The organism is Collinsella stercoris DSM 13279, from assembly GCF_020735465.1.
GTDB classification, from domain to species: domain Bacteria; phylum Actinomycetota; class Coriobacteriia; order Coriobacteriales; family Coriobacteriaceae; genus Collinsella; species Collinsella stercoris.
The window spans coordinates 1725731-2187103 of sequence record NZ_CP085935.1; the positions used below are offsets into that span (position 1 = coordinate 1725731).

The 461373-nt window shown below is 63.3% G+C and carries 358 protein-coding genes, 10 tRNA genes, 6 rRNA genes and 2 pseudogenes (2 of these 376 only partly in view); 188 read left to right on the forward strand and 188 right to left on the reverse strand.

Annotation, left to right across the window (positions count from 1 at the left end; translation table 11 throughout):
* The 3 genes in view from ftsH to tilS are tightly spaced (at most 54 nt apart) and all read right to left on the reverse strand, a layout consistent with a single transcriptional unit that may run on beyond the window.
* A protein-coding gene (ftsH, locus tag LK434_RS07380; RefSeq protein WP_317134270.1) for an ATP-dependent zinc metalloprotease FtsH crosses the window boundary here: on the reverse strand, nucleotides 1-1007 show its start. The gene continues 1387 nt to the left of window position 1, outside the view; only the first 1007 of its 2394 coding nucleotides appear in the window; the start codon lies at nucleotides 1005-1007; its stop codon lies beyond the left edge, outside the window.
* 1 nt (nucleotide 1008) lies between these two features.
* Complete coding sequence (hpt, locus tag LK434_RS07385; RefSeq protein WP_006719488.1) at nucleotides 1009-1557, reverse strand: hypoxanthine phosphoribosyltransferase; 549 nt, start codon at nucleotides 1555-1557, stop codon at nucleotides 1009-1011.
* Between the two features lie 54 nt (nucleotides 1558-1611).
* Nucleotides 1612-3378, reverse strand: coding sequence for a tRNA lysidine(34) synthetase TilS (tilS, locus tag LK434_RS07390; RefSeq protein WP_227917692.1), 1767 nt, complete (start codon nucleotides 3376-3378; stop codon nucleotides 1612-1614).
* A gap of 255 nt (nucleotides 3379-3633) precedes the next feature.
* Between tilS and LK434_RS07395 the strand changes: the two genes are divergently transcribed.
* Nucleotides 3634-4440, forward strand: a complete 807-nt coding sequence (locus tag LK434_RS07395) for an MBL fold metallo-hydrolase (RefSeq protein WP_040360585.1) — start codon at nucleotides 3634-3636, stop codon at nucleotides 4438-4440.
* Between the two features lie 108 nt (nucleotides 4441-4548).
* Here LK434_RS07395 and LK434_RS07400 read toward each other — a convergent pair whose 3' ends face one another.
* On the reverse strand, nucleotides 4549-6171 hold the full coding sequence (locus LK434_RS07400) for an MFS transporter (protein WP_227917915.1): 1623 nt from the start codon (nucleotides 6169-6171) through the stop codon (nucleotides 4549-4551).
* Between the two features lie 173 nt (nucleotides 6172-6344).
* On the opposite strand from LK434_RS07400, the gene LK434_RS07405 reads away from it, so the two are divergent.
* Nucleotides 6345-8180: a BglG family transcription antiterminator gene (locus tag LK434_RS07405; protein ID WP_006719467.1), complete on the forward strand. Its 1836-nt coding sequence runs from the start codon at nucleotides 6345-6347 to the stop codon at nucleotides 8178-8180.
* 214 nt (nucleotides 8181-8394) lie between these two features.
* Here LK434_RS07405 and LK434_RS07410 read toward each other — a convergent pair whose 3' ends face one another.
* The 9 genes from LK434_RS07410 to LK434_RS07450 all read right to left on the reverse strand — a co-directional run bounded on the left by LK434_RS07410 (nucleotide 8395) and on the right by LK434_RS07450 (nucleotide 17707).
* Nucleotides 8395-10008, reverse strand: coding sequence for an amidohydrolase (locus LK434_RS07410; protein ID WP_006719465.1), 1614 nt, complete (start codon nucleotides 10006-10008; stop codon nucleotides 8395-8397).
* Between the two features lie 6 nt (nucleotides 10009-10014).
* Entirely contained in the window at nucleotides 10015-11619 is a 1605-nt protein-coding gene (locus tag LK434_RS07415) for an MFS transporter (RefSeq protein ID WP_006719463.1), read from the reverse strand.
* 308 nt (nucleotides 11620-11927) lie between these two features.
* Nucleotides 11928-12425, reverse strand: a complete 498-nt coding sequence (locus LK434_RS07420) for a hypothetical protein (RefSeq protein ID WP_148334404.1) — start codon at nucleotides 12423-12425, stop codon at nucleotides 11928-11930.
* Nucleotides 12426-12642: 217 nt separating this feature from the next.
* On the reverse strand, nucleotides 12643-13074 hold the full coding sequence (locus tag LK434_RS07425) for an Hsp20/alpha crystallin family protein (protein WP_006719459.1): 432 nt from the start codon (nucleotides 13072-13074) through the stop codon (nucleotides 12643-12645).
* A 549-nt stretch (nucleotides 13075-13623) separates the two neighbouring features.
* Nucleotides 13624-14319, reverse strand: a complete 696-nt coding sequence (locus tag LK434_RS07430) for a cytidylate kinase-like family protein (protein WP_006719455.1) — start codon at nucleotides 14317-14319, stop codon at nucleotides 13624-13626.
* A 181-nt stretch (nucleotides 14320-14500) separates the two neighbouring features.
* Nucleotides 14501-15139 carry an amino acid ABC transporter permease gene (locus LK434_RS07435; protein WP_006719452.1) on the reverse strand — a complete coding sequence of 213 codons (639 nt, stop codon included), beginning with the start codon at nucleotides 15137-15139 and terminating at the stop codon, nucleotides 14501-14503.
* A gap of 3 nt (nucleotides 15140-15142) precedes the next feature.
* Nucleotides 15143-15901: an amino acid ABC transporter permease gene (locus LK434_RS07440; protein WP_006719449.1), complete on the reverse strand. Its 759-nt coding sequence runs from the start codon at nucleotides 15899-15901 to the stop codon at nucleotides 15143-15145.
* A complete protein-coding gene (locus LK434_RS07445) occupies nucleotides 15902-16966 on the reverse strand; it encodes a transporter substrate-binding domain-containing protein (protein ID WP_227917693.1) in 1065 nt (354 codons plus the stop codon). It lies immediately after the preceding gene.
* Nucleotides 16967-16975: 9 nt separating this feature from the next.
* Nucleotides 16976-17707 carry an amino acid ABC transporter ATP-binding protein gene (locus LK434_RS07450; protein WP_040362018.1) on the reverse strand — a complete coding sequence of 244 codons (732 nt, stop codon included), beginning with the start codon at nucleotides 17705-17707 and terminating at the stop codon, nucleotides 16976-16978.
* 461 nt (nucleotides 17708-18168) lie between these two features.
* Between LK434_RS07450 and LK434_RS07455 the strand changes: the two genes are divergently transcribed.
* Nucleotides 18169-19113, forward strand: a complete 945-nt coding sequence (locus tag LK434_RS07455; protein WP_006719441.1) for a zinc dependent phospholipase C family protein — start codon at nucleotides 18169-18171, stop codon at nucleotides 19111-19113.
* Between the two features lie 438 nt (nucleotides 19114-19551).
* Here the strand turns inward: LK434_RS07455 and LK434_RS07460 are convergent, their stop codons facing one another.
* From LK434_RS07460 to LK434_RS07570, 23 genes are all read right to left on the reverse strand, one after another.
* Nucleotides 19552-19974, reverse strand: a complete 423-nt coding sequence (locus tag LK434_RS07460; protein WP_006719439.1) for a hypothetical protein — start codon at nucleotides 19972-19974, stop codon at nucleotides 19552-19554.
* 137 nt (nucleotides 19975-20111) lie between these two features.
* Nucleotides 20112-20498, reverse strand: coding sequence for a hypothetical protein (locus LK434_RS07465; protein ID WP_006719437.1), 387 nt, complete (start codon nucleotides 20496-20498; stop codon nucleotides 20112-20114).
* A 42-nt stretch (nucleotides 20499-20540) separates the two neighbouring features.
* A complete protein-coding gene (locus tag LK434_RS07470; RefSeq protein WP_227917694.1) occupies nucleotides 20541-21560 on the reverse strand; it encodes a TatD family hydrolase in 1020 nt (339 codons plus the stop codon).
* A gap of 24 nt (nucleotides 21561-21584) precedes the next feature.
* Nucleotides 21585-22580 (reverse strand): 16S rRNA (adenine(1518)-N(6)/adenine(1519)-N(6))-dimethyltransferase RsmA, encoded by a 996-nt coding sequence (gene rsmA, locus LK434_RS07475; protein ID WP_006719434.1) that lies wholly within the window; start codon nucleotides 22578-22580, stop codon nucleotides 21585-21587.
* A gap of 784 nt (nucleotides 22581-23364) precedes the next feature.
* A complete protein-coding gene (metG, locus tag LK434_RS07480; RefSeq protein WP_006719426.1) occupies nucleotides 23365-24966 on the reverse strand; it encodes a methionine--tRNA ligase in 1602 nt (533 codons plus the stop codon).
* An 82-nt stretch (nucleotides 24967-25048) separates the two neighbouring features.
* Nucleotides 25049-25936: a hypothetical protein gene (locus LK434_RS07485; RefSeq protein WP_006719424.1), complete on the reverse strand. Its 888-nt coding sequence runs from the start codon at nucleotides 25934-25936 to the stop codon at nucleotides 25049-25051.
* 13 nt (nucleotides 25937-25949) lie between these two features.
* Nucleotides 25950-26867 carry a 16S rRNA (cytidine(1402)-2'-O)-methyltransferase gene (gene rsmI, locus LK434_RS07490; protein ID WP_006719422.1) on the reverse strand — a complete coding sequence of 306 codons (918 nt, stop codon included), beginning with the start codon at nucleotides 26865-26867 and terminating at the stop codon, nucleotides 25950-25952.
* 3 nt (nucleotides 26868-26870) lie between these two features.
* On the reverse strand, nucleotides 26871-27935 hold the full coding sequence (locus LK434_RS07495) for a glycoside hydrolase family 5 protein (RefSeq protein WP_006719420.1): 1065 nt from the start codon (nucleotides 27933-27935) through the stop codon (nucleotides 26871-26873).
* A 123-nt stretch (nucleotides 27936-28058) separates the two neighbouring features.
* Nucleotides 28059-28131, reverse strand: a tRNA-Phe gene (locus LK434_RS07500).
* A 225-nt stretch (nucleotides 28132-28356) separates the two neighbouring features.
* Entirely contained in the window at nucleotides 28357-28740 is a 384-nt protein-coding gene (locus LK434_RS10595) for a DUF192 domain-containing protein (RefSeq protein ID WP_083784157.1), read from the reverse strand.
* A 224-nt stretch (nucleotides 28741-28964) separates the two neighbouring features.
* Nucleotides 28965-29438 (reverse strand): hypothetical protein, encoded by a 474-nt coding sequence (locus LK434_RS07510; protein ID WP_227917695.1) that lies wholly within the window; start codon nucleotides 29436-29438, stop codon nucleotides 28965-28967.
* A gap of 14 nt (nucleotides 29439-29452) precedes the next feature.
* Complete coding sequence (locus LK434_RS07515; protein WP_006719414.1) at nucleotides 29453-31522, reverse strand: hypothetical protein; 2070 nt, start codon at nucleotides 31520-31522, stop codon at nucleotides 29453-29455.
* Between the two features lie 88 nt (nucleotides 31523-31610).
* Entirely contained in the window at nucleotides 31611-32126 is a 516-nt protein-coding gene (locus LK434_RS07520; protein ID WP_050754933.1) for a TadE/TadG family type IV pilus assembly protein, read from the reverse strand.
* Entirely contained in the window at nucleotides 32092-32280 is a 189-nt protein-coding gene (locus LK434_RS07525; protein ID WP_050754932.1) for a hypothetical protein, read from the reverse strand. The genes LK434_RS07520 and LK434_RS07525 overlap by 35 nt, the downstream gene beginning before the upstream one ends.
* Nucleotides 32281-32387: 107 nt before the next feature.
* On the reverse strand, nucleotides 32388-32969 hold the full coding sequence (locus LK434_RS07530; protein WP_148334400.1) for a hypothetical protein: 582 nt from the start codon (nucleotides 32967-32969) through the stop codon (nucleotides 32388-32390).
* Nucleotides 32970-33100: 131 nt separating this feature from the next.
* Complete coding sequence (locus tag LK434_RS07535; protein WP_050754948.1) at nucleotides 33101-33292, reverse strand: Flp family type IVb pilin; 192 nt, start codon at nucleotides 33290-33292, stop codon at nucleotides 33101-33103.
* Between the two features lie 64 nt (nucleotides 33293-33356).
* Entirely contained in the window at nucleotides 33357-33773 is a 417-nt protein-coding gene (locus tag LK434_RS07540) for a type II secretion system F family protein (protein WP_227917696.1), read from the reverse strand.
* A 239-nt stretch (nucleotides 33774-34012) separates the two neighbouring features.
* Nucleotides 34013-34777, reverse strand: coding sequence for a type II secretion system F family protein (locus tag LK434_RS07545; RefSeq protein WP_006719402.1), 765 nt, complete (start codon nucleotides 34775-34777; stop codon nucleotides 34013-34015).
* Nucleotides 34738-36120, reverse strand: coding sequence for a CpaF family protein (locus tag LK434_RS07550; protein ID WP_006719401.1), 1383 nt, complete (start codon nucleotides 36118-36120; stop codon nucleotides 34738-34740). The genes LK434_RS07545 and LK434_RS07550 overlap by 40 nt, the downstream gene beginning before the upstream one ends.
* Nucleotides 36117-37607 carry an AAA family ATPase gene (locus LK434_RS07555; RefSeq protein ID WP_006719399.1) on the reverse strand — a complete coding sequence of 497 codons (1491 nt, stop codon included), beginning with the start codon at nucleotides 37605-37607 and terminating at the stop codon, nucleotides 36117-36119. The genes LK434_RS07550 and LK434_RS07555 overlap by 4 nt, the downstream gene beginning before the upstream one ends.
* A 2-nt stretch (nucleotides 37608-37609) precedes the next feature.
* On the reverse strand, nucleotides 37610-38365 hold the full coding sequence (gene cpaB / locus LK434_RS07560) for a Flp pilus assembly protein CpaB (RefSeq protein ID WP_148334398.1): 756 nt from the start codon (nucleotides 38363-38365) through the stop codon (nucleotides 37610-37612).
* Between the two features lie 678 nt (nucleotides 38366-39043).
* A complete protein-coding gene (gene rsgA / locus LK434_RS07565; protein WP_227917697.1) occupies nucleotides 39044-40231 on the reverse strand; it encodes a ribosome small subunit-dependent GTPase A in 1188 nt (395 codons plus the stop codon).
* Between the two features lie 23 nt (nucleotides 40232-40254).
* Nucleotides 40255-42936: a cation-translocating P-type ATPase gene (locus LK434_RS07570; RefSeq protein ID WP_006719386.1), complete on the reverse strand. Its 2682-nt coding sequence runs from the start codon at nucleotides 42934-42936 to the stop codon at nucleotides 40255-40257.
* 324 nt (nucleotides 42937-43260) lie between these two features.
* Here LK434_RS07570 and pyk point away from each other — a divergent pair, with 324 nt between their 5' ends.
* Nucleotides 43261-44742 (forward strand): pyruvate kinase, encoded by a 1482-nt coding sequence (pyk, locus tag LK434_RS07575; protein WP_006719385.1) that lies wholly within the window; start codon nucleotides 43261-43263, stop codon nucleotides 44740-44742.
* 661 nt (nucleotides 44743-45403) lie between these two features.
* Entirely contained in the window at nucleotides 45404-46522 is a 1119-nt protein-coding gene (locus tag LK434_RS07580) for a hypothetical protein (RefSeq protein WP_040360463.1), read from the forward strand.
* 312 nt (nucleotides 46523-46834) lie between these two features.
* On the opposite strand, the gene LK434_RS07585 is transcribed toward LK434_RS07580, so the two are convergent.
* The 3 genes from LK434_RS07585 to pheS form a co-directional block, all read right to left on the reverse strand.
* Complete coding sequence (locus tag LK434_RS07585; protein ID WP_040360462.1) at nucleotides 46835-47914, reverse strand: hypothetical protein; 1080 nt, start codon at nucleotides 47912-47914, stop codon at nucleotides 46835-46837.
* Nucleotides 47915-48325: 411 nt separating this feature from the next.
* Nucleotides 48326-50800 (reverse strand): phenylalanine--tRNA ligase subunit beta, encoded by a 2475-nt coding sequence (gene pheT / locus LK434_RS07590; RefSeq protein ID WP_006719375.1) that lies wholly within the window; start codon nucleotides 50798-50800, stop codon nucleotides 48326-48328.
* Nucleotides 50801-50996: 196 nt separating this feature from the next.
* Entirely contained in the window at nucleotides 50997-52073 is a 1077-nt protein-coding gene (pheS, locus tag LK434_RS07595) for a phenylalanine--tRNA ligase subunit alpha (protein ID WP_317134269.1), read from the reverse strand.
* An 865-nt stretch (nucleotides 52074-52938) separates the two neighbouring features.
* On the opposite strand from pheS, the gene LK434_RS07600 reads away from it, so the two are divergent.
* Nucleotides 52939-54462, forward strand: a complete 1524-nt coding sequence (locus tag LK434_RS07600) for a carboxypeptidase M32 (protein WP_227917699.1) — start codon at nucleotides 52939-52941, stop codon at nucleotides 54460-54462.
* A gap of 762 nt (nucleotides 54463-55224) precedes the next feature.
* On the opposite strand, the gene LK434_RS07605 is transcribed toward LK434_RS07600, so the two are convergent.
* Nucleotides 55225-56307, reverse strand: coding sequence for a DMT family transporter (locus LK434_RS07605; protein WP_006719360.1), 1083 nt, complete (start codon nucleotides 56305-56307; stop codon nucleotides 55225-55227).
* Nucleotides 56308-56846: 539 nt separating this feature from the next.
* Here LK434_RS07605 and LK434_RS07610 point away from each other — a divergent pair.
* Genes LK434_RS07610 through LK434_RS07620 form a run of 3 tightly spaced genes read left to right on the forward strand, consistent with a single transcriptional unit; the run spans nucleotide 56847 to nucleotide 61493 of the window.
* Nucleotides 56847-60119, forward strand: coding sequence for an insulinase family protein (locus tag LK434_RS07610; RefSeq protein ID WP_006719358.1), 3273 nt, complete (start codon nucleotides 56847-56849; stop codon nucleotides 60117-60119).
* A gap of 8 nt (nucleotides 60120-60127) precedes the next feature.
* On the forward strand, nucleotides 60128-60661 hold the full coding sequence (locus LK434_RS07615) for a DNA-deoxyinosine glycosylase (RefSeq protein WP_006719357.1): 534 nt from the start codon (nucleotides 60128-60130) through the stop codon (nucleotides 60659-60661).
* Nucleotides 60662-60716: 55 nt separating this feature from the next.
* Nucleotides 60717-61493, forward strand: a complete 777-nt coding sequence (locus tag LK434_RS07620) for a 5-formyltetrahydrofolate cyclo-ligase (RefSeq protein ID WP_006719354.1) — start codon at nucleotides 60717-60719, stop codon at nucleotides 61491-61493.
* A 117-nt stretch (nucleotides 61494-61610) separates the two neighbouring features.
* On the opposite strand, the gene LK434_RS07625 is transcribed toward LK434_RS07620, so the two are convergent.
* The 5 genes from LK434_RS07625 to LK434_RS07640 all read right to left on the reverse strand — a co-directional run bounded on the left by LK434_RS07625 (nucleotide 61611) and on the right by LK434_RS07640 (nucleotide 65577).
* A complete protein-coding gene (locus LK434_RS07625) occupies nucleotides 61611-61805 on the reverse strand; it encodes a hypothetical protein (protein WP_006719352.1) in 195 nt (64 codons plus the stop codon).
* A gap of 149 nt (nucleotides 61806-61954) precedes the next feature.
* Nucleotides 61955-62083 carry a hypothetical protein gene (locus LK434_RS10525; protein ID WP_006719350.1) on the reverse strand — a complete coding sequence of 43 codons (129 nt, stop codon included), beginning with the start codon at nucleotides 62081-62083 and terminating at the stop codon, nucleotides 61955-61957.
* A 291-nt stretch (nucleotides 62084-62374) separates the two neighbouring features.
* A complete protein-coding gene (locus LK434_RS07630) occupies nucleotides 62375-64561 on the reverse strand; it encodes an ABC transporter permease (RefSeq protein ID WP_006719346.1) in 2187 nt (728 codons plus the stop codon).
* Complete coding sequence (locus LK434_RS07635; RefSeq protein ID WP_040360460.1) at nucleotides 64551-65336, reverse strand: ABC transporter ATP-binding protein; 786 nt, start codon at nucleotides 65334-65336, stop codon at nucleotides 64551-64553. Before LK434_RS07635 ends, LK434_RS07630 begins: the two co-directional genes overlap by 11 nt.
* Before the next feature lie 103 nt (nucleotides 65337-65439).
* Complete coding sequence (locus LK434_RS07640; protein WP_198002270.1) at nucleotides 65440-65577, reverse strand: hypothetical protein; 138 nt, start codon at nucleotides 65575-65577, stop codon at nucleotides 65440-65442.
* A 314-nt stretch (nucleotides 65578-65891) separates the two neighbouring features.
* Here LK434_RS07640 and vsr point away from each other — a divergent pair, with 314 nt between their 5' ends.
* Both vsr and LK434_RS07650 read left to right on the forward strand, forming a co-directional pair.
* Complete coding sequence (gene vsr, locus LK434_RS07645) at nucleotides 65892-67142, forward strand: DNA mismatch endonuclease Vsr (RefSeq protein WP_006719339.1); 1251 nt, start codon at nucleotides 65892-65894, stop codon at nucleotides 67140-67142.
* Between the two features lie 78 nt (nucleotides 67143-67220).
* Nucleotides 67221-67475 carry a hypothetical protein gene (locus LK434_RS07650; RefSeq protein WP_006719337.1) on the forward strand — a complete coding sequence of 85 codons (255 nt, stop codon included), beginning with the start codon at nucleotides 67221-67223 and terminating at the stop codon, nucleotides 67473-67475.
* 24 nt (nucleotides 67476-67499) lie between these two features.
* On the opposite strand, the gene LK434_RS07655 is transcribed toward LK434_RS07650, so the two are convergent.
* From LK434_RS07655 to LK434_RS07670, 4 genes are all read right to left on the reverse strand, one after another.
* Nucleotides 67500-69125: an amidohydrolase gene (locus LK434_RS07655; protein ID WP_006719335.1), complete on the reverse strand. Its 1626-nt coding sequence runs from the start codon at nucleotides 69123-69125 to the stop codon at nucleotides 67500-67502.
* Between the two features lie 152 nt (nucleotides 69126-69277).
* A complete protein-coding gene (gene nhaA, locus LK434_RS07660; protein ID WP_006719333.1) occupies nucleotides 69278-70639 on the reverse strand; it encodes a Na+/H+ antiporter NhaA in 1362 nt (453 codons plus the stop codon).
* A gap of 494 nt (nucleotides 70640-71133) precedes the next feature.
* The gene (locus tag LK434_RS07665; RefSeq protein WP_006719328.1) at nucleotides 71134-72075 is read right to left on the reverse strand and encodes a DHH family phosphoesterase; all 942 of its coding nucleotides are present in this window, start codon (nucleotides 72073-72075) and stop codon (nucleotides 71134-71136) included.
* Nucleotides 72076-72315: 240 nt separating this feature from the next.
* On the reverse strand, nucleotides 72316-72630 hold the full coding sequence (locus LK434_RS07670) for a hypothetical protein (RefSeq protein WP_006719326.1): 315 nt from the start codon (nucleotides 72628-72630) through the stop codon (nucleotides 72316-72318).
* A 239-nt stretch (nucleotides 72631-72869) separates the two neighbouring features.
* Between LK434_RS07670 and LK434_RS07675 the strand changes: the two genes are divergently transcribed.
* Nucleotides 72870-73718 (forward strand): histidinol-phosphatase HisJ family protein, encoded by an 849-nt coding sequence (locus LK434_RS07675; RefSeq protein WP_006719324.1) that lies wholly within the window; start codon nucleotides 72870-72872, stop codon nucleotides 73716-73718.
* A 186-nt stretch (nucleotides 73719-73904) separates the two neighbouring features.
* Nucleotides 73905-75353 (forward strand): MFS transporter, encoded by a 1449-nt coding sequence (locus LK434_RS07680; protein ID WP_006719321.1) that lies wholly within the window; start codon nucleotides 73905-73907, stop codon nucleotides 75351-75353.
* A gap of 807 nt (nucleotides 75354-76160) precedes the next feature.
* On the opposite strand, the gene LK434_RS07685 is transcribed toward LK434_RS07680, so the two are convergent.
* The 5 genes from LK434_RS07685 to metA all read right to left on the reverse strand — a co-directional run bounded on the left by LK434_RS07685 (nucleotide 76161) and on the right by metA (nucleotide 88509).
* Complete coding sequence (locus LK434_RS07685) at nucleotides 76161-77123, reverse strand: ROK family protein (protein WP_006719288.1); 963 nt, start codon at nucleotides 77121-77123, stop codon at nucleotides 76161-76163.
* A 426-nt stretch (nucleotides 77124-77549) separates the two neighbouring features.
* Entirely contained in the window at nucleotides 77550-78866 is a 1317-nt protein-coding gene (brnQ, locus tag LK434_RS07690) for a branched-chain amino acid transport system II carrier protein (RefSeq protein WP_006719294.1), read from the reverse strand.
* A 180-nt stretch (nucleotides 78867-79046) separates the two neighbouring features.
* On the reverse strand, nucleotides 79047-83438 hold the full coding sequence (locus LK434_RS07695; protein WP_050754931.1) for a beta-N-acetylglucosaminidase domain-containing protein: 4392 nt from the start codon (nucleotides 83436-83438) through the stop codon (nucleotides 79047-79049).
* Nucleotides 83439-83559: 121 nt separating this feature from the next.
* On the reverse strand, nucleotides 83560-86385 hold the full coding sequence (locus LK434_RS07700) for an ATP-dependent helicase (RefSeq protein WP_227917919.1): 2826 nt from the start codon (nucleotides 86383-86385) through the stop codon (nucleotides 83560-83562).
* Nucleotides 86386-87582: 1197 nt separating this feature from the next.
* On the reverse strand, nucleotides 87583-88509 hold the full coding sequence (metA, locus tag LK434_RS07705; protein WP_006719305.1) for a homoserine O-acetyltransferase MetA: 927 nt from the start codon (nucleotides 88507-88509) through the stop codon (nucleotides 87583-87585).
* Between the two features lie 202 nt (nucleotides 88510-88711).
* Between metA and LK434_RS07710 the strand changes: the two genes are divergently transcribed.
* Complete coding sequence (locus LK434_RS07710) at nucleotides 88712-89785, forward strand: L-lactate dehydrogenase (RefSeq protein WP_006721668.1); 1074 nt, start codon at nucleotides 88712-88714, stop codon at nucleotides 89783-89785.
* 14 nt (nucleotides 89786-89799) lie between these two features.
* Here the strand turns inward: LK434_RS07710 and LK434_RS07715 are convergent, their stop codons facing one another.
* From LK434_RS07715 to LK434_RS07755, 9 genes are all read right to left on the reverse strand, one after another.
* The gene (locus tag LK434_RS07715) at nucleotides 89800-90717 is read right to left on the reverse strand and encodes a DMT family transporter (protein WP_227917702.1); all 918 of its coding nucleotides are present in this window, start codon (nucleotides 90715-90717) and stop codon (nucleotides 89800-89802) included.
* A gap of 236 nt (nucleotides 90718-90953) precedes the next feature.
* On the reverse strand, nucleotides 90954-91955 hold the full coding sequence (locus LK434_RS07720) for a DMT family transporter (RefSeq protein ID WP_040361661.1): 1002 nt from the start codon (nucleotides 91953-91955) through the stop codon (nucleotides 90954-90956).
* Between the two features lie 96 nt (nucleotides 91956-92051).
* Nucleotides 92052-93137 carry an SIS domain-containing protein gene (locus tag LK434_RS07725; protein ID WP_006721671.1) on the reverse strand — a complete coding sequence of 362 codons (1086 nt, stop codon included), beginning with the start codon at nucleotides 93135-93137 and terminating at the stop codon, nucleotides 92052-92054.
* A 64-nt stretch (nucleotides 93138-93201) separates the two neighbouring features.
* Complete coding sequence (locus LK434_RS07730) at nucleotides 93202-93939, reverse strand: N-acetylmannosamine-6-phosphate 2-epimerase (RefSeq protein ID WP_040361662.1); 738 nt, start codon at nucleotides 93937-93939, stop codon at nucleotides 93202-93204.
* 114 nt (nucleotides 93940-94053) lie between these two features.
* Nucleotides 94054-94872 carry a PTS system mannose/fructose/sorbose family transporter subunit IID gene (locus tag LK434_RS07735; RefSeq protein ID WP_006721673.1) on the reverse strand — a complete coding sequence of 273 codons (819 nt, stop codon included), beginning with the start codon at nucleotides 94870-94872 and terminating at the stop codon, nucleotides 94054-94056.
* A gap of 2 nt (nucleotides 94873-94874) precedes the next feature.
* Nucleotides 94875-95666, reverse strand: coding sequence for a PTS mannose/fructose/sorbose/N-acetylgalactosamine transporter subunit IIC (locus LK434_RS07740; protein WP_006721674.1), 792 nt, complete (start codon nucleotides 95664-95666; stop codon nucleotides 94875-94877).
* A gap of 38 nt (nucleotides 95667-95704) precedes the next feature.
* Nucleotides 95705-96202 (reverse strand): PTS sugar transporter subunit IIB, encoded by a 498-nt coding sequence (locus LK434_RS07745; protein WP_006721675.1) that lies wholly within the window; start codon nucleotides 96200-96202, stop codon nucleotides 95705-95707.
* A 38-nt stretch (nucleotides 96203-96240) separates the two neighbouring features.
* A complete protein-coding gene (locus LK434_RS07750; protein WP_006721676.1) occupies nucleotides 96241-96654 on the reverse strand; it encodes a PTS sugar transporter subunit IIA in 414 nt (137 codons plus the stop codon).
* A 2-nt stretch (nucleotides 96655-96656) separates the two neighbouring features.
* Nucleotides 96657-97751: an SIS domain-containing protein gene (locus LK434_RS07755; RefSeq protein ID WP_006721677.1), complete on the reverse strand. Its 1095-nt coding sequence runs from the start codon at nucleotides 97749-97751 to the stop codon at nucleotides 96657-96659.
* 350 nt (nucleotides 97752-98101) lie between these two features.
* On the opposite strand from LK434_RS07755, the gene LK434_RS07760 reads away from it, so the two are divergent.
* On the forward strand, nucleotides 98102-98842 hold the full coding sequence (locus tag LK434_RS07760) for a GntR family transcriptional regulator (RefSeq protein WP_006721678.1): 741 nt from the start codon (nucleotides 98102-98104) through the stop codon (nucleotides 98840-98842).
* A gap of 136 nt (nucleotides 98843-98978) precedes the next feature.
* The gene (locus LK434_RS07765; RefSeq protein WP_148334637.1) at nucleotides 98979-100403 is read left to right on the forward strand and encodes an ATP-binding protein; all 1425 of its coding nucleotides are present in this window, start codon (nucleotides 98979-98981) and stop codon (nucleotides 100401-100403) included.
* Nucleotides 100404-100462: 59 nt separating this feature from the next.
* Here the strand turns inward: LK434_RS07765 and LK434_RS07770 are convergent, their stop codons facing one another.
* Nucleotides 100463-102451: a RecQ family ATP-dependent DNA helicase gene (locus tag LK434_RS07770; protein ID WP_006721681.1), complete on the reverse strand. Its 1989-nt coding sequence runs from the start codon at nucleotides 102449-102451 to the stop codon at nucleotides 100463-100465.
* Nucleotides 102452-102634: 183 nt separating this feature from the next.
* Between LK434_RS07770 and LK434_RS07775 the strand changes: the two genes are divergently transcribed.
* Nucleotides 102635-105055 carry a glycoside hydrolase family 3 protein gene (locus LK434_RS07775; protein ID WP_006721682.1) on the forward strand — a complete coding sequence of 807 codons (2421 nt, stop codon included), beginning with the start codon at nucleotides 102635-102637 and terminating at the stop codon, nucleotides 105053-105055.
* 228 nt (nucleotides 105056-105283) lie between these two features.
* A complete protein-coding gene (locus tag LK434_RS07780; RefSeq protein ID WP_006721683.1) occupies nucleotides 105284-106291 on the forward strand; it encodes a YitT family protein in 1008 nt (335 codons plus the stop codon).
* Nucleotides 106292-106295: 4 nt separating this feature from the next.
* Here the strand turns inward: LK434_RS07780 and LK434_RS10600 are convergent.
* Together LK434_RS10600 and LK434_RS07785 are read right to left on the reverse strand one after the other, a co-directional pair.
* Nucleotides 106296-106381, reverse strand: a pseudogene (locus LK434_RS10600) (winged helix-turn-helix domain-containing protein); the annotation flags it as partial.
* 254 nt (nucleotides 106382-106635) lie between these two features.
* A complete protein-coding gene (locus tag LK434_RS07785; RefSeq protein ID WP_006721685.1) occupies nucleotides 106636-107349 on the reverse strand; it encodes a response regulator transcription factor in 714 nt (237 codons plus the stop codon).
* A gap of 158 nt (nucleotides 107350-107507) precedes the next feature.
* Here LK434_RS07785 and LK434_RS07790 point away from each other — a divergent pair, with 158 nt between their 5' ends.
* The gene (locus LK434_RS07790) at nucleotides 107508-108860 is read left to right on the forward strand and encodes a D-alanyl-D-alanine carboxypeptidase family protein (protein WP_006721686.1); all 1353 of its coding nucleotides are present in this window, start codon (nucleotides 107508-107510) and stop codon (nucleotides 108858-108860) included.
* Nucleotides 108861-109473: 613 nt separating this feature from the next.
* Here LK434_RS07790 and LK434_RS07795 read toward each other — a convergent pair.
* The 4 genes from LK434_RS07795 to LK434_RS07810 all read right to left on the reverse strand — a co-directional run bounded on the left by LK434_RS07795 (nucleotide 109474) and on the right by LK434_RS07810 (nucleotide 115505).
* Nucleotides 109474-110214, reverse strand: coding sequence for a LytR/AlgR family response regulator transcription factor (locus LK434_RS07795; protein WP_006721688.1), 741 nt, complete (start codon nucleotides 110212-110214; stop codon nucleotides 109474-109476).
* A gap of 405 nt (nucleotides 110215-110619) precedes the next feature.
* Nucleotides 110620-112053 (reverse strand): histidine kinase, encoded by a 1434-nt coding sequence (locus tag LK434_RS07800; protein ID WP_006721690.1) that lies wholly within the window; start codon nucleotides 112051-112053, stop codon nucleotides 110620-110622.
* Nucleotides 112054-112566: 513 nt separating this feature from the next.
* On the reverse strand, nucleotides 112567-113844 hold the full coding sequence (locus LK434_RS07805) for a metal-dependent hydrolase family protein (protein WP_006721692.1): 1278 nt from the start codon (nucleotides 113842-113844) through the stop codon (nucleotides 112567-112569).
* A gap of 215 nt (nucleotides 113845-114059) precedes the next feature.
* The gene (locus LK434_RS07810) at nucleotides 114060-115505 is read right to left on the reverse strand and encodes an APC family permease (protein WP_040361665.1); all 1446 of its coding nucleotides are present in this window, start codon (nucleotides 115503-115505) and stop codon (nucleotides 114060-114062) included.
* Nucleotides 115506-117358: 1853 nt separating this feature from the next.
* On the opposite strand from LK434_RS07810, the gene LK434_RS07815 reads away from it, so the two are divergent.
* Complete coding sequence (locus LK434_RS07815; protein ID WP_040361673.1) at nucleotides 117359-117838, forward strand: C39 family peptidase; 480 nt, start codon at nucleotides 117359-117361, stop codon at nucleotides 117836-117838.
* A 205-nt stretch (nucleotides 117839-118043) separates the two neighbouring features.
* Here the strand turns inward: LK434_RS07815 and LK434_RS07820 are convergent, their stop codons facing one another.
* From LK434_RS07820 to LK434_RS07860, 9 genes are all read right to left on the reverse strand, one after another.
* Nucleotides 118044-118844, reverse strand: coding sequence for a nucleotidyl transferase AbiEii/AbiGii toxin family protein (locus tag LK434_RS07820; protein WP_006721696.1), 801 nt, complete (start codon nucleotides 118842-118844; stop codon nucleotides 118044-118046).
* Nucleotides 118845-119387, reverse strand: coding sequence for a type IV toxin-antitoxin system AbiEi family antitoxin domain-containing protein (locus LK434_RS07825; protein WP_006721697.1), 543 nt, complete (start codon nucleotides 119385-119387; stop codon nucleotides 118845-118847).
* 402 nt (nucleotides 119388-119789) lie between these two features.
* A complete protein-coding gene (arcC, locus tag LK434_RS07830) occupies nucleotides 119790-120752 on the reverse strand; it encodes a carbamate kinase (protein ID WP_006721698.1) in 963 nt (320 codons plus the stop codon).
* 1088 nt (nucleotides 120753-121840) lie between these two features.
* A complete protein-coding gene (nifJ, locus tag LK434_RS07835; protein WP_006721702.1) occupies nucleotides 121841-125383 on the reverse strand; it encodes a pyruvate:ferredoxin (flavodoxin) oxidoreductase in 3543 nt (1180 codons plus the stop codon).
* Between the two features lie 286 nt (nucleotides 125384-125669).
* Entirely contained in the window at nucleotides 125670-126266 is a 597-nt protein-coding gene (gene recR / locus LK434_RS07840) for a recombination mediator RecR (RefSeq protein WP_006721703.1), read from the reverse strand.
* A 217-nt stretch (nucleotides 126267-126483) separates the two neighbouring features.
* On the reverse strand, nucleotides 126484-126810 hold the full coding sequence (locus LK434_RS07845) for a YbaB/EbfC family nucleoid-associated protein (RefSeq protein WP_006721704.1): 327 nt from the start codon (nucleotides 126808-126810) through the stop codon (nucleotides 126484-126486).
* Between the two features lie 424 nt (nucleotides 126811-127234).
* Nucleotides 127235-130141, reverse strand: coding sequence for a DNA polymerase III subunit gamma/tau (gene dnaX / locus LK434_RS07850; protein ID WP_227917703.1), 2907 nt, complete (start codon nucleotides 130139-130141; stop codon nucleotides 127235-127237).
* Between the two features lie 43 nt (nucleotides 130142-130184).
* Nucleotides 130185-130379, reverse strand: a complete 195-nt coding sequence (locus LK434_RS07855; protein ID WP_006719280.1) for a hypothetical protein — start codon at nucleotides 130377-130379, stop codon at nucleotides 130185-130187.
* A 109-nt stretch (nucleotides 130380-130488) separates the two neighbouring features.
* The gene (locus LK434_RS07860) at nucleotides 130489-130659 is read right to left on the reverse strand and encodes a hypothetical protein (protein WP_227917704.1); all 171 of its coding nucleotides are present in this window, start codon (nucleotides 130657-130659) and stop codon (nucleotides 130489-130491) included.
* Between the two features lie 420 nt (nucleotides 130660-131079).
* Here LK434_RS07860 and LK434_RS07865 point away from each other — a divergent pair, with 420 nt between their 5' ends.
* From LK434_RS07865 to pknB, 6 genes are all read left to right on the forward strand, one after another.
* Nucleotides 131080-132972, forward strand: a complete 1893-nt coding sequence (locus tag LK434_RS07865; protein WP_227917705.1) for a serine/threonine-protein kinase — start codon at nucleotides 131080-131082, stop codon at nucleotides 132970-132972.
* Nucleotides 132969-133973: an FhaA domain-containing protein gene (locus LK434_RS07870; protein WP_227917706.1), complete on the forward strand. Its 1005-nt coding sequence runs from the start codon at nucleotides 132969-132971 to the stop codon at nucleotides 133971-133973. The genes LK434_RS07865 and LK434_RS07870 overlap by 4 nt, the downstream gene beginning before the upstream one ends.
* A 3-nt stretch (nucleotides 133974-133976) precedes the next feature.
* A complete protein-coding gene (locus LK434_RS07875) occupies nucleotides 133977-134390 on the forward strand; it encodes an FHA domain-containing protein (RefSeq protein ID WP_227917707.1) in 414 nt (137 codons plus the stop codon).
* A complete protein-coding gene (locus LK434_RS07880; RefSeq protein ID WP_227917708.1) occupies nucleotides 134387-136324 on the forward strand; it encodes a Stp1/IreP family PP2C-type Ser/Thr phosphatase in 1938 nt (645 codons plus the stop codon). Before LK434_RS07875 ends, LK434_RS07880 begins: the two co-directional genes overlap by 4 nt.
* Nucleotides 136321-139143 (forward strand): FtsW/RodA/SpoVE family cell cycle protein, encoded by a 2823-nt coding sequence (locus tag LK434_RS07885; RefSeq protein WP_006721987.1) that lies wholly within the window; start codon nucleotides 136321-136323, stop codon nucleotides 139141-139143. Before LK434_RS07880 ends, LK434_RS07885 begins: the two co-directional genes overlap by 4 nt.
* Nucleotides 139144-139204: 61 nt before the next feature.
* On the forward strand, nucleotides 139205-141163 hold the full coding sequence (gene pknB, locus LK434_RS07890; protein ID WP_006721986.1) for a Stk1 family PASTA domain-containing Ser/Thr kinase: 1959 nt from the start codon (nucleotides 139205-139207) through the stop codon (nucleotides 141161-141163).
* A gap of 610 nt (nucleotides 141164-141773) precedes the next feature.
* On the opposite strand, the gene LK434_RS07895 is transcribed toward pknB, so the two are convergent.
* The 9 genes from LK434_RS07895 to LK434_RS07935 all read right to left on the reverse strand — a co-directional run bounded on the left by LK434_RS07895 (nucleotide 141774) and on the right by LK434_RS07935 (nucleotide 151724).
* Nucleotides 141774-141849 (reverse strand) — tRNA-Arg (locus LK434_RS07895).
* A gap of 156 nt (nucleotides 141850-142005) precedes the next feature.
* The gene (locus LK434_RS07900; RefSeq protein WP_040361762.1) at nucleotides 142006-142386 is read right to left on the reverse strand and encodes a DUF956 family protein; all 381 of its coding nucleotides are present in this window, start codon (nucleotides 142384-142386) and stop codon (nucleotides 142006-142008) included.
* 548 nt (nucleotides 142387-142934) lie between these two features.
* Nucleotides 142935-143855 (reverse strand): PTS system mannose/fructose/sorbose family transporter subunit IID, encoded by a 921-nt coding sequence (locus LK434_RS07905; protein ID WP_006721983.1) that lies wholly within the window; start codon nucleotides 143853-143855, stop codon nucleotides 142935-142937.
* A gap of 19 nt (nucleotides 143856-143874) precedes the next feature.
* Complete coding sequence (locus LK434_RS07910) at nucleotides 143875-144690, reverse strand: PTS mannose/fructose/sorbose transporter subunit IIC (RefSeq protein WP_006721982.1); 816 nt, start codon at nucleotides 144688-144690, stop codon at nucleotides 143875-143877.
* A gap of 10 nt (nucleotides 144691-144700) precedes the next feature.
* Nucleotides 144701-145693 carry a PTS sugar transporter subunit IIB gene (locus tag LK434_RS07915; RefSeq protein ID WP_006721981.1) on the reverse strand — a complete coding sequence of 331 codons (993 nt, stop codon included), beginning with the start codon at nucleotides 145691-145693 and terminating at the stop codon, nucleotides 144701-144703.
* 269 nt (nucleotides 145694-145962) lie between these two features.
* Nucleotides 145963-147891 carry an ABC transporter ATP-binding protein gene (locus LK434_RS07920; protein ID WP_006721979.1) on the reverse strand — a complete coding sequence of 643 codons (1929 nt, stop codon included), beginning with the start codon at nucleotides 147889-147891 and terminating at the stop codon, nucleotides 145963-145965.
* 1 nt (nucleotide 147892) lies between these two features.
* The gene (locus LK434_RS07925) at nucleotides 147893-149722 is read right to left on the reverse strand and encodes an ABC transporter ATP-binding protein (RefSeq protein WP_006721978.1); all 1830 of its coding nucleotides are present in this window, start codon (nucleotides 149720-149722) and stop codon (nucleotides 147893-147895) included.
* A gap of 421 nt (nucleotides 149723-150143) precedes the next feature.
* Nucleotides 150144-150512 (reverse strand): hypothetical protein, encoded by a 369-nt coding sequence (locus LK434_RS07930; RefSeq protein WP_040361760.1) that lies wholly within the window; start codon nucleotides 150510-150512, stop codon nucleotides 150144-150146.
* Nucleotides 150513-150665: 153 nt separating this feature from the next.
* Nucleotides 150666-151724: a YeiH family protein gene (locus tag LK434_RS07935; protein WP_006721975.1), complete on the reverse strand. Its 1059-nt coding sequence runs from the start codon at nucleotides 151722-151724 to the stop codon at nucleotides 150666-150668.
* A 219-nt stretch (nucleotides 151725-151943) separates the two neighbouring features.
* Between LK434_RS07935 and LK434_RS07940 the strand changes: the two genes are divergently transcribed.
* Both LK434_RS07940 and LK434_RS07945 read left to right on the forward strand, forming a co-directional pair.
* Nucleotides 151944-152960 carry a LysR family transcriptional regulator gene (locus tag LK434_RS07940; RefSeq protein ID WP_006721974.1) on the forward strand — a complete coding sequence of 339 codons (1017 nt, stop codon included), beginning with the start codon at nucleotides 151944-151946 and terminating at the stop codon, nucleotides 152958-152960.
* 318 nt (nucleotides 152961-153278) lie between these two features.
* Nucleotides 153279-154514: an IS256 family transposase gene (locus LK434_RS07945; protein ID WP_006722195.1), complete on the forward strand. Its 1236-nt coding sequence runs from the start codon at nucleotides 153279-153281 to the stop codon at nucleotides 154512-154514.
* A gap of 188 nt (nucleotides 154515-154702) precedes the next feature.
* Here the strand turns inward: LK434_RS07945 and glmS are convergent, their stop codons facing one another.
* Nucleotides 154703-156568, reverse strand: coding sequence for a glutamine--fructose-6-phosphate transaminase (isomerizing) (gene glmS / locus LK434_RS07950; RefSeq protein ID WP_006721973.1), 1866 nt, complete (start codon nucleotides 156566-156568; stop codon nucleotides 154703-154705).
* A 124-nt stretch (nucleotides 156569-156692) separates the two neighbouring features.
* On the opposite strand from glmS, the gene LK434_RS07955 reads away from it, so the two are divergent.
* Nucleotides 156693-157913 carry a LacI family DNA-binding transcriptional regulator gene (locus tag LK434_RS07955; protein WP_006721972.1) on the forward strand — a complete coding sequence of 407 codons (1221 nt, stop codon included), beginning with the start codon at nucleotides 156693-156695 and terminating at the stop codon, nucleotides 157911-157913.
* 292 nt (nucleotides 157914-158205) lie between these two features.
* On the forward strand, nucleotides 158206-159366 hold the full coding sequence (gene fucO / locus LK434_RS07960) for a lactaldehyde reductase (protein ID WP_006721971.1): 1161 nt from the start codon (nucleotides 158206-158208) through the stop codon (nucleotides 159364-159366).
* 126 nt (nucleotides 159367-159492) lie between these two features.
* Here the strand turns inward: fucO and LK434_RS07965 are convergent, their stop codons facing one another.
* Nucleotides 159493-160155, reverse strand: a complete 663-nt coding sequence (locus LK434_RS07965; protein ID WP_040361756.1) for an HAD family hydrolase — start codon at nucleotides 160153-160155, stop codon at nucleotides 159493-159495.
* A 99-nt stretch (nucleotides 160156-160254) separates the two neighbouring features.
* Between LK434_RS07965 and LK434_RS07970 the strand changes: the two genes are divergently transcribed.
* The 4 genes from LK434_RS07970 (at nucleotide 160255) to LK434_RS07985 (ending at nucleotide 164612) form a co-directional block, all read left to right on the forward strand.
* The gene (locus tag LK434_RS07970; protein WP_148334672.1) at nucleotides 160255-161571 is read left to right on the forward strand and encodes an ATP-dependent sacrificial sulfur transferase LarE; all 1317 of its coding nucleotides are present in this window, start codon (nucleotides 160255-160257) and stop codon (nucleotides 161569-161571) included.
* Nucleotides 161572-162182: 611 nt separating this feature from the next.
* Nucleotides 162183-162782, forward strand: coding sequence for an AlbA family DNA-binding domain-containing protein (locus tag LK434_RS07975; protein WP_198002286.1), 600 nt, complete (start codon nucleotides 162183-162185; stop codon nucleotides 162780-162782).
* Nucleotides 162783-162863: 81 nt separating this feature from the next.
* Complete coding sequence (locus LK434_RS07980) at nucleotides 162864-163658, forward strand: ATP-binding protein (RefSeq protein WP_006721965.1); 795 nt, start codon at nucleotides 162864-162866, stop codon at nucleotides 163656-163658.
* 324 nt (nucleotides 163659-163982) lie between these two features.
* Entirely contained in the window at nucleotides 163983-164612 is a 630-nt protein-coding gene (locus LK434_RS07985) for a helix-turn-helix transcriptional regulator (protein WP_040361754.1), read from the forward strand.
* 764 nt (nucleotides 164613-165376) lie between these two features.
* On the opposite strand, the gene tnpA is transcribed toward LK434_RS07985, so the two are convergent.
* The 8 genes from tnpA to LK434_RS08025 form a co-directional block, all read right to left on the reverse strand.
* The gene (gene tnpA / locus LK434_RS07990; protein WP_227917710.1) at nucleotides 165377-165850 is read right to left on the reverse strand and encodes an IS200/IS605 family transposase; all 474 of its coding nucleotides are present in this window, start codon (nucleotides 165848-165850) and stop codon (nucleotides 165377-165379) included.
* 688 nt (nucleotides 165851-166538) lie between these two features.
* Entirely contained in the window at nucleotides 166539-167138 is a 600-nt protein-coding gene (locus LK434_RS07995) for a putative periplasmic lipoprotein (protein ID WP_040361751.1), read from the reverse strand.
* 229 nt (nucleotides 167139-167367) lie between these two features.
* On the reverse strand, nucleotides 167368-167616 hold the full coding sequence (locus tag LK434_RS08000) for a DUF2752 domain-containing protein (protein ID WP_187371230.1): 249 nt from the start codon (nucleotides 167614-167616) through the stop codon (nucleotides 167368-167370).
* 34 nt (nucleotides 167617-167650) lie between these two features.
* Nucleotides 167651-168160, reverse strand: coding sequence for a zinc-ribbon domain-containing protein (locus LK434_RS08005; RefSeq protein WP_083784249.1), 510 nt, complete (start codon nucleotides 168158-168160; stop codon nucleotides 167651-167653).
* A 409-nt stretch (nucleotides 168161-168569) separates the two neighbouring features.
* A tRNA-Met gene (locus tag LK434_RS08010) sits at nucleotides 168570-168646 on the reverse strand.
* A gap of 228 nt (nucleotides 168647-168874) precedes the next feature.
* Entirely contained in the window at nucleotides 168875-170134 is a 1260-nt protein-coding gene (locus LK434_RS08015; protein WP_006721958.1) for a site-specific integrase, read from the reverse strand.
* A gap of 12 nt (nucleotides 170135-170146) precedes the next feature.
* A complete protein-coding gene (locus tag LK434_RS08020; RefSeq protein WP_006721957.1) occupies nucleotides 170147-170446 on the reverse strand; it encodes a helix-turn-helix transcriptional regulator in 300 nt (99 codons plus the stop codon).
* A gap of 798 nt (nucleotides 170447-171244) precedes the next feature.
* A complete protein-coding gene (locus LK434_RS08025) occupies nucleotides 171245-172978 on the reverse strand; it encodes an IS1634 family transposase (RefSeq protein WP_006721955.1) in 1734 nt (577 codons plus the stop codon).
* A 385-nt stretch (nucleotides 172979-173363) separates the two neighbouring features.
* On the opposite strand from LK434_RS08025, the gene LK434_RS10605 reads away from it, so the two are divergent.
* The 7 genes from LK434_RS10605 to LK434_RS08060 all read left to right on the forward strand — a co-directional run bounded on the left by LK434_RS10605 (nucleotide 173364) and on the right by LK434_RS08060 (nucleotide 181000).
* Nucleotides 173364-173585, forward strand: coding sequence for a helix-turn-helix transcriptional regulator (locus tag LK434_RS10605; RefSeq protein WP_187371229.1), 222 nt, complete (start codon nucleotides 173364-173366; stop codon nucleotides 173583-173585).
* A gap of 722 nt (nucleotides 173586-174307) precedes the next feature.
* Complete coding sequence (locus LK434_RS08035; RefSeq protein WP_156777700.1) at nucleotides 174308-177412, forward strand: hypothetical protein; 3105 nt, start codon at nucleotides 174308-174310, stop codon at nucleotides 177410-177412.
* An 86-nt stretch (nucleotides 177413-177498) separates the two neighbouring features.
* On the forward strand, nucleotides 177499-177801 hold the full coding sequence (locus LK434_RS08040) for a hypothetical protein (protein WP_006721950.1): 303 nt from the start codon (nucleotides 177499-177501) through the stop codon (nucleotides 177799-177801).
* Between the two features lie 72 nt (nucleotides 177802-177873).
* A complete protein-coding gene (locus LK434_RS08045) occupies nucleotides 177874-178161 on the forward strand; it encodes a hypothetical protein (protein ID WP_227917711.1) in 288 nt (95 codons plus the stop codon).
* Nucleotides 178162-178372: 211 nt separating this feature from the next.
* Nucleotides 178373-178579 (forward strand): hypothetical protein, encoded by a 207-nt coding sequence (locus LK434_RS08050; protein WP_040362005.1) that lies wholly within the window; start codon nucleotides 178373-178375, stop codon nucleotides 178577-178579.
* A gap of 10 nt (nucleotides 178580-178589) precedes the next feature.
* Complete coding sequence (locus LK434_RS08055) at nucleotides 178590-180425, forward strand: hypothetical protein (protein ID WP_227917712.1); 1836 nt, start codon at nucleotides 178590-178592, stop codon at nucleotides 180423-180425.
* Between the two features lie 299 nt (nucleotides 180426-180724).
* A complete protein-coding gene (locus tag LK434_RS08060; protein ID WP_006721949.1) occupies nucleotides 180725-181000 on the forward strand; it encodes a hypothetical protein in 276 nt (91 codons plus the stop codon).
* 239 nt (nucleotides 181001-181239) lie between these two features.
* On the opposite strand, the gene LK434_RS08065 is transcribed toward LK434_RS08060, so the two are convergent.
* From LK434_RS08065 to LK434_RS08075, 3 genes are all read right to left on the reverse strand, one after another.
* A complete protein-coding gene (locus LK434_RS08065) occupies nucleotides 181240-182031 on the reverse strand; it encodes a hypothetical protein (protein WP_227917713.1) in 792 nt (263 codons plus the stop codon).
* 168 nt (nucleotides 182032-182199) lie between these two features.
* Entirely contained in the window at nucleotides 182200-183213 is a 1014-nt protein-coding gene (locus tag LK434_RS08070) for a zinc-ribbon domain-containing protein (RefSeq protein WP_040361998.1), read from the reverse strand.
* Between the two features lie 64 nt (nucleotides 183214-183277).
* Nucleotides 183278-186997, reverse strand: a complete 3720-nt coding sequence (locus LK434_RS08075; RefSeq protein WP_227917714.1) for a coiled-coil domain-containing protein — start codon at nucleotides 186995-186997, stop codon at nucleotides 183278-183280.
* Between the two features lie 156 nt (nucleotides 186998-187153).
* Here LK434_RS08075 and LK434_RS08080 point away from each other — a divergent pair, with 156 nt between their 5' ends.
* Entirely contained in the window at nucleotides 187154-187369 is a 216-nt protein-coding gene (locus tag LK434_RS08080) for a helix-turn-helix domain-containing protein (RefSeq protein WP_006721946.1), read from the forward strand.
* On the opposite strand, the gene LK434_RS08085 is transcribed toward LK434_RS08080, so the two are convergent.
* The 4 genes from LK434_RS08085 to LK434_RS08100 are packed head-to-tail and all read right to left on the reverse strand — an operon-like array spanning nucleotide 187366 to nucleotide 188964.
* Nucleotides 187366-187527, reverse strand: a complete 162-nt coding sequence (locus tag LK434_RS08085) for a hypothetical protein (RefSeq protein ID WP_006721945.1) — start codon at nucleotides 187525-187527, stop codon at nucleotides 187366-187368. The genes LK434_RS08080 and LK434_RS08085 overlap by 4 nt on opposite strands.
* Complete coding sequence (locus LK434_RS08090; protein WP_006721944.1) at nucleotides 187527-187874, reverse strand: hypothetical protein; 348 nt, start codon at nucleotides 187872-187874, stop codon at nucleotides 187527-187529. The genes LK434_RS08085 and LK434_RS08090 overlap by 1 nt, the downstream gene beginning before the upstream one ends.
* Nucleotides 187875-187891: 17 nt before the next feature.
* Nucleotides 187892-188572, reverse strand: coding sequence for a hypothetical protein (locus LK434_RS08095; protein ID WP_006721943.1), 681 nt, complete (start codon nucleotides 188570-188572; stop codon nucleotides 187892-187894).
* Nucleotides 188572-188964, reverse strand: a complete 393-nt coding sequence (locus LK434_RS08100; protein ID WP_072414865.1) for a hypothetical protein — start codon at nucleotides 188962-188964, stop codon at nucleotides 188572-188574. The genes LK434_RS08095 and LK434_RS08100 overlap by 1 nt, the downstream gene beginning before the upstream one ends.
* A 599-nt stretch (nucleotides 188965-189563) precedes the next feature.
* On the opposite strand from LK434_RS08100, the gene LK434_RS08105 reads away from it, so the two are divergent.
* From LK434_RS08105 to LK434_RS08120, 4 genes are all read left to right on the forward strand, one after another.
* Nucleotides 189564-192461 carry a THUMP domain-containing protein gene (locus LK434_RS08105; RefSeq protein ID WP_227917715.1) on the forward strand — a complete coding sequence of 966 codons (2898 nt, stop codon included), beginning with the start codon at nucleotides 189564-189566 and terminating at the stop codon, nucleotides 192459-192461.
* 263 nt (nucleotides 192462-192724) lie between these two features.
* A complete protein-coding gene (locus tag LK434_RS08110; protein WP_006721940.1) occupies nucleotides 192725-194764 on the forward strand; it encodes a KUP/HAK/KT family potassium transporter in 2040 nt (679 codons plus the stop codon).
* Nucleotides 194765-195436: 672 nt separating this feature from the next.
* Nucleotides 195437-196528: a hypothetical protein gene (locus tag LK434_RS08115; protein ID WP_006721939.1), complete on the forward strand. Its 1092-nt coding sequence runs from the start codon at nucleotides 195437-195439 to the stop codon at nucleotides 196526-196528.
* A gap of 954 nt (nucleotides 196529-197482) precedes the next feature.
* Entirely contained in the window at nucleotides 197483-199852 is a 2370-nt protein-coding gene (locus LK434_RS08120) for an LTA synthase family protein (RefSeq protein WP_006721935.1), read from the forward strand.
* Between the two features lie 340 nt (nucleotides 199853-200192).
* On the opposite strand, the gene LK434_RS08125 is transcribed toward LK434_RS08120, so the two are convergent.
* The 9 genes from LK434_RS08125 to LK434_RS08165 form a co-directional block, all read right to left on the reverse strand.
* Nucleotides 200193-200903, reverse strand: a complete 711-nt coding sequence (locus LK434_RS08125; protein ID WP_006721933.1) for an ABC-2 transporter permease — start codon at nucleotides 200901-200903, stop codon at nucleotides 200193-200195.
* Nucleotides 200903-201850, reverse strand: a complete 948-nt coding sequence (locus LK434_RS08130) for an ABC transporter ATP-binding protein (RefSeq protein WP_006721932.1) — start codon at nucleotides 201848-201850, stop codon at nucleotides 200903-200905. Before LK434_RS08130 ends, LK434_RS08125 begins: the two co-directional genes overlap by 1 nt.
* Nucleotides 201851-202228: a GntR family transcriptional regulator gene (locus tag LK434_RS08135; RefSeq protein ID WP_040361743.1), complete on the reverse strand. Its 378-nt coding sequence runs from the start codon at nucleotides 202226-202228 to the stop codon at nucleotides 201851-201853.
* Nucleotides 202229-202523: 295 nt separating this feature from the next.
* The gene (locus tag LK434_RS08140) at nucleotides 202524-202970 is read right to left on the reverse strand and encodes a GatB/YqeY domain-containing protein (protein WP_040361742.1); all 447 of its coding nucleotides are present in this window, start codon (nucleotides 202968-202970) and stop codon (nucleotides 202524-202526) included.
* Nucleotides 202971-203047: 77 nt separating this feature from the next.
* Nucleotides 203048-204301, reverse strand: a complete 1254-nt coding sequence (locus tag LK434_RS08145; RefSeq protein WP_006721928.1) for a peptidylprolyl isomerase — start codon at nucleotides 204299-204301, stop codon at nucleotides 203048-203050.
* Between the two features lie 178 nt (nucleotides 204302-204479).
* Nucleotides 204480-209375 (reverse strand): discoidin domain-containing protein, encoded by a 4896-nt coding sequence (locus tag LK434_RS08150; RefSeq protein ID WP_050755011.1) that lies wholly within the window; start codon nucleotides 209373-209375, stop codon nucleotides 204480-204482.
* A 521-nt stretch (nucleotides 209376-209896) separates the two neighbouring features.
* Nucleotides 209897-210634, reverse strand: a complete 738-nt coding sequence (purN, locus tag LK434_RS08155; protein ID WP_006721924.1) for a phosphoribosylglycinamide formyltransferase — start codon at nucleotides 210632-210634, stop codon at nucleotides 209897-209899.
* Nucleotides 210624-211730 (reverse strand): phosphoribosylformylglycinamidine cyclo-ligase, encoded by a 1107-nt coding sequence (purM, locus tag LK434_RS08160; protein WP_006721923.1) that lies wholly within the window; start codon nucleotides 211728-211730, stop codon nucleotides 210624-210626. Before purM ends, purN begins: the two co-directional genes overlap by 11 nt.
* 250 nt (nucleotides 211731-211980) lie before the next feature.
* On the reverse strand, nucleotides 211981-213630 hold the full coding sequence (locus LK434_RS08165; protein ID WP_006721921.1) for an amidophosphoribosyltransferase: 1650 nt from the start codon (nucleotides 213628-213630) through the stop codon (nucleotides 211981-211983).
* 215 nt (nucleotides 213631-213845) lie between these two features.
* On the opposite strand from LK434_RS08165, the gene LK434_RS08170 reads away from it, so the two are divergent.
* Genes LK434_RS08170 through LK434_RS08180 form a run of 3 tightly spaced genes read left to right on the forward strand, consistent with a single transcriptional unit; the run spans nucleotide 213846 to nucleotide 216094 of the window.
* Entirely contained in the window at nucleotides 213846-214307 is a 462-nt protein-coding gene (locus tag LK434_RS08170; RefSeq protein ID WP_006721920.1) for a hypothetical protein, read from the forward strand.
* 15 nt (nucleotides 214308-214322) lie between these two features.
* The gene (locus LK434_RS10610) at nucleotides 214323-214508 is read left to right on the forward strand and encodes a pentapeptide repeat-containing protein (protein WP_083784248.1); all 186 of its coding nucleotides are present in this window, start codon (nucleotides 214323-214325) and stop codon (nucleotides 214506-214508) included.
* Nucleotides 214505-216094 (forward strand): cysteine desulfurase family protein, encoded by a 1590-nt coding sequence (locus LK434_RS08180; RefSeq protein ID WP_006721919.1) that lies wholly within the window; start codon nucleotides 214505-214507, stop codon nucleotides 216092-216094. Before LK434_RS10610 ends, LK434_RS08180 begins: the two co-directional genes overlap by 4 nt.
* Before the next feature lie 684 nt (nucleotides 216095-216778).
* On the opposite strand, the gene LK434_RS08185 is transcribed toward LK434_RS08180, so the two are convergent.
* On the reverse strand, nucleotides 216779-218473 hold the full coding sequence (locus LK434_RS08185; RefSeq protein ID WP_040361739.1) for a phospho-sugar mutase: 1695 nt from the start codon (nucleotides 218471-218473) through the stop codon (nucleotides 216779-216781).
* 444 nt (nucleotides 218474-218917) lie between these two features.
* On the opposite strand from LK434_RS08185, the gene LK434_RS08190 reads away from it, so the two are divergent.
* Nucleotides 218918-219784: a PfkB family carbohydrate kinase gene (locus LK434_RS08190; RefSeq protein WP_040361737.1), complete on the forward strand. Its 867-nt coding sequence runs from the start codon at nucleotides 218918-218920 to the stop codon at nucleotides 219782-219784.
* 467 nt (nucleotides 219785-220251) lie between these two features.
* On the opposite strand, the gene LK434_RS08195 is transcribed toward LK434_RS08190, so the two are convergent.
* From LK434_RS08195 to LK434_RS08260, 14 genes are all read right to left on the reverse strand, one after another.
* Nucleotides 220252-221145: a hypothetical protein gene (locus tag LK434_RS08195; protein ID WP_227917716.1), complete on the reverse strand. Its 894-nt coding sequence runs from the start codon at nucleotides 221143-221145 to the stop codon at nucleotides 220252-220254.
* A gap of 3 nt (nucleotides 221146-221148) precedes the next feature.
* A complete protein-coding gene (locus LK434_RS08200) occupies nucleotides 221149-222924 on the reverse strand; it encodes an ABC transporter ATP-binding protein (RefSeq protein WP_006721911.1) in 1776 nt (591 codons plus the stop codon).
* A 184-nt stretch (nucleotides 222925-223108) separates the two neighbouring features.
* Nucleotides 223109-223813 (reverse strand): NUDIX domain-containing protein, encoded by a 705-nt coding sequence (locus tag LK434_RS08205; protein ID WP_040361841.1) that lies wholly within the window; start codon nucleotides 223811-223813, stop codon nucleotides 223109-223111.
* A 504-nt stretch (nucleotides 223814-224317) separates the two neighbouring features.
* Complete coding sequence (gene purD / locus LK434_RS08210) at nucleotides 224318-225625, reverse strand: phosphoribosylamine--glycine ligase (protein ID WP_006721908.1); 1308 nt, start codon at nucleotides 225623-225625, stop codon at nucleotides 224318-224320.
* Between the two features lie 221 nt (nucleotides 225626-225846).
* Nucleotides 225847-227133, reverse strand: coding sequence for an adenylosuccinate synthase (locus tag LK434_RS08215; RefSeq protein ID WP_006721907.1), 1287 nt, complete (start codon nucleotides 227131-227133; stop codon nucleotides 225847-225849).
* Nucleotides 227134-227488: 355 nt separating this feature from the next.
* Nucleotides 227489-229192, reverse strand: a complete 1704-nt coding sequence (locus tag LK434_RS08220) for an ATP-binding protein (RefSeq protein ID WP_040361736.1) — start codon at nucleotides 229190-229192, stop codon at nucleotides 227489-227491.
* Between the two features lie 212 nt (nucleotides 229193-229404).
* Nucleotides 229405-230799 carry a replicative DNA helicase gene (gene dnaB, locus LK434_RS08225; RefSeq protein WP_006721904.1) on the reverse strand — a complete coding sequence of 465 codons (1395 nt, stop codon included), beginning with the start codon at nucleotides 230797-230799 and terminating at the stop codon, nucleotides 229405-229407.
* Nucleotides 230800-231601: 802 nt separating this feature from the next.
* Nucleotides 231602-232129, reverse strand: a complete 528-nt coding sequence (gene rplI / locus LK434_RS08230) for a 50S ribosomal protein L9 (RefSeq protein WP_006721902.1) — start codon at nucleotides 232127-232129, stop codon at nucleotides 231602-231604.
* A gap of 11 nt (nucleotides 232130-232140) precedes the next feature.
* The gene (rpsR, locus tag LK434_RS08235; protein ID WP_006721901.1) at nucleotides 232141-232407 is read right to left on the reverse strand and encodes a 30S ribosomal protein S18; all 267 of its coding nucleotides are present in this window, start codon (nucleotides 232405-232407) and stop codon (nucleotides 232141-232143) included.
* Nucleotides 232408-232470: 63 nt separating this feature from the next.
* The gene (locus LK434_RS08240) at nucleotides 232471-232950 is read right to left on the reverse strand and encodes a single-stranded DNA-binding protein (RefSeq protein ID WP_006721900.1); all 480 of its coding nucleotides are present in this window, start codon (nucleotides 232948-232950) and stop codon (nucleotides 232471-232473) included.
* 54 nt (nucleotides 232951-233004) lie between these two features.
* Nucleotides 233005-233298, reverse strand: coding sequence for a 30S ribosomal protein S6 (gene rpsF, locus LK434_RS08245; protein ID WP_006721899.1), 294 nt, complete (start codon nucleotides 233296-233298; stop codon nucleotides 233005-233007).
* A 376-nt stretch (nucleotides 233299-233674) separates the two neighbouring features.
* Entirely contained in the window at nucleotides 233675-235171 is a 1497-nt protein-coding gene (locus LK434_RS08250) for a DUF4013 domain-containing protein (protein WP_227917717.1), read from the reverse strand.
* 536 nt (nucleotides 235172-235707) lie between these two features.
* Nucleotides 235708-235800, reverse strand: a tRNA-Ser gene (locus LK434_RS08255).
* A gap of 52 nt (nucleotides 235801-235852) precedes the next feature.
* Nucleotides 235853-235943 (reverse strand) — tRNA-Ser (locus tag LK434_RS08260).
* Nucleotides 235944-236094: 151 nt separating this feature from the next.
* Between LK434_RS08260 and LK434_RS08265 the strand changes: the two genes are divergently transcribed.
* Nucleotides 236095-236919 (forward strand): trimeric intracellular cation channel family protein, encoded by an 825-nt coding sequence (locus LK434_RS08265; RefSeq protein WP_227917718.1) that lies wholly within the window; start codon nucleotides 236095-236097, stop codon nucleotides 236917-236919.
* Between the two features lie 69 nt (nucleotides 236920-236988).
* On the opposite strand, the gene LK434_RS08270 is transcribed toward LK434_RS08265, so the two are convergent.
* The gene (locus LK434_RS08270) at nucleotides 236989-237882 is read right to left on the reverse strand and encodes an aldose 1-epimerase family protein (RefSeq protein ID WP_006721894.1); all 894 of its coding nucleotides are present in this window, start codon (nucleotides 237880-237882) and stop codon (nucleotides 236989-236991) included.
* Between the two features lie 149 nt (nucleotides 237883-238031).
* A complete protein-coding gene (locus LK434_RS08275) occupies nucleotides 238032-243095 on the reverse strand; it encodes a sugar-binding domain-containing protein (protein ID WP_187371227.1) in 5064 nt (1687 codons plus the stop codon).
* A 271-nt stretch (nucleotides 243096-243366) separates the two neighbouring features.
* Here LK434_RS08275 and LK434_RS08280 point away from each other — a divergent pair, with 271 nt between their 5' ends.
* Genes LK434_RS08280 through LK434_RS08290 form a run of 3 tightly spaced genes read left to right on the forward strand, consistent with a single transcriptional unit; the run spans nucleotide 243367 to nucleotide 247664 of the window.
* Nucleotides 243367-243873, forward strand: coding sequence for a MarR family winged helix-turn-helix transcriptional regulator (locus LK434_RS08280; RefSeq protein WP_006721891.1), 507 nt, complete (start codon nucleotides 243367-243369; stop codon nucleotides 243871-243873).
* Complete coding sequence (locus tag LK434_RS08285; protein ID WP_006721890.1) at nucleotides 243866-245752, forward strand: ABC transporter ATP-binding protein; 1887 nt, start codon at nucleotides 243866-243868, stop codon at nucleotides 245750-245752. Before LK434_RS08280 ends, LK434_RS08285 begins: the two co-directional genes overlap by 8 nt.
* Nucleotides 245745-247664: an ABC transporter ATP-binding protein gene (locus LK434_RS08290; RefSeq protein ID WP_006721889.1), complete on the forward strand. Its 1920-nt coding sequence runs from the start codon at nucleotides 245745-245747 to the stop codon at nucleotides 247662-247664. Before LK434_RS08285 ends, LK434_RS08290 begins: the two co-directional genes overlap by 8 nt.
* Nucleotides 247665-247833: 169 nt before the next feature.
* On the opposite strand, the gene LK434_RS08295 is transcribed toward LK434_RS08290, so the two are convergent.
* From LK434_RS08295 to LK434_RS08325, 7 genes are all read right to left on the reverse strand, one after another.
* Nucleotides 247834-248277 carry a type II toxin-antitoxin system Phd/YefM family antitoxin gene (locus tag LK434_RS08295; RefSeq protein ID WP_148334660.1) on the reverse strand — a complete coding sequence of 148 codons (444 nt, stop codon included), beginning with the start codon at nucleotides 248275-248277 and terminating at the stop codon, nucleotides 247834-247836.
* Nucleotides 248278-248522: 245 nt separating this feature from the next.
* Nucleotides 248523-248714 (reverse strand): heme exporter protein CcmD, encoded by a 192-nt coding sequence (locus LK434_RS08300; RefSeq protein ID WP_006721886.1) that lies wholly within the window; start codon nucleotides 248712-248714, stop codon nucleotides 248523-248525.
* Nucleotides 248715-249701, reverse strand: a complete 987-nt coding sequence (locus LK434_RS08305; RefSeq protein WP_006721885.1) for a cytochrome c biogenesis protein — start codon at nucleotides 249699-249701, stop codon at nucleotides 248715-248717. It lies immediately after the preceding gene.
* A 110-nt stretch (nucleotides 249702-249811) separates the two neighbouring features.
* Nucleotides 249812-250567: a heme exporter protein CcmB gene (locus LK434_RS08310; protein ID WP_006721884.1), complete on the reverse strand. Its 756-nt coding sequence runs from the start codon at nucleotides 250565-250567 to the stop codon at nucleotides 249812-249814.
* Nucleotides 250568-251443 carry an ABC transporter ATP-binding protein gene (locus LK434_RS08315; protein WP_227917719.1) on the reverse strand — a complete coding sequence of 292 codons (876 nt, stop codon included), beginning with the start codon at nucleotides 251441-251443 and terminating at the stop codon, nucleotides 250568-250570.
* Nucleotides 251443-253590 carry a heme lyase CcmF/NrfE family subunit gene (locus LK434_RS08320; RefSeq protein WP_227917720.1) on the reverse strand — a complete coding sequence of 716 codons (2148 nt, stop codon included), beginning with the start codon at nucleotides 253588-253590 and terminating at the stop codon, nucleotides 251443-251445. Before LK434_RS08320 ends, LK434_RS08315 begins: the two co-directional genes overlap by 1 nt.
* A 124-nt stretch (nucleotides 253591-253714) precedes the next feature.
* Complete coding sequence (locus tag LK434_RS08325) at nucleotides 253715-254386, reverse strand: cytochrome c maturation protein CcmE domain-containing protein (protein ID WP_006721881.1); 672 nt, start codon at nucleotides 254384-254386, stop codon at nucleotides 253715-253717.
* 369 nt (nucleotides 254387-254755) lie between these two features.
* On the opposite strand from LK434_RS08325, the gene LK434_RS08330 reads away from it, so the two are divergent.
* Entirely contained in the window at nucleotides 254756-255520 is a 765-nt protein-coding gene (locus LK434_RS08330; protein WP_006721879.1) for a type III pantothenate kinase, read from the forward strand.
* A 570-nt stretch (nucleotides 255521-256090) separates the two neighbouring features.
* On the opposite strand, the gene folP is transcribed toward LK434_RS08330, so the two are convergent.
* The gene (gene folP / locus LK434_RS08335; protein ID WP_006721878.1) at nucleotides 256091-257866 is read right to left on the reverse strand and encodes a dihydropteroate synthase; all 1776 of its coding nucleotides are present in this window, start codon (nucleotides 257864-257866) and stop codon (nucleotides 256091-256093) included.
* A 341-nt stretch (nucleotides 257867-258207) separates the two neighbouring features.
* Here folP and LK434_RS08340 point away from each other — a divergent pair, with 341 nt between their 5' ends.
* Nucleotides 258208-259050 (forward strand): exodeoxyribonuclease III, encoded by an 843-nt coding sequence (locus LK434_RS08340; RefSeq protein ID WP_006721876.1) that lies wholly within the window; start codon nucleotides 258208-258210, stop codon nucleotides 259048-259050.
* Nucleotides 259051-259245: 195 nt separating this feature from the next.
* Here the strand turns inward: LK434_RS08340 and LK434_RS08345 are convergent, their stop codons facing one another.
* From LK434_RS08345 to LK434_RS08365, 5 genes are all read right to left on the reverse strand, one after another.
* Nucleotides 259246-259827, reverse strand: a complete 582-nt coding sequence (locus LK434_RS08345; protein ID WP_006721875.1) for a cation:proton antiporter regulatory subunit — start codon at nucleotides 259825-259827, stop codon at nucleotides 259246-259248.
* A 14-nt stretch (nucleotides 259828-259841) separates the two neighbouring features.
* A complete protein-coding gene (locus LK434_RS08350; protein ID WP_006721874.1) occupies nucleotides 259842-259994 on the reverse strand; it encodes a hypothetical protein in 153 nt (50 codons plus the stop codon).
* A gap of 155 nt (nucleotides 259995-260149) precedes the next feature.
* Nucleotides 260150-260872 carry a DUF6580 family putative transport protein gene (locus LK434_RS08355; RefSeq protein WP_227917721.1) on the reverse strand — a complete coding sequence of 241 codons (723 nt, stop codon included), beginning with the start codon at nucleotides 260870-260872 and terminating at the stop codon, nucleotides 260150-260152.
* 236 nt (nucleotides 260873-261108) lie between these two features.
* Nucleotides 261109-262623: an ABC transporter ATP-binding protein gene (locus LK434_RS08360; RefSeq protein ID WP_006721872.1), complete on the reverse strand. Its 1515-nt coding sequence runs from the start codon at nucleotides 262621-262623 to the stop codon at nucleotides 261109-261111.
* On the reverse strand, nucleotides 262620-263756 hold the full coding sequence (locus tag LK434_RS08365) for an energy-coupling factor transporter transmembrane component T (RefSeq protein WP_006721871.1): 1137 nt from the start codon (nucleotides 263754-263756) through the stop codon (nucleotides 262620-262622). The genes LK434_RS08360 and LK434_RS08365 overlap by 4 nt, the downstream gene beginning before the upstream one ends.
* Nucleotides 263757-263943: 187 nt before the next feature.
* Between LK434_RS08365 and glmU the strand changes: the two genes are divergently transcribed.
* From glmU to pth, 3 genes are all read left to right on the forward strand, one after another.
* Entirely contained in the window at nucleotides 263944-265344 is a 1401-nt protein-coding gene (glmU, locus tag LK434_RS08370) for a bifunctional UDP-N-acetylglucosamine diphosphorylase/glucosamine-1-phosphate N-acetyltransferase GlmU (RefSeq protein ID WP_006721870.1), read from the forward strand.
* 196 nt (nucleotides 265345-265540) lie between these two features.
* Entirely contained in the window at nucleotides 265541-266527 is a 987-nt protein-coding gene (locus LK434_RS08375) for a ribose-phosphate diphosphokinase (RefSeq protein ID WP_006721869.1), read from the forward strand.
* Between the two features lie 627 nt (nucleotides 266528-267154).
* The gene (gene pth, locus LK434_RS08380) at nucleotides 267155-267784 is read left to right on the forward strand and encodes an aminoacyl-tRNA hydrolase (protein ID WP_006721866.1); all 630 of its coding nucleotides are present in this window, start codon (nucleotides 267155-267157) and stop codon (nucleotides 267782-267784) included.
* 264 nt (nucleotides 267785-268048) lie between these two features.
* Here pth and gltA read toward each other — a convergent pair whose 3' ends face one another.
* Both gltA and LK434_RS08390 read right to left on the reverse strand, forming a co-directional pair.
* Nucleotides 268049-269455: an NADPH-dependent glutamate synthase gene (gltA, locus tag LK434_RS08385; RefSeq protein ID WP_006721864.1), complete on the reverse strand. Its 1407-nt coding sequence runs from the start codon at nucleotides 269453-269455 to the stop codon at nucleotides 268049-268051.
* Nucleotides 269443-270279: a sulfide/dihydroorotate dehydrogenase-like FAD/NAD-binding protein gene (locus LK434_RS08390; RefSeq protein ID WP_006721863.1), complete on the reverse strand. Its 837-nt coding sequence runs from the start codon at nucleotides 270277-270279 to the stop codon at nucleotides 269443-269445. The genes gltA and LK434_RS08390 overlap by 13 nt, the downstream gene beginning before the upstream one ends.
* 349 nt (nucleotides 270280-270628) lie before the next feature.
* On the opposite strand from LK434_RS08390, the gene LK434_RS08395 reads away from it, so the two are divergent.
* Nucleotides 270629-271990, forward strand: a complete 1362-nt coding sequence (locus LK434_RS08395) for a putative ABC transporter permease (protein WP_006721861.1) — start codon at nucleotides 270629-270631, stop codon at nucleotides 271988-271990.
* A 227-nt stretch (nucleotides 271991-272217) separates the two neighbouring features.
* Here the strand turns inward: LK434_RS08395 and LK434_RS08400 are convergent, their stop codons facing one another.
* The 7 genes from LK434_RS08400 to purE (LK434_RS08430) form a co-directional block, all read right to left on the reverse strand.
* The gene (locus LK434_RS08400; protein WP_006721860.1) at nucleotides 272218-272613 is read right to left on the reverse strand and encodes a molybdenum cofactor biosynthesis protein MoaE; all 396 of its coding nucleotides are present in this window, start codon (nucleotides 272611-272613) and stop codon (nucleotides 272218-272220) included.
* Between the two features lie 374 nt (nucleotides 272614-272987).
* Nucleotides 272988-274055: a class B sortase gene (locus LK434_RS08405; RefSeq protein ID WP_227917722.1), complete on the reverse strand. Its 1068-nt coding sequence runs from the start codon at nucleotides 274053-274055 to the stop codon at nucleotides 272988-272990.
* A 249-nt stretch (nucleotides 274056-274304) separates the two neighbouring features.
* Nucleotides 274305-274781, reverse strand: a complete 477-nt coding sequence (gene purE / locus LK434_RS08410) for a 5-(carboxyamino)imidazole ribonucleotide mutase (RefSeq protein ID WP_006721858.1) — start codon at nucleotides 274779-274781, stop codon at nucleotides 274305-274307.
* A 237-nt stretch (nucleotides 274782-275018) separates the two neighbouring features.
* Nucleotides 275019-280982 (reverse strand): TIM-barrel domain-containing protein, encoded by a 5964-nt coding sequence (locus LK434_RS08415; RefSeq protein WP_050755008.1) that lies wholly within the window; start codon nucleotides 280980-280982, stop codon nucleotides 275019-275021.
* Between the two features lie 290 nt (nucleotides 280983-281272).
* Nucleotides 281273-281677, reverse strand: a complete 405-nt coding sequence (locus LK434_RS08420; RefSeq protein ID WP_006721856.1) for a molybdenum cofactor biosynthesis protein MoaE — start codon at nucleotides 281675-281677, stop codon at nucleotides 281273-281275.
* A gap of 153 nt (nucleotides 281678-281830) precedes the next feature.
* Complete coding sequence (locus tag LK434_RS08425; RefSeq protein WP_227917723.1) at nucleotides 281831-282916, reverse strand: class B sortase; 1086 nt, start codon at nucleotides 282914-282916, stop codon at nucleotides 281831-281833.
* A gap of 6 nt (nucleotides 282917-282922) precedes the next feature.
* Complete coding sequence (purE, locus tag LK434_RS08430) at nucleotides 282923-283396, reverse strand: 5-(carboxyamino)imidazole ribonucleotide mutase (RefSeq protein ID WP_006721854.1); 474 nt, start codon at nucleotides 283394-283396, stop codon at nucleotides 282923-282925.
* Between the two features lie 467 nt (nucleotides 283397-283863).
* On the opposite strand from purE (LK434_RS08430), the gene LK434_RS08435 reads away from it, so the two are divergent.
* Together LK434_RS08435 and LK434_RS08440 are read left to right on the forward strand one after the other, a co-directional pair.
* The gene (locus LK434_RS08435) at nucleotides 283864-287907 is read left to right on the forward strand and encodes a SpaA isopeptide-forming pilin-related protein (RefSeq protein WP_050755007.1); all 4044 of its coding nucleotides are present in this window, start codon (nucleotides 283864-283866) and stop codon (nucleotides 287905-287907) included.
* Between the two features lie 128 nt (nucleotides 287908-288035).
* The gene (locus LK434_RS08440; protein ID WP_187371226.1) at nucleotides 288036-288686 is read left to right on the forward strand and encodes a class B sortase; all 651 of its coding nucleotides are present in this window, start codon (nucleotides 288036-288038) and stop codon (nucleotides 288684-288686) included.
* A gap of 466 nt (nucleotides 288687-289152) precedes the next feature.
* Here the strand turns inward: LK434_RS08440 and LK434_RS08445 are convergent, their stop codons facing one another.
* A complete protein-coding gene (locus tag LK434_RS08445; protein ID WP_006721850.1) occupies nucleotides 289153-289371 on the reverse strand; it encodes a hypothetical protein in 219 nt (72 codons plus the stop codon).
* Between the two features lie 32 nt (nucleotides 289372-289403).
* A complete protein-coding gene (locus tag LK434_RS08450; protein WP_006721849.1) occupies nucleotides 289404-292493 on the reverse strand; it encodes a M28 family peptidase in 3090 nt (1029 codons plus the stop codon).
* 227 nt (nucleotides 292494-292720) lie between these two features.
* Between LK434_RS08450 and LK434_RS08455 the strand changes: the two genes are divergently transcribed.
* Together LK434_RS08455 and LK434_RS08460 are read left to right on the forward strand one after the other, a co-directional pair.
* Nucleotides 292721-293755 (forward strand): helix-turn-helix transcriptional regulator, encoded by a 1035-nt coding sequence (locus LK434_RS08455; protein WP_006721848.1) that lies wholly within the window; start codon nucleotides 292721-292723, stop codon nucleotides 293753-293755.
* A complete protein-coding gene (locus LK434_RS08460; RefSeq protein WP_006721847.1) occupies nucleotides 293745-294665 on the forward strand; it encodes a helix-turn-helix transcriptional regulator in 921 nt (306 codons plus the stop codon). Before LK434_RS08455 ends, LK434_RS08460 begins: the two co-directional genes overlap by 11 nt.
* Before the next feature lie 46 nt (nucleotides 294666-294711).
* Here LK434_RS08460 and LK434_RS08465 read toward each other — a convergent pair whose 3' ends face one another.
* A complete protein-coding gene (locus tag LK434_RS08465) occupies nucleotides 294712-297639 on the reverse strand; it encodes a helicase C-terminal domain-containing protein (RefSeq protein ID WP_006721846.1) in 2928 nt (975 codons plus the stop codon).
* Nucleotides 297636-298595 carry a D-alanine--D-alanine ligase family protein gene (locus LK434_RS08470; RefSeq protein WP_006721845.1) on the reverse strand — a complete coding sequence of 320 codons (960 nt, stop codon included), beginning with the start codon at nucleotides 298593-298595 and terminating at the stop codon, nucleotides 297636-297638. Before LK434_RS08470 ends, LK434_RS08465 begins: the two co-directional genes overlap by 4 nt.
* A 170-nt stretch (nucleotides 298596-298765) precedes the next feature.
* Here LK434_RS08470 and rlmN point away from each other — a divergent pair, with 170 nt between their 5' ends.
* Complete coding sequence (gene rlmN, locus LK434_RS08475) at nucleotides 298766-299812, forward strand: 23S rRNA (adenine(2503)-C(2))-methyltransferase RlmN (protein ID WP_006721844.1); 1047 nt, start codon at nucleotides 298766-298768, stop codon at nucleotides 299810-299812.
* Between the two features lie 356 nt (nucleotides 299813-300168).
* Here rlmN and LK434_RS08480 read toward each other — a convergent pair whose 3' ends face one another.
* The 8 genes from LK434_RS08480 to rpmH all read right to left on the reverse strand — a co-directional run bounded on the left by LK434_RS08480 (nucleotide 300169) and on the right by rpmH (nucleotide 305732).
* On the reverse strand, nucleotides 300169-300993 hold the full coding sequence (locus tag LK434_RS08480; protein WP_006721842.1) for a ParB/RepB/Spo0J family partition protein: 825 nt from the start codon (nucleotides 300991-300993) through the stop codon (nucleotides 300169-300171).
* Nucleotides 300994-301036: 43 nt separating this feature from the next.
* The gene (locus LK434_RS08485) at nucleotides 301037-301837 is read right to left on the reverse strand and encodes a ParA family protein (RefSeq protein ID WP_040361801.1); all 801 of its coding nucleotides are present in this window, start codon (nucleotides 301835-301837) and stop codon (nucleotides 301037-301039) included.
* An 856-nt stretch (nucleotides 301838-302693) separates the two neighbouring features.
* Nucleotides 302694-303464, reverse strand: a complete 771-nt coding sequence (gene rsmG / locus LK434_RS08490) for a 16S rRNA (guanine(527)-N(7))-methyltransferase RsmG (protein WP_006721840.1) — start codon at nucleotides 303462-303464, stop codon at nucleotides 302694-302696.
* Nucleotides 303465-303562: 98 nt separating this feature from the next.
* Complete coding sequence (locus LK434_RS08495; protein WP_083784253.1) at nucleotides 303563-304144, reverse strand: Jag family protein; 582 nt, start codon at nucleotides 304142-304144, stop codon at nucleotides 303563-303565.
* 60 nt (nucleotides 304145-304204) lie between these two features.
* Nucleotides 304205-304984, reverse strand: coding sequence for a YidC/Oxa1 family membrane protein insertase (locus LK434_RS08500; protein ID WP_006721838.1), 780 nt, complete (start codon nucleotides 304982-304984; stop codon nucleotides 304205-304207).
* 30 nt (nucleotides 304985-305014) lie between these two features.
* Nucleotides 305015-305227, reverse strand: a complete 213-nt coding sequence (gene yidD, locus LK434_RS08505; protein WP_006721837.1) for a membrane protein insertion efficiency factor YidD — start codon at nucleotides 305225-305227, stop codon at nucleotides 305015-305017.
* Nucleotides 305228-305237: 10 nt separating this feature from the next.
* The gene (gene rnpA / locus LK434_RS08510; protein WP_006721836.1) at nucleotides 305238-305582 is read right to left on the reverse strand and encodes a ribonuclease P protein component; all 345 of its coding nucleotides are present in this window, start codon (nucleotides 305580-305582) and stop codon (nucleotides 305238-305240) included.
* Nucleotides 305583-305588: 6 nt separating this feature from the next.
* Nucleotides 305589-305732: a 50S ribosomal protein L34 gene (gene rpmH, locus LK434_RS08515; RefSeq protein ID WP_039910401.1), complete on the reverse strand. Its 144-nt coding sequence runs from the start codon at nucleotides 305730-305732 to the stop codon at nucleotides 305589-305591.
* 334 nt (nucleotides 305733-306066) lie between these two features.
* Here rpmH and LK434_RS08520 point away from each other — a divergent pair, with 334 nt between their 5' ends.
* The 8 genes from LK434_RS08520 to LK434_RS08555 all read left to right on the forward strand — a co-directional run bounded on the left by LK434_RS08520 (nucleotide 306067) and on the right by LK434_RS08555 (nucleotide 320702).
* A complete protein-coding gene (locus LK434_RS08520; RefSeq protein WP_006721834.1) occupies nucleotides 306067-307530 on the forward strand; it encodes an ATP-binding protein in 1464 nt (487 codons plus the stop codon).
* Between the two features lie 83 nt (nucleotides 307531-307613).
* Complete coding sequence (locus LK434_RS08525) at nucleotides 307614-309482, forward strand: DnaA ATPase domain-containing protein (RefSeq protein ID WP_040361728.1); 1869 nt, start codon at nucleotides 307614-307616, stop codon at nucleotides 309480-309482.
* Nucleotides 309483-309875: 393 nt separating this feature from the next.
* On the forward strand, nucleotides 309876-310979 hold the full coding sequence (gene dnaN, locus LK434_RS08530) for a DNA polymerase III subunit beta (protein ID WP_006721832.1): 1104 nt from the start codon (nucleotides 309876-309878) through the stop codon (nucleotides 310977-310979).
* A gap of 86 nt (nucleotides 310980-311065) precedes the next feature.
* Nucleotides 311066-312151 carry a DNA replication/repair protein RecF gene (gene recF / locus LK434_RS08535; protein ID WP_006721831.1) on the forward strand — a complete coding sequence of 362 codons (1086 nt, stop codon included), beginning with the start codon at nucleotides 311066-311068 and terminating at the stop codon, nucleotides 312149-312151.
* A gap of 39 nt (nucleotides 312152-312190) precedes the next feature.
* On the forward strand, nucleotides 312191-312571 hold the full coding sequence (locus LK434_RS08540) for a DciA family protein (protein WP_006721830.1): 381 nt from the start codon (nucleotides 312191-312193) through the stop codon (nucleotides 312569-312571).
* Between the two features lie 228 nt (nucleotides 312572-312799).
* Complete coding sequence (gene gyrB / locus LK434_RS08545) at nucleotides 312800-314824, forward strand: DNA topoisomerase (ATP-hydrolyzing) subunit B (protein WP_006721828.1); 2025 nt, start codon at nucleotides 312800-312802, stop codon at nucleotides 314822-314824.
* 245 nt (nucleotides 314825-315069) lie between these two features.
* Nucleotides 315070-317859 (forward strand): DNA gyrase subunit A, encoded by a 2790-nt coding sequence (gene gyrA / locus LK434_RS08550; RefSeq protein ID WP_006721826.1) that lies wholly within the window; start codon nucleotides 315070-315072, stop codon nucleotides 317857-317859.
* 404 nt (nucleotides 317860-318263) lie between these two features.
* A complete protein-coding gene (locus LK434_RS08555; RefSeq protein ID WP_006721825.1) occupies nucleotides 318264-320702 on the forward strand; it encodes a beta-glucosidase in 2439 nt (812 codons plus the stop codon).
* 173 nt (nucleotides 320703-320875) lie between these two features.
* Here LK434_RS08555 and LK434_RS08560 read toward each other — a convergent pair whose 3' ends face one another.
* Nucleotides 320876-321430 carry a bifunctional nuclease family protein gene (locus LK434_RS08560; protein ID WP_006721823.1) on the reverse strand — a complete coding sequence of 185 codons (555 nt, stop codon included), beginning with the start codon at nucleotides 321428-321430 and terminating at the stop codon, nucleotides 320876-320878.
* A 712-nt stretch (nucleotides 321431-322142) separates the two neighbouring features.
* On the opposite strand from LK434_RS08560, the gene LK434_RS08565 reads away from it, so the two are divergent.
* From LK434_RS08565 to LK434_RS08575, 3 genes are all read left to right on the forward strand, one after another.
* Nucleotides 322143-322700 (forward strand): VanZ family protein, encoded by a 558-nt coding sequence (locus tag LK434_RS08565; RefSeq protein ID WP_006721820.1) that lies wholly within the window; start codon nucleotides 322143-322145, stop codon nucleotides 322698-322700.
* Nucleotides 322701-322756: 56 nt separating this feature from the next.
* Nucleotides 322757-322833: transfer RNA gene (locus tag LK434_RS08570), tRNA-Ile, on the forward strand.
* Nucleotides 322834-322896: 63 nt separating this feature from the next.
* A tRNA-Ala gene (locus tag LK434_RS08575) sits at nucleotides 322897-322972 on the forward strand.
* A gap of 508 nt (nucleotides 322973-323480) precedes the next feature.
* Here the strand turns inward: LK434_RS08575 and LK434_RS10615 are convergent.
* The 3 genes and pseudogenes from LK434_RS10615 to LK434_RS08590 form a co-directional block, all read right to left on the reverse strand.
* Nucleotides 323481-324416, reverse strand: a pseudogene (locus LK434_RS10615) (recombinase family protein); the annotation flags it as partial.
* Nucleotides 324417-324509: 93 nt separating this feature from the next.
* Nucleotides 324510-325046 (reverse strand): hypothetical protein, encoded by a 537-nt coding sequence (locus LK434_RS08585; RefSeq protein ID WP_006721818.1) that lies wholly within the window; start codon nucleotides 325044-325046, stop codon nucleotides 324510-324512.
* The gene (locus tag LK434_RS08590; RefSeq protein ID WP_006721817.1) at nucleotides 325047-325424 is read right to left on the reverse strand and encodes a helix-turn-helix domain-containing protein; all 378 of its coding nucleotides are present in this window, start codon (nucleotides 325422-325424) and stop codon (nucleotides 325047-325049) included.
* A 157-nt stretch (nucleotides 325425-325581) separates the two neighbouring features.
* On the opposite strand from LK434_RS08590, the gene LK434_RS08595 reads away from it, so the two are divergent.
* From LK434_RS08595 to LK434_RS08810, 44 genes are all read left to right on the forward strand, one after another.
* Nucleotides 325582-325803 (forward strand): helix-turn-helix domain-containing protein, encoded by a 222-nt coding sequence (locus LK434_RS08595; RefSeq protein ID WP_006721816.1) that lies wholly within the window; start codon nucleotides 325582-325584, stop codon nucleotides 325801-325803.
* Between the two features lie 165 nt (nucleotides 325804-325968).
* Entirely contained in the window at nucleotides 325969-326397 is a 429-nt protein-coding gene (locus LK434_RS08600) for a hypothetical protein (RefSeq protein ID WP_148334650.1), read from the forward strand.
* 204 nt (nucleotides 326398-326601) lie between these two features.
* Nucleotides 326602-327003 (forward strand): hypothetical protein, encoded by a 402-nt coding sequence (locus LK434_RS08605; RefSeq protein ID WP_006721812.1) that lies wholly within the window; start codon nucleotides 326602-326604, stop codon nucleotides 327001-327003.
* On the forward strand, nucleotides 326993-327271 hold the full coding sequence (locus LK434_RS08610; RefSeq protein ID WP_006721811.1) for a hypothetical protein: 279 nt from the start codon (nucleotides 326993-326995) through the stop codon (nucleotides 327269-327271). The genes LK434_RS08605 and LK434_RS08610 overlap by 11 nt, the downstream gene beginning before the upstream one ends.
* Before the next feature lie 224 nt (nucleotides 327272-327495).
* Nucleotides 327496-327951: a Lin1244/Lin1753 domain-containing protein gene (locus LK434_RS08615; RefSeq protein WP_006721810.1), complete on the forward strand. Its 456-nt coding sequence runs from the start codon at nucleotides 327496-327498 to the stop codon at nucleotides 327949-327951.
* A gap of 463 nt (nucleotides 327952-328414) precedes the next feature.
* Complete coding sequence (locus tag LK434_RS08620; protein ID WP_040361720.1) at nucleotides 328415-328633, forward strand: hypothetical protein; 219 nt, start codon at nucleotides 328415-328417, stop codon at nucleotides 328631-328633.
* Between the two features lies 1 nt (nucleotide 328634).
* The gene (locus LK434_RS08625; RefSeq protein ID WP_006721807.1) at nucleotides 328635-328916 is read left to right on the forward strand and encodes a DUF3310 domain-containing protein; all 282 of its coding nucleotides are present in this window, start codon (nucleotides 328635-328637) and stop codon (nucleotides 328914-328916) included.
* Between the two features lie 155 nt (nucleotides 328917-329071).
* On the forward strand, nucleotides 329072-329248 hold the full coding sequence (locus tag LK434_RS08630; RefSeq protein WP_006721805.1) for a hypothetical protein: 177 nt from the start codon (nucleotides 329072-329074) through the stop codon (nucleotides 329246-329248).
* A gap of 4 nt (nucleotides 329249-329252) precedes the next feature.
* Entirely contained in the window at nucleotides 329253-330428 is a 1176-nt protein-coding gene (locus tag LK434_RS08635) for a tyrosine-type recombinase/integrase (protein ID WP_006721804.1), read from the forward strand.
* A gap of 153 nt (nucleotides 330429-330581) precedes the next feature.
* The gene (locus LK434_RS08640) at nucleotides 330582-330866 is read left to right on the forward strand and encodes a hypothetical protein (protein WP_006721803.1); all 285 of its coding nucleotides are present in this window, start codon (nucleotides 330582-330584) and stop codon (nucleotides 330864-330866) included.
* A complete protein-coding gene (locus LK434_RS08645) occupies nucleotides 330838-331011 on the forward strand; it encodes a hypothetical protein (RefSeq protein WP_156777693.1) in 174 nt (57 codons plus the stop codon). The genes LK434_RS08640 and LK434_RS08645 overlap by 29 nt, the downstream gene beginning before the upstream one ends.
* Nucleotides 330989-331303 (forward strand): integration host factor, actinobacterial type, encoded by a 315-nt coding sequence (mihF, locus tag LK434_RS08650; protein WP_040361717.1) that lies wholly within the window; start codon nucleotides 330989-330991, stop codon nucleotides 331301-331303. Before LK434_RS08645 ends, mihF begins: the two co-directional genes overlap by 23 nt.
* Entirely contained in the window at nucleotides 331297-331467 is a 171-nt protein-coding gene (locus tag LK434_RS08655) for a hypothetical protein (RefSeq protein ID WP_006721801.1), read from the forward strand. The genes mihF and LK434_RS08655 overlap by 7 nt, the downstream gene beginning before the upstream one ends.
* Complete coding sequence (locus tag LK434_RS08660; protein ID WP_006721800.1) at nucleotides 331457-331903, forward strand: single-stranded DNA-binding protein; 447 nt, start codon at nucleotides 331457-331459, stop codon at nucleotides 331901-331903. The genes LK434_RS08655 and LK434_RS08660 overlap by 11 nt, the downstream gene beginning before the upstream one ends.
* On the forward strand, nucleotides 331893-332174 hold the full coding sequence (locus tag LK434_RS08665; RefSeq protein WP_006721799.1) for a hypothetical protein: 282 nt from the start codon (nucleotides 331893-331895) through the stop codon (nucleotides 332172-332174). Before LK434_RS08660 ends, LK434_RS08665 begins: the two co-directional genes overlap by 11 nt.
* Nucleotides 332171-332608 (forward strand): dUTP diphosphatase, encoded by a 438-nt coding sequence (dut, locus tag LK434_RS08670; RefSeq protein WP_006721798.1) that lies wholly within the window; start codon nucleotides 332171-332173, stop codon nucleotides 332606-332608. The genes LK434_RS08665 and dut overlap by 4 nt, the downstream gene beginning before the upstream one ends.
* Before the next feature lie 9 nt (nucleotides 332609-332617).
* The gene (locus tag LK434_RS08675) at nucleotides 332618-333067 is read left to right on the forward strand and encodes a hypothetical protein (protein ID WP_040361713.1); all 450 of its coding nucleotides are present in this window, start codon (nucleotides 332618-332620) and stop codon (nucleotides 333065-333067) included.
* Nucleotides 333068-333167: 100 nt separating this feature from the next.
* Nucleotides 333168-333255 (forward strand) — tRNA-Ser (locus LK434_RS08680).
* A 19-nt stretch (nucleotides 333256-333274) separates the two neighbouring features.
* Nucleotides 333275-333589 (forward strand): HNH endonuclease, encoded by a 315-nt coding sequence (locus LK434_RS08685; protein WP_006721796.1) that lies wholly within the window; start codon nucleotides 333275-333277, stop codon nucleotides 333587-333589.
* 172 nt (nucleotides 333590-333761) lie between these two features.
* Nucleotides 333762-334181 (forward strand): hypothetical protein, encoded by a 420-nt coding sequence (locus tag LK434_RS08690; protein WP_006721795.1) that lies wholly within the window; start codon nucleotides 333762-333764, stop codon nucleotides 334179-334181.
* A gap of 91 nt (nucleotides 334182-334272) precedes the next feature.
* Nucleotides 334273-335901 (forward strand): terminase large subunit, encoded by a 1629-nt coding sequence (locus LK434_RS08695; protein ID WP_187371225.1) that lies wholly within the window; start codon nucleotides 334273-334275, stop codon nucleotides 335899-335901.
* Nucleotides 335902-337173 carry a phage portal protein gene (locus tag LK434_RS08700; RefSeq protein WP_083784244.1) on the forward strand — a complete coding sequence of 424 codons (1272 nt, stop codon included), beginning with the start codon at nucleotides 335902-335904 and terminating at the stop codon, nucleotides 337171-337173.
* Nucleotides 337154-337795 carry an HK97 family phage prohead protease gene (locus tag LK434_RS08705; RefSeq protein ID WP_040361711.1) on the forward strand — a complete coding sequence of 214 codons (642 nt, stop codon included), beginning with the start codon at nucleotides 337154-337156 and terminating at the stop codon, nucleotides 337793-337795. The genes LK434_RS08700 and LK434_RS08705 overlap by 20 nt, the downstream gene beginning before the upstream one ends.
* Nucleotides 337796-337798: 3 nt before the next feature.
* On the forward strand, nucleotides 337799-339055 hold the full coding sequence (locus LK434_RS08710) for a phage major capsid protein (protein ID WP_006721791.1): 1257 nt from the start codon (nucleotides 337799-337801) through the stop codon (nucleotides 339053-339055).
* Between the two features lie 13 nt (nucleotides 339056-339068).
* Nucleotides 339069-339374 carry a phage head-tail connector protein gene (locus LK434_RS08715; RefSeq protein ID WP_006721790.1) on the forward strand — a complete coding sequence of 102 codons (306 nt, stop codon included), beginning with the start codon at nucleotides 339069-339071 and terminating at the stop codon, nucleotides 339372-339374.
* Nucleotides 339371-339682: a hypothetical protein gene (locus tag LK434_RS08720; protein ID WP_006721789.1), complete on the forward strand. Its 312-nt coding sequence runs from the start codon at nucleotides 339371-339373 to the stop codon at nucleotides 339680-339682. Before LK434_RS08715 ends, LK434_RS08720 begins: the two co-directional genes overlap by 4 nt.
* Nucleotides 339675-340046: a hypothetical protein gene (locus tag LK434_RS08725; protein WP_006721788.1), complete on the forward strand. Its 372-nt coding sequence runs from the start codon at nucleotides 339675-339677 to the stop codon at nucleotides 340044-340046. Before LK434_RS08720 ends, LK434_RS08725 begins: the two co-directional genes overlap by 8 nt.
* A gap of 23 nt (nucleotides 340047-340069) precedes the next feature.
* Entirely contained in the window at nucleotides 340070-340369 is a 300-nt protein-coding gene (locus LK434_RS08730; protein ID WP_006721787.1) for a hypothetical protein, read from the forward strand.
* A 12-nt stretch (nucleotides 340370-340381) separates the two neighbouring features.
* Entirely contained in the window at nucleotides 340382-340993 is a 612-nt protein-coding gene (locus tag LK434_RS08735) for a major tail protein (protein ID WP_006721786.1), read from the forward strand.
* Nucleotides 340993-341400 carry a hypothetical protein gene (locus LK434_RS08740; protein WP_006721785.1) on the forward strand — a complete coding sequence of 136 codons (408 nt, stop codon included), beginning with the start codon at nucleotides 340993-340995 and terminating at the stop codon, nucleotides 341398-341400. Before LK434_RS08735 ends, LK434_RS08740 begins: the two co-directional genes overlap by 1 nt.
* A gap of 277 nt (nucleotides 341401-341677) precedes the next feature.
* The gene (locus tag LK434_RS08745) at nucleotides 341678-344332 is read left to right on the forward strand and encodes a phage tail tape measure protein (RefSeq protein ID WP_006721784.1); all 2655 of its coding nucleotides are present in this window, start codon (nucleotides 341678-341680) and stop codon (nucleotides 344330-344332) included.
* The gene (locus tag LK434_RS08750) at nucleotides 344313-345059 is read left to right on the forward strand and encodes a distal tail protein Dit (RefSeq protein WP_006721783.1); all 747 of its coding nucleotides are present in this window, start codon (nucleotides 344313-344315) and stop codon (nucleotides 345057-345059) included. Before LK434_RS08745 ends, LK434_RS08750 begins: the two co-directional genes overlap by 20 nt.
* Complete coding sequence (locus LK434_RS08755; RefSeq protein ID WP_006721782.1) at nucleotides 345050-347989, forward strand: phage tail spike protein; 2940 nt, start codon at nucleotides 345050-345052, stop codon at nucleotides 347987-347989. Before LK434_RS08750 ends, LK434_RS08755 begins: the two co-directional genes overlap by 10 nt.
* A 10-nt stretch (nucleotides 347990-347999) precedes the next feature.
* A complete protein-coding gene (locus tag LK434_RS08760; RefSeq protein ID WP_006721781.1) occupies nucleotides 348000-348401 on the forward strand; it encodes a hypothetical protein in 402 nt (133 codons plus the stop codon).
* Nucleotides 348398-349399, forward strand: coding sequence for a BppU family phage baseplate upper protein (locus tag LK434_RS08765; RefSeq protein ID WP_006721780.1), 1002 nt, complete (start codon nucleotides 348398-348400; stop codon nucleotides 349397-349399). Before LK434_RS08760 ends, LK434_RS08765 begins: the two co-directional genes overlap by 4 nt.
* Nucleotides 349400-349410: 11 nt before the next feature.
* On the forward strand, nucleotides 349411-350313 hold the full coding sequence (locus tag LK434_RS08770; protein WP_006721779.1) for a DUF6273 domain-containing protein: 903 nt from the start codon (nucleotides 349411-349413) through the stop codon (nucleotides 350311-350313).
* A gap of 85 nt (nucleotides 350314-350398) precedes the next feature.
* Nucleotides 350399-350809, forward strand: coding sequence for a hypothetical protein (locus LK434_RS08775; protein WP_006721778.1), 411 nt, complete (start codon nucleotides 350399-350401; stop codon nucleotides 350807-350809).
* A gap of 12 nt (nucleotides 350810-350821) precedes the next feature.
* Nucleotides 350822-350962 (forward strand): DUF6273 domain-containing protein, encoded by a 141-nt coding sequence (locus LK434_RS08780; RefSeq protein ID WP_006721777.1) that lies wholly within the window; start codon nucleotides 350822-350824, stop codon nucleotides 350960-350962.
* Nucleotides 350963-351177: 215 nt separating this feature from the next.
* Nucleotides 351178-352287 (forward strand): RNA-directed DNA polymerase, encoded by a 1110-nt coding sequence (locus LK434_RS08785; RefSeq protein ID WP_148334647.1) that lies wholly within the window; start codon nucleotides 351178-351180, stop codon nucleotides 352285-352287.
* A gap of 75 nt (nucleotides 352288-352362) precedes the next feature.
* Nucleotides 352363-352809 carry a carbohydrate-binding protein gene (locus LK434_RS08790; RefSeq protein WP_006721775.1) on the forward strand — a complete coding sequence of 149 codons (447 nt, stop codon included), beginning with the start codon at nucleotides 352363-352365 and terminating at the stop codon, nucleotides 352807-352809.
* 18 nt (nucleotides 352810-352827) lie between these two features.
* The gene (locus tag LK434_RS08795) at nucleotides 352828-353268 is read left to right on the forward strand and encodes a hypothetical protein (RefSeq protein ID WP_227917724.1); all 441 of its coding nucleotides are present in this window, start codon (nucleotides 352828-352830) and stop codon (nucleotides 353266-353268) included.
* The gene (locus LK434_RS08800) at nucleotides 353261-353521 is read left to right on the forward strand and encodes a phage holin (protein WP_006721773.1); all 261 of its coding nucleotides are present in this window, start codon (nucleotides 353261-353263) and stop codon (nucleotides 353519-353521) included. Before LK434_RS08795 ends, LK434_RS08800 begins: the two co-directional genes overlap by 8 nt.
* Before the next feature lie 64 nt (nucleotides 353522-353585).
* Nucleotides 353586-354161: a C39 family peptidase gene (locus LK434_RS08805; RefSeq protein ID WP_187371223.1), complete on the forward strand. Its 576-nt coding sequence runs from the start codon at nucleotides 353586-353588 to the stop codon at nucleotides 354159-354161.
* A gap of 1 nt (nucleotide 354162) precedes the next feature.
* Nucleotides 354163-355227 (forward strand): LysM peptidoglycan-binding domain-containing protein, encoded by a 1065-nt coding sequence (locus tag LK434_RS08810; protein ID WP_006721771.1) that lies wholly within the window; start codon nucleotides 354163-354165, stop codon nucleotides 355225-355227.
* A 69-nt stretch (nucleotides 355228-355296) separates the two neighbouring features.
* Here the strand turns inward: LK434_RS08810 and LK434_RS08815 are convergent, their stop codons facing one another.
* A complete protein-coding gene (locus LK434_RS08815) occupies nucleotides 355297-355479 on the reverse strand; it encodes a hypothetical protein (protein ID WP_006721770.1) in 183 nt (60 codons plus the stop codon).
* Between the two features lie 705 nt (nucleotides 355480-356184).
* Complete coding sequence (locus LK434_RS08820; protein ID WP_006722195.1) at nucleotides 356185-357420, reverse strand: IS256 family transposase; 1236 nt, start codon at nucleotides 357418-357420, stop codon at nucleotides 356185-356187.
* A gap of 293 nt (nucleotides 357421-357713) precedes the next feature.
* Between LK434_RS08820 and LK434_RS08825 the strand changes: the two genes are divergently transcribed.
* The 4 genes from LK434_RS08825 (at nucleotide 357714) to LK434_RS08840 (ending at nucleotide 361865) form a co-directional block, all read left to right on the forward strand.
* A complete protein-coding gene (locus tag LK434_RS08825; RefSeq protein WP_006721768.1) occupies nucleotides 357714-358169 on the forward strand; it encodes a hypothetical protein in 456 nt (151 codons plus the stop codon).
* Nucleotides 358170-358400: 231 nt separating this feature from the next.
* Entirely contained in the window at nucleotides 358401-360227 is a 1827-nt protein-coding gene (gene typA / locus LK434_RS08830) for a translational GTPase TypA (RefSeq protein ID WP_006721767.1), read from the forward strand.
* 141 nt (nucleotides 360228-360368) lie between these two features.
* Entirely contained in the window at nucleotides 360369-361259 is an 891-nt protein-coding gene (locus LK434_RS08835) for a hypothetical protein (protein WP_006721766.1), read from the forward strand.
* Between the two features lie 15 nt (nucleotides 361260-361274).
* On the forward strand, nucleotides 361275-361865 hold the full coding sequence (locus LK434_RS08840) for an iron-sulfur cluster assembly scaffold protein (protein WP_006721765.1): 591 nt from the start codon (nucleotides 361275-361277) through the stop codon (nucleotides 361863-361865).
* Here the strand turns inward: LK434_RS08840 and LK434_RS08845 are convergent.
* Nucleotides 361862-362005, reverse strand: a complete 144-nt coding sequence (locus LK434_RS08845; protein WP_006721764.1) for a hypothetical protein — start codon at nucleotides 362003-362005, stop codon at nucleotides 361862-361864. The two genes, LK434_RS08840 and LK434_RS08845, sit on opposite strands and share 4 nt — an antisense overlap.
* A gap of 230 nt (nucleotides 362006-362235) precedes the next feature.
* Here LK434_RS08845 and LK434_RS08850 point away from each other — a divergent pair, with 230 nt between their 5' ends.
* The 16 genes from LK434_RS08850 to LK434_RS08925 all read left to right on the forward strand — a co-directional run bounded on the left by LK434_RS08850 (nucleotide 362236) and on the right by LK434_RS08925 (nucleotide 381607).
* Nucleotides 362236-362961: a 4Fe-4S binding protein gene (locus LK434_RS08850; protein WP_148334643.1), complete on the forward strand. Its 726-nt coding sequence runs from the start codon at nucleotides 362236-362238 to the stop codon at nucleotides 362959-362961.
* A 12-nt stretch (nucleotides 362962-362973) separates the two neighbouring features.
* Nucleotides 362974-365220, forward strand: a complete 2247-nt coding sequence (locus tag LK434_RS08855) for an aldehyde ferredoxin oxidoreductase (RefSeq protein WP_006721762.1) — start codon at nucleotides 362974-362976, stop codon at nucleotides 365218-365220.
* 25 nt (nucleotides 365221-365245) lie between these two features.
* Complete coding sequence (locus LK434_RS08860; protein ID WP_006721761.1) at nucleotides 365246-365920, forward strand: cytochrome c3 family protein; 675 nt, start codon at nucleotides 365246-365248, stop codon at nucleotides 365918-365920.
* A 300-nt stretch (nucleotides 365921-366220) separates the two neighbouring features.
* Entirely contained in the window at nucleotides 366221-366487 is a 267-nt protein-coding gene (locus LK434_RS08865) for a TIGR03905 family TSCPD domain-containing protein (RefSeq protein WP_040361703.1), read from the forward strand.
* A 77-nt stretch (nucleotides 366488-366564) separates the two neighbouring features.
* A complete protein-coding gene (locus LK434_RS08870; RefSeq protein ID WP_006721759.1) occupies nucleotides 366565-367737 on the forward strand; it encodes a hypothetical protein in 1173 nt (390 codons plus the stop codon).
* A gap of 123 nt (nucleotides 367738-367860) precedes the next feature.
* Nucleotides 367861-368580, forward strand: coding sequence for a response regulator transcription factor (locus LK434_RS08875; protein WP_006721758.1), 720 nt, complete (start codon nucleotides 367861-367863; stop codon nucleotides 368578-368580).
* Nucleotides 368581-368679: 99 nt separating this feature from the next.
* Nucleotides 368680-370221: a sensor histidine kinase gene (locus LK434_RS08880; RefSeq protein ID WP_040361701.1), complete on the forward strand. Its 1542-nt coding sequence runs from the start codon at nucleotides 368680-368682 to the stop codon at nucleotides 370219-370221.
* A 118-nt stretch (nucleotides 370222-370339) separates the two neighbouring features.
* On the forward strand, nucleotides 370340-371224 hold the full coding sequence (locus LK434_RS08885; RefSeq protein WP_006721756.1) for a phosphoribosylaminoimidazolesuccinocarboxamide synthase: 885 nt from the start codon (nucleotides 370340-370342) through the stop codon (nucleotides 371222-371224).
* A 22-nt stretch (nucleotides 371225-371246) separates the two neighbouring features.
* Nucleotides 371247-371834: a hypothetical protein gene (locus tag LK434_RS08890; RefSeq protein WP_006721755.1), complete on the forward strand. Its 588-nt coding sequence runs from the start codon at nucleotides 371247-371249 to the stop codon at nucleotides 371832-371834.
* Between the two features lie 164 nt (nucleotides 371835-371998).
* Nucleotides 371999-373279: an aminopeptidase gene (locus LK434_RS08895; protein ID WP_006721754.1), complete on the forward strand. Its 1281-nt coding sequence runs from the start codon at nucleotides 371999-372001 to the stop codon at nucleotides 373277-373279.
* Nucleotides 373280-373624: 345 nt separating this feature from the next.
* Nucleotides 373625-373700, forward strand: a tRNA-Lys gene (locus LK434_RS08900).
* Nucleotides 373701-374399: 699 nt separating this feature from the next.
* On the forward strand, nucleotides 374400-375743 hold the full coding sequence (gene carA / locus LK434_RS08905; protein ID WP_006721751.1) for a glutamine-hydrolyzing carbamoyl-phosphate synthase small subunit: 1344 nt from the start codon (nucleotides 374400-374402) through the stop codon (nucleotides 375741-375743).
* A 154-nt stretch (nucleotides 375744-375897) separates the two neighbouring features.
* Entirely contained in the window at nucleotides 375898-379173 is a 3276-nt protein-coding gene (carB, locus tag LK434_RS08910) for a carbamoyl-phosphate synthase large subunit (RefSeq protein ID WP_006721750.1), read from the forward strand.
* A gap of 236 nt (nucleotides 379174-379409) precedes the next feature.
* Nucleotides 379410-380318, forward strand: coding sequence for a LysR family transcriptional regulator (locus tag LK434_RS08915; protein WP_040361694.1), 909 nt, complete (start codon nucleotides 379410-379412; stop codon nucleotides 380316-380318).
* Nucleotides 380319-380506: 188 nt separating this feature from the next.
* Nucleotides 380507-381187, forward strand: coding sequence for an HAD family hydrolase (locus LK434_RS08920; RefSeq protein ID WP_006721748.1), 681 nt, complete (start codon nucleotides 380507-380509; stop codon nucleotides 381185-381187).
* A gap of 345 nt (nucleotides 381188-381532) precedes the next feature.
* A tRNA-Gly gene (locus LK434_RS08925) sits at nucleotides 381533-381607 on the forward strand.
* Nucleotides 381608-382093: 486 nt separating this feature from the next.
* Here the strand turns inward: LK434_RS08925 and LK434_RS08930 are convergent.
* Nucleotides 382094-383329, reverse strand: a complete 1236-nt coding sequence (locus LK434_RS08930; RefSeq protein ID WP_006722195.1) for an IS256 family transposase — start codon at nucleotides 383327-383329, stop codon at nucleotides 382094-382096.
* Nucleotides 383330-383621: 292 nt separating this feature from the next.
* Between LK434_RS08930 and purB the strand changes: the two genes are divergently transcribed.
* From purB to LK434_RS08950, 4 genes are all read left to right on the forward strand, one after another.
* Nucleotides 383622-384971, forward strand: coding sequence for an adenylosuccinate lyase (gene purB, locus LK434_RS08935; RefSeq protein ID WP_006721745.1), 1350 nt, complete (start codon nucleotides 383622-383624; stop codon nucleotides 384969-384971).
* 310 nt (nucleotides 384972-385281) lie between these two features.
* The gene (gene prfA / locus LK434_RS08940) at nucleotides 385282-386349 is read left to right on the forward strand and encodes a peptide chain release factor 1 (protein WP_006721742.1); all 1068 of its coding nucleotides are present in this window, start codon (nucleotides 385282-385284) and stop codon (nucleotides 386347-386349) included.
* Nucleotides 386350-386582: 233 nt separating this feature from the next.
* Nucleotides 386583-387656, forward strand: a complete 1074-nt coding sequence (locus LK434_RS08945; RefSeq protein ID WP_006721741.1) for a N5-glutamine methyltransferase family protein — start codon at nucleotides 386583-386585, stop codon at nucleotides 387654-387656.
* A 175-nt stretch (nucleotides 387657-387831) separates the two neighbouring features.
* Complete coding sequence (locus tag LK434_RS08950) at nucleotides 387832-391410, forward strand: alpha-L-fucosidase (RefSeq protein WP_050755005.1); 3579 nt, start codon at nucleotides 387832-387834, stop codon at nucleotides 391408-391410.
* 87 nt (nucleotides 391411-391497) lie between these two features.
* Here LK434_RS08950 and LK434_RS08955 read toward each other — a convergent pair whose 3' ends face one another.
* Nucleotides 391498-392364, reverse strand: coding sequence for an IS3 family transposase (locus LK434_RS08955; RefSeq protein WP_322563579.1), 867 nt, complete (start codon nucleotides 392362-392364; stop codon nucleotides 391498-391500).
* On the opposite strand from LK434_RS08955, the gene LK434_RS08960 reads away from it, so the two are divergent.
* Together LK434_RS08960 and istB are read left to right on the forward strand one after the other, a co-directional pair.
* Nucleotides 392324-393478 (forward strand): DDE-type integrase/transposase/recombinase, encoded by a 1155-nt coding sequence (locus LK434_RS08960; protein ID WP_227917726.1) that lies wholly within the window; start codon nucleotides 392324-392326, stop codon nucleotides 393476-393478. The two genes, LK434_RS08955 and LK434_RS08960, sit on opposite strands and share 41 nt — an antisense overlap.
* A complete protein-coding gene (gene istB / locus LK434_RS08965; protein ID WP_006721736.1) occupies nucleotides 393475-394263 on the forward strand; it encodes an IS21-like element helper ATPase IstB in 789 nt (262 codons plus the stop codon). The genes LK434_RS08960 and istB overlap by 4 nt, the downstream gene beginning before the upstream one ends.
* Before the next feature lie 99 nt (nucleotides 394264-394362).
* Here the strand turns inward: istB and LK434_RS08970 are convergent, their stop codons facing one another.
* On the reverse strand, nucleotides 394363-394596 hold the full coding sequence (locus LK434_RS08970; protein WP_006721735.1) for a hypothetical protein: 234 nt from the start codon (nucleotides 394594-394596) through the stop codon (nucleotides 394363-394365).
* Nucleotides 394597-394642: 46 nt separating this feature from the next.
* Nucleotides 394643-395110 (reverse strand): helix-turn-helix domain-containing protein, encoded by a 468-nt coding sequence (locus LK434_RS08975; protein WP_227917727.1) that lies wholly within the window; start codon nucleotides 395108-395110, stop codon nucleotides 394643-394645.
* Nucleotides 395111-395313: 203 nt separating this feature from the next.
* Between LK434_RS08975 and LK434_RS08980 the strand changes: the two genes are divergently transcribed.
* From LK434_RS08980 to LK434_RS09165, 38 genes are all read left to right on the forward strand, one after another.
* Nucleotides 395314-396507 carry a N5-glutamine methyltransferase family protein gene (locus LK434_RS08980; protein ID WP_006721733.1) on the forward strand — a complete coding sequence of 398 codons (1194 nt, stop codon included), beginning with the start codon at nucleotides 395314-395316 and terminating at the stop codon, nucleotides 396505-396507.
* A gap of 218 nt (nucleotides 396508-396725) precedes the next feature.
* Nucleotides 396726-396920 (forward strand): type II toxin-antitoxin system RelE/ParE family toxin, encoded by a 195-nt coding sequence (locus tag LK434_RS08985; protein ID WP_006721732.1) that lies wholly within the window; start codon nucleotides 396726-396728, stop codon nucleotides 396918-396920.
* An 8-nt stretch (nucleotides 396921-396928) separates the two neighbouring features.
* Nucleotides 396929-397237 carry a HigA family addiction module antitoxin gene (locus tag LK434_RS08990; protein ID WP_006721731.1) on the forward strand — a complete coding sequence of 103 codons (309 nt, stop codon included), beginning with the start codon at nucleotides 396929-396931 and terminating at the stop codon, nucleotides 397235-397237.
* A 24-nt stretch (nucleotides 397238-397261) separates the two neighbouring features.
* Nucleotides 397262-398476: a MalY/PatB family protein gene (locus LK434_RS08995; RefSeq protein ID WP_006721730.1), complete on the forward strand. Its 1215-nt coding sequence runs from the start codon at nucleotides 397262-397264 to the stop codon at nucleotides 398474-398476.
* Nucleotides 398477-398570: 94 nt separating this feature from the next.
* Nucleotides 398571-399257, forward strand: coding sequence for an L-threonylcarbamoyladenylate synthase (locus LK434_RS09000; RefSeq protein ID WP_227917728.1), 687 nt, complete (start codon nucleotides 398571-398573; stop codon nucleotides 399255-399257).
* A 69-nt stretch (nucleotides 399258-399326) separates the two neighbouring features.
* Nucleotides 399327-400160: a MurR/RpiR family transcriptional regulator gene (locus tag LK434_RS09005; protein ID WP_040361691.1), complete on the forward strand. Its 834-nt coding sequence runs from the start codon at nucleotides 399327-399329 to the stop codon at nucleotides 400158-400160.
* Between the two features lie 198 nt (nucleotides 400161-400358).
* Nucleotides 400359-401840 carry a glycoside hydrolase family 1 protein gene (locus LK434_RS09010; protein WP_006721726.1) on the forward strand — a complete coding sequence of 494 codons (1482 nt, stop codon included), beginning with the start codon at nucleotides 400359-400361 and terminating at the stop codon, nucleotides 401838-401840.
* Nucleotides 401830-403221 (forward strand): PTS transporter subunit EIIC, encoded by a 1392-nt coding sequence (locus LK434_RS09015; protein WP_040361689.1) that lies wholly within the window; start codon nucleotides 401830-401832, stop codon nucleotides 403219-403221. Before LK434_RS09010 ends, LK434_RS09015 begins: the two co-directional genes overlap by 11 nt.
* 241 nt (nucleotides 403222-403462) lie before the next feature.
* Nucleotides 403463-405001: a glycerol kinase GlpK gene (gene glpK, locus LK434_RS09020; protein ID WP_006721724.1), complete on the forward strand. Its 1539-nt coding sequence runs from the start codon at nucleotides 403463-403465 to the stop codon at nucleotides 404999-405001.
* 67 nt (nucleotides 405002-405068) lie between these two features.
* Entirely contained in the window at nucleotides 405069-405506 is a 438-nt protein-coding gene (gene rpiB, locus LK434_RS09025; RefSeq protein WP_006721723.1) for a ribose 5-phosphate isomerase B, read from the forward strand.
* A gap of 126 nt (nucleotides 405507-405632) precedes the next feature.
* A complete protein-coding gene (gene upp, locus LK434_RS09030; protein WP_040361687.1) occupies nucleotides 405633-406280 on the forward strand; it encodes a uracil phosphoribosyltransferase in 648 nt (215 codons plus the stop codon).
* 289 nt (nucleotides 406281-406569) lie between these two features.
* Nucleotides 406570-406866 carry a hypothetical protein gene (locus tag LK434_RS09035; RefSeq protein WP_006721721.1) on the forward strand — a complete coding sequence of 99 codons (297 nt, stop codon included), beginning with the start codon at nucleotides 406570-406572 and terminating at the stop codon, nucleotides 406864-406866.
* Between the two features lie 12 nt (nucleotides 406867-406878).
* Entirely contained in the window at nucleotides 406879-407679 is an 801-nt protein-coding gene (gene atpB, locus LK434_RS09040) for a F0F1 ATP synthase subunit A (RefSeq protein WP_006721720.1), read from the forward strand.
* A 108-nt stretch (nucleotides 407680-407787) separates the two neighbouring features.
* Nucleotides 407788-407982, forward strand: a complete 195-nt coding sequence (locus tag LK434_RS09045) for an ATP synthase F0 subunit C (RefSeq protein ID WP_006721719.1) — start codon at nucleotides 407788-407790, stop codon at nucleotides 407980-407982.
* A gap of 45 nt (nucleotides 407983-408027) precedes the next feature.
* Nucleotides 408028-408630 (forward strand): F0F1 ATP synthase subunit B, encoded by a 603-nt coding sequence (gene atpF, locus LK434_RS09050; RefSeq protein ID WP_006721718.1) that lies wholly within the window; start codon nucleotides 408028-408030, stop codon nucleotides 408628-408630.
* Nucleotides 408623-409105 (forward strand): F0F1 ATP synthase subunit delta, encoded by a 483-nt coding sequence (locus LK434_RS09055; RefSeq protein WP_006721717.1) that lies wholly within the window; start codon nucleotides 408623-408625, stop codon nucleotides 409103-409105. The genes atpF and LK434_RS09055 overlap by 8 nt, the downstream gene beginning before the upstream one ends.
* Before the next feature lie 4 nt (nucleotides 409106-409109).
* Nucleotides 409110-410729: a F0F1 ATP synthase subunit alpha gene (gene atpA / locus LK434_RS09060; protein ID WP_006721716.1), complete on the forward strand. Its 1620-nt coding sequence runs from the start codon at nucleotides 409110-409112 to the stop codon at nucleotides 410727-410729.
* A 5-nt stretch (nucleotides 410730-410734) separates the two neighbouring features.
* Nucleotides 410735-411646: an ATP synthase F1 subunit gamma gene (gene atpG / locus LK434_RS09065; RefSeq protein ID WP_006721715.1), complete on the forward strand. Its 912-nt coding sequence runs from the start codon at nucleotides 410735-410737 to the stop codon at nucleotides 411644-411646.
* Nucleotides 411646-413079, forward strand: a complete 1434-nt coding sequence (atpD, locus tag LK434_RS09070; protein ID WP_006721714.1) for a F0F1 ATP synthase subunit beta — start codon at nucleotides 411646-411648, stop codon at nucleotides 413077-413079. The genes atpG and atpD overlap by 1 nt, the downstream gene beginning before the upstream one ends.
* Nucleotides 413080-413082: 3 nt before the next feature.
* Nucleotides 413083-413481: an ATP synthase F1 subunit epsilon gene (gene atpC / locus LK434_RS09075; protein ID WP_006721712.1), complete on the forward strand. Its 399-nt coding sequence runs from the start codon at nucleotides 413083-413085 to the stop codon at nucleotides 413479-413481.
* A gap of 84 nt (nucleotides 413482-413565) precedes the next feature.
* Entirely contained in the window at nucleotides 413566-414849 is a 1284-nt protein-coding gene (gene murA / locus LK434_RS09080; protein WP_006721711.1) for a UDP-N-acetylglucosamine 1-carboxyvinyltransferase, read from the forward strand.
* Between the two features lie 145 nt (nucleotides 414850-414994).
* Nucleotides 414995-416011 (forward strand): LCP family protein, encoded by a 1017-nt coding sequence (locus LK434_RS09085; RefSeq protein WP_006721710.1) that lies wholly within the window; start codon nucleotides 414995-414997, stop codon nucleotides 416009-416011.
* Between the two features lie 129 nt (nucleotides 416012-416140).
* Nucleotides 416141-417370, forward strand: a complete 1230-nt coding sequence (gene pepT, locus LK434_RS09090; RefSeq protein WP_148334639.1) for a peptidase T — start codon at nucleotides 416141-416143, stop codon at nucleotides 417368-417370.
* A 93-nt stretch (nucleotides 417371-417463) separates the two neighbouring features.
* Complete coding sequence (locus LK434_RS09095; protein WP_006721708.1) at nucleotides 417464-417892, forward strand: metal-dependent transcriptional regulator; 429 nt, start codon at nucleotides 417464-417466, stop codon at nucleotides 417890-417892.
* 210 nt (nucleotides 417893-418102) lie between these two features.
* Nucleotides 418103-419500, forward strand: a complete 1398-nt coding sequence (locus LK434_RS09100; protein ID WP_006721707.1) for a phosphohexomutase domain-containing protein — start codon at nucleotides 418103-418105, stop codon at nucleotides 419498-419500.
* A gap of 481 nt (nucleotides 419501-419981) precedes the next feature.
* Nucleotides 419982-421486: ribosomal RNA gene (locus LK434_RS09105) — 16S ribosomal RNA — on the forward strand.
* A gap of 324 nt (nucleotides 421487-421810) precedes the next feature.
* Nucleotides 421811-424784, forward strand: a 23S ribosomal RNA gene (locus LK434_RS09110).
* 148 nt (nucleotides 424785-424932) lie between these two features.
* A 5S ribosomal RNA gene (gene rrf / locus LK434_RS09115) occupies nucleotides 424933-425048 on the forward strand.
* A 1416-nt stretch (nucleotides 425049-426464) separates the two neighbouring features.
* Nucleotides 426465-427969 (forward strand): 16S ribosomal RNA (locus tag LK434_RS09120).
* Between the two features lie 324 nt (nucleotides 427970-428293).
* Nucleotides 428294-431267, forward strand: a 23S ribosomal RNA gene (locus tag LK434_RS09125).
* Nucleotides 431268-431415: 148 nt separating this feature from the next.
* Nucleotides 431416-431531: ribosomal RNA gene (gene rrf / locus LK434_RS09130) — 5S ribosomal RNA — on the forward strand.
* Together the 16S, 23S and 5S rRNA genes form the textbook arrangement of a ribosomal RNA operon.
* Before the next feature lie 272 nt (nucleotides 431532-431803).
* Complete coding sequence (acpS, locus tag LK434_RS09135; protein WP_040361011.1) at nucleotides 431804-432352, forward strand: holo-ACP synthase; 549 nt, start codon at nucleotides 431804-431806, stop codon at nucleotides 432350-432352.
* Entirely contained in the window at nucleotides 432349-433956 is a 1608-nt protein-coding gene (locus LK434_RS09140) for an NAD(P)H-hydrate dehydratase (RefSeq protein ID WP_006720518.1), read from the forward strand. The genes acpS and LK434_RS09140 overlap by 4 nt, the downstream gene beginning before the upstream one ends.
* 1 nt (nucleotide 433957) lies before the next feature.
* Nucleotides 433958-435109, forward strand: a complete 1152-nt coding sequence (gene alr, locus LK434_RS09145; protein WP_006720519.1) for an alanine racemase — start codon at nucleotides 433958-433960, stop codon at nucleotides 435107-435109.
* Nucleotides 435110-435146: 37 nt separating this feature from the next.
* A complete protein-coding gene (locus LK434_RS09150; protein ID WP_006720520.1) occupies nucleotides 435147-435854 on the forward strand; it encodes a uracil-DNA glycosylase in 708 nt (235 codons plus the stop codon).
* A 1-nt stretch (nucleotide 435855) separates the two neighbouring features.
* Nucleotides 435856-436362, forward strand: coding sequence for a tRNA (adenosine(37)-N6)-threonylcarbamoyltransferase complex ATPase subunit type 1 TsaE (tsaE, locus tag LK434_RS09155; protein ID WP_040360850.1), 507 nt, complete (start codon nucleotides 435856-435858; stop codon nucleotides 436360-436362).
* A 122-nt stretch (nucleotides 436363-436484) separates the two neighbouring features.
* Complete coding sequence (gene tsaD, locus LK434_RS09160; protein ID WP_040360851.1) at nucleotides 436485-438920, forward strand: tRNA (adenosine(37)-N6)-threonylcarbamoyltransferase complex transferase subunit TsaD; 2436 nt, start codon at nucleotides 436485-436487, stop codon at nucleotides 438918-438920.
* A gap of 502 nt (nucleotides 438921-439422) precedes the next feature.
* On the forward strand, nucleotides 439423-441264 hold the full coding sequence (locus LK434_RS09165; protein ID WP_040360853.1) for a carbon starvation CstA family protein: 1842 nt from the start codon (nucleotides 439423-439425) through the stop codon (nucleotides 441262-441264).
* 119 nt (nucleotides 441265-441383) lie between these two features.
* Here LK434_RS09165 and hypE read toward each other — a convergent pair whose 3' ends face one another.
* The 3 genes from hypE to LK434_RS09180 form a co-directional block, all read right to left on the reverse strand.
* Complete coding sequence (gene hypE, locus LK434_RS09170) at nucleotides 441384-442454, reverse strand: hydrogenase expression/formation protein HypE (RefSeq protein ID WP_050754970.1); 1071 nt, start codon at nucleotides 442452-442454, stop codon at nucleotides 441384-441386.
* A gap of 65 nt (nucleotides 442455-442519) precedes the next feature.
* Complete coding sequence (gene hypD, locus LK434_RS09175; RefSeq protein ID WP_227917729.1) at nucleotides 442520-443836, reverse strand: hydrogenase formation protein HypD; 1317 nt, start codon at nucleotides 443834-443836, stop codon at nucleotides 442520-442522.
* Nucleotides 443833-444126 (reverse strand): HypC/HybG/HupF family hydrogenase formation chaperone, encoded by a 294-nt coding sequence (locus LK434_RS09180; RefSeq protein ID WP_050754960.1) that lies wholly within the window; start codon nucleotides 444124-444126, stop codon nucleotides 443833-443835. Before LK434_RS09180 ends, hypD begins: the two co-directional genes overlap by 4 nt.
* A 317-nt stretch (nucleotides 444127-444443) precedes the next feature.
* On the opposite strand from LK434_RS09180, the gene LK434_RS09185 reads away from it, so the two are divergent.
* Nucleotides 444444-445679 (forward strand): IS256 family transposase, encoded by a 1236-nt coding sequence (locus LK434_RS09185; RefSeq protein WP_006722195.1) that lies wholly within the window; start codon nucleotides 444444-444446, stop codon nucleotides 445677-445679.
* Between the two features lie 367 nt (nucleotides 445680-446046).
* Here the strand turns inward: LK434_RS09185 and LK434_RS09190 are convergent, their stop codons facing one another.
* The 4 genes from LK434_RS09190 to LK434_RS09205 form a co-directional block, all read right to left on the reverse strand.
* A complete protein-coding gene (locus LK434_RS09190; RefSeq protein ID WP_006720530.1) occupies nucleotides 446047-447441 on the reverse strand; it encodes an NAD(P)/FAD-dependent oxidoreductase in 1395 nt (464 codons plus the stop codon).
* A 379-nt stretch (nucleotides 447442-447820) separates the two neighbouring features.
* Entirely contained in the window at nucleotides 447821-450949 is a 3129-nt protein-coding gene (locus tag LK434_RS09195) for a carbamoyltransferase HypF (RefSeq protein ID WP_006720532.1), read from the reverse strand.
* Between the two features lie 9 nt (nucleotides 450950-450958).
* Nucleotides 450959-451447 (reverse strand): nickel-responsive transcriptional regulator NikR, encoded by a 489-nt coding sequence (nikR, locus tag LK434_RS09200; RefSeq protein ID WP_006720533.1) that lies wholly within the window; start codon nucleotides 451445-451447, stop codon nucleotides 450959-450961.
* A gap of 2 nt (nucleotides 451448-451449) precedes the next feature.
* Complete coding sequence (locus tag LK434_RS09205; protein WP_006720534.1) at nucleotides 451450-451698, reverse strand: hypothetical protein; 249 nt, start codon at nucleotides 451696-451698, stop codon at nucleotides 451450-451452.
* 171 nt (nucleotides 451699-451869) lie between these two features.
* On the opposite strand from LK434_RS09205, the gene LK434_RS09210 reads away from it, so the two are divergent.
* The 3 genes from LK434_RS09210 to LK434_RS09220 all read left to right on the forward strand — a co-directional run bounded on the left by LK434_RS09210 (nucleotide 451870) and on the right by LK434_RS09220 (nucleotide 455338).
* Nucleotides 451870-452565, forward strand: coding sequence for a response regulator transcription factor (locus LK434_RS09210; RefSeq protein ID WP_040360855.1), 696 nt, complete (start codon nucleotides 451870-451872; stop codon nucleotides 452563-452565).
* The gene (locus LK434_RS09215; protein WP_227917730.1) at nucleotides 452532-454397 is read left to right on the forward strand and encodes a HAMP domain-containing sensor histidine kinase; all 1866 of its coding nucleotides are present in this window, start codon (nucleotides 452532-452534) and stop codon (nucleotides 454395-454397) included. The genes LK434_RS09210 and LK434_RS09215 overlap by 34 nt, the downstream gene beginning before the upstream one ends.
* 68 nt (nucleotides 454398-454465) lie before the next feature.
* Complete coding sequence (locus tag LK434_RS09220; RefSeq protein WP_227917731.1) at nucleotides 454466-455338, forward strand: TVP38/TMEM64 family protein; 873 nt, start codon at nucleotides 454466-454468, stop codon at nucleotides 455336-455338.
* 12 nt (nucleotides 455339-455350) lie between these two features.
* On the opposite strand, the gene LK434_RS09225 is transcribed toward LK434_RS09220, so the two are convergent.
* The 5 genes from LK434_RS09225 to LK434_RS09245 form a co-directional block, all read right to left on the reverse strand.
* A complete protein-coding gene (locus LK434_RS09225; RefSeq protein WP_227917732.1) occupies nucleotides 455351-456418 on the reverse strand; it encodes a polyprenyl synthetase family protein in 1068 nt (355 codons plus the stop codon).
* A 155-nt stretch (nucleotides 456419-456573) separates the two neighbouring features.
* Nucleotides 456574-457629 carry a UDP-glucose 4-epimerase GalE gene (gene galE, locus LK434_RS09230; RefSeq protein ID WP_006720539.1) on the reverse strand — a complete coding sequence of 352 codons (1056 nt, stop codon included), beginning with the start codon at nucleotides 457627-457629 and terminating at the stop codon, nucleotides 456574-456576.
* 265 nt (nucleotides 457630-457894) lie between these two features.
* A complete protein-coding gene (locus LK434_RS09235) occupies nucleotides 457895-459112 on the reverse strand; it encodes a coiled-coil domain-containing protein (protein WP_006720541.1) in 1218 nt (405 codons plus the stop codon).
* A gap of 144 nt (nucleotides 459113-459256) precedes the next feature.
* The gene (locus LK434_RS09240) at nucleotides 459257-460057 is read right to left on the reverse strand and encodes an energy-coupling factor transporter transmembrane component T family protein (RefSeq protein ID WP_006720542.1); all 801 of its coding nucleotides are present in this window, start codon (nucleotides 460055-460057) and stop codon (nucleotides 459257-459259) included.
* Nucleotides 460041-461373: the 3' portion of an ABC transporter ATP-binding protein gene (locus tag LK434_RS09245; protein WP_006720543.1), read on the reverse strand. The gene runs 338 nt beyond the window's last position; only the last 1333 of its 1671 coding nucleotides appear in the window; its start codon lies off the right edge, out of view; it ends in the stop codon at nucleotides 460041-460043. Before LK434_RS09245 ends, LK434_RS09240 begins: the two co-directional genes overlap by 17 nt.

Consider the following 461373-nt stretch of genomic DNA (forward strand, 5'->3'; position numbering starts at 1 on the left):
AAACCGGCGCCGCGCTGACGGCCCACGGCATCGATCTCGTCGATGAAGATGATCGACGGCGCCTGCTCCTTGGCGCTCTTGAACAGGTCGCGCACGCGCGACGCGCCCACGCCCACGAACATCTCGACGAACTCCGAGCCGGAAATCGTGAAGAACGGCACGCCCGCCTCGCCGGCCACGGCCTTGGCCAGCAGCGTCTTGCCGGTGCCGGGAGGACCGACCAGCAGCACGCCGCGCGGAATCTTGGCGCCGAGCTTGCGGAAGCGCTCGGAATCCGAGAGGAAGTCGCGGACCTCCTCGAGCTCCTCGACCGCCTCGTCGATGCCGGCGACGTCCTTGAACTTGACGTTCGGGCGCGTGGCGGCGTTGGTCTTGGCGTTGGTCTTGCCGAATTGCATGGCCTTGTTGTTGGCGCCCATCATCTGGCGCATGAAGTAGACCATGGCGATCAGGATAATCGCCGTCGGCAGAATGCCCAGGATCAGATCGAGCAGCAGGTCGGGATCCTCGGTATCCACCTTATACGTGGTCTTGGGGTGCTCGGCCATGAGGGCGGCCAGCGAGTCGGAGCCCACATAGGTGGAGTTGAACTGCTCCAAGTTGTCCTTGGTCTTCTTCTCGCCCTCGGGCCAATAGGTGCCGCTCACGGACCCATCGGCCACCGTGTAGGTGGCATCGTGCACCCGGCCGTCCTCGACGGCGGCGACGAAATCGCTCGTGGCGAGCTCATCCGAATTGCCTTGCGTCTGAAGACCGCCGCCCAGGCTCCAGAAAGCGTATCCCAACAGGATGCAGGCAAACGCGAAGTAAATCCAGCTCGCGCGGGAGGGACCGCCAGGCCGGCCCCCTTTGCCGCCAGGGGCACCGGAGCCGGAATCCGCAGGGCCCGAGCCGGTTGGGGGCGTGGGGCGATTGCCCCCGTTGTCTGCATCAAACCCGTCGCCCTCGGAATAGAGAACGACGGGTCCCTGCATGCAATCGTCGGTACAGTCTGTACGATTGGTCATATTATGCGTAAACCTCCGGTTTGAGCACACCCACATAGGGCAGGTTGCGGTAGCGCTCGGCGTAGTCCAGGCCGTAGCCCACCACGAACTCGTCGGGGCAGTGCGTGCCCACGTACTTGGGGTCGATGGCAGCCTGCTTGCCCTCGACGTCCTTCCACAGGAAGGTGCAGACCTCCAGCGAGGCCGGGTGGCGGCTGGCCAGGTTCTTCATCAGATACTTGAGCGTCAGACCGGAATCGAGCACGTCCTCGACGATCAGCACGTCGCGGCCGTTGATGTCGATGTCCAAGTCCTTGATGATGCGCACGATGCCCGAGGACTTGACGCCGTTGCCGTAGCTGGAAACGGCCATGAAGTCGATGGCGCACTTGGTGTCGATGGCGCGCATCAGATCGCCCATAAAGACGACGGCACCACGCAGGACGGCGATGAGCACGAGGTCCTTGCCCTGGTAATCCTCGGTGATCTTTGCACCCAGGCGCTTGACGATCTCCGCGATGTCCTCCTCGGTGAACAGGACTTTCTCAACATCTGGATGGAGCGTTTCCATGGCTTCCCTTTCGTGGTGCAGGTACGGTCAATGTGCAGGATACCCGTTTGCGGCTCACCGCACGTCAGCAATGGGACGAAACGTTAATTTTACCAAGACTTTGCTGGTCGCGGTGCACTTGAAGCGATCGTCGAGCCGAATGGGGGCAGCCCACACAATCGCTCCGCCCGGCGTGGTGCGCAGCACGGGCGTGACCGCGCGCTCCGCCAAGGACACATGTGCCTCGTTGAGCAGGTCGGAGAGCTTTTTGCTGCGACCGTGCATGCCAAAGGGGCACAACATGTCACCCGCGGCGGGAACGTCGACCCACAGACGCAGCGCGTCACGGTCGGGCTGCTGCGAGCCCGATGCGCCCCAGCGCTGGTCCTCCGCCAGGCGCGGCAGCTCGTGCGTCGCGTAGCCGAGGGCCGCCGCGTCGATGAGCACGGTGGCCGACGACGCGCATGACGGAGCGTCCCGCAGCGATGCCGACAAAAGCTCCCGGTCCAGGCCTTGTGATGTTGCCGGCGGAAGCCCCTGACATGAGGACTGGCCCACCGGCGACGCCTCGCACGCCGGGGTCGACGCCTCGCACGCCGGGGTCGACGCCTCGCACGGCCCGGGCGACGCCTCGCACATCCGGGCTGGCGCCTCGCGTGCCGGGGTCGACGCCTCGCGCGCCAGGGCAACGGGGTCCGCACCCGCCGGGACCTCGAGCAGCTGCGCCTCCAGCGTGCCCGCCGCCACGCGCAAGCGGCCCGGGATGGCAAGCCAGCCTGCCGTGGCACCCTCGCGCTCGGTCGGCGTGCGCAGGGCGAGCGTGCCGAACTCGATGCGCGCGTCGATTCCCGACGGCAGGGTCACCGACCCCTCGCCCATCGCGACGCACGAGAGCACCGCCTCCACATGGCGCATTTCCAGCCGGGCCTCGCCGTCGAGCTCGCGCACGGCCAGCCGGACCATGCGTCGGGCGATGGCGACCTCCGCGGCGGCAAGGCGCGATACGTCGAGTACGATGAGGCCCGATGCGCGACGGCGCACGCAGCTGCGCAGGGCCGTCGACGCCAGCTGGGACATGAATGCGTCCTCATCGCCGAGGATGTCGCACGCCGCGCTCACGTTGCGGGCGACGTTCGCATTGCGCTCCCCGGCGACGGGCATGAGGCGATGGCGGACGAAGTTCCTCAGGTAGCCGGTGTCCTGGTTGCTCTCGTCCTCGCGCCACGACTGGCCGGCGACCTGCAGATAGCGAATGAGGTCAGCATGGGTCATATCGAGCAGGGGTCGCACGATGATGTTGCGGCGGCGCGGGATGCTCGACAGCCCCGCCGCACCCGACCCCTTGATGGCGTTCATGAAGAACGTCTCGGCGCGATCGCTTGCGGTGTGCGCCGTGAGGATGCGGGCGGCGGAGCGCGGCGCACCCGTTTGGGCGCAGAGCTCGCGCACGTAGCGACGGGCGGCGGCATAGCGCACGTCGCGCGCGGCCGCTTCAAGGTTCTGCCCGCCCAGGTCGGCGAAACTCGCGTGCTCCACGCACAGGGGCAGCCCCTCGCGGGCGCACAGCTCGCGTACGAACGCCTCATCGCCGTCGGATGCCTCGCCGCGCAGATGGTGATTGACGTGCAGAACGTGCAAACGCTCGCGGGCGATGCGCGCCGGGCCGCGACCGTCCGCGATGTCGAGGGCACCCGTGCAGGCCATGAGCAGCAGCGCGGTCGAGTCCGCACCGCCTGATACCATAAGGACCACCGGAGCGCTCAGCTCGCCGGCGCGCGACGCGTTCGCCATGGACGCCGCGGCGCCGCGACGTGCTCCGTATCGTTGGAAAACCGTGGGCATATGTCGCCTTCCTACCATATATTCCTGTACGCATTGTATCTGTGAGGAGCACCCGACGCCATGAACCGACCCAACGCCACATGCGGCAACGCTGCACGCGCTCACGATTCTTTAACGAACGCGCCTGGCCCAAATCCCCCTGTCGATGATCGGTCGAAAAACCTCGGCTCGGCGCGCCTCGCAGGCACCGCTTGCGCCGGAGCCGCCGTTTGCACCGATGCGGCGCCCTCACCCTCGCCCGCGGTCGCGCGCGCCCTGCACCTGCACGTCCTCGGCAGCGGCTCGCGCGGCAACTGCTCCCTCGTGGAAGGACCGCAGGGGCTCATCATGATCGACAATGGCTTTTCGCGCCGTGAGGTGCTCGCGCGCATACACGAGCTCGACCTGGACGAGAACGACGTGCGCGCCCTTGTGCTCACGCACGAGCACAGCGACCACGTGAGCGGCGTCTCCGTGTGGGTCAAGCGCTGGGAAGGGCCGCTCTTCGCAAGCCAGGGCACGCCCGACGCGCGCAAGTACCTGGCATGCCTGCCGTTCGAGACGTTCGGCCCCGGCGAGGAGTTCGAGGTCGCCGGCGTGCGCGTGCAGACCTTCCCCACCACGCACGACGTGATCAACCCCGTCGGCTTCCGCTTTTCCTGCCAAGGCGACGCGATCGGCTACGTCACCGACACGGGCACGCTCCCGCCCGGCGCCATGAGCCTGCTGCGCGATGCGCGCATCCTGGCCATCGAGAGCAATCACGACGTCCCCATGTTGCGCACCGGATCGTACCCGCGCCATCTGCAGGACCGTATCATCTCCGAGCTCGGCCATCTTTCTAACGAGCAGGCCGCCGGCGCCCTCCGCGAGCTCGTGACCGATCGCACCGAGCATGTCGTCGCCATGCACATCTCGCAGGAGAACAACCGCCCGAGCCTTGCCGTGCGCGCACTCGCCGCGGCCCTGGGCGCCGAACTCGACAACGAGCTCGGGTCGAGCGCCACGCTCGCACGGTCGGATGGGGGCGTCGACCTCCACATCCACGCGGCGGGTCAAAACCGCCCGTTCACCGTCGAATAGCTTGAAAGGGGCTGTACTCAAGATGTGAGGGGCTCTGCACGAGCCCCTCGGTAGAAACCAGATTTCCCCATCCGCATCTCGGCGTCTCGCCATCGGTGGACATGGTAATCAATTTGCGCCTGTCCCCAATTGCTCTTTTTTGGGGAAGGTCGTGAGCAGCGCGAGACCCGCGATGACCGAGACAGTCGACATCGCGATGGCGCCGGCGTCGGCGCGCACCTCGCGGTTGGCCGAGACCAGCTCGCCGGCCGCAAGCTCAGCGACCCCCATGCCGTCCATGCGCGCCGAGAACGACAGGTCTCCCTCATAGGTGTACACCGTCTCCTCAAGCGAGACACGAACCGGTTCGTCGAGCGAGCTCACAGCCGCCACTCGGGCGTCGAGGCCCATGTTGACGGCGATCAGCAGCACCGAGCCCATGGCGGCGGAACCCAGCGCGAGGCCCAGGTTGCGCGCGGCCCCCTGAATGCCGCCGGACTGCTGAGCGTCGCGCGCGGGCACCGCGGAAGCGACGAGGTTGTTCGACTGCGAGTTCACCATGCCGACGCCGATGCCGCCGAGCAGGGTGCCGAGGATCATCACGGCGGTCAGCGAGGCACCACGGACGCCGATGGCGGCCATGAGCGCCCCGAGGGCGATCGCGACGTAACCGCAGCGCACCACGAGCCAGGAATTCGCCTGCGGGAACTTGCGCGGGATGCCCGTGGCGAGCACGAGCATGGGCACGCCCGAGACGATGCCCAAAAGAGCCGTGCCGGTCCCGCCGAGGCCGACCACGAGCTGGTAGAACGACGTCGCAACAAGGCCCTGGGCACCCATATAGAAGAACGGCAGGGCGATCGCCACGACACCGGAGCGGACCTGGGGGCTCCTGAGGAAACTCGAGGGCAGGATCGCCACGCCGCGTGTGCGCTCCATCCACGCCTCGACCGGGATGAGCGCGATGAGCACCACCAGGCCGGCGACGGCGATGAACGGCGCGGGGGACAAGCCGAGCACGGTGAAGGGCGCGGTGGGGAGCGGCTCCGCGACACCCCACACCGAGATGCGGGAGAGGCCGAACATCACGGCGAAAAGGCCCATAGAGGCGAGGACCGCCCCGGGGAAGTCGAATTTCTTGAAAGCGTGCGGCTGCGAGACGGGTAGGGCCGAACTGGCGGCGACGAGCACTCCGAAATACGCGGCGATGACGCCGAAGGTGAAGCGAAACCCGAGGCCGTCGACGAGCATGCCGAGCGGGATCGGCACGAGGGTCGCCAGGGCGGCGGAGCCGGCGATCACGCCGTACGCCTGCTTGCGCCCATCACCCTCGAACAGCAAGGGGACCATGCCGAGCACCGAGGGAATCACCAGGCTCGCGCCGACGCCCACGGCAAGGCGGCCGCCCCAGATGAGCAGCTCGATGAAGGGGGCGAGCGCGGTCGCGATCTCGCCGACGACGATGAGGGCCATGCCCCCCACAAAGGTGCGGCGCCAACCGACCATGAGGCCGAGCAGGCCGCTGGCGAGCATGAACGTGCCCGCCATAAGGGCATACACGGTGTTCGCAAGCTGGACGTCGGCGACGGAGCAGCCGAACACCCGCATCATCTCGGACATCGCGACCGAGAAGGCGCCGTTGTCGGCAGAGACGCCCAGCTGTGCCAAAGCCAGAACCGCGAGGGAGAGGGTCGCCTTGGAGGCGCCGGAAGCGCCGCGATTCTCCCCCGACGCATCCGTGCACGCGCGCATGGAATTCACGACAATCACCATCCATTGACGTTTTATGCACGTCATCGTGAAAATACAGGTGCCTTCATCATATGAATATCGTTAAGCTATTACCGCAGCGAGTTTGCCACAGATGCGGCAATTTCGCCGATATCCGCCGTGTCCCGAGGGCGCACCATCCGAATGGAAGACCCATGAGCATCAACCGCCGCCAGGCCAACCTCCTCAAGGTCCTCGCGTCAACCACGAGCTACATCCCCACGGCGACCATCGCCGGGGAGCTGTCATGCTCCGAGCGGACGGTCCGCAACGACGTCTCGGCCGTCAACACCTTCCTGGAGCAAAACGGCCTCGCCGCGCGCACCACGTCCAAGCGCGGCACGGGCATCCAGCTCAACCCGAGTCCCGCGGAGCGCGAGCGCATCCTCGGCCTGGTGAAGGAGCGCGCGCTCGCCATGGACCCCGCGCTCGACCGCTTCTACCGCGGCATCCTCCTGCTCATCTGCGACTATCGGGGAGACTACACCGTCGAGTCGCTCGCCCGCGCCATCCTCACCAACAAACAACAGGCGCAGGAGGACATCCGCTCCTGGAACGACATGCTCTACCCCTACGGCGCGCGCATCGAGCGTGGGCGGCGCCTCGCGGTCGTGGGGCCCGAGGAGAACATACGCTTCTTCGTCACGCACAGCCTGTTCGAACTCGCCCCCACGGCCATGAAGCGGCGGGTGGAGCCCCAGCTCTTCGACGGGGACGGCCAGTTCCTCTTCGATGAAATCGAGATGGTCGAGCGCACCCTGAACTGTCCCTTCACCGATAACGCGCGCCACGAGCTCGCCATCTACCTGCAGGTCATGATGCTGCGCATCCGCAAGGGCAAGACCATCCCGCCACGCGCGGGCGCCGTCCCGACGGCCTTCGCCACGCTGCTCGACCACGCCGAGGAACACTACGGCATCGCACTCGGGCCCGGTGAGAGGGTAGTCGCCGCTGAGTTGTTCCTGGTGGCGGTGCGGCGCTGGACACCCGATTTCCAGGAGACGTTCACGCCCGAGCGCGCATCGGCCCATCTGGCCGAGGACCTCTTCCTCGCGCTGTCCGACCGCTACGGCACCTGCCCCGCATCGCACCTGCGCAAGCCGCTGGCACTGCTCTTCGAGGCGGGCATCACACACAAGCGCCTGAACCGCGCCATCGCCCTGCCCCCCGAGATCTCCTGGACCGTGCGGTTCGAGAACATGACCCTGTTCATGCGCCTCGCCCAGGTCATGCGAGACACGCCCTCCCTCGCTAAGGTCAACCTCTTCGAGACTGACTTCACCCGCATCGCCATGCTGCTGCTCGATTTCATGGACGGCATCGCGGTGAGCGACGCCTGGCGGGCGGGTCTCGTGGTCAACTGCGGCGTCGAGCAGGTGTTCTTCGCCCGCGACCGCATCGAGCGCTTCCTGCCCTTCATCCGCATCGCCCGCGTGATCCCCGAGAGCGAGCAGGCGGACGGCAGCGCGCCCCTCGACGGCCTGGACCTGCTCATCTCGTTCGACCCGATCGAAACGGACCTTCCCACCGCGGTCATCTCCAGCGCCATCACCGAGCAGGACCGACGCCACATCAACGACGCCGTCCTCGCCATCGCGAGCCACCGCATGAAGGGCGAGGCGCCCGCCATCGAGGAGCCCTGCGTCAAGAAGCTCCCCCGCAATGAGGGCGAGTCGCTCAAGCACGCCCTGCACCGCGAACTGACGGGCGAGCGTATGTGGTCGGGATCGGAGGAGGAGTTCTCGAAGATCTTCGAGATGTGCTCCTTCACCTGCGGGAGCACGTTCATCCTCACCTACTTCTCCCATGAGGCGAACAGGACCGGGAGCCTGATATGCGACATCGACGCGCAAATCCCGTTCAGGCGCACGCGCCTCACCCATGCCGCGGTCCTCGCGGTCTCGACCGCCGACGAACGAGCCCTGGGGGCCCTTTCCCAGACGTTCAGGCGCCAACTCGTCTCCATGGGGCTCGCGCCCAGCGAGCTGTAGAGCCCGATCGGCACACGTGCGCCCCGACGTCCCAATTGGAGGCGGGCGCGTGTTGAGGAATTCCTCCCGTTGGCGACGTTTGCCCACCCATGGACCGGGAATCCCCGATTCGCGCCCGCCCCCATCGCGAAAAAAGGACGCCCGGCGCACGTGGCGCCAGGCGTCCCATCTTAGAGCTCGGAGCTCCGGGTGATGCGGTTTTCCCGGTCGGCGGTTAGGCCTTCCAGATGGTCTCGCCCTCTTTGATGGTCTCGAGGACCTTGAGGTCGCGGACCTCGTCGAGCTCGACCTTGAGCGGATTCTTCTCGACGATGCAGAGATCGGCGAGCTTGCCAACCTCGAGGGTGCCCTTGCGGTCCTCCTCGCCGTACTGGAACGCACCGTTCTTGGTGATGCACTCGAGGCCCTCGTAGACGGAGATCTTCTGGTCCTCGTCGAGCTGGACGCCGTTCTTCGTCACGCGCTTGGCGGCGCACCACACGCTCTCGAAAAGGTTCGGGCGCAGCACCGGGCAGTCCGTGTGGAACGTCGGGGTGAGGCCGCAGTCGAGCGCGTCGCGCACGGCGGACACGCGGCCGCCGCGGACGGGGCCGAAGTTCTTGAGGTGCACATCAGCCCAGTACCAGATGTGGTTCGTGAAAATGGACGGGATCATGTGAATCTCGGGCATCTGCTCATACTGGTCGCGGCGGGCCGTCTGGCAGTGGATCATCACCGGGCGCAGCTCGTGCTTTGCCTCGTTGGGGGAATCCGCCAGGGCGCGCTTGTACACGCGCAGGTACTGGTCGGCGGCGGCGTCTCCGTTGGTGTGGGCGAGCAGCTGGTGATTGCCGTCGATGGCCTTGCGCATGTAATCGTAGGCGTCATCGTCGGAGATGGTGCCGTAGCCGCAGTAGCCCTCGCCCTCGTCACCGGGCGCGTAAGGCTCGGTCATCCAGGCGGTGCGGCCCTGCGGGGAGCCGTCGAAGAACATCTTCAGGCCGCCGATGCGCAGGTGGCCGGTGTAATCGCGGCTGTCGAACTCGGCGTAGTCGGCCAGCATCTTGTCGACGTCCTCGCCATGCATGGGATAGCTCACGACGTCCATCTTGAGCAGGCCCTTCTTGGCGAAGCCCGCGAACATGGCGAGCTGGTCGGCGGTGGTGGCGCCCTCCTGGCAGGTGGTGATGCCGTGCTCGGTGTAGACCTGCTGCATCTGAATGATGAGCTGGTCCATGTCGAACTTCTGGCGCGACTGCACCTGGCCGAACACCGGCCACATGGCGTTGGGCTCCTCGCAGTAGCCGTCGGGCGTCACGCCGTCGGCCTCGCGGCCGTAGCGGCCGCCCTCGGGGTCGGCGGTCTCGGCGGTGATGCCGGTGAGCTCGAGCAGGCGGGTGTTGGCGACCAGCATGTGACTGGAGGCGTGGATGGCCACGACCGGGATCTCGGTGGAGACCTGGTCGAGCACGTGGCGGTTGGGGTGCTTGCCCTCGACCAGCGAGTTCTGATCGTAGGAGACGCCCATGATCACGCTGTCGGGGCCAATGTTGTTGAGCTCGGCGAAGGCCTTCATGGTCTCGACGATCTCGTCGAAGCTCTTGCAGTTCTCGAGCTGCGCCGCGACAACGTACTGGTTGGAACCGGCGATGTGGCTGTGCGGGTCGATCAGGCCGGGCATGAGGCAGGCGCCGTCCAGGTCGACCTCCTCGGCGTCCGCGGCGAACGCGCGCGCGTCGGCGAGCGAGCCGGTGAAGGCGATGACGCCGTCCTCGGCCACGAGGGCCTCGAAGGTGTCGCCCTCGCCCGTCATGGGCAGGATATCACCGTTGAAATACAGCTTCTTCATTGAAGATTACGCCTCTTCCTTCTTGAAGATCTTGATGGCGGGGGTGGTCAGCAGGCCGGCGAGGACGATCGCGGCACCCACGGCGTAGGCCATGCGGGTGGAGTTGTAGCGGCAGTCCTGGTTGATCTTGACGAGCTCGGAGCGCTCGGCGTCGGACATGTCGATCTCGGCGATCTGGGCCTCGAAGTTGGCGTCGGAGACCAGGGAGAAGTTCATGTCGGCGAGCTGCTCGTTGACCTCGGGGGAGATCGCGTCGTTGGAAGCGGCCTCGGACTTCACGGAATTGGTGATGCCGAAGAGCAGGACGGCGCCGAGCAGGGCGATGCCGAGGGCCTGGCCCACGTTGCGCATGGTGGTCTGGATACCGCCGGACTGGGCGGCGTCGCGCTCGTTCACGGCCAGGGCGACGACGTTGTTGGCCTGGGAGGACACGATGCCCGCGCCGGCACCGGCCAGGAAGGCGCCCAGGTAGATGAGCATATTGTTCACGCCGGTCTTGGTGACGGCCATGGCCATGCAGCCGAGGGCGGCGGCCATGACGATGTAGCCGAGCTGGATGACGCGGCGGGGATTGGCGTTCGGGCAGAACTTGGGGATGCCCATGGAGAACGCGAAGGTGGGGGCGCCGGTGACGATGGAGATCACGCCGACGGTGATGGCGGACCAGCCGGCGACGAGCTGCAGGTAGGGAGCCATGAGGATCGCCTGGACGCCCATGAAGAAGAAGGTAATGGCGGAGGCGGCGAGGCCGGCGAGAACCTGCGGGGTCTTGAGGAAGGACTGGGGCAGCAGGGCGAGGCCGTTCTTGGCCTCGACCTTCTTCTCGACGACGACGAGGACGGCGAGAATGATCAGGCCCGCGATGACCATGGGGATGGCGGGCGAGAAGCCGGCGATGGAGGGAGCGCCGGGGAAGGCCTCGACGAGACCCCAAGAGGAGATCTGGGAGATGCCGACGAGGAACAGGAACAGGCCGAGGCCGGCGAGGGCGACGCCGATGCCGTCGAACTTGAGCTTGCCGTCATTCTGCTCGATCTCGGGCAGCTTGAAGGAGAGCAGCAGCACGATGGCGAAGTAGGCGGCGAGCACGAGGAAGGTGACCTTCATGCCGGCCATCTCCATGACCACGCCGAGCACGAGGGGCAGCAGGGCGGAGAGGCCGGAGGCGGCGCCGATGCAGCCGAACGCCAGCGCGCGGTTGGCACCGAAGTAGATCTTGGGGACGAGGCCCAGGACGGAGGGGATCATGAAGGAGGCGCCGAAGCCGACGAGGACGCGGCCGCCCCAGATGAAGACCATCATGTTGGGGGCGAAGGCGAGGACGACCTCACCGAGGGCGCACAGGGCGGCACCAATGCGGAAGTTCTTCTTCCAGCCGATAATGGTGCCCATCATGCCGCCGGCGATCATGAAGGCGCCGGCCATGAGGGAGTACACCATGTTGGCGAGCTGGATGTCGGCGACGGTGGCGCCGAGGTCCTGGGTGAGGGCGGTGGCGGCGAGCGACAGGGCGCCGTTATCGCCCGAGGTGCCCATCTGGGCGAGGATAAGGACGAGAATCGGGAGAACGAGGAACTTCTCCTTCCCCTCCTTTGCAGCAGTAGACGCCATAGCATCTTCCTTTCTTCTACGGGAGACGCTCCTTTACGCCCCCTCTCGAAAAACAGGTCCGGACAAGCGCCCAATCGGCGGTCCCCATCCGCCTCCGCAGCGGCGCGCAGGCGCCGGATCACTGTGTTCAAAATGAGGATACGCCGACATATTCACGCACTTGAGCAGTACATCTGCCGTATCTACGGCAATCAGTCCGCACAGCGCGCCGAAGGCGAGGCCCCGCCGACGAAAAAAGCCCCGCCGAAGCGGGGCCCTGTGGCTTCGCGTCACGCCAAAAGCGCCGCGCGATATGCGCATGGATATGCCTACTTGGCCTCGAGCTCGAAGCCGATGGTGGTGCGGGTCACGACGATGAAGCCGGACACGAGGCCGACGATCGCGCACATGCAACCCTTGAAGACCATCATGCTGGTGCGGGTGAGCGGCAGGGGCAGGACGAGAGTGAAGACCCAGGCCAGGGCGCCGGCGATGAGGGCGGCGATGATGCCGACCGGGATGGACAGGGTCACGGTGCCGCCGGGGAGCTTGGCGATGATGCTGTTGCAATCGGCGTCGGCCTTGTACACGCCCTTCTTGAGGTCCATCTTGGTGAGCGGGACGACGCACCAGGTGAGGATCAGGCCGAGCAGGGCGCCGGTCATGACGATCTCCTCGATGATCTTGCCGGCGGCGAAGGTCACATCGGGGTTGGAGGCGTTCATGCCGAAGAAGATCGCCGCGTTGACGATGCCGTTGATGATGCCGTAGCCGATGACGCACTTGTTCGCGAGATAGCTCTTGTACTCTTTGGTTTCCGCAGCCATGCTGGACCCTCCCCTTGTAGCGTGCTTTTTGCCCAACATAGTGTATATGCGTGGGATGGGGCAATTTAACACAACGTTTGCCGCATCTGCGGAAAAGCGCACCGACGCGCCCCCTTCGTCTTGCGGCTCATGCGGCCCGCATGCCGGCCGCGCGCCATGAAAATGCCCCGGCGCCTTTTGAGAGGCGCCGGGGCGGCGGCGGGACTTACCGGAAAGGCTAGTCGATGGCGATCTTGGTGACGTTCTTCTTCTCAACGAACTTGGGAACGTTGACCGTGAGCACGCCGTCGGCAAACGTGGCGGACAAACCCTCGCTCGCCGCGTCCTTGAGATACACACCGCGGGTGGCGCTGTAGGAAGTGAACTCGCGCTGGAGGTAGTTCTTGCCCTTGTCCTCTTCCTTCTCCTCAGCGTTGACGGAGATGGACAGACGGCCCTCGTTAAGCTCGACGTCAAGATCGTCCTTAGTCACACCGGTGAGGTAGGCCTTGACCTCGTAGGCATCGCCCTTGTCCTCAACGTCGATGGGGAACGCCTTGGAGGACAACGCGGCACGCGGGATATCCATCATGTCGTCGAAAATGTTGAACAGCGAGTTGGCGGAAACGGGGAGAACGCCATAACCCTGACGATACGGAACCATTGCCATAATCGATCACTCCTTCGTGATGCGCGCGGGGTCCATGCCCCGCGCTAAACACGCGCTCAGCGGGTGCGTGCCTTTGTTTGACATCTTCGTTATGCCCGTCCCGCACTCAGTTATTCAATGTAATGGAAGTTTTTTAAGCGTCATATAGTCATCAAATCTAAGCGCAACATACTTAGATTTATGGCGACACGCGCATCGGAACATTGCGATGGCGAATCGCTGCCAAAAATAAGGCGATTATGTAACGAAAAACGCGACCCTCCGAGTACAAGCCCCAAATCGATGAGCGTTATCTGGGAAAACGCTCATGTTTTGCAAGGTCTACTCGACCCATTGGAAAATTCGTTACATAATCGCGCGATTTGCGGCAGGGCACCCCAAAGAGGGGCCCCGCCGTCTTGGTTCTGTGGATCTTTGCGCAGCCCCACGACCGCTATCGATCCTGTCGGCCTTCCAAGACCGCTGTCGACCTTGTCGGCGTTCCATGCCCGCTATCGGTCTTGCTGGTGTTCCATGCCCGCTATCGACCTTGTCGGCGTTCCCCGCCAGCTATTGGTCTTGACGCTGCTCAACGCCCGTTTTTACCTGATCAAGCTCGCTCAGTTTGAAACGGTACGCCGCCGCAATCACGTCCACACAGCCTTGGCGTCCGAGCTTCGCGCGGTTGACCACGAGGTCCTTGCCGTCCGTCATCTTCCACTTGCCTGCGGAATAGCGCTTATAAAACGCCTCGCGCGCATGCTGCATCTCGCGCACCAGCTTGGCACCCGCACGCTTGTCCAGCCCGCGCTTGGCGCGAACGATCTCGACGCGCTCATCAAACGGCGCCGTCACCAGCACGGCGATGTGGTTGGGGCTGTTGCGCAGCAGGTAGTCGGACAGGCGGCCCTCAATGATGCAACTCCGCGTAGCCGCCAAATCCACAATCACCTGGCTCATCGACTTGAACAGCTTATCGGAGAGCGTGCGCGAGTCGACCCGATCGGGCAAAAACGCCATGAACTCCGCCGCCATGCGCTCATCGTACTCGGCGACCTTGTCCAACGCCTCGCCCGCGCGCGACGCGGAGCGCACGAGCAGCTCGTTGTCATACAGCGGAATCCCCAGCTCGACGGAGAGCATCTTGCCGATCTCGTGCCCCTCGGCGCCATAGTCGCGCGCGATGGTAATGACCACGGGTTGATCGACGCGCGCCTCTTGATCTGCGGCGATCCTGCGTTCGTGCATGTTTTTCAAAAATCCCATGACAGTCCTTTCAACAACGGCAAGGTGTGGACGGAGCGGGGCACATGCAATCAACCTGAGGCATGCGCCCGCATGTGGCCGGCAGCGTACGAACAACCACGCACCGCCGCGCCTCGGGTCGTGCCCGCCCGCGCCCATCGCACACGGCGCCCCGCTTCAACGGTGCGCCGCGCCAAGTCGCTTACGCGGCAATTGCCCTACGCTGGAACCGGCGCACCAGCAGCGAGATGCCAAAGTTCAGGGCAAAGTACAGGGCGAACACAAAGCCATAGAGCATGAGCACCTGATCGAGCGAGACCGCATGGGCCATGACGACGTTGGTGGTGTACATGAACTCGGCAACGTTGATGCCCGATAGATACGAGCTGTCCTTGATCACCGTGGTGCACTGGCCAAACAGCGCGGGCGTGATGGTCTTGAACGTCTGCGGCAAGATGATGTAGCGCATGGTGGCAAAAAAGCCGAAGCCCTGGCTCTGCGCCGCCTCGAACTGACCGGCGGGAATGGCGTTGAGGCCCGCGCGCACGATCTCGGCCATGACGGCGCTCGTGAACAGCGTGAACGCGAGAGTCGAGATAAAGATGTCCAGACCCTGCACCGTAAAGTAAATAAAGAGGATCCACAGCAGGTTGGGCGTGCAGCGGAACAGCTCGATATAAGCGCTCACCAACCAGCGAAGCGGCCGCGGCCCGTAGGCCTTGACGAGGGCGAGCACCGTGCCCAGGATGACCGAGCAGACGATGGACAGCGCCGAGATCTCGATGGTCTTGACGAAGCCGCCCATGATGTAGACGAGATTCGTTGCATTGAAGATCTCCATCGCTTACGCCTCCTTTCCGTTGGCCGTAGCCGCCACATCGGTCACGCCGGGAATGACCTTGGCGCGCGGGCGCTCCTTGCTGCGACGCTCAAGCCACTGGCCGAGCATGGCAAGCGGAAAGCAGATCAGGAAGTACATGAAGCAACAGATGATGTAGCCCTGCAGGTAACCGTAAAGGCTCACGAAGTTATCAGAGCGGTACATGAGGTCGCCGCCCGCCACGAGGGCGAGCACCGAGGTGTTCTTGACCAGGTTGAGCGCCTGGTTGCACAGGGGCGGCAAGATGATCTTGAACGTCTGGGGCAACACGATGTAGGCGTACGTTTGCAGGCGCGAGAACCCCTGGCTCTGCGCCGCCTCCATCTGACCGCGCGGAACGGCCTCGATGCCCGTGCGGATAACCTCGGCGACGTAGGCCGCGTGATACAGGCCGACGCCCAGCGCGCCCAGCGCGAACGGCGCGATGCGCACCGGCTGAGCGGCGCCCGTCACAGCCTGCAGGAACTGCGGACCCGCCATATACATAAAGAGCACCTGCACGGGCAGCGGCGTGTTCTGGTAGAACTCGACATACACGCGGGAGATACCGCGCAGCACGCGCGAGCGCGTGGTGGAGAACACGCCGAGCAGCGTGCCGAGCGCGAGCGCCAGAGCGAGGCCCGCGACCACGACCTGCAGAGTTACGCCAAATCCATCCCAAAAAGTGTCCATGTTGGCAAACGCCAACGACCAGCGTTGGGGGTCAAGCAAACCTTCGAGCATTTACACCAGCCCCCATTCCTTGATCTTCTCATCGAGCCAACCGCTTGCGGCGCAATCGAGCACCGTCTGATCGACCACGGCAGACAGGTCGCTGCCCTTTTTGGTAGCAATGCCGTACTGCTGCTCGCCGAACTTGACCTCGGGCTCAAGCAGCTCGACCGTCTCGTTCATGTAGCCCGCAAGCGTGGAGCGGTCCATGGCGAAGCAGTCGATGTTGCCCGCGTCGAGCGAGCTCTTGATGATCGGGTAGCCAGAGAACGCCAGGAACTCCGGCGTGGCGTCAATGTCCTCGTCTTTAAGCATCTGCTCGATGAGGCCCTGCGTGGTGGCGCCCTGGCTCACGCCGATGATGCGCCCGTCGAGGTCGGCGATGCGCTTGAAGCCGCTGCGCTTCTTGACCATGAGGCCCACGTAGTCCGTGCGGTAGGCGCTTGAGAAATCCCAGCTCTCGCGGCGCTCGGGGGTGATGGTGTAGGTGGCGCACACGATGTCGAGCTGGTCGTTGTCGATGAGCGGACCGCGGGTCTTGGGCGTGACGTCGGTGAACGCCACGAGCTCGCGCTCGCGCGCCTCCTCGTAGCTCACACCAAAGATGGACGCGGCGACCTGATAGCACAGGTCGATCTCCATGCCCTCGTACGTACGGGCGGCCGGGTCGTAATAGCCGTAGCCGGGAACGTCCTTCTTGACGCCCGCGTTGAGCTGACCGCGCGCTTGAATGGCGGCCAACTTGGAGCCGGGGGCGGCGGACGTGGAGCCCTGCTGGGTCGCTCCTGAGCCCGCGCCACAGCCCGCAAGGACGCCCGCGCCCATCAGGGCCGCCGAGGCGGCGAGGCCGCGCAGCAGCGAACGGCGCGTCGGACAAAAGGCGGACGTGCGGCCACGGTGCGGCGCGATGGGGCGCTCGCCGGCAGCAGCAACGGAGCCCCGCACCGGTACCGCAGCGGGGCGCACACCGGCAGCAGAAACGGAGTCCTGCACCGGTACCGCGGTGCGGCGCTCCTGCTCATGGCCCCGGGCCTCGACGGCGCGCGGGGCGGTATTCGCAAGATTCTTCATGTGCATCGCCTCGCCCTAGTGCAGGATCTTCGCGAGGAAGTCGCGGCAACGGGGGTTCTGCGGGTTCTCGAAGAAGTGCTCCGGCGAGCCCTCCTCCAGGATGCGACCGTCGTCCATAAAGATCACGCGGTCGGCCACCTGGCGCGCAAAGCCCATCTCGTGCGTCACGCAGATCATGGTGATGTTCTCCTGCGCGAGCTCGATCATGACGTCGAGCACCTCCTGGACCATCTCGGGGTCCAGGGCGCTCGTGGGCTCGTCAAACAGGATGATAGGCTGCTTGGTGCAGAGTGCCCGTGCGATGGCGACGCGCTGCTGCTGGCCGCCGGAGAGGTTCTGCGGGTACTCGCCCGCCTTGTGCGCCAGGCCGACGCGCTTGAGCGCCGCCATGGCGGCCTCGGTGGCCTCCTCCTTGGACTTCTTTTGCAGCTTGATGGGCGCGAGCGTGAGGTTGCCCAGCACCGTCATGTTGGGATACAGGTTGAACTGCTGGAACACCATGGAGCTGTACGTACGCGCCATCTCCAGGTGGTTCTTCTTGGTGAGCGGGGTGCCGTCGATGATGACCTCGCCGCTCGTGGGCTCCTCCAGGTAATCAACGCAACGGATGAGCGTGGACTTGCCCGAGCCGGACGGCCCGATGATGACGAGCTTTTCGCCCTCCTTGACCGTGAGGTCGATATCCTTGAGAACGTGCAGGTCGCCAAAGTACTTATTCAGGCCCCGAATCTCGATCATATTGGCCATGCGCTCCTCCTTATGCCAATCAAACAAGTGTCCGTTATACCCTATTTGCCCAGCTACATGCAATATTTTGGATTTCAAAACCATTTCAATATCGTTTCTATTGAGCGCACGGGGAGCCGCGTCCGGGGTCCCGGGCGGCGGCGGGAACGCGGGCGGGCACTCGGGCGAGCGCGCGGGCGGGCACGGGTTCCAGGCGGCAACGGGCGGGGCTCTGGGCGGTGGCGGCACCATGGTCAGGCACTTGGTCGAGTTCGTAGTCGGCAGCGGGCGCGCGGGCGAACACTCGATCGGACTCGCAATCGGGCGCAACCCGAACAGCCGCCGGCCGAGGGGCCGCCGCCTTCACGCGCAACGACGTTTTGCATGAAGCCGACGCACCTCGTTCGCGCCCAAATTCATCTGAGAAAACAACCTTTTGCTGGGCATAATGAGCGACAGACGTCTGTTTAAAAGGAGGCACCATGCCTGCACTGATTACCCACCGCCTGTTTGGCGAGGAGAGCATCGAGCGCCTGCCCCATGGCCTCATCACCTCCGATGACGAGCGCGCCGCCTTTCTGCTCGCCAACCAGGGCCCCGACCCGTTCTTCTTCCGCTTTCGCACGCCTCACATGGGCGCCTGCATGGAACTGGCCCGCGTGATGCACCGCAGCCGCATGTCGCGCCAGCTCGCCGCGCTGCGCGACGGGGTTGCGCACCTGCAGCCCTCCGACGCCGGCGTTGGCCGCGCATGGACACTCGGCCTGCTCTCGCACTACGTGCTCGACCGCAACGCGCACCCCTTTGTGTACGCCCAGCAGTGGGGCATTCAAGAGGTTGACGGCGACCTCACCGGCGCGGGCAGCCAGGTGCACGCGGTCATCGAGAGCGACCTTGACGTTCTCATGCTCCAGCTCAAGCGCGATGGCGCCACCGTCGCCGACTACCCGCCCGTAGGCGAGCTGGTCACCAACGCGCGCATCGATAAGGTCGCCGGAGCCCTCATGAGCTTTGTGGCAAGCAGCGTGTACGGCCTGAGCGTGGGGGCCAACGAGTACGGCGGGGCCGTCGCCGACATGCAGCTCGCCTACCGCATGATCGAGCCCGCGGGCTCGCTGCGTTCCGATGCGCTCGCGCGCCTGGAAGGCCTGGTCAAAGACTACTCGCTGCTCCAAGCGCTCGGACATCGCGTCACCGCCGAAGCCCCCGCGGGAGCAGGCAATCTGGCGTGTCGGGAATGGGTCAACCCGTTTACGCAGCACACGAGCACGGAGAGCTTCCCCGCCCTTTTTGAGCGCGCGCTCGATGACTACCAACAGGCCGCCGCGCGCTTTATCGAGACGGGAGACACGACGTCTGTGACCGAGCACCTCAACTACTCCGGGCGCCCGCTCGATGCAAGCGAGGAGTTCGACCGCGAGGAATAAGCGCGAACGCTGAGCCCGTGTGCGGCGCAAGGGTTTGACCCGGCGCTTCAGCGCGGGCGGCTTTGCCCGCACATGCTCCGCACATGGGCTTTCCTTGATCTCGCGCCGCGCATGGGTCCGACCCGACCCCGCTCCGCACGCGGGCGAACGTCCCATTTCGGCCCAACGATGGCAATGGGCGCAAGGAGCTCACAGGCACCGACAGGTGGCGCAGGAAGCTCTCGGGCGGCCGCAGGAAACGACAGATGGCGCGGAAGACTCTCGGACGCCCGCAGGTCGAGCGCGGCGGCCCCCGCGCAGCAGCGGATCATGCACGGTAAACGCCCCGGCGGCTGCAAGCTGCCCCCATGAAGGGGGTGCCCACAGCTGCCGGGGCGTATCAAGGCAGGTTGGGTGCCGGATGGTCCGTCGCCTCATCGCGACGACACACCCGGAGCCCTATCGCGACAGCACCTTGGACACGCGGCCGGCAACGGCAGCGATGCACACCAGCGCCATACCGAGCTGCACCAAAAACATGGGCACCACCGAAGCGATGGAGCCGAACAGCAGCGCGCGAACGAATGCGACGATCCCCGCGGGCAGCGATCCGCCAAACCACAACGCAGCGGCCAGCACCACTTTTCCGCTCAGGTTAAATGCATCCGAGCCCGCACGAGTTATCGCCAGCCACGCGCGCACCTCAGCCACCAACAGCAAAACGGGAAGGGCCAGCGAGACGACGGACAAAACCGATGTCAGCCACTCCATGCTCTCCACGGGCGCCGTCATCAAAACGATATCGATCAACACAGTCGCCAAGGCACAGGCGAGCGATATCACGCCCACCTCGGTGAGGGAACGGCGTGCCGAACAGTTCATGCATCTCTCCTTGTCTTTTTTCTGGCAAATCGCCCGTCAACCACGCGCAGACGTTGCTCACCAGTCAACAGCTCGCGGGCATTACCCCTCGGTCAACCACGCGCGACCATTACTCGCCTGCCAGCCACGCGCAGGTATTACTCTCCGGCGCCGTCGCCCTGCCCGCGCTCTTTCGTGAGCTTCTTTGCCTGATGGCGCGAGGCAAACCACACGATGAACGTTGCTAGGAAAAACAGCGTGGTGGCGATGCTCGCGATCCTCTCGAGTTCCGCGTTGGCCAAATACACCCCAAGGCGCGCGACCATAAACATGAAAACGGTGAGGGCGAGCAGGCCGTACGCAACCTTGGTAAGCGGGAGCTCGCGGTGCAGTTGGTTGTCGATGGGCGCGGGGCCGCGGGCGGCCTCTCGGCGCGCACGCAGTTCCTGAGCGGCCTCCTGGGCACGCGCGTCTTCCTCCCGGCGCGCCGCCTTTGCCGCCGCCTTGTCCATCTTCTTTGCGTCTGCGTGCTTTTTCGCGCTCACCGGATCATTCCCCTCATGTGTTGCATATTGCTACCCCGCCTTTTACCCAAAGAGGGCGACCGAGTTGTCCCACAATGCCCGGGCGATCGTGCTCGGGAGCTCTCCCGTACGGTCGCAGCGGTCGTACACGAGCGTGTCCGCCGTCTGCGCGATCATCGCAGGCTCGCATTCGAGGCCGCGGATCGGCTCGGGTGCCATGTAGGGGCAGTCGGTCTCGAGCAGCAGGCGATCGAGCGGGCAGGCGGCAAACGCCTCGCGCACCTCGTCGTTGCGCTTGAACGTGGCGGCGCCGCCAAAGGCGATGTGACAGCCCAGGTCCACAAACCGCTCCATGGTGGCACGGTCCTCGCCAAAGCAATGCAGCACGCAGCCGGCGCGCGGCACGCCCACCTGCCCCAACACGCGCGCGGCATCGGCGTGCGCCTGGCGCGCCGCGTCGCCGGTATCGTTGCGAAGATGCAGCTCAACCGGAACGTTTCGACGCACGGCCAGCTCGACCTGCCGCGCCATCACATCCATTTGCAGCTCATGAGGAGCCGCCTCGATGTCGTCGTCCGCGTCGAAGTGATAGTCCAGGCCAACCTCGCCCACGCCCGCGCACCACGGGTCGTCCAGCGCCGCCTCGACCTGCGCATGCACGGCATCCGTGTAGTCCGCCGTGCCATAGGGGTGCACGCCCACCAGATACCGGACCGGCAACGGGGCCCCCGCCTGCGCCGTGCGCGACGCCACGTCCTGCAGCCAGGCAGAAAAGGCCGTGGCATCGGGGGTTTCCTCACACGCATCCGCCACGGGGTCGAACAACGTCACCAGCCCGCGGACACCGGCGCGGTACGCGCGCACGAGGACTGCAACGGGGTCTTTATCCTCGCCCCAAAAGGAGCGCAGGTGAGCATGCGTATCGAACAGCGGGGCCTGCGGTCGGGGCAAGTCGAGCACCTTGTTCTTCTTGGTGAACTGCAGCTGCTCCCAACCCGCCAGCCCATCCTCTGCAGACGGCCACACACCGGCGGACGGCACCGTCCCCGGCGCACACGCGGGCTGCATTGGTTCATAGGTCATGGTGTTTCTCCTCGTTTGCTGCGACTACGACAAAGCGGATGCAGCCGCAAGAGCCGCGGCGAGCTGCACGAACTCGATCGTGGACAGGGTCTCCGCTCGAGCGGTCGACGCGATGTCGCACTGGGCGAACGCCGCATCGAGCGCCGCCTTGTCAAAACCGTTGGCGCTCATGGAGTTGCGAATGGTCTTACGACGCTGGGCAAAAGCGGCATCGACCACGCGCGCGATGTCCTCAGCGCTCGGAGCCCCGGCCAGCACCAGAACTGAGGCGCCATCCTGGCCCCCATTCGAGTCGCATGTCAAAACGCCATCAGAACCCGCCGTCGAAACCGGAGCATCCGTGCCACACGCAGCGTCAACTCGGCGATCCGACAACGTGCCGGGGAAGCCCACGCGATCGATGCGCACAACCGCCGAATCCACGTGCGGGGCGGGCATAAAGCAACGCGGCGGCACCTCAAAACGACCCGTGACCTCGCCATACAGGGAAAGCTTGACCGTGTAGGCACCGTACACCTTAGTGCCGGCAACGGCGGCGATACGGTCGGCAACCTCTTTTTGCACCATGACCACCGCACGCCTGAGGCTCGGCATGGTCTGGAAGAACTGCAGGATGATGGTCGCCGCGACGTTGTACGGCAGATTTGCCACGAGCAGCTCGGACTCACCACCAAGCGCCTCGGCGATCTGCGCCGGCGGGACCGCGAGCGCATCGCCCATGATGAAGTTGAAGTTGGGATGGTCGATCGCATGGGCCGAGAGCACCGGCTCGAGCTCGGAATCCATCTCGATCGAAGTCACGCGGCCCGCGGCCTGCACAAGCGCCAGCGTGAGCGTGCCGATACCGGGACCCACCTCGAGCACGCGCTCGGAACCCGTGAGCTCGGCGAGATCCATAATGCGCTCGATCACATGGTTGTCGATGAGGAAGTTCTGCCCCAGGCGGTGCTTTGTGGCCAGGCCAAAGGCCTCGAGTATCTCTCGCGTGGCGGAGGGATTGGCCAGAGGGGAGGTTGTCATGGGCGAAACCCTTCACGATGACGTATTACAACGTGCCTAGCTTACCAGCCCAGCCAGAAGCCGGGCAATGGCGAGCCGCAGCTGGGACAAGACCCATCAAGGCAGAAGCTGGGCCGAAGGCCAGCCCGAGCGCAGTCGGAACCGGGTTGGAGCCAAAACGAAACAGGTCGAATGCCGATCCAAACCAAGTCAATCTTGAACGAAGCTGAGATGTCGCCGAGCCGTCGCGGAACCGGTTATGGCAAAAGACGGGCTGGAACTGTGGCTGTGACGAACGAAGTTGGCCAAAAATGGGCCGAGGCGCGCAAACGCAACCCGAGCCGGACCGGAGCCGACCCGAGCATGGCTTGGGTTGAGGCAGCGAGGGCCTGAGTTGCGGTCAAGCCAGAAACGAAACGATGTATCGTGACCCTCATGCAATCCTCGTGATTGAGAAGGTGCAGCCAAGCCAGAAACGAAGACGATTGTATTCCTGCAAATGACCCGTCGGCCCCCGTTGAAGCCGCAAATCAGGCGAAAAGGTAACGAACTTCACGACGTCCTGAGTACACGCGCAATTTGACCTTTGTTTTCCCTGATAAAGTCTTTTATCTTTGGCGTCTACTCGGGAGGTACGGATCTTCGTTACCTTTTCACTCGATTTGTGGCTTGCATCCCACGCACAGGGAGCAAAAACTCAAACCCGAGTCAGAGGAAAGGCGCCTCTCGGCGCCTTTCCTCTCATCTTTATCTGGCCGTGCCCCGTGCGGAGCATGCGCCCAGCACATTTCGACGCAAACAGCCCTTACGCCAAGCGCGGGAACAGGGCCTCGCCCTTCTCGACCGGCAGGCCCGCGGCGAGCTGGCCCCACGCGCAGGCTGCTGCCATGTTGTCCGTGGCGGCCTCGCCCTCGCAGCCGATGCGGCGCAGCGCCTCGGCGCTGGTGCTCGGCATGAGCGGCATGAGCAGGTGCGCGGTGATGCGGATGCACTCGAGCAGGTTCCAGATCACGTTGGCGAGTTCGCCGGTCTTCGCGGGATCCTTGGCGAGTGTCCACGGCTCGGAGTTCTCGATGTAGAGGTTGGCGGCATGGACGAGCTCCATGACCTCCTTGGCGGCGTCGCCGTAGGCGAAGGCCTCCATCTTGGCGGCGTAGCGCTCGAACAGGCCGTCGGCCACGGCTGCCAGCGGGTTCTCGGCGTAGCCGGCAGCGCTGGAGTCGCGCTCGGGCGTGGCGCCCTCGAAGTACTTGATGCACATATTGGTGGAGCGCGAGATCAGGTTGCCCCAGCTGTTGGCGAGGTCGGCGTTGTAGACCTGCTCCATACGGCCGAAGCTGATGGCGCCGTCGGTGCCGGGGGTAACGTCGGTCATGAAGTAGTAACGATAACCCTCGACACCGAGCTTCTCGATGACCTCGCGCGGCGCGATGGCGTTGCCGCGGGACTTGGACATCTTCTCGGCCTTGCCAGTTTCCTCGTTCTTGACGGTGAGGAAACCGTGAGCGAAAACGTGCTCAGGCAGGGCCTCGCCCAGCGCCATGAGCATTGCGGGCCAGATCACGCAGTGGAAGCGGATGATGTCCTTGCCCACGATATGGGTCTGCGCCGGCCAACGGTAGGCGAAGTCGGCCGCCGCCTCGTCGCCCTCCTGGCCGTAACCCACGGCGGTCATGTAGTTGGTAAGCGCGTCGAACCACACGTAGGTCACGTGCTCGTCATCGAACGGGACCTGGATGCCCCAGTCGAAGGACGTGCGGGAAACGGAGAGGTCGTTCAGGCCGCCCTCCACGAAGGAACGGACTTCGTTCATGCGGAAGTCGGGCTGGACAAAATCCGGGTGCTCGTCATAGAGCGCGAGCAGCTTGTCCTGGAACGCGGAGAGCTTGAAGAACCAGCTCTCCTCCTTGACGCGCTCGAGCGGGCGATGGCAGTCGGGGCAGAGGTGCTGGCCCTCGGTACCGCGGGCCTCGTCGGCCTTCTCGACCTGAGTCTCGGTGAAGAAGGTCTCATCCGGCACGCAGTACCAGCCGTCGTAGCTGCCCTTGTAGATGTAGCCGGCCTCCTGCATGCGCTCCCACAGGTACTGCACGGCGCGCTTCTGGCGGGGCTCGGTTGTGCGGATGAAGTCGTCGTTCGAGATCTCCAGCTCCTCCCACAGCTCATGGAAGTGCGGAGCCTGGGAATCACACCACTCCTGCGGGGTCATGCCGTGCTTCTCGGCGGCCTCGGCGACCTTCTGGCCGTGCTCGTCCATGCCGGTCAGGAACTTGACGCTGTAGCCGGCGGCACGGCGGTAACGCGCCTGGACGTCGGCGATGATGGTGGAGTACGCGGTGCCCAGGTGCGGGTCGGCGTTGACGTAGTAAATCGGCGTGGTGATGTAGTAGGACGGCTTCGAGCTCATGACACGCGGCTTCCTTCTCGCTGGTTGTTCATGCAATTCTTCATTTTAGCAGGTGAAGCGCAGCCGCCAAACCGCAACATCCTCACACGGCGCGCCGGCCTTCGTTCACCTCTTCGAAGTCATCCGCATCGACCATCCACTCGCCAATCATCCTCCCGATACTCGCCCTCGTGGAGTCACTTCCGCCCTCGAATTTCTCCCGCCACCATGCTATGCGCTCTTTTACCTGGCCGAGCAACTCTGGACGGCGAGATACGAGGTCAAAGGGCAAATATAGACATTCCGCTGGCATCTCATTAACCTTATGGACCCAGTTGTTGCCCGCAAGGAGTTCGAAGACCGCCTCGAGTTTGCCCTCATCGAAGCCGAACACATATCCCCGCCTGCCCTTGAACGGGCGTTTCGCGAGCGCGATCCAGGGCACCCGGATAACGTAACCCCATGAAAGCACCTGTTCAAACCCTACATCATCGAGCGACAATTCATACTCCGCGGACAGCTCCCCACGCGGGGAATCGAGGTTGCGGCTGCCGTACATGCCGAACCACGCTCGGACCATCGGGTCGATGGTCGATGTCATCATCGTTTGTCGCAGACAGATAAGGTTCGCCGGAATGAGGAAGATGCTGAAGAAGATCGCGCCGTAAACGATGTTCCGTGGATCGCCCTTCGAATAATACAGGAGCATCCAAACGACACCGACATCGAGAAACACGACAAATGTCCTTAAGCGCCGACCCACCGTTCCAAAGCGGACATCTTTGAACGCTTGCAGGTTGAGCAAGACCCGCTCGCAAACGTCTATACGTTCGCGAGGCGCATCAAGCAGAGGGGCCGTCAAGCGCACCTGTGGCGCGCCGTACCGTTCTTGCATCGACGTAGGCTCACGTCCATCTAGAGACCCGCCCGCATCGGTTCGAGCGAGCGGCCCGGTTAGACCCTCCGTATGCGAATCCTGCGAGAAGTCCATGGCCGCCCCCAACTTAGCCCTGCAGCTCGAGTGCCAGGTTGTAGACGTCGCGCTTCTTTCGCGAATACTTCTGCGCCAAGCGCTTGGCCAGCGCATTTGCCGAATCGCCGGCGGAGAGGCCCTCGGCGATGTCGGAGCGCAGCAGCTCATCCGGGTCGACGGGCGCACCGATGGAAGCGCCGGCGGCGAGCGCCGCCTCGAGCCGATCGAGCTCATCCTCGCTCGGAGGCGCCACCACGATCACCATCTCGCCCTTGAGCTCGCCGCGCTCGAGTACCTGCTCGTGCAACTCGGGCGCAGGCGCGCGCAGCACTTCCTCATGCAACTTGGTGAGCTCGCGGCATAAGGCAACCGTACGCTGGGGAAACACCTCGGCGATCGCCTTGAGCGAGGCCTCCACGCGATGCGGGGACTCGTAGAAGATCAGCGCCCCGGGAACGGGGGCCAAACGCTGCAGACGGCGCACGCGCTCACCGTGCTTGCGGGGCAAAAAGCCCTCGAAAAAGAACTGGTCGCTCGGCATGCCGGAGAGCACCAGAGCCGTCACGCACGCAGAAGGGCCGGGGATCACCTCGACCGGAGCGCCTTCGCACCGAGCCAGCTCGACGAGCACCTGACCGGGGTCGGAAACGCTCGGCATGCCGGCGTCGGAGGCGAAGGCGATGCGCTCGCCCGCCAGCACGCGGCCCACGAGCTCCGGAGCGCGGCGTTCGATCACATTGTCATCGCAGCGCACGAGGGGTTTGGAAATCCCCAGATAGGCAAGGAGCTTGCCCGTCACGCGCGTGTCCTCGCAGCACACCGCGTCGGCACGGCGGAAGGTCTCCGCGGCGCGGGCGGAAAGATCGCCCAAATTGCCGATGGGCGTCCCCACCAGTGACAGCATTCCCCCGGCACCGCCGCCTGCATTCAACGTATTCTCCGCTTCCATGCGCTACTCCATCATCGCGCGCTCAAGCGGGGCGAGCGCCACGCGGGCGTCCCACGCCGGCAGGCGACGCTCGGTTTTCCATGTTTGGAAGAACCAGCCGTCCGCCGCATCGAAGGTCGCAAGCTGGTTCGACACAAAGACGCGCTCGTACGCGCGACGCCCCTCGGGCGTGACCGAAGAGCCGGAAAGCACCGCAGCGCCTGACCATTCGCCCACGATAACGGGGAACTTGAGGCTCTTCGCCTCGTGTATCAGAGCCTTGTTGCGCTGTATGGCAGAGGTGAGCCCCCGGGGAGTGGTGATGTCCTGAGCGGTCTCATCGCGGAAATGATACAGATGCAGGTCCATGACCACGTTTTGATACTGGTCGCCCGCCATAAAGCGCTTCCAGGCGCCCGGGTGCCCGGAATCGGAAAACACGACGATCTTTCGCGTGGGCATATGGCGACGCACGACTTCATATGCATCGCGGTAGAAATTCCGCAGGTAATGGCTGGGAATGCCAACGCTTGCGGAAAACAGCCCCGTGCGCACGCTCATGACGGGCGAGTCGAGCAGCTCGATGCCGAGCAAGGGGTCTTGTTCTCCGTAGCGCTCGGCAAGACGCTCGAGCACCTCGAGCGCCGTCGCCCTGCCATTTGCAGACGAGTGCCAATCTGCAACGATATCCGAGGTGGTGGGGGAGCTATTGGAATCTCCCTGTCCACCGGGGACCGTCGCGAGATCGAGTAGGACCTTCATCTCGTATTTGTTGGCCCACTCCATGGCGCGATCGATGTAGTCGATGCAGGAAATGTACGATTCGTGCTCGTTTTGGGAGCCAAACGCGTACCACGGCAACGGAATGCGCACCGCGTTGAGGCCCATGGCGGACATGCGCTTGAAATCCAGTTCGGAGATAAAGGTTTCGTAATGCTCGCGGATGCGCTCGTTATAGGCGGCCGGCCCCAAGACCTGCTGAAGCTCGCCGTCGTTCGATGCGCCCGTCGCGGCAAATAAAGACGGCGTGACCCACGGCTCCAAGATAAACCAGCCGGACAGATTGACACCGCGAATCCTGTCGAACATGGGCAGCCCTCTCCGCGTAAAACCTACTCGTCTCCTTAGGATACCCCCACATCGCGGAGCGCACGCGATGGAAAGTAAATGCAAAAGGCCTCCCATTTCTGGAAGGCCTCACAATGCAAAGGGTGGCGCGGAAGGGAGTCGAACCCCTGACACGAGGATTTTCAGTCCTCTGCTCTACCAACTGAGCTACCGAGCCACAAGGTGCGCTGTCGTTAACAGCGGAGATTACTATACCAAAGTTTACGATCCGGTCAAGCGCGTTTTTTCCTTTTGTCAAAATTCACCCGCACCCTGCCGCCGACCAGGGAGGCGCGGAACACGACGCGCATAAGAGGCCGCGGCACGCGGGAGGGGCGACGTGCACACATCCCAATCGTCCAAGACGCCTACAGCTCGACCGACCGGCTTGGACACCCTACCGTCATCCGGACAGGGCGCACCAGGCGCCCTCACCCTGAACGTGCGAAGCCACCTCCCTTGGAGAGCACCGCTCAATCACGAGATAGGCCCGGGCGCACGAGCACATACTCCAAGGCGGAACGCAGCTATGACGCTGTATGACCCGACCCGCGGCATCGACAAACGCGATATCGATTGGGGCCGACATGAACCACGTGTGCACCGAACGGCAGCGTGGAAACACCAAGATGCGCGGGCGAGTTGCTTCGTCCAACGCGGAGCATGCAATCAGTCCCCTCGCGCGCTGCCAATACGTCACCGCCCCTTCAACATCCCCATCCCAGCCAAGCTCGCATAGAGCCCGGGCGGCAATCGCACGCCACGCCACGTCTCGCCCGGGGCGCATAGGGCACGATGCGATTCGCGAAACGCCGCGCCGCCGAGCCCCGGCCTCCGCTCCCGGCGCTCCGCATCGGTTGCCCGCATCGCGGCGTTGGCGCAGCACGCGAACCCTCCAACGTCTCAAAAATCCAAGACGCCCCACGCAATCACCTCATCTTCAAGCCATCCCATGCGTCGCCGCAACACACGGTTTCACGGCCAAAGCCATATCCCCAGCAGAAAGACGCCCTACATAACCACCCCCGGCCTCCATGGATCCACCGTGATGGACCTCGTGTGCGTCAATTCCAGGGGAGCCCCCATATCGACTCCCGCAACCACCAAGCCCTGGGGCCACGGCGCATACCGCATCGTGCAACGATAGGTGCGCAGGCTCCCGACCATGTGCAGCAGGGACCCTCCGGTGGCGGAATCGCCTCCCGCCTGCTCATCGGCCTCTACATCGATTTCCACGTCATAACCGTCCATCGCGCGCTCCAAGCGCTCCTCCACGTTCGACGCAGACCCCGCCATCGAAAGGGCGCCCGTCGCGTCGCCCGCCGGCGCCACCCCATGGGCGAGAACGATGTCGGGTGCCACCCGGTCAAAGCGCGCGGTTGCGGACGCAAACACCATCACGTTGTACACGATGAGCGCCACGACCAACATGACGGGGGCGACGACCGCCATCTCGACGGTTGCCTGGGCATGCTCTTCCCGCATGGCGCGCAACCGCATCACGTCCCTCCGCCGACCAACGAGGCGATATCGCGCACGCGCACGGTCAGCGGAAGCGTGCCGCCGCCCGGCAACGGAATCTCCGCGACGGTGAGCTCCATCGACATGATGCGGTCCTCCACCGCATAGCCAACCGCCCGCACAATCGCCTTCGGATCCGTCGATCCGGCGGGGATGTCCCGCAAGACCGTTTGGACGTTCACATAGCCCTGCATTCCCGATGCCTGAGCAACGCGGGCGCTGTCCGTCAGCACGGGTTTTCGCTGGCTCAAGTCGACGGGCTCTATCCCCAGCGCGCGCACGATGCCCTGCAGGCGCTCGCTCAGCCACGATCCGACGGGACCCAGCCCAAGGCCCTCCAAGCCATCCACGATGTCGCCAAACGCCTTGTCGACGCCCGCCCCCGCCTCGCCGTAGGAAACAAGCAGGTCGCCCCAAAGATCCATCACCGAGTCGACGAGGCCCACCGCCCCTCCCGACCCGACACGCTCCTCAAGGGAGCTGAAAAACGACGAGAGCACGTTGTTCTCGCGTGTCGCCCTGTCTGGAGCGAGAGCCGCCGCGGAGATCGCCCCACGTTCGGTGATGCCCTCCGACGCAGCGAATGGCGTTTCAAGCTCATCCGGCGAATCGACCGCCGACGCGACGACGAGCGCGATGCACCCGTTCCGCCCGGGAGGGGCGATGCGCGGACGTTTTCCCGAGAGAGCCGATATCGCCTGCTCAAAGGCAGAACCCGCCTGCTCCGCCTCGCCCCGTGCACGTGCCTGCTCATCCAATTCGCGTTGGCGAGCGGCAACGTACTCGTCCAAAGCAAGCGTATACGCACGCAGGTGGTACTCAAAACCGTTGTCGATGCTCGTCGACGCCGCCGGCGCCTTGCCCACATCTCCCACGCCGAACTTGCACACGGGGCATTCGCGCGCACTTCCCTCCTCAATGCTCGCGAGAGCGATCAAAGGGCCCTGCGCGCCCGCAACCCCCGGACACGATGACGAAAAATGCAGGGTCAACCCGTCGTCCTCAACACTCGACGGCCACACAGCGTCGGTATACAGCGTTGTCCGTCGCACCTCATCGGTGTTCTTGGGAAGCAGCTCGACCGTCGAGGTAATCACCCCGTCGCGCTCAACGACCTGCGCGCCCTCCAACATCTGAAGGGCGTATCCATAAAACGCGTGACGCGCAGCCGCGTCCGCCCGCGCCTCGACGCCTTGCCCTTCCGGCTCATCATGCTCGTAACGCCACCGGTAGTACGCCCGCCCTCGCTCGAGAGCCACGTTGGGCTCCCATACCGTGCTCGATGCGAAATCGGGATTGTCCTCAGCCGCTATGCCCGAAAGACGCGCGGCGCGCTCCTGCATGTTCCTGCCATTGCGCCCGCAATCCGCCAGCCACGCGGCCTCTTTTTTAGCCGCCACCTCCTCGGATATCTGAGACAGATCATCCGCCGCCTGCTCCAGCTCCTGCGATTCCTGAGTCAGATCATCCAGCGCGATCTGGCTGCCCTCCAACGCCGGAAACTCAGATGCCGAGGTTGCAGGCGCTGCGAGCGCACTGCCCGTGTATGTGATCGACTCTGTATTTTGAGCGGTGCTCGCCCTCGTGGCATTGGCAGCGACAAGATACGGCAGGGACCCCTCGAGCGTCTTTAAGCCACGCGAGGCCGACGCCACGAACGTGTTACGCGCTTCGAGCATATCGATGCCCGCATCTAAGGTCTTTGCCGCAGCGCTCTGGGCGCCGGGGACAAAGGCGCCGATCATCCCCACGCCCGTCATGGCAAATCCCGCCAACCCCATGCTGAGCGCGCACGCGTCAAGCACCGTCGCGACCGTATGGTACGAGGAAACCACGTTCGCCCCGGCAAGGGCCGTCGTATCCGCGTTGGCCTGGACATCCCCCGACCTGCCCGCCGACCAAACGGCCAGCGTTGCGGAGAACAACAGCGCCAGCACCATCAGCATGGCAACGGCGGACGCGACGGTCGTATACGCGCCCTCCTCGATAAACAGATCGATGCCCCAATGCGCGCATGGACGCCCCGTCTGCTCACCTGCGCGTCCCATTTGAGCGCACGCGTTTCTCGCCCGGGCGCACGCGCGCCCCATGCGCGTTCGCCCCATGCGCACATACCGTGCACGCGCGATCGCCGCCCTACTCATTCCATGCTTCGATCCACGAGGCATAATCTCCCTCCAGCCATTCCGGTCTCGCCTCATACGAAACGCTCACGCGCATCAAAATGTCCCCCCGCGCGTTCGTCTCCCCCATCGTTGCGGCAAACGCCCCCAAGATGGGCAGGGGGCAAACCGCGCCCGCGATCACCACCTCGACCTCGCCTTCCGCGGCCGGCGCCCGCGTGAGCTCGATGTCCCATGCGAGCGGACCGCCCGCATGAAAAATCGAGAGATCGGGGATGGCGGCGAGTCGACGCAGGGCAAAAGACCGGTACGCCTCATCGCCGTCGGCATCGCCCGTCGCCAGCAAGCGAGCGGTCTCGGCGGCGGTCGATTCCATAACGGAGCGCGTATACAGCAGGCAGACCGGCTGCAGCATGAGCAAAAGCAGGAGCAGAAACGCCGGGATCAACATCGCCGCCTCAACCGTCGCCTGGGCGAGTTCCCCATCAGCGCCCTCAGTACAGGGATATGTCGATGAACCCGTCGCCATCCAACAGGTGCGATGCCGCCTGTTGGACGATCCCCGCAAACGTCCCATCGACGGCCGCCCGCCAAATCGCCGCGCACGCCACGACCATCGCCAACAGCGCGACGACGGTAAGCGCATATTCGAGCGTGCCCTGCGCCGTGCGCTCCCGTGCCACACGCCACGCCCTGTCAGCCCGCCCGTTCGCATGCTCGCCTCCCCGTCGTCCCCAAAAGTCACGGGCGCCGATCGGGCGCCCTCGCCACATGCGACCGAGCGCGGACCTCACACGCTTCCCGCCAGCACCCTGGCCACCCGGACCACGCTCTGCTCGCCGTCCTCCGTGCTCACCAGCACCACATCGCACCAGGCATCTCCTCTCCTCACCAAGGCGCCCCACACATTGCCGTACATATCGAGGTAGCCGCTCGCGCCGAGTATCACGCCGCACACATCCGCATAGGCGTCCAACACGCGCTCGGCGGCGACGGGCAGATCGCCTCGTTCGGTCCAGTACACGATCGCGGTCGTCGCGTCGCCGTCACCCCTTTCCCCCTCTCCCTGCGGCAGATCCTCCAAAAATGAGCGCGCGGAGCTCTCTTGACCGGGGCCATCCAAAAGCCCCCATATGCGCTGTAAATTGTCGCCATTCGTTCCGTCAGTGCCCGCATCGTCGGTTCCGCCCTCCTTATCTGTCCCACCGTCATCACCGACCCCATCGCTGCCGCCAGCTCCGCCTTCGTCGCCAGCCGCCGATTCGGCGCCCTCGTCAAACGACCTCTCATCCGCCGCGTCGCCCGAACTCGGGGGGCCTCCCCCATCCGCCAGCGCATGGCAGGCCAAGGCCGCAACGATTGCCAAACCCACGCAGGCAGGGAACGCCCAGCCCCACGGGCCGCGGAACCGAATCCACGGACCACGCACCCAGACCTGAGGTTCGCACGCCCCGCCTCGCGGGTCACGCTGCGGGCGGCGCGAGCCACACGCCCGGCGCTTCCTCACAGGCCGTTGATGCCGTCGGAAATGGCCGTCCACAACTCACTCACCTTGTCGCGAAACGCGATGATCGCGATGATCGCGATGACCACGAGAACGCCCACCAAGATCGCGTACTCCGTCGTTCCCTGCGCCCGCTCCTCCTTCGACAGAACGGGCGCGGCAACCGTTGCTCGCCCATAGGCGTCATGCATCAAACGCCACGCATCCCCCAACACCTCATGCAGATACTCGACCAAAGCGACCATGAAAACCTCCCTACATCATTCCGCCGGCAGCAAGCAGCGGACCCAATATGGACAACAACAGGGCGGGAAGGATCAACGTCCCCGTGGGGATGATGAGCTTGACGGGAGCGCGCTCTATGCGGCGCTCGACCTCGGCGCGATGCGCCGCGCGCATCTCCCTTCCCTGCCCTTCGAGCGTTTCCGCCAAGGGGGCGCCAAGCTCGAGCGCCTGCGAGACAGCAATCGCAAACGTCTCGAGCGCACGCACCCCCGTCTCGCGCGCGACCAGCCGAAGCTCATCCTCCCGCGTCGACAACCCCGATTGCCAAGACACGTGCGCGCGGGCGAGCCGCACGGCAAGGGGGCCCGACCGGCCATCGCAATACAGCTCCAAAGCGGCATCGAACGAGAGTCCCGCCGACAATCCCAGCCGCACGATATCGACCATCTCCGACACCTCGCCGAGCGTCACCGAGAGCTCGGCAGCCGACGCAGGACACAGACGACCGCGCGCGAGCGCACATGCGCGTGAGATAAGACCCGCGAAAGCGGCCCGAAACCGCCGCGCCCACCGGGCACACGTCTCTCGCCGATCCTGGGCATCCCACCCAAGCAGCAAAAACGTCGGCACCGCCGCCAAAACCCCCGAGACGACCGCCGGGGCCGTCATCGCAAACAATCCGCCCATCACGCATCGACCTGCATGATCTTGCGAATGACCAGCCACGCCGCGATGTTCAGCGCCAGCGCGACAGCGAGCGACCCTATACCCGGCCCCGTGGCCACCCCGGCCCTAAAGTCCCGTGACACAAGCGAGAGAAAGCCGACCATGATGACGGGCATCCCCGCCACAAGGCGCGCCGACATGCGCACCTGCGCCGTCTTGACCTCGAGGTTCCGCGCCAGCTCGATGCGCTCCCCAACAAGCCCCGCCGCCTCAGATAGCAGGCCCGTCAGCGAGGCCCCGGTTTTCCTTGACACCTTGAGCGCGAGCACCACCAAATCCAAGGCGGGGGCGTTGAGACGTGTAACCAACTCGTCGAGCGCATCGACCGAGGAGACCCCGCACGTCATCAGCGCCGATGCATGGAGGAACTCCGTGCGCACCGGTTCCTCCGAGCGTCCGCCAACATATTGCATAGCCTGCGCGAGCGAAAGACCCGAACCCAAGGAGAAGGCCAGGGCGCCAAAGGCTTCCGGCATGGCGCGCTCGATGCGCTCGCGCTCAGCCCGCCTGCGCGAAGTCATCACGCCATGCTCCGCAAGGCCACGTTCCACCAGGGCGCGTGCCCGTTCAACGCTGCGCCTCGCGCGCCGAAACGAGCGACGCGCCCGCTCCTGCACCCGCGCGATGTCACCCGCCCCCTCGCCATGGGCACGCCCCTCGTCCATGAAACCCAGCGCGCTCGCCGCTACGAGCGCCCCGACGAGCAGGGACACGATTGTCGCCATAGCGCCACCTCCTCCCGATCAAGAGCCTCCGACCGCACGGCTTCCTCGATGAATTCCGGTTCGCGCGCCAACGTCCACGAACGCGAGAAGGCGTCGTACGAGACATACTCCGTAAGCCTCACTCCTCCATCGGGAGCGCGCGAGACCCCGGTATATGTCGAGACGAATCGCCTGCCGTCCGGCGTGCGAACCGACATCACGATTCCGTCAAGAGCCATCGCGATCTGCTCCTCGATCAGATCGCTCGATAAGTCGATGCCGTATCGGGCCAGCAGCGTCAGGCGCACAACGGCCTCCTGAGCACTGCCGGCATGCAGCGTTGTCAATGACCCGTCATGGCCCGTGCTCATGGCTTCGAGCATGTCGATCGCCTCTCGATTGCGCACCTCACCGACCACGATGCGATCGGGTCGCATGCGCAGGGCGTTCACCAGCAAGTCGTGGATGCTCACAGCGCCCTCGCCCTCGATGGACGCCTCGCGCGCCTCGAGCCGCACCACATGGGGATGGTGCGTGAACTTGAGCTCAGCCGAATCCTCAATGGTCACGATTCGCTCTCCGTGCGGGATCTCGCAGGAAAGCGCGTTCAAAAGCGTCGTCTTACCCGACCCGGTGCCCCCGGCAACCGCCAAATCCTGACGCACGCGCACGGCAAACGACAACAGTTGGGCATACCAAGCGGGAAGCGACCCTAACCGAACCAGGTGGTCAAGTGCGCTGATACGGTCGGAGAACTTGCGGATGGTGAGCGTGGGTCCGTCGATGGCAATGGGCGGAATCACCGCGTTCACGCGATACCCGTTCGGCAAGCGCGCGTTCACCATGGGGCTGCGCTCATCAACGCGGCGACCCAACGGCGAGATGATGCGATCGAGGAGCACTCGAATCTGCTCCTCCGATTCAAACAGCCTGCCGAGCGCCACCAGCGTGCCCCGACGCTCGATAAACGTATGGTCACGTCCATTGACCATGATCTCCGTCACCGCATCGTCTTCCAAATACGGCTGCAGCGGGCCCAGGCCCACCACGTCGTCCAAGACGTCGGCGATGATCTGCTCCCGCTCGTCCATCGTCACATCCAGGCGCTCGTCGGCATTGACCACCGCCTCGAGCGCAGGCCTCAACTCAAGGCGACCGCGGTCGACGTCGCCCGCCTTCACAATGCGCGCGACCTCCGAAAAGCCGACGCGGTCCATCATCAAGCGCATGATGCGCACGCGCTCGGGACGCAGCGATGATGCCCGCTCGGACGCGACGACATCCCTTGCCACAACGCGTACCGACACGCTCGGGGCAGCGGAGCGCTCCTCGCCCACCGCTTCCATGCGACGCAACAAGCTCATCTCTCACCACTCCCCCTCTTGCCCCACGGAAGCCTGAACTTAGTCGCTGGCGTGTTTTGAGGTGCCGGCTCCAGGCTTCCCACCATCCGGCATCCAAGTTCGCTCAGCAGCTCGCCCGCAAATGAGCGCATGTCCCTCGAAAACGCGCAGTCCTCGGCAATCAGCGCATCGAGCTTGTCGAACGAGAGCAGACCGGACACGCGATCGCCTCCATCGGATATGCGCGCCCGAGAACGCAGCGACGCCCCCATCTCAAACCGCAGCGCCTCCTCTTCGCCGCTCCCGCAACCTCCCACCCCGTTGAACACGCTCGTCATGCGCGTTGCGGGAACCCCCAGGCGCATCGCGAGCGCCACCGCGCGGGCAGCGGAGGCCCCCGATGTCTCGCCGGCCCCTCCAATCACCAGGCAGCGATCGCACGCGCCGACCGCCACCGCCACCGCGTCTCCCCAAAAGCAGGACGTGTCGGCAAAAATCACATCGGCGGCACTTCGGAGCGCATCGATCAACTGCTCGACGGAATCGCCGAACAGCTCCGCGCGCTCGCCCTCCGCCAGCGGGCCCCACAGCGTCAATCCCGGCCCCACGCGCATGGCAGTCGCCTCGATATCACATTCGGCGATACTTCCTCCGCTTTCGTGGGCCATCAGACCCTCGAGTCCCTTAAACACATCAACGCCCAGCACCGCCGGCATGTCCCCGCACATCAAGTCCAGATCAAGCACGGCGGATCGCAGCCCAACGCGCGCGGCGCAGGCCGCAAGCCCCGCCACCACCGTCGTCTTGCCCACCCCGCCGCGGCCGGAGACCACCGCCACCAAGGGGGCCCGATGGCCTCCCCCGGACATCGCGGCGTTCGCGCCCGCGCGCGCCGCGACCTCCTTGAGCTCGTGCGCGTCGGCGGCAGGCATATCCACCCCATCGCGGCCCGTGCGGACGGACCCCTTGCAAGAAATGCCGCAATCCCCGGTGCGCTCAAGCGCCGACGGACCCGCACCCACCTCATCGTCTGGCTCGTCGAGCGGAGGCCAGAGCTCCTCAAGCGGAACCAGGTCATCGCGAAACGGAGGTGCCCCGTCCACCGTGCATCCGCAACCGTCGTCTTCCATGCATGTTCCCAACACAAGCGGCCGATCGGGCAGGGCGCATCCGGCCCACTCGCCCTCCGCCGCGATGACCTCATTAGCACCGGCGCGCAGCATGCGGGCAACAGAGCCCGGCCCGCATCCGGCGAGTATCGCCAGCACATCATCCCCGAGCCCTTGTTGCCGTATGCGGGTCACGTCTCGTGCGGTCCTATCGAGCGATGCCCCTCGACCAGCCACGACGATCCCCACACGCTCGGACTCGCACAGCGCACGTAGGCTCATCATCTCTTCGACCGACGCGACACGGGCGACCCTCGCGTCCCCATCGCGCTTCAGAACTTCTTGGCGAGCCGTCCCATAGAGGCCCTCCTCGCAGCAAATCACCCAAATTCGCCCCATCGTCAATCTCCTTCGCCCGTTCCGACCTCGCCAACCGGCCCCTCATCACCAGACGACTCTGCCGATGCTTCGTCACCGGGCGTTTTCGCATCAGACTTTTCCTCGGCATCGTCGGAATCCCGATCCCCGTCCTCCTGCTCGGCGGGCACCGCAAGTGTGACCATGCCGCGAGACGCGGCAGCCAAAAGCTCGCGAACCGCCGAGGGGCGCACGGCGAGCGTGACCCACTGCACATCGCCCGAACCCGATGCGAGCGCGCTCGTGTCAATCACCTCGGCATCCGTCAACTTGTCCGCCAGGGCATCTCCTTGCACATACACGTCCACGAGGTCACCGCGCTCGAGCACGCCGCCCACGGCATGCTCGGCATCGCTCGCCACAGACACGGCGACCTTGCCGCGAGGCACGTCGACCGCACTCTCCCGCTGCTCGAAGTACGCCTCCGAAAGGGGCGCATGCGCAGGAATCCGCGCTGTCGCCGTGCGCCCCGCCACATCGGCAAGGCTGGTCACCGCCTCCGCGGGCAGCAACGTGGAAACCCACTCGGTAACCACCGCGTTCCCGTCGTCAATCTGCTCCCCCGGGTCGATGTCGCGCGTGGCAACGCACACGCTCACCAGCTCGCCGCCATACTGCTCCAGCGTCTCTCGCCGGGCGCGTTCCGCCTCTTGGTGTGCTCCGGATATCGCCGTAAACGAAATGACCGCCGCGGCAATGCCGGCGATGGCACTCACGAGCAACCGTGTTCTTCGATTCATGTTCGCCTCCTTCCTCCGCATGCGACCCACACCACGATTCTCAATGCCGAAGCACCCTCTCGGGAGGTCATTCTGAGAAAGGCAATTGCGACCTGTTGAGGGCTCTGACCTGCGGCTGACACGCACTGCAAGGAATGCGCCAGCTGCAGGTCAGAAACAGGAGCGATTGCCGCAACCCGCCCCTCAAAACTGCGCCCGCAACTAGATGGGAAGCCGATGTCCACAACAGAGCGAAAACTCGATTTCCGCGACAAGGGGCGAGAAACCGAGCAGATACGACCAGTCGCATGAAAAAGGAGGCCCGGCGCTCAGCCAAGCCTCCTTTTTGCCCCTCTTGGGCGGAAACCACGAGTTTCGCAGATCAGACGACCAAAGCCCAACCAATCGAACGATGCGCGTTCAACAACGCGGCCAAGCCCAATCGACCTCTCGACGCAATCGTTGCGGGCAAGTCCAATCGACTACGCAACACATTCAACAACGCAGCCAAGCCCAACCGGTCGCACCGCGCAATCGATAATGCAACTAAGCCCAACCAAACACACCGCGCAACCGGCGCCGCGCCCAAGCCCAATAGCCCACGCGGCGCCATCGGCCACACGGTCCACGCGGCACCGCCGGCCACACGGCTCGCACGGCGGCATCGGCCACACGCCCCGGAACCGCACGCACATCGAGCTACAGATGAATATCCGGGTCCAGGCTCTGCGCGCTCACGCGCATCTCCCTCGCGAGCGCGAGGAACGCATCGACGCGCACGCGCTCGATCTCCCCGTCCTCGACGCCCCGCAGCACCGCGCACCCCGGCTCGTGCACATGCGAGCAGTCGTTAAATCGGCAGGCGCGCGATGCCTCGACGACCTCGGGAAACGCCCTTGCCAAGCCGCGTTCATGACCCACCAGCGGCAGCGAGCGCAACCCCGGGCAATCCGCGATCACGCCGCAGGGCTCAGGCAGCGCGACCATGATGCGCGCCACCGTGGTGTGCCTGCCGGCGTCATCGCGCTCGCGCACGGCGTTCGTCTCGAGCGCCTCCGCACCCAACAGCGTGTTGAGCAGCGTGGATTTGCCTGCGCCCGACTCGCCCAAAATCATCCCCACGGCACCGCGCGGAATGCAGGCGCGCACCTCGTCCAGCCCCTCACCCGTATGCGAGGACGTCGCGATCACGCGAACGCCCGGGCCGGCAAGGCGGCGCAGGTCATCGGCGATCTGCACGACCTCGGCCGCCTCGCAGCGGTCGACCTTGGTGAGCACCACCACCGGCTCTGCCCCGCAATCACGCGCGAGCACGAGCGAACGGGCCACGCGGTCGCGCATGAGCGGCAACGTGTCGCGCTCGGCGCCCAGGGGCTGCACGATAAAGATCACGTCGACGTTGGCGGCGAGGACCTGACGCTCCCCACGACTCTTTCCACGCCAGCGCTCAAACGCCGTGCGGCGCGGCAGCACGCGCAAGATCACGCCCATGTCATGGCCGGGAGACACGCGCACAGCGACAAAATCGCCAATGGAGGGCAGCAGCCCATCGCCGTCCACGCCCGCGCCATCGGGAGCGCCCGCCCCCGCCGCGCCACCGCCGCGCGCCCGCGTCGCCTGACGACCCGAACCGCTGCGACCACCGCGCTTCCCCCGCTTGCCCTTGGCAAAATCCACCGCGTGCTCGGCGCGCAAAAGCGCCCCCGCGGCCGTCGCGATCATGGGGAACCCGCGGTCCAGGCGCACCACGGCGCCCAGCTCGATCTCTTCTAGAGGGATGTCGCCGGCCTGCGCCAGCTCCGAGCGCGCCCCCTCAAACGCAGAGACCTGCGCGCTGGAAGCACGCAGGTCCCCAAAGCTCGGAATATGTTCCAAAACGTCAGCCACGCTTACGCTGAGGTCCTTTCCGTTTACGCCTTGTTCTTCTCGATGCCGCGCATGATGGCCTTGTAGACCTCCATGATCGGGATGATCAGCAGCGCCAGACCGAGTGCGGTCAGCAGCGCGTGAGGCGGGAGCGGCATGAAGCCAAAGACGTTGGCGAGCACGTCGACCTCAACGGGAACGACGGTCAGCGCCAAGGCCAGGACGGCAGCGCCCCACAGCCACTTGTTCTGCGTCTTCATGGTGAAGATCGAGGCGCGGCGGCTGCGCATGTTGAAGGAGTGGAAGATCTCGACCATGGACAGGGTGATGAACGCCATGGTCACGCCCTCGGCATCGGCGGTGCCGGCGATCATGTCGGCGATGTCGATGTAGCCCATGTCAAAGTACACGCCGGCAAAGAAGGAGGCGAGCACCAGCAGGGTGATGATGATGCCCTGGAACGCGATGTCGAGGCCCATGCCGCCGGCGAACACGCCGTCGGAGGCGTTGCGGGGCTTGCGCTTCATGACGTCGCCCTCGGCCTCCTCCATGCCGAGCGCGAGCGCCGGCAGGGAGTCGGTGATGAGGTTGATCCACAGCAGCTGCACCGGTTGGAAGATGGTGAAGCCGATGAGGGTGGCCACGAACACCGAGAGGACCTCGGCGATGTTGGCGGACAGCAGGAACTGGATCACCTTGCGGATGTTGTCGTAGATGCGACGACCCTCCTCCACCGCGTGGATGATGGTGGCGAAGTTGTCGTCGGCGAGCACCATGTCGGCCACGTTCTTGGTGACGTCGGTGCCGGTGATGCCCATGCCCACGCCGATGTCGGCGCGCTTGATGGACGGGGCGTCGTTCACGCCGTCGCCGGTCATGGCGACGATGTTGCCCAGGCTCTTCCAGGCGTCGACGATGCGCGCCTTGTGCTCGGGCTGGACGCGGGCGTACACGGAGATCTCGGTCACGCGGGTCTTGAAGTCCTCGTCGGAAATCTTGTCGAGCTCGGCGCCGGTGATGGCCTGGGAGGCGTCGGTCACGATGCCCAGGTCCTTGGCGATTGCCACGGCGGTGTCGATGTGGTCGCCGGTGATCATGACCGGGCGGATGCCGGCCTCCTTGGCCTCGACGATGGCCGCGGTGACCTCGGGGCGAACCGGGTCGATCATGCCGGACAGGCCGCAGAACACCAGGTCGTGCTCGAGGGCCTCGGGGGTGAAGTCGGTCGGGGCCTCGGTGTAGGTGCGGTTGGCGAGCGCCAGCACGCGCAGGGCCTGATCGGCCATGGCCTTGTTGGCGGCGAGGATCTCGCTACGGCGAGCCTCGGTGAGCTCGACAATCTGACCGTTCTCGTACACATGGGTGCACAGGCCGATCACGACGTCGGGAGCGCCCTTGGTGAACTGCTCGAACTCACCGTCGAGCGTCTCGACGACGACGGACATCATCTTGCGGCCGGAGTCGAACGGGGCCTCGCCAACGCGCGGATGCTCGGCCTTGAGACCGGTCATGCCCGCCTTGGCGGCATCGTTCACCAGCGCGCACTCGGTGGGCTCGCCAACGGCCTCGCCCTTGTCCTCGTCCCACTCGGCGTCGGAGCACAGCGCCATACCGGCGAGGAACTTCTCCTCGGGGGCGGCGAGCTCGTGCTTGACGACGGTCATCTTGTTCTGGGTGAGGGTGCCGGTCTTATCGGAGCAGATGATCTGGGTGCAGCCGAGGGTCTCGACGGCGGTCATCTTGCGGATGATGGCCTGACGCTTGGACATCTTGGTGACGCCCATGGACAGCACGATGGTCACGACGGCGACCAGGCCCTCGGGGATGGCGGCGACGGCCAGGGACACGGCGACCATGAAGGTGTCGAGCATCATGGCCGGGTTGGAACCGAGCTCGCCGAAGTGGCGCACGATGTCCACGGCGAAGATGATCACGCAGATGGCGAGCACGAGCTTGGTCAGGATGCCGGAGAGCTCGTTGAGCTTCATCTGGAGCGGCGTGAGCTCCTTCTTGGCCTGGGTAAGGGCCGTGGCGATCTTGCCCATCTCGGTGTTCATTCCGGTTCCCACCACGACGGCGCGGCCGCGGCCGTACACCACGGTGGAGCCCATGTAGCACATGTTCTTGCGGTCGCCCAGCGGCACGTCGTCGGCCTCGGCCGCGAGCGCGATGGCGTCGGCGTGCTTCTCGACCGGGACGGACTCGCCGGTGAGGGCGGCCTCCTCGATCTTCATGGAAGCGCTCTCGAGCACACGGCAGTCGGCCGGGACGGAGTCGCCCGCCTCGAGCAGCACCACGTCGCCGGGAACGAGCTCGGAGCTCGGCATGTGGGACATCTTGCCATCGCGGATGACCTTGGACTGCGCGGCGCTCATCTCCTGCAGGGCCTCGAGGGCCTGCTCGGACTTGGCCTCCTGGACCACGCCCAGGACGGAGTTCAGGATAACGACGGAGAGAATGATGACGGCGTCGGCCCACTCGGGCTCACCCTGGATAAAGCCGGTGATGACGGAGATGGCGGCCGCGACGAGCAGCATGATGACCATGGGGTCGGCCATCTGCTCGAAGAAGCGCTTCCACAGAGGGGTCTTCTCCTCCTCATCGAGCTTGTTCGGGCCCACGCTCGCCAGGCGCTTCTGCGCCTCCGCGGCCGTCAGGCCCTGATCGGCGCTCGTGGACTGGGCCTCGAGCACCTCCTCGGCCGAAGCCAAGTATTCTTTCTCCACTTGGTACTACCTCCTGGGATCAGGCTGCCCAGCAGATTGATGCCCGATCATAATTCCCCAGGAGAGGGCAAGGGCTCATCAAGGCTGCCGTGCTGAACAGCGATGAATAACAGTCGACTATCTTACCCCATAGACAGGGGCTTCACACCAATATCGGCTTTTGGGCGTGGTCGAGCTGAGAGAGCGCGAATGGAATCGCCCGTAACGCAAGCTCTATGTGTAATGAATCGGCACGCGGTCGATTCACATCGATAAACGGCTTTGACTTTCCTATAATGTTCCCATGTATATCTGCTCACCAACGACGCTTACACAAGACATCAAATGGAGGTCTGTATGCAGGTAAAGCAAAAGCGCACCAAGATCGTATGCACCATGGGTCCCGCGTGCGACAACGACGAGACCATCCGCGAGATGATTAAGGCGGGCATGAACGTCGCTCGCTTCAACTTCTCTCACGGTTCCTATGAAGAGCATCAGGGTCGTATCGAGCGCGTCCGCCGCTGCGCTGCCGAGGTTGGCAAGCCCATCGGCATTCTGCTCGACACCAAGGGCCCCGAGGTCCGCACCGGTCTGCTTGAGGGTCACGCCAAGGTCGAGGTCCACACCGGCGACAAGATCATCGTCACCGCGCAGCCCACGACCGAGGACTGGCTCGGCAACGCCTCCCACATTTCCCTCGACTACCTCAAGCTTCCTTCCGAGGCTGAGAAGGGCTCCATCATCCTAATCGACGACGGCCTGGTCGGCCTCGAGGTCGAGTCCATCGACGGGCAGGACATGCACTGCGTCGTCATGAACAACGGCCTCATCGGCGAGCGCAAGGGCGTCAACATCCCCAACGTCGACATCTCCCTGCCCGCCGTCACCGAGCGCGACCGTCAGGACATCCTCTTTGGCCTGACCCAGAACATCGACTACATCGCGGCCTCCTTCATCCGCAACGGCAAGGCTGTCGAGGAGATCCGCGAGCTCTGCCGCGCCAACGGCGGCGAGCACGTCACCATCTTCCCCAAGATCGAGTGCGCCCTGGGCGTCGAGAAGTTCGACGAGATCCTCGAAGCTTCCGACGGCATCATGGTCGCCCGCGGCGACCTGGGCATCGAGATCGCCCCTGAGCTCGTGCCCCACGTGCAGAAGGAGATCATCCGCAAGTGCAACGCGGCCTACAAGCCCGTCATCACCGCCACGCAGATGCTCGACTCCATGCAGCAGAACCCGCGCCCGACGCGCGCTGAGGTCACCGACGTCGCGAACGCCATCTACGACGGCACCGACGCCGTGATGCTCTCCGGCGAGACCGCTGCCGGCAAGTACCCGGTCGAGGCCGTGCGCATGCAGGCCCAGATCGCCATCGAGACCGAGAAGCATCTCCCGGCCCACGCCGAGCTCAAGATCCCCGAGGGCGCTACCGGCACCCGCGTTGTCAACAACGTCGTGGGCATGTCCGCCGTTCAGATGGCCACCACGGTTGGCGCCAAGTGCCTCACCGTGCCCACCACCACCGGCCGCACCGCTCGCCTCATCTCGCACTTCCGCCCGAACATGCCCATCCTGGCGTTCTCCCGCCACGAGTGGGCCGTCCAGCAGATGATCATGTACTGGGGCGTGATCCCGCGCCAGGCCGAGATCACCCAGGGCACCGTCAACGGCACCATCGTGAAGGCCGTTGAAACGGCCAAGGAGCTCGGTTTCGTCGAGAAGGGCGACCTGACCGTCGCGACCGCCGGCGATGCCCGTCTCTCCGTCGAGCTCGAGGGCAAGATCTCCTCGACCAACCTCGCCTACGTGGCTCAGGTGCGCTAAAACACGCTCACCGCGTTACTTACGATTGCTTCGGCAATCGCTGCCGTTACAAGGAGGCCGCTGGATATTCCAGCGGCCTCCTTTTTGGTATATCAAACCCTCTGCCAGCGTCCGGTCGACGTCGCTCCTCTCGCGCGCGTCGTTGCCCCCGCGTCGTCAGTTCCACATTGGCAGCATCAACCCCGCGCCGGCAGCGCCCATCCCACATTGGCAGCGTCCATCCCGCATTGGCCGTGTCAAACTCACGCCGGCAGTGCCCATCCCGCATTGGCATCCTCCACCCCGAACGCTTATCTACGCCATGGTTTAACTTGTCGCAGCGTCTTGCACACCCTCCATGCCGCAAATCGGGCGAAAAGGTAACGAATTTCGACTTAGGATAAGTAGACCCCTAAAGGTAAAGAAGTTTATCTGCGCAAACGAGGTGCCACTCTGCTGTCTACTTAGGGTGTCTTCGGTTTCGTTACCTTTTCGCCCGATTTGCGGCAGCGATTTTGTCTCCCACCATCTGGATAGCCCTCATAACCCGCTGGGTACAAGGGCGAACACCCCGTTTGAGGCCTTTTTGCTGCAGCATGCGCGTGCTTAGGACCACTTGCGCTTCTTTGAGCATCTCGCACCGTCGCATCAACCGGCCTCGTCAGATCAAAGGAGGCTCGAAATGCATGAATTCTTTTGCGGTCCAACATCGTTTGCACTGCATCGGATCCCACCGCAGGCTAAACAGGTACTCCCCGCCTTTCCTTATATTGAGACAAGCCTCGACCATAGGCGCCTCAGCCTCCATGAACCTGAAAGCTATTGGCCCAGCCTCCCCTTGCACATCCTCTGCGCGGACAAGACAGGCAAGACGCGCGCCATAGGGATCCGAGAACACGTGCTCACCGCCGAGCTTCCACCCGGTTCGTTTCAAACCGATGACACGCTTGGGCTTACCTTCGCATCGCCCCAGCTCACGCTACTCACCATGGCGCCGCTCGTTTCTATCTACCAGCTCGCCATGGCAGCCTATGAGCTCTGCGGGGCGTTCGCCATCTTTGACCCTGGGCCAGAGCTGCAAGAGCAGATCGACATCGCCAACGCCCAGCGCCTCGTCTGGTCCGGAGGCTGGCGTCAAGTCCACGCTAAGGATGGGGTCGCAACCGACCTGTGGATTCGCGATCCCCTCCTGACCATGCCGGAACTCAAGCGGTACTGCGCTCAGACAAAGGGAGTTCGGGGAAATGCCAAGCTTGTTAAAGCGCTACGCATGGTCAACGGAGTGTGTGCGTCACCTCTGGAGGTCCAGGCATCCATGCTTCTTGGGCTTCCACCTCGCCTGGGTGGAGAGGGCCTTGGGCCATTTGACAATAACCACGCCATCGCCCTTACGCCGGCAGCGCGAACGCTCGCGGGCCAAAATACATGCTATGCCGATCTGTACTTCGAGGGGACCAGCGATCGAGCGCCCATCGTTGTCGAGTGCCAGGGCAGGGTCGTTCACGACAGCCCAGAGCAAGGCGGCGTAGACGCAAACCGAGCCCTTGCCCTGCAGGAAATGGGCATGGACGTGATCCTGCTCACCAAAGAGCAACTTGCCGAGCAGGTGCGTTTCGACACGCTCGTTGGCCATCTGCGACGTAAGCTTGGCGTGCGCAAGCGCGCAAAGTCCAAGACGGCCCTGCGGGAAGCTATCGTCTTAAGGGAGCACCTCTTTGGTGACTGGGAGACGTACTATCTTCCCCAAAGAGATCTCGAACATCGAAATCGCTTGCGGACCGAGCGCCATAAGGCTCGATAAAAAAGATCAAAACAGTTTGAAGGGCAGTAGGCCGCAGCAAATCACGCTGTAACAGACCCAAAGTGGTTCGGGCAACAGCGAACATCATTGGCCATGTATCACAGCAAGCTCGCGCCGTGATGGACAAGGACCTCCATGGGCTCGCATCGCAATGTGCTCGGAGCGCATGAGCCCGAACCACCATGAGCTCGGACCTCAATAGGTTCACATGGCCACGGATCTGCACGGTCATGAACTCGAACCGTCCAGGCGGCGATGAATCCAGGCCCCTTAAAGGTGCTCGGTCATAAGCCGTGCCGCAGCACGCACCCCTTAAAGGCGCTCACCCATAAGCCGCTCCGCAGCATGCTGCACCTCGTCAAACGTCGCCGCGAAGAACTCCTCGGTGAGCAGGCGATACGACGCCGGCGCAGCCAGGTGATTGGTGCGCACGATCTCGTGAGCGATGGCGCAGGTAAAATAGACGGACCGCTCATCAATCGCATACTGGGGAAATTGCGCCGCGGTATCGATGAGCCCAGGGGTTGGAGCCGGAAATGCGTCGATCGCCAACGACTTGCCAAACTGGTCGAAATCTCCCTGTTTCTTGATGCGAAAACCCTTGCTCGGCTTCTCGCCCAGCACGTCCAGATAATCGCTCACGCGCGAATTCCAGATGGTGTCCGCCAGCAAATGGGTCCATGCGCCGAGCACCATATCGAACAGCGAGTGTCGCGCGGCGGCGGGCAGCGCCGACGCACGGACCGCTCCATCAAAGGCCTCCTCCTGAAAGCGGGCAGACTGCGCCGGGTCAAACTCCAACTCGTACGTGGGCGCGTGCGCGGGCGACACGTGCGCCACCTCGCGCGCGAGAGATCCAGCGTCACCTGGCTTTGCGCCGAAGGGCATCGCGGCGGCCTCCTCGCCGGCGGCAGATACAGTGGCAACCCCGACGGCGGCAGGCGCAGCGGCAATCCCGTCGGCGGCGGGCACAGCGACAATACCGTCGGCGGCGGGCACGGCGACAGCAGGCACGGCGGCAATCTCGTCAACCGCGATAGAGGGCTCCGGGGACTTCGATCCGGCAGCACCGATGGCATCGACGACGCCGTCGGTAGAGATGCCACCGCCTCCGGCACGTCCATTTGCAATCCCCAGCTCGGAGAGCGTGGGCGCGACATACTGCACCCAAAACTCGGCCTCGCGCGGCTTGGGGATGTGCTCGGGCTTGGCAAAATGCGTGACGCGGTACGGAATCGGGTGCACAATGCCCGGCACCATGTAGCCCACGTAGATGTCGGGGATGAGATTGCCGAACAGAAAGGCGTTGCGGTCGCGCACCACACGCGCCACAGGACCATCTTTAGCGAGCAGGCCCTCGGCATGTGCGATATGAATGTTCCAGCTCGGCATATCCCAGCCTTTCTTCTGTAACTTGGCCGAACGCCCCGCCCCTTCGCGCAATCGCCGGACAGGACGGGGCGCCTTCCCCACGCGAACGTGGCAACCCTCCAAGAGCATCCCAAGCCGCCCTGAAAGAGGAGGCCGCACGCCTCATGCACGGCGCCCCAGCGATTGAAGGGCGAGATGGGGCACCCGCCCTAGCACCCAAAAGTTTCCCAGGTGCTCCAAGCCGCCCTGGAAGAGGAGAGCGCACGCCTCATGCACGGCGCCCCAGCGATTGAAGGGCGAGATGGGGCGCCCGCCCCAGCACCCAAAAGTTTCCCAGGTGCCCCAGGTTCGGGCGAGCGCGGGGGCGCGGTGTACGGCGGTACATAAGCCACCGGGTTCGCCCGAAGATGGGGTGCCTGGGGAACTTTTTGCTCAGGAGCGGACCTCGCCGCCGGTGGCCTTGCACACCTTCGCAACCAGCTTGGAGTGGGCCTTCTCGACTTCCTCGCTCGTGAGCGTGTGGTCGTCGGAGCGGTACGTGAGCGCGAACGCCATGGACTTCTTGCCCGCGCCCACGCGCACCGGGTCGCGGTAGACGTCGAACAGGCGCACGCCCACAAGCAGCTTGCCGCCGGCGGAGCGCAGGCGACGCTCGAGGTCCTCGCACGTCACGTCCTCGTTCACCACGATGGCCAGGTCGTGCTCGACGCTCGGGAACTGCGAGAACTCGCGGTAGGCCTCCTGCGTACCCGCGGCGGCGAGCATCGCATCAAGGTTGAGCTCGAACGCGACCACGGGAATGTCGATGCCGTAGGCCTCGCGCGCGTCGGGATGGATCTCGCCCACCCAGCCGAGCACGGTGCCGCCGGAGAGCACCTCGGCGCAGCGGCCGGGCTGCAGGAAGGCGTAGGCGTCGCCCGTGGCCTCACGGAAGCGGACCTTAGGGATGCGCAACTGCTCGAGCAGCTCCTCAACCACGCCCTTGCCGTCGAAGAAGCGCAGCGGCATGGGCTTGTAGTTCCACGTCACGTCGCCCATGGCGCCAGACATCACGCCCGCCACTGCCTCGCGCTCCTTGGGCGCGCTGGCGTTCTCGCGGCCGAAGAACAGGGTGCCGATCTCGTACAGCTGCACGTTGGCGGTGCTGTGCGTGATGTTGAACTCCACGGACTGCAGCAAGCCGGGGATGAGCGAGCGGCGCATCTCGGTCTGCTCGGCAACCAGCGGGTTCATGAGCTCGACCGCGCAGCCGCGACCCTCGGCCGTCATGCCGATGCGCTCGAGGTCGCCGGGAGCGGCAAAGGAGAAGTTCATGGTCTCGTTCAGGCCGCAGGAGCGCAGCACCTGGCCCACCTTGCGCGTGAGGCGCTGCTCGCGCGTGAGGCCGCCGATGTGGTTCTTCGCAGCGGGGATGGTGGCCTCGACGCGGCCCATGCCCCAGATGCGCAGGATCTCCTCGATCAGGTCGATCTCGCGCGGGAGGTCGGGGCGGAAGGTCGGCGGCGTCACCGTGTACACGAGGTCCTCACCCTCGCCTGCGCGCGCAACCGTGCAGCCCAGGCGGCCGAGGGTCTTCTCGATGAAGGCGGGCTCGATGGCGGCGCCGCAGATGGCGTGCACGCGCGCCAGGCGAAGCGTCACCGGCTCGACCGTGCGGGGCGCCGGGTACACGTCCACGCAGCCCGGGGCAACCGCGCCGCCGGCGAGGTCCTCGATGAGGGCGCAGGCGATGTTGGCCACGTCCACGCAGCCCGTCTCGTCCACCTGGCGCTCAAAACGGATGGAAGCGTCGGAGATGAGCGCGAGGTCGCGACTCGTGTGCGAGGTGCGGCCGGCGTTGAAGCAGGCGCTCTCGATGAGCACGTCGACGGTCGCGTCGGTGACCTCGGAGTCCATGCCGCCCATAACGCCCGCAAGCGCCACCGGGGTTGCGCCCGCCTCACCCGTGGCGATGAGGCCCATGCCGGCGGACAGCGTGCGCTCCACGTCGTCGAGCGTGCGGAACTGCTCGCCCTCATGCGCGGCACGGACCGCCACGGCGCGCTTGCCGTCGCGCTCCTCAAAAGCGGAAAGGTCGAAGGCGTGCAGCGGCTGGCCGGTGAGCATCATCACGTAGTTGGTGATGTCGACCACGTTGTTGTGCGTGCGCACACCGCAAGCGTTCAAGCGCTGGACCAGCCAATCGGGCGAGGGGCCCACCTTCACGTTGCGCACCACGCGCGCAACGTAACGGTCGCACAAGCCCTCGTCGAGCAGCTCGACCGAAACGGTGTCCTCGGCGCTCGCGCCGGACTCCTCGCGCACCTGCGGGAGCTCGACGGAGAAATCGCGGTCGTAGATGGCGCCGACCTCGCGGGCGATGCCGATCATGGACAGGCAGTCGGGGCGGTTGGGCGTGATCTCGCAGTCGAGCACCACGTCGGAGCTGCCCAGATACTGGGAGAGCGGCATGCCCACCGGGGCGTCCTGCGGCAGGATCCAAATGCCCTCATGGTCGGAGGACAGGCCGAGCTCGCGCGCGGAGCAGTTCATGCCCATCGACACCACGCCGCGGAGCTTGCCCTTCTTGATCTTGACGTCGCCGGGCAGCACCGCGCCCACCATGGCGGTCACGATGTGGTCGCCCTCGTTGAAATTCTGCGCGCCGCACACGATCTGCAGCGGCTCGGGATTGCCCTCGGCGTCGACGTTGTTGGCACCCACGTCAACCGAGCAGACCCACAGGTGGTCCGAATCGGGATGGGCGGTCTTGGAGAGCACCTGCGCGGTGACCACGTGGTCAAAGGCCTCGCCCACGGTCTCGATCGCCTCGACCTCGGTGCCCGTGCGGATGAACTCGCGGGAGAGCTCGGAGGGATCCTCCGGCAGCTCAACCATGGTGGAAAGCCAGTCGTAAGAAACTTTCATCTCAAACCTCTTCTATGCGCACCTCAATTTGGAGACAGTCCCTAAATTGAGGTGGAAAACTCAATACGAAACGACTCAACAACAAAGACGGGTTGTCCAGGTGCCCGAGATTGCCCTGAAAGAGGAGGGCGCACGCCTGGTGTGCGGCGCCCGACGATTGAACCCGAAGGTCGGGTGCCTGAGCAAGCCGCCGGGACTAGAACTGGTTCAGGAAGCGCATGTCGCCCGTGACCAGCGTGCGCAGGTCGGGCAGGTCGTAGCGGAGCGCCGCGATGCGCTCCACGCCCGCGCCGAACGCGAAGCCCGTGTACTCGTTGGGGTCGATGCCGCAGTTGACGAGCACGTTGGGGTCGACCATGCCGGCGCCCAGGATCTCAATCCAACCGGAGTGCTTGCAGAACGGGCAGCCCTCGCCGCCGCATACGCCGCAGCTCACGTCGACCTCGCAGGAGGGCTCGGTGAACGGGAAGAAGTGCGGGCGGTAGCGCGTGGCGCGGTCCTCGCCGAACATGCACTTCACGAAGTAGTCGAGCGTGCCCTTGAGGTCGCCGAACGTGATGCCCTTGTCCACCACGAGGCCCTCAACCTGGTGGAACTGCGGCAAGTGACAGGCATCGGCCGTGTCGGGGCGGTACACGCGGCCCGGGGCGATCATGTAGATGGGCGGCTCCTGCGTCTCCATGGTGTGCACCTGGACGCCGGAGGTCTGGGTGCGCAGCAGCACATCGGACTCGCCATGGGCGTGCTCCTCGGGGTGAGCGGCCGTGCCGGGCGCGTTGTCGCGCACGTAGAACGTGTCGCGGGCCGAACGGCTCGGGTGGTCGAGCGGGGCGTTCAGCGCAGTGAAGTTGTACCAGCTGGACTCGACCTGCGGGCCCTTCTCCACGGTGTAGCCGATGCCGCAGAACACGTCCTCGATCTCCTCGATGATCTGGTTGATGAGGTGGGCGTGGCCGATGTGCGGGCGGGCGCCGGGCAGCGTGATGTCCACGGCCTCGGTGGCCATGAGCTCGCGCACGGCGGCGCGCTTCATCTCCTGCATACGCGCGTTGAGCAGGGTCTCGGCCATGCGGCGCATCTCGTTGGCGCGCTTGCCGAGCACCGGTCGCTCCTCGGGCGTGATCTTGCCCATCATGCGCATGAGGCCGGTGATCTCGCCCTTGCGGCCCATGAGGGCCACGCGCGCGGCCTCGAGCTTCTCCGCCGTCTCGGCGCCCTCGATCATCTCGCGGGCTCGCTGCTCGAGCTCCTCAAGTTCGTCGATCAGACTCATCTGTTCCCCTCTCCTGTTATGCGGCGCGCCGGGAAGCGCGCCGATGTGTTCCATAGAAAAATCCGCCCTCGGGTTCGTGCGTTCGCACTGCCCAAGGACGGATCTGGATTTCCGCGGTACCACCTTGATTGGCCGCCGGTTGTCTGCCCGGCGAACCCTCTTTTGCCCGATGTCGCGCGGGCACGCGGCTCCCCTACTCAGCCAGTCCGCCCGATGGAGATCCTCCACGCGGCGCCCGCCCTGCGAGCACCGGGACACAAGTCCGGCGCACGCGGCAACACGGCCGTTCAAGTCGCAGCTCGGGAGTGAACTCGCACCTCCACACCGCAGGCGGGCTCGCAGCCGGTGACCCACCCTCTCTCATGCGACGTGGCGTTGAGGTGCAACCTCTCCGTCAACGCATTGGTCACGATGATAGCACAACGGCACCGTGCTCGGGTGCACCACGCTCGGCTTACTCGGCTACTGCCCAGGCGTCTGACCGCGTCCCCCGGGCGCTCGGCCACGCCCCAGGCGTCTGGCCGTGCCCCCCAAACACTCGGCTACGTCCCCAAACACTCGTCTATTCCCCAAGCCCTTAACTGTGCTTCCAAACGCTTGACCGCATTCCCAAGCCCAAACGCTTGGCCACATCCCAGGCGCTCGACTACGCCCCCAGGCACCCAAACACATCCCAACGTGCCCAGCTGCATCCTAGGCACCCGGCCACATCTCAAAGCGCTCGGCAGCCTCCGAGCACCGTGGAGCAAAGCCAACTCCCCGAACGGCGGCGCGTAGCATGGCGCGAGGTGGGTACACTAGAACTCAGCCAAAATGACCGGCCGCTCGTAAACGATCGAGCGCCATGACCTCGCAAGGAGGGCCCATGACCGCTTCCAACCCCGACGACCTCACCAGCCGCCTGCGCGCGCTCGAAGGCAAGCTCTGGACACGCGAATATCTCATGAAGATCGCCGAATTCGACGGCGCCACCATCGCGCCCGAGAACGGCGCGGCCGCCCGCGGCGACGCCATGGGCGCGCTGGCCGGCGAGCACCACGAGCTGCTCACCAGCAGCGACGCGTGCGCGCTCGTGTCCGAGCTCGAAGCCTCCGTTGCCGCGAGCGAGCTCACCGACCCCCAGGTCGTGGCGGAGGTGCGCACCCTCGCCCGCGACCAGCGCGAAGCCCGCGCGCTGCCCACCGAGGAGGTCGAGGCGTGGAGCCGCCTGACCTGCGAGGCCGATGCCGTGTGGCACAAGGCCAAGAACGCAAACGACTGGGCGAGCTTTGAGCCGTACGTCGACCGCATCGTCGAAACCCTCAAGCGCCACGCCGGCTATGTGGACCCCACACGCGACCCCTACGACGTGTGGCTCGACCAGTACGAGCGCGGCATGGACGCCCGCGCCTACGACCAGTTCTTCGACGCTGTGCGCCAGACCGTTGTGCCGCTCGTCCACGCGATCGGCGAGCGAGGCACGCAGCCCGAGGCGCCGTTCCTCACCGCGCACGTGCCCGACGCGGTGCAGCGCGCGATGTCCTTCGACCTCATGAAGCTCGTGGGCCTCGACTTGGCGGACACCTGCCTCGCCTTTACCGAGCACCCCTTCTCCGAGGGCTTTGCCGTGGGTGACGCGCGCGTTACCACCCACATCTACGAGGACAACCTGCTCTCCAACGTGTACTCCGTGATCCACGAGGCGGGCCATGCGTCCTACGAGCTGGGCGTCAACCCCGCGTACGCGCGCACCTGCCTGGAAGGCGGCACGTCGCTGGGCATCCACGAGAGCCAGAGCCGCTTCTTTGAGAATACGGCGGGCCGCAGCCGCGCGTTCATGACGCCGCTGCTCGCCTTGCTGCGCCGCTACGTCCCCGAAGTCTACGGCACCGTGAGCGAGGACGAGCTGTACCGCGCCGTCAACATCGCGCAGCCCTCACTCGTGCGCACCGAGGCCGACGAGCTCACGTACCCGCTCCACATCATGATCCGCTACGACATCGAGCGCCTGCTGTTCGCCGGCGAGGCAACTGCCAAGGACATCCCCGCGCTGTGGGCCCAAAAGACCCGCGAGTACCTGGGGCTCGACGTGCCCAACGACACCTTGGGCTGCCTGCAGGACACGCACTGGAGCGGCGGCAGCTTTGGCTATTTCCCCACGTACGCGCTGGGTTCCGCCTACGATGCGCAGTACGTCCCTGCCATGGAGCGCGCGGGCGTGGACCTCGACGCCGCCTGCGCCGTGGGCGACCTTGCCCCCGTGCGTGCATGGCTGCGCGAGAACATCTGGCAATGGGGCCGCGGCAAGGACGCCGGCGAGCTTGTCGAGGCCGCCTGCGGCGCGCCGTTCGACGCCACGTTCTACTGCGATTACCTGGCCAAGAAGTTCGGCGAGCTCTACCAGCTGTAACGGCGCGCAAGAAGCTGCGACGCCGCATGAGCCCAAAGCCTTGACGGCCCGCGCCGAACACGGCGGTTTGCGCCTGACGCAGCGGTCTGTATCGGGCGCAGTGGTTTGCGCTGGAAAAAGCGGTTTGCGTGAGCGCTTCATATCGGGCAACAACCGCGCCGCCGCTTTTCCCATGCTGCCGCCTTCCCCGTGCCGACGCCCTTCCAGCAAGCATCGCGTGCACCAAAAGAGGCGCCGTTCGATCCCTCAAGCGATCGAACGGCGCCTCTTTGTCTCCCCACCAAACGTTAATCCGCAAATGCGCGGATAATACTCGGCCCCTCGAAGTAGCCCGAAAACCCGCAACCCATCTACCTGCTGTTTTTTCTGCAGCTATGATGCCGCTACTCAACCCGGTCGTTATTTATCCGCGCATTTGCGAATTTGCACAACAGAAATGACCGCTGCGTCGCGGAAAACGCTTCGAGAGGCACCCACACACACCGCAAAAAACGCTTCGAACGGTGCCCTGCACGACAAGAGAATGCCCAAAGCGGCGCCCATGCCGCAGGAAAAACGCCAACATGCGAAAAGCGTTGCGCAGCGTGCTGAGCGGCGCTTGCCATCTGCGCAACGTGCGACATATGTGCGGATCCTATTATCTGTGCAGTGCTGCGCGCACCATCTGCGCAGCGCATGTCATCTGCACCGTGCACGCTACCGAAACGATCGCGCCAGCGGCCGCGCTGGGCCGCGCTGCATGCGCCACCTGCACAGCGCGCGCTACACCGTAAGGAACACCATCACGATGATGCAGGCAAAACCGATTAGGTCAGTAGGGGCAAACACCGTGCCGAGCATCAACGCGCTCGTGACCGTGGCCGAAACCGGCTCGACCGTGCCGATCAGGCTCGCGCGCACGCTGCCGATGTCCTTAACGCCCTGCATATAAAGCGCATACGCAAGGCACGACCCAACAAAGATAAGCACGATGAGCGCCTGCCAACCCGCGGCGTCGAGCGCCGGGACGTTGTTCCACGGCTGCACCACCAGCGAGGTCGCAATGCCCGACGAGAACATCGCCGTGCCCGTCACGATCGATGAACCGTACTTGGGCAGAATGCGGCCAGGGATGATTGTCATGCACGCCGCACCAAAGGCAGCGATAAGTCCCACGACCAGGCCCTCGAAAGGAATCGCCAGGCGCGTGGGGTCCCCGCCCGTCGCAATGAGAAACGTTCCGCCAAAAGCCAGCACCACACCCGCGACCTCGCGCCGGCGCGGGGCCCGGTGCTGACGCACGCAGCCGAACGCCATGATGATTACCAGTTGCAAGCACTGCAAGACAGTCGCGGTCCCCGCATTGGTAAGCCGGACCGCCAACAGGTAAAACAGCTGATTTAAAAACACGCCCAGCACCGCCATGGCGGCCAGCGTGGCAAGGTCGCGCGGGGTTGTGAGCAAACGCTTGAGGCGCTCGCGGTCGAACAACAGCACAACGACCATAAAGACGGCTCCGGCCCCAAGCTGGCGAACGGCCATCAGCCACATGGTATCAATCTGGTAATTGGCAAACAAGAAGCTCGCCGACGTGCCGGAAAAGCCCCAGAACGATCCACCCAGCAACGTCGCGATAACGCCAATCAGGGCTTGGCGTGATGCCTTGTTATTGAGTCGCTCGCGCATCGAACGGCGCGCAGCGCGCGAGGCGGCATCGGAATCCGCGCCGGGCTTGATGGACGACGCCAGACCCATACGCTCGCGCGCGTCGCTCGCGCGCTCGGTGTCCGCCACCCTGCACGCGTTCTGGCCTGCGGCCGTATGTTCACAAGATTCCGGACGCCCGTTTTCCATGCACTTCCCCATCGATTCGATATCCCCTGACAGTATTTCTCGACAACCTTACCGCATGCCCCGCTACCGTCTACGAACAAAACGCAACTTTGGGCAACGCCTACGTAGGGCACGCCCGGGCAAATCGCACGCCGTGCACGAACGCCCCCACGCAAACCGCATGCCGCGTGCGACGCGGCATGCGGCAGACGGCCTGCACGGCGCGGCAGGTGGCAGACGGCCTGCACGGCGCGGCAGGTGGCGACAAAAGGGCGCGTAGCGATGCCACGCGACGAGTGGGTATACTGGGCGAAGCAATCGACCTTCATAAAGGAGCTTTTATGTCCAACACCACCACATCGGATCAGATGTCCCCTCAAAACAGGACTACGCGCACAAACGAAGTCCAGACCATAGCATGCGAGGGCGCAGCTCCCTCCCCCACGCGCGAACAAGTGCCCGCAAACGCAGGCACAACCCAACCCCCTGCATGCGAACATGCAGCGCAGGCCCCTGTGCACACGCCCGAGGTGCAGTCCTCCCCTCGAGACCAGGCCACGAATCAAAGCGACATGCAGGCTCATGCGAGCTCAACTGAGACACAGACCCTCGCCAACCCAAGCGAAGACCAGGCCTCCGCACGCGCGCGCGCCGCGCGGCTCCTCTCCCCCGGCACCAACCTCGCGGGATTCACCGTCACGTCGTGCAAGCCCCTGGCCGAATTCGACGCCGACGCCTACGTGCTGCACCACACCACCTCCGGCGCGCGCCTGCTCTACCTCGCCTGCGAGGACGAGAACAAGGCGTTCTCCATCGCCTTCAAAACGCCCCCGACCAACGACACCGGCGTGTTCCACATCCTCGAGCACTCCGTTTTGTGCGGGTCGGCCAAGTTCCCCGTGAAGGAGCCCTTCGTCGACCTCATCAAGAGCTCCATGCAAACGTTCCTCAACGCCATGACGTACCCGGACAAGACGGTATACCCGGTGGCGAGCACCAACGAACAGGACCTGCTCAACCTCATGGACGTCTATATGGACGCCGTGCTCAACCCGGCCATCTACACCAAGCCCTCCATCTTTGAGCAGGAGGGCTGGCACTACGAGCTCGACATCGAACCGGGCCAGCAGCTCGCCGAGGGCACCCTGCGCTATAACGGCGTGGTGTTCAACGAGATGAAGGGCGCGCTCTCCGATCCCATGAGCGTGCTTGACGACGCAGTGAACCGCGCGCTGTTCCCCACGACCGCCTACGCCCGCGAATCGGGCGGCGACCCGCGGGCCATCCCGCAGCTCACCTACGGCGAGTTCCTCGACACGCACGCGCGCCACTACAACCTGGCGAACAGCTACATCGTCCTGTACGGAGACATGCACATCGAGCGCGAGCTGGCGTTTTTGGACGAGCGCTACCTGGCCGACGAGCCGCGATTGCGCGACGAGACCGCCCGTGCCCAAGCGCTGCAGGCCACGAAGAAGCATGCGGGCGGAGGCACGACCGACACGATGGGGAATCAGGGCGAATCAGCGTCCGGGCAAAAGACGATGCCCGCCCCGGCGGAAGCGCCCGTTCCGGCAGAAGCGCCCGCCCCGGCAGGCGCGTCCAGCCAGACAACGGAAAGCGCCCTGGTAGGCGCTCCTAACCCGGCCGGCGTTCCTAACCAGGTGGGCGCCCCCAACCCGCTCACGCTCCAGGAGCCCGTGGCGTGCGACTACGAGCGCGTGGAAATGGCCACCACCCCGGACAACGCCCTGGTGGGTATGGCCTACGTACTGGGCGACGCCGCGGACCGCAAGCGCCTCATCGCCGCGGACATCATGTTCGACGCCCTGCTCGGCAGCAACGAGGCGCCGGTAAAGAAGGCCGTCCTCGCCGCTAGCCTGGGCGGTAACGTGGTGAGCTACACCTCCGGCGACCAGCTGCAGCCGCACACGCTCATCATCCTGCAAAACGCCCAGCCGGACGCCGCACGCGAGTTCCGTCGCGTGATCGAGGACGAGTGCCGCCGCCTGGCAGAAGAGAGCATCCCCCGCGACCGCCTGGCCGCCGCGCTCGCCAACGAGGAGTTCGACCTGCGTCAACGCGACTTCGGCATCGCCGACGGCGTGGCGATCGCCTGCGACGCGCTCGGCACATGGCTCTACGAGGACACCGACGAAGCCGCCACGCGCGCGCTGGAGCACGGCTCCGTGTACGACGAGCTCAAGCAGGCCCTGGACACCACGTTCTTTGAGGACCTGCTGCGCGAGATCGTGCTCGAGAGCAATCACCGCGCCCTCGTGGAGCTCGTCCCCATGGCAGACGACGCGCAGGCCGCACGCGAGGAGGAAGCCGAGCTCGCCGCCACAAAGGCAGCGCTCAGCGAGGCAGAGCTCCAGCGCATCGTGGACGACGTCGCGCTCCTGCGCGAGCGCCAGGAGGCCGAGGACACGCCCGAGGCCAAGGCGACCCTGCCACGCCTGCACGTGAGCGACATCGGGGCAGCGCGTCCCGAGCCCCAGCTCACCGTCAACAAGCAGACGCCCATCCCCTGCCTGCGCCATAACCTGCCCACGCACCAGCTCGCCTACGCGCTCACGTACTTCGACCTCTCGCACCTCGCCTTTGCCGAGCTGCCGTACGTGACGATCCTCACGCGCCTTATGCAGCAGCTCGCCACCGAGGACATGAGCGCCGGCGAGCTCGACAGCTACATCGGCGCCAACCTGGGCTTCCTCTCCTTTACCACCGAGGTCGCCACGCAGCCCAACTGGAAACTCGCGCGCCCGCGGCTACTCGTCTCGGCCGGTGCCCTCTCCGAGAAGACGGACGAGCTCGCGCGCATCCCGCGCGAGGTGTGGTCCCAAACCGTCTTTGAGGACACCGACCGCATGCGCGACGTGCTCACGCAGATGCGCATCGGCATGGAGCAGGGCTTCCTCATGAACGGTCACAGCGCAGCCATGGCACGCGCCCTGTCCTACGTGTCCCCCGCCGCCGTGCTCACCCAGCAGCTCTCGGGCGTGGACTTCTACCTGTTCCTGCGCGAGCTGCTCGAGCACTTCGACGAGCGCAAGGACGAGCTGTGCCGGACCCTGCGCGACCTGCGCGACCGCATCTTCACCTCGACCGGCGCCGTCGCGAGCTTCACCGGCTCCGACGAGGACTTCCAGCGCTACTGGACCGCGGCGGGCGATCTGGGCCTCGCGCCGCGCACGGCGCCCGCCAAGGAGCTCTACGTGCCCCGGCCCGCAGACAAGCACGAGGCCTTTGTGATTCCCAGCGACGTGAGCTACCTGGCGCTCGCCACCGACCCGCGCGTGCTCGACATCGAGACGAACGGCGTGTGGAGCGTTGCCGCCAGCGCGCTCTCCTACGACTACCTGTGGAACGAGATCCGCGTGAAGGGCGGTGCCTACGGCTGCGGGTTCCGCGCGGGCGGCAAGCGCCAGGCGGGCTTTTACACGTACCGCGACCCCGAGATCGACGCCTCCCTGGCCCGCATCAAGGCGGCAGGCGCATGGCTCGAGCGCTTCGAGCCCGATGCGGACGCCTTTGAGGGCTTTATCGTGAGCTGCGTCTCGGGCATGGACGCGCCGCTCAAGCCCTACGCGCTCACCAAGCGCCGCAACGCCGAGTACTTCTGCAAGATGGATGCAGGCGAGCGCGAGCGCCGGCGCGCAGAGATCCTGGCCGCCACACCGGAGCAGCTGCGCGCCCTGGGCACCGAAGTCACCCGCGTTGCGCAGGAGGCGCCCGCCTGCGTGTTCGCCAGCCGCGACGCCATCGAGGCGAGCGATGCCGAGTGGAACATCGTGGAGCTCATGGGGGCGAGCGCCGAAGACGCCGAGGGCTTCGAGGCGTAACAACAGCCATGGACGCCGAGCACATCCTCCACACCATCGAGCCGGTCTTTGACGGCAGGTCGCGCGTGCTGGTGCTCGGCACCATGCCGTCGCCGCGCTCGCGCGAGGTCGGGTTTTACTACGGCCACCCGCAAAACCGCTTTTGGCGCGTGATGGAGCGCCTGTACGGCCTTGAGGAGGGGTCGCTCGCGAGCGACCCCTCGGCGGCCGACCCCCATGCCGCGCGCCGCGCGTTTTTGCTCCGGTACCGCATCGCCCTGTGGGACGTCCTGGCCGCCTGCGACATTGCGGGTGCGTCCGACGCGAGCATCGCGAACCCCGTGCCCAACGACCTCGCGCGCATCCTCGATGTGGCACCCATCCACACGGTATGCACCACCGGCGGCAGGGCGGCCCAGTTGTGCCGCCGGTTCAACGGCAAAGCACTCGCGCAACGGGGAATCAAGCTCGTCGAACTGCCGTCCACGAGCCCGGCAAACGCCCGCATGCGCCTGGACGACCTGGTTTTGGCGTATCGCGCGGCGAACGTGTTCGCGGATTAGCCGCCGTCCGCGCCTAGCGCTAGAATGAACAGACGAACCATCGAGAGGACGCGCCATGGCACCTGCACAACGAACGAAGACGCCAGCCACCACCACAAAAAGCACCGCCCACGAGCCCGGCAAGGCACAGCAGGCGATTCTTGATAAAAAGGGCGATGTGCGCCGGGCCATCATCGAGGCCCGTCAGGAGCTCCGGCCCGGAGCGCGCTCGACCAAATCGCGCGAGATCTGCAACCAGCTCATCGAGCAGCTGCGCGCCAGCAGCATCAAGGGCAAGAACGGCCAGCCGCCCACGCTCGCCGTGTACGCCGCCCTGCGCTACGAGGTCGACCTCGACCGGTTTATCCGTGGGGCGTACGCCTATGGCTACCGCATCGTGTTTCCCTGCATGATTCCCAACGCCGCGCAGGGCGCCATGTGCATGCGCTCGGTCTCGTGCAACAACTACCTGGGCGGCAACGTGCCGTTTATCGTGGACCCGCGCAAGCCGTGGGGCCCCGCCGTCACCGAGGAGCACCAGACGCTCACGAGCACGCGCGCCGGCGCCACGCGCCGCTTTATCCCCTCGCGCGTCAAGGGCAGCGTCCCGCCCAAAGACGACACGCGCTTCCCCGTGGTACCGCCCTCGGAGATCGACTTGGTCATCGTGCCCGCCGTTGCCTTTGACGCCCAGGGCAATCGCTTGGGCTACGGCCTTGGAACGTACGACCGTTACCTGCCCCAGCTGCGCGAGGACTGCATGCTGCTCGGCGTTGCGTTTGCCGAGCAGGAAGTCGAGCTCGTGCCCTGCGACGAGCACGACCGCGCGATCCCCCAGTTCATCACCGCGTAACGACTTCATCGCGCATGCAGATATGACCCCAAGGACCATGGGCGTCCTTGGGGTCGTTTCGTTACGGTATGGAAAACGCGGGGTCCGCGATGTCAACAACCTATCGGCACACAACAGCTAGCGCTTCTTCCATTTGTCCGGGACATGCACATCGATGCGACCGCCCCGCGCAAAAAAGATAATGGCCAGCACGATGAACACACCGGGCAGCAACTTGAGGGCACCCGTCACCACAATTCCCAGCAGCGACAACACCAACGAGATAACGGCGGCAATAACGAGCAGCGCGGCGATGATATACAGGATCGACATGGCTTTCCTCCCAGATCGTTTTCCCCACTATACCCGCGCATGCCCCTTCGGGCTCGCGCATCGCCGCGTTTTCTCACCGTGTTTCACCCGGAGCGCGCAGGACCGATGCGCCGCGTCGCGCACACACAGGAACGCTTGCTCGTAACCCCCTACACGTCCCGCGGGCCTCGGGGCGTGCTCCGCCGCGCGGCGGGCATCTGCACCCGCGTGCTCACCACGGCGGCAACCCCGGCAATCAACATGCCCACGTCCAACGCGGTCTCGATAATCTCAAGCATGGCACACCTCCCAAACGGCCACAATCCGTCACACAAGCACGGACAAGGACCCAGCCTTCGCCCGTGAACAGCACCACCCATCGTATCGAGCGGCACCATCCATCCACCATCCGCGACAACGCCGCCTGCTCCATCGCCCGCAGGCAGCACCACCCCTCGCCGCGAAGAACGTCGTCAACAAGCGCGTCAAAAAGCGAGCGGCCCGGCGCACGCATCGCAGCGCACCGGATCCGCTCATCGCAGCGCACCGGGCCCGGCACGCGCATCGGCGCGCACCGGGCCCGCACGCCCTTACTGCGCGTGGCGCAGGCGGATCGAATCCTGCACGATGCCCTTGCTCATAACGTACGTCACCGCAAAGTAACCACCGTAGCACAACATGAAGATGGCGCAGGTCACACCCACGGTGCCGCCAATGGACATGCCGCCAAAGAGCGCCACCACGTCAATGACCACCCGCAGGGCAACAAGCGAGTGCGCCACGCCCATGAGCAGCGGGAACACAAAGAAGATCGTCTGCTGCACCAGGACCGAGCGCATGATCTCGCGGCGGGACGTGCCCAGCTCGGACAAGATCCGGCAGTTCTTACCAGAATCCGACACACCGGAGAGCTGCTGGATGGTGAGAATCGCCGCGCATGCGACCACCAGCACAAAGCCGATGTAAATGGCCAGGTAGCTGATCAGGCCGTTCATGGAATTCGTAGACTCGTAGCTCTGGGCACGCGTGGCCTCCATGCCCCAAATCGCGCTTTCGGACCCGTCTGCGTTCAGGATCTGATCCCACGAGCGGTCCTGACGTACGTAGCCCTCTGTCTCGTCGTACGTGAGGCCCTCGCGATAATCGCCCAAGAAGTAGCTCGCGTACAGCGGCAGGCCACTTGCATCCACCAGCTCGTCCGGCACGACGATTGTGCCCGAATTGCTGCCCATCGGGGAGTTGAAGAAGGAGCTCGCGGCCTCGTCCACATGGTCAGCGACGGGCCGAAGCGTGCGTCCGCCAAGCTCGACCTCCACGCCCTCGCGCATGTCGGCGTTGTAGATCTTGTTCACCGACTCGCCCATGTCGCTCGTGATGAGGTAGCCATCATCACCCAGGTCGACGTGCTCCTTACCACGGAAGTCGAGATAGCGGTTGTAGTCGCTCTCCTTCATGACCATCAGGCCCATCATGCTCGCGTTACTCGAGTTCGTACCTTTGGGCATAGGCATGTCCACCGCAGCGGCAAGATCATTCAGGCTCACCAACGGTAACTCGGTGCCTATCGGTCGCGAGTCGTAGGTTTCCACCTGAACGTGGCTGCCCAAGATGCCCGCAAGGTCGAAGGGGCGCTCCTCGGATGTGCCCTTATCGATGACGTTGCTCCGGCTCAGCTCCATGATGTCCACGGGCTCGGTCGCAAGCCTCATGGGTACGTCGCCCGTGTATGTCGGGTCGTTCACCACGTTCTCGCCATGGTACATAACCACGCGCGAGTAATCGGCGATCGTGCTGCGCTCCACACTCGTGTTCATCACGCTGGCAATGGACATGCCGCCCGTCACGCTCGTAATGGCTAGAAACAAAATCATCGAGATGATGGCCATGGAAAAGCTCACCGTGTTCACCTTTGCGGACAGCTGGCGCACGGTGAACATGTTGAGCCCGTGCCAATACAGGCTGCGCGCGCCCTGAAGCGCTTTGAGCAGGAATCCCGACAGGCCGAAGAAGAATAGGATCGTGCCCGCAACCACGATGCCCGTGGTAAGCATGAATTGGCTCATGGCGGCATCGATCTCGCTTGGCGCGCTGTCGACGGGCAGGCCGTCACGCAGCAGCCGGAAATACGCGATGCCGATGAGCGCGGTGCCCAGGATGAAAATCGCCGCGGACACGATCGGGTTGCGCATCTTGATGGCCTCGTTCTTGCGATCGGCGCTCATGAGGTCGATGATCTTGGCGCGGCGCACCACGCCCAGGTTGAACACGAGCGTCACCAAGAAGATGGCGACGAGGCACCCCACCGTGGTGAAGAAGGCCTGCGGCGAGAAGAAGAAGTGGAAGTCGCGGATCTGCGTCTTGAACAGCGACGCCGTAAAGAACGTCATGATCTGGGAGAACCCCACGCCCAGCACGATGCCGAGCGCCAGCGCGCCGCCGGAGACGATCGCCGTCTCCATGGCCATCACGCGCGAAACCTGGCCTCGACTCATGCCGAGCACCTGGTACAGGCCGAATTCCTTTTTGCGCCGCTTCATGATGAAGTTGTTGGCATAGACCATCAAAAAGCCCATGACCACGGCGAGGAACACCGTGAGGCCGAGCATGATGCTCCCGAGCAGCTCGGGCATGCCCTCTTCCTCAAGCACCAGGTCGGCCTGGACCGAGATGGTGTTGAACGCGTAGAACACCGTGACGGCAAGCGTGAGCGTGAGCAGGTAGACGAGGTAATCCTTGCCCGCGCGGCGCACGTTGCCCCAAGCGAGCTTACAGAGCATCGGAGCCCTCCCCACCCATCATGGCCACAACCTCCATGATGCGGTCAAAGAACGCACGGCGGTCACTGTCGCCGCGGCGAAGCTCCGTGAAGATGCGGCCATCGCGGATGAAGAGCACGCGGTTGGTGTAGCTCGCGGCAAAGCTGTCGTGCGTGACCATGAGAACGGTGGCCTGGTACTGGCGGTTCATGGCCTCGAGGCTCTCGAGCAGCAGACGGGCGTTCTTGGAGTCGAGCGCGCCCGTGGGCTCGTCGGCCAGGATGACGGCAGGATCGGTCACGAGGGCGCGCGCCGCGGCGACGCGCTGCTGCTGGCCGCCGGACATCTGGTACGGATACTTGTCCAGCACGCCGGCGATGTTCAGGCGCTGCGCCACCTGCTCCACGCGCGCGAGCGTCTCCTTGGCGGGCGTGCGGGCGATGGTGAGGGGCAGCGCGATGTTCTCGCGGGCGGTCAGGGTATCGAGCAGGTTCGAATCCTGGAAGATGAACCCCAGCTGCTCGCGGCGGAAGCGCGTGAGCTTGTCCGACTTCAAGCGCGTGACGTCCGCGCCGTTGATGACCACGCTGCCGCTCGTCACGGTGTCGATGGTCGAAACGCAGTTGAGCAGCGTGGACTTGCCGGAGCCCGAGGCGCCCATGATGCCCACGAACTCGCCCTTGTTCACCGTAAACGACACATCGGCAAGCGCACGGGTGACGTTGTTGCGGCTGCCGTACACCTTCTCGACGTGACTCACCTCAAGAACGGGGGCTCCTTGTACTCCATATGACATGTGGCTCATTCCTTTCGTCGCCATTCTCATCAAACTCCCTACGGGTTGGCGGGGTGCCAAACGTGGCCGCGCGGCCTCAACGCCGCGCCCCTTGCCGGCAGCCCTAACGGCTCACCAGCGCCAACAGCGCGAGCATGCCCGAGGCCATGAGCGCCATCACGCACAGCCACACGGTCATCTCGACCTGGCTCATGCTCGCCTGAACAGGAGCGCAATCGTCCTGAACCATGCTACCGTCCATCTTCAGCATCGCTTCCTTCATCGTATGCTTCCCTTCTTGTCAGGTTGTCCACGAGGCGCGCGGCCGAGTCGCCTGCCGCGCCTGGTCCCGGCCGCCTTTTGCTTGGCGCGCACGCGTGCGACGGCGCGACTGTGGACGCAGGCTCTCATGCCCCGTGAACAACTCGTGTTCTTCGACCCCTATACTCGCAGGAGCCACCATGCACAACCATCGATTTGGCTTACAGAAGAGTTGCATTCGTGTAAGGTTGCTTGTGAAAAACAAAACGCCCGCCGCCCGATTTGTCCGGGCAAGTGATTCCGAGAGGGGGTCCCATGAAAACCGTTCACGTTGCCGCGGGCATCATCCAACGCGATGGCGGAGAGGTCCTTGCAGTTCAGCGTGGGTACGGGGACATGGACGGCCTGTGGGAATTCCCGGGCGGAAAGGTGGAGAACGGCGAGACCCCGGCGCAGGCATGCGAGCGCGAGCTCCTCGAGGAGCTGCAGGTTCGCGTTACCGGGCTGCAGGACTTCTACACGCTTGAGTACGACTACCCCAGCTTTCACCTTTCCATGAACTGCTTTTTCTGCCGTCTTGCCGAGGGCGAGGGCGAGCCGCAGCGAAGCGACCGTCAGCGCGAGCTGCGCTGGGTCCCCAAGCAATCGCTCGCGACGCTCGAATGGATGCCGGCCGATATCGAGCTGGTCGAGCTCCTCGAGGCGCTTGGCGCCGAGGAGGCCGCGGAGAGGGCCTCGGCCATAGAGCCCTCCGTCGATGAGCCCTCGGCCGCGCGATCCTTTGCCGAGAGAGCCTCCGCTGACAATCCGGCCGCCACCACGTTCCCCACCAAGGAGCCCTCCACCGGCAAGCCAAACGCGGGCGCGCCTTCCACCAAAAAGCCCTCCACTGGCAAGCCGACCGCCGCCGCGTCCTCCGTCGAAGCGCCCCGCGCACCAAAGAACCCGCGCAAGAAGCGCGCCCGCAAAAAGCCCGACTTGCTCGACGGCGTCGACACGTCCTCCCTCTCGACCGCCGAGACCGCCCTGGTGCGGAGGCGAGCCGCGGTGCGCAAGTCCATGCAGGGCAACAAGCGGCGCGACACCAAACCCGAGCTGCTCGTGCGCCAGCGCCTGCGTGCGGCGGGGCTCACGGGATACCGCCTCGACTGGGCCAAGGCGCCCGGGCGCCCCGACATCGCCTTTCCCGGCCGCAAGGTCGCGATCTTTGTCAACGGGTGCTATTGGCATCGCTGCCCCCATTGCAGCCCCAGCGTGCCGCGAAAAAACGTCGAGTTTTGGGAGGCAAAGTTCCGCCGCAACGTCGAGCGCGACAAGCGCGCCCTCGCCGAACTCGAAGAGCTCGGCTGGCTTGCCATCACCATTTGGGAATGCGAGCTCAAGCGCGACCGCATCGACGAGACCATGGATCACGTCATCGAGACGACTCTCGAGGCGAGCGCCCATGCGGGCAAGAGCACGCGAGCTGCCGCATCCGCACCGGAGACGGACGGAGCGCAGCCGGAGCCTGCGGCGGGACCGGAGCCCGTTGCGGAACCGGAGCACGCACCCGCATCGGAGCCGTAGCCCGTGGCGGAGACCCGGCCCAAGACTGCATCCGCACCGGAACACGACCCCTCATCCGCAGACTAAGGAGCCGCCATCATGCACATGGGAATGTTTCAAGCCGAGGAGTTCGGCGACCTGCAACGCCTGGTAGACGGCCTGTTCACCGGCCACCAAACCATCGACCGTCTCGACCTCATCGTGCAGGCGGAGATCTTAGACCTCGCGCCCGACCTGCTCGAGATCGTGAACCTGGTGCCCCCGGGAACCTACGACCGCACGCGCCTGTGCGACCAGATCAACTCCGCACTGGCGGCCCACGGCTGGGGCGCCACGTACGGGACAGTCGAGTAGCGCGCCCGCGCTACGGCGTTCAGCCTATCGCACCCAAACCGTCTCGCCCTCTTTGATGGTCTCCAGGACCTCGATGTCGCAGATCTTCATCGGGTCGACCTTGAGCGGGTTGGCGTCGAGCACCGCGAGGTCGGCGAGCTTACCCGGCTCGAGGGTGCCCTTGCGGTCCTCCTCAAAGTACTCGTAGGCGGCGTTGATGGTGATGCCGCGCATCGCGTTGAACGCGTCGATGCACTGGCTTCGATCAAGCTGCACGCCACCCTTTGTCACGCGATTCACCGCGCACCACACACCGCGCAGCAAGTCGCAGGGGATGATGGGCGTGTCGGTGTGGAAGTTGAACACCAGGCCCATGTCCATGGCGTCGTGCGCCGCGGAAATGCGCGGACCGCGCTCGGGGCCAAAGTTGCGCTGGTGCACGTCGCCCCAGAACCAGATATGCGACGCAAAGATAGACGGGATCATCTTGAGCTGCGCCATCTTCTCGTACTGATCGCGGCGCGCGGTCTGGCAGTGGATCATGACCGGGCGCAGGTTCATCTTGTTGGGGTTGTTCGAATCGGCCAGCGCGCGCTCGTAGCAGCGCAGGAGCTGATCGGCCGCGGCATCGCCGTTGCAGTGCGTGAGGATCTGGTGGTTCGTGTCGATAGCCGCCCTGCAGTTCGCATACACGGCCTCGTCATCCATGGCCGGATAGGAGCAATAGGCGGGGTCATCGCCCTCGGACACAACTTCATAGGGCTTGCTCATCCACGCGGTGCGCCCCTGCGGGGAGCCGTCGAGCACCTGCTTGTGCCCGCCAAAGCGCACGTGGTGATGATACGCGCGGCCGTCGTAGGACGCGTGCCTGTCGATGACCTCCTGCGCGGTGCCGCCAAAGCCGTCCATCGGATAGGACACCACGTCGAGCTTGATGCGATCCGCCTCGGCGAGCGAGATCAGCGTATCGGTAAAGGGATCCATCGTGGCGCCATCCTGGCAGGTGGTCACGCCGTGGGAAAAGTACAGGTCCTGCATGTCGTCCACGATTGCAAAGTAATCGACGTGCTCACGCGGCTCAATGACCTTGTCTTCGAGAATGGCGATCGCGGGCAGCTCCTCCCAGGGGCCAGACGGGGTTCCGTCGGCCTCGCGCAGGAACTTGCCGCCATCGGGGTCGGCAAAGGAGGCGTCCACGCCGGCGAGCTCGAGTGCACGGGTGTTGGCGGCGCCCACGTGGCCCGAGGCGTGGTTCACAATGATCGGGATCTCGCGCGACACCTCGTCCAGCTCCTGGCGAGACGGATGACGTCCCTCCGCAAAGGCGTTGTGATCGTAGCCGTTGCCCTGCACCACGCCCTCGGCGGTGACGCCGCGCTTCTCGATGAAATCGCGCAGGCGCTGCTGCACCTCGGCGATGGAGGCCGCGCCCGTCAGGTCGGCGTTCGTGAAGTTCTGCGCGGTCATCATAAAATGGCTGTGCGGGTCGATGAAACCCGGGGTGACGGTCTTGCCGCCCATGTCGATCTCCTCGGCACCGGCGTACCGGGCGCGAGCGTGGTCGAGGTCGCCGGTGAAGGAGATGGTGCCTTCGTCATCGATCACGAGCGCCTCAAAGTGGGCGTCCTCGTAGGTCATCGGCACAAAATCGGCGTTGAACAAAAGCTTCATGCCAGTTCCTTTCTCCCCCGGCGCCTCGCGGGCATGCCGGCGATGGCGCCTGACGCACGAGGCAGCGGTCGCACCGGCGATGGCGCCCGACGCACGGGACGGCGGTCGCGTCGGCGATGGCGCCTGACGCACGAGACAGCGGGCGCGCCCCTTTAGGCAGACCTGCGTGCGGGCTTTTTCTTGCACACGATGCTCATATAGATCATGCCGACCACGGCGGAGGTCACCGAGGCGAGCAGGATCGCGGCCTTGGCGGCGAGCATCTCGAACGGCTCGGCGGGGAACGCCAGGCCCGAGATGAGGATCGACATGGTAAAGCCGATACCGCCCAAAATGCCAACGCCCACGATTTGCTTCCAGCTCACGCGGCGCGGCAGCTCGCAGATGCCGAACTTGACCATGAGGAACGTCATGCCCGAGATGCCGATGGGCTTGCCGAGCACCATGCCAAAATACGTGCCCAAGGCAACCGGGTCGAGCGCCAGCGCCATGGGGTCCACGCCCACCAGGCGCACCTGCGCGTTGACGAACGCGAAGATCGGCAGGATGACAAAGTTCACCGGCGTGGAGATCATGCGCTCCAGTCGCATGAGCGGCGGGGTGATGCGGTGCATTACCCGCTCGGCGCCCAGCGTGGCGTGCGTAAAGTCGTGCTGGCCGAGGATGTGCGCATCATCGTCGTAGCGGTCGACCATGTCGGGCATGTAGTCGCGCAGCCACTCCGCGAGGTGGTTCAGGCGGACGCCCGAACGCGAGGGAATCGCAAAGGCGAGGATGACGCCGGCGAGCGTGGCGTGCACGCCCGACTGGTACAGGCAAAACCACAGGACGAGACCGCCCACCACATAGGGGCGAAGACGGAAGTGCTGCGTCTTGTTGAGCATGAAGAGAACCGCCGTCACCAGCGCGGCGCACACGAGCCACTCAATACGCGGCGTCTGGCCGTAGAAGATGGCGATCGCGGCGATGGAGATGAGGTCGTCGGCGATGGCGAGCGTGGAAAAGAACACGCGGACGCCCGTGGGAACGCGGTTGCCCAGCAGCGAGAGGACACCGAGCGCGAAGGCGATGTCGGTCGCCATGGGGATGGCCCAGCCGTTCAGCGCGCCGCCCTTGTTGAGGAAGGCATAGATGCTCGCGGGAACGACCACGCCGCCCACCGCGGCAAGCATGGGCAGCAGCGCCTGACGCGGCCGGCGCAGCTCGCCCACGGTCATCTCGTACTTGAGTTCGATGCCCACGAGCAGGAAGAAGATCGCCATAAGAAAGTCGTTCACGAACAGCTCGACCGACATGGAGACCGAAAAGCTGCCCACGCCGAACGTGATGGGCTCGAGCAGGAAGTGATGGATCGCCTCGTAGGCGTCCGTGTTGGCGCACACCACCGCCGCGAGCGCAGCGAGCACCATCACCGCCGCCGAGATCGTGCCGTTCCCCGTGACGCGCTCCCACAGGTCGTGGCGCGCGAGGAGCTTGCGCTGCCTCTCGGTAAATAGCTGCTCACGTGCGTCCATGCCGCTCCTTGTCGTGCTCGGGCACCAGCGGCGGCTCCACGTCTTGGCAATGCAGTGCCGCGCGCGCCGCCGGCGCCCCTCTCTCTGTGCGTCCCGCGCCCATCAAAAACGGCCCACATCGCCTCGGCGATGAGAGCCGCTTAAACGAGCGCTCGGTTGCTTCTATCCTACCCACAGACCTTCCCAAAGAGACGTGTGTTCAGCATCGGCTCTAGACCGAATACACATATGGAGCGGCGCGGGGAGGCCGGATGACGTGAGACGGTGCACCGATACCGCCCCCGGCAATTCCACGCCTGCAATTCGACCACTACGGCAGGCAACCGCGCGCCCGAGCAAAACGACGACCTTTGCCCACGGCGGCGACCCGGCGCGCGATGAGCCCAGCGCGCTCTTCCGCCATTCGCCCATTCCCTCACGATCATGCTCAGATAGAAAAAGGGCTCGTCCCATTCGGACGAGCCCCGGCAAGGAGATGCGCGTACAGCCAGATGTTAGTTGGCGGCGAGGATCGGAGCGGCGACCTGCTTCTTGCGGGAGAGCACGCCGGGCATCCACACGCCCTCGGCCACATCCTCGATCCCCAGGCCCTTCTGAGCGGCCTCGGCGTCGCCCTCGAGCAGGACCTGGGAGCCCTCCTCCATGATGTCGGTGAGGCAGAGCACGATGCCGTCGGCGCCCTTCTCGGCCTGGTAGGCGCGCATGGCCTCGCGGATCTCGGGGATCATGCCGAGCGCGCGGGACTTGTCGACCGTCTCGTACTGGCCGATGAGGAGCTTCTTGCCGGCGACCTCGAACATCTTGATGTCGTTGCCCACCATCTCGGCGGCGGTGAAGGAGCCGGACGGGCGGGTGAGGAATACCTCCATGCCGAACTTGACCGGATCGACGCCGAACTGCTCGCCGAGCTTGGCGGCGATGGCGGCGTCCACGGCGGTGGCGGTGGGGCTCTTGAGCATGAGGGTGTCGGTCATCATAGCGGAGAGCAGCAGCTTGGCCTGCGTGCCCGTGGGCTCAACGCCCAGGACCTCGAAGAGCTTGGCGACGATGGAGCAGGAGGAGCCCCAGGGCAGCGCCACGATGTGCAGCGGGGCGGCGGTGGTGAAGCCGCCGAAGCGGTGGTGGTCCACAACGCCGGCGATCACGGCGTTCTCGAGGCCGGCGACGGACTGGCCGGGCTCGTTGTGGTCGGTCAGGACGACCTGCCGGGGCTCGGCGCCCTCGGCGGCGGGCTCGATGGCGTCGATGAGCGTGGGCGCGGGCACGCCGGCGTCCTCAAGGAGCTTGGCGGACTCGGCCGGCAGCGGGCCCAGGCAGCAGGCGGTGTAGGTGTTGCCCTGGTACTCGACCTGGTTCAGCAGCTGGGACAGCACGACGGCGGACATGATGGCGTCGTTGTCGGGGTTCTGGTGTCCAAACACGAGGACGTTGCTCATGGGGTTCCTCCCTTGTAGCAGATGCACGGATACGGATATTGTACCGCGCCAAACAGGGCAAAGACACGCGGTGCCCAACAGTAAGGGACGATAGGAACACTGCCGCCACAATGCAATCAATTGCCCGCCCTCGATTGCCCGCTCTCGAGAGGAACAATCCAATGGAATCGCTCGACGGCGCCGCGGAGCAACATCTCAAAGGAAATAAACGTGCTTTTTCGCACGTAGGAAAGCCGCCCGCTACATGGGGCACAGCGTTACCACGAGATAAAAAACACCCATAATGAGACCCGCCACATACAAGACAAGGCCCTCTCTACCACAAGCCCTTTTGAGACACGCAAGGCCGGCGCCCAAGAACAGACAGCATAGGAATAACGCCGTGCCCTTTCCCACATAGCTTCCCGGTCCTTCGGTCGTTAAGACCAGCGGGATACGATCGGGCAGCAGCAGGCAGTCCACCAATACCAAACTCACCGCAATCACAGCAATCAACTTGAAGTGACGGCCGATCCATGCCATGAACCCCTGTTCGCAATGTGCAAGCTGCCGCATGCCATCCGCCCCGCTCCCTCATATACCTTCAACGTAGCTCGAGAAACAACGAACGAAGAGTATGATAGCGTGCGGAATACCAACGCCCCACCATCTCCTGGCCGGAAACCTTGCGTTAAAGGCCAACGCCACGCCGCGAGGAGCCCTGCGCGACGGCCGTACCCCCGGCTCGAACGCGCCGATGCAACCGGTTCGCCGCCGCGGCACGGCGGGGGATCACCACAACGATTGGAGCCACCATGTTCGCCGATTACCACGTGCACACGGAGTTTTCCGACGACTCCGTGTTTCCGCTCAACGACGTGTGCGCCCTCGCCATCGAGCGCGGCATCGACGAGATCTGCATCACCGACCACGTCGACTACGGCGTGCGCCCCGACTGGGACGAATACCGCCGCGACCCCTCCTGCGCCAAGATGTTCGAGGGCAAGCCCTCGATCAACGTCGACTACGAGCGCTATTTCCCCGCCATCGCAGAGGCGCGCGAGCGTTTTGCGCCCGAGCTCACCGTAAAGACCGGCATGGAATTTGGCGTACAGTCGCACACCATCGACCGCTTCCGCGCGCTCTTCGACCGGCACGCCGCCGAATGGGATTTCATCATCCTGTCCATCCACCAGGTGGGCGACAAGGAATTCTGGGACGGCGCGTTCCAGGAGGGCAAGACGCAAGAAGAGTACAACATGCAGCACTATGAGGAGATGCTGCGCGTTGTCCAGGGCTTTGACAACTGGTCGGTCATCGGGCACGTCGACCACATCAAGCGCTACGATCCGCTCGGTCCTTGGCCCGATGCCAATATTCGCGACATTGTGGCCGCCATTTTTAAAGAGGCCATCCGCCGCGGCAAGGGCATCGAGCTCAACACGTCTTCCGTTCGCTACGGCCTGTCCGATCTCACCCCCAGCACGGAAATCCTGCGCCTGTACCGCGATCTGGGCGGTCGCATCCTCACCCTGGGCAGCGACTCCCACAAGCCCGAGCACCTGGGCGCGCACATCCCCGTCATGCGGGAACGCCTGCGCGCGCTCGGCTTTGACGAGTTCTGCACGTTCGACCATATGGAGCCCGTGTTCCACAAGCTGTAGGGCGCGCGCCGGACAAGGCGCCGCGACGTACAAAGCGCGCACGGCGGTTGCGGCGGCACGACGGTTTTGCCGTGACGGCGCACATCCAGCCGCGTCGCGCACGGCGTTTCCCGCATGCCGAGCAAGGCGCTATACATCCGAACAAGATTCCCCAAGCATCAAACACCCCGACCCCTGGACGAACCCATGGCCTCGCTTCTTCTTGCTGTTATCTACCTCACGTTTATCTCACTCGGCTTGCCCGATTCCCTGCTGGGCACCGCATGGCCCGTCATGCACGTCGAACTTGCCGCGCCCGTCGCCGCGCAGAGCCTCATCTCCATCATCATCAGCTGCTGCACGATCGTGTCTTCGCTCCTCACCGCAAAGCTCGTGCACAAGTTGGGCACGGGCAAGCTCACCGCCCTCTCCGTGGCCCTCACCGCCGGCGCGATTCTGGGCTTTTCCGCCACGAACGCGTTTTGGCAGCTGTGCCTCATCGCCATCCCCTATGGCCTGGGCGCGGGCGCCATCGACTCCGCGCTCAACAATTACGTCGCGCTCAATTACGGCGCGCGGCACATGAGCTGGCTGCACTGCTGCTGGGGCATCGGCGCGAGCGTGGGACCGCTCGTGATGGGCTGGGCGCTCGCCGGACCCCTGAGCTGGCACGGCGGCTACCTCGCCATCGGCGCGATGCAGGCCATCATTACTGCCGCGCTTTTCCTGTCGCTGCCCTTGTGGAAATCCACGGATGGGCGCGTGGAGGATGAAGCCGCGAACGAGCGCGCGGCTGTACAGGCCGACCCGGCCGGGACTTCGCGCGCAATGCATGCCGGACAAGCAGAGTGCGCAAACGAGTCCAACGGCCCCAAGCACACTCAGACCGTAGCCCAACAGGCATGCGCGCGAACCGCCGACCACGTAGAGTGCGAGTGGGCAGCAGTCGAGCCCGAGTGCAAGCAAGCCAACCCGGCGGCGCTCGGGCACACGCAGGCCGAGGCCGCCAAGCCCGAGTGCAGGCAAGCAAACCCGGCTGCGCCCGGGCACAAGCAGACCGTAGCCCACCCTGAGCGCCCGCTCACCAACCGCGAACTCCTCCGCCTCCCCGGCGCACGAGCCGCAATCGGATCTTTTGGCACGTACTGTGCCCTCGAGGGGTCCATCGGCCTGTGGATCGCGAGCTACCTCACCATGGCGCGCGGGCTCGACGCCGCCACCGCGGCCTCGATCGTCTCCCAGTTCTTCCTCGGCATCACGATCGGACGACTCGTCTCGGGCTTTGCCGCACAATGGCTGACCAGCGAGAATCAAATCCGTCTTGGGCAAGTACTCATCGCGGGGGGCCTGATTGGGCTTGTCGCCCTCAACGGTGGCGTCGCGGCGGGCGCCTGCACCTTCGTCGCCGGACTCGGATGCGCTCCCATCTACCCCAGCATCGTGGCGCTTACGCCCAAGCGCTTTGGCGAACGCGCGTCCCAGGGGCTCGTCAGCCTGCAAATGGCCTGCGCGTATGCCGGGTCCATGCTCTTTCCCCCGGTTTTTGGCCTGGTCGCAGGCGCAGGCGGGGCGGCCCTCATACCGCTTATGGCAATCGCGCTCTTGGGAGCGCATGCTGTTCTTGCCGAGCACGCCGTTCGTGCTACCGGGCGTTAGGCCACGGCAGACTTCGCGCACGGCGGCGCGGGCAGCGCGGCGACGCGACCGCTCGGGCAGCGCGGCGGTTCGCGCAGTGCAGCGGTTCATGACGCAAGTACCGCAAACCATGCCATCCACGCCAGCCGCAAACGCCTTGCGACCGGACCGCGCGCCGGGATCCCGCACGCGCCCGCAACGGGCGCGGGATAGCCGCCACCCAAGTCGCCGTCGCCGCCCAAGTCGCCGTCGCGACCACTGTCGACGCAACCGGACCGCTGTCATCGAGTGAGCGCTTTTCCAACGTTTCAACCCCCTCAAACGTTGGAAAAGCGCTCACTCGATGCAGAGGGGGGGTGCCGGGACGAGGGGGGGGGCGGTGCCGAAGACGCGAATGACGCAAAACGAAAAGATCCACTCGCGTGACGCACCGCACAAGATGGAGGATATGAACGATTTGAGCTTATGAACGATTGCACCGTCGACCGGTTTTGTCGATGAGCAAATCACCAGCTCAAAGCCCGTATAAAAATGGAGCTTATGAACGAATCGTTCATAAGCTCCACTGCGACCAAGAAAATCGTTCATAAGTTCCGGTCGTTCATATCTTCGAGCGCGGCAACAGGGAGACTGCGCACCACAAGAGACCACGGCCGTCAGACGGCCTCCCTCGCGTTAGACGGCCATCCCGCCGTCAGGCAGTCTCTCGCACCGCCAAACTGCCCCCTCGCTGCTGGACGCCTCTCACGCCATCGGGCAGCGCTCACACCGTCAAACGGCCTCTCACGCCATAGGACAGTCACTCGCGCTGTCAACCAATCCCTTGCGTTACACCTCGCAGGCAGCGGCGCGCAGGGCCACGTATGCCGCGCCGATAATGCCCGCGTCGTTGCCCAGCTCGGCAACCTCGATAGGCGTCTTGGCGCTCACGGAGAGAGCGCAAGCAGCATACTTCTCGCGCAGCTTGTCCAAATACACGTCCGCAGAAGCAGAAGCACCGCCGCCCAAGACATACACCTCGGGATCGACCACAGCAGAGATGATCTGCAGGCCGCGGGCGAGATAGTCGGTCATCGTTTCAACGGCAGCCCAGGCGACCTCGTCGCCCTCACGGCACGCCTGGAACACGGCGCGGGAGTCGCTCGTGCCGGAAAGCTCGATGGGATCGACGCCACGGACCTCGCACTCATGCAGGTAGTTGCTCACCACGCCGGTGGCGGAGGCGTATTGCTCGAGGCAGCCCTTGTTGCCGCAGCCGCACACGCGGGTCTCATCGGGGTTCACGCACATGTGGCCGATCTCGCCACCCGCACCGAACGCGCCGTCGATCACGTCGCCATTCACCACGACGCCACCGCCCAAGCCGGTGCCGATCGTCACCATGACCATGCTGCGATGACCCTTGGCGCTACCACGCCACAGCTCGCCCATGGCAGCTGCGTTCGCATCGTTCACGTAGCGCACGTCGGCATGGGGACAGCGAGACTCGAGCGCCTCCTTGAGTTCGGGGGCGTTGATCTTGATGTTGGCAGCAAGCGTGATGTTGCCGCTCGCGGGAACGGGGCACGGCAGCGCCAGGCCAATGCCGCGCACAAACAGAATGGGCTGCTGCACCGAGCCCATGAGCTCCTCGATACCGCTCACCACGGCGGCATAGCCAGCCTCCTCGGCAAGCGAAGGCGTGGGGACGCTCACCTTGCCCAGCAGGTTGCCGTCCTCGTCAAACAAGCCCTCCTTAACAGAGGTGCCACCAACATCGATGCCGATGTAATACTGCTTGCTGTCGGGCATGCATGCTCCTTTCGCATCGCGGAGCGCCAAGCGTCTTGGGCCCCGTGGTCGAATCTTCCAGTGGCTCCAACTATACCGCTAACGGCCCGCCGCGCGAGAGCCGATGCGCCGCCGCGCGCTGCCGGGGATCGTCGTGCGGCACCGGGGGGTCGCCGTGTGCCGCCGGGGGGAGTCGTCATGCGTATCCGCCGATAATCGCCGTGCGGCACCATCGGGGACCACCGCGCACCGCCGGGGATCGCCATGCGGCGCCGAGCGTGGGCTTTTCCAACGTTTGAACCACCTCAAACGTTGGAAAAGCGCACACTCGAGGTACGGGAAGGCTCGATAAGTCGACAAGCGGAAAGGGCAATCAACCAGCAAAGGACGGCCAGCCAGAGCCGAACAGCCAGCCGAGGACAAACGAGCATCGAACAGGCAGAACCCTTATGCCGCAACCTTGTTGCGACGCACCGCCGCGTGCACAATGGCCGCAGCGACGCCGCACAAAGCGGGAACAACCCAGTTCATGCCGACGTCGGCAAAGGGCAGCTGGTCAAACGGCAGCCACGCACCCGCAAAGAACGCATCGCGCAGCGCGGTGGCAATGCTCACAACGGCCGTAAGGCACACCACCCATGGCCACAGCAGCGGCATGCGATCGCACACCTTGTGCAGCATGCCCATCACCACCAGCACAATCGCCATGGGGTACAACGCGTTGAGCAGCGGAACGGAGAACGTGAGAATGGCATCGAGGCCAAAGTTCGACACCACGCAGGAGAACACCGCAAAACCCAGGGCCCACATGCGGTACGGCACGCGGGGAACAACGTCGGCAAAATACGTGCCGCAGCAGCTGATGAGTCCAATGCAGACGTTCAGGCACGCGAGCAGGAAAATCGCGGCGACCACCACGGTCCCCACCGCGCCAAAGTGTATGCCGGCAGAAGCTGCGAGGATCTCGGCGCCATTCGTCGCGCCGGGCAGCTCGGCAGCAACACCCAGGCCAACCATCGCCAGGCCGCAATAGATGAGCCCCATGAGCAGGCCGGCAAAAACGCCCGCGCGCGAGACTTCACGCGCAAGGCCCGCATCGTCCGTCACACCGAGCTCGCGAATGTTAGTGGCAATCACAATGCCAAAGGTGAGCGAGGCGAGCAGGTCCATGGTTTGGTACCCCGTGAGAAAACCCGACATGGCGGGCGCAGACGCGTAGCTCGCGTGGGCAGCTTGCTGGACGGATGCGGGGTCGAACAGCGCGGCACCGATCACAAAGACCAACAGGACGATGAGGGCGGGGCCGGTGATGCGCCCCAGCAGACGCGTCAGCGCGCTCGGGTGCATGGCAAGCAGGTACGCAACGGCAAAGAACGCAACGGAAAACACCAGGCGCGCCACCTCGAGCGACACGCACGCCGGCAGCAGCGGCTCGAACATCTCAAACGAGGTCGACGAGGTGCGCGGAATGGCAAGGCACGGGCCAATCGCCAGATACACCGCAGCGACAAAGACCGAGGCGAACAGCGGATGCACGCGCGCGGCAAGGTCGCGAATGGTGCCCGCCAGCCCCACCGCCACGATGCCGAGCACGGGCAGGCCGATGCCGGTCACCAGAAAGCCGACCATGGTGGGAACCACGGCCTCACCCGCCTGCAAACCCAGTAAGGGCGGGATAATCAGGTTTCCCGCGCCAAAAAACATCGAAAAGAGGGTAACGCCCACGAATAGGGACTGCTTGGAAGTCAATTTACCGGTGGACATAGGCGCTCCGCTTCCGAGGCGTTGACGTATAGAATGTGAACTTTAGCAGAATGGAGCGCATTCGTTGGCGAAAGCTGCAGCACGCACCCACTCACCGCATGTTCGCCTCGCATGCAAAAAGGCGGGGCGCCCCTTGAGAGGCGCCCCGCCCTGATGGCGATGCGTATGCAAGCGCGGGTGTTATGCCCTGTGCTTCTTCATCACAGCACCGGCGGCAAACGCAGCAACAGCCACGCCCGCCACGCCGACGACCGCGAGCATCGCGGAGTCGCCCGTGCTGGGCAGACCCGCACCAGGCTTGCCGGAAGGCTTGTTGCCCGGGTTGGTGCCGGGCTTGTCATCGGGGTCGGGGGTCTGGTCCCCGCCCTGGTCGCCACCCTGGTTGCCACCTTGGTCGCCACCTTGGTCTCCGCCTTGGTCGCCACCCTGGTCACCGCCTTGGTCGTCCTTGGGGGTGAAGTGCGCCACGAGCGTCAAATCGCCCGTCACGGGAGCCGCGAAGTCGTACGCGGCATCATCGAGGTACCAACCGTCGAACGTGAAACCGTCCTTGGCGGGTGCGTTCTCGGGCGCCGCCACGGCGGAGCCGTCCTCGACCTCGACCTCCGAGAACACCGTATCGTCGACCATGAAGGTCACCTTGTGGGTCTCGGGCAGGGGCTGCGGCTCGAACGTCGTGTCGAGCATGGAGACCTCGGCAATCGAGGGAACAGCGCCGTCGCTCCAGCTCACCTTGACCTCCTTTACACCCCAGAACCGGCCATTGGCGGCCTCGGCAAAGGAGAAGTCGTTCACGGACGCGTCGAGCGTGCCCAGCTCGACTTCGGTGGTGGAGCTGTAATCCGGCTTGTCGTACACCGTCGCGGTCACCTTGGCGCCGCTCGGGTCGCCCCACGACACGATGTGCACGCCATTGCGCGGCAGGTCGCCGGAAAGGGGCTCGGACACGTGGTAGGTCAGCGTGCCGGACGCATTCGCGGGACACCAGTAGGTGGTCACGCGACCATCGAGCATGGCGCTGGTGCCATGGGCCTCGTCGACCGGGTCGCTATCGCACGTGAAGTCGCCGGGAACACCCGGATACGTGACACGGAACGGATCGGCGGAGAAATCGAACGTGATCTCGTGGTCGCTCAAGTTGCGAACGCCCACGTAACGCGCGGACGCCACCGCGTTATTCTCAACGGCATCCCAGCTCAGAACATTCACCGAAGAGACGACCGTGAGACCGGCCTTGGCAACGGCAGCTGCGGATGCCTCGTCGATGGCGATGTTCGCCTGGACGGAAGCTAGGTCGATCGCCACATAGGAGCCGGCCGGGATTGCGACCTTGCCCGCAGAAATCGCCGCGGAGGTGCTGTCTGCGGTGCCAGCCAGGGCGGTGCCCTCGATGTCAGTCAAGATGGCACCCGCCGGGCTCTCATAGCCCTCCTCAGCGGAGAGCTCGTAGACCTTCCACCACTTGGCGGTGTTCTCGAGGTTCGTCACGCGGATTGCCTTGGCGTTCACGTTGGCGAACTCGAAGGTCTGCTTCTGGGCGGACGTCACGTCGCCGACCTTGTGCCAGCTGCCGTCCTCCGCCTGGTACTCGACCTTGCCCTTGACGATGACGTCGCCGCCGTCGGGGGCCTGGACGAAGGCAATCTTGCCGATGCGGGCGGAAGGCTCAAAGGTCAAGCCGACCCAGTCGTTGGCGCGAATGTTGTTGTCCTTGAGGTTCTTGAGGTGAGCGTAGGAGCCCTCGTTGCCATCGGCGATCTTGTCGATAGTGAAGGACTCGTACTCGCCCATCGTCTCGTTCATGACGGGCGTCACCTTGCTGGGCAGGCGCTTGGCAGCGACCTCGTTGAGGTTCCAGGCCCCCTCGCCCTCGACCACGAGGCGCACGCCGTTGACCGCCGTGTTCTTCTCGAGCTCGACGGTCTGGGACGCCTTGGCGTCGAACGTGCCGATCTTGGTCCACGCGCCACCGATGAGCGCCTCGACCTTGCCGGAACGGGCGTCTTCACCCTGAGCGATCTCGACCATGCCGATCTCGGTGGTCTTGACGTAACTCAGGCCGGCGTTCATGCCCTTAGCAGGCGCATCGAAGGACGCACCCGTCTTAACGTCGCCGTCCACGATGGCGGACAGCTCGCCCTGAGCTGGCTTCTCGCTGGCGAACGGCTCGTACGGCTTGGAGGTGGCGACCGACGTCGCAACCTCGTTAACCTGCCAGTAGCCACTGTAGTACTGCTTGTTGGTAAAGCGCAGGCCCTTGAGGTCGGTGGTCTTGGGCAGCTTGAGTGTCTGCTCCGAATCGCCGTTCACATGGCCGAGCTCGACCCACGTCGTGCCGTCGGTCGTGTACTCGACCAGCGCGTCCTTGAGCACGTCCTGGGGGCGGTTCGAGGGGACGGACTGGACGAACGTCACCGCGTCAGCGCGCTGATAGGGCTCGTAAGTGATGGTGAAGGAGTCGCCGACGTTCACATTGGTCGTGGCGTTGCTGCCTGAGAAGTGAGCGTAGGTCGAAGTGTCGCCATCGATGATGTTGGCGGGGTTGCCGCTCGTGCCCAGGCCCTTCAGAGTGACCTCGGCCACCACATCCACCGTGCCGGTGGCATCGCCCACAACGGGGCGCAGGCACTCACCGAGCGCCTCGACGACCGGCCACACGGCGCGCGTGCCGGCACGGGCATACTGGGTGTCGTTCACGTAGGGGTAGCTGTGCAACAGTGCGTTGTCGAACAGCTCCTTGCCCTGTGTGTACTCGCTCACGAGCGCGTTCTTGTCACCGTTCAGGTGACCGCGCAGCGCGCCGAGGTAGCGCAGGCCGGCGTTCATGCCGTCGGACCAAAAGCCGAGCCACGGGTCGATCTGCGTGCGCAGGGAGGCGTTGCCCGCGTTCTGCGCATATGTGCCCGCCGCGGCCAGGAGCTCCTTGAAAAGCGCCTCAACCTGGTCGATGTCGGAGACCTTGACGCTGCCGTCCTCGACCTTGGCCCTAAAGGCGTCGAGCATGGGCTTGACTGCCTCGGACTCGCGGGACTCGAACGTCACGCCGCCGCCCTGGTACCACTTCATGTGCTCAGACAGCGTGCGGAGCGCGTTGGAGGCGTCGGTGTCGGCCGGGGAATCGTGGTCCACGAAGCTGAACGCGTCATTCCACACCTTGTCGGCGTGGTCGTAGCTCGTCCAGTTGTTCCACGAGAAGTCGGCGTTGAGGAAGATGCCCACCTTGCTGGGCTCGGACTGCTGCATGGGGTTGATCACGCAGCCCACGAGGGAGCCGGGCACCACGTCGGCGCCGAGCGCGTTCTCATAGCCGCCCATGGACAGGTGGTCGCGCGTGTTGTCCGTGCACGGCCAGTTGATCCACATGAAGGGAGCGACGCCGGAGCGCGAGGTGAAGGTGCTGATGGTCGACTTGTCGGCCTTGCCCCACACGCGGGTGCCGGTCATGATGGGCTTGACGTTCGAGGGCAGGTTCTTGTACCAGCTCTCGCCCGCCTGGGCGTAGTTGGCCGCGACGAACGGGATGGTGTCCTTGAGGCCCGGGTACTTGAGCGAGCCGTCCTCGTTCTTCATCTTCTGCAGGTCGTGCAGCCAAGAGGTGAGGTCGTTCAGCAGCTTGATGTAGTTGCTGGAGCCGGGGTTGTCGGCGTCGTCGGCGCTCAGCATGATCTGGCGGCAGCCCGCGTCGATGACCTGCAGGTACTTTGCCTTGAGCGTCGCGAGGTCGCTCTCGTACGACGACCCGAACGAGATCGGGTTGTTCATGAACGGGTGCAGCGCGTACACGAAGCGGCACTTGGACTCGTTGCCCGCCTGGGCGAGCTGCGAGAGCTTGGTGATCTCCTCGTCGGAGTAAAGATCGCGCCACTGCGCGTTGTGCTTGGGATCGTCCTTGGGCGCGTAGATGTAGGCGTTCTGCTTGAAGAGGCCGCCCCAGCGCATGAGCTCCGCGCGGTCCTCCGTGGACCACGGATTGCCGTAGTAGCCCTCGATGAAGCCGCGCGTCTCGACGTCCGCCCAGTCGTTCACCGTGAAAGCAGCAAGCGCACGGCCCTCGATCTGCTGGAACACCTGGTACAGCGTGCTCAAGCCATAGAAGGCGGCATCGGTGTCGCGACCAACGACGACGATGCGGGCCGGAGCGTCCTTGCCCTTGGGCAGAACCGTGACGAAGTTGGCGTCCGTCTTCTTGAACAGATCGGCCTGAGGAGTCACGGCGCCGCTCTGCACGAGCTGGTCGACCGGGCCCTTGGAGCCGTTGATGCCAACGAGCACCTCGACAGCGTTGGCGTCCTTGCCTAGCGCATCAACCTTGTTGGCCTTGATCTGCTTGAGAGCCAAGATGTCGTTCAAGCGCTTCTCGGTCTCGGCATCGACACCGGGGTCGAGCACCACGTTGACGGTTTCGGGCAGGGTCACCTCGCCCTCGCCGTACTCGATGGCGTGCGGGGTTGGGTACACCTGGTAGGTCTGGGCGGCAAGCGCCGTCGCAGGCGCCGCCACGAGCGCCAAAGACGCACAGGCAGCGAGCACGAGCCTACGGAGTGCACCTCCCCTCATGCGTTGCGCGTTCATACGCATTCCCCCTTTTATCGGGACCCATACAAAAGGGCGCACGCACGCGCCCTTTTGTATGGTAGCAGCTAAAAACCCTAGGGAATGCAGGGACTATTGCGAACGGTAGGAATCGGCCCGCCTACGTGAGCTTCACAATGGGCGCAAAGCCCTTCATGAGCTTCTTGGTCTGGCCGTTGCGCTCGAACTGGACCTCGATCATGTCGCCGGCAGCGGAGATGACCGTGCCCGGGCCGAACGTCTTGTGGCTCACGCGGTCCCCGGCGGCAAACGTCGTGGCAGCCGCCGCGGCATCGACCTTGCGCTCGACCGTGGCGGACACGTTCGTCTTCTTGGGACGCGGCGCGCCCGAGCCAAAGGTCGAACGCGAGCGCCCGGCACCGGAACCAGAGCCCTCGCCAAAGGCCGACGCGAACCCCGTACCCACACGACCGGCGTCGGGGCTGATGGACGTGCGGCGCTGCGTGCCCGGCGTCGAGCGCGTGAACGAGCCGAACACCCGCCCGCCGTACATGTCCGACCCTTGGCCGGACCCGAACGTGCCCCGACGGTCGCCACGCTTTTCCCAGCCCGTGCCCGAGAAGCCCGAGGACCCGATGCCGGAGAACTCGATATGCTCGGCGGGGATCTCGTTCACAAAGCGCGAACGCGGGTTGGCCTGCGTGGAACCGTAGGTACGACGCGTGGCGGCGTACGTGAAGAACAGGCGCTTGCGCGCGCGCGTGATGGCGACGTAGGCCAGGCGGCGCTCCTCCTCCAGCTTGGCGGGGTCGTCGTCGGTCCAGCCCGCAACGTGCGGAAAGATGCTCTCCTCCATGCCGGCAACGAACACCGCCGGGAACTCCAAGCCCTTGGCGGAGTGGACGGTCATCATGGTGATGGCGTGCGTGTCGCCCGCAAGCGCATCGAGGTCGGAGCGCAGGGCGAGCCACTCGAGCAGCGCCGGCAGCGCCTTGCAGGCGAGCGGACCGTACGTGCGCTCGACCTCTGCGGCTGCCATGGCCGCGACGTTGGGAGCTGAGGTCGCGGTCGCCATGGCAGGGCTGGCAAACGCCGCCCCAAGCGCACCGGCGGCAGACGCCATCGCGGCGTCCATCGTGTCCGCCGGAGTACCCGCTATGCCTGCGGCAACGCCCGTCGCGCTTGCCAGCGAACCCGTGGAGCCAGCCGCCGCACCCACGGTGGCACCCGTAGCAACGCCCGTCGCGCCCGCCAGGGCGCCCGCGGCAACGCCCGCCGGAGCACCCGCGGTGGCACCCACGGCAACACCCGTCGCGCCCGCCGGCGCAGCCACCGGGACGCCCGCGACGCCCGCGGCGCGCAGCTCCTCGAGGCTCTCCAACGTGCCCTCGATATCCTCGTGCGTCTCCTCGAATTCCGCGGCGACGCCCAGGAATTCCTGGATGTTCTCGGCGCGGCTCTCGGCCTCCATGGTGGCCTCGGCACGGAACGCCTGCACCAGACCGCTCTTGTCCACGATCATCTCGACCACGTCCTTGAGCTCGCCGTCCATGCGGCGCCCCTCGCGGACGATGTTCACAAAGTCACCGAGGGCGTTACGCACCTTGGCGGAGAACAGCCCCGTCTCGGCCATGGCGATCTCGCACGCCTGGAAGAACGAGCAGGCGTTCTGGCGCGCCAGGTCCTCAATACGGCCGATGGACGTCGACCCGATGCCGCGCCGCGGGGTGTTGATCACGCGCTTGACGCTCATCTCGTCGGCAGGGTTCACGATCATCTTGAGATACGCCATGACGTCGCGGATCTCGGCGCGGTCGAAGAATCGCGTGCCGCCCACGATCTTGTAGGGAACGCCCGCACGCAGGAACATATCTTCCAAGATACGGGACTGCGCATTGGTGCGATAGAAAACGGCCATGTCGTCGTAGCTCATGCCGCAGACATGCAGCTTCTCGATCTCCGAGGCGATCCAGCGCCCCTCGTCGCGCTCGTCGCTCGCTTGGTACGCCTGGATCTTCTCGCCGTCGCCCAAATCGGTGAACAGGCGCTTCTCCTTGCGCTGTGAGTTGTTGCGCACCACGGCGTTGGCGGCGGCAAGGATATGGCCGGTGGAGCGGTAGTTCTGCTCCAGCTTGACCACCTTGGCCTTGGGGAAATCCTCCTCGAAGTCGAGGATGTTGGAGATGTCCGCGCCGCGCCAGGAGTAAATGGACTGGTCGTCGTCGCCCACGACCATGAGGTTCTGGTACTTGGCGGCGAGCAGGTTGGCGATCTCGTACTGGACGTGGTTGGTGTCCTGGTACTCGTCGACGCTGATGTAGCGGAAGCGCTCCTGGTACTTCTCCAGCACCTCAGGGCGCGTACGTAGCAGCTCGAGCGTGCGGACGAGCAGGTCGTCGAAGTCCATGGCGTTCGCGGCGCGCAGACGGCGCTCCAGTTCCAGGTACACCTGACCGGCCTTCTGCTCCTGCGGGGAGCTCGCCTTCTCGATGAACTCCTCCGGGCCGATCATGGCGTTTTTGGCCGTGGAGATCTTGGAGCGGATCATGTTGATTGGGTACTGCTTTTGCTCGATGCCCAGGTGCGTCATGATCTCGCGCACCATGCGGCGGGAATCGTCGTCGTCGTAGATGGTGAACTGGCCGGTATAGCCCAGCAGGTCGGCGTCCTCGCGCAAGATGCGCACGCACATGGCGTGGAACGTGCAGACCCACATGCCGCGCATGCCGCCGTCGGGCAGCATGGCGCCCAAGCGCTCGCGCATCTCGGCGGCTGCCTTGTTGGTGAAGGTGATGGCGAGGATCTGCCAAGGGCGAATGCCCAGGTCGCCGATCATGCGCGCGATGCGGAACGTCAGCACGCGCGTCTTGCCCGAGCCGGCGCCCGCAAGGACGAGCAGCGGGCCTTCGGTGGTGAGGACCGCCTCGCGCTGAGCCGGGTTCAGGATATCGATGTCCACGAGCGGGCGGGCGGGCACGGCGTACATCGAGGCACCGGGTGCCGAGACGTGCCCCGGAGCGGCGGCCGCCGAAACGCGCTCCAGGGCAGCGTCCGTTGAGGCGGCAGGTGCAGAAGCACGCTCTGGGGCGGTATCCACCGACGAGGGCTCATAGTCCGCGGGCACGTATCCCGCAGGAGCCTCCATGTGATCGTCTACTGAACCGTAGACATCGAGCGGCACGAGATCCGGAGCGGGCACGGCCCCTCCATCCGACGCGGGCGCAACTGCCGCTAGGTCCCACAAGTTCGGCTGATCCGTCATGCTTTCCACCCCAAAACACATCGCGGCCAGCGTCCAAGCCGGCACTTATTGAGCTCAATCAGTATAGCGAGACGCCCAGACAAACCTAACCGACCGCAAAGCCCCCACACCAAACCCAACCGACCGCAAAGCCCCTCGGACTCGGGGACTAAGCGGCTCCAAAAAGAAGCCCGGGCCACCTTGAAGAAGGTCCCATCCGCCCCAAAGAGGGCACCGTCCGTTTCCAAAGGGAACCGTCCGCCGTAAAGGGGAACCAGTCCGTTTCCAAAGGCTCCACCCCACCCAAAAGGGGTCTTGCCAACCTCTAACGGGGGCCCATCCACCCCAGGAGAAGGTATCATCCGCTCCAAAAAGGATCTCGTCCGCCCCCAGGGGAGCTACTCTCGCCGTAAAAAGGGCCTCGTCAGTCTCCAAAGGGGTCCCGCCCACCCCAAGGGGAGGCCTCGACGACCTCAAGAGGGATCCCATTCGCCCCACGAGAAGGTTCCATCCGCTCCCGACGCACGCGCGCGGGCCGCGATTAACACCAAAATCCGCAAATGCGCGGATAAATTCTCGTCCCAGCAGTAGACGCGCAACATTCCCCAGAAAAACCGCAGGTCAGAACGACGCGCCTATTTCCCCTACACGGCACCCCGCGAATTTATCCGCGCATTTGCGAATCACCCCCAACACAAGGCAACGCAAAGTCAACATGCGGATCGAGCTAGGGCCTTTTATCGGGACTTAACCCCTCCCTGGAAGGCCGAAAAACGCCCTTGGCGCCGGCTTCTTCCTCGGAACAAGGAGGTGTCCCTCTAACCAGGAGGCATATCTCAGGTCAGGAGCCACCCCTTTGACCAGGGGCACCCCCCTAGCCAGAGGCTATTCCTTTGACCAGGAACCATTCGTCTAACCGGGAGCTATCCCTCAGAGCAGGGGCTATTCCTCGACGCCGGCGCAGGTCACGTCGTAGGGGGTCGTCTGGTACACGTAGTAATTGAGCCAGTTGGTGTAGAGGAGCTGAGCCTGGGCGCGCCACATGCACAGCGGCTCGCGCGCAGGGTCGTCGCCCGGAAAGTAGTTCACCGGCACGTCCGGGTCGATGCCCGCCCGCACGTCACGCTCATATTCAAGGCGCAGCGTGTCCGCATCGTACTCCGGATGCCCGAACACGAAGAATCGACGACTGTCCACGCTCTTTACCAGGTACAAACCCGCCTCGGGCGAACTCGCGACCACCTCGAGCTCGGGATGCGCGCGCACCGCGCCCTCATCCACGCCGGTGTAGCGAGAGTGTACGGCAAAGAACCGGTCATCAAGGCCACGCACCAACGGGGAGCTGGGCTTTTCGAGCACATGCTCGTATACGCCCGAGAGCTTGGCGGGCAGTTCGTGCTTGTCGATGCCGTAGTGGTGGAACAGCCCCGCCTGCGCACCCCAGCAAATATGCAGCGTGGAATGCACGTTGGTGGTGGACCAATCCATGATGTCCACGAGCTCGTCCCAATAGTCGACGTCCGAGAAGTCGAGCTTCTCAACAGGAGCGCCCGTGATGATCAAGCCGTCGAAATGCTCGTTGCGCACCTCGTCGAACGTGCGGTAAAACGTCTCCAAGTGCTCGCGGGACACGTTCTTTGCCTCATGGCTGCGCGTGCGCAGCAGCTCGACCTCGATCTGCAGCGGCGTGTTGGAGAGCTTGCGCATAATCTGCGTCTCGGTGGCGATCTTGGTTGGCATGAGGTTCAAGATGAGCACCCGCAAAGGACGGATGTCCTGATGCAGGGCGCGGAACTCGGTCATGACAAAGATGTTCTCGCTCTCAAGCGCCGCGGTGGCGGGCAGAGCGTCGGGGATGCGGATGGGCATGGGGCCTCCTTGGTTCACGTCCCCTTATGGTACGACACAAACGCGCGCGCTGGGAGGCTGGCTCGATGCGAACCGGTGCCGGAGCGAACCGCGCGCCACGGACGCCGTACGTGCGCACCCGCGCCGCCCCGCAACCCCGCCGCGCCCGCTGCACCTGCAAAGCCCATCACGCCCGGAACGCCCGCCCCATGCCGCCATCGCAATGTGTCAGAACGGAGTCGTGTCACTTTATCTCGGCGCAGCGCTGTGCGCGAATTACAATTTCCCTTACGCGAACTTCGGCCGGAAGGACTCGGATATGTACCAGACTCGAAAGATCGGCGTGGTCGGCCAAGGCCACGTGGGGGCACACGTTGCCAACAGCCTCCTGCTGCAGGGAATCGCCGACGAGCTCTACCTGTGCGACATCAATGAGACGAAGGTGACCTCCGAGGTCCAGGACCTGCGCGACTCACTCAGCTTCGTGCCATACAACACCAAGATCGTGAACTGCGGCGACCGCTACGAAGAGCTCTCCTGCTGCGACATCGTTGTCAACGCCGCCGGCAAGGTCGCACTCGCCGCGACCAACCGCGACGGCGAGCTGTTCTACACCACCGACGCCGCCCGAACCTTCGCCAATCGCGTCGTCGACGCCGGGTTCGACGGCATCTTCGTGAGCATCTCCAACCCCTGCGACGTCGTGTGCACCGAACTCTGGCACCTGACCGGCTATGATCCCAAGAAAATCATCGGCTCGGGCTGCGGTTTGGATTCAGCGCGCCTGCGCACCGAGATCTCCAAGCAGATCGGCATCTCGCCCAAGTCCATCGACGCGTACATGATCGGCGAGCACGGCTTCAGCCAGATCGGCGCGTTCAAGGCGGCGACCATCGCCGGCAAAAAGCTCAGCGAGCTCGAGGCCGAGAACCCCGAGAAGTACGCGTTCGACCACATGCAGATCGAGGAACTCGCACGCAAGGGCGGCTATGTGACATACGCCGGCAAGCAGTGCACCGAGTACGCCGTTGCCAACTCCGCCGCGCGTGTCTGCGCCGCCGTGCTGCACAATGAGCACGCCGTTCTTTCGGCCTCCACCCTTATGACCGGTCAATATGGCGAGGAGGGCATCTTCACCTCACTGCCATGCGTGATCGGAGCCGAAGGCGTCGAGGAGGTCTACACGCTCGATCTTTCCGAGCGCGAGCTCGAAGGCTTCCACAAGAGCTGCCAGCACATCCGCGACAACATCGCCCAGCTTGATTGGTGGGACGAGGCAGCCTGGAACGCCAAGTAGCCGCGAGACGCGCCTCACGCGACGAGCGGCATCATGATGATGATCATCGCGAAGCCAAGAAGGTCGGTCGGTGAGAACACGACGCCGATCCACAGTGCGCTCAACACCGTGGCGGAAATGGGTTCGACCGTGGAGAGCATCGCAGTCTTGAGCGATCCGATCTCGTGCACACCCTGCATGTAGAACAGATACGAGCACCAGGTCCCGAGCACCACGAGCGCGCCGAAGACCACCCAGCACGAGATGTCGAACGAGGCGACGGCCTGCCCCCAATCGGGCACGAACGGAGCGGCGATGAGACCGACCAGCAGCATCGCCCAGCCGTTCACCGCCGTGACTCCATATTTGGCGAGGATCCTGCCGGGAAACACCGCGAGCCCCGCACCGCCGAGCGCGGCGAGCAGGCCGAACAGGAGCCCCGCCGGGGGAAGCGCCATCTGCGAGGGGTCGCCCCCCGTGGTGATGAGGAACGTGCCGGCGAGGGCGAGCACCATGCCCGCGATCTCGCGGCGCTTGGGCGCGCGCCGGCCGATCACGCATGCCACGACCGCGACCGGCAGGAGCTGCAGGCTTTGCAGCACGGTAGCGGTGGCGGAATTCGTCGCCTGGATGGCCATGAGGTAGGAGAACTGGTTGAGGAACAGCCCCGCGCCCGCAAAAAGCAACAGATCGCGCACGGCGGATTTATCGCGCATCAGCTCAAAGGGACGGCGATCGCCGCGCACAAGCGCGAGCAGGAGGAACAGGGCACCTGCGAGCACCATGCGGACGCTCATCACCCACAGGGGATCGATGCCGCTCGAGCGGAACAGATAGCTCACGGCCGTACCGGAAAAGCCCCACAGCGCGCCGCCCGCCAGGGCGCAGGCCACACCGCGCAGGTTCATGTGATACGACCCGGCGTGCGCCTCGTGCTTTTCCGACCGTGCCATCATCTTCCACCTCTCTTATCCCAACCACTAAAATCGTCAGGTCACATCCGTCATGTCATAACGTCTGGCTTCGCAGGGCGCCAAAGTTCGCACTCTTCACTACATCAGATCTTCTCTTACCGACATTTCTCTGCGTCCACATAGGACAAAGCCGCCAGACCCGAACGTTTGGTTCAAGTCAGGCGGCCTAATATCCGTGCCGAGAGCGTACGGGCGAAATAGGCTGCGCCGCACTGTCACCAATACAGCCTTGCGGTCTTTGCCTTGAAATTCGCCTGGACCCATTCTTCACGTATGAATGCCAGCAAGCCAAGGGTATACGACGCGCGCTTACCAGCGATGTTGAGGTTCATGGCCGCCACGGACAAAAAGACCACAACGATTCCCGCCGCGCTCGCCGCCCCCATCGGATCGCCCAGCAGCAACACACCGACCAACGACGCGGAAACCACCTCGAGAGATGCGAGCACGGACACCTTGCCCGCCTCGAGCCCCGTGGCGATACCCGCCATATAAAGCAGGTATGCCACAGCAGAAGGAAGCAGGCAAAATACAAACGACCACGACGCGAGCTCGAGGCCCGCGACGCGCGTCACATCTCGGAACGGGAAACCGATGGGCAAAAGACCGATGAACGCGAACAGAAACCCATAGCATACCAACACTCGCGGATCATGTGCGCCCGCAAGGTGTTTTCCACCCAGCACATACACCACATTGATTAGCGCAGCGAAGACGCCCAATGCGACACCGAACACGTCAAAGGACATCCCTGACACATCGCCGTTCGTCACCACGAGAAAAGAGCCGAACAGATTTAATGCAAAGGCGACGCATCTCTGTCCATCGAGCGGCTCGCCGTACAGCAACGCCGAGGCAATGCCCACAAACACCGGCCCTGTATACAACAGCACCGTCGAGGTTGCCACGCCAACCAGCTGCATCGCCTGATAACTGCAAAGATTGCTGACCCCCAAGCCCAAAAAGCCCATTGCTGCGATCAGCGCGAGATCGCGGGGGCTACATCTGAAAAGGCCGGCAATCTCATCCCAAGACCGCCCGCACGCCAATTCCGAAAGCACGATGAACATCGCCACGCACAGAGCCGATCCGCCCATGCGCAAGGTCACGATCCCAACCGTCGACACACCCATGCTCGCCAAATGAGTCACGAAAATACCGACAAACCCCCACATGATGCCGGCGGCGGAAACAAGAAACATCCCCTTTTTGCCCACAGTCGAACTCCTCATCTTCATGTTAGTGCGGAAAAGGCCGCCTGGAGAGCAGTTCATTCATCTCCAGACGGCCTTGTTCCCAACTGAGTCGATGCGCTAGTAGGTGTAGCTGCCCATCTTCTTGTGGAAATCGGGGTCGCTCGCGATGTTGCAGTCGATCCCGAGATCAAGAGAAAGCTTGCGGGCGATGACCTGAAGCGGGACGACGTACTCCATGCTGGAGAAGTACGGCTCGTTCTGGAACGGGAAGACGAAGTCGACGTCGCGATGGCCCTTGTCCTCGGAGGTGATCACGAAGCAGTGGGCACCACGCTCCTTGACGAAGTAATCGCGCATGCGCAGCATGCGTTCAAAGTGCTTGCCGGGGTTGCCCAAGTTGAGCATATAGGTCTTATCGTCGATGGAATGGTACCCACCGTGCATGAACTCCTCGAGCTCATAGCCGGCGACGGCGTAACGGACCGCCTCCCAGATCTTGAGGGTGCCCTCGAGCATGGCGCCCATGTTCCCCTCGCAGCCGAGCACCACAAGACGGCGCGACCGCTTCAGGTCCTCCGCGTTCTCTCGGTACCAGGCCCACGCCGCGTCCGCAATCGCCGGGATATTGTCGGTGGTGGCCAGCATCTTGCGCTCAAGCTCGCCCTTCTCCTCCTCGGTGATGGCACCGCGACGGACGGCGAGCATGAGACCCAGGACGTCGAGAGTGGCGATGGAGCCGATGAAGCCCTTGGTCTTGGGACCGGCGAACTCGTCACCGATTTCGATGTAGGTGGTTACGTCGGCATGGTCGTTCAGCGGGCGGTCGCGCTCGGCGGTCATGGCGATGGTGGCGAGGCCGAGCTCACGGGCGCGATCGAGCGCCTTGATGGTGGAAGTGGAGCGGCCGGCGTGACTGATGCCGACGACTAGGGCGTTCTTGGTGAAAACGCGGGTGTTGTCGACGAACTCCATAGGGTAAACGGCCGTGACCTCGATGCCGAGCTTGTCCTCGATCAATTTGCGCGCGGCGAATGCCGAATGATAGCTCGTACCGGAGCCAGCGATATAGATTCGGTCGATATTCTTGCCCTCAAGATAGTCGAGCGCTTCGCCGAAGATCTCATCTTGATGCTCGACGATGTTTCGGACAGCGTCCTTCGACTCGAGAATGTAGTCGTACATATCCCAATCGTTCGTTGCCATAATGGATTAATCCTCTCTGCGTGTTCCTGTTCGCGAAACCGGGCAAGCCGGCGGCTCGCAGAACCTACTCCTCGTGATAGCGGTTGAGCATGCGCACGAAGCGCTTGGCGGTAATGTGCGGGCGCGTAATGGCGTTTCCGACGACCACGGCATAGGCACCCATATACAGACATTGGACGGCGATCTCGGGAGTGGAGACCTTGCCCTCCATAATCACGCGGGCATCCGTGCCTTTGATGGCATCGACGATGTCGCGGAGCAGATAGAAATCAGGGGAGTCCTTGATGTCGAGCTTGTCGAAGCAGCCGGCCTTCGTGTATCCGTACAGCGTCGGGGCGACGAAATCCGCACCGCACTCCGCGGCGATGCGGGCATCCTCGGCGGTTGCGACATCGGCGAAGATGAGCGCCTCGGGAATGGCCGCCTTGACCTCCTCGATGGTCTTGTAGGAGAGCAGGCCGTCGTCGCGCTTATGATTTGTCGCCTGAAGCGCGATGATCTCGGCACCGGCGTCCCACACTGCCTGAGCCGCCTCAAGCGTGGGCGTGAGGTAGACATCTTTCACGTTTCGATCGATCTTCCAGATGCCCACGACCGGCAGGTCGACCTTCTCCTTGATGGCGCGGATATTCTCGGGTGAATCGACGCGCAGGCCCTTGGCACCCGCCCACTGTGCGCACTCGGCGAACATCGTCGTGATCCCCGGCATGTAGTGGGGCTCGGCGGGCGTCGCCTGACACGAGACGATCAAGCCATCCTCAAGGCTCGCGTACACTTCTTCCTTGGATTTCCTCTCCGACATGATGGAGCTTCCTTTCTGTTCGTAGATGGGCGACATCATCCGGTCCAGCCGAACGGCGCCCGGAAATGGGGGCCATGCCCCGCGTCTTTTTGCGACACCACGGGGCAGTACCGCCTACACCAAGCCAAACGCGGTCATCACGATTCCGAGTGCCAACAGGACGAAAAGGATGACGGTGCCGGAAACGCGCTTCTTGAGCAGCGCGTAGCAGGCAAACACAAGGCCCAGTGGCAGAATCTGCGGGCAGATCTGGTCGAAGATGTCCTGGACAACGATCTCGGCGCCATTGATGCTCGCCGTGGCAGTGAGCGCGATGGTAACCATCGAGGGAATCATCGCGCCGATGACCACTAAGCCCATGATGCGAGCCGCTTCCGTCATCTTCTGCAAGGTACCGTCGGCCTGGATACGGTCGAGGAACTTCGAACCGCCCTCATAACCGATCTTGAATCCCAAGCGACGAACGATCTCAGAGGGGATCACATTGATGACCAGATACAGGATGGGGCCCAGCACGTTCGCGGCGATCGCCAGCGGGGCGGCGATGCCTGCACCGATAACGCGAAAAGTGCCCCAAAAGAAGCTATCGCCGATACCGGCAAGCGGACCCATCAGAGCGGTCTTCACCGATGTGATGGAGGCGGGATCGTATTCCCCCTCGGCGGAGTTGGCGTACTGCTCCTCCATGGCACAGGTGATGCCGATGATAAACGGAGACACGGTCGTTGCGCAGTTGAAGAACTCGAGGTGACGCTTCACGGCCTCTTGCATCTTATCCGGGTCATCACCGTACAGATTGCGCAACGCCGGCATCATCGTCCAAGCGAAACCGGTGGACATCTGGCGCTCGTAGTTGAAGCAACCAAGCAGCTGGTAATGACGGTTGAATACCTTCTTGAGCGTGGCGGTGCTCAGCTTTTTCTCTTCTGCCATGATTACAGCTCCTCAGAATCTTCGTCGATGAAATCGCTCGAGGTGGCACTAGCAAGCTCGGGGGACGCTGCGTTGCCGCCGATGAACAGAAAGTAGATGACCGCGCAGATCGCGCCGAACACGGCGGCGCCGATGGTGCTGACCCCGAGGAAGGCTGCAAGGGCGAAACCAAGAAAGAGGAAAACGCCGAATTTCTTATCCCAGGTCATTTGGATAAGCATCGCAATACCCATGGCGGGCAGCAAGTTGCCGGACTGGGCGAGGCCATCCTGGATGACAGCCGGAATCATCTCGACAAGGCGGGTGATGACCTCAGATCCAACCAGAAAACCAGCGAGGGTCATGCAGAAGTACATGACAAAATAGACGCACGTGCCCATCCACAGGCAGCGCTCGACGCCCCTGTAATCGCGGTTGGCGGCGCAAGCGTCGGCGCGATGCGCGAAGATCGCGTTGACGGTCGGCACGGCGATGGCGCCGAACTGGGCCAACAGGGAGATCGGAATGGCCAGAGCGAGCGTGGTCTCGTACGAGGCGCCCGTCTGGATCGCAAGCGCGGTACCGAGCGCCGAGCCCGTCACGACATCGGGCGGGGTCGTTGTGCCGATACCGGCCAGACCCATCCAAACCAGCTCGAGCTGGCCGCCGACTACGAGACCGGTCACTGGGTCGCCCATGATGAGACCGACCACCGGACCGATGATGATCGGACGGTCGATCATGTGCTGACCGCCGATGCGAGATTCCAGGTAAATCAGCGTGGCGGCAAGTGCCACCAGAACACCTTGAAGCATAGCTGCTCCCCTTCCCTATTTGTCTAGGCTTCCTGCACCTAGGCGAACACCTTCTTGATCTCAGCGAAATCCATCTTTTCGCGCGTGGGGGTTACCTGCGCGAACACCTTGACACCCTGGGCATCGAGGCGCTCGGCTGCCTCATAGTCCGCTCGACTGACATGCACCTGAGGCAGCGTGGGACGGTACTCCTGACCAGGCTGCTTCTTGACGCCGGCGGTACCGATGTTCAAGCGATTGAATTTGTTGTTGAGCTGGTTGAAGATGCTCTCCGCGTCAATGACACTCTCGACCACCAGGAAGATCTTCTTTCCATCGTTGATCGGGTTGTTCAGAGCTTTCACGGCGCCTTCGATGGATTTGATGCCCATCTTCACACCGGCGGGCTTCGCCATTTTCATCGTGTTTGACAAGAAGGTGTCCTTGGCTGCGGCGTCATTTGCGATGAGAATCGTCTCGGGCGCCACGTCAGACGTCCACGAGACAGCCACCAGACCATGCAGTAGTCGGTCATCAGCTCGTACAAGTGCAATCATCGTTGTTCTCCCTTCATGATTGCCACCGCTTGCGCGGCTTACAGTTCATCTGAATCGTCGATATCGTCTAGGGCGAGCCCATTCATAAACACCATTTGACCGCGCGCTTGCTCAACCGCAGCGGCGAGATCCTCATCGGATATGGGGTCCGTCCGGCACACGAGCTCCAACAACAACGAAGCGTTGATGCCGGCGACGAGCTTGAAGCCGTACTCTCCCATCAACAGCGTCGCCTTTTGGTTCACGCTTCCACCGGCGATGTCGGTCAGTACGATTACCTCGTCTTCGGCGGGGAGGGCGTCGAGAACCCCGCGCAGTTCGCCCTCATATTCGGGCGTTTCGACATAGGCGTTGATGACGTGCAGGTTCGCCACATCGGGCATGAAGAACTTCACGAACGCCTCGAACCCCGTCGCCAGGGTAGTGTGGGTTGCGACAATTATTTGGTTCATAATCAATCCTCGCTGTAAACGTGTGCGAACGACCTCTTGCCCTCGGGACGTTTGGCCGTGTCGATACCGACCGCGATGCAGTTCTTGGCGGCGATCACCTGAAACGGAAGGGTATAGACGAGCGGGCTGAGCAGCGCGGGGATCTCCTCGGAAATGCACAGGTCGCACTCGCGCAACTCGATGGCTGCCGCTGCGGATGCATCGCCGATCACGTAAACATTGCTCGTGATCTTGTTATCCAAGAAGAACGACGAGAACAGCGGCACACGATCGATGCCGTGTTCGTTCGACGCGATGAGGAACACGAACGTACCGCCATCGAACGCCATTTGCGGGCCGTGAATCATCTCTTCCATCTCGTAAGAGCTGACTGGGCGCTTGAAGGTCTCACCGAGCTTGAGCTCGCCTTCCACCGCCGTCGCAAAATTGAGGCCGTATGCGGCGATCGCGCCGCGCTCCATGGTGACGAAATCGGCAGCGTTCGCGTCGTACCAAGCCTCCACCTCGTCGAAAACGTCGTCGTAGCGCTCGATGAGCTCACGGATCTGACCCATGATGCGCCCATGATCCTCACAAGGCAGCGCCCCGGAAGTCAGCCCGGCGTCGAGCGCCATGAGCAGCCCTTCGAGCAACGTCACCACATACCCGCGCGTCTCAACCGGAATCAGCTCCACCCCGCAGGTGAGCTTGACCGCGACGTCGACCTCGCGCGTGATCAGGCTCTCCATGGCATCGGTAACCGCCACAGCGAGACAGCCCGCCTCGCGCGCGGCGCGCACGCCCGCAACCGTAGACACGCTCGTGCCCGATTGGGAGATGCCCACGACGAGCGTCTTGCGGGCGCGCTCCGGCGTGAGTGTCGCAAGGCGCATGTCAATGAAGCGCGTGGGGACTTCGGCAACGGCAAACACCTTCGCCAGACGCTCGAAACACGGGGCGATATAAAGCGCGGCATTGTAGCTGGTGCCGGAACCGATGAAATATACCTGCTCGATCTCGTGCGAGGCGAACAGGTCGCGCATGGGGGCGCAGAACTCTTCACGACGGGCAAACGTATCGCGCAACGCACGGCCCTGATCGCGCATATAGCCCATCATGCTCGGTGATTCCTACGTCAAATCTGAAGACATACCACTTCCTCCTATCGACCAGATGATCATTTGTCATTATATTGATATTATCTAATAAGTCATTTTCCACCATATTACAATGATGATTCTGATTTGTAAACTCTAAATGACATGATTTTTACCGTGAACGGTATTTTTTGTTAGAACATTTGCCGTCTCTCGCCTTCTTCACACGGTGCTGCAACCGACGTTGGGAGTGATAAGCACCCATCCAACCTGTAGACACCCTAAATCTGTCTGCTGCCATATTGAGTTTGCAATTGCTCTGGTAATAAGACATTTTCTCGAGTACCATTAAATTGCTGAAAGGATTTGTCATGTCAAAGATTGCCAAGTATCAGATTGTCGAACGGGCTATTCGCGATTCCATTAACAGCGGTGAGCTATCCACCGGAGACCAGCTCATGACGGAAGAAGACCTTTGTCGCAAATACGGCTTCTCCAGAACCACAATCGGAAAGGCCCTCGACAATCTGCGTACCAGCGGCTACATCGAACGAATTCCCGGCAAAGGCACGTTCGTGAGGGCGTCGCGCGTTGAAAAAAGCGCGAGCAGCGGGCGCAGCTTTTCCGAAGACATGAAGGCGATTGGAATGACCGCCTCGGCTAAGCTGATCTCATACGAGGTCCACCGGGCCCATGAGGTTCCCGAAATCGCCGCCAAGCTCAAACTGCACGATGACGATCTCGTCCATCATTTCGTTCGCCTTCGCATGGGCGACGGACGCCCCATCGCAATTGGCGACACCTACGTTTCAGGCACCGTGATTCCCGCCATCAGCATCGAGTGTCTCGACAACTCGTTCTACGACTATGTGAAAACACTCGGACTGACGATTCTTGCACCCAGCAAGCGTCTTAGCGCCGCACTTCCCACGGCGCAGCAACAAGAGCTCCTCGGGGCAACCGATATCGCGCTTCTCTGCTCTTCGCACGTCACCTACACGCAAAAAGAGGGAGAACTCATCCCCTTCGAATACACTGACACCTACTACAACGGCGACCTTTACGCATACACAGTTGAGTCAACTGAGAAGCTCGAGCACGTCGGAGACTAGCCCGTCTCGCCCTAACGAGCACAGGCCATGATGGACCGCTTCGAACACGCTCGGACGCTTACAGCAGTGATGCGCCCTCCTGAATTAGTAAGCATGTTATGATTACCTTAATCGTAATATGCTTAAGGAGTTCTCCATGTTTATCGGGCGCGAAGCCGAGCTTAAAAGCCTCGAAAACCTGTATGGAAAAGAGGGCTTCCAGATGCTCGTCCTCTACGGACGGCGACGCATTGGAAAGACCGCCCTGCTATCGCATTTCTGCAAAGGCAAGCGCACGCTATTCTTCACTGCCGAGCAAAAGAACGACACGGACAACTTGCGCTCCTTCTCCCGCGCCATCTGGTCGTTTTTCGGGGAACGCGACGACAACCCCACCTTCGACTCATGGGCAAACGCTCTAGGCTACCTCGCCGACCATTGCCCGCGAGACGAGCGTACCGTTTTCGTCTTCGACGAATTCCCCTACGCCGCCGCGGCGAATCCCTCGCTGCCCTCGACACTCCAAATCGCCATCGACCACACCTTCAAGCGCTCGAATCTGATGCTCGCCCTATGCGGAAGCAACGAAGGATTCATGGAAAGCGAGGTCCTGGGCTACAAGAGTCCCCTATACGGGCGGCGGACCAGCCAGATCAGGCTCAAGCCGTTCGATTACCAAGATACCGCACGCCTGCTCGGTGGCTACAGTCCCGAGGAACATGCCGCTTACTATGCAGTATTTGGCGGCACGCCCTACTACCTCGAGCAGATCGACCGATCCCTGCCGTTCGCGGAGAATGTCCAGCGCCTCATGTTCGACATCTCTGGAATCCTGTATGCCGAGCCGCAAATGCTCATCAGGCAGGAGCTTCGAGAGCCCGCGACCTACACCTCCGTGCTCGACGCGATAGGATCGGGCGCCACGCACCCTAAACAGATCGCCGAGCGCGCAGGCATCGATCCAGCTGCAGTCAGCAACTACCTCTCCGCGCTCGTGCGGCTCGGCCTGGTGACGCGAGAAGTACCTTTCGGTGAAGACCCCTCTCGCTCCCGCAAGGGTCTGTACTACCTGAGCGATCCGTTCTTCTCTTATTGGTACCGATTCGTCAGCCCGTACATCGGCGCTATCGAGGCGGGCCTTGGAGAAGCAGCGGCCAAGATCGCGACCCAAGGGGACGGCTTTTCCACCTATGTCGGAACGCAATTTGAGGACATTTGCCGGCAATGGCTCACCAATCAGGCAAGAGCGGGGAACCTTCCGTTTCTTCCGCTCGAAATCGGACGTTGGTGGGGCACCGACCCCTCGATCCGCGAACGAGTAGACATCGATGTCGTCGCTGGAAACAAGACGAGCGGGCATCTCTGCGTCGGCGAGTGCAAGTATCGTTCCCGATTCAACGAGAGCGAGGCGATTCAAACGCTCGAACACCGCGCGACGCTCATTCCCGGATTCAAGCAAACCCACCACGTCCTCTTCATGAAGGGCGAGCCAAGCAGCGAAACATCGAGAAAGGCGGGTGATCGACTCGACCTCTCGATTGTCACCCTTGCGGACATCTACCTGGACGTCACCGAGCAGTAGTCGCTCTTCCCATGCCCGCGTTGCACCGAGTCCGATTAAAGAGCACGCTGTCGGACGCCCTACCGCACGCTCGCCTCGTAATCGGCGATGGCGGTCAAGAACGCCGCCCCATATGCATCGGCCTTCTTCTCACCGATGCCCGTGACCTCGAGCAGCTCCTCGCGCGTGGCGGGGCGCCGGCGGCACAGGCCGCGGAGCGTCGCATCCGAGCAGATGATGTACGCGGGCACCTGATGCTCGTCGGCAAGCTCGCGGCGCAGATCGCGCAACTCCTCGAAGAGCTCCGCATCGTCGCCCACGCGCGGACGGGCATCCAGCGCGGCCTCCTCGCGCACCAAATCGACGGCGCGCCGCGCGCGGCTGGCGGAACGGCTCTTCGACGCGCGCTTCTTCACGGTGAAGGCAAACTCCCCCGTCCTGAGCGGGTCCAACGCCTCGTCCGCGCGCGGGCCGAGACCCACCACCGGGAAGCGCCCCTGCGACTGCACCAGATACCCACGGCCCACCAGCTGGTCCAAAACATCTTTGATGCGCTTGACGGGAACCTCGGGCAGCTCGCCGTAACCAGGCGCCTCATCGAGGCGGAACTGCCGAATCTTTTCGGTATTCGCACCATGCAGGACATCGGCGATGAGCGCCTTGCCAAAGCGCCCGCCCGTCGCAGCGACCATGCGCAGGGCGGCGAGCGCCACATCCGTCACGTCCTCGACCTCGTAGCGCGTCAGGCAGTTGGAGCAGTTCCCGCAGCCCTCCCCCGCGCCGGGCGCCCCGGAAGCGGACACCGCCCCAACGGCCCCGCCGCATGGCGCGCCCTCGATGCCGAGCGCGCCCTCGTCGCCGAAATACCGCAGGATGTAGGCGCGCAGGCAACCGGTCGTTTGGCAATAGCCCTCCATCTGGGCGAGCAGACGGTAGCGGTTCTGACGCGCGAACTCGCGCTCCTCCGGACTCAGGGTGTCGTCCGGCACGTCCTTCTCGATGAAGTAGCGGCGCAAACCGAAATCGTGCCCGTTCCATAGCAGGTAGCACGCCGCCGGATCACCGTCGCGGCCCGCGCGGCCCGCCTCCTGGTAATAGGCCTCGATGCTCTCAGGCACATTGTGATGGATCACGTAACGCACATTCGGCTTGTCGATACCCATGCCAAAGGCGTTCGTGGCGACCATGAGCGGCGCGACGTCGGCGATGAAGGCCGCCTGCTCGGAAGCGCGGTCCTGCTGGGCCATCCCCGCGTGGTACCGCGCGACCCGGATGCCGCGCGGCCCCAAGGCGCGACCGAGCTCGTCGGAGAGCTCATCCACCGCCTTGCGCGTCGCGCAGTACACGATGCCGCTCTCGTCCGCATGGGTGCTCGCGTAGGCGTAAATCCACTCGGCTTTCGCCTTGTCGCCCAGCTCTTCCACGTTGAACGACAGGTTCGCGCGGTCGAAGCCCGTCACCACCGTCTCCGGCGAGCGCAGGTGCAGCATGCCGGCGATGTCCGCGCGCACGCGGTCCGTCGCCGTGGCCGTAAAGGCGGCGACCACCGGACGCTGCGGCAGTGCATCGATAAAGTCGGCGATCTGCAGGTACGACGGGCGGAAGTCCTGTCCCCATTGGGACACGCAGTGGGCCTCGTCCACCGCGACGAGCGGCACGCCGATTCCGCCGGGCGCCGCAGCCGCCTGCGCAAACGCCAGGAAGCGCGGGTCGGCCAAGCGCTCCGGCGCCACGTACATGATCTGATACCAGCCCTCTCCCGCGCGCTTGAGCACGGTGTTTTGCTGACCCGGTGTAAGAGAGGAGTTGAGGTAGCTCGGCCGCGCGCCGATCTCCTTGAGAGCGCGCACCTGGTCACCCATAAGCGAGACAAGAGGCGACACCACGAACGTGATGCCCGGCAGCATGAGCGCGGGCACCTGATAGCAAATGGACTTGCCTGCGCCCGTGGGCATAACGCCCAACGCATCGCGGCCAGACAAGATGGCCGACACCATGCGCTCCTGCCCGGGGCGGAATGCGTCGTAACCAAAGTAACGTTTGAGCGTCTCGTGCGCGGTGCCTGCCAACTGCTATGCCTCTCGTGCCTTGGGAGCGCTCGATGCGCTCCCGGTCGCGTCCCCCCTGCATCTTACCGCGCACAAGGCCGCCCATCCGGCCCGACCTTTTGCCCGCTCATCGATTTATAAGCTCGGGGCCGGCCGGCGGCCCCATATACTGGGCCTGTCCACCCCAACAGGAAAGAGGGAACGATGTCCTCACGCACCCCGTATAACGCACCGGCAACGCCGAGCGCGCACTGCCTCTCCCGTAGAAACCTCGTCACCGGCGGTGCCGCGGCGCTCGCCTCCCTCGCGGGACTCGGCCTCCTGCCCGCCAGCGCCCGCGCAACCGAGCAGCCCCTCTCCGCCGGCAGCGTCGACGAGATCCTCGCCACCATGACCCGCCGCCAAAAGATCGAGCAGATGCTCATGCCGGACTTCCGCCAGTGGATGCAAAACGGCAAGGTAAGCGACCTCACGGTCCTGAATGAGGAAATCGCCTCCGTCATCGACTCGTTCGACCTGGGAGGCGTCATCCTGTTCGCCAACAACGTCAAAGAGACCGAGCAGACGCTCAGGCTCGCCATGGACATGCAGCAGGCGGCCCTGCGGAACACCGCGCAAGCCCCCGCAGGAGACATCCCGCTCCTGCTCACCATCGACCAAGAGGGCGGCATCGTGTACCGCTTGGGCAGCGGAACCGCCCTTCCCGGCAACATGGCGCTCGGCGCAACGCGTAGCGAGGAAGATGCCCTCCAGTGCGGTCAGGTCATCGGGCGCGAGCTCGAGGCGCTCAAGATCAATGTCAACTTCGCGCCGTCCTTCGATGTGAACAACAACCCCAATAACCCGGTCATCGGCCTTCGCTCCTACTCCAGCGACCCTGAGCTCGTGGCACAGCTTGGAACCGCCATGATGAGCGGCATGCAGGAGCACGGCATCGCAACCGCCGCAAAGCACTTCCCGGGTCACGGAGACGCGGGGACCGACTCCCACACCGGCCTCCCCCGCATCGAAAAGACCAAGGAGGAGCTCGATAACCTGGAGTTCATCCCCTTCCGCTCCGCCATCGAAAAGGGCGTGGATATGGTCATGACCGCCCATATCCAGTTCCCCAAGGTCGAGACCGCCAAGGTCCCATCAGCGGATCCCTCCATGGGAGAAATCGAGCTGCCCGCAACCCTCTCCCCCGTCTTTATGACCGACATCCTCCGCACCGAGATGGGATTCACCGGCGTCTCCATCACCGACGCGCTCAATATGGACGCCATCTCCAAGAACTTCGGATACATCGATGCCGTCAAGCGTACCTTCAAGGCGGGAGTGGATATCGCCCTCATGCCCGTCACGCTGAGGAGCCAACAAGACGTTCCCAAGCTCAAGGAGCTCGTCGACGCCCTTGAGCAGGACGCCGAACTCACCGACGAGCGCCTCAACACCTCGGTCCGCCGCATCCTCGAGCTTAAGAAGCGGCGTGGCATCCTCGCCTACAAGGACACCGCGGGCTCTCATGAGGAGAACCTCGCCAACGCGCTCGCCCAAGTGGGCAGCGAGCAGAACCGCTCCATTGAGCGAGAGGTCTCAGCAGATGCCATCACTGTCGTCAAGAACGACGGCGGCATTCTGCCCATGAAGCCCAAGACGGGCGACCACGTGCTCTTGGTTGCCGCCTGGGCAAACGAGCAACCGGGCATGGAGCTCTCCATGCGCCGCCTGATCGCGGAGAACGTGATCGAGCAGGGCGTCACGTACGAGTCGATCAACTACGCCGATGGCTTTGACGACATGGACGAGGCCGTTGCCGCGATTGCGGGCAAGATGGAGCAGGCGAGCCACGTGGTCGTTATCTCCGAGATCGGCTCGGCCGCAAATCTCGACCCCGACAAGAAGAGCGGAAGCAGCGCATACGTCCCCACGCGAGTCGTGAAGGCCGCGAACGATGCCGGCAAGTCCGTCGCCGTCCTGAGCATCTCCAAACCTTACGACGCCGCCGTGTACCCCGAGGCACCGGCGATCGCCATCGCATATGGCAACAAGGGCATGGACCCCACGGAGGGCCTCTCCCCGAGCGCCGCGTTCGGACCCAATGTCCCCGCCGGCGTAGAAGTCATCTTTGGCGGGCACGCTGCCTCCGGAAAACTGCCGGTCGACGTCTTTGCCACCAAGCGCGTCGACGGGAAGACGGTCATCGACACGACCGCAATCGTCTACCCGTTTGGGTTCGGCCTTGAGTATGACAAGGTGGGCGACGACCCCACTGCGGACAAGAGCGCATTGGCGGCGCTGATCTCCAGCGTCGAGAAGGACGTTCTTCCCCACGAGAAGTCCTACACCGCATCCAGCTTCGCGCGCCTTGCATCCGCGCTCGACCAGGCCCGCAAGGTAATGAGCGATGCAAATGCGACCCAAGCGGACGTCGATTCCGCGCATGCGGCACTCCAGAGCGCTATCGACGGACTCGTCAAGCTCAGCGGCTCCGCGGGAACCGGAAACGGCAGTGGCAAGCCCGGCAACAAGCCGTCGGGCACCTTGCCCCAAACGGGCGACGCTGCCTCGGTGCTCGGCGCGGCGGCAGCCGTTGCCGGCGCGGCGGCCGTGGCCTACGGCGCCTCGACCATAGCCGAGGAGTAGCCCGCACGGTACGAAGCCGGGGCCCGCTCCCTAATTCGATGGCGCCAAGCCCGCAGCGCGCAGGCCTGGCGCCTTTCCTTTTCGCACGCCCAATTTCGAACGCGTAGGACCTCGATCGCCGCCCATCTCCCCCACCGGCAACGGCCCTGCGAACGCCGCCAATCCGCAGCGTCTGCGCGTGCTACAATCGCTCGACATGCCCGCACATAAACTGCCGAAGGAGCCGCCGTGGCAAACGCCGTTGACCGCCTCACCGATCGCGCGCTCGACCTTGCGCGCCTTACCATCGTCCGCCGCATCATCACCGCGGTGGCGGTCATCGCGTCCGCCCTCATCCAGACGTTCCTCATCCAGGCGTTCGTCGAACCCGCCGACCTGCTGCCCAGCGGATTCACCGGCGTCGCGGTGCTGCTCGACCGCATCACCTCGCTCGGCGGCGTGCGCATCGACACCTCGCTCGGCATGCTCGCGCTCAATATCCCCGTGGCCCTCATGTGCTGGAGCGGCATCTCCAAGCGCTTCGTGATCTTCTCGATGATGCAGGTCGCGCTCTCCTCGCTCTTCCTGAACATCTTCGACTTCGCGCCGTTCTTGGGCGACAAAATCATGCTCGTCATCTTTGGCGGATTCGTCTCGGGCATCTCGATCGCCATCGCACTCAAATCGGGCGCGTCCACCGGCGGCACCGACTTCATTGCGCTTTGGGTCTCAAATCACACGGGCAAGACCATCTGGGGCGTCATCTTCGCCTTCAACTGCTTTATCCTGGTCATCTTCGGCTGGATGTTCGGCTGGGACAACGCCGCGTATTCGATTGTGTTCCAGTTCATCTCAACCAAGACCATCGACAGCTTCTACCATCGTTACGACCGCGTGACGCTCCAAATCACCACGCGCCTGGCCGACGAGGTCATGACCGCGTACGTCAACCACTTCCAGCACGGCATCAGCTGCGCCGAGGTCATCGGCGGCTACAGCCGCGACAAAATGTACCTGCTACACACGGTTGTATCCACGTATGAGAGCCAGGACATCATCAAGCTGGTGTGCGATATCGACCCCACCGCGGTCATCAACGTGTTCCACACGCTCGACTTTGTGGGCGGCTGGTGGGGCGGCCACGTGGACGAGCCCGTCCCGACGGCCGTGCCCGACCCCGACAAGCCCGCGCGCCTGCTCTCCAAGCAGGCCCGCCGCCACGAGCATACGCGCCTGCAGCAGGACGACGGCAGGTAGCGCACCCCCAGATGTTCTTGATGAAGCGCGGGTTCTGCACGTCGTCGCCCAGTTTCTCGCGCAGGTGACGATGTGCACCATCACGGTGTTCTATACAAAATTGGACGCACAGTTCGGTGCAATCGGAAGGGTTGCGCCATGCTTACCGCTCATGAATATCTCGCCCCTTGCATTCGACAAAGATAAGACGGTCGCTTCTTCTTGATGAAAGGGCGGGAATATACATTTTCCTCCGCAGCCATGAGCAGCCCCCATTGCACCAAACGTTGCACCAAACCGCTCGCGAAAACGCAGGCGGCAGGTGTCACCGACAATGGTCTTACGCAGTTTTACCTGCGGTTTTCCTACTTCTCGATGGTGTACCCGACGCCCCAGATGTTCTTGATGAAGCGCGGGTTCTGCGCATCGTCGCCCAGCTTCTCGCGCAGGTGCCGGATGTGCACCATGACGGTGTTGTTGGATCCCGCCATGAACTCCTCGTCCCACACGGCGCGGAACAGCTCTTCCACCGGCACCACGCACCCGCGATGCTCGGCCAAATACAGCAAAATCGAGTACTCGAGCGGCGTACAGCGCACAGGCTTTTCGTCCACCGTCACGGTGCGCGCGTCTTTGTTGATGGAGAGGCCGTTGAACGCGATGATGGGGCCGGCGTCTTCGGCCGCCACGGACTGCTCGCGCGTGCCATAGCTCGTGTACCTGCGCAACTGCGCCTTGCAGCGCGCCACCAGCTCGAGCGGGCGGAACGGCTTGACCATGTAGTCGTCTGCGCCCAAGGAGAGGCCCTCGATCTTGTCCGCCTGGCTGTCGCGCGCGGTGAGCATGATCACCGGGTACGTGCGCTCGGTGCGGATGGTGCGCAGCAGCTCAAAGCCGTCGACATCGGGAAGCATGATGTCCAGCACGGCCAGATCGAACTCCTGCTCCAGGATCAAACGCGCGGCGTCGGCGCCGGTGTACGCCAGCGTGACGTCGTAGCCCTCGTTGCGCAGGTAAATGCCCACCAGGTCCGTGATGGTCTTTTCGTCATCCACAACCAGGATGCGCGGCGTATCCATAGCTTGCTCCCTTCGCCCTTGACTATTATGGCTAAGACTTCGCTTTGGCGCACGCCCGTTGCACGCTTTAAGCAAAAGCTAAGCGCGTCGACCAATGGCCGCGAGCCCAGCAAGCGCTATACTCCAGCCAACGAACCGACCCCCCTCGAGAGGCACCTATGAACAAACGCTTTGCCGCATCTGCCCTTGCGGCCTTCGCCACCGCCGCGGCCCTCATCATTGGCCTGCCCACGCCGGCCCGCGCCGAGGTCCGCACGAGCGACGTCATCATGGGCACCGCGGCGAGCGAGCGGGGCATCGACCAAAGCGAACTGCCCGACATCTCCGCGCCCCATGCCATGATCTTGGGGCAGGACGGAACAGCCTATTTTGAGCGCGACGCCGACGATCCCATCAAAATCGCCTCGGTCACCAAGGTCATGACCGCCCTCGTTGCGCTCGAGCACTGCGATCTTTCCGATACCGTCACCGTTGACCACGCCGCAGCCACCGTCGGCGAGTCCAGCCTGGGCCTTTTGGAGGGCGACACGCTCACCATGGAAGACGCGCTCACCGGGCTCATGGTCATGAGCGGCAACGACGCCGCCACGGCGATCGCCACCACCGCCGGCGCGCAGATCGACCCCACCAGCGACGACCCGTATGCCGTGTTCATCGAGGCCATGAACGAGAAGGCAAAGGAGCTGGGCTGTACGGACACCGTGTTCGAGAATCCCCACGGCCTGGATTTTGACGCTTGGGCGGGCAACCTGCACTCCACCACGCGCGACATAACCAAGGTCTTCGCCGCCGCCATGCAAAACGAGGACTTCCGCGCCATCGACAACAGCGACCGCACATCCATTCCCGTGACCTCGGCCGATGGCAGCGCACGCACCGTTAACCTGGTGGTGCGCAACCAGATTCATGGCCAAGACGGCAACATCGGCGGCAAAACCGGCACCACGGACGAGGCGGGCAACTGCTTTGTGGGCGCATTCACCCGCGATCTTGGCGGGGAGGTCTACGTGGCGATCTTTGGCGCCCAAACCAACGAGGAGCGCTTTGCCGACACCTTGACGCTTGCCAATTGGTATTACGACCACATGGCGACCGTCCCGTTTGCCAACACACCAGTCAAGCGCAACGGCATTCCCCTTGTGGGCGAGGCACCCTGCAGCGCCTGGTGCGATCAAACGGCGGCAACCCAGCTCGAGGACGCAGACGCCACGTTCGCCGTGTTCAGCCTGGGCGATGAGCTCGAGCAGTCCATTGAGTTCGACGAGCTTTCCGGTGCCGTTGAACAGGGTGATGACGTGGGCACCATCACGTTCAAACAGGGAAAAGCAACCGTGGGCACGGCAAAGCTCGTCGCCTCCGAAAACGTCCCCGCGCCCAACCCGCTTGAGTGGGTTATGGTCCAGTTCGACCGTGCGGCACGCTTCTTCACCGGCGAGCCGAGCACGGCGGAGGCCATTGTGGTGAACGAGCCCGCCGATCCGCTGCAATACGACACTTGGAACGCCGCGTAGTCGTGCCGCGCTGGGGCTTCCCCCGTGCACCGCGGGGCGCGCGACGCGCCCGCCGATGCGTTGGGCCGATGCGTTGGGCCGATGCGTTGGGCCGATGCGTTGGGCCGATGCGTTGGGCCGATGCGTTGGGCCGATGCGTTGGGCCGATGCGTTGGGCCGATGCGTTGGGCCGCCCCCGCACGCCACGGGGCGCGCGGGGGCGGCCCCTGCCACAAATCGGGCGATAATGTAACGAAAAAAGCAACCCGTCGAGTAGACGCCTATTTTGGACGGCATTCGCCCAGATAAATTCTTTTATCAAAGGTGTCTACTCGGGCTACCCTGAAATTCGTTACCTTATCGCCCGATTTGCGGCACATTAACGCTTTCGCGGCAGTCATACCACCGCTAAAGCGTGCAGAGACGACCAGCGACACCCCATTTCAATGCCACCTCGCCCGTCGCTACGTCGCTGAGACGGACAAGGACAACCTGCAACGCCCCGTCTCAATACCGCTGCGGCAGTCGCCGCGCCACTTGGCGGACAAAAAAACGACTCACAGCGCGCAATTTCAATGCCCCCACGGCAATCGACACCCAGGGCTGGCGAGACGGGACCACTCCCGTCATGCGGCTACGCGAGGCCAAGCTGCTTTTTGACACCAGGGGCGCGGCGGCGGCTCACCGGGATGCGCGTTGCGGCGTGCTCAAGGGTCAGCTGGATGAGCCCGCTCGGCTTAAGAACCTCGATGTCGCGCACGTCATCGATATTCACCAGGAAGCTGCGATGCACGCGCAAAAAGCCCTCGGATGCCAGACGCCGCTCAAGCACAGAAATCGAATCGTTCACCAAATAGCCTCCCGCCTGCGTGTAGGCGGTTGCATAATCCGCGCGCGCCTCGATATAGGCGATTTCGCTTACCGGGATGTAGGAGCGCTTGCCGTTGCGCTCGCCCTGGATGCGGCGCACCGGCTCATCGGTCGAAGCGGGCTTACGAGCCGCGATGGTCGCTTCCACCTTGTCGAGCGCCTTTTCCAAGCGCGCCTGTTCAACCGGCTTGAGCACGTAGTCCGTGGCATCGAGCTCGAACGCCTCGGCCGCGTACTCGGAAAATGCGGTCACGAACACGATGGCCGGCGGGTGCTTGAGGTTGTGCAAGCTGTCGGCAAGCTGCACGCCACTTGTGCCGGGCATCTGGATGTCCAAGAACAGCACGTCGGGACGAAACGACAGGATCTTCTCGACCGCGGCGGTCGCGCCGCCGGCTTCTTCGACCTGGCCTACGCGCGCATCTTGCTTGAGCAGGTAATTGAGCTCAGCGCGAATGGGCGGCTCGTCGTCCACGATCAGCACGCGCCAGTTTTGTTCAGCCATGAAGCCTCCCTTTTGCAGGCATCGTCCCTTTGCAATGCCCTCTTGCCGCCCACCAATTACCTAGGTAGCCCCGAATCAGTGTACCCCAGTCGTAACGGGGCGGGGCGCGCGCAGCACCCCAGTCACAACAAGACGGATGCGCGTAAGGCCCCGGTCGAAGCGAGCGAAGACGCGGCGCCCCAAACCCGTCGATGTCGGCGCAGACCGGTCGCGCGACAGCCGCCGATGCGAAACCGCCCAGCCCCCGCAGCGACTCCCGCCGCGGTGCCACCTCAAACCACGACGACGCCTGTCCCAGAGCCGCGTCCGGCCCCACGTGACACTCCCTGTCCCGGCGCCGCCGCGCGCCGCAGCACCGCCGCGCCGCCGCCCACGTCCCCACAGCGCCCGCGCCCCGCCGCAGCGCTACGCCTGGGCCGAGGGCAACGTGCTCCCCTCCGGCTCATGCGGCTCGCCAACGAGCTCGACCACCACGCGCGTGCCCACGCCTTCCCGCGACTCAACCCGAATACCCGATTCCTCGCCAAAAAAGAAATGGATGCGCATGAGCACGTTGGCGAGCGCCAACCCGCCCCCGCGCTTGATGGAGCCGTCCGCCGTGGTGGGGGCATCGCGACGCCTGCCGCCGTCTTGCCTCTCCGCCTCGCCAACCTGCGAGCCCGTCACGCGCTTGACGTCGAACAGGTGCGCAATCGTCTCCCGCGACATGCCAATGCCGTCGTCCTCCACCACGATCTGCACGCCGTCGTCCGTCTCCACCGAGGAAAGGACGATCGAAAGCGGCTCGGTCTCGCGCATCGCGTGCTTGATGCAGTTTTCCAGCAACGGCTGCAAAATGAACGGCGGCACGCGGCTGTCCAGCGTGGCCGGGTCGAGGTCGACGCGCAGCTTGAGCCTGCTTTCGCCGTAGCGCGCCTGCATGAGGTTGATGTAGCGCATGCCCTGGCCCAGCTCGTTTTGCAACGAGGTGAGCGCATCGGAGTTCGAGAGCGTCTGGCGATAGTAGTTGGAAAAGTCGATGAGCAGCGAGCGGGCCTTCTCGGGCTCCGTGCGAACGAGCGACACGATGGTGCCGATGGTGTTGAAGAGGAAGTGCGGGTCGACCTGCGACTGCAGGGCCCGGAGCTCCATGCGGGCGCTCACGTCCTGCTGTCGCTCAAGCTCAAAACTGGCGAGCTGCGTGGAGATGAGCTCGGCAAAACCGGTGGCCAGCGCCGTTTGCCGCGCATCGATGTCGCTGTAGCGCGGGTAATAGAGCTCGATGGTGCCCATGCAACGGTCGCGCACGATGAGCGGCGCCGTGATGCCGGCGTGCAGGCGCGGAAAGAACCGGGGCTCGCCAGGCGCGGGGGCCTCGCGCGCAAAGACCTCCATGTGCTTACTCTGCAGCACGCGCAATGTGCTGCCGAGCACCACGGGCGTACCCGCGGGACATCGGTCGGAGTCCTCACCCCAGCACGCCACGACGGCCGACCCGTCCGTCACGCAGATGGCCGAGGCGAGCGTCTCGGGCAAGATAATCTGGCACGCGCCGAGCGTGGCCTCGGGCGTAAGGCCATGGCGCGTGTAGGTAAAGATTTTGCTGGCAATGCCCAGCGTGCGGTCGGTTGCCGAAAGCGAGAAGTCGTCGGGAGCAACGAACACGTAGGCAAAAAAGAAGCACAGGAGCACCAGACCCGCAATGGTGATCACCGCAGGCACCGGGTTGGGGTTGGTGAAGAACTCGAGCCCCAACAGGATGAGCAGCATGGGAACGCACATCATGAGGCCGCGCAGCGCCCACTTTTGCGCGTCCCTAAAGAACTTGGTCTGGTTTTGCCGCTCAAACGGTCGCTGCATACCGCCCCCTAGGACCGCCCCTCAATCCTCAAACGCACACTATAGTAACTGCACTCCAAGTCGCATGGTTCAAGAGCGCTTGAGGAGGGCTGACCTTTACCCTGCCAAACGAGCCGCACTATGAGACACGCAACCGGCAATGCCACCGTATTCGGTACGCCGCGGAGCCCCTCGACCAGCAATGCCAACGCGCCCGCCAAGTCGCGCGAACCCCTCGGCCAGCAGTGCCATCGCGCCCGCCAAGTCGAGGAGCCCCTCGACCAGCAACGCCGCCGCACCCGGTACGCTGCGGAGCCCCGAAGGGGCGTTCGCGGCCCTTCGGGATAGAAGCCCGCCTCAACCCCAGGGCCCCACCGAGCCGCCCCCACCGCCTCACCCGACTTGCAACGGGGTGAACGCAGGGAGGAGCCGGGGATTTCCTGAGCGAACATTCCGCAGGAGGGCGCGCAAGCGCGCCTTCCGAGGACGTTCGCGAAGGAATTCCCCGGCCCCGACCGATGGGAGTGCCCCTCGTTACTCGGAGTACTTGTTGCCCTCACCGAAGGTACCGGCGTCGACGATCCAGCCGTCCTTCATGATGACGTCCATGTTGTCGACGTTGAGGGTGTGGATGTCGGCAGCCACGTCGCCGTTGACCACGAGTAGGTCGGCGCACTTGCCGGCCTCGAGCGAACCGGTCTCGTCCTCGATGTGGCACATCTTGGCGCCGTTGAGGGTCGCGCAGGTGATGGTCTCGACCGGAGTGAAGCCGATCTTGTCCACGAACTCGTACATCTCCTCGATGGAGCAGGTGCCGTAAGGCGTCACGAAGGAGAAGGAGTCGGAGCCGATGGTCATCACGACGCCGCGCTTCTTGGCCTCGCGCAGGCAGTCGTAGTTGCGCTGGAGCTCCTTCTCAACGAGCGTGCCCTCGTACTTGTCGTGCAGCTCGGGCACGTACACCGGCGGGTAGGTGGAGTACCAGGTGGGCAGGAAGGCGATCGTGGGCGTGAAGAACGTGCCCTGCTCGGCCATGAGGTCCATGGTGCGCTCGTCGATGTCAAAGCCGTGGATCAGCTGCTCGCAGCCAAAGCGGACGGAATCGTACGCGGCGGCGTGGTTGTTGTAGCAGTGGCTCCACACGGGGATGCCCACCATCTTGGCCTCGTCGACCACGGCCTTGATCTCCTCGGAGCAGTAGTGCTGGTCGCGGCCGGAGTCCCAGCGCCAGATGCCGCCGCCGGTAGCCCAGATCTTGATGGCGTCGGGGTTCTCGCGCAGGCGACGACGCACGGCCTTGCGCAGATCCCACGGGCCGTCGACCTGATCGCCCCACGGATGCGATTCCTTGTTCTCGAGCTGGCTGCAGTGATGGGAGTCGCCATGACCGGCGGTGCGGCAGAAGCCCAGGCCGGTGGCCAGGACGCGCGGGCCCTTGAAGACGCCCTTGTCGATGCAGTCGCGGATCTGGATGCCAAAGCGGCCGATCTCACACACGGTGGTGAGACCGTGGGTGAGGCAGTCGTACGCCTGCTTGACGGCGACGGCCTGCTTCTCGAGCAGCGGCTGCATGACCCAGTCGGTGTCGTCGTCGGTAAGGTTGCCGGAGAAGTGCAGATGGGTGTCGATCAGGCCGGGCATGACCGTCTTGCCGGCGGCGTCGATGACCTCGTAGCCCTCGGGGGTGTCCTGATGGGCGCCGGCGTACTCGATCTTGCCGTTCTCGTCCACGAGCACGAGGGAGTTCTCGACCGGCTCGGCACCGGTGCCGTCGATGAGCTTGCCTCCGACGATTGCGTACTTCTTACCCATGATGTTCCTCCTTTTGGAACGATGGATTGGCTATCGGCACCCGGCCGCGCGGGGTACGTGCACGGTCGGGCAATGCCACGAGAGAAGAGGAGGCGGCGGGCCTTCCGCAAAGACAGGCCTTGAGAAAGCCCGCCGCGTGGGGGCGATGTCCCCAAACGATGACGCGCTCGCGAGCCGGCAGCCGGCTTTTCGCGCATCACCGCTTTGGGCAGGCGCTACTTGGAGCGCGCCTTGGTGAAGGCCATGAGCGCCAGGCCGATGACCAGCCAGCCGATCACAATGGACCACTCGACCATGTTCAGGCAAGCGGGGCTGAAGGGCAGGACCAGCAGGCCGATGATGATGGCGCCCGCGGCGATGGCGAGGCCGATGCCGATCTTGCCGCCGGGGACCTTGTAGGGGCGGGGCAGGTCGGGCTCGGTGTAGCGCATCTTGAAGCACGCAAGAGCGACCATGGTGCAGGAGAAGATGAACGCGAGGGCCGAGACGTTGGTCAGCGGGATGAGCATGTTCTTGCCCAGGAACGGACCGACGATGGTGATGGCGGCGAGAACCACGCAGGCGAGCTTGGGCGCGCCGGACTTCTCGTCAACCTCTGCGAACTTCTCGGGCAGCTGGCCCTTGCGGCCCATGGCGAGCATGATGCGGCTCGTGGCGCCGTAGAAGGAGTTCATCGGACCCATGGGCCCCAACGTCGCGATGACGAGCATGGCGATGTAGAGGATCATGTTGATGTTCTTGAGGCACGCGAGGGCCGGGACCGGCTGGCTCACAAACTCATCCCAGGGAAGGATGGTGCCAAAGGAGTAGATGCACACCATGTAGAAGCCGCCGGCGGCAAGCAGGGCAAGGGAGATGATCTTGCCGAACTTGTTCCAGTTGAGGCCCTCGGCGGCCTCCTCGGCCTGCTGGGGAATGGTGTCGAAGCCCGCGTAGAAGAACGGGGTGAGCACCAAGACGCTCACGATGCCGGCGAGCAGGTTGCCGCTCTCGGTGGCAGCCACGCCGCCGCCCGCACCGGAGACCTGCGAGAACACGGGCATCGCGTTGCTCGGGGAGCCGGTGAAGATGGACACGCCCATGGCGAGCAGCATGCCGCATAGCAGCGCCTTGGTGAGGAACGCCTGCAGCTTGGCGGCGGAGCTGGCGCCGCGGAAGTTGAGGTAGATCACGTAGCCGGCAAAGGCGAGCGCGATGAGCGTGGGGAACAGGTACACGTCTGCGCCGAGGATGGTGTAGAGCTTGACGGCGCGCAGCCACTCAAGGCCGGGCAGGCTGCCGAACATGTCCGACACCAGCGTGGAGATGGCGATTGCCTCCCACGGGCACAGGATGCCGTTGCCCAGGGCCAGGAACCAGCCGGTGATGTAGGACGCCGTGTGACCAAAGGTGCGGTCGACGTACTCCACGATACCGCCGGAAACCGGAATGGCAGCCGTGAGCTCGCCAAACACTGCTCCGATGGGCACCAGCGCGATGGCGCCCAAGAGGAATGCGATCATAGCGGGAACGGGACCGCCGCCAACGACCATCCAGTCGCCAACCTGCAGGACCCATCCGGTACCGATGATGGCGCCGAAGCCGATGGTGAAGAAGTTCCACAGCGACAGCGTCTTTTTCATGCCGCCCTGCTCGGCAGCAGGAGCCTTGGTGTCCGCCATAGCACGCCTCCTTTCTTTGTTTGGGACCCGTTTCTGCACGTGCGGGCCCACCCCTCTGCGCATGGTCGTGTACATGCGCCTTTTCCACGCTTGCAGGATATTGCCAAGCCGCAAGCGGATTGCCGGCGGGTCGACCTGCGGAAGCCCATTGCAGACGAACGGACGCGATTTTCAGACAAGCGGTTTGTGCGCCGCGGGTGGAGGCACGCGGGCAGCAGGGGCGCGGGGCGGGCAGATGCGCGCAAGGTTGCAGGGGCGCTCCGCGGGTGGAGGCGGGCGAGCGAGTAGGCAGACGCGAGCGGAACAGCGGGCACACGGAGTTACCGGAGCACGGCAGGCACGCGCGGCGGATGGATGCGGGCGGTCCTCGTGCGGATTGCGTGCGTGCGGGGCGGATCGAAGCGGGCGGTATGCGGGCGAACGCCAAAACTGAGTACACATTTGTTGGCACCATTTTCTCAATGCCACGCACGCGTTGTTTCACTCACGTCATGTACCTGCGCTTTTACTGCATAAGCCGCGCCGCATGCTCCGCTGCGCAGATTTTATGCCAACAATTGTGTAGGTGCGTGCCGAACAACGATGCAAAGGACGGTCTGCAAGAGCGTCATCGCTGGTAACATACGGCATGATGCGCGATTTCCCTGGGAGGTCGGATGGACGCCAACAACCGCAACGACATGCAGCGGCGCTCCGCCCGCCTTGCCTCGAGCCGCAATTGGGGCGATACGCAAAACGGGGTGAACTCGGGAACGGCAACGGAACGCGAACGCCATACGCCCCCTGGCGGCAACGAACGGCACGTGCCCCTCGGTGTCAACGAGCGCCGCCGTGGGATGGGATCGGGACGTCCGTCTGACGGCAGGGGGCCTTACGGCAGCCCAGCGCCCCGACAGGGAAGCGTGTCGCGCGCGAACCCCTTCCTCCGCAGTGATGACGAACGCCCAGCGGGGCATACGACGCAGGATCGAGCGTCCGGATTTGCCCGGCTTCACAATGGGAGCCACGCGTTTCCTCCACGTGCGCAGGAGGCTCGGAGCCCTCGCGACGACAGATCAACCCGCAGCCAACGTCGCTCCGAAGGCCCCTCCCCCGACCGGCACTCTGCTGAAATGCCCTCTCGCGATCGATACCCCTCCCAAAGGGCCTCCGACCGCTCGCGTCCTACCGAAAGGGTATCTGACCACCCCCGACCCAGCGGCACATCCCGCGACCCGCACACCGCTGGCAACCAGCAGTTCAGCCAACACGACGCCAACAACCAGCAGTTCAGCCAACACGACACCGAAAGACGCACTAACGATCGGCGCGCAGGCGCCACTCCCCCTTCCGGCAGCCGCGCAGTTATGAATCACTCGCGCGACCCACACGCGGCTATGGGCCTCGCTCACGATCCGCGCGCAGCCATGAGCCCCTCGCGCAGCCCACGCGCCGGCGGCAGTCCACGGGCCGACGGCAGTCCACGGGCCGACGGCAATCCACGTGCCGGCGACAGCCCGAGAACATCCCAATTCCGCACCGACTCTCTTGCACGCTCCCCTCGTTCTTTCAGCAGATCGTTGCGCCGAACCGGGCACTCGTACGCAACGTCAAACCGTATCTTCACGCGCAGCCGACCGGCAGATTTCCTGCGCAGCCCTCTCATCGTTACTTGCCTCATCGCGATTCTTGTTATTGGTTTTGGAGCCTTTGGCATTATCTCTGCCACGCAACGCCACGCCGCCGAAGTCGCAGCCCAAGAGCAGAAGGACGCGCAAAAGAAAGAGCTCGCCGCGCGTATTGTCCACCCCACCCAACTGGGAACAACGCTCTTACCGGCATCGACCCCGCGTGCGGAGTGGAAGCAGGGCACCTTGCCCCACCTGTATCAGACCGACCCCGCATGGGCCGACCAGCCATACGCCGGCGGAACGGTGCGCGTCAACGCGTGCGGGCCAACGTGCCTCACCATGGTATACGTATGCCTTACCGGGCGAACCGACATGGACCCCGCGCGCATGTCCGCATTTGCCGACCAGAACAACTTTGCCCCCACGGGTGCGACCGAATGGTCTTTCATGACAAGCGGGGCCAACATGCTGGGCATTCAGTCCACGCAGATTCACCCCACGCGCGAGAGCATCGAGAACGCGCTCGCCGGTGGACGTCCAGTCATTTGCAGCGTGCATCCCGGCGATTTTACCTCGGTCGGCCACTTTATCGTACTTGGCGGCATCGACGATCAAGGCATGGTCGAGGTCTTCGACCCCAACAGCCCCTTCAACAGCGCGCGGCGTTGGCCCATTCAGCGCATCCTCAATCAGACCAAAGCCTGCTGGTCGTTTTGGGTGTGACCCCCCAGCCTTCTGCCCCCTGCGAGTACAAGGCCCCTGCCCTCCGCGAACGCATGGGTCCCTGCCCCGCGAGTGTATGGGCTCTCTGCTCTCCCCGTGCGCATGAGCTACACCTCACCATGGCGCGCCACCCATACGTTTCTGCCCTTTTACCGCCCAAAGTGCAGATAATCACGGTAATCTCGGTGTCGGTCTCCATGCGACATTATTCGAAATATCTCAATATCCCCGATGTCACTTTGGCAACATTCGCGCCAAGCCAATTGTTGTGCGCGCGGCATAGACCCCGAACAAACCGCTTGTCACCAAACACGCGCGCCAAGCGCGCATGGACGGCTGCTCTACCGTCCTCTCGCATATCCGCTGCTTCATACACCATAATCCTCATCGCCCGGTCGAATGCAATGGCATCGACGCCTACGCGGCACAGCAGGTAATACACATCGAACACATCCTTGAAACGAGTCGATGCCGCGCCAATTCGGATAAGTGAGCGAAGCTTCTCCGCGCACATCTGTTCTTTACTGTTGGCCATGAGCGCTACGCCAGCTTCACATAAGGCAGTATCGAACCACAGTTCCTTCTGCTCAAGCGCGAGAGAATCGTGAACGCCAAGATCGAGCTTTGTTTCCATGGACATCCCATTGCAATCGGAGATTCGCAGGTTAACGCGCTTGCCGTGGTAGTCCTGATGCTTGAGGTCCACTATTGGGCCAACCACCTCAAGCGCAACCCCAGAGCCCGACTGACAAAGCGCATGAAGAAAAGCACGAATACCCTCAACCGTCATTGGATAACGAACAAAGTCGAGATCCACGTCTCGTGTCGCCCGACGCACATCGCCAGAAACCTGCTGCATAACCACACCGCCCTTTACGGTCACATGGCTGGCCATTGGAGAGGCGGCGATGAGCGTCAGCACAACGTCACGGCAGGTCCGCGCGGTTGCGGCATCGAAACCCATTCCGTCGTCGATATAGGAATCTTTGATTTCCTTTAGATTCATTTACAGCACCTCTTTCTGCATCTTGTCGAATAGCGCGTCGGCACGACTGTAGAGGGCGAGACAATCCTCAATCTCGCGCATATCCAACTCGTTGGCTATAGCTCGATACGAGATGATGAGTTCTTTGTAGTAGTCGGGAGACATACCAGCAGAGGCGCGCATCAGCTCAATAAGCATGCGCTCTCGCGAGAACACGCGCACGGCACCATCCCCTTTGTTCATGGCAACCACGCCACAGTTCATAAGGACGGGTTCCATGAAATGCTGCCGGACCCATTCGTTACGAATGCGCGTAGCATTGCGAGGTGTTGCAACGTGAACCACATCAGACGCGACATCAGTAAGCCCATGCAGATAAAAGGCAGTCTCCATCGTGAGAACTGCCTGCGGGTACAAGGTACACACAACGGTATTCGGATTCGGATGACGCTCGTCGGAATAGAGACCGCGTTCGACTTTGTAGATCAAACGGGAGTCGACCGCTTTCGAGATTTGATAGGCAGAACCAAAACGGACGAGGACTTGATCGTATCTATAGAGCATTCTGCACTCCTCCTCGATATTATACTAATTACTCACACTATATCATATTATGTGAGCAGTTAGTATAATATGCTGCCATCTCGAGCTCGCAATGCGACATCGGCGCCGATGAGTCACGGCAGGTCCGCGCGGTCGCATGCAAATAGACACAAACCTGATCGCCGATATGGGCGCACGCAGATACAAAAAGGACGCCCCGGGGCAGTTTCCGGAGCGTCCGCAGGAGAGGGAGGCGTGTTGTACCTGGGCCGATAATGCTCGACCCGAGCCTACGGGTTTCCCAGGTGCCACAGATCGGCGCAGGAGCAAAGGACTCACGTATCGCGTGCGTCGGCACATCTAACGTGTAGCGCCCAACGGCCAAGCGCCAAAGCGCGGTACCAGGGAAGCCGTTTACATCGATTAGCCCGTGATGCGGGTACCGGAGAGGCCGGCCATGGTCTCGGCAGCCTTGTCGAGGGCACCGATGATGCAGGTGCGGCCCTTGCGGGAGCGGGCGAACTTGATGGCGGCGCGGACCTTGGGCTCCATGGAACCCTTGCCGAACTGGCCCTCGTCGGCCAGGCGCTCGGCCTCGTCGGCGGTGAGCTCCTCGAGCTCCTCCTGGTTGGGCTTGCCAAAGTTGATGGCAACGTGCTCGACGGCGGTGAGCAGGAACAGGACGTCGGCGGAGCAGTCCTCGGCGAGGAGCTCGCCGCCCATGTCCTTGTCGATAACGGCGGCCACGCCCTTGTAGCAGCCCTTGTTCTCGTAGTCGCGGACCACGGGGATGCCGCCGCCACCGCAGGCGATGACGATGAACTCGTTATCGAGGAGGTTCAGGATGGAGTCGGCCTCGACGATCTTCTTGGGCTCGGGGGAAGCCACAACGCGACGCCAGCCGCGCCCGGAGTCCTCGACAAAGGTCATATCCGGGTTCTCGGCCATGATCTCCTTGGCCTGCTCCTCGGTGTAGAACGGGCCGATGGGCTTGGTGGGGTTGGCGAACGCGGGATCGTCGGGGTCGCACTCGATCTGGGTGACGACGGTGGCGGCGTGCCAGCGCTTGTAGCGCTTGTGCATCTCGCGGCCGATGCCCTGCTGCAGGTGGTAACCGATGTAACCCTGGGACATGGCGCCGCACTCGGGCAGGTCCATGGAGGGGGTGCCGATGGCGTCGTGCGCGGCGGCGAAGGCGTTCTGGATCATTCCGACCTGCGGGCCGTTGCCGTGGGTGATGATGATCTCGTTGCCCTGCTCGATGAGGCCCAGGAGGGCATGAGCGGCGTGGTTGACCTTCTCGATCTGCTCGGCGGGGGTATCGCCGAGAGCGTTGCCGCCAAGGGCCACGACGATACGGTCGGGTTTGCCGTAAGGCTTGGACATAACTGCCTCTTTTCTAACGCATGGTGCCGGTTTGAATATTCACCAGCAGACGTACTTTATGCAATATACCCGCAACTGGCTGTTGTCGCTTCGGTCTTTTTGTTTGTCTTGGTGAACGGACGATTATTGGCGATAAACGTTATATCCCAAGGATATGGGCATAATCTCGCCACATTGCTCAATCGTTTTAACAAAGGGCGTCTCTGTATACTCTTCCTGCCTATTTGGCAAGTATATACATTTCTATACAAGATTGCACTCGAATATACGCGCCTGTTAGCACGGTGGAGTGTCCCGTCCCCCGCACCTCGCGTTTCGCGGTGAGTCGCTTGTTAAGATTCTCAGTGAATAGCCGCCGACAGCCCGTCACAGCCCGTCCGGTGCATCATCGCTGCGCCTGCCGAGGTTCGGTGCGCTTGTCAGTGGCTGGAGCTCCGGTGTACCTGCCAGGGGCTGAAGCTCCGGTGTGCCTCTGGATCATCAATCCACTTGCCGGTGGCCGATCCCCGACGCACTCCCGAATCTTCGGTGCACTTGCTGAAGGCTGGCCCCCGGCGCGCCTCTGGATTATCGGTGCACTTGCCGGCGGCCGATCCCCGACGCACTCCCGAATCCTCCATGCACTTCTCAAACTTCGATGCACCTGGAAACCGTTTTCCAGGCGAGAAATGGTCGCCACCTGCACTGAAGTTCACAAAGTGCATCGGGTTTTACAAGCGCATCAAAGATCGCCAAGCGCACGCAGATTCGCCAAGCGCATCGCAGCTCTTCTCGTGCACCGCCGCTCTTCTCGTGCACCGATGATCGTAAAACGCACATACATCACGTTTTTCCATCCTACTTTTAGAGTTTTAACTACGCTTTTCCATCATGTTATTGGATGTTTTACTACGTTTTTCCATCCCATTTTTGATCGAGTTGCCACGCTTTTCCAACACAGTTTTAGCCTGCTTGATTGCGTTTTCCATCTCGGATTCGCCTCGGCAGGCTGTGTATTCCAGCACACACACGAACGCCCCCGCCGGAAATGAATCCGACGGGGGCGCATCAGGCGCTATGCGCTGCGGCTCAAAGCCCGTTTTAGGCGACTACTCGTTGTAGAGCGTCTTGAGCTTGACCAGGTGCTGGTAGCGATCCATGGCAGCGGCCTCGTTGGCAGCGAAGAGCTTCTCGGCGCGCTCCGGGAACGCGGTGGTCAGGCTCGCGTAGCGGGCCTCGTTCATCAGGAACTCCTGGTAACCGCCGGCCGGCTCCTTGGAGTCGAGGGCGAATTTCTTGCCCTCGGGGGCAGCCGGGTTGTAGCGGAAGAGGTTCCAGTAACCGCAGTCCACAGCCTTCTTCATCTCGGCCTGGCAGTTCTGCATGCCGCCCTTCTTGATGGAGTGCATCTCGCAGGGGCTGTAGCCGATGATGATGGACGGGCCGTCGTAGGCCTCGGCCTCGTGGATGGCCTTGAGGGTCTGGGCCGGGTTGGCACCCATGGCGACCTGCGCCACGTAGACGTAGCCGTAGCTCATCGCAATCTCGGCGAGGCTCTTCTTCTTGACGTTCTTGCCCGCGGCGGCAAACTGGGCGACCTGGCCCAGGTTAGAGGCCTTGGAGGCCTGGCCGCCGGTGTTGGAGTACACCTCGGTGTCGAACACGAAGACGTTGACGTTGTTGCCGGAGGCAAGGACATGATCCAGGCCGCCGAAGCCGATGTCGTAGGCCCAGCCGTCGCCGCCGAAGATCCAGAAGGACTTCTTGGTGAGGTACGCCTTGTCGGCCAGGATCTCCTTGGCCTTGTCGCAATCGGACTTCTCGCACTCGGCGATCAGCGCGGCAGCGGTGGTCTTGGAGCCCTCGACGTCATTGCGAGCATCCATCCAAGCCTGGGCGGCGGCCTTCAGCTCGTCGGAAGCCTTGTCGCAGCCGAGCATCTCCTCGCACGCGGCGACAAGCTTGCCCTGGACGGCCTTGTAGCCGAGCTCGAGACCGAGACCATGCTCGGCGTTGTCCTCGAACAGGGAGTTGTTCCAAGCCGGGCCGTGACCGTTCGCATCGGTGCAGAACGGGGAGGTCGCGGCAGGGTTGCCCCAAATGGAGGAGCAGCCGGTGGCGTTGGAGATGAACATACGGTCGCCGCAGACCTGCGTGACGAGGCGGGCATACGCGGTCTCGGCGCAGCCGGCGCAGGAGCCGGAGAACTCAAGCAGGGGCTGCTTGAACTGGCTGGACTTGACGTTGTTGCCGATGAGCTCCGGCTTTTCGGAGACGTTGGCCACGCAGTAGTCGAAGTTCTCTTGCTCGGACAGCTCGCCCTCGGCGGGAACCATGGTGAGCGCGTCCTTGGGGCAGACCTTGGCGCAGTTGGTGCAGCCCATGCAGTCGAGCGGGCTGATGGCCATGGTGAACTTGTAGCCGGTGTCCTTGGGGATCTTCACATCGAGCGTGCGCAGGCCCTCGGGAGCGGCGGCCATCTCGTCGGCGTTGAGCGCGAACGGGCGGATCGTAGCGTGCGGGCACACGTAGGCGCACTGGTTGCACTGGATGCACTTGGTCTCGTCCCAATGCGGCACCATAACAGCGACGCCGCGCTTCTCGTACGCAGAGGCGCCCAGCTCGAACTGGCCGTCGGCGCAATCCTTGAAGGCGGAGACGGGCAGGGAGTCGCCGTCCATGCGGGCGATGGGCTCCATGAGCTCCTTGACCTGCTTGGCGATGGCCGTCTTCTCGTCATCGGTGAGAACGGCGGCAGGCGCCTCGTCGGTGGCGTCGGCCCAGTCGGCGGGAACATCGAACTTCACGAACGCGGTCGCGCCGGCATCGATAGCCTTGTGGTTGGCGTCGACGATGGCCTGGCCCTTCTTGGCATAGGACTTGGTGGCGGCGTCCTTCATGTACTGGAGCGCCTCCTCCTGCGGGAGCACGCCGGCCAGCGCGAAGAACGCGGACTGAAGCACGGTGTTGGTGCGCTTGCCCATGCCCACCTTGGCGGCCAGGTCGATGGCGTCGATCAGGTAGACGTTGATGTTGTTCTTGGCGATATAGCGCTTGGCGTTCGCCGGCATATGGGAGGCGAACTCCTCGGGCGTCCACTGGCAGTTGACCAGGAAGGTGCCGCCGGGCTTGACGTCGCGGACCATCTTGAAGCCCTTGACGATGTAGCTCGGGTTGTGGCAAGCCACGAAGTCGGCCTTGGTCACATAGTACGGCGAGCGGATGGGGGAATCGCCAAAGCGCAGGTGCGAGATGGTGACGCCGCCGGTCTTCTTGGAGTCGTACTGGAAGTAGGCCTGGACGTACTTGTCCGTGTGGTCGCCGATGATCTTGATCGAGTTCTTGTTGGCGCCAACCGTGCCGTCGCCGCCAAGGCCCCAGAACTTGCACTCGATGGTGCCCTCAGCAGCGGTGTTGGGGGCGTCCGGGTCCATGGGCAGGGACAGGTGGGTGAGGTCGTCCTCGATGCCGATGGTGAACTCGCGCTTGGGCGCGTCCTTCTTGAGCTCCTCGTACACGGCAAAGGCAGCCGCCGGCGGCTCGTCCTTGGAACCCAGGCCGTAACGGCCGCCGACCACCACGAGGTCGGAGCGACCGGCCTCGTACAGGGCGGAAACGACGTCCTGGTAGAGCGGCTCGCCGATGGAGCCGGGCTCCTTGGTGCGGTCGAGCACGGCGATCTTCTTGACGGTCGCGGGCAGGGCGGCCACGAAGTCCTCGACGGACCACGGGCGGTACAGGCGAACCTTGACCAGGCCGACCTTCTCGCCATGGGCGTTCAGGTAGTCGATGACCTCCTCGAGCGTGTCGCAGAAGGAGCCCATGCACACGACCACGCGGTCGGCGTCGTCGGCGCCGTAGTAGTCGAACAGGTGGTAGCTGGTGCCGAGCTTGGCGTTCACCTTGTCCATGTAGGACTGAACGATGGCGGGCAGCGCGTTGTACGTGGCGTTGCAGGCCTCGCGGTGCTGGAAGAAGATGTCACCGTTCTCGTGGCTGCCGCGAGCCGCGGGGCGCTCGGGGTTGAGCGCGTGGTCGCGGAAGGCCTGGACGGCGTCCATATCGCACATGTCCTTGAGGTCCTCGTAGTCCCACACGGCGACCTTCTGGATCTCATGGCTGGTGCGGAAGCCGTCGAAGAAGTTGAGGAACGGGGTCTTGCCCTCGATGGCGGCCAGGTGGGCCACCGGTGCGAGGTCCATGACCTCCTGCACGTTGCCCTCGGCGAGCATGGCGAAGCCGGTCTGGCGGCAGGCCATGACGTCGGAGTGATCGCCGAAGATGTTGAGCGCGTGGGTGGCGACGGTACGGGCCGAGACGTGGAAGACGCTCGGCAGACCCTCGCCCGCGATCTTGTACATGTTCGGGATCATGAGCAGAAGACCCTGGGAGGCCGTGTAGGTGGTGGTGAGGGCACCGGCGCCCAGAGAGCCGTGCACGGCACCGGCGGCGCCGGCCTCGGACTCCATCTCGACCACGTTCACGGGCGTGCCGAAGATGTTCTTCATGCCCTGAGCCGCCCACTGGTCGACATGGTCGGCCATAGGGCTGGACGGCGTGATCGGGTAAATACCCGCCACTTCGGTGTACGCGTAGCTTACGTACGCGGCGGCCTCGTTGCCGTCCATAGACTTGAACTTACGATCTGCCATATACCCCTCTCCTCTCGACTAGGTATATAAGGCGCCGGGGGTCACGTCGGCCCCCGGTATGTTCGCATGGGCGGATGCGTCGAACAGCGGTGCCCCGCGCCTCCGCCATGCACTCGCGCGGCAGGACAAAGTGCCACGCGGGATACGCATGCAAACTCATTGTACCCCCCGAGATTACTTATAGAAGGACAATCTGAGAGAGTCGGTGAGCGTATGTTTTCGCAGGTAGATTTGGTTATATTGCAGTGCGTTCAACACTTTTGCGCGCCGGCGGGGCAAGCGGCGGCTACAGCGCGCGACGGGCCTCGATGGCGCGGCCCAAGGTAAGCTCATCGGCGTATTCAAGATCGCCGCCCACGGGCAGGCCGCTCGCCAGACGCGTGACGGTGATGCCGAGCGGCTTGATGGTGCGGGCGAGGTAGCTCGCGGTGGTCTCGCCCTCGATGTTGGGATTGGTGGCGATGATGACCTCTTCGATGTCCTCCGCGCCCAAGCGGGCGAGCAGCTCGCGAACATGAAGCTGGTCGGGGCCGATCTTGTCCATGGGGCTGATCACGCCGCCCAGCACGTGGTACAGGCCGTGGTAGCTGCCGGTGCGCTCAATCGCCGTGACGTCGCGCGGCTCGCCCACCACGCAGATCCGGTTGCGGTCGCGGGACATGTCCTCGCAGATGGCGCACTCGTCGCCGGTGGCGTAGTTGAAGCAGCGGCTGCAGAAGTGGACCTCGTTTTTGACCATGAGAATGGCGTCGGCAAGACGGCGGGCCTCCTCGGCATCAGCCTCGAGAAGGTAATACGCGATGCGCTGAGCGCTCTTGGGGCCGATGCCGGGCAGGCGGCCCAGCTCATCGAGGAGAATTTGAAGGCTGCGGTCTGCACTCATGATGCCGCTCCAACAGATCAAAGTTTACGGGTAGGTGGCTTACGCGGGCAGGTGGCTTGCGGGTGGACAATCCATCGGCGAGTCGCACGGCGGGCGCGCCCGGGCACCCTCGCGAAAAAACAAGGCGTCAAGGCGGCCGCTGGCGTCAAGGCGGCCGCCCGACGCCCAAACGACTCATCCCGGGAACCGCAACCCAGCTCCCGGGGTGTCCTGCTCTTTAGAACGGCATGCCCGGGATGCCGGCGCCCATGCCACCCGTCACGGCGCTCATGCGCTTGTTGGCGATCTCGGCAACGCCGCGGCACGCCTCGTTGACGGCGGCCACGATCATGTCCTGCAGCATCTCGACGTCCTCGGGATCGAGGGCATCGGGGTCGATGGTGACCGACTTGAGCTGCATGGCGCCATCGACGGTGACCTTGACCATGCCGCCGCCGGCGCTGGCGTCGACGGTGACCTCGCTCATGCTCTCCTGGGCCTCGGCGAGCTTTTGCTGCATCTGCTGAGCCTGCTTCATGAGCTGATTCATGTTGATACCGGCCATGGGTTCTCCTCACTCACTGAGCCTGCAACGCGAGTTGACGCGCGCAGGCGAATAATCCAGAAGGCATGGTACCACGGGGCGCGGCCGGCCGATCGGCCCGCGCCCCGTGCGATTGCCACGGCCGGCCGTACGGTGGACGCCGCGCGGTTGCCACGGCTGGCTGTACGCCGCCTACCGTACGGTTGCCCCGGCCGGTCGTACACCGCCTACCGCACGGTTGCCACGGCCGACCGTACGGTTGCCATGGCCGGTCGCGCGCCGCCCGCCGTGCAATTGCCACGGCCCGCCGTACAGTGGGCGCCGCGAAATACGTCGAAAAGCCGCCCATATCAAAGCCGCCCACATCGCAAAACAGCGACATGGGCGGCTGGGCACATTCGACGAACTCACGAGCGCTCTGCAGCTCGCAGGCACTCTACCGGGACTACTTAAAGACCACGTTGCCCCAGATGCTCTCGAGGACGGCCTTGGGATCGGCCTCGGCGTCGGAGTCTGCCGCAAGCGAAGGCATGGGGGCTGCCGGCGGGGTGGCGTCCGTCGACGCAGACGCCACCGGCGGAACGGGCGCGCCGCTCGCGGGGGCAGAAGGCATCGGTGCCGGGGTGCTTGAGGACGTCGGGGCACTTGAGTGCGCAGCGGGCGTCTGCGCGGCGGGGACAGAGTTGCCCACCGACCGCTCGGCAGACGCGGACGACGAATCCACCGATGGCACCTCAGCGGGAACGTCAAAGGGAGGGACCTCGTCATCGCCCTCGTACGACGCGATAAAGGCGTCGTCGTAGGGAGGCATCTCGTCCTCCCACGCCTTGCGGTCCGCCTCGATATCGCGGTCGCTCAAAATCGTGGGACCGGTTGCCTGGTCGACGGCGGATGGCGAGGGCTGGGGCGAGGGCTCAACCTGGGGTGAAGGCGCAGCCGCGGGCACTGATGCGGAGGCAGCAGGCGCGGCGGGCAACGCCGCGGCAGAAGAAGGCGCAGAGGCGGCGCGAGCAGCCGCGGGGGCGGGAGCCGCTGATGTCGGCGGCGTGGCAACCGTGGACGCCTGGACGGGAGCCGAGCCGGCAGGGGCGGGCGACGCGGCGCGCGGCGCTCCGGGGGCCGCGGGGGCAGAAGGCGCGGCGGAAGCCGAGCCGGCGGAAACGGGTGACGAAGCAGGGGGCATGGTCCGAGCTGTGACGGGTGCAGCCGCGGGGGCGGGCGCCTGAGCCGGGGCGAAAGTGGATACCTGAGCGGAAGCAGGCGCCGGAGCCGCGGGGGCCTTCGCCGCGCCTTCCATCACATACGTCACTGAGCGCTTTCCGAACACCTGGCAGATGATCGGCATGACCAGCTGGCTCGAATCGGGGCGCGTGATCATCTTGAGCGCGAACGTCGAACCCTTGGGGAATCCGATCGTGAGCGTCTCGCCGTCGTCGCTCACCGCCCGAGAGCTCTGGAGCAGGCCGCCGCGAGAGGGCTGTTCGGCCGTGATGCGCTTAACGGCATCCGCCCATCGACGCTGCAGGTCGCCCGCGTCGGCCGCCGGCGGGGTCACGGGGCACGCAGCCATTTCGGGCTGGGAGTCGGCGGCAATCGTGATGCTTTCCTGCGGAGCGGAGGCCCGGGCCGGTGAGGCGGGCGCCCCCTGCGCAGCAGGACGCTCAGCTCCGGCGGGCGCCGCCTGCGATGCGGGAACCGGGGCGACCTGCGCCCGAGGCGCCGACGGGCCGGTTTGCGTCGCGGCGCCCGCCACAGGCTGCGCAGCCTGGGCGGGAACGGCTGCAGCGGGGGCGGCAGCAGTCGGAGCGGGAACCGGTCCATTCGACGCCGAGGCAGCAGGTGCCGCCGGTCGAGGCGCCGGGGCAGATCCGGATTGAGCCGAACGGGGCGCGGCAGCGGACCCGGAAGTCGACGAGCGGACAGAGGGGCTCACGTCCGCCGCGCCAGAAGCGGCAACCGGGCTGCTCGAAGCCCGCGCGGGACCCTGGGTCACACACGGATCGGCAGTCGGGGAGGAGACGGGTGCCGGCGCCGCAGCCGAGGCGGAATTCGGAACCACCGGCGCCGCAGAAGTGGCCAAAGGCACCGCACCGGCGCGTGGGACGGCGTTCGGAGCGCCACCGTGCGGGCCGGCAGCGGCAGCCAGCTGCGCCGCGTCCATGGGGCCACTCAGCACGCCGGCGGCGAGCTGCACCTCCAGGCGGGCCAGACGCTCGGCCAGCGCCTCGAGGGTCAAATCGGTCTCCGGGCGCGCGAGCCTCGTCAGCGCGATCTCGAGCACCAGGCGCTGGTCGGACGCGTTGCGCATCTCGAGCGCGGCGTCGTCCAGCACGGTGAGCGCGCGCGCCAGACGATCGGCGCCCTCGAACAGGCGCGCCTCCTCCACCAGCGCCGCGACCTCCTCGGGCGTGCCGTCGAACAGCTCGGTCTTGGGGCCCGCAATCGCCGCGGTATACACGTCGCGCACGTGCGCAACCAGGTCGTGTGTGAGCTCCATCAAATCGTTGCCCTCATCCGCCTGCACGCGCACCAGGCCGAACAGTCCCACCGTGTCGCGCACGGCGATCTTGCAGGCAAATTCCGAGAGCACCGTCGAGGCAACCTCGCCCAGCAGCGAGCGGGCGTCATCCACGTGCACGGAGCCGTCGCCGAACACCGAAAGCTGCTCGAGCGTGGAGAGCGCATCGCGCATGCCGCCGCGGGCATGGCGCGCCACGATCTCGAGCGCCTCCTCGTCAAAGGCAAAGCCCTCCTGCTCGCAGATGAACCGCAGACGCCCCACGATATCCTCGTTCGAGATGCGGTGGAAGTCGAAGCGCTGGCAGCGCGACAAAATCGTCTCGAGGATCTTTTGCGGGTCGGTGGTGCACAGCACAAAGACCACGTGGCTCGGCGGCTCCTCAAGCGTCTTGAGCAGCGCGTTGAACGCCGCCGTGGTGAGCATGTGAACCTCGTCGATGATGTAGACCTTGTACGCGCCGCGCACGGGGGCAAAGCTCACCGAGTTGATGATCTCCTCGCGCACGTTGTCCACGCCCGTGCGGCTCGCCGCGTCGAGCTCGTACACGTCCGGGTGCGTACCCGCCGCGATGGCCTCGCACTCGGGGCACGTTCCGTCCGGCATGCAGCCCGACGCGCCGGTTGCCCGCGCGGCCTCAGAGCCCTCGCACAAAAGTGACTTGGCGAGAATGCGCGCCATGGTGGTCTTGCCCGTGCCGCGCGGTCCGCAGAACAGGTACGCGTGCGACAGGCGACCCTCGGCCACGGCGTGCTTGAGCGTGGACACGATATGTTGCTGGCCCACCACGCTCTCGAACGTAAGCGGACGGTACTTTCTATAAAGCGACTCCATGGGGAGGCCTCCCTTACAGCCGTGTCGGGTGCCGCGCGGCGCGCTACAGGCCGCGCTCCGCCAGACGGCGGTCTATCTCTTTCAACGTCGAACGGATCGCAAAGAGCTGTTTGTATGTGGCGGATTTTACCCTGTTCTCCGCACGGAGCTGTTCCATACGGTGGGAGACCTCGTCAAGCTCATGCCGAACATCCTCCGCGAACTGGTCAAACGCCGCAAGTCGCTCTTGGTTGTTCACCCGGCACCGCCCTTCTCCCCTTCCGCCGGCAGCGCATGGCAGCGCCGCCCCGCAAATGTGCGCGCCGCGCTCCTCAGGTCCGCCGCGCCAACGTCGCGCGTCGCTTCAATCATACCGCCTCGTCCGGCCGCGAACGCCTTGCGACCGGACCGCGCGCCGGAATCCCGCACGCGCCCGCAACGGGCACGAGATAGCCGCCGCCCAAGTCGCCGTCGCCGCCCAAGTCGCCGTCGCGACCACTGTCGCCGCAACCGGCGTCGCCGAGTGAGCGCTTTTCCAACGTTTCAACCCCCTCAAACGTTGGAAAAGCGCTCACTCGGCGCAGGGGGAGGTGCCGGGACGAAGGGGGCCGGCACCGAAGACGCGAATGACGCAAAACGAAAAGATCCACTCGCGTGACGCACCGCAAAAGCGATGCCCCGACGCGGCACGCAAGCAGGGCGGGACTGCGAGGACCGCAATGAGAACGAGAGGTGAAGCGGACAGAGCCAAGAGGGGGCGCCGAAACGAATCCACCCAACACGCGACGCAGGAGGAGGGCGCCAAAACGAAGCCGCCCGGCACGGCGCAGGGGGAAGAACGGCAAAAAGGGTGACGAACCTGCGGATTCGCGGGGCGGCAGGGCGCGCGTGGTAGAATGCGGCGTACACCAAGCGGTCGCAAGGCCGGGAAACGTAGCTCAAACGCACCAAGGATGGCCATGCCGCTGTTCTCCTCACGCCCCTCGCGCCAAACCGGCGCGCTCAACAATATCCCAACACCCCGCACCGGTCTGGGCAACGCGCACATCGCGCCGCCGCCCCCAGCCGGCTCCGCGGCGTCCTCACTCCTCAAGCGCTACCGTCCGCTCGAAACCCGCGCGGCGGGCGGGTTTGGCAGCGTAGAGATCTGCCTCGATGGGCGCCTCCAGCGCCGCGTGGCCATCAAGCGCATGCCGCTCGCCTCGCCGTACAACCGCACGTCCACCGAGACCACCGCCACCGCGCTTGCGGAGGCGCGCACAGCGAGCATGCTGCAACACCCCAACATCGTGCAGGTCATCGACTTCACCTACGACAGCGCCTATGCATACCTGGTCATGGAGTACGTGGACGGCATGAGCCTCGAGGAGTTCCTCTCACAGGTCGACGGCCACTCGCTCACCTACGACGAGGCCTCCTGCATCGCCGACGCGCTGGTGCAGGCGCTCGCCTTTGCCCACGAGAACGGCGTGCTGCACCTCGACATCAAGCCGGCCAACGTTCTCATCGACCGCAGCGGCCACGTCAAGCTCGCAGACTTTGGCATGGCAACGCTCGCGAGCGCAGCGGGCTTTGGCGGCGCGCGCGGGGGCACCATCGGCTACATGGCGCCCGAGCAGCTCAACGGCGAGATAGTGGACGAGCGCAGCGATGTGTTCTCGCTCGCCGCCGTGCTCTACGAGTCGCTATGCGCCACCGCCCCGTTCCGCGCGGGAACCCCCGCCGACTCGCTCAAGAACATCGAGAAGGGCGTCCTGTACCCCAGCGACCTGCTGCCCGATATCCCCGAGACCGCGGAGCACGCGCTGCTGCGCGCCCTCTCCCCCAACGCCGACGACCGCATGATCGACGTGGGCGAGTTTGGCGACGGCTTTCTACCGGGGCTCGGCAACCCGCGCGAGGGCCGCCGCAGCCTGGCGCGCATCATCGCCCGCCTCACCTCGGACGAGGGGGAGCCGAACGACGGCGAGACCGAGGCGCAGGGTCGCGTATGGGAACTCGACCCCGCCGAGGGCTACCTGGGCAGCCGCACGGGAAGGGCGCGCGCCTACGCCCTGGGCGCCGTGAGCGGCCTTGCCGTCACGGCCGTCTCGTGGTCCCTGCTGGGCGACCTGCACGTGGGGAGCGCCCTGGCGCGCGGCGTGACCGCCATGGGCATTGGCGTTGGCGCCGCCCTCGCGCCGCAAATCGGCTCGGCGCTCGCCGTCGGGGGGTTGCTCATGCTCGTCCTCAACAACACGCCGCTGCTCTCGGCGCTGCCCGTCGCCATCCTGTCCTTTGCCATGTTCGCCGCATGGTGGCTCGTGTGGGGCCGCCTGCAACCGGCCGCCTCGGCCACCTTCGCCGCCGCGGCGGCTCTCGCCCTCGCATGCGGGGACGCGGCCCTCGCAGCCCCCGTGACAGCCGTGCTCGCCGCGTATTTCCTCGCGCCCGCGCACGCCGCCACCTCGACCGGCTGCGGCCTCGCGTTCGCCCAGTTGCTCCTCGCCGCGCACGCCGCAGGGGGCAGCCTGCCCTTTGGCGCCACGCTCCAAGCGCTCCTCACTCCCTCGTTCCTGGTTCCCGCCGCCGGCTTTTCCGCCCTGGCCGCAGGGGCGAGCTGGGTCCTCGACCGCACCTGGGAGGCACACCAAGACAGTCGGCCAACCGGCCTTCTCACCGCCCTGTACCTGCTGCTTCCCGTAGCATCCGTAGCCCTGCGCTATCTTGCGCAGCCTATGGAAATTGCCGCCGTGCCCGCCATCGAGGTCGCTGCGGCTGCAGGACTCGGGTGCCTATCCTCTATAATCGTTTGGATATGCATGTTTTCGCTCGGATATAGACGAGAAACCACGGAAGGTGATCGTTCGTGAACTTCCTGAATATCTTTGAGGACCGCATCGCCGGCATCTTCGGTGCGGCGCAGGCGCCGTTTTCCTTTAAGAAGCTCGCCAAGCAGGCGGCGCGCGAGATGGAGGACCAGACGCTGGTCATCAACGGCGTCGACACCGCGCCCGCCCTGTACACCGTCCTCATCGCCGCCGACGACGACCCCTTCTTGGCGCCTTTTTACCCGCAGCTGGCACGCGAGGTCGCCGAATTCGTCAAGGCGCAGGCGGAGAAGAAGCACTACCGCTTTGCGGGCGCGCCGCTCGTGCGCTTTATGATCGACCCGTCTCTCAAGGCGGGCAAGTTCTCCGTCTTTGCCGAGAACGTCGACGCCCCCACGCTCGCCCGCCTCTATGAGGAGGAGCGCGCGTTCCTGCACGGCGGAAAGCAGGCAGGCGCGCCCATGCCCGCGGCGGCCCCGCAGCCCGCCGCCCCGGCCCCCGCGCAGCGCCCCGCGCCCTCGCCGCTCGCCTCCGATGCCGACCCCAACGCCCCCGCCCCGCAACCCGCCGTCATCGAGGGCTTCGACCCCTTTGCCCCGGCAGACCCGTTTGCGCCGCAGGCTCCCATCCCCGTGCCGCAGACCATGACGCGCGAGCAGCTCGCCGGCTTGGGCGGAGCCGCCGCGGCGACCGGGGCAGGAGCCGCCGTCGCGGGCGCCGCGGCGCACATGGCGTCGACCCGCACCAGCGCCCCCGCCCGCCCGCTCGCCCAACTCGTGGACGTCGTCACCGGCGACACCTACGAGCTCACCAGCGCACGCGCCACGGTGGGCCGCGAGCGCTCCATGGCAGACGTCGTGCTGCGCGACCCCAACGTGAGCCGTCGCCATGCGCAGCTCACCTTTACCGGCAGCGACTGGTCCATCGAGGACCTCAACTCCACCAACGGCACGCTCGTGAACAACCGCCGCATCTCGCGGTGCCCGCTTCGCACCGGCGACCTGCTGACGTTCGGCCTGAGCACCTTCGAGTTTAGGGGCTAGCGCATGATCGACATCATCCTGTTCGCGGGGCGCATCGTCCTCGTCGTGCTCCTCTACATCTTCCTGTTCGCCGTCATGAAGACCGGCGTGGGCCTCGTGCGCGGCCAGCGCCGCGACTCCGCGATTTGGACCATCGACGTCGACAAGGGCCCGCGCGGCATCCGCGGCATCCACATGGACATCCTGGGGCCGGTCATCGTGGGCCGCTCCCCCAGCTCCGACATCTGCGTCAACGAGCCGTTCGTCTCGGCGAGCCACGCGCGTTTTTCGCTGCAGGGCCCCGCGCTCGTGATCGAGGACCTCAACTCGCTCAACGGCACGCTGGTGAACGGCCGCGCGCTGCAGGAGCCCGCCACGCTGCGCGAGGGCGATGAGGTGCAGATCGGCGACGTGGTCATGAAGGTGAATCGCCGATGACGATGGAGCGGGACAACGCATCCTTTTTAGAGGAGGGCCTTGCGAGCGCGCCCCAGGGAGCGCACGCCGAGCCCCCTCGGCACGCCGCGGCGCCGACCGCGCCCGCGCACGCCGCCCCCGGATCGTTTGAGCCCGACCTCCATCCCGCAAGCCCATTCGTCGAGCCCCAAGGCGCCGCCGATGCGGACGCCCTGGCAGAGCTCGGAGGCGAGCACACGGGCGCGGCCTTGGACGATGTCCCGGCAAAACCCGAACACGCACCCCAGGCGAGCCATTTTTCCGACCCCAGCGACGACTTTGCGGCGTCCGACCCCGAGAGCCTCGCCGAACTCGGCGGGAGCCCTCAATCGGACCCCGCCGCCGCGGTAGCGGAATGGACCGTGGCGGGCGATTCCCTCGACCTTGACAGCCCGCTCGACGAGCCGGACGACCGGCCGGGCATCGGCGAGCACGCCGCACGCGAAGAAGAATCCCCGCACGGCGTCCCGCCCTTCCTGGCAGACGCCGCGAGCGCCGGCGCCTCCCCCATCGACGTCCTCCCCGACCCCACCGCCCCCGCATCCCCAGAAGACACCGCCGAGATCGACATCACGGCGGTCGAGGCGCAGCTGAGCGACCCGGGGTCGACCCAAAGCTTCGAGCCCATCACCGACGACCTCATCGACACCGACGAGACCTTCGACGCGGGCACGTCCTCCATGCTCATGTGGGGCGCCCGCTCCGACGTGGGATGCGTGCGCAGCCACAACGAGGACTCCTACCTAGTCGCCTCTCCGCTCTTTTGCGTGTGCGACGGCATGGGCGGGCATGCGGCAGGCGAGGTGGCGAGCGCCATCGCCGTCGAGACCATCGCCAAGACCGGCCCCAAAACCGCCGACGCAACACAGCTTGGCGCTGCCGTCGAGGCCGCCAACGCCGCCATCATCGAGGCCGCCGTCAACGGCGTCGGCCGCCCGGGCATGGGCTGCACCGCCACCGCCGCCGTCATCGAGGGCACCACGCTCGCCATCGCGCACGTGGGCGACTCGCGCGCCTACCTGCTGCACGAGGGCACGCTCATCCGCGTGACGCGCGACCATTCCTACGTCGAGGAGCTCGTGGACGCCGGCGAGATCACCGCCGACGAGGCGCGCGTACACCCCAACCGCTCCGTGATCACCCGCGCGCTGGGTTCCGACCCCGCCATGTACGCGGACCACTTCACCCTGAACGTCGAGGAGGGCGACCGCCTGATCCTGTGCTCCGACGGATTGTCGAGCATGATCCCCGACGGCGAGATCGAGCGCGTGGCGCAGCAGAGCTCCACCGCCCAGATCTGCACCGATAACCTGGTGGACGCCGCGCTTGCGGCGGGCGGCGGCGACAACGTGACCGTGGTGGTGGTGGACATCACCGACGACGGTCGGGCGCGCGAGCTCGCCAAGAAGCACCGCCGCATCGCCACGCTCTCCGCCGTGGGGCTCCTGGCGGTCATCGCCATCGCCGCGATCGTCTCGTTCGTCTCCATCACGCACTCCGTGTACCTGGGCGTCAAGGACGACGCGGTGGCCATCTACACCGGCGTCCCCGGCACGCCCCTTGGCCTCAAGCTGCATTGGCTCGAGGACGAGACGTCGATCGAGCTCGCCGACCTGCCCGAGGACACGCAAAACCGCCTGCGCGAGGGCATTCCGCAAAAGAGCCTTGAGGACGCGAGCAAGGCGGTCGAGAACTATCGCGCCCAGATCGACGAGTCCAAGACCAAGGCGTTGCTCGACGCCCGCGCCATCTCTCAGGACGTGGAAGACCCGGCCGGCGAGGGCGGCGCGAGCTCGGCGAGCGATGCGCCCGCGACGGCGGATGCCTCCGGGCCCGCCGACGCCGTGGGATCGAGCGGCTCATCCGACGCCGCAACGTCCGCCAGCACTACGACCGAGGGAGGTGCCGCGCAATGAGTCGCCGCACGACCGAATTGCTCTTGCTCATAGCCGCAGCGTTCCCCGTGACCCTGCTGTACGCCCTGTACGTGGTCAACGCGGGCGCCGTGCTCTCGTTCCAGACGCTCGCCGTGCCGTTGGGCCTGTTCGCCGCCTTCGCCGCGGCGCACATCGGCGTGCGCCTCTTCGCTCCGGGCGCCGATCCCGCCCTGCTTCCCATCGTGTTCGCGCTCTCCGGCATAGGCATCACCTTTGTCACGCGCCTTGAGCCCTCCGCCTCCATGGGCCAGATCATCTATCTGTTCCTCGGCGTCGCCCTCATGGTGGGCACGCTTGCCGTGGTCAAGAACCTCGACGTCGTCAAGAGGTACAAATACGTGCTCGGCGCCGCGGGCATCGCCCTGCTCGTGCTGCCCATGCTCATCGGCACCGAGATCTACGGCTCCAAGCTGTGGATCAAGATCGGCAGCTTCCAGTTCCAGCCCGGCGAGTTCGCCAAGGTGTTCATCGTCTTGTTCCTCGCAGGCTACCTGGCCGAGAACCGCGAGCTGCTCTCCATCTCCAACCGTACCGTGCTGGGCGTCAAGCTGCCCCGCCTGCGCCTGCTCTACCCCCTGTTCATCGTGTGGGGCGTCTGCCTGCTCGTGGTGGCCTTCGAGCGCGACCTGGGCAGCGCGCTGTTGTTCTACACCATCTTCCTCATCATGCTCTACGTCGCCACCGGCCGCGTGTCCTACGTGCTCATCGGGCTGGTGCTCCTTGCCGTGGGCGCATTTGGCATGTACCAGATCATGGGACACGTGCAGGTGCGCGTGGCCATTTGGCTCGACCCGTTCAAAGACGCCCAGAACCTGGGCTTCCAGATCGTCCAGGCCCTCTACTCGCTCGCCGACGGAGGCCTGCTGGGCGTGGGCATCGGCAAGGGCCTGGGCGGCGACACCATCCCGGTCGTCGCCTCCGACATGATCTTTGCCGCCATCGGCGAGGAGATGGGCCTGCTGGGCGGCGCCGCGGTGCTGCTGCTGTTCATGCTGTTCGCCGTCCGCGGCCTCACCACGGCGGCGCGCGCCAAGTCCGACCTCGCCGCGTTCTCGGCCGCGGGACTCACCGCCGCGATCTCCTTCCAGGCGTTCACCATCGTGGGCGGCGTGACCAAGCTCATCCCGCTCACCGGCGTCACCCTGCCCTTTATGAGCCAGGGCGGCTCATCGCTGCTGGCGAGCTTCGTGATCGTGGCGCTGCTGTTGCGCGCCGGGGACGAGGCCACCGGCCGCTCGACCGAGATCGCCAACACCAGCACCGAGCTCACGCCCGTGGGCTATCGCCCCGGCGGGTCGCGCGGCTCGCACGTGCGCCGCCCCGCCCTCGACACGCCCGAGAGCGGCCTGCTGGGCCGCGTCGCCCTGGCCAACCGCCTCACGCGCACCGTCTTCCTGTTCACCGCGCTGTTCGCCGTGCTCATTGGCAACCTCACCTACATCCAGGTGTTCAAGGCATCCGAGTATCAGGACATGCCCAGCAACAACCACACCATCACCAAGGCTCGCTACATCAAGCGCGGCTCCATCATCACCGCCGACGGCCTCACGCTCGCCGAGTCCATCCAGCAGGAGGACGGCACGTACGTGCGCTCGTACCCCAACGGCAACCTCGCGGCGCACGCCGTGGGCTACTACTCGCAGCAGTACGGCAGCTCCGGCGTCGAGTCCTCGCAGGATAAGACGCTCACCGGCTCCAAGGATTACTCGAGCTGGCAAAACGCGCTCAACTCGCTCGCCGGCATCACCGAGCCGGGCAATTCCGTGCAACTCACCATCGACTCGCGCATCCAGCAAGCCGCCGAGCAAGCGCTGGCGGGCCGCAAGGGCGCCATCGTGGTGCTCGACCCCCGCACCGGCGCCGTGCTGGCCTGGGCGAGCGCCCCGGCGTACGACAACACGGACATCGCCGCAGCCATGGAGGCGGCGAACGCCAGCGGCGGTGCCGACACCTCCATGTTCGATCGCGCCACCCAGGCCCTCTACTCGCCCGGCTCCACGTTCAAGACCGTCACGCTCTCCTCGGCCCTCGAAAACGGCGTGGCGGCGCTCTCGTCCACGTACAGCAGCCCCGGCCGCATGGAGATCGGCGGTGCCGACGTGGTGAGCGTCAACGAGCAGGGCCATGGCACCATCACGCTCGACCGCGCGTTCGCGGTGTCCTCCAACACGGTCTTTGGCCAGGTCGCCGAGCAGCTCGGCGCCGATCGGCTCGTCGCGACCGCGCAGGCGTTCGGCTATGGCCAGAACCTGGGCATCGACTTCTCCACCGCGGTGTCGATCATGCCCGACCCGGCCGACATGTCCACCTGGGAGCTCGCCTGGGCGGGCGCCGGCCAGCCCGTCGGCCAGGGTCATACGCCCGGCCCCCAGACCACCGTCATGCAGAACGCCGTCATCGCGGCGGCGATCGCCAACAACGGCATCGCGATGAACCCCTACGTCGTGGGCCAGATCCTGGCACCGGACGGAACGGTCATCAAGACCACGCGCGAGCGCTCGCTCGGCCAGGCCGTCAGCAGCGGAACCGCCGAGCAGGTCAAGGAGGCCATGCTCGACGTCGTCCAAAACGGCAGCGGCTCGGCCGCAGGCATCGCGGGCGTCAAGGTGGCCGGCAAGACCGGCACCGCCGAGACCAACAGCGCCACCCCCAACTCGACCTTTATCGGGTTTGCACCATACGACACCCCCACCCTCGCGGTTTCGCTGGTTCTTGAGGAGACGACGGAAAACGAGGCGACCGCGGCCGCCGTTGCAGGGCAAGTCCTGCGAGCGGCGCTAGCGGCACAGGGCATGTAAGCGCATTTGACGAGGTAACGATATTTCCGCTCTGCGGATTGACTGATGAGGAGAAAGAGAGATGGCAGAGGCACAGCGCGTACTTGGAGGCAGGTACCTGCTCAAGGACAAGGTGGGCAACGGAGGCATGGCAAGCGTGTTCCGCGCTCAGGACCAGGTCCTCGATCGCACGGTCGCCGTCAAGATCATGCTGCCGCAATACGCCGGCGACGCCACGTTCGCCGCGCGCTTTAAGCAGGAGGCTCAAGCCGCCGCCGGTCTGCAGAGCCCTTACATCGTGGGCGTGTACGACTGGGGCAAGGACGGCGACACGTACTACATCGTCATGGAGTACCTGCGCGGCACCGACCTCAAGAGCGGCATCCGCAGCCACGGGGCGCTCGACCCCAAGAAGGTCGCGCAGATCGGCTCGCAGATCTGCGGCGCACTCTCCGTGGCCCACAAGCACGAGATCATCCACCGCGACATCAAGCCGCAAAACATCATGGTGCTGCCCGACGGCAACATCAAGGTGATGGACTTTGGCATCGCGCGCGCCAAGAACAGCCACCTCACGCAGGACAACAACGTGCTGGGCACCGCGCACTACGTCTCGCCCGAGCAGACGCGCGGCCAGGACCTGGGCCCCACCTCCGACATCTACTCGCTGGGCGTGGTGATGTACGAGTGCGCCACCGGTCGCGTGCCCTTTGACGGCGACGACGCCATCTCCGTCGCCCTCAAGCAGGTCAACGAGCTGCCCGTGCCGCCCTCGCAGGTCAACCCCGGCGTCGACCCCGCGCTCGAGCGCATCATCCTCAAGTGCATGGAAAAGGACGCCGCCAACCGCTTCCAGACGGCGGACGAGCTCCGCGAGGTGCTCAACGCCTACGCCGCGGGCCGCGCGGTGGACGTTGCCGAGCCCACGCACGTCATTGCCGGCGCCGTGCCCATGGGAGGCATGGGCGGCACCGAAACGCGCGTGATGGGCGACGCCACGCAGGCCATGATCCGACCCGCCGACGGGGCACCCGGCTCCACCGCCGCCGGCCCGCGCATGGGCGTGCCGAGCCCGGGCACCAGAAACGGCAACTACGAGGAGCCCAAAAAGTCCAACCGCGGCAAGATCGCCGCTGCCGTGATCGGAGTCATCGCCGTCATCGCCGCCATCGCGATCTTCGCGAGCGGGCTGTTTGGCGACAGCAAGATGGTCACCGTTCCCAACGTGATCAATTACACGAAGGACGAGGCGGAGAAGACGCTTGAGGCCGCCGGTTTTGAGGTCGAGTACGGCACACCCGTCACCGACGAGGAGGTCGAGAAGGGGAACGTCGTCGACCAGACCCCCGACGGCAATCGCGAGGCCAAGGAGGGCTCGACCGTCAAGCTGATCCTCTCCAAGGGACCCGAGCCCACCGAGCAGGTCGAGGTGCCCAACCTCACCAACATGACCCGCGAGGAGGCCGAGTCCACCCTTACCTCCCTCAACCTCAAGGCCCAGGTGCACGAAGAGGCCAACGAGGCCGACGAGGGCAAGGTCTTTAAGCAGGGCACGAACACGGGCGAGATGGTCGATGAGGGCTCTACGATTGAGATCTGGGTCTCCACCGGCCCCGACACGGTCGACGTGCCCGCCATCACCGGCTACACCGAGTACGACGCCACCGCCGCCCTCGACAAGGCGGGGCTTGCCTACAAGGTCGCGTACGATTACAGCGATTCCGTGGGGTCCGGCCTGGTCATAAGCTATAACCCCGGCGGCAACGTGGCCCCCGGCACGGTCATCGAGATCGTGGTCTCCCAGGGCCCCAAGCCCGTCGAGAAGGTCAACGCCCCCTACTACGTGGGTGAGTCCGCAGCGACCGCCGCACGCGACCTCAAGGCGCTTGGTTTTGCCGTGACCATCCAGGGTCCGGCCGACGGCGTGGTAACCGCACAGTCCGCCTCCGGGTCGCTGAACAAGGGCGCGAGCATCACGCTCACCACGCAAGCCGCCAACTCCGGTGGCGACGGCGAGGGCACCGAGAGCGGTGAGGACTAGGCGCTGAGCCACTCGTAGGGTGGCGGGGGCGCCTCGCGCTCAACGGCACCTCCGCCACCCCCGGCGCCCCCGGCGCTGCCCCGTCGCCCTCAACGGCGCACCGGCCGCCCTCACCGGCGTCTCGCGCACAAGGCACGCTGCACTCAAAGGGCCTCGGACTCACCGGCACCCCGCCCACGATCAGCAGGCCTTGTTTCCGGCGCCGACACCCTCAACGACGCCCCATCCACGGGCCGCAGGCCCTGTCAACGGCGCGCCGGCTGCAACTTCGACGTGCCAACTAAAACCTCGATGCACTAATCGCAACTTCGGCGCACTACGAGAAACTCGATGCACCTGTGAACCATTTTTCAACCCGAATATGGTTCGCAGGTGCATCGAACTTTTTTACGTGCATCGAACTCGTCACCGGCCCGACATCCACACGATGCCCTCACCGGCGCCCCGTCGCGCTCAGTGGCGCACAAGATAGACATCGGGCCGATGGAGCGCAACGCCGAAGTAGCTTGGGAATGGCTAACCGTACCAACGAGGCGCTGACAGCAAGCAGCCTCGCCGCGAACAACAAAAAGGCCAGATGAGCAATTGCCCATCTGGCCTGCGAGTTTGATGGTGCCCCCGATACGATTCGAACGTACGACACCCGCTTTAGGAGAGCGGTGCTCTATCCCCTGAGCTACGGAGGCATTGCCATTTGCAAGCGAACCTACACCAACGTCATCCCAACTCGCGATGCGCATCCTGCATGCCATCCGAAACAGGACGCTCAGCCCTCAAACGACTGCAAGCAAGCGAGCATCAAGTCCAGAGCTGACATGGTGTAAGCACGTGCAAAGGATATTCTACCGTTTTTTGCGGAACAGCGACAGCACACCTTGCTTGATCACGTCAAAGAAGCTTAACGAGCGCAGCAACTTATCCTCGGGCACATGCTCGCGCATGGCGCGCAGGGTCGCCTTGTTGTTGCGCGTGGAGAACGAAAAGCCGCTCTCACTGCCCTTGGTAAAGATGGCAAAGCGCGCGATCTTCTTTCCGCCAAACAAGACCGAGGCGGCAACGTAGTTGATCTGGTCCCACGGAATCTGGATGTAGTCCTCAGGATTCTTCTCGTTGTAGAACTCAAAGGCCTTGTTGCCCAGCATGACGGTTCCGTACGTGCCAAGTCCATGGAACGACGTGGCTTTCTCCGTGTAATACACCGAACTGTTCTGCGACTGGGCCATACGCGTCCCGCCCTCTCGTTCAATCTGCCGGGAGCGCACCAACGCCCCCATTCGTTCAATCTGCCGGGGCGCGCCAACGCCCCCATTCGTAGAAATTGAATCCGGCTCGCCCTCACACGCGCAAGCGCGAGCTGGGTCCAATTCCTTGTCCAACCCTCGGCATTCCCATCGACCTGAGAAGGGTCCTCCATCTCGGCAGGTCCAAATTCCTTTCCTTGCCCTCGGTATTCTCGAGTTCCAAGCCCTCCCTAAGTCTAATAGTCCCGAGGACCAGGCCCTCTCCAGCCCGTCGACCCCGAGGGCCACCCCCTCCTCTGAGTCCAAAAGCTAAAATCCAAGCTCGCTCAGCGCCCGCCGGTCCCAAGGCCAAGCCCCCTCGTGAACAGGCACATCGCAAGCAAAACCCGTCGGGCGCGTCTCGCGGGTCAAAACCCGCATCGAACCCAACCCCCCCTGATGGGAAAATCGCGCCCGTCACCGATGGTAACCCATGGCGACAGGCGCGACATCAGGCACAAGCGCTTACACGCACTCGCTACCGAACTGCCTTACATGATGCCGAGCAGGCGGGCAACGATACCCACGGCGAACAGGGCGATGATGATGACGATCGGGGAGACCTTCTTCTTGAGCAGCTTGCAGCACAGGAGCGTGAGGCCCACGGCGGCAAGGCCGGGGATCAGCTGGTCGAGATTGGCCTGGAGCGTGGTCACCTTGGCGGCCTCGAGGCCGGCGGGACCGAGCGCCGCGAACTGGCTCAGGGCCTGATGGATGCCCTCAGCACCCGCGGGCAGGTTCGCCCAATCGATGTAGGCGCCGGGGGACTGCTGAACCGTGGAGACGACCGGAGTGAAGGAGATGCTCACCCAGCGCTGCACGAGCGCGCCGATGATGAACATGCCCAGAATGGAGGCACCCTCGGTGATCTTGCCCATCAGACCGCCAGAGAGATCCTTGGTGATGGAGGTACCAACCTTGTAGCCGAACTCCTGGGTGTACCAAAGGAACGCGATGCGGATGATGTTCCACGCGAAGAAGAACAGCAGCGGGCCCATGATGGAGCCACCAAGGGCCAGGGAAGCGCCGAGCGCGCCGAGGATCGGGCGAAGGGTGAACCAGAAGACGGGGTCGCCGACACCGGCCAGCGGGCCCATCATACCGACCTTCACGCCCTGGATCGCAGCGTCCTCGACCTGAGCGCCGTTGGCGCGGTCCTCCTCAAGAGCGAGGGTTACGCCGATGACGGGAGCGGACACGTACGGATGTGTGTTGTAGAACTCCATGTGACGCTTGAGCGCCGCAATCTGGTCCTCCTTGTTGGAGTAGAGCTTCTTGATCGCGGGGATCATAGCGAAGCACCAGCCGCCGTTCTGCATGCGCTCGTAGTTCCACGAGCCCTGCAGGAACTGATGACGCATGCACACCGACATGCGGTCGGACTTGGAAAGCTGAACCTTGTTCTCTGCCATGATGTACGTCCTCCCTTCCTTACTCGTAATCGTTCAGGATGTCGCCGAGCGGATCGCCGGTACCGGCAGAGCCGCCGCTGTTCTTGGCCAGGTCCTTGAGGCCGAGGTACAGCAGGGCGAGGGACACGCCGATGACGCCGAGGGCGATGAGCGTGAGCTGCTTGATAGCGGCGAAGACGAAGCCGAGCGCGAAGAACGGCCAGACCTCCTTGGTCGCCATCATGTTGATGACCATGGCGTAACCGACGGCAGCGACCATGCCGCCGCCGACGGCCATGCCGCCGGACAGCCATGCGGGCATCATGTTGAGCGCGTTAGTCACAATCTCGGGCGAGACGAAGCACAGGGCCACAGCCGGGATAGCGATGCGGGCACCCTGCATGAGGATAGCCAGGATCTGCCACATCTCAATGCCCTTGAAGTCGCCCTTCTCGGCGGCGGCATCCATAGCGTGAACTATGGGGATGGCAAGCGTGCGGCAAATCATCGTCAGGAACAGGCCAGCCACGGACAGCGGCACGGCGAGAGCGATGGAGGTGGTGATGGCGGTCTGCGAGTCGGCCGTGCCACCGTCGAGCGCGAGCACCATGATGATGGCGGACGCAACGGAGGCCAGGGCCGCATCGGGCGCGACGGCGGCGCCGACGTTCGCCCAACCGAGGGCGATCATCTGCAGGGAGCCGCCGAGCATGACGCCCTCCTGCAGGTGGCCGGACACGAGACCGATGAGCGTGCAGGCCACGAGCGGCTGGTGGAACTGGAACTCGTCCAGAATACCCTCCATACCGGCCAGCAGCGCGATGATGGCGATCAAAACGATCGAAAGTGCTGACATATTCCCTCCTTTACTGGGCGGCCAGCTCGGACTTGGCCTTCTTGATCATCGCGTCGAAGGACTCGGCGGAATCGGCCGGGACCTTGCGGATATCGAAGGTGATGCCCTTGGCAGCAAGCTTCTCGAGCGTCTCGACATCGTCGTTATCCATGGCGATGGCGTTGGTCACGACGACCTTGCCCACGGAGTGGGCCATCGAGCCGAGGTTGACCTCCTTGATGTCCACGCCGCCCTCGACCGCGCGGAGCAGGTCCTGCGGGGTCTCGAACAGGAGCATGGCCTTGGTGGCGCCGAAACGCGGGTCCTTGGCGACCTCGATCATCTTCTGGACCGGGACGACGTGGGCCTTAACTCCGGGAGGCGCGGCCTCCATGATCATGGACTTGCGCAGGTCATCGTGAGAGACGGCGTCGGACACGACGATGATGCGATCGGGGTTGGTCATCTTGGTCCACGTGGTTGCCACCTGACCGTGGAGCAGACGGGTATCGACACGGACGAGCACGAACTTGATATGACCGTCGCCCAGGACCGTGCCCTCGGGGATGGCGCCCTGATGGACGGCCGGCGCCGCGACTGCCGCGGGCTTGGCCTCCTCAGGCTCGAGAGACTCGGGCTTGACGCGAACGCCGGCGCGGGCCTCGGAAATGACGTGCTTGGCGATATCGTGGGCAGACTTGGACGCGTCGAAGCGAGCAGTGTACACCTCGACGAGCATCGGCAGGTTCACGCCGGTCAGGATCGCCCAGTTGGGGTGGGCGTCGAACAGACCGCTGATCTGGTTGAACGGGGTGCCGCCCCACAGATCGACGAGGAACAAGACGTCCTCGGGATCGTCGAAGGAAGCAACCGCCTCTTCCACCTTCTGGCGGAAGTCATCCGGACCCATGCTCGGCATGAGGGAAACCGTGGCGACGTTGGGCTGATCACCAAAGACCATCGAACCGGTCATCTTGAGACCCTCGGCCAAGTCACCGTGGCTTGCCAAAACGATACTTACCATCACACAACCTCCTTTGTTGTTACACGATTTGAACACAACAATGGTGAGTCTAAACCGCTCACGGCATGCATTCAACCCTTTAATGATGCAGGAAAATACTCGTCCCCGCATAGGCTCCGATGGATTATACGGATTATCTGGTACTTTGTTATCGATGCCACTTTGTTCAGCGAGGAAAAATCTGCCACCCGAGATTTTCCCGGGTGGCAGATAAAAGACACCTGTTGCTTACCGAGGCGGCTCACGCAGCGCACTGAGCCCCGCGCGCCTTATGCGAACTGGCTGCGGTACAGCTCCGCGTACGGCCCGTTCTCCGCGAGCAGCTCCTCGTGCGTGCCCTGCTCGATGATCGTGCCGGCGCGCATGTGCAAGATCAGGTCGGCGTCCACGATGGTGCTCAGGCGGTGGGCGATCACAAAGCTCGTGCGACCGTGCATGAGCGTTTCCATGGCGCGCACGATGTCGCGCTCCGTGCGCGTGTCAACGCTCGACGTCGCCTCGTCCAAGATGAGGATCTTGGGGTCGCACAGGATCACGCGCGCGATGGTGAGCAGCTGCCGCTGGCCCTGCGAGATGTTCTCCGCGTCGTTTTCCACCCGCGTGTCGTAGCCGTCGGGCATGGTGCGCACAAAGTGGTCCACGTGGGCCATCTTCGCCGCGGCGACGATCTCCTCGCGCGTCGCGTCCGGGCGACCATAGGCGATGTTCTCGGCAATCGTCCCCTCGAACAGCCACGCATCTTGCAGCACCATGCCAAAGTTCTGACGCAGCGCCGCGCGCGTGAGCTCATGGGTGTCCACCCCGTCGAGCGCGATACGCCCGCCGCCGATCTCGTAAAAGCGCATGAGCAGGTTGATGAGCGTGGTCTTGCCCGCGCCCGTCGCGCCCACGATGGCGATCTTCTGACCCGGCTCCACGTGGAACGTCACATCGCGCATGAGCGGCTTTTCGAGATTGTAGCCAAAGCGCACGCGCTCAAAGTCCACACGCCCCTCGACGGACGCCGGCAGATGCGCCGCGGCCTCGACTGCCGGGTCGGGCTCGACCTCCTCCTCGTCAAGGATGTCGAACACGCGCTCCACCGAGGCAAGCGCGTTTTGCAGCGTGTTGATGGTGAACGACAGCTGCGTGAGCGGCTCGGACACCTGGTAGATGTAGTGGAAGAACGCCTGGAACACGCCGATGGTGATCTGACCGCCCACGAGCATGCCGCCCGCCACCATGGCGATGATCACCTGGGCCAGGCGGATGATGAAGCGGATGAGCGGGCTGATGGCGTTGGTCACAAAGTCCGCGCGGCGGCTCGCGGTGGCGAGCTTGTCCGCCAGCTCATGCACCTCGGCCGAGCTCGCCTCCTCGCGGTTGAAGCTCTTGATGATCAGGCGGCCCGAATAGGCCTCCTCAACCGTGGCGGTGAGCTTGCCCACGTAGCGCTGGCGCTCGGCGGCCAAGCGCAGCGTCTGCTTGGACACGTATTGCGTCACCAGCGTGGAGAGCAGCGCGAACACCAGGAAGATACCCGTGAGCAGCAGGCTGTAGCGGCACATCATGATAAGCGCGCCGATGATGGTTCCCACCGCGCTCATGAGCTTGAGCAGGCCGGTCTGCAGCACCTCGGACATCTTGTCCAGGTCGTTCGTCGCGCGGCTCACCACCTCGCCGGGCTTGTGGCCGTCAAAGAACTTGAGCGGCAGGCGGTTGAGCTTTTCGGCGATGCTCGTGCGCAGGGAGAGGTTGAGCTTTTCGGCAAAACCCGCCATGACAAAACACTGGACCGAGTACAGCGCGCAGGCGCCCGTCCAAATGCCAAAGTAGATGGCGAGCTCTTGGCCGCCTGTGTCCCACGTGACCGTAAAGGTACGCCCCGCCGCAAAGGCCGCCTGGATGTTGGCCCACAGCACGTCGATGACATGCGCGCTGTACGCGGGCGCAGCTACATGGAAGCCGGTGTAGAGCAGGATGGCGGCGATCACCACGCCAAAGCGCCAGCGCTCGCCCTTGGCGGCCGACCACAAGCGCTTGACCGTGCCCAATGTGTCCTTGGGAACCTCAAGCTCGTCCTCGGGCTGCGCATCGGGCGTCATGGCGCGGGCGTCCTCGATGGCACCGCGGGCGCGCTCCTCCTCCAAGCGGGCGTTTTCGGCGAACAAGGCGTCCTGCTTGTCCTTCCTGCGCAGGGGCTTCTTGTTCCATGCCATGCTACTCACCTCCCTTCATCTGGCTGTTGGCGATCTCGCGATACACCTCGCACGTCTCCATGAGCTCCTCGTGCGTGCCCTTGCCCTCAATGCGGCCGTCCTTGAGCACGATGATCTGGTCGGCGTGCAGAATCGTGTTGATACGCTGGGCGATGATCAGCACTGCGGCGTTGCGCGTCTCGGGCTTGAGCGCGCGACGAAGCGCGGCGTCGGTCTTGAAGTCGAGCGCGGAAAAGCTGTCGTCGAAGATGTAGAGGTCGGCGTGCTTCATGAGGGCGCGCGCGATGGCCAGGCGCTGACGCTGGCCGCCCGAGAAGTTCGTGCCGCCCTGGGCAACCGGCGCCTCGAGTTTTTCGGAAAGGCCCCACACGAAGTCGGACTGAGCCACCGCGAGCGCATGGCGCATCTCCGTCTCGGTGGCACGCTCGTTGCCGTAGCGCAAGTTGCTCGCCACCGTGCCACTGAACAGCCATGCCTTCTGCGGCACGTACGCGATGCGCTCGCGCAGGTCGTGCTGGGTCAAGCTGCGCAGGTCGGCATCCTCAAAGCGCACCGTTCCACCCGTCGCGTCGTGCAGGCGCAGCAGCAGCTTGGCGATGGTCGACTTGCCCGAACCGGTGGAGCCGATGATCGCCGTGGTCTGCCCGCGTCGGCAGGCGAAGTCGATATCGTGCAGGGTGTCCTCGTCGGCATCGGCAAAGCGGAAGGACGCGTGGTCGAATTCCGCCACCACGTTTGACGCGTTGACCGTAGGCGAGGCGGACGGCATGGCCTCGCGGGCGCCCTCGCCAGAACCTTCGTCACCCGCGTCCGCGTCCGTCGGCAGGGTCTCGCTGCCAGCCGCGACGCCTTCCCCTGCCGGCAGGCTCCCGTCGCCGTCGACGATGCTCGGCTGCTTGTTGATGACCTCGGCACAGCGCTGCAGGCACACGATGGCGCGCGGCACCATCAGCGCCACGAACTGCGCCATCATGATGTAGAACATGATGAGCATGGCGTACTCGACCACGGCGGAGATGTTGCCGATCTCCATTGCGTGAGCGCCCACGCGGTTGCCGCCGAGCCACATGAGCAGCACCTCGGCGATGTTCATCAGGCAAAAGCTAAAGCAGTCCACGCCGGCGAAGATCCAGTTCACCTTGATCGCGGCGTTCGCGTAGTCGCTGAACACGCGGCCCATGCGCCCCTCTTCGTGGTGCTCCTTGCCAAAGGCGCGGATCACGCGCACGCCGATGATGTTCTCGCGCAGCACCACGTTCATACGGTCGATAAAGCCCTGCATCTTCTCAAAGATGGGAGCGGCGCGACGCACGGCGATAACGGCAAAGACCATGACCACCGTGACCACGGCAAGCATCATGGCGCCCATCTGCGCGTCGATTTGGAACGCGAGCACCGTGCCCATGACGCAGATGATCGGCACGGGCAGCATGGCCTGTGTGGAGAGCATGACCGTCTGCTGGATGACGTTGATGTCGTTCAAGGTGCGGGTGATCATGGAGCCGGTACCGAACTCCTCAAAGTCGCTGCCCGAGTAGGCGAGCGAGGCATCGTACACGGCATTGCGGATATCGCGACCCACATAGGAGGCGAGGCGAGCGCACAGGTAATTGCCCAGCAGGGCGCCGCCGCTCGCACAGCAGCACGCAACGAGCATGCGCAGGCCCTGGGAGACAATGAAGTCGGTGCCGCCGCTCGTCACGCCCTGGTTAATCATGCCCGCGAGCATGGTGGGCACGTACAGCGTTCCGGCAACGTCGAGCAGCAGCGCGGCGAGCGTTGCCGCAACGAGGGCCTTGTAGGGTTTGATGGTTTGCCACAGCAGCTTCATTCGCACGTCCTCCCCATAAGCCGCAGGTAAATGACATGAAATTCCACTATATCATGCCGCGCAGCGCGACGCATACTTTTAACACGTGCAAGCGCGGGACGGGACCCACGATTGAAAACACGGAAAGGAGCTGCGGGGGCACGAGAAGCACCAGACGGCACAGACAACAAAATCGCGCGTGCGGGCGCACCAAGAGACGTTCAAGGTTGACGCGAACAAGTGCTACCCGCCCCGCATGCGTCACCCATACAATTGCAGGATGTCTTGGAACGGCATGAATAGGCGCCCCATCCCTTGGAAGGGATGGGGCGCCCATGCCTCAGGCATCCAACGCTTCACGCGACGCGGCAGCCTTCACGGCCACACGGAGCGTCGCCGTCTACGGGGCCGCTTGGGCCCCAAGCCTGTCGGGCGGCGTCTCCTACTCAGCCTCCTCAACAGCAGGCTCCTCAACGGACTCCTCAGCCTCAACGGGCTCGGCGCCGGGGCGCACCCAGCCCTCCTGGATTGACTCGAAGAACGTGGCCCCATCGGCAAGGTCGTGCACGCTCTTGCCGTCGAGCCAGGGCAGCTCGACCAGCTCGGGCAAGGTGGTCACAAGTTCGGAGCAGTCGACGAAACGGCCCTTGTCATTCAACTGCTCGCAGTCCTGCACGCGCCAATACCCATCGGTGTGGGTGACATAGTACTCATGGCCGTCGACGTCCATGAACACGCGCGTCTTAGAGCGGAGGTAGGACAAAAGCCCCTCGAAATCCAAGGAGATCTCCTGATCAGCCTTCATTCCCATAGTTGGCTCCTATCTGTCGGGCGCCCGGACCCGACGCCGGGCGCTTGCATAACCGATGCTTCCATCTTTCCCGCCTTACGCACGTTTTACGAGCAAAACTTGGTGGACGGCTCTTTTGTTCGAGCAACGGTATGCATACGAATGGCGCCCGACCTACCAAATGCCAAGCAAGTGCTGCATGCCCACACTCACCAGCGTGATGCCAATCCAGCAGCACAGACCCATGAAGATAGGCTTGCCGCCCGTCTTAACCAGCTTGACCACATCGGTGTTGAAGCCAATCGCCGCCATGGCCATGACAATGAAGAACTTGGAGAGGGTCTTGATGGGAGCGGTCACGGTAACCGGCAGGGCGAATACGGTGGTGATGACGCTCGCCAAAACGAAGAAGAGGATAAAGAACGGGAAGATCTTCTTGATGTCGAACGTGCCCGCTGCCGCGCCGTCGCCCTTGCCCATTTCGGTGGCGCGCTTTGCCTGTCGGACCTGCCAAAAGGCCAGGAACAGCGTAATGGGAATAATCGCGAGCGTACGGGTGAGCTTGACGATCGTGGCATGGTCGAGCGCGTTGGAGCCGGGGTGCATGCCGTCCCACGCCGCCGCCGCGGCGGTCACCGACGACGTGTCGTTCACGGCGGTGCCGGCGAACAGGCCAAAGCCCTCGTTGCTCATGCCGAGCACGCCGCCAAGCGTGGGAAACACCAGCGCGGCGATAATGTTGAACAGGAAGATAACACTGATTGCCTGGGCGATCTCCTCGTCGTCCGCATCGATGACCGGAGCCGTGGCGGCGATAGCGGAACCGCCGCAGATCGACGAGCCCACACCCACGAGCGTCGATATCTTGCGCGGGATGTTCATGACGCGGCACAGGACAAAGGAGATCACGAGCGAGGTCGTGATGGTGGAGACAATGATGGGCAGCGAGCTGGCGCCCACCTTGGCGATCTGCCCCAAATTGAGTCCGAATCCGAGCAAGATGACCGCATACTGGAGAATCTTCTTAGAGGTGTACTTGATGCCCGGGGCGGCGGCTTCCGCAACACCCGAGCGCTTACGCAGCACGTGTCCCATCACCATGCCGATGAGAATGGCGAAGACGGGACCACCGATGACCTCGAATCGCCTCCCCAGCAACCAGGCCGGCACCGAGATCACCAACGTCAGCGCCACCCCGCGCCACAGGTCCTTGAAATCCTTGAAGAGCTCCACACATCCACCTTTCCGAACCTCAATGTAGCAACGTGCTCCTCTTGAGGTTTCTCGCATTGAGGCTTGTATTCACCGCTATGCCCACTTGAGCGAGCTACGAAGCGGCACCCGTGTTGTCGAAACTATGGTAGGACCTTTATCTATAATTATTTCTATCTAATTAGTTATAGTTTCATTAGATATCTTTATTATATAAGAAAGAGCAGACGGGAAACAAGCATGCTTGATTACCGCACCCACACCTTCTTGGAGGTCTATCGGCAGCGCAGCTTCACGCAAGCCGCAGCCTCCCTCATGATCACGCAGCCCGCCGTCTCCCAGCACATCAAACAGCTCGAATCGCACTATGGATGCCCGCTATTCACCAAAACGGGCCGCGGCATCGAACCCACGCCCGCCGCAGACGTGCTGTATCAGAGACTTCTTGCCATGGAAAACGACGAGGAGAGATTGATCACCGAGGTAGGGAACCTCGCAGCGGAGCCCACAAGGGCCCACACCGTGCCACTCAAGTTCGGCTGCACGCGGACCATCGCCGACTTCACGGCGCCGAAGCTCATGGCAGTCCATCTCACTCGGCACCCCAACAGCTCTATCACCATGCGCGCCGGCAACACGCGCGACCTAGTGGGGGCGCTCGATCGGGGCGACATCGACTTCGCGCTCGTGGAGGGCTCATTCGACCGCGAGCGCTTTGACTACGAGATCCTCTCGCGCGAGCCGTATATCACCATCGCCGGAAGGGCAGGCGCAAAAGGGATCGTCACTCCCGGGGCAGGAGGAGGCGTCGCGCACGGGGCGGGCACTAAAACCGAGGTCGGCAACCCAGCAGATGCCGAACAGGGCGACTCCCCCACAGAGTTTCGAACCCACGTTGCCCGGCCCAGCTCCATTCGCGACCTTCTTGGCGAGCGCCTCATCCTGCGCGAGGCGGGATCGGGCACGCGCGAGATCCTCGAAAAGCACCTGGCGGCGCGCGATCTCGCCGTGACGGACTTCGCGGGAGTCGTCGAGCTCGAGAGCATCCCGACCATCAAGGCATGCGTGCGAAGCGGCGCGGGAATAACGTTCATGTATCGCGTGGCAGCAGCAGAGGAACTCGCCCGAGGGGAGTTCGTGGATATTACACCTGTCGACTTCTTTATCGAACACGACTTTTGCCTCATCTGGCAACGGGGCAGCCAATACGCACCACGATATCGCGCCCTCTGCAAAGCATGGCGCAGCCTACCGTGAGCCCTCATGCCGCGGGCGATCAAAAAGCGACGCACAACAGGTTGCGACAAGTACGACAGGCTGCGACGACATCTACTTTTGCTCAAAGTGGCTAAAAACTACCGTTTTGTATCGCTCTCCTCATGCCAACGCCGCCTTGAAGGCAACTTAGAAGGCGCAATCCGAGGGCGAGCGCATCAAAACGAGACGTTTTACCCGAAAAGACGCGTGTCTGGGGTCGCGTCCGTAAAGTGGTGTAAATAGCAAAGGCGAGCCAGAGGCCCGCCGACCAAGTAAACTTGCAATCGCCAAACCACAACGATTACTTGGAGGACGAGCATGGCTCGAATCAATCTTACACTAGACCAGGACGAGATCCTCTCCCTTCTCGCCGGCGACACCGGCGGCGCGTTCGCGGCCCTGCTGCAGAAGTCCCTGAACGCGGTGCTGCTCGCGGAGTCCGACGAGCAGCTCGGGGCGGCCCGCTACGAGAGGGCCGAGGCGCGCACCGACGTGCGCAACGGCACGAGGGAGAGGCCCCTGGCGACGCGCGTCGGCACGATCGAGCTGACGGTCCCGAGGCACCGGAACGCGCCGTTCAGGACGCTCGTCTTCGACAACTACAGCCGCAGCGAGGCCGCGCTGGTCACGACCATGGCCGAGATGGTCGTCTCCGGCGTCTCCACCGCCAAGGTCGGCAGGGTCATGGAGACCATCTGCGGGAAGAGCTTCTCGAAGCAGTGCGTCTCCGAGGCGTGCCGCGACCTCGACGCGATCGTCGGGGAGTTCCTCGCGCGGCCCATCGAGGGAGACCACCCGTTCCTCATGGCGGACGCCACCTACATCAAGTGCCGCGAGGGCCACAGGGTCGTGGCGAAGGCGCTGCTCGTGGCCATCGGGTTCACGCCGGACGGCCGCAAGGAGGTGCTCGGCTTCGAGGTCGCGGACGCCGAGACGACCGAGAGCTGGACGCGGTTCCTCGCCGGGCTGCGCCGCCGCGGCCTGTCGGGGGTCCGGCTCGCGACCACCGACGCGCACGAGGGGCTCGTCGCCGCGCTGCAGTCCGTGTTCCCCGAGGTGCCCTGGCAGCGCTGCCAGGCCCACTTCGCCCGCAACGTCGTCGACGCCGCGCCGAAGCGCCTGAGGGTCGGGCTGCGCGGCGAGCTCGCGGAGATGTTCAACGCGAAGACCATGGCGGAGGCGCGTCGCAGGCGCGACGAGATCGCGGCCGACTACGCCGGGGCCGCGCCCAGGGCGGTCGAGCGGCTCGACGCCGGGTTCGACGACGCGATGACGGTGATGGAGCTGCCCGAGGCGCTGCGGCGGGTCGTGCGGACGTCGAACCACCTCGAGAGGCTGAACGGGGAGGTGAAGAGGAGGTCGTCGGTGGTCAAGGTGTTCCCGAACGCGGACTCGATAGCGAGGCTGATCGGGGCCGTGCTCATCGAGGAGGGCGAGCGCTGGGCGGCCGGTCGCAGGCTGTTCTACTCGCCGGCCGTGAAGGAGCTGCAGGGCGTGGTCCCGCGCCTGGAGGTCATCGCGCGCGAGCAGCGCCAGCTGAGGCTCGCGGCATAGGAGAAAGCGGCGGTTGCGAATTTACACACAAAAATGGACTTGACCGTGTCTGGGCGTCTCGTCGGGCATCCCGCGAACCCAAACACCGGCGAGCCACGATGCTAAGAATACAAAACGGTAGTTTTTAGCCACTTTGAGTCAAGCCTTGTCTCTTACCGCCCCGCTCTTTTTCTCGAGTTCCGAAGGAGCTACTCCACCGTCACGCTCTTGGCAAGGTTACGGGGCTGGTCGACATCGCATCCGCGCAGAATGGCGACCTCGCGCGCCAATAGCTGCAGGGGCACGGTGGCAGTGATGGCACTCAGCGCATCACGCACGGCAGGCACGTAGATAACATGGTCCGCGACCTTACGAATGTCCTCGTCGCCCTCGGTCGCGACCGCGATGATGCGCGCGCCGCGAGCCTCGCACTCCTTGAGGTTGCTCACGGTCTTGTCGTACGTGGGGCTCTTGGTGGCAACAGCGATGACCGGGAAACCGGGGTCGATCAGCGCGATGGGTCCGTGCTTCATCTCGCCCGCTGCATACGCCTCGGCGTGCAGATAGCTGATCTCTTTGAGCTTGAGCGCGCCCTCGTTTGAGATGGCGGCACCCATGCCGCGGCCCACAAAGAGCGCCGAGCGCGCGTCCTTGCACGCCAAGGCGGCCTCGTGAACGGCCTCTTTCTGCGTGTCGAGCACCCACTGAATCTGCTCGGCAGTGTCGCCCAGTTCGTGGAACAGCATACGCACCTGAGCGGTCGTGAGCTTGCCTTTGACCTGGCCAAGCAGCAACGCGAGCAGCGTCAAGCTCACCACCTGGCCAATAAAGCTCTTGGTGGAGGCCACCGCGATCTCCTTGTTCGCCTTGGTGTAGATCACGCCGTCGCTCTCGCGGGCCACCGGGCTGCCCACTACGTTGGTGATGCCGAAGACCTTGGCGCCCTTGATGCGGGCATCGCGGATGGCAGCGAGGGTGTCCGCCGTCTCTCCCGACTGAGACACGGCGACCACCAGCGTCGAGGGCGTGATGATGGGGTTGCGGTACCTAAATTCGCTCGCCGCCTCAACCTCGCAGGGAATGCGCGCCCAGCCCTCGATAAGGTTCTTCGCGATCAGGCCCGCATGATAGCTCGTGCCGCACGCGATTACGTACACGCGATCGATCACGTCGAGCTGCTCGTACGTCAGGCCGAGCTCGTCGATGTCGAGCTCCCCCGTGGGGGCAAGGCGGCCCACCAGCGTGTCGCGCACCACGCGCGGCTGCTCGAAAATCTCCTTGAGCATGAAGTCGGGATAGCCGCCCTTTTCCGCCATATCGATATCCCAATCGATATGCGTGACCTGGGGTCGAATGGAGCGCCCCTGCTCATCGGTGTACTCGATGCCCTGGGGTGTCAGACATGCGAACTGCCCATCCTCCAGCACCACTACGTCGCGCGTCGCATCGATGAGCGCGATCACGTCGGACGCCACGTAGCTGCCGTCCGGTCCGCAGCCCACCACAATCGGGCTGTCCTTGCGCGCCACGGCAATGGTGCCCGGCTCGTCGGCGCACACCACGGCAAGGCCGTATGCGCCAACCACAAAGGTGCACGCCTCGCGCACGGCGGCCATGAGCGCATCGGGCTCCGCGCGGTGGCGATCATATGCCTCCTCGATGAGATGTGCGAACACCTCGGTGTCGGTCTCGCTCTTGAACTGGTGCCCACGGCTCTTGAGCTCATCGCGAAGCTCGGCGAAATTCTCGATGATGCCATTGTGGACCACGGCGATCCTGCCGTCGCAGCTCGTGTGCGGATGGGCGTTCTTCACCGACGGGCGCCCGTGCGTCGCCCAGCGCGTATGGCCAATTCCACAGGTGGCGTTCGAATGATGAGCCTCGAGCTCCTCCTCGAGCCCGGCAACCTTGCCCGTGCTGCGGACTACGTCGAGAACGCAGCCAGGCGTGCTGCCGTCCGCGAGCTCAAGCGCCACGCCGGCCGAGTCATAGCCACGGTACTCCAAGCGCTTGAGCCCGGAAACCAGCACGTTAGTCGCTGAGCCCGACCCCGTGTAGCCAACAATTCCGCACATAGGAAATCCTTTCGGTCGACCGTCGTCCATCCGTCGATTGTCATAGGCAATCGATTGTAAAAATGAATTATTACCATCATGTAACGGTGGTATTTGATTTTTAAGACCATCAGAAGGAGATGCGATGACGCCGGCGACGGGACCGCCGCGATGGAGAACAGCGAGACAGCACCGCGGACTTCACGCGCCGCCCTTTGAAGCGATACAATACTCCCGTATCAGCATCACCATCTCGCGCGCCACCTGCGCGCTTATTGGAGGCCTCGTGGCTCGCCGCACCACCGTGACCATCAACGACGTCGCCAATGAGGCGGGCGTTGCGCTCGGCACCGTGTCGAACGCCTTAAACCATCCGGAAAAAGTTCGCCCCGAGACCCTCAAGCGCATCAACGAGGCCTCCGCGAAGCTCGGCTACGCCCCCAACCAGAGCGCGCGCATGCTTGCGGGCGGGCAAAACCGGTCGTTTGGCCTGGTGCTTCCCAGCCTGGAACACGGCATCTCGCTCCAAATCGCCAACGGCGCCAACGCCGAGGCGCAAAAACACGGGTACGGCCTGCTCATCGCCAATGCGGACAACGACGACATCCTCTCCGCGCGTTACCTCACCTATTTTATGGGCACGCAGATGGCGGGCATTTTGGTGCAGCCCATGAGCGTCTATGGATGGAAGCCCTCTTTGGCGACGCCCTCGGTCCCCACGGTGTATCTCGACTTCCACAGCAGCGAGCCCGGCTATTTTGTCGGCGCTGACAACCGCGCGCAAGGGCGCCTGGTGGCGCAGCACGCCATCGATGCCGGCGCTCGCAGAATCGCGGTGTTTGGAAAGGACGAGTTCGAGAAGCTCGGCATGCGCATCGCGGGCGTGCGGGACATCATGCGCACCACGACGGGCGTGGCGTTCGAGTTCATCGACGAGGGCGCCTGGAATTTGGCGCGCGACGGCTATTCCGTTGGGTATCGCCTGGCCAAGCGCCCCGCCTCCGAGCGGCCCGACTTTATCATCGCGCTTTCGGACGTGCTTGCGACGGGGGCCGTCGCGGGCATCCAGGCAGCCGGCCTCAACGTTCCCGGCGACATTAAAGTCGCTGGTAGCGATGGCAATCCGCTTGCCTGGAGCGGCAACGTGTCCCTCACCACCATCGCGCCCCCCGGCTACGAAATTGGCCGCAAGGGCGTGCAATACCTCATCGCGCAGATCGAGGAGAACCGCCGCGCCGGCAACGCCATGCCCACCGAAAACCACCAGGCGCTGGTCCGCCCCTTCCTGCTCGCCCGCGCGAGCTCGGGCGAGGGCAATGCCACCGAATTTGCCGATCCGGACCTAGATATCAGCGGGTACCTGTAGGGGCGAACAGCTGAGCAGGAGACGCTCGAACCGTCGGTCTGTCGAATACCCCGCGCATCATGTGAGTAAGCACCTCGTGTCCTTGAAGTCGCAATGGGCAACCATTTTGTCCTATCGGACTCGGCGGGTGGATGGTATTTCTCGGTGAACGGTTAATTCAACTTGAAACGTTTCATTTATGTAAAGAGGGGCGCTCTTCGGCGTATTATGTGACCATCTTCGTGGCGGCCGCTCGACCCCTGCACGGACATGCGGCGACGCCACAAACCTGGTCATCGAGAAAGGACCCATCATGGCTAATCGCATCGTCCTCAACACCATCTCCTACCACGGGGCCGGCGCCATCGCCGAGATTCCGGGCGAGCTCCAGCGCCGCGGCTACAAGAAGGTATTCATCTGCACCGACCCCGACCTGGTGAAGTTCGGCGTCGCCGCCAAGGTCACCGACCTGCTCGACGAGGCCGGCATCGCCTACAGCGTCTACTCCGACATCAAGCCCAACCCCACCATCAAAAACGTCACCGACGGCGTGGAGGCCTTTAAGGCGGCCGAGGCGGACTCCATCGTGACCATCGGCGGCGGCTCCGCCATGGACACCGCCAAGGCCATCGGCGTCATCATCACCAACCCCGAGTTCGCCGACGTCCGCTCGCTCGAGGGCGTCGCCCCCACCAAGAACCACGCCGTGTTCACCATCGCCGTGCCCACCACCGCCGGCACCGCGGCCGAGGTCACCATCAACTACGTCATCACTGACGTGGAGAAGGTCCGCAAGTTCGTCTGCGTCGATACCAACGACGCCCCCGAGGTCGCCGTGGTCGATCCCGAGATGATGGCCACCATGCCCGCCGGCCTCACCGCCTCCACCGGCATGGATGCGCTCACCCACGCCATTGAGGGCTACACCACCAAGGGCGCCTGGGAGATGTCCGACATGTTCCACCTCAAGGCGATCGAGCTCATCTCCAAGAACCTGCGCGACGCCGTCGCCGAGGCCAAGAGCGGCGTCCCCGGCTCCGGCCGCGAGGGCATGGCGCTCGCCCAGTACATCGCCGGCATGGGATTCTCCAACGTCGGCCTGGGCGTCGACCACTCCATGGCCCACACGCTCTCCGCGCACTTCGACACCCCGCACGGCGTGGCCTGCGCCATGCTGCTGCCCATCGCGATGGAGTTCAACAAGCCCGTCGTGACTGAGCGCCTGGCCAAGGTCGCCGAGGCCATGGGCGTCGACACCACCGGCATGAGCACCGAGGAGGCCGCCGACGCCGCCATCGCCGCCGTCAAGCAGCTCTCCGTGGACGTGAACATCCCCACCGTGTGCGAGGCCATCACCGAGGACGAGCTCGACACGCTCACCAAGGACGCCATGGCCGACGCTTGCTTCCCGGGCAACCCCCGCGAGGCAACCTACGATGACGTCATGGGCATGTTCCGCCAGATCATGAAGTAGCGTTTGATTGAGTTTCCGAGCCTGCTCGGCAGTGCGCCCGCCCCGTTTCGATGGGGCGGGCGCGTTTGCAAAAAGAGCCTCGCTCGGCAGCAGGGGCGTCTTCCCGCCAGAATCGGCGTTTTCCTCCTATGCGTTGCGAGCCGCAATGGCGGCGGGCAGCTCGCGCAGGCTCGGCAGGACCGCCGCGCACATATCCGCAATCTCCTCGGTGGGCGACACCATGTCGGGGATCATAAACACCTGAGCGCCGGCGGCATGACCTGCGCGAACGCCGTTATGGGAGTCCTCGATCACCGCGCAGTGCGCAGGGTCCACGCCCATGCGCTCGGCGGCCTTGAGGAAGATATCCGGCGCGGGCTTGCCATTCTCGACATCATCTCCGCAGGTGATGGTTGCAAAGGCATCACCCAGGCCAAAACGCTCCAGACGCATCAACGCCTTTTCCCGATACGTCGACGTGGCCAGCGCAAGCGGAAAGCCCGCCGCTTGGAGCTGGTCGAGCGCCTCGCGCGCACCCGGCATCAACGTGAGGTCGGTCTGCGAGAGCTCGTCAAAATGCACGTTGTGCAGGCGAATGGCCTCGTTTGCGGCATCGACGCTGCCGCCCAGGCGCTCCGCTAAAAGCGCACGGACCGACACGACGTTGCGCCCGATAAACGAGCACGTGAACTCGCCGGGCAGCTCGACGCCAAGGTCGACAGCGGCGCCTTGCCACGCCTTTTGGCTCACGCTCTCAGAATCGACGAGCGTTCCGTCCATATCGAAAATGACCGTCTGAATATGCCGCATGGCCTTGCCCCTTTCCAATTGGCACCACGTGTCCGCGACCAATACGGTATTTTACTCAGCCCGGGCGCGGGGCGCCCTTCGATGGGTATCATTGCCCACATGGAAACTTGCATTGACATATCAGCCAAGACGCACGGCGGCGGTGAGCCGGGCGAGGGCAGCGGACTTTCTGCCGTACCCGCACGCTCTGCTGAAAGCGCGGTTTCCGATAGCGCCGCAAATCGCGATGCATGCGCTACCTCCGTCGCCCCCACCGATCGCGATGCGTTCGAGCCCATCGACGCGTGCGCGGCCACCGATGCCTCATTTCGTTCCACCGCGTTCGAACCCTTTGCCACGCCCGCACAAACCGCCATCCCTGTACCCCGCGGGCTGCAACGTAAGCTGGACAGCCTGGTGAACCTCCTCCTTTCCTACGAGAGCATGGCAATCGGGTTTTCTGGAGGCGTCGACAGCACATTTTTGGCTGCCGTGTGCGCGTGCTTTGTGCCCGCCTGCCGCGTCGCACTCATCCACTTGGATACGCCGCTGATCGGCACCCCGGAACACGCGTCCTTTGAGCGTGAGCGCGAGCGCTTTGCCCGTATGGGCCTACAGATCATTTGCCTCACCGAAAACCCCCTTGAGCACGCCTCCGTTACCGCCAACCCCGCAGACCGTTGCTACCACTGCAAACGGGCGGCATTTTCAAGCGTTGTTACCGAGGCGCGGCGGCGCGGGTTTGCCACGGTGCTCGAGGGCAGCAATGCCGATGACGCCGGCGACTACCGCCCTGGCATGCGCGCCATGCGCGAGCTGGGCGTCCAGTCGCCCCTCATGGAAACCGGCTGGCACAAGTCGGAAGAACGCGAGGTGCTCAAGCTGTGGGGCCACGAGGTGTGGAGCCTGCCCGCCGGCGCATGCCTGGCCACGCGCATCCCCTGCGGCGAGATGCTCACCCAGAAGAAACTAAAGGTTGTACGCGCATGCGAGGATTATCTGCACGAGTTGGGCATTGCGCAGGTCCGCGTGCGGCTAGACAACGGAACCGCGCGGGTAAGCACCGACAGCGCGGGGCTCAATGTGCTCCAACGCCTTTCGATCGAGAAAGCAGACGTAGAGGGCGCAACTAGAAGAGTTGCCGCAGGCAAAGGGAGCGATGCTGAAGTGCGCGTGGGCACGGACGTCAAGCGCTCCGACGATGAGCGCGACGACACGGCCAACGAACGCGCCGACAGTGAACGCGACGGCGCAACCGGCAGCGAGCCCACGAGCTCGAGCATCGCTGCGTGCAGCAACGGCGTTTTGCACGCGGGCAATCCGTGCACGCCACTCCCCCGCCAGGTAATGGACGCTCTAATCGCCAACGGCGCAACCGCCGTCGACCCCACAGCACGCCTGTATCTCCATGGCGAAATGAGCGTCGTCCTGCCCTAGCGAGGGCTAAGCGCAGTCAATTGCGCCGTCATCGAACAAATCGCCTGCCGAATTAATGCGAAAGGATACTCCGGCAGCATGCGAGAGGCAGATGAGCAAATATGCCCAAGCGCCCATGCTCGCAACGCACGACAATGCCCAGCCAGCACGCATATAAAAAAGCTCAGAAGCCTTTCGGCTCTCGAGCTGTAAGCTCTTGGTTGCGGAGCAGGATTTGAGTTTACGACCTCCGAACCTGTAAGCCCGTCCGTGAAGCTATTTATCGGCCGAGATCCTGCTGCCTCCCATTTCTTGGACTTGAAAGTAAAGTCCGAGCCGATAAGGTTCATCGTCGTCGGGCCGGACCCGGGTGCACACCCTGACCGGGCGCCAAACTCGTCGAGCGTGAGGTCGTGCGCGGCGGCACCGCCTGGGTCGAGGGGCGGTGGATCACGGTCTCCTCGGCCGCTAAGCTCCTGGAGATCCAGTACGGGACAGGTGCGCCCACCACCATCGAGGAGAGCCGGATCACCGTCATGGCGAGGGGCATTTAACCGCTTTACGGAACAACTAGGGTTCGGGTGCCGTGCTAACCGGGTGATAAAATGGGGCAACCGATCGAGAGGATGAAGATGGCCAACCGACCAGACGAATACTACCGCAGCCTCGTGGCCGAGCTTTCCAAGCTGACCGACGAGACCGAATGGGTCGAATTCAAGGTCGGCAACGATCAACCCGAGCGCATCGCCAAGTACATCTCGGCGCTCAGCAATTCCGCCGCGCTCTGCGGCAAGCCCACAGCCTATCTCTTCTGGGGCATAGACGACTCCACCCACGAAATAGTTGGCGCGCCCTTCTCCTACCGCAGCCTCCGCAAGGGTAACGAGGAGCTGGAGGCGTGGTTGGCGCGAATGGTGAACCCCAAACTCAATCTCTCCTTCCACGATGTCGATATGGGAGACGGAACCAACGTGGTCATCCTCGAGGTCCCGGCGGCAACCCACGAGCCGACGAGGTACGGACCCTCCGCCTATGTGAGAGTCGGCAGCAACGTTAAATCGCTCGCGAATTTCAAGGATCGAGAGGCTCAGCTCTGGCGCACGTTCGACTCGACTCCCACCGAGCTTAGGACCGTCGCTGACGGGCTAAGCGAGGAGGAGCTGTTCGGACTCCTCGATTATCCCGGTTACTACCGCTCGCTCGGGTTGCCCATACCGGCCCACCGCAACTAGGCGCTCGCCGACCTCGCGAAAGAGAAGTTCATCGCGCCCGAGGACGCCGGCACTTGGAGCGTTACAGCGCTGGGCGCGCTCATGATCGCCTATGACCTCGGCGCGTTCGACGGCCTCGCCCGCAGAGTGATTCGCGTCGTGAAGTACAAGGGAGACATGCGGCTGGAAGACGGGGGCGATAGGGAGGAAAGCTTTCCCGCAGGCTATGCGATTTCCTATGAGGAGATTGCACGATATATCATGGCCATCACCCCGAGCCAAGAGGTCTTGGACAGCTCCATACGGCGTCAGCACACTGCATTCCCCGAGATAGCCGTGCGTGAGCTCCTCGCAAATATGATGGTCCATCAGTCCCTCGATCAGCGCGGAACGAACCCGATGGTGGAAGTGTTCTCGAACCGTATCGAGTTCTCGAATCCGGGCGCTCCTCTTGTCCCAATCGAACGGCTAATCGACACAGTGCCTCTCTCGCGCAACGAGAACATGGCTGGATTCATGCGCAAATGCGGCGTCTGCGAGGAACGCGGCAGCGGCTATGACAAGATCGTCATGGCAACCTGCGAGAACGAGCTCATCGCCCCGATCGTCCAAAACCAGATGGATCTGTTCACTAAGGCGGTCCTCTTCGCCAAGATGCCCTTCGACCTCACGAGCAAGGAGGACCGGGTCCGGACCTGCTACATGCAGGCCTGCCTTGCCTACGTCAACTTCGGCTCAATCACCAACACCGACGTGCGGCGCGTGTTCGGCCTCGAGGCGTCGAAGAGCTCCCAGGCGAGCAAGATTATTCGAGACGCCGTGGCCGCAGGCTTAGTCAAGCCTGTCGACCCCAGCACGGCACCGCGCCACATGCGCTACGTCCCATACTGGGCCTAAGGGGCAGCCTAACTTTCCGTAACTTTCCAAAAGAGGGGAATTATCCCTCTTTTTTTGATGGGCGGGGCTTCGAGCTGCGAATACGCATCTCCTCAAGTCGCCCCTAACTTTCCTTAACTTCCCACCAATCCCATTCCCACGTGTTGCCCCCCGCTGCGCAGTGCTTCGGAACTCCGCAGGTAGAAGCCACGTAAAGAACTCTTGACGCGCGTTTCTCATCCCGTAGCGCCCTATGTCGGGACCCTTTGATGGTACGATTTCGCGGGACGTGTCATGGTCTGGCCCGTAAGAGGCCGCGCCGAGAAGGACGGAGGGAGAGTGGGCATGAAAATCGGCGGGAGGATACGCGAGCTGCGCGCGATTCACGGGATGTCCCAGGACGACCTCGCGGCGCGCGTGTACGTGAGCCGCCAGACGATATCGTCCTGGGAGAACGGCAAGACCTACCCCGACGTCCAGAGTCTGCTTCTGCTCTCCGAGATATTCGGTGCGTCCGTGGATTCTCTCATCAAAGGAGACGTGAACGCAATGAACGAGACCATCGACCGTGACGCCAAGACCATGAAGCGCCTGACCTACGCGATGTTCGCCTTCCTGCTGCTCATGATAGCCGCGCTGGCATGGGCCGTCGTGCAGCTCGTCGCTTGGGATTGGCCGCTTCCACAAACGGCGCCCTCCTTCATCCTCGCCTTCGTGCTGTGGGGCATCGCCATGTTCGCCGCCTGCTGGATCGAGTGCATCAAGCGCGACCACAACCTCGTGACGTATCTCGAAGTGCTGGATTTCTTGAACGGCGTCGAGCCAAACCGCGACACCGAGCGCGGTCGCCACGAACGGTCGATTCCGAGTTGGATGCGCGTCGTGCGCGCCGTCGGCATTGGGGTTCTCGCCGCCGCGGTCGGCTACCTGTGCGGCCACTACGGCGCCCAGCTCTTGCAGGGGCTCCTCGGCTGAGGACAGCCCCTCAAGGATGCGCGATGCTGGGCGAAGTTCAAACGACTCCCTCCGCCTTGCCAGCGCATTTGAGCATACAATACGGCGTTCCACAAAAAGGACCGCACGGTCTACGAGCGCAACCTCGCTAACCTCATAGCCCATACCAAGAAGGGCGAGCTCTATGGCGAATGGAACGACTATGGCAGATTGTTCGACTATTAGTTTGACAAAGCGGTTGGTTTTGGATGCAGGGAGGGCTTGATTTGAACCAATACCCTCCGGTGCATGAGCCCGTTTACAATGGCGTTCATCAGCAACCGCTCCTCGCACTCCCTTGTTTCCGCAGGTACATTTGGCCTGATCTCACCCAATTCTTCCTTGTAAATTCTTCGCGGCGATGATTCGAGGCGGATTCTTCGCGAAGAATCCGCCTCCAGTGTCGCTGCGAAATAGGTGCGAAATTACTGCGAAATAGGTGCGAACTCCATCTTAAAGAGTAGTACTGTCCCGGGTCGTTAACGGCCGAACCATGCCACTCAAGCGGACCAACAGGGCCCGAAATCCCCTTAAGAACATTGCCGGCGGTGCGACGCGTGCGCCCAATGTGGTCGGCAAGCTCTCTAGCAGTCACAAATGCCTTGAGTAATCAGAACCACCCCTAAAAGGGGTGTTTGCTCTTAGGGTGTAACCCTCGGGTCGCTGGCCCGCGCCTAAAGACGCCGGCCTTCACGGTGTTCAGGCCGCATTGCGTTTTGACCCGTGGCGGGCCGGTCGAACCGGCGTCAGCGCTTCGGCCGGCTCCCGCGCGAGAACGGGTCCTCGTACTCCTTCACGCTCAGCCGGTCCAGCGCGATGTCCGCCTTCTCCTGCTCCCGTATGTACTTGGCTATCGTCGCCTCGTTCAGGCCGACGGTCGACACGTAGTAGCCGGCCGACCAGAACTTCCGGTTGCCGAACTTGTACTTCATGTTCGCGTGCCGGTCGAAGATCATCAGCGAGCTCTTGCCCTTCAGGTAGCCCATCACGCTCGCCACGCTGTACTTCGGCGGTATCGCGAGCAGCATGTGGACGTGGTCGGGCATGAGGTGCCCCTCGGTTATCTCTATCCCCTTGTACCGGCAGAGCTTCCTGAAGATCTCCCCGAGGTCGGACCTGATTTGGTTGTAGATCACTTTCCTTCTATACTTCGGCGTGAACACGATGTGGTACTTGCACATCCACTTCGTGTGCGACAGGCTGTAGGCCTTCTCGGCCATACGCCCCGCCACCCTTCCATCTCGGAATCCCTGCGGCCTGAACAATCGCAAGTGTCCGGTGGGAGGGTGGTTTTGTAAAGCCGGTTAACTCCACCCGCCTAGCAGGTGGGTTTAGATGCGGCGCTGCGCGCCGCACAGGCTAAAGCCTTACGAAAAACTCGGGAGCCATTCGGCTCCCGAGCTGCAAGTTCTTGGTCGCGGGGGTAGGATTTGGACCTACGACCTCCGGGTTATGAGCCCGTTTACAATGCCGTTCATCAGCGACAGCTCTTCGCATCCCCTTGTTTCCGCAGGTATATTTGACATGATTCCACTCAATTCTTTCCTCGCAAGTTCTTCGCGGAGATGATTCGAGGCTGATTCCACGCGGATTCTTCGCGAGGAATCAGCCTCAGGCTCTACTGCGACAAAGGTGCGACACTACTGCAAAATGGGCGCAAAATAGGTGCGAACTCTATCGCAGAGAGCAGTACTGCCCCGGATCGTTGACGACAGAGCCGTGCCACTCGAGCGGATCGGAAGGACCCGAAATCCCCTTGAGAACGTTCCCGGCCGTGCGGCGCGTGCGCTCAACCTCAATTTAGGGACTGTCCCTAAATTGAGGTTGAGTCCGTGGCCAAAAACACGGAGGCGCCAGGGAACCCCCGACGACCCCGCAGGAACAGATTGTGCAAACTGCCTGGTAGGCCTACTCGGCAGCTACCTTGTACACGAACGGAGACGCCTCCCCCTCGGAGTTCGGCAGATTGACGACGACCTCATATTCGCCGCCCAAATCCTCGATATCAACTGGGATGTCCACGTAGCACAGGTACGACGAGCTCTCACCAACCTCCATCAAGTCGTTCACCGTATCCATGCTGACCCATCCGCCCTTCACGCTCTTAGCACCGAGCTTAAAGGTGTCTAAGTCGGCGGAAAACTCTTCGCCGTTGCACTTGATCGTGAACAGGTCATCCCCAACCTCAACATAATACCTATCGAGATTGCCGGCGGTGAACGTCAGGTGGATCAGGGTATGACCCTTCGCAGCAACATAGGGATTTTTCTTGTCCTCCTCGGGGTCATATTCCCGCGGCATAAAGTACCCCTCTACCGCAAGCCCATCGGAACCGGGGCCAAAGGTTGCCGCGCCGCTATTCTCCACCGCGATGGTGGGTTGCACGGCGTCGAGCGTGAAGCTCATGACATCACTCTCGACCGTATCGCCAATGGCGTACGTTGGCTCCTGCTGCGAGGAGCAACCCGCAAGGAACAGTGTCCCCAGCAGAAACATCGAAAGAATCAATGAGAGGATCTTTTTTTCATGAGTCGTTTCTCCTTCTTGCAATCGACCTCTGCTGCGGTCTCTCTTGGGTGAGAGATGCCACCGCAGCCATCAACAAGACAACTTGATTATCGCAGAATACGACCCTCGATTTATTGCGCAACAAATCGAGCCGAGCCAGCTCGGCATACGTTTGAGCGCCATCTGCCAAACGCCTGCAGGCAAACCGAGAACGCGTGGCCAACAACCCCTACAGCCCCCGACCGCGCCGAAGCCTGAAGCAGGTGATCACAACGTCGACCACGGCAGCCAGCGCAGCACATCCGAGCAGCACCGACATGGGATTTGCCTCCAGCGCCGCACCGAGATCGCCCCTCAAAAACGCCAGCGGACCCGTTCTCATGCCGCAAGCAAGGCATCGCGCCCCGGCGTCACACACGAAATGCGCGAGGGGCGTGAAGCAGTACCCGCCAACGATGCCGGCGATTCCATATGCCACCAAACGGGCTTCGAAGAAATCTCCGTCGACCTGGCTATTCATCGATTTTCAGGGAGGCGTTCATCATCTTCGCCGCGCCGACCAACTGGAGAATGGGCTCCCAAAGGAACAGAGGGCCAAGGCACAGCGCCATGACGTTCATGTACAGGACCATGCCGACCGTCCCAATGAACGCGAAGACCAGCGCGACGGCGGAAATGCCGAGGAGCACCTTTCTGCCGGCGCTTTTCGCCGTGGTGAGACCGGCTGCGAACACCGCCGTGTTGGCGAAAATGCAGATTCCCGCTTCCAGCTCCCACACGGGAACCTCGCGCCCACTCGACTCAACGCCGGCATTCATGGCGTTCATGTAACCGATCCCCAGTATCACGATGAACGCGATGCTTCCGATGAGACCCATGATGGCGCCGGAGCGATACGGGTTCCTCACGGCAGCGGGCGCCGCATCCGAACTCGGCGACTTGAGCGGATATGAGCAGTTTGGACAAACATCCGCCTTATCCGACACCTCATGATTGCACTCGGGACACGTGATCAAAGCCATGAAGACCCCCCCCCCCGTTTTTGAGCCGCGTCGGGCAAGCCGACCGACTGCCTATTGATACGCTGCCAATTCTATATCATCCTGCTCCGCAAATGTCAGGAGCAGCCCTAGACTCTTCACGGCAAAGTTAACCCCCCCCCTCGAAACGGCAAAATCCCACCAACGTGCACCGTTGAGCGGGATTTGAACCATCGACCCGCGAGCCGAAAGGACGACGAAACGTCATCGAGACTTCGAATGCGACAGTGTCGTTTTCCTGCCGCGACAGCGTCGTCTTGCCGTCGCGACATTGTCGCTTGCGCGAGCATGTCGCATCGTGTCCATTCGCGAACACAGTCGGAAAGCAGTCGGCTCATAGTCGAAAAGCAATAAAAAAGCTCGCCGGCATAGCCGACGAGCTGCAAGTTCTTGGTCGCGGGGGCAGGATTTGAACCTACGACCTCCGGGTTATGAGCCCGGCGAGCTACCAGACTGCTCCACCCCGCAATGTCTGGACGCACCGTGTGCGCAAGGAGTTATATTACGCAGGAGCCCGCCTTCCTGCAAGAGTATGCCCATGCTTCTCCACAATTCCAACACGCAACCCATACCGCCGGGCTCATAACCCGGAGGTCGTAGGTTCAAATCCTGCCCCCGCGACCAAAAGCCCAGCTCGGAGGCCTTTTCCTCCGAGCTTTTTTCTTTAGAAAACACCAAAATGGTCTTTGAAATGGTCTAACTCGCCGGACGCCCCGACGGCGCCTGCGCGGGCTCGGGGCGCACCATCCCCGCGAGCACGGACAGGTCGATGTCCGCCGTGTAATACTGTCTGTTGACCTCGACCGAGTGGCCGAAGTACGCCGAGCGCACCTCGGCCGGCACCCCGCGGTCGCGCCACTCGCTGTTGAGCGTGGCCCTCCATACATGGGACGCCACGTTGCGGAGCAGCGGGATCCCGAGGTCGTCCGCCAGCTCGTCGTACAGGGCGCGCACCGCCTTCTGCGCGTTCGAGCTGTCCCACATCGCGCCGGGGGCAGCGGGGGCGCCGAACACGTAGGGGTCGCCGTCGGCGGGGAGCCTGCGGACGCGCTCCCTGATGCGCTCGGCGACGCGCTCGTCGTCCACGAAGCACATGCGCCCCCGGCGCGTCTTCGAGGCCTCGTCGGTGATCTCGAGCAGGAGCATCCCGTTTGCCTCCGCGACGCACGAGCGCGTCAGCCTCCTGATCTCGACGATGCGGAGTCCGCATGTCGCCTGGGTGAGGGTCGCGTCGATGACCAGGAGGCGCTTCGCCGTCCGCTCTTCGGCGGTGTAGCGCCCGCGGGCGCCCCTGGGCATCGTCGGGTCGATCGAAAGCAGATGGTCGACGACCCTGAGCCGCTGGTCGCGGGTGAGCGCCTGGCCGCCCTTGGGCTTGCTGCCCTTTCGCTGGTCCCCCGTGTAGTCGGGATTGAGCCCGATGGCCTCGTTGACGGAGATGACATGGTCGGACTTCAGCTCGGCGACGACGTACTTTCTGACGACCTTCTGAACCTGCTTCGCCGTCGCGGTGCCGTGCCCGCGCTCTATGCTGAGGAGGGCCTCCTCGAGGGCGTCGGAGGTGGCGGCGTCGGCGATCGGGTAGCGCCGCGCCGCCTCGGCGTACAGCCGCAGGAGCTCGACGTACTTCTTCCTGGTCCGTGGCCTGAGCTTCGAGTCGGGCTTCGCCTCGATGGCGGGGATTGTCTCCTTCAGGACGTAGTCCCGCATGCCGTCGCTGCTTCGCCACAGGCTCGTGCGCGGCCGGCCGTGCGTTGCCAGGAACTCCTCGGTCTTCGCATGGGCCCGCCGCCTGAGCTCCGCCTGCGAGCAGTTGCCTTGAACCGTGAGTTTGGCGGGCCTCTCGCCGTTGAGCGGCCGGACCCGCCATTGAAGGACGTAGCCGCCCTGCGGCCTTTGCCGGCACGAGCACGAGTCGATCGTGCTCTGCCCCGGCTCGAGCGCCATGCTTCTCATCGGGAACCCCTCCTAGCGACGCGGATGCGACGGGGCTCCCGTGCGGCGGCCGGACCGGGCGCCGCGTGATGTGGCCGCCAGACCGGTCGCGCAGTTGACGGTGCGGGAGTCGATCCACGAGATGACGTCCTCGCGGCGGTACCCCACGGGGGAGCGCTTCGCGCCGAGGCGCACGTAGTCGGGCCCCTTGCCCGCCGCGCGCCAGTTCGCGAGCGTGCTCGCGGAGATCCCCAGCATCGCGGCCGCCTCCGCCGAGCTGAGCAGGCGGCAAGGGTCGTCCTGATTCGAGATGGCGTTATCGTGCGTTTTCATTCCTGGCCTCCCCGGCAGCGCGTTCGTGCGCCGGGCAGCGGTTCCATGCGGGCGCCATCCGGGCGCCCCCGCCCCCGGCCGGGGAGGTTGTCGAGAAGCCTTGCTGCCCCCACCGGGCGTCGCTTCCGACGTGGCTCCGACCTCTTTTCTAGAACCCCGGCCGAGCCCGCGATTCTGTCTCACGCGCGAACAGGGCTGGCGCCGATACAATGCGTCAAGGGAGGCCGTAACCTCGGGGTACAGTTGCGCCGGCCCCTGAGCGGGGCTGCGGCTGACCGGTGTGCTTGGAAGGGCCCCGCCGGTCCACGGCAAAACGGAATACCCTCAGCGGGCTTCAAAGTCAAACCGCGGGAGGCTTAGGGGGCCTGTCGTTTTTTCGTTTCGGAAGGCTTCCGGCGGGGCAGGATGAGGCGCATCGGCCCCGTTCGGCCGCCCGTCCACGGCGGGCCTACCGGAGGGCGATTTTTCGCCATCGCCCGACAGGCGCTCATAAAACATTCACAACTTCGAATATCAGCTGCTAGAAGTCGGTGCGCGCGACGGGCCCGAGGCGGATGGGAGGCGACGGAGATGGACATCGAGGAGAGCAAGGGCTTCGGCTCGCGTCGGCGGACGCGGAGGAGCGGAGGTCGCGCCTCCGAGTTCCCCGGCTGCCCCGCTGCGTTTCAAAACACCGCCCGCCACATCGGGCTTAATTGTCGCAAGGTGCCTGTCGCCACAGCGTTCGAGGCATTCTGCGAGCGGGCGGCCCAGGGCTTGTCATGCCGGCCATCGGAAGCACCTCGTCGCGATAGCCCTTTAAGGTGTATCGCTCATCGGCTCTTTCGTCTCAGACATCGCGTTTATCATTTGCGACCTTGTCATAATCTTGTGGGACAAATCGATTCCAACAGCGGCGCATAACGCATCGGTAAGTTCTGTTCGATAATCGAAAAGCCAGGCGTCGCCGCTAAGATGGTGCCCAACCATGCGGGCAAGATCCTCCGCGATTGCCCGGGCACCAGTCTTTGAGCCAGTCATCGAAGCGACGTCCTTCTGCATGAGCCTCATGATCAGGAACGCCACATAGCACACAAGAAAATGAGCTCGTATGTAATCCTCACGTGAGACGTAGGAAGGTCGTGTGCGCGCATCATCGTTGAGCACGCGGAACGAATCCTTGATGTGCGCAAGGTCGAAATATATCTCAACCGTGTCGCGATCATCGTAATAGGTGTTATTCGTTATGATGCAGCCATAACCGTCAAAAGCCTCATCCATAGCGATTCTGGTCTCGTCGAGAACCCATTTGTGGAACGAGGCCTCATCAGCTCCATAACAAGCAACGGGGGCTCCGTCGGCGAAATAACAGGCCTCTTCCTGCCCGGCAGAGATCAGGTGACCATGTTCCATCGCGGAACGGGACATCTCTAAGGCTTTTGCCCGTTCGTACCGACCCGCCTCGAAACGATCCCTTGACCAGAAGGCGACCTCCTTAACCTTTTCGTACGTATACCTGCTCTTAACCCGGTGCAGGCGAACCGCCGTATCGGAGATGCGGCTCTTTATTCTGAAGTCTCCAGAGGCATCCGATACGTAATCATCGTCAGAGAGTACCCACTTTTTCTCGTTCTTCCTTGCATGCCGCATAGACATGGGCAGCACGAAGCGATACAGGCTTCTCGCACAGTCGGCGGCGCAATTCAGGGCATCACGCTCCCTATCGGCCACAATCACGATTTCAAAAGGCTGCTTTCCCTTGAGATCTGTTTCATCCATAAAGGACAGCATCTTGAGGACCTGCATGCGGTTCCCTGGGAACAGCTCGTAGTCCAAAGGAATGCCGTCGGCGTCCAACAACAGGCCCATCTGGACAAACGGGTCCGCGCGACGCTGCGCGGGCACGTCCCTCGTTTGAAAACCGTTCCCGACCTCAAAGTAGTAGTCAGTGATCTTATAGAACAGCTGACCACGATTGCGGGGACCGCGCGCCCGATCGAGGGAGGCGTTAATGTGCCTGATGAGATCGCGAGAGCACGCGGCGAGGTGCGCAAGTGATCGGTAAATGTCGTCAAGCGAAAACCCGCAGTCTCGAGGGAAAAGCCCGCGCCTCTCCCAGGCCTCGCGTTTCGAGGAGGGATGGGCGATGCGATCCCATACAAGAAACTCCAAGATGCCACACAAGTCAAGTGAGGTGTCGTGCGGGGCATGGTCACTTTCGAAGAAATCCCGCAACCCCAAAACGCGGCAATAATATGCGGACGGCACCGCCGCTCCCATTTCGACACACGGGTTTTCATCGTTCATGTCGATCCTTTGCGCATCCTCGAGATTCGCCCCAATGGGAGCGATTCCTGCGCGCATCCGCTCGTTCTCGGCCTTTACTTCGGCCTCGAAATGCGCAATCGGGTCGTCGTATTGTTTCTCAAGCACATCAAGATATCCGAGCGAGCGGATATATCTGGACCGCGGCTTGCCGTCCTCATCGCGATAGCTTTGCACGAGCGACAGATAAACCCTGCCGTTCTTCATCCTCTGCTTCCTGATATGCATGATGCCCCCATATCCAAAGCTATCGCCATCAACTGCTATCTACATTAACCTACAAACATCATGCTATTGGAAGGCGTACAACAAACAATCTATTCTATCTACATTAACCCACGTAGATCTAACGGAAAATCATAGGGCCACAGCCCTAAGAAACGAGAATATTGATTGAGGGCAGCCATGCGGTATAATTAAGCAAGCTAGTATAGTGACAGCACCGAGATCACCGGATAGTCACGAGCATCGTGTAGCAAGAAGCTGCATGATGTCTGGAGAATGGCGTTTAGCCGACCCGTGGTTGGGGCCTTACGATCCCAGGAAAATAGGCGGGGCGTCCAGAGTCAAAGCATGACGCGCAAGCGTCTGTTTGATTCTGGACGTGATTTTTGTGGCAAACGACAAGCAAACTAGGCTTAATACTGACAAAACACCGAAACTCGCGCTACGTGAAGACGAAGCTGCTGTTGCACTCGGAATCAAAGTAAAAACGCTTCGAAACTGGCGCTGCCAGACCCCTCAGAAAGGGCCGCGCTTCGCACGCCTCGGTCGCACCGTCGTATACCCCATAGCTGAACTCGAGCGCTATCTCAACGCGCATCTAAGCGAGTAGGTGGTTGACCGATGAAGCCACCTACAACAGATCGAGTTCATGCGAACGACGAATCTCTCGAAGCGGCGTCCGTGAAACACGCACAGCGCTGTTTCGCCAAACAAAACCCGGCACCCACCGACGAACAGAAGCGGCGCCTCGGCGCGCTGCTCTCCGACTAGGCGGTGGGCGTCGTGAAGAAGCAGCCTGAACGCACCTACAAGGTCATTCTCAGCGATGGAACCGAGACCACCGTCACGGAGCAGTCCACAACGCGCGACCAGCAACAGAGTTATCCCGCGATGCCCCTACAGCTAACGGAGCAGCAGCTCAAGACTCTGGAACAGCAAGGCTGGAATTATTCGGGATACAAACCCGGATACGGTTTCGCTGGGTACGGGGAGCTGGTCAAAAGCCGTTACGCCCCGCAGTTCGGCGTCCTGTATCGCGAGGTAAAAGCGCTTGACACAGCAAAGCTATCTGTTGCGCAAAACACCCCCCAGACGCCCTCTCCGAGGTGCACGACGGTGCAAAACGAGGCTTTTGCACCACAGGTTTCAGGGCCCACTTCATTGTCTACCTGCGAAAACAAACCGGGGGCACTTCGCGAGCTGGGGTGCCCAACCCGCGAGGCGCCCCTGTTTGCCCCCGCCCGCCCCGCCGCACCGTGCGCGGGCGGCGCGCCGAGCGCGCCCTGCGCGCGGGATTCCGGGGCCCCGTCGGGGCAGGCCGCCGGGCGGGCTGTGGGGGTCTCCGCGCCCTTGCCGGTGCTCGCGCGAGGCGACGCGACCACGGCCATCGAGCGCATCCACAACGGCTTCGGTATTCCGGCCCTGGACGCCATGCGCGGGCGCGAGTTCACCGGGCCGCACGTCGAAGTGGGGTTTGACACGGAGTACGTGGAGGTTGACGGCGTGCGGTACGTCTTGACGTACCAGTTCACCGTGCTGGATGGCGACGCGGTGCGCCAGTGGATCATGTTCTCGATGACCGGGGAGCGCCTTTCGCGCGATGACGCGCTCGCGGTCGTGATTCGCGGGATGTCTCCCGCCTACGAGTATGCGGACTATCAGTGCTGGTTCGTGCACATGCCCGTGGACGGCAAGCCCGGGGAGTGCGAGCTGGTGAGCGTGCACGCGCCTCGCATCACCGGTAGGCATGGGAGCGGTGAGCGCATGGCGTCCGCCAGGGCTCGCGTGGAAACGTTCCTCGCCATGTGCGAAGCGCTGCCCTACGACGAGGAGCTCACCGCCCTGATGGAGCCTGCCCGAATGACGAAAGCGGAGGCCCGCGACCTTCCCGTGATCGGCAGGTCTTACGACAAGCACGGCGCCGTGACCGAGGAGTTCACGTATCGTGGTCTGCTCCGGGCCGAATCCTCCTATGACGACGACCGGCTGGCCGACCATGAGGAGCCGTCGGCGTACCGCTACCGCGATGTGTTCGCTGGGACGCGCGCCTCGGGCTGCTCCGTCGGTTACACGAACGACTATACCGATGTGGGGCGTGACAGCGCCGGCGAACGGGACCCCGACTGGCGACTGGTCGTCACGCTGGTTGAGCACTTCGGGATGGCCGATGCGACCACGTTCGAGCGCGGCCTGTTCGAGAAGGACCTCATGACGCGCCTATCGAAGGTGCAGGGCGGCCTCGTGACGCTCCGCCCCGTGTCTCTCATGGTGGGAACAGCGACGCGATCCTGGGCGTTCCAGCAGGTGCTGCTGAATGTGCGCGACACGATGTGCTATGCGCCGGCCGCGAAGAAGACGCTCGCCGCCCTCGGCGAGGCCATCGGGCTTCCGAAGATTGATATTCCCCATGAGTGGAAGGAGAACATGGATCAGTTGTGGACCGTCGACCCCGTGCTGTTCTGCGAGTACGCCGTCAACGATGCCGTGATTGCCCTGTTCTATGCGAAGGCCCTTTTCGGCGAGAACAACGAGCTGCCCGTCACGGCAAATGGCGCCGCCGCCCGCGTGGCGCGTCAATCCATCGGCGAATATCTGCGCTGCGCGAACCAGGCTGAATTTGACCTCAAATATCGCGGCCTTGTCAAAATCAAGCGCGGTATGGCCTACACGGCGACGGGGATGGTGCCCTTCTCGAAGCTCACGCCGCACTCGACCGACGCCGCCACGGTCATGAACATGGCGTCGGCCGGGTACCACGGAGGGCTGAACGGTTGCATGCACGTCGGGAGCTTCCCTTACATCACCTACGACGTCGACGCGCGCAACGCCTACCCTACGGGGATGATGCTCGTCGTCGACATCGACTGGACATCCCCCATCCTCAGGGAATGGCGCGACGCCGAGCTCTCTTGGGATGACTTCGATGCCGCGCTAGGGCCCTGCACGCCGCTGCTCGCTGAGGTTGAGTTCGAGTTTCCCCGCAGCGTGTATCAGCCGTCCATCGGTATCGCCTGCGATGGGTCGCTCGTTTTCCCCCGCACGTCAAAGGGCGCGAACGTGTGCGTCGCCTCTGGCCCCGAGCTTTGGGCAGCGAAGAAGCTGGGGGCGAGGGTCATCATTCGTCACGCCGTACTCCTGCGGACGCTTCGCAACGACGACGGGGTGTTCTCTCGCAGCCTATCCGAGGTGTGTCGCATGTTCGTCGAGTCCCGTGCTCAGGCTGTGGAAATGTACGGCGCCAAGTCTCTCGCCGAACTGCTCGCAAAGCTCGGCATCAACTGCAATTATGGCAAAGTGTCGCAGGGAGTGAGCCCCAAGGCCACATATAACGCCATGACCGGGTGCATGGAAGACCTGGAGGGATCGTCCATTACGAGCCCCTATCATGCGTGCATGATCACCGCTCTCGTGCGCGTCCTGCTCGTGATGGCGATCAATCAGCTTCACGACCTCGGTTACGAGGTCTTTTCCGTCACGACGGACGGCTTCATCACCGATGCCCCGGCCGACGTTATCGAGGAGCTCGATCTTTACGGGCTCGCGAAATATTTCCGCGAGGCTCGCCTGCAGCTCACGGGGTATAAGGATCCGTCCGTCTGGTCGCTGAAGCATGTCCAAGACGACCTTTGCAATTTCACTACGCGCGGCAACGTCTCGCTGCGCGTGGGCGGCGCCGATTCCGTGCTGGGCGGGCACCCGGGCGTCTGCGCCCACAACTCGCTCGTGACCGGTGAGGAGAAGGACTCGTACGAGGACCGGCACGCGCTCATGCTTGCCGTGGCGTCGCGCACGGGGCGCGTGGAGACCCACAAGGCCCGCCCCACGTCGTTCCGCGCCCTCACGTCGCGCTCCGAGCGCGCGGACTTCGGCTTTAGGGACCAGGGCCGCTATCTTTCGATGGACTTCGATATGAAGCGCCGTCCCCTGCGCGAGACGCTTGCTGAGGGCACCCTGACTCTCGACGGCGTTGATTTCAAGGTGGCGTCTGTTGATACGGCCCCATGGGACAGCGTCGAGGAATTCATGAAGGGGAAGCGCCTCGGCGAGCGCATCGCCCGTGAGGGCGGTTGTTTGCGCACGCGCGCCGACTGGGACGTCTGGTTTTTGCGCTATGGGCTCGAGGGCGCGTACGTCAGCAAGGATCCCGTATGGACGCTCGTCCGCGCCGCCGTCTGCGCGTACCGGCAGGGCGCCCTGGCGATCGGTCCGCTTGCGGCCCTCGATACCGGCAAGCGCGGCAGCGTCGATGCCTGCTGCCGATGGATCAACCGCTTCATCCCCCGTTCCTCCAAGCACCACGGGAAGTTCAACGCGAACACGTGGAAGGATTGCCGCAAAAGCAACCGCAACATCGTCGCGCCCGAGGACATGCTGGCCGAGATCGTCGAGTGCATGCGCAGCGATGACCCCGATTCGTGGCTGGTGTTGTGGCCATGAGCGGGGGCGTTCGGGCACGCGACGGCCCTGAGCGATCAGTCAGGTCAGCTCGCCAGACAATCCGTCACGGATGAAAGGAAAAGGAAATGGAAACGACAAACGACTCGCCCAAGAAGCCCGGCGACATCGGGTACGGGCCCGACGGGGGCCTCATCCTCTACGGCTACATGCCCGAGGGCGGCATCAGCACCCCCAAGACGTCGCCGACCCTGTCCGAACACCTCGACGAGTTGTTCGAGCTCTACGGGTTCTACGATCCCAGCGATCTCTGCGATACCGACTATGTCTACGGTTCCGGCGATCTCTGCGATCCCGATGATTTCTACGATCCCGACGACGAGGACATGCCCGACGGCCCCGACGAGGATCGCCTCGGGCGCTGGATCTAGGCGGCCGGCCGCCCCGCCCCTCTCCGGGGAGCGGGGCCCGGTGCCGCGACACCGTGAAAGGAGGCCATCGTTATGGCGAAGAAGACCGACGACGAGCTCATCGAGCTCTACGCGAGGAGGCTCTCGGAGGCGCGCAGGCGCAAGGCGGAGGCCGTGCGCCGCGCGGCGGAGCGCCGGGCGCGCGACATCGCGGCCGCGGCCGACCGCATGACGGTCGGCGCGTTCGAGCGCCTCTGCCGTGAGGCGCACGCGAGCCCCGACGCCCCGCTGGCGGAGGTGCTGCTCGAGGCCCGCGAGGGCCGGGGCGCGGACGGGCCCGAGGCTCCCGCCGAGTGCCCTCCGGGACCCGGCCCGACGTGAGGCCGGCCGGCCCGGGGAGCCCCGCTCCCCGGGCCCTCCCCGTCCGCGAGGCGGACGGGCGCGGCGCTCGCCCCGTGCGGGCGGCAGCGTTGCCACGGCAACGCTGCGTACTGCGTTACGTGGCGTGGGCACGCCACGGGAGACCCCCGCGCCGCCGCCCTGTGGCGGCGCGCGCGGGGGAGTTGACGGACGAGTTATCAAGGAGGACGCCATGAAGACATCTCTTCACAACCAGCGCGGCGCTCTGGGCGCCGCGAGCGGCCACCGGCCGCAACACAACGACGCCCTGATGTACCTCCGGGGCGTCGAGCGGTTCCATGCCGACGCGCCGCACCGCGAGCGCCTAGACCGTGCGGCGCCCGAGGACGGGCGCCCGGCGGGCGGCGCGGTGCGGGCGGAGAAGGCGGACGAGCTCTAGGGAGGACGCCATGAAGGCATCTCTTCACGCCCAGCGCGGCCCCCGGGGCGGCAAGGGCGGCTACCAGCCGCAGCACAACGACGGCTCGATGTACCTCTGGGACGGTGCGCGGTTCGGTGCCGGCAGGCCGCTCAACTTGCACTGGGACGAGACCATGCCCGAGGGCGAGTGGCTGACGGGCGGCGAGCAGGCCGGGCGGACCGGCGCCGCCGTCGACTCGTTCTACGAGTCGACCCTGCGCGCCGAGTACGCGAGGAAGCTCGCCAGCGCCGGCTGGCGCAAGAACCCGTCCCGCGTCAAGGAGTTCGGCGACTACTGCAACGATGCGCGCCACCGCCTGTTCGAGACGATAATCCAGGTCGGCGACGCGGAGGAGTCGCCCGCCGAGGGCTGTCTCGAGGCCGCCCTCGGCGGCGCGCTCGGGCGGATGCGCGAGCTCGGCGCCCGGATCGTCGCCGTCGACGTCCACCTGGACGAGGCGACGCCCCACGCGCACGTTCTCTGGGCGCTCATCGACTCCGAGGGCGAGTTCAACGTCGACCGCACCCTCCGCGAGCACGGCGTCGAGCCCGCCGAGGCGGCCTCGGGCGGCAAGCGCGACGTGAGGCGCGCGACGCGTCTCGCGGCGTTCACCGCGAGCGTGCGCGAGGCGATGGAGGACGCGGCCGACGAGTGGCTCGCCGAGCACGGGATGGAGGCGCTCGACCGCGAGCGCGACCCCCGGCGCAAGGGCGAGACCCTCCCCGAGTACAAGGGGCGCAAGCGCCGCGAGCGCGCGCAGCGCGAGAAGATCGAGCGGATGCGCGAGGACGCGGAGGCCGTGCTCGACGGCGCGATCGAGAAGGCGGACGAGATCGTCCTCAAGGCGTGGGAGGAGGCCTGCGAGATCAAGGCGGGGGCGCTCTCGGACCGGAGGCTGGCGCGGGGGGAGACAGAGTCCGCCCGGGCCGCCGCCCGCGAGCTCTCCCGGCGGGAGGCGCAGGCGAGCGTCCTGCTCAACGGTTACGAGCCGCCCGCCTTCGCGCACCTCGTGAGGCCCGCGCAGATGCCGCCCGACATGCACGCCCTATGGCTCTACCTCTACGGGCCGAGGCTCGAGGGCTACGAGCCCGACGACTCCGAGGTCCCCGACCGCTACCGCACCTGCGTCCTGCCGGGCTCCGACGCCCCGGTCGTCGACCCCGACGCCGTCGAGGACGACTTCGACGAGCTGCTTGACGGGCTCTACGGCGACCGCGACGCCTGCGCGAAGGCCTGCGGGGAGGAGGGCGTCTGGCTCTTCGACGCCATCCCGGAGGACTACGAGCTGAACGAGTGGTTCCTCGACGAGGAGGGCCGCGTGGACCCGGACGTCTGGGGCGACGCCCTCGACAGTTACGCCTCGGACGCGATGGACGCGATCGGTGTCCCGCTCCGCCTCGGGCTCGACCCCGAGCTCCCGCACCCCGGCCTCGCCGAGCGGGAGGCCGCCGTCGAGTCCCGCGAGCGGGAGGCCGCCGAGCGCGAGCGCGCGGCCGCCGAGGAGGAGGCGCGTGCCCGCGACGCCCGCGAGCGCGCCGAAGCCGAGCTCCGGGAGGCGGAGCGCCTCCGGGCGCTGGCGGGCAGCGCCTGCGATGTCCTCCGGCGTGGCCTCATCTTCCTCGCCGACCGCTTCGGGCGCGACCGGCTCACCGGCGGGCAGAACGAGGTCGGGCGCGTGCTGTCCGGGCTCGTGAGGAGGATGGGCACGCGGGAGTTCGAGGGCGCCTCCCACGAGTTCGAGGAGCTGGTGTTCCCGCCGCGCTCGCCCTCGGCCCCCGCCCCCTCGGTCCCGTGCGCCGAGCCGCAGGACTCGCCGGAGCTCTAGGGCGCCCGTTTTGGCCCCTCACGCCGCCCTGGCGGCCCGCCGACCCGGGGGCGGCTGCGGGCGCACCCGCACACCCCCGTGCGCGCCGTCGGCGGGGCGTGAGGGGCCTTAAAACGGAAACGGCAGCTCAGGGCACCCGAAATGCGGTGCAGCGCTGCCGGCGCCGACCGGGGCCCGCCCCGCCGAGGCGCAAAACCCCGGGTCAAACGCGTGTTCGCGAATGTCGCCGGGCCGACCCCTCCGGCGGGGGACAATGTCAGCGAGAAAGCCAGCGAGGGAGACGAAGGGAGGTGACAAAGATGTGCAAATACGATTTGGAGACGGCCGCCGACAAGTACCCGGGCCTGACGCACGCGCTCAGCACGGCGAGCCGCGACCGGCTGGCGGAGCTCTGCATGGACCTCATCACCTACATCGGGCGACCGGCGCCCGAGCTCATCGTCAGCTTCATCCTGGAGTGCTACCTCAGCGAGGACCTCCTGGTGGAACGCCTCGAGCGGCAGGAGAAGCGTTGCGCGAGGCTCTCGGAGGAGAACAAGCGGCTCAGCGATCAGCCGGGCGGCGAGTGCGCCTAGCGGGCTGGAGGCGGGGCCGCTTCGTACCGGTCCCGCCCCCAGCATCGGGCCTCGAGCTTGTGAGCCGAAGACTCCCCTGGGCGATACGCCCGACGAACGCGCCGGCTTTTGGCTCGCGGCACGGACAGCATCGCGCCTGATAAAAAATGGAGCGGGCCCCGCGCTGCGGGACGCGCCGACGCGCGCAAGAAAAAGCGGGGCCGATAATCGACCCCGCCTATTCCGCTCAGCCCGCGCCCCTACTCGGGGGCGGTATAGGCGTAGATGCTGCGGACGGGCGTGCCGTCCTCCCAGCACAGAGCGGAGGCGACCGGCTCGCCATTTTGATAGAACTCGATGAAGGGGAGGTACTTCCCCTCCGCCCCCCACAGGAACGGGCCGTCCACGGAGTACGTGATGGACGGGTCGTCGGGCACGCTGAGCCCGGAGCGAGCCTTGGCGACGAAGGCCTCGTCGACGGACGGTGCGCCGGAATCCTCCGCCTCGTCAGTCTTGAGCGCGATGGTCGCAAGGTCGGGATCGGTCACGCCGTTGACGATGGTGACGAAGTCGTCCCCTTCGAAGCGGCCGTCCGTGGCGAAGAAGGGCGCGCCGACGCCGAAGAGGTACACCGCAGTCCCGTCCGGCGCGGGACCGACGACCGCGCTGTACTGCTCCAGCCGGGGGCCGCCCACGATCACGGTGTCGCCGCCCACGTTGCCGTCCGCGCCGACGTTCGCGCCGGTCACATGGAAGCGGTACACGACGGCCCCGTCGTCCGCCTCCGTCGGGCCCTCGACGAACCACGTGTTCGGGCCGCCGTCCTCGCTGTAGGTCCAGCCGTCGGGCACGTCCACGTAGAACCATTCGGTCTCGTAGTCGTGCTCGGCGACGGGCTCGGCCTCCTCTTTCGGAGCCGCCTCCTGCCTGGCCGCCGAGCCCTCCGCCGGCCCCGATCCCTGCGAGCCGCTCCCCGCGGCGCCCGGCGCGCACCCGGCGAGTCCCAGTACCGCGACGAGCCCGAGCGCCGCCGCCCTCCTGCTCCCTGTCATGATTTGCTCCTTTCCGCCCTTGTCGACAAAAAAGGGGCCGACGATAGAGCGTCGGCCCCGCGCCCCGTCCCTCAGCCGGCAACGGCCGGGGCGAGCGGATTCTCGGCATACCGCCGCGCACGGCGGCATCGTCGTTCGCCGCGACCACGTCGTGCTGGGGCGTGGCGGCTAGACGTCCTTCTCCACGAGGACGTATATCGCCTCGGCTCGCGGCGCCTCGCTTCTTGCCCCGACCTCCGATACGAGGTCGACGGTGGCCCCCGGCTTCACGTACTCCGCGTAGACGTCGGCGTAGCTGAACGACGTCCTCAAGTCGTCGCTCGCCATTTTCAGAAGGGCTCCGCCCGGGCCGCCGTTCCCGTCCTCCGCGCGCAGGAAGACCTCGGCTTTGCGCCACCTGTCCTCGGTGTTGTTCGTGATAGTCCCGCTCAGCTTCCCGTCCGGCGCGATGTCGATGGTGAGGTCGCACTCCTCCGGGGTGAGGATGTCGTAGTTCTGCTCGAGCTGCTCCCAGCCGCCGGTCTCAATCTCGATGTCGCTTGCATCCTCGAGGCCGAACTTCTGCTCGTCACCGTTGTCGGGCGTGTAGGAAGCCACCGTGCCGTCCCCTTTCTCGGCGAGCAGCACGACCTCGTTCTCGCCCGGCATCAGGTAGGCGATGGTCCCGCCCGTGCCGTAACCTGGCGACCAGCAGGAGAGCGTCATCTCGAGTTGCGTCTTGTCCTTGTCGCCGTACTCGTCGACGATCTCGAAATCGCCCGTCGCCGTGATCTCGACGTTCCGCGCGATTTCGTCGGTGTTGTTGGTGACGGTGAGCTTCACGCAGCGGCCGAGGCCCTCCTCGTCGTCGGCCTTGATCCCGCTCACCTCGAGGTCCTCGTACGCTTCCTCCTCGACGCCCGATTCGGCCTGCTTGGCGACATGGGGGTCCTCCTTGGGTGCCGCGAGTGCGCGGATGCACATGAAGCCGCCCACCGCGACGAGCGCGATGGCGACTGCCGCGATGAGCGGCCTCTTCGAGCGCTTTTTCTTCATGGGAACGGGTGCGAGACTAGGCTCCGATGAATCGTCCGGCGTGGATTCCACGTTGACGGTCGACTCCTTCTCGGTGAGGGGCGAGCCGCAAGACGGGCAGAACGAGGAGCCTTCCGGGGCCTTCTTTCCGCATTTGGGACAGAACATACTGCCTCCTTTCAAGTTGGTAAGGGGCCCGGCGCATGGGCGGGCCCCTCGGAATCGGATGTCTTTACAGTTGGTTCCTGCGACGGAAGTGCGCGCCTGCGCCGACAGCGGCCATGCCGGCGAGCGCGAGGCCGGCGATCATGGCGCCCGCCGCGTCGCCGGTCTGCGGCAGGTCGCCGCGCACGGTCTTCTCTGCGGGCTTGTAGCCGGCCTGGGTCATGCCGCCCTGCTCCGCGCCCTGCTTGGGCTCATCGGGCGTGGCCTCCGGCTTCTCCTCGGGCAGCAGCGCCACGAGCTCGTCGTAGGCTGCCTGCGCCTCTGCGAGTGCCGCCTTCTTCTCAGCGAGCTCGGCTGCGGTGGCGTCCTTGTCCTCGAGCGCGGACTCGTAGGCGGCCTTCGCTTGCGCGAGGCGCTCCGTGGCCATCTCGGCGAGCACGGCCTTCTCCTCGTAGGCGAGGTGCGCCGCATCGAGCGCGGCCTTCACGTCCGCGTCGCCCGCGGTGCCGCCGTTCAGGACGGCGTCCTTCACGGCATCGGCGTCCGGCAGCGCCGCGGCCCATGCGTCGGCCTTGGCCTGGGCCTTAGGCAGCGCGGCCTCGGCGGCCTGCTTGATGCCCGTCTGCTCCTCGATGTCGGCCATGATGGCGTTCACGAGGGCGTCGACCTCGTCCTTGGCCGCTGCGGCCTCGTCTGCCGTCTGCTTGGCCGCGTCGCGGTCGCGCTCAAGCTGGGCGACCTGCTGCTTCTTGGTCTCGAGTGCGGCCTCGGCATTCTTTAGCACCTGGATCTGCTCCTCGGATGCGCCGGCGGCTTCTGCTGCGGCCTTCTTCTGGTCATAGTCGGCCCGGGCAGCCTCGATCTGGCCGTTGAGCTCGGCGATCTGGCTGTTCAGGCTCTTCACGAGCGCGCTGGCAGTCTCGTAGGCATTATCAGCCTCGGTCGCGTTGGCCTCCGCGTTGTCGAGCGCCTCGGCGGCGTCGGTGAGGCTCTTGTACTGGGCGCGGGTGTCGGCGAGCTGGCGGGCGGCCTCCTCGGAGGCGGTGCGGAGATTGTCAAGCTGGCCCTTGGCCGTGTCGAGCTGCTTCTGCAGCTCGGACTTCCGGCCGGTGAGCTCGCTGACCTTCTGGTTCACCGCATCGGTGACGGTGTCGAGGTTGTCCTGGGCGTTAGACTGCTGCTTCTTGGCATCATTCAGCTCTTGCTGGGCTTTGTCGTAGGCGGCCTGCAAGCCGTCCTCGGTCGGGCGCGCGCCGATGGCGGCGAGGTCGTTGTTCGCCTGGGTGAGCTGGCCATTGGCGGCGGTGACGCCGTTCTGGGCGGTCGTCACCTCGCCCTCGGCCGCGGTCTTCTGCTGCTCGAGCTCGGCGAGCTGGGATTTCAGCTGCTCGAGCTGCTCGACGAGAGAGCCATTGTCAGCTGTGGAGCTGATGCCGCTATTCATTGCGAGCTCGATGAGGTCGCGGAATTGATCCGTGGTAAAACGATGTTTGTCATAGGAGTTAGCGTTGAGGCCCATGCCATAGAATTTATTGGTGGCGATGTTATTCTCCCAATTGTAGACCTGACTCGACATGCCTTTCGTATAGGCCGCTCCGGTGACCTCGTATCGGTCGCTCATCAAATTGATGTAATGCCCGCACGTAGCAAATGCCTGTTGCATGGCGGGGTCGCGGCGATGCTCGTAATAGAAGTTGTAGGTATCCGCTGCCGCTGGTACCGTGCCGTAGGTCTCTTGGCAGAACTTCTCCCAGTCGACTTTCTCGGATGCCCAGAGTGAGACGGGATTGTTGCTCCCATATGCAAGGTTTTCCGCTACGTTCATGCCGTTCGGAAGTTTGTTGCTCGGGGTGTTCGCGATGACGGTCTGCGCATGTTCAAGTTTATGAGTCTGATCAATGTGATATTTCGACCAGTTCGCGTTGAGGATCGACACGGCGGTCATGAGATAGGTCACCTTGAGCGGTTCGAGCCCGGCCTCCTCACGCAGCTCATTCGCGGCATCGATGGAGTCGAGCGCTTTGAGAACGTTGGTTAGGGAACTCGCATCGTTCTTATCACCCATGTGGGTATACCACTGGATGAAGTCGGCATCTTTGAAGCTCACACCGCAATGTGGGTTGTTTGCGGGATTCTCACCGGACATCACATAGCCGAAATTAGCGATAAAGCCGTCGTGGTCATGTGAATCCCATCCTTGAAGTAGGTCAAGTTCATTTGTGCCTAGGTAATCGTCCTCGAGGTATCCATTAGCATCTGCCCAAGTGAGGAAGTCGCCGAAGTCATCGATCATCTGAGTAGTGCCATGGTCGATCTGGTCTTGGATCTTCTTGATCTCGGCGTTCTTCGCCTTGATCTGGCCGTCGAGGTCGGCGACCTTGGCCTCGGCCTGCTCGAGCGCAGCTTTAGCCGTGGCGACGCCCTGCTTGGCCGTCTCGACGGCCTCCTTGAGCGGCGCGGCCTTCTCGTCCCATTCCTTCTGCGCGGCCTCGAGGTCCTCGAGCGCCTTCTCGGCGAGGTCGAGCTTTTCCTGCTTCTCGTTCACGAGCTTGTTGGCGGCATCGACCGTGGCCTGCGCGTCGGTCACCTTTTGCTCCTCGGACGCGATCTGGGCGTCGATGCCCTCGATCTGGCCGGGGAGGGTCGCGATCTTGTTCTCGCAGTCGGCGAGCTCGGCTGCGGCGTTATCGGCAGCGGTCTGCTTCTCTTGGATCGCAGCGGTGGCCTCGGCCTCGGCCTTGGCACCTGCGGTCGCGACGGCCTGGTCATAGGCTGCCTGGGCGGTGCCCAGCTTCTCGTTGGCGGCGTCGAGCGCGGCCTTGGCCTCGGCGATGGCCCCCTCGTCCTCGCCGTCCTTGACGGCGTCGTAGGCGGCCTGGGCGTTCGCCTGCTCGGTGCCGGCGGCGTCGAGCGCGGCCTTCTCGTCGGCGACGAGCTCGCCCTTGATGGCCTCGACGGATGAGGCGTAGTTCGCCTTCGCGGTCGCGAGCGCCTCGTCGGCCCGCTGCTTCGCGGCCTGCTTGTTCGCGAGATCGCTCTGTGCGGTCGCGAGCTCGCCCTGCTTGGAGGCCAGCTCGGCGGTGAGCTGATCGAGCGCGGATTTCGCCTCGTCGGCGGCCTGCTGCTTGGCCTGCTGGTCCGCGACGGCCTCGTCATAGGCCTTCTTGGCGTCGTCGTAGGCGGCCTGCTCGTCCGCGGTCGGGTTCTCGCCGAGCGCGTCGAGGGCGGCCTGAGCCTCCTTCAGCGCCTCGTTGGCCTCATCGAGCGCGGTCTGCGCTTGCGTCTGGCTCTTCTCGGCCTCGGCCTTGTCGGCCTCGAGGCCCTCGAGCGCGGCGCTGGCGTCGGCGGACTGCTTGTTCAGGTCCTCGACCTTCTTTTGGGCGGCGACGAGCTCGGCGTTGAGCGCCTCGATCTGGCGCTCGAGCTCGGCGACCTTCGCGGCGTCGGCCTGGCTGGCGGCGGCAGAGGCGCCGTCGTAGCTGCCCTTCGCGTTCGCGACGACCGTCGCCTGCTGGGCGTCGGCGCCCTCGGCGCGTGCGGCGTCGCTCTTCGCGGCATCGAGGGCCTTCGCGGCCTTATCGATCGCGGCCTTGAGCTCCTCTGCCGTCATGCGGCCCTCGCCCTTGATGATGCGCTGGGCGGCGCCCGTGAAGCTCGTGTCGACGGTGACGCGCTCGATCGCGGGCGCGTCTGCCGCCACCGCCTGCGAGACGGGCGCGAGCGCGCTCGGCGCCACCATCGCGACGGTCAGCGCGCCTACGAGGGCGCGGCTCCCCAGCTTGTTCATATCGACCCCTCTCTGCGCCTTGGGCGCCATGTGCCTCGGTTGGTACTTTCCCATCCGGCTTTCTCTCCCTCGCTTGTGGTCCGCTATAGCGAACCGAATAGTACATGGTTAATGATAGCGAACCGGCGGGCTGTTTCAAGCGGTTACGCTCGGGAAATGGAAAAGAAGGAGCGCCGCCTGAGGCTCGGCAGGAACATCAAGGCGAGGCGCATCGAGGCCGGACACTCGATGCGCCAGTTCGCCGCTATGGTTGGGACCTCGCACAACTATCTATGGGAGATCGAGACCGGTCGCGTGAGCGTCGGCTTCGACATCTTGTGCGTCATCGCGGACTCCCTTGGCGTGAGGGTGCGCGACCTCGTCGACTTCTAACCCGCCTCGTCCTCGAGCTCGAGCGCGATCTTCGCCGCGTTCGCGATCCCGGCGACGTACCCCCGCACCCATGCGGGGTCGCTCGAGTCGTCCGAGGCGACCGCCGCCAGCTCCTCGAGGAGCGCCCGGGCGAGGCGCTTTCCCGCTTCCGCTTCCATCACAGCTCTCCCTTCTCGTCGGCCTCGGTGTAGAAGGTCACCTCGGGCTCGAACGCCGGGTCGTCGTAGGCCGCCTCGATCTCCTCCGGGGACATCGCCGCGACCTCGGCCGCCGACCACCGCCCGTTGTCCGCGAGCATCCACGCCTTCTCGTGCCATGCCGGGCGTCCGCCCCAGACCTCGCGCCAGTCGTCCTCGGAGACGTACTCGCCGAGGTCATCGATCTGGTAGACGCCCTCGAACGGCTCGAAGGCCCGCCGCACGCGCGCCCTCAGCTCGCCCGTCACCGCCAGGATACCGTCCATGGTGTCGCGGCCTATGGGCCCCGCCTTCCCGTCTTCCAGCACAGCCGTCGGCCTCCTCCCTAGATCGCGCGGACCGGCACCCTGCGCACCGTCGGCGTGAGCAGGTAGTTGTTGACGTTGCCCGACCAGCCGGCGTCGTCGGCCCCGTACATCGCCACGTAGGGCACGCCCGAAGTGTCGAGCCCGTTCACGACGCGGCCGTCGCCGACGCCGGCCACCGGGTACGCCTCGAAGCGCCCGTCGACCCGCCGCATGAACACCTCGTCGCCCGGGACGACCCCGGAGGCGGGCACCTCCTCGGCGTCGAGGTAGGCCCCGAGCCTCTGGTCCTCGGGCTGGGCGGCGTCGATGTCGCGCAGCATCTCGGCGCGGGAGTACACGTCCTGCTCCTCCTCGGGGCGGACCTCCCGCATCCCCACCGGCTCCCAGCCGGGGCCGTACTCCGTCGTCAGGCGGCGGGCGATGCGCCACCCCTCGATGACGTAGATGCCGTTGTCGCCGGGGTCCATGCGCGCGTCGCCCTCGTAGCGCGAGATACCCACGGAGAGCCCCTCGGCGCCCATGTAGTTGCAGATGACCTGGCAGAGCCTCGCCCAGCCGTAGGTGTCGCCGTCCGGTGCGCGGAAGCCCCTCAGCTCGCAGTACTCGAGGAACGCCCCGACGGAGTCCCTGCCCCCGTTCCAGTGCAGGTAGACGCCCAGGTCTCGCTTCTTGGTTGTGATGATCGCTCGGTTTCCCATCAGGCAGCCCCCTCCGCCTCGTCGTCGAACCAGACTCCCGCCCTGCGCGAGACCGCCGCCGTCGAGGCGCCGGTGAACTCGACCGTGACCGCGTCCGCGCTCACGGTGTGGGGCGGGGTGCGGAACTCCGCGCAGAAGAGGCGGGCGAGGGCCCGCGCCCTCCCCTCGGCCCGGGCCTCGGCGAGCCCGTCGCCGCGCTCCTCCTCGACCGCCGCGACGGTCCACGGCGTCGAGGCGCCCCTGACGATGATGGCGGCGCCCAGCGCCCCGGTCGCGGCCGGGCGGTACGCCCTCGGGCTCACGTCAAGTCCTCCCATGGCGAGCGCCGTCGCGGCGACCTGCTCCGCCGCCGTCGCCGCGCGCAGCGTGATCGCCCTTGCTCCCCTCCGCATGATCTTCTCCCTCCGTCGGATCGCGGGGCTTCCGCCCCCTGTCGGGAGGGTGTCCGTGAGCGCGGCGGGGCGCAGCGCTCAGATGATGAAGGCTGCAGGATTAAGGCGACGCAAGCTCATTGGTTCCAGGCTAACCGATCAAAAGTGTCTAATTTTAGTTAGACATCTCCCTTCGTCGGATCACGGGACCTCCGCCCGGGGCCAGAGCGGAGGCGCAGCCCATGGGAACGGGCCAGCATGATGAAAATATGTATACTGTTTTCATCAACGAGAGGGGGCGGATTATCAACGGAAGCAGGAAGGGTTGGAGAGGGTCAGGGAAACTGACCCTTGCAGAGTTTCGATGGCATTCGGATGGCGACGGGGTCGAAAGAATGGTCTCCAAAATGGTCTAACTCGCCATGATTTTCAGTGATCCAGCGTGATACGGCGTGAGACTAGTTTGATGAATCTCAGCAGGTAAACAGCGGTGTTAAGCGTGATACCTCGGGATACTCAATTATGTTCTGCATTGCCCGGAGGTCGTAGGTTCAACTTGCCCGAAGCTGCCATAATACTAAGGTCAACACATTCACACAGCGCCGACGCAAGGAGAGCCCATGGCGTCCACGTCCCCCAACGCCTCACGCGAGGCATCGCACGAGTTCTTCGCCAGCTGCCCGGAGGGCTTCGAGGTCGCCCTTGCCGACGAGCTGCGCGCTCTGGGCCTGCGCCAAGTGCGCCGCCTCAAGGGCCGCGTCACCTTTGTCGGACCCGTCGCGGACGCGTACCGCGCGTGCCTGTGGTCGCGCCTCGCCAGCCGCATCTTTGTCACGCTCGCGCGCTTTGACGCCCGCGACGCCGATGAGCTTTACGAGAACGCTGCCGCCATCGCCTGGGAGCACGTCCTGCGCCCCGGCGCCACGCTCGCCGTTGCGGCGCGCGGCACCTCCGACGAGCTGCGCAACTCGCACTTCTCCGCCCTGCGCGTGAAGGATGCCGTCTGCGACCGTCTGGCGCGTGTGCTGGGCGAACGGCCCTCCGTGGACACCGATTGCCCCGACTGCCGTCTTTCCCTCACGATCCGCGACGACCGCGCCAGCCTGCATCTCGACCTCTCCGGTGACCCGCTCTTCAAGCGCCTGCCGCGCGAGGCCACGCGCCCCGGCGCGGCCCACGTGCTGCGCCCCGACTACGCCGCGCTCGCGCTCGCCCAGATCAACTGGCAGCAGACGTGCGCCAACGCGCTGGTGAACACCGGCGACGCCGCGGCACCCGCCGCAGAAAACGATGCCGCACCTGCGGCCAATCGCGCTAAATCCGACGAACCCAACGCAAGCGCCAACTCCGACAGCGACCTCGACGCCGCAACGTCCGAAGAGGCGGGCACCGACAGCGCTCAGTCCATCGCCCGCGACTCCGCCCCCACCACCTTCCCTGTCCTTATCGACCTGTGCTGCGCCGGTGGCGGCATCACCCTCGAGGCGGCCTCCGTCCTCGCCGGGCGCGCCCCCGGCATCGACCGCGAACGCTGGGGCTTTTTTGGCTGGGCCGAGCACGACGAAGCCGCATGGGCCGAGCTGCGCGCCGACGCCCTCGCCCAGGCCGAGCGCGCCCGCGGGCGCGCCGCGCGCATCGTGGCAACCGACCTTTCCGGCGATGCCGTCTCCTGCGCCCGCCGCGTGCTCAAGGCCGCAGGCCTGGCGGACCGCGTGATCTTTGCCCAGCCCGACGCGGAGAAGATCCTGCGCAAGCTGTCCATCCCCGTTATCAGCGGCGCCGCCGTGGCGGGCGGCATTGCGCTCGACACCACCGAGGTCGCCCTCACCAAGCTCCCGCGCCTGCTCGCACTCGTCAACGACGTGCGCGACGGCTCCCCGCTCTCCAGCAGCGGCATCGCGCTCGACCTGCCGATTGCGACCCTCACGCGCGACGCGGTAATCGAGCAGACCCTGGGCACGGCGACCAACCGCATCGCCGTCATGCCCAACAACGAGGAAGCCCAGCTCCTCACCTTTGCCGAGCGCACGCCTGCGGGCAGTGCCCCAGAAGGTGAAGGCGACAGCGCGACAGACCCCTGCGACAACCGCATCGCCCTCGATTTGGGCGACGGCGCGCCCTGCCCGGTGTTCCTGCCCGAGTCCGACCAGTTTGCCCGCCGCCTGCGCAAGATGGCCAAGTTGCGCCGCAAGTGGGCCCAACGCGAGGGCGTGACCTGCTACCGCGTGTACGACGCCGACCTGCCCGACTACTCCGCCGCCATCGACCTGTACGAGGGCAGCTCCGCAACGCCGGGCCGTTGGCTGGTCATCGCCGAGTACGCCGCGCCGCGCTCGGTCGACCCCGCCTTGGCCGAGAAGCGCCTGCTCGACATCCTCGCCATCGCGCCGCGCATCCTCAACGTCGACCCCGAGAACGTGTTCGCCAAGGCCCGCATCCGCTCGCGTGGCGGCTCGCAGTACGGCAAGCAGGCCGGTGGCACTTCCGCCACCGGCGCGGGCGATGCCAAAGGACGCACCCGCAACACGCCCAAGGGCGGTCGCCCCGGCAAGGCGGCGGCGCCCGCCACGCCCGCGGACATCCGAACGCGCCACCTCCCTCTCATCGAGGAGGGCGGCCTGACCTTTGCCGTGAACTTCAACGACTACCTGGACACCGGCGTCTTCCTGGACCACCGCATCACGCGCGGCCTGGTGCGCGAGCACGCCAAGAGCGCCCGCTATTTCCTCAACCTGTTCGCCTACACGGGCACCGCCACCTGCTACGCGGCCGACGCCGGCGTGGAGGAGACGGTGACGGTCGACCTGTCCAACACATATTTGGACTGGGCCGAACGCAACATGGAGCAGAACGGCTTTGTGGGGCCGCAGCACCACTATGTGCGCGCCGACGTCATGAGCTGGATCCGCGACATGCGAGAGACCCGCAACCGCTGGGACCTTATCTTCTGCGACCCGCCCACGTTCTCCAACTCGAGCAAGATGGGGCACCGCACTTGGGATGTCCAACGCGACCACGTCGAGCTGCTCATCGGACTTTCGCGCTTGCTCACTCGCGAGGGCGAGGCGATCTTCTCGTGCAACCTGCGCACGTTCCGCCCCGACACCGAGGAGCTCGCGCGCGCCGGCGTGGTGCTCACCGACATCACCGAGCAGACGATCCCCGAGGACTTCGCACGCAACCAGCGCATCCACAAGTGCTACCTGGTACGCCGCTACACCTCCGAGGAGGCCATGCGCATGGTCGGCATGGACGAGGAGGCGATCCGCGAGCGCACGCGCGAGCTGCGCAGCAACGCCGAGCGCCACGGCGGCCCGACGCCCAAGGGCCCCGCGCGCAAGGGCGGCCCGCGTCGCGACAACGACCGCGACGGCGGTCCGCGCAACAGTGACGGCACCAGCCACGGCGGATCTCGCAACGGAAGCCCGCGCAACGGCGGTCTCCGTAACAGCAGCCCTCGCAATAGCGGCCCGCGTGACGGCGGCCCTCGCAACGACCGCCCACGCGGCAGGCGCTAACCCCGCAGCAGCCCCCTCGCCACCCCGCATCCCCGCCAGGCCGCGCCACCCCCATTCCGCCGCAACCCCATAGCCGCCCCACCGCCGCTAGCGCACGTCGCCGGCGGCGGCTTTTTTTACATTCCCGCAGCTTGCGGGTTATAGCGTTTGACCTGCGCAACCCCTATAATGGCTTGCACGTTTAGATGGCATGCAAATGCCTCTCGGCTCCGACGCCTCGGGCGCCGCCGCCGGGTCACCCCCGCCAAGGAGCAACAACCGCAATGGTACAGGCAACTGAATCACACGCGTCCGAGCACCATTCGCACGCGATACCCGTGAGCATCGGCGCGATGCTCATCACGCTCGGCGTGGTGTACGGCGACATCGGAACGTCGCCTATGTACGTCACCAAGGCCCTCCTCGCGGGCCAGGGCGGCATCATGACCGTCACCGAGGAGTTCATCCTCGGCGCGCTCTCGCTCGTCATCTGGACGGTCACCCTACTCACCACCGTCAAGTACGTGCTGGTCTCGCTCAAGGCGGACAACCACGGCGAGGGCGGCATCTTCGCCTTGTACAGCATCGTGCGCAAATACGGCAAGTGGCTCATCATCCCCGCCATGCTCGGCGGCGCCGCGCTGCTCGCCGACGGCGTGCTCACCCCTGCGGTGACCATCACCACGGCAATCGAGGGCCTGCGCACCATCCCCGCCGTCCACGACATCATGGGCGACAACCAGATGAACGTCGTGATCATCACGCTCATCATCGTGTGCCTGCTCTTTGCCGTGCAGCGCGCCGGCACGTCTAAGATCGGCCACGCGTTCGGCCCGGTCATGACGTTCTGGTTCCTGTTCCTGGGCGGCGCGGGTCTGCTGTACGTCATCGGCAACCCCGTCGTGCTGCTCGCGTTCAACCCCATCCGCGGCATCAGCTTCCTGCTGTCGCCCAACAACCATGCGGGCATCATGATCTTGGGCAGCTGCTTCCTCGCCACCACCGGTGCCGAGGCGCTGTACTCCGACATGGGCCATGTGGGTCGCGGCAACATCTACGCCACCTGGCCGTTCGTCAAGATCTGCCTCATCCTGTCCTATCTGGGCCAGGGCGCATGGTTGCTCGCCAACGCTGGCAACGCCGACCTCGCCATGATCGAGGACCTCAACCCGTTCTTCCAGATGCTCCCCGAGATGATCCGCCCGTTCGGCGTCATCCTCTCCACCTGCGCGGCCATCATCGCCAGCCAGGCGCTCGTCACCGGCGCGTTCTCGCTCGTGTCCGAGGCCAGCCGCCTGGACCTCATGCCGCACATGCAGATCTTCTACCCCGCCGAGACCAAGGGCCAGCTCTACATCCCCATGGTCAACAACGTCATGTGGGTGGGTTGCGTCATCGTGGTGCTGCTGTTCCAGAGCTCCGCGCACATGGAGGCCGCCTACGGCCTGGCCATCACCATCACGATGATCTGCACCTCCGTGCTGTTGTTCTTCTACCTGCATGGCATCCGCAAGATGCGCGTGTTCCCGTATGTCTTCGTGATCTTCTTCGTGGCGCTTGAGGGCTTCTTCTTCGTGTCCTCGCTCACCAAGTTCTTCCACGGCGGCTACTTCACCATCCTCATGGCCGCCCTCATCATGGGCATCATGGTGAGCTGGTACAACGGCAGCCGCGTTGAGCGCCGCCAGTACACCATGCTCCCCGTGCGCAAGTACCTGGACCAGCTCGACCGCCTGCGCAATGACCCGAGCTACGAGATGCTCTGCGACAACCTGGTGTACCTCACCAACAGCACCTCGACCGACATGCTCGACCGCGACATCCTGTACTCGATCTTCGACAAGCACCCCAAGCGCGCCCGCGCGTACTGGTTCCTGAACGTCGAGGTCACGGAGGAGCCGCACACGTTCGAGTACTCCGTTGAGAACTTTGGCACCGACTACGTGTTCCGCGTGCACCTGCACCTGGGCTACAAGGTCAACCAGCGCGTGAACGCCTACCTGCGCCAGATCGTGTCCGACCTGTCCGCCTCCGGTGAGCTGCCGGTCCAGACGCACGACTACTCCGTGTACGAAGAGCCCGGCTCGATCGGCTCGTTCCGTTTCTGCCTGATTCGCAAGACGCTCGCGCCGGAGTCCGATGTCGAGCAGCAGGAGCGCCACGCCATCGCCATGAAGTACGCCATCCGCCGCTTTGCCGGCTCGCCCGTGCAGTGGTTCGGTCTGGAGAACTCCAACGTGTTCTACGAGTACGTGCCGCTGTTTACCAAGTTCAAGCACGTCGACCGCATGGAGCGCGTGAGCGTAGAGGAGCGCCGGGCGTAAGTGTGCCCCAGCAATGGGACCGTGCGCCTCGCACCCCATTGATTCGATGATTCGAGCCCAAGGGCCGCGATGGAAATCCATCGCGGCCCTTTTAGTTGGTGGAGACACCGGGTGGAGCGACGGGTTATTACACGCTGTGCGCAGCCACGTGCGGCTTTCACGGCGCCCCAGGCGCGACCCGCCCCCTTCCAGACGCAGCACCCCAAGCGTGACCCGTGCCCCTTCCAGACGTTGCGTCCCGAGGCGCATTGGCGGGCCTGGATAGACGCAAGTTCCGACCGCGCCCCCCTAAACGTTGCGCTCCCAGGCGTGACCCATGCCCTCCCCCTCCAAACATTGCGTCCTCAGACGCGGCCTTTCCCCAAATGTCGCCCGCGCCCAGATGCCGCCCGTGCCCCCTTCCAGACGTTGTCCACACTCCCCCAGATGCTGTCCATGCCCCTTTCCAAGCACCGCATGTGTCCTCTCTGTGTGATTGGCTTTCAAAAATGTGTGGGGTTTATCGGCGATCCGGCCGCATGCGCGAGTTTCAGCTCTTCGCTATTTGGGGTTTTACGCTCGCGGTCAGCTCTCTACATAACTCCGGTCAGATAAACCCCACACATTTTCAGTTTGGCCCCGGATTTCCCTTGATATAACGCTCTTCCAATCCCAAAACGCATTGGAGGGCCTATGCACGGAGAAAAAGACATTCTATTTGGCTTGAGTTCGTTTCGGCTGCATCGCATTCCCTACCAGGTGCTTATGTTATGTCCTCCCATCCCTCCCCTGTGGGACAACGTACGCGATCCGCTCCTGCCAAAGCACCCCGTGATACACGAGATTCTCGGCAGCCCGCTCCACGTGCTTGTCACCAACAGAAAAGACCGCCGAACCGCAAAGAATGTCCGCACGCACCTCGTGGAATCCCGTCTACCCGCTGGGGCGATTGTGGACTCCGTCCTCGGCGTGCAAACCTGCTCGCCGCTTTTCACGCTGCTAACCCTCGCACGCGACCTCAACACCATCGAGCTCGCCATGGCCATGTACGAGTTCTGCGGGAATTTTTCCGTCTTTAAGCCAAGTGAGGCAATCGAAGGGTTGCTCAAGACTCCCGAAGCCGCCGAGCTGAACAGGCAACCCGGAGCTTGGAAGAGGGTTCGCAGCTCAGCGGCAACCACCTCGGGCAAAACGTCGTCCCTTTGGATGCGTCCTCCGCTCGTCTCACTCGACGAGCTGCACAGCGCCCTTGACGAGTATCCGCATTTTCATGGCAAGACGAGATTCCGTGAGGCAGCAAATCTTGTTACCGGTGTCACGTCTTCGCCCTTCGAGGCGCAGCTTTCGATGCTGCTGGCTCTCCCGGAGTCGATGGGCGGCAAAGGCATGCCGCTCTTTACCAACAACGCAAAGATCGCCTTAACCAAAGAGGCGCGAAAAATGTATCCTCACAACTTCATCCGCGCCGACCTGCTTTTTGAGGGCAACGAAAGCCGCCCCGACATCGACGTTGAATGCCAGGGCTCGATCATTCACGAGAATGAAAAACAAGCCATCAGCGATAGCGACCGATCAACTGCGTTGGCGTCCATGAATATCGAGGTGCTCTGGATCACATATGAGAAGGTATCGAACGCCAGCACGTTTCAGTCCATCGCGGGCCTCATTGCGAAAAGAATCGATTACCCGCTCCCCGAGTCAACCGGAGAAGCGCTCAGGCGCGAGAACGAACTCAGACGAAATCTCATGATCGATTGGTCGACACTCGGAGGTCGCCCCATGTAGCCCAGTCGGTTGAATCCGTGGACCAGCTTACCGCCGGTAGGTTGAACATGCGCGGCCAGCCCAGCGCCAGCAAGGCGAGCGTGCACGACCAAACCCCCGTCAGCGAGGTGAACCCATGCCTAACCGACCCATCGCCGGCAAGGCGAGCGCGCACGACCAGCCCACCGCCGGCAAGGCGAGCGCGCACGACCAGCGCGCCGCCAGCGAAGTGAGTCCATGCCCGACCAGCGCACGCCAGCGAGGCGAGCCCAAGCCCTGCCGAGCGGCCGCCGGAAAGGACAGCCAGCGCGCCGATGAAACCCCACCGATTGAACGCGCGCCCGAGCCGACAAGAACGAGAAAATGGAAACTTTCACGCTAAACAGGGGGTCTATTTTTAAAATGTGTGGGGTTTATTGGAAAGGTCTGAGTAGACCTCCTTTATTTCAAGCGTTTTCTCAGTTGGCGGTTGAGAAAAATGGGCGTCTACTCCACCTCTCCAATTTAAACCCCACACATTTTAATTTCGAACACCCCGGGTAATCGCTTTTGCGCAACTTGAAATGCAAAAACGCTCTGACTTGGGCCCGGGAGCACGAGCGGCAACGAATGGAAGGCCAAACTCAAAGCGAAAACGGGAACAGCTTGATGGGACGTGGTGTCTCCGGCCCGCCCTGCGACTCCCCGGCCCGACCTACGGCTTCCCGACCCGCCCTGCGACTTCCTGGCCCGACCTCCAGCTTCCTGGGCCACCCTGAAACTTCTAGACCCGCCCTGCGGCTTCTTGGCCCATTCTATGAAAACTGCGACGAACCGCAGGCTATCGACCAAATCTCGACAATCCATGAGTACTATGTTCCCTTGTTGTTTACTGTTCACAGTGCATGGCATCAATACCGGACGAGCGGCGAGTCGCGTTCGAGCACGCGCCGCTCGTCCGTCGCAATACGTAATGAGCAAAGAAGAGGTCATCGTATGTTCACTACCATCATTTCCCTTGTGGGGCTCGTCGCCTCCGCCTATCTGGGCCGACGGGAGCTCAGCCGCCGCAAGGCTTCCGGGGAGCGCTCCGGCTTGGGCTGGGCTGTCGCATTTTGCGTCATGCAGCTCATCGCCGCCCTGCTCGGCGTGCTGGGTATGGCGCCCGATGACATCCTTTCCCCCATCGTTCTGAACTTGGTGCTCACGGCGTGTGCATGGGGCAGCTTTGCCCGCGACCTCGTGTGGCAGCGCGTGACCTCCTACATCGAGCGCGGCGCCCAAGCCGAAGCGCGCACATTCGCGCCCGACTGCGCCGCCTGCGACAAGTACGAAACCTGCGGCCACCGCATTGCCAAACCCGAGGACCTCACCCTCGCCGGACGCCTAGGTGCCACCCTTCGCAAGCTGGGACGCACTGCCAGCGCGCTCCTGCACCGCCCCACCGCCGTTCGCATCATCATCCTGCTGCTCGCGGGCCTCTTTGCCATGCTCGCACTCGAGATTCCCTCCAACCACGATCTCACGTGGTACTACCCGCTGTGCATCCTGCTCGAGTGGTCGCTCATCAGCGCCGTCATGATCGGCTTGTACCACCTGTTCCAGCGCCATGGCGTCGCCCCCGCCGTTATCGCTTTTGCGCTATGGGGCATCGGCATGGCCCAGTTCTTTGTCATCACGTTCAAGTCCATGCCCATCCAGCCCGCTGACCTCTCCGCCCTGGGCACCGCCGCTGCGGTGAGCGCCGGCTACGACTACATCTTTAGTGCCTTTGGCCTGTACGGCATGGCCCTGCTCGCGGTGTCGATGTTCCTCTGCTCGCTGGCGTCCGAGTTCCGCGTCGCCCGCGCAGAACGCACGCGCAAGCACGTGCTCGTTAACCTGCTCGTGGGAGTGCTGTGCCTCGCCGGCGTGACCGCACACGTCACGCTCATCGACTACTACAACACCCTCAACATCACCGTGTACACGTGGCGCCCGCTCGAGAGCTACTACCGTCAGGGTTTTATCCCCACGTTCATCTCGAGCGCCCAGACCATCAAGCCCCCCGTGCCCGAGGACTACGACATGCAGGCGGCAGAGGAGCTCGAGAAGTCGCTCGCCGCGACATACGACGCCGGCGAGGGCGACGACGCCAGCCACGTGCTCGCGCAAAAGCAGTTTGACCAGGAAAAGCCCGCGGTCATCGCCATCATGAACGAGACCTTCTCCGACCTGTCGATTTACCAGAACATGCACGCCGGCTACAACGGCCCGCAATTCTTCAAGAGCCTCCCCGACGCCCTGGCGCGCGGCACGCTGTACGTGAGCGCCTACGGCGGCGGCACATGCAACACCGAATTCGAGTTCCTCACCGGCAACTCCATGTCTTACTTGGGCTCCGGCGTGTACCCCTACACGATCTACGACCTCAACGAGACCAAGAACCTCGCCGCGCAGTTCAAGGACCTCGGCTACACCACCACCGCCATGCACCCCAACCACGGCACCAACTGGAACCGCGAGAACGTGTACAGCGGCTTTGGGTTTGACCAGTTCCTGACCATCGAGGACTTCCAGAACGCCGACAAGCTCCGCGGCATGGTGACCGACGCCGCCACCTACGACGCGATCCTCGAGATGCTCAAAACCAACGATGAGCCGCAGTTCATCTTCGACGTCACCATGCAGAACCATTCGGGCTACGACACTGGCCTGCTACCCGCCGACAAGCAGCTCAACTTCTCTATCGATGGCGAGAGCAACGCCGAGGTCAACGAGTACCTATCGCTCATCGAGGAATCCGACCGCGCACTCGAGCAGTTCATTGGCGAGCTGCGCGAGCTCGACCGCCCCGTTGTGGTGGTGTTCTTTGGCGATCACCAGCCGTTCTTCCCCGATAAGTACAACAACCGCTGGTTCCTCAACGAGGAGAAGGCAGACCACAACATGCGCCTGTGGACCACGGACTATCTCATCTGGGCGAACTACGACGTGGCGGGCAACAGCCAGGAGAGTGCCGACATCGACCTTTCCACGAACTACCTGGGCACCGAGATGATGAACCTCATCGGCGCGCCGCTTACCGACTATCAGAAGGCCCAGTTGGTCCTGCGCCAGTCGCTGCCGGCAATCAACACCACCGGCTTCCTCGACTCCGCGGGCTCCGTGTACCTGGCGAGCGTCAAGAGCGACACTAACGCGTCCGCCGACCCTGCCATGCCCGCGAGCTCGCTGCAGCAGGCCCTCGAGGCGCGCATGCAGTACGCGCAGATTCAATACCTCGAGCTGTTTGGCGACGGCAAGGACGTCTACACCAAGCAACATCAGAGCGCCGCGAACGAGACCGACCCCAACCTCGCCCCGGGCACGACCAAGATCAAGTAGCGAAAGGGGCTGTGGACAAAAAGCCGCACCGCTCGAATGGTTCGGCTTGGAGGCACACATGCGTGCCTCGACGGCGTGAGCCTCCTTGGCGCAACGCCCATGCGCAATGCACATCCACAAGATGCCGTCATCACAAAAGGCTCGCCGAGAACGATTCTCGGCGAGCCTTCTTCTTTGAGGGTTATCGTGAGGCTTTTGGGCGGACATGGGGTGCAGTTCACGCCCAGCATGTCGGTTCAACTTCGGGCTACAGACCGCGCCCAATTTGCCGAACCATCTACAAGCCACGAGTCGCGTGCGAAATAGAGCCACGCGATGGCGAACCGCGGGCGCAAATAAGCTACAGGTCGCGCGCGGAATAGAGGCGCACGGCGATAAACGAGCTCGCCACGTAGACTGCAAGCGAGATCGCCAGCGCGGCAAAGGCGATCAATCCCAGACCGCCTGTCGTCTCCGCAAGCTCAATCGCGCCCTTCACCTGGTCGAGCAGCGGCCCGCCGATGACGCCCAACACAAGGAACGGGGCCACGCTCAGGAACAGCATGATGAACGGCAGGTACTGCGTCGCCTTGGTCATGCCGAGCTTGAAGTACGCCGGCAGCGTCACGCTGCAGATGCACAAACCAATGCAGGCGCAGGAAATCGATGCGACGAGCGTCGCCTCAAGCTGCTGATTGCCCCAGACGGCGAGGTTTGCCAAAAACTCCGGCAACTCAACCGCGGACCCCAGCGCGATAAACGCCGTCATGAGCACCGCCGCAATGGCAGCCGCAAAGATAGCCGCCAGTAGGTTGAACGCATAGCGACCCCGCACCACGTCGCAACGCGTCAAAGGCATGGCCATCCGGTACGACCCCCACTCGTTTTGATCGTCATACATCGAGGAGCTCATCGACATGCTGAACATAACTATCAAGAACGCCACACCCGGTGCTGACGTCAACGAACCCATGCCCGCAGCGAGGCATGGAATCATAATCAACATCGTGAGCGCAATCTGCTTGAGGTACTTCTTGAGCACCGCGAGCTCCATCTTCATCATGCGCAGCATTACCGCACACCCCCTTTCACGTTATTGATGCTCGTCTGCATCGGTGCACCCTTCAACATGAGCGCCATGTAGTCGTCAATCGTGATGCGATCGCATGGAATCTCGGGGAACGCCCGCGTAAAGGCGAATCTGTCGCTCACCAGCACGTCGATGCCGTACTCATGGCGCACGTAACGCTCAGCCAGTTGCCCAGACACGCCCTCGTTCTGCAGGCGCTCAAAATCGACCGCACGGCAACGGGCCACGCCCATCATGTCGCAAATCTCATCCTTGGCGCAGCGGAACACCACCCGCCCCTCGTCGATGCAGAGTACCTCATCGGCGATCTTATCGAGGTCACTCGTGATGTGGCTGCTCATGAAGATCGCGTTGACCGGCTCGCCGTTCGAGCCCTCTACCGCCACAAAATCGCGCAGCAGGTCGAGCACCTCGTCGCGCGCCATGGGGTCCAAGCCCGCCGTCGCCTCGTCCAAGATGAGCAGGCGCGGCTGATGCGCCAGCGCGCATGCCAGGCTCAGCTTCATACCCATACCGCGCGAAAGGTCCTTGACCGTCTTGGCGCGGTCGAGCCTGAAGCGCCCGAGCATACGCTCGAACATATCCGCGTCCCAAGTGCGATACGCGCATGCCATGAGATTGCCCACCTCACCAACCGTAAGATGCGGGGGCAAAGACACCGTGTCGAACACCACGCCCACCTGCTCGCGCATCTGCGCCGCCTCGCTCGGCGCGCAGGCGCCCACGGGCACACCCAAAACGGTCGCCTGGCCGCCGTCGAGACCAATCAGCCCCAACAGCGCTTTGATGGTCGTCGACTTTCCCGCACCGTTTTGGCCGATAAAGCCCACAATCTGGCCCGTATCCACGGTGAGGTCCACCGCATCGAGCGTAAAGCCGTCGTAGCGCTTGGTGATCCCGCGCGCATCGATGAGCCGTTCCATACCCATTTACTCGTCACCCTCCATCAGGACGGTCATCATCTCAACGAGCTCCGCCGCGCTCACGCCGATGACGCGCGCACCCTCGATGGCCCGCAGCAAATGCCCCTCGACCTCGCGCAGGCGCTCCTCGCGCAGGAGCTCGTCGTTGCCGCCGGCAACAAAGCTGCCCTTGCCCTGCACGGTCTCGATGAACCCTTGAGCCTCGAGGTCGGCATAGGCGCGCTTGGTGGTAATCGCGCTCACGCGCAGGCTGTTTGCGAGCGCGCGAATCGAGGGGAGCTGCTCGCCCGCCACGAGATTGCCAGCCATGATCTGATCTTTGATCTGGCTCGTGATCTGCTCGTAAATGGGCTTTGAGCTCGAGTTTGAGATGATGATGTCCACAAACAGTTTCCTTCCCAGTTGGCTCGCAAGGCGTCCCTTGGCGAGCGCTACGGCCCAGGTCGACGTCCTACCTGCGCCATAACCGAGTATAGTGTATATACTCGATAAGTACAGTATATACACACCTATGCACAGCGCAATACCCTAAATTACAGACCGGCAACAGCGAGCACGGCCCGTATGATTCGCGTCTATCCATATAAAACGACCCTCGAAGAAAACCTTCGAGGGTCATCACGCGAATCATCGATGGGCCGGGCGCCTTTCCAAACCAGCACCCGCCACAGAACGTCTGTTACGCCAGGCGGGCACCCACCATCTGAGCGGCGGCGGGCTTGTCAAAGTTGCCGTTCGTGGCCTTGGTCAGCGCGCCCATCACACGGCCCATGTCCTTCTTGGACTCGGCGCCGATCTCAGCGATAACCTGCTCAATCAGGGCATCCAGCTCGTCGCCGGACACCTGGGCGGGCAGCAGGCTCTCGAGCACCGCCACCTGCTCGCGCAGGTTCTGCGTGCGCTCCTCGTTGTTGCCGGCCTTCTCGGACATCTCGAGCGTCTCGTTGGTCTGCTTGAGGGTGCGCTTGATCTGGGCGGTCGTCTCCTCCTCGGTGATCTCGTGCGCGCCGCCGCGCGACGCGGCGTTCTTGAGCTCGCCCAGCACCAGGCGCGTCACGCCCAGGCGCACCTTGTCCTTGGCCTTCATCGCAGCGACCATCTCGGCATGCAGCTCTTCGTATGTCATGTCAAACTCCTCACTTTGCACCGGCGCGTCAAGCGTATTGGGCGCCCCGTCCGAACGGCAGGGCGCCCGCAACGAATTTACTTCGCGGAATCCTTCTTGCCGTCGGCGTCCTTCTTGTCCGCCTTGCCGTCCTCCGCCAGCGCCTTGTCCATGTCAACGTTGTACGGAACCTCCTCGGGCATCTCGTTGATCTTGATGTCCGCCTTCTCGGTGTACTCGGTCAGCCACTCGGAGTACTTCTCGCTCTCCGCAGTCGTCTTGATGCGCTCGGCGATGGCGTCGCGAATCCCCTCGGGCACCTCGTCGATGCTGCTCACGGTCTGTACGTTGAACTGCCCCGTGCACTTGATGATGTGGTAGCCGTACGTCGTCTTGACCAGCCCGCTCATCTGCCCGTCGGAAAGACCGCTCAGCGCGTCCTGGTACTCGGTCACGAACGTGGTGAGCTTGTCCCAACCCACATCCCCGCCGTTCTTGGCGGAACCGTCCTCGGAGTACTTCTCGGCGGCCTTGGCGAACTCGATCTCGCCGGCGTTCAGCTTGTCGAGGACCTTCTGGGCCTCGGCCTCGACCTTGGCACGCTCCTCCTCAGTCGCGTCCTCGGCCACCTTGAACAGGATGTGCGACGAGCGGCGCGCGTCGTTGTAGGTGGAGAGGTTCTCGTTGAGGTACGCGACGATGTCCTCGTCAGAGGGCTTCTTGACGCCCGCGACCTTCTCGCGCAGCTTCTGCTGGGCCAGCGAGCTCTTGATGTTCTCGAGGTAGGTCTCCTTGGTGAAACCGAACTGCGAGATCGTCTCCACAAAAGCGTCCTCGTCGCCGCCGTTGCCCTCGACGGCTTCCTTCCACGCCTTGTCGAGGTCCTCCTGCGTCACCTTGATGCCGTAGTCCTTCTCGGCCTGCACGAGCAGGTACTGGCGAACGATGCTGTCGATGACGTTCTCGCGGTACGTCTCGGGCGTCATGCCCTGCTGGGACAGGTACGTCGCCCAGTCCTTGTCGCTCTCGTATGCGGACTGGCGCATGCTCATGATCTGCTCGGTCACGCTGTCTTCCTTGATGTTGACGCCGTTGACCGTGGCCGCAACGCCGCCGGTGAGCTTGTAGTCCTCCTTGGACTGCACCTCGTTGAGGACGCCGGAGCACGCCATGGCGCTCACCGAGAGCAGCATGGCGGCGATGCCGATTGCCACCAGCACGATCTTACCGGTCTTGGAGAGCTTCTCCTTGCGCTTTGCCTTGATCTCGCGCTTGCTGGGCTTGGGGGCCTCCGCGGCATCCGCCTTGGTCGTCTCCCGCTTAATCTTGGGGCTTTTCTTACTAACAGCCATGGGCCTTCTTTCCGTTCTCGATGAGGCTGCAAAAACGCGCAGCCGCTGCAATCATATGGTTGTTTATTGTCTCACATGCGGCCGCGGCTCCGCCATAAAAAAGCGGGGCTCTCGCATTTCGCGAAGAGCCCCGCCGTGCGCACATCGTATACGACGTACGGGCAGCGCTTGCGCCGGGTTAGCGCGAGTTGCGGCGACGCATGATCACGCCCACCACAAGCAGAACCACGGCAGCCGCAGCGATGCCGCCAATGAGCAGCATGGAGCTATCGCCGGTCTGCGGCAGGCCCACGCCCGGGTTGGGGTTATCCGCATTGGGCTTGCCCGGGTTGACCGGCTTCTCGGGGTCGGTCGGCTTCTCGGGATCAACCGGGGGCTCCGGAGTGTCAACGCCCGGATCGACTGGGGCATCGCGGTTCTCAACCCACTTGGCGCTCAGCACCAGGTCGCTCGTAACGGGGGCATCGAAGTCCCACTCGTTCTTCCAGGTGCCGTCAACGCCGTCGGTGTACCAGCCGTCGAACAGGTAGCCGGCGAACTCGGGCATAGGCAGCACGGGCACCTTGTCGCCCTTCTTGACCACAATCACCAGGTCCTCGTGGCCGGGAATGCGGTCGTCGACGGTGACGGTGAACTCATCGGCGCCGGGGTCAACAACCTTAGCGTCAAGACGCAGGGATACGATGCTCTTGCCAAGCTCGCCCATGAGGGCAAAGACGGAGTTGACGTCGCCGCTCTTGTCGGCGATCACCTTCTCGGCCTCGGCGACCTTTGCCTGCAGAGCGTCCCACGTGGCATCCGTGAAGGCGTCGTGCTTGCACGAACCATCCTGCTTGATAGCCTTGGCAGCATCGACCAGGGTCTGGAGACCGGCGAAGTCGGGTGCAGCGGCGGCGTCCATCAGACGCAGCTCAGCGGCAGAGGCAAAGTTGCCAACGGACTTGGTCCAAACGATCTTCACGGCCTTAACGTTATCCTGGCGATCGAACTTGAGGGATACAGGGTTAACGCCATCAAGCTTGACCGTGCCACTAGCAACCTTGGTGAAGGTCTTGCCGTCCTGGCTCACCTCAATGTCGTAAGCCTGCATATTGCCGTTCGCACCGCTCTGGCGCGGGGTGTACACAAAGCCGTCAACGCTCATCGGCGTCTCAGAAGAGAGCGTGATGGAGATCGGCAGCTTGTTCTCGCTGTACTTGGAGTGCCACATAGTGCCAACGTTGCCGTCCAGCACCTTAGCAGCAACCTCGGCGCCGCCCTGCTCGGAGCTGGCAACGGCCTTGAGGCTCGCGGGATCGACGAAGTTTAAATCGCCACCGGTCCTGAGCTCAAGGTCGTTGAGGGCGTTCACAATGGCGTTCTCGTACGCGTCAACCGTGGACTGCATGCTCTTGGGCAAGTCCTCGCGAACCTGGGCCCAAGCGGCCTGCACGCCGGCAACGGACTCCTCGGTGAACAGACCATTGAGCAGAGCCGCGGCATCGCCGTCAAGCTGGAGCTGCGCATAGGCGTCCAGGCGGCAGTAGTCCGCCATCTCGTAAGAAGGCTTGCCATCCTCACCAGTGAGCAGGGCCTCGATCTTGGTCACGAGACCGTCGATGTCGGCCTGAGCCGGGTTGGGGTTCAGGAACAGGGCGTACGCCTGGTCCAGGAGCTCACGCAGACCAGGGACATCCTGTGCGGCGAGCACGGACTCGGCGGTGAGGACCGCGTAGTCGAGCTCCATGGTGGAGGCGAACTCCTTGGCAGTGGAGATGCGAACGTCGTCCACATAGCCCTCGAAGGCGTTCTCGGTGGAACCGATCTTGTTCACGGGGAACATGCAGGTTGCCTTGAGCTTGTTGCGGCTGCCCTCGCCGGTTGCGCCAATAGTCTCGATCTTCTCGCCGTTGACGTAGAGCGTCGTGACCTCGAACTCGTTCTTGAACTCGAGCTCAACCCACTCGTTAACCGGCAGGGTGTAGTTGAAGGAGTAGTCACGGTTCTCGCGGGTGATACCGACCTTGCCGGTGCCCTTCTGAACCGCCTTGATCGTGCCGTACTCGGACTCGAACAGAACCTGCTCATCGGTGGAGGCGCTGGTGCGCTTGACCTTGACGCGCAGGTCGTTGCCCAGACCCAGGGTGGTGAGAGCGTCGTCCTTAACGGACACGTAGGACTCGCCGCCGTTGAGCTTAAGGGCCTGCTTGCCGTCGACCTTAGCGAGCTCGGCGTTCTTGCCGTTCTCGAGGTCGCGGTTCATGTCGGAGGAGTCCGCGAGGGTGCCCTCCATGTTCCACTGGGCGTACATGCCGTTCTCATCGGCAGCAGCCTCGTAGCCGAAGTTCGTGTTCGGGGCGTCACCGATCTTGGCATACAGAGCCTGAGAGTCGGCGGCGCTCAGAGCGCCCTTGCCCCAGCTGTTGGCCGCGTAGGCGCCCAGCGCGCCGTCGATGCGGTCGTAGATGTCGTACTCGGACATACCGTTCTCAGACACGTAGCACATGTCGTTCCACACGGCGAAGGCGCCACCGGCGATCTGCGGGTCGCCCGCAGGAATGCTGACGCGACCCACGGCGTTCAACGGATCGTTGTAGCAGTGGTCGTAGCTCAGGTAGTCATAGTAATAACCGGCGTTCGGGACGATGTAGAAGTCGCCGTCGTTGCAGTCGATGAGCTCGAAGCCGTCCTCGTACATCTTGTCCATGTTGGCGTAGCCGAAGTTCCAGAGGTTGATCTGGCGGCGCTGGCCATCCTCGTTGACGCCGGGAACCTTCACGGAGCCGTCACCGGCGATGGAGGTCAGCGAACCCCACACGCGGGCAATCTTGCCGTGATCCTCGACGTACTTGAACATGTCGTTGTTGAAGCGACGGAAAGCGTTAGCGTCCGCGCTGTACTCGTCGGCACCGATGTGGATCACGTCGGCGTCGGCGAAGACGTCGTCAGCGGCGGTGGCACCGTCGTTGTTGGCGTCGAGGTACTCGTTAAAGATGTCCTGAACGAACCCGATGGACTCGTTGTACTGGTTCTTGAGGTCGAGATGGTCGTTCTGGCGACCGCTCGTGCCCGTGCGCAGGTCGGGACGGACCTTAGTGAGCGCCAGGGAGTGAGCCGGGGTGTCGATCTCCGGAATGATGTTGACGCCGAGGTCCTTGGAGTGCTCGATGAACTCCTTGAAGTCGGCCTTGCTATACCACACGTCGGTCGAAGTCAGGTCAGCCTGGTTCTTGCCGCCGTTGCCGCCCTTCTTGACGTTGGATTCAAGACGGAAGCCGGAGTAGGCCTTCATCGGGTCCTCAAGATTCTCAAGACCGATGAAGTTGTCGTTCAGGTGAATCTGGAAGTCGTTCATCTTGTAGAACGACAGCTGCTTGGTCATCTGCTTGAGCCAGTCGAGCGTGAAGGTCTTGCGACCCACGTCGAGGATGAGACCGCGCACCTTGTACAGCGGGTAGTCGCGGCTCATGCCCACCGGGAAGTTGTTGGCACCGGTCTTCATGCCCTGCAGGATGGTCTTGCCGCCCCAATTGGCGCCGGCGACCTCCTCAGCGCTCACCGTGATACGGTCGGCCTTGGCGTCGAGCAGGTAGCCCTCATCGCCGAGGCCCTTGGCCGCATCGGCGCCCAGGGTGAAGAAGATGTCCCCGGCAGCAGCGGAAGACCCGCTCGCGACGGAAAGCTTGACGCCCGTGATCGCCTGGAAGTCGGCTGCAAAGTCCTCGGCCATGGCCTTGAGGGACTCGGAGCCGTACACCACGCGTTTGGCGGCAGACGCGGCGAACTGGCCCTCGCCACCGACCCACTCGCGGAGCTCGGGGAGCACCTGCGGGGCAGGGTTGGTGCCGGCGGTCATGGAACCGGGAACGGTGACGTCGAACTCCTTGAACGCGTAGTCGGACTTGTCCTTCTCGTTCTCGATCTTGAAGGAGGCCTTGACCGTCACGTCGGAGATGGGACGGTAGATCTTGCCGTCCAAGCCGATGACCTGCTCGTAGTCGGTACCGTTGTACTTGATCTTGTAGCCGGCGGGAAGGTCCGTGGGCAGCGTGTACTCGAGCTCGGTCGACTCAGCGGTAACCGGCTTGACGACGATGTCGTTCAGGTAGTCAGCAGGCTGCTTCTCGGGCGCGGGCGGGACCTCGTTCCACACCTCGAACTCCATGCAGGAGGCGCCCCAACCGGAGGTCTCCGCGGTAATCTCGAGCTTGGCATAGCGGCCCTTGGCGGGGGTCTCGAGCGTGACGCTCGTCTGGCCCTGGTTATTGCCCTTCACGGCCTTGACAGGCTCGCCCCACTCGGTGGTGGAGTCGGAGACATACAGGTTGAAGTCGGTGGCGTAGTTCGCGGCGCTCTCCCAGTAGAGCTCGAAGTGGTTGACCGTCTCGGACTTGCCAAGGTCGACGTAAACCCACATGGGTTTATCGACCGAGGGCTTGGTCTCGGTCATCCAGCGATCGGCCTTGCTGTTCTTCTTCTTGCCATCGACAGCGCGAGCACCGTTCTCATTGTGATAGTCCTTGCTCGCCTTGGTCGGCTTCTTGAGCGCAAGGTTCGTGGCCTCCGCAGGCTTCTCGGGTGCCTCGCCCGCGATGTTCCTGATCTCGAGCTCAGAGCAGGACACGTTGGGGTACGCGCTCACCTTGGTGACTTCGAGCTTCACATACTGTCCGGTCACGGGCGCATCGAGCTTGATGGTAGAAACGCCGGAGGTGTTGCCCTTCACCGCCTTGTCGGGCTCACCCCAGTCGTCCTTGCTGTCGGATACGTAGATGTTGAAATCCGTAGCGTATTCCGTGTTGCTTTCCCACGTGAGTTCAAAGTAGTTCATCTCTTGGGAGGCCCCAAGGTCGACGTACGCCCACTGCGTCGGCCCCTGCTCCGCACTCCAGCGGCCCTTCTTGGGATCCTTGTTGCCATCAGTCAGTCTGCTTGCAGGCAGATTCTGATGCTCAGCGCTTGTCGTCACGGGCTTGTTCAGCGCCAGGTTCTCCTCAGCCGCGAACACCGGTTGCGCGGGAAGAACCATGGCCGCAGCACATAGCGCCGCGAGACCACTGGCAACAAGCCCCCCCTTCCAGCGATGTTTCCTCATGCATCCTCCTTCATAGAGCGTGCCTTCCCATGCCGATCGCCCGCGATGCTTCCTACGGTCATACCTATCCCTAGCATGGATTTTTATAACTCTATGAGAATTGCGGGGAATGCGTTTTGCGGTCCCGGCTCCCCGATATGCAAAGACGCGTCGAATTTATTCATACTTAAGTGGTTTGTTTGTATTGTTACCAATTGGTTGTAAACCTATATGAACTCGGGTTTTGTTGCGAGTTTTGCCTTGAGAAAGGCCCACCCCTCCCCCGAAATCCCACCGACTTTGTTAGGTTTTGCAGTCTTCATAGGCTCAGCACGTTTATGGAAGGCGGTAAACGGTCTTCATTTTTCGGTAAACGGCGTCCCTGCACAAGAAGAGGGCTCTCCGCTGCAAATCGCAGCAAAGAGCCCTCTTCTTCTCAATGATGCGTTCTCCCCCATGGGAAAAACTACCCTCAGATCGCAATCGAAATTGCGCGTTTGCCCAGCTGAGGAACGCTCCGCAACCAAAATTGCGGCCGCGCGCTACCGGACCTCGACCGTGAGGTTCTCCCGCACACGGATGCGCCCATCGGCCAGCATCTGCACGACCTCCGGGTACAGCACGTGCTCGATGGCGTGGATGTGCTCCTCTAGCGTATCGACGTCCCAGCCCTCCTCCACCACGAGCGCGCGCTGCGCGATGATGGGGCCCATGTCGTACGCCGCGTTGGCGATGTGCACCGTCACGCCGGTCACCTTGACGCCGCGATCAAATGCATCCTGGATGCCGTGCGCGCCCTGAAAGCTGGGCAGCAGCGCGGGATGGATGTTGATCACGCGGTTGGGGAACGTGGCGAGCAGCGGAGCGTGCACCATGCGCATGTAACCGGCCATGATCACGTACTCGCAGCCTGCCGCGAGCAGCTCATGGGCGATGACCTCGTCGGCCTGAATGGGGTCGGCGTAGATCTCCTTGGAGAGCGTGAGCGTCTGGATGCCCGCCGCCTCGGCGCGCTTGAGGCCGTACGCGGAGGGACGGCTCGCCACCACGAGCTTGACCTGCGCATTGAGCTCGCCCGCCTCGATGGCGTCGATGAGGGCCTGCAGATTCGTGCCGGAACCGGAGAGCAACACACCGATCGGAAGCGGGACTCGCTCGGCCTCAGGTTGGGCAGCGCGTGCATCCTGCAGCTGGTTGATGTCGGGCATGCCGGAGGCGCAGGCCACCGCCGCGACCTCTGCCGCGACGGCGTCCAGGGACAGTTCGTCCTTACTGCTCATCGGTGTACTTCACCTCGCCGGAGCCGGCGATGCAGGTGCCCACGCGGAACGGCTTCTCGCCCAGGGCCTCGAGCGCCTCGGTCACGGCGGCCTCGTCCTCGGCGGAGACGATGAGCATCAGGCCGACGCCCATGTTGAAGGTCTTGCAGGCCTCGTTGGGCGTGAGCTCAGCATTCTCAGAAATGTAGGTGATGACCGCGGGCACGTCCCAGCCCATCTTGGCGCCGTCGCGCTCCACGAGCGCATCGACGTTGGCGGGCAGGGCGCGGTTGAGGTTCTCGGTGATGCCGCCGCCAGTGATGTGGGCGATGGCGTGAACGTGCTTGCCTGCCTCGCCGCGGAGCAGCTCGAGGATGGGCTTGACGTAGATGCGGGTGGGGGCGAGCAGCGCGTCGGCGAGGGACAGGCCGGGCGCGAGCTCGATAGACTCGAGCTCGGCCTTCTTGGCCGCGGCCTCGGGCGTGCCGGGCACGATGCCATCGACGCCGATGACCTTGCGCACCAGCGAGTAGCCGTTGGAGTGGACGCCCGTGGAGGGCAGGCCGATAATCACGTCGCCCTCGCGCACGTTCGCCGGGTCGAGCATCTTGGGACGGTCGACGACGCCCACGGTGAAGCCGGCCATATCGTAATCGTCCGGGCGCATGACGCCGGGATGCTCGGCCATCTCGCCGCCCACGAGCGCGCAGCCCGCGAGCTTGCAGCCGTCGGCCACGCCCTTGACGATCTTTGCCATGTGCTCAGCCTCGATGTGGCCGATCGCCACGTAATCGAGGAAGAACAGCGGCTCGGCGCCGGAGGCGAGGATGTCGTTCACGCACATGGCCACGAGGTCCTGACCCACCGTCTCGTGGCGGTCGAGGATCTGGGCGAGCACGAGCTTGGTGCCCACGCCGTCGGTACCGGAGATGAGGATCGGGTCCTCCATGTCCTTGAGCGCGGCGGCGGAGAACAGGCCGCCAAAGCCGCCGATACCGCCGATGACCTCGGGACGGTTGGTCTCCTTGACCATCTGCTTGATGGCGTCGACCGCGCGGCCGCCCTCGGCGGTGTCCACGCCGGCGTCCTCATACGTAACGTGCTTGCTCTCGGCCATGTGGGGTTCCTTTCGACCCAGGGAATTCCTCACTCAGCATGATAGCAGGGCGTGCAGCTTGGATGTGTAAAAGGGGGACGGGCCCGTTTTTACACATGGGATAGCCAAGCAAAAAGCCCGCCGCGGCGCGCCAAGCAGTCAAGCAAAAAGCCCGCCGCGCATTGCTGCACGACGGGCCAAGACGCGAACGTGACGTGCAAAACGGACCCGTCCCTTTCACACGTCGCGCCCATTCGCGCTGAATTACGCATTACGCCTCGTTGCGCTCTTCCCAGCTGTGGTCGTGGTACTTCTCTTCCAGCACGTCCTTGGTCACCGGAGCGGTGCGCACCACGCCGCGCGGCACGTAGCCCTTGATGAACTTGTCGCGGCCAAAGCTGTCGGGGATCGCGACCGGGTACTCGCCCGTAAAGCAGGCGGTGCAGTAGCCGCCCTTGGGCACGCACTCCAGCAGCGCATCGACCGAAAGGAAAGCCAGCGTGTCGGCGCCGATGAACTCGCAGACCTCCTCGACCGACTTGGTGGCCGAGATGAGCTGGCTCTGCTCGCCGGTGTCCACGCCGTAGAAGCACGGCCAGATATCCTCGGGGCAGTTGATGCGGATGTGGATCTCCTTGGCGCCGGCCTGACGCAGCATGCGCACGAGCTGGACCATGGTGGTGCCGCGGACGATGGAGTCGTCGACCACGACGATGCGCTTGCCCTCGATCACGTCCTTGAGCGGGTTGAGCTTGAGGCGCACGCCCATGGCGCGCAGCTCCTGCGTGGGCTCGATGAACGTGCGGGCGACGTAGCGGTTCTTGATGAGGCCCGTGCCGTAGGGGATACCGCTCTCAAAGGCGTAGCCCTCGGCGGAGGGCAGGCCGGAGTCGGGCGTGCCGATGACCATATCGGCCTCGACCGGGCACTCCAGTGCCAGCTTGCGACCCATGTCGTAGCGGCAGGCGTACATGGACTTACCGTCCACAATGGAGTCGGGGCGCGCAAAGTAGACCTGCTCGAAGATGCAGTGCGCGGTCTTCTCGGCCGCGGGGACACCTTGCTCGGACACCAGACCCTCGGCGGAGATGCGCAGAATCTCGCCGGGGCGGATGTCGCGCACGTACTCGGCGCCGATGATGTCGAGCGCGCAGGTCTCGGACGCCACGACCCACCCAGCGGTGGATGCGAGCACCTCGTCGCCCACCAGGTCCTCGGCGGAGGCGGCGTCGCTCGGCAGGGCGGAGGCGGCTGCCGCGGCGTTGGCGGCGGCAACGCCCTCGTCGCTGGTCAGGCGACCGAGCACGAGCGGGCGCACACCGTGCGGGTCGCGGAAGGCGTAGAGCGCGTTCTCGTTGATGAGCGCCATGGCGTAACCGCCGCGGATGAGCTCCATGGTCTTGCGGATGCCCTCGCGAAGGTGATGCGTCTCCTGGGTGAAGTAGCCGATGAGCTTGACGGCGACCTCGGAGTCGGAGTTGGAGTTGAACGGAACGCCGAGCTCGATGAGCTGGCGGCGCAGCTCGTCGGTGTTGACGAGCGTGCCGTTGTGAGCGAGCGCGACGATGACCTCGTTGATGGTGGAAAGGTGCGGCTGCGAGGCCTCCCAGCTCTTGGCGCCGGCGGTGCCGTAGCGCACATGGCCGACGGCCAGCTGCCCGGGCAGCGCCTCGATGTCGGCGTTGGAGAACACGCGGCTCACCAGTCCGAGGTCCTTGCGCACCATGACGGTGCCGCCGTCGCCCACGGCGATGCCGGCGGATTCCTGGCCGCGATGCTGCAGCGCGCGCAGGCCAAAGTACGTGAGGCGGGCGACATCGCGGTCGGGCGCCCACACGCCGAATACGCCGCACTCCTCGTGCGGGTGGTCGGCGTCGGAATCGAATGCGGTGAATTCGGACAGGTTGGTGTCGAGAGACATACAGGTTCCCCTCTGGGTCCGTTCGCAGGCCGTACCGCCCTAGTATACGCGCGAATTCTCCCAGCGAAGGACGCACGCCCGCATCCCGCGAAACTGCCAAAGTTGGTGCGCGGGCCATTTGTGGCGCGTTGACTCATTATTTGCGCACTCGCTCGCCCGCGTGCGCCCATGCCATAGAATGGTGCCGGTATACCAACCACCCAACGAGGTGTTTTATGGACGAGCAGATTTCTCCGGAGGCCCAGACCGCCGGCAAGCTGACAGCCCCGGGGCCAAGCCGCGCGCGCCCCGCGTCGCGCAAACACATGGGCGTCGCCACGAGCGACCCCACGTACCTGCCGCCCGTCAACAACCCCAACGCACCCCAACGCGACCGCAACGTACGCGTTCCCGTGCGAAAAACCACGTATGGCAGTGGCGGGTCCGCGCAGACCGGCGGCGTCGCGCGGCGTTCCGGCGGCTACATTCCTCCCAGCAGCCCCACGCTGCAAGTCCGCACGAATGAGGGCGGCAGCAACATCTCGCCTGGCCGGAACTATATTTCTCAGCCCAAAAAGGGGCACACGATATTCACCTCTCGCCAAGATCGGCAGCGTCGCCGCGTCAAGATCCTGCTCGCGATTCTCGTTGTCGCAACGGTGGCGCTCGCGCTGTTCTGGTTTTTTGCCCTGCGCTAATCGCGCTGCGCCCATTTGACCCGTGCCCGTTTGACCTGCACCCATTTGACGCGCGCCCGTTTGCCCTGCGCTTGCTTGTCACGTGCTTGCTTGTCCCGCGCCCGTTTGACCCGCGCCCGCCTACTTCATGCCCGTTTATTTCGCGCCCATTTAGCCCGCACCCATTTAATCCCCGCCAATCCTCCAACGGAGAGCCCTTGAACGCACAAGACGCCGAACCCTATATTTACGCCGATAACGCCGCCACCACGCTGCTTTCACCCGCGGCTCTCGAGGCCATGATGCCGTTTTTGACGGACACGTTCGGCAACCCGAGCGGTATTCACCGCGTGGCGCGTCAGGCGGCCGAGGCGCTTGGAGCCGCCCGCGCTCGCATAGCCGAGCTGCTGGGAGCCGACCGGGCAGACGAGGTGTATTTCACCAGCGGCGGCAGCGAATCCGATAACTGGGTGCTGCGCGGCGCCGTCCAGCGGTTCCGCGACCTGTACGGCAGCGACGCCACTCCTCGCATCATTACCAGCTCCATTGAGCACCACGCCATCCTGCACTGCTGCGAGGCCCTCGAGCGCGAGGGCGTCGCAGTCACGTACCTGCCCGTCGACGAGCAGGGCTTTGTCCGAGCCGAAGATCTCGAGGCGGCGCTCATCGCCAACGAGCAGGCGGCCCGTGCAGAGCGCGTCTCCAACTGCACCGATGCCGAGCGAGGTCTGGATTGCACCGATGCGGCCGGCGAAAGCGCCGCTTGCAGGCCCGTAGCCACGAGCGCAAAGGGCGGCGGGGAGCACGCAGCCTCCGCAGCCAGCCACCGCTCCGCGCGCAAATCGGGTGACCGCGAAATCGCAGGCGGTCGACACGGCGAGGACGACAGCGCCGCCCCCCACCCTCCCGCAACGGCGCTCGTGTCGATCATGCTGGCGAACAACGAGGTGGGCACCATCGAACCCATCCGAGAGCTTGCCACTGTGGCGCATCGCCATGGCGCTCCCTTTCACACGGACGCCGTGCAAGCAGTGGGCCACATCCCCGTCAATGTTCGCGAGCTTGGCGTCGACGCGCTCTCGCTCTCGGCCCACAAGTTCCACGGACCTCGAGGCGTGGGTGCCCTGTACCTGCGCGATGGCTTTTCCATACCGCCGCTCATCGCCGGAGGCGCGCAAGAGCGGGGCGAGCGCGCGGGCACCGAGAACCTTGCGGGCATCACCGGCATGGCCGCTGCGCTCGAAGAGGCAGTTCGTAGTCTCGCTCGGAACACCCAACGGGTGTCCGCCGCGCGCGATGAACTCGTGCAGCACATCCTCGCTTCGTGCAAGGGCGTGCGCCTCACCGGCGCACCCTGCGCAGACGCGGCGGGGGCCGCAGGTGGCCACGCGCTCACGACCTTGAGCTTCGTCATCGCAGCCGCTCCAGAAACAAACCCCGTCGCTACTGCCGTCGGCGCCTCAGAAGCCAACCCCGACGTCAGCCTCCCGGGAATCGCAGCCGGCCGCCGTACGCCCGACCGCCTGCCCTCCATCGCATCATTTTCCTGCGACAACATCGACGGTGAGCTGCTCGTCGTGCTCCTCGACCGCGCAGGAGTCGCCGCCGCAACGGGATCAGCCTGCTCGACCGGCTCCACTGAGCCCTCGCACGTGCTCACCGCCATGGGCCTTTCCCCCAGCAGCGCACGCGGCGCGCTGCGCCTCTCGCTGTCTGAAGCCATTACGCGCGAAGAGCTTGACCTGCTCAAGCAGCGCATCCCCGCTGCCATCAAACGCGCCCACCTCATGAGCGGCATTGGAGCATAAGCAAAGCGTCACGCGCACGACGCCCCGTTGAGGAGCCCAAAGCTCCATATTCGATACGCATTGAACAGAGTTTGACGTGCAACGGACGCCGCTTGACACTCGCTGGGCGCTGTTGGGCGCACCGCCTGTCGGGCACCGGGCGCCGCAGGACACCCATTGAACTCTGCTCGGCATGCACCAAACGCTACCCGGCGCACGTCGAACATTGTTTAACCCGCGTGAACACGCGATGCCATTGGAAAACAACGCTCGCGACGCCCGCGGCGGGCGTTTTGCCACGCCTCTAGTCGTACGCCCGCCGTTTTACCTACACATTTGTTGAGGCCAATTCGACGGTCTCGCAGAGTTGCAAATTACAATAACGCCTTTACCTGCGCTTTTCGTAAAGCATGCGGCGACTTTCGCCCACCACAGCGATTTTCGTCTCAACAAATGCGCGGATAATTTCGGCACCCTTCCGCAAGCCACGAGGAACACGGGCGCAAAATGCGGGTCGCAAGCCGCCCACAACACCAAAAACAGCACGATCCTGAGGGCACACACGCAAAAGGCGGGCCGTGCGCCATTACGGTGCACGGCCCGCCTTCTATTACCTATGCACAACGCCCGGCACAAGCTGCAGCCCGCAGGCGCAAACTCGCACGCGACCAGGAGCGCGAACACGCCCATGGCCGGGCACTCGCCTTAGGACAGCAGCTTGCGGCCGTCCTCCTCGATGGCGTCGATGAGCGCATCGGCGGCGGCAGCGTCCTCGCCCTTGGCAAAGATGTAGAGCTTGATCTTGGGCTCGGTGCCGGAGGGACGCACGATGGCCTTGTTGCCGCCCTCGAGGTCGAACTCGATAACGTCGGCCTTGGGCAGGCCGTTCACGCAGGTCGCGTAGTCCACGACCGCCTCGACCTTGGCGCCGGCGATCTCAGAGGGGGCCTCAGCGCGCAGGGCTTTCATGATACCGGCCATCTTGGCGGCGCCGTCGGCGCCGGGATAACTCAGCGAGACGGTCTTGTTGTGATAGTAGCCGTACTTCTCATACAGCGCGCGCATGGCCTGAACCAGGTTGAGGCCCTGCAGCTTGTAGTACTGGGCCATCTGGCAGATGAGCATGGAGGCGTTGACGGCGTCCTTGTCGCGCACATGGTCACCGGACAGGTAGCCGTAGCTCTCCTCAAAGCCAAAGATGAAGCGGTCGACCTCACCGGCGTCGGACAAGCCGGTGATGATGTCGCCGATGTACTTGAAGCCAGTCAGGCAACGGCGCAGTTCAAAGCCGTACTCATCGGCCAGAGCGTCGACCATGGCGGAGGACACGATGGTGGTGACGGCGACCTTGCGGGAGAGATCCTCGCCACGCTCGGCGCGCATCTTGCAGATGTAGTCGAGCAGCAGCACGCCCATCTCGTTACCGGTGAGCAGCGTGTAGTCGTCGCCATCGGCGCAGGCCACGCCCACGCGGTCGGCGTCGGGGTCGGTGGCCAGCAGCAGGTCGGGCTTGACCTCCTGGCACAGGTCGATGCCCTTCTGCATGGCCTCGCGGATCTCGGGGTTGGGGTACGGGCAGGTGGGGAAGTCGCCGTCGGGATCCTTCTGCTCGGGCACGATGGTGATGTCGGTCACGCCCACCTTGTTGAGCACCTTGGTGACCGGGATCAGGCCCGTGCCGTTGAGCGGCGTGTACACGAGCTTGAGCGGCGCGTTGGCGATCTGCTCGGGCGTGAGGTTGCTCACGGACTTGTCCGCCACGGCGTCGTAGTAGGCGTCGAGCACCTCGTCGCCGATCCACTTGACCAGACCCTGCTCCACGGCCTCGTCAAAGTCCATGGTCTTGACGTCGTGGAACGGGTCGCAGGCGTTCATGGCGGCCGAGATGGCGTCGGCGGCCTCGCTGGTGATCTGGCAGCCGTCGGGACCGTAGGCCTTGTAGCCGTTGTACGCGGCGGGGTTGTGGCTAGCGGTCATGCAGATGCCGCCAGAGCACTTAAGGTAACGGGTGGCCCAGGACAGCGTGGGCACCGGGGAGATCTTGGGGTACACGTACGAGGTCACGCCGTTGGCGGCAAGGATCGCCGCGGTGGTCTTGACGAACAGCTCGCCCTTGTTGCGGCTGTCGCGCGCGATGGCCACGGTGGGGTTCTCGAAGTTCTTGACCAGGTAGTCGGCAAAGCCCTGGGTGGCGCGACCGACCGTGTAGATGTTCATGCGGTTGGTGCCGGCGCCCAGCGTGCCACGCAGGCCCGCGGTGCCGAACGCGAGCTCCTGGAAGAACGCGTCGGTGATGGCGTCCTCGTCGCCCGCCTCCCGCATCGCCTTGAGCTCGCCGAGCAGCTCTTCATCGGTGACGTTCTCGATCCATGTATCGAGAAGCTCATGCACATCAGCCATGGTTCTACCTTTCCCAATCCAACTTGCCGTGCGAAGCACGCCAAAAACGGACACGAATACTTGCATCATACGCCCCCACGATGCCCCCGGGCGCACTTTCCCGTCCGTAGCGTAGATTTATCGGCGAGGGGCGGCGGTCCATCGGGGTCGAGGCGCGTGTCCGTGTGCGGCGGGCGTCCAAACGAGGCGCGTGTCCAATCCGAGCGCACGTCCAAGCGAGGTGCGTGTCCAATCGTGGCGCGTGTCCAAATCGAGCGTACGCCCAAGCGAGACATGCGTCCAATCGAAGTGCGCCCAGCCGCAGCGCACGTCCAATCGCGGCCCATCCCCAATCGCGCTCATGTCCAATGTGTAAAACAAGGCCGCCTTCTTCTGCAAGCCATGCAGGGTGCTACCCTGTTTGACTGTACGCTGGTCCATAAGTCCGCGGAAAGGAATCGAATCATGACCAAACTCTATCAGCGCAAGGGCGCGTACATCCCGCGCGTCGCGGCCGTGCACGACATGTGCGGCTACGGCAAATGTTCGCTCGGCGTTGCCATCCCGGTGCTCAGCGCCGCCGGCGTCGACGTGTGCCCCGTGCCCACCGCCCTGTTCAGCGCCCACACCAAGTATCCCGTCTTCCACATGCACGACACCACCAGCATGCTCGAGGCCTACCTCGACGCGTGGCGCGAGGAGAACGTCGACCTCGACGGCGTGTACTCGGGTTTCCTCGGCTCCGCTGAGCAGGTTACCGTGATCCAGCGTCTGTACCGCGAGTACCCGGGCGCCCTGCGCATCGTTGACCCCGTGATGGGCGACGGCGGCGTGAAGTACCCCACCTACACCGATGAGCTGTGCGAGGCCATGGCCGGCCTGGTGAGCGGCGCCGACGTGCTCACGCCCAACCTCACCGAAGCCTCGATTCTCACCGGCATCCCCTATAAGGGCCAGGATGTCTCGCTCGATTTTGTGCAGAAGAACGCCAGCGCCCTGCTCGACATGGGCGCCAAGACGGTCGTCATCAAGGGTGTGGTGCACGAGGGCGAGCAGGTCATTCGCAACTACCTTGCCAGCGCGGCGGACGGCGGTGAGGTCGAGGAAGTCGTCAGCGAGCTGCTCCCCTACATGCTGCACGGCACCGGCGACCTGTTTGCCAGCGCGCTCACCGCGGCGATTTTCACCGGCCGCACCACGCGCGAGGCCGTCGAATTCGCCGGCGAACTGGTGCGCGACGCCATGCGCGTCACGCTTGAGCAACCCGATTTTGAGATGCGCGGCGTCTCGTTCGAGCCCACCCTGGGCAAGGTGGCCGCACTGCTGAGCTAGCGCTTTGCAGGGAGCCGCGCGGCGCGGGGGGGCACGTCCCTGCATCCTGCAAAGGGCAACGCGATGCGAGGGAAGGTGTTCCTGCACGCCTCGCGCCTAGAGCTCCCATCGCTCGACACGACCCTCCCTGACAGCACGGGGGACACAGCGGCATACGAGCACCTCGGCGTGCAGGTCGAACCTGCGGAAACAGCAAAGAAAGCTCACCTGCCCCACACGCCGCGCAGGCAAGAGAGCCCTACCGCACGAAAAACCCGCCCCGAGAGTTAACTCTCGGGGCGGGTTTTCGCACGACACGGCCCAAACGCGACGCGAGAGCTACCTTTCGCGTCGCGTTTCACGCCGAACAAGACAAAAGATGCCTCGAGAGGTAACTCTCGAGGCATTTCAGCAACAGGTCATCAGGCGGCGACAGAGGGGCAAAGCCGCCCGCCCCCCCTCACGCATGCTCGCGGGCGCGCCCTCTTTTACACATCGCCGAACAGGGACTGCTCCTCATCGATTTCCGCCTGCGATGCTCCGGGGTTCTCGGTCAACGAGCTCACGGAGTTCACCTGCTCCTGAATCGCCTCGGCGAGGTCGTCGTCCATGCCGATGATCTTGAGCTCCCAGTCGATATTTGCGGGAACGCTCGACTGCGACTTGGTCCACACGAACGTCAGCATCGCACGGCGCGCACCTCGCGCCGGGATAAATCCGAACAGGCTGTCGTGCCGAAACGCCCCGGACTCGTCCACGAGCGCGTACACGTTGTACACCACGCGGTTGATCTTCTCATTCAACAGCGCATTCGTCGCCAGGGCGCTCGCCTGGATCTGCGAGTTCGACAGCAGCTCGAGCTCGTTGCGGGAGTCCGTGTCCACCACAGACACCTCGACCACGCCAGTTTTCTCGCTCGCCTCATCGACGGTAAAATCCTGCGGGAACTGCGTAAAGCCGTTGCCCCACTCCACGCCCGACTCCATGGCGTGCTCCACCGTCTCGCTGTTCGTGCGGTCGGAGAGGTTCGCCGTGTTCAGGCGCCGGCTCACGCCGTATACGATCTGCATGCCCAGCACAAACACGAACACGCCCAGGATCACCACGACCGCCGTACGCGAGATGGTCTTTCCCACCTGCGAACCGGAGGGGTCCTGCTCAGACAGCGGGTCGATCTTGCCCGCGCGGGCACGGGAGCGCTCGTGGTCCGCCGCCTCGCGCTCGGCGACCGCCGTGGCACCGGCCGTGCGCCGCATGAACAGACGGCGCTTGGCACGGCCCTCGCGAGCCGCCGCGCGATCGGGATCGAGCACGCCCGAGGCGTCGAGCTCGGAAAACAGCTCTTCCGCCTCATCCGGGGTCATGTTGTGCCTTTTGCTCATTGCCTACCTCACGTCGCGCGCGCGTGCGCCCTCAAACTGCATTCGATAGTAGCGGGCGTACGTGCCGCCGCGCACGAGAAGCTCCTCGTGCGTGCCGCGCTCCACAACCCTGCCACGCTCGACGGTCGCGATCTCGTCGGCGTTCTTAATGGTGGACAGGCGGTGCGCGATGATGATGGTGGTGCGGTCGGCGGCCAGGCGCTCAAGCGACTCCTGCACGGCCTCCTCGCTCTCGTTGTCGAGGGCCGAGGTCGCCTCGTCCAGGATGAGGATCGCCGGGTCTTTGAGGAACACGCGGGCGATGGCCACGCGCTGCTTTTGCCCGCCGGAAAGACGGCTGCCGCGCTCGCCCACCACGGTGTCGTAGCCCTCGGGCAGGCTCGCGATGAAGTCGTGGATGTTGGCCTTGCGGGCCGCGTCCTCGATCTCGGCGTCGCTCGCGCCGGGGCGGCCGTAGGCGATGTTGTCGCGCAGGGTGCCGTCGAACAGGTAGACGTCCTGCTGCACCAGGCCGATGGCGCGGCGCAGGCTCTCCTGCGTCACGTCGCGCACGTCCTGACCGTCGATGCGGATGGAGCCGCTCGCCACGTCGTAGAAGCGCGGCAGCAGCGAGCAGGTGGTGGACTTGCCGCCACCCGAGGGACCCACCAGCGCGATGGTCTCGCCGGGGCGGATGGAAAGGTTCATATGGTCGATCACAGGGCTCTCGGGGGCGGTGCCGCCCTCGCCCACCTCGGTATCGGGATAGGAGAAGCAGACGTCGCGGTACTCGATGGCGCCCTCGCGGACCTCGAGCGGACGGGCGTCCGGCTTGTCCTGGATGTCGGGCGCGGTGCGTAGGACCTCGTCCATGCGGCGGAAGCCCGCGGCGGCCTTTTGGAAGTTCTCCGTGGAGTTCACGAGCGTCTCGATGGGCGTGGCGAACAGCGTGATGTACAGGGCGAAGGTGGCCATGTCCACCGCCGTCATCTGACCGGCGGCCACCAGGTAGCCGCCGAGCACCACGATGGTGACGTACAGCACGCCCGTCATGAGGGCGCTCGTGGCCTGATAGCGACCCATCACGTGGTACTGGGCGACCTTGGAGTCGAGGTAGCGGTCGTTGGACACGCGGAACTTGGCGCGCTCGGTGCGCTCGTTCGCAAAGGACTTGACCACGCGCATGCCCGCCAGCGAGTCCTGGAGCCGGGCGTTCACGTCGGAGATGCGGCGGCGGTTATCCGCGAACACGGCGCGCATGCGCAGGTTCTGGCGGACCATGATGACCACGAACACGGCAGTGATCGCCGCCATGGCGCTCGCGAGCACCGGGGAGATGGTGAAGAGGATCGCGAACGCGCCGATGATCTCGATGCCGCAGATGATGATCCACTCGGGCACGTGGTGTGCCGCCTCGCAGATGTCGAACAGGTCGTTGACTACGCGGCTCATCATGTCGCCGGAGTTGTGTGCGTCAAAGTAGGCGAAGCTAAAGCGCTCGTACTGGTCGAAGAGGTCCTCGCGCATGCGGGACTCCATGCGGGCGCCCATGATGTGACCCTGCGCGGACACAAAGTAGCGGCAGGCGCAGCGCAGGGCGTAGAGCCCGATGAGCCCCGCCGCGATGTAGCCGAGCGCACCCAAAATCGCCGCCGACCCTTGGGTGAACAACCCGTTGGTGAGCGAGCGCAAGATGCTCGGAAACGCGAGGTCGATCCCCGCCAGCACCAGCGCGCACACCGTATCCGCAATAAAGAGCCCCTTGACCGGCCCATAATAAGAAAGAAACCGCTTGAACATACCCCGACGACTTTCTACCAACATTCTTCCGTTCAGCAAACCCGGCCGTCCCCTCGGCGCTCTCTCGGGCGACGCGAGCGCGCCTCGGGGGGTCACCGTAGGGCGGAGGAGGCGTTTTCGGTCTGGGCGATTCCGCAGGAACGAGGACCAGCCCAGACTGAAAACGCCTCCTCCGCCCGGTCAGCTACAGCCTATGCGAGATCGCGTCGCACGCGAGCGCGCCGATCACGGTCTTGGCATCCTCGATCTTGCCGTCGAGCACCGCATCGATCAGCTCGGACAGCGGCACCAGATCCACGTTCACGAACTCGTCATCATCGGGATTGGCGCCCGCGAACGTAAGGCCCGTCGCCATATACAGGTGGATGACCTCGTCGCAAAAGCCAGGCGTGGTGGCAATGGTGGTGAGGTGGTTGACGCGCGCGGCCTTAAAGCCCGTCTCCTCGAGCAGCTCGCGCTTGGCGCACTCAAGTGGGTCCTCGCCCGGGTCGAGCTTGCCGGCGGGAATCTCAACCGTCACGCGGTCGAGCGCGGTGCGGTATTGGCGAACCAGCACGATCTTACCGGACTCGGTGAGCGCCACGACCGCCGAGGCGCCCGGGTGACGAATCAGGTCGCGCCCGGTCACGCGACCGTTGGGCAGCCTGACCTCCGCCGTATGCACATCGAGGATGCGACCCCGCCATGCAGGCTCCTCGGAGAGAATCTGCTCGTGCAGGCCGGCGTCACGGGGGTCGTCATCACCCAGAACGAGCACCGGCTCAATCTGTTTCTCGTCCGCATCTTGCGCATCGATCACCTCGGCCTGAGCCTCGCCCGCGCAGGCGCGCTCGGCATCCCCGGCCTCCTCGGCGTCGAGCAGCTCCGCCTCGAACTCTTTTTCATCCATATCGTCACGGTCTCCGAACACGTCGACGTCACCCTCGGCGCGCTCGGGTCCACCATGCATCTCTTCGCTCTTCATCTGCCTCTCCTCTCCAATCGCCATGCACGCAAAAATGTACACCCTAACGGGAGCTTAGCAGGCTCGCCTACAAACAACCCATGCCACACGGCGGGGCCGCGTCGCGCATTAAGCGGTCAAGCACGTAATCGGCAGCACCAGCACACCGTCATCGCGCTGATACGCATACCCTCCGGGCGTCAACATTTGTGCCTAACGGGCATCACGTTTTGCCTGCTCACACCCACCGATCGTCCAATTGTAGAGATTTCAACCGTCCAATTGCAGCATTTTTAACCGTCCAATTGCAGACTTTTTGACCGTCCAATTGCAAATCGCATGCCGTCTGCGCAAGACCCGAACCATCAAATCCGAGCCATTATGCACAGAGGGCCGCCGGCTTCCGGCGACCCTCATGCCCATTCGTGTTGTGGGGACGGCTCTTGGGGCTTACTCGTCCCAAGCCTCGCGGCCGCGCAGGGCGCGCAGGCCGATGTCGTGGCGCAGCGTCTTGCCCTCAAAGTCGATCTTCTCGCATGCGGCGTAGGCGAGGTCGCGCGCAGCCTCGAAGGTGTCGCCCAGGGCGGTGACGTCGAGCACGCGGCCGCCGGAGGTCACCAGTTCGCCGTCCTCGTTCACGGCGGTGCCGGCATGGTAGACCGTCACGTTCTCCATGGCCTCGGCGTCCTCGATGCCGGTAATGACCTTGCCCTTCTCATACGGGCCGGGATAGCCGGCGGAGGTGAGCACCACGGAGACCGCCCACTCGTCGCGCCACGCGAGCTCGACCTCGTCCAGGCGCCGCTCGGCGCAGGCAAGCATGACTTCAACCAAGTCGCTGGCCAGGCGCGGCATGAGGACCTCGGTCTCGGGATCGCCAAAGCGGGCGTTGTACTCGATGACCTTGGGGCCGGCGGGCGTAAGCATAAAGCCGCCGTACAGGCAGCCGCGGAAGTCGATGCCCTCGCGATTGGCCTGGGCGATGGTCTCGTTGAGGATCCGGCACATCTCCTCGTGCTCCTCGGGCGTCACGATCGGCACCGGGCTGTACACGCCCATGCCGCCGGTGTTGGGGCCCTTGTCGCCCTCGAGGGCGCGCTTGTGGTCCTGCGAGGTTGCCATGGGGCGCACCGTCTTGCCGTCGGTGAAGGCCAGCAGCGTGCACTCGGGACCGGTGAGCATCTCTTCGATGACCACGGTGCTGCCAGCGGCGCCGAACGCGCCGTCAAAGCACTCGTGCACAGCGTCCAGGGCCTCGTCGAGGGTGAGCGCCACCACGACGCCCTTGCCCGCAGCCAGGCCGTCGGCCTTGACGACCACCGGGGCGCCCTGCTCGCGCACGTAGGCGAGCGCGGACTCCTCGTCGGTAAAGGAGCCGTAGGCAGCCGTGGGGATACCCGCGCGGGCCATGAGTTCCTTGGAGAAGCGCTTGGAGCCCTCGAGCTTGGCGCCCTCGGCACCCGGGCCAAAGCACGGGATGCCCGCGGCGCGAACCGCGTCGGCCACACCGGCGACGAGCGGCGCCTCGGGGCCGATTACCACCAGACCGCAGCCGGTCTCACGTGCGAAGTCCGCCACGGCGGCAGGGTCCTCAGCATCGAGGGCCACGTTCTCGCCCACGGCGAGCGTGCCGCCGTTGCCCGGCGCGATGTAGAGCGCGCCGCACAGCGGGGACTCGGCGAGCTTGGCCGCCAGGGCATGCTCGCGGCCGCCGCTGCCCAGCAGCAGGATGTCGATGGTGTTCTCAGGTGCGCTCATGCGTCCTCCTTATACGCAAGCGGGCCCCAAACGGAGCCCGCCTTTTCACAACCAGTTTTGCCGTCCCCCGACCCCATGCTATCGGGTCGCAGCAACATCAACCCAACAGGTTTGTGCAGCGGGCTTTCCAAGTGCCGGAGCTTGGGGTTGAAGAGAGGGACGCGCGGCTCACGCACGGCGCCTGACGATTGATCCCCAAGGTGCAGTGCTTGGGCAGGCCGCTACCAGTCCCGAACGATGGTCTGCTCGCGATCCGGGCCCACGGCGACAAAGCTCACCTTGCAGCCGGCGAGCTTCTCGATGTAGGCCACGTAGTCCTGGGCGGCCTGGGGCAGCTCGTCAAAGGTGCGGCACCCGGTGATGTCGCACTTCCAGCCGGGCAGCTCCTCATACACCGGCACGGCGCTTGCAAACGCGGCGGTGTGCTCGGGCACGGTGGCGTAGCGCGTGCCGTTCACGTCGTAGGCCACGCAGACCTTGATGGTATCGAACTCAGACAGCACGTCGAGTTTGGTCAGGGCGATATCGGTCAGGCCGTTCACGCGGGTGGCGTAGCGGGCGATCACGCCGTCGAACCAGCCGCAGCGGCGGCGGCGACCGGTGGTCACGCCGTACTCATAGCCGACCTCGGTGAGGGTGCGGCCGTCCTCGTCCGTGTCGTAGTCGAGCTCGGTGGGCATGGGACCGGAACCCACGCGGGTGGTGTAGGCCTTCATGATGCCGAGCACGCGGTCGATGGCCTTGACGCCCACGCCGGAGCCCGTCACGGCGCCGCCGGCGGTGCAGTTGGACGAGGTGACAAACGGGTAGGTGCCGTGGTCGATGTCGAGCAGCGTTGCCTGGGCACCCTCGAACAGGATGTTCTTGCCCTGCTCCACCAGGTCGTTGAGCAGGATGCCCGTCTCGCAGATGTACGGGCGCAGGCACTCGGCCATGGGCAGGTAAGACTCGCAAATCTGGTCCACCGTGTAGGTGGGCAGGTTGAAGATGCGCTCGAGCTGCGGATTCACGCGGTCAAGGACGGCGGCGAGCTTGGTGCGGAACGTGTCCTCATCCAGCAGGTCCTGCATGCGAATGCCCACGCGGGCCATCTTGTCCTGGTAGCACGGGCCGATGCCGCGCTTGGTGGTGCCGATGTTGTTCTTGCCCAGCAGTTCCTCGTAGGCGCCGTCCAGGTCGACGTGATACGGCATGATCACATGCGCGTTGCCCGAGACCTTGAGGTTGGCGGTGGAAATGCCGTCACGCTCGAACATGTCGATTTCCTCGAGGAGCACGGCGGGGTTCACCACGCAGCCGTTGCCGATGACCGAGATGCAGTCCGGGTACATGATGCCGGAGGGCACCTGGTGCAGGCCGTACTTCTTATCGCCCACCACGATGGTGTGGCCGGCGTTGTTTCCACCCTGGTAGCGGACGACGCAGTCGAACTCGGGAGCGATCAGGTCGCAGATCTTGCCCTTGCCCTCGTCGCCCCATTGGGTTCCCACCAACACTGTTGACGGCATGACTACTCCTCATTCCGTGCGAACGGGCCGCTCCCGCGCGCAGCTCTTGCAACCGGGTTCCTTCCCGGACCTGACCTCAGTGGGGTCAACGTTCCCATTATAGGCATGCAAAGGGCCCGTGCCGCCAACGATACGGCACGGGCCCTCATTCCACCATTACTCAATAGCGAGCGTGCGTAATGGCATGCGCAGATTGGCGGCCTTCGCCACTGCGACAGCCCTGCGACATTTTGTCGGAGCTCTGCGACAAAATGTCGCCGCTTTGTCGCAGTAGTGTCGCAGCTTTGTCGCAGTAGCATCGCAGCCGTGTCGTAGCGGCGTTGCATCGCTGCCAATGGCGCATATCGCTTGAGCACTAGCCCTTCAAATATTGACGAGCCGAGCTCGATTGCCCGGCGGTCGGCACTGCCAATCCGGCGTCAACCAGTTCGCGCAAGTAGCGTTGAACTGTTCGGACGCTTTTGCGCAGGCGTTGCGCAAGCTCCTGCGCGTCCACCGGCTCTTCCTCGTCAAGCATGAGATACACGCTGCGAACAATGGGGCGCAGGGCGGAAAGCCGGTCGTCATCACCCGCGGAATCACACGCCGCCAACTCGAGCATGTCATCAGCCCATGCAAGAGGAACGCCCTGTTCCTGCAGGTGTTTTGCAAGATCGCGCACCCTATCCGAATCCAACCCCAGGGCTTCGTGTATATCCCAAACTGAAGAGACCCCTCGCTCTCTCAACAAGAGAAGCAGCGCTTCCGCGTCTTTACCAACCGTTTCGTCGGTCAGCGTTGCAAGCCATGCACGATTTTCGACAATTTCGGTCCCGTGCCTACCCAAACACAGCGTCACGCGATCCATTCCAATGTGGAACTCGGGGCTTTCCAAAGCGCGGGAACGCATCTCCCTGATCATGAAAGGAATACCCGTACCGTTTCCCTCCGCGATCTTACCCCCCTCATCCGACAGCGGCACGCCATCAATGAGCGACATGAGCAAATCGTTGCGGCATTCCGACACGCCATCCGCTAAATTCTCGCGGGTTCTCGTTCCCCATAGGCCTCCGGGATTCGCTATCTCGATACGATTGGGATACACATCGATGCTTACCGATTGCCCCACGAACCGTTCATCGTACTCGCGGTGAACGACCGCATTTGCAATCGCCTCGCGTAGAACCTCCCGGGGAATTTCAAGCTCATCGTGACGACCAGTGCCAGTCACCAGAGAAACGCTTCTTAGGTTGCGAGCGACCGTCTCGACGGCCATGTCCACCATCTCGACAACGCCGCCGTCGCATCGGACTCGGTCGAGAAAACGCACTGAACCAGGAGCACCCTTTTCGTTGTCGGGAAACACCGCAACATCAATGATTAGCTTCGGGTAGTACTGCTGGGGGTACAGGCCAAGCACAAGCAAGCCTGCAAGGGTCACGCTTCCGTCTGCGGTAAGCACGCCGAGGCGCTTGAGCTGGTCGATCTTTCCATTAGCCCCGCGTAGGGCGCGGCTGTGCCGCCGAGCCCTCAACAGTTCGTCAACCAGCGCGTCGTCGAGATCTTCCATATGGGCAACAGGAATTCTGTCGGCACCACTTCGCACCATCGCGTGCTGTATCTCAAAGAGCTCTGTCGCCGAGAGCTGCACATCTTTATCAAACACGCGCTTAAAGCTCCCCGAGCGTATGCCCCGGGCATCGATATAGCAGGGCTTCTGGGCCAGCTCGTTCTCCTCGATTTCGACTACCAGCAAATGCTCGCCTTCAAAATCAATCACGTCCGCTTGATAACGAGGTGGATTTGCAAGCTTGACGCCATCTTTCCCGCCATCGCCGATGCCGCTCATGAACTGATCGAGCGTTCGTTCTGGATTAAATCCCTTGGAAACAACAAAGCCTTCCGGCTCACTCAAACCCAACAGCAGGGTGCCACCGTTGGTGTTGGCAAACGCGCTCACGCTTTCCCAAACATCGGAACTCAGTTTTTTGCCGCACGCCTTTGCTTCAAATTTTGAATTATCCGTTCCATCTGCGCGCATTTGATAAATAGCCGAGGCTAATTGCTCCGCGGTAATCATGACGCCCCACCGCCTCATTGCGTGACGAATTTCACTTGATGCGCTCAAGTATACGCGCACTGCGACACGGCCGCGACAGCTCTGCGACAAAATGTCGCAGCCGTGTCGCAGTCATGTCGCAGACGTATCGTAGCGACGGTACGGCATCGTCGTTGCGCGTCGTCCCGCCGCAGCCTCGCGTTGGCGAAGCATCGCCTTAATGAAGGCGCGTTCTATTCAACCGCGTGTTCGTCGATCTCGTAGAACTTGGTCGACGCGGGCAGGAACATCAGGTCGACGTCGCCGATGGGGCCGGAACGGTTCTTGGCCACGATCACGCGCGTGATGCCAAAGTCCGGACGATCCTCGCGCTCGGCCTCGGCCTCGGTGCTCGAACGATCCAGCAGCATGACGATGTCGGCGTCCTGCTCGATGGAGCCCGATTCGCGCAAGTCGCTCATCTGCGGGCGCTTGCCCGTACGGCCCTCGAGCGAACGGTTGAGCTGCGACAGCATGATGACGGGGACGCCCAACTCTTTAGCCATGATCTTGAGGCCACGGCTCATCTCGGACACCTCGACGGCACGGTTGCCGTTGTAGTTCTTGCCTGCCGGCGGATTCACCAGCTGCAGGTAGTCCAGGATGATGACGGCGCGCTCCTTGTTGTGGAGCATGCGTCGCGCCTTGGCGCGAATCTCGGTCACCGTGGTGCCGGGGGTGTCGTCGATAAGGATGTCGAGGCGGCCGAGCTCGGCGATCGCCTCGTTGATGTTCGCCCACTCCTCGGGCGAGATGCGGCCAGTGCGGAAGTTGGACATGTTCACCATGGCCTGCGCGCAGATAAAGCGCTGCGCGATTTCCTTGCCGGACATCTCCAGGGAGAAAAAGCCCACGGTGTAACCATCCGCCGCCGCGTTGAGCGCCAAGTTCAACGCGAACGAGGTCTTACCCACGGCCGGACGGGCGCCCAAAACCACGAGCTGGCCCTCGCGCAGGCCCATGAGCATGCGGTCGAGGCTGGGGTAACCCGTGGGCGCGCCGTGGACGTCGCCACCGGCGCGGGCCACCTCCTCGGCCTCTTGATACGCCTCGGTCATAAAGTCCGAAAGGCCCTTATACGAGCTCTTGACCTCGCGCTCCGTAACGGAGAGCAACATGGACTCCGCACGCTCGATGACCTCCTTGGTGTCGAGCGGAGAGTCGTAGGCAAGGGCGCTGATCTGGTTGGTGGCGCCGATGATCTCGCGCAGCATGGCGTCGCGCCGCACGATCTCGGCATGATGCTGCCAATGGGCGAGCGCCAGCGTGTTGCCCATGAGCTCCAGGATGTACGCCTCGCCGCCCACGGCCTCGAGCTTGTCGATGGAGCGCAGGTAATCGATGAGCGAGATCGAGTCGATGGGCATGCTGCTCTCGTACATGCCGGACATCGCGGTAAAGATCGTCTTGTGCGAGGGGCGATAGAAGTCGTCGGGCAGCAGCTCGACGAGCGCCTCCTCGACCACCTCGCCCGACAGCATCATCGCGGCGAGGACGTTACCCTCGGCCTCGGTGTTGTTGGGCAGGCCCTTGATCGCGCCAAGGTCAGTCGAACCCGTTTGCGACCAGCTGTTGCTGACGATTTCCACGCGGCCTCCTCATGCCATTCGCAACCTGATTACATCGGTAGGGATGTTCAATGGTAGGGTATCCGGTGCATTTCGCAACCAATCGGCGGCAATTGGGGCCCTTGCCGCCCGCATGCGATATTCCACACACGCATGGGGATAACTAGATACGCCCCATCTGCACAAAGAGCGATTATCAACGTTTTCCACAATGTGAACAGAGCATGTGGAATAGTTTTCCACATATACGAAAGGAGCGAAGTGCGCGCGCTGAAGCGGGTGCGCGTACTTTTTCACAGTGGAGTTCGTGCTTGGTTTTTAGATATTTTCGCAGGTAGATACTGGTGTCTGTAGATATTCACCTCGACTACCCGGCAAGGATGCTATTTTGAACTGCACCTGCATCCTGTGTTTTGACCCGCGCTAGCTGCGAACTCTTCCGAGCCTCAATCCGTGACCTGTGGATTTCTTCTTTCAGAGTCAAAGAGCTCCGTCGTGCCAAAAAATGATCAAACAGGCTCGGGCTCCAGGATCAAACAAGCTCGGACCACCAGGACGCCTCGCTTAAGCGTGCGGCGAAGACTGGCGTTGACATCGATGACCGCCATGCGCGGTGCCAGAGCACCTCACCCAAGCGCGAGTCGAAGACCAGGGCCAGTCGCACCGGCGTGAAAACGCGGCTTGGAGACCGGCGCGTTCAAACCGGCCGAGTGCCACGCGGCTTTGGGGCCGGCGCGTTCAAACCCGCCGTGCACAGAAAAGGCCCCGCGCACAGAGCGCGGAGCCTTAATCACATACACGAAGATGCGCGTCGCAGCACGTGCTACTCGGCGGCAGCCTCGGTCTCGACCTCAGCGGTCTCCTCAGCGGCGGCCTCGGTCTCCTCGACCTCAGCCTCGGCCTCCTCCTCAACGCCCACGAGGACGATGATGGAGGTGCGGATCTCGCGGTAGATGGAGATGGAGACCTCGTGAGCACCGGCAACCTTGATGGGCTTGCCGAGCTCGATGCGCTTGCGGTCGACGTCCACGTCGAGCTGAGCCTTGACCGCGTCGGCGATCATGGCAGCGGTGACGGAACCAAAGAGGACGCCCTCCTCGCCGACCTTGGCGTCGACGGCGACCTTCTGGCCATCGAGCTTGGCCTTGAGGGCCTCGGCATCGGCCAGACGAACGGCCTCGCGCTTCTCGATGTTGTGACGACGCTCCTCGAGCTGCTTGAGGTTACCCTTGGTGGCAGCAACGGCGAGCTTCTGCGGAATCAGGTAGTTCTCGGCGTAACCCTGAGCGACGTCGATGACGTCACCCTCGCCGCCCTTGCCCTTGATCTCACCAAGCAGAACAACTTTCATGGGTACCCTCCCTACTTCTTCTCGCGAGGACCGCGGGTGGACACCACGGGCACGGCGTACGGCAGGAGAGCCATCTCGCGGGCGCGCTTGATGGCGTTCGCGATGTCGTGCTGATGCTGCGTGCAGGCGCCAGTAACGCGGCGCGGCTTGATCTTGCCGCGGTCGGTCATGTACTTGCGAAGGAGCTGAGTATCCTTGTAGTCGATGTACTCAGTGCCCTCCTTGCAGAACTGGCAGTACTTGCGACGCGGCTGACGGGCAGAATAATCATTAGCCATGTCTCAATACCTTTCGTGACGGCGGTACAGGCAAAACGCCGTACCGCCAACTACATATCATCCCTAGAACGGGATGTCCTCATCGTAGACGTCGACCGCAGGGGGAACCGGAGCCGCCATGGGCGCCGGGGCCTGCTGCGGAGCGGGCGCGGGGGCGTAGCCGCCCTGCTGGCCATAGGACGGAGCCGGCGCGTATCCGCCGCCCTCGCCCTGCTGGCCGCGGGACATGAACTCGATCTCATCGACGATGACCTCGAGCTTGCTGCGGCGCTGGCCGTCGCGCTCCCAGGAGCTGTAACGGAGCTTGCCCTCGATCGCGACCTTCGACCCCTTCGAGAGATAGCGCTTCACGGCCTCCGCACGGGTGCCGAACATCGTGCAGTCCACGAAGTTCGGGTAGTCCTCCCAATCGCCCGTCTGGGGATTGCGGCGACGGTCGTTGACCGCCACGCCAAAGCTCAGGACCTGCGTGCCGCTCGAAGTGGCGCGCAGCTCGGGGTCGCGGGTGAGGTTACCGGAAATGTTGACTCGATTGATGCTCATACGTGTTCACTACCTCTCACGCGGCGAATGTGGCGCCGCATCCATACAAATGACCTACTCCTGGTCGTCGCGACGGACGATCATGTGGCGGATCACGGCGTCGGTAATACGAAGCACGCGATCGAGCTCCGCGATGGAAGCCGGGTCTGCATGGAAGTTGATGAGGGTGTAGTCACCTTCGGTGAGCTTGTCGATGGCGTAAGCGAGCTTGCGCTTGCCCCACTCGTCGACGTTGTCGACCTTACCATTGCCCTCGGCGATCGTGGTGTCGATGCGCTTCATCACGGCGAGACGAGTCTCGGGATCGAGGTTGGGGTCAACGAAGAACAGCAGTTCATAAGCCTTCATGTGGTCACCTCCTCTGGACAAACGGCTTCGGGTCGTGAAGGTGCGCCCGAAGCAGGAAAAGACGTGCTAACTATAGCCGAGTCTGCACATCTTGCAAGGTGAACGACCGCATACCCCATGACCTCCACACATCCTTTGACGCCGCCGTCAAAAGCCTGTGATTCGCCACGCAATGAGCATGCCATGCCGTTCAGACAAAAAAACGGCGACGCGTCGCGTCTCTTCACCTCTGCAGGCGGGCACATCTCTTACCGCCGATGTCTCGCCGCAGGTCAGGCATTCGGAGTTCTGCGCAGCAAGACGCCCCGCGCGCGATTGCTCCGCAGAACAACCACACACGGGGCGTCGGCGTCTTCACCGTTTTGCCACGGGGACATCAAGCCTGAATCGGACCATTTTCTTGCGGCTCATCATCATGCGAGGTAATGGGGCCTAAGGGAATCGGCTTCTTCGAAGCATCGGGCTCGACAGGCGCCTCGCCTGAGGAATCCACCGCCCCGTCGGAGCCGCTCTCGTCCTTGGCGGGACCGCAATCGCCCTCGGCCTCACGCCCCAGAGCCTCCCTTTGCGTCCCAGATAGGCCCTGCTCCTCGGCAATGCTGCGGGCCGCCGCCTCAGCCGCCTCGCGAGCGGCCTCCTCATCAACCGCAGGCGCCGCGTACTCCTCCGAATCCAGCGAGACGACGCGCTCGAGGGAAGCGGCAGACGGGGCCACCGGCGCCTCGGCGGGGCATTCCGCACCCGCAGCCTGAGTGGACTCGACAGGAGCGGCGGGCTCGACGGGCGCAGTGCGCTGGGCGGGGGCAGTGGATTGGGCAGCGGCAGCGGAATCGACAGGCGCAACGGGCTGAACCGGCGCCGCACACGAGCCACAGTCTGCAGAATCAGTCGTCGTGGCGCCTTGGGATCCGGACTGGGACCAGCTGGCGGACTGGGCAAAGTCGTTGCCGTTGGAATCGGGCTGGGCCGTCGACGCATCGGACGCAGTGGGGTTCACCGGAGCGCCCATGCCGGAGTCGGACGCGCCGCCACGATGCGGCACATCGCTGGGGAGCGGGTCGGCGGAAACGCCCCAACGATGCACGTCAAAGCGGCAGAACCACTGCCCCATGGCGTTCATCGACACCAGGCTCATGGCCGTCGAAATGGCGCTTCCCACAAACGCAAGCGCGATGACGACCACGATGAACAGCAGCAGCGGGCCGGCGCCGATGCGCAAGAGCTGCTCGAGGAGAAAATGCCAGCCGTTCATATACGACCCCGACAGGCCCACGAACGCCGTCGCGCTCATGACGCCGCCCATCACGACCAGCATGAGAACCAACGAGACGACGAACGCATACACTCCCGAGATAGCCCCACCGATCAACGTCACGAGCAGCACCTTCAAAAAGCCGCCAAAATCGCGACCGATCATCTGAAACAGCCGATCGAGGCGCCATCCGGCGGAAAAGCTGTCGTACAGGGTGGCGCGAAGGGTCGCGGCCTGCAGGAAGGTGCCCATTGCGATGCTCACCACCATGGTCAAGATCGACATCGCGGCGCCCGAAGCCATAGCGGTCGCAACGCTCACGGCATTGCCCGCGGTAAGACCGGTAAAGAGCATGTACAAGGAGCCCGGGAAGACCACCTGCAGCACCAGCGCGATGACGAACCCCAGGGAGAGGGACACCAAAAACGCGCGCCCGCCCGTGGAAAACACCTTGCCGTAGTCCACCCCACGCTGCTTGGGGGCGGCGTCGACCCCCCACGCGGTCAGACGGGCCCATTCAAGACCGTAACCCATCAGGACGATCTGCCCCAAGATCGGAATCCATCCAACCAAGGTGAGCACCAGAACCGGCTTGACCCACCCCTTATCGCGAGTGAGCATATGCCACGATGACATAAACCCGAGATTTTGCGCGTACATCATTCCTCATCTCTTTCGAAGAGCCTGTTTTCATGATGCAGTGTAGCCCGACACATGCCCGGCACGCGCGCGAACGCCCGGGATTAAGTGCGGCTTAAGGCGCACGTGCGCGGAACCGCCCGTTACATGTGTGGAAACCACCGGCCATATGTGCGTAAACCGCCGGTTGAAACAACATGGTTCGTTTCAACCGGCCGCTTACGCACAGAAATACCCCTGATAATGTGCTTTACCAATGGTTTGAAACGATCAGCGTGTTTTCAAACGGTGGTTTACGCACATAGTGGCACAGGGCGCATAACGGCACGTGGCGCATGGCGGCACACGGCACGCAGCAACACATGGCACACGGCGGCACGTGGCCCGCCCGGCCCCGGCGTTGCGGGCTGCGCCTGCAAACGTCGTCGCACTTCCCCAGCTCCGCCCCCTCGCGGGTTCGAATCCTCACGCGGCATACAAAAAAACGAGCCGCTGGGGCTCGCTGCGTCAAACAATAATGGCGGAGGAGGAGGGATTCGAACCCTCGTACCCGGGGTTACCGGATAAACGGTTTTCGAGACCGCCGCATTCAACCACTCTGCCACTCCTCCGTAGAAGTGAAAACGGCGCGTACCCATGGGGAAGACGCGCCGCTGAAAGTTCTGGCGGAGAGTCAGGGATTTGAACCCTGGAGACGCTTTTGGCGCCTACACGATTTCCAATCGTGCTCCTTCGGCCACTCGGACAACTCTCCGTGAATGCAGGGGCTATTGTACCGTAAATACCGAACGGCGCAAGCGTCATTATGAGAAAGATTGCAAAACCCGCCGCGCGCCGTCGAGCCGGACGCATCGAACCTCCGCTAAAATTGATGGGCGCAGACGCGCCTCGCGAAGGGAGATGCCGTGGTTCCAGCTGTTTTGGCGGCGACGCAAAGCGCCGCATCGATCTCATCCGCAGCGGGCCAAACCGTCGCCATCCCCATCGCCTTCGAGATGCTCGCCGTCATCGTCGCATCTGCGGGCGGCGTGCTGTCCGCCCGTGAGAGCAAGCTCGACCTTATCGGCGCCATCGGCCTGGCGGTCATCGTGTCGCTGGGCGGCGGCCTGATCCGTGACGTCATCCTGCAGGTGGGCGACGTCTACATCCTTCGACAGCCGCTGGCGCTGCCCGTCTCCATTGCCACCGCCGCCGCCGTGTTCATGTTTCCCATGGTGGTCGAAAAGCCCGACCGCCTGGTCGCCGCCCTGGATATCTTCTCGGTGGGCTTGTTCGCCGTCATGGGCGCGGACAAGACGATGGTCTACGGTTATCCGCCCGTCACCTGCGTCATGATGGGCTTTTTCACCGCAGTGGGCGGTGGCATGCTGCGCGACATCTGCCTCGCGCGCGTGCCCTACATCTTCCAGCGCAGCAACCTCTACGCCATCGCGGCCATCGCGGGCGCCATCGCCTACATGACGCTCATCGAGAGCCTGGGCATGTGGAACATCGCCGCCGCGACGATCAGCGTCGCGCTCACCATGCTCATACGCTGGTGGTCCATCCGCTACAACATCATGAGCCCCACCGAGTTCGACCCGCACAAGCTTCCCGAGCCCGTCAAGAAGGTCGCCCGGCCCGTGGTTCGCCCCATCCAGCGCGCCGGCCATCACGTGAGCGCCAAAACGAGCCAAGCCGCCGCCCGCGCACGCGACCGCAAACGGCACCGCCGCCAGCAAAATCGCTAGGGCGCGGACCTCGTGCGAGGCGCCCGGCTGTTTTCAAGCCCCTCGCACGAGGTCCTTACACGCCCTTGCCTACAGCACCGTCATGCTGAACGTGTAGGAAGCGCTCTGGCCGGGGGCGAGCGTCGTGATATCGCGCTTATGCTCGAACACATCGTCCTCGCTCGTGAGCGTGGCGTGCCCGGTCCAAGGCTCGAGGGCGACGAACGGGGACTCGCCCTGCGCGGACCAGATGCCGATATAGCGGAAGTCGGGGAAGTCGACACGCACGCCGCGGCCGCTCTTGGTGCCGCGGAGCGTCAGCGTGTTGCCCGGGACATCCGTGAGCATGACCGCATCGTGGGCAAAAAGCTCACGTGAGATGGGCAGGGTGTCGGCGTTCTCGACGGGCGTCGTCGTCATGTCGTAGGTGAGCAGGCCGCCCTCGGCGATGGTGGGTGCCTCGCACGTCCAGGGCTCTGTGAACTCGATGGCGTAATCCTCGAACACCTCGTCATCGGAGCCCGGGGCGGGAACGTTGAAAGCGGGGTGGCCGCCCACGGAGAACGGCATCGGGGCATCGCCGGCGTTGGTCACTGCGAACGTCTGGGTGAGCGTTGCCTCGCCGGTAACGGCGTAGGTCATGTTGAGCTTGAAGTTGTACGGGTACGCCTCGAGGGTCTCGGGCGTGCTGGCGAACTCGAAAGTCACGGACGAGCCGTCCTCGGCGACCTCCGCCACACGATGCTCGTTGATGCGGGCGAGGCCGTGACGGGGCATGCGGCACACGCCCTGGGCGCTTTGGGCCTCATCGTTGCGCAGGGAGCCCACAATGGGGAACAGCACGGGAGCGTGCTTGCCCCAAAACGCCGGGTCGGCCTGCCAGAGATACTCGCGGCCATCGAGAGAAAGACTCGTGAGCTCGGCGCCCATGGAGCTGATCTTGGCGGAGACCCCGCCCTTGGAGATAGTGGTGAGGGTGGCCATTGAAAGGCTCCTTTCGGTTGAAACATCAACGGTACTGATTGTATCGCCGTTCCGCCCATCTCGGCTGGACGCGCAATTGGCCGACCGCTCCAACATGAAAAGGGGACGGGTTGCCCCGTCCCCCATATAGCCCAGCTCAGAAAGCTCGGTTACTCATCGCGCTTGCGCCGAGCGCGACCAAGGGCGATGCTCGCCATCGAAATGGCAGCAAGAGACCCGGCGACCAGCGCAGTCGGATCGCCCGTTTGCGGCAGCCCGCTCGTAGAACCCGACCCGCTTGCGCCCGCGTCACCATTGCTGACCGGCGGCTTGGGATCGTTCGGCTCCTCGGGGTCCACCGGAGGTTCCGGATCGACCGGGGGCTCGGGGTCCACCGGAGGTTCCGGATCGACCGGGGGCTCGGGGTCCACCGGAGGTTCCGGATCGACCGGGGGCTCAGGGTCGACCGGGGGCTCGACCTCAATCGTGAACTCACGAGTGACCGTGCCGGAGTACGCACCGATGCCCTCGATGGTCACGGTGGCGGTTCCGGGAGCGGTGTTGTTCTCAAACGTCATCAGGTAGTCGACGCCGTACACGAGGTCCTTGCCGTCGCAGGTGAGCTTCTCGTCAAGGGCGAGGGCGTCCACCGGATGCTCCTCACTCGCGCTCTCGACCACCACGCGCTCGGGAACCTCGACGCTCACCTGAGCGGCATCGGAGATGTCGATCTTCTGGGCAGGCTGGCGCAGGCGAATCTCGGCGGCGGACATGTAGACCTTGCCGTTGTCGGCATAGGTCTCGGTGCCCTCAAAGCGGAAGTACTTCGCCGTGACGGGAGCATCGAACTGCGCGACCTTCCAGCCCTTGTCGCGCTCCCACGAACCGCTGGCGGCGTCCTTCCAATCCGAGCCGTTCTCGCTGTACTGGATGCGGTAACCCGTCACCGTGCCGTTGTCGCTCGCGTCCTGGCGGGGCAGGTAGCGCAGGGCCTCGATGGTCGCAGGCTCCGGCAGCTCCATTTGGACCCACATGTCCTTCTGGGCGCCGCCATCCCAATGGGAGTGGTACTTGGTGTTGACGTCCTTATCAAAGGCGAGCCCGATCGGGCCCTCGCCGCTCGTCGCGGGCTTGTGCTCGCTGCCGGCGGTGTTCTTGGTCATCTTCTCGACCGGGTAATCGCGCGACGCGTCGTCGTTCGCCAGGGCGTCGCCGCTGTCGACATCGGCGGCAAGGTTGATGGTGAACACAGAGCTCTTCGCGTGGTCCTCGGACTCGAGGAGGATCTTGATCTTGTTGTCGTGCGCAGGCAGAACGGTCATCGCGGCGTTGTCCTTAGGCTCGGCAACGACCTCCGCGGTAAGCGCGCGCGTGGAGAACTCGCCGGATGCGAGAACGGCGGCGCTCAGCTCCTGGCCGTTCACCGCGAGCTTCGCGAGCTCAGCGGTGCCGTTCACCGGGTAGGAGGTGGTTGCCTCGATGAGCTCGACCTCGGTGACCATGGTGCAGGGCTTGGAAGCGCGCGCCTTGTGCTCGGACGCGTTCGTCACGTTCATGCGAACGAACGTCGCAGTCGTAGGCGTGAACTCGTAGCTGTACTTCTTAACGTTCGTGGAGGACTCGGCGGCGTCGATGGTCTCCTTGACGTCGAGCGTTCGCCAGCTGCCCTCGGCGCCCGTCTCGGACACCTCGAACGTCGTGGTGTCCGCATCGGGGTACGTTCCCGAGGCGTTGTCGCGGCCAAAGAACACGTTGATCTTGCCAAAGACGCGCTGCGTGTCATAGCGGAACGTGATCGATGCCTTGTTATTGCCGTTCTGCGAGTACTGCCAGTTGGACCAGCAGGTCTCGTTGCGGCCGCCACTGCTGTTGGAGCCGATCTCGGTCTTGCCGTCCTTGATGGCGTCGAGCGTGTCGGAGGTCTGGCTCTCGGGAACGCTCTGGGAGAGCTTCGCGTCCTTGGTCACGCTTGAGCCGAGCTTGACCTCGCCCTCCTGCACGCGAACCGTGGCCTGGACCGCAAGGTCCTTGCCGAACACGTTTGCCGTGCCCTCGACCGTTACGTTACCGGGCTGGGCATAGGCATCATCACCGGGGGTCTTCCACGTCACGGGGAAGCTCGCGTTGAGGATCGTGCCGTCATCCAGAACCGCGGGACGGCCCTGCGGCAGCACGGCAGGAGATGCCACCTGTGTCGTGGTCGAATAATTCAAGAGCGCGGCGACCTCGGTGAGCACCGTCACGTTGGCGGACACCGGAAGCCCGCAAACCGTGCCGCTCACGCTGAAGGAGCCGGGCTTGGAGAGCTGGTCGTTGGAAACAGCCTGCCACTCGACCGGCTGCTCGCTGGAGCTGCCGTCGGTGTAGCGGACCTCGATCTGAGTGGGCAGCTCGAGCGCCGACCCGGCCTTGACGTAGTAGTTCTTGGAGTAGAAGAAGCTGTCGATCTGCTTGCCCGCATCCGGGTTGCCGGGAGCGGCGGCAACGGGGATCGTGACGCTCGTCGGCTCCAGGCCGTCCGCGCTCACGGTGACCTTCACCTCGCCCGCGCTCTTGCCCGCGCGGACGATGCCCACCAGCTGGCCCGCCTGAGCGGCGCGGCTGGAATCGCGATAGGAATGATGGTCGGCCTGAACGCCGTTGTCGATGCCGGCCAGGGCACCCGCGCCCTCGACCTTGAAGCTCACCTTGTTGGTAGCGTCGGGGACAATGACGCCGTTCTCATCGGTAACATCCACCGTGATGTAGGCGAGGTCGGTGCCGTTGCCGGTCATCTTGGTGCGGCTCGCGGTGGCACGAAGCTTTTTGGCGGGGCCTGCGGTGGTCACGCTCTTGCGGCCGTCCCAGCTCTCCGTGGAAAGCTCCTTGCCCTGGTCGTCATAGGCCTTTGCGGTAATGGTGCCGTCGGCGTAGGGAACTTCCCATGTGAGGTACAAATCGGAGTGCGTAGGTGTCTTGGTGCCGTCCTCGCCCTTGTACACGCGGTAGCTGTAGCCGCCATCCGTGGTCACCTTGGTCAGGGCCTTCTTGCCCAGGGACTGCGGATTGCCGCCCTTCGCGGGCGTGAAGAAGAGCTCGACCTGCGGGGCGTCGGTGTAGACAACGACCTCGACGTTCTTCTTGTCGCCAGTCTTGACCACCACGTCCTCGTTCCATGCGGGAAGCATGTGCAAGGTGTTCACGTTGTCGTTCCACTGGGACTGGTACAGGTAGTAGGAGTCCTTGGGCAGGCCGGCGGTGTCGATGATGCCGAAGTACGAGCTCTTGGGCGAAGGCCAAGCGCCCTGCGCGCCGGCGTTCGTGCCGTTGGCGGGCGTGGGCTCACCTAGGTAGTCAAAGCCCGTCCACACGAACTCGCCCGCCATGAAGTCGTTCGTGATGATGTCGAACCACGCCTCGGACGCGTAGGCGCCCCAGCCGACCTTGGACTTGTCGTACGAGGTCAGCAGCTTATTGACAAGGGAGTTGTTCGCCTTGGTGCTGTACACGCCGCGGCTGTTGGTGGCGGAAGCGGTCTCGGAGCCGATGAGGCACCAGTTGGGTTTAGCCTTATGGACAGACTGGTAGTTAGCGCTCGTTGCGTAGTTCAAGCCAACCACGCCGCCGGCATCGCCGATAACGTCGGAGTTCAGCACCGTATTGCCGGCGTCGCCCTTCATCTTGTTGTCGCCGGTGGTCACCGGACGCGTCGGGTCGGCAGCCTTGGCCCACTTGACCATGTTCTGCAAAATAGCGCGCGCGTCAGACTGGTTGTAGCCGGCAGCGCTCTCGCTCATCTCGTTGCCGAGCGACCACATGATCACGGCCGGGGAGTTCACATCGCGCGCGATGGACTGCTCGAGGTCGAACTGCGCCCACGTCTTGTTCGCATCGGCGCCCACGAGCTCGGATTCACCCATCTTCTGGTTGAAGAAGCGGGCGTAATCGTTGCCGTTGCCGTTCTTGGGCCATGCCAAGCCATCGAAGAACTCGACGTCGAGCAGCATACCCTGCTCGTTGCATACTTCGATGAGCTCCTTGGCGGGAACGTTATGCGAGGTGCGGATGGCGTTGCAGCCCATGTCCTTGAGGATCTTGACCTGGCGCTCGATCGCATCGCGCGTGGAGACCGATCCCAGCGCGCCCTGGTCGTGGTGCATGCAAACACCCTTGATCTTCATCTTCTCGCCGTTCAGCGAAAAACCGCTGGCGGGATCGAAGTCGAAGAAACGGTAGCCGAAGTCGACGTAGTACGCATCGACGACCTTGCCGTCCTTCTTGATCTGAGTGCGCACCGTGTAAAGATTCGGGTCGTCAAGGCCCCACAGCTCGGGGGCCGCAGTGGTGTTGGCGGAGGACTCGACCGTGACGGACGCACCCGCCTTGACGGTCTTCTCAGCCGTTGCCTCGGCGATCTTCTGCTCAGGCTCACCGCCGCGCGGGAACACCGTACTTACCACGGTGAACGTGGCATCGCCCTTGCCGTCGTTCTCAACCGTCGTCTTGAAATTCGTCTTGACGTTCGTCTTGTTCGAAGCGGAGAGCTCCGGAGTGCTCACCACGACGCCGTCCTTGGCAACGTGCAGCGGGTCGGTCACGACCAGGTTCACATCGCGCCCGATGCCGGAGCCGGAATACCAGCGGCTCGAAGGCGTCTGATGGTTGACCTTGACGACGATGGTGTTCTCCTCGCCCACCTTTATATAGTCGGTGAGGTCGAAGGAGAACTGCGTGTAGCCGTTGGGGTGGGTGCCGAGCTTATGCCCGTTGACCCATACCGTGGAATCCATGTACACGCCGTCGAAGTCGATGCGGATGCGCTTGCCCGCAAGCTCCTTGCCCACGGTGAAGCTCTTGCGGTACCAACCGATACCGCCCAGCTTGTAACCGCTCTCGGCCTCGCCCTTTTGCGTGTACTCCTGATCGATGCTGTAGTCGTGGGGCAAATTCACATGCTCCCAAGTGGAGTCGTCGAACTCGGGCGCCTCCGCCCCCTTCGCATCGCCCAGGTTGAACTTCCAGTTCTCGTTAAAGCTCTGGATGCGCGCGGCAGGGTCGTTGAGCGTGTTGACGTACACGACCTCCTCCGCGGAGCTCATCTGCGTCGACGAGCTCGACCGGACTTCGGGCGCGCCCTCGGCAAAGCAGTACGTTGCAGGAGTTGCGAGCAGCATGGCGCCCAATGCGCCCGCAACGGCGCCTCGCGCGACCCGTCCGCATGCTCCATGCAGCGAGATTGGGGCTTTCAACCTCATAGCCATCTCCGTTCTCGATTGTTTTGACACAATCTGGCCAAAGTAATGGTCGAATGGTACTGCCGTACTTCGTTTAGCAGTACATCTGTTTCGGTAAAGGGTAGGTACGGCGCCGCGCGCGGTCGATATGGGCAGGATTTACCTCACAATGTGTTGCTCGCGTGTCGCTTGAAACGCTTCAGCATCCGCTATCATTAGGCACCTTTACATTCGATAAGGCACCGAATTAAACTGGTTACGAACAATTTGACTTACAGGAAGGAGCTGAATCATGTCGACCACGTGCGGCGACTCTGCATCGCAGGGCGCCGAGGACACTCCCACCGAGAACGCGCGCGACCTCGACGCCGAGCTGGACGACGGCACCGCCCGGGCAAAGCGCATCTTGCAGGGCCTGGGCTTTTGCGGACATTACATGCACTTTCACGGAGGTGGACGGTCGGGGCAAGTGCCCATCGTGTGCATGCTCGACCGCTGCGGAGGCCAGCTCTCACAGCAGGAACTCGGCTCGCACTTTGAGCTCAAGCCCGGGTCGCTTTCCGAGATCCTCTCCAAGATGGAGGCGGCTGGGCTCATCGAGCGCACGCGCGACACCAAGGACCGCCGCCAGCTGTTCGTCAAGCTCACCCGGGCGGGCAGCGAACTGGCTCGTCGGGAACATGAGAAGCGCCAAGCGTTTCGCCGGGTCGCCTTTAGCAGCCTGACCGTCGAAGAGCAGGAGCAGCTCGCCGAAATGCTCGAGAAGATACGCGTCACCTGGGAGGAGTTAGATGGTTAAGACACTCGCCGCATCCATCCGCGATTACAAGTGGCACACCATTGCCACACCCATCCTTGTTTTGTTCGAGGTCGCCTGCGAGATGGCGATCCCCTTTGTGACCGCCAACCTCATCGACACCATCAAGGACGGCGCGACCGTTGCGCAGATTTTGCCCACGGCGGGCCTGCTCGTGGTTATCGCGCTCGTCTCGCTGTTCTTCGGTGCGGCGGCGGGCATCACCTGCAGCCACGCGAGCTGCGGATTTGCAAAGAACCTGCGCCACGACCTGTTCTACAAGATCCAGACGTTCTCCTTTAGCAACATCGACCAGTTCTCCAGCTCGTCGCTCGTCACCCGCCTCACCACCGACGTCACCAACGTCCAGCAGGCGTTCATGCTCATCATCCGCATCGCGGTGCGCGCTCCGCTCGTCTTGATCTTCGCGTTCGTGATGGCGTATGCCATGGGCGGCTCCATCTCGTTCGTCTACCTGGCCATGATTCCGCTCCTCGGCCTGGGCCTGGGTCTCATCATCCACAAGGTGGGCCCCATCTTCACGCGCGTCTTCCATAAGTACGACGCCCTCAACGAGTCGGTCGAGGAGAACGTCACGGGCATGCGCGTGGTCAAGAGCTACGTGCGCGAGGACTACGAGAAGAAGAAGTTCGCCGCCGCCGCGCAGGACGTGTGCGCCGACTTCACCCGCGCCGAAAAGCTGCTCGCGCTCAACAACCCCATGATGAACCTGTGCGTCAACGGCGCCTTCGTGATCATCATCTTCCTGGGCTCCAAGCTCATCATCACCAGCCAGGGCGAGCTGTTCGATGTGGGCCAGCTCTCCTCCACCTTCACCTACGGCTTCCAAATCCTCATGAGCCTCATGCAGCTGTCCATGATCTTCGTGATGGTCACGATGGCCGAGGAGAGCGCCAACCGCATCGTCGAGGTGCTGCACGCCCAGCCCACGATCGACAACCCCAGCCAGGCCGTGCACGAGGTCGCCGACGGCTCCATCGACTTCGACCACGTGAGCTTCAAGTACTCCAAGCACGCCGAGCGCCAGGCACTCGACGATATCGACCTGCACATCAAGAGCGGCGAGACCATCGGCATCATCGGCGGCACGGGCTCGGCAAAGTCCTCGCTCGTGAACCTCATCGCCCGTCTGTACGACGTCACCGAGGGCGTCGTCCGCGTGGGCGGCGTGGACGTGCGCGACTACGACCTCGACGCCCTGCGTCATCAGGTCGCCATGGTGCTCCAAAAGAACGTGCTGTTCAGCGGCACCATCGCCGAGAACCTGCGTTGGGGCGACGCCGACGCAACCGACGAGGAGGTCCGCGAGGCGGCCAAGCTCGCCTGCGCCGACGAGTTCGTCGACGGCTTCCCCCAGGGGTACGACACCTGGATCGAGCAAGGCGGCTCCAACGTCTCCGGCGGCCAGAAGCAGCGCCTGTGCATCGCGCGTGCCCTGCTGCGCCGACCGAAGATCTTGATCCTCGACGACTCCACGAGCGCCGTCGACACCAAGACCGACGCCAAGATCCGCGCGGGGCTGGCAGCGTACCTGCCCGAGACCACCAAGCTCATCATCGCCCAGCGCATCGCCTCCGTGCAGGACGCCGACCGTATCATCGTCATGGAGGGCGGACGCATCGCGAACATCGGCACGCACGACGAGCTCATGGAATGCTCCGACATCTACCGCGAGACGTTCCTCTCTCAAAATCGCATGAGCGAGGAGGCCGAGGCCGCGGAGTCCGAGGCTGAGGCCGAGCAGGACCTCGACCAGGCGGCAGCGCCCGAGATGCGCGCCGCCGAGGAGCTGAACGCCGAGGAGACGCCTGCCGGCGAGCCGAACGACACGACCCAGGAAGGGGGTGAGGCGCATGAGTAAGGCATCCACCGCCGCACGCGCCAAGAACCGCAAGTCCGGCACCCTCAAGCGCATCATCAAGATGCTCTTTTCCTTCTATCCGGTGCTGCTGCCGCTGGTCATGGCGGGCGTGCTTCTCTGCGGCCTGATCAACTCCATCGGGTCGGTCTTCCTGCAAAAGGCGCTCGAGGTCATCTCCACCTCCTGGCAGACGGGCGACTGGACAGCGGCTCAACCCAAGATCCTCGGCCTGGTGACCGTCCTGGCGATCATCTATCTCATCGGCAACCTCTCCTCCCTGTTCTGGAACCGCTACATGGGCGTCGTCACGCAGGGCTCTCTGGAGAAGCTGCGCGAGAAGATGTTCAACCGCATGCAGGACCTCCCCATTCGCTACTTCGACACCAACCAGCGCGGCGACATCATGTCGCACTACACCAACGACATCGACACGCTGCGCCAGATGATCTCGCAGTCGCTGCCCAACCTGCTGCAGACCATCATCGTGCTCGCCACCGTCCTGGGCATCATGTTCTACTTCTCCGCCTGGATGGGCCTGGTGATCATCGCGGGCGTCGCCGTGATGACGTTCCTCACCAAGCTGCTGGGCTCCAACTCCGCACGCTTCTTCATTGCGCAGCAGATGGAGCTCGGCGTCGTCGAGGGACACATCGAGGAGGTCATGAACGGCCAAAAGGTCGTCAAGGCGTTCTGCCATGAGCGAGCCGCCGAGGAGGACTTCGACGAGCGCAACGAGAAGCTCTTCGAGGTGTCCCAAAAGGCGAACATGTTCGCCAACATCCTCATGCCCATCCTCATGAACCTGGGTAACCTCATCTACGTCATGGTGGCGCTCGCGGGCGGCGTGTTCCTCGCCCTCGACGTTCCCAACCTCTCCTTCTCCGGACTGCCGTTCTCCATTGCCGTCGTGGTCCCCTTCCTCAACATGACCAAGCAGTTCTGCGGTCAGATCGGCCAGGTTTCCCAGCAGATCAACGCCGTCGTCATGGGCCTTGCGGGCGCCGAGCGCATCTTCGAGCTTCTCGACCAGGAGCCCGAGGTCGATGAGGGCTACGTGACGCTCGTCGACGCGCAGGTCAATCCCGACACCTGGGAGATCGAGGAGGCCGATCACCGCACCGGCCTGTGGGCCTGGAAGCACCCGCACAAGGCCGACGGCACCGTGACCTATGTTCCGCTGCGCGGCGACGTGCGCATGGTCGATGTCGACTTTGGCTACACCCCCGACCACGAGGTGCTGCACGGCGTGTCCGTGTACGCCAAGCCCGGCCAGAAGGTCGCGTTCGTGGGTGCCACGGGTGCCGGCAAGACCACCATCACCAACCTCATCAACCGCTTCTACGACATCGCCGACGGCAAGATCCGCTACGACGGCATCAACGTCAACAAGATCAAGAAGGCCGATCTGCGTCGCTCCCTGGGCGTTGTGCTGCAGGACGTCAACCTGTTCACCGGCACCGTCATGGACAACATCCGCTACGGCAAGCTGGACGCCACGGACGAGGAATGCATCAAGGCCGCCGAGCTCGCCGGAGCCGACGACTTCATCCGTCGCCTCCCCGACGGCTACAACACCATGCTCACCGGCAACGGCTCGCAGCTGAGCCAGGGTCAGCGCCAGCTCGTGTCCATCGCGCGCGCCGCGGTTGCGGACCCGCCCGCGATGATCTTGGACGAGGCCACGAGCTCCATCGACACGCGCACCGAGGCCATCGTGCAGCGCGGCATGGACGCCCTCATGCAGGGGCGCACGACCTTCGTCATCGCGCACCGCCTCTCGACGGTCCGCAACTCCGACGTGATCATCTGCCTCGACCACGGCCGTGTGATCGAGCGCGGCACGCACGATGAGCTTATCGCCAAGAAGGGCTACTACTATCAGCTCTACACGGGCGCCTTTGAGCTCGAGTAGCGCATAGCCCCAACGGTAGCGCCACAGAGGCCCGCTCCCGACGCCCCGCCGGACTCCGCACACACGCGGTCCGGCGGGGCTTTTCATGTGTGCCCCCGTCTCGTGCGCGAACCATCCGCACGCCGAGCCGCCTACGCACGGCCAGGGAGGTGCGCCCCGCTTCGCGTCTTCACACGCGGTGGCCCGCAAAGGCGAGGGGGCGTATCTCAAACCAGGGCGCGCCGTTGCGCATCACCCGGATGGTCTCCCCCGTGTCGTTCGCATACGTCGCAAGGCGGCTCAGATGAGTCTTTGCCTCCCGCATGGGAACGCCGCCATCGTCTCTCAGCCATTTGCCCAACGGAAACGCATGGGCGCGCTCCATCGCGCCCGCATCACGGTCCGCCGCCCCGATGATCGCCTGCCCTAAAAAGCCCGCAGGGTCCTCGGTAAACGCAACTGACGAGGACGCGGAGGCTCCACAGCCCTCCGACCAGCCAACCGAGCCCGCCGCATCGTCCGGCAGCCCCCAATCTTCGACGTCCTCGAATATCTCCCAGTCTTCCGGTCCCGCATCCGCAACCACTTGCCCGCGTTCCGCCCGCTCCATCTCACCTTGCGCCACGTGTACCATCTTGCCCTCCATTTCCTTGGGAGCAGGAGCGTATCAGGCCGATCGAGCGGCTTTTCCCGCCCATGCTGACCAAAGCCTTGCACGCGGCACCGCATCGTCTGACACCGCAGCGTAGGCACGCCGTATCGCAACAACGTGCGCTCGCCACCCTAAAAAGATGCACGAAATGCGCAAAAAACGACCCCTCGCACCAACGTGCAAGGGGTCGTTCATCACGCAAAGCAACACGCACGTGTCGTCCAGGCCTAGCGAGAGCCCTTCTCTCGATCCTCAAGGGCGCGCTTGAGCGCGTCGATATCCGCCTCCGTCCGCTTGGACTTGCGCCACAGCGACAGCACGAACGCGAACAAGGCGAGCAGAATGCCCACATACGCGGCGATCACATACGGAGCCGCAGGCAGCACGGTCGAGTAGACCTCAGAGAGAATCGGATCCATTTAGTCCTCCTTGGGCATATGGGACGCACGCGAAACATCGGGACAGGAGCGGGTGGGGGCGTCGGCTTCACCAGGGGCGCGCGAGCCGGCAGGCGTATCGGCTTCACCAGGGGCGCGCGAACCGGCAGACGCATCAAAAGCAGTCGCGCCCCGCGCGCCGCCGGACCCACCCGTCAAGGCCACATCCGCGGCACGCGCCTGAAGCCGATCGAGCGCCGCAGCCGCTGCCGCGCGGGACGCTTCTCCATCCAGCTCCTCCAAACGGCGCTTGAGATCTTCGACCTCATCGGCAGCCGCGTTTACGCGCAGGGCATACCGGTACAGGGCGAACGCGATCATGAGCACACCGGCCATTCCCAGCAAAAACGGGATGAGCATGAGCGGCGGCAGGCCGGAATCGGTGCGGAACACCACGGGATGCACCGAGGAGGGCACCAGGCGCGTAATGAGAAACGAGATGGGCGCGTCCACAAAGGCGACGATGCAGAACACCGCCGCAAAGCGCGCCGCCTTCTCGGGGTCGTCCAGCGCGTTACGCAGCACAAAATAGCCAATCACCAGCAGCATCAAGATGAAGTAGGTGGTCAGGCGCGGCTCCCACACCCACCAGACGCCCCACTCAAAACGGGTCCACAAGTCGCCCGAGATCATGGTCGCCACAATGAACACAAGTGTGATCTGCATGGCGGTACGCGAGCGCACGTCGTGGGCGCGATCCTTGGTCATGAGGAAGCGCAGGGCATGGAACGCCGCGACGCCCATCGCCGCAAATGATGCGACGGCCACAGGGACATGCAGGTAAAAGATCTTTTGGCTCAGCAGCAACTTAGTGGTGACCATTTGCCCGGCAATCACCACGGGCTCGGGCAGCTGCGCGCCCTGCACGAGCGGGGCGAGCGTGAACGTCCACACCACGTCGGCGGCTATGAGCAGCGCGCCCAGGACCAACAAGGCCGGCACCAGCGCATCGGCGCGATTCTTGTGCATCGCACTCCTTTCACGTCACGGCAACGCGGCGCGCGCCCGCGAGAGGAAGCTCGGCGCGCGGCGGCCATAAGCGTTTGACCCGTACATACTAACGCACGGGGCGGCTCCCCTTACGAATCGAGCACGAACTCGTACAGGCCCCACGCCGCGGCGATCATGACCACGTCGTACGCCCCTGCCAGCGCCAGGCTCCGCCAGAACGTCGCAAAGGTCCCCTCAACACCCGCGAGCGCCACCCCGGTGGCGGACACGCAGGCATACAGCAGGGGGAACGCCACGGGGATGAACAGGATGGCGAGCAGCACGTCCTTGCCGCGCGTGTCGATGGCCATGGTGGACAGCAGCGTGCCCACGCCGGCAACGCCTACCGTGCCCACCAAGAGCGGCAGTACCATGAACGGTGCGGTGGGCGGAAGGGCCGCGCCGGAAAGGAAGAAGACGAAGAACAGCGGCACGGTCACGAGCTCGACCGCAAGCAGGAACAGCAGGTTCGAGGTCGCCTTGGCCAAAAACACCACCGCGCGATCGACCGGGGCGAGCAAAATGCCCTCAAGGCAACCCGACTCGGTCTCGTGTGAAAAACTGCGGTTGAGGCCCAGAAGGCTCGTGAACACGATGAGGGCCCACAGCAGGCCACCGGCAAACGAAACGATTTGCAGCTTGTCGCCCACCTGCGCCAACGCGGCGCCGTACACGGTCAAGACGAGCAGCGAGTACACCGCCATGGAGGTGAGCATCTCGCGCGTGCGCAGCTCCTGGCGAACATCCTTGGCAAGCAGGGCTCTGTACTGGGCGAACGCGGAGGGTCTTGGCGCGCGGGCGCCCTGTGTGAACGGGCCTTCGCCCATCGACTTGCGCACGGTCATCTACGCCACCCCCATGCCCACCGTTGCCAGGTACAGCTCGCGGAACGCCTCGCGGTCGATGAGATCCTTGTTCGCGCACACCACCACGCGCCCCTGCGCCAAGATGAGCGCATGGGTGCAGAGGTCGTACCCCTTGTCCAAATCGTGACTCACCATGACGAACGTGCGGCCCTCGCGCACGCGTTCCAGCAGCCGGTCGAACAGCTCCGCCGCATGCGGGTCGAGGCCGGAATACGGCTCGTCGAGCAGTACGAGGTCGGGGTCGTTGATGAGGGCGCGGGCGATGGACAGGCGCTGCTGCATGCCGCGGGAGAAGGTGCGCACGCAATCGTTGCGGCGGTGGTCGAGCTCGACCAGGCGGAGCAGCTCATCGATGCGCTCCTGCGCGGGCGCACCCGTCACGCCGTAGAGCGATGCGAAGAACGCCAGGTTCTCCTGGGCGGTCAGGTCGCCATACAGCATCGACTTGTGCGAGATGAGCCCGATGCGCGACCGCAGGGCGTCCGGCTCCTCCAGGGCATCGATGCCCAACATGCGCAGACTGCCGCGGCTGGGACGTGCCAAGAGGGCCAGCTCGAGCAACAGGGTGGTCTTGCCGGCGCCGTTGGGGCCGAAAATCGAGAGGAACGCCCCCTGGGGCAACGCAAGGTCAACGCCGTCGAGGGCGCGGCGCGCGCCGAACTGCTTGATCAGCCCACGCGCCTCGATCGCGCACGGCGCATGGACGACGGCGGGCGAAGAGGCTCGGGAGTCCAACTGCCCTTCCGCCTCCACGAAACCGGAGCCGCCACAGCCTTCCGCCGGCGCAAACGCCCCCTTCGCACCCCCGGCGACCCCAGACGTCCCTTCCGCTGAGCGGGCCTCGGACGCGGACATCACGCCTCGCCCGCCTTCGCGCGGGCGCGCTCATCGGCGGCGAGCAGCGGCGTGGCCCGGCGCGGCGCGAACGCGAGCACGATGCCGAGCGTGGACACGGCGCCACCCACCCAGGTGAACAGGATCAGCGGGTTCACCTTGACGTTGATGGACAGCGAGCCGTCGGCGTTCAGGCCCTGGAACGCGATGAACAGGTCCTCGGTGGGGAACGTGAGCACGGCAGCGTCGAGCGTGGACTGACTCGTGGCGGCGGCGACCTTCATCGAGGGCGCCACATGTCCCAGCACGCGGCCCTCCTCGCCCGCGCGCGCAACATCGAGTTCCACGCGCATGATCTCGTTGTCCTGGCTATCCGAATAACGCTCGCTGCCCGTGAGCGTGAGCACGTACTCGCCCACCTGCGCGGACTCGCCTGCCTCGCCCGCAAGGTCGACCGTGACCTCACGCACGTACATCATCGAGCCAACGAGGCCGATCACCACGACCGCCACACCCAAGTGGCACAGGTAGCCGCCGGCCTGCGCGGGCGAGCGGCGGAACAGGTTGATCACGGCGGCGGGAGCGGACTCGCCCTTGTTCTTCATGCGGGCGCGCACGCCCCGAACCAGCAGGTAGCCCGAGGTCGCCAGCAGCAGCGCGGCGGAAGCCAACGCCACGACGGTCAGCGCAAAGTAGTACACCGCAGGTCCCTGCTCGGCCAGCGCGGCGGCGGCAGAACCGCCGTCGGCCAAGATGCCGTAGTAGGTGGGCACCAGCGTGAGCGCAAAATACACGAGCTCGATCGCAAAGATCACCGCGGCAACGACCAGCGGCCAGCGCATGTGACGCAAAAACGCGGGACCCTGCGTCTTGCGCCACCCCAGCAGCGGGCATACCGCCATGAGCAGCACCACCACAACGGCAACCGGGCGCGCCACGGCGTTGTACGCGCCCGCCGCGACCACCGCGCCGCCGAGCGGCATCCAGCTGGGCAGCGCGCTCGACACGGTCAGGTACGCCACCAGCACGCCCGCCATGATCATAACGATGTTCGTGAGGTAATACGTGCCGTTCTTGGAGACCATCGACTCGACCTGGTCGTCATCCTCGCCCAACTCGCCATGGCGGTACAGCAGGCCCAACAAGAACGCCAGCCCGCTCGCCACCATAATGGCCAGGAAAAAGTACGTGGACACCGGGTCCTCGGCAAACGCGTGGACGCTCTGCACCAGGCCGGAGCGCGTGATGAACGTGCCGAGCACCACGAAGATGAACGTGATGGTGGCGGCGAACATGCTCCACCGCTTGAAGATGCCGCGCTTGCGGTACATCGTGAAGCTGTGGATCATCGCCACGCAGGTGAGCCAGCTCATGAGGCTCGCGTTCTCCACGGCGTCCCACGCCCAAAAACCGCCCCAGCCTAGGACCACGTACGCCCACACGGCGCCCAGCCCCATGCCGATCGACAGGAAGATGAAGCCGAACACCGCCAGGCGGTCGCACAGCTCGACCCAGCGCGCAGAGAGGTCACCGGTGATGAACGCCGCCATGGCATATGCGAACGGGATGGTCATGGCCGCGTAACCGATGAAGGTCGCCGGCGGGTGCAAGATCATGGCCCAGTGCATGAGCAGCGGGTTCATGCCACCGATCTTGCTCACAAGCGTGCCGTCGGGGTTGAGGTACTCGGCGGCGGTGGCCATGAACGGGTTGTTGGAGGCGGAGAACACGAGCGTGGCGGTGAACAGGGCAACCACGATCTCGGTCACGCCGAGGGCGACGCATGTAAGGTCATCCTTTGCGCAGCGACGTGCGTGCGCCTGGGCGGCGCCAAACGCCGCGATGAGCCACGTCCAGAGCAGCAACGAGCCCTGGCGGCCCGCCCACACGGCGCTCACGCGGTACAGCGGCTGCAGGGGGCTGTCCGTGGCGGGGTAGTTGGAGACCACGTACGCCAAGCTGTAGTTCTCCGTGAGCATGCACACCAAGATGACGCCGATGCACGCGGTGAGCAGGCCAAAGCTCACGTGCGTGAACGCGTAGCCCGTGCGAACGGCACGGTCCTTGCGCGCGCCGCCCAGCTTGACACCCGCCAAAAGCAGCACTGCCGAGACCAGGGCGAACACAAGCGCGAGCGCCTGCATCACGTTGCCGATAATCGAGACCATACGGGCCCTTTCTAGAGTTCGGGTGCCGGGATTCCCCTCTGCAAGGAACCCGCGAACCACCCCACGTTCACATCCGTCAAAAAGCGCAGCGAGACTGCCCCGCTGCGCCCACATGCGTTATATGTTACTTGCTGATAGACGAATCAATCGAGGGCTGCTCGGTCGCCACGAAATTGCCGTCCTCATCCAAGTGGCCGGACAGGACGACCGCCGTGCCATCGGTCATGGCCTCGTCGAGACCGCCCTCGTACACCACGTTGAGCAGCGCGCCTTGAGACTCGATTGCAAAGCGATACGAGGCCTGGGCGTCATTCACCTCGCCGTCGATGTAGCCGCAGACCTTCGTCTCCTTGCCCACCATGCTTTCGGCCTGGTCGAGCAGCCCCTTCACCGTCAGGGAGCCCTCGGCGCTCTCGTACTTGGAGGGGCACTTGGTGACCATCTCCGTGCAGTTCAGCATGAGCGGGTCCTCTACGGTGCCGGTGCAAATCGCCACAACGCCCGTGCCGAACGTGGCAGGCAGAGCCCCGTCGTAGGTAACGAGCAGCTCCTGCGAGCCGTCGCCCTCCTCGGGCGTGATGGCGAACTGGACGCTCGCGCCCTCACTCTGGATGGAATCCGCCACGACCGAGCCCGTCACCTGCACCTTTTTGCCGGTATAGCCGCCGGCCAAAAGATCGCCGACGCTCAACGACGAGGCCGCGCCGCCAGAGCCCGCGATCGCGGCGACCACCAGCATGGCAATTGCGACGATCCCTCCCGTCACGACAAGTCGGCGCTGGGCTTTCTTGTTCATATTGTCCCTCCAGGGGTACCCCACGGCGCGCGCGGAATGCCATTGCTTCCCAAGCGCCGCGCAATTTTGCACAGCCAACAAGTATACAATGTGCGCAGGAAGACCGCATCAAACCAAGTGTTCCGTTTGGATTGAGGTGGGGGGGGCGAACACCCGGCGGCCCACGGCGAGCATGGCAACGCCGGCGCGCCGCGTGCATCCACCCCAACACGCCGGCGCGCGGACCGCGTTGCGCGCGCCCACCACGGGTCCACAGCACCCTGAAGGGCAAGCGCCCCGAGCATCGCGGCGCTGCGCGAGCCATCGCGCGGGACAACGGCCAACCGGCGCCCCGTTCCAAGCGAGCACGAGTAAAAGGAGAGCACGACCATGCTGCTAGCCATCGACATGGGCAACACGCAGACCGCGCTTGGATTATTCGATAACGAGGAGCTGCTCCACTCGTGGCGCATGCCCACCGACCGCACCTTCACCAAAGACGAACTGCACGTTCGCCTGCTCGGATACTTCCACAAAGACGGGTTCGATCTGGCGCAGGTCAACGCCATAGCGTTCGCCGGCGTCGTGCCCCAGCTCATGCGCGAATGGGAAGGCGTCGCCGAGGTCCTGAACGCGCGGCTTGTGGTGGTGGGGCGCGCGACGGCCTCGGTCACCAGCATCGACGCCGCCAACCCGGCCGAGGTTGGCGCCGACCGCATCGCCAACGCCACGGCGGCGGCGGCGCTGTACGGCTCCCCAAGCATCGTCGTCGACTTTGGCACCGCCACGAATATCGACGTGGTCAACGAGCAGGGCGCCTACATCGGCGGTTGCATCGCGCCCGGCATCCGCGTTTCGCTTGACGCGCTCACCGCCCGCGCCGCGCGGTTGGCAAGCGTCCCTCTTGAGGCGCCCGAGCAAACCGTGGGCCGAAACACCGTCGAAGCCGTCCAGAGCGGCACTGTCGTTGGTGCGGCGGCGATGGCGGAGGGCTTGGTCGCCCGCATCAAGCGTGAACTGGGGCGCGATGATGCCCGCGTCATCGCCACGGGCGGGCTCGCGCGCGTCGTCGCCGAGGCGACCGACGTCTTTGACGTGGTCGATCCGCAGCTCACCATCAAGGGCATCTGCGAAATCTACCGCCGCCTCTCATAGGCCGCCGGCACCGGGCCCTCTCCGAACGTCGGCATGCCCCATCAGCCTCGATGCCCCACCCCAAGCCGTAATGCCCAGCGGGCATCGATGTGCCTCTCAGACTTCGATGCACCCCCAAAACTCGGTGCACTTCTCGACCATCTTTCAATGAAAAAATGGTCGAGGGGTGCACCGAACTTCCCAAAGTGCACCGAACTTCCCAAAGTGCAGCGAACTTTCTACAGCGCATCGAAGTTCAAAAGATGCAACGAGCCTGCCGTGTCACACCGCAGTTTCCACGGCGCACAGAGGCCCCGCAATGCACCGAAGTTTCCAAGGTGCACGGAACCCGTATGGCGCACCGCGCCCGCATGGTGCACCGAGTTTTCCATGAGCAGACTTTTCCAATAGCAAACGCTAGGCACGAAGGGCATCCGCGCCGTTTTGACATACCAAAGACGTTGAGGCAGTCGAATGGAAACGCCGGACACGCAGTGCGCCCGGTCCGTTTTGGACCCAGACTCCCCGCATGCCCGGCGTCGTCAGCTCATCAGGTAACGCGCAGCGAGCCTGCGCCGGCGCGCGACGCGCTTACAACGTGCCGAGCTCCGCGACCACGTGGCCCACGCGATCCTCGGGCTCTTTGACGTCCACGCCCTCGTAGCGGAAGAAGCGCGCCGGGTTGTGCATGAGGTCCTCGAGCGGCACCAACACGAAATCGCGCTCCCCCAGGTATGGGTGGGGCAGGCGCAGCTTGTCGCCGCCATGGATCTCGTTGTCCATCCACAGCAGGTCGCAGTCGATCACACGCGGACCGTTGGGGCGAGCGCCCTTGGCACGCGTCCGCCCGAGCTTCTGCTCGATCTTCATGAGCTCTTCGAGCAAGATCAGCGGCGCGAGCTCGGTTTTGATCTCCACGACCGCATTGGCAAACGCCGCCTGGCGCGTCTCGTACGCAGGCTCGCTCTCGTATATGCGCGAGCACGCGGACACGCACGTCATGGGGATCTGCGCGATCAAATCGCGGGCGGAACGGATATTCTCCTCGCGATCCCCCTTGTTGGAGCCCAGCGCAACATAGGCGCGGCGGGGCTGGGGACGGGCAATGGCCCAAAAACCGTTCAGGAACTGGTAAAAGCCGGCGACGTCGTGAACGCGGACGATGTTCGCGCCCTGTTCGATGGCGCCGAGGCACACGCCGAACGTGGCGATATCTCGATCCCGCGCGTCCTCGACGCCGGCGATGGCCCCCACCAGCCGCTTGCGCGAAACGGCGCAGAGCGTGGGGTAGCCGAGCGAGGCGATCTTGCCCATCTCGCGTTGAATGACGATGTCCTCGTTCGCGTCCTTGCCAAAACCCGGACCGGGATCAAGGCAGATGCGCTCGCGGTCGACACCCGCATGGATGAGGGCGCGCGCCTGATCGGAGAGGAACCCCATGACGCGGCGCATGATGGGCGCGGAGTCGGGCAAGGTGAAGCGACGCAGCTGAGAGGTTCGATTTGCGGAACCGGTTCGAGCCGCGGAACGCGCCATGACGGAAGCGAGGTCGTCCGCGCTCGCCCCAGCGGGCGCGTCATCGACGGCGGAAACCGCCACGGCGGTGCCGTCGGAAGACGCGGCATCGAGGGCAACGGCGCCCTCCAGCGGCTCCGCGGCGGCAGCCGGAGGCTCGGCGGCGGCAGCTTGCTGCTCGGCGGGCGCAGCGCCATCGGCGGCAAGCAGCGCATCGAACGGAAGCTGAGGCTGCAGCGGCTGGATCATGCCCGAGATGAGCTTGGCCTTGGCGGCGCGCTTGGACTTGCCGGTGGCACCTAGGGCCCTCGCAGCCGCCTCGGCCTCACGGGCCTTCTCGGCCATAAAGGCGGCGGCAGAGGTATCGAGCTGAACGGCTGTGTGCGTGCGCGGGCGTTCGATGTCGCTCACCTCGCCCGCGTGCATGATCACCACGCCGCAGTCGCTCTCTTTGACGAAATCCACCATGCGCGGGTCGGTAAAGCCGGTCACATCGTTCACGATCGACGCGCCCACACGCACCGCGGCCTTGGCGACCTCCACGTGACGTGTGTCGATGGACACGATCGTGCCGGCGCGGGCGAGCGCCTTGACCACCGGCAAGACGCGCTGCGCCTCGGTGTCGGGGTCGACGGGGGTAAAGCCGGGACGCGTGGACTCGCCGCCCACATCGATGATGTCGGCTCCGTCGTCGAGCATCTTGAGGCCGTGGGCGATGGCCGCCTCCGTATCGAGATGCTCGCCGCCGTCGCTGAACGAGTCGGGCGTCACGTTCAGGACGCCCATGATGCGTGGCCGGTCAAACTTCAGCTCGTATTTGCCGCAGCGCCAAACTTTGGAATCGCGTGCCATGAGAATCCTTTCGAGAACAAACAACTCGTTCTATTGTATCCAGCTCCCCCGCTTTCGATGCGCGAAAGTCTCGGAGCGCGGGCACGATCGGCACGAGCGCGGGTGCCGGCGCAGGCAGCGCGAGCCCTTAGAATTGGAGTCTCCGCGCGATATCGCAGGGCCTTTCTCGAAAGCGCCGGCCGCGGGAAGGCGGCGAATCGCGCGGCCGCTGCCGGAAAATCGCCATTCATCTAGTATAGTTAGCCAAGCGATACCCTACAGGGGCTTTCGATGCATGCCTTCGCGGCGTGCGGCCCCTCGATATATAGGCGCCCCCACAAGCGCCGCATAAGGAGATCATCATGACGAACACGGCATCCCGCACGCTCAAGCTCGCCTCATGGAACGTCAACGGCCTGCGCGCCGTGCTCAAAAAGGACCCGAGCTTTACCGATATCGTCTCCGAACTTGACGCCGACATCCTCGGCCTGCAGGAGACCAAGCTGCAGGAGGGGCAAGTCGAAATCGACCTGCCCGGGTACCACCAGGTTTGGAGCTACGCCGAGCGCAAGGGCTACTCAGGCACCGCCGTCTTTACCCGCGATGAGCCGCTCTCCGTTCGCCACGCCGACGCCGTGCTCGCCGCCGGCCGTGCCGCGGGACTCACCGACGACCAGCTCGAGCTCGTCGCCGTCGCCGCGACCGAGGGCCGCGTGTGCGCCCTCGAGTTCGAGCGCTTTTGGTTCGTCGATGTCTACACCCCCAACGCGCAGGGCGAACTCGCGCGCCTCGACACGCGCATGGCCTGGGATGACGCCTACCGCGCGTTCCTGCTCTCGCTCGAGGACGAGACGGGCAAGCCCGTGGTGACCTGCGGCGACTTCAACGTCGCTCATAACGAGATCGACCTCAAGAACCCCAAGAGCAACCGCGGCAACGCCGGCTTTTCCGACGAGGAGCGCAGCAAGTTCGTCGAGCTGCTGGACGCCGGCTACACCGACACGTTCCGCGCCGCGAACCCCGACCTTGAGGGCGCGTACAGCTGGTGGAGCTACCGCTTCAACGCGCGCAAGAACAACGCCGGGTGGCGCATCGACTACTTCCTGGTGAGCGACTCGATTGCGGACCGCGTGCGCGCCACGGGCATCCGCAGCGACATCTTTGGCAGCGACCACTGCCCCGTCACGCTTGAGATCGGGCTGTAAGCTCTCTTGTAAAAACGGCAGATGTCGGCGGCCAAGACGCGCTCATGCCTCCACCTCGCGTTGCGCGCCGGTGTACCGACGCCCTCACACCACCGTTGACGAAATTGAGATGTCGAAATCCAAGCGTTCAGATCACGTGATATTCGACATTTCAGCCATATTGCATGACGCCTTGCCACGCACCTTGAATGTCGATCATCCACGACCGTTGCCCAGCAGCGCCAACGTCGCCTCGTGCTGCGCCTCCGACCCCGCCAAGCCGAGTATGTCGCCCGCACACAGGGGCATGTCCGCCTCGATGGCGAACTCTATCTCGTCATCGCGGCGCAGGGCGACCGCCTGCGCACCCGTCTTCGCACGCAGCTGCAAGTCGGCAAACGTACTGCCCGCCGCTACCCCGTTTGCCGGAACGGTCATCCAGCGCAGATTCGTATCGGGGACGGCCGAGAACAGGTCGACCACCGTGAGCAGGTCCTCCACGATAAGCCATCCGGTGGCGATCCTGCCCCCGTCAGTGCCGGCAAGACCGGCATCGGCAAGGTTCTTGATGAGCACGACCGTCGAGGCGATGGACACCGAAAACCCCAACATCACGCCCGCCTCAAGCGGCCAACCGAGCGCAAGCCCCACGCCGCAACCGGCTAGGGTGCCCAACGCGGTCTGCAGCAGCGCCCCCGGTACCGCCACGCCGCGGACGGTCATGAGGTCGTCGAAGGAAAAATGCAGGCCGGTGCCGAACATCATGAACATGACGCCCACCTCGGCGAGTTGGCTCATGGCGTGCGAGTCGCCTATAAACCAGGGGTGAAGGGACCTACCGCAAGACCTCCGAGTAGGTCGCCCACCACCGGCGGCAGGCGCACCATGCGGGCGATGATGCCGCCCAGGAAGGCCGCGACGAGGGCCACGACAAATGTGGCGAGAAGAATGCTGTCTTGGTGCATGGGTCCTCCGAACGGGGGCGCTAATGAACGGGATGTGCAGGGGCTGCCGTATCAGCTTATCCAGCGTGTCGAGGATGTATGCACGGGACTCCGCTCCTTTTACGCAGGCGAGCCTTTCTCTGCATCCAGCCGCGTCCGCGCGGAAAAGCCCCGAATCACCGGCAACGAACGTCAAATTTGCGCACCACTCGCGCGATGCGGAGGGTCCACGGCCGATACAGTACGAGCAAAAACACCGCCGTGGCCACGCCGTGCACCACGTCAAAAGGAAGCGATGCCGCGACGTACGCGATCGCACCTGGCACGGTAAGCGGACGCACAAAGCCCAACACCCCGTACGCGTTGATAACCACGCCATAGAGCAAACCGGATAGCAGACCGAACGCCACGAGCAGCACAGCCTTGACACGCTCGGAGCGCCCAATCCGTGATGCGAGGGGCGCTGAACCACCATCCTTGCCATTAACGCGACGCCCGCGGGGAGCGGACGCATCTGGGAAAACCCCCATATCGGCAAGGACACCGCCCAGATATCCAATCAGGCCCCAGGCGTACATCTGCCAGGGACTCCACAACCCCTGTCCAAAAAAGAAGTTGCTCGCGAGCGCCGCCAACGCACCCACCATGAACCCGCTGCGCCGCCCCAGCGTCCCTCCGGCGATGATCGCAATGGCCGAAACAGGCTTGAAATCCGGAATCGGCGCAAACAGGATGCGTCCCGCCGCAGCAAGGGCAGCAAGCACGAGCGTGGGCATGATCTGGCGGAGCGCCGGCTTGCTCGCCTCGTAGCCCGCAAAGAACAGCGCCAAAACCACCGTGACCACCAGCATCATGAGCAGTGCGGTCTGCGCAAAACCAGCCACGAGCGCGACGCCCATGGCGATCGGCACCGCAGCGAGCAGCAGCGCCTCGAAGATGCCACCCGGGCCATGGGGGCGACCGTCGTCGTGCGACGTGCGAGGGTCAGACGCGGCGCGAGAGCCTGGCGCCGCACCGGGGTCAGACGCCGCGCGAGGGTCGGGCGCCGCACCAGCCATCGTGAACCGCCCTCGAGATGCGCCCCCGGAGCCGAGCCCCTTCCCGCCGTCGGAATGCTCGCGAATCCTCATGCGCATCACAACCGGTAAAACAGGTTGTTGCGGAAGAACTCGTCGACCGGCTCGGTGCACGCAACCTCGCCGTCGAACAGCAGCGACATGCGATCCGCGACCGCAGACGCGAACTCGAGGTCGTGCGTCGCCATCACGATGGTCGCACCGCCCCGGCGCGCCTCGTCCACCAGGCGGGCAACTTCTTTACGCGCTGTGCGATCGAGCCCCTTGGTGGGCTCATCGAGCAACAGCAGCTGGGGGCCAACCAAAAGAACCTTGCCCAAGGCAAGCAGCTGACGCTGGCCACCCGACAAATCATAGGGATGTCGATCCGCGCACGAGGCAAGGCCCAGCCGGGAGAGCATCGCCTGCGCCTCGGCGACGCCATACGCGCCAATGCCCGCCCACTCCATGAGCTCATCCTCCACGCACTCACACGCGAACAATGCCTTTGGATCTTGCGGGAGCAGGGCCTTTTTCGTCGGGATAACGCGAAGCGCACCGCGGTTCGCGCGGCGCACCCCCGCCATCAGCGCCAACAGGGTCGACTTGCCACTCCCGTTGCCACCCACGAGCGCGTGGACCTCGCCTGTCGTCACGGAAATGTCCAACCCGCGCAACACCCAGTCGGCATCGCGCTCATAGCGAGCCCACACGCCCCTGGCATCGACGGCGGGTGTAATCGAAAAACCAGCTCGAGCACCGCCGAAGGACGGTCCACCGCGGCGCTGCCCAGCAGGGCGTTCGATATCCGCCATGGACTCAGCGGGCGCATCCGAAACCGATCCCGACCTCCCCTGACGTCGCCCGCACACCCCTTCGAGATCGCGGCCCTTCTTGAGCTCCGCCAAGTCCTCAATCTCGCGAACACTCCCGTCGCGCAGTTCGTACGCGCACGTCGCGTAATCCGCCATCAGATCGGGCGCGTGCGTGGCGACCATCACCGTACAGCCCAACTCACGGTTGACGCGAAACAGCGCGTGCAAAAAGTTCTTGGTCGCAATGGGGTCGAGCTGCGCCGCCGGCTCGTCCAAAAGCAGCAGGCGCGGCTGCATCACCAACGTCGACGCAAGCGCCAGCAACTGTTTGCGTCCGCCCGAAAGGGCGTCCGTCGGGCTGTGGAACCAATCTCCCATGCCAAAAAAATACCCCGCCTCGGCGACGCGCCGGCGCATTTCGGCAGCAGGAACGCCTAGATTCTCCAGGCCGAACGCCATCTCATGCCACACGCTGTCGCACACGATCTGGTTGTCGGGATCCTGAAAGACAAACCCAACCGTACGGGCGGATTCCTCGTTGCTCAGATCCTCGACGTTGCGGCCAAACACCCGAACCGACCCCCGCTTGCTGCCGGCAGGGGCGATCTGGGGCTTCACGAGGGACAGCATGGTAGATTTACCCGATCCGGTATCGCCCACCAACAGCGCGAACGAGCCCTGTGCAACGTCAAGGTCCACACCACGCAGGACCTCTTCCGTGACGCCCGCATGGGTAAATGAAAGGCCCTTGAGCTCTAAGGCCAACACGGTCCCGCTCATGAGAACCTCCTCGTCTCATATAGGTGCAAAGCGGCAGGGACGAACATCCAGACGGCATAGGGCACATAGCCCCACCACGCACGGATAGGCGCAAGCCGCGGGTAGAACTCGTATGCGTTGGTCGCGGTCCAGCTTGCCCATATGCATACGGCGGCAGCGACCGTCAACACCAGTAAAACGGCGGCGTCGCGCAGCGTGAAACGATACGGCAGGTACGTGGTTCTCTGCCGGCGAGCGCCCCATCCGCGGGCGCGCATGGCGTCAGCCGTCTCGAGGGAATCCTCCATCGCCCACCCCATGAGCACGGAGCTCTGCCGCAGGCGGCCCTTCACTCGATTCGATAGGCGGCCCGTCACCCGATCTGACAGGCGGACCGGCATCCGATACGACAGGCGGACCGGCATCCGATCCGATGGGCAGCCCGTCACTCGATCTGACAGGCGCCTCGCACGAAGGAGGCGCGCCGGTTCGTGGCGGCGCCCGGGTGTGGTCGCTGCTGCGCCGGTTTCCCCAAGCATCGACGCGCGGGCCCCTCCGGACATCGACTCCCCGGCCTCTCCAGGTATCGACGCCCCGGGCATCGACGCGGCGGCCTCCCCGGGCGCTGATGCGCTGGCTTCCCCAGACGCCGATACACCGCCCTCGGAGGGGGCACAACCAAAGCCCATGCAACTCAACGCCACATCTTGCACCGCGGCGATCGTGCGACCCTGGCGCACGAACCGCGGCACCAAGCGCATCGTCATGGACACCATCAGGGCCACCGTGGGAACCACGTTCCCCAGCAGCCCCAAGACCTTGTCGTAGCTCAACATGGTGGACCCGATGCCGAACCACTGCGCGCTCGCCACGAACAACCCCGCCATCGCGCAACCGTATAGCAGGCTCTCCGCATACACCGGCCTGCCGAACAGGTCAAACAACTCCGTCGATCCCATGGAAACAAACAGGGGGTTCACCAAACCGATAACCAGCACCACAGGGAGCTGCCAGCGCAGGGACAACGCCGCCGTACGCCATCCGCGCACGCAGGCGCCATACGCCAACCCGCCGGCGAACGAGAGCGCAATCAGCAGCGGATGCATGGAAAACATGGTGAGGCCGAGCGTGACCGCAAGGTATGCGGCGGGCACGGCGGGATGCCGAGTTTCAAAAGCCGTATGTCGAATCGAGCGAGCCGTGCGCCCACCCCCCCTATCCCTATGGCAATTGCACGCGCATCGCGCGGCGCATACGTCGAGCCCTTCCCCGCTGCGGTATCATCGACCTGTCTGCGCGCCGGGCGCGCAGGAACCTGCAACCAATCTTGGGGAGCCTCGTATGGATGTTACCGCGATTGTAATGGCCGCCGGTGAAGGCACACGCATGAAGTCCAATCATGCCAAGGTGTCTCACAAGATTTTGGGAAAACCCATGGCATGCTGGGTGATCGACGCCGCGCTCGAGGCGGGGTGCAACCGCGTGGTCGTGGTGGTGGGCAGCCATTCCGACGAGGTCCGCGCCCTCATCGCCGACGCTTACGAGGGCACGCCGCACGCGAGCGCCATCGAGTGCGTCGAGCAGGCCGAGCGCCTGGGCACCGGCCATGCCGTGCGCACCGCACTTGAGGCGACCGGCATCAACGCCGGGCCCGTCGTAGTGCTGAACGGCGACCTGCCCCTTATCCAGGCCCAGACCATCCGCACCTTCGCCGAGACGGTCTCCGGCGGCGCGCATGCCGGCGCGGTCCTCACCTTCACCCCGCCCGTGCCCTTTGGCTACGGCCGCATCGAACTCGACGCCGACGGCGGCGTGAACCGCATCATCGAGCAGAAGGACTGCACGCCCGAGCAGAACGCCGAGCTCCTCGAGTGCAATGCGGGCTGCTACGCCTTCGACGGCGCGCTGTTGGCCGCCCACATCGGCGAGATCACGAACGACAACGCCCAGGCCGAGTACTACTTGCCCGACATGGTCGAGATCCTGAAGAGCCACGGCCACGGCGTGACCATCTTCCACTGCGACGATTACCGCGATGGCCTGGGTGTGAACTCGCGCGTCCAGCTCGCCGAGCTCACCGCCATCGCGCGCGACCGCATCAACGAGCGCCTCATGACCGAGGGCGTCACGTTCATCGACCCCGCACAGGCCTGGATCGACCCCGACGCGCGCATCGGCCGCGATACCGTCGTGTGGCCCCAGACGCACCTCATCGGCGCGTGCACCGTTGGCGAGGGCTGCCAACTCGGACCCAACACGCGCCTCACGGATGCCCGTGTTGGCAACGACTGCGTGCTCGACGAGACGGTCGGCATCGATGTGGTTATCGAAAACGGCGTCACGTGCGGCCCGCGCTGTTACCTGCGTCAGGGCACCCACCTGCTTGACCGCGCGCATGTGGGCACGCACGTGGAGATCAAGAAGTCCACGATCGGCGAGGGCTCCAAGGTTCCCCACCTCTCCTACATTGGCGACACGACCATGGGCAGCGACGTCAACGTGGGCGCAGGCTCCATCACCTGCAACTACGACGGCAAGAACAAGAACGCGACGGTCATCGGCGACCGCGTGTTCATCGGCTCCGACACCATGATGGTCGCGCCCGTGAACATCGGAGACGACGCCATCACCGGCGCGAGCAGCTGCATCACGCGCGACGTGCCCTCCGGCGCGCTCGGCCTGGAGCGCAGCGACCAGCGCATCCTCGAGGGCTACACCGAGCGTCGTCGCGCCCGCCTGTAGGCCAGCGACGTCCTTGCGCCGGCAAGCGATCGTCTGTCCAAGCGCATTGCAGAGCCCCGTCTTTTGCGACCCGCATCCCCCGGTGCGGGTCGTTTTGTTTTGAAGTTACGTTTGGTGCGGTATCAGCGCTGCATTAACGTTCAATCTGGCTAATATATAGAGCAGGTAAGGTGTCGTGGCGAATAAAGGAGAAGACATGCCGACAACCGATCCCAAGAAGACTGTGGATATGAACAAGATCCTCCGCGTCTATTCGGGTTCCTCCAACCGTCCGCTCGCAGAGAAGATCGCGAATCTGCTCGGTGTCGAGCTGTCCGGCCTGACGCTCAAGCAGTTCGCCAACGGCGAGATCTACGCCCGCTACGACGAGACCGTTCGTGGCGCCGACGTGTTCTTCATCCAGTCCGTCGCCGGCGGCAACGTCAACGACATGCTGATGGAGCTCCTCATCGCCACCGATGCCGCCAAGCGCGCATCCGCCCGCTCCATCACCGCCGTCATCACCCACTACGGCTACGCCCGCCAGGACCGCAAGGCCGCCCCGCGCGAGCCCATCACCGCTCGCCTTGTGGCCAACCTGCTCGAGTGCGCCGGCGTTGACCGCATCATCACGCTTGACCTGCACCAGGGCCAGATCCAGGGCTTCTTCGACATCCCGGTGAACCACCTCTCCGCGCTGCCGCTGTTCGCCGACTACTACAACGCCATGAACTTCGACACCGACAACCTCGTGGTCGTGTCCCCCGACGTGGGTCGCGCCAAGGCCGCCAAGAAGCTCTCCGACATGCTTGGCTGCAGCCTGGCCATCGCCCACAAGGGCCGTCCGCGCCACAACGCCGCCGAGGTCATGGGCATCATCGGCGACATCAAGGGCAAGACCTGCATCATCAACGACGACATGATCGACACCGCGGGCACCCTGTGCGCCAACGTCAAGGAGCTCAAGGAGCTGGGCGCCGGTGACATCTACGTGTGCGCCACCCACGGCATCTTCTCCGGCGAGGCCGTCCAGCGCCTGAACGACGCCCCCATCGTGGAGTGTGTGGTCACCGACGCCATTCCGGTTGAGGAGACGGGCAAGATCAAGACCATCTCCGTTGCCGGCGAGTTTGCCGAGACCATCTCCGCCGTGTACTACGAGCGCTCCGTCTCCTGCCTCGTGGGCGGCGACTTCGCGCTGTAAGTCTCTATACTGCACTACGCTAGAACGGGCGCCCGTTTACTTTCACGCGCAACTGCTCCAAAGTGCGCACCTCAGAAGAGACTGCGGACGATAAGTCGGGCCGTCCGGGCGATCCGACTTATCGTCCGCAGTCTCCAGGAGGCCCGAAAAGGCTACGGAGGCCCACATGTTCGATTCGCACCTCAAATTGGGGACAGGCACTAACCTGAGGTGGTTCTTCATGATGTCGCATTGCGCTTTTCTCCGCTTTTGACCGTAAATCACATCGTTGACCCCGAATTTGGCCGATAAGAATATCGGCCAAGAGGTCATTTGTTGAAATGTGTGGGGTTCTTGACGCACTCGCCAAGTAGACCCCGAGTAGCCGCCTATCGCAAACTTCGCTACCTGCGGTTATTCGTTTTCCAAGTAGTCAAAAATAGGCCTCTACTCGCTGGGTCCTTGATAAACCCCGCACATTTTAATGACTGACCCCCTTTCCAATACGCCAACGGCCATTTTGGGGTTATTCTTGACGCGTTTGACACCATCGCGCGACACACGCACCATATTCAACAGCAAATTTTTATCAGTCGGCGAAGCGCTTCGCGGAGCGTTTTCGAGACCCATCAACAATAAGGAGGCCTTATGGCCACAGCACAACCCCTCCCCATCCGCATGGTCGCCGGATTGGGCAACCCGGGCGATGAGTACGCCGACACCCGCCACAACGCCGGCTTCAAAGCCGTCGACGTCCTGGCATCCCAAGCCGGCGTGAGCTATTGGAAAAACCAAGCCGGCGCCGAAGTCGCCCTTATCAACGTCAACGACCCCGAGGCCGAAGGTGGCAAACGCGAGGTTGTCCTGGTCAAACCGCAGTCGTATATGAACACGAGCGGCGGTCCCATTTCCAAACTGTGCGCCCAATACAAGGTCAAGCCCGAAGAGCTGCTCGTGATCCACGACGAGCTCGACATTCCCGCCGGCGATGTGCGCGTCAAGGTCGGCGGCGGCCACGCGGGGCATAACGGCCTGCGCTCGATCATCGACAAGCTCGGAAGCCGCGACTTCTCCCGCATTCGCGCTGGCATTGGCGACCCCCCGGGCCGCATGCCCGTAGCGGACTTCGTACTCAAGCAGCTCCGCTCCCGTGAAGCCGAAGACTTCGCCGTCATGACGAGCCAAGCCGCCGAGGCCGCGGCCCTCGCCATCACGCGCGGCGTGGTATTCGCACGCGACCACGTCAACGGCGGCGCCAGCGGCAACGGCAAACACTAGCACGCGAGCTGTGCCAACATACACTGTTATTTAGGCTGCCGAGTTCGCTCGAAAAACCAAGTCCGTTAAAGCAGTCGCATTCGCAAGGGAAGGCGAACGCACCAGCACTGCCGTGTTCGCTAGGGAGGCCGAGCGCTCCAGCGCAATCGAGCACGCCAACGCAATCGCATCCACGAAAATCGCATCCACGCAAAAAGGCGCCCGCCGGGCCTCGTGGTCCGGCGGGCGCCTTGCTGTGCACAAGCGCTTTGCAGCGGAAGCTTACTACTCGCCCAACAGCGTCTTCTTCATGGACGCGGCAGCCTTCTTGCCGGCGCCCATAGCAAGGATGACGGTGGCGGCACCGGTCACGATGTCACCGCCGGCCCACACCTTGGGGTTGGAGGTGCGGCCGTCCTCGTCGGCCTCGATGAGGCCCCAGCGATTGAGCTCGACATCGGCGCAGAGCTTGGCAAACGGGTTCGCCATGGTGCCGATGGCCGTAATGGCGACGTCGCAGGGAATCTCGAACGCGGAGTCGGCCACAGGCACGGGGCGACGGCGGCCGGAGGCGTCGGGCTCGCCGAGCTCCATGCGCTCCAGCTTGACGGAGGACACAAAGCCGTCCTCGCCCTTGATGAACTCGAGCGGATTGGCGAGCTCGAGGATCTTGACGCCCTCTTCCTTGGCGTGGTGCACCTCGGCCAGACGCGCGGGCATCTCGGCCTCGGTACGACGGTACGCCAGGGTCACGCTCTCGGCACCCAGGCGCAGCGCGGTGCGTGCGGCGTCCATAGCCACGTTGCCGCCGCCGAACACCACGACGTTCTTGCCGTGGCGAATGGGCGTGTCGTACACCGGGAAGTCGTACGCCTTCATGAGGTTCGTGCGCGTGAGGTACTCGTTGGCGCAGTACACGCCGGGCAGGTTCTCGCCCGGGACCTTGAGGAAGCGGGGCAGGCCCGCGCCCACGGCCAGGTACAGGGCGTCGAAGCCCTCCTCGTTGAAAAGCTCCTCGGCGTCGAACAGGCGGCCGGCCACGGAGTTGTACTCAAAGTGGACGCCCAACTGCTCCAGGCCCTCGATCTCGCGCTTGACGATGCTCTTGGGCAGACGGAACTCGGGAATGCCGTAGGTGAGCACGCCGCCGCCGGTGAAGAACGCCTCGAACACCGTGACGTCGAAGCCCTCGCGCGCGAGCTCGCCCGCGCAGGCGATGCCGGAGGGGCCGGAGCCCACAATGGCGACCTTCTTGCCGTTCTTGGGCTTGCAGACCGGGGCCTTGCCGACCTCCTCGGCCATATCGCCCACCATACGCTCGAGCTGACCGATGGCAACGGCTTCGCCCTTGCGGCCGAGGATGCACTTGCCCTCGCACTGGTTCTCCTGCGGGCACACGCGGCCGCAGACGGACGGCAGCAGGTTGTCGCCCTTGATGGTCTCGAGCGCGCCGGCCCAGTCCTCATCGCGGATCTTGGAGATGAAGCCGGGGATGTTCACGCCCACGGGGCAGCCCTCCATGCAGAGGGGCTTCTTGCAATCGAGGCAGCGGTTGGCCTCGGCGATGGCGTCTTCCTTGGTAAAACCCGTGTCGACGGGACGGAAATCGCACGCGCGCTCGGCGGCGGGCTCCTCGTTGGGGGCGGTACGGGGGGCGCCGATGTTCGGGCGGTACTTCTTTACTTCTGGCATGCGCAGGCCTCCTTGTGGCGCTTGGTGGACTCGGCCTCTTCACCGCGGTAGCTGGCCTGACGTGCGGCCAGGTCGTCCCAGTCGACGGCGCTGGCGTCAAAATCGGGGCCGTCGACGCAGGCGAACTTGGTCTCGCCGCCCACCTCGACGCGGCAGCAACCGCACATGCCGGTGCCGTCGACCATGATGGGGTTCAGGCTGGCGACGATCGGGATGTTGTGCTCATGGCAGGTGAGCGAGGAGAACTTCATCATCGGCACGGGGCCCACGCAGAAAGCGTGGTCGATGGCGTCGGTCTCGCACAGACGGGCGAGCGGCAGGGTCACGACGCCCTTCTCGCCCATGGAGCCATCGTCGGTGGTGACGTACAGGCCGGCGAGCGGCAGCGCATCGAACTGCTCGTGCAGGATGAGGAGGTCCTTGGTGCGGGCGCCCATGATCACGTAGACGTTCTTGCCCTGCTCGCAGAGCATGCGGGCCACGGGATACGCGATGGCCAGGCCAACGCCGCCGCCGATGACTGCCACGGAGTCGCCCTCGATCTCGGTGGGCTTGCCCAGCGGGCCGGTGATGTCGCGGATGAAATCACCCTCGTTGAGCTCGGAGAGGCACTGCGTGGTCTTGCCGACCACCATGAAGATGAACTCGATCCAGCCCTCCTCGGCGTTCCAGTTGGCGAAGGTGAACGGCACGCGCTCACCCGTCTCGTCGATGCGCACCATGAGGAACTGGCCGGCATGCGCCTTCTTTGCCATCCTCGGGGCATGGACGCGGAACTCGAAGACCTTCTCCGAGAACTGCGTCTTCTTTAGGATTTCAAACATAGAACCCCTCTCCGAATTGTTCAGGGGGAACACCGTTTTTGCAGGTAGACAGCCCGGCATCCCCGTTTGCAACCCATTTGCGCGCAACGTCTCTCAATCTGCGCACACATTGTTAAGTATACCGCTCGACCACTTTTTCAAGATGCAGCAGCGCGCATTTTGGGCGAACGGAGGGACGTGTTTCGGCACAAGGACAAAGACGACCGCACCGAGACGGAGCCAGTGGTAGGTGCGTCAACCCAAACAAACGCCTCTCCACATCTTCCCAGCTCGAACCCTTATCCATACGCTTACGGTATGATGTACCGCAATAAAAATCGCCTGCATCTGCACCGAGTGAGGAGTACCCATGGCGAGCATGAGCGCCTTGCTAGAACGTATCAAGGCAGCGGGCCGCACCGCGGCAGACGCCCATACCGGCACCAACGCGAGCAACAACCCCGACTACGACCTGCCGGGCAACGACCTCGACCCCACCAACCCCACCGCCGAGCAGCGCAGGACCGTCCCGCTCATGATCCGCGTCTACGGCGCCCTCTGCGCACTCGACGGCATCGTGGCCCTGCCGCTCATGGGCGCGTACTTTGGCATCATGATCTATCGCCTGGCACTTGGCCAAGAAGAGGTCCTCATCGGCAGCGACCTCACGCTCACCGCCACCATGACCGGTATCGGAGCCGTGCTGTCGTTCGTGTCCTCGGTCGCGCTCATCCTCTTTGGCTGGGCCCTCATCAAGAGCTACCGCCGCGACGCCGGGCGCTGGGCGTATGCGCTCATCGTCATGACCATCGGGCAGATCCTCATCGAAATCATGCTCCAGGGCTTTGGCGTGCACCTCATCCGCCCGCTCATCCAGCTGGGCATCCTCACCGCGCTCTCGGCGAGCATCGACCCCACGCTCAAGCAGGAGCGCGACCTGCAGCGCCACCTGCGCGACCTGGAGGACCGCGTGGCGGCGGCGGGTGGCATGCTCGGCCGCGACCTCACCGGCGAGGGCTACATCAAACTCAACTTCTTCAACCTGTTCTGGGTGTTCATGGTCTGCTGCGTGCTGGGACTCATCATCGAGGTCATCTTCCACATGGTATGGGTCGAGCCCGGCGTGTACCAAGACCGCGCCGGCCTGCTCTTCGGACCGTTCAGCCCCATTTACGGTTTCGGCGCCGTATTACTCACCGTGGCGCTCAACCGCTTTTACAAAAAGCCCTGGCCGCTCATCTTCTTGGTGAGCGCCGTCATCGGCGGCGTGTTCGAGACCGCCGTGAGCTGGTGGATGCAGACATCGTTCGGCGCGATTGCCTGGAGCTACTCCTTTGAGCTGCTGCCCGGCATCCCCGACCCCATGGCCATCCTGTTCGCCGGTCGCACCTCCACGCCGTTTATGTTCATGTGGGGCACGCTCGGGCTGTTCTGGATCAAGCTCTGCCTGCCGCACCTGCTCAAGCTCATCAACCTGATCCCCTGGAAGATGCGCTACTCGCTCACCACCGCCATGGCTGCACTCATGCTGGTCAACGGCGCCATGACGCTGCAGGCGCTTGACTGCTGGTTTTGCCGCGAGAGCGGCCTTGCCCCCAGCTCGCCGGTGGAGGAGTTCTACGCCGAGCACTTCAACAACGACTACATGGCCAACCGCTTCCAGAGCATGTCGATCCACCCCGACACCTCCGGCCGCGTGGATTCCCCCAAGTCGGGCACCGAGAACAAGTAGGCCCCACGCGCGCCCACGAGATCAACCCTCTTCAAACGTCCGGTATGTGCTGGGTATCGACTGGCCAGCACATTCCGGACGGTTTTACCGGTTTTCGGCAAGGAAAACGTCCCGTTTCTGCTGGGCACAAAGCCGCAAGCAGAAACGGGACGTTTTGGGACGAGATATTTTGCGCAAGGGCCCTCAATTTCGAACGCTTGGACCCCATCCTGGAAGCAACGAGCCGTCTACGCAGAGAGCCCCTGCTCCACCACGCAGGTGTTCTTGATGGTGGACACCAAATGCTGCAGCCCATCGATCACGCGCGGGCGGATGTCGCCGCCAATAAGTACGAGCATGATGTCGTCACCCACCGAAAGGTTTCCGGAATTGAGCCACACGCGGACGTACTCGATGCCGGGCAAACCGCGTGCCTCCTCTACGGCTGCGGCAACTTTGCCCTCATCGTAGGAGAACACCATGCCAGCGACCTTGTCTCCCGGCTGAACGCCATCGGTTTCCACACCGCGCACCTCGGCCTTGGGAGTCTCGCGGACGGTTCCGTTGTGAACAAGGTACATGCCGCAACGGCGAAACGCCGGATCCGCCTTGGCCTCACGCAGCCATGCGTCGATAGAGGGCATTTGAGACGTGGAGCTCTCCTTACAGAATCGATCCCTACGACAATTGATTCCTATTCCAGCCATTGCGACGCAGGCTTCTCCGCTTCGCACCTTCCCGCCCTGAGGGCATAAGACCTCCTCCCGCGCTGAGGGCATGAGATCTCTTTCTGCCCCGGGGACATGAAACCTCATATGTAGCAGCTTCTCACCGCCGCCTCAGGGCCCCACTGCAACACGGAGCCCCGCTGCGCGATGGCCCCCGCGGCGCCGGGGACCTTACTCTTGGGCCGAGTCCGCCACCGCACTCCGGCAACCACACCAAGGAAAAGCAATACGGCGAGGTCCCATCTTCCTGCGGGACCTCGCCGTCAAACATTCCCTGCACCAAGAGATTCCTACTGCGCGGAAGCCTCCTGCTGAGCATCGGGCGCCTGCTGCGCCGTGGGGTCCTGAGCTGCAGGGTCTTGGGTCGCAGAATCCTGCTCGCCGCCAACCGTACCCACGAGCGTGCACACCATGGTGGCTCGCTTGGTCTTGGCCAGGAATGCATCGTCGCAAGTCACGAGCGTCAGTACCTGCTTGGTGTCCTTGACCTGTTGCTTTGCATCCTTGGACTGAGCGCTGGCGCGTTTGAGCGAATCGGACAGGTACTGCGCCAAGCCGCCATCGCCCTCAAAGTTCGTACGGCGCGCGTCCACAAAATTGTCCTCGACCTTCATCGTGAACATGGGGGCGAACTCGTACGTCGCATCCGGCGTGATGTAGTACACCTTCTTGATGGTGTCGAACGCATCTTGCTTGAGCGTCTCGTTGATGTAGCTGAACATCGAGCCGTCGTTCATATGATGGCCGTACAGCGTCGTCTGCTGGTCAACCACGCCGGGAGCCGTGTCGTCCATGTCGAGGAACACGGTGCCGTTGGCGTTGTATTCGCCGTTGATGAGCGTGCGCAGGTAGGTGTCGTTGGTGTCACCCTGCGCAACAACGTGGTTGATGTTCGTGCCGGGGATGTAAATCCAGCCGACGACGTCCTCGTTGACCTTCTTCAGCGCATCGAAGTCGATGTTGGGAATGCCCTCGCCCGCCGTGTCCGAGATCGCCTCTTTGTTGAGGTTCTCGTAGAAGTCGGCTGCCTGCTTGTACCCCATCTGCGCATGCACGAACAGCCCGCCAGCAGCGACCAGCAGCACCACGCCGAGCACGATGAGCATCGTGGACAGCACGTTGCCCTTGCGGCGCGGGGACTTGGACCCGGAACCGCGCGAGCCCCCGGAGCTATACGGAGTAGTGCCGCTCGCATAGGCCGCACCGGAGGAAGCCGAACGGCGTGCGTCGCGAGCGCCCTGCTGACGAGCGCCATAAGGGTTCTGCTGCGTACCCGCGGCGCGCGCATCCCGCTGAGCGGAGCTGTGGGCACCCTGAGCTGCGGGAGCATACGGTTGCATGCCCGCTGCACGGGGCATGGGCGGCACGTTCGGCGCGGATGCGCCGCGTGACGCAGGAGATGGAACCGACGCCGGAATCCGCCCCGCAGCGCCCTGAGACGCCTGACGGCGCGCGTACGGATTGGCAGAGGCGGGCTGAATAACCGGAATATCAGAGCTCATAGGGCGCGGGGCGTGGGCAGCTCCGCCTGCAGGACCCGGCGCAGGTGTGGAGCCCGCACCGTTTTTGGGCTTGAAATGCCTTCCCTCTGAAGCGGCCATACGCGCCTACGCCTCGGCCATATCGCGCTTGAGCTGCGCGATGGCGTCACGGTACTCGGGCATGGTGGCACCGAGAATCTGGGTGGCGTAGATGGCGGCGTTCTTGGCGCCGTTGATGGCAACGCAGGCAACCGGCACGCCAGAGGGCATCTGAACCATGGAGAGCAGGGAGTCCAAGCCGCCCAGATCGCTCGTCTTCATGGGCACGCCGATGACCGGCAGCGGCGTGAAGGCGGCGACCATACCGCCGAGATGCGCCGCCTTGCCCGCGGCGGCGACGATCACCTTGATACCGCGGTCGGCAGCGGTCTCGGCCCACTCGTGGACCTTGGCGGGATTGCGATGCGCGCTGGCAATGACCAGCTCGTACGGCACGCCCAGGGCGTCGAGCTCGGCGGTGCAGCCCTCCATGACGGGCGTGTCGGACTTGGAGCCCATGATGATTCCCACGAGCGGGGTCTTTGCGGTGGTTTCTGCAGACATAAAGCCTCCCAGCAGCTAGGTATATTGATACTAGAAGTATACCGATGCGGGGGACGTCTGGCCTCGTGGACCTGCGTTCCCGCCGTACCGCCACGTTTCTTTTGGCGCGGCGCGGCAAAGGCATCGTTCGCTCGCACCGACCGGCCAATGAAAAAGGCCCGGCAGTCGACTTGTATCGCTCTGCCGGGCCAAAAGGCCTCTATGAGATGGCTCGCGCCTCTCTAAGAGTGTGTGCGACTACTGGTCGCGACGACGACGGTGGAAGAACGCACCGATCGCAGCGGTCACGGAGCCGATGATGCCCGTGCCGGCCACGGCCATCGCGGCCGGGTCGCCCGTCTGGGGCAGGCCGGAACCGCCGTTGGAGCCGCCGGCGTTGCCGGAGTTGCCGCCCTGATTGCCCTGGCCGCCGTTGCCGGTGTTACCGCCATTGCCACCATTGCCGCCCTGATCGGGATCTTCGGCCTTGACTAGGCCGTCGTTGGCATCGGTCAGCGCCTTGAGGGCGGCGTCGACCTCGGGCTGCTTGGCGTCCTTGTTGTCGAGGACGGCCTCGGCGTCGGCGAGAGCCTTCTGGAACGCATCCCAGGACTCGGCGGTGTAGCCGTCGTTGGCCTTGCCCTTGAGCTCGTCGTACTTGGCCTGGAGCTTGGACTTGTCGACCTGCTCCGGGGCCTCGTCCTTGACCAGGCCGTCGTTGGCCTTCACCAGCGCGTCGAGCGCGGCGTCGACCTCGGGCTGCTTGGCGTCCTTGTTGTCGAGGACGGCCTTGGCGTTCTCGAGGGCCTTCTGGAATGCGTTCCAGGAGTCCTCGGTGTAGCCGTCGTTGGCCTTGCCCTTGAGCTCGTCGTACTTGGCCTGGAGAGCATCCTTGTTCACCTCAGCCTCGGGCTTCTGATCGCTCTCAGCGTAGTGGAAGTTGATCTCGCGCAGGGTCAGCATGCGGTTCAGAGCGGCGTCGCCCTCGTAGCCGGTAGCCTTACCATCAGAGGTAAGCGGCGTGATGTCGATGTTCTTGACCTTCTTGCCCTTCTCGGCAGTCAGGGTGTAGATGTCCTGCTTCTTGGCGAAGTCGCCGTCCTTGAACTCCGTGGTGGAGCCGTCGGTATAGGTGATCACGGCCTCCATGGAGTTGATGGAGCCGTTGCTCTCCTTACGGTTCAGCACTTGGACATCACGCAGGACCATCGGCTCCTTGAGCTCGAAGTGCATGGTGGTCGGGAGCTTGACGTACTCGGGCAGCTTGCCGTCCTGGTGGTTGCCAGCGACGTCCCACTTGAACTCGAAGTCGTTGCTCTCCTCATCATTGTTGAAGAGGCCATCGTACTGCTTGCTCTCGACGAGCTTCTCGACGTTCGTGCCGTCGTCGGTCGTCAGGATATCGTTCGTCATCGTGATGCCGAACTGCTCCTGAGCGACCTCCTTGAGTTCCTCCTGAGGCTCCTCGCCCTCAACATAGTTGAAGTTGATCTCGCCGATGGTGAGCATGCGGTTCTCAGGATTCTCGAGGCCAGTGGCGGTACCCGTCGAAGTCAACGGCTTGATTTCAACCTTGGTGACCTTCTTGGCCTTGTTCGCCTCGGAGATCACAAAGTCGTACATCGGCTGATTCGTGGCGAAATCGCCGTCCTTGAACTCCTGCGTGGTGCCGTCCTCAAAGGTGATGACCGCCTCGAGGCTGTTGATGGAACCGTTGGAGGTCTTGGCGCCGTTGTAGAGCTCGACGTTCTTGAGCGTGCGAGGCTCCTTGAGCTCGAAGGTGAGGTTCGCGGGCAGGCCGACCTTCTGATCGAAGGTCTCAGCGTTCAGGAACCACTTGAACTCGAACTCGCGGTCGTTGTCCTTGTCGTTAAACAGGCCGGCGAAGCTGTTCTGCTGAACGAGCTTCTCGACGTTGTGACCGTCGTCCGTGGGGTAGCCCTCGTTAGTGACGCTGATGTTGAACGCGTCCTGCTTGAGCTCCTCCACCACAGGTGCCGGGTCGGCATCGGCGGTGATGAAATCCTGCTTGGGACCGATGAGCCAAGCCTCGCTCTCGAGCTTGACCTCGCAGTCCTTCTTGGCGGTCAGCTGGAAGGTCGCGATGTCTTCAGAACCATTCCACAGGTCCTTGTCGCCCTTGTTGGCAAGCGCGATGTTCACAGAGTTGGTCGATTCACCAAAGGTGTGCATACCGGAGTGGCTCTCCATGCCCTTGGCGCTTTCGGCAGTCTTAAGGCTGTTGCTCACGAAATCGAAATCGGCAACCGGGTACTTAACCAAAGCGCCCATGGCGTTGACGTTCTTGCCGCCCTGGACCTTAACGGCGACCGTGATAGTCTCGCCCGCCTTGACGGAAGCCTTCTCAGGAACAACCGAAATCGTGCCGGCGACCTTACCGTCCTTCTTGGTGCCGCCGTCGAGCTTGGACATGGTGAAGGACATGTCGTACACGTCGTAGGCGTTGTTCAGGTTGTAATCCGCGTTCGACTGGGCAACATGGGAATCCCAATCCGTCGTGCCCGTACCGCGGTTCTCGCGACCATAGCAGTTCGGGAGGTGGTTCTCGTCCTCGGAGCCAACCGTACCGGGGGCCTTGAGGGAGCCGGTGTCGCTGCCCTCGGTCTTATCGACCTTGTAGAGCGCGAGCTCGGTGGCGGAGAAGAAGCCGCCCGTGGACTCCTGAACGGTGAGGCGCAGGTAGCGAGCAGACTTGCCCTGGAGGTCAACGGTCTTGGGCAGCATCTTGCCCTCGCCCTTGTTGTCCCACTCCTGGACGCCCAGGTCGACCCAGTGAGCGCCGTCGAGGCTGATCTCGACCTTCATCTTGGCAACGTTGCCGTTGCCGCCGTTGTCCTGGCGCGGCGTGTAGACGAACTTGTCCAGGTTGTAGGTCTTGCCGTAGTCGATGGTCATCGGCATGCCGATGGCCTCGTTGCCGTTGGAGGAGTGGAAGTTGCTGCCGCTCTTGTCGTCATGGTCGAACGCGAGGTCCAGCTTGCCCCACTGCTCGCCGCCATTCCAATCAACGCTGACCGGCTTGGGGGCGTTGCGCCACGGATCCTCGAGGGTCTTGACCTTGAGGGGCTCGCTCCACTCGGAGAAGCCGGTGGCGGTACGGGTGCGGATCTTGAACTCGAACTCGGTGTTGTACGACAGGTCGGTCACGTTGAACTCGGTGGTCTCGCCACTCGGGATGTTGTTGACCATGCCGTCGATCAGGATGTCGTAAGAGCTGGCGCCCTCGACCTTGTCCCAGGTGAGCTTGATGCTCGTGGGGGTCAGGCCGTCCTCGGGGGCGGCCAGGTTCGCAGGAGCCTTGAGGTTCTTGTCGAGCGTGTTGCCCGGCAGCTCGCCCTTGTTCTCAAAGCCGGAGACTTCGAGCGTCTGCTCGTTCTTGTTCACGTCGGTCTTGGCGAACTTGACGTGCAGCTTGGGCGTGGTGTTGATTGCAGTCTTGGAGAACTCCTCGTTGCGGACGGCCTCGGTGTCGGCGGTAGCGCCGTAGTTGAGGTTCGGGGTCTGCTCGAAGAAGTAGACGGCCTTGCCCTCAGCGGGAGTGGCGCTCTTGAAGGCCTCGAGGGACTCGACCTTCTCGATGGCGAGCTCCTGCTTGCCGTTCTTGGCCACGACGGACGTGGGCTCCTTGGACACGTTCACCGTGAAGACGGTGGTCCGATTGGAGTCGTAGCCCTCGTAGGTGCCCTCGGACTTGCCGGCGGTGAAGGTGGCCTTGTCGTCCTTGGCCTCGGACGTAAACTTGGTCTTCACGTTCTCGCCGTAGTTGATGTTGTCCTCTTTGCCGTACTCGGCGTTGGAGGAATCGGACTTGTTCTCGATGTAGGTGCCGGTGTCCTCGAACAGGGTGTACTCGCCCTTGCCGGACGTGGCGAAGAACTCAACCTCGCGCTTGGTGCGGTCGATGTCCTCGGGGTTGTCGTTGGGCTCGTACATCGGAACGATGGCATTGGCCTTTACGAACAGCGGGAGCTTCCACAGCGGGGCGTCGAAGTTGTTGAGGACCTGGCCGCCACGATACTGGTCGCCGGTGAAGTAGTCGATCCAGATGGTCGGATTCTCTTCGGTGCCGTAATTGGGCAGGTAAATGCCGTTGCGGACATCTTTGCCATCGCCAATGCCACCATTGGCGGCATCGCCATCGGTGTTCTGGTACACCGGAGCGACCAGGAAGGAATCGCCGAAGGTGTACTCATACTGCGTGGCGGTGCTCTGAGCGTAGGCAGAATCGTCGTTCAGCAGGATGGCGCGAATCATCGGCAGGCCGGTGTCGTCGTTGCCGGTATCGATATTCGCCGCGGAGGCAGCAGAGGTGTAGATGTATGGCAGAAGCTGGGACTTCAGCTTGAGGTACATACGGGAGATGCCGGTGTACGGGTCGCCGTGCGTCTGCGGAGCCTTGACATAGGATCCCCAGCCGTCCATATCGAGCATGAGCGGAGCAAAGGTCTTCCACTGGTAGTCGCGCGTGGCGATGACAGGCTGGCCGCCAAAGATGCCGTCCATGTCGGAGCCGGCGTTCGGGTTGCCGGAGAGGGACTGGCCGATAAACGTCGGGATGTGGAAGCGGATGTACTCCCAGTTGCCACCGGTCTGGTCGCCGGTCCAGATGCCCGCGAAGCGCTGGGTGCCCGCCCAACCGTCGAGGGAGATGATGTTCGGGCGGAAGCTGGCGTCCTCGGTGATGACGTCGTAAGCGGTCTTCACACCGTCAAGAGCCATGGAATAACCATGGCCGACCCATGCGACATCGGTCTTAAGGGTGGTCACGCCGCCCTTGTTGACCTCCTGCTTGAAATCGCGAAGCAACTGCCACTGCGTATCGGGGTTGGAGTCCGGGGAAAGCTGGGACTGGGTCCACAGGCCGGTCGCAACGCCCTTGCTGTTGGCGTAGTTGGTGAACTCCTCGAGGTTTGCGACGTTGGCAGCGACGGCGGCAAGGCGCTCAGCAGAGCTCTCGCCGGTATTCGGGTCGACACCACCGGTCTTTCCGAAGCCGTTCACGCCGTAGCCCGCGCCGTAACCGTCGTTGGGCAGGAAGTAACCTAGCGGCATGTCGTTCTCAAGGTAATTGTCCAGACGGGACTGAGCGGAAAACTCCTTGGGGAAGTCGGTGCCCTCGGGGATGTTCTCACCCTGCTCGGTGGCGCCGTGGCCGTTCAGAGACTCAACATGGGAACCGGGCTGCATGGAGGTGCCGGTGCCGCCCTTCTCGTACTGAACCTTGCCGGTGCCGGTGTCGGCAGGTTCGCTGCCCTTGATCTGCCACTTGCCATAGCCGCTCTGAGCCTCGGAAGACCACATGTCGCGGTTCCAGGCATTCAGGTGGCCGACGTAGAAGGCGTACTCGGGCAGGAGCACCGGGTTGCCGGTGACCTGGAAATAGTCCTGGAGCAGGTCTTGGGCGATCGGCGCAGTTGCCTTGCCCTCCTTGGCATCCGCCACGAAGTAGTACGCGTCGAGTTCGTTCTCGTTGTGCTTGGCGATGGTCTTCTCACCGTCGGTTGCACCGAAGTCGTACTTACCATCGGCGAACGTGTTACGCACAACGCCGTAGCCGTTATCGGACCAGTAGAACGGGTTCGGGGAGGCAACGCCGCCGTCGACCCAATTGCTCTCGTTGGCAATATTGATGGTGTTGCCGGTGTGGATGAAGCGGCCGTTCTGGGTGCCGCCGCCAAAGAAGTCCTCGCCCGCGTGCTTCTTGAGCGTCTGGACGGTGCCGGACTTGTCGAGGTCGAGCGGGGAGCTCTCCTCCATAACAACATTGCCGCCGCGCTTGACGGTCATGAGGGCGGAGTCCTTGGCGAACTCGATGGTGGTCTCACCAGAGGTGATGACGATCTTGCCGTCGGCCTCGGACACCGTGGCACCGGGCTTGCCGTACTTGCTCGAAGAGTCAGGCTGGGCCTGGATCTTCGCCTTGTGAGCATCGCTCTTGGGCTTGGCATACTCGCTGAACTCGCCCGAGGGGTCCACGTTGTAGCGGAAGATGTCGTCCTCGAGGAACGTGATCTTGCCCGTTACCTCGTGATCGCCCTGCTGGAACGTGACGGTAACAACATTGCTGTTGGCCTTGGCGTCCTTCACACCTGTGAGCGGGGCCGCCTGAGCGGGCACCGCCAGAGCGAGCGAGAGGGCGGCCGTGGCGATGACCGCCGAGCCGCGCACCCAATTGCGCTTCAAGAGAGAGTCTTGATGCACGTGCGTCTCCTTCCCTTCGAATCCGGTCTGCCGCAATTACTGGTGTGTACCAGCAGACCTTTTCACCCAACGTGATAATTCTTAAGGAGAACGTACACGCAACGCTCACGCCGCGATTCCTTTCGGCGAACGAGCGGTAAACCCACCTCATCGGTAATCTATCTCTTTGATTGGTATCTGAATCGCCAATCCAATCGGATGGCACTTCATAATTCCTGCATATGTACGACGAGGGGCGCCGCGGCCGAGCGCGGCGCCCCTCGAGCGGTCATTTACAGCGCGATGCTCGCTTATTCAGATAGCTCCTCCTCCACAACGCACGTGTTCTTGATGGTGCCCACCAGGTGCTGCAGGGCATCGATCACGCGGGGGCGAATGTCACCGCCGATGAGCACGAGCATGATGTCGTCGCCCACCGCCAGCTCCCCGGAGTTGAGCCATACGCGCACGTAGCCGATGCCATCGAGAGCGCGGGTCTCCTCCACGGCGGCGGCGACCTTCTCCGCGTCATAGCTAAACACCATGCCGGCGACCTTGTCTCCCGGACGCACGCCGTCGGTCTCGACGCCGCGCACCTCGGCCTTGGGCGTCTCGCGCACCGTCCCGTTGTGCACGAGGTACATGCCGCATCCGCGAAAGCTCGGATCGGCCTTCGCCTCGCGCAGCCAGGTGTCGATTGACGGCATCTCAGCCATATGCAACTCACTTTCCGCCCCAGGGCACGTGTATGCTTGCTCGGTTTTGGCGCGCGGACATGCGCGCCACATGACAGATGGACGACCCGACGATGTGCGGCGCCCGCGGTGGCGGTGCCGTCGGCAGAGAGCCGCCGCGGGGTCGTCGATTGCCTATTCGCTCGCGGCGTCCACGTTCTCCGTGTCCACTTCGCCCACCAGCGTGCACACCATCGCCGCGCGCTTGGTTTGGGCGAGGAACGCGTCATCGCAGGTCACCAATGTGAGGACGGCGCTCGCGTCTTGAATTTTTGCCTCCGCGTCGCTCGCCTTCGCCTCGGCGTTCTTGAGGGAGTCCGAAAGATACTGGGCGAGGCCCGCGGTGCCCTCGAAGTTGACCTGGCGCGCGGCCACATAGTCGTCTTCGACCCGCATGGTGAACAGCGGCTCCAGCTCGTATGTGGCATCGGGCGTCATGTAGTACACGCGCTCGATAGAATCGAACTTCTCCTGGCTGAGCGAATCGTATACCTGCGTGAACATGGAGCCGTCGTTCATATGGTGACCATAGAGCGTCGTCTGTTGGTCGACCAATCCGGGAGCGGTGTCATCCATGTCCATGAACACCGATCCGCTTGCGTTGTACTCGCCCGAGATCAGCGTCCTCAAATACGTGTCGTTCGTCTCGCCTTGCACCACGGCGTAGTTGATGTTCGTGCCGGGGATGTAGATCCAACCCACCACGTCCTCGTTGACCTTTGTCAGGGCATCGAAGTCGATAGAGGGCACACCCGAACCGTCAGATTCCGTGTCCTTGATGGCTTGGGTGTTCAACGTGTCGTAGAACTCCGCGGCCTGCTTGTAGCCGATCTGCGCATGGATGAACAGACCACCGGCCACGAGCAGCAGCACGACGCCGATGGCGATGAGAACGTATGACGCCGCGTTGCGTTTACCGCGGCGCGTCTGGTTTCGGTTGCCGCCGCGATGGTCGCTCGGCATATGACCGGCAGGCTGAGCGCCCGTCGCGCGCGGCGCGTCCACGCGCATGGAGGCATTGGGCGCAGATGCGCCATGGGCATACGGGATGGGGGCGACGCCGCGGGAAGCGCGCTCGGCGCGCGGCGTCGGAGCATGGTGCCTCCCCGCGCCTGCGGTATCGATGGGGCGGGGCGCCATCGGGCGCGGCGCCTGCTGTGGGTCGGATGTGGCGGGCGAACCCTCGTTCGCGGGCTTGAAATGCCTGCCTCCGGTAGCCATGCGCGCCTACGCCTCGGCCATGTCGCGCTTGAGCTGCGCGATGGCGTCACGGTACTCGGGCATGGTTGCGCCGAGAATCTGGGTGGCGTAGATGGCGGCGTTCTTCGCGCCGTTGATCGCCACGCACGCAACCGGCACGCCGGAGGGCATCTGGACCATAGAGAGCAGGGAGTCGAGACCACCCAGATCGCTCGTCTTCATGGGCACGCCGATGACCGGCAGCGGCGTGAATGCGGCGACCACACCGCCGAGATGCGCCGCCTTGCCCGCGGCGGCGACGATGACCTTGACGCCGCGATCGGCGGCAGACTCGGCCCACTCGTGCACCTTTGCAGGGTTGCGATGGGCGCTGGCGATGACCAATTCGTACGGCACGCCCAAGGCGTCGAGCTCGGCCGTGCAACCCTCCATGACGGGCATGTCGGACTTCGAGCCCATGATAATGCCCACGAGCGGGGCCTTCTCGGTAGCGGTATCCATACCTGTACCTCCCAGACACGCGTCGACAACGCCACAAAGTATAGCCGAGCGCACGGGCGGCAAACTCCCCCTCATGTCGAATGCGTGGTTTTTGGGCACGAACGGCACCTCGACGCGAAGGCGGCGGGCGAACGGGGCACGCCATGTACCTGCCCGTTTCTCCCAGCTGTCAGAGCACACCGGACAAAGCGCCAGGACACGCGGCGACTCCTTGCGACGAACCCCGGAACACGGACTCTACGCTTTGCCCCCATATAACAGCTGCGCCGGTCTTGCGCCGCGCGCTCACGAGCGGGGAGGAGCAAATGATCACCACCACGAACCCCATGACGCGACCACCGCGAAAGCGAACGGGAGGGCGACGGGCAACCAAGCGCGCACGGGGGCGCAGATTCGCGCTCGCCGTTCTTTTTGCCGCCTCAATCACACTTCTCGGGGCCCTGACGCTTGCAGAGGGATTCCTCCCCGTGCGCAACGCCTTTGCCGCACCGGCCACGATCACGGGCAAGGTCGATATCGTCATCACCAACAAACAGCAGGCCTATTACGAGGGCGCGGTGGCCCAGTGCGAGGCGACCATCCATCTTCCCGATGGAACGACCCAAGTCGCCCATGGACATTGCATATCGGGAGAGTCCTACGCCGTCCCACTCGACGGCACCTACGATTATGTGGGCACCCTGCAGGCGGATGGCACATACGACATCGTCGTCCATTCGGAGGTCAGTCCGGGCGCCAACAGCGACGCGTTTCTTCCGGGCGCGATGGCGGGAACCCAGCAGATGGGCGGCATCCGGCTGCACTACAAGCCAAAAACGACCATCACGTTCCAAAAGTCGTCAAAGGACCCATCCCTCACCGAGGGCAATGGCGCATACTCCCTCGAAGGCGCCACGTACGATATCTACGACAAGGCGACGGGCGAAAAGGTCGCGACGATCACGACCGATACACAGGGGTCCGCGTCCTGCACCCTCGAGCGGGACAAGGATTACTACGCCGTCGAGACCAAGGCTCCCCAAGGGTACGCGCTGAACGACCAGCGCATCGAGTTCCATACGGCTGGAGACACGGACGACGTCGCGCTTACCGACCACCCCGCTCGCGCCCGCCTGCGCGTGCAGAAGATCGACTCATGCACGGGGGGATCAGCGCAGTACGGAGCCTCCCTCGAGGGGGCGGAGTTCTCCATCAGCTCCACCACCCTTGCCGGGTGGCGCAAAACGGTAACGACCGACAAAAAGGGCGAAGCGTCAATCGGCGATATCCCCTTGGGCACCATCGTCGTCACCGAGACGAAGGCTCCCGCTGGATACAAGCTCGACAGCACGCCCCATACGTACACGATCGACGGAACGAACATGGACAATGAGGGCGTCATCGATCTCAAGCCCATGCAGGCATCCAACGACATCTCCGCCTTCGATCTCGAAATCGTCAAATACCTCGACACGGGAGCCGACGGGTCGGGCCTGCAGCCCGCCGGAAAGGGCATTCGATTCGAGATCGTCGCGAATTCGACGGGCAAGATCGTCGGAGCGCTCACGACGAACGAGGCCGGCAAGGCCTCGACCGCAGACGCGCAGACGGTCAACCCCGAAGCGGTCTCCCCTTCGGCAACCTACGACGCAAGCAAACCTTGGATGGGTAACGGCAGGCGCAACGAGCACATCGCCGGAGCCCTTCCTTACGATGCCAAGGGTTATACCATCCACGAGGACCCCTCCACCACACCGGAGGGATACCGCCCGTGTCCCGATTGGACTGTCGAGGCAGATCAACTCGTCGACGGCGCGACCCTCCACTACATCGTCGACAACGACTCGGTCAGCTCGCGTATCCAGGTGGTAAAAACCGATGCCGCCGACGGCAAGGCAATCCCCCTCGCCGGCTTTACCTTCCAGTTGCTCGATAGCGATAAGAACGTCATCTCGCAAGAGGTCTGGTACCCACAGCATGCGGAGCTTTCCGAGTTCACCACCGACGACTCGGGAACGGTGACGTTTCCCGAGGCGCTCAAGCCCGGTACGTACTACCTGCGCGAGGTTGCCGCGGCGGCACCCTACCTCGTCACGCGGGAGGATATGAAGTTCACCATCTCAGATAAAGAGGGGCTCGAACCCGTAACCGTTATCCGCGTTGAGGATGAGCAGGCGGAAGGCATCGCCACCATTCACAAAACATGCTCCGACAAGGAGTGTCCGTCAGCTGCGGGCCTCGAGGGTGCGGAATTCGATGTCATCGCCTGCGAGGACATCGTCAGCCCCACCGGCACCGTGCAGGCCGCGAAGGACAGCGTCGTCGATCACGTCGTCACGGACAAGGACGGCAGCGCCAAAACGAAAAACCTGCCCCTCGGAAACGGCAGCGCGACCTATGCGTTCGTCGAGACCAAGGCCCCCGACGGCCATGTGCTCGACGACACGCCCCACACCTTCACGCTGAGCTACGTCGATCAGGCAACAGACGTCGTGTACACAGAGGTGAACGCGGCCGACGCCCCGACCGACCTGCAGGTCGCCAAGACCGACAGCGAATCCGGTGAGGCAGTTGAGGGGGCGGTGTTCGCCCTTTGGAACACCGCCGATCAGATCTCCGTCGCGCCGGAACACGTCGGGTCAGTCGCCGTGCGCACGCAGGGTGATCAGACGATCTCCATGCGTTACGAGGCCCCTTACGCAATCGTCACGGCCCAGGCACCCGACGACATGAGCATCTCGCTCGCACATAACGGCTCGGAGCCAATCTCCATCGATGCCGACGGCACGCAGGTGCCGGCGGGAACGTACACCGTTCAGTGCAAGCAGAACGGCACCACGGTCGAAACGAATGCGCCCACCGCGAACATCAACGCCAACACGGCAGTGCACATCACCGTCACGCAAAACCTGCTTGGCACGCACGTGCGCATAGAGCAAACGGGGTCAGCGGAGGACATCGTCGAACTCTCCTACTCGCGCGAAGACGACGCGTATATCGCGTCCGGCCTCAAGGCCGGGACATACCAGGTAATGGCAGATGGGAACGACGTGGGTACCGTCACGCTGGGCGACGGCGCCACATACCTCGCCCTCAAGGACAACGAGCTTGCCGAGTTGCCCGTTCTCCTCAAAGGTGATGCGGACCCCATCTCCGTCTCCACGAATGAAAGTGGAGTGTTCAACGTGAAACACCTTGCAGCCGGCACATATCACATGAAGGAGACGTCAGCGCCAAGCGGCTACGTCGCAAGCGATGAAATCGTTTCCTTTGAGGTTGGCAGCGACGGCCTGATCGATGGGAACAAGGTGCATCACATCGCCATCGCGAACGACTTTACGAAGGTCGAGATATCAAAGGCCGACGCCGAAACCGAAGCACCGGTTGAGGGAGCACAACTCTCCCTCGTCAACGACGCGGGAGAAACCATCGACACGTGGACCAGCACCGCCGACGCCCATATGGTGACTCACATTGCGCCGGGATCGTATTCCATCGTCGAAATCACCTCCCCTCAAGGGCACGACGTGGCGAACCCCCTGCAGATCGAGGTTGAGGCGCGCACCGATATCCAGCGCTTCACCCTCTACGATGAGCCCATCTCCATCGAGGGCTCCATCGACAAGCGGCAGCAAATCGCCGACCCCACGGCATCCGGCACGACGGCGGACGATTCCGGCGGCAATCGCGCCGAGGTGCGTGTCTCGGCCGACGGGAGCTACGACTATACGCTTGACTTCAGAAACGAGAGCGCGACCTGGGTCGATGAATTCACGGTCACGGATCACCTGGATGGCGTCGAGGAGGGCCTTTCCATCCTCGACGGTGTCACGTGCGCCATCACGTCAGGCGACTATGACGGCAAGCTCAACGTTTGGTTCCAGACCAACCAAACGCCTGAGGACTACGCCGACCCCTCCCAGGCAAACGCGACGCTCGACGACGGGCACGCCAACCCATGGCTCTCCCATCCCGAGACCTCGAACCTCCTTGGCGAGGACGGCAGGGCGCTTTCCTATGCGGGATGGCGTCTGTGGGCCCAAGATGTTTCCACGCAAGAAGCCACCCACCTATCCGTCGACGACCTGGGTCTCGAGCCGGATGAAAAGGTGACCGCCATTCGATTTGAGTACGGCCGTGTCGATGCGGGATTCACCTCTCGCACGGACGCATGGGATCGAGAGGACATCAAAGACCCTCACGATGATGTTGCGGGCGTGCCCGATGGCGGTGAAGGGACCGCTAGCGCCATTCTCCACATGCACGTAACGGATGCGTATACCGCCGAAACCGAGTTGGACAACACCGCGCAGGTCGACTTGTTCAGGAATGGCGGTGGCGAGAACCTGGAGGACCACGATGAGGACTTCGTGACGCAGGCGCCCGTGAACGTCGCGGAGCGCATGCCGCAAACATCGGCGCCTTCTATAACCCGCGTGTTGCTCATCGGGTGCTGCCTCGCGGCGGGCGCGGCGGGCATCATCCATCTGGCAAGAACCGCGCGGCGGCCTCGGCGATGCACGCATCGTTAAGGCGTAGGTGCCGCGACGATCGAGAACGAGGGAGGACGCGATTATCCGCCCCTACGGTGGTAAAGCTCTCCCTCGCGGTCGTCGCGCTGATCGCGGCCCTCCTTGCCGGCAGGATGTCATATTTCGATGTGGCGACCACATCCGACTACGACCAGCTGTCGCGACGCGACGGCCTTGCCCTCATCAAAGAAGATACCGGCGCCCCGGATTGGGGCGACCTACTCGCACAAAATGAGGACACGGTCGGATGGCTTCACATCGACGGCGTCGATATCGACGTGCCCGTCGTGGCCCCCAAGGACGCACCGCGTCAAAACTGGTATCTCGATCACGATTTTTGGGGACGCCCCAGCTTGCTGGGATGCCCCTATCTGGACCATCGCAGCTCGGTGACAGGGCGGCACGTCATGATATACGGGCACAACCAACCCGCCTCGCACGCGATGTTCTCACCCATACACGCGGCCCATCAAAGCGATGTGTTCTCCACCGTCGGCGACGCAACCCTCTACGTGCCGCACGAAGAAGCCACGACCTTCCGCCCTCTTATGGCGCTCAGAGTGCACGAGACGTACGAACCTATCCAGGTCTTCTCCCTGCGCGCGCCCGAGGACGTGGCCGCGCTGCTCGAATCGCTCCGCGCGGACGCCAGCGTTGTCACCGAGGACGCGCTCCAGCGAGGCGCCCGCGCGGCGCGCGTCCTCACCCTCGTGACCTGCTCCACCGGTAACGCACATACCTCGCAACGCACCCTTCTCGTCTTCTGTGCCGACGTCTGAGCGCGTCGGCGCGTCAACCGGCGTCGTGCGAACGGCGGGATGCATCTCCCAGGTTGTTGCGAAATGCGCGGGCATGAAGCGGGCGGCGGGCGGGAGCACAAAGTAGGCGGCGACGAGCGACAGCGCTCGGGCGGTAGGATGCGTCTCCCAGGTTGTTGCGAAACGGGCGAGCATAAAACGGGCGTCGGGGGGCACGAAGCAGGAGGCGAGAGCGACGCCGAAGCCACCTCGGGCGGCCGCACAGTCCTTGAGGGGCGGAGCCGGTTCAGCGGCCCCCTCGACCTCTCGATTAATCCGCCTCATATCGGCATGACCACGTATCGGCATGGAAAAGCCTCCCATATTCTGAACGCTAGATTCCTCGTCCAGGAAACGGGAGGCCGCTTACCAGCCCATGGCTCTCATGACACGTGACGGATGCCCGCACGACAGGCGCCCGCACGGCAGGCACCTGCGCGCCGCGCTCCTACTCGCCAACGCTGTTGACGTCCGAAGATCCTTCCGCGGTGTCCTCGCCATCTACGCCATCGAGCCGCGACTGCTCTTCCTCAACGCGCTGGGCGCGGACGCTCTCGGGCGTCGACCACTTCTCACCCAGGTAAAACGACAGGCCGAGCCCCAGCAGGGCGGCGATGGTGGCGCCGACGAGATACTGGATCCAATGTTCCCTTATGTACTCGAGCACAGTCCCTCCCTGAGCTGCTGCCGGCCGGCGATCTACGAACGGCGAATGACCTCGGTAACGACGTCGGAGACGAACGCGACGTTATCGGTGTCGACGTTGTACGGCTGGTCCTCCTCCGTATGGGACAGCGCGAACCCCGTGCCCTCGATACCACCGATGGTCAGGGAGCGGAGGCTCATATCCATGGCGGCGTGGGCATCCGTCGTCACGTAGGGCATGTCGACCGTCGCGCATTCGCGATGGAAATCCGCGCTCACCTGCTGGACGAGCTTCATGATGCGCTTGTCGCCCTTGAGGACGCGTTGCTCGCCCTCGGTCGCCAGCATGGCGAGCTGTCCCGCGCCGACGCTCTCGAGGTTGATGAGGAACACGCCGCGCAGCTGGCTGCGATGGGCATCGAGGAACGCACGGATGCCCGCGTTGCCGTTCTCCGACGCGCCCGTCGCCACAAACCAGATGTCATGACCCAAAAGCTCGTCGTCGCCCATATCGGCGACGGCCTCACGCAGCTCCTCCTCCGTCGCATCCCCGTATGCGGCGGCACCGCCCTTCCATCCGTCATCGAAGTTGTCCCACGAGCCGATGTCGCTCCCGGAGGACTTGGCGTCGAAGGATTCGTCGACGCCGAGCCAATCGCTCATGCTGTCATCGGACTTCTTCTTACGCCCAAAGAGCTTAGGGATGCCGCGGCGCGGCTTTTCCTGCACGGGCGCCGGCGCGCCGATGGTCTCGAACGCGCCCTCCCCAAGAGCGGGAGACGGAGCGTCGACCACGGTGGACGCGGGCTCGCTCGCGCGAGAGACGGCGTCTTGATCGGTGGGCGCGTCCTGCGAAGACGCGGGGGCGGCGGCAAACGGATCGACCGGCGTCGCCGACGGGTCGGGCAGGTCGAACAAAGACGCGCGATTTGCGGTTTGCGGCACGTGCGGCGCGGGGGCGTCCGCAGTGCTCGGCACGCTGATCGTGCGCTGAGGCCGCTCGGGAATGGCGGAGTTGATTTGCTCCATGAGAGAGTCGACGGTCTCCACGGGCTGCGTCGGGACGGGCATCGCCACGGTGCCGGAGAGGTCGGCGGGCTCCGGCGCGGGGGTGGACGTTACGGGCGTGAATGCCACCGTAGATCCAACCGAGACGGCAGGCGCCTCATCGTACGACGACCCGGCGGGAGCCTCGGCGTCAAAGGGAAGCTGGTCGAACGCACCCGCATCGCCGTCGAAGGGGAAAGTCGACACGTTGTCATCAACAGAGGTCTCGTCATCGGAAGCGGTGTCATCGGCGGCAACAACGTCCACGGGGCCCTCGGGCTCCGCAGCGGCGTCAACCGGGCTCGGCTCGAACACCTCCGTTCGGCCATCGCCACCCTCGGAGGAGTCATCGTCTTCGATGATCTCGTACTCCGCTTCCATGATTCCGTCGAAGTCGTCTTCGGTCATCGGGGTGTATGCGAACGCATCCCCTTCTTCCTCGAAGGTCGCCTCGAAGCCATCGGTGGCGCCAAACGCGTCGTCATCGATAGCAGGCACATTCAGGTCGTCTTGCACGTCGTCCGAAAGCTCGACATCCTGCTGATCGTGCTCCGGGACGGGCTCGGAAAGAGACTCCGCCTCATCACCCGGATGCTGACCGCCCTCGTCGACATCCTGGACGATCTGCGCGCGCGGCTCAGATGCGGGTGACGGAGTCGGCTCGGACACAGGGGTCGAGGCCGGCTCGGAGACCCGCTCGACCACCGTCTCGTACACCACGGCGCACGACTCGGGAAGCATGCCCAGCCCGCGGATCACATCGGCGCCAAAGCGCACATTGCCCGCACCGTTCAGGTGGAACGGCAGCTTGGGTTCAGGCTCGGCGTCACCGAGGTCGAGCATGGGCTGCACGGCCTCCTCTTCAGCGGCTGGCTCGTCAACGGAGCTCGTCGCGGCGGCGACATCCGAGTGACCGCCCTCGGCGGGCACGGCGGATTCCGCGGCGACGGCGGGCATGGCGGCGATCGTCGCATCGGGGTCGAACGCCGCGACCTGATTCTCGGAGGCGATGTCCGCACTCTCGTGCACGTCGGTGCCCTCCTCAGAGGCAACGACCTCATGCGCGGGAGCGGAAGGCTCCGCGGAGGCATTCGCGTCGACCGCGGGCATCATCGCCGTCGACCCCAAATCCGCCACGGGAAGATCGGTCGAGGTGTCTTCGACCAACGTAAAGGCCTCGGGCCCGGCGGGACCCTGCTCAATCGAGTCGCCACCATCGGCCGCCCCATCCTCGAGCTCGTGGGGATACGCCATGGCCGCCTCCACCTCTGCGGCGGCAGCGGCCTGAGCCGCGGCGATCGCCTCATCGAGGATGCGCTGCTGCTCGGCGAAGTACTCGTCGGCAGGGGTGTCGTGCGGGAACTCGTCACCGAGCTCGTACGGAGCGACCGCGTCCATCACGCCGAGCATGGCGGCAACAGAGGACTTGTTCGACACCGATCCGGTGGTATAGGGAAGGACGAACCGGTTGGCGATGATCGCCACGCCGTTGATGAGGGGGACGAGCGCCACGATGATCGCGAGGACCCATAGGACCGCACGGGCGGCGCCGGGGACGGGGAACACGCGCACGATGGCGATGGCCGCCGGGGCGACCATGGCAAAGGGAAGCACCTTGGCGATCAGGGGCCTATACGCGGCGAACGGCTCGCGGGCGAGAAGGTCCTCACGCGGCGTATCGTAGTGCGCCACCACGACGACCGGACGATTGCGAGGCGACGCCAAGGGCCCCGAGGCCTTGTGATACGCGATGACGTTCTGGCTCAAACCGCCGGACCCGAGCCCCGAGAGAATCGGCTTGCCGGACCGCTCGAGCACGAACAGCACGGCGGCAGCGAGCGTGAGCAGCAGGCCCACGACGCCGAGGGCACCGCCCAAGCCCAGGAGCACGGCACCCACGAACACGGCAACGCCCAGGCCCGCTTGGACCACCTTGTGCATACCGCTCGCGCTGAACTCCTGCATCTCGGGAGTGAATCCGTGATCGGCAAAGACCTTGGCAATCACGTCGGCGGCGGCGCGCTCCTCCTCGCTACACGCCGGCGCGATCCCCGTGTTCTGCAGCAGGTGGCTCAGATATTGTTTCGTATTCGCCATGTGGGCTCCACATCGAACTCGTTTTGTGCAAACACGCCGCGTGCGCGGCATGCATGTATAGTCGCAAGTATACCCTTACTTGCGCGCTACCTGCAGAATTCGAGCTATCGACACGCGCCGCGGACGGGCGCTCCCCCTCACGCACATGAGCGGGTGCAGCCCGCCGTTGCACTAGAATATGGCAAACGATACGCAAAGACGGCAAGCGAGCTGGGAAAAGGTGATCCATGCAGCAGAAGACATCCCCCACGGCGGCGCGCGGCGGAAGCACGAGGCGCGAGGACGGCACGCGGCGTCTTCTCAACCTCCTCTTTGCGCTCAGCGTGGCAAGCGAGCCGCTCACCACCGACCGCATCATCAACGATCCCGAGATCGGGTACTCGGGCCGTGAGCGCGAATCGCGCGTCAAGGCGTTCAACCGCGACCGTGACACCCTCGCCGGGCTCGGTGTCTACATACGAGAGGCGGCGGCTCACGGCGACGCCAAAAATGAGCAACGTCGCTGGGAGATCGACCGCAGGTCCACGCATGCGGACGGGACCGCCCTCTCGCCATACGATGCGCAGGAGGCCATCTCCGCCATCGACCAGCTCTTCAGCCTTCATGCGGCAGACCCCGCCCGATGGCCCCTCCAAATGGCCCGCGCAAAACTCTGCAAGATCGCCGGCATCGACCCAGAGGCCGCCCACGTCGAGCAAGGGCATGCGGCAGCCGACCTCGCCCATGTATGGAGTGCTTTCGTTCGCCGGCGGCCCGCCACCTTCGTCTACCGCGACGCCCGCGGTGAGGAGCGCACGCACGTCGTGGACCTGTACGGCATGTTCGAACGGGGAACCCAGGTGTATCTGGTGGGGAACGACCACGATGCGAACGATTTGAGGACATTTAGGACCGATCGCATCGTCTCAGCAAAAAAGGCGGCCGGCTCCAGCAAGCCGTATCGCATTCCCGCGGAGTTCGACGTCTCCGGATTCCAATTCCTCCCCTTCGATTTCTCCCGCAACGATCCCGTCAAAGCCCACTTTTCGTTTGCGCCGGGGTGCGGCATGCACGAGATCGAGCTCATCACCAGGGGGCGAGGCTCAATTGCGACTGATGAAAAGGGTGCCCATCACTGGGTTGTGGACGTGCGCGATCTCGATGCCGCGGCGTCTTTTGCCCTGGAGCACGCGCACCTGGGCATCAGGGCCTGCGAGCCCGCCGAACTTGTCGAACGAATCGCCACACGCAAGGAACAGGCGGTGAACGCCCATGGCCGCTAACGCAAAAAAACTCGACGGGGACCGCACCATCGCCCTCTGCCTGGGAATCCTCACCTCGCTCACCGCGTCGAGGACGGGGGCGGTTGAGCTTGACGCCCTCTGCACCGAACTCGACGCGAGCGAGGAAAGCATCGACGAGGCCCTCTCCCTGCTCCAGTCGATCGCCGACGAGCGGTCGGGGGCGCGCATCGCCATAGCGCGCCTGGGCAGCTCGCTATCCCTCATGGGCGACGCCGGTCGGCTGGCACCCTTGCGCCTTACCGAACCGGAGGCGAACGCGTTAAGCCAGGCACTCAAGCGGTGCAAGCTCGACGGCGACGTTCGCGCGCGGATCTCTCGCGCGCTCGACCCCGTCCAAACATCGGGCCATGCGGACCGCCTGCTCGCCGGCGACGCCCTGTTCGGTGGGTTTTTCCCCATCATCGCCGAATCCATATCCATTGGCGCGCGGATACGCATGCGGTATCGCGCCGCGGGGCAGAGCGCGCCGACCGAACGCACCATCGACCCCGGATTTATCGAGGTCTCCGGGGACGCGGCCTATCTCGCAGCGTGGGATGTCGAGAAAGACGAGCAGAGAAGTTACCGCCTCGATCGCATCGACGACGTGGTCCTCACCGACGACTCCGTGATCGACCATCCCTTCGCGCGCCGATCGACTGCCGAAAGCCTACGCGACCATGGGGACACGGCCTTGATCAGGTGGAGCTCGCAGCAGGCGATCGACTCCTGCACATGGGCCGGACTCGACAGGGACCGCGCACGCGCTCTCGAGGACGGGGGCGTCGAGGCGCCCGTCAGCTACACGTCGGAAGCATGGCTCTTCGACCAGATCCTCGCAGCCGGCGGGCGCATCGTCATCGCCTCTCCATCAGAGCTTCGCGATCGTCTCATCGCCTACGCGCGGTAGGGCACGCACACATCGCGATCGCGCCCAGCGTTGGCCAAGGGCGCCGCTACCGATGGCTCGCCCGCCAAAGCTGCAGGTATTTTCCCACCTGAGCGCACTCGATGCGCTGATACGGAGCCGGGAGCGACGAGAGGAACTTCTTGCCGTACCCCTTGGTCACCAGGCGGGAATCGGCCAGCACGAGCACACCGGAATCGGTCGACGTCCTGATCAGACGGCCGGCGGCCTGCTTGACTTCCAGCACCGCCTCGGGCAGCGAGTAGCGGGCCCATGCCCGATCCTCGCGCACGCCGCGCTCACATGAGAGCGGGTCCGTCGGGCTGGAGAACGGCAGCTTGGGAATCACCACGCAGCGCAAGGTCTCGCCGGCGGCATCGAAGCCTTCCCAAAACGCCTTGAGAGCAAACAGCGAACTGGCGGTATCGGAGAGGAACCGGTCGCGCAGCAGCTTTGCGGACGCCATTTTTCGCTGGCAATCGAGCGACAGCCCCTCCTGCGCCAAGCGGGGCGCAACCCGCTCGAACAGCTCCTCCATATCGCGCCTATTGGTGAACAGCGTGAGTGTCGAGCCGCCCATGGACACATGCACATCGACCAGCAGACACTCCATGGCGTCGAGGTACGCCGCCCGATTGCGGGGGTCGGGCAGGTCCCCCGCGACCACGACCGCCATGTTGCGCTCAAAATCGTAGCTCGAGTCGAGATGCAAAGAGCGATACGCGCGCCGGTCGAGGCGGTCAAGCCCAACCGCATGGGTGAAGTGGTCAAAACTGCCCGACACGGTCATGGTCGCCGAGGCGAAGATAGCGGTATGCATCTCCGGCAACCAGCTCTCCGCCAATGCCTCACCGATATCGAGGCGCTCGGCGCTCAGGCTCTCCCCACCGGCCTTGAGGCGCCGATTCACCTGGCAGGAATAGACGTATCGCTCGTCCGTTCCCAAGACCACGAGCTTGAGGGCGTCGAGCGTCTCCTTAAGACGCCGTTGGCCGTCCGCCACATCCGTCACGAACTCGGGCTTTTCCTGGGCGACCGTCTCCACGAGCGATGCGAGGTTCTTGGAGGCCTCATCGAGCGCGTCGAGCGCGGTCTGCGCGACCTCGGCGAACACGCCCCATGCGTCGCTCTCGCGCGTCTCGCGGCTAATCCACATGTTCGCGTTGTCATAGGACCCGTCCGCACGACCCGAACGCACAAGATCGCGCACGGCGTCGAACAGCTCGGCCATGGCGAGGGACGCCCGCTGCGTCGTCGCGGTCGCCTTTGCGGTGAGCCCCATGAACAGCGTCGCCGCGTCGGACGTGGCAAGGTCGCGCGCGATCTTGCCCAGTGCGCCCGTGCGCGCGCCGCCCAAGCGCTCGAAGATCGACCGGCTTTCCTCGGCCGAAACCGTGAGCGCCCACTGACGTCGCGCCTCGGATTCAATGGAATGGGCCTCGTCGACCACCCAATGGCGAATGGGGGGCAAGATCTTTCCATCTGCCGCCACGTTGCGGAAGAGCAACGAGTGATTGGTCACTACCACGTCCGCACGGGCTGCACGGCGGCGGGAGCCGTGTACCATGCACTTATCCGGGTAAAACGGGCACAGCCGGCGAGCGCACTCGCGAGAAGACGTGGTGAGATCCGCCTTGCGGACGCTCCTCCAGCGAATCCCCAGGCTGTCGAGGTCGCCCGCAGGCGATTGGCAGGCGTAGGCGTATATGACGGCGATCGCGGTCAGGGTATCCGCCGGATCGCGCGTAGTCTGCACCTCGTTAGCGCGGGCAAGGCGCTCGAGCTTGCGCAGGCACGGATAATGGTCGTATCCCTTGAGGGCGCAATAGGCAAGGCCGCCCTCCATCTCGCGGGCCAGGCGCGGCAGCTCGTGGTGGATGAGCTGGTCGGCCAGGTTGTTCGATTTGGTGGCGATCCCCACCGTGATGTTGTTGCGCTTGGCGGCTTGGGCAAAGGGGACCAGATAGGCGATCGACTTGCCCACGCCCGTGCCCGCCTCTATCACGCGGTGCGTCGATGTCGCGAGCGCATCCCGGACCTCAGCCGCCATCTGCACCTGCTCGGCGCGCGGCTCATACCCTGGATACATGCGATTTACCAAGCCGCCCGGCTCAAAGCACGCCTCCACCTCGTCGCGGGAGGGCAGCTCAAGACCGGGGAGCTCGTCGGCGTCCATGCGCGCCGCCGACGACGCCGGCGTCGCGGCGTCCGCCGCCAAGATCTCCTGACGGGCGCCCACCAGCGAGAAGACGGCATCGGGGTGCAAGCCAGCCAAAAAGCTGAATATCGGCCGGTAACTCCACGCAACATCCGGGTGCATGTCCGCCAGGCGGCGCATCAGGCCAGAGGGCAGGTCGTCGAGGGCGCACAACAGGATGCGCCACACGCCGCACAGCGCCTCCACGTCCGCGTTTGCGCGGTGCGACACGCCCGAGCACCCGAACAACTCGGCCATGGAGGCGAGCTTATGCGAGCTCAGACGCGGCAGGGCAATGCGCGAGAGCGCGAGCGAGTCGATCCAAATGTCGGTCACCTCGGCCCCGCCCGAGACCGCCTCGATGAACCCACGGTCAAATGCGGCGTTGTGCGCGATCACCGGAGCTCCGCCCACAAAATCGGCGAGCCGTGCCACGGCCTCCTCGGCGGAGGGAGCATGCGCCACATCGGCGTTCGTGATGCTCGTGAGCTCCGTGATCTCCGCCGGGATGAGCGCGTGCGGCTTGATGAAGGTGTCGAAGCGCTCGACGACCTCCCTGCCGCGCAGGCGCGCGGCAGCAATCTCGATGAGCTCGTTCTCCCGGTGGGAAAGACCCGTCGTCTCGGTGTCGAGCACCACCACATCGTCTTCTATCAGGCCAAACGAACGGGTCTCCGCACGGGCGGAGAGCGTCGCATACGCATCGATGACCTCCTGCGGGGTGCCCGGGAGCACCGCCTGCGCCATCGCCAGGGGGGAGGCGGGGACAGACACGCTCATCGACCAGCTCGCTTGAGGGCCAGATCGACGAGTTCGGCACACAGCTCGCTGAACGGGATGCCCGCATGGCGCGCCTCGTCGGGTACGAGCGACTCGGGCGTCATGCCGGGGATGTTGTTCGTTTCGAGAATAACGGGCCCGTCTTCCGTCACGATCACGTCCGTACGGGAGATGCCATACAAGCCGAGTGCCTCGTGCGCGCGACATGCGATCTCCTGCACCTGTGCATACACGTCCTCGGGCAAACACGCGGGGATGCGGTGAAGGTCCTTGGGATCCGCGTATTTGACCTCAAGGTCATAGAACTCGGACTGCTCGGGGACGAGGATCTCGACCACCGGCAGGGCGCGGAGCGTCTCGCCATCGCCCACGGCGGCAACGGAGCACTCCGTTCCGAATACGCGCTTTTCGACCATGACCTTCTCGCCGTGCTCGAACGCCACCTCGATGGCGTTCGCCAGCTCGGAGGGGTCTTTGGCGAGGGAGATGCCGTAGCTCGACCCATTAACCACGGGCTTGACGAAGCTCTGCTCACCCACCACCGCCACGATTTCCTCCAGCGGCAGCATGTCGGCGCGGCCGAACGTCACGCTCGGGGCAACGGGCAGCCCCGCGCGGCGGTACAGCAGCTTGGAAAGGTCCTTATCCATCGCGATACCGCTCGCGAGCGGGGAGGAAGCCGTGTAGGGAATGCCCAGGAACTCGAGGACGTGCTGAATCCTGCCGTCCTCGCCGCCGATCCCGTGCAGCGCGATAAAGGCGGCATCCCATCCGTCTCCCGTCATGCGCTCCAGAAACGTCGGCGCCGCGGGGTCGATGAGCTCGACCGACCCATAGCCCGCCTCCGTAAGCGCATGCACCACGTTTTTGCCCGACGCGAGAGAGATCTCACGCTCATCCGAGGTCCCGCCCGCGAGGACCGCAATCCTCAAATCCTGGCGTCCCGTCCTATCCATAATCCCGCCTTTCGCCCACGTTCACCGTCAGGGCGCGTCTTATCTGCGCGCCGCGGTGTCCATTTCACGCAATAGCCGCGCGTTTGCGCCTCAAACGCCCGACAATACCCTATTGTATAGGCATATATGCATCTGGGACGCCCTGGCGCCCCGCCACCGAAAGGCGACAAATGGAACGCATCACCCGTTCGCGCGATATACGCCTCCTCACGCTCGAGGAGTTGCAGGACCTGGTCAAAGAACTCGGGCAGCCGGCATTTCGCGCTAAGCAGCTCAACGAATGGATACATGATAAGAACGTATGTTCGTTTGACGAGATGACCAACCTTCCCGCGGCTCTTCGGGAGAAGCTTTCCGAGCGATTCTCGTTCAATGTGCCCGTGGAGCTCGTCAAGCAAGTTTCCAAAGACGGATCACGCAAGTACCTCCTGCAGTTCTCCGACGGCGTCTCCGTGGAGACTGTCGGCATGCCTAACCGCAACAAGCTCGCCGTCTGCATCTCCTCGCAGGCAGGATGCGCCATGGGCTGCGCATTCTGCGCCACGGGACTCGCAGGGCTCTCGCGCTCCCTCACGGCGCAGGAGATGGTCGATCAGGTTCTTCACGTTGCGCGAGACTTCGGCGAGCGCGTGACGAGCGTCGTCTTCATGGGCCAGGGCGAGCCGTTCGCCAACTTCGACGCTACCGTCCAAGCTCTTCGCATCCTTAACGACCCTGACGGACTCGCAATCGGCGCGCGCCACCTGACCGTTTCGACCTGCGGCGTCATCCCGGGCATCCGCAGATTCGCCGAGCTTCCCGAGCAATTCACGCTTGCCATCTCCCTTCACTCCGCGATTCAGGGCACCCGCAATCAACTCATGCCGGGGGTCAAGAAATACACGCTCCTTCGACTCCATGAGGCTATTCAGCTTTACGTCGAAAAGACCGGGCGCCGTCCGACATATGAGTTCGCCATGATCGATGGCATCAATGACACGAGCCCTGAGATGCAGGCTCTTGTCGACTTCTGCGCAGGAACGCTCTGCCACGTCAACCTGATTCAGCTCAACAACATTCCCGATAGCCCATTCCGTCCTTCGCCCATCGAGAAGGTCGAATCGCTCCAGCGTCGACTCACCATGCATGGCGTGGAGACGACCATCCGCAACTCCCGCGGCAGCGACATAGATGCCGCATGCGGCCAACTCAAGCAGCGCAGGTTCCGTGCCCAGTAGCGGCTTAATCTTAACCACTCGATCACATTGGCGCTTACCATGAAAGGAGGCTGCGAAGATATTCGCAGCCTCCTTTCATCTTGTTTTTTTTCGTAGCACCTAGCTAAAACCCGGCAGCATCCCACTGCCTCGAAACCCAATCCTGATTCACTTTCGGGTTGTTCGTCAAGCGCGCCGTACGTAGGGCGACCTCTTCGGACATCTCCTGAGCGCGGCGCCGCGGTTTATCTATGGCGCTCCCCAGGCGTTGCATCGCATGGCCTATCGAATCCCTGTTCTTGACAACTAGATAACCACCTGCGACTCCAAGAGCCAACCCCGATACCATGAGCATCAATTGGACCGAACGTCTCATGTCAGTCACGTCCCTCATCCGCTTCCACCATGGACATCAGGATACGCTGTAGATCATCCTCATCCTTGAACTCAATCTCGATTTTATTCTTACCCCGAGTCGAGCGCACCTTCACGTTGGTGTTAAAGAGCTGACGCAGCACACGCGCTGCCTTCTTATAAGACTGCGGCGTGACAGGACGCGGCGCGCGAGGCGTTTCTCCGACTGAAAACAACGGAGCGAGATTTTCAGTCGCGCGGACTGACAAACCTTCAGCTACAACCTTTTCAGCAAGTTTTATGCGGGCCTCTTCAAACGGAACTGCGAGAATGGCACGCGCATGACCTGCCGTCAACTTGCCCTCATACATCATCTGCTGAACCTGCTCAGGAAGGTCAAGCAGCCGAAGAGAGTTGGTGATGGTTGAGCGGGACTTCGAGACTGCCTTAGACAGTGCCTCCTGAGTCATGCCGCTCGCCTTAATGAGCTGGCGATATCCCTTGGCCTCTTCAATGGGATTCAAGTCAGACCGTTGAAGATTCTCGATCAACGCAAGCTCAAGCATCTTCTGATCATCAACGTCCTTGATGATCACCGGCACTTTAGTCAGACCAGCGATTTTAGAAGCTTGGTAGCGACGTTCCCCCGCAATAATCTCATACTTACTGTCATGTTTACGAACAAGCAGCGGTTGCAACACACCGTTCTCTCGAATCGACTCGCTCAATTCCTCAAGTGCTGATTCGTTGAAATGTGTGCGAGGCTGGTTCGGATTGGGGACAATATCCTCGATGGACATTTCAGTATCTGGCTGATTAAATCCCGTCTCCGACTGAGCCTCACCCATCAAGGAACCAAGACCTCTACCCAGCGCGGGCTTCTTTTTTGGACTAGGCACGACGAATCACCTCTTTTGCGAGATCCATGTATGCAATGGCACCCTTGTTCTGCGGTGCATACTCGATCACCGGCATTCCATACGATGGAGCTTCTGAAACCTTCACCGAACGCGGGATACAGGTCTTAAACGCTATATCGCCAAAGTAATTCTGAACCTCCTCAACCACTTGATTGGAGAGCGAGGTTCGAGAATCGTACATCGTCATGAGCACGCCGTACGTTTCAAGTTCCTTATTGATGCGTCCCTTCACCATGCGCATCGATTCAAGCAGCTTGGTAACGCCCTCCAACGCGTAATACTCGCACTGGATAGGGATGAGCACGCTATCCGCAGCGGCAAGCGCATTAATCGTCAATAACCCAAGTGATGGCGGGCAATCAATAAAGATAAAGTCGAACTCATCTTTCACAGGCTCGAGCAAATCCTTTAGTCGAGTTTCTCGAGCCATTGCCGAAACTAGTTCGATTTCAGCGCCGGCGAGCTGAATGGTCGCCGGAATGATAAATACGCGCTCACATACCGTGTCGTGGATCAACTCCTCGGCAGGCACATCATGGAGCAGTGCATCGTATATGCACTGTGACAGCTCTTCTTTATCAACACCAATGCCGCTCGTGCTATTACCCTGTGGGTCAAAGTCAACGATGAGCACCTTGCGTCCTTGTTTTCCGAGTGCTGCAGCCAGATTCACCGTCGTTGTGGACTTACCAACACCACCTTTTTGATTGATAATCGCAATGGTGTGCATTGGCTTGCTGCTTTTTGAACGCTTTACGTCTCGAAAACCCACGCTGCCTCCCGGATTGAAATAGTTGCGTTTCATGCTACATTTTCAGCAGTTTCACGTGAAACATGGCTCAAATTTCCTACGTTCCAAGCAAAACATCCCATCAATCATATTATGTTCCACGTGAAACCACCAGAGTGTAATTCTTGATTCTCAATATGCTTGTTCAATCGACTACAAGCACATGCAATTCCGATAATCAAAATTCCGATAATCAAGCAAATGCGTATATAACAACTAGTTTTTGAGAGCACTGTCGAGCATCTTCACATAACGGAGGTAGCAATTTGTATTTAAACATAATCTTGCCAACTCACGCTTAGCTACTCATTTTACGCTGCACGCTGCACGCTGCACGCTGCACGCTGCACGCTGCACGCTGCACGCTGCACGCTGCACGCTGCACGCTGCACGCTGCACGCTGCACGCTGCACGCTGCACGCTGCACGCTGCACGGAGTGATTATGTCACTCTCTCTATTTCAGTACTTGATTTCTTTTAGAACTTTATACGATTCGTAGTCATGTATCTATTTGGAATTCATTAAGTCAAATACACACTCAAAGTCCAACATAGGCCCTTAATCCTGGTAGATAGTCATATATCGAGCCAGATTACTCATTATCAAATGATTTCAATTCCAGCCTTAAGCATAATAGGGTTCTATGTTTCGCAACATGCCCGAATATTCTAGAGCTGAAGTTTCTAGTTCTCGAGCTCCAATCTGAGAACATGTACCTTATCTCAACCATCGTATGCATAACATCGTTCAGTACTCAATGAGTCAGTGGTGTTCCTTTGTTTCACGTGAAACAAAGGCCGCTCACATGGAGCGGCCTTTAAAAAAGAGACACATCAGCTATACGAGCGATTGCTTCTTTGCCAAACCAACAGGTCGCGGAAGCTTCACACGAGGTTCCATGACTTTTTGATACAGGAAGACGGTGCGGTGCCCAAGATCACGTGGTAGATCAAATTCATCAACACCAACGAGCTCAAGACCGCATACCTCGGCTGTGCGTTCCGCAAGACGTTTCTCATCATGCGACGGATTGGCTTTCGCAACAATCAGATAGCCGTCATCCTCAAGAAATGGTGCCCCATACTCAACAATGAGATTCATCTGGCCGACGGCACGGGCAAAGACAACATCAAATGAAGCCGCCTCATTCAGAGCATAAGATTCACACCTCTCATGGACGGAATGAGCGTTTGAAATGCCCAGCTCATCAATAAAGGCATTGACAGCGTTGACCTTTTTGCGGACAGAATCCAGCAAGATACCCTCGCACCCCGTATAGACGGCAAATGGGATACCAGGGAATCCAGCCCCAGTACCCATATCGAGGAATCGCTCAGGTTCAATGGGAAGATCGCAAGTGAGTGCAAGCGAATCGACAACGTGGAGAACAAGCGCCTCGTGAATGTCCTTAATGCGAGTCAGATTCATATACTGATTGACCTGGTTCACAAGCAGCAGATGCTGCACGCACGTCTTCGCACAGGCAAGGTCAATGTCAATCTCCATAGTCTCGCACAACGATACAAGCTCTTGGACGAGCTGATCGACCTGCTGCTCAGACTCAGCTAAGGGTTGAAGCTGAATGGTACGAGTTGTTTCTTCGGTCATAATCCATCCAATCGTTTGTGACTGAAATCAGTGTATCAAGAACTTCAGTCATAAGAAAAGGGCACCCGAAGGTGCCCTCTAGGAATACGTTGGTTTCGCTATCGAAGCGTAATGACCACTCGACGTTCAGGATCGACACCTTCGGAGTGCGTATCGATCCGATCGTCGTCACGAAGCGCGATGTGAACAAGTCGACGCTCGTAAGCACTCATAGGAGGAAGGTTCACCGTGCGACCTTGTGCCACAGCACGAGCGGCAGCGCTCTTCGCCATCCCGATCACCTTATCGTGGCGGCGGCCCTTATAGCCCTCAACATCAATGGAGACAGGATAGCGGAAACCGAGCTTACGGCTTACCAGCAGCGAAACCAAAGTCTGGAGGGACTCGAGCGTGCGACCATGACGACCGATCAATACGGCAAGATCTGGAGCGGTGATGTCGAGGATCAACTCACCCTCATCGCCCTCGTACTCATCAATAGGAGAGTCATCGGCATCGAAGTGGACGAGGATCGAACGCACGACCGAGATTGCCACATCTGCAACTGTATCCAATTCCTCATCAGTCAGCTCAAGACCGGCCTTGTAGTGAGCAGCGATTTCTGGATAATCACCAGCAATCTCATCACAAGACGGCGCCGGGGTCTCGTCTTCCAACTCTGCAATACGCTCGTCAGCCATGATGTTCTCCATTGTTAGGTACCTAATAAAGACTGATTCCCGGTACTTGAGTACCAGAGACTAGCGGCTCTTATGCGGGCGTTTCTTGTGCTCGCGGCGGACGACGTCGACCTCGATGGGAGCATTCGTCATGCGCTCCTCCTCCTCGGCCTTGGCCTTCTCGATGACCTTCTGGGTAACGAAGATCTGCTGGATGACCTGCCATGCGGAGGACACATCATAGTACAGCAGCACGCCGGCGGGAAGGCCCCATCCCATGAAGAGCATCATGATCGTCATGACCACCATCATCATCTTGGTGCTCTGGGCCTGCGCACCCGTCTGGTTGCGCGTCATATACATCTGCGGGATAAAGGTGAGCACGCCAAACAGGATGAGGGCCAGCAGATACGGCAGAGCGGCGCCAAAGCCGTCCACAAAGGCCTGCGCGGGAGACATGACGAGGTTGGGCAGGATGTTGTAGAAGGAGAAGCCCTGCTCGGCGGCATCCGGGAAGTAATGACCCAAGTCGCGCAGCAAATTGAACAGCGCGATCAGAATCGGCATCTGAATGAGCAGGGGCAGACAGCCACCCAAGGGGTTGAACTTGTTCTCAGAGTAGAACTTCTGCATCTCCTCGGCCTGACGCTGCGGGTCGTCGGCATAGCGCTCCTGAATCTCCATGAGCTTGGGCTGAAGTACCTGCATACGCGCGGTCGACTTGGTCGACTTGAGCATCATGGGGGTCAAGGCGAGGCGGATAATCACCACCAGAATGATGATGGAAAGACCCCAGTCACCCGCGAAGCCCTGAATGAGCTGCAGCGCCTGGAAGAGAATCTGAACAATCCAGTCCCACATACAAACAATCCTATCGTTAGGAACCAATACTTACGGTACGGGGTCGTATCCGCCGGCATGAAAGGGATGGCACCGCAAGATGCGGCGCAAACCCAGCCAACAGCCCCTGACCACGCCATATTTCTCTATTGCCTCAACAGCATACTGAGAACAGGTGGGGATGTATATACATGCATCCGGCAAAACGGGTGAAATTCTTCGCTGATACCAGTGAATCGCGGCAAGAAAAAACCGTTTGATCATCGCTGATCCGCTACGAACGCGCAGAGGGCGCAGCCACACGGGCGCGCCGCAATAGCGTCTGGAGCGCCTCGCGCATCTCCTCGGGCGATGCCGAGCGCGTGCGGGGCGTTGCGAATAGGATGATCTCACGGCCTTCGATGGGCAGCTGGCATGAACGGGCGGCCTCGCGCAACACGCGTTTGGAGCGGTTGCGCACCACGGCGTTCCCCAGCCTTTTGGCAGCAGCGAAGGCGACCCGAGCCGGATCGCCTTCGCTGACACAATCACATATAACCATGCGAATCAGGGGGTGGTTGAGTCGCTTCCCCTGAGTGAATACCCGCTCAAAGTCCTGATGGGACTTGATGGTCTGCATGAGAGCTTAGTTGTCGCTCACCGTGAGACGCTTGCGGCCCTTGGCACGACGACGGGCGAGCACGGCGCGGCCGGCCTTGGTGGCCATACGGGCACGGAAGCCGTGGGTCTTGGCGCGCTTGCGCTTGTTAGGCTGATAGGTACGCTTCATGGTTAACATCCTCCTGGTGCGTTTCGACTACTCGAAAAAAGTACGCGTGAGCTAAGAGATTGTAGGGAATATGGTGCGGGAATGTCAATCTTAAAGCCATGAAATGCGCACACTTTCCGGACGTACCGCAATCGATGTCCACGGGAGGCAAAGCGTCACGAGTATCTTTCAGAACTTTTCACTCAGTTTTCCACAGGTTGTTAGCTATTTGTTGATAACTTTTCAGTTCTTTCCAACACTTTTCAACATATTGGGAAAACATGTTGAAAAGTTTTGAAAGCTTCCACTGTGACCTGCTATCCTATGCTCACGGCAAACGTAGAAAGAACGCACCATGTCAGAAGACTTCTACCCTTTTGTGGATTCCGGAGACCCGGCTCCGGACAATATGCACCTCGTTGGCGGAGGGCGGCGCGCGGAGCCGGTGGAAAACGATGGGGAATCCACCGAGGCACTGGAAAAGCCCACCTACACCACACGCATATCCGTGTATGACGACATGTTCTCGACGCCGCGGGTGATCGTGGTCGAGCAGAGCGATGTGCGCACGTACCTCGAGGATGTGACCAACACGGTCCACCGCACCATGAAGGAGCAGGGCGGTCACCTCTCCCTCATGATCATTCGCGAGCTTGTGGAGAACTTCATCCACGCGCAATTCAGCGAGCCGGTCATCTCGATTCTGGACGACGGCGACACCATCAGGTTCGCGGACCAGGGCCCCGGCATCAACGACAAGGAGCGCGCGTTCGAGTTTGGCGTGACGAGCGCCGATCGCTCGAAGAAGCGCTATATACGAGGGACCGGCGCGGGGCTGCCCATGGTCCAACAGTATGTCGAGGCGGCGGGCGGCGCCATCTCGGTGGAAGACAACTTGGGCGCTGGCACGGTCGTCACGGTCAGCGTCAACGCGGCGCGCGTGGCGGAGATCGAGCGCGCCGTTTCACGTGGAGCGGCCGTGCGTGGCGGGCACCACAACGACGGGACGCCCGGAACGGCGAACGCGGCGGTGCCTGGAAACCCCACGTACGCGCAACCGGGCTCGGCGGCGATGGCGACCAATCCGGGGCAGATGCCAGGCGTTGGAGCATTTCCCGACGGGATGCCGGGGATGAGTGAGGCAATGGCCCTGCCTCCCCAGGCGCAATGGCCCGGGGCGCCCGTACCGAACATGATGCCGGCAGGCATCGCAGAGTCCGCGGGCGTGCAGACTCAACATGCGGGCAATCACGCCGCGATGACGCCCGGGGCATTCGACGGCGCGGGGCAGGCGCACCCCCAGCACGCGACGGGTACGGCGCCGGGGCAGCCGGCCTACGTCAATCCGGGCGAGCGGGCAATCCCGGGCGCGCCATACCCTGGGTACTACCAACAGGGATATCCATGGCCGGGAACCGCTCAGGCGGGATGGCAGGCATACGGGAATCCCGCCAATCCGTACACCATGACAGGCGCCTACGGCGCGGCCCAGCCCTACGGCGCGCCCCAGGGCTGGCAGCAAAGCGCAATGCAGCCCCCTCAATATCCCGCAGCGGTACCGCCGTCGAACATGGGCGGCGAGGCACCGGAGAGCCCCAAGCCCCCAAGCCCGTACGTCACCGAGCGAGGTTCGCTGGCCCTGCGCTTCATCGCGCAGAACGGCAAGGGCGGCCCCACCGACCTCACGCGGGCGTTTGGCAATTCGGATGCGACCTGGTCGCGCGAGCTCGACACGCTGGCGGGAACGGGACTCATCTACAAGCGCGGTCAAAAATACGTCCTCACCGAGCTTGGCCAGGGATGGACCCAACAGCAATGACGAACGCCGAGGACCGCATGCCGGCAACAAGGCGCAGCGAGCGCGGGCATCACCAAACCGCCCAGAGATAAGGAATGTGCAAGATGGAAAACGAAGCGCGGATTCTCCTCGACGACGTGATCGAGTTCTGCCGGCGCGACGGGCGCGAGCCGCGACTCATCAACATGCTGGAGCAGTGCGGCGCGTCGGACTTTGACGATGAATCTCTCACCGTCGCGGTACCGAGCCGCTTTGCCTGCACGTACCTGGAAAAACAGCGCGAGGTCATCGAAGGCTACCTGGAGGAGATCTCGTTTATGCCCATGCGGCTCGAGGTCGTCGTCGAGGACCGAAACGCAGGATGCCGCGGTGCGGGCAAACGGACCGCAGCCGCGGTCGAGGCGACCCCGGGCGCGGGCGAGCCGACCCTGGCGAGCATCCTTGCGCAGGCGGAACAGGATGACGATGCACCCGAGGACATGGCGACGTTTCCCGGCGTGTTCGACCACGTTCCCGCATATGCCGAGGCGGGGCGCGTCGGCGGTGCGCCCGAGCCGTCGCCCGTACCGCGCGCCGGTCGCCCGAACAACATGCAGGCGGACGCGATGAACCCCGCGCCCATACCCTCGCCGGCGCCCGCATCGCCGCACAAGCAGGCGGGCACCGAGGAGGCCCGCAGCGGAATCAACGTGGTCAACACCGTATCAGCCGACACGTTCCGCCGCATGATGCAGGAGATGCGCGGCGCGCAGGCGAGCGGAACCGCCGGAGCGAGCGCGAGGGTAGCCGACGGGCATTACGGTCCATCGGCGGCGAGCGGCGGGGGCGTCGCACCGGCCGCGCGGATGGATGACGCCCCGGTTGCCGACATCAACGCCAAATACACGTTCGAGAGCTTCGTGGCGGGAGATGAGAATCGGCACGCGTTCAACAGCGCCATGCGCTTCGCCGCGTTCGCTGAGGAGCCGGGGCAGTGCCCGTCGCTGTTCATCTACGGCAACTCCGGCCTTGGCAAAACGCACCTGCTGTTCGCCGTGCGCAACTACCTCGCCAAGGAAAAGCCCTACATCCGCGTCAAGTACGCGAACTCGCAGGCCTACCTCGACGACTACATGAACGAACTCGGCACGCAGCGCGGGCCGGGCAGCCTCATCATGCGCGAGTACCGCGATGCCGACATCCTCATCATCGACGACGTCCAGAACATCGTGGGCAAGCAGGCCTCGGTCGAGTTCTTCTTCCAGCTTGTCGACAGCTTCATTCGCGAGGGCAAGAAGATCGCCTTCGCCTCAGACCGCGCGCCCAAGGACCTCGCCATGGACGAACGGCTCACGAGCCGCTTTAGCCGCGGCATGCTGTGTCTGGTGTCGGAACCCGGCTTTGAGATGAAGTACGTCATCCTCAAGCGCTACTACGAGAACATCATCAACGGGTCGGAGAGCCTCGACGGGCTCAATGTCGACACCTCGCTGCTGTCCATGCTGCCCGAACACGAGGGGCACCTCACCGACGAGCACCTGCGCCACATGGCGGAGATCTCGGGCAACAACATCCGCAACCTCGAGAGCTTCTGCGAGCGGTGCGCCGGCCTCGCCGCAGAGCGCGAGGCGGCGGGCGGGGAGCTCTCGGCCGAGGACATCGACGAGACGGCCAAGACCTACTTCAACACCGCGCGCAAGGTCATCCACATCGACACCGTGCAGCGGGTGGTGGAGGAGTTCTACCACGTAAGCCACGAGGAGCTCATAGGCCCCCGCCGCACGGCGAGCATCGCCTTCGCGCGCCATGTCGCGGTGTACCTGGCCAACAGCCTGTGCGAAATGACCACGCCGGCGATCGGGGCGGAATTCGGCGGGCGAGACCACTCGACGGTGCTCAACTCGCTCAAGGTGGTCGAGAACAAGATGCGCGAGGACCGCAGGATCTGCGAGGACCTGCAAAACCTCAAGAACACGATCATGCTCAAGTCGTGACCGACCGCCCCGGCACGTTTGACGGTGCTGCCGACTGGGCGACGCAGCCACGTGTCCCGGGCGCCCATCGGGAGGCCAACGCCACCGATGGGCGCCTCGGGCACGCGCCCGACTGTCCCGCAGCCCCCAAAAACGCACCCGCGCGCGGACCGAAAACCGCAAACGCCGTGTGGATAACGTGTTGGAAACCGGGGGTAAAAGATGGGGACAAACCCCGGCTTTTGGTTGAAAGAAAACGGGGCTAAATCTGGATGGGTAGAACTGCGGGGTTGTCTACAATGGATTGTTGAGAGAAATCGCCACGACCAACTGGGCAAACAGGAGTAGTCCACACCGTCCACTGGGTTATTACTGTTATTACCTATATATATTTAAGAGAGGAATAATAAAGAGATGAAGTTCACGGTCAGCCAGTCGGCACTATCCGATGCCATCGCCGTCGTCATGAAGGGCATCGCGCCCTCATCGACCCTCCCCATCCTCTCCGGCGTCCTCGTGCGCGCCGCCGACGGGGTACTCGAATTCCAAACCTCCAACTACACCATCTCCATTCGCCACCGCATCGCCGCGCGGGTTGACGAGGAGGGGCAGGTCGTCATCCCCTGCAAGATGCTCTCCAACATCGTGAAGACCCTCCCGGACGCGCCGGTGGAGTTCGAGCTGTCCGAGCGCCAGGTCACCATCACGTGCGAGCGCTCGGCGTTTCGCCTGAACACGCTCGACGCGGGCGATTTCCCCGAGTTCCCCACCTTTGCCCTTGAGCGCTCCGTCGAGCTGCCCGCGAACATCCTGACCGAGATGGTGGGCCGCGTGTGGCGTGTCACCTCGACCGACAAGAACCGCCCCGTGCTGAACGGCGTGTACATGACGGTCGAGAACAACACGATTCGCCTGGTCGCGACGGACTCCTACCGCCTGGCGGTGTGCGACACGCAGGTTGAGACCTCCACGCTCGAGGGCAGCTTTGAGCTGAACGTCCCCGCCGACGCCTTCAACGACGCGCTCGCCATCACGGGCGGCCAGGGATCTATCCTCATCGGCTCCACCGACACGCAGGTCGTGTTTGTGGCGGGAAACACCACGTATGTGGCGCGCCGCATCGAGGGCGTGTACCCCAACTACAAGGCGCTGCTCCCCGCCGCCTGCGCCACCACGGTCAAGATCGACGTCGCGGCGCTCACCTCGGCCCTCAAGCGCGTGTCCACGGTCGCCCAGGCAAACTCCGCCGTCAAGTTCGACATCTCCACCGAGACGGGCTCCATGGTGCTTTCCGCCATCTCGAACGACCAAGACGCCGCCACGGCCACCGTCGAGGTCGAGGCGGAGGGAGCGTCGGGCGTCATCGCGTTCAACTACCACTACATCTTCGGTTGCCTGAACGTGCTCTCGCGCGAGAAGGAGATCACCCTGGAGCTGCAGAGCTATAACCAGGCGGGCGTGTTCAAGTCCTACGACAAGATCAACTACCTGTACCTGGTCATGCCCGTGCGCATCTAGAGCGCGCGCGAGGGGAGCCCGCCGCATCCTTGGCCAGCGCCCCGCCGCCATCGCCGCCGATTATTTCTCACCGAGGTTGCCCCATCATGACCATTGCCGCGACGGAGCTGTCCGTTGTCCAATATCGCAGTTTCGCCGAGTACGCGCTCCGACTCGACCCGCATGTGACGGTCCTGGTGGGACGCAACGCCGTGGGCAAGACGAATTTGGTCGAGGCACTGCAGCTGCTCACCGCCGGCTCGTCGTTTCGCAAGCCGTCTTCTTCGGAGCTGCTGAGGCAGGGCGCTCCCGCCGGCCGCGCGCGCCTGCTCCTCGAGGGCGAGGGCCGGCGTTTGGAGATGGGCCTTGAGCTCGCCGAGGGAAAGCGGTCTTTCACGCGCAACGGCAAGCGCACCACCGCCTCCGGCGTACGCGGAGTCTTGCCCAGCGTGTTGTTCTGCCCGGACGACCTCGATATGGTCAAGCGCTCGGCGTCCGCCCGCCGCGCCGCGCTCGACTCCTTTGGCGTGCAGCTGAACGACCAGTACGCCAAGCTGCTCTCGACGTACGAGAGGACGGTCGAGCAGCGCAACAACCTCCTGCGCGACTGTCCCCCTGCGGATTTGCTCGAGGTCTGGGACGAGTCGCTGGCCGTCACGGGCGCCCAGCTGCTCATGCACCGCCGCGCCCTGCTCGCGCGCATCCGCGGGCATTTCGTCGAGGTGTACCGTGCGATCGCCCCGCATGAGACGCCGGACGTGGCGTATGAGTCGACGCTGGGCGAGCTGGGCGACGAGCGGGAGGCCATCGCGGAGCAGTTTCGCCGGGAGCTCCTCGCCCGGCGCGCGGATGAGCTGCGCCGCGGCATGACGCTCGTGGGCCCGCATCGGGACGAGATCGCGTTCACCATCGACGGCCGCGCCGCGCGGGACTTTGGCAGCCAGGGGCAGCAGCGCTCGATCGTGCTGGCGTGGAAGATCGCCGAGGTGCAGGTGACGCGGGATATTTTGGGCCGCCCCCCGCTCCTGCTTTTGGATGACGTGATGAGCGAGCTCGACGCCTCGCGGCGCGAGGCCATCATGGGGTTTGTCGCCGATGACATCCAAACGGTCATCACCACGACGAATCTCGGCTACTTTACGGACAGAGTGCTCGACCGCGCGCGCGTCGTGCATGTGGGCACCTCAAATTAGGGACTGTCCCTTTTTGAGGTGGCGGAAAGGTGGGAGTGAATGGGTCGTGTGACCGAGAAGGGCCGTCTCAACGCCACGGTGGGTTTGGGCGATTTCATCAACTCCGAGCGGAGCCGGCTGTATGACGGCGCCACGCCCGAGCGGCGGCGGCAGTTCAAGCAGGCCGAGCGCCGCCGCGAGGTGTTCCACGCATGGAACCAGATCTGCGCCAACACCCGCGAGGGCAAACACGTGACGGGCCTGCATTACGTGCCCGAGCGCGATGAGCTCGTGGTCTACACCGACGGCGCGTCGTGGACGCAGGAGCTCACCATGATGCGCGAGATCATCCGCGCGCGCATGGAGCGCTTGGGCGGGTCTGTGGGCAACATCGTGGTCAAGACCACGCGCCCCGGCTTTGCCAAAAAGTCCGAGGGGTAGCACCTCAATTTAGGGACAGTCCCTAAATTGAGGTGGGTGCGCGGGCCGCTGCGACGGGCTTGCGGCGGCACGTCGGCGGTGAACCACCGATTGAGGGCTCATGTCCCGCAAATCGCCTCTCAGTGGCTTGTAGAGGTATTCCGAACCTTTCGCGCGCCGCGTTTTACCATTGGATCATGGGATAAACTGTCAAGGTTAGCCATATTTCACACTACAAAGGGAGAATACGTGGCGAATGAGAACGAATACGGCGGAAACGAGATCAAGGTCCTCGAGGGCCTTGAGGCGGTTCGCGTCCGTCCCGGTATGTACATCGGCTCGACGAGCTCCACGGGCCTGCATCACCTGGTGTGGGAGATCGTGGACAACTCCGTCGACGAGGCGATGGCCGGCTTCTGCACCAAGATTGAGGTCACGGTGCATCCGGACAACTCGATCACCGTTGTGGACAACGGCCGCGGCATCCCGGTTGACGAGCACCCCGTGAAGAAGATCCCGACCCTCGAGGTCGTCATGACGATCCTGCACGCGGGCGGCAAGTTCGACAACTCCGCCTACAAGGTGTCCGGCGGCCTGCATGGCGTCGGCGTCTCCGTCGTCAACGCGCTCTCCAAGAAGATGAACGTCCAGGTCCGCCGCGACGGGCACATCTACGAGATGGAATTCTCCCGCGGCAAGACCACGCAGAAGATGCGGGAGATCGGAACATCCGAGACCACGGGCACCACCACGACGTTTTGGCCCGACGAGGAGATCTTCGAGACCACCGTCTACGACTACGACATCCTGCGCACGCGCCTGCAGCAGACGGCGTTCCTCAACAAGAACCTGAAAATCGTCCTCAAGGACGAGCGCACGGCCGACCCGCTCGTGGAGGAGTTTTGCTACGCCGGCGGCATCGTCGACTTCGTCAAGTTCCTCAACGAGGGCAAGACGGTGCCCGAGGGCCTCAAGCACCCGATCTATTTGTCCGGTGAGTCTGAGCCCGGCGCGCCCGTCGAGAAGATCGGCGAGGTCGAGGTTGCCATCCAATGGAACACCTCGTACTCGGAGAACGTGGTGTCCTTTGCCAACGACATTCGCACCATCGAGGGCGGCATGCACATGGAGGGCTTCCGCGCGGCGCTCACGAGCGTGATCAACGACTACGCGCGCAAGAACAACATCCTGAAGGAGAAGGAGGGCAACCTCACGGGCGATGACATCCGCGAGGGCCTCACCGCCGTGGTGTCCGTCAAGCTGGCCGACCCGCAGTTCGAGGGCCAGACCAAGGCCAAGCTCGGCAGCTCCTTCATGCGCACCCTCACTCGCAAGGTCGTCTCCGAGGGTCTTGCCGATTTTCTCGAGGAGCACCCCAAGCAGGCCCGCGAGATCATCAAGAAGGCCCAGCAGGCGTCCAAGGCCCGTAACGCCGCCCGCAAGGCCCGTGAGGCCACGCGCCGCAAGAGCCTGCTCGAGACGGCGAGCCTTCCCGGCAAGCTTGCGGACTGCTCCGTGCGCGATGCCGAGCTGACCGAGCTTTTCATCGTAGAGGGCGACTCGGCAGGCGGCTCCGCCAAGGACGGCCGTCGCCGAGACATCCAGGCGATTCTGCCCCTGCGCGGCAAGATCTTGAACGTCGAGCGCGTGGGTGACCACCGCGCCTTCTCCTCCGAGACCATCCAGTCGCTCATCACCGCCATCGGCTGCGGCGTGACGACCGGCAACGGCGACGGCGGCGATTTCGACATCACCAAGGCCCGCTACCACAAGATCATCATCATGACGGACGCCGACGTCGACGGCGCGCACATCCGCATCCTGCTGCTCACGTTCTTCTACAAGTACATGCGCCCGCTCATCGATGCGGGCTACGTGTACGTGGCGTGCCCGCCGATCTTCGGTATCAAGGTCCGCAACAAGATCCACTACGTGTACCCCAACGGCCGCCAGGCGGAGGACGAGATTCTGCGCGATTCCATCAAGGCGCTCGGCCTGAACCCGGATGAGGCCGATGACGAGCAGGCCAACGGCAAGGTCACCAAGAAGCGCAAGGGCTATACCGTCCAGCGCTACAAGGGCCTGGGCGAGATGGACCCCAAGCAGCTGGCGAGCACCACCATGGACCCCAAGACGCGCATCTTGCAGCGCGTGACCATCGAGGACGCCGTGGTCGCCGACCGCGCCGTGCGCGAGCTCATGGGCTCCGAGGTTGGGTACCGACGCGAGTACATCGAGAAGCACGCGCACGATGCGCGGTTCCTCGATGCCTGATGTTCCGCCGTTTTACCAAACGGCGGAATGGCTCGACGCCGCGCGGCTGCCAAGCACCTCGCCTTGCCGCTCAATGGTCGGTCGCGTGCGCACGTACGTTTCCCTCCTCTTTCACGGCAACCCAAGGCGCTTGTCAGTCGCTCGCTGACCGGGTACTCGACCAGTTGGCTGAGATGCGTTTCTTTTCCGCATCCCGCTACACGATTTGCAACCACGACCGATAAGGAGAACACGTGGCTGACGATATGAACAACGACGAGCGCGACCAGACCGGCGCCTCCGAGGGGATGCCCGAGGACCTCAAGCGCCTGCTCGCCCGCGCGGAGGAGCAGGAGGAGGGGGCGTACAACCCCGACTCCGACTCCGACGAGGAAGACGATGGCGACGAGGAGCTCGAGGAGAGCTTTGGCGCCAACACCCGCGGCGAGGACGCCGGTACGGACATCAACGGCGGCTCTCTGCAGATCAGCGAGTTCGGCAAGGAGATGAAGCAGTCCTTCATCGAGTACTCCATGTCGGTCATCACCGCCCGCGCCCTGCCCGACGTGCGCGACGGCCTCAAGCCGGTGCACCGCCGCATCCTCTACGCGATGAACGAGAGCGGCATCTTCCCCAACCGCCCGCACAAGAAGTCCGCGTGGACGGTCGGCGAAGTTATCGGCAAGTACCACCCGCACGGCGACTCCGCGGTGTACGACACCATGGTCCGTCTGGCCCAGTGGTTCTCCATGCGCACCCCGCTCATCGACGGCCACGGCAACTTCGGCAACATCGACGGCGACGGCGCGGCGGCCATGCGTTACACCGAGTCCCGCCTGGCCAAGCCCGCCATGGAGCTTCTGCGCGACCTGCAAAAGGACACCGTCGACTGGCAGCCCAACTACGACGAGTCCCTCGCCGAGCCCACCGCGCTGCCCGCCCGCTTCCCCAACCTGCTGGTGAACGGCAGTCAGGGCATCGCCGTCGGTATGGCCACCAACATCGCGCCGCACAACATGAACGAGGCCATCGAGGCCACCTGCTACCTCATCGACCATCCGGATGCGACGGTCGACGAGCTCATGCAGATCATGCCCGGTCCCGACTTCCCCACCGGCGCGCTCATCATGGGCACCGAGGGCATCCGCCAGTCCTACGAGACAGGCCGCGGCTCCATCACCGTGCGCGCCAAGGCGCACGTCGAGTCCACCAAGACGGGCCGCAGCCGTCTGGTGTTTACCGAGATCCCCTATATGGTGAACAAGGGCACGCTGCAGGAGAAGATCGCGAGCCTCGTGAACGAGAAGCGCATCGAGGGCATCTCCGACATGCGCGACGAGTCTACGCAGAAGGGCCTGCGCCTCGTCATCGAGCTCAAGAAGGGCGTGATCCCGCAGGTCGTCCTCAACAACCTGTACAAGTACACCTCCCTGCAGACGACGTTCGGCGCGAACAACCTCGCCCTGGTGAACGGCGTGCCCAAGTGCCTGTCCCTGCGCGAGATGCTGCAGCACTACATCGACCACCAGGTCGACGTCGTCACCCGCCGCACCCGCTTCGACCTCAAGAAGGCTCAGGCCCGCGCGCATATTCTCGAGGGCTATCTCATCGCGCTCGACCACATCGACGAGGTCATCTCGATCATCCGCTCCTCCCAGACGGACGCGGAGGCAAGCTCGCGCCTTATCGAGCGCTTTGGCTTTAGCCCCGAGCAGACCACGGCCATTCTCGAGATGAAGCTCCGCCGTCTGACCGGCCTCGAGCGCGACAAGATCGAGGAGGAGCTGGACGGCCTGCGCCGCGCCATCGCCTACTACGAGGACCTGCTCGCGCACGAGGAGAAGATCCTCGGCGTGATCAAGGAGGAGATGCGCGAGATCGCCCGCAAGTTCGGCGATAAGCGCCGCACCCAGATCACCCATGTCGAGAAGGACCTCGATGTCGAGGACCTCATCGCCGACGAGGATATGGTCGTGACCATCACCCACACCGGGTACGTCAAGCGCATTCCCGTCGCCGCCTACCGCGCGCAGAAGCGCGGCGGCAAGGGCGTCTCGGGCGTGAACCTCAAAGAGGACGATGTCATCGACGAGATGTTCATCGCCAGCACCCACGAGTACGTGTTGTTCTTCTCGAGCAAGGGCAAGGTGTACCGCTTGAAGGTGCACGAGCTACCCGAGGGCACGCGCCAGGCCCGCGGCACGGCGATCGTGAACTTGCTGCCTTTCGAGGACGGCGAGAAGATCGCCTCCGTCATCTCCTGTCGTGCGTTCCCCGAGGACGAATACCTCATGTTCGCCACGGCGAGCGGCATGGTCAAGAAGACCGCCATGGCAGCGTACGACCGTTCGCGCCGCGACGGCCTCATCGCCATCAACATCAAGGCGGGGGATCGCTTGCTGGGCGTCCGCCGCGTCAAGCCGGGTGACAAGATCATCATGGCGACGACCGCCGGCAAGGCCATCATGTTCTGTGAGGACCAGGTGCGTGCCACCGGCCGCGATACGAGCGGCGTGCGCGGCATCACCATGAAGGGCGGTACCGAGGTCCTGGGCATGGAGATTACCAACGGCAGTGGAGAGCTGTTCGTGGTGACCGAGCACGGCTACGGAAAGCGCACCCCGGTCGCCGAGTATCCGGAGCAGAACCGCGGCGGTCAGGGCGTCTACACGATTCAGATGACCGAGCGCAAGGGCGCGCTGGCGGCCATGAAGGTCGTTGGGCCGCAGCACGAGCTGTTCATCATCACCGAGAACGCGACGGTCATTCGCGTCAAGACGGCCGAGATTTCCCAGACCGGTCGCGCCACGCAGGGCGTGAAGATGATGAGCGTGGATGAAGGCGACCGCGTGTGCGCCGTCGCGCGCATGACGGCCGGTAAGGATAAGCCCGAGGATTCCGTCGAGGACGAGGGCGAAGAGCCGCTTGACCCGTCCGCAGCTGGCGACGAGCTGGCCGGTGCCCCCGCCATCGACGAGGAGGACGCCGCCGGTGAAGCGGCGGCCGCGCACGCCGGCGCCGATGATGCTGCGCTCGAAGACCCGATCGGAGAGTAAGCGCCGTTTGGCACGTTAATGGTTCATCGGAAAGGCCCCTTTCGAGGGGCCTTTCCGATGAAGGCGCGCTTTGCAGCCGCGTAGTTTTACAAATGCGCGGTTAAATTTCGGATTCCTGAGTACAGGTACAATCACCGCATTCCTGACCTGCGCGTTTGTTGACTTGGATAGCTCCTATAGATGGCAATCCCAACAATTATCCGCGCATTTGCGAATTGCTGCGATACAGGGGGCGTGGGCGCCAGCGCCCACGCCCTCGAATCCCCCCCCGTAGCGCGGTTCGCGAGCCAAGCGGGAGGGCGCGGAGCGCGCCCCTGCCAGCCGCCTCGACGGCACGGGCGCTACAACTGCAGCCATACTGATGGGTACAAGGGTCCTATGATTGATTTACTTGGAGGAGAGTCATGGGGATGACGCTTGAGGAGAAGGCAAATGTGCTTGCTGGCGCCTCGCATTGGCGCACCAACGGCCTCTCCACATGCGGCGTTGAGAACCTGGTGCTGTCTGACGGGCCCCATGGCCTTCGCAAACAGGAGGGCGTGGAAGATCACTTGGGTATTGCCGAGAGTGTGCCCGCGACGTGTTTTCCCACCGCGTCCGCCCTTGCCTGCTCATTTGATCGTGACCTGGTCGAGGAGGTGGGTGTGGCTCTCGGCGAGGAGGCGGCTGAACAGGGTGTCGACGTGATTCTTGGCCCCGGAGTGAACATCAAGCGCCATCCGCTATGCGGCCGCAACTTCGAGTATTTCAGCGAGGACCCTCTTTTGTCGGGCGAGTTGGGTGCCGCCATGGTACGCGGCATTCAAAGCTGCGGGGTCGGGGCCTGCCTTAAACACTTTGCCGGTAACAGTCAGGAATACGCTCGCATGGTGAGCGACTCGGTTATCGATGAGCGCGCCCTTCGTGAGCTGTATCTTGCGCCGTTCGAGCGTGTGGTGCGTGCGGCTCATCCCTCTGCGATCATGACGGCATATAACCGCCTGAATGGGGAGTATTGCTCGCAGCATGAATGGCTTTTGCAACGTGTGTTGCGAAGGGAGTGGGGATACGATGGCGCCGTGATCAGCGATTGGGGCGCCATGAGCTCGAGCGTGGCGTCCGTGCGGGCGGGACTTGATCTGTGCATGCCCGGCCCCCGCCCGGATCATGCACGGGCTGTGTGTGAGGCGGTGCGAGAAGGTGAGCTTGATGAGCTTGTGGTCGACGAACGCCTCTCCGCGCTCGCACGCCTTAGCGAGCGCCTTCGGGAATCGCCGCGCTCTGCGCCCGTTCTCGATAAAGAGGCGTTTTATCGGGCGCACGCGGATCTCGCCCGCCGCGCCGCGGCGCAAAGCGCCGTCCTCCTCAAAAACAATGCGGTGCTGCCCCTTGAGGCCTCCCAAACCGTGGCGGTAATTGGCGCGTTTGCACGGATGCCGCGGTATCAGGGGTCAGGATCATCGCGCATAAACCCCAAGTTTCTCGACAATCTGTGGTATCGCCTGGAGCAGCGCGGATACGCCGCAACATATGCGGAGGGATACGAGCCTGTGATGGGGGAGGTCACGCCCCAGCAGTTGCGCGAGGCGGAAGAGGCCGCCGCTCGTGCGGACGTCGCCGTGGTGGTGGCGGGTCTGCCCGCACGGTATGAGTCGGAGGGCTTCGACCGTAAACTCATGGTTATGCCCAGGGGGCACGTTGAGTTGATTGAGCGCGTGTGCGCCGCGAACTCTCGAACAATTGTGGTATTGCAGGGCGGAGCCCCCATGGAGATGCCTTGGCGCGATTTGCCCGCCGCCATCGTGCTTATGTACCTCTCCGGTTGTCAGGGCGGCGGAGCGGCGGTCGACATCTTGTCGGGCGATGTGAATCCCAGCGGCAAGCTGGGCGAAACCTGGCCGGAGCGGTTGGAAGACACGGCGCTTGGGCAGGGATTTCCAGACGTCAATCGCGAGGTGTGCTATCGCGAAAGCTTGTTCGTGGGGTATCGATATTACGATGCGGTGGGCGTCGAGCCCGCATATCCATTTGGCTTTGGGCTGTCATACACGAGTTTTGCATATCGTGACCTTCGCATCGCCGGGGGTGTCGTGAGCTTTGTGCTGGAAAACACGGGGCGCCGGGAAGGTGCGGAAGTCGTACAGGTGTATGTCTCACCGGCAAAGGGCATCGTGCCCCCGCCAACCCCTCGGCAGGACCTTGCGGCTTTTGAAAAGGTGCTCTTGGCGCCCGGGGAAAAGCGCTGCGTTGAGATGGCGCTTCCCGTCGAGGCGTTTCGTTCGTGGGATGCGCGTGCCCATTCGTGGTGCGAACGGCCGGGAGCATACGAGGTTCGAGTTGCGTCTTCGAGTCGGGATGTGCGTTTGTCGACGTATATCGATGTGGGTTTTGAAGAAGGGGCGGTGCGACTGTCGCTTTGTGATGCACCGACGGCCTGCGCGATCCCTGCATCCTCGGCGGACGTGTCTTCCCGAGACCTGTACGAGAGCCCATATCCAGGGTGCTTTGTTTCTGACGAGGCGGCGCGTGCATTTGAGAGCCTCTATGGTGATGGAATGCCCGCGCCCCCGCCCGTGACCCCGCTGACTATTGATTCGACCGTTGAGGACATGGGGGCGGTCTGGCTTGGTCGACGGATGTTTCGCATCATCGACCGCGTGATGGCGGGGCCAACCGGCAAGATGGATCACGTGCAGCGGACCATGATGCGCGAGATGGCGGCGAACATGCCGCTGCGTTCACTTACCACGAGCGGTGTTCCCCTTGCCGCTGTCGAGGGGTTCGTCCACATGCTCAATGGTCACTATCTGAGCGGGCTCGCGCAGGTTGTCCGCGCGCTCGTTCGCGCGTGGGCGCATGGTTGACCGCCCAGCTCGAACGGCCCGCCCGAACTGCTTTCTGCCCCACCTTCCCGTGCTCGGGCATGAGGTGCCCCTCCGCTGCGCTGGCGTTCCAAAAGTGGTTGGACATATGGTCAATCAGCCCACTCTCTATCAGTTAAGTCCCGAGCGCCTTTCCGTTTCCCGGTGAGAACCGATTAGAAATCGTCGGGAGACAGGTTCTGGACGAATTGGTCGAAGCGCTCGAGCTCCTCTTGGGAGGAGTCGTTTTTGCTAGCGCCCGCGCCCGAAACACTGCCGGCCCGATTCATGACGTCGTCTTCGACATAAATGGGGGCGTTGGACCGTGTTGCCAAGGCGATCGCATCGCTCGGACGGGCGTCCAGCCTGATCTCGTGGACCTGATCGCCCTTGCAATTGCCATCCTCCGCCTCGCGGGCAGTCGTGCCGCGCTCGAGAACGACGTCGGCGTAGAATACCGGAGCGTCGAAGCGATTGATTTCCACGCGCGCGACCTTGCCGCCGAGCTCCCTTACGGCGCTCATGAGCAGGTCATGCGCGATGGGTCGTTCCGTCGCCCTTTCCGCGTGTACGCCATGGCCGATGGCCGCCGCCTCGTATGCTCCGGTGGGGATGGAAAGCGCCCGCAAGGGGACGTCCGCCGTGGCTTTCGACGCGCGCTCCCTCAAAACGATGGCTGATGGCATGGGCCCTGATGCCATGACGATGCTTTCTATGTCAACGCGGATCATGGTTCACTCCGTTACGCGTTCTACGTTCGGTATGTCCGGCGGCGTTGAAGTATCCGGCGGATCTGTGTTCGAAAATCCCGATGTGCACATCGCACGTGGATTGGCGCCGCGGTGTCGTCTCCGTACCTCGATGGCACCGCGCGTCCAGCCATTGTACTCGTTTGCATGGTTGGGCTCTCGCGTGAAGTGTGTAGATGTGGCGCGCGGACGGGCCCCGTTCGGCCATGTGTCGCCCTCGTGACCATCCTGCATAGATTTCTTGCATGCAAAAAGTCCGTAAGAGAATGGGGAAATCTGAAAGGGGGCCAAAGTGCTAGGTGATGTAGATGACCGACAGCAAACGCCGAAGTTTCGCGATGGCTATCCATTCGCGGGAGAGACGATGACGGGGAGCCCTTGCATCAAGCGAAGCGAATCCGCTCAAAAAGCGTCTATATACCACGGCGATCCCCGTGGTCAAACCTTGGAAAACACGGTGTCACAGGGAGGGTCCGTGTCAAGCGTCCCGGCAGCTCAGGTGCGACGCGCGGTGCCGGTCGGCACCGAGGGCGCACGCACGGCGCGCGTGCCACAAGACCGTGCGCGAATGACGCCTGACGCGGCGGGCTGGGACTCATGTAACGTCCGCGGGATACACCCTCAAGCTCCTGTGCGGTCTCTGGAGAACGAACATCTCCGTTATGGGGCTTCGACTCTCCGTTGGGTAACGCGCTTGCTCTTCCTGGGCATGCTCGTGTTCGGCTTTATGACCATATATTTCCTTACCGAGCAATCCGCCGTGGATACCTCTGCCCTTTCTTCAAGCGTTGGGGGTCTTGTCGAGAAAGGCGCCTGGCTCGTGGAGACCGGTCAGTCGCCTTCATTTGTGGACGATCCCGTCAAGTGGGCAGGCGAGCGCGTGCTGTTGCTTTCGTACAAGTTCTCCAATCATGGTCTATCCGTCCGGCAGCAGGCTCATGTGGTTGAGTTTGCCCTCCTTGGTGGGGTGGTTGCCCTCAACGTGTTGGCGTGGGGGTCCGGCTGGGCGCACCGCCGGGGTCAGTCTGGTCGCATTCGCGTGTGGCGCACGTGGCTCATGTATGCGCTGTCCATGCTCGTATGTGCTGCGGCGTCGTTCGCGGACCAATATCACAAGCTCTACGTGCCCGGCAGACATTTCGACAAGCTGGATCTTTTCTTGGACGCATCTGGATATATAGCAGCGGTGACCTGTGTGTTTATAGCCTGGAGTATCGGATCGGCCATCTATCGACTCATCTTTCGAAAGTAATTCGAAAAAAGTTGTTGACGCGGAATCGACCGCTGGGCTATAGTAATCCCCGCGTTGGACCTGTAGCTCAGTTGGTCAGAGCGTCCGGCTGATAACCGGGAGGTCACAAGTTCGAACCTTGTCAGGTCCACCACCTCTTTCGCAATAAACACCCCAGCGAGAGCCGAGTCGCCGCTGGGGTGTTTATTGCTAACGTGGGGGTTTAGCTCAGCTGGGAGAGCGCGGGCTTTGCAAGCCTGAGGTCAGGGGTTCGATCCCCCTAACCTCCACCATAAGAGAATTAGTCGAACACCTTTGGTAGCAAGGGTGTTCGGCTTTTTTCTTTGTCGGGTTAAAGTCATCCGGCAGATCATCGAACATGAAGTAAACGGATATGTCCTTGCCGTCGATGTCCACGAATCGAACCCACTCGTTGAGGATTTCCAAGGGCGTCGTGTCATTTGCAAGGCTGTCGAGCCACAGCAACACATCATCGACGCTCACCTCGCACGATTCCGATTTCTCAATGGCGCACAGCCGGGCTTCAAGCTCTGATTTCTGGCGGTTCAGCTCTTCAATGCGCTCCTTGCCGCCGGGAGGCGCGATACCGTCCTCTATCGCATGCCAGATGCGCTCAAACGTCGTGTCGATGCGCCGTATCTCCTTCTTGATGAAGTAGCTCTCAGGCTTTTCGTCGCTCCCCTGCTCCGCTTCGTACCCTGCGAGCGTCTCGGCGATGCGGGTGCGCACGTCGTTGCGCTTCACGGCCTCGTAGGTCATATCAGCGACGGCGCCCTCTATGAGGTCGCGCCGGACGGTTCTGCGGCACTCGCGGCATTTGTAGTAGTGATAGGCGGAACCGTTCTTCGATGTCCCGCTTGTCCCGAACATCGGCGCGCCGCAGGTCGAGCAGTAGAGCTTTCCGGTAAGCGGAAACTCACGCGCGCTGTCGATCTTGCGGCGCGGCCTGTGACGGTCATCGAGAATGCTGTTTATCATGTACTGCTCACGCTGCGGCCACAGAGCGGGCATGCCGCCTTCCACCTCGTTTCCGGCGTACTTGTAAACGCCCGCGTTCTGGACGCGCCTGAGCAGCTTCGAGACGGTGTCATTGGTGAACTTCGCGCCGCGCTTGCTGCGCTCGGCGCTCACGGCCCGCACGATGTCTGCCACAGAGCTTCCGCTAAACAGCATGTTCTTCATACGGCGCATGACCGCCGCCTCGCGCTCGTTCACCACATAGCGGCCCTCAACGATGTCCCACCCGTAGAGGGTGCGACCGTTCGCCATGCAGCGCTGAGCGTTCTTCTGGATGCCGTCGCGGATGCGCTCGCTGTCTATGGCGCTTTCCCATTCCGCGAGGACTTCGAGCATGCCCAATTGCAGCACGCCGCTCGAACCGCTCGCGATCTCTTCCCCGGCGTAAAGTATTTCAACGCCAGACTTGCGCAGCATGATTCGGGCAAGCGCCATTTCATCACGGTTGCGCATAATGCGCGTCACCTTGTAAATCACCACATAATCAAATAGACCTAACTTCGCATCGCGCATCATGCGTTGGAACTCGGCGCGATCGACGTTGCGCCCGGTCTGCGCGTAGTCGCAGTATTCGCGCACGACCTGCAAGCCCTCCTGCTCGCAGTACCGGCGCGAGTTCTCGACTTGTATCTCGATGCTTTCCGAACGCTGGTTGTGCGAGCTGAAGCGCGCATATATGGCGGCTCGGTTTCTCACCATGCTAAAATCACCTCATGGGACGGGCGTGGACAAGCGCACTGTTCTTCACCTTTGCCCCGTGCGCGACCGCCAAGAAGCAGCACGGGGCTTTTTCTATTGCTTAAGCTGGACACTCTCGGCAATCGACTTCAAAGAATCGGCCATCTCCTTCCTGACCGTGTGCTTGTAGACGGCATATGCGTATGAATCGTAATCGAGAATGCAGCTCATGCTCATCTTCCTGCGCGTGCGGAACAGCGACCTTCTTTCGAATGAGACCTGAACGGTCATCTGCGTTGTCCTCAAGGCATCTTTCGCCCAATCGTTTTCAAATACGATCGTCCTGCGCTCTGCTCCGGGGACGAGCATGGGTATGCCATTCTGGACGAACGTCTGTTTAACGTTGTCTTGGTACTCCTTTTGAATGACTCCGACGTTGAACCCATCGATTCTCACGTCGTAGGCTACGCCGATGCCAAAGTTCTTGGTAACAAGCTCTGTGATCCCATCGTCCTTATTTGCCTCAAAGTACACCATCACGTCAGGCCATTTTGCCGACCAACTCACATACAGCGCGACGCCAACGGTCAAAAATCCTATGACCGCGGTTACGACGGTCGCGACAATTTGAACTACATCCCCACAGTTCATTTAGATCACCTTCAGCTTCTTGGTGGCAGATACACTACGTTTGGCCATTTCTTTAGACATATCCGCTGAATCGCGGGCCGTCTGCATGAGTGATTTCTTTCTCTCGAACGTGCTTTCGCGGTAGCACCCAACAATTTCACGCTCTTCCGATGTGAGATGCTCTCCGCTGTCTTCATGCGGACGTTCGTCATCCCAGCAAAGAATTTCGTTTGGCGAACATCCAAGTACAACAGCGCAATTCCAAATCTGCTCAGCACTAGGAACAGATTCTCCACGTTCCCATGATCCAACGGTACGCAGAGATACACCTATGCGCTCCGCGAATTCGGTTTGCGAAATGCGCATTTTCTTTCTCATTTGCTGAATCGCAAGCTTCACTTTACACCCCTCTCATGGCAGGTTTCTGCCATGCATTCTAGTCTAGAAATATCTAATAGGCAACAAAGTGCCAACTTATCTCTTGCAATTGGCAGAATCTCGCCTATACTGCAATTCGTGTTAGGCAGAAACTTTCCTATTTTGGAGGTGATGACGCATGGGTTTCAGTAAGGAGATTTTCGCTGCAAATTTGCGCGCTGCCCGCGCCGCGCTGCGAATGTCCCAAAAAGAGCTTGCGGATGCAGTTGGTGTGTCGAAAAACGCAATTGTCGAATACGAGAGCGACACCGGATACACGCCAGGAGCCGACAAGATCATTGCGCTTTCAAACGCACTGAAAAAAAGCCCCAATGAACTTATGGGATGGAAGGAGGTTTAACCATGAGGTACATCGACCCACTCAGATTCATCTCTTTCATGATGGTCATTCTGGGCTTGCTGATGATTGCGGTCGCAACCATCAGCGCCGCCGACCTTCTTGGGATGATCTGACGATTGCAGGCAGCATCGCCATTCATCAATTGGTCTTAGGAGGTTAAAAACCGTGAAAGAAACCGTTGGTTTTGGGGGTGGTTTTACGGATGCCCGAAACAACACGGCTGCGCGCCGCGCAGTTCCGTTGGTGCAGGTACGCGCTCGGCAAGGTTCGTATCTGGGACATGAAAAGAAAGATGCCCGCCCGAAGCGGCAACTTCGAACGGGCGCGTCAGATTGCAGGCAGCAATTGACAGAGGACATTTTAACGCAGATGCCGCGCTGGAAGCGTTGGGGCATCTATGCGATTGCGGTTGGATCTGTCACGGGAATCATCCCGCTCGCAGCAGCAGAGCTTGTCGCGGACGCGTTCACCGGAGTTCTCATAGCGCTCGAATCCCTTATAGGGTCGGACACGATGGCGGCGCTCGGCATCGGGTTGTGCATCGCCGCCATCATCGCATGCATGGCATACCTGTTCAGGCTGGTGGAGCGATGAGCAATCCGTATCCAATCGTATGCCTCCATCGCGACCCAGATGGTTATTGGGTCGCTCGCATCGAGCAGAGCACGCGGACGCCTGAAACGAGCTGCATAGGGTCCGTCTTCAAGCGCGTGCGCCTGAACATCCCGCCGACAGCCACCAGAGCCGAGGCAGAGCACGTGCTAGGGCACTACATTCGGGCATGCAGGGAGCGCGGCAATGGACGTTGATGATTTCACGCAATCACTCGAATCCGTCATGCGCGTTGAAAGCAAGCCTAGGTCGTTGCCGCTCAGGATTCAGGATCATCGCGAGCTGTTCGATGAATGGTGCGCACTCAACCCGCAAGCACTCAGGGAAATCGAGCTGACGGCACTCGCCATCGCGGTGCACGGAAAGCGCGTATCAACCAAATACCTCATAGAGAAACAGAGGTACGAGGGGCGCTCGAAGCTCAACCCGGTCACTTTCTACGACCTGAGCGGCCATGAGCACACCTATGGGATCAACAACACCATTACGCCGATGCTCGCGCGTTACCTGCTCAACCGGCACCCGGACATGGACATCGTAATCAGGCATTCAATCTTCGATGAAAAGGAGAAAACCCATGAAGCGTAAAGAGATCATCGACCTGATTGATGAGGTCGGGGCAAAGACCTTCGTCACCTGCGGGAGCATGAAGCTTCTCAACAAGAAATCCGGCGCTGAGGTCGAAGTCGATATGCCCGCCGTCTTCTCTGTCGTGCGCGGAACCCTCGCCTGGGTCTGCACTCTTCTCGATGGCAGGGCTGACGCTGAGAAGAACACCGCAAAGCACCTGCAAGACCTGCTTGAATACATCGGCTCTTCAATCGCGCTCGACATCTCCGACGATGACGAGGACTAGCGGGCAAGGACAGCTGTCGCTTGATTTCGGCGAACCGCCGATGCCGACACCCGGCGCGTGCGAGTTCGAACAGAAGACGTTCAACACCAAATCGTGCTGCCTGTTCAGGGGTCGGGAGATCTGGACCAACTGCCGCGAATGGGAGCACTGCATTTGGGACGGATGGCACCAGCACGGGCAACCATGCGCCGAATGCGACGAGGAAGATTGTTAGGAGGTGTGACATGGCGAGCAGGGAGGAATTGGCCGCAGCTCGCGAGCCAATGGCCTTCTTTAGGCACGATTCCAACGCATCGCACGATGACAAGTGCCAGAGGTTGATTCTTCGCCGTGGATACGACGGATACGGGCGATGGTGGATTCTCTGCGAATACCTCGCATCGTCCACTGGGCACCATGTGTCTTTCCAGACGGACGAGGACGCGAAGATTCTCGCGCGGGTACTCGGGTTCGGAACCGGCGGCGCTTTCGATGACCTCATGGCCATGGAGGACTGCAAAGCATTCGTGTCCGACCTAATCGATCTGAAGCTCTTGGAATGCGATGAAAACGGCTACTTGCAGAGCGTTCGAATGCAGAAAAACGCGCTCTATTTCGGTCAGCAGCGCGCGAACGGTCGCAAGGGCGGCAGACCTCGAAAGAACAAGGCTTCTGAAGATTCCGCAGCTAGGGAGGTGTAAAAGCATGTTTATAAAACCAAGTACAAAACCGTTGGTTTTTGGTTCGGTTAACCCGTCCGCAAAAGGTGGCAAAAGCCTAAAACAAAACAAAACAAAACAAGAAGGAGTGGGTTTGGTTCTTAAAACCAAACCAAACCCACTCACTTGCTTGTCAGTCAACCTAACAAGCAAGGTTCTTTTTCTTGCTTCTTCTTTTTGCGAGCACTTCCGAAACGCTCGAATCGGCGACTTTGACCCGTTGTTTTCAACATGTTTTCCACAGAGTTTTCCACACGCGGTGTTTGGAGGTGAATAGCGATGCCTTACGGGACGTATCACGGCAAGTACGAGGTTCGACGATGCCCAATCTGCGGCAAGGAGCGACCGATTGACTGGTTCGTTCGCAACCATCAGGAGCACGAAGCTTGCTGGCTTTGCCGAGAAACCGGAGAGGACGGCGGCAAGCCAAGAAAGGAGAAGCGCAATGACCTCATCGGATGAAATCGAGCGTGAGCTTGTGAGTTCGACGCGAGCCAGCATCGCGTCAATCAGGAGTCGGCTAGCGGACGCTTTAGAGCTGTTGTCCAAGCCGGATGTCGATTGGGATGCCGCTTTCGATCTCAGCCTAGACATCTGCGACCTTGCAAGCGGATTGAACGTCAAGTGCTGCGTTGGCATCAAAAAGTTTGGAAAGGCTAAATGACATGATCGAGGTTAAACAGGCAAAGACGCTTCAGGAGCTTGCGAGCGGCAACGTGGTCGAGCATCCGGACCACTACGCCGGTGACGGCGAGATCGAGTGCATGGACGCGATGCGCTCGATGATGAGCGGAGACAGCTACGCACTGCCCGCGATTGCCGCGCACTGGTGGGCGGAGGCGTTCAAGTACATCTGGCGGTGGCGGCGCAAGGGCGGCGTTCAGGATTTGCGCAAGTGCCGCCAGTGCATCGACTACCTCATTGCGGAGATCGAGGGCGGGCAGTGAGACGCCATCGAATCGCCATTGCGATCGTCACGGCAATCCTGACCGCCACAGCGGCCATCTGCACCTACTGGTGGGTTTACAGGCAGCTGTGCGCCGCTCTCCTTCTTCTCGTGTTTCTCGCGCTGGCTTCCATGTCGGCATGAAAGGATTCTCAAATGGACAACGATGTTAAACAAGGCGTTATCAGCTGCTCGCTCATCTGCGCGGCATCCATCTTTGTGATCGCGGCGTGCATCTCGGTCGGCATTTTCTTCGGTGTGGGGTTTGGTTTCGCGCTCTTCATGCTCCTGTTCACCATCAGGCTTGTCTCTGCGTTCAAGAAAGCCCAGTGACGCGATGGACGTGAAGGTCAGGAAGGGTGCAGACGGTGTTTTCGAATGCCGTCTGTACCTCGGGCGCGGCATCGACGGCAAGGCGATTCGGCCTTACAAGCGGTTCCCGCACGCGGCAACGGAATCCGAGGCGCTTGAGCTTGCGGAGACGTGGGCGGCGAACCTGACGGCTGACGGAACGGTCAAGAGCGCTCGTTTGACCGACCTGCTTGCCGATTACGTGCAGCTTCGCGAGCGCAACGGTGCGAGCCCGAACAGCATCAGGAATTACCGACTGTTCACCAGATACGTAGCTCGATTCCTTAAGACGGCGAACGCGCGAGATCTCAGCGTCATGGACTTCAACCGCTTCGAGCAGGCGCTGCTCACGCCGAAAGCCGAGGGTGGGCAGGGGCTTTGCAAAAACAGCGTACTCAACGTGCACCATTTCCTTCGCGGAGCCTACAACCACTTTGTCGATGCGGAAATCTGCGAGGCGAACCCGCTTGTCTTCGTCGCCAAGCCATCGCCCGAGCGCCACGAGGCTTCAGTGATCGTCGAATGGGATTTCGAGTTCCTGAACGAGAAGCTTGAAACCGCCATGAACGTCACCGATCCCAGCACAGCGGATTATCGCCGCGCGGTCTACGCGTTCGCCGCATGGCTCGCGCTTGTCACCGGCATGCGCGTCGGTGAGGTCTGCGCGGTCAGCCGTTCGGACGTAAAGCGCTACCAGATGTTCCTCCATGTTGGCGGCACCGTCATCGAGGAACCCGGTAGGAAGCCCTACCGTCGAAACGTCACGAAGGGAAGGAAATGCCGCAACATCGCCGTGACCGCCGAGGACATAGCCGTTATCGACTCGTTCATAAGGACGCAGAACGCCGTTTTAGGCCGTTTGGACGCTGATGCGCCACTGGTGACGCTCGACGGCTCATACATGCGCACAAGGACCGTCTCACGCGCTTTCAGCCGTATCCGCGATTCATGCGGACTCTCTCGGGAGATCACGTTTCACAGCCTTCGGCACACGCATGCCTCTTGGCTCATCGCGAACGGATGCGACATCAAGACGCTCTCGGAGCGCATGGGGCACGCGGACGAGGCAACGACGCTTCGCATCTACGGCCATCTGATGCCCGGTCGAGACGCGATCGCCGCCCAGCTGTTCAGCGAGGCGAAGAAGCGCGCATTGGGCTGATTGGGTGTGCCAAAAGTGAACCAATCGGGCGTTTTCGGGCATGGTGGCGACCGAGGATGAAACGCGAGGTAAACCGCCGCTTTTTGCTTCGGTTGGAATCACAAGTGTCCGATAAGAAGTAATTATCAGACAGTCGCGAAAAAAGGGGGTGCCTTGAACCGAGAGGAAGCCGAGAAGATGGTCAGCGCTCTCAATGCGAGCGACAAGCTGAAAGCATCGATGATGCGAACTTACGACGCACTGCAAGAGAGGTGGAGCAATGACCAAATCGCGGCATCGACCGTCTATCAAATCGACATCCCGGCGCAAACGCTGCGGATCTACGGAGAGGGTCAGGCACGGCACGTTCTGAACGCGCTGAAGAGCCTGAAGCTGTCAGGGACATATAGAAAAACGAAAGGAGCGACGAATGAGAGAAGTGGCAGTCAACAACGATGAGTGGTTGCGCATCAAACGCAAGCTCATGACCTCAACCGTCGAGGAGGCGCTTGCAGGCTATGAGCCTCCCGTTCGCGTCGTCCACGGATGCGAGTACGTCACATACGAGAGGGGCACCGGAGATGATTCCGAATCGGACAACTGACCAGCGCCGCAAGAGCCTTGATAAGGCCGCGACAGTGCGCAAGGAACGGGCGATTATCCGCAAAGACTTGAAGATCGGACTTATGACATTCGAGCAGATGCTCAAGCTCGCCGATGCTGGCTGTCAAGCCGCAGCCAGCATGCGCGTCAAGCAGGCCATAGGCTCGATGCCCGGATACGGCTTCGCCAAGACGCAACAGCTTATGAGGGACCTGCACATTGCAGATGGTAAACGCGTCAAGGGTCTTGGCGTTCGCCAGCGTGCCGCCCTGTTGGAGGTTTTTGGATGCTGATCGCCATTTTCTACCTGTGCGGCGGCTTGCTGTCACTGCTCGCTCTTTTCGGCCCTGACGCTGAAAAGGACATGACGTTGCTTGTCTTGGCGCAATTGATGTTTCTTTCTGCGGGTGTCAGCGAGATCAAGGGGATTTTAAGGGAGCGGATTAATGAGCATTAACCACGTCATTCTCTCCGGCAATCTCGGTGCAAATTCAGAGCTGAGGTACACGAAAAACGGCACACCAGTCCTGACGTTTCCGCTTGCCGTCAATGACCGCGTGCCGAACGGCGATGGGACTTGGGGCAATTACACCAATTGGCCAGACTGCTCGATGTTCGGCAAGCGCGCGGAAGCGCTCGCGCCATACCTGACCAAGGGCGTGAAGGTGACCGTCTCCGGCAGGGTCAGGACGCACTCCTATCAGAAGGACGGTCAGAACATAAAGCGCTGGGAGATCCGCGTCGATAACGTCGAGCTTATGCAGGTGAAGCGCGATCAGCAGGGCGCATATTCCCATCCGGCAGAACAGGCGGCGCAGCCGATTGCGGCGTCACCGGTACCAGACGTTTACGACGAGGATATTCCGTTTTTAAGGAGCAAGGATGCTATTTGAACTTTTCAAGCGCAACAGCGAGGTCGAAGAGCTGCGCGAGCTGCTGAGCCAAGCAGAGGATGTGACTAGCTCAAACCCGCGAGACGATCAGGGGCGCGTGCTCGCCCTTGACGATGTGGTGCTCTACAACTCCGCGCGTTATCGAATCGTGGCGATGAGCCACCGTGGCAAGGTCGCCATCCGTCATGTCTCGATGCACGGCGGCTGCGGTGCGCGTTGGGTTCCCGCCGAATGCGTTTCGTTCATCACCAGTCAGGAGGTCTTTCGATGATAGGTCGCAAGCTCAACGTTAAGGTTGCGGACGGCATGCAGGTTCCGCGCTACGCGCACGATGGGGATGCCGGTCTGGATCTGCGCATCACCGAGACCGTGACGCTCGAACCGATGCAGAGGTGCATCGTCGGGTGCGGCCTGTCAATCGAGATCCCGAGCGGATGCGTCGGCCTGTTGTTCCCGCGTTCAGGGCTGGCATCCAAGCAGGGCATCACGCTTGCCCACAGCGTCGGCGTGATCGACAGCGGTTATCGCGGCGAGGTGTGCGCTCCGCTTATCAATCTCAGCTACGAGACCGTGACCATCGAGGCGGGTACGCGCGTGTGCCAGCTTGTCGTGATGCCTTATGTTCCGTGCGAGCTTGTGCCGGTCGAGGAGCTGAGCGGCACCGAGCGCGGCACCGACGGCTTCGGCAGCACCGGTGTCGTGTAGGTGACCCGAGTGAAGGCCAAGGAGTATTTCGAGGGCATCCGCTCCGAGGTGGTGAAGACCGAAAGGGCGCGGGAGATGCTGGAGCGCATGAGGGCGAAGGAGGGTGCCAAGGCGCAGAGCTACCAACCATTGGGAGGCGGCGGATACTGCACAGGTGCTTCACTTGCCATCATCCAGCGCATCGACTTCGAGAAGCGATTGGAGCGGCGCATTGCCGATGCTCGAAAGCAGATAGACGAAGCATGCGAGGTGCTGTACGGAATCGACGGCCGCGGAGGTCTGGCAAAGCTTAAAGGCACTAGGTACGCGGACGCTATCTGCATGGGGTATCTGCAAGCACAGCCGTGGTCTGAGATAGCGGAGATCATGCAGAGTTCCCAGCAGTGGTGTCGCAAGCTATGCGATGTAGGTTTTGCGTACATTGATGCCGTCGGTTGGGCAAAACTGAAAAACGCCTGATAAACGTTGGTTGCGTTCAGTTTCTAGATTCTGCTAAGATTCGATATGGTGAATTGTCATGAAGGCCGCGCGGGGCAACCTGCGTGGCCTTCATTGTTACGGAGAGTTGGCAGAGCGGCTTATCGCACCCGGTTGCTAACCGGGCGATGCGCGAGCATCCGCAGGTTCGAATCCTGCACTCTCCGCCATCTGAGACAAGGAGGCGCGATGGCCAAGGATTTCAGCCGCGCCTTTTACCACAGCGCCGAGTGGGCGCAGGCGCGTGACGCCGCGCTCACCCGAGACGCGCACCTATGCCAACACTGTCTGAAGCGCGGGGACATAACGCCTGCGGTCATGGTGCACCACATCAAGGAGCTGAGCCCTTCGAACGTCGATGACCCTGACATTGCGACCAACCCTGACAACCTCGTGAGCCTGTGCGACCGATGCCACAAGCAAGTGCATGGGTGGATCAGGCAGGGCGCGACCCGGCAGGGCTTCGGCTTTGACAGCGACGGCAATCTCGTGCCGCTCGATTGACGACACACAAACACAGCACAACGAGTGCGCAGCGCAAAAACGCGACGCAAAACCGCAGGTAAACGCAGTGGGCAATCCCCCCATCCCAAAAACACAGGGTGGGTGGCCGGGGACCAACGCCGGGAGATAGTTTTATGCGCGCGGAAGGTTTTCGAAAGGGGGTGGTCTTGCGGTGTCAGGGAAAGTTGGCGATACTTCGAAGGTTTCGGCAAAAGTAGCGGCGAATAGCCCGCCGAAGGGAGCGCGTTCCAAGCAGTCGCGCCTAGAGAGCGAGCTCCGGAAGCTTCGCGAACTCACCAAGGACGCCATTCCCGATGAGAAGCGCAAGGCGATCATGCCCCTGCTCGCGAACATCGCCTTTCTCAAGGTGAAGCTCGATGATGCCCGCGCGGAATTGCTCTACGAGGACATTTTCACCGAGTACGACAACGGCGGTGGCCAGACCGGACTCCGCGAGCACCCGGGGTTCAGCGCTTACAACAAGCTGTTCACCACGTTCAGCCGATCGGTAAAGCAGCTGACGGACATGATGCCTAGCGGAACCGCCGCCGCAGACGCGCTAATCGATTTCATCAATGAGACGCGGTGCTAGGCGGTATAAGGGTGCCGACGGTTCGTGCGAGCGCGCTATTAGGGAGTATTTCGGCGGAATACTCGGCGGTGACGTCAAGGCATGCGCGAAGATGCGCAAGGTGTCCGCGCGAATCCTGCGTGACATGGACAACGCCGACCCGCTCTACCCTTATCACTTCCGGGAAGAGCACGCGCAGAAGCACGTGCAGTTCATCGAGCGGTTTTGCCGCCTTCCCTCTGGCCGTCTCGGGCATGATTTCAGGCTTGAGTTGTTCCAGCGCGCCATCCTCTCGGTCATCTTCGGTTTCGTGGATGCCGAGGGCACGAGGCAGTACCGCGAAATCCTCTGGATCATGGGGCGCAAGAACGGAAAGACCGCTCTCGCGTCCGCGATAGAGCTTGATTTGCTCGTCAACGACGATGAGGGCGCACCGGAGGTCTACAACGTCGCAACCGCGCACGATCAGGCGGCGAAGGGCTTCAACAACGCGTGGCGCATGGTGCAGACGAGCCCCGCGCTCGCCAAGCACATCCGCAAGCGTGTTGCCGACCTTTACTGCGACCTCAACATGGGAAGCATCCGCGCGCTGAGCGCGAACACCAACCACCTCGACGGACTCGATATCTCGGGTGCGATCGTCGATGAGCTTGCGGCCATGAAGAACCGCGACCTTTACGACTTGACGATTCAGGGAACGTCGGCGCGGCGTCAGCCGCTCGTTCTTGAGATCACGACCAACGGATTCGTCCGGGGCGGCATCTTCGACGCCCAGTATGAGTACGCGTGCAAGTGGCTCGACGGTCAAGCGACAGGAGACAAGGCGGAGCGGTTCATCGCGTTCATCTTCGAACTTGACGAGCGCGAGGAATGGCAGGACGAGAGCTGCTGGATCAAGGCCAATCCGGGTCTTGGGACCATCAAGTCGATAGCCGCTCTACGGCAGAACGTGTCGAAGGCTAAGGATGATCCGACGTTCCTCCCGACCCTGCTTGTCAAGGACTTCAATCTCATCGAGAACCAATCGCAAGCGTGGCTCACGTGGGATGAGATCCACAACGATGAGACGTTCGACCCCGGCGATGGGACGTTCACCTATGCCGTGCTGGGTGTCGATGCGGCCGACACGACCGACCTCACGGCGGCGTGCCTGCTCATGCAGAGACCCGGCGACCCGAACATCTACGCCATGCACATGGCGTGGATACCGCTGCGCGCCTTGGAACAGGCGGAGCGCGAGGGGCGGCGCGGCGGGCGCGACGGCGTTCCATACGACGCGTGGATTGCGCGCGGCCTCATGAGGACGTGCGAGACGCCGATCATGGATAAGCGCGATGTGCTCGACTGGGTGGCTGAGGTCCAGAGCAAATACGGCATCTACGCCGTCTCGTGCGGTTACGACCCGTGGCACATGAGGGACGTGCCGACGCAGGAGGCATATGAGGACTATTTCGGCGCGGACAACATGCAGAAGATCATTCAGGGCGCTCAGACGCTGAGTATGCCCATGAAGGAGCTTCGGGCGCTCTACAAGGAGGGTCGAATCGTGGACAACGGCAACCCGATTGCCGAGTGGTGCCGCTCTAACGTCGCGATTCGCACGGACGTGAACGGAAATATCCAGCCCGACAAGAAGAACCAAGACCCGCGCAACCGCATCGACGCTTGGGCGGCTGAGTGCGACGCGTTCATAGCGATGAAGAACATCGCCGATGACTACGCTGCGATGATTGGAGGTTAAATGGCAGGCTCACGACCTATGGTGCGATCACTGTTCGATGCCGTCTTTCATCGACCGCAGATGCAGGCGGTCAACGGGTATTTCCAGACGTTCACCGCCTACGCGCCGAGTTTCACCACGTGGCAGGGCGGTCTGTACGAGGCGGAGTTGACGCGCAGCATCATCGAGAGCGGCGCGGACCACGCGAGCAAGCTCAAGCCGGAGGTTTCCGGCAGCGCGCAACCGCATGCCGCCCGTGCGCTCATGCATGCGCCAAACCCGTGGATGACAACGCCGCAATTCATAAAGCGCGTGTGGACGATGCTGCAAGTCAACGACACGGCGCTCATCGTTCCGATGGGAGACGGCGGTGACGTGACCGGTTATTACCCGGTCTTGCCATCCCAGTGCGAGGCGTATGACGTCGATGGCGAGCTTTGGCTTTACCTGAGATTCCCCACGGGTGACACCGCGCTTGTCGAGTGGTCGCGTGTCGGCGTGATGACGAGGCACCAGTACCAGTCCGACCTCTTCGGAGACGGGACGAACGTGCTTCAGCCGACGCTTGAGCTGATGCACGCGCAGGCCGAGGCCGAGCAGACTGCCATCAGGCAGGGTGCCGCAATCCGCTTCATCGGCAAGCTTAGCCAAAACCGCAATGAGAAGGACTCGGAAGCGGCGCGCAAGAGCTTCAATTCCCAGCTCTCCGTTGACAACGCCGGTGGCATTGCGGTTTATGACAAGCTGTTCAGCGATGTGCAGCAGATCACGCCGAAAAGCTACACGGTCGATGCCGAGCAGATGGAGCGCATAGAAAAGAGCGCCTATCGATTCTTCGGGAGCAACGAGGAAATCGTTATGAACCGCGCCGACGAGGACACGTTCAACTCGTATTACGAGGGGCGCATCGAGCCGTTCGCGGTCCAGCTCGGGTTCGTGATGACCGGCATGACCTTCACGCCGAATGAGATTGCGCACGGCAACGAGATCATGTTCAGCGCGAACCGCCTTGAGTTCGCGAGCAACACGACCAAGCTCAACGTCTCGGTCGCCCTATTCGACCGTGGCATCTGGTGCGGCAATCAGGTCGCGGACGTGTTCCAATCCGCGCATTACGACGGCGGGGAGCGCCATGTCATCCGTGGCGAGTACATCGACCTCGACCTCATCAGCGAGCACACGTCAGAGCAGGCGGCTGATGCCGCCGCGAAGAACGCGAACATAGCCGCCATCGCGGCGAGTGAACCGACATCGACATACAAGGAGGATGAAGATGCCAGCGAAGCCGAATGAGCGGCAATACCGCTCCCTATCCGTGCCGCTGGTCGCGCGCGCTGAGCCGGACGATGTCAGCGCGGAGAAGCGCATCGACAGCGAGTTCTACGTCGAGGGCTACGCCTCGACGTTCAACGACCCTTACGTGTTGTTCGAGGACTACGACGGTTTCGAATACACCGAGGTGATCAGTCCGGACGCGTTCCGCGATGCGGACATGTCGGACGTAATCATGCAGTTCGACCACACCGGCAAGGTGTTCGCGCGGATCAGCAACGGAACGCTCATCGTGGAGCCGGACGAGCACGGTCTATTCATCGCGGCGGACCTGTCGCGATCTCAGGCCGCTCGCGACCTCTATGAAGAGATTCAATCCGGCCTCATCACGCGCATGTCTTGGGCTTTCACGGTCGCTGCCGACGAGTACGACCGCGAGACGCACACCACGACGATCACGCGCGTAAAGAAGGTTTTCGACGTTTCGGCCGTCAGCCTACCGGCAGACCCGAACACGGAGATTTCAGCAAGGAACCTGCTCGACGGAGAGATTGAGCAGTCGCGCAAGGAGCTTGCGCGCCGTAATCGCGCCCTCGCGATCGCGCGGGCAACACTGGCAATCGCCAAGAGCAGAAAGGTTTAGAACATGGACGAGATGTTGAAAGAGCTTCAGGCGCTCATCGACAAGTACAAGGACGGCACGCCCGAGGGCGTGACCGAGGAGCAGGCAGAGCAGGACGCCGAGCGCATGTCTCAGCTCACCGCCGAGATCGAGAAGCGCAACGCCGCCGATGCGGCGGCGCGCGAGATCCGCACCGCACGCATCGCGGCGGCGCGCTCCGCCATCGAGAGCGGCACCGCTCGACAGGTCGATCACATCCAGACCAACGCCGCCCATGCACGTGGAGCCGTGTACGACACGACCGACTACGCCGCAGCCGAGACGCGCGGCTTCCTGAAGAACCTCGCGACGGGCGCGGGCATCCGCATCACCGACGGTAACGAACTCACCAACGTTGAGCGCGACGCGCTCACCGCCATGAACGAGCGCGCGGCGTTCACCGTGACCACCGGCAACACCAGTGCGGTTGTCCCCGTCGAGCTAAAGAACGAGATCATTTCCCTCATCGACAACAGCACGCCGCTCTTCGGCGACGTGACCCGAGACACCATTCCCGGCCAGTACGAGCTTGTCCGACACAAGGCGATCACCAAGGGCGACGCCGAAAAGACCGCCGAGGGGGCGGCACCGACCAATGAGGAGCAAAACGAGTTCGAGCGCATCACCCTCACTGGCGATGAGATCAAGAAGACCGTCAAGATCTCGCGAAAGATGATGGTCCAGAGCCTCGACAGCTTCCGTACCTACATCAACCGTGAGGTCAGCGCGCGTTGCGGTGTCGCCGGTGACAAGATCGTCCTCGCGAAGCTCGTTGACGGCACGCTCGGCATGGCCGCTGGAAACAAGATCAACGTGGCTAAGGCCGGAACGCTCACCAAGGCCGACATGATGAAGGCTCTCAGCCTGCTCAAGACTTACGGCAACCCCGCCGCGAAGGGCGTGCGCATCTACGCCAACCAGAGCACCATCTGGAACCAGATCGCGGCGATCGAGGACGCGACCAAGCGCTCCTACTTCGTGGATGAGAAGGACGAGGACCCGACCGTGAAGGGCCGCATCTTCGGATGCACCGTAAAGCTCGAGGACAACCTCGCCGATGGCGTCATCATGCTCGGCTACCCCGACCTCTTCAACTCCAACCTGTTCGACGGCCCCATTGTCGAGGCCGTCACGCTTCCCGACGGCAGCTGGAACACCGCGATCAACGGTTACATGCTCTATGACGGCGGTCTCGCCGTTCCCGAGAGCTTCGCGCAGCTCACCGTTGGTAGTGTCGGCTAGGGAGTGATTGCCTATGGCGGAAAAGGAATCGATGCTGGACGCATGCCGTGACGCGCTGAGAATCCCCGCCTACGTCGATGATTACGACGATGAGATAGCCGACCTCATTGCCGCCGCCCGCGCATCTATGCGCGCGGGCGGCGTCTCGCCCGAGAAGGCGAAGGACGATTCGGACGGCACCGTGCGCCTAGCGGTCAAGGTCTTCTGCAAGGCGAATTTCGGCATGGACAACCCTGACGCCGACAGGTACGCGCATACGTTCGAAGAACTCGTGACGCTCATGCGCGGAGCATCCGAATACGGAGGCGGTGCGTCATGAGCATGTGGGCGGCAAGCTGCTCCCTGATTGCCCAGAGCGTCGTGCGGGACGAGTACGGCGTGGAGTCGGTCAGTGAGGTCCCGCGCAGGGTCGCGTGCAACGTCTTCACCGTCAGCGATTCCGCCTATTACGCCGCAGCCACCGCCGGTGTTCACCCGGAAGCCGTCTTGCAGGTGCGCAAGGCGGCTTATCGCGGTGAGCGGCTTGTCGAGTTCGAGGGGCGCAGGCTCGGCGTCGAGCGCGTCGACCGCTCAAGCGCGGATTTCGTGCGCCTGACACTCGTTGAGGCGGTGGGCGACCGTGGCTGAGATGAACATCGAGCGTTTCATTACGAGCTGCTTCAAGGAGTGCGTCGAGGACAACGCGGCGGCTGTCGCGGACAACTCGGCGCAGGCTGGGAAGCGAGCCGTGAAGCTCTTGAGGCAAAAGAGCGCCGAGCGCACGGGTGCCTACAAGAAGGGCTGGAAGGCGACTGTGACAACGGATGAGACCGGTGCGGAATGCACGGTGCACAACCGCGTCTATCAGCTCACGCACCTTCTTGAGAACGGGCACAAGATCAAGAACCAGACGGGAAAGACCTACGGCAAGGTTCCCGGAGACGGGGTTATCCGCGAGGTCGCTGATCAGGTCGCCGCCGAGTTCGCGCAGATGGGCGGTGATGGGCGTTGATTCATCTCAAGGACTTATGCGCCATGCTCGACTCCATCGGAATCCCATGGTCGAACCAGACGTTCGGCGTTGCGAGCGAACCGGCCCCGCCGTACATCGTCCTCGTCGCCGGGTACGGGGAATCGGTCTACGCCGACAATCGCGCCTATGCGTCTTGGATGCCATATGACATCGCGCTTTACACGAAGGCTCGCGACTACGGGCGAGAGAGAGTGATTCGCGACGCGCTCGATGCGGCGGATTGCCCGTACACGCTCACGGTGACGAGCATCGAATCTGAAAAGTTGGTCGAGGCTGCGTTCACCGTGAACGCGATCGAATAGAAAGGAATCGCCATGCCAAAAAATGGCTATTTCGGTGTGAAGAACTCGCATTTCGCGATCTGCACCGACGAGGAAAAGTTGACCTATGACAAGCCGGTGCACGTTCCCGGCACCGTAGGAATCAGCATGGAGCCCTCCGTCGAGAGCTCCACGAGCTATGCTGACAACGAACCGTGGATCGATAAGACTCAGGACAACGGCGGCAGCGGTACCATGTCGTTCTTCGACGTCGAGAGCACCAAGGAGCTTCGCCGACTTCTCGCCGACCTGACCGGTTACACGGTCACAAATGACGGTCGCATGAGCCTGACCGCGAACAAGAAGCCTAAGAAGTTCGCGTTCATGTGCGAGCAGCCCGGCCACGTCACGGGCAAGCGCCGCTGCCTCCTCATGTGCGAGATGAGCAAGCCGAAGGCCGAGGCGAACACGAATCAGGACTCTCCGGAGATCACGACCCTGGAGTTCCCGTTCACGTGGCGACCCGTCAACCTCGCTGTCGGCGATGACGAGCTCAAGCGCACGAGCGGTTACGACTCCTATTCCGACCTACCCGATTACGCCACGTTCTTCGAGGCTGTCAAGACCGATGGGCTTTCCGAGCCCGAAGCCGTCGAGGGAGTGTAATGGATATTCGAATCGGCGAAAAGGCGTATAAGGCGGAGTTCAACGGTTTTACCCCGATCGCCTTTTCTCGCGCGTTCAAAGAAGTGGCGGAGAATGGCCGTAAGCGCCCGCGAGACATCGCAGAGGCCGTGTCACGAATCGCGGACTCCATCACGACTTATGGGGTCCCGGCCGTAACGCCACTGCTCGAAATCCTCTACGCGTGCATCAAGACGGCCGAGCCGACGTTTTCGAAGACGTTTGACGAATGGGTCTCCGCGCTCCCATCAAGCGCGTTCAACTTGGAGCGCAAGGACGGCTGGGCAACCGACGTGATGCGAATCGTAGAGGACAACTTTTTTCCTTCGGCAAAAGATGGAGTGGAAGCCGAGGCCGCCGAAAAGGCCGCTGCCGAAGCTCCCGAGTAACCTTTCGGACGCTTGCGACGCGCGTTACATATACAGCTGTCAGCAATGCGGCCTGACCGTATCCGATCTGCAAAAACTCAGCTACACGCAAGTGCAGGACGTTCTTGAGATCAACGCGTTCTACGCGGACGCGGCGGCATATTACGACGATGACGAAAAGGCGAGATTGGCGGAAGCGCGTTTCTGGTCTTGATTGCGAGCGTTTGACGGCAGCGCACCCGAGAGGGCGCGTTGCTTCAAGCGTTCATGGTCTTTGACAATCTAAGAAGGTGATGACGTGGCGGTTACCTATAAGGGTCTCGTAATCAAGTTCGGCGGCGACACGACCGAGCTTCAGGGAGCTTTGAAGCAGGTGCAGAAGGCTTCGAAAGAGACGCAAAGCGACCTGAAGGACATCAACAGGGCGCTCAAGTTCGACCCCGGCAACACCGAGCTGCTTGAGCAGAAGGTTAAGGCGCTGAGCGCCGCCTACGCAGACACGGAAAAGAAGCTCGACGCCTACAAGCAGGCTCTCGCTCAGCTCGAAAGCAAGAAGCAAAGCGGCGCTAAGCTCACGGCGGAGGAAGAGCGTCAGTACGACAGCCTCAAGCGCGCCATCATGCAGTGCGAGCGGCAGCTTGAGAGCTACGGCGATGAGCTCAAGGCGACGAGCCGCGAGGCGGAGGGCTCCAAGACGGCGCTCGGCAAGGTCGGTCGAGCGATCGAGGACAACGCCGACAAGCTCTCAAGCGCCGGTTCCAAGATGTCGGGCGCGGGAACCGCGCTGTCCGGAGGAATCGTCGGCGCGGCGGGCGCTCTGACCGGTCTGGCTGCGAGCCAAGAGGAGGCCATCCAGCAGAGCGGTCAGCTCGAAACGGCTTGGAAGAGCGCCGGTGGCACTGCCGAGCAGGCTTCGGGAACGTACTCGATGTTCTACCGCATTCTGGGTGAATCGGACACCGCGACAGAGGCGTCTCAGAATCTCGCCCGCCTCACGACGAACGAGCAGGAGCTGAAGCAGTGGACCGACATCGCCGCCGGTGCGTATGCCACGTTCGGCGACGCGCTGCCGCTCGAAAATCTCGCCGAGGCGGCGCAGGAGACGGCGCACACCGGCACCGTCACGGGCGGTTTGGCCGACGCTCTCAACTGGTCAACGGCATCGGCGGAGCAATGGAGCGCCGCGCTCTCCGGCCACTCTGCCGCTCAGGACGCCTTCAATGCGGCCGTCGCCGACGGACAGACCAAGGAGGACGCGTTCAATGCGGCGCTCGCCGCATGCGGAAGCGAGCAGGAGCGTTCGCAGCTCATCACGGAGACGCTTACCGGCCTTTATGGCGAGGCCGGAAAGCAGTATCAGGAGACGAACAAGGATCTCCTTGAATCCCGCGACGCCCAAAACGAGATGAACAAGAGCATGCAGGAGCTTGGCGAGGCTGCCATACCCGTCAAGACGGCCGTGACGGAGATCGGAACGAGCCTTCTCAACACGCTCGCGCCCGCGTTGGAAAGCGTGACGGGGTGGTACAAGTCCCTGTCTCCTGAGCAACAGGAGCTTGTGAACAACCTCGCGCTCAGCGCTGTCGCCTTCGGCGGCGTGACAAGCGCGGTCGGAAAGACGATGGAGGCCGCCGACGGTGTCGGCAGGGCGTTCCAGACCGCCGGTGAGCTTTGGGGCGGCGCCAAATCCGTCATGGGCGACGTCGGCTTTCTCGGCACGATCAAGAGCGGGCTCGGCGGCATCGTCACGAAGGGCGGCGAACTCGGCGGCATGCTTGTCGGAAGCCTGTCCAGCGGATGGACCGGATTCACCGGCCTCATCGCTGCCCATCCGATCGGCCTAGGTGTCGCGGCGGTGAGCGCCGCAGTGGCCGGACTCACGTGGTTCTTCACGCAGACCGAGACCGGCAAGCAGATGTGGTCGGATTTCACGGGATGGATCTCAGAGAAATGGCAGGGTGTTCAGGACTTCTTCGCCGGTGTGCCTGAGTTTTGGAGCGGCGTATGGGAGCAGGTGAGCACCGGTGTCGGCGATTTCGTCAGCGGTGTCGGCGAGAAGTGGGAGAGCCTTAAGCAGGGCGCTTCGGACGCGTGGAACAACGTGAAGGAGACCATTTCGAGCAAGGCGAACGAGGCGAAGGAGGCGGCGGGGACCGCTTGGGAGAACCTGAAGAACGGGGCTTCGGATGCGTGGAACAACCTGAAGACGAACACCTCCAACGCGTTCAGCGGCATCAAATCGACCATCCAAAGCGACATGGAGACGGGAAAACGCGTCGGTTCCGCAGCGTCGAACGCGCTGCAAGCCGCCATGAACGGCGATTGGCAGGGCGCGAGCACCCATGCCGCGAGCGCGTTCGACCTCATCAAGGCAAACATCCAAAGCAAGATGGACGCGGCGCGAAGCAAGACGATCGAGATAGCGGACCGCATCGGCGAAAAGCTCGGGTTCCCCGGTCTCGGCTCCAAGGTGAGTAACATCTTCGATCAGATCAAGGGTTTCATCCAAAACCCCGTCCAAAGCGCTTGGAACGCAATATCCGGAATTCCCGGAAAAATCATGAGCGCCTTCAACGGGATCCGAATCAGCATCCCGAAACCGAAGATGCCCCATTTCAGCGTGAGTTGGAACGACTTCGGACCCATCAGCCTGCCGAGCGTGAGCGTCAACTGGTACAAGACCGGCGGCTATTTCGACAACCCGTCGATCATCGGCGTAGGCGAGGCCGGTGGCGAGTTCGTCGCACCGGAACGCCAGCTCAAGGGATTCATCGAGACGGCGGTGAACAAGGCGTTCGACAGGTTCCCATCCGCACCGAGCCAGCCGGTTAGCGTTTCGGTTGCGGTCAACGCGACCGTGGCGAACGGCGTTGACGCGTATGAGACCGGCCAGCAGATCGGCGCTGGCATCGCAAGCAAGCTGAAGCAAAGGGGTGTTCCGGTTGCAACTTAGACGGACTAGGAACCAGCACGACCGAATCATCTTTAACGGCACCGACCTATCGAAGCTGGTTTACTGCAAGGTGCGCCGCCCCGTCATGGCGACCGTCAACGCGACGTTTGAGAGCGTGCCGGGGCGGCATGGCGAGGTCTTCAAGAGCGCCTACCGTGGCGGCTACGACCTTCCCGTTGAGATTTGGCTTAGGACTGAAGACCGCCGCGAGGTCGCGGAAATGCGGCACAAGCTCGCGGCGGCTCTCTGGACGGACGAACCCGCGCCGCTCTACCTTCCCGATGACCCGACGCGCTACCTGCTCGCAATCGTGAGCGGCAGCACCGACCTAGACGAGATCACCGACGATTGCCCGACTACAACCGTGACTTTCCATATCGGCGACCCCGACTATTACGGACAGCGCCGCCGCATGGAGGTTTCGGCGGGCAACGTCTACGTCAACGCTGGCGGCAACCGACCAGCGCATCTGAAGGTGACGGCGAAACCAGCGGCGGGCAGCTCGTGGCGGATTACGAACGTCGATACCGGCGAGTTCGTGGCTGTCAACACGCCGCTCACGTCTTCGAGCACCATACGTTTTGACATGGCGACCGAACACGCGACAGTCAACAACCAGACCGCGCCGGTAACGATTGATTCGGATTACTTTGAAATCAACGGGCGGTGCCACCTGAACATCACCAGTGGCACGGCGGTACTAGAGTGGGTGGAACGATGGCTTTAATTAGACGCATAGGCTTCACCCGTTTCAGCCGTTGGGGTGACAATCTGGGGCGGCTCACGGTGAGCGCCGCGACGCACACCGACGCGCTGGACGGAACCGACGAACTCAACATCACGTGCGCCGAAGACCTCGTGAAGGGCGACCGCGTAGTCTGGATTGACCTTCAGGGCGTTTGCCACGAACACATCGTTGATACCATCGACAGGGTACACGACGATGACGGCGCGCCTGAGACGCAGGCAACGTGCATCAACTCCATCAACGAGACGTGGGATGACTGGCTGGACGATAAGCGGCCTTCGGGCAGCGTGTCGGTAGCCCTCACATCCATTCTCGCAGACACGCGCTGGGAGGTTGGCACGTGCGATCAGGGCGGAACCGCTTCGCGCACCTTATACCACATCAGCGTGCGCGAGGGCATAGCCGAGCTGCTGGAAACGTGGGGCGGCGAGCTTGAAACGACCATCGTTCACAACGGCGCTGGCATCGTCGCGCGCCGCGTGAACATTCGCGCCCTTCGCGGGAACCAGAGCAGCGCAAAGCGCTTCACGTGGACTAAAGACCTCGTTTCGGTCAAGCGCTCAATGGCGAGCGACAACCCGAAAACGCGCGTCTACGGATATGGAAAGGGCGTTAAGACGGAGGGCGGCGGCTACGGTCGCCGCCTTACCTTCGGCGACATAAACGGCGGCAAGGACTACGTTGAGGATGCCGAAGCCACCGAGATTTGGGGGCACCCCGACGGAGAGGGCGGCATTCTGCCCGCCGTGGCCTCATACGTGAACGAGCAGTGCGAGGACGCGGCGCAGCTCTTGCAGGAAACGAAAGACTACCTGAAGCAGGTGAAGGAGCCTAAAGTTACCTACACCGCTTCGGTTATCGACCTATACGCGTTCGGGCGTTCGTGGGAGGGCGTGGGCGTTGGCGATGACGTTGCGATCATCGACAAGGGATTCTCCGAAGAGGGCGTGCGGCTCCATGGCCGCGTGTCTCAGATTGAGCGCGACTTGCTCACCGGCGACGCTACGGTCACGTTCGGGACGCTCACCGACACGATGGCAGACATGTGGCAGAGCGTGAGCAACGCTCTGAAGGGGAACAGCCAGCAAAACGCGCTCTACGACGCGGCGGCTGGCACGTCCGTTTCGTGGCTCCAACAGCTGCAAGCGGCGCTCAACGCTCAGTTCAACGCGGTTGGCACGTACAGGGTGGAGACGTTCGAGCTGGGCACGATCTACAGCAACGTTCCCATAGACGCGCTGAACGGCCTACCGCTGCGCAACACGTCTGGCATGTGGGCTGTCAACCTTAACGGCATGGGTCTTCGCCTTGCATCCGGCCTTACCTCAGACGGACAGTGGGACTGGAAGACTTTCTTAACCGGCGGCATGGTGACCGCAGACCTCATCAACGCCGGTACGATGCGAGCAGACCGCGTGCGCGCCGGTCTTCTCACCGACGAGAAAGGTAAGAACTTCTGGGACTTGACCACCGGCGAGTTCTCGCTTTCAGCCACGGCGACCGTAGGCGGCGACACTGTTCAATCAATCGCCGACACGGCGGCGAGCGGCGCGCAGCAAAACGCTGTCAAGGCCGCTGAGGAAGCGGACGCGAAGCGGCTAGAGGAAGCTAAGAAGTACGCCGCAGAGCAGGCATCTTCGGCGGGCACCGACGCTAAAGATCAGGCAAAGAAGTACGTTGACGCGCTCGATGAAGCGTTGGGGCAGAAGAGCATCTTTGACCGTCTCACCAACAACGGTGAGACGCAGGGCGTGTACCTCAAAGACGGCAAGGTATATATCAACGCAACCTACATGGACACCGGCGTTCTTGACGCTGACCTGCTGAAGGCTGGAATCATCACCGACAAGGCCGGTAAGAACTTCTGGGACTTGACCACCGGCGAGTTCTCGCTTTCCGCCGACGCTTCGGTTGGGGACGGAGATGTTGGAAGCTCTGTCGTGGCGGTCGATGTGCAATATGGCAACTCCACCAGTTCATCGACGGTACCGACCACATGGACAACATACGCGAACTGGAAGCAAGGCCAGTACCTATGGACGCGCCTAAAGCTCACGCTCGCAGATGGCAACACCGAATACACCACGGCGCACCGCATGGCGGACAATGACGGCATCGGCGTTTCTCAGGTGTGCGAGCAATACTATCTGAGCACGAGCAGCACCGCGCAGACCGGCGGCAACTGGTACTACTACCAGCCAACGTGGGTGAGCGGTCGCTACTACTGGACGCGGAGCGAAATAACGTGGTCTGACGGCACGAAGACGTACACAACGCCCGTGCTGGCGCGCGCCCTAACGTCTGGCAATCAATCTACCGACGATCTAGACGAAGACCTAGACCAGCGAGAGGTGTTCAACCGCCTGACGAACAACGGGCAAACTCAGGGAATCTACCTGAGCGGCGGGCTGCTCTACATCAACGCCAGCTACATTGAAACGGGTATCATCAGCGACCGTATTGGGCGCAACACGTGGAACCTCAGCACCGGCAAGCTCACAACAAACTACATGACCGCAAACAACATCAGAGCTAACGGGACGTTCGAGTGCGGTTCGGCATCGAACCTGCTTCGCCTCATAAACGGCGAGATTCGAGGTCTTGAGAACGGTACCCAAATCGGATGTATAGACTTCTCAGCCCATTCGTACAACATCGACAACCCGTCAATCAAGTATCGAGGCATACAGATGACGGCAGAGGGGACAGTTCGCATCAGCTCGCCGCAGATTTCGACAGCAGCTTCAAGCAACGAGAGCACCACAGCGACTATATGCCATACGGGTAACCATAGGCTTCACTACGTCAGCGAGATTCACGACAACGGCAATGGAACCGTTGGATGGACTAATTCATGGCGATCTATCAACTTCATCAACGGTTTGTGTACGACGTGTAGCTTCGATTAGGAGGTATCTAATGGCAATTCTCTATTATCTAGCTCATGACCCGATATCGAACTCTGAAGCCGTGCTTACTGAGTACGACGCTGAGCTTATAAAAAGAGCTGACGAAAGCGGAATAGTGTTCATAGCGGTAGACGATCAGGGAACACGTTCAATCGTCCCCGCTTCCGACGTGAGAGAGCCGGAAAACCGAGATGAGCACTTTACTTTCGTTCAGCCGTTGTATGTCGATGACAGGTTTAAAGCGGTAGTCGACGTGTTCGACGCGCTTGCGGCAAGCGTGCCAGCCGTGGCATCGAACGCCGACGTTCAGCCGGTTTCGAGCAAGGCGCGAAGCGCTATGAGCTTCAGCGAAGCGCTGGAAGCGCTCAGGAAGCTTGCCTATCTCGATAGCGAGGAAGGAGGCGCGCAATGAGCAACACGCGGACGCTCGAACTCGATATCTCGAAGGAGGGAACGGGAACCTGCGTCAAGGTTGGTCAGGGCGACGATGGCGGAACCACGATCAAGGCGCTTATCTACGACAACGGCGCTGAGTTCGAGCTTTCCGGCGCTACGGCATGGCTTGTCGTGCTTTTGCCTAATAAGCGGAACTACTATCGCGGTCAGTGCTCAGTGAGTGGCAACGCCGTAACGATCACGGTTGACGAGTCGAAGCTTTGCAGCGTTCCCGGCTACACCGACGAAGCCTATTTCACGATCACGAAGAGCGGCAAGACCTATTCGACAGAGCGCTTCGCAATTGAAATCCTGCGCAGCGCTCTGGACGGTCAGAAGCCAGCGCAAAGCTGGGATGACGCCGTTCAAGACCTCATCGACCGAGGGAACGCGGCGGTCAACAAGGCAAATTCCGCCGCATCAGCCGCCAACTCTGCCGCGAACGCGGCGAACACGGCGGCGAGCAACGCCAACGGAAAGGCCACCGCCGCGCAGCAGGCAGCAGAAGCCGCGAACAGCGCCGCATCCGCCGCCAACACGGCAAAGGCGAACGCCGACAAGGCGACCACGGCTGCGAACAACGCGGCATCGGCGGCAAACACCGCTAAGGCGAACGCCGATAAGGCGACGGCGAGCGCAAACACCGCGAAGACGGCTGCTGACACGGCGGCGAGCAACGCGAACGCAGCCGCCGCGCGTGCGAACGGTGCCGCTGACGATGCGACGGCGGCTGCGCAGAACGCACTGAACATCGCAAACAGCATCGCATCGATCAAGCCGCCGAGCGACGCGGAGGTCGAGGAACTGAGGAAGGCCAACGAAATCCTCGCCTCTGCGGTCGCGGAACTTCAGGACAAGTACGTCCTGATCGGTGAGACGGCATACGTCCCGCCGACCCGCGTGACCTCTTACAGCGGTGAGACGCTTGCGCTCGCGCAGTCGGGCGTTTCCGGTGAAACCGCGACCCTAAATTAAGGAGAACCAACATGGCAGATGTCTCAGTCCTCACATTCAACGGCGCGCCGCGCAACGTCAAGGACGTCACCGCACGGAACACGGCAAACGCCGCGACCACCGCTCAGGAATACGACCGACAGCAATTGACCGGAACCTATAAGGGGCGCTCCATCGTGTCGGTCTTCGCCGCCGAGATCGGCAGCGCAAACGTCTGGACGTGGCTCCAAAAGCGGGTGAAGGCAGCCAACTTCACGGGGCTTCGCATCGGCGATTACATCGACGTGCAGCTGAAGGCCGGTGCAAACGTCCCCTCCCAGACCGTCAGGTACCGCATCGCGGCCATCGACCCGTATTACCAGTGCGGGGACACGGCGAAGGGCCACCATATAGCGATGGTCCCGTCCGCCCCTGTGTCCGTCACCGGCGACAAGGCCGTGAACGGATCTTATATCAAGTGGCGCGACACGAACGACAACAACGGCACCGCAGATGAGAAGCACCCGTATCTGTGCTCGAAGCTGCATGAGTGGGAGATCGGCGATTTCCTGCCGTCCCTCCCGACCGAGTGTCAAGCCGCCATCATGCCGCAACGCGTCCTGCTCAATGAGCGCTACGCGTCGAGCGGGAAGCTCACCGATGACAGCGGTTGGTCTTGGGTCGATCTGGGGAAGGTGTGGTCTCTTTCCGAAATCGAGGTCTACGGGTTCCAAGCATGGAGCAAGACGGGTTACAGCATCGGATTCGATTGCCATTTCCCGATTTTCGAAGACACGGCATCTCGAATCTTGGGAACTCGCGTCCTTTGGTGGCTCCGCTCCGTCATGGGCGGCTCGTCCTCCAGCGTGTGCTATGTCGGCAGCTGCGGCACTGCCAGCAGCGGCGCCGCGGCGTATGACTGGGTTCGCCCGTTCCCGTGCTTCCTCGTAGGCTGATTTATCAGCCGTACGCAACACTGAACCGGCGCATGCCTTGCGCATGCGCCATCAGGTCGAGACGGCTTAGCAAGGAGATGGTCGTTTGAGTGGTGTATATGCCCGGAACAGACATCTGAGCGCCCAAAAGTATTTCGCGCTCGCATTGGAGATAAGGGCCGAGATCACCAAAAAGGTGACAACGAAGCAGCTGCCGAAGTCATACAGGTTCGTCTTCGCCGTCCCTATGGCCGAGACGGCCAGAAGCTTGGTCATGAATCTCGTAAAGGCGGATGCGTTCTACCCGAACACCGCGCGCAACGTCGAGGAGCGCAAGCGGTTCATGACGCTCGCGATCGCCGACTGCAACCAACTGCTTCAAGACCTGCAATGTCTGAAGTCTCTCAACTCGAACATAAGCCTGTCGTGGTTCGAGACTCTTATCCAGAACGTCGATGATGACATAAAGCTCATCAAGGGCGCTCGGTCTGGCGTGAAGCTGATAGGAAAGGGGTAAAATGGATAAGTGTTGCCCCTTGGAAATCTTCGCGTCAATTGGTGGCTCCGCTCCGTCATGGGCGGCTCGTCCTCCAACGTGTGCTATGTCAACAACAACGGCAATGCCAACAACAACGCCGCGACGAATGACTGGGTTCGCCCGTTCCCGTGATTCCCAAGACCTGCCAGACCGCGCAGACCGCAGCTCTGAGCGCCGTGCATTTGAGGAAGGAAGGGGCAACCATCGGGCGCGTGCCCGTAAATTTGCACCCCGAGACGGTTGCCGTTCGCTTCTTGCATGGCGCGGGATTTGGCACCTGCCCGCGCTTCATGGTCATCCGTCAAGCGGCTTGCGGGTGCCGCATGAAGCCGTTCGGGGTGCCTCCCATGAACTCTGATGAGCGCCGAGTGGCGCGCCGGGCACGGCGCGACAGCAAAAGAGCCGCAAATCGCTCGGCGCGGATAGAGGGGTGCACGCTCGAATCCATCGCAGATCTCGACAACCTATACCAGTCGGCGATCGACGCCTCACGTGGTGTTAGTTGGAAATCGAGCGTCCAGAGGTACATGCTGAGGGTCGTGCCGAACATCATGCGCGCACGAAGAGACCTCCTATCCGGCAAGGACTTCAAGCGCGGATTCATCGAGTTCGACATATTCGAGCGCGGAAAGCTCAGGCACATATGCTCTGTCCATTTCTCAGAGCGGGTCATACAGAAATCTATCAGCAGACACGCGTTGGCACCTGCGATATGGCCCACGCTGACCGAAGGGTGCGCCGCGAACATAAAGGGGCGCGGCACTGAATATGCCATCAAGCGCCTAAAGCGCCAACTTGTAAACCATCACAAGAGGCACGGTGAGCGCGGATACATCCTTCAGATCGACTTCGCGAACTACTTCGGCAACATCGACCACGAAGCTTGCAAGCGCCTCATCGACCGGGCACTTGACGACGATCTGGTTAAAGCGGTCGTATTCGACCAGATTGACGCGCACGGGACTCGCGGTCTCGGTCTCGGCAGCGAGCCAAACCAAGTGCTCGCGGTCGCCCTGCCGTCCCCAATCGACCACCTCATGCTGTCCACTCCCGGAATCCTCGCAAGCGGTCGCTACATGGATGACAGCTATTGCATCGCGCTTGAGAAAAGCGTTCTATATGACGCGCTCAAAAGAATCGAATCGCTATGCGACGAACTCGGGATTGTCATCAACCGGAAGAAGACGAGGATCGTGAAGCTGTCTCGCGGCTTCGTCTTCCTCAAGAAGAGGTTCTATTTCGGCGACGGCGGCAAGGTGGTCGTGAGGCCATGCCGAAGCTCCATCACGAGGCAGCGCAGGAAGCTCAAGAAGCAGGCGGCGCTCGTCGGTTGCGGCATGATGACCAAGGAGCAGGTAAACCAATCCTATCAATCGTGGCGCGGCGGCATGAAGCGGCTCGATGCGCACGACACGGTCCTGCGCATGGACGCGCTATACAAGGAGCTTTTCGGATGATGGAAAGCGCATAGACGGGCATCCAGCCCCCGCAATTCATCGCGGGGGCTTTTGTTTTCAAGGAAAGGAGAAAGTATGGCACTGACCGAACAAGAGGAGGCGAAGGTTCGCGCGATCATCGCCATCTTTGACGGCATGGCTCCGTCGCTGTCGAGCGACGTGGCATCCAAGAGCGCGGCGCTGTTCACCCTGTGGGACGGCAACGGGCACAAATACGCCGAAGGCGAGCGCGTGAGCCACAACGACGTGCTGTACGTCTGCCTCCAGGCGCACACTTCGCAACCAGACTGGTCTCCCGACAAGGCACCGAGTCTCTGGGCACGGGTTCTCGATCACGGCACGTCGGACACGCCGAGCGAGGATGTCCCGGCATGGCGGCAACCGGAATCGACGAACCCGTACCCACTCGGCGCTCGCGTGAAGCACAGGGGCAAGGTCTGGGAATCACTCGTCGCGAACAACGTCTGGGAACCGGGTGCCGTCGGCACAGAGACAGTTTGGCGTGAGGTCTCGGAGGGCTAGAAGATGGGCGAGAGCATAGTGAGCCACGCCGCCGCCTTCGGCCCCGAATGGTTCCTCATGACGGTCGTGACCGTCGGATTGGGAATCTTCGCCAAACTGCTTCTTGATGAGTTCAGGCGAAACAACGAGCGAAAGGCAGAGCTTGAATCGAAGCGCGACGAGCGGCAGGCCGAGCTTGAATCACAGCGCGAGGCGCGCAAGCGCGACGAGCTTAACGAAAGGGCCAAGCGCGACCGCGAGAGATCCGTCATGGAGGGCCGCATCGCCGCGCAGATGGAGCGCAGCAACAACATCTCAGAGAGCCTTCAGGCTACCGTCGAATCGCTGAGGGCTTCAAACGACGCCCTTCACAGCGAGATCAAGGAGTCCCGCGCCCATTCGCACGACATGGCAAGCAAGGTCAATCACATATACGACAGGGTTGACCTGATTTACGAAAAGGAGAATCGAAATGATTAACATAACCGCGCGAATCAAGAACAAGACCTTTTGGTTGACGCTCATCCCCGCCGTGCTGCTGCTCGTGCAGGTATGCGCGGCACCATTTGGCTACCAATGGGATTTCGGCGTGCTCAATGAGCAGCTTGCCGCGATCATAAACGCGCTTTTCGCCGTGCTCGCGATTCTCGGCGTGGTCAACGACCCGACGACCGCCGGAATCAGCGACTCGAAGCAGGCGATGGCATACGACAAGCCGAAAGCTGATGTGTAGGCTCAGGCTTCTGACGGCGTTTCTCACGGGCATGGCCTCATGTCTGCTGCTCACAGGAATCACCGTGCTCACCGCACCGGGCAACCCGACCGAAAGGCCGTGCCAAACCGAGCCAAGCGCCGCGATAATCAGCGACGCGCCCGCCCCAAGCGTTCCGATCTACTTGCAGACCGATGAGCGATGGGGCGGGCTTCCTTATGCCGGTGAGACGCTTTCCGCATCGGGATGCGGTCTGACGTGCGCCGCGATGGCGTGGAGTTATTTCACCGGCGATGATTGGACTCCAATCGAGATGCTGAACGCCGTCGGCAACGATTACGTGCAAGAAGGCCAGAACTACATGCCGGGGTTCTGCTCATGGATGCATGAGCAGGATGCCACTATCACAAGCTCGGTCATTTACGAGGATATGGCGCGCGCCCTTGATGATCTTGAAGGCGGCTCACTCATCTTCGCTGAGATGCAGGGGCAGCTTGAAGATGGTGGGCGAAGTTATGGCGGGCACATCGTCTTGCTGACGGGATTTGACGAAGAGAACGTAATTGTCCACGACCCTTGCAGCCCATACGCCGTTACGCTCAGCTTGGAGCAGATGACGTGCGTTGACTGGGGTTATTTCATTTCTGTTTGGAGGTCTTAACATGGCGTTAAACGGCATCGACATTTCCGATTTCCAGCGCGGTCTTGATCTTACAAAAGTTCCTTGTGACTTCGTTATATGCAAGGCCACGGAAGGAACGAGCATCGTGCATGACACGTGCGACGGATTCATCCAGACCGCAAAGAAGCTGGGGAAGAAGTGGGGTTTCTACCATTTCATGAACGCGTCTGACCCGGTTGCTCAGGCAAACTATTTCGTAGCGAACTGCAAGAACTATTTCACTGAGGGCTTCCCGGCGCTCGACTATGAGATGTACGGTCGGATCGGAACCGACAAGGCAAAGCTGTTTCTCGACCGGGTTTTCGAACTTACGGGGATACGCTGTGCCGTATATATGTCCCGATCGGTCTGCACCGAGGAAGATTGGAGCGCGATCGCTCCCAATCACGCCCTCTGGGTCGCACAATATGCGAACACCGAGCGAACCGGATATCAAAACTCGCCTTGGTTGCCATCAGGTGGCTTCGGCGCATGGAACACGTGCGCATTGCATCAATACACGTCTAACGGCAGACCGGGCGGCTATGACGGCCCGCTCGATCTCGACATCGCGCATATGACGCGTGCCGCTTGGGACAAGTTCTGCAACCCGTCCGAGGCTGTCAAGCCGGAGGTCAACGCGCCCGACACCCCCGCGCAGACGATCGATGGGACCGCTCTCGAACTTGCGGCCCGAGTCATGCGCGGCGAGTTCGGTGCGAATGATGAGCGCAAGGCCAAACTTGGAACCCGTTACGATGAGGTACAGGACCTCATCAACTATGTCGACCGAACGAGCTGCGCGCAGCTTGCCGATGATGTTGAGCGCGGCATGTTCGGAGTCAATCCCATTCGCGCCGAAGTTCTCGGCGGAAAGGCGAAGAGTGTTCAGGCGATCGTCAACAAACGCGCCGGAATCTGCGCGGAGTCTGTCTACATCGTCAAGAGCGGCGACACGTTAAGCGGCATCGGCGCAAAGGTCGGCGTCAAGTGGCAGACCATTGCGAGTAAGAATGGCATCGCCTCTCCTTACACGATTTATCCCGGTCAAAAGCTATTCTATTAACCTCAAAGCGGGGCACCCTAGTAAGGGGTGCCCCGCTTTCTGCCGTTAAATGACACTCTGGCAAGCCGTCTATCTGCTGTTTTGCATGTCAGCAGAAATGAGCCTCTTGAGGTAGTCCGTTGTGTTCTCCTGCGATTTCAGCCACGCATACATCTCTTCATCGCTATCACTGTTCGGATAAAACCGAATGGTAAGCTGCTTGACCTTCTTGCGGTAATTGCTGCTTGCTCGGCGTTGCGCCTCCGTCTGCATTACTCCCCCTTGCGGCTACTGCGCCAAATCCTGAACGCGATGAATGACACGATGAACGATATAACCAGTGTTTTCATTGCGCACCTCCTGCGCTAAAATTGTGAGTGGCGGGGCACCGCCTAAGCGATGCCCCTTGTGCTAAGACCTCTTTGCGTGCTTACCGGGCTTGCGAGGGGTCTTTTTCTTTAGACGCTCAACTGTTTCGTCGGTCACCTTTGCGAGCACCACGCCGAGGACCACAAGAAACACGTCCCAAACTCTGTCTTCCAACTGAATCACCTCCCTTCTGACAGTTATTATTATAGGGTAGACCCCATAGAAGTGCAAGGGTTATTTTGCCTTAATCAGATTTTTTTCCAGCAATCCAACTATTACAAACCAGCTATTTGTTGCCTGAACAATACAGGTATCAAGCTGTATTGAATGATTGTCCTGCTCAGAGAAGTCGCGTGAGTTCGCCGTTTTTCTCATTAGCTCCACCATATGAGAACGAAGGCCGGGGCGGTGACGCCCCGGCCTTTTTAATACCAAGGACAGGGCCGGCAAGCACTCGCGCCGCCGCCCCGGTGGGTCCTTCGTACGCCGCACGGCATTGCCCGCTGCGAACGGCATGCCCGCTGCCGGAAATCAAGGGAAAAGGTAACGAACAACAGACATCCCGGTCAAGTCCATTTTTGTGTGTAAATTCGCAACCGCCGCTTTCTCCTATGCCGCGAGCCTCAGCTGGCGCTGCTCGCGCGCGATGACCTCCAGGCGCGGGACCACGCCCTGCAGCTCCTTCACGGCCGGCGAGTAGAACAGCCTGCGACCGGCCGCCCAGCGCTCGCCCTCCTCGATGAGCACGGCCCCGATCAGCCTCGCTATCGAGTCCGCGTTCGGGAACACCTTGACCACCGACGACCTCCTCTTCACCTCCCCGTTCAGCCTCTCGAGGTGGTTCGACGTCCGCACGACCCGCCGCAGCGCCTCGGGCAGCTCCATCACCGTCATCGCGTCGTCGAACCCGGCGTCGAGCCGCTCGACCGCCCTGGGCGCGGCCCCGGCGTAGTCGGCCGCGATCTCGTCGCGCCTGCGACGCGCCTCCGCCATGGTCTTCGCGTTGAACATCTCCGCGAGCTCGCCGCGCAGCCCGACCCTCAGGCGCTTCGGCGCGGCGTCGACGACGTTGCGGGCGAAGTGGGCCTGGCAGCGCTGCCAGGGCACCTCGGGGAACACGGACTGCAGCGCGGCGACGAGCCCCTCGTGCGCGTCGGTGGTCGCGAGCCGGACCCCCGACAGGCCGCGGCGGCGCAGCCCGGCGAGGAACCGCGTCCAGCTCTCGGTCGTCTCGGCGTCCGCGACCTCGAAGCCGAGCACCTCCTTGCGGCCGTCCGGCGTGAACCCGATGGCCACGAGCAGCGCCTTCGCCACGACCCTGTGGCCCTCGCGGCACTTGATGTAGGTGGCGTCCGCCATGAGGAACGGGTGGTCTCCCTCGATGGGCCGCGCGAGGAACTCCCCGACGATCGCGTCGAGGTCGCGGCACGCCTCGGAGACGCACTGCTTCGAGAAGCTCTTCCCGCAGATGGTCTCCATGACCCTGCCGACCTTGGCGGTGGAGACGCCGGAGACGACCATCTCGGCCATGGTCGTGACCAGCGCGGCCTCGCTGCGGCTGTAGTTGTCGAAGACGAGCGTCCTGAACGGCGCGTTCCGGTGCCTCGGGACCGTCAGCTCGATCGTGCCGACGCGCGTCGCCAGGGGCCTCTCCCTCGTGCCGTTGCGCACGTCGGTGCGCGCCTCGGCCCTCTCGTAGCGGGCCGCCCCGAGCTGCTCGTCGGACTCCGCGAGCAGCACCGCGTTCAGGGACTTCTGCAGCAGGGCCGCGAACGCGCCGCCGGTGTCGCCGGCGAGAAGGGAGAGGATCTCGTCCTGGTCTAGTGTAAGATTGATTCGAGCCATGCTCGTCCTCCAAGTAATCGTTGTGGTTTGGCGATTGCAAGTTTACTTGGTCGGCGGGCCTCTGGCTCGCCTTTGCTATTTACACCACTTTACGGACGCGACCGACATCCCCGAGTAGACAGTGGTTTGAAGGGGCAAAACGCCAGGAAACACTTCTTGAAAAACGGTGTCTACTTGGCCCGTTGGAAAATCCGTTACATTTTCGCCCGATTCGGTGCACACACCTCGGTACACGGCACGAGATGTGCTTGCGTGGTAAGCTGTACAGACCAAAACCGATGACAGGAGTTTCCATGGCAGACGAGAGCAACAACGTGCAGCAGGACGAGGTGTCGCCCGAGCTTGACGCCATGGTGTGCGATCTGCTCGACGACTATCTCAATGCGCTTGCCGATGGCGAGGACCTGGGCGTGCTGCTCGTCGCTGAGGACGCCAATGCCAACCGGTACCAGGCTTGTTTTACCGAGGACGGCCCCGAGGCCTGCCTGGAAGGCGCCCAGCACTTCATCGAGTCCAACGCCTCGGGCATTCAGTCCGACCACGTGGGGCCGCTCGACCGGTACGCCATCGCCTATGCCGGCGGTGTCGAGCTCGACTGCGAGTTCCAGGATGCCATCATCGTGAGCTTTTATCAGCGCGGCATGACCATGGGCTACTCCGCCTACGTGTTGTATTCCGGCGCGGGCACCGGGGAGAACTTCATGTGGTGCGATCCCGAGCCCGCCGGCGAGGAGCCCTCGCTGCTGTAATCCAGCCGCGAAGAACGCGCGTGGCTCAAGTCGGACCCCGACGTCATGGTGGCGTCGGGGTCCGCTTCTTTGTTCCGCTTGTGTGTAGCGAGCGCAAACCGGCTGGTTAAAACCCTTCATGACGCGCGCCAACAGCTACAATACCGCCGAGTTACAACCGGTTACCGACCAGGTGCAACGTTTCGCCGGACGCGGGCTTGCGTTGAACCATAACTATGGATAGGGGACGCCATGCGCGTAGAGAACCTGCGAGACATCGCCATCATCGCCCACGTCGACCACGGCAAGACCACCTTGTGTGACAAGCTCCTGCGCGCCGCCGGCGCCTTCCGCGCCAACCAGGAGGTGCAGGAGCGTGTGCTCGACTCCAACGACCAGGAGCGCGAGCGCGGCATCACGATTCTTGCCAAGAACATCTCCATCGACTACAACGGCGTAAAGATCAACATCATCGACACCCCCGGCCATGCCGACTTTGGCGGCGAGGTCGAGCGCGTGCTGCGCATGGCGGATGGCGCGCTCCTGCTGGTCGACGCCTTCGAGGGTCCCATGCCCCAGACGCGCTTCGTCCTGCGCCACGCCATCGACACCGGCCTGTACGTCATGATCGTCATCAACAAGATCGACCGCCCCGGCGCCGACCCCGAGAAGGCGTACAACGACTGCCTCGACCTCATGGCCGATCTGGGCGCCACCGATGAGCAGCTCGAGTTCGCCATGGAACATGTGGTGTATTGCTCCGGCGTCAACGGCTACGCCCGCCTCGACCCCGAGGACGGCAACATGGACATGTACCCGCTGCTCGACATGATCGTCAACGACCTGCCCGCGCCCGAGGTCGACGTCGACGGCCCGCTCGCCATGCAGTGCGTGACCATCGACCACTCCAACTTCGTGGGTCGCATCGGCATCGGCCGCGTCTACTCCGGTACCATCCACACGGGCGACCAGATCCTCGTGGTCAAGAACGATGGCGAGCGCAAGACGGCCACGGTCAAGCAGCTCTTCACCTTCGACTATCTGGGCCGTACCGAGTGCTCCGAGGTCGAGGCCGGCGACATCGCCGCCGTGGTGGGTGTGGACAACACCGACATCGGCGACGTGTACACCGATCCGGAGAACCCCGTCGAGCTCGACCCCATCGAGATCGACCCGCCGACCCTCTCCATCGTGTTCGAGGCGTCGACCTCCCCGCTCGTGGGCCGCGATGGCGACATCGTGGGCGCCCGCCAGCTCAAGGAGCGCCTGTTCAACGAGCGCGAGAACAACGTGACCATGCGCATCGAGGAGCTGCCCGACAAGAGCGGCGTCGAGGTGAGCGGTCGCGGCATCCTGCACCTGTCCGTCCTCATGGAGACGATGCGCCGCGAGGGTTACGAGTTCCAGGTGGGCCGTCCGCGCGTCCTGTTCAAGAAGGACGAGAACGGCAACCTCCAGGAACCCATCGAGCAGGCCGTCGTTGAGTGCCCGGACGAGTACGCCGGCAAGGTCATCGAGGTGTTCGGCAACGCCGGCGGCACCATGACGAGCATGGAGACCGGCACGTCCGTGACGCACCTCGAGTTCCGCATTCCCACCCGCGGCATCATGGGCCTCAAGAACCGCATCCTGAACGTTACGCACGGCGAGGGCGTGTTCTACCACACCTTCCTCGAGTACGGCCCCTACGCAGGCGAGATCGGCGGCCGCAAGAACGGCGCCATGATCGCCATGACCACCGAGAAGGCCGTTGCCTACGCCCTGGGCACGCTGCAGGAGCGCGGCGCGCTGTTCGTGGAGCCCGGCACGGAGTGCTATGAGGGCATGCTTGTGGGCGAGCGCAATCAGCCCGGCGACATGGTCGTGAACATCGCCCGCACCAAGAACCTCGGCAACCAGCGTTCCTCCACCGCCGACATCTCCGTGCAGCTTGTGCCCCCGCGCACGTTCTCGCTGGAGGAGGCGCTCGAGTACATCATCGACGACGAGCTGGTCGAGATCACGCCCAAGAACATCCGCATGCGCAAGCGCCTGCTCAACGCCACGGACCGCAAGAAGGCGGCCAACCGCGCCAAGTAGCGACGCGTCTGCGATTCTGCGCCTCGAATCGGCCCGCGATGCCCTATTCGACCTGACGGTCTCGGCAACGAGGCGGCGATAGCTGGTACCATGTCCCGGACGGCCTTGTGCCGCCCGGGATTTTTCTATGGGAGATGCACTATGGGAAACACGAACATGCGAGAGGGGCTTGCCTCCGAGCCTGGCGTCGATTCGGCAAGCGAGGTCGGGTCGCCGTCTGTGGACAGCGCCTCCCCCGCGTCGGGGTTCGGGCACGGTGCACGCGCCGTCCCTCTGGATGCCTCGTCCGCGGCGTCCTTGGTGTCGGAGACCGACTCCTCAAACCCGGAGAACACCCTATCTTCCGAGCAGCTCGCCGCGATTCACGCGCGAAACGACTGGCTCATCGCCGCCGACCAGGCCCTGGCCGACGTACGCCGCCGCTCCTATGAGGGCAAGCTCACCACGCCCGACCGCTGGGTCAAGCGCGCGTTTGCGCCCTCCGGCGTGGACGGGCACGCGTTTGCATCCGACCTGCTCGCCTATATCGAGGATCGCCCCCATGCCGAGGACACACCGGCGCGCGGCAAGCAGGATGTTCCCCTGGGATATGACGACCGGCCTGAGCTCGACGAACTCGACCTTGACGACCCGTTGCCCGAGCCCGGGGTGACCGACATCGTCTTGCTGTACGGAAAATCGGGGGTCTACGCCTACTCAAAGCCCCTCATGTCGCACAGCTTCGCCCACGCCCTGTTCAACACGGCGGAGGGCGACGAGCTGGCGACCTTTGTGGACGTGGTGCGCACGGAGTCGAAGGTGTACCCGCGCCCCGTCGCGGCGGCGAGTTTCCTCAATCAGCCGTATCTGTGGTCGGCCGAAAAGGTCGCCTCGCTGTTCGAGCGCGCCATCAACGACGAGGCGTACGCCGACATCGAGACCACGCAGACGAGCCTCAACGACACGTATTTCTACTCGACCACGTTCCTCTCGCCCGCGCAGGCAAAGGCCCTTGCGGAGTGGCACGGTGTCGAGCGGTTCCGCAACCCCTAACGAAAGGAGGCCTGCATGGCCAAACGCCGCCTGACGGAGGACACGCCCTTTTTGCGCACTCCGGACATGTATCAAATCGAGAACGATGCGCCCATCACCGAGTACTCCGAGCGCTCGCTTGACCTGATCGCCGACGCGCGGTGCGGCGGCATCCCCGATGGCGCCAACGCCTTTTGCAGCGTGGGCAAGGAGAAGCGCGGCACCGTTCAGATGCAGTTGTTCGCGGTCATCGACCCCGATACGGAGACCTTTGGCGAAGTCGGTTTTCGCAGCCATGGGTGCCTTGCCGCCATTGCGTGCGCCACGGCCCTCGCGACCATGCTGCCCGGAAAGACGTTCGACGAGGCCCTCGCCATCACCAAGGAGGACATCCTTGAGTACGTGGGCGGGCTGCCCAACGGTCGCAAGTACACGCTCACCTACGCCGTCGAGGCCGTTCGCGCGCTCATAGGCGACTACCTGCTGCGCATCAAGGGATATACCTTGGAGCAGCTCTCCGGCGTCGTGCGTTGCGAGAGCATGTGCCCCAACTGCCTGCTCACCGAGAACTGCTCACTGCGAGACGAACGGGTCGACCAAGAGCTGCGCGAGGCCGGCGAGATCTAAGCGCCGCTCGCTGCGATATGGAATCCCCTGTCAACTCTGGGCACGCCACCGCCCGACACCACGGCGACCCCGGATGCCGTGGCAACGCCCGCAGCCGTGGAGCCCAGACGCACCGTGCGGACGTTGTCGTGCTCGCCCATCCCGCCCCGCGCTGCGCCTGTGGGGGTGCTCGCGGCTTCACGCAATATGGGTGTGTGAATAGGCGGATTCGCAGCTCATTATTCTGCAAATAGAATAATGACCATCTGCGGATTAAACGCTTTATTCAGGCATAATTGAACGTGTCTGCTTGTGCGCAGTATCGCCGCGCGCAATGCTTCAAGGTTCCGCGGGCGCGCCTGCGCTCGTGAAGCAAATAGGGGAGGGAACTATGAAAGAGAACACCGCCATGGAGCAGGTAGGCTCCGGTGCGGACCGTCTCGACTCCTTCTTTACCCGTCGCGGGTTTGTGAAGGTGTCGGGCGCGTTCGTGGCGGGCATGGTTGCGCTGGGTCTGCTCCCAGACTCCGCCGCCGCTGCCCCCACGAGCTCCAAGGGCGAGGTCGATTATTACGCGACCCCCGCTCACGTGCTCAAGGTCAATCGTGCCCGCTGCACGGGCTGCCAGCGCTGCGAGATGATGTGCACGCTGCAGAACGACGGCGCTTCCCAGCCCGCCGCCGCGCGCATCCACGTGCACGACGGTTTCCAGTTCGGCTCCGACTGGGAGTCCTATGACGGCATCTACTACTCCTGCGAGTGGCAGATCCGCGCGTGCCACATGTGCACCACCGCCCTGTGCCAGACCTCGTGCCCGCACGGCGCCATCGTCACCATGGATGACGGCACCCGCACCGTCGATCCCGAGAAGTGCGTGGGGTGCGGTACGTGTGTTGCTGCCTGCCCGTGGCACATGCCCGTGGTGAACACCGAGACCCACAAGTCCACCAAGTGCGTGGCCTGCGGCCGCTGCGCGGACCAGTGCCCCAACGGCGCGCTCGAGCTCATCAAGTGGGAGAACGTGAACCACTCCTCCGGCCCCACCCGTTCCGAGACCAAGTGGCCCTACGCTGACGACGTCCAGGACTTCGTCGGTGGCGGCAAGATCGCCCAGTAAAGGAGAAGCGCAATGGCTGAAACCTCTTACGGTTGGGCGGGATGGATCGCCCGCGTTAACCTCACGAGTGGAGACATCACCGAAGAGTCCGATGTCGAGATGCAAAAGGACTACATCGGTGGCATGGGCTTCGCGAACAAGATCATGTACGACGAGGTCGGCCCCGAGGTCGATTGGATGGACGAGGAGAACAAGGCCGTTCTCGCCGTCGGTCCTCTGACCGGTTCGGGCGTGCCGCTCGCCGGCCGCTCAACCTGGGCGTCCCTGTCGACCTTCACTACCGACCACCTCGTGGTCGACATGCACTGCGGCGGTCAGCTCGGCGCCATGCTCAAGTACTCGGGCCACGACGGCCTGATCATCGAGGGCAAGGCCAAGAAGCCCTGCTACATCTTCATCGACGACGACAAGATCTCGATCGAGGACGCCTCCGCCCTGTGGGGCAAGGGCACGCGCGAGACCACCGAGGCCCTGTGCAAGAAGCACGGCGCCGAGTGCTGCGTCGCCGCCATCGGCCCCGCGGGTGAGAACCTGCTGCCCTACGCCTGCGTGATGAACACCCGTTCCCACTCCGCCGGCGCCGGCCTGGGTGCCGTCTTTGGCGTCAAGAACCTCAAGGCGGTCGTCGTCCGCGGCACCAAGGCGTGCCACGTGGCCGACCCGCAGATGGTCGCCGACCTCTCCGACTACATGATCGCCCAGGTCATCGGCTCCAACAACAACCACGTCGTGCCGAGCACCCAGCAGTCCTGGGCCGAGTACTACGACGCCGGCTCCCGTTGGACGGCCAAGAAGGGCCTGTACTGGGCGGCTGCCGAGGGCGGTCCCATCGAGACGGGCGAGCCCAAGCCCTTCGAGCCCAACACCATGGGCTATCGCTGCATGAAGTCCACCAAGGACCTCGGCCCCGCCGCCGAGAAGTACACCGTCAAGATGGCCGGCTGCCACGGCTGCCCCGTGCGCTGCTACGCCCAGGTGCACGTCCCCTACGTGCAGGAGAAGACGGGTTACGAGTCCGCGGGCAACACCTGCGTGCCCAACTTCCCGTTCTCCGCGTACATGCAGTCCTTCCTCAAGGCCAAGGGCATCTACGAGGAGGACGGCAAGACGCTGTCCGACCTCTCCGTGAGCTACAACATGCTCATCTCCGCCACGGTCGACGACCTCGGCCTGTGGTGCAACTACGCCCAGCTCTACCGCGACCTGGCCTGGACCTACTCCGCCGGCATCCTCGACAAGCACATCCCTGCCGAGCAGATGGCCGAGTACAACTTTGACGGCATCGTCAACGGCGGCGACCCCTCCAGCTTTGTCAAGATCCTGCTCGACATCGCGTCCAACGATGTCGAGAACAAGCCGATCTCCCTGCTCGGCCACGGCCCCATCGTCTGGACCAAGGAGTGGGATTGCGAGGAGTGGTTCGACAACGCCAAGTCCGCGCTCATCAACTACCGCGGCTGGCCGGTGCACCACTCCATCGAGTGCTTCGGTCAGACGGGCGGTCTGTACAACATGATGTTCAACCGCGACGACATGATTCACTCCGCCGTCAACTTCCAGGGCTGCGGCCTGCCGTATGACCTCAAGAAGGAGATGGCCGAGGAGATGTGGGGCGAGGGTGCCATCGACGACACCAAGAACTACACCCCCATGAACGAGGCCAAGGCCGAGTTCGCCTGGTGGAGCATCGTCACCGACGTCCTGCACGACTCGCTCGTTCTGTGCAACTGGGTGTGGCCCATGGCCATGGCCCCCGCCAAGGAGCGCGACTACCGTGGCGACCTGGACCTCGAGGCCCAGTTCTACACGGCCGTCACGGGCCAGAAGGTCACCATCGACGACCTGTACAAGGCCGGCGAGCGCATCATGACCCTCCAGCGCGCCAACACCGTGCGCGGCATGAAGGACAAGGACGGCAACGTGGGCTGCAACGATATGCGCAACGTCCACGACGTCATCACCGAGTGGGTCTTTGAGAAGGATCCGGACATCGAGCCCTTCACGCCCGGCACCGACAAGATGGAGCGCAAGGACTGGGATAAGGCCCTCAAGATGCTGTACAAGCGTTTTGGCTGGGACGAGAAGCTCGGTTGCCCCACCAAGGAGTGCCTGAACGACCTCGGCATGTCCGATGTCGCCGAGGATCTCGAGTCCCGTGGCCTGCTCACCGAGGGCGGCGAGGCTTACGACAAGCGCACCCGCACGTACGATCACATTCTCGAGAAATACTGCGGTGACAACCCGGCGCTCTCCGCGTAGGGCCGTTTGATCTAGAGGAGCAACTATGGCTGATGAGACCAAGGAGACGAGCGCGGCCGAGGCCACGCCCGAGACTCCCAAGAAGAAGCGTGACTGGAAGGACAAGCGCCTTCCCATCGTGATCGCCGCCGTTGTGGCCGTGACGGTCCTGGGCGTAGCCGGCTGGGCCTGGCGCGCGACCCCGGGCTACTGCGACGCCCTGTGCCACAGCACCATGGGCAAGTACTACGACACGTTCGAGAATCAGACCGATTCCCTTGCGTACGCCCACAAGGCCGTGGCGAACGGCAAGTGCCTGGATTGCCACGAGAACACGCTGGGCACCTCCGCCCGCATGGCGCAGTCCCAGCTCACGGGCGACCATGAGACCCCGCTTGCCAAGGTGACCTACACCAACGAGTTCTGCCTGCAGAGCGGTTGCCACGCCGGCGCCGGCATCATGCCCGGTGCGAGCGAGTCCTCCACCAAGGACCTGGCGTTCGACCCGCACAGCGACTACCACGGCGTGCAGCAGTGCAACTCCTGCCACCGCATGCACGACCAGAGCGTCTTCACCTGCGCCGGCTGCCACCAGGTCGGTGCCTGGGAGGGCGAGGGCGGCATCCCCGAGGGCTGGAGCAAGGTCGATCTGGGCGATGGCCAGCAGGGCGCCGTGCCGGATGGTTGGACCACCCCGTTCCTGTTCGAGGCTGCCGAGTAGCCACGGCGTGCCAGAGCATGTGCATCAAGAAAGGGCGAGCCTTCGGGTTCGCCCTTTTGCGTTCACCGGGGTCCCTTGCCAAGCGCGGCTCGCGGCGAAAAGTGCGTCATCCCCTCCGTCGGGTTCGACTTTCAGCTCCGCAGCCGGTCGATCTCGCTATCGAGTGTGGCCTCGAACTACATAATCGTGTCAAATCTGCAGTTGAGGACATTCCCTATGGGATGTGACGGCGCGCTGCGCTTATCGCCGTTCCTGCAACTGTGGCATACTGGCAAAAACTATGAAAGAGGAGATGCGATTATGGTGACCTCAGATTTCAAGCCGCGCGGCGTATGTGCTCGCATGATTCACGTGGAACTCTCCGATGACGGATCGACTATTGAGCGTGTGGCGTTCGAGGGAGGCTGCAACGGCAACCTCAAGGCCATCGGCAAGCTCGTGGCGGGCCAACCGGTCGATGAGACCGTCACGCTCCTGGAGGGCAATACTTGCGGGCCCCGCAAGACATCCTGCGCCGATCAACTTACCCTCGCTCTGCGCGAGGCTCAGGCGCAGGCCCGGTCGTAACCATGTCGGACGGCAAGAACTCCTCGACGGCCCGCGCGCCGCAAAGAGAAAAAGCCTGGTCCGGCGTCAGTCGCCGAATGCTGTTCAAGGGGGGCGCCGCCGCCACGGCGGCACTTACGGTCATCTCGCTTGTCGGGTGTGATTCCGACGGGGAGGGCTCTGCGGTGAGCGGTGAGCCGCAGGTCATCACGGATGACTCCAAGATCATCAGTGTCATCGATGATTTTGAGAACGTGGACAACACGCTTGCACCCCAGTTCTCGTGGGATATGCCGTTGGGAACGGTGCCGTTTCACTGCGAGGGCGCATGGGCGGCATTGCTTGAGGCGCCCGCGAGCGCCCGCGCCATCAATACGCTTGGGATCATCTCCCTGGCGAGCGGTAGCCGTGCGACGCTCGTGCCCGAGCCGATCAAGGGCAAGACGTATGGCTTTCACGACGTTCGCTGCAGCGAGCAGGTGTACGCCTGGATCGAGATGGACTACGCCACAGGCGATTGGGTGCTTCTGGCCCAGGAGCTTGAGAACGGCGTGCTCGTGGGCGAGCCGGTTGAGCTTGACGATGGCACGACGGACTGGGAACCGGCGCGTTTTACCGTCACGGGAAATTCGGTTATCTGGCAAAAAATGCCCTTCGCATCCGGTGCCAAGCGGGCGGAGTACTCCCATTGCTACTTGTGGAGCGCCGGCTCACCCAAGGGCAAGGACCTCTATGAGAGTCCGGGCCGCTTTGCCACGTGGCCGCGCGTGAGCGATGGATACCTCACGATCGCGCCGCGCGTGAACGCCAGCGAGGGCACGTTTTACGGGTTGACCGCCCTCGACCTGCAAAACAACAACAAGGTGGCCGCGCAGCTCGTCATGCCTGAGACGGTGAGCCCCTTTGAGGCCGTATACATGGGCAGCAGCTTTGCGTTCTCGGTCGAGGCCAACTACGGCTACGGCGGCGGCTTGGGCAACATGGGCACGTTCATCGGAAATGCCGGGGGTCCGTTCACGTATTTGAGCCGCGAGCCCCTCGCCTGCGTGTCGGGCAACGGCACGCGATATCTCATCAAGGCCCAGTCGTCGCACTTTGTCGTCGACACGGAGGCACAGACGTACGCAGTGCTCGCCGCCCCCGATAAGTCGCTTGACTTTGGCGACTACCCGGCGAGCGAGGGGACGACCGATCGCTTTGTGACCTACGCCACGGTGCGCGGTGACGATGGCCTGCCCGCGGCCGTGCAGCTGAGGGTCTTTAGCCTGTAGTGGAGCCGCCGTCCACGCTATTGATTGAACGCTCTGCGGATTGGGCATACTCCTTCTACGGTATGCGCTGTTTTGCTGCGCTAGAATAAAACGACGTTTGTCTGCGAGATGAGGAGGCCGCCCATGGCTTCAGATGCACGTAAGATTCTGCTTGTTGAGGACGAGAAGGCCATTCGCGATGCGGTGGCGGCGTATCTTGAGCGCGAGGGCTATTGGGTCGTGGGCGTGGGCGACGGCCAGTCCGCCGTCGAGGAGTTCGAGAAGCACCAGTTCGACTTGATCGTGCTCGACCTCATGCTCCCCAAGCTCTCCGGCGAGCGCGTGTGCCGCGCCATTCGCGACACCTCCGATGTGCCGATCATCATGCTCACCGCCAAGGGCGAGGTCGAGGACCGCATCATCGGCCTGGAACTCGGTGCCGATGACTACCTCATCAAGCCGTTCTCGCCGCGCGAGCTCGTCGCCCGCGTGCGCGCGCTGTTCCGCCGCACCCATCTTGCCGACGAGCCCCAGGTCGAGGTGCTCGACTTTGGCGATCTGGTCATCGATATCTCCGGCCATAAGATTCTCGTCGAGGGCAAGGAGGTCGACCTCACCGCCTCCGAGTTCAAGCTCCTCACCACGCTCGCCCGTCACCCGGGTCGCGTGTACAACCGCATGGAGCTGGTCGAGAAGGTGCTGGGCTACGACTTTGAGGGCTATGAGCGCACCATCGACAGCCACGTGAAGAATCTTCGCGCCAAGTTGGGCGATGACCCCAAAAAGCCCAAGTGGCTCTACACCGTCCACGGCGTCGGGTACCGTTTCGAGGCGCCCGCGCAGCCTGAAAAGGCGGACAAGTAGCACGTCTCCAATTCGGGCGCCGCACATGTGGCGCCCGTTTTTGTGCGCGCGGGAACGGTTCCGTTGCGCATGTTTCGCCCGCTGAGGAGGGGATGACGCATGGCGCGTTTGGTCATTGGGCAAAAACACGGATCCGATGCCGAGCAGCCTTCGACGCGCGCGAGCTGGAACACGCCGCACCCAACACCGCGCACCGGCATGAGCTACGGCGGTCGCATGGCGCTTTCGTTCGCCATGACCTCGCTGGTCACCGTGATCATCTTGGCCTGCGTGGTCACGGTGGTGTGGGGCGGTGCGTTCTCGGACTACACGCGCGCCAATGTTGAGGAGATCGCCCAGGTCGCCGCGGAAAAACTTGCCGAGGGGTACGAGCGCGAGGGCGAGTGGAACGTCGATGACATCAAGGACATTGCCGAGTCCAGCGCGCTGTCCGACGATATCGGCATGCAGGTGACGGACACCTCCGGCGTCATCATGTATGACGACACGTGGCCGGCGGCTGCCATGGCGAGCGGCGCCGGCGGGTCTGGGGCGCGCAAGGACAGCCATAGCCCGGTGTCAAAGGCTCCAACCGACCCCGAATCGGCGGTGGTCACCCCCATCGTGAACAGCGAGGGGGAGGGTATTGGCCAGGTGCGCCTATGGGTGCTGGGCAGCGATGCCCTGCTCACCAAGGCCGACACCGCGTTTAGGGAGCGCACCTTCAACGCCATGGGGCTCGCCGCGTTCATCGCGGTTCTCATGGCCGTCGTCATCGGCTTTCTCGTCTCGCGCATGTTCACCTATCCGGTGCGCACCATCACCAACACCGCCCGCCGCATCCGAGAGGGTGACCTCTCCGCCCGCACCAACATGCGCGGCGATGACGAGATCGACCAGCTCGGCGAAACGTTTGACGAGATGGCGGCGAGCCTCGAGCGCGATCTCAAGCGCGAGCGCCGGTTGACGTCGGACGTGGCGCACGAGCTGCGCACACCGCTCATGGCCATGCAGGCAACGGTCGAGGCGATGCAGGACGGCGTGTACCCCACGGACGCCGAGCACCTCGAGACCGTGGCTGCCGAGACGCGCCGCCTCGCGCGCCTGGTGCAGCAAACGCTCGACCTGTCGCGCTTGGAAAACCATACGGCGCCGTTGCGCCTCGATCAGGTCGATATGGTGCAACTCACGCAGACCATCGTGAATAACCAGCATCAGCTGTTCCACAACAAGGGCCTGCATCTGCGCTTTGTGGACGAGATGGAGGGTCGCTCGGCGGTGATCATCTGCGACGCCGACATGATTACGCAGTGCATCATCAACCTCATGAGCAACGCCATGCGCTACACGCCCGAGGACGGCTGGGTGGTCGTCTCCGTGCACGGGGACCGTAAGCACGTGATGGTCACGGTGTCGGATACGGGCATCGGCATCGCCAAGGATGACCTCGCGCGGATATTCGGCAGGTTTTGGCGGGCGGACGCGAGCCGTGCCCGTGAGGCCGGTGGCCTGGGCGTGGGCCTTGCCGTGACCAAGCAGATCGTCGAGCGTCACCACGGCTTCATTGCGGTGGAGAGCGAACTTGAAAAGGGTACGACTTTTACGATTCATCTACCGCGTGAGCTGGAAGAAGGGTCGCCATCCACTACAATGAAGTATTAGCTGTGCCATGGCGGTGAAGGAGCGCCTGCGAGGAGCGTTGCCGTTCCGCCATGAATCGGGCAATGTGCCGGGTGAACCCCGCGCCCGCCCACACCGTTCACGTTAGGAGTTGACGCGTATGACCACGATGGAACGCCGCCCCGATTCTCGAGGCAAGGTCCGCGACATCTACGACGCCGGCGACAACCTGCTCATGGTTGCCTCCGACCGCATCTCGGCCTTTGACTATATCCTGCCGGACGAGATCCCCTACAAGGGTGAGGTGCTCAATCGCATCTCCGCGTTCTGGTTCAACAAGTTCGCCGATTTGGTCCCCAACCATATGGTGACCATCGATTCCGCCGATTTCCCCGCCGAGTTCGCCGATTACGGCGATTATCTCTCGGGCCGCACCATGCTGGTCAAGAAGGCCGAGCCCATCATGATCGAGTGCATCGTGCGCGGGTACCTCACCGGCTCCGGCAAGAAGACCTACGATGCCGACGGCACCGTGTGCGGCATCAAGCTGCCCGAGGGCCTCACCGAGGCATCCAAGCTGCCCGAGCCGCTGTTCACCCCCTCCACCAAGGCGGCCATCGGCGACCACGATGAGAACATCTCCTACGAGCGCTGCGTCGAGCTCGTGGGCGAGGAGATCGCGTCTCAGATTCGCGACCTCTCCCTCACGATCTACAAGGCCGCCGCTGAGTATGCCGCCACGCGTGGCATCATCATCGCCGACACCAAGTTCGAGTTTGGCGTCATCGACGGCAAGGTGACGCTCATCGACGAGTGCCTGACCCCCGATTCCAGCCGTTTTTGGCCTGCTGACTCCTATGAGGAGGGCAAGGTCCAGCCCAGCTACGACAAGCAGTACGTCCGCGACTGGCTCAAGGCCAACTGGGATTTCACCGGCGATGCGCCCCAGCTTCCCGCCGAGGTCATCGAGGGCACGTCCGCCCGCTACCGCGAGGCGTACGAGATCATCACGGGCGAGGCGTTCGTCCCGATGAAGAACGAATAGGTAATTGAAGGAGATCGAGTAAGTGAGCACCCGTAGCGTCCAGAACAAGCGTACCCAGGAAAAGATGCAGGGCGAGAGCCGTGGCGGCATGGCCCGCAAGTCCGCCTCTTCCGCCAAGCCGGCCCGCGCCGCGGCGAGTTCGGTCCGCGTTGTCCCCGCATCCGCCAAGGCAAAGCGTGCGGCCGCCGAGCGCGGGGAGGATCTTTCCAACCTGTCCAAGGAGGAAAAGAAGGCCCGCAAGGCGGAGCTTCGCCGTCAGGAGGACCTGATCTACACGGCGGCGAACGCCCTGCTCAAGGAGAATGAGGACTACACGCGTCTGCGTCGCATCTGGTGGGTGCTGCTGGGCGTCGGTATCGCCGCCCTCGTCGGCACATGGGTGCTGCTCGCGGTCTTTGGGTCCGATGCGGGCAACTCCTCGTTCGCCCAGACGGGTCAGCTGGTGCTCATCATCGCCGCGTACGCTGCGATCATCATCGCGTTCATCTTCGACTTCGTGAAGATCCGCCCCATCCGCAATGCGTGCCGCGCGACGGCGTCTGGTCTGAGCGATGCCAAGCTCGACGAGGTCATCGCTCGTTCGATGCAGGATAAGAAGTCCAAAAAGTAGGGGCCTCCATCGGTAGGTCTCCTTCGCGCACCGCATGCGCGCACGGGCGCATCCATGGTGCTCGCGATTCCCTTGGCACATTCTGCGCCAAGGTGCGAACGCGAGGTTCACAGCATGGGTGCGCCCTTTCATCTCGATATATCCGTCCAAATGAAAGGACCTCAATGTTCAAAGCGGAGCTTACCGTCGAGGAGGCACGTTCGGGCATGGTCAACCTGCAGCCCAAGCTCGAGCGATATGCCGATCTCATCGTGCGAAAAGGCGTGCACGTCAAACCCGGCCAGGAAGTGGTGGTTCAGGCGCCCGTCGAGGTGGCCGCTTTCGTGCGCATCGTTGTCGCGCGCGCTTACGCCGCCGGTGCAGGTCACGTGACGGTGATTTGGGGCGACGACGCCATCACGCGCCTGACGTACGAGAACGTCGAGGCGTCTTGGTTTGAGACCGTTCCCGCATGGCAGCGCGAGCAGCTCGATTCCCTTGCCGAGGCGGGGGCGTGCTTCATCTTTATCGAGGGCGCTGATCCCGAGGCGCTCAAGGGCATCGATCCCGCCAAGCCCGCCGCCGCCTCCAAAGCCCGCAACACGCAGTGCAAGAGCTATCGTCACGGCATGGACTTCAACATCAATCCCTGGTGCATCGCCGGAGCGCCCGTTGCCGCGTGGGCGCGGCAGGTGTACCCGGGCGTCGACGACGAGATCGCGGTGTACCGTCTATGGTGCGCGATTCTCTCCGTAGCCCGCGCGGATGGCGAGGACCCGGAGTCCGCATGGGAGCTGCACAACGCGACGTTCGAGAAGAACCTGCGCTTCCTCAACGACCGTCACTTCGACCGCCTGCACTACACGTCGTCCAACGGCACCGACTTGTGGGTCGGCCTCACCGACAAGCACGTGTGGGAGGGCGGGTCGAGCGAGACCCCCGATGGTCATGCGTTCTTCCCCAACATCCCCACGGAAGAGGTATTCACGTCGCCGCATTGCGAGCGCGTGGACGGTGTGGTGCACTCCGCTTTGCCGCTGGTGCGCCACGGCAACAAGATCGACCGGTTCTGGCTTCGTTTTGAGGGCGGCAGCGTGGTCGATTTTGATGCCGAGGTCGGTCGCGACACGCTTGCGAGCATCCTGGACACCGATGAGGGCGCCCGCCGCTTGGGTGAGGTGGCGCTCATCTCCAAGAACACGCCGATTCGCGAGACCGAGACGCTGTTCTACGACACGCTCTACGACGAGAACGCGAGCTGCCACTTGGCGTTGGGGTCGGGCTTCCCCGAGTGCTATGAGGGTGGCTACGACATGTCGCAGGAGGAGCTGCGCGCATGTGGCCTCAACAAGAGCGGCACCCACGTTGACTTCATGATCGGCGCTGACGACCTGGACATCACGGGCGTCACGGCGGACGGCGAGGAGATTCCGGTGTTCGTGAACGGTCAGTGGACTTGGGAGTAGGGTGCTCCGTCGTTTTGACGCATGGCGAGCGCGCCGATGCGGGAGGTTCGAGGCAGGCAGATTGACGATGTGCGTTTGTTCGGCGGGCAGGTTGCCCCTCAGTTGCTGAGCGAGCGTGTGGATCTCGCATCTCCTTTCGTGCGGTGATGTGATCCTGCCTGCGCACCCAGTGCCGTGCGCTGCGGACTCGATGAGATGAGGATGGTTCGGTGGTCCAGGGCTTCGACGCTCGGGGCGCACGTGCTCGTTTTCGTGCATCTGTGCTACATCGAAGATGCAGCGCGCGGTCTTCTCGACCGCGCGCCCGCGCCCGCCTTCGTCTATCCGTGCTACAATACCGCACGCGGGTCATTAGCTCAGCTGGCAGAGCAGGGGACTTTTAATCCCAAGGCCCAGGGTTCGAACCCCTGATGACCCACCATAGAGCGAGAGCGCGAGGAGCAGCGATGCCCCTCGCGTTTTTGTTTACCCTGCGGGGCCATGTTGCCCTGGAACAGGTCGCCCATGTCAGCGATGCCCCCGCGTTTTTGTTTGCCCCGCGAGAGGTGATATGCGTTCGTGTGACCGCAAGGGGTCAGCGATGCCCTCGCGTTTTGTTTGCCCCGCGGGGATTCGAACCCTGCTCGGGGGCGCGGAGCCGAGGAAACGCGATGGCGTTTTCCAGTGCAGCGCGCCAGGCGCGTTAAGCGCCGCAGCCAGAAATGTGCGAAAACAGCCGTTTGAAAAAGCTCCGTTTGTTTCAAACCATTGGTAAAGCACATTACCAGGCCCATTTTTGTGCGTAATTGGCCGTTTGAAATAAACGATTTGTTTCAAACGGCTGTTTTCGCACATCCCCGCATTTTCGGGCCGGTCGCGCACATGGCGCTTGGTGAGGAGTCCGCCTGTGTGCCACAGATTATCGTCATGAATTGTGTATAAACATTACCAATATGTATCGAATACTGCATATTCGCGTCTGAAAACACATTATGGAAGAAGGACGCGTACAATACCGAGGAACCATACGGCCTTTAAGCCGGTACCGAGAGACCGAGAAGGAGACGAGATGGCTTTGAACCGTCCTGCGGGAGCCCCTACGCCCCGCGTCGCTGCTGCAAGCCCTCTGGCGCAGCGCATCATGGCATCCACTACCAAGGGCGACTGCGGTCCCGCGATTCTGCTGTTGGCGGATGGGACCGTTTTTTACGGTCGCGCGTGCGGGGCTGCGGGCACCGCGACTGGTGAGGTCTGCTTTAATACCTCGCTCGAGGGTTATTTTGAGGTCCTGACCGACCCGAGCTACGCCGGTCAGATCGTGACCATGACCTATCCCCAAATTGGCAATTACGGCATCGACCCCGCCGACGTACAGAGCGCGTTCCCGGGCGACATCCATCGCGCCCCGGCTACGCCAGCGCTACGCGGCATGGTGGTGCGCGACATGTGCCGCACGCCGTCCAACTGGCGCAGTACCCTGTCCGTGCCCGAGTATCTGGAGCAGCAGGGGATTGTGGGCATCGAGGGTGTCGACACCCGCGCCCTCGTGCAGCACCTGCGCGACCATGGCGCCCAGATGGGCATCGTGTCGACCGAGGAATTCGACCTCGCTGTGCTGGCGGACAAGCTCGCGGCGGCACCGCAGCTGGTGGGCGAGAACCTCGTGCAGACGGTGAGCTGCTTCAAGCCCCATTCCTTCACCGCGGACGATCTGCCCGCAGAGCACGAGTTCGCTTTCTCCGCGTGCGCAACGCGTCGGGCCCCGTATCGCGTGGTGGCCTACGATTGCGGCGTCAAGCGCGGCATCCTCGAGGGCCTCGTTCGCGCGGGGTGCAGCTTGACCGTCGTGCCGTGGAACACCCCGGCTTCCGAGGTGCTCTCCGTGAACCCCGACGGCGTGTTCCTCTCCAATGGCCCGGGCGACCCGGATGCTGTGGAGGAGACGTACGCCCAGGTCCAGGAACTGTTGGGTAAGGTGCCGGTGTTCGGCATCTGCCTGGGGCACCAGATGATCAGCCTCGCGGCGGGCGCTCAGATCGAGAAGCTCAAGTTCGGCCACCGCGGCGGCAATCAGCCCGTTATGAACCTGCTTACGCGCCGCGTGGAGATCACGGCGCAAAACCACGGCTTCGGTCTGGTGTTTCCCAGCTTGGGCGCGCTCGTGCCGGAGCTTTCGGGCGGCGTTGCCGCGCATCCCGCTAACGGCGACCTGCGCTTCTGGGTCGAGCGCGGTATCGCCCCCGTGGTGGAGAACGAGCGCTTTGGCCGCATCCGCCTCACTCACGTCAACCTGAACGACGGCACCGCCGAGGGCGTCCAGCTACTCGACCACCCTGCGTTCAGCGTGCAGTACCACCCCGAGGCCTCGCCCGGCCCCACCGATGCGCATTACCTGTTCACGGCCTTCACGCGCTTGATGGACGGCGAGCCGGACTACCTGAACATCGATATCGCGAGCGACCGGCTGCACGGCTGGAGCTTTTAAGTTTCCAAGTCCCTGCGGCTTGCCCAGGCACCGCACCTTGCCGCTCAATCGTCGGGCGCCGCACGCTAGGCGTGCGCCCTCCTCTTTCGTGGCAATCTGCGGCACCTGGACAACCTGTCTACGTGGTTGAGTTTTATATTTGAGAGGGAAAAGCATGCCCAAGCGTACAGATATCAAGAGGATTCTCGTCATCGGCTCCGGCCCTATCGTCATCGGCCAGGCGTGCGAGTTCGATTACTCGGGCGCGCAGGCCTGCAAGGTTCTCAAGGAGGACGGCTACGAGGTCGTGCTCGTCAACTCCAACCCGGCGACCATCATGACGGACCCGGGCTTGGCCGACCGCACCTACGTCGAGCCCATCACCGCCGAGTTCATCGAGCGCGTGATCGAGCGCGAGCGCCCCGACGCGCTGCTGCCCACGCTCGGCGGCCAGACCGGCTTGAACGCCGCGGTTGAGCTCGCCCGCGCCGGGGTGCTGGAAACCTACGGCGTCGAGATGATCGGTTGCGACCTGGATGCCATCGAGCGCGGTGAGGACCGCAAGCTCTTCAACGAGGCCATGGCCGAGATCGGCCTGGAGGTCGCCCGCTCTGGGTACGCCTATTCCGTTGAGGACGCGCTCAACATCGTCGAGACCACGGGCTACCCGTGCGTCCTGCGCCCGAGCTTCACCATGGGCGGTGCGGGCGGCGGCATCGCGCACGACGAGGCTGAGCTCATCGAGATCGTGACCCAGGGCCTGGAGCTCTCCCCGGCGGGTGAGGTGCTCGTGGAGGAGTCCATCGAGGGTTGGAAAGAGTACGAGATGGAGGTCATGCGCGACCGCGCCGGAAACGGCATCATCGTATGCTCTATCGAGAATCTGGACCCCATGGGGGTGCACACGGGCGACTCCATCACCGTTGCCCCCGCCCAGACGCTCTCCGACCTCGAGTACCAGCGCATGCGCGTGGCATCGCTCGCCATCCTGGAAAAGATCGGCGTCGAGACGGGCGGCTCCAACGTGCAGTTCGCCGTCAACCCCCAAAACGGCCGCCTTATCGTGATCGAGATGAACCCGCGCGTGAGCCGCTCCTCCGCGCTGGCGTCCAAGGCCACGGGCTTCCCCATCGCCAAGGCGGCGGCGCGCCTGGCCGTGGGCTACACGCTGGACGAGATCGTGAACGACATCACCCGCGCCACGCCGGCGTGCTTCGAGCCGTCCATCGACTACTGCGTGGTCAAAGCCCCGCGTTTTGCGTTTGAGAAGTTCAAGGGCACGGACACCACGCTCACCACGCGCATGAAGGCCGTGGGCGAGGTCATGGCCATCGGCCGCACGTTCGAGGAGGCCATGGGCAAGGCCATGCGCTCGCTCGAGGATGGTCATCGCGGTCTGGGCGCCGACGCCAAAGCGGCCGCGCTCGAGTCGATCGCGGACGAGGAGCTGGCGCAGAACGTGTCCCGCGCCACCGAGCAGCGCATCTTCTACCTTGCCGAGGCCCTGCGCCGCGGCTGGAGCGTTGAGCGCCTACACAGGTTCACACGCATCGACCCGTGGTTCCTCTCCCGCTTGCACGACATGATCGCGGTGCAGGAGACCGTGCGCGGCCTGCGCGTTGAGGACATCGACGCCGATGCCATGCGCTTGCTCAAGCAGTACGGCACCTCCGATGCGCAAATTGCCTACCTCACCGGCAGCGACGAGCGCTTTGTGCGCGCCTACCGCAAGGGTTTGGGCGTGGTTCCGAGCATGAAGACCGTGGACACGTGCGCCGCCGAGTTCGAGAGCGCCACGGAGTACCACTACAAGACCTACGAGAACCTCATGCGCGAGGCTCCGAATGCCCGCCGCGGCGTCGCCTCCGACGAGGTGCGTGCGTGCGACAAGCCCAAGGTCATGATTTTGGGCGCCGGCCCCAACCGCATCGGCCAGGGCATCGAGTTCGACTACTGCTGCGTGCACGCGTGCTACGAGCTGGCTGAGCGCGGCTATGAGACCATCATGGTCAACTGCAATCCCGAGACCGTCTCCACCGACTACGACACCTCCGACCGCCTCTACTTCGAGCCGGTCACCTACGAGGACGTCATGGACATCGTGGATGCCGAGCGACCGGCGGGCGTCATCACCACGCTCGGCGGTCAGACGCCGGTGAACCTTACGCGCGCACTGGCAGAGAGCGGCGTGACGATCATGGGCACCCAGCCCGATGCCATCGACTTCGCCGAGGACCGCGAGCGCTTCTCCGCGCTGCTCGACCGCTTGGGCGTCATGTACCCGCCGGCGGGCATGGCGACCTCGTTCGAGGAGGCCGAGGCGGTGGCCGCGCGCATCGGCTACCCGCTGCTCGTGCGCCCCAGCTACGTGCTGGGCGGTCGCGGCATGATGATCGCCTACGATGCCGAGCATCTGCGCGAGTACATGGCGGAGGCCACCCGCGTGAGCCCCGACCACCCCATCTACCTCGACCGCTTCCTGGAGGGCGCGTACGAGAGCGACGTCGACGCGTTGTGCGACGGCGAGGAGGTCTACATCGGCGGTATCCTGGAGCACATCGAGGAGGCCGGCATCCACTCCGGCGACTCCGCCACGTGCATCCCGCCGTTCTCCTTTTCCGACTCGCTCATGGCGCGCCTGCGCGAGACGACGCGCAAGATCGCGCTGGCGCTGGGCGTGCGCGGTCTGGTGAACGTGCAGTACGCCATCAAGGGCGAGACCATCTACGTGATCGAGGCGAACCCGCGTGCGAGCCGCACGGTGCCGTTCATCTCCAAGGCCACGGGCGTGCCGCTGGCCCGCTGCGCCGCGCGCATCATGGCGGGCGCGAGCATCGCTGAGCTGGGTCTTCCGAGTGATGAGCGCCGTCTGGACTACTTCTGCATGAAGGAGGCCGTCATGCCCTGGGGTCGCTTCCCGGGTGCCGAGGTCATCTTGGGACCCGAGATGAAGTCCACGGGCGAGGTCATGGGCATTGCGAAGAGCTACCCGGAGGCATACGCCAAGACGCAGCTCGCCATCGACTACGAGCTGCCCACGCCGGAGAACGGTCGCGTGTTCATCTCGGTGTGCGACCGCGACAAGCGCCACATCCTCGGCCTGGCGCGCATCCTGCGCCACCTGGGTTTTGAGCTGCTGTCCACCGAGGGCACCGCGCGCGTGCTGCGCGGCGGCAACGTGCCGTGCGAGGTCGTGGGCAAGATCAGCGCGTCCGACGACACTGACGAGCCGGGCATCCTGGACATGATCGCCGACGGGCAGATCGCGTTCATCATCAACACGCCCTACGGTCCCGGTTCGCGCGGAGACGGGTACCGCCTGCGCACCGAGGCCGTGCGCCGCGGCGTGACCTGCGTGACGGCCCTCGCGGCGGCGAACGCCTATGTGAGCGCGCTGGAGGCCCGTTCCTTTGGCGACTCGCTCGACGTGGTGGCGCTTCAGGACCTGTAAAGACGAGCCGCGCGCGGTCGAGCACCGTGAGGCTGCGTTTGAGAATGCGGGGGCAGCTGCTTGCAAGAGCGGCGCCCCCGCCCGCCAAATGCGGCGGCCCTTGCCTGTCCAAGCATTCTGGCACCTGTTCCCGCTGCCTCAAATCGCGCAGCGTGCAGGTCTTGAGCGGTGATGTGGTTGTAATCTAACGAACGATGCCGACGGAACGCGCTGCTGAGATTCGCAGAGGAGACTGCGTGAACCTGAGCCAACTTTCATATTTGGTAGAGACGGTGCGATGCGGAAGCTTCTCCGCCGCAGCCTCCCATTTGTATGTGACGCCCCAAACGATCTCCAAATCTCTTGGGGATCTGGAGTCTGAACTCGGCGTTACGCTTTTCGGGCGAAATGGCCGCAGGCTGACAATAACGGATGACGCCCGCCTACTGGCAGAAAAGGCGGAGAGCGTGCTTGCGTGCGTGTCTGATATGGAGGGACTGGCGTCCCGGCTTCGTGTCGGCTCAACTGACACGCCGCGTAGTGTGTCAATCGCCGTTGCGTCCTCTCCGCTTCGCGGAACTCTCGTGCCAGACGATTTGCTCAGCCGCTTTTTCGCAAACAATCTCGGTATCGAGGTAGCCATAAGAAGAAACGGCAGCGAGTCCTGTCTGACGGCGGCACAACAGGGTCTCGTTGATGCAGCGATAACGCTTGGAAGAACAACGCGCGAGGGTCTGCTTTGGACGCAAATCTGCCCTTTTGTATTTGGTGTCACCATGTCATCCGGTCATCCTCTCGCGGGACGCGAACGCGTTGGCATCGCCGAAGTCGCTAAGTTTCCTGTGGCGACGCCAATGGATTTTCGCTGTGCGTATCGCATTATCGAGCATCAGTTTGAGGCGAACCATGTTGAACCTACGTATGTCGATGTTGCTCCAACGGTGGAGGCGCATCGTGCATTCTTGGATGATGGTGGTGTGCTATTCACAGGTCGAACGCCTGACCTCTCCGGCCTCTATCCCGACGCGTTGACAAAACGGCTTATGAGGGATGACGGGATTTCAATACCGCTATGTTTAATCTACCGTAAGGATAACGATAACCCCGCAATCCCCCTGCTTCAACGCGAGCTGCTTCTTACGACGGCGTTGCGCAAAAATATGTAGAACCCCGTCTTTTGCCGCTTCGCTTAGTCGGTTTGATTGGGCCTATCTGTGAAGGGCGCCCAAGCGTCTCTTTCAACGTTTCGTTTTGCTTGAGCGCAACAATTGAAAAGAGATCAACGTCTGCCGGGCTAGGATGAGGTTGAGAGTGCACCACATTTTGGGGTGCTGCGTGTGAGGGCGGAGGATTTATGTCTGGTCTGAAAGCTGTTTTGTTTGACATGGACGGCGTGATTGTTGATACGGAGCTTGAAGACTTCAAGGCGCAAGTTGCGTTTGTAAAGAAGATCAACGAGGAAAACGGTCGCTCGTCCGAGGGTCTCGACTTCAAGTTGCTTTTGGGAAAGTCTTACGCCTTGCTTCTCGACCAGCTTTATGCCCTTACCTACGGCATGGTGGATGCTGAGGAGCTTTGGGCGCGCTTCCTCGCGTTCGATGCGGAGTGGAATCGCCATTCCGACGTATCGCTACTCTATCGTCCAGAAACCGAAGAAGTCTTGTCCGTAGCAAAAGCATTTGCCCTCAAAACCGCTGTTGTCTCATCTTCGCCGCAGGAACGCATCGAGGAGGTTCTCAATGCGTGCGGTATTCGTGATGAATTCGATCTAATCGTTAGCGGCGCGCTTCTTGAGAGGAGCAAGCCAGATCCGACCATATATCGCAACGCCCTTGCGGATCTGTCTCTTGCGCCTGAGGAGTGCGTGGCGATTGAAGATTCGACATGCGGCATCGAGGCTGCTCTTGCCGCCGGTATTCCCGTTATTGCATATGAAGAGGTGAGGGTTCCCATTGATCAGACGGCTGCAACATGGATGGCGCGCGGTCTTTCCGAGGCGGCTTCGATTATTCGGTCACTTGCGGCCAATGGATGACTTAGAAGTTCCATAGTCGTCTTGACCGGGGCATAGTTCATGGTGGAGGAATTCTCGAAGTTTCTCGATAGCGGCGGAAACGTCTTCGTCCATGGTGTTGTAATCGTTGAGATTATCAGGCTGGTTTGAATACCAAATCTGCGTTCCGCCCTGGTCATTGGTGCGAAGATATGGCATGTGTGGCATGCTTCTACTGTTCTTCATACTGTGCCCCCAGTGTCGAGCGAGCTGATGCACCACTCACGTGCGGCTTATGTGCGAAGCGCAAATCGTGCTCCCTCAATTGTACGCGTGTCTGAATGCGGTTTCCCATGCAGACGGATACATGGTAGAATCTCTTGCCATGCGGGTATCGCCAAGTGGTAAGGCATCAGCTTCCCAAGCTGACATTCGCGGGTTCGAGTCCCGTTACCCGCTCCAGTGAGAGCCAGAGAGCCCGGTGCCGTCGCGGTACCGGGCTCTTTTCATGTTTGTGCCGGGGCTCGAACCCATTAGGGTCGCGAGGCTGAGGAAACGGCGAAAGCCGTTTTCCAGCGAGCGTGCGAGGGCGCGCAGCGCCCGGAGCTGCGGACGCCGCAGGCGGACGCGAGTCCCGTTACCCGCTCCAGCGAGAGCTAGAGAGCCCGTCGCCGTTTCGGCGTCGGGCCCTTTTTATGCGCGCGCCGGTATTCGCTCGCACGCGGCGACGTAACACGGAGCCAGGTCGACGCAAAACCTCAGTTTTGTCAGTGCGTGTGCGCCCAAAACGCCACTTCCTGCCGCAAATCACGCGAAAAAGTAACGAAGAATTCGATATGCCGAGTAGACAGGTGTTTTGGCTTCTTGCGAGCTGGGTTTTTGGCGTCGTAATGGGCGGTCTACGGTCAAGTCCATTTTTGTGTGTAAATTCGCAACCGCCGCTTTCTCCTATGCCGCGAGCCTCAGCTGGCGCTGCTCGCGCGCGATGACCTCCAGGCGCGGGACCACGCCCTGCAGCTCCTTCACGGCCGGCGAGTAGAACAGCCTGCGACCGGCCGCCCAGCGCTCGCCCTCCTCGATGAGCACGGCCCCGATCAGCCTCGCTATCGAGTCCGCGTTCGGGAACACCTTGACCACCGACGACCTCCTCTTCACCTCCCCGTTCAGCCTCTCGAGGTGGTTCGACGTCCGCACGACCCGCCGCAGCGCCTCGGGCAGCTCCATCACCGTCATCGCGTCGTCGAACCCGGCGTCGAGCCGCTCGACCGCCCTGGGCGCGGCCCCGGCGTAGTCGGCCGCGATCTCGTCGCGCCTGCGACGCGCCTCCGCCATGGTCTTCGCGTTGAACATCTCCGCGAGCTCGCCGCGCAGCCCGACCCTCAGGCGCTTCGGCGCGGCGTCGACGACGTTGCGGGCGAAGTGGGCCTGGCAGCGCTGCCAGGGCACCTCGGGGAACACGGACTGCAGCGCGGCGACGAGCCCCTCGTGCGCGTCGGTGGTCGCGAGCCGGACCCCCGACAGGCCGCGGCGGCGCAGCCCGGCGAGGAACCGCGTCCAGCTCTCGGTCGTCTCGGCGTCCGCGACCTCGAAGCCGAGCACCTCCTTGCGGCCGTCCGGCGTGAACCCGATGGCCACGAGCAGCGCCTTCGCCACGACCCTGTGGCCCTCGCGGCACTTGATGTAGGTGGCGTCCGCCATGAGGAACGGGTGGTCTCCCTCGATGGGCCGCGCGAGGAACTCCCCGACGATCGCGTCGAGGTCGCGGCACGCCTCGGAGACGCACTGCTTCGAGAAGCTCTTCCCGCAGATGGTCTCCATGACCCTGCCGACCTTGGCGGTGGAGACGCCGGAGACGACCATCTCGGCCATGGTCGTGACCAGCGCGGCCTCGCTGCGGCTGTAGTTGTCGAAGACGAGCGTCCTGAACGGCGCGTTCCGGTGCCTCGGGACCGTCAGCTCGATCGTGCCGACGCGCGTCGCCAGGGGCCTCTCCCTCGTGCCGTTGCGCACGTCGGTGCGCGCCTCGGCCCTCTCGTAGCGGGCCGCCCCGAGCTGCTCGTCGGACTCCGCGAGCAGCACCGCGTTCAGGGACTTCTGCAGCAGGGCCGCGAACGCGCCGCCGGTGTCGCCGGCGAGAAGGGAGAGGATCTCGTCCTGGTCTAGTGTAAGATTGATTCGAGCCATGCTCGTCCTCCAAGTAATCGTTGTGGTTTGGCGATTGCAAGTTTACTTGGTCGGCGGGCCTCTGGCTCGCCTTTGCTATTTACACCACTTTACGGACGCGACCCGGTCTACTCGACCACCCCGATAATTCGTTACATTTTCGCGTGATTTGCGGCAGGGGTCGTTTCCAACGGAGCGTGATGGGAGCCAAAATGCCCGCTTTTGTTCGCTTCTTGCAGTGCGTGCATGTGCCACCCCGTGCACGTACAATATTCGTTGTACCTTGCGTGCCAATATTCAAAAAGGAGCCGCCATGATCGACCGTTACACGCGTCCCGAGATGGGTCACATCTTCTCGCTCGAGAACAAGTACGCCATTTGGCAGGAAATCGAGGTGCTCGCCTGCGAGGCCCAGGCCGAGCTGGGCGCATGCGGCATCACCAAGGAGGAGGCCGCGTGGATCCGCGAGCATGCGGCGTTCAACAAGGAGGAGGTCGACGAGATCGAGGCCACGACGAACCACGACGTGATCGCCTTCCTCACCAACATGGGTTCCTACATCGATGCGGAGGTCCCTGAGGGCGAGCCTAAGCCCAGCCGTTGGGTCCACTACGGCATGACGAGCTCCGACTTGTGCGACACCGCCCTGTGCTACCAGCTCGTCCAGGCCACCGACATCATCATCGAGGATGTGCGCAAGCTCGGCGAGATCTGCCGTCGCCGCGCCTTTGAGGAGCGCAACACGCTGTGCGTGGGCCGCACCCATGGCATTCACGCCGAGCCCATGACCTTTGGCATGAAGTTCGGCAGCTGGGCCTGGGAGCTCAAGCGCGACCTCGACCGCCTCATCGACGCCCGCAAGAACGTCGCCTTTGGCGCCATCTCCGGTGCGGTGGGCACCTACAGCTCCATCAACCCCTTTGTCGAGGAGTACGTCTGCGAGCATCTGGGCTTGGCTCACGACCCGCTGTCCACGCAGGTCATCTCGCGCGATCACCATGCGTACCTCGCCGGCGTTCTGGCCACCACGGCCGCAACCTGCGACCGCATTGCTACCGAGATCCGCAACCTGCAGAAGACCGACACCCTCGAGGCCGAGGAGCCCTTCCGCAAAGGTCAGAAGGGCAGTTCCGCCATGCCCCACAAACGCAACCCCATCACGCTCGAGAAGGTCTGCGGCCTTTCTCGCGTGGTCAAGGCCAACGCGCAGGTCGCTTTTGACAACGTCGCCCTGTGGCACGAGCGCGACATCTCGCACTCCAGCGCCGAGCGCGTGGCCCAGGCCGACAGTTTCATCGCCCTCGACCACATGCTCTCCTGCCTTATCCGCATCGTCGACGGTCTGATCCTGTATCCTGCCCGCATGCAGGCCAACCTCGACCTCACCCGCGGTCTCATCTTCTCTTCCAAGGTACTGCTCGCGCTGGTCGACACGGGCATCACCCGCGAGGACGCCTACAAGATCGTGCAGCGCAACTCCATGGCCGTGTGGGACGACGTGCACGCCGCCGTCGACGGCCCCAACTTGCGCGAGCGCCTCGAGGCCGATCCCGAGTGCACGGTCTCTTCCGAGAAGCTCGACGAGATCTTCGACCCGTGGGACTTCCTCACCCGCATCGACACGGTGTTCGACCGCCTGGAGCAGCTGAGCTTCGAGGCGTAATCACGTGTAAACGGGAACAGCCTCTTGTGCGGAGGATCCTTTTCACCTGTGCTTGGGGGCGCCGCCGGTGCATGCCGGCGGCGCCCTTTTGCGTGCGGCGGGAGCGATTTTCATGGACTTGGCAGCTCCGCACCCCTGTGCGGTTGGCGCATCAACGCTGGTTGGGTATGATATCCATCCAGAATGAGGAGGAAGCATGTTCATCGCACTCGATAAGCTCTAGCTGCGTTTTACGCCATCTTGCGCCAACCGCGACCGCTACGGCGCGGTTTGCCCCCGTTTGACCATCACGCTGCATAAAGGAGATATCATGCGCGACAAGCTTGAGAAGATCATCATCGCTTTTGAGGAGCTCGAGAAGAAACTCTCCGATCCCAGCATCGCGAGCGACATCAAGGAGTTCACCCGCCTCAACAAGGAGTACGCGCACCAGACCGACCTGGTGAAGGCCGCCCGTGAGTACCTCGGCGCCCTCGACGACATCGAGGCGGCCAAGGAGATGCTGCGCGAGGCAACCGATGCCGATGAGAAGGAGATGCTCCAGATGGAGATCTCCGAGAACGAGGCCAAGCTGCCCCAGCTCGAAGAGGACATCAAGATCATGCTCATCCCGGGCGACCCCATGGATGAGAAGGACACCATCGTGGAGATCCGCTCCGCCGCCGGCGGCGACGAGGCCGCCATCTTCGCTGGCGACCTGTTCAAGATGTACCAGCGCTTCATCGAGTCCAAGAAGTGGAAGATGGAGGTGCTCGATTCCAGCCCCAGCGATGCCGGCGGCTTCAAGAGCATCGAGTTCAAGGTCACGGGCGACCGCGTGTACTCCGTCATGAAGTACGAGTCGGGTGTTCACCGCGTTCAGCGCGTTCCCAAGACCGAGTCCCAGGGCCGCATCCAAACCTCCACGGCCACCGTGGCCGTGCTGCCTGAGGCAGATGAGATCGACGTGCAGATTAACCAGTCCGACCTGCGCATCGACACCTACTGCGCCTCCGGCCCCGGCGGTCAGTGCGTTAACACCACGTACTCCGCCGTGCGTATCACCCACCTGCCCACCAACACCGTGGTGCAGTCCCAGGAGCAGCGCTCCCAGATCCAGAACCGCGAGGTCTGCATGCAGATGCTGCGCGCCCGCCTGTACGAGATGGAGCTGGAGAAGCAGCAGGCCGAGCTGGGCGCCGAGCGTTCGGCTCAGATCGGCCACGGCAACCGCTCCGAGAAGATCCGCACCTACAACCAGCCGCAGGATCGCGTGACCGATCACCGTATCGGCTTCAACTCCACCTACAACGGCGTACTGCTGGGCGATCAGCTCTCTTCTGTGATCGAGGCCCTGGCGGCCGCCGATCGCGCTGCCAAGCTTGCCGCTCAGGTGTAATTGGCGTTGTGGCGCCGGGGGCCATGTGCTCTCGGCGTTTTTTTGTGGCGCAGCGGCGTTTGATAAGCGGCGTTTGGTAGATGGCTGTTTGCAGCGTGAAAATCAACGCGCACATGCGTGCAACAGGTGGGTTAAACAATACGAGTTAGCTGCTATTTTTTGCATCTGGACGGGAATTGGGAAACCGTGCCGTACAATCCCACCCATACGAAGCGCAACGATCGGAGCAGGCGATGACAAACAAGATGTGGACCATCAAACGCTGTCTTGATTGGACACGAGAGTACCTTGGTCAACGAGGGGACGAGCGGGCCCGGCTGTCTGCCGAATGGCTGCTTTCGAGTGTGACCGGGATGTCTCGCACCGAGCTGTACATGAGCTTTGATAAACCCATGGATCCCCGTGAGCTGGATGCTATGCACGCCGCCGTTGTGCGGCGCGCGAAGGGCGAGCCGCTCCAGTACATTGCCGGCGAGACGACGTTTCGTATGATCGATGTGGCGTGCGAAGAGGGCGTCCTTATTCCCCGGCCCGAAACCGAGTTGCTGGTTGAAGAGGTGCTGACATATATCGACCGCGAAGTGCTGGGCGGGGCCGTCGCCTCGCGTGCCCGTATCGAGCTCCCCTGGAACAGTGAGGTTCAGGCCGCCCGCGAGGCGGAGGAGAAAGAGGCGGCGGCTGACGCCGCCGCCTCCGATAGCGTTGTGGAAGAGGTTGAGGGCTCGAGCGGGGAGGATGCCGTTGCCCGCGTGCTCGAGGTGGGGTGCGGTACCGGCTGCATCTCGCTGTCCATTGCCTCGGAGCGACGTGACCGCGTTGCGGTTGTTGCCACGGATATCGAACCGCGGGCCGTCGATTTGGCGGCGCGCAATCGCGATGCCTTGGGTATCGATGCCAAAACGGTGGATATTCGCCTGGGCAATTTGGTGAGTCCGCTCGATAGGGAGACGGAATGGGGGACGTTTGACGTTCTAGTATCTAATCCTCCGTATATTCCAACTGACGTCATGGCGACGCTTCCGCATGAAGTTGCCGATTTCGAGCCCTCCCTGGCCTTGGATGGCGGCACGGACGGCCTGGACATTTTCCGCCGCTTGGTGAGCGCTGCCCCGTTTATGCTGCGCAAAAACGGCTTGTTGGCCTGCGAGCTGTACGAGGGCCATCTGGATGCCGCGGCCGATCTGTGTCGCGCGGCGGGCATGGAGGACGTGCGTATCGTGGACGATCTGACCGGTCGCCCGCGCATTGTCCTGGCGCGCGTCGTGACGCCAAAATCACCCAACGAGCTGGGCACATCCGACCGTTAAGCGGCGCGTCGGCGTGTTTGATACCACTTGCGTAGGAAAATCAACCGCTTAGGCAATTCGTCTTTCCATTTACCGCCACGTTAGGTTGGTTTTGGTTTCCTATTGGTAAAATTCCCAGGCTAATAGTGCTCTTTTGCCGGGCCTACGGCCCGGCATCGTGAATCTGGAGATGCGTATGGAAAAGCACCTGAGGATCACTCCGCGCTGGACTGCCGCATTGGTGTTGGGCGCGGCCTTGTCGTTCACTCCCGCCGTCACGTTTGCCGAGACGGGGTTTGTTGGCGATAGTGCCCTGACCACCGGTGACGTTGCCGATCCTGCAAAAGATTCGGTCGTTCCCAACGCCGGCCAATATCGCTACGCGAAGGAGGAGCTGGCGGCGTTTTGCCACTTTGGCCCCAATACGTTCTCGGGGGTTGAGTGGGGCACCGATTACGGCACCAAGATGAAATCGGCCACCGAGTTCATGAATCAGTTGACCTCCATGGATGTTGACGGGTATGTTCGGTCGATTAAGGATGCAGGCTTCAAACGCCTGATCGTGACGGCCAAGCACCACGATGGTTTTTGCATTTGGAATAGCCCCTCAACGGAATACGATATGGGTAGTACAACATCCAAGATCGATGTTCTCGAAGAGCTTTCGAAAGCATGCACCAAGCACGGTCTGGATATGGGCTTGTATTTGTCGCCTTGGGATATCCACGATAAGTCGTATGGCAACTCGGACGGCAACGCCGATAACTACAACGATTTTTACGACAAACAGCTGCGTGAGATCCTGGACAATCCAAAGTACGGGCGCGATGGCAAGTTCGTTGAGGTCTGGATGGACGGCGCCAAGGGCACAGGACAGGATGCTCAGGTATATGATTTCGAGCGCTTCGCCAAGACCATCAAGGATCTTGAGGGGGACGAGTGCGTTATCTTCCAATGCGGCCTGCAGTCTGATGTGCGGTGGTCGGGTAACGAGAACGGCCTGGCTCCCGATACAGTGTGGAACCGCGTGAAGATCGATGGCAAATGGGACCCCAAGACGTCCGACAAGATGCCGTGGCAGACCGAGAACAACCAGCCCATCAAAGATCAGAATCGCGTCCATGCGGGAGATCCCAACGGCGACAAGTGGGTTATGTCTGAGGCCGATGCGCGCATCACCTCCGGTTGGTTCTGGGGTCAGAACAAAAAGACTCCGAAAAGCCTCGTTGAGCTGGGAAATATGTACTTTGGCTCCGTGGGCCACGGTGCGCCATTTTTGCTGAATGTTCCGCTGAATACCGCCGGTTCGGTTGATCCCGAGATAAAGCAGCGTGTCGATGAGTTTGGCGCTGCCGTGAAACAGTCTTTCCAGCACGATTTGACCCGTGCGGACGAGAAGGCCGGTCGCACTGCCGCAACAGCCGAGGCCACGTCTGTCTGGAAGAACTCTCGGGAATTCGCACCATCTATGGTTTTGGATGGCAAGGACGATACGTATTGGAGTGCCGAAAGTGGGACGGGTGCTCAGTCGATGCTAATCACCCTGCCCAAGGCGCAGTCATTCGATGTGGTGTCCTTTGAAGAGCCCATCCAGAACGGACAGCACATCAAGTCCTTTACCGTTTCCTATCGCAACGGCAGCAGCGGTAAGTGGGAGGAGTTCGGCAAGGGCGGCACCGTGGGTGCCAAGCGCCTCGTTCGCGGTCCCAAAGTCACGGCCACTCAGGTCAAAATCGAAGTCACCACGCACGATAACACCATCCCGCAGCTTTCCGAGGTCGGCCTGTATAAGGCGGCAAAGCCGTTTGAGACTCCGAGCCCGGTGCCGGAGGGTATGGAGACGATCGATAACGAGCAGATGAAGACCACCGGCAACTGGAATAAGGAGTCGGGAACGCAGTTTGTTTCGAATACCGGCATGTGGACGAACGTCCAGGGCGCGAGTGCCGAGTTCGAATTCACCGGTACCAGGTTTTCAATCATCGGCACCAAGGATCCTGGTCACGGTGACATGAACGTGTATATCGACGGCAAGCTCGTAGAGACGGTAAGCACCAAAGGCTCCCCGCGCAGCACCAAGACGACGCTTTACACCTCGGGCACTTTGTCCAACACGAAGCATATGGTTAAGATTGAGGCAAAGGCCGGCGGCAATGGCAACGCCGTGGGCATCGATGCCGCAGCCGTCCTCAACAATGGTGAGGTAGGCATGCTGGATTTTGACGAGACCGCGATCTCCATGGACGAGGAAAGCACCTATGAGTTGGGCATCACGCGCTCCGGTGGCTCTAAGGGTGCGCTTGACGTGACCGTCAATTTCGAACCCGGCTCTGCGGTCCAGGGCGATTTTGATACGAATGCCCAGAAGGTGCACTTTGCCGATGGCGAGACACACAAGACGGTTACTGTTCGCACCAAGCGCAATGCCGACGGTGCCGGCGCGGGCCAGAACGGTCAGTTTACCGTTACCATGACCGTGAGCTCGCCCAAGGAGCTTGTCCTGGGCAATTCGAGCGTAACCACCGTCACGATCATCGATCGCGAGACCAACTACACGAAGGCAAAACTCGACGAGGCTATTAAAAAGGCAAAGCAGAATTCCTTCAATGCGGGCAATGCGACCGCTGAGAGTGCCGCTAAGTTCTCCCGGGCCCTGCTGAATGCCGAGTTTGTCGCCTCCCGGGAAAACCCCTCCGCCGATGCCATCTACGATGCTATGAAGGCCCTGCGCGAGGCAAGCGATGGCATTGAGTTCCGCAAGGACCTTTACTCTGAGGAGAATCCCTTTGTGTTCCCGTCCGTGGTTGGTCAGACCATGACCATGGAGGGCGAGCTGGGGACCATTAAGGACGATCCCGCGACCGATAGCAACTGGCCCATGTCAGTGAAGGAGTTCCAGGGCGCAAGCGGCGGCAAAGTGATCGACTCCATCGCTCAAAACGATACGTTGACCATTCCGTTCAAGGCCGAGCGCGCGGGTACCTACAAGGTTGTTTTGCGTTACATGAGCGGCAGCAACACCAACAAGCTGGTTTGGGCCGACGCCGCCAAGCAAGATCCCGTTATCAAATCGGGTGAGCACGCGGCGGGCAACAGTGACGGCAATGCGTTCAAGACGGTTGAGTTCGAATTTACCGTCCTGCACCCCGGCGCTTCGAAGCTGGTGTTCACCGGCCCGGCCGAGAAGTCGCCGCGTATCGATAAGCTCGACATTACATTGACTGGCGACGGGCTCACGAGCTTTGGCGCCGTGGGTCTTGCCGGAACCGGCGGAACGATTGCCCCCGAGGGCTTTGTGTCGCCGACCTCCGAGCAGCCGGTTGAGTTTACGATTGCTCCGAGTGAGGGTTATCGTATCCTTTCGGTGACGAAGGGCGGGCAGCCTGTTGAAGTGCCCGACCCCACTGCGCCGATGGAGGTTGCCGTGACGGCCGATGAGGCCGCTACGGCCGATGTTGAGGTTAAGGCGTTCTTCGAGAGGATTCCTGCGCCCCAACCCGACCCGGAGCCTCAGCCCAACCCCGACCCGGAGCCCCAGCCCCAGCCGGATCCTCAGCCGCAGCCCGATCCGGAGCCCCAGCCGGATCCCGATTCTGTCCCCATGACTCCGCTCGAGCCCGCGACTCCGGTTGCGCCCGAGCAGAAGCCGGCAAAGCCCGCCAAGCCCAACGGCGGGTTGCCCCAGACTGGGGACCCCGTGGGGATTGCCGCCCTTCTTGCCTCCGCCTCGGCAGCCGTTGGCGTTCTGGGCGCGGCCATTCGCCGCAAAAGGTAGCTCGACCCCGCGCGCCTCAAAACGTTTTACCGGAGACGGTCGCTTATGAACTGCGCCCCAAAACTTGGACGCGTTAAATAATAACCGCTACGCGGCCTCCCGAAGGGCCTGCTCCCGGAACTCCACCGGGGTCAGGCCCTTCAGCTTGACCTGGCGCCTCACGTTGTTCCAGTGGTGGATGTAGGACTCGAGGTCCGCCTTGAACTCCTCAAACGTGTCCCAGTCGCGACCGCGGAAGAACTCGTCCTTCAGATGGCCGAAGACCTGCTCGGTGGCGGCGTTGTCGATGCAGTTGCCCTTGCGCGACATGCTCTGGGTGAAGCCGTTCTCCGCCAGCGCGCCGACGTAGGTCGCGTGCTGGTACTGCCAGCCCATGTCCGAGTGCAGGATCGGCCTGGTGCCCTCGGGCTTGGCGGCCATGAGCATGGCGAGCATCTCCTCCTGCTGGGCGAGGTCGGGATGCGCGGATATGGAGTGGGCCACGATCTCCTTGCTGCCGAAGTCGTAGACCGGCGCGAGGTAGGCCTTGCCGAACGAGCACTTGAACTCGGTGACGTCGGTGCCCATCTTCTGCCAGGGGCCGTCCGCCGCGAAGTCCCGGCCGATCGCGTTCCCGAAGGTCTCGCCGACCTCGCCCCTGTACGAGTTGTACCTGTGGTAGTCGGTCTCGCGGCGTATGCCGCAGCTTATCCCCGCCTCGTGCATGATCTTCAGCACCGTGTTAGCGCTACTGTAAAAACAACCATTTTGACCAACGCTCAATAACCAATCATGCCAACGCAATCCCGCCATTTGCGCCAACGTATTTTCACCATTTCCACCAACGCCGGGGCTTACGCTTCGACCGACGAGCGAACGATGCTTTCGGGAGGAGCGGGCCGTGGCGGAGAAGAACCTGATCGGAGAGTTGGACATGTACAGGGAAGCGGGCATAAAGCCCAACTTCAGCGACATGGCGAAGCGCTACGGCAAGGACAGGCACACCGTGGCGGCCTACTGGAGGGCCGAGGGCGGCCGGCCCCGCGACGGGCGCGCCGACAGGGCGGGCTCCTTCGACGCGCACATCGAGGAGGTGGCCGCCAAGGCGCAGCTGCCGGGGGTCACCAAGAAGGGCATCCGCGAGTGGCTTCTGCACAGGTATCCCGGCGAGGACCTGGCCGGCTACAACGCCTTCACCCAGTTCATGCGCAAGAACGGCATCGCCGTCGGGGCCTCCGGCGGCCCGGAGCCGCACCCGCGCTTCGAGACGCCGCCCGGGCTGCAGCCGCAGTTCGACTGGAAGGAGTCGGTCAGGATGGCGAACCGCGACGGCGAGCTGTTCGAGTCCAACGTGTTCGCGGCGACGCCGGGCCATTCCCGCAGGCACATATTCATCCGGTCGGGGACCAGGACGACCGACGACCCGGTCAGGTGCATGTACGCCACGATCGCGAGGCTCGGCGGCGTGCCTCGCGAGTGGGTCACGGACAACATGTCCGCCCTGGTGACGGTCAAGGGCGGCAGGCGCCTCAAGGTCCAGCGCGCATACGAGTTCGCCAAGGCCGCCGGCTTCGAGCTGAAGCCGTGCCGCCCGCGCAGCCCCCAGGCCAAGGGCAAGGTCGAGTCGTCGAACCGCTTCCTGTCGCGGCTCGCGGCCTACCAGGGCGACTTCGACGGCTGGGACGACATCGACGAGATCGTCGCGCGGATCGAGGACGCCGGCAACTCCGAGCCCAACGAGACCACGGGGCTGCCGCCATCGGCGCTGTTCATGGAGGAGAAGGACGCGCTGCTGCCCGTCGGCAACCTGCGCGCCCTCGAGGAGGCGATGGGCGACGTGGCGCGCGTGGCCAGGGTGCCGGCCACGATGCCGGTCAGCGCGCACGGCGAGCCCATGTCGGTGCCCAGGCGCCGCATCGGCAGGCCCGCCCGCATCGTCTGCATGCCCGGCGGCGCGATGGACTGCCACGTCGGCGGCGAGCTGGTGGCCACGCACGTGGCGGGCGGGCCGGCCTACGACCCGGCGCACTACGCCGAGGCCATGGCCGCCAACCTCGGCCTGCCCGATTCGATAGGGGGCTCGCTGTGAGCGCCGCCGTGCAGGCCAGCCCCCTCAACCGCCTGGCGGCCAACCTCGAGGAGCTGGGGCTCGAGGGCATGGCGTCGTCGGTGCCCGAGTACGTCAGGCTCGTCGCCGACGGCAGGAAGGGCCCGGTCGACGCCATGCTCGAGCTCACCGACGCCCAGATGGCCCTCAAGCGGCGCGCCGACGACGAGCGCCGCACGAGGATGGCCAGCTTCCCCTACATAAAGACGCTGGCCGACTTCGACTGGGGCTTCCAGCCGAGCGTGCCGCGCGGGCTGGTCGAGCAGCTGGCCACGCTCGAGTTCGTCGACCGCGGCGACAACGTCGCGCTCGTCGGCAGCCCGGGCGTCGGCAAGACCCACCTGTCGATAGCCATAGGCCACGAGGCCGTTATGGCCCGCAAGCAGGTGTACTTCGCCGACTGCTCGAGGCTGGTCGAGGACCTCAAGCACGCCTCGGCGAAGGAGGCGCTGGCGCGCAGGATGCGGTTCTACGAGCACTGCAGCCTGCTGATAATAGACGAGCTGGGCTACCTCGACATCGGCAAGGAGGACGCCGACCTGCTGTTCCAGCTGGTCAACAGGCGCTACGCGCTCAAGCGGTCGACGATCGCCACGACCAACGTGCCGGTCGGCAGGTGGGGCGACGTGTTCGGCAGCAACGTCACGGCCTCGGCGGTGGCCGACAGGCTTTGCCACCACTGCGCGATGATCAAGATAACGGGCCGGTCGTACCGCCTGAAGGACGTGTCCATCGGCGGTGAGGACGGGAAGGAGGATGGCGCCTAGGCGCCGAAAGCGGCGCATCCGCGTTGGCGAATCCGGCGTATCCGCGCTGGCGCGATTGGCTAAAATGCGTTGGCGAAAATGGTGAAAATTATATTGACGCTAACACACCGTCTTGTCAGCGATGCGCACGGCCCGTTCGGCGCGCAGGCACATGGCGATCTGCCTGTGGCCGCACCCGTTGGGGGTCCGCGAGAAGATCTCGCCGACCGCCTCCCGCAGCTCCGGCCTGGTCGGCGCCTTCGGGTGCGCCAGCGCGTAGTAGTAGCTCGACCTGGCCAGTCCGGCGGCCTCCAGCAGGTCGGCGAGGGGGTACCGCCCCGAAAGCTCGCTCACGGCCGCGGCCTTCTTGCGGTTCGGGAGCGCATCTCCGCCTTCAGGGCTATCGTTTTTTTAGGTACGCCACCTGCGCCTCGAGCCTGCGGACCTCGCGCTCGAGCTCCTCCTCGCGCGTCTCGGGCGCGGACTTCGCGCCCGAGCCCCTCGGCCGGCCCTTCGGCTTGGGCCTCAGCGCGTCGGCCCCTCCCTCGCGGTAGAGACGGCACCAGCTGCCGAGCGGCGAGGCGCTCGCGATCCCGAAGAGCGCCATGGCCTCCGGCTTCGCCATCCCGCCGTCGACGACGGCGCTCGCCGCGGCGACCTTGGTCTCGTAGTCGTATGTCCTGTGGCTCCCCATGTCCAGCAGCGCGTCCCTCCCGACGGCGCGGTACGTGAGGTGCCATTGTCTCACAGCCTTCAGCGGTATCCCCAGCTTCGCGGCGGCGGCTTCGTGCCCGAGCCCGCGCTCGAAGAGCCCGCAGGCCGCCTCCCTCACCGACCTGTCGTAGATCGTCATTGAAAAGCCTCCCATCTCCTGGACTTTATTTTCCAGTCCAAGAAATGGGAGGCTTTTCACATGCGGGCCGCCTCGTTCGATTTGTGTATGGCCGCGCGGGAAGTTCGCTACCTCATTAACGAATTCGGGCTCGAAATGCTGTAATTTGGCGTTCATCGCGGCTGGCGATGTGGTGTGCCGTAGAATCGCGGGTGAGCAACACGAGGGATGGAGGCGGTATGCCCAACGAAACCTGGACTATCAAGCGATGCTTGGATTGGACGCGCGACTACCTGCGGGATAAGGGCGATGAGCGGCCTCGCCTTGCCGCGGAATGGTTGCTTTCGGGGGTGACGGGGCTGTCTCGCACGGAGATCTACATGAGCTTCGATAAACCCATGTCCGCTGAGGAGCTCGCGGCCATGCACGGTGCCGTCGTGCGCCGCGCAAAGGGAGAGCCGCTGCAATACATCATTGGGGAAACCGATTTTAGGACCATCACCGTTGCGTGTGAGCCCGGCGTCCTCATTCCGCGCCCCGAGACCGAGCTGCTGGTTGAGGAAGTGCTGCGGTATCTCGATCGGGAGGTTTTGGGGGCCGGTGAGCCGCAACGTCGCGAGCGGGTTGAGTTGCCATGGAACGCGGAGGTCGAGGCCGCCTTGGAGGCGGAACGGACGGCTGCCGAGGCTGCGCGACGGGAAGCCCCTGCAGAGCGAGAGCTGACTGAACATGACCTCGAGGTGCTCAGTGAGGAGCTGGGCGAACCTGCGGCGGCAGAGGGCGGAGCCGACGAAGGCGCCGATGTTTCGGATGGCGATGCCTCCCAAGGCGTATCGCCGCTTGAAAGCCGATTTGACGGCGTGGAGGTCGCGAATATCGAGGACGTTCTTTCGTGCCAGGCGCCCACCGTTGCTCGTGTGCTCGAGGTCGGGTGCGGTACGGGGTGCATCTCGCTTTCCATCGCTGCCGAACGGCGCGACCGCGTGCGATGCGTGGCGATCGACATCGAGCCGCGCGCCGTGGACCTGACCATCAGGAATCGCGATGCGTTGGGCATTTCGCCCCAAGCGGTCGATGTCCGCTTGGGCAACCTGGTGTCTCCGCTCGACCGGGAGACCGAGTGGGGGACGTTTGACGTGCTTGTCTCCAACCCTCCCTACATTCCAACGTCGGTGCTTACATTGCTGCCACATGAGGTGGCGGATTTCGAGCCCGATCTTGCCCTCAATGGCGGAGAAGACGGGTTGGATATTTTCAGGCGCCTGGTGAATGCCGCGCCGCATATGCTGCGTCCCGGCGGCTTGCTTGCCTGCGAGCTCTACGAGGGTCATCTCGACCAGGCCGCCGCGCTGTGTCGGGCCGCGCAGATGACCGACGTCCGCATCGTCAACGACCTCACCAATCGCCCCCGCATGATCCTCGCGCGCGTGTAGCAGAGGCGAGGGCGGAGCTGTCGTGAGATGCGCTCCCCTTGCTTGTTGCACAGATGGGCGCCCGGAAACGCTTACGCTTTCGGTTGGTCGGCACGTTAGTACGCTTGACGTTATTAACGTGATGCGTTACTATGATTGTGTCTTGTCGGGACAAAGACACCGAGAGGCTGTCGCGGGGCATTCGCGTACCGAGATTCGTTGCCTTTGGGCGCTAGGCGATGCGGAAGTTGAGACAGCTGGAGATCGCCGGAAGCCTGAACGATCTGAGGGTTCCTCCAGGTAATCACCTTGAGGCCTTGGAGGGCGACAGGGCGGGTCAGCATAGCGTGAGGGTCAACGACCAATATAGGATTTGCTTCGTATGGACTCCGACGGGTGTCAAGAACGTTGAAATCGTCGACTATCACCGATAGGGGGCTGTATGAAGCGTGAGTTGGCTCCTGTCACGCCGGGAGAACTGCTAAAAGAGGAATTTCTCGAGCCTTTGGGTATCTCGCAGTACAGGTTGTCCAAGGAGACGGGGATTCCGGCGCAGCGGATAGGGCAGATCGTTTTGGGGAGGCGCCGCGTGACGGCCGATACCGACCTTCGTCTATGCCGGTATTTCGGCTTGACAGAAGGATATTGGCTCAGGGCACAAATCGCCTACGATATCGAAGTGGCGCGTTTCGAGCTTGAGCCGGAATTGGAGAAGATCCATCCATTCGAGCACGACGCCGTTGCGATGTAGAGAGTTTTCACCGTGGGAGATCAGATGTCTACCTTCACTGAGATTATCGATAGAGCTGGCAAGGACTCAATTGCCGCAGATGTGGCAAGTGCCATTGCAGGTGGGTCTCTTGGGCCTACGGACGCCGTGGTGCGAGAAGGATTTGATCCCATTCCGATGTGGGTGGCGGATATGAGTTTTGCCACCGCCCCGTGCGTTTTGTGTGCGCTTCGTGAGCGCATCGACCACCCGTGCTTTGGTTATTTCGAAGCGCCCCAGCGCTATTACGATGCCATCATTGCGTGGCACGAGCGCCGTAACGGCGTGCATGGCATGCGCCCCGAGCACATCGCCTATGAAAACGGTGTTTTGGGCGGCGTCGCGTCCTCTCTGGCGGTTTTGTGCTCACGCGGCGACAAGGTGTTGGTGCACGCGCCAACGTACGTCGGGTTCACCAAGACCCTCAAGAATGCGGGATACGACCTTGTTGCCAGCCAGCTCGTTCCCGATGAGGACGGCGTATGGCGTATGGATTTCGACGACATGGAGCGCAAAATCGTCGAAAACGACATCCATGCTGCAATCTTCTGCTCGCCTCATAACCCCACGGGGCGCGTGTGGGAGCGCTGGGAGATCGAGCGCGCCATGGAGATCTTCCGCATACATGACGTGTACGTTGTCTCCGATGAGATTTGGTCGGACCTTCTCTTAGACGGCCATGTTCACATACCTACGCAGAGCGTGAGCGAGGACGCGTGTAACCGCACCGTCGCCCTGTATGCCCCGAGCAAGACGTTCAATTTGGCGGGGCTGGTTGGCAGCTACCGCGTGGTGTACAACGACTGGCTGCGCGCCCGTCTCGATAAAGAGGAGAGTCTTTCGCATTACAACAGCCAAAACGTCCTGTCCATGCACGCCCTATTGGGGGCGTACAGCGATGAGGGCATGGCATGGGTCGATGAGCTCACAAGCGTGCTGAGCGAAAATGCCCGCATCGCGTATGAGTTCTTCTCGGCGCTGCCCGGTGTTTCGGTTGCTCGCCCGCAAGGTACATACATGCTGTTTGTGGACTGCTCGGGTTGGTGCCGGGGGCACGACGTCAGTATTGACGATGTGTTGCGTTCGGGCGTGGAAGTAGGCGTACTTTGGCAAGATGGACGGCCCTTCGGCGGCGAGGCGACGATCAGGATGAATCTTGCGTTGCCGACCTCTCGTCTGCACGAGGCGCTCCATCGTCTCGACGAGCACGTGTTCTCATAGAAGAAAAGCTCGGTATTTGAATCGAAAGCGTGGTTGAAGGCGCGGTTGAAGGCGAGTGTCGCGTCTCGGGCGTGAAGGCCGGAAAGGAGCGACAGTGGCTCATGTGTATGAGGCGAGCATGGCGGTTGAAGGCGCATGCTCTTTGGCGCTAGACGAGGAGCAGCTGGCGTCTGCTGCAAAGAGGTTGCTTGCCGGCGATCTCGCCCTCTTGCCCACCGAGACCGTCTACGGCGTGGGCGTTGCAGTCAATGCGTATCTTGACTCGGGGGGTCTGCCCGGTTCGGAAACCGGATACGGTCGCATCTTTACGCTCAAGCACCGAGACACCTCCCAGACTGTGCCGTGGCTGGTCGACGGTCCCGATGCCTTGGATCGGTATGGGGCGTCGGTTCCCGATGCTATTCGCACGCTTGCCGCGGAGTGTTGGCCTGGAGCGTTGACCTTGGTGGTGCCCGCCGCTGCCCGTGTGCCGCATTTTATGCGCGCGGCGGATGGGACGGTCGCGCTGCGTGCCTCTGCTTCCCCCGTGATCCAAGACCTGATACGTGCAACCGGCTCGCCGCTTGCCGTGACCTCGGCGAACACACACGGGTATCCCGCTCCTGCATCGTTTGCAGAGGTCGAGCCCAGGATTCTCGAAGGCGTCGATTTGGCGGTCGATGCGGGCGAGACCGCCTGTCGGGACGCCTCGACTATCGTTGCCGTGCGTGATGGCGCTCCCGTCATCCTGCGCCAGGGTGCCCTGCCCGCCGAGACAATCGCGCGCTTGCTTGAGAATTAGTTTGGCATTGCTTCACGGCGACCGAGATATACCGGTATCATCAATCGAGGCAGAACAAAGGAGGGCGCTGTGAGTGATCGAGAGGTTGTTGAGCTCGAGGGCTTTCCTCCGCTCTCTCTGTCTGTTCGGCATTTTAGCCTGATGAATTCATTGTTAACGGTGTTCAACTCGACTGAGCCGGGAGACCCGGAAAACACACTTGCAAAGTACTTCTTGGATCATTTCGAGAACCTCAAAGAGCTTAATGTCTACGATGTTGCGGAGGAGTGCTATACCTCCCGCTCGGGGATTAGGCGATTCTGCCAATCGATAGGTTTCGATAACTTCTCTGCATTGAAGTCGTGCGAGTGGGAATGGGAGACCCATCGGAAGTTTTTCATTGGCTATACCGATCATCCTGCTTTTAAAGGGCATCTCTCCAATCAAATTGAGCGAATGATGATAGATGTGAACGAGCAGGTCACGGAAGAAGATCTGGATTCGTTGGCGCAGTTGATACACGATGCCGAGAACGTGGTGCTTCTCGCTTCGGATTTCTCTAGCATGGCGGTTCGTGAATTTCAGCAATCGATGCTGTTCATGCATAAAATTCCGCAAATTCTTACCGACTCATTTGGTAGCGAAAATAGCCTGGCAAGCCTTGGACCTAGCGATTTGGTGATTGTCATTTCGGCGTCAGGCAACTATGCGAGGGCTGCTCGAAGTGAGTTGGCAAGAAGCGCCGCGTGCCGCGTCCTGGTGACAACGAATCATGATTGTGAATTGCAGGAGTTTTTCGACGCTGTATTGCATCTGTCTCCCGATGGACACTATGGCGAGAGAACGGTGTATGCAAAATACGGTATCAACTATCTGTTTGATTTGATTTATAACCGCTACTTTGAAAAATTTGGGCGCGCTTAAAGTCAGCAATTGAGGCAGACTGGTGCCGCTTGCACATGCCGCGATTCTCTGTCTGAAATTTGCCGCCGCAACTACGGGGGTCAAAATCTGAACCCAAAACAGGGGTCCAATCTGTGAACCCCCGCAAATGTGTATCCGCTGCTAGCTTATAGGAAGCTCGAGCAAGCACGGTAATGCACGAGGCGGAAGGATTGGGCAATGCACTACAGTCATCAGCCAAAGTTTCCCGAGGGTTTCATGTGGGGCGCTTCGAGCGCTGCATGGCAGGTTGAGGGCGCCACTGAGGAAGGCGGGCGTTCCATCTCTGCCATCGATTTGAATTCAAAAACCAAGAAACCATTTGCCGACAACAGCATCGCGGCTGATCACTATCACCACTTCAAAGAAGATGTTGCGCTCATGGCCGAATGCGGCTTTACGAGCTATCGTTTTTCCCTTGCTTGGCCGCGTATTATTCCAGCGTCCGACGGGAAGGTGAACGAAGAGGGCGTAGCGTTTTACAACGCGCTTATCGACGAGCTTGTTGCCAACGGAATCGAGCCGATCGTTACCCTCTATCACTACGATATGCCTCTTTGGGTCGAAGAAGAGCTTGGTGGATGGAAGAGCCGTAAAACCATCGCCGCATTTGAGCAATATGCGCGTGTGTGCTTTGAGCGCTTTGGCGATCGCGTGAAGTACTGGCTCTCTATCAATGAGCAAAACATGCAGATCGCATACGGTGATTGGCTGGGGGTTTCCAAAGGCTGTCACGACTGGTTCCGCGATCAGTGGCGCATCAACCACATCATCAATCTTTGCCATGCCACTGCGGTCAATCTCTGCCACGAGTTGGTTCCCGGAGGAAAAATCGGTCCTGTTCCCGGCATGGTGCCAATCTATCCGGAGACATGCAGGCCGATGGACCAAATTGCCGCAATGAATGCGGAAGAGTTTACCGAAAAGATCTGGAACGATACGTATGCGTATGGCGAGTACAGCGACTTTGTAAAACGCTACTGGAAAAACAATGATATCGACCCCGGTATCGAGCCCGGCGATGAGCAGCTCATGAAGTCGGCAAAGATCGATTTCTTTGCAATTAACTGCTATCGCTCTAATACTGCGAAGTGGGCGCCCGCCGATGCCAAGGAGCATCCGTACGAACTGAATAAGACGGGCAATAAGGGCGAGCTGGTGTTTCCGGTGGTTCCGGGTGCCTATCAGCTAGTGTACAACCCCTATGTTGAATACACCGATTGGGATTGGGAAATCGATCCCATATCGATTCGGTATGTCATGCGCTACATGTGGGACCATTACCGCCTGCCTCTCATGATTACAGAGAACGGCTTTGGCGCTCATGAACATAAGGACTCAGAGGGTAAAGTCCACGATCAATATCGTATTGATTTCCTGCGCGAGAACATTTATCAGCTTGGTCTCGCTATTGAGGACGGGTGCGAAATCATCGGATATAACCCTTGGTCGTTCACCGATCTTCTTTCGACTGGCAACGGCATTGAGAAGCGGTATGGCTTTGTATACGTAGATACGACAGATGATGAGCTCAATGAGGCGCAGGACAGAGGAGAAATTCCTGCGTGCCGCCGCATCAAGAAGGATTCGTTCTACTGGTACTCCAAGCTCATTAAGTCCAATGGTGCCGAATGGGGAGGGGAAATCACCCATGGCTGCTAAGAAAGACTATGGAGCAATTTGCTCATCAATCATTGACGTATGTGGTGGCGTGGGGAACATCGCAAACGTGACCCATTGCATGACTCGTTTGCGTGTTCAGCTTAAGGATGGTTCCAAGCTGAACAAAGAGACCGCCAGCAACATTAACGGTGTCATCAATCTTGTGGTGCAGAATGGCGAATATCAGTTTGTAATCGGTCAAGATGTCGCGATGCTATACGAGGAGTTTACGCGTCAAGAGGGCATCAATGCGGGTGGTTCTGTTGACGACCCGGCTGCGGCGGCTGAGGACGGCAAGGTCGGGAAGGGCAACTTCATCGATGCGATTTTATCGTTTATCGGTGGTACGTTTTCGCCCGTGATTCCCGTGCTTGTCGCCGGCGGCCTGACTGGCGCAGTGTTGACGCTTCTTACGACGTTTGCCGGGGTTTCTCCCGATGATGGAACCTATAAGGTGTTTTATTTCCTCAACCAGGCGACGTTTTATTTCCTGCCGGTGTTCATAGGATTCTCGGCGGCGCAACGCTTGAAGTCCAATGGCTATCTCGGTGCTTTTCTCGGTGCGATTTTACTGTTCTTCACTGCCAATATGGGCGAAGACCCCATGACGTTTTTGGGCATGCCGGTAAAACTTGTGGCGTACAACTCCACGGTGTTCCCCATTATCCTGGGCGTGCTATTTATGAGCGTCGTGTATCGGGCTCTGCAAAAGTACATGCCGCTTTACACCCGCACGATCTTTGTTCCTCTGTTGACGATGCTGGTCACGGTTCCGGTTACGTTGATTGTTCTGGGCCCCATTGGCGATACGGTCGGAACCTGGCTCGCCGACGGCGTCTTTGCTCTGTATCGAGTGGCTCCGGCTCTCGCGGTCGCAATTGTCGGCCTGGGCACTCCTTGGCTTGTTTTCTTTGGCATGAATAATGCGACATATCCCGTTGTATTTGCGTTGATGGCTGAAGTTGGTTCCGATCCGCTGGTCTGCACGGGAATGGCGCCTGCGAATGTGGCAGTGGGCGGCGCCTGTCTCGCCGCGATGCTTATCGCCAAGAAGGCGGACGACAAGTCCGTTGCCGCTGGAGCCGGCATTACCGCTCTATGTGGTATTACCGAGCCCGCTGTGTATGGTGTCTTGTTTACCAAGCGCTATCCCCTCGTGGGTGCCATGATTGGCGGCGGCGTTGGCGGTTTGGTCGCGGGCTTGCTCGGAATGACGCAGTATGTGATATCCACTCCCGGTTTCATCTCTTTTGCCGCTTACATCAGCCCGGATGGAACCCTCAATAATCTATGGGTCTCCTTGGGCGTTATGGTCTTGGCGGTCGTCGTATCCTTTGTGGCAACGTTTGCCCTTGGCAAGCGTTCCATAGCAAAGGCTTAGGGCTGGATGATCCGCACGGCTCATTCAATTAATTGATGGGCTATGAAGGCGCTTGGTGTGGACACATGCCAAGCGCCTTTTACCTGTGAAAACTGTTCGTTGACCGACCAGTTATTCCGCCTGTCGAGCTCGCGTCGAACCTGCGCGGGGCTTTGACCGCCCGCGTGACACAATGCACAACGGCTTACGTTGCCCCGCGCGCCCATGGGCGCGCGGGGTGTGCGCATAGGAAGGTCCCGCGATGGCGCTCTCACTCAAAGATCTCAGCAAGGTCGACAACGCATACGTCCCTTTGGGCGGTCGCTACATCATGGCGCTCGATTCGGGCACGACCTCGGTAAGGGCCGTTATCGTAGATGAGTACGATTGCGTGGTCGCCCGGGCATCGCGCCACATCAAGACGATGTATCCGCGCTCGGGGTGGGTCGAGCAGGACCCCATGGAGATCCTCGCGTCGCAAATCGCGGTGATGATGGAGGTTCAGTTCAAGAGCGGTATCCATTCGGACCGCATCGCGGCGATCGGCATCACCAACCAGCGCGAGACCACGGTGGTGTGGGATCGCGACTCGGGCCAGCCCATCCACAACGCCATCGTATGGCAGTGCCGTCGAACCGCCGACATCTCCGACCGTCTCGTTGCCGAGGGCATGGGGGAGACCATCCGGCGCAAGACGGGGCTCATGCCCGACCCCTATTTTTCGGGCACCAAGATCAGGTGGATCCTCGACAACGTCGATGGCGCCCAGGCGGCGGTCGACGCCGGCGAGCTCATGTTCGGCACCATCGACACGTGGCTCATATATAACCTGACGGGCGCCGCGGTGCATGCGACCGACTACACCAACGCGAGCCGCACCATGCTGTTCAACATCCATACGTTGGAGTGGGACGACGAGCTGCTCAAGATGCTCGACATTCCGCGCTCCATGCTGCCCGAGGTGCGTTGGAGCTCGGACGACTACGGCAGCGTCTCGAACGAGATCATGACGTACGGACCTCCCATCACGGGCGTCGCCGGCGACCAGCAGGCGTCGCTGTTCGGTCACTGCTGCTTTACGCCGGGGTGCACCAAGAACACGTACGGCACCGGCTGCTTCATGCTCATGAACACCGGGGAGACGTGCGTCACCTCCGAGCACGGCCTCGTGTCGACCATCGGCATCGCCCAAGGCGGCAAGATCTCCTATGCGCTGGAGGGTTCGATATTCCACGCCGGCGCGACGATTCAATGGCTGCGCGACAAGCTGGGACTCATCTCGAGCGCCAAGGATGCATCCGATCTGTGCCGTCATCTCGACAGCAACGGCGGCTGCTATCTGGTGCCGGCGTTCAGCGGTCTGGGCGCCCCGTGGTGGGACCCCGATGCCCGCGGCCTGATCTGCGGTCTCACGGGGGCGAGCGATCGAGCCACCATCGTCCGCGCGGCGTGTGAGTCGATGGCGTATCAAAGCTTCGACGTGCTGCACTCGATGGAGCGCGACGCCGGCGTCAAGCTCGAGTACCTGTCCGTCGACGGCGGGGCGTCTCAAAATGAGTTCATCATGCAGTTCCAGGCGGACCTGCTCGGCATCCCCGTCGTGTTGTCGGAGAACGTGGAGACGACCGCCTTGGGCGCCGCGTATCTGGCGGGCTTGGCGGTGGGCTACTGGGAGGACCTTGAGGACCTCGAGCAGAACCGCGTGCCGGGCAAGCGCTTCGAGCCGTCCGCATCCGAGGAGGTCGTGGCGCGAAACCTGTCCGGGTGGCACGATGCGGTCGAGCGCGCGCGATCGCGTTAGCGCCCGCGTTTCCTGTGAACCTGTTAGAGTGAATACGATGCAATCATCACGAGAAAGGACGTGCACGATGCGTGTCGCTATCGCCTCCGACCATGGTGGGTTTGAGCAGAAGCAGGCCCTGGTGGATTACCTGACCAATGAGCTTGGCTGCGAAGTTTCCGATATGGGCCCCGACTCCGACGCCTCCGTCGATTACCCCGACTTTGCCGTAAAGGTCGCGCAAGCGGTTTCTACCAACGAGGCCGATCGCGGCGTGCTGGTGTGCGGCACGGGCATCGGAATGGCGCTTGCCGCGGACAAGGTGGCGGGCGTTCGCGCGTCCTCCATCACGTCCGTTCCCTTTGCCGAGCTGTTCCGCCAGCACAACAACGGCAACGTGGTGTGCCTGTCCGGTCGCTTTGTCGACCTCGACCTCAACAAGGAGATCGTGAAGACCTTCCTTACCACCGAGTTCGAGGGCGGTCGCCACGAGGCGCGCGTCGCCAAGGTCATGGCGCTCGATTAGCCCGGCCGCACCACGTCATTCGCGCGGATGGATAGCGCCTCCATGCAAGCTTCCTTTCGCGCTCTCACCCATCTCAGGCAAACGGGACGCACCAAGGGCGCCCGCATAGGCCACACAGGAGGTCTTATGACTATCGAATTCGACCGCAGCCGCGTTACGGTTGTCGACCATCCGCTTGTTCAGCACAAGCTCACGATCATGCGCAGCGAGCAGACCGGTTCCAAGCAGTTCCGCGAGCTCGTGAAGGAGCTTGCCCTCTTCGAGGGCTATGAGGCCACGCGTGATTTCCCACTCGAGGACATCGCTATCAAAACGCCTATCTGTGAGACCACCGGTAAGCAGATCTCCGGTCGCAAAGTGGCGATCGTGCCCATTCTGCGCGCCGGCCTCGGCATGGTCGATGGCCTGCTTGAGCTGATCCCTGCTGCACGCGTGGGCCATGTGGGCATGTACCGCGACGAGGTGACTCACGAGCCGCATGAGTACTATGCCAAACTCCCCGGCGATGCCGGTCAGCGCACGTGTCTGGTGGTTGACCCCATGCTGGCAACCGGTGGGTCTGCGACTGCGGCAATCGACTATCTGCGTCGTCAGGGTGTCAAGGATGTTCGCCTGCTGGTGCTCGTTGCGGCACCCGAGGGTATCAAGACCGTGCTTGAGCACGATTCCGAGGTGCGTCTGTACACGTGCGCCATCGACGAGTGCCTGAACGACGCTGCCTATATCGTGCCTGGATTGGGCGATGCGGGCGACCGCATCTTTGGAACGCTGTAGCGTCGAGCCCAACACGGCGAACATTGGATATCGCGAGGCGCCAGGGAGAAACTCCTTGGCGCCTCGCGTTGTTTTGCTCTACAATAAGCGACGCTTAAATTGCTTGTGTAAAACAAAATAATGAACGGATGTCGTATTGTGAACAAATGTTCATAAACTACGCCCGGTCATCAAATTCTTGTTGCACCGCAACACCCGAGCGATATACTGCCAAGCACTGGTACTTGCGCTCTGGCACAGCTCTGTGCCGCGCCCGTGCGTAAGGCGGACCGCAACGGAAAGGCGACCCATGCTCCAGCTCGGCCCTATACATGCGCTCCCTCTCATTGGCGGCGTTGTTTTGGGCATAGCGGGTTTCGCTCCCCTGGCAGCCATGGTGCTGTTGGTGCGCGCAAAGCGCATCAAGGGATCGATAGGCAAAGGGCTCGCGGCAATAGCCCTGTCGTTCACCTTTCTTATGGCGGCCTTGGCGCTCGTATGGGCTGGGGCGCCGCAGGATATACTGGTAGTTACGATCGGAGTCCTCGGGGGCTTCCTGATCATGTGGGCGGCACTTGCCGTCATTGCGATGAGTCGCAGACTCTAGGAGGGTTAGCGCATGGAGGCGTTCGATAAGCTGCCTGGCGAGATCAACCACCTCGTCTCGAGCTTTAGCTCAATCCCCGTAGTGGGCGACTTGATGAGTGGTGTGACCCAGTACTCGTTCTGGCTCATCGTCTCGTCGATCGTTCTGCTCATTATTATGTTCGCCTTCGCCCGTCGTGCCGCCGTTGTGCCTCACGGTCGCTTTGCCAATGCCATGGAGTATCTGGTGCAGTACCTGGAGAGCGATATCGGCGTGGGCATCTTGGGCAAGGAGTCCTGGCGTCGCCACATGCCGTTTTTGGGCACGCTGTTCATGTTCATCGTGGTCAACAACGTGATCGGCATCATTCCTGGCATGAAGCCCGGTACCGGTACCATCTCGACCACCGCCGCGCTCGCGCTCATCGCGTTCGTGTACTTCGTCTGTGTGGGCGTTAAGAACCACGGTGCTTTCGGCTACCTCAAGAGCCTCGCGCCCAAGGGCGTTGCGTTCCCGCTGAACGTCCTTATCTGGATCATCGAGGTCATCTCCACGCTGCTTCGTCCCATCACGCTCGCCGTCCGTCTGTTCTGCAACATGTTCGCCGGCCACATCGTGCTGGGTTCCTTCGCGCTGATGGTGTCGCTCTTCGCGGAGCCGCTCATCGCGCAGTTCACTGCCGCCAACCTCATGGGCGCCCTGCCCTCCGTTGCGTTTGCGGCCATTCTCTTCGTGATTTACGCCATCGAGATCTTCGTCGGCGTGATTCAGGCATACGTGTTCACCGTCCTTACCGCCGTGTACATTCAGGGCGCCGAGGCCAAGGGACACTAGCCGCACAGGTAGGGGTACCCTGCGCTTTCGTCATTCGGCCAAGCGCTTGATATAGGTATCGTATTAAAGTGCGCCACAGGAAAGGGCGCGCGAACTCAAGGAGGAAACGTGGGAGTTATCGGTTACGGTCTTGGTGTTATCGGTGCGGGCCTTGCTATCGGTCTCGCCGCACACGGCGTCGCAGGCGCCATGGCACGTCAGCCTGAGGTTCAGGACCGCGTCTTTACCGTGTTCATCATGGGCTCGGCCTTTGCTGAGGCTCTGGCCCTGATCGGCTTCGTTGTCGCACTGGTCGTTAAATAGTCGGGTCCTTGCAAAAGAACCAGGCTTGAGTCCCGAGGGGGAGTCATGAAAAACGTTGAACGCGCAGGAATCACGTTCGGGGCTGCTGCCCTGACCTTCTTCGCGCCCACCCTGGCTTTTGCGGAAGGCACTGAGTCGGGCGGCGCGGACATCCTCATCCCCAAGATGGCTGAGTTTGTTCCGGCGCTGATCATCTTCCTGCTCATCTGGTTCTTGCTCGCCAAGTTCGTGTGGCCCAAGGTTATTGGCGCCCTCGACGCTCGCGAGCAGACGATTGAGAGCAGCATCGAGCAGGCAGACGCCACCAAGGCTGAGGCTGCTGAGATTCGCGATGAGGCTGACGCCATTGTTGCTGACGCCCGTCGTAAGGCATCCGAGATCGTGCTCGAAGCCCGCTCTGATGCCGAGAAGGAGCGCTCGCGCATCGTCGCCCTCGCTCATAACGATGCGGAGGACATCATCGCCAAGGCGCGCGATCGCGCTGACGATGAGATGAAGCGCGCGTATGCTGGCGCCACCGACACCATCGCCAAGATGTCTGTCGCCGTGGCTGGCAAGATCGTGGGCGATACGCTCGCCAATGACGAGGCTAAGCAGCGCGAGCTCATCAAGAAGTACCTTGCGGAAGTGGGTGCCCTCAATGGCTAGCATGCAGATCAGCGACCGTCTCGAAAAGCGCAAGCTCGAGACGTACGCTCGGACGCTGCTCGAGGCCGCAAAGACCGAAGGCCGCGTGTATGAGAACCTCGCGCCCCTCAAGGCCGAGGCCGATGCGAGCCCCGAGGTCCTTTCGGTCCTCTCGCAGATGGCCGCTAATGGCGACTTGGACAAGCTGTCCGATGTGCTCGACCTGTACAGTGAGATGGCCGATGGCGATCAGCAGACGGTTGGTGTCACGGTTACGACGGCCGTCCCCCTCGACCATGAGCTGCGCGCCCTTATCACGCAAAAGTGCGAGCTTGACCTGGGTTGCAACGTGTTCCTCATCGAGCGCGTCGACCCGTCGATCATCGGCGGATTGATTCTTTCCGCCAACGGCCGCCGTCGCGATGCGTCGGTGCGCCATCAACTCGAGCAGGCCGGCAAGGTCATGACTCGAAACGCAACGAATTCGGAGGTATAGCCACATGTCCGAGGCAATCAATGCCGAGAACATCGAAGAGGTCCTGAGGCGCCGCCTCTTTGACCTCTCGGCTACCGTCGATACCCAAGAAGTATCTCAAGTAGCCGAGGTGGGCGACGGTATCGCCCATGTCTTCGGTCTCAAGAGCGCCATGGCCGGCGAGCTGCTCGAGTTCACGAGCTCCGTTACGGGCCGCACGGTCTATGGCCTGGCGCAAAACCTCGACCGCGACGAGGTCGGCGCGGTTCTCTTTGGCGAGGTCGACTCTATCAAGGAGGGCGACGCTTGCCGTACCACCGGTCGTGTTATGGATATCCCCGTGGGCCGTGGCATGCTCGGCCGCGTGGTGAATCCGCTCGGCCAGCCCATCGATGGCAAGGGCAGCATCGGTCAGACGAGCCGTCGTCCCATCGAGTTCAAGGCTCCCGGCGTTATTGAGCGCACTCCGGTGTGCGAGCCCGTTCAGACAGGCCTGCTCGCCGTCGATTCCATGATTCCGATTGGCCGCGGCCAGCGTGAGCTCATCATCGGGGACCGTAAGACCGGTAAGACCGCCATCGCCGTCGACGCCATCATCAACCAGCGTGGCGAGGGCATGATTTGCGTGTACGTCGCCGTGGGCCAGAAGGCCTCGACCGTCGCCGCAGTCCGCGAGACCCTGGCCGCCCATAATGCGCTTGACTACACGGTGATCGTGTCGGCAACCGCCGCTGATTCCGCAGCGCTGCAGTACATCGCGCCCATGGCCGGTGCCGCCATCGGCGAGTACTTTATGTACAACGGCGAGGATGGCCAGCCTGCGAGCGCGACCAACCCCGGCGGTCATGTCCTGGTGGTGTATGATGATCTGTCCAAGCAGGCTGTCGCCTACCGTCAGATGTCCCTGACGCTGCGTCGTCCGCCCGGACGCGAGGCCTACCCCGGCGACATCTTCTACTTGCACTCTCGCCTGCTCGAGCGCGCCTGCAAGCTCTCCGAGGCGAACGGCGGCGGCTCTTTGACCGCCCTGCCGATCATCGAGACGCAGGACGGTGACGTTTCCGCTTACATCCCGACCAACGTGATTTCCATTACGGATGGTCAGATTTACCTGCAGTCCGAGCTCTTCCACCAGGGTCAGCGCCCGGCAGTCGACGTCGGCATCTCAGTGTCCCGCGTCGGTGGCTCTGCCCAGACCAAGGCCATGAAGCAGCAGGCGGGTAACCTGCGCCTGGACCTTGCGTCCTATCGCGAGCTCGCCGGCTTCATGCAGTTCGGCAGCGACTTGGATGCGGCTACGCAAAAGCAGCTCACCCATGGCGCTCGCATGACCGAGCTTCTCAAGCAGGGCCGCTACAAGGCTCTTGACGTGGTGGAGCAGGTTGCCGTGCTGTTCGCCGGCAACGAGGGCTACCTGGACGACATGGAGCTTGCGGATATCGTCCCGTTCCGTGACGGCTTGGTGGATTACCTCAAGGGCGCTCACCGCAAGCTGCTCGAGGAGTTCCGCACGGCCAAGATGAGCGACGAGGTGGCGCAGCAGCTCGGCACTGCCATCCGTGATTACAAGAGCCAGTTCCTCGCTTCGCGCGAGGCGCAGGCTTCGGGCGCATCCGCGTCCGATGAGGAAGCGGGAGAGAACTAGGCCCTATGGCTAACCTCCGCGAAATAAAGAAGCGTATCAACTCGGTCTCCACGACCCAGCAGATCACGCGCACCATGGAGATGGTGGCGACGGCCAAGATCGCTCGCGCGCTTCAGCGCGAGGCGAGCTCCGAGGCCTACACCGCCGCCATCACCGACGTCATGCTCACGGTCGCCCAAGACGCGGGCACCGATACGAGCAACCCGCTCCTGCAGGAACCCGAGTCCTACGAGCGCGCCCTGGTGATCGCGATCAGCTCCGACCGTGGACTGGCCGGTGGCTTCAACGTGCAGGTGGAGCGTGCAGCCGAGCAGCGCATCAACCACTTCTACCGCCATGGTGCCAAGGAAGTCGAGCTCATTACCTGCGGTCGTAAGGCAACGGATTATTTCCACAAGTACCCGCACAAGGTCATGGGCATCGTGGGTGAGTCCGATGATCCCACGGTCGAAAACGCCCGCATTGTGGCCAACTACGTGATCGAAGCCTACGCGCACGGTCATATCGGCCGCGCGGACATCGTGTACTTCCACGCCAAGAACCGCGTCGAGCAGGTGCTGCGTTTGGAACGCATCCTTCCGCTCGACTCCACGGTTCTGCGCACCGCTCGTGGTCCCCGTGCGAACGAGAACGAGGCGCCCAAGGGGCTGACCTCTCCGTTTGAGTTCGTCCCTTCGGCTGAGCACGTGCTCGACAAGCTTATCCCGAGCTACGTGTTTACCGTTGTCCATCAGGCGCTGATCGACTCGGCCGCAGCCGAGCAGGGCGCTCGACGCAAGTCGATGCACTCTGCCACGGAAAACGCCAGCGCGATCATCGCCGACCTCTCGCGCACCTACAACCGTGTACGCCAGGCATCCATTACCACCGAGCTCAATGAGATCGTGGGCGGAGCCGCTGCATTGGAGGAGAACTAATGGCAGATACCATCGCTGTGAACGCAGCGGACACTGCCGGCGTCGGTCGCATCACGCGAATCATCGGCGCCGTTGTGGACGTCAAGTTCAAAAATGGCGTGCCGAACATCTACAACGCGTTGACGGTTGACGTCGACACGCCCGTCGGTCACATCAGCACCATCCTTGAGGTCGAGAGCCAGCTGCCCGGCGACGTTGCTCGCTGCGTTGCCATGACCTCCACCGACGGCCTCCAGCGCGGGCTCGAGGTCGTTGACACCGGCGCCCCCATGCAGATGCCGGTGGGCAAGGGCACGCTCGGTCGCATCTGGAACGTCATGGGCGAGCCTGTTGACGGCAAGGAGATGCCCGAGGTCGACGCCTACTACCCGATTCACCATCCCGCACCGGCGTTTGACCAGCTCACGACCAAGACTGAGATCTTCGAGACCGGCATCAAGGCTGTCGACCTGCTCGAGCCCTATATCCGCGGCGGCAAGACCGGCCTGTTCGGCGGCGCCGGCGTTGGTAAGACGGTGCTTATCCAGGAGCTCATCAACAACCTCGCGCAGGAGCACGGCGGCACTTCGGTGTTCACCGGCGTTGGCGAGCGTACCCGTGAGGGCACCGACCTGTACCTCGAGATGAGCGAGTCGGGCGTTATCGACAAGACCTGCCTGGTCTACGGCCAGATGAACGAGCCCCCGGGAGCGCGTCTGCGCATCGGTCTGGCCGGTCTGACCGAGGCGGAGTACTTCCGCGATCGCGGCCAGGACGTCCTGCTGTTCATCGACAACATCTTCCGCTTCTCCCAGGCTGGCTCCGAGGTCTCGGCCCTGCTGGGCCGTATGCCCTCCGCTGTTGGTTACCAGCCCACCCTCGCTACCGAGATGGGCGACCTGCAGGAGCGCATCACCTCCACCAAAACCGGTTCCATCACTTCGGTGCAGGCCGTCTACGTCCCCGCCGACGACCTTACCGACCCGGCGCCCGCCACGACGTTCACCCACCTGGATGCCACCACGGTGCTTTCCCGCTCCATCTCCTCGCTGGGCCTGTTCCCGGCCATCGACCCGCTTGCGTCCACCTCTGACGCTCTCGACCCCTCCATCGTGGGCGAGGAGCACTACCGCGTGGCCGTGCGTGTCCAGGAGATTCTGCAGGAGTACTCCGACCTTCAGGACATCATCGCCATTCTCGGTATGGACGAGCTTTCCGACGAGCAGCGCCTCACGGTGAACCGCGCTCGTAAGATTCAGCAGTTCCTGTCCCAGTCCTTCCACGTGGCAGAGAAGTTCACCGGCAACCCTGGCGTGTACGTGCGCGTTGAGGACACGGTCCGCTCCTTTGCCGCCATTATCGACGGTGAGTGCGACGACCTGCCCGAGCAGGCTTTCCGTTACGCCGGCACCATCGACGACGTGCGCGAGCGCGCCGCCAAGATGGGGGCGTAGCACATGGCCATGAAGCTGCGCGTCGTCTCGCCCGAGGAATGTGTCTTCGAAGGCATGGTCGCCTATGTGGCTGTGCCCTCCACGGCTGGCGAGTTCGGCATCCTGCCGCATCACGCCAGTGAGATCTGCACGATCGAGAGCGGTCGCATCCGCGTCTCCGAGCAGCAGATGGGCGTGACCGACCGTGTCTTCGCCGTCGAGGACGGATACGTTCAGGTTGCGAATGACGAGGTCATTGTTTTGGCCACGCGCGCCATCGATACGTCCAAAGTCGATGTGGAGGAAGTTGCGGCTCGCTTGTCCGACCTTGAGTCCCAGATGGGGAAAATGTCGGAAAATGACGGTCGCCGCGCCTACCTCTATAATGAAATCGCATGGTGCAAGCTGCTGCTTGCGCAGTAGGCGATTGCGGGTTCCCGCAAAAGCCCCAAGCGAATGACATCATGCCCGGGTCGCCCCGGGCATGATTTTTTGAAAGGGACACGTTTGGACATCATCCGCGTTGAGGGTGGCCACGCAATCGAGGGCCGCGTTTGTGTTTCGGGTGCGAAGAACTCCGCGCTCAAGCTCATGGCGGCCACGCTTTTGGCTCCCGGTAAAACGACTCTCGAGAACGTCCCGAACATCTCGGACGTGCACGTTATGGGCAAGGTGCTCAAGCGCATGGGCGCCGTTATCGAGGTGGTTGACGAGCATACGCTGATCATCGACACCTCTGCCGTCGATTCGTGGGAGGCCCCGTACGAGCTCGTGGCCAAGATGCGCGCCTCGACTGCCGTCATGGGTCCCTTGCTCGGCCGCTTTGGCTGTGCCAAGATTGCCATGCCCGGTGGTTGCAACTTGGGCGCTCGCAAGATCGATATGCACATCCTCGGCCTCGAGGCCCTGGGCGTCGAGTTCGATACCGACCATGGGTATATTCACGCCACGGCTCCGCAGGGGCTGGAGGGGACCTCGGTCACGCTGGAGTTCGCGAGCGTCGGCGCCACGGAGAACCTGATCATGGCGTCGGTCAAGGCCCGCGGCACCACCGTTATCGACAACGCCGCCCGCGAGCCCGAGATCGTGGACCTCGCCAATATGCTCAACGAGATGGGCGCGCGCATTACCGGCGCGGGCACGCCGGTCGTCACCATCGAGGGCGTCGACGAGCTTCACCCCGTGACGCATCGCGTGGTCGGCGACCGCATCGAAGCGGGCACCTTCATCGTGGCGGCGGCGCTCATGGCGGGCCCCGCCGGCGTGGAGGTCGTCGGGTTCAACCCGCATCATCTGGGCATGGTCATCAAGAAGTTCGAGACCATGGGAATCCAGATCGAGCGCATCGACAACGGCGTTCGCGTGTTCCGCTGCGAGCAGTTCGCCCCGGTCGACATTCAGACCCTGCCGTTCCCTGGGTTCCCCACCGACATGCAGGCGCAGGTCATGGTGCTCTCCGCCTTGGCGCAGGGCAACTCCATCATCACCGAGAACATCTTCGAGAATCGCTTCATGTTCGCCTCCGAGCTCGTTCGCATGGGTGCCGAGATCCGCGTCGAGGGGCACCACGCCATGATTCACGGTGTGGATGGCTTCTCGGGTGCGCAGGTGACCTCTCCGGACCTGCGTGGTGGCGCCGCCTTGGTCATTGCCGGGCTGATCGCCGACGGGTACACAGAGGTCTCGGCGATTCACCACATCTATAGGGGCTACGAGCGATTCGTCGAGAAGCTGAGCAATCTCGGCGCTTCGATCGAGTGCGTCGCCCTGCCCGATCCAATTGACGATTAGCGAGTAAATGTAGGTAGTTATGGGCCATCGTAAAAAGCCAATTCAGGAGGGGCACCGTCCCTCGACCGGAGCGAGCAGCCGGATTTACAGTCGTGAGAACGTGGGGCGCTATTCGGAGCGCGCCCGCCAGCGTCGTCGGGGCCGCATGATCAAGCGGGGCGTCCTCGGTGGCCTGTTGGCCGTCCTGCTCGTCGGTGTTGTCGGTGTGGGCGCATGGTTCACGCGCGTGGTGGACAACCTTGGAGGCAACGGCCTCATCGATGGCGGGATCCGGGCTATCTTGAGCGACTCGGACGTCGCCCGCGAGCCGTTCTACGTGTTGCTCTTGGGCACCGACGGCCGCCCGGGCGAGGAGGTCTATCGTTCGGACTCCATCATCCTGGCGCGCATCGACCCCACGGAAAAGAAGGCGTCGCTCATCTCCATCCCGCGTGACACCATGGTCGTGTATAACGGGGAGACCATGAAGATCAACGCCACGCATGCTGCGGGTGGCCCCGAGGGCGTTGTCCAGGCGGTGAACGATCTGTGCTTTAACGGCGAGCAGAAGATCTCCCACTACGCCGAGATCAACTTTGAGGGCATGGAGGATCTCATCGATGCGGTCGGCGGCATCGATCTTGAGGCGACCGAGGAGGTCGACGACCCCGAGCATCTCGACATCAAGATCGAGAAGGGCTTCCAGCATATGGACGGCGCCACCGCGCTCACCTACGCCCGCTGCCGCTACACGTATGTCGATGGCGACTTCACGCGCATGCGTCATCAGCGCCAGGTCTTGAGCGCCCTCGCGAAAAAAATCCTGAACGACCTCGATCCGGCCACGATCATGGGCACGGTCGAGGAGCTCTCCAAGGTCGTCATCACCACGTTGGGCGTTCAGGACATCGTGTCGGTGGCAAACGCGATGCGCGGCATGGACGTCGAAAACGACATGTATGTGGCAAACGTTCCCTCCTACGCCGACGAGACGACCTGTGTGAACGGCGTGAGCTACGTGTTCGTGTATGAGGACAAGTTGGCCGAGATGATGCAGCGTCTCGATGCGGGCGAGAATCCCGAGGGCCCGCAGACGATGGGTGAGGACACCTCGGGCGCCTCGACGGCGGGCGACATCATGACCGATTCCTCGTCGGAGACCGATGGCGAAGGCGTCGAGTAGCGCTTTGCGCCAACCGGGGCTCTGAGCCCCCAGTCGGCCCCTTTGACTCAAAAGCACCCCTGGCATACGCTTGGGGTGCTTTTTCGTTATCGCCCCATGGCGAGACCCAAAGACATGGAGGACGCGAACATGACCGATGTTCTGGAGAGATTTTTACGGTACGTGCAGGTGGACACGCAGTCGGCGGATGAGCACTGCGATCAGGTGCCGTCGACCGATATTCAGTTTGACCTCGCGCGCTTGCTGGCGGACGAGTTGGGGGAGATGGGCGCCCGCGATGTGACGGTGACCGAGCACGCCTATGTCACGGCGCTGATCCCGCCGTCGCCCGGATCTGAGGACCGCCCCAAGCTCGGCTTGATCGCGCATCTCGACACCACCGAACAGGCCCCTGGTTTTGGGGTCAAGCCGCATGTCCTCACCTACGATGGAGGGGATCTGGTGTGCGGCACGGTCGACGGCAAGCCCGTCTCGATCAGCCCTGAGCTTCTCCCCGCCCTCAACGACCTGGTGGGCGAGGAGCTCGTGTGCACCGACGGCACCACCTTGCTCGGTGCCGATGACAAGGCGGGCGTCGCTGAGATCATGGCGCTCGCCGCGCTGCTGTGCGAGCATCCCGAGTTGCCTCACCCGGCGATCGGCATTTGCTTTTGCCCCGACGAGGAGATCGGTCACGGGGCGGAGCTGCTCGACGTCGAGGGCTTTGGCTGCACGTACGCCTACACGGTTGACGGCGGTCCGATCGGCGAGCTCGAGTGGGAGTGCTTCAACGCCGCCGAGGCGGTCGTGAGCTTCCAGGGATTCTCAATCCATCCCGGTGACTCAAAGGGACGCATGGTCAATGCGGGAGAGCTCTTCCATCGCTTCCATGGGCTGCTCCCGGCCGCCCAACGGCCCGAATATACAGAAGGCTATGAGGGCTTCTATTATCTAGAGGGCGTGAGCGCCACGGTCGAGCACGCCACGGCACGCTATATCATTCGCGATCATGACGCCGGAAAGTTCCAGGCAAAGATCGACCACCTGCTCTCCGCCGCCGCCTTTGTCAATGAGGAGCAGGGCCGCGAGCGCGTGACGGTCGAGATCAAGCAGCAGTACCGCAACATGGCGGAAGTCGTCGCTGAGTACCCCGAGCTCATCGAGGAGGCCAAGCACGCGTTTGAGGAGGAGGGCATCGCCCCGAACGTGATTCCCATCCGCGGCGGAACGGACGGCGCGCAGCTGTCGTTCCGCGGCCTGCCCTGCCCCAACCTTTCGACGGGCGCGTTTTGCTGCCATGGCGTGAACGAATTCATCCCGGTGCGGTCGCTCGAGACGATGGTTCGAGTCCTCGAGCGCCTTGTGGCCCGCTTCGCGTAGCGTGGAGACCGGGGGTGTTCGGCGTTTGACTCCCGCGTCGGCCTCTCGTAGGGTACTATGCTACAAAACGGTTAGAGAAGGGAAACATCTGCCATGGAGCATGGGGAGACGGCTGTCGAGCATCATCTGACGATGGCGAACGAGGACTATCTCGAGTGCATCGTGCGCATTGAGTGTGAGGACGGCAATGACAACGAGGCCGGCATTAGGTCCGTTGACATCGCGCAGCGCCTAGACGTGTCCAAGGCATCGGTGAACAAGGCGATCACCGCCCTTAAAACACAGGGCATGGTCGAGCAGTCGCATTACGGCAAGGTCCGCCTGACTTCCCTGGGAAGGGAGATCGGGTCTGCCGTGTGGCGCCGGCATCGCATGCTTCGGGCCTTTCTTGTTGATGAGCTCGGCGTGGATTTCGATCGAGCCGACTCGGAGGCTTGCGTTATGGAACATGCCCTGTCGGAAGACACGATGAACCGCTGGCTGTCCCATCTTGAGGAGTCGGGAATCTCCATCGACGATTAGCGTCACGTCGCTGCGCGCCGGCCTGATCGGTTGATTCCGCGCAAATGGGTCACGTCCCGCCCCCATGGAGCAGATCGCTTCGTGAGGGCGGGATTTTCTTTCTTACAGTTTGCTTGGATTCGTCCCCATCCGGTTGGCTCGCATGACTTGGGGTATATCGAACAAGGCATGGGCAATGCGATTGAGTCACTGTGAGGAGTGCATGCGCGCATGAGCGCGATACTACGATTCGGAACAGATGGTTGGCGTGCTCGCCTTGATGGCGACTTTACCAACGAGAACGTCATACGAGTGGCGGACGCCGCGGGGGCCCTGTGGGCACAGCAAGCGACCGGTTCGCTGGTTTACGTCGGCTTTGACACGCGTCCCGGCGCCAAGGACTTTGCGCGCTTGGCTGCCAAGGTGCTTGCGGCGCACGGTCTTGTGGTCAAGGTGTCAGATCGCTATGTTCCCACGCCCGCCCTTGCGTGGACGGTTGCCCAAGACGCGCGCGCCGTGGGCGGCCTTATGGTGACCGGCTCCCACAATCCCAATGACTATCAAGGCATTAAGTTGCGGATGGCCGATGGCGGTGTGGGCTCCGAAGAGTTTTACGAGGAACTGCAGCGCACGATCGACCCGGACCCTACAAGCGACCGAGGCCCCATACAAGAGACGGATTTCCTCACGCCGTATTTTGACCACCTCTATACCATGGTCGATGCGGAACGCATCAACGCGGCGCATCTCAAATTGGTCTATGACCCGCTGTACGGCTCGGCGAGTGGGTATTTTGCAGACCTCTTGCGGGCGATGGGCATCGATGTGACCGAAATCCATGGAACGGTAGACGAAGAAACGGATGCGACGCACCCGGAGCCCATCGAGCCGTGGGTAGACGACTGCGAACGCGCCGTTGTGGAGTGCGGGGCATGCGCCGGCTTGGTCAACGACGGCGACGGGGATCGAGTCGGCGCCGTCGACGAGCACGGGCGGTTCGTCAATTCGCAAAAGGTCATCGCGATCATCCTGGGACATCTGTGCAAGAACCGCGGATGGTCGGGTCGCGTTGTCCTCAACCTGTCCTCGTCGATCTTGACGCGCCGCGTCGCAAAAGAGCTCGGGTGCAGGCTTTCAATCAAGCCGGTCGGTTTCAAACATATATATAGCGAGATGAAAAAGCACGACGTCTTGCTCGGCGGGGGAGAGGCCGGCGGTATAGGTATTGCCTGCCATATGCCGGAGCGCGACGGCATCCTTACCAACTTGCTGCTGTGTGAGGCGATGGCAGAGACGGGCAAGACGCCGGGCGAGTTGGTCGAGGAACTTGAGGATCGCTGCGGGCGCTATCACTATGCAAGGCGAGACTTGCGGGTCGACCCCGAGGTCATCGAGATGTTCCGCACGATCCTACCGGGTCTGAACCCGCCCGTCGTTGCAGGAAGGGTGCCCGTGGCCGTGAGCCATATGGACGGCTTGAGGTTGGAATTTGCCGATGAATCGTGGCTGCTCCTGCGCCCCTCGGGCACGGAGCCGGTTGTCCGCGTGTATGCAGAGGCATCTACGATCGAGTTGCGAGATGAATTGCTCGAGGCCGGAACTGATTTGGCTCACGGTGAGTTCTCTTGAGGTAAAGGCAGCGAGTAAGGGCAGCGAGTCAGAGTTCTCACAGGTAACCGACCATATTCGTGCTAGCGTGCGATCCTATCTATATGGATAGGAAGCTTCCATCTGGAAACGATTTGTGTACAACATGTGGAGACGTAAATAGTCGCCCCCGCGCCCTCCCGACTCTGGCAATATATCTCCTTGCCGCGCGGGTGGCCGAGCGAAGACGAGGCCGACGGACCCGCGGCGGGTACCTTGAGAACCGGATACCGCGAAGAGACGGAAATGAAGTGGAGACACCATTTTAACAGGTGTCACAGTGATGTACTTTTCAAGATGTGTAAGGTCCGAGCCCTGAGGGCTCGGCACCCGTTTCAACTTCCTTGAACCAGTTTACACGCTGAGCATCGAATGGAATCCGAACCAGCATGCATGCTGGTCGGGACGGGCTCACCCCGCCGAACCATGATCGCGACCGGACCGCGCGTCCGGCCATCATATTTGGACGGAGAGTTCGATCCTGGCTCAGGATGAACGCTGGCGGCGCGCCTAACACATGCAAGTCGAACGGCACCCGCCCTCGGGCGGAAGCGAGTGGCGAACGGCTGAGTAACACGTGGAGAACCCGCCCCCTCCTCCGGGATAGCCTCGGGAAACCGTGGGTAATACCGGATGACCCCGGCAGGCCGCATGGCCGGCCGGGCAAAGCCCAGACGGGAGGGGATGGCTCCGCGGCCCATCAGGTAGACGGCGGGGTGACGGCCCACCGTGCCGACGACGGGTAGCCGGGTTGAGAGACCGACCGGCCAGATTGGGACTGAGACACGGCCCAGACTCCTACGGGAGGCAGCAGTGGGGAATCTTGCGCAATGGGGGGAACCCTGACGCAGCGACGCCGCGTGCGGGACGAAGGCCCTCGGGTCGTAAACCGCTTTCAGCAGGGATGAGACAAGACGGTACCTGCAGAAGAAGCCCCGGCTAACTACGTGCCAGCAGCCGCGGTAATACGTAGGGGGCGAGCGTTATCCGGATTCATTGGGCGTAAAGCGCGCGTAGGCGGCCCGGCAGGCAGGGGGTCAAATGGCGGGGCTCAACCCCGTCCCGCCCCCTGAACCGCCGGGCTCGGGTCCGGTAGGGGAGGGTGGAACACCCGGTGTAGCGGTGGAATGCGCAGATATCGGGTGGAACACCGGTGGCGAAGGCGGCCCTCTGGGCCGAGACCGACGCTGAGGCGCGAAAGCTGGGGGAGCGAACAGGATTAGATACCCTGGTAGTCCCAGCCGTAAACGATGGACGCTAGGTGTGGGAGGGGAACCCTTCCGTGCCGCAGCCAACGCATTAAGCGTCCCGCCTGGGGAGTACGGCCGCAAGGCTAAAACTCAAAGGAATTGACGGGGGCCCGCACAAGCAGCGGAGCATGTGGCTTAATTCGAAGCAACGCGAAGAACCTTACCAGGGCTTGACATGCGCGTGAAGCCGGGGAGACCCGGTGGCCGAGAGGAGCGCGCACAGGTGGTGCATGGCTGTCGTCAGCTCGTGTCGTGAGATGTTTGGTTAAGTCCAGCAACGAGCGCAACCCCCGCCGCATGTTGCCAGCACCTCGGGTGGGCACCCATGCGGGACCGCCGGAGTCAATCCGGAGGAGGGCGGGGACGACGTCAAGTCATCATGCCCCTTATGCCCTGGGCTGCACACGTGCTACAATGGCCGGTACAGCGGGATGCGATGGCGCGAGCCGGAGCGGATCCCTGAAAGCCGGCCCCAGTTCGGATTGGGGGCTGCAACCCGCCCCCATGAAGTCGGAGTTGCTAGTAATCGCGGATCAGCATGCCGCGGTGAATGCGTTCCCGGGCCTTGTACACACCGCCCGTCACACCACCCGAGTCGTCTGCACCCGAAGTCGCCGGCCCAACCGAGAGGGGGGAGGCGCCTAAGGTGTGGAGGGTGAGGGGGGTGAAGTCGTAACAAGGTAGCCGTACGGGAACGTGCGGCTGGATCACCTCCTTTCTAGGGAGCGAGAGCGCTTTCTGAAAGCACTAGAGAACCATATCTCACAATTGTTGCGGCGCAGGTGTGCCCGCGTCCCCGCTTCCGTGCCGTCCCTTCGCGTGTCCGGTCCCCGGGGTCACCCCGCGTACCTTGAGAGCCGCATAGCGACAAGACGGATCTAGAGAGAGATCTGATCGATTCTTCTATATCGAGATATGAGATATATCTTCCAATCTGCATATATAGTAAGTTGCATGACGATCGCCGGTGGCGCTGAGCCACCTGGCGTATGCGACACCCAGACATTCAAGTGTCTAGATACGGCGTCCCGCACGGAAGGTGCGGGAAGATATCTAGGGCGCACGGCGGATGCCTTGGCACATGGAGCCGAAGAAGGACGCGGCAAGCTGCGATAATCCGCGGTTAGGGGCACACACCCTTCGACCCGCGGGTCTCCGAATGGGCGAACCCGCCAGGAGAAGTCCTGGCACCCTCCGGATGAACTCATAGTCCGGAGGGGGACAACCCGGGGAACTGAAACATCTAAGTACCCGGAGGAGAAGAAATCAACATCGAGATTCCCCGAGTAGCGGCGAGCGAAAGGGGACCTAGGCCAAACCGTGGAGCGGGCCGGCGCCAGCCTTTGCCGCCCACGGGGTTGAAGGGCCGACCGTCCGGGGGCTGGCGCCCCCGGCGGGCATCCATCCAGGGGAGCCGAACGGCATGGGAAGGCCGGCGGCACAGGGTTAGGGCCCCGTAGGCGCACCCTGGGATGGAGCCCGGAGTCGGTCCCTGAGTAGGGCCGGGCACGTGAAACCCGGTCCGAACCCGGGGGGACCACCCTCCAAGCCTGAATACTCCCATGTGACCGATAGCGCACCAGTACCGTGAGGGAAAGGTGAAAAGCACCCCGGGAGGGGAGTGAAACAGTACCTGAAACCGTGCGCCCGCAAGGCGTCGGAGCACCCATGCGGTGTGACGGCGTGCCTTTTGTAGAATGAGCCAGCGAGTTGCTGGCACGCGGCGAGGTTAAGCTGGGAAGCGAGCCGGAGCGAAAGCGAGTCCGAAACGGGCGTTCCCAGTCGCGTGCCGCAGACGCGAAGCCGGGTGAGCTATCCCTGGGCAGGCTGAAGCGGGGGTAAGACCCCGTGGAGGGCCGAACGGACGTACGTTGAAAAGTGCGCCGATGACCTGGGGATAGGGGTGAAAGGCCTATCAAACCCGGAGATATCTCGTTCTCCCCGAAATAGCTTTAGGGCTAGCGTCGCGCGTTAACCGCCGGAGGTAGAGCACCGGATCGATGAGGGGGCTTCGCCGCCTACCGATTCGAACCGAACTCCGAATGCCGGTCGGTCCAGAGCGCGGCAGTCAGAGCATGTGGGCTAAGCTGTGTGCTCGAGAGGGAAACAGCCCAGACCGCCCGCTAAGGCCCCCAATTCTCAGTTAAGTGGCAAAGGATGTGCGTCCGCGCAGACAACCAGGAGGTTGGCTTAGAAGCAGCCACCCCTTCAAAGAGTGCGTAACAGCTCACTGGTCGAGTGGACATGCGCCGACAATACACGGGGCTAAACTGAGAGCCGAAGCGGCGGCAATGATCCATCATTGGGTAGGGGAGCGTCCCCAGCGGGGCGAAGCCGGAGGGTCACCGACGGTGGACTGCTGGGGAGTGAGAATGCTGGCATGAGTAGCGAGAGACGAGAGAGTAACTCGTCCGCCGTAAACCCGAGGTTTCCTGGGCGAGGCTAATCCTCCCAGGGTCAGTCGGGGGCTAAGCCGAGGGCGGATGCCGTAGGCGAAGCGCAGCAGGTGGACATTCCTGCACCGGAGATGCACCGTCACGACCGACGGGGCGACGGATTGGGGTGGCTCGGCGGGGTTCTGGACGTCCCCGTGATGGAGCGCGGCCCGGGTACCAGGCAAATCCGGTACCCACTGAGGGCGAGGCTCCGGACGAAGCGAGAGAGCGAAGCGAGTGAGCCCGTGGTCCCCAGAAAAACCCCTAGGCAGGGGCATCTCCGCCCGTACCGCAAACCGACACAGGTGGGTGGGTAGAACATACCGAGGCGATCGGGTCAACCATGGTCAAGGAACTCGGCAAAATGGCCCCGTAACTTCGGGAGAAGGGGCGCCGGCGCGTACGTGGAGGGACTCGCTCCCCGAGCGGAGGCCGGCCGCAGTGAAGAGGCCCAATCGACTGTTTACCAAAAACACAGGACTCTGCAGAAGGCGAGAGCCGACGTATAGGGTCTGACGCCTGCCCGGTGCCGGAAGGTCACGCGGAGGGGTTAGCCAAAAGCGAAGCCCCGAAGCCAAGCCCCGGTAAACGGCGGCCGTAACTATAACGGTCCTAAGGTAGCGAAATTCCTTGTCGGGTAAGTTCCGACCTGCACGAAAGGCGCAACGAATTGGGCGCTGTCTCGACCATGGACCCGGTGAAATTCCACTAGTCGTGAAGATGCGACTTACCCGCGGAAGGACGGAAAGACCCCGTGAACCTTCACTGCAGCTTGGCATTGGCCGCTGGCCCGTCGCGTAGAGGATAGGCGGGAGGCTTCGAAGCCCGGGCGCCAGCCCGGGTGGAGCCGACCTTGGAATACCGCCCTCGGCGCGCCGGCGTCCTAACCCCGGGCCGTGATCCGGCCGGGGGACCGTGCCAGGTGGGTAGTTTGACTGGGGCGGTCGCCTCCTAAAGGGTAACGGAGGCGCGCGAAGGTCCGCTCGGGACGGTCGGCAACCGTCCTCAAAGAGTGCAAGAGCGTAAGCGGGCTTGACTGCGAGGCAGACACGCCGAGCAGGTGCGAAAGCAGGCTCTAGTGATCCGGCGGCCCCGCGTGGGTGGGCCGTCGCTCAACGGATAAAAGGTACTCCGGGGATAACAGGCTGATCTTGCCCAAGAGTCCACATCGACGGCAAGGTTTGGCACCTCGATGTCGGCTCATCGCATCCTGGGGCTGGAGCAGGTCCCAAGGGTACGGCTGTTCGCCGTTTAAAGCGGTACGCGAGCTGGGTTCAGAACGTCGTGAGACAGTTCGGTCCCTATCCTCCGCGGGCGCAGGAGAATCGAGGGAGGCTGCCCCTAGTACGAGAGGACCGGGGTGGACGCACCTCCCGTGAACCAGTTGTCGACCAACGGCACGGCTGGGTAGCGGCGTGCGGCGCGGATAACCGCTGAAGGCATCTAAGCGGGAAGCCGTTCCCGAGATCAGTTCTCCTTTTCGGTAAGGGCCCAGGTAGACTACCTGGTCGATAGGCCGCAGGTGCAAGGGGCGCGAGCCCCTCAGCCGAGCGGTACTAATAGCCCGAGCTCTTACCCGCATCCGACCGGCGGGACGCCATACATGCAAGTATCTAAGGTGTCGCGTCGTCAAGGTCAGGTCGATCGAAGTTCCGTCTCTCGAAGTCGCTGTGCGGCCCTCAGGGCACGCGCGTGTCACCCGGGTGGGAGGCCCGAGAGCCGCCCACCGGTCAGCGGCCATTGCGTGCGGGGCACGCCCGGTCCCATTCCGAACCCGGAAGCTAAGCCGCACCGCGCCGATGGTACTGCGGGGGAAGCCCGTGGGAGAGCAGGGCGCCGCTGACCGGTGGACGGCTCTCGCCCTTTTTAGACAGGCGAGACGGGGAGGGGGAGCTGCGAGCTCCCCCTCCCTTTTTTTCGTCGCGCGCGCCGCGCGGCGCGCGGCCCGTCGCGGCCCGGGCCGTCCGCAGGTGCGGCCCCCGCCTCCGGGGCGCGGCTCGCCGCCCGCCGGAGGGCCCCGGGCGCCGGCGGCGCGTGTGGAGGGACGCGGCGCGCGGGCGCGCCTCCCCCGTCTGCGGGTACAATGGATGCGTTGTGTCCCGTGCATCGCTTGTGATCGCGCGGCAGCGCTCTTCTAGCTTGCTTTACTACCTCATCGTGCGTACGTCCTTGTGACGGAGACTCGCGTCAGCTTTTCCGATGGGCTCAGATTCTTACAAGCTTCAAAATGGCCTGTGGATGCTTTTACTCCAGCTAACTATTCCCATCCCGGGCCGTCTGCGCAGCGCGTGAAGGGTCATGTCTTACAAGGGCATGATGGCACCAATCCGGCAAGGCCTATTGCCATGCTCCATGGTGCGTGAATGCCCGTTCTGGATATTTTGAGTAGCCATCTTGGGATGACACATTCGCATGAATCCTGGTTACTAATTGATGGGCCAACATAGGTAAGGCCTCATCGCCAGTGCTTCGATATTGGACAGTAGCGGAATCGATGAACGTTGAGTGTTCCCGAAGATCTCATAGCGATCTTGCATTCAAATACATATGAACCTGTTTTCACGTTCTTTCGTGCCCTTTCCGTTCAATTGATTTTGTTTGAAAGTCGCTATTGAACGTTAGTCAACGGCGTCTATAGGCTTACTCGATCGAAGAAGAGTCCCTAATTGGATAAGGGGTGGGCAAGCAACTGACGGGCATGTCGCAGCGTGACTAAGAAAAAGTCCAATAAGTTTCTTAGTTCGAATGCAGTTGCCTGTCGATTGTCATCTCAAGTTTTGAAAATCTTCCTCTTTGTAAATTGGAATCTCACTATCGGTAAGCGGTTGATATATGTCGATAAACGAGAGATGAGCACAATATATAGTGGTATAAGCCTATGAATTAGAATCAAATATGTACAACATGTGGAGACGCAAATAGTCGCCCCCGCGCCCTCCCGACTCTGGCAATATATCTCCTTGCCGCGCGGGTGGCCGAGCGAAGACGAGGCCGACGGACCCGCGGCGGGTACCTTGAGAACCGGATACCGCGAAGAGACGGAAATGAAGTGGAGACACCATTTTAACAGGTGTCACAGTGATGTACTTTTCAAGATGTGTAAGGTCCGAGCCCTGAGGGCTCGGCACCCGTTTCAACTTCCTTGAACCAGTTTACACGCTGAGCATCGAATGGAATCCGAACCAGCATGCATGCTGGTCGGGACGGGCTCACCCCGCCGAACCATGATCGCGACCGGACCGCGCGTCCGGCCATCATATTTGGACGGAGAGTTCGATCCTGGCTCAGGATGAACGCTGGCGGCGCGCCTAACACATGCAAGTCGAACGGCACCCGCCCTCGGGCGGAAGCGAGTGGCGAACGGCTGAGTAACACGTGGAGAACCCGCCCCCTCCTCCGGGATAGCCTCGGGAAACCGTGGGTAATACCGGATGACCCCGGCAGGCCGCATGGCCGGCCGGGCAAAGCCCAGACGGGAGGGGATGGCTCCGCGGCCCATCAGGTAGACGGCGGGGTGACGGCCCACCGTGCCGACGACGGGTAGCCGGGTTGAGAGACCGACCGGCCAGATTGGGACTGAGACACGGCCCAGACTCCTACGGGAGGCAGCAGTGGGGAATCTTGCGCAATGGGGGGAACCCTGACGCAGCGACGCCGCGTGCGGGACGAAGGCCCTCGGGTCGTAAACCGCTTTCAGCAGGGATGAGACAAGACGGTACCTGCAGAAGAAGCCCCGGCTAACTACGTGCCAGCAGCCGCGGTAATACGTAGGGGGCGAGCGTTATCCGGATTCATTGGGCGTAAAGCGCGCGTAGGCGGCCCGGCAGGCAGGGGGTCAAATGGCGGGGCTCAACCCCGTCCCGCCCCCTGAACCGCCGGGCTCGGGTCCGGTAGGGGAGGGTGGAACACCCGGTGTAGCGGTGGAATGCGCAGATATCGGGTGGAACACCGGTGGCGAAGGCGGCCCTCTGGGCCGAGACCGACGCTGAGGCGCGAAAGCTGGGGGAGCGAACAGGATTAGATACCCTGGTAGTCCCAGCCGTAAACGATGGACGCTAGGTGTGGGAGGGGAACCCTTCCGTGCCGCAGCCAACGCATTAAGCGTCCCGCCTGGGGAGTACGGCCGCAAGGCTAAAACTCAAAGGAATTGACGGGGGCCCGCACAAGCAGCGGAGCATGTGGCTTAATTCGAAGCAACGCGAAGAACCTTACCAGGGCTTGACATGCGCGTGAAGCCGGGGAGACCCGGTGGCCGAGAGGAGCGCGCACAGGTGGTGCATGGCTGTCGTCAGCTCGTGTCGTGAGATGTTTGGTTAAGTCCAGCAACGAGCGCAACCCCCGCCGCATGTTGCCAGCACCTCGGGTGGGCACCCATGCGGGACCGCCGGAGTCAATCCGGAGGAGGGCGGGGACGACGTCAAGTCATCATGCCCCTTATGCCCTGGGCTGCACACGTGCTACAATGGCCGGTACAGCGGGATGCGATGGCGCGAGCCGGAGCGGATCCCTGAAAGCCGGCCCCAGTTCGGATTGGGGGCTGCAACCCGCCCCCATGAAGTCGGAGTTGCTAGTAATCGCGGATCAGCATGCCGCGGTGAATGCGTTCCCGGGCCTTGTACACACCGCCCGTCACACCACCCGAGTCGTCTGCACCCGAAGTCGCCGGCCCAACCGAGAGGGGGGAGGCGCCTAAGGTGTGGAGGGTGAGGGGGGTGAAGTCGTAACAAGGTAGCCGTACGGGAACGTGCGGCTGGATCACCTCCTTTCTAGGGAGCGAGAGCGCTTTCTGAAAGCACTAGAGAACCATATCTCACAACAGTTGCGGCGCAGGTGTGCCCGCGTCCCCGCTTCCGTCCCGCCCCTTCGCGTGTCCGGTCCCCGGGGTCACCCCGCGTACCTTGAGAGCCGCATAGCGACAAGACGGATCTAGAGAGAGATCTGATCGATTCTTCTATATTGAGATATGAGATATATCTTCCAATCTGCAAACATATAGTAAGTTGCATGACGATCGCCGGTGGCATCTGCCACCGAGCGTATGCGACACCCAGACATTCAAGTGTCTAGATACGGCGTCCCGCACGGTCGTGCGGGAAGATATCTAGGGCGCACGGCGGATGCCTTGGCACATGGAGCCGAAGAAGGACGCGGCAAGCTGCGATAATCCGCGGTTAGGGGCACACACCCTTCGACCCGCGGGTCTCCGAATGGGCGAACCCGCCAGGAGAAGTCCTGGCACCCTCCCGGTGAACACATAGCCGGGAGGGGGACAACCCGGGGAACTGAAACATCTAAGTACCCGGAGGAGAAGAAATCAACATCGAGATTCCCCGAGTAGCGGCGAGCGAAAGGGGACCTAGGCCAAACCGTGGAGCGGGCCGGCGCCAGCCTTTGCCGCCCACGGGGTTGAAGGGCCGACCGTCCGGGGGCTGGCGCCCCCGGCGGGCATCCATCCAGGGGAGCCGAACGGCATGGGAAGGCCGGCGGCACAGGGTTAGGGCCCCGTAGGCGCACCCTGGGATGGAGCCCGGAGTCGGTCCCTGAGTAGGGCCGGGCACGTGAAACCCGGTCCGAACCCGGGGGGACCACCCTCCAAGCCTGAATACTCCCATGTGACCGATAGCGCACCAGTACCGTGAGGGAAAGGTGAAAAGCACCCCGGGAGGGGAGTGAAACAGTACCTGAAACCGTGCGCCCGCAAGGCGTCGGAGCACCCATGCGGTGTGACGGCGTGCCTTTTGTAGAATGAGCCAGCGAGTTGCTGGCACGCGGCGAGGTTAAGCTGGGAAGCGAGCCGGAGCGAAAGCGAGTCCGAAACGGGCGTTCCCAGTCGCGTGCCGCAGACGCGAAGCCGGGTGAGCTATCCCTGGGCAGGCTGAAGCGGGGGTAAGACCCCGTGGAGGGCCGAACGGACGTACGTTGAAAAGTGCGCCGATGACCTGGGGATAGGGGTGAAAGGCCTATCAAACCCGGAGATATCTCGTTCTCCCCGAAATAGCTTTAGGGCTAGCGTCGCGCGTTAACCGCCGGAGGTAGAGCACCGGATCGATGAGGGGGCTTCGCCGCCTACCGATTCGAACCGAACTCCGAATGCCGGTCGGTCCAGAGCGCGGCAGTCAGAGCATGTGGGCTAAGCTGTGTGCTCGAGAGGGAAACAGCCCAGACCGCCCGCTAAGGCCCCCAATTCTCAGTTAAGTGGCAAAGGATGTGCGTCCGCGCAGACAACCAGGAGGTTGGCTTAGAAGCAGCCACCCCTTCAAAGAGTGCGTAACAGCTCACTGGTCGAGTGGACATGCGCCGACAATACACGGGGCTAAACTGAGAGCCGAAGCGGCGGCAATGATCCATCATTGGGTAGGGGAGCGTCCCCAGCGGGGCGAAGCCGGAGGGTCACCGACGGTGGACTGCTGGGGAGTGAGAATGCTGGCATGAGTAGCGAGAGACGAGAGAGTAACTCGTCCGCCGTAAACCCGAGGTTTCCTGGGCGAGGCTAATCCTCCCAGGGTCAGTCGGGGGCTAAGCCGAGGGCGGATGCCGTAGGCGAAGCGCAGCAGGTGGACATTCCTGCACCGGAGATGCACCGTCACGACCGACGGGGCGACGGATTGGGGTGGCTCGGCGGGGTTCTGGACGTCCCCGTGATGGAGCGCGGCCCGGGTACCAGGCAAATCCGGTACCCACTGAGGGCGAGGCTCCGGACGAAGCGAGAGAGCGAAGCGAGTGAGCCCGTGGTCCCCAGAAAAACCCCTAGGCAGGGGCATCTCCGCCCGTACCGCAAACCGACACAGGTGGGTGGGTAGAACATACCGAGGCGATCGGGTCAACCATGGTCAAGGAACTCGGCAAAATGGCCCCGTAACTTCGGGAGAAGGGGCGCCGGCGCGTACGTGGAGGGACTCGCTCCCCGAGCGGAGGCCGGCCGCAGTGAAGAGGCCCAATCGACTGTTTACCAAAAACACAGGACTCTGCAGAAGGCGAGAGCCGACGTATAGGGTCTGACGCCTGCCCGGTGCCGGAAGGTCACGCGGAGGGGTTAGCCAAAAGCGAAGCCCCGAAGCCAAGCCCCGGTAAACGGCGGCCGTAACTATAACGGTCCTAAGGTAGCGAAATTCCTTGTCGGGTAAGTTCCGACCTGCACGAAAGGCGCAACGAATTGGGCGCTGTCTCGACCATGGACCCGGTGAAATTCCACTAGTCGTGAAGATGCGACTTACCCGCGGAAGGACGGAAAGACCCCGTGAACCTTCACTGCAGCTTGGCATTGGCCGCTGGCCCGTCGCGTAGAGGATAGGCGGGAGGCTTCGAAGCCCGGGCGCCAGCCCGGGTGGAGCCGACCTTGGAATACCGCCCTCGGCGCGCCGGCGTCCTAACCCCGGGCCGTGATCCGGCCGGGGGACCGTGCCAGGTGGGTAGTTTGACTGGGGCGGTCGCCTCCTAAAGGGTAACGGAGGCGCGCGAAGGTCCGCTCGGGACGGTCGGCAACCGTCCTCAAAGAGTGCAAGAGCGTAAGCGGGCTTGACTGCGAGGCAGACACGCCGAGCAGGTGCGAAAGCAGGCTCTAGTGATCCGGCGGCCCCGCGTGGGTGGGCCGTCGCTCAACGGATAAAAGGTACTCCGGGGATAACAGGCTGATCTTGCCCAAGAGTCCACATCGACGGCAAGGTTTGGCACCTCGATGTCGGCTCATCGCATCCTGGGGCTGGAGCAGGTCCCAAGGGTACGGCTGTTCGCCGTTTAAAGCGGTACGCGAGCTGGGTTCAGAACGTCGTGAGACAGTTCGGTCCCTATCCTCCGCGGGCGCAGGAGAATCGAGGGAGGCTGCCCCTAGTACGAGAGGACCGGGGTGGACGCACCTCCCGTGAACCAGTTGTCGACCAACGGCACGGCTGGGTAGCGGCGTGCGGCGCGGATAACCGCTGAAGGCATCTAAGCGGGAAGCCGTTCCCGAGATCAGTTCTCCTTTTCGGTAAGGGCCTAGGTAGACTACCTGGTCGATAGGCCGCAGGTGCAAGGGGCGCGAGCCCCTCAGCCGAGCGGTACTAATAGCCCGAGCTCTTACCCGCATCCGACCGGCGGGACGCCATACATGCAAGTATCTAAGGTGTCGCGTCGTCTAGGTCAGGTCGACCTCGGTTCCGTCTCTCGAAGTCGCTGTGCGGCCCTCAGGGCACGCGCGTGTCACCCGGGTGGGAGGCCCGAGAGCCGCCCACCGGTCAGCGGCCATTGCGTGCGGGGCACGCCCGGTCCCATTCCGAACCCGGAAGCTAAGCCGCACCGCGCCGATGGTACTGCGGGGGAAGCCCGTGGGAGAGCAGGGCGCCGCTGACCGGTGGACGGCTCTCGCCCTTTTTAGACAGGCGAGACGGGGAGGGGGAGCCGCGAGCTCCCCCTCCCTTTTTTCGTCGCGCGCACCGCGCGGCGCGCGGCCCGTCGCGGCCCGGCCGTCCGCGGGGCGGCCCCCGCTCCCGGGGCGCGGCGCCCCGCCCGCCGGAGGGCCCCGGGCGCCGGCGGCGCGTGTGGAGGGCCGCTCCGCGCGGGCGCGCCTCCCCCGTCTGTGGGTACAATGGTTGCGTTGTGTCTGTCCGCACTGGGAGGTGACCGTGGCCGAAGCTGGCATTGGTGTCGATATCGTCGAGATCGCACGCATGGAGCGCATCATTCGCGATACACCGGGTTTTTTCCCTCGCATGTTCACAGAGGAAGAGCGCCATTATTGCGAGTCGTCTGCTCGCCCTGCGGCGCATTACGCGTGTCGGTTCGCCGCCCGTGAGGCGGTGCTCAAGTCGCTCGGCGTCGGATTTGGCCAGGAGGGCGTCGGCCGTCGAGATGTCGCGGTCTCGCGCGATTCCAACGGCAGGCCAATCGCCGTGCTGTCTGGCGGCGCGCTTGAGGTTGCCAAGCGACTCGGAGTTCAAGAGGTCGCTCTCTCGCTTTCCTTTACCGGTGATCTTGCGGTTGCGAACGCCATGGCGATTACCGCCGAGGCCCGACCAAAACCCAAGCCCGAACGTGTGTCTGAACGCGAGCGCATCGCCCAGTCATTTAAAGAGGCGCGCGCTGTATTGGACGAGCTGGAACGTGTCCAAGAGTCGGAGTTGCTTGAGATCGCGGGAGAGGCTCCTGTCGTCGAGAAGGATGATGTTGCATGAAGCCAGTGCTGAGTGTTGAAGAGACTCTTCGTCTTGAGGATCTTATCGAGAGAGAAGGTACCTCCAAGGCGGCCTTGATGGAGCATGCGGGAGAGGCAGCTGCCGCCCGGGTTGCCCAATACAAGCCTCAGCACGTTGCGGTGCTGGTTGGTTTTGGCAATAACGGCGGTGACGGTTGGGTCGCCGCGGATATCCTCAGCCATCAGGGGATCGCCGTGGACGTGGTCTCGCCCATCGAGCCCAACGAGATCAAGAGCCCCATCGCGCGCCATGTCGCGCGTCGTACGGCCGGTCGCGATGTGCGTGTGATCGTGGGTCCTTCCCGCGATGAGCTCGTCTCGATTTTGAGTGAGGCGGACGTGGTGTTGGATGCGATTTTGGGAACGGGCTTTACCGGTGCCGTGCGCCCTCCGTTCTCCATTTGGATTCCCGCGCTCAACGAACTTGGTTTGCCGGTCGTGTCCGTCGACGTTCCCTCAGGGCTGAACGCGGAGACTGGTGCCGTCGAGACGGTGTGCGTGGAGGCGACTGCGACGGTCACGCTTCTGGCGCCAAAAATCGGTCTGTACAGCGGGGAGGGTCCCGAATATGCCGGTGAGATCACCTGCGGCCAGCTGTACAGCCATTTGGATGAGGTGATCGGCGATGTCGAGCACGCCGCCGAGATCGTGGAGCCTGCCGATCTGGTCGACTACTTCCCCGACCTTCCCTCCAATGTGAACAAATATAGCCGCGGATCGGTTCTGGTTGTTGCCGGCTCGGCGACGTATCCCGGGGCGGCGATCATGGCCGCCAAGGCGGCCGCGCGCGCCGGCGCGGGCTATGTGACCGTTGCGACGCCCGACGCCTGCGCCAACCTTATTCGGATGGCGCTGCCGTGCGTTCCCGTTGTTGGCGTGCCGTCCGATTCGCGCGGCGCGTTCGGCGCCGCCGCTGCGTCGGCCGTGCGCGAGCTGGCGCATAAGTTCGATTGCGTGCTGTGTGGCCCGGGCATGACCGTTACGGCGGGCGGCATGCAGCTGGTGACCGAGCTTTTGCGCACCGATGTGCCTCTTGTTCTGGATGCCGACGCGCTCAACTGCATGAGCCGCCTGGCGATTGGCGGTATTGAGGAGACGCCCGAGGTGTACCGCCGCGAGGCTCCGCTCATCCTGACCCCGCACAACAAGGAGCTTTCTCGCTTGGTGGGGGACGAGCCCGTCGATGATCTGGGTTCGGCCATCGAAGCCGCCCAAAAGCTCGTGTGGGCTGCCGGGTCGGACAATCTGGTGGTCATAGCAAAGGGTCCGTCGACTGCCATCGTTGGCGTCGAGAAGGTCCTGTTGCCCATGAGCGGCCCTGCCTCGCTGGCCACCGCAGGGTCGGGAGACGTCTTGGCGGGGATCGTTGCGGCCAACATCGCCGTGAGCCACGGGGACATCGATTGCTGGGAGCTCCTGTGCTCCTATGCGGTCGCGGTGCACTCCTATGCCGGCCATGCCGCCGCCGCTCTGATGGGCGAGCGTAGCGTGATCGCGACCGATTTGATTGACGTGCTGGGTGAGGCGATGAATCTCACCGAGCGGGAGGCGCTGAGAGACGCTGGAATCGAGCTGGGGGACTAGCATGCAGACACTGAGCGAGCCGCCCACACGTTGGGCATGGGCCGAGATCAACACGGGCGCCCTGCGCCGCAACACGAGGGCGTTCAAGAGCCTCATCGGCGCGCGCCAGCGCCTGTGCTGTGTGGTCAAGGCGGACGCATATGGCCACGGCGCGGCATCGTGCGCAAAGGTCATGCACGCGGCGGGTGCCGACATGTTCGCGGTCGCCACCGTGCTCGAGGGCGTCGCGCTGCGCGAGGCGGGCCAAAAACTGCCGATCCTGCTGCTGAGCGAGCCTCCTGCAGGCGCGATCGACGCGCTGTTGGAATTCGATATCATGCCGTCCGTCTATTCGCCGGAATTCGCGTGGGCTTATGGGGAGCGCGCCGCAAGCCTGGGCAAGGTGGGCAAGTACCACATGGCCATCAACACCGGCATGAACCGCATCGGCGTGCACTACACCGAGGTCGTGGACTTTCGCAGGAGCGTCGACTTTCACGCGGGGTTGCAGTGCGACGGCACGTTCACGCATTTCGCCACGGCCGATGAGCCGGACGGATGGGACCATCAGCTGCAGTGCAAGCGTTTTTCCGAGGCGGTCGCCTGCCTGCGCGATGCGGGCTTCGACCCGGGAATCGTGCATTGCGACAACACACCGGGCTCCATCCTCAATCCAGCCATGCATTTTGACATGATCCGGGCGGGAATCGGCCTCTATGGCCTGCAGCCCTGCGAGCGAACCCGTGCCGTGCTGCCGCTCGAGCCCGTCATGAGCATCAAGGCGCGCGTGACGCACACGTGCCATCCGGCGATGGGCGAGGGCGTGGGATATGGGTTTACGTACCGGGTTCCGCGGACACGGGTGGAGATTTGCACGCTGCCCATCGGGTATGCCGACGGCTTGCCGCGCGTGCTCTCCAATCGCATGGAGGTCCTGTTCAACGGCCGCCGCATGCGGCAGGTGGGCAATATCTGCATGGATCAGTGCATGGTGGCGATCAGCGAGAACCCCATGCACCCGGTACCCGAGGCGGAGGTCGGCGATCTGATGACCATCGTCGGGCGCGACGGCGATGCCCAAATCACCCTAGATGAGCTCGCCTCTATGTGCCAGACGATCAACTATGAGCTCGCCTGCGGATTTGGCATGCGCTTGGAGAAGATATACGTATAGAGCCTCGCCGTGGCGGGGTGATGAAGGGGGGATCGACATGGGCGTCATGCATATTCCCGGACACGAGAATCAGAAGCCGCGCGAGGTCTCGCTTGAGGAGATCCGCTCCGTGTTGGGCGAATGCCGTTTGTGCGAGCTGTGCCAGACGCGCACCAACATCGTGTTCGGCGTGGGCAATCCGCATGCCCGCGTGATGTTCGTGGGCGAGGCGCCGGGCAAAAACGAGGATCTGCGCGGCGAGCCGTTCGTGGGGCGCGCGGGCGAGAACCTCAACGGCATCTTGTCCCTTGCCGGCCTCAAACGCGAGGACATCTACATCGCCAACGTGCTCAAATGCCGCCCTCCGGGAAATCGCAACCCAAAGGCCGACGAAGTGCTGGCATGCTCGCCTTTCTTGCGGGAGCAGATTCGCAGCATTTGGCCGGACATCATCGTGACGCTGGGCAACCCGGCGACGCATTTTGTGCTCAAGACGGAAGTGGGCATCACCAAGCTGCGCGGCAGGTTCCATGAGATGGGGCATTTTGTGGTCATGCCCACGTTCCATCCCGCTGCGGCTCTGCGCAACCCCGCGTGGCAGGAGCTGCTTGAGGCGGACTTCCGTATGCTGGGCGACTACTTGGAGCGTCATCCGGTCGATTCGGGCCTTGAGGCGGCGCGCGCGAAGGTCGAGCGCGCGGGGTGCGACCCGTCCGCATCGCATGAGGGCGCGCACTCCGATGCCCTACCGATGATGGGGGAGTAGCGTGGCTTTGCACTATGGTGCTCCGCTGAGGTACACCAGCGAGGGCGTTGACGATACGGTCGAGTTGGGCGAGCTGGTCGCCTCCTGCCTGCAGGACGGCGACGTGCTGGTGCTCACGGGCGGCCTTGGTGTGGGGAAGACGCACTTCACCAAGGGCGTGTCGCGAGGGCTGGGCGACGAGCGTCCCGTGACGAGCCCCACGTTTGCCCTGATGGCGGTGCATGACGGCGGACGCATCCCGCTGTTCCATTTTGATTTGTACCGCTTGGAGCACGCGTATCAGCTGGAAGATACCGGCATATTCGATGTGTTGGGGTATGAGGGCGCGTGCCTGCTTGAGTGGGGCGAGCAGTTCCAAGATGACCTGACCGACGAGTACCTGGGCGTTGTGATCGCTCGCGTCGAGGGGGATGCCGATCGCCGAGATGTGGCCCTCGAGCCTCATGGGGCCCGTGCGGTTGCGCTGGCTGAGGCGATTGACGCCGCCGTGGCCGGGGCCTGTCGATAGCGGCTCGCCCGTCAGAGGTCCAGCGGCTCCACTCCCCGTTGTTCTCGGCACGCTGCATGGGTCTGAGGGGCCCAGGCTTACGGTCCTTGATCTGAGACGTTCTGCATGGAAGGATGCTTCCGATGAAATTGGACGATTTTCGCACGTTGATCGTGGCGGTCGACACGTCGACGGACATGCTCGCATGTTCGGTGGCATGGTGGACGCCCGAGGTGTTTTTTGACGACACGCCCTCGCGCGCGTGCGTTGAGGTACTGGCGTCACGCGATCACCTGTGCCGCAGGCAGGCAAATGTCGAGCTTGTCGAGACGATCGACGCCGTCCTTGCGGACGCGGGGAAATCGATGGCGGACGTGGGCGGCTTTTTGGTGGGGCGCGGCCCCGGCTCGTTCACGGGCGTGCGCATTGGTATCTCGACGGCCAAGGGTCTGGCCCGTGGCGCGAATGTCCCACTCATGGGCGGATCGACGCTCGACGCCTGCGCTTGGTTGGCGTGGCGCTCCGGCGTGCGCGGCAAGCTCGCGGTGGCGGCGGACGCCATGCGCGGCGAGGTGTATCCGGCTCTCTACGAGGTGGACGAGGATGGTCCTCGCCGTCTGTTCGAGCGCGAGCGCGTGGTGAAAGCGGCGGCTGCCGCCGAGGAGTGGGCGGAGCGCCCTGATGCCACGGAACTGCAGCTTACGGGCGATGGCCTGGTGCGTTACGGCAAGCTGTTTGAAGAGGCTGGGCTGATGAGCCGCGCGCTACCTCGTGAGCTATGGTGGCCCACCGGAGAGGGGCTGTTGCTCGCAGCGGCGAGCCCGGAGGGTCTTGCTGCCGCGGGCGCGACGGATCCCGCGCTGGTCCTACCCGTGTACACGCGCCTTTCCGATGCCGAGGAAAACGAGCGCAAGCGGCTGGGCCTTGCCGAGAGCGTCAACACGGCGGTAACCGGAGTCGCCGATGAGCTGGCGGGCCGCCATTTGCAGGTTCGTCCCATGGCCGCGGCGGATGCGGAGGCCATGGCCGCCTTGGAGCGCGACTGCTTTGCCGGTGCCGCGCATGAGCCGTGGAGCGCCTCGATGTTCCTGGAGGAGCTCGACCCGAATGCGCCCGCGGCGCGCTCGTGGTGGGTGGCGCACGACAACGGCGAGCTCATCGGATTTGCCGGCGGCATGGTCGTCGATAAGGACATCGAGATTCTGGATGTCGCGGTGTCGCGTGCACACCGCCGTGAGGGTATTGCCCGCAAGCTGCTCTCGCACGTGAGCTACGACGCGCAGATGCTCGGGTGCACCACGGCGTCGCTGGAGGTCGAGGCCGACAACGAGGCGGCCATCGCGCTGTACGGCAGTCTTGGCTTTGGCGAGGCGGGTCGACGTCGCGGGTATTACGCGGGCGGCGTCGATGCGCTGGTGATGAGCGCCCCGTTGCCCTTGGTGCTCCCCGTCGATGCCGCGTCACCCGAGCCCATAGCGGCGGTGGCGCGCGATTGGCCCCTTGAGGCGCCTGCCCGCACTCCTGAGGAGCGCGCTGAGCTCGAGCGTCGCCAGCTCATCCTGGCCATTGAGAGCTCGTGCGACGAGACCGCGGTCGCCATCATCGATGCGGAGGGCGCCCTGCTCGCCAACCAGGTGTCCACGCAGATCGATTTCCATGCGCGCTTTGGCGGCGTGGTGCCCGAGATCGCCTCACGCAAGCACGTCGAGGTGATTGTGGGCGTGGTCGACGCCGCGCTTGAGGAGGTCGCTGAGTCGCTCGGCCTTACGGGCGGTGCGCTCGCGCCGAGCGAGCTTGCAGCCGTGGGCGTGACGCAAGGCCCCGGCCTGGTGGGTGCGCTCGTGGTGGGCGTGGCCTTTGCCAAGGGCTTCGCCTATGCGGCGGGCAAGCCGCTCATCTGCGTGAACCATCTTGAGGGGCACCTGTTCGCCAACAAGCTCACCACGCCCGATCTGGAGCCCCCCTTCATCTTCACGCTCGTCTCCGGCGGCCACACCATGCTCGTGCATGTGCGCGCATGGGGCGACTACGAGGTGCTGGGCGAGACGCTCGACGATGCCGTGGGTGAGGCGTTCGACAAGGTTGCCAAGGCGCTGGGCCTGGGGTATCCCGGCGGCCCCGTGATCTCGCGCTTGGCCGAGACGGGCAACCCCAAGGCGATCGACTTCCCCCGCGCGCTCAACAGCAAGGGCGACTACCGGTTCTCGCTTTCGGGCCTCAAGACGGCGGTGACGCTCTACATCGAGCAGGAGACGGCGGCGGGCCGCACGATCAGCCTGCCCGACCTCGCGGCGTCGTTCGAGGCCGCCGTCTTTGACGTGCAGTACAAGAAGGCTAAGAACGCCCTGCGCGAGACGGGTGCGCACGAGTACTGCATCGGCGGTGGCGTGGCGGCCAACCCGCACCTGCGCCGGATGATGATCGAAAAGCTCGGGCGACAGGGTATCCGCGTGACGGTTCCGCCGCAAAACGCCTGCACGGACAATGCGGCGATGATCGCCGTGGTTGCCCGCGAGAAGTTCCTCCGCGGCGAGTTCGCGCCCATGAACGTGGACGCCGACCCGAATATGACGTTGTAGGGTCGTCCCTTGGGTGCCGGGGCGGGGTCTTATCGTCCGGCGCTCGTTCGGTGCCGTCGTTGCTCGCAGCCGGTGGCTCCGTCCGACCGCGCATCGTCCGCCGCGAGTTCCGCGCGAGCCGGAGGGCCCAGTGGGCCCTCCGTGCGAGCAGGATTGTTCGATCGCCGGGTGATGTGCGGTCGGGCGGAGCGGACGTGCGCCGCGAAACACGTCGTTCTCAGCCTTGTAACAAAGAGGAAATCTTGTTGACTCCATCGAGATAAAGCACAATACTGCCTGTTGTCACTTTAGTTGGTAAGAGCATATGCTTGCACTTGCCAAGATCAGGGAGTTTAAGCCATGCGTCAGACCAGTCTCGTAATCCGCCTAATTATTAGCTAGCACGGGTTGGCATGACATGTCGCCCGTGCGTTTTGCCGGGCGGCTGATGGGTTTGATGGGCCGTCGTATCGCTCGACGGCCCATTTTTTGTGGCTTGACGTCTCACGAGGGGGAGAAACACATGAACGGAGTTGTGTTGATGGTGGCCGCGGCGGTTGTGCTCGCCGCAGGTTACTTGGGGTATGGCCGATGGCTGGCCAACAAATGGGGCGTTGACCGCGAGACGCTCACGCCCGCTCGCCGCATGGAGGACGGGCATAACTTCTCGCCCGCCTCGGCATTCACGGCGTTCTCGCACCAGTTCAGCTCGATCTGCGGTGCGGGTCCCGTGACGGGCACCATCGTCGCCATGGCGTTCGGCTGGCTGCCCGTGGTGCTGTGGGTCCTCGTGGGCGGCATCTTCTTTGGCGCCGTGCATGATTTTGGCGCGCTGTACGCCTCGATGAAGAACAACGGCAAGTCGCTCGCCCAGCTCATCGATAAGTACATCGGGCGTACGGGCCGCCGTCTGTTCCTGCTCTTTTGCTGGCTGTTCTGCCTGATCGTGATCGCCGCCTTCACCTCCATGGTGTCCGGCACCTTTGCGATGACGCCGGATGCTTCCGGTGCCGTTGATGTTGCCAAGTCTTATGCCGCCGGCTGCGCGGGCACGATCTCGATCCTGTTCACCTTCGTTGCCATGGTCTTTGGCTGGGCGTGCCGCAAGTTCAACCTCACGGGTGCCAAGCAGTTCGTCACCGGCGTCGTCCTCATGGTTGCCATGTTCGCGGTGGGCATGCAGTTCCCGGTGTACCTCGACCTCAACGGTTGGATCGCCGTCGTGATGGTGTACCTGGTGTTTGCGGGCGCCATGCCCATCCAGATGCTCAAGCAGCCTCGCGACTACCTGACCTCCATCATGATGATCGTCATGATCGTGTGCGCCGTGCTGGGCATCGTGGTGCTGGGTGCCAAGGGCCAGGCCACGATCACCGCGCCCATGTTCACGGGCTTCACCACCGCCTCCGGCATGATGTTCCCCGTTCTGTTCGTCTCGGTTGCCTGCGGTGCGCTCTCGGGCTTCCACAGCCTGGTGTCCTCCGGCACCTCGTCCAAGATGGTCGAGAACGAGGCCGATGCGGTGAAGGTCGGCTACGGTGCCATGGTAGTCGAGTCCTTCGTGGGCGTCCTTGCTATCATCGTCGCCGGCATCATGTTCTCCGACATGAACACCGCGGGAACTGGCGCGCTCAACGCCGGCGTCGCGTCCACCCCGTTCGCGATCTTTGCCACGGGCATCGCCCGTGGTATGCAGGCCTTTGGCGTTGACGGCACCGTCGCGACCGTCTTCATGACCATGAACGTCTCTGCGCTTGCCCTGACCTCGCTCGATGCGGTTGCCCGTATTGGCCGCACGTCTTTCTCCGAGTTCTTTGCCACCAGCAATGACGCCCTCGCCGTTGAAAACGAGAAGACCGGCGTCATGAAGGTCCTGGGCAATCCCTGGGTCGCCACGGTCGTGACGCTGCTGCCCGGCCTTGCCCTCACCTTTGGCGGTTACCTCAACATCTGGCCGCTGTTCGGCGCTTCCAACCAGCTGCTGGGCGGTATGACCATGATCACGCTGGCCGTGTTCTGCAAGTGCACTGGTCGCTCCGGCTGGATGCTCTACGCGCCCGTGGCGTTCCTGCTGGTGTGCACGTTCACCTCGCTCGGCATGAGCATCGCCGGCTGCGTGACCGCGCTGCAGGCGGGCGGCATGGCCGTCATGGCGACTTCCGGTTTGCAGCTCGTGTTTGCCGTGCTGCTGGTTGCCCTTGGCCTGATTGTTGCCGTGAACTGCCTTAAGGAGCTGCGCGGCAAGGAGTCCGGCTCCATGCCCGACGAGGAGCCCGAGTGGTCCGAGGTGGGCCGCCGCAACTGCAGCGCCCGCCAGGCCGCCGCTGCGGATGACGCGCCCGAGGGCCTTGCTGCCGAGGCGTAACGGGAACAGGGAAGTCCTGTTCAAAGCCCCCGCATGAGATGGGCCTCACTGCTTGCGCGGTGAGGCCCGTTTTTTACGATGGAGAAACTCAAGTCGGCGGGCGCGGGACTGAATCCGCGTTAGCAGATGCGGGGGAGCTGCTCGCCCACGAGCATGTCGAGGATGCGCGTGGAGCCCCAAGGGGTGCGAACGCGGACGCTGCCCGTTGGGATGGCGGGAATATCGGCGTCTGGCGCCTGGTCGGATGCTGTGTCGGCCCGATTCATGCTTGGCCAATTCGCACTTGATCGGCGTGCGTCTGCGCCGAGGCATGGCGAAACCTCGCCGATGATGGCGGCATCCTCGCCGTATTTGGATGCCCGCATGGCGGCGAGCGCCGCCTGGGCCTCCTCTGCTGGCACAACGGCGACCATCTTTCCCTCATTGGCCACCTGGAGCACGTCGTAGCCGAGCATCTCGCAGGCGCCTCGGACCTCCGGTTTTACGGGAACGGCATCTTCATCGACGGTGATGACGACGCCGCTCGCTTGGGCGAATTCGTTGAGCGTGCTGGCGAGGCCCCCGCGCGTGGGGTCGCGGAAGCAGCGCGTGCGCGGCGCGGCGTTGAGCACGGCGGCGATGAGATGGTTGAGCGGCGCGGCGTCGCTTACGATTGGCGTGGAGAACGCGAGGCCCTCGCGCTGGCTCATGACGGCGATGCCGTGGTCGCCGAGCGTGCCGGAAACGAGCACGACATCGCCCGGCTGGCAGTTCGCGCCGGAGAGGTCGATGCCTTGGGGAACGGCGCCCACGCCCGCGGTGTTGATGTACACACCGTCGGCCTTGCCGCGCTCTACGACCTTGGTGTCGCCCGTGATGATGCGCACGCCGGTCTCCTGAGCCGTTTGCGCCATGGAGCGGCAGATACGACGCAGGTCGGCGAGGGGATAGCCCTCTTCCAAGATAAAGCCACACGACAGGTACAACGGGCGCGCCCCCGAGGTGGCGACGTCGTTGACGGTGCCGCAGACGGCGAGTCGCCCGATGTCACCGCCGGGGAAGAACTGCGGCGTGACCACAAAGCTATCGGTGGACATGGCGATGCGGTCGCTCGACGCGGGCAGGTCGGCCACGCCGGCATCGTTGCCTGCGAGGAGCTCGGGCGAGCCGAACGCCTCGAGGAACACCTCGTCGATGATTCGCTTCATCATCTGCCCGCCGGATCCGTGGCCGAGCTGGACGAAATCGGTTTGAGCGCTCACATTGCCTCCTTGGCTTATGAACGAAAACGATGGTACGCGGCGCAACTGCCCTCTGAGCTCACCATACAGGGGCCGACGGGGTCCGCCGGCGTGCACGCCTTGCCGAACAGCGGGCACTCGGGTGGGGAGATGCGACCGCGCAGGACATCGCCACAGCGGCATCCGCGCGGCTCGACGGTGGGTTCAACGGGCACGTCAAAGCGCTTGGCCGCGTCGAAGGTCTCGAATGCCGGGCGAATGCGCAGACCGGAGCCGGGGATGGGCCCCAGGCCGCGCCATGTGACGTCGCAAGGCTCAAAGACCTGCTCGACCATCTGGCGCGCGACGGGGTTGCCGTCCTCATTGACGCCGCGTCGATATGCGTTGCGGATTTCCGGCAGTCCGCTGTCGATCATTTCCACGAGCGACGCAATGCCCTCGAGGATGTCCACCGGTTCGAACCCGGTGACGACGCCAGGGATGCCGAAGTCATCGACGAGGAAGCGGTACGGGTTGATGCCGGTGATGGTCGAGACATGGCCGGGGAGGATGAAGCCGTCGATGCGGGTTTGCGGGTCGTTGGCGATAGCCCGCAGCGCGGGCGGCGTGGTCTTGTGGACGCTCAGGACCGAGAAGTTCTGCAGGTCGCGCGCTTGCGCCTCGAGAATCGCCGCGGCGATGGTGGGCGTGGTGGTCTCGAACCCAACGCCCATGAAGATGACTGGGCGCCCGGGGTTTTCCTGGGCGATGGTAAGGGCGTCGAGGGGGGAGTACACCATGCGGACGTCGTGCCCCGCGGCCTTTTCGGCAGCAAGGGAACTGGTCGATCCCGGCACACGCATCATGTCGCCGAACGTGGTGATGATGACGCCGTCCACGCGGGCGAGTGCGATGGCGCGGTCGATGTCCTGGTTGGCGGTGACGCACACAGGGCAGCCGGGGCCGGAGAGCAGATGCAGGTTCGCGGGCATGATCGAGCGGAAGCCGTAGCGTCCGATGCTCACGGTATGCGTGCCGCAGACTTCCATGAGGTTGATGGGCCGGTCGCCGGCGAGGGCGTGGATGCGCTCGATGAGCGCGCGCGTGAGGGCGGGGTCGCGGAACGCGTCAAACACCGCGCGCGCGTCGGCCGTCGTGTTTGTGGGGCCTGCGGTCTCTGCGATACCGAGGGAGGGCGGCGTCGTGGCGCTCACGGTGTCGGTGTTGGAGTTGGGTGTCGCCATGGCCGCCATGGCACTCGCGCTGCCGATGCGTGGGTTGGACGCCGGCGCGACGTTCGAGTTGCCGGCGCGTGGGGTAGGTGCTGACGCAACGTTCGCGGCGACGGCGTTTTTGGGGTCGCGTGTGGTCATGCGCGCTCGTTCGCCGTGAGTGCGCTGGGGAAGACGGGCTCCGCGAGGCTGCCTGCGGGCAGCTCGTCTTGGGCGAGATCGGCGAGGTCCTGTACCAACTCGAGCGTCTCGGCCGCCTCTTGGGCGTCAATAACCTGGATGGCAAAGCCCGCATGCACGAGGACGTAATCGCCAACGTGCGCGCTGGGCGTGAGTCGCAGGGAGACCTCGCGCTGCGCACCGAGCATGTCGACCGTGCCGCGCGCGTCTTGATGCAGGGAAAGTATTTTGCCGGGAACTGCGAGGCACATGTCAATCTCCTGGGGTCGCGCTATCGGTCTAGATGGTAGCGCTCCCTCGGTGCTGGGGCAACGCGTGGGCTTGCGCATGGGCCGGCGCGGGCCGCGCGGGTGGCAATTGCGGCCGATGCGGTGCGAAACGGGGCCTCGTTGCCGTCCTGAGAGAGGTTGATGCCGCAAATTACGCGATTATGTAACGAAAAACAGGACGTCCCGAGTAGACCGCGGTCGCGTCCGTAAAGTGGTGTAAATAGCAAAGGCGAGCCAGAGGCCCGCCGACCAAGTAAACTTGCAATCGCCAAACCACAACGATTACTTGGAGGACGAGCATGGCTCGAATCAATCTTACACTAGACCAGGACGAGATCCTCTCCCTTCTCGCCGGCGACACCGGCGGCGCGTTCGCGGCCCTGCTGCAGAAGTCCCTGAACGCGGTGCTGCTCGCGGAGTCCGACGAGCAGCTCGGGGCGGCCCGCTACGAGAGGGCCGAGGCGCGCACCGACGTGCGCAACGGCACGAGGGAGAGGCCCCTGGCGACGCGCGTCGGCACGATCGAGCTGACGGTCCCGAGGCACCGGAACGCGCCGTTCAGGACGCTCGTCTTCGACAACTACAGCCGCAGCGAGGCCGCGCTGGTCACGACCATGGCCGAGATGGTCGTCTCCGGCGTCTCCACCGCCAAGGTCGGCAGGGTCATGGAGACCATCTGCGGGAAGAGCTTCTCGAAGCAGTGCGTCTCCGAGGCGTGCCGCGACCTCGACGCGATCGTCGGGGAGTTCCTCGCGCGGCCCATCGAGGGAGACCACCCGTTCCTCATGGCGGACGCCACCTACATCAAGTGCCGCGAGGGCCACAGGGTCGTGGCGAAGGCGCTGCTCGTGGCCATCGGGTTCACGCCGGACGGCCGCAAGGAGGTGCTCGGCTTCGAGGTCGCGGACGCCGAGACGACCGAGAGCTGGACGCGGTTCCTCGCCGGGCTGCGCCGCCGCGGCCTGTCGGGGGTCCGGCTCGCGACCACCGACGCGCACGAGGGGCTCGTCGCCGCGCTGCAGTCCGTGTTCCCCGAGGTGCCCTGGCAGCGCTGCCAGGCCCACTTCGCCCGCAACGTCGTCGACGCCGCGCCGAAGCGCCTGAGGGTCGGGCTGCGCGGCGAGCTCGCGGAGATGTTCAACGCGAAGACCATGGCGGAGGCGCGTCGCAGGCGCGACGAGATCGCGGCCGACTACGCCGGGGCCGCGCCCAGGGCGGTCGAGCGGCTCGACGCCGGGTTCGACGACGCGATGACGGTGATGGAGCTGCCCGAGGCGCTGCGGCGGGTCGTGCGGACGTCGAACCACCTCGAGAGGCTGAACGGGGAGGTGAAGAGGAGGTCGTCGGTGGTCAAGGTGTTCCCGAACGCGGACTCGATAGCGAGGCTGATCGGGGCCGTGCTCATCGAGGAGGGCGAGCGCTGGGCGGCCGGTCGCAGGCTGTTCTACTCGCCGGCCGTGAAGGAGCTGCAGGGCGTGGTCCCGCGCCTGGAGGTCATCGCGCGCGAGCAGCGCCAGCTGAGGCTCGCGGCATAGGAGAAAGCGGCGGTTGCGAATTTACACACAAAAATGGACTTGACCGTAGACCGCCGCTTTTGAAGTTAAAACCCCAGTTGGCGCAAACCCAAAACCCCCGTCTACTCCGGTCTTCCGAAAATTCGTTACATAATCGCGATATTTGCGACATCCATCGTCTTTTGAGCCGGCGTGAGGGCATCGACACCATTGGCCGGAGTCAAGCGGAGGCTGACACCGTCGTTGCATGCGGCGGCGTCAATGTGCCTCGCATAGATTCGATGTGCAGCGCGCCGTGGGAAAAAGGCTGTGCGCATGGGCGGCAGGCCGGCCGCCAACCGCCATGGGTGCCGAGCACGCGGGATCGGTTGCGGGGCCGCCAGGGCGCCTATAGCTCGGTGCCCAGACGCTCGCCCATGAGGTAGCCCATGACCGAGGCCATCATGAGGCCGCGCGTCCATCCGCTCGAGTCGCCTAGGCAGTGTAGGTTCGCGACGCTCGTGGTGAACTCCCCGTCCATTTGCACGCGATTGCTGTAAAACTTGACCTCAGGCGCGTAAAGCAGGGTCTCGCCAGAGGCAAAGCCGGGAATCGCCTTGTCCACGGCGAGCATGAACGCCACGATCGAGGTCATGGTTCGGTAAGGCAGGGCGCTGGTGATGTCGCCCGCCACGGCATCGGGCAGGGTGGGGCGCACGTTTGAGCGGTCGAGCTCTTTTTGCCACGTGCGCTTGCCGTTGAGGATGTCGCCAAAGCGCTGCACCAGGATATGCCCATCGCCGAGCATGTTGCACAGACGCGCGACGTTTTGCGCATAGGCAATGGGCTGGTCGAAAGGCTCTCGGAAATTGTGCGAGCACAGGATGGCGAGATTGGTGTTGTCGGATTTGCGCTCCTTGAAGGAATGGCCGTTCACCACGGCAAGGCCGCCGTCGTAGTTTTCCTGCGCTACAAAACCGCCTGGATTTTGGCAGAACGTGCGGACCTTGTTGCGGAACGGATTGGGGTATCCGATGAGCTTGCCCTCGTAGAGAACCTCGTTGACGTCTTCGATGACCTCATTGCGCAGCTCGACGCGCACGCCGATATCGACGGGGCCGGGCGTGTGGGCGATGTTGTGCTCGGAGCAGATGCGTTCAAGCCAGTCGGCACCTCGTCGACCGGTCGCCACGATGACGCGCCGTGCGTCGATGCGCTCTTGGCCGTCAGCTCCGCGGGCGATCACGCCGCAGCACACGTTGTTTTCAATCACGAGATCTTGGCATTCGGTGCGAAAACGCATGTCGACGCCCGCGCTGCGCAGGTGCTTCTCGATGGCAAGGTAGAGCTCCTGGGCCTTTTCGGTGCCCAGATGGCGGATGGGACAGTCGACCATCTTGAGGCCGGCTTGGATGGCACGCCGGCGAATATCGCGGATTTGCGGGTTGTGCCCGGAGCCCTCAACATGCGTATCGGCGCCGAACGCGAGGTACAGCTTGTCGACCGTATCGATGGTGTCCTGCGCCTTTTGCACACCGATGAGTTCGGGCAGGTCGCCGCCCACCTCGTAGGAGAGGGAGAGCTTGCCGTCGGAAAACGCGCCGGCGCCTGAGAACCCGGTTGTGATGTTGCAGGGTTGGCAGCCAACGCAGGCGCCGGTGCGGCCCTTGGGGCAGTGGCGCCGCTCGATGGGGTTGCCCTTTTCCAACATGATGATGTTGGTGCTGGGCCGATCTTCAAGGAGCTTGAGCGCCGTGAAGATTCCGGCCGGGCCCGCACCGACAATAACGACATCAGCGTGCATCGTAATTCACCTCGTGGGTTGTGGCGTCCGGGCGAATCTTGCTGTCCCGGAGGAAGCGCCGTAGGTGATGATAGTTACTTTTCCACGCTAAAGCAACAACAGGGAGCGAGGGACCTTGTGCGGCAAGGCGAGCGGTTGCGGAGCGCCGTTGAGCGGCTTGCGCGTGTCCGGGTGTTCGTGCGAGGGAAACGTGCTTGCCTGTTGGACTGCGCGCGGCTGCTCTTGCAAGGGCGGTGTGTCTTTCTGCTGGATTGCGTCCGGCTGGCCGTTTGTACTTCAAACCATTGATAAAGCACATTACCAAGGCGTTTTATGTGCGTACCTGATGGTTTGAAACGAATCGATTCATTTCAAACCATCAGGTACGCACACGTGCTCATCACCCCTGTCCGTTGAGCAGTGCGCGGGCAACGGCGGCTTGGCCATAGGCGATGCCGCCGTCGTTGCAGGGAAGGTCGCGGGGCGTGAGGACGGTGAGCCCCGCGCGCTCGAGCTCGACGGAGATGCCCTCGAGGAGCAAGCGGTTCATGAACACGCCGCCGGAAAGCGCTGCGGTACGCACACCGGTGGAGTTGGAAATCTCAACGGCAGTGCGCGCGGTGATTTCCACGATTGCGCGATGTGTGTCCCAAGCAAGCTGCTCCGGGCTGGCTCCTTGGGCGATGCCGTCGAGTATGTGCAAAAGAAGGGGCTGCATGCTGATGCTCGTGGCGGTGGATGGCAGTGATTTGCCGAGAGGCTCGTTGTCCGTGGGGGTCGCGGGGAGTCCTGGCGTGTCGGGGCTTTTGGGCGCGGCGGGACTATCTTGAGCCGTGGGGCCATTTGGATCGCCGGGGTCATTTGGGGTAGTGAGGCCATTTGGAACGCCGGAGCCATTTGGAGCGGAAGGGCTTTTTGGGACGACGAGGCTTTTTTGAGCATCAAGGCTTTTTGCTACGATGACGGACGAGCCTACCGCGCCGTAATGCCTTGTGAATCGGTGCGCGGCGGCTTCGAGCAAGATGGCGGGCTCGCCCTCGTAGGTCGCCGAATGGCATATGCCGAGGATGGCGCTCACAGCGTCGAGCAGGCGTCCCATGCTGCTGGTGAGTGGGCAGTTGATGCCGCGCTCAATCATGCGCGACGCGAGTTCCTTCTCGTCCGGCTGCAGCGTGTCCAAGAGCGGAGCGGCGCCGGGATGGTCGAGTAAATCGTAGTGTTTGAGCAGCGCGAAGGCATTGCGTCGGGGGTCGCGAACGGATGCGGCTCCGCCGGGGAGGGGCCAGGGCTCAAGATGAGCCGCGCGGTCGAACGAGGAGAGCGACGCCAGGAGCACCTCGCCGCCCCATATGGTGCCGTCGAGCTCGAGAGGACGGTTTGCGGCGCCAGCGTCCGGGGTCATGTCCGCGATGTTGAGCTTGGGCACGCGCGCCTTGACACCATCGGCTGGCGTTTCGCTTGCGGCCGTACGGATGTCACGGCATGCCGAGCCGGTTTGGACGCCATTGTGGCACGCGGCCTCTGTGTTTGAATCGCTGCCCGGGCGCACGATGCCGCTGTTCTGGCTGTCGCTGTTATACACGGCGCCCGCACCCGTTCCGTCAAACGCAATGCCGATGACCCGGGCATTCGCTTCGATCTCGCCGCGCGCAGCGGCTTCGGCGATGACGGCGGCGATATGGGCATGGTGGTGCTGGACCTGCACGAGGGGCAACCCCGTTGCCCGTGCCTGCTCGCGCGCCCATTGGCTGGACAGATAGCCGGGATGCACGTCGCAGGTGAGTGCGGAAGGGCGCAGGTCGAAGAGCCCTTCCATACGCGCGCGTGCCGATTGCCAGGCGTCGAAAGTCTCGGCGTTTTCGAGGTCGCCGATGTGCTGCGAAATAAAGCACTGAGCTCCGCCGGTGCCGTCTTCGCGTGTGAGGGCGAGGGTCGCCTTTTGCTCGGGGCCGCAGGCGAGGACGCAAAGCGGGCGGTTGTCGCGCGGTTCGTATCCGGACGGGCCCGTGGGTGCGCTTGCGGCAGGGCCTGCTGCTAGGCTTAATGACGAGGCGCCGGGGGTGCCTGCGGGCGGGGTTGTGGGCGAGGCTTCATAAGGGCTTGTGGGCAAGATTGTCGCCTTTGCATCGGCACCCTCCGCCTCGCGTGCGGGCCTTGTGTCCTGCGTGCGCCGCGCCGCGCCGTGTCCCTCGCTGTTCGGCAGGGCGAGGGGCCGTGGCGCATACCCGCGTGCACGCCGGACAAATTGCACCTGGCCGTTGACCGCGCGCACCACGGAGTCGTCAAAACGGGAGAGGATCGCGCGGTCGTTGCCGAGCAGGGCATCGGCGATGCCGCTCTCGACCAAGCGGGCCCATGCGGCGCCATTGTCCATCTCAATGGGTTCCTCGCTCAGGTTTCCGCTCGTCATAACGAGGGCGTCGATGCCGCGCACGCGGCACTCGGCCATGAGGAGGTGCTGGAGCGGCGTGTAGGGGAGCATGATGCCGAGCTCGGGAAGGTCGAACGCGACCGAGCTGGCGAGCCCGGACGAGGATGGCGGGTTTTCGCCGCTCATGCTCCCGCGTCTTTGCAGCAGCACGATGGGTTTGATGCTCCCGTACAGGAGATCGCGCTCTTTTGGGCCTACGTGGCACAGGGCTCCCGCGGCGTCGAGGTCGCGCGCCATGATGGCGAGGGGCTTGTTGCTGCGCCGTTTGCGGGCGCGGAGCTCCCGAACGGCGCGTTCGGAATCGGCCCGGCACGCAAGGTGGAAACCGCCGAGCCCCTTGATCGCCACGATGCCGTCGCTGGCGATGAGCTCGGCGCAACGGGCGATGATGGCGTCGCTGGTTTCACGTGTAGCGCCTACGAGCGCTTCGCGCCCGCCCCGTTCTTGCCAGGTGATGTGCGGTCCGCAGGCAAAGCAGGCATCGGGCTGCGCGTGAAACCGGCGGTCGAGCGGATCGGCGTACTCGCTTGCGCATGCAGGGCACATGGGGAAGGCGCCCATGGAGGTTTGCGCGCGGTCGTAGGGGAGGCCGCGGATGATGGTGAAGCGCGGGCCGCAGTTGGTGCAGTTGATAAAAGGGTAATGGTACCGGCGGTCCGACGGGTCGAAGAGCTCGCGCAGGCAGTCATCGCAGGTGGCGATGTCGGGCGAGACGAGCGTGCTGTGCTCAGTCTCGTCTTGCGACGCGATGATGCGGAATCGGGGCTCGGCTTGGAGCGGGTGGACGGCCTCAGCGCCGGGGCGGACATCCGCTGCGGGCTCCAACGTGGACGCGTCCGGCTCGACGATGGGTTCCTCAGCCTTGTCAAAAAACGCGACGTCAACCGTGTCGACCTGCGCCGCCGCCGGCGCTTGATCGCGCAGCGAGTGCACGAATGCCTCAAGTGCCCCGCCCTCGGCATGGGCTTCTATATGCACGCCATCGCCTGCGTTGAGCACCCATCCGGTAACACCGTGTTCGGTTGCCTGCCGGTAGACGAAGGGTCGCATGCCCACGCCCTGGACGATGCCGGTGATATGTATGCGCGCGTGCTTCACCGGGTGCCGCTACAGGGTCAGGCTGGTTTTGGTCGCCGCGCAGGTGAGCTCGCCGTGCTTGACGCCGCGCAGGCCCAAGAGCTTGTCGGCCAATTCGTACACGCGCTCTCCCACGCCTTTCACGGCGAGGATTTCCAGGCAGTTGTGATGGTCCAGGTGCACGTGCATGGTCGAGACGATCTCGTCGGTGTAGTCGTGCTGCACCTCGTCCAAGCGGCGGGTGAGGTCGCCGGTGTGGTGGTCGTAGATCATGGTGAGGGAGCCGATGACCTGCTCGTTGGGCGTGCGCGTGGCTTCGCGCGTGAGTGATGCGCGGATGAGGTCGCGGATTGCCTCGGAGCGGTTCGCGCCGTCGCCGCGGCGGGCGATCTGCTCGTCAAAAGCGGCGAGAAGGTCCTCGGGGGCGGTGACGGAAAAACGGGCGAGCTCGGCGGGCGGCGTATGCACCGGATCGCCGGGGGCGACGTGACTGGTCGCGTGCGTGTGCTCATCTGCCATGGCTAGACCATTCTCACGGTGCCCACGGCGTTGTGGTCGGCCTCGATGGCATCGCTATAGCCTTCGAGTGCGGCGCGCGCCTCGTCCAGTGCGCGCAGGGCGGTTTCGAGTTTGCCGCCGATGCCCTGCATACCGAACGTCTCGGTCGCATGCAGCAGATCGTGGCTCCAGCTGCGCGCGAGCGCGATCGTGTCGTCGATTTGCTTGACGCTCATCTCGAGCTGCCCCATGTTCATTCCCACATCGTGCATGGCGTGACCCCCTCAACGGATTTTGCAATGTCTTCAGTGTACCCGCAGCGCCGTGCGCGCCTTCGCACCTTGGGGAAGTTGTCGACAAAACGTTGACGGTTTTGCGGCAAGATAGCGAATGGCAAGAACGCGTGCCCGCTGGTGGCGGGCGCGAAGGCGAGGGAGACGCGCATGCGAATGCTGGTTGTTGACGACGAGGTCGAGATCGCGGACATGCTGGCGGAGTATTTCCGCATGGAGGGCTACGACGTTGCCACGGCAAATGATGGCGCCGCGGCGCTCGAAGCGGTTTCGGCGTCTCGGGGCGGCCGCGGGGCGTTCGACATCATCCTGCTCGACGTCAACATGACCAATATGGATGGCTTTGAGGTGTGTCGGCGTATTCGCGAGCACTTGAGCTGCCCCATCATCTTCCTCACGGCGCGCGTGGAGGACGTCGACCAGATCGACGGCTTTGCCGCCGGCGCTGACGACTATGTGCTCAAGCCGTTCTCGCTCGAGGTGCTCGGCCGTCGCGTCGCCGCGCACATGGCACGTGAGGGACGAGCGCGCCGCCAAGAGCAAGCGGTTCGATTTTTCCGCGGACTCACCATCGATTACGGTTCGCGTACGGTCGAAGTGGCGGGCAGCCCGGTTGACCTCACCAAACTCGAATTCGATTTGGTCGCCCTGCTGAGCAAGCGCCCTGGGCAGGTGTTCGACCGCGAGGCGATCTACGAGCGCGTATGGGGCTGGGACGCCGCGGGCGATCCGTCGCAGGTGCGCGAGCACGTGAGGCGCATTCGCAACAAGCTTGCGGCGGCCGGGCTGGATGAGGATCCCATCGAGACCGTGTGGGGCGTTGGATACCGCTGGACGGCCAAGTAATGCGCCGGGGGGATGAACGGGAACCGGCGGAGGATTGCCCAGTTTGTGATGCTGACGGCAGGGAGCGTCGCAAAGCTCGTCGCGCGGCGCGCCGGGAGGCCCGTAAGCGCGAGCGGGAGGCCCTCAAGCGCCTGCCGCGCCGTGAGCGCCTGCGCGCTTGGTGGCGCACGCGTCCGCTCGGGTTGGTGTTCGCCGTGTATTTGGCGGTGTATCTGGCGGCTGCAACGGCGATTTCCCTTGCGGTGGTGGAATGCCTGTCCGCGTGGAACAACGGGTATTACGAGGTCGAGGTGACGCTCGCCGGTGGTCGCGTGCGCCGCGGCGTGGTGGATTCCGGCCCGTACATCTACGACCCCGCCTCGCAAGAACTCCTGCCCGCGTCTGAGCTCAATCTGCCCGGCGACGGTCCCTATGCGGTGTTCATTGCCACGGGCGAGTGGGGAACCGGGAGCGATTACGTGCCCGAGGAGGGCCGCACCATCAGCACGTTGTACGCGACGACCGACATGGTGCGCAACGGCCAGATTCGGCTGTATGACTGGGGCCTGAACTACAACGATTGGTACCCGCAAGAGGAGGTTCTCGAGACCAACAACTCGATTTCCGCGGAAGACCTCGCGCGTTACGACGAGTTGAGTCGGGCGGGCCGCGCGCAGACCGTCGAGCTGTTTAGCCAGATGACCGGCGTGGACCTGGAGGCGGCGTTTGGCGAGGGGCTCGTTTCCAATACGGCGTACTATGCGGCGTCGCAGCAGCCCGAGGGTTTGCTGCCGTGGATTTTGGCGCTTGCGACCGGGTTGACCCCCGTGATTGCGTACGGAGGCCTTGGCTGGTTCGCATTTCGCCGGTTCTATCGCGTGCACATCGAGAGGCCCTTGGGCGAGCTGTCTGCCGCGGCGCAGCGCATCGCCGCGCAGGACCTGGACTTTTCCATCGAGCCGGTGCGCGGCCGTGAGCTGGGGCGCCTGTCTAAAACGCTCGAGGCCATGCGCGCGTCCCTTCTGGAGGCCCAGCGCGAGCTGTGGCGCACCGCCGAGGAGCGCCGCCGCTTGAATGCGGCGTTTGCGCACGACATGCGCACGCCGGTGACGGTGCTCAAGGGAACCGTCGAGATGGCGAAGATGCGTCTTGCCCGTGGCGCCGAGGTGGATGAGCGCGAACTCGACACTATTGCGGGCCAGGCCGTTCGCTTGGAGCGCTACGCCCAGGCGATGAGCGGTGTGGCCAAGCTGGAAGACCGTCCCGTCGAGCGGGAGGAAATGGCCATTCCCGAGCTGGTCGAGCGCCTGCGCGCGCACGCCGTCGAGGTCGTTGCCGCCCGCGCCGGCGAGCTGAAGGTCTGTCTGGAGGGAGGCCACGAGGGCGGTCCCGCCGCATCGCAGACGGCGTGGGTCGACTTGGCGTTGGTGGAGGAGGTTCTCGACAACCTGCTGAGCAACGCGTGCGGTCACGCACGGGAGCGTATAACCGTGCTGGTACGCGCCAAAAACGGCATGCTCGACGTGAGCGTGACCGATGACGGCGATGGTTTTACGCCCGAGGCCCTGCGCCGGGGTTGCGACCCGTTTTACAGCGAGAACAAGTCCGCCGAGCACTTCGGCCTGGGTTTGAACATCTCGCATATCCTGTGCGGCCTGCACGGCGGCTCGCTCGACCTGTCGAACGCCGAGCAGGGCGGAGCCCGGGTGTGCGCGCATTTTGAGATCGGGGTGGACCAAAATCCGGCTGAGGGCGGTCCGAAGAGCGACGATCCCGAGGTTGGCGAGAACCCGAAAAAGCGTCAGGGGGGGGGTCGCGGATTTTCGCGATTCCGGCGCGAGCAAAAAAGTTGACGGGGATAGACAAAGCGTAGACACGCGGTTGAGACACTTGCCTTGTACGGCGGCAAGGAGGTGCCCAGATGTCCAAGATGCTCATTGATGACGGCGGCGTGTTTGAGGGCGCGGAGACGCTCACTTCCACGATGCCCGCGCCCATGGCGTGCGGCGGCGCGGCGCGCCGGTTGACGCGCGTGCAGGACACGGGGGCGGAAGCGAGGCGCCCTGAGTCTTTGGAGCGCGCTTCCGCTTGCGGTGCGGCAAGCGACTCTGCGGCCATGGTCCGGCGCAAGTCCCTGCGTCGCCGCGTGCTTGCGGGCGCCTTGGTGCTCGCGGCGATCATCGCAGTGCTGTGCTGGGAATACGTGCCGGGCATGATCGCGTGGCTGGCCGACGCCCAAGCGGTTCGCGCGTTCGTTGCCGACCATGCGATTTTGAGCCGCTTAGCCATGCTGGGCATCAACATGGTCCAGGTCCTGCTGGCGTTCTTGCCGGGCGAACCGGTTGAGCTTGCCAGCGGCTATGCCTTTGGCTTTTGGGAGGGGACGGCGCTGTGCCTGGTTGCCGCCGGCCTAGCCACCTCGTTGATTTACTGGGGTGTTCGCCGCTGGGGCTGGAGCTTGGTGGGCCTGTTCTTCGACCGCTCCATGCTCGACCGGTTCGCATGGCTCAAAGACGCCAAGCGCTTGGAGTTCATGATGCTCGCGGTGTTCTTGATCCCGGGGACCCCCAAGGACTTTCTCACGTACTTTGCCGGCCTCACCGAGATGCGGTTTGTCCCGGTGGTGCTCATCGCCACGTTTGGCCGCATCCCCTCGATCGTGACCTCGACGATCGCCGCTTCCGCCGTGGGCGATGGCAACTGGGTTGTGGCGGCGCTCGCCTTGGCGGCATCTTTGGCGCTGCTCTTGGTGGGCGGCGTGATGTATCGTCGCTTGAGCGCCCGCAAGAACTAGGGGCGCGAGCGCCTACGCGCTGCGGTTGATGAAGAAGTCCGCCATGGAGCAGAGGAGCTCGGCCGACTCGGGCGTGATGGTGCCAGACGCGGCGAGGGCGCGTGCCTTGTCCTGCGCGTCGCGCGTGAGCTTGAGGGCGAGATCTCGGCACGCCTCGATGCCGCCGCCCTGTTCGATGAGCTCCACGGCACGCGCGAGTTTGTCCGGGTTGGTTGTCTTGGATTCCAACAGGTCGACGAGCTCACGGTGCGGCTCGTCATCGAGGTGCTCGAGCGCCCAGACCACGGCGAGCGTGCGCTTGCCCTCGGTGATGTCGGAGCGGAAGTCCTTGCCCTGGGCGCTGGCGTCGCCCACGAGGTTGAGCAGGTCGTCTTGCAGCTGGAAGGCAAGGCCGGCGGGGCGTCCCAGCTCGACGAGCTCACAGGCGGCCTCGTCCGCCGCGCCGGCGGCCAGCGCTCCGATGCGCAGGGGGCTCGCCACGGTGTACCAGGCGGTCTTGCCCTCGATCATGTACAGGTAGTCGCTGCTCGTGACATCCCAGCGTCCGTCGCGCGCCCAGCCTAGGTCGAGTGCCTGGCCCTCGAGCGTATGGCGCTCCATGCGCACGAGCTCGTCAAGGACGCGCAGGCGACGATCGCCCGGCAGGGAGGCATCGTTCAGGACGACCTCGAACACGCGCGTGAGGGCAAGGTCGCCGGCGTTGATGGCAAGGCCCTCACCGTGCGTGCGGTAAAGGCAGGGCTCGCCGCGGCGCAGCTCGCTGGCATCGGCGATGTCGTCGTGGATGAGCGCGGCGCTCTGGAACAGCTCGATGGCCACGCCGGAAGAAAGCGCCTGCTCGGCGCAGCCTCCCACGGCCTCGGCTCCCAGCAGGGCGAGGACGGGGCGCACGCGCTTGCCGCCACCGGCGGTGAAGTGCGCGAGGGGCTCGTACAGGTACCGGTCGAGGTCTCGCGCGGGGGCGTCGACCTCTGCCATGGGCGCGGCGTTCGCCTCATGCAGGGCGCGCTCGATGAGCGGCAGCTTCTCGCGCAAGTATGCGACGAAGGCCTCTCCCGTGTTGGTGTTTGCATCGCTCATGTGCGGCCCTTTCGTTTCTGCGACTTTCACCCTGTAATGCTAGCAAAACGGGGCGACCGTTGGCCGCCCCGTCCAGGTTCGTTCTGCCATGTCCTCAGCGCCTGCGTTCTGCCGACGCAATGGCTGCGCGGAGCGGACGCGATGAGGCTGCGATGTTAGCCCTCGTAGCCGTTGGGGTTGTTGGACTGCCAGTTCCAGGAGTCGCGGCACATGTCGTCGATGTCGAACTGGGCCTCCCAGCCCATGAGCTCGCGGGCCTTGGAGCAGTCGGCGTAGTTCTCGGCCACATCACCCGGACGGCGCGGGTCGATGACGTAGGGAACCTCGTGCCCGCAGGCCTTGCCAAAGGCGCGGATGATTTCGAGGACGGAGGTGCCGCGGCCGGTACCGAGGTTGAATACTTCGACGCCCTCGCGGCCGTTCATCCACGCGAGCGCGGCGGCGTGGCCGGAGGCCAGGTCGCACACGTGGATGTAGTCGCGCACACCGGTGCCGTCGGGCGTGGGGTAGTCGTCGCCGAAGACGTGCACGGCCTCGCGCTTGCCGATGGCGGTCTGCGCCACGTAGGGCAGCAGGTTGTTGGGGATGCCCTTGGGGTCCTCGCCCATGAGGCCGCTCGCGTGCGCGCCGATGGGGTTGAAGTAGCGCAGCAGCACGACGTTCCACTCGGGGTCCGCGGTGTGGAGGTCGGTGAGCATCTGCTCGATCATCCACTTGGTCCAGCCGTACGGGTTGGTGGCGGGCTTCTTGGGGCTCTCCTCGGTGAGCGGCAGGCTGTCGGGGTCGCCGTACACGGTGGCGGAGCTGGAGAAGATGATGGACTTGCAGCCGTGCTCGCGCATGACGTCGACGAGGGTGAGGGTGCTGCCGATGTTGTTGGAGTAGTACTCGATGGGCTTGGACACCGACTCGCCCACGGCCTTGAAGCCGGCGAAGTGGATCACGCGGTCGATGTGGTGCTTGGAGAACACGTCCTCGAGCGCGGCGCGGTCGTTGACGTCGGCCACGTACATGGTGAGGTTCTTGGCGGCCTCGCTGCCCACGATGGTCTTGATGCGGTCCTCGACCTTGGCGGAGGCGTTGGAGAGGTCGTCCACGATGACGACCTGGTAGCCGCGCTCCAGCAGGGCGACGACGGTGTGGGAGCCAATAAAGCCGGCACCGCCGGTCACCAAAACACAGGTGTCGGCGGGGGTGAGGGTTTGAGTCATGCGAGCGCTCCTTTCGAGGGATGATGCTGGCAAGAGTATACCGCTCGCGCCTGTGGGCCATGGGCACCGGCGCGGGGCAACGCAAAACGCCTATCGCCGGGGCCGGTGCGGCCGGGCGATAGGCGTTTTGCGTGAGGTGGGGGCGCTTGCTGCGTGCGTGCGCGTGCGGGCACGGCGGGATGCGCATGCCTGCGCAGGTGCGCGCGGGCACACCGGAGTGCGCCGGTGCGCGCGGGCACGCTGGAGCGCACCGGCGCGCGAAGGGCTACTCGAGGGCCCAGCCGCCCGCCCAGCCCCAACGGGGGCTCACCGTGTCGCCGTAATAGGAGATCCAGCGATCGAGGTTGGTGGACGCGATGCCGCCGATGTTCTCCATGACGGTGTTGTTGCCGACGTAGATGCCCACGTGGCCATAGATGCGGCCCATGGTGTTCTTGGAGTAGGTGGACACGGCGACGATCATGCCCACGCGCAGCTGGTCCTTGTTGGAGCTTGTGCACCAGCGGTTGTACATGTCGTTGGCGTTGCCGCCCAGGTAGCTAAAGCCCGCGGCGGCGAACACGCGGGAGACCCACATGGCGCAGAGACCGGCACCGGGACTCGGCACGGCGTAGCAGCAGGAGACGACGCGCTCCTGCGAGCGGGACGAGCCCGAGATCTGCGCGTTGCCGGGCAGATAGGTGACGCCGCCCTGCTGGTGCTGCTTTTGGGCCTCCTGCTGACGGCGCTCCTCCTCGACGGCGGCCAGGTACTCGGCATCGCGCTTTGCCATGAGCTCCTTGACATCGCTGGAAAGGCCGTCCACCAGGGTCTGGACCTCCGCCTGCTTGGACTGCATGTCGGCGAGCTGGTCGCTTTGCTGCTGCTTGAGGGCCTCGAGGTCGGCCTTCTGCTGCTCGAGGTCGGCCTTCTGCTGCTCGAGCTCCGCGCGGATCTGCTGGACCTCCTTGATGACCTGCTTGTCGGCATCGTTGATTTTTTCGACATAGCGGCTGTTGGAGAGGAGCTCGTCAAAGGACTTGGCGGCGAGCAGCAACTTGAGCGTGCTGCTCGGGCCCTCCTTGTAGCTGTCGGAAACGCGCGCGGCAAGCACCTCCTGCTTGTCCTCAAGTTCCTCTTGCTTCTGCTCGATCTGTTCCTGCGTCTCGTCGATCTGCCCTTGGACATCATCGATCTGGGCGATGGTCTTTTCCTGCTCGAGCGTGAGGGCCTGGAACTCGGCGGCGAGCTGCTCGAGCTCCGCTTCCACGGCGGCGAGCTTTTCCTCGGCGGAGGCGAGGGCGTCGAGCGTCTCCTGCGTCGCCTTTGCGGCGAACGCGCGGTGGGGCATGCCGAACAAGACGGCGGAGCCGGCGAGCGCGAGCGCGGCCTTGATGGCGCTGCGGCGGGTGAAGTCGGCGTTATATCCCAAGTTGAAAAGGGTGTTCTGGATGCGCTCCTGCTGCTCGGATTCCGAGGCGGGCGCGTGAGGAATGTGTGACATGGGTGCTCCGTTTTGTTGGTGTGAATGATCTACGCCACATATCAAGGCTTAAGGATACCGCAACGCGCCCGGCTCGGTGCAAACTCCACGGAATTGCAGCGCCCGGTATGACGATATGGGCTGCCGGGGCGAACGCTGGAGTGCTTAGAGCAGGTTGAGGGCGGTGAGCGCCGCGAGGTATGCGGCGACCGCCAGGACGGCGGGCGCATCGCGTCGCGCGTTGAGCCGCATGACGTGATAGTGGGTGCGCGCGTCGCCGGTGTAGCAGCGCGCGTCCATGGCGCTGCCCAGATTGTCGGCGTGGCGCAGGGCGCTGGCGAACAGTGGCACGATGAGCGGGACGCACGCCCTCGCGTACGCGAGCGCGCCCTTGTTCTCCAGGTCCGCCCCGCGGGCGGTCTGGGCGGCGATGACGTGCTCGGCCTCTTGTGAGAGCGTAGGCACAAAGCGCAGGGCTATGGAGAGCACGAGCGCAGCTTGGCTCACGGGAACGCCGAGGCGCTCAAGCGGTGAGAGCAGGCGCTCCGTGGCATCGGAGAGCGCGACGGGCGTCGTGGTGAGCGTGAGCAGGGAGCCGGCGAGGAGCAGCAGGAAAAAGCGCGCCGTGTACAGCACCGCCGCCTCGATGCCTCCCCAGTAAAGGCGCAGGGGCCCGGCGCTCAACGCGATAGCGCCGGTCTGCACAAACAGGAGATTCACCAGCGACGTGATGACGAGAAACAGCGCAATGGGGCGGATCTGCACGAGCAGTCTGCGTAGGGGCACGTGCGCGCAGGCGATCGCCGCGCCGATTGCCCCCGCCGCGAGCAGCAGCGTGAGCGGCGTGTGCACAAAAAAGCAACTCACCATAAAGGCGAGGGTGCCCACGAGCTTGATGCGCGGGTCGAGTCGGTGCACGGGCGAATCGACGGAAAGGTACTGTCCGATGCTAGCGCGCAGGGCCATGCTCGCTCACCACCTTACCGTTTGCGGGGCGGGCGGTGAGGGCGCGCCCATCGACGCGGCGCCCGCCGTCAAGTGCGATGACCTGATCTGCGAGCTCGGCGACGTCCTCCATGCTGTGCGTGACCATGAGCAGCGTGGTGCCCTGGCGCCTGAGTTGCTTGAGAAGCGCCCGCACATGCGCTCGGCCGGCGGGGTCGAGCCCGGCCATGGGTTCATCGAGCACGAGGATGGGCTGTTTCATGGCGAGCACGCCGGCGAGGGCGACGCTGCGCTGCTGCCCGCCGGAGAGCGCGAAGGGCGATGATGTGAGGAGCGCGCCGGTGGGCGCGAGGTTGACGGAGCGGAGCGCCTCGCGGACGCGCGCCTCGACCTCGCGGGGCGTCAGACCGAGGTTGCGCGGGCCAAAGGCCACGTCGTCAAAGACGGTCTCGGCAAAGAGCTGCCGTTCGGGCAGCTGCGCAACGTAGCCGACGAGGCCGCGCAGCTCCCGGCGGCGCGCGATGTCGGCCGTATCGATGCCCCCAACGCGCACGGCTCCCGCGGTGGGGAGCTTGAGCGCGCAGGCGAGCTCGGCGGTGGTGGATTTGCCCGACCCCGTGTGGCCGATGAGCGCGGTGATGGTGCCGGGGCGCGCCTCGAACGACAGGTCCTCCACTGCGAGGGGGTGCTTTTGCACGGCGGCCTTCCCCGCCCGCTCCGAGCGGGGCGCGTCGACGGTGCCGCGGCTGCCAAAGAGCGCGCGCCTGCGTGTTCGTTTGCGCGGGTTTGCAGCGCGCTCGTACGAGAAGGACACGTGTTCGAACACGAGGCTGGGATCGACGGGGGCATCGGGAATGGCGATGCCGGGCGCGGCGACGTCGGTTGCAACGTCGTTGCCTTGCGCTCCGGTCTCGCTCCGGCCACCGGGCATTTCCAGGCCAAGTTCGTTCACAAGATCGGGTTGGGAAAAGAGCGCGCTTGGCGTTCCGTCAAACGCGACGCGCCCGCGCTTGAGGACGATCGCCCGATCCGCCTCCTGCGCGTCTTCCATAAAGTGCGTGACGTGCAGGATGGTCATGCCGCGGGCGCGCAGGTTTCGAATGATGGTGCGGACGCTTTCCCGACCCTCCACGTCGAGCATGGCGCATGGTTCGTCGAGCAGGAGGATGTCGGGTTCCATAGCAAGGGCGCCGGCAATGGCGACGCGCTGGACCTGGCCGCCGGAAAGGTCGCTGGGATCGCTTCGGGCGCGGTCTTTCATGCCGACCGCGGCAAGGGCAGCGTCGACGCGGGAGGCGATCTCGGGTTGGGCGATGCGCAGGTTCTCCGGACCAAAG

What these genes read in the sequence shown, in the direction of transcription:
- LK434_RS08835 (WP_006721766.1), top strand. Translation starts at nt 360,369, where the DNA reads ATGGGAAACACGAACATGCGAGAGGGGCTTGCCTCCGAGCCTGGCGTC.
- LK434_RS08075 (WP_227917714.1), bottom strand. Translation starts at nt 186,997, where the DNA reads ATGAACAAGCTGGGGAGCCGCGCCCTCGTAGGCGCGCTGACCGTCGCG.
- LK434_RS09165 (WP_040360853.1), top strand. Translation starts at nt 439,423, where the DNA reads ATGAACGGAGTTGTGTTGATGGTGGCCGCGGCGGTTGTGCTCGCCGCA.
- dnaX (WP_227917703.1), bottom strand. Translation starts at nt 130,141, where the DNA reads ATGGAGTCGCTTTATAGAAAGTACCGTCCGCTTACGTTCGAGAGCGTG.
- LK434_RS08710 (WP_006721791.1), top strand. Translation starts at nt 337,799, where the DNA reads ATGGACGAGATGTTGAAAGAGCTTCAGGCGCTCATCGACAAGTACAAG.
- LK434_RS08055 (WP_227917712.1), top strand. Translation starts at nt 178,590, where the DNA reads ATGAAGGCATCTCTTCACGCCCAGCGCGGCCCCCGGGGCGGCAAGGGC.
- nikR (WP_006720533.1), bottom strand. Translation starts at nt 451,447, where the DNA reads ATGGCAGATGAGCACACGCACGCGACCAGTCACGTCGCCCCCGGCGAT.
- LK434_RS09140 (WP_006720518.1), top strand. Translation starts at nt 432,349, where the DNA reads ATGAAGCCAGTGCTGAGTGTTGAAGAGACTCTTCGTCTTGAGGATCTT.
- LK434_RS08005 (WP_083784249.1), bottom strand. Translation starts at nt 168,160, where the DNA reads ATGGCTTTGATCACGTGTCCCGAGTGCAATCATGAGGTGTCGGATAAG.
- LK434_RS07470 (WP_227917694.1), bottom strand. Translation starts at nt 21,560, where the DNA reads ATGACCTATGAACCAATGCAGCCCGCGTGTGCGCCGGGGACGGTGCCG.
- LK434_RS07800 (WP_006721690.1), bottom strand. Translation starts at nt 112,053, where the DNA reads ATGCAGCGACCGTTTGAGCGGCAAAACCAGACCAAGTTCTTTAGGGAC.
- LK434_RS07875 (WP_227917707.1), top strand. Translation starts at nt 133,977, where the DNA reads ATGATCGACATCATCCTGTTCGCGGGGCGCATCGTCCTCGTCGTGCTC.
- LK434_RS09180 (WP_050754960.1), bottom strand. Translation starts at nt 444,126, where the DNA reads ATGTGCCTCGCAGTTCCCGGCAAAATACTTTCCCTGCATCAAGACGCG.
- LK434_RS07920 (WP_006721979.1), bottom strand. Translation starts at nt 147,891, where the DNA reads ATGGCATGGAACAAGAAGCCCCTGCGCAGGAAGGACAAGCAGGACGCC.
- nifJ (WP_006721702.1), bottom strand. Translation starts at nt 125,383, where the DNA reads ATGGCAGATCGTAAGTTCAAGTCTATGGACGGCAACGAGGCCGCCGCG.
- LK434_RS08285 (WP_006721890.1), top strand. Translation starts at nt 243,866, where the DNA reads ATGGTTAAGACACTCGCCGCATCCATCCGCGATTACAAGTGGCACACC.
- recF (WP_006721831.1), top strand. Translation starts at nt 311,066, where the DNA reads ATGACCATTGCCGCGACGGAGCTGTCCGTTGTCCAATATCGCAGTTTC.
- LK434_RS07665 (WP_006719328.1), bottom strand. Translation starts at nt 72,075, where the DNA reads ATGAGCAACGTCCTCGTGTTTGGACACCAGAACCCCGACAACGACGCC.
- LK434_RS08990 (WP_006721731.1), top strand. Translation starts at nt 396,929, where the DNA reads ATGAAGCGTGAGTTGGCTCCTGTCACGCCGGGAGAACTGCTAAAAGAG.
- LK434_RS09210 (WP_040360855.1), top strand. Translation starts at nt 451,870, where the DNA reads ATGCGAATGCTGGTTGTTGACGACGAGGTCGAGATCGCGGACATGCTG.
- alr (WP_006720519.1), top strand. Translation starts at nt 433,958, where the DNA reads ATGCAGACACTGAGCGAGCCGCCCACACGTTGGGCATGGGCCGAGATC.
- LK434_RS09095 (WP_006721708.1), top strand. Translation starts at nt 417,464, where the DNA reads ATGGAGCATGGGGAGACGGCTGTCGAGCATCATCTGACGATGGCGAAC.
- LK434_RS08240 (WP_006721900.1), bottom strand. Translation starts at nt 232,950, where the DNA reads ATGAGCATCAATCGAGTCAACATTTCCGGTAACCTCACCCGCGACCCC.
- LK434_RS08220 (WP_040361736.1), bottom strand. Translation starts at nt 229,192, where the DNA reads ATGATTACCGCGGAGCAATTAGCCTCGGCTATTTATCAAATGCGCGCA.
- LK434_RS08270 (WP_006721894.1), bottom strand. Translation starts at nt 237,882, where the DNA reads ATGGCCACCCTCACCACTATCTCCAAGGGCGGGGTCTCCGCCAAGATC.
- LK434_RS08825 (WP_006721768.1), top strand. Translation starts at nt 357,714, where the DNA reads ATGGCAGACGAGAGCAACAACGTGCAGCAGGACGAGGTGTCGCCCGAG.
- LK434_RS07670 (WP_006719326.1), bottom strand. Translation starts at nt 72,630, where the DNA reads ATGCGGCAGCTTGCACATTGCGAACAGGGGTTCATGGCATGGATCGGC.
- LK434_RS08395 (WP_006721861.1), top strand. Translation starts at nt 270,629, where the DNA reads ATGGCGAGCATGAGCGCCTTGCTAGAACGTATCAAGGCAGCGGGCCGC.
- LK434_RS08655 (WP_006721801.1), top strand. Translation starts at nt 331,297, where the DNA reads ATGCTGATCGCCATTTTCTACCTGTGCGGCGGCTTGCTGTCACTGCTC.
- LK434_RS08705 (WP_040361711.1), top strand. Translation starts at nt 337,154, where the DNA reads ATGCCAGCGAAGCCGAATGAGCGGCAATACCGCTCCCTATCCGTGCCG.
- LK434_RS07695 (WP_050754931.1), bottom strand. Translation starts at nt 83,438, where the DNA reads ATGAACGCGCAACGCATGAGGGGAGGTGCACTCCGTAGGCTCGTGCTC.
- LK434_RS07740 (WP_006721674.1), bottom strand. Translation starts at nt 95,666, where the DNA reads ATGCTTCAAGGTGTTCTGGTGGCACTTGCCGCCACGCTGATTTACCTG.
- LK434_RS08315 (WP_227917719.1), bottom strand. Translation starts at nt 251,443, where the DNA reads ATGTCCGCGTCCGAGGCCCGCTCAGCGGAAGGGACGTCTGGGGTCGCC.
- rlmN (WP_006721844.1), top strand. Translation starts at nt 298,766, where the DNA reads ATGGAACGCATCACCCGTTCGCGCGATATACGCCTCCTCACGCTCGAG.
- LK434_RS08955 (WP_322563579.1), bottom strand. Translation starts at nt 392,364, where the DNA reads ATGTCGCTGAAGTTGGGCTTTATGCCCGCTTCCCTGTACATGTCCAAC.
- LK434_RS07625 (WP_006719352.1), bottom strand. Translation starts at nt 61,805, where the DNA reads ATGTCGATCCTGTATATCATCGCCGCGCTGCTCGTTATTGCCGCCGTT.
- glmS (WP_006721973.1), bottom strand. Translation starts at nt 156,568, where the DNA reads ATGTGCGGAATTGTTGGCTACACGGGGTCGGGCTCAGCGACTAACGTG.
- LK434_RS08995 (WP_006721730.1), top strand. Translation starts at nt 397,262, where the DNA reads ATGTCTACCTTCACTGAGATTATCGATAGAGCTGGCAAGGACTCAATT.
- rnpA (WP_006721836.1), bottom strand. Translation starts at nt 305,582, where the DNA reads ATGCAGACCATCAAGTCCCATCAGGACTTTGAGCGGGTATTCACTCAG.
- LK434_RS07640 (WP_198002270.1), bottom strand. Translation starts at nt 65,577, where the DNA reads ATGGACGGTAGCATGGTTCAGGACGATTGCGCTCCTGTTCAGGCGAGC.
- LK434_RS08390 (WP_006721863.1), bottom strand. Translation starts at nt 270,279, where the DNA reads ATGTTTGAAATCCTAAAGAAGACGCAGTTCTCGGAGAAGGTCTTCGAG.
- LK434_RS07805 (WP_006721692.1), bottom strand. Translation starts at nt 113,844, where the DNA reads ATGGGTAAGAAGTACGCAATCGTCGGAGGCAAGCTCATCGACGGCACC.
- LK434_RS07610 (WP_006719358.1), top strand. Translation starts at nt 56,847, where the DNA reads ATGCAGGCTCATGCGAGCTCAACTGAGACACAGACCCTCGCCAACCCA.
- LK434_RS07520 (WP_050754933.1), bottom strand. Translation starts at nt 32,126, where the DNA reads ATGGCGACGGGTTCATCGACATATCCCTGTACTGAGGGCGCTGATGGG.
- LK434_RS07790 (WP_006721686.1), top strand. Translation starts at nt 107,508, where the DNA reads ATGAACAAACGCTTTGCCGCATCTGCCCTTGCGGCCTTCGCCACCGCC.
- LK434_RS08115 (WP_006721939.1), top strand. Translation starts at nt 195,437, where the DNA reads ATGCACGGAGAAAAAGACATTCTATTTGGCTTGAGTTCGTTTCGGCTG.
- LK434_RS08605 (WP_006721812.1), top strand. Translation starts at nt 326,602, where the DNA reads ATGGACGTTGATGATTTCACGCAATCACTCGAATCCGTCATGCGCGTT.
- LK434_RS08130 (WP_006721932.1), bottom strand. Translation starts at nt 201,850, where the DNA reads ATGGGTATGGAACGGCTCATCGATGCGCGCGGGATCACCAAGCGCTAC.
- LK434_RS08540 (WP_006721830.1), top strand. Translation starts at nt 312,191, where the DNA reads ATGGGTCGTGTGACCGAGAAGGGCCGTCTCAACGCCACGGTGGGTTTG.
- LK434_RS08785 (WP_148334647.1), top strand. Translation starts at nt 351,178, where the DNA reads ATGAACTCTGATGAGCGCCGAGTGGCGCGCCGGGCACGGCGCGACAGC.
- LK434_RS07880 (WP_227917708.1), top strand. Translation starts at nt 134,387, where the DNA reads ATGACGATGGAGCGGGACAACGCATCCTTTTTAGAGGAGGGCCTTGCG.
- LK434_RS08360 (WP_006721872.1), bottom strand. Translation starts at nt 262,623, where the DNA reads ATGAGCGGGACCGTGTTGGCCTTAGAGCTCAAGGGCCTTTCATTTACC.
- LK434_RS08455 (WP_006721848.1), top strand. Translation starts at nt 292,721, where the DNA reads ATGCAGCAGAAGACATCCCCCACGGCGGCGCGCGGCGGAAGCACGAGG.
- LK434_RS07405 (WP_006719467.1), top strand. Translation starts at nt 6,345, where the DNA reads ATGAGCATCAACCGCCGCCAGGCCAACCTCCTCAAGGTCCTCGCGTCA.
- metG (WP_006719426.1), bottom strand. Translation starts at nt 24,966, where the DNA reads ATGAGCTCGAAGCCGTCCTACTACATCACCACGCCGATTTACTACGTC.
- pyk (WP_006719385.1), top strand. Translation starts at nt 43,261, where the DNA reads ATGGAGGTCTGTATGCAGGTAAAGCAAAAGCGCACCAAGATCGTATGC.
- rpmH (WP_039910401.1), bottom strand. Translation starts at nt 305,732, where the DNA reads ATGAAGCGTACCTATCAGCCTAACAAGCGCAAGCGCGCCAAGACCCAC.
- LK434_RS09010 (WP_006721726.1), top strand. Translation starts at nt 400,359, where the DNA reads ATGCACTACAGTCATCAGCCAAAGTTTCCCGAGGGTTTCATGTGGGGC.
- LK434_RS08350 (WP_006721874.1), bottom strand. Translation starts at nt 259,994, where the DNA reads ATGCACCAAGACAGCATTCTTCTCGCCACATTTGTCGTGGCCCTCGTC.
- LK434_RS08345 (WP_006721875.1), bottom strand. Translation starts at nt 259,827, where the DNA reads ATGAGCCAACTCGCCGAGGTGGGCGTCATGTTCATGATGTTCGGCACC.
- LK434_RS09220 (WP_227917731.1), top strand. Translation starts at nt 454,466, where the DNA reads ATGTCCAAGATGCTCATTGATGACGGCGGCGTGTTTGAGGGCGCGGAG.
- LK434_RS07540 (WP_227917696.1), bottom strand. Translation starts at nt 33,773, where the DNA reads ATGGTCGATATCGTGCGGCTGGGATTGTCGGCGGGACTCTCGTTCGAT.
- LK434_RS07455 (WP_006719441.1), top strand. Translation starts at nt 18,169, where the DNA reads ATGCCTGCACTGATTACCCACCGCCTGTTTGGCGAGGAGAGCATCGAG.
- hypD (WP_227917729.1), bottom strand. Translation starts at nt 443,836, where the DNA reads ATGACCACACGCGACCCCAAAAACGCCGTCGCCGCGAACGTTGCGTCA.
- glmU (WP_006721870.1), top strand. Translation starts at nt 263,944, where the DNA reads ATGGATGTTACCGCGATTGTAATGGCCGCCGGTGAAGGCACACGCATG.
- LK434_RS07535 (WP_050754948.1), bottom strand. Translation starts at nt 33,292, where the DNA reads ATGCATGACGCCTATGGGCGAGCAACGGTTGCCGCGCCCGTTCTGTCG.
- LK434_RS08850 (WP_148334643.1), top strand. Translation starts at nt 362,236, where the DNA reads ATGAAAGAGAACACCGCCATGGAGCAGGTAGGCTCCGGTGCGGACCGT.
- galE (WP_006720539.1), bottom strand. Translation starts at nt 457,629, where the DNA reads ATGACTCAAACCCTCACCCCCGCCGACACCTGTGTTTTGGTGACCGGC.
- tilS (WP_227917692.1), bottom strand. Translation starts at nt 3,378, where the DNA reads ATGCCCACGGTTTTCCAACGATACGGAGCACGTCGCGGCGCCGCGGCG.
- LK434_RS08190 (WP_040361737.1), top strand. Translation starts at nt 218,918, where the DNA reads ATGACCAAACTCTATCAGCGCAAGGGCGCGTACATCCCGCGCGTCGCG.
- gyrA (WP_006721826.1), top strand. Translation starts at nt 315,070, where the DNA reads ATGAACAACGACGAGCGCGACCAGACCGGCGCCTCCGAGGGGATGCCC.
- rsmI (WP_006719422.1), bottom strand. Translation starts at nt 26,867, where the DNA reads ATGGAAGCGGAGAATACGTTGAATGCAGGCGGCGGTGCCGGGGGAATG.
- LK434_RS08875 (WP_006721758.1), top strand. Translation starts at nt 367,861, where the DNA reads ATGGCTTCAGATGCACGTAAGATTCTGCTTGTTGAGGACGAGAAGGCC.
- LK434_RS07825 (WP_006721697.1), bottom strand. Translation starts at nt 119,387, where the DNA reads ATGCTCTATAGATACGATCAAGTCCTCGTCCGTTTTGGTTCTGCCTAT.
- LK434_RS08665 (WP_006721799.1), top strand. Translation starts at nt 331,893, where the DNA reads ATGCTATTTGAACTTTTCAAGCGCAACAGCGAGGTCGAAGAGCTGCGC.
- LK434_RS08200 (WP_006721911.1), bottom strand. Translation starts at nt 222,924, where the DNA reads ATGTTCAAGCGGTTTCTTTCTTATTATGGGCCGGTCAAGGGGCTCTTT.
- LK434_RS08525 (WP_040361728.1), top strand. Translation starts at nt 307,614, where the DNA reads ATGGAAAACGAAGCGCGGATTCTCCTCGACGACGTGATCGAGTTCTGC.
- LK434_RS08040 (WP_006721950.1), top strand. Translation starts at nt 177,499, where the DNA reads ATGGAAACGACAAACGACTCGCCCAAGAAGCCCGGCGACATCGGGTAC.
- LK434_RS08425 (WP_227917723.1), bottom strand. Translation starts at nt 282,916, where the DNA reads ATGGCTACCGGAGGCAGGCATTTCAAGCCCGCGAACGAGGGTTCGCCC.
- LK434_RS08330 (WP_006721879.1), top strand. Translation starts at nt 254,756, where the DNA reads ATGCTGCTAGCCATCGACATGGGCAACACGCAGACCGCGCTTGGATTA.
- LK434_RS08125 (WP_006721933.1), bottom strand. Translation starts at nt 200,903, where the DNA reads ATGCTGCGCATGATGAAGATGGAGCTCGCGGTGCTCAAGAAGTACCTC.
- LK434_RS09225 (WP_227917732.1), bottom strand. Translation starts at nt 456,418, where the DNA reads ATGAGCGATGCAAACACCAACACGGGAGAGGCCTTCGTCGCATACTTG.
- rpsR (WP_006721901.1), bottom strand. Translation starts at nt 232,407, where the DNA reads ATGGCTAATGATTATTCTGCCCGTCAGCCGCGTCGCAAGTACTGCCAG.
- LK434_RS07755 (WP_006721677.1), bottom strand. Translation starts at nt 97,751, where the DNA reads ATGATGGGCTATATGCGCGATCAGGGCCGTGCGTTGCGCGATACGTTT.
- rpiB (WP_006721723.1), top strand. Translation starts at nt 405,069, where the DNA reads ATGCGTGTCGCTATCGCCTCCGACCATGGTGGGTTTGAGCAGAAGCAG.
- metA (WP_006719305.1), bottom strand. Translation starts at nt 88,509, where the DNA reads ATGCCCATCCGCATCCCCGACGCTCTGCCCGCCACCGCGGCGCTTGAG.
- LK434_RS08685 (WP_006721796.1), top strand. Translation starts at nt 333,275, where the DNA reads ATGGCCAAGGATTTCAGCCGCGCCTTTTACCACAGCGCCGAGTGGGCG.
- LK434_RS08070 (WP_040361998.1), bottom strand. Translation starts at nt 183,213, where the DNA reads ATGTTCTGTCCCAAATGCGGAAAGAAGGCCCCGGAAGGCTCCTCGTTC.
- LK434_RS08790 (WP_006721775.1), top strand. Translation starts at nt 352,363, where the DNA reads ATGGCACTGACCGAACAAGAGGAGGCGAAGGTTCGCGCGATCATCGCC.
- gltA (WP_006721864.1), bottom strand. Translation starts at nt 269,455, where the DNA reads ATGCCAGAAGTAAAGAAGTACCGCCCGAACATCGGCGCCCCCCGTACC.
- purE (WP_006721858.1), bottom strand. Translation starts at nt 274,781, where the DNA reads ATGTCTGCAGAAACCACCGCAAAGACCCCGCTCGTGGGAATCATCATG.
- LK434_RS07400 (WP_227917915.1), bottom strand. Translation starts at nt 6,171, where the DNA reads ATGCGCGCGTGCACGGATGCGTCGGGGGAGAATCGCGGCGCTTCCGGC.
- LK434_RS08735 (WP_006721786.1), top strand. Translation starts at nt 340,382, where the DNA reads ATGCCAAAAAATGGCTATTTCGGTGTGAAGAACTCGCATTTCGCGATC.
- LK434_RS08820 (WP_006722195.1), bottom strand. Translation starts at nt 357,420, where the DNA reads ATGGCTCGAATCAATCTTACACTAGACCAGGACGAGATCCTCTCCCTT.
- LK434_RS08975 (WP_227917727.1), bottom strand. Translation starts at nt 395,110, where the DNA reads ATGGGAGGCTTTTCAATGACGATCTACGACAGGTCGGTGAGGGAGGCG.
- LK434_RS08885 (WP_006721756.1), top strand. Translation starts at nt 370,340, where the DNA reads ATGACCACGATGGAACGCCGCCCCGATTCTCGAGGCAAGGTCCGCGAC.
- LK434_RS08450 (WP_006721849.1), bottom strand. Translation starts at nt 292,493, where the DNA reads ATGGCGAATACGAAACAATATCTGAGCCACCTGCTGCAGAACACGGGG.
- LK434_RS08815 (WP_006721770.1), bottom strand. Translation starts at nt 355,479, where the DNA reads ATGCAGACGGAGGCGCAACGCCGAGCAAGCAGCAATTACCGCAAGAAG.
- tnpA (WP_227917710.1), bottom strand. Translation starts at nt 165,850, where the DNA reads ATGGCCGAGAAGGCCTACAGCCTGTCGCACACGAAGTGGATGTGCAAG.
- LK434_RS08860 (WP_006721761.1), top strand. Translation starts at nt 365,246, where the DNA reads ATGGCTGATGAGACCAAGGAGACGAGCGCGGCCGAGGCCACGCCCGAG.
- LK434_RS08465 (WP_006721846.1), bottom strand. Translation starts at nt 297,639, where the DNA reads ATGAGCGTGTCTGTCCCCGCCTCCCCCCTGGCGATGGCGCAGGCGGTG.
- LK434_RS07765 (WP_148334637.1), top strand. Translation starts at nt 98,979, where the DNA reads ATGTTTATCGGGCGCGAAGCCGAGCTTAAAAGCCTCGAAAACCTGTAT.
- LK434_RS09185 (WP_006722195.1), top strand. Translation starts at nt 444,444, where the DNA reads ATGGCTCGAATCAATCTTACACTAGACCAGGACGAGATCCTCTCCCTT.
- LK434_RS08290 (WP_006721889.1), top strand. Translation starts at nt 245,745, where the DNA reads ATGAGTAAGGCATCCACCGCCGCACGCGCCAAGAACCGCAAGTCCGGC.
- LK434_RS08840 (WP_006721765.1), top strand. Translation starts at nt 361,275, where the DNA reads ATGGCCAAACGCCGCCTGACGGAGGACACGCCCTTTTTGCGCACTCCG.
- LK434_RS07900 (WP_040361762.1), bottom strand. Translation starts at nt 142,386, where the DNA reads ATGGCCCAGTCGCAGAACAGTTCGGTGTATTACACGGAGAAAGCCACG.
- LK434_RS08480 (WP_006721842.1), bottom strand. Translation starts at nt 300,993, where the DNA reads ATGGGTGAGGCTCAGTCGGAGACGGGATTTAATCAGCCAGATACTGAA.
- LK434_RS08375 (WP_006721869.1), top strand. Translation starts at nt 265,541, where the DNA reads ATGCCGACAACCGATCCCAAGAAGACTGTGGATATGAACAAGATCCTC.
- LK434_RS07635 (WP_040360460.1), bottom strand. Translation starts at nt 65,336, where the DNA reads ATGTCATATGGAGTACAAGGAGCCCCCGTTCTTGAGGTGAGTCACGTC.
- LK434_RS07545 (WP_006719402.1), bottom strand. Translation starts at nt 34,777, where the DNA reads ATGGCGACAATCGTGTCCCTGCTCGTCGGGGCGCTCGTAGCGGCGAGC.
- LK434_RS08105 (WP_227917715.1), top strand. Translation starts at nt 189,564, where the DNA reads ATGGCGTCCACGTCCCCCAACGCCTCACGCGAGGCATCGCACGAGTTC.
- LK434_RS08895 (WP_006721754.1), top strand. Translation starts at nt 371,999, where the DNA reads ATGTTCAAAGCGGAGCTTACCGTCGAGGAGGCACGTTCGGGCATGGTC.
- LK434_RS08980 (WP_006721733.1), top strand. Translation starts at nt 395,314, where the DNA reads ATGCCCAACGAAACCTGGACTATCAAGCGATGCTTGGATTGGACGCGC.
- atpD (WP_006721714.1), top strand. Translation starts at nt 411,646, where the DNA reads ATGGCAGATACCATCGCTGTGAACGCAGCGGACACTGCCGGCGTCGGT.
- LK434_RS07420 (WP_148334404.1), bottom strand. Translation starts at nt 12,425, where the DNA reads ATGGCTGCGGAAACCAAAGAGTACAAGAGCTATCTCGCGAACAAGTGC.
- LK434_RS08095 (WP_006721943.1), bottom strand. Translation starts at nt 188,572, where the DNA reads ATGGGAAACCGAGCGATCATCACAACCAAGAAGCGAGACCTGGGCGTC.
- LK434_RS08100 (WP_072414865.1), bottom strand. Translation starts at nt 188,964, where the DNA reads ATGCGGAGGGGAGCAAGGGCGATCACGCTGCGCGCGGCGACGGCGGCG.
- LK434_RS07865 (WP_227917705.1), top strand. Translation starts at nt 131,080, where the DNA reads ATGCCGCTGTTCTCCTCACGCCCCTCGCGCCAAACCGGCGCGCTCAAC.
- LK434_RS08065 (WP_227917713.1), bottom strand. Translation starts at nt 182,031, where the DNA reads ATGACAGGGAGCAGGAGGGCGGCGGCGCTCGGGCTCGTCGCGGTACTG.
- hpt (WP_006719488.1), bottom strand. Translation starts at nt 1,557, where the DNA reads ATGGAAACGCTCCATCCAGATGTTGAGAAAGTCCTGTTCACCGAGGAG.
- LK434_RS08695 (WP_187371225.1), top strand. Translation starts at nt 334,273, where the DNA reads ATGCGCAAGGTGTCCGCGCGAATCCTGCGTGACATGGACAACGCCGAC.
- LK434_RS07555 (WP_006719399.1), bottom strand. Translation starts at nt 37,607, where the DNA reads ATGGGGCGAATTTGGGTGATTTGCTGCGAGGAGGGCCTCTATGGGACG.
- LK434_RS07945 (WP_006722195.1), top strand. Translation starts at nt 153,279, where the DNA reads ATGGCTCGAATCAATCTTACACTAGACCAGGACGAGATCCTCTCCCTT.
- LK434_RS07410 (WP_006719465.1), bottom strand. Translation starts at nt 10,008, where the DNA reads ATGAAGAAGCTGTATTTCAACGGTGATATCCTGCCCATGACGGGCGAG.
- LK434_RS08500 (WP_006721838.1), bottom strand. Translation starts at nt 304,984, where the DNA reads ATGTGGGACTGGATTGTTCAGATTCTCTTCCAGGCGCTGCAGCTCATT.
- LK434_RS07905 (WP_006721983.1), bottom strand. Translation starts at nt 143,855, where the DNA reads ATGGCAGAGAACAAGGTTCAGCTTTCCAAGTCCGACCGCATGTCGGTG.
- LK434_RS08700 (WP_083784244.1), top strand. Translation starts at nt 335,902, where the DNA reads ATGGCAGGCTCACGACCTATGGTGCGATCACTGTTCGATGCCGTCTTT.
- pheS (WP_317134269.1), bottom strand. Translation starts at nt 52,073, where the DNA reads ATGAGTCTGATCGACGAACTTGAGGAGCTCGAGCAGCGAGCCCGCGAG.
- nhaA (WP_006719333.1), bottom strand. Translation starts at nt 70,639, where the DNA reads ATGGACGCACGTGAGCAGCTATTTACCGAGAGGCAGCGCAAGCTCCTC.
- rpsF (WP_006721899.1), bottom strand. Translation starts at nt 233,298, where the DNA reads ATGAAGGCTTATGAACTGCTGTTCTTCGTTGACCCCAACCTCGATCCC.
- LK434_RS07605 (WP_006719360.1), bottom strand. Translation starts at nt 56,307, where the DNA reads ATGGGGAAGTGCATGGAAAACGGGCGTCCGGAATCTTGTGAACATACG.
- LK434_RS07725 (WP_006721671.1), bottom strand. Translation starts at nt 93,137, where the DNA reads ATGGCAACGAACGATTGGGATATGTACGACTACATTCTCGAGTCGAAG.
- LK434_RS07775 (WP_006721682.1), top strand. Translation starts at nt 102,635, where the DNA reads ATGTCCTCACGCACCCCGTATAACGCACCGGCAACGCCGAGCGCGCAC.
- upp (WP_040361687.1), top strand. Translation starts at nt 405,633, where the DNA reads ATGACTATCGAATTCGACCGCAGCCGCGTTACGGTTGTCGACCATCCG.
- LK434_RS07655 (WP_006719335.1), bottom strand. Translation starts at nt 69,125, where the DNA reads ATGAAGCTTTTGTTCAACGCCGATTTTGTGCCGATGACCTACGAGGAC.
- purB (WP_006721745.1), top strand. Translation starts at nt 383,622, where the DNA reads ATGATCGACCGTTACACGCGTCCCGAGATGGGTCACATCTTCTCGCTC.
- LK434_RS08800 (WP_006721773.1), top strand. Translation starts at nt 353,261, where the DNA reads ATGATTAACATAACCGCGCGAATCAAGAACAAGACCTTTTGGTTGACG.
- LK434_RS08945 (WP_006721741.1), top strand. Translation starts at nt 386,583, where the DNA reads ATGACAAACAAGATGTGGACCATCAAACGCTGTCTTGATTGGACACGA.
- LK434_RS07585 (WP_040360462.1), bottom strand. Translation starts at nt 47,914, where the DNA reads ATGCCGAGCTGGAACATTCATATCGCACATGCCGAGGGCCTGCTCGCT.
- LK434_RS08145 (WP_006721928.1), bottom strand. Translation starts at nt 204,301, where the DNA reads ATGGCTGTTAGTAAGAAAAGCCCCAAGATTAAGCGGGAGACGACCAAG.
- LK434_RS09150 (WP_006720520.1), top strand. Translation starts at nt 435,147, where the DNA reads ATGGGCGTCATGCATATTCCCGGACACGAGAATCAGAAGCCGCGCGAG.
- LK434_RS07745 (WP_006721675.1), bottom strand. Translation starts at nt 96,202, where the DNA reads ATGATTGCACTTGTACGAGCTGATGACCGACTACTGCATGGTCTGGTG.
- pth (WP_006721866.1), top strand. Translation starts at nt 267,155, where the DNA reads ATGGCCACAGCACAACCCCTCCCCATCCGCATGGTCGCCGGATTGGGC.
- LK434_RS08770 (WP_006721779.1), top strand. Translation starts at nt 349,411, where the DNA reads ATGGCAGATGTCTCAGTCCTCACATTCAACGGCGCGCCGCGCAACGTC.
- LK434_RS07430 (WP_006719455.1), bottom strand. Translation starts at nt 14,319, where the DNA reads ATGGGATTTTTGAAAAACATGCACGAACGCAGGATCGCCGCAGATCAA.
- LK434_RS08560 (WP_006721823.1), bottom strand. Translation starts at nt 321,430, where the DNA reads ATGATCCGCGTTGACATAGAAAGCATCGTCATGGCATCAGGGCCCATG.
- glpK (WP_006721724.1), top strand. Translation starts at nt 403,463, where the DNA reads ATGGCGCTCTCACTCAAAGATCTCAGCAAGGTCGACAACGCATACGTC.
- LK434_RS08460 (WP_006721847.1), top strand. Translation starts at nt 293,745, where the DNA reads ATGGCCGCTAACGCAAAAAAACTCGACGGGGACCGCACCATCGCCCTC.
- typA (WP_006721767.1), top strand. Translation starts at nt 358,401, where the DNA reads ATGCGCGTAGAGAACCTGCGAGACATCGCCATCATCGCCCACGTCGAC.
- LK434_RS08420 (WP_006721856.1), bottom strand. Translation starts at nt 281,677, where the DNA reads ATGGCTGAGATGCCGTCAATCGACACCTGGCTGCGCGAGGCGAAGGCC.
- pknB (WP_006721986.1), top strand. Translation starts at nt 139,205, where the DNA reads ATGGCAGAGGCACAGCGCGTACTTGGAGGCAGGTACCTGCTCAAGGAC.
- LK434_RS08760 (WP_006721781.1), top strand. Translation starts at nt 348,000, where the DNA reads ATGGCAATTCTCTATTATCTAGCTCATGACCCGATATCGAACTCTGAA.
- LK434_RS07820 (WP_006721696.1), bottom strand. Translation starts at nt 118,844, where the DNA reads ATGAATCTAAAGGAAATCAAAGATTCCTATATCGACGACGGAATGGGT.
- LK434_RS08170 (WP_006721920.1), top strand. Translation starts at nt 213,846, where the DNA reads ATGGACGAGCAGATTTCTCCGGAGGCCCAGACCGCCGGCAAGCTGACA.
- carA (WP_006721751.1), top strand. Translation starts at nt 374,400, where the DNA reads ATGGCATCCACTACCAAGGGCGACTGCGGTCCCGCGATTCTGCTGTTG.
- yidD (WP_006721837.1), bottom strand. Translation starts at nt 305,227, where the DNA reads ATGATCAAACGGTTTTTTCTTGCCGCGATTCACTGGTATCAGCGAAGA.
- rsmG (WP_006721840.1), bottom strand. Translation starts at nt 303,464, where the DNA reads ATGACCGAAGAAACAACTCGTACCATTCAGCTTCAACCCTTAGCTGAG.
- LK434_RS07600 (WP_227917699.1), top strand. Translation starts at nt 52,939, where the DNA reads ATGACCGCTTCCAACCCCGACGACCTCACCAGCCGCCTGCGCGCGCTC.
- LK434_RS08015 (WP_006721958.1), bottom strand. Translation starts at nt 170,134, where the DNA reads ATGAGAAGCATGGCGCTCGAGCCGGGGCAGAGCACGATCGACTCGTGC.
- LK434_RS08205 (WP_040361841.1), bottom strand. Translation starts at nt 223,813, where the DNA reads ATGGATGAAAAAGAGTTCGAGGCGGAGCTGCTCGACGCCGAGGAGGCC.
- LK434_RS08085 (WP_006721945.1), bottom strand. Translation starts at nt 187,527, where the DNA reads ATGGAAGCGGAAGCGGGAAAGCGCCTCGCCCGGGCGCTCCTCGAGGAG.
- folP (WP_006721878.1), bottom strand. Translation starts at nt 257,866, where the DNA reads ATGGCACGCGATTCCAAAGTTTGGCGCTGCGGCAAATACGAGCTGAAG.
- LK434_RS08025 (WP_006721955.1), bottom strand. Translation starts at nt 172,978, where the DNA reads ATGCATATCAGGAAGCAGAGGATGAAGAACGGCAGGGTTTATCTGTCG.
- LK434_RS07885 (WP_006721987.1), top strand. Translation starts at nt 136,321, where the DNA reads ATGAGTCGCCGCACGACCGAATTGCTCTTGCTCATAGCCGCAGCGTTC.
- LK434_RS07460 (WP_006719439.1), bottom strand. Translation starts at nt 19,974, where the DNA reads ATGAACTGTTCGGCACGCCGTTCCCTCACCGAGGTGGGCGTGATATCG.
- LK434_RS07650 (WP_006719337.1), top strand. Translation starts at nt 67,221, where the DNA reads ATGCACATGGGAATGTTTCAAGCCGAGGAGTTCGGCGACCTGCAACGC.
- LK434_RS08495 (WP_083784253.1), bottom strand. Translation starts at nt 304,144, where the DNA reads ATGGCTGACGAGCGTATTGCAGAGTTGGAAGACGAGACCCCGGCGCCG.
- LK434_RS07980 (WP_006721965.1), top strand. Translation starts at nt 162,864, where the DNA reads ATGATCGCCTATGACCTCGGCGCGTTCGACGGCCTCGCCCGCAGAGTG.
- LK434_RS08185 (WP_040361739.1), bottom strand. Translation starts at nt 218,473, where the DNA reads ATGGCTGATGTGCATGAGCTTCTCGATACATGGATCGAGAACGTCACC.
- LK434_RS08715 (WP_006721790.1), top strand. Translation starts at nt 339,069, where the DNA reads ATGGCGGAAAAGGAATCGATGCTGGACGCATGCCGTGACGCGCTGAGA.
- LK434_RS07955 (WP_006721972.1), top strand. Translation starts at nt 156,693, where the DNA reads ATGACGCCGGCGACGGGACCGCCGCGATGGAGAACAGCGAGACAGCAC.
- prfA (WP_006721742.1), top strand. Translation starts at nt 385,282, where the DNA reads ATGCGCGACAAGCTTGAGAAGATCATCATCGCTTTTGAGGAGCTCGAG.
- LK434_RS07735 (WP_006721673.1), bottom strand. Translation starts at nt 94,872, where the DNA reads ATGGCAGAAGAGAAAAAGCTGAGCACCGCCACGCTCAAGAAGGTATTC.
- LK434_RS07940 (WP_006721974.1), top strand. Translation starts at nt 151,944, where the DNA reads ATGCTTGATTACCGCACCCACACCTTCTTGGAGGTCTATCGGCAGCGC.
- LK434_RS07710 (WP_006721668.1), top strand. Translation starts at nt 88,712, where the DNA reads ATGTGTCAGAACGGAGTCGTGTCACTTTATCTCGGCGCAGCGCTGTGC.
- fucO (WP_006721971.1), top strand. Translation starts at nt 158,206, where the DNA reads ATGGCTAATCGCATCGTCCTCAACACCATCTCCTACCACGGGGCCGGC.
- LK434_RS08520 (WP_006721834.1), top strand. Translation starts at nt 306,067, where the DNA reads ATGTCAGAAGACTTCTACCCTTTTGTGGATTCCGGAGACCCGGCTCCG.
- carB (WP_006721750.1), top strand. Translation starts at nt 375,898, where the DNA reads ATGCCCAAGCGTACAGATATCAAGAGGATTCTCGTCATCGGCTCCGGC.
- LK434_RS07760 (WP_006721678.1), top strand. Translation starts at nt 98,102, where the DNA reads ATGTCAAAGATTGCCAAGTATCAGATTGTCGAACGGGCTATTCGCGAT.
- LK434_RS08080 (WP_006721946.1), top strand. Translation starts at nt 187,154, where the DNA reads ATGGAAAAGAAGGAGCGCCGCCTGAGGCTCGGCAGGAACATCAAGGCG.
- LK434_RS08645 (WP_156777693.1), top strand. Translation starts at nt 330,838, where the DNA reads ATGAGAGAAGTGGCAGTCAACAACGATGAGTGGTTGCGCATCAAACGC.
- LK434_RS08730 (WP_006721787.1), top strand. Translation starts at nt 340,070, where the DNA reads ATGCTCGACTCCATCGGAATCCCATGGTCGAACCAGACGTTCGGCGTT.
- LK434_RS07910 (WP_006721982.1), bottom strand. Translation starts at nt 144,690, where the DNA reads ATGTCAGCACTTTCGATCGTTTTGATCGCCATCATCGCGCTGCTGGCC.
- LK434_RS09015 (WP_040361689.1), top strand. Translation starts at nt 401,830, where the DNA reads ATGGCTGCTAAGAAAGACTATGGAGCAATTTGCTCATCAATCATTGAC.
- LK434_RS08340 (WP_006721876.1), top strand. Translation starts at nt 258,208, where the DNA reads ATGACGAACACGGCATCCCGCACGCTCAAGCTCGCCTCATGGAACGTC.
- LK434_RS08660 (WP_006721800.1), top strand. Translation starts at nt 331,457, where the DNA reads ATGAGCATTAACCACGTCATTCTCTCCGGCAATCTCGGTGCAAATTCA.
- LK434_RS09055 (WP_006721717.1), top strand. Translation starts at nt 408,623, where the DNA reads ATGGCTAGCATGCAGATCAGCGACCGTCTCGAAAAGCGCAAGCTCGAG.
- dnaN (WP_006721832.1), top strand. Translation starts at nt 309,876, where the DNA reads ATGAAGTTCACGGTCAGCCAGTCGGCACTATCCGATGCCATCGCCGTC.
- atpC (WP_006721712.1), top strand. Translation starts at nt 413,083, where the DNA reads ATGGCCATGAAGCTGCGCGTCGTCTCGCCCGAGGAATGTGTCTTCGAA.
- vsr (WP_006719339.1), top strand. Translation starts at nt 65,892, where the DNA reads ATGAAAACCGTTCACGTTGCCGCGGGCATCATCCAACGCGATGGCGGA.
- purM (WP_006721923.1), bottom strand. Translation starts at nt 211,730, where the DNA reads ATGGCCGAGAGCAAGCACGTTACGTATGAGGACGCCGGCGTGGACACC.
- LK434_RS08555 (WP_006721825.1), top strand. Translation starts at nt 318,264, where the DNA reads ATGGGGATGACGCTTGAGGAGAAGGCAAATGTGCTTGCTGGCGCCTCG.
- LK434_RS09235 (WP_006720541.1), bottom strand. Translation starts at nt 459,112, where the DNA reads ATGTCACACATTCCTCACGCGCCCGCCTCGGAATCCGAGCAGCAGGAG.
- LK434_RS09205 (WP_006720534.1), bottom strand. Translation starts at nt 451,698, where the DNA reads ATGCACGATGTGGGAATGAACATGGGGCAGCTCGAGATGAGCGTCAAG.
- LK434_RS07415 (WP_006719463.1), bottom strand. Translation starts at nt 11,619, where the DNA reads ATGGCGTCTACTGCTGCAAAGGAGGGGAAGGAGAAGTTCCTCGTTCTC.
- LK434_RS07925 (WP_006721978.1), bottom strand. Translation starts at nt 149,722, where the DNA reads ATGAAGCTGCTGTGGCAAACCATCAAACCCTACAAGGCCCTCGTTGCG.
- pepT (WP_148334639.1), top strand. Translation starts at nt 416,141, where the DNA reads ATGACCGATGTTCTGGAGAGATTTTTACGGTACGTGCAGGTGGACACG.
- atpA (WP_006721716.1), top strand. Translation starts at nt 409,110, where the DNA reads ATGTCCGAGGCAATCAATGCCGAGAACATCGAAGAGGTCCTGAGGCGC.
- LK434_RS07975 (WP_198002286.1), top strand. Translation starts at nt 162,183, where the DNA reads ATGGCCAACCGACCAGACGAATACTACCGCAGCCTCGTGGCCGAGCTT.
- LK434_RS08120 (WP_006721935.1), top strand. Translation starts at nt 197,483, where the DNA reads ATGTTCACTACCATCATTTCCCTTGTGGGGCTCGTCGCCTCCGCCTAT.
- LK434_RS07965 (WP_040361756.1), bottom strand. Translation starts at nt 160,155, where the DNA reads ATGCGGCATATTCAGACGGTCATTTTCGATATGGACGGAACGCTCGTC.
- LK434_RS08320 (WP_227917720.1), bottom strand. Translation starts at nt 253,590, where the DNA reads ATGGTCTCGATTATCGGCAACGTGATGCAGGCGCTCGCGCTTGTGTTC.
- LK434_RS07440 (WP_006719449.1), bottom strand. Translation starts at nt 15,901, where the DNA reads ATGCTCGAAGGTTTGCTTGACCCCCAACGCTGGTCGTTGGCGTTTGCC.
- LK434_RS08765 (WP_006721780.1), top strand. Translation starts at nt 348,398, where the DNA reads ATGAGCAACACGCGGACGCTCGAACTCGATATCTCGAAGGAGGGAACG.
- LK434_RS08150 (WP_050755011.1), bottom strand. Translation starts at nt 209,375, where the DNA reads ATGAGGAAACATCGCTGGAAGGGGGGGCTTGTTGCCAGTGGTCTCGCG.
- LK434_RS07845 (WP_006721704.1), bottom strand. Translation starts at nt 126,810, where the DNA reads ATGGCCGGTATCAACATGAATCAGCTCATGAAGCAGGCTCAGCAGATG.
- LK434_RS07970 (WP_148334672.1), top strand. Translation starts at nt 160,255, where the DNA reads ATGGAAACTTGCATTGACATATCAGCCAAGACGCACGGCGGCGGTGAG.
- LK434_RS08280 (WP_006721891.1), top strand. Translation starts at nt 243,367, where the DNA reads ATGTCGACCACGTGCGGCGACTCTGCATCGCAGGGCGCCGAGGACACT.
- atpG (WP_006721715.1), top strand. Translation starts at nt 410,735, where the DNA reads ATGGCTAACCTCCGCGAAATAAAGAAGCGTATCAACTCGGTCTCCACG.
- purD (WP_006721908.1), bottom strand. Translation starts at nt 225,625, where the DNA reads ATGAGCGCACCTGAGAACACCATCGACATCCTGCTGCTGGGCAGCGGC.
- LK434_RS08625 (WP_006721807.1), top strand. Translation starts at nt 328,635, where the DNA reads ATGATCGAGGTTAAACAGGCAAAGACGCTTCAGGAGCTTGCGAGCGGC.
- LK434_RS08165 (WP_006721921.1), bottom strand. Translation starts at nt 213,630, where the DNA reads ATGTCTCTCGACACCAACCTGTCCGAATTCACCGCATTCGATTCCGAC.
- purE (WP_006721854.1), bottom strand. Translation starts at nt 283,396, where the DNA reads ATGGATACCGCTACCGAGAAGGCCCCGCTCGTGGGCATTATCATGGGC.
- LK434_RS07445 (WP_227917693.1), bottom strand. Translation starts at nt 16,966, where the DNA reads ATGCACATGAAGAATCTTGCGAATACCGCCCCGCGCGCCGTCGAGGCC.
- LK434_RS07620 (WP_006719354.1), top strand. Translation starts at nt 60,717, where the DNA reads ATGGCACCTGCACAACGAACGAAGACGCCAGCCACCACCACAAAAAGC.
- LK434_RS08595 (WP_006721816.1), top strand. Translation starts at nt 325,582, where the DNA reads ATGGGTTTCAGTAAGGAGATTTTCGCTGCAAATTTGCGCGCTGCCCGC.
- brnQ (WP_006719294.1), bottom strand. Translation starts at nt 78,866, where the DNA reads ATGTCCACCGGTAAATTGACTTCCAAGCAGTCCCTATTCGTGGGCGTT.
- LK434_RS08720 (WP_006721789.1), top strand. Translation starts at nt 339,371, where the DNA reads ATGAGCATGTGGGCGGCAAGCTGCTCCCTGATTGCCCAGAGCGTCGTG.
- LK434_RS09085 (WP_006721710.1), top strand. Translation starts at nt 414,995, where the DNA reads ATGATCAAGCGGGGCGTCCTCGGTGGCCTGTTGGCCGTCCTGCTCGTC.
- LK434_RS08140 (WP_040361742.1), bottom strand. Translation starts at nt 202,970, where the DNA reads ATGACATACGAAGAGCTGCATGCCGAGATGGTCGCTGCGATGAAGGCC.
- LK434_RS08585 (WP_006721818.1), bottom strand. Translation starts at nt 325,046, where the DNA reads ATGAACTGTGGGGATGTAGTTCAAATTGTCGCGACCGTCGTAACCGCG.
- LK434_RS08855 (WP_006721762.1), top strand. Translation starts at nt 362,974, where the DNA reads ATGGCTGAAACCTCTTACGGTTGGGCGGGATGGATCGCCCGCGTTAAC.
- LK434_RS08470 (WP_006721845.1), bottom strand. Translation starts at nt 298,595, where the DNA reads ATGGATAGGACGGGACGCCAGGATTTGAGGATTGCGGTCCTCGCGGGC.
- LK434_RS07930 (WP_040361760.1), bottom strand. Translation starts at nt 150,512, where the DNA reads ATGGGAATGAAGGCTGATCAGGAGATCTCCTTGGATTTCGAGGGGCTT.
- LK434_RS07615 (WP_006719357.1), top strand. Translation starts at nt 60,128, where the DNA reads ATGGACGCCGAGCACATCCTCCACACCATCGAGCCGGTCTTTGACGGC.
- LK434_RS08845 (WP_006721764.1), bottom strand. Translation starts at nt 362,005, where the DNA reads ATGGGCGAGCACGACAACGTCCGCACGGTGCGTCTGGGCTCCACGGCT.
- LK434_RS07685 (WP_006719288.1), bottom strand. Translation starts at nt 77,123, where the DNA reads ATGCCCGACAGCAAGCAGTATTACATCGGCATCGATGTTGGTGGCACC.
- LK434_RS08920 (WP_006721748.1), top strand. Translation starts at nt 380,507, where the DNA reads ATGTCTGGTCTGAAAGCTGTTTTGTTTGACATGGACGGCGTGATTGTT.
- rplI (WP_006721902.1), bottom strand. Translation starts at nt 232,129, where the DNA reads ATGAAAGTTGTTCTGCTTGGTGAGATCAAGGGCAAGGGCGGCGAGGGT.
- LK434_RS07515 (WP_006719414.1), bottom strand. Translation starts at nt 31,522, where the DNA reads ATGGGACGCGCAGGTGAGCAGACGGGGCGTCCATGCGCGCATTGGGGC.
- cpaB (WP_148334398.1), bottom strand. Translation starts at nt 38,365, where the DNA reads ATGAATCGAAGAACACGGTTGCTCGTGAGTGCCATCGCCGGCATTGCC.
- LK434_RS08405 (WP_227917722.1), bottom strand. Translation starts at nt 274,055, where the DNA reads ATGCCCCGTGCAGCGGGCATGCAACCGTATGCTCCCGCAGCTCAGGGT.
- LK434_RS07435 (WP_006719452.1), bottom strand. Translation starts at nt 15,139, where the DNA reads ATGGAGATCTTCAATGCAACGAATCTCGTCTACATCATGGGCGGCTTC.
- LK434_RS07680 (WP_006719321.1), top strand. Translation starts at nt 73,905, where the DNA reads ATGGCCTCGCTTCTTCTTGCTGTTATCTACCTCACGTTTATCTCACTC.
- LK434_RS09190 (WP_006720530.1), bottom strand. Translation starts at nt 447,441, where the DNA reads ATGCACGCTGATGTCGTTATTGTCGGTGCGGGCCCGGCCGGAATCTTC.
- LK434_RS07750 (WP_006721676.1), bottom strand. Translation starts at nt 96,654, where the DNA reads ATGAACCAAATAATTGTCGCAACCCACACTACCCTGGCGACGGGGTTC.
- tsaD (WP_040360851.1), top strand. Translation starts at nt 436,485, where the DNA reads ATGAAATTGGACGATTTTCGCACGTTGATCGTGGCGGTCGACACGTCG.
- LK434_RS08045 (WP_227917711.1), top strand. Translation starts at nt 177,874, where the DNA reads ATGGCGAAGAAGACCGACGACGAGCTCATCGAGCTCTACGCGAGGAGG.
- hypE (WP_050754970.1), bottom strand. Translation starts at nt 442,454, where the DNA reads ATGATGAAGCGAATCATCGACGAGGTGTTCCTCGAGGCGTTCGGCTCG.
- LK434_RS08250 (WP_227917717.1), bottom strand. Translation starts at nt 235,171, where the DNA reads ATGCTCACTCGCGATAAGGGGTGGGTCAAGCCGGTTCTGGTGCTCACC.
- LK434_RS08610 (WP_006721811.1), top strand. Translation starts at nt 326,993, where the DNA reads ATGAAGCGTAAAGAGATCATCGACCTGATTGATGAGGTCGGGGCAAAG.
- recR (WP_006721703.1), bottom strand. Translation starts at nt 126,266, where the DNA reads ATGAGTGCAGACCGCAGCCTTCAAATTCTCCTCGATGAGCTGGGCCGC.
- LK434_RS07700 (WP_227917919.1), bottom strand. Translation starts at nt 86,385, where the DNA reads ATGTACGCCGTGCCCGCCCGCCCGCTCGTGGACATCGATATCCTGAAC.
- pheT (WP_006719375.1), bottom strand. Translation starts at nt 50,800, where the DNA reads ATGAAAGTTTCTTACGACTGGCTTTCCACCATGGTTGAGCTGCCGGAG.
- LK434_RS09035 (WP_006721721.1), top strand. Translation starts at nt 406,570, where the DNA reads ATGCTCCAGCTCGGCCCTATACATGCGCTCCCTCTCATTGGCGGCGTT.
- LK434_RS08960 (WP_227917726.1), top strand. Translation starts at nt 392,324, where the DNA reads ATGTACAGGGAAGCGGGCATAAAGCCCAACTTCAGCGACATGGCGAAG.
- LK434_RS08740 (WP_006721785.1), top strand. Translation starts at nt 340,993, where the DNA reads ATGGATATTCGAATCGGCGAAAAGGCGTATAAGGCGGAGTTCAACGGT.
- LK434_RS08110 (WP_006721940.1), top strand. Translation starts at nt 192,725, where the DNA reads ATGGTACAGGCAACTGAATCACACGCGTCCGAGCACCATTCGCACGCG.
- LK434_RS08195 (WP_227917716.1), bottom strand. Translation starts at nt 221,145, where the DNA reads ATGAGCAAAAGGCACAACATGACCCCGGATGAGGCGGAAGAGCTGTTT.
- LK434_RS08310 (WP_006721884.1), bottom strand. Translation starts at nt 250,567, where the DNA reads ATGACCGTGCGCAAGTCGATGGGCGAAGGCCCGTTCACACAGGGCGCC.
- LK434_RS10595 (WP_083784157.1), bottom strand. Translation starts at nt 28,740, where the DNA reads ATGCGCCCCGGGCGAGACGTGGCGTGGCGTGCGATTGCCGCCCGGGCT.
- LK434_RS08215 (WP_006721907.1), bottom strand. Translation starts at nt 227,133, where the DNA reads ATGCCGTCAACAGTGTTGGTGGGAACCCAATGGGGCGACGAGGGCAAG.
- LK434_RS07495 (WP_006719420.1), bottom strand. Translation starts at nt 27,935, where the DNA reads ATGTTCGACAGGATTCGCGGTGTCAATCTGTCCGGCTGGTTTATCTTG.
- LK434_RS07715 (WP_227917702.1), bottom strand. Translation starts at nt 90,717, where the DNA reads ATGGCACGGTCGGAAAAGCACGAGGCGCACGCCGGGTCGTATCACATG.
- LK434_RS08615 (WP_006721810.1), top strand. Translation starts at nt 327,496, where the DNA reads ATGGCGAGCAGGGAGGAATTGGCCGCAGCTCGCGAGCCAATGGCCTTC.
- LK434_RS09240 (WP_006720542.1), bottom strand. Translation starts at nt 460,057, where the DNA reads ATGGCCCTGCGCGCTAGCATCGGACAGTACCTTTCCGTCGATTCGCCC.
- LK434_RS07580 (WP_040360463.1), top strand. Translation starts at nt 45,404, where the DNA reads ATGCATGAATTCTTTTGCGGTCCAACATCGTTTGCACTGCATCGGATC.
- LK434_RS08810 (WP_006721771.1), top strand. Translation starts at nt 354,163, where the DNA reads ATGGCGTTAAACGGCATCGACATTTCCGATTTCCAGCGCGGTCTTGAT.
- purN (WP_006721924.1), bottom strand. Translation starts at nt 210,634, where the DNA reads ATGAGCAGTAAGGACGAACTGTCCCTGGACGCCGTCGCGGCAGAGGTC.
- LK434_RS08985 (WP_006721732.1), top strand. Translation starts at nt 396,726, where the DNA reads ATGCGGAAGTTGAGACAGCTGGAGATCGCCGGAAGCCTGAACGATCTG.
- LK434_RS08755 (WP_006721782.1), top strand. Translation starts at nt 345,050, where the DNA reads ATGGCTTTAATTAGACGCATAGGCTTCACCCGTTTCAGCCGTTGGGGT.
- LK434_RS08355 (WP_227917721.1), bottom strand. Translation starts at nt 260,872, where the DNA reads ATGGGCGTCGCGCTCGTGGCTGGTTTTGCGCAGACCGCACTGCTCATG.
- LK434_RS08300 (WP_006721886.1), bottom strand. Translation starts at nt 248,714, where the DNA reads ATGGATCCGATTCTCTCTGAGGTCTACTCGACCGTGCTGCCTGCGGCT.
- LK434_RS08275 (WP_187371227.1), bottom strand. Translation starts at nt 243,095, where the DNA reads ATGAGGTTGAAAGCCCCAATCTCGCTGCATGGAGCATGCGGACGGGTC.
- LK434_RS08020 (WP_006721957.1), bottom strand. Translation starts at nt 170,446, where the DNA reads ATGAAAACGCACGATAACGCCATCTCGAATCAGGACGACCCTTGCCGC.
- atpF (WP_006721718.1), top strand. Translation starts at nt 408,028, where the DNA reads ATGAAAAACGTTGAACGCGCAGGAATCACGTTCGGGGCTGCTGCCCTG.
- LK434_RS08950 (WP_050755005.1), top strand. Translation starts at nt 387,832, where the DNA reads ATGGAAAAGCACCTGAGGATCACTCCGCGCTGGACTGCCGCATTGGTG.
- LK434_RS08325 (WP_006721881.1), bottom strand. Translation starts at nt 254,386, where the DNA reads ATGAACAAGAAAGCCCAGCGCCGACTTGTCGTGACGGGAGGGATCGTC.
- LK434_RS07550 (WP_006719401.1), bottom strand. Translation starts at nt 36,120, where the DNA reads ATGAGCTTGTTGCGTCGCATGGAAGCGGTGGGCGAGGAGCGCTCCGCT.
- LK434_RS07730 (WP_040361662.1), bottom strand. Translation starts at nt 93,939, where the DNA reads ATGTCGGAGAGGAAATCCAAGGAAGAAGTGTACGCGAGCCTTGAGGAT.
- LK434_RS07510 (WP_227917695.1), bottom strand. Translation starts at nt 29,438, where the DNA reads ATGCGGGAAGAGCATGCCCAGGCAACCGTCGAGATGGCGGTCGTCGCC.
- LK434_RS07810 (WP_040361665.1), bottom strand. Translation starts at nt 115,505, where the DNA reads ATGGCGGACACCAAGGCTCCTGCTGCCGAGCAGGGCGGCATGAAAAAG.
- LK434_RS07485 (WP_006719424.1), bottom strand. Translation starts at nt 25,936, where the DNA reads ATGGACTTCTCGCAGGATTCGCATACGGAGGGTCTAACCGGGCCGCTC.
- LK434_RS07795 (WP_006721688.1), bottom strand. Translation starts at nt 110,214, where the DNA reads ATGGCTGAACAAAACTGGCGCGTGCTGATCGTGGACGACGAGCCGCCC.
- LK434_RS08620 (WP_040361720.1), top strand. Translation starts at nt 328,415, where the DNA reads ATGACCTCATCGGATGAAATCGAGCGTGAGCTTGTGAGTTCGACGCGA.
- LK434_RS08050 (WP_040362005.1), top strand. Translation starts at nt 178,373, where the DNA reads ATGAAGACATCTCTTCACAACCAGCGCGGCGCTCTGGGCGCCGCGAGC.
- LK434_RS07675 (WP_006719324.1), top strand. Translation starts at nt 72,870, where the DNA reads ATGTTCGCCGATTACCACGTGCACACGGAGTTTTCCGACGACTCCGTG.
- LK434_RS08880 (WP_040361701.1), top strand. Translation starts at nt 368,680, where the DNA reads ATGGCGCGTTTGGTCATTGGGCAAAAACACGGATCCGATGCCGAGCAG.
- mihF (WP_040361717.1), top strand. Translation starts at nt 330,989, where the DNA reads ATGATTCCGAATCGGACAACTGACCAGCGCCGCAAGAGCCTTGATAAG.
- LK434_RS10525 (WP_006719350.1), bottom strand. Translation starts at nt 62,083, where the DNA reads ATGCTTGAGATTATCGAGACCGCGTTGGACGTGGGCATGTTGATTGCC.
- LK434_RS08305 (WP_006721885.1), bottom strand. Translation starts at nt 249,701, where the DNA reads ATGCACAAGAATCGCGCCGATGCGCTGGTGCCGGCCTTGTTGGTCCTG.
- LK434_RS08870 (WP_006721759.1), top strand. Translation starts at nt 366,565, where the DNA reads ATGCTGTTCAAGGGGGGCGCCGCCGCCACGGCGGCACTTACGGTCATC.
- LK434_RS08060 (WP_006721949.1), top strand. Translation starts at nt 180,725, where the DNA reads ATGTGCAAATACGATTTGGAGACGGCCGCCGACAAGTACCCGGGCCTG.
- LK434_RS07785 (WP_006721685.1), bottom strand. Translation starts at nt 107,349, where the DNA reads ATGGATACGCCGCGCATCCTGGTTGTGGATGACGAAAAGACCATCACG.
- LK434_RS08400 (WP_006721860.1), bottom strand. Translation starts at nt 272,613, where the DNA reads ATGCCCTCTATCGACGCATGGCTGCGTGAGGCCAAGGCGGATCCGGCG.
- LK434_RS07425 (WP_006719459.1), bottom strand. Translation starts at nt 13,074, where the DNA reads ATGGCAATGGTTCCGTATCGTCAGGGTTATGGCGTTCTCCCCGTTTCC.
- rsmA (WP_006719434.1), bottom strand. Translation starts at nt 22,580, where the DNA reads ATGACAACCTCCCCTCTGGCCAATCCCTCCGCCACGCGAGAGATACTC.
- LK434_RS07450 (WP_040362018.1), bottom strand. Translation starts at nt 17,707, where the DNA reads ATGGCCAATATGATCGAGATTCGGGGCCTGAATAAGTACTTTGGCGAC.
- atpB (WP_006721720.1), top strand. Translation starts at nt 406,879, where the DNA reads ATGGAGGCGTTCGATAAGCTGCCTGGCGAGATCAACCACCTCGTCTCG.
- LK434_RS07915 (WP_006721981.1), bottom strand. Translation starts at nt 145,693, where the DNA reads ATGGTAAGTATCGTTTTGGCAAGCCACGGTGACTTGGCCGAGGGTCTC.
- LK434_RS08635 (WP_006721804.1), top strand. Translation starts at nt 329,253, where the DNA reads ATGGACGTGAAGGTCAGGAAGGGTGCAGACGGTGTTTTCGAATGCCGT.
- LK434_RS08865 (WP_040361703.1), top strand. Translation starts at nt 366,221, where the DNA reads ATGGTGACCTCAGATTTCAAGCCGCGCGGCGTATGTGCTCGCATGATT.
- LK434_RS07985 (WP_040361754.1), top strand. Translation starts at nt 163,983, where the DNA reads ATGAAAATCGGCGGGAGGATACGCGAGCTGCGCGCGATTCACGGGATG.
- LK434_RS08630 (WP_006721805.1), top strand. Translation starts at nt 329,072, where the DNA reads ATGGACAACGATGTTAAACAAGGCGTTATCAGCTGCTCGCTCATCTGC.
- LK434_RS08930 (WP_006722195.1), bottom strand. Translation starts at nt 383,329, where the DNA reads ATGGCTCGAATCAATCTTACACTAGACCAGGACGAGATCCTCTCCCTT.
- dut (WP_006721798.1), top strand. Translation starts at nt 332,171, where the DNA reads ATGATAGGTCGCAAGCTCAACGTTAAGGTTGCGGACGGCATGCAGGTT.
- arcC (WP_006721698.1), bottom strand. Translation starts at nt 120,752, where the DNA reads ATGTCCAAGCCTTACGGCAAACCCGACCGTATCGTCGTGGCCCTTGGC.
- LK434_RS09100 (WP_006721707.1), top strand. Translation starts at nt 418,103, where the DNA reads ATGAGCGCGATACTACGATTCGGAACAGATGGTTGGCGTGCTCGCCTT.
- LK434_RS07630 (WP_006719346.1), bottom strand. Translation starts at nt 64,561, where the DNA reads ATGCTCTGTAAGCTCGCTTGGGGCAACGTGCGCCGCGCGGGCAAGGAT.
- LK434_RS08295 (WP_148334660.1), bottom strand. Translation starts at nt 248,277, where the DNA reads ATGGTACACGTGGCGCAAGGTGAGATGGAGCGGGCGGAACGCGGGCAA.